320 protein-coding genes, 3 tRNA genes, 1 pseudogene and 1 riboswitch are annotated in these 373,145 nt (G+C 65.3%); of the genes and pseudogenes, 151 read left to right on the forward strand and 173 right to left on the reverse strand.

Annotated features, from left to right (window positions below; translation table 11 throughout):
* Positions 1 to 153 precede the first annotated feature (153 nt).
* Positions 154 to 534 (reverse strand): winged helix-turn-helix transcriptional regulator, encoded by a 381-nt coding sequence (locus AC3WJR_RS16350; protein WP_492726216.1) that lies wholly within the window; start codon positions 532 to 534, stop codon positions 154 to 156.
* 92 nt (positions 535 to 626) lie between these two features.
* On the opposite strand from AC3WJR_RS16350, the gene AC3WJR_RS16355 reads away from it, so the two are divergent.
* Positions 627 to 1,688, forward strand: coding sequence for an SDR family oxidoreductase (locus AC3WJR_RS16355; RefSeq protein ID WP_492726218.1), 1,062 nt, complete (start codon positions 627 to 629; stop codon positions 1,686 to 1,688).
* A 33-nt stretch (positions 1,689 to 1,721) separates the two neighbouring features.
* Here the strand turns inward: AC3WJR_RS16355 and AC3WJR_RS16360 are convergent, their stop codons facing one another.
* The 3 genes from AC3WJR_RS16360 to AC3WJR_RS16370 form a co-directional block, all read right to left on the reverse strand.
* A complete protein-coding gene (locus tag AC3WJR_RS16360; protein WP_354283356.1) occupies positions 1,722 to 2,042 on the reverse strand; it encodes an HNH endonuclease in 321 nt (106 codons plus the stop codon).
* A 77-nt stretch (positions 2,043 to 2,119) separates the two neighbouring features.
* Positions 2,120 to 2,848, reverse strand: coding sequence for a CE1 family esterase (locus AC3WJR_RS16365; RefSeq protein WP_492726220.1), 729 nt, complete (start codon positions 2,846 to 2,848; stop codon positions 2,120 to 2,122).
* 293 nt (positions 2,849 to 3,141) lie between these two features.
* The gene (locus AC3WJR_RS16370; RefSeq protein ID WP_492726222.1) at positions 3,142 to 5,331 is read right to left on the reverse strand and encodes an ATP-binding protein; all 2,190 of its coding nucleotides are present in this window, start codon (positions 5,329 to 5,331) and stop codon (positions 3,142 to 3,144) included.
* A gap of 301 nt (positions 5,332 to 5,632) precedes the next feature.
* Between AC3WJR_RS16370 and AC3WJR_RS16375 the strand changes: the two genes are divergently transcribed.
* From AC3WJR_RS16375 to AC3WJR_RS16385, 3 genes are all read left to right on the forward strand, one after another.
* Positions 5,633 to 5,956: an STAS/SEC14 domain-containing protein gene (locus AC3WJR_RS16375; protein WP_492726224.1), complete on the forward strand. Its 324-nt coding sequence runs from the start codon at positions 5,633 to 5,635 to the stop codon at positions 5,954 to 5,956.
* A 109-nt stretch (positions 5,957 to 6,065) separates the two neighbouring features.
* The gene (locus AC3WJR_RS16380) at positions 6,066 to 8,831 is read left to right on the forward strand and encodes a methyl-accepting chemotaxis protein (RefSeq protein WP_492726226.1); all 2,766 of its coding nucleotides are present in this window, start codon (positions 6,066 to 6,068) and stop codon (positions 8,829 to 8,831) included.
* Entirely contained in the window at positions 8,821 to 10,299 is a 1,479-nt protein-coding gene (locus AC3WJR_RS16385; RefSeq protein ID WP_492726228.1) for a chemotaxis protein CheW, read from the forward strand. The genes AC3WJR_RS16380 and AC3WJR_RS16385 overlap by 11 nt, the downstream gene beginning before the upstream one ends.
* Before the next feature lie 9 nt (positions 10,300 to 10,308).
* Here the strand turns inward: AC3WJR_RS16385 and treF are convergent, their stop codons facing one another.
* Positions 10,309 to 12,078, reverse strand: a complete 1,770-nt coding sequence (treF, locus tag AC3WJR_RS16390) for an alpha,alpha-trehalase TreF (protein WP_492726230.1) — start codon at positions 12,076 to 12,078, stop codon at positions 10,309 to 10,311.
* A gap of 97 nt (positions 12,079 to 12,175) precedes the next feature.
* On the opposite strand from treF, the gene AC3WJR_RS16395 reads away from it, so the two are divergent.
* From AC3WJR_RS16395 to AC3WJR_RS16415, 5 genes are all read left to right on the forward strand, one after another.
* The gene (locus AC3WJR_RS16395; RefSeq protein WP_492726232.1) at positions 12,176 to 12,673 is read left to right on the forward strand and encodes a sigma-70 family RNA polymerase sigma factor; all 498 of its coding nucleotides are present in this window, start codon (positions 12,176 to 12,178) and stop codon (positions 12,671 to 12,673) included.
* Positions 12,670 to 13,749, forward strand: coding sequence for a FecR family protein (locus AC3WJR_RS16400; RefSeq protein WP_492726234.1), 1,080 nt, complete (start codon positions 12,670 to 12,672; stop codon positions 13,747 to 13,749). Before AC3WJR_RS16395 ends, AC3WJR_RS16400 begins: the two co-directional genes overlap by 4 nt.
* A gap of 69 nt (positions 13,750 to 13,818) precedes the next feature.
* On the forward strand, positions 13,819 to 17,097 hold the full coding sequence (locus tag AC3WJR_RS16405) for a TonB-dependent receptor (protein WP_492726236.1): 3,279 nt from the start codon (positions 13,819 to 13,821) through the stop codon (positions 17,095 to 17,097).
* Between the two features lie 113 nt (positions 17,098 to 17,210).
* Entirely contained in the window at positions 17,211 to 19,544 is a 2,334-nt protein-coding gene (locus AC3WJR_RS16410) for a beta-N-acetylhexosaminidase (protein ID WP_492726238.1), read from the forward strand.
* A 14-nt stretch (positions 19,545 to 19,558) separates the two neighbouring features.
* Positions 19,559 to 21,685 (forward strand): alpha-L-fucosidase, encoded by a 2,127-nt coding sequence (locus tag AC3WJR_RS16415; RefSeq protein WP_492726242.1) that lies wholly within the window; start codon positions 19,559 to 19,561, stop codon positions 21,683 to 21,685.
* Here the strand turns inward: AC3WJR_RS16415 and AC3WJR_RS16420 are convergent.
* The 3 genes from AC3WJR_RS16420 to AC3WJR_RS16430 form a co-directional block, all read right to left on the reverse strand.
* On the reverse strand, positions 21,672 to 22,022 hold the full coding sequence (locus AC3WJR_RS16420) for a hypothetical protein (RefSeq protein ID WP_492726244.1): 351 nt from the start codon (positions 22,020 to 22,022) through the stop codon (positions 21,672 to 21,674). The genes AC3WJR_RS16415 and AC3WJR_RS16420 overlap by 14 nt on opposite strands.
* The gene (locus tag AC3WJR_RS16425; protein ID WP_492726246.1) at positions 22,012 to 22,575 is read right to left on the reverse strand and encodes a 3'-5' exonuclease; all 564 of its coding nucleotides are present in this window, start codon (positions 22,573 to 22,575) and stop codon (positions 22,012 to 22,014) included. Before AC3WJR_RS16425 ends, AC3WJR_RS16420 begins: the two co-directional genes overlap by 11 nt.
* Before the next feature lie 246 nt (positions 22,576 to 22,821).
* A complete protein-coding gene (locus AC3WJR_RS16430) occupies positions 22,822 to 24,021 on the reverse strand; it encodes a YihY/virulence factor BrkB family protein (protein ID WP_492726248.1) in 1,200 nt (399 codons plus the stop codon).
* 82 nt (positions 24,022 to 24,103) lie between these two features.
* On the opposite strand from AC3WJR_RS16430, the gene AC3WJR_RS16435 reads away from it, so the two are divergent.
* The 4 genes from AC3WJR_RS16435 to AC3WJR_RS16450 all read left to right on the forward strand — a co-directional run bounded on the left by AC3WJR_RS16435 (position 24,104) and on the right by AC3WJR_RS16450 (position 29,146).
* Entirely contained in the window at positions 24,104 to 24,724 is a 621-nt protein-coding gene (locus tag AC3WJR_RS16435) for a hypothetical protein (protein WP_492726250.1), read from the forward strand.
* 238 nt (positions 24,725 to 24,962) lie between these two features.
* Positions 24,963 to 25,892, forward strand: coding sequence for a hypothetical protein (locus AC3WJR_RS16440; protein WP_492726252.1), 930 nt, complete (start codon positions 24,963 to 24,965; stop codon positions 25,890 to 25,892).
* Positions 25,893 to 26,270: 378 nt separating this feature from the next.
* Positions 26,271 to 28,403: a S9 family peptidase gene (locus AC3WJR_RS16445; RefSeq protein WP_492726254.1), complete on the forward strand. Its 2,133-nt coding sequence runs from the start codon at positions 26,271 to 26,273 to the stop codon at positions 28,401 to 28,403.
* Between the two features lie 140 nt (positions 28,404 to 28,543).
* Positions 28,544 to 29,146 carry a hypothetical protein gene (locus AC3WJR_RS16450; protein ID WP_492726256.1) on the forward strand — a complete coding sequence of 201 codons (603 nt, stop codon included), beginning with the start codon at positions 28,544 to 28,546 and terminating at the stop codon, positions 29,144 to 29,146.
* A gap of 42 nt (positions 29,147 to 29,188) precedes the next feature.
* Here AC3WJR_RS16450 and AC3WJR_RS16455 read toward each other — a convergent pair whose 3' ends face one another.
* Positions 29,189 to 30,904, reverse strand: coding sequence for a cation acetate symporter (locus AC3WJR_RS16455; protein ID WP_492726258.1), 1,716 nt, complete (start codon positions 30,902 to 30,904; stop codon positions 29,189 to 29,191).
* Positions 30,901 to 31,227 carry a DUF485 domain-containing protein gene (locus AC3WJR_RS16460; RefSeq protein WP_354283320.1) on the reverse strand — a complete coding sequence of 109 codons (327 nt, stop codon included), beginning with the start codon at positions 31,225 to 31,227 and terminating at the stop codon, positions 30,901 to 30,903. Before AC3WJR_RS16460 ends, AC3WJR_RS16455 begins: the two co-directional genes overlap by 4 nt.
* Before the next feature lie 169 nt (positions 31,228 to 31,396).
* On the opposite strand from AC3WJR_RS16460, the gene AC3WJR_RS16465 reads away from it, so the two are divergent.
* Complete coding sequence (locus AC3WJR_RS16465) at positions 31,397 to 32,695, forward strand: Xaa-Pro dipeptidase (protein WP_492726260.1); 1,299 nt, start codon at positions 31,397 to 31,399, stop codon at positions 32,693 to 32,695.
* A gap of 112 nt (positions 32,696 to 32,807) precedes the next feature.
* Here the strand turns inward: AC3WJR_RS16465 and AC3WJR_RS16470 are convergent, their stop codons facing one another.
* Genes AC3WJR_RS16470 through AC3WJR_RS16520 form a run of 11 tightly spaced genes read right to left on the reverse strand, consistent with a single transcriptional unit; the run spans position 32,808 to position 43,594 of the window.
* Positions 32,808 to 33,365, reverse strand: a complete 558-nt coding sequence (locus AC3WJR_RS16470; protein ID WP_492726262.1) for a histidine phosphatase family protein — start codon at positions 33,363 to 33,365, stop codon at positions 32,808 to 32,810.
* Entirely contained in the window at positions 33,362 to 34,126 is a 765-nt protein-coding gene (cobS, locus tag AC3WJR_RS16475; RefSeq protein WP_492726264.1) for an adenosylcobinamide-GDP ribazoletransferase, read from the reverse strand. Before cobS ends, AC3WJR_RS16470 begins: the two co-directional genes overlap by 4 nt.
* 1 nt (position 34,127) lies before the next feature.
* Positions 34,128 to 35,147 carry a nicotinate-nucleotide--dimethylbenzimidazole phosphoribosyltransferase gene (gene cobT / locus AC3WJR_RS16480; protein WP_492726265.1) on the reverse strand — a complete coding sequence of 340 codons (1,020 nt, stop codon included), beginning with the start codon at positions 35,145 to 35,147 and terminating at the stop codon, positions 34,128 to 34,130.
* A complete protein-coding gene (locus AC3WJR_RS16485; RefSeq protein ID WP_492726267.1) occupies positions 35,144 to 36,604 on the reverse strand; it encodes a cobyric acid synthase in 1,461 nt (486 codons plus the stop codon). Before AC3WJR_RS16485 ends, cobT (AC3WJR_RS16480) begins: the two co-directional genes overlap by 4 nt.
* Positions 36,592 to 37,503 (reverse strand): adenosylcobinamide-phosphate synthase CbiB, encoded by a 912-nt coding sequence (gene cbiB / locus AC3WJR_RS16490; protein ID WP_492726268.1) that lies wholly within the window; start codon positions 37,501 to 37,503, stop codon positions 36,592 to 36,594. Before cbiB ends, AC3WJR_RS16485 begins: the two co-directional genes overlap by 13 nt.
* Entirely contained in the window at positions 37,500 to 38,270 is a 771-nt protein-coding gene (locus tag AC3WJR_RS16495; RefSeq protein WP_492726270.1) for an ABC transporter ATP-binding protein, read from the reverse strand. Before AC3WJR_RS16495 ends, cbiB begins: the two co-directional genes overlap by 4 nt.
* Entirely contained in the window at positions 38,267 to 39,229 is a 963-nt protein-coding gene (locus tag AC3WJR_RS16500) for a FecCD family ABC transporter permease (RefSeq protein WP_492726272.1), read from the reverse strand. Before AC3WJR_RS16500 ends, AC3WJR_RS16495 begins: the two co-directional genes overlap by 4 nt.
* Entirely contained in the window at positions 39,226 to 40,035 is an 810-nt protein-coding gene (locus AC3WJR_RS16505) for an ABC transporter substrate-binding protein (protein WP_492726274.1), read from the reverse strand. Before AC3WJR_RS16505 ends, AC3WJR_RS16500 begins: the two co-directional genes overlap by 4 nt.
* Positions 40,032 to 40,646, reverse strand: coding sequence for a cob(I)yrinic acid a,c-diamide adenosyltransferase (cobO, locus tag AC3WJR_RS16510; protein WP_492726276.1), 615 nt, complete (start codon positions 40,644 to 40,646; stop codon positions 40,032 to 40,034). The genes AC3WJR_RS16505 and cobO overlap by 4 nt, the downstream gene beginning before the upstream one ends.
* The gene (locus tag AC3WJR_RS16515; protein ID WP_492726278.1) at positions 40,643 to 41,656 is read right to left on the reverse strand and encodes an aminotransferase class I/II-fold pyridoxal phosphate-dependent enzyme; all 1,014 of its coding nucleotides are present in this window, start codon (positions 41,654 to 41,656) and stop codon (positions 40,643 to 40,645) included. The genes cobO and AC3WJR_RS16515 overlap by 4 nt, the downstream gene beginning before the upstream one ends.
* Positions 41,657 to 41,659: 3 nt before the next feature.
* Entirely contained in the window at positions 41,660 to 43,594 is a 1,935-nt protein-coding gene (locus tag AC3WJR_RS16520) for a TonB-dependent receptor plug domain-containing protein (protein WP_492726280.1), read from the reverse strand.
* Between the two features lie 134 nt (positions 43,595 to 43,728).
* A riboswitch (cobalamin riboswitch) is annotated at positions 43,729 to 43,933 on the reverse strand.
* Positions 43,934 to 43,960: 27 nt separating this feature from the next.
* On the opposite strand from AC3WJR_RS16520, the gene cobU reads away from it, so the two are divergent.
* Positions 43,961 to 44,476 carry a bifunctional adenosylcobinamide kinase/adenosylcobinamide-phosphate guanylyltransferase gene (gene cobU / locus AC3WJR_RS16525; RefSeq protein WP_492726282.1) on the forward strand — a complete coding sequence of 172 codons (516 nt, stop codon included), beginning with the start codon at positions 43,961 to 43,963 and terminating at the stop codon, positions 44,474 to 44,476.
* Positions 44,477 to 44,687: 211 nt separating this feature from the next.
* On the opposite strand, the gene AC3WJR_RS16530 is transcribed toward cobU, so the two are convergent.
* Complete coding sequence (locus tag AC3WJR_RS16530) at positions 44,688 to 46,790, reverse strand: TonB-dependent siderophore receptor (protein ID WP_492726284.1); 2,103 nt, start codon at positions 46,788 to 46,790, stop codon at positions 44,688 to 44,690.
* Positions 46,791 to 46,829: 39 nt separating this feature from the next.
* On the opposite strand from AC3WJR_RS16530, the gene AC3WJR_RS16535 reads away from it, so the two are divergent.
* Positions 46,830 to 48,032 carry an acetyltransferase domain-containing protein gene (locus tag AC3WJR_RS16535; RefSeq protein ID WP_492726286.1) on the forward strand — a complete coding sequence of 401 codons (1,203 nt, stop codon included), beginning with the start codon at positions 46,830 to 46,832 and terminating at the stop codon, positions 48,030 to 48,032.
* Between the two features lie 64 nt (positions 48,033 to 48,096).
* A complete protein-coding gene (locus AC3WJR_RS16540) occupies positions 48,097 to 48,945 on the forward strand; it encodes an amidohydrolase family protein (RefSeq protein WP_492726288.1) in 849 nt (282 codons plus the stop codon).
* A 117-nt stretch (positions 48,946 to 49,062) separates the two neighbouring features.
* Here AC3WJR_RS16540 and rlmN read toward each other — a convergent pair whose 3' ends face one another.
* The 3 genes from rlmN to AC3WJR_RS16555 form a co-directional block, all read right to left on the reverse strand.
* Entirely contained in the window at positions 49,063 to 50,271 is a 1,209-nt protein-coding gene (gene rlmN, locus AC3WJR_RS16545) for a dual-specificity RNA methyltransferase RlmN (protein ID WP_492726290.1), read from the reverse strand.
* Between the two features lie 622 nt (positions 50,272 to 50,893).
* Positions 50,894 to 52,006: an OpgC domain-containing protein gene (opgC, locus tag AC3WJR_RS16550; RefSeq protein ID WP_492726292.1), complete on the reverse strand. Its 1,113-nt coding sequence runs from the start codon at positions 52,004 to 52,006 to the stop codon at positions 50,894 to 50,896.
* A 725-nt stretch (positions 52,007 to 52,731) separates the two neighbouring features.
* Positions 52,732 to 53,493 carry a PEPxxWA-CTERM sorting domain-containing protein gene (locus AC3WJR_RS16555; RefSeq protein WP_492726294.1) on the reverse strand — a complete coding sequence of 254 codons (762 nt, stop codon included), beginning with the start codon at positions 53,491 to 53,493 and terminating at the stop codon, positions 52,732 to 52,734.
* A 174-nt stretch (positions 53,494 to 53,667) separates the two neighbouring features.
* Between AC3WJR_RS16555 and AC3WJR_RS16560 the strand changes: the two genes are divergently transcribed.
* A complete protein-coding gene (locus AC3WJR_RS16560) occupies positions 53,668 to 53,940 on the forward strand; it encodes a hypothetical protein (protein ID WP_492726296.1) in 273 nt (90 codons plus the stop codon).
* A 204-nt stretch (positions 53,941 to 54,144) separates the two neighbouring features.
* Here the strand turns inward: AC3WJR_RS16560 and AC3WJR_RS16565 are convergent, their stop codons facing one another.
* Complete coding sequence (locus tag AC3WJR_RS16565) at positions 54,145 to 54,690, reverse strand: hypothetical protein (RefSeq protein ID WP_492726299.1); 546 nt, start codon at positions 54,688 to 54,690, stop codon at positions 54,145 to 54,147.
* Positions 54,687 to 55,361: a histidine phosphatase family protein gene (locus tag AC3WJR_RS16570; protein ID WP_492726301.1), complete on the reverse strand. Its 675-nt coding sequence runs from the start codon at positions 55,359 to 55,361 to the stop codon at positions 54,687 to 54,689. The genes AC3WJR_RS16565 and AC3WJR_RS16570 overlap by 4 nt, the downstream gene beginning before the upstream one ends.
* A gap of 151 nt (positions 55,362 to 55,512) precedes the next feature.
* On the opposite strand from AC3WJR_RS16570, the gene AC3WJR_RS16575 reads away from it, so the two are divergent.
* Positions 55,513 to 56,187: an outer membrane protein gene (locus AC3WJR_RS16575; RefSeq protein WP_354283277.1), complete on the forward strand. Its 675-nt coding sequence runs from the start codon at positions 55,513 to 55,515 to the stop codon at positions 56,185 to 56,187.
* 172 nt (positions 56,188 to 56,359) lie between these two features.
* A complete protein-coding gene (dnaN, locus tag AC3WJR_RS16580) occupies positions 56,360 to 57,472 on the forward strand; it encodes a DNA polymerase III subunit beta (RefSeq protein WP_131530146.1) in 1,113 nt (370 codons plus the stop codon).
* A gap of 34 nt (positions 57,473 to 57,506) precedes the next feature.
* On the opposite strand, the gene AC3WJR_RS16585 is transcribed toward dnaN, so the two are convergent.
* From AC3WJR_RS16585 to coxB, 3 genes are read right to left on the reverse strand one after another with little or no spacing between them, the layout of a single operon-like run.
* Positions 57,507 to 57,830 (reverse strand): hypothetical protein, encoded by a 324-nt coding sequence (locus tag AC3WJR_RS16585; RefSeq protein ID WP_492726304.1) that lies wholly within the window; start codon positions 57,828 to 57,830, stop codon positions 57,507 to 57,509.
* Positions 57,818 to 60,268, reverse strand: coding sequence for a cytochrome c oxidase subunit I (ctaD, locus tag AC3WJR_RS16590; protein ID WP_492726306.1), 2,451 nt, complete (start codon positions 60,266 to 60,268; stop codon positions 57,818 to 57,820). Before ctaD ends, AC3WJR_RS16585 begins: the two co-directional genes overlap by 13 nt.
* Positions 60,265 to 60,897, reverse strand: coding sequence for a cytochrome c oxidase subunit II (gene coxB / locus AC3WJR_RS16595; protein WP_492726308.1), 633 nt, complete (start codon positions 60,895 to 60,897; stop codon positions 60,265 to 60,267). Before coxB ends, ctaD begins: the two co-directional genes overlap by 4 nt.
* Before the next feature lie 42 nt (positions 60,898 to 60,939).
* Between coxB and AC3WJR_RS16600 the strand changes: the two genes are divergently transcribed.
* The gene (locus AC3WJR_RS16600) at positions 60,940 to 61,455 is read left to right on the forward strand and encodes a DUF2231 domain-containing protein (protein ID WP_492726310.1); all 516 of its coding nucleotides are present in this window, start codon (positions 60,940 to 60,942) and stop codon (positions 61,453 to 61,455) included.
* Here AC3WJR_RS16600 and AC3WJR_RS16605 read toward each other — a convergent pair.
* Positions 61,425 to 61,916 carry a CopD family protein gene (locus tag AC3WJR_RS16605; protein WP_492726312.1) on the reverse strand — a complete coding sequence of 164 codons (492 nt, stop codon included), beginning with the start codon at positions 61,914 to 61,916 and terminating at the stop codon, positions 61,425 to 61,427. The two genes, AC3WJR_RS16600 and AC3WJR_RS16605, sit on opposite strands and share 31 nt — an antisense overlap.
* Positions 61,913 to 62,602, reverse strand: coding sequence for a cytochrome c oxidase assembly protein (locus AC3WJR_RS16610; protein ID WP_492726314.1), 690 nt, complete (start codon positions 62,600 to 62,602; stop codon positions 61,913 to 61,915). The genes AC3WJR_RS16605 and AC3WJR_RS16610 overlap by 4 nt, the downstream gene beginning before the upstream one ends.
* A gap of 64 nt (positions 62,603 to 62,666) precedes the next feature.
* Between AC3WJR_RS16610 and AC3WJR_RS16615 the strand changes: the two genes are divergently transcribed.
* Positions 62,667 to 63,599, forward strand: coding sequence for a sulfite exporter TauE/SafE family protein (locus AC3WJR_RS16615; RefSeq protein ID WP_492726316.1), 933 nt, complete (start codon positions 62,667 to 62,669; stop codon positions 63,597 to 63,599).
* On the opposite strand, the gene AC3WJR_RS16620 is transcribed toward AC3WJR_RS16615, so the two are convergent.
* From AC3WJR_RS16620 to AC3WJR_RS16630, 3 genes are read right to left on the reverse strand one after another with little or no spacing between them, the layout of a single operon-like run.
* Positions 63,590 to 63,928 (reverse strand): cytochrome C nitrite reductase, encoded by a 339-nt coding sequence (locus tag AC3WJR_RS16620; RefSeq protein WP_492726317.1) that lies wholly within the window; start codon positions 63,926 to 63,928, stop codon positions 63,590 to 63,592. The two genes, AC3WJR_RS16615 and AC3WJR_RS16620, sit on opposite strands and share 10 nt — an antisense overlap.
* Positions 63,925 to 65,154: a molybdopterin-dependent oxidoreductase gene (locus tag AC3WJR_RS16625; RefSeq protein WP_492726319.1), complete on the reverse strand. Its 1,230-nt coding sequence runs from the start codon at positions 65,152 to 65,154 to the stop codon at positions 63,925 to 63,927. Before AC3WJR_RS16625 ends, AC3WJR_RS16620 begins: the two co-directional genes overlap by 4 nt.
* The gene (locus AC3WJR_RS16630; RefSeq protein ID WP_354283258.1) at positions 65,147 to 65,737 is read right to left on the reverse strand and encodes an NADPH-dependent FMN reductase; all 591 of its coding nucleotides are present in this window, start codon (positions 65,735 to 65,737) and stop codon (positions 65,147 to 65,149) included. The genes AC3WJR_RS16625 and AC3WJR_RS16630 overlap by 8 nt, the downstream gene beginning before the upstream one ends.
* A 237-nt stretch (positions 65,738 to 65,974) precedes the next feature.
* On the opposite strand from AC3WJR_RS16630, the gene AC3WJR_RS16635 reads away from it, so the two are divergent.
* Positions 65,975 to 68,116, forward strand: a complete 2,142-nt coding sequence (locus AC3WJR_RS16635; RefSeq protein WP_492726320.1) for a transglycosylase domain-containing protein — start codon at positions 65,975 to 65,977, stop codon at positions 68,114 to 68,116.
* Between the two features lie 216 nt (positions 68,117 to 68,332).
* Positions 68,333 to 69,244 (forward strand): GTPase Era, encoded by a 912-nt coding sequence (gene era, locus AC3WJR_RS16640; RefSeq protein WP_354283254.1) that lies wholly within the window; start codon positions 68,333 to 68,335, stop codon positions 69,242 to 69,244.
* Positions 69,245 to 69,382: 138 nt separating this feature from the next.
* Here era and AC3WJR_RS16645 read toward each other — a convergent pair whose 3' ends face one another.
* Entirely contained in the window at positions 69,383 to 70,081 is a 699-nt protein-coding gene (locus AC3WJR_RS16645; protein ID WP_492726322.1) for an NAD-dependent deacylase, read from the reverse strand.
* Positions 70,082 to 70,139: 58 nt separating this feature from the next.
* Here AC3WJR_RS16645 and dapB point away from each other — a divergent pair, with 58 nt between their 5' ends.
* The 8 genes from dapB (at position 70,140) to gyrB (ending at position 77,591) form a co-directional block, all read left to right on the forward strand.
* Entirely contained in the window at positions 70,140 to 70,868 is a 729-nt protein-coding gene (gene dapB / locus AC3WJR_RS16650) for a 4-hydroxy-tetrahydrodipicolinate reductase (protein ID WP_492726324.1), read from the forward strand.
* Entirely contained in the window at positions 70,865 to 71,551 is a 687-nt protein-coding gene (gene nth, locus AC3WJR_RS16655; protein ID WP_492726325.1) for an endonuclease III, read from the forward strand. The genes dapB and nth overlap by 4 nt, the downstream gene beginning before the upstream one ends.
* 3 nt (positions 71,552 to 71,554) lie before the next feature.
* A complete protein-coding gene (locus tag AC3WJR_RS16660; protein ID WP_492726326.1) occupies positions 71,555 to 71,923 on the forward strand; it encodes a hypothetical protein in 369 nt (122 codons plus the stop codon).
* Between the two features lie 73 nt (positions 71,924 to 71,996).
* Positions 71,997 to 72,073, forward strand: a tRNA-Arg gene (locus tag AC3WJR_RS16665).
* A 96-nt stretch (positions 72,074 to 72,169) separates the two neighbouring features.
* The gene (locus AC3WJR_RS16670; RefSeq protein ID WP_492726327.1) at positions 72,170 to 72,955 is read left to right on the forward strand and encodes a Coq4 family protein; all 786 of its coding nucleotides are present in this window, start codon (positions 72,170 to 72,172) and stop codon (positions 72,953 to 72,955) included.
* A 92-nt stretch (positions 72,956 to 73,047) separates the two neighbouring features.
* Positions 73,048 to 74,106: a DNA replication/repair protein RecF gene (gene recF / locus AC3WJR_RS16675; RefSeq protein ID WP_492726329.1), complete on the forward strand. Its 1,059-nt coding sequence runs from the start codon at positions 73,048 to 73,050 to the stop codon at positions 74,104 to 74,106.
* Positions 74,107 to 74,190: 84 nt separating this feature from the next.
* Positions 74,191 to 74,976 (forward strand): OmpA family protein, encoded by a 786-nt coding sequence (locus AC3WJR_RS16680; RefSeq protein ID WP_492726331.1) that lies wholly within the window; start codon positions 74,191 to 74,193, stop codon positions 74,974 to 74,976.
* Between the two features lie 95 nt (positions 74,977 to 75,071).
* A complete protein-coding gene (gene gyrB, locus AC3WJR_RS16685; RefSeq protein WP_492726334.1) occupies positions 75,072 to 77,591 on the forward strand; it encodes a DNA topoisomerase (ATP-hydrolyzing) subunit B in 2,520 nt (839 codons plus the stop codon).
* Positions 77,592 to 77,645: 54 nt separating this feature from the next.
* On the opposite strand, the gene AC3WJR_RS16690 is transcribed toward gyrB, so the two are convergent.
* The 3 genes from AC3WJR_RS16690 to AC3WJR_RS16700 are packed head-to-tail and all read right to left on the reverse strand — an operon-like array spanning position 77,646 to position 81,069.
* The gene (locus AC3WJR_RS16690) at positions 77,646 to 78,668 is read right to left on the reverse strand and encodes a glycoside hydrolase family 43 protein (protein WP_492726336.1); all 1,023 of its coding nucleotides are present in this window, start codon (positions 78,666 to 78,668) and stop codon (positions 77,646 to 77,648) included.
* On the reverse strand, positions 78,650 to 80,131 hold the full coding sequence (locus tag AC3WJR_RS16695; protein WP_492726339.1) for a glycoside hydrolase: 1,482 nt from the start codon (positions 80,129 to 80,131) through the stop codon (positions 78,650 to 78,652). The genes AC3WJR_RS16690 and AC3WJR_RS16695 overlap by 19 nt, the downstream gene beginning before the upstream one ends.
* Complete coding sequence (locus AC3WJR_RS16700; RefSeq protein ID WP_492726342.1) at positions 80,128 to 81,069, reverse strand: Gfo/Idh/MocA family protein; 942 nt, start codon at positions 81,067 to 81,069, stop codon at positions 80,128 to 80,130. The genes AC3WJR_RS16695 and AC3WJR_RS16700 overlap by 4 nt, the downstream gene beginning before the upstream one ends.
* A gap of 547 nt (positions 81,070 to 81,616) precedes the next feature.
* On the opposite strand from AC3WJR_RS16700, the gene AC3WJR_RS16705 reads away from it, so the two are divergent.
* The 3 genes and pseudogenes from AC3WJR_RS16705 to AC3WJR_RS16715 all read left to right on the forward strand — a co-directional run.
* The gene (locus AC3WJR_RS16705) at positions 81,617 to 82,792 is read left to right on the forward strand and encodes a glycoside hydrolase family 43 protein (RefSeq protein ID WP_492726344.1); all 1,176 of its coding nucleotides are present in this window, start codon (positions 81,617 to 81,619) and stop codon (positions 82,790 to 82,792) included.
* Positions 82,789 to 83,808: an arabinan endo-1,5-alpha-L-arabinosidase gene (locus tag AC3WJR_RS16710; RefSeq protein WP_492726346.1), complete on the forward strand. Its 1,020-nt coding sequence runs from the start codon at positions 82,789 to 82,791 to the stop codon at positions 83,806 to 83,808. Before AC3WJR_RS16705 ends, AC3WJR_RS16710 begins: the two co-directional genes overlap by 4 nt.
* Positions 83,809 to 83,820: 12 nt before the next feature.
* Positions 83,821 to 84,843, forward strand: a pseudogene (locus AC3WJR_RS16715) (glycoside hydrolase family 43 protein); the annotation flags it as partial.
* Here the strand turns inward: AC3WJR_RS16715 and AC3WJR_RS16720 are convergent.
* Entirely contained in the window at positions 84,841 to 85,368 is a 528-nt protein-coding gene (locus AC3WJR_RS16720) for a hypothetical protein (protein WP_492726348.1), read from the reverse strand. The pseudogene AC3WJR_RS16715 and the gene AC3WJR_RS16720 overlap by 3 nt on opposite strands.
* A 231-nt stretch (positions 85,369 to 85,599) precedes the next feature.
* Here AC3WJR_RS16720 and AC3WJR_RS16725 point away from each other — a divergent pair, with 231 nt between their 5' ends.
* Positions 85,600 to 88,611 (forward strand): TonB-dependent receptor, encoded by a 3,012-nt coding sequence (locus AC3WJR_RS16725; protein WP_492726350.1) that lies wholly within the window; start codon positions 85,600 to 85,602, stop codon positions 88,609 to 88,611.
* Between the two features lie 86 nt (positions 88,612 to 88,697).
* Complete coding sequence (locus tag AC3WJR_RS16730; protein WP_492726352.1) at positions 88,698 to 89,804, forward strand: cellulase family glycosylhydrolase; 1,107 nt, start codon at positions 88,698 to 88,700, stop codon at positions 89,802 to 89,804.
* A 79-nt stretch (positions 89,805 to 89,883) separates the two neighbouring features.
* Here the strand turns inward: AC3WJR_RS16730 and AC3WJR_RS16735 are convergent, their stop codons facing one another.
* The 6 genes from AC3WJR_RS16735 to AC3WJR_RS16760 form a co-directional block, all read right to left on the reverse strand.
* Positions 89,884 to 90,675 (reverse strand): ThuA domain-containing protein, encoded by a 792-nt coding sequence (locus AC3WJR_RS16735; protein WP_492726354.1) that lies wholly within the window; start codon positions 90,673 to 90,675, stop codon positions 89,884 to 89,886.
* Positions 90,676 to 90,849: 174 nt separating this feature from the next.
* Positions 90,850 to 91,122: a hypothetical protein gene (locus AC3WJR_RS16740; protein ID WP_354283218.1), complete on the reverse strand. Its 273-nt coding sequence runs from the start codon at positions 91,120 to 91,122 to the stop codon at positions 90,850 to 90,852.
* Between the two features lie 98 nt (positions 91,123 to 91,220).
* Entirely contained in the window at positions 91,221 to 93,041 is a 1,821-nt protein-coding gene (locus AC3WJR_RS16745; RefSeq protein ID WP_492726357.1) for a methyl-accepting chemotaxis protein, read from the reverse strand.
* On the reverse strand, positions 93,031 to 95,070 hold the full coding sequence (locus AC3WJR_RS16750; RefSeq protein WP_492726359.1) for a TonB-dependent receptor plug domain-containing protein: 2,040 nt from the start codon (positions 95,068 to 95,070) through the stop codon (positions 93,031 to 93,033). The genes AC3WJR_RS16745 and AC3WJR_RS16750 overlap by 11 nt, the downstream gene beginning before the upstream one ends.
* Position 95,071: 1 nt before the next feature.
* On the reverse strand, positions 95,072 to 95,569 hold the full coding sequence (locus AC3WJR_RS16755; RefSeq protein WP_492726361.1) for a YfiR/HmsC family protein: 498 nt from the start codon (positions 95,567 to 95,569) through the stop codon (positions 95,072 to 95,074).
* A 186-nt stretch (positions 95,570 to 95,755) separates the two neighbouring features.
* The gene (locus AC3WJR_RS16760) at positions 95,756 to 96,571 is read right to left on the reverse strand and encodes an ATP-binding protein (protein ID WP_492726363.1); all 816 of its coding nucleotides are present in this window, start codon (positions 96,569 to 96,571) and stop codon (positions 95,756 to 95,758) included.
* 253 nt (positions 96,572 to 96,824) lie between these two features.
* Between AC3WJR_RS16760 and AC3WJR_RS16765 the strand changes: the two genes are divergently transcribed.
* The gene (locus tag AC3WJR_RS16765; protein WP_492726365.1) at positions 96,825 to 97,886 is read left to right on the forward strand and encodes a mannose-1-phosphate guanylyltransferase/mannose-6-phosphate isomerase; all 1,062 of its coding nucleotides are present in this window, start codon (positions 96,825 to 96,827) and stop codon (positions 97,884 to 97,886) included.
* Positions 97,887 to 97,931: 45 nt separating this feature from the next.
* On the opposite strand, the gene AC3WJR_RS16770 is transcribed toward AC3WJR_RS16765, so the two are convergent.
* The 3 genes from AC3WJR_RS16770 to groES form a co-directional block, all read right to left on the reverse strand.
* Positions 97,932 to 100,712, reverse strand: a complete 2,781-nt coding sequence (locus tag AC3WJR_RS16770; protein ID WP_492726367.1) for a TonB-dependent receptor — start codon at positions 100,710 to 100,712, stop codon at positions 97,932 to 97,934.
* A 255-nt stretch (positions 100,713 to 100,967) separates the two neighbouring features.
* Positions 100,968 to 102,614, reverse strand: coding sequence for a chaperonin GroEL (gene groL, locus AC3WJR_RS16775; RefSeq protein WP_354283203.1), 1,647 nt, complete (start codon positions 102,612 to 102,614; stop codon positions 100,968 to 100,970).
* A 53-nt stretch (positions 102,615 to 102,667) separates the two neighbouring features.
* Positions 102,668 to 102,955 (reverse strand): co-chaperone GroES, encoded by a 288-nt coding sequence (groES, locus tag AC3WJR_RS16780; protein ID WP_010162031.1) that lies wholly within the window; start codon positions 102,953 to 102,955, stop codon positions 102,668 to 102,670.
* 251 nt (positions 102,956 to 103,206) lie between these two features.
* Here groES and sppA point away from each other — a divergent pair, with 251 nt between their 5' ends.
* The 6 genes from sppA (at position 103,207) to AC3WJR_RS16810 (ending at position 110,161) form a co-directional block, all read left to right on the forward strand.
* Positions 103,207 to 105,102 (forward strand): signal peptide peptidase SppA, encoded by a 1,896-nt coding sequence (gene sppA / locus AC3WJR_RS16785; RefSeq protein ID WP_492726369.1) that lies wholly within the window; start codon positions 103,207 to 103,209, stop codon positions 105,100 to 105,102.
* A complete protein-coding gene (locus AC3WJR_RS16790; protein ID WP_354283198.1) occupies positions 105,099 to 105,698 on the forward strand; it encodes a GNAT family N-acetyltransferase in 600 nt (199 codons plus the stop codon). Before sppA ends, AC3WJR_RS16790 begins: the two co-directional genes overlap by 4 nt.
* 71 nt (positions 105,699 to 105,769) lie before the next feature.
* Positions 105,770 to 106,159: an endonuclease domain-containing protein gene (locus AC3WJR_RS16795; protein WP_492726372.1), complete on the forward strand. Its 390-nt coding sequence runs from the start codon at positions 105,770 to 105,772 to the stop codon at positions 106,157 to 106,159.
* An 81-nt stretch (positions 106,160 to 106,240) separates the two neighbouring features.
* Positions 106,241 to 109,177 (forward strand): isoleucine--tRNA ligase, encoded by a 2,937-nt coding sequence (ileS, locus tag AC3WJR_RS16800; RefSeq protein ID WP_492726374.1) that lies wholly within the window; start codon positions 106,241 to 106,243, stop codon positions 109,175 to 109,177.
* Positions 109,174 to 109,758 (forward strand): signal peptidase II, encoded by a 585-nt coding sequence (gene lspA, locus AC3WJR_RS16805; protein WP_492726376.1) that lies wholly within the window; start codon positions 109,174 to 109,176, stop codon positions 109,756 to 109,758. Before ileS ends, lspA begins: the two co-directional genes overlap by 4 nt.
* On the forward strand, positions 109,751 to 110,161 hold the full coding sequence (locus AC3WJR_RS16810; protein ID WP_354283191.1) for a DUF3035 domain-containing protein: 411 nt from the start codon (positions 109,751 to 109,753) through the stop codon (positions 110,159 to 110,161). Before lspA ends, AC3WJR_RS16810 begins: the two co-directional genes overlap by 8 nt.
* A 164-nt stretch (positions 110,162 to 110,325) precedes the next feature.
* Here the strand turns inward: AC3WJR_RS16810 and AC3WJR_RS16815 are convergent, their stop codons facing one another.
* From AC3WJR_RS16815 to AC3WJR_RS16830, 4 genes are all read right to left on the reverse strand, one after another.
* Positions 110,326 to 111,117, reverse strand: a complete 792-nt coding sequence (locus AC3WJR_RS16815; RefSeq protein WP_492726378.1) for a TorF family putative porin — start codon at positions 111,115 to 111,117, stop codon at positions 110,326 to 110,328.
* A gap of 197 nt (positions 111,118 to 111,314) precedes the next feature.
* Positions 111,315 to 112,508, reverse strand: a complete 1,194-nt coding sequence (metC, locus tag AC3WJR_RS16820; RefSeq protein WP_492726380.1) for a cystathionine beta-lyase — start codon at positions 112,506 to 112,508, stop codon at positions 111,315 to 111,317.
* A 438-nt stretch (positions 112,509 to 112,946) separates the two neighbouring features.
* Entirely contained in the window at positions 112,947 to 113,786 is an 840-nt protein-coding gene (sseA, locus tag AC3WJR_RS16825; protein WP_492726381.1) for a 3-mercaptopyruvate sulfurtransferase, read from the reverse strand.
* Positions 113,787 to 113,817: 31 nt separating this feature from the next.
* Complete coding sequence (locus AC3WJR_RS16830; protein ID WP_492726383.1) at positions 113,818 to 115,371, reverse strand: cryptochrome/photolyase family protein; 1,554 nt, start codon at positions 115,369 to 115,371, stop codon at positions 113,818 to 113,820.
* A 29-nt stretch (positions 115,372 to 115,400) separates the two neighbouring features.
* On the opposite strand from AC3WJR_RS16830, the gene queF reads away from it, so the two are divergent.
* The 3 genes from queF (at position 115,401) to AC3WJR_RS16845 (ending at position 119,600) form a co-directional block, all read left to right on the forward strand.
* A complete protein-coding gene (queF, locus tag AC3WJR_RS16835) occupies positions 115,401 to 115,847 on the forward strand; it encodes a preQ(1) synthase (RefSeq protein WP_354283181.1) in 447 nt (148 codons plus the stop codon).
* Between the two features lie 153 nt (positions 115,848 to 116,000).
* The gene (locus AC3WJR_RS16840; protein ID WP_354283179.1) at positions 116,001 to 118,274 is read left to right on the forward strand and encodes a glycosyltransferase family 4 protein; all 2,274 of its coding nucleotides are present in this window, start codon (positions 116,001 to 116,003) and stop codon (positions 118,272 to 118,274) included.
* 45 nt (positions 118,275 to 118,319) lie between these two features.
* Entirely contained in the window at positions 118,320 to 119,600 is a 1,281-nt protein-coding gene (locus AC3WJR_RS16845) for a glycoside hydrolase family 130 protein (RefSeq protein ID WP_354283177.1), read from the forward strand.
* Between the two features lie 45 nt (positions 119,601 to 119,645).
* Here the strand turns inward: AC3WJR_RS16845 and AC3WJR_RS16850 are convergent, their stop codons facing one another.
* The 4 genes from AC3WJR_RS16850 to AC3WJR_RS16865 all read right to left on the reverse strand — a co-directional run bounded on the left by AC3WJR_RS16850 (position 119,646) and on the right by AC3WJR_RS16865 (position 124,100).
* A complete protein-coding gene (locus tag AC3WJR_RS16850; protein ID WP_492726386.1) occupies positions 119,646 to 120,065 on the reverse strand; it encodes a VOC family protein in 420 nt (139 codons plus the stop codon).
* 72 nt (positions 120,066 to 120,137) lie between these two features.
* Complete coding sequence (locus AC3WJR_RS16855; RefSeq protein ID WP_354283175.1) at positions 120,138 to 120,350, reverse strand: hypothetical protein; 213 nt, start codon at positions 120,348 to 120,350, stop codon at positions 120,138 to 120,140.
* 95 nt (positions 120,351 to 120,445) lie between these two features.
* The gene (locus AC3WJR_RS16860; RefSeq protein ID WP_492726387.1) at positions 120,446 to 121,903 is read right to left on the reverse strand and encodes an alpha/beta fold hydrolase; all 1,458 of its coding nucleotides are present in this window, start codon (positions 121,901 to 121,903) and stop codon (positions 120,446 to 120,448) included.
* A gap of 205 nt (positions 121,904 to 122,108) precedes the next feature.
* Positions 122,109 to 124,100: an OPT family oligopeptide transporter gene (locus tag AC3WJR_RS16865; RefSeq protein ID WP_492726389.1), complete on the reverse strand. Its 1,992-nt coding sequence runs from the start codon at positions 124,098 to 124,100 to the stop codon at positions 122,109 to 122,111.
* A 105-nt stretch (positions 124,101 to 124,205) separates the two neighbouring features.
* Here AC3WJR_RS16865 and AC3WJR_RS16870 point away from each other — a divergent pair, with 105 nt between their 5' ends.
* Together AC3WJR_RS16870 and AC3WJR_RS16875 are read left to right on the forward strand one after the other, a co-directional pair.
* On the forward strand, positions 124,206 to 125,051 hold the full coding sequence (locus AC3WJR_RS16870) for a diacylglycerol/lipid kinase family protein (RefSeq protein WP_492726391.1): 846 nt from the start codon (positions 124,206 to 124,208) through the stop codon (positions 125,049 to 125,051).
* Positions 125,048 to 125,812, forward strand: coding sequence for a metallophosphoesterase family protein (locus AC3WJR_RS16875; RefSeq protein WP_492726393.1), 765 nt, complete (start codon positions 125,048 to 125,050; stop codon positions 125,810 to 125,812). Before AC3WJR_RS16870 ends, AC3WJR_RS16875 begins: the two co-directional genes overlap by 4 nt.
* A gap of 130 nt (positions 125,813 to 125,942) precedes the next feature.
* Here AC3WJR_RS16875 and AC3WJR_RS16880 read toward each other — a convergent pair whose 3' ends face one another.
* The 4 genes from AC3WJR_RS16880 to AC3WJR_RS16895 form a co-directional block, all read right to left on the reverse strand.
* Positions 125,943 to 127,217 (reverse strand): sensor histidine kinase, encoded by a 1,275-nt coding sequence (locus tag AC3WJR_RS16880; protein WP_492726395.1) that lies wholly within the window; start codon positions 127,215 to 127,217, stop codon positions 125,943 to 125,945.
* A gap of 238 nt (positions 127,218 to 127,455) precedes the next feature.
* Entirely contained in the window at positions 127,456 to 128,019 is a 564-nt protein-coding gene (gene rpsI / locus AC3WJR_RS16885; protein ID WP_354283165.1) for a 30S ribosomal protein S9, read from the reverse strand.
* Positions 128,019 to 128,498, reverse strand: coding sequence for a 50S ribosomal protein L13 (gene rplM, locus AC3WJR_RS16890; protein WP_010162051.1), 480 nt, complete (start codon positions 128,496 to 128,498; stop codon positions 128,019 to 128,021). The genes rpsI and rplM overlap by 1 nt, the downstream gene beginning before the upstream one ends.
* Positions 128,499 to 128,644: 146 nt before the next feature.
* Complete coding sequence (locus AC3WJR_RS16895) at positions 128,645 to 129,682, reverse strand: COX15/CtaA family protein (protein WP_492726397.1); 1,038 nt, start codon at positions 129,680 to 129,682, stop codon at positions 128,645 to 128,647.
* Between the two features lie 119 nt (positions 129,683 to 129,801).
* Between AC3WJR_RS16895 and AC3WJR_RS16900 the strand changes: the two genes are divergently transcribed.
* Together AC3WJR_RS16900 and AC3WJR_RS16905 are read left to right on the forward strand one after the other, a co-directional pair.
* Positions 129,802 to 130,194: a MerC domain-containing protein gene (locus tag AC3WJR_RS16900; protein WP_354283161.1), complete on the forward strand. Its 393-nt coding sequence runs from the start codon at positions 129,802 to 129,804 to the stop codon at positions 130,192 to 130,194.
* A gap of 65 nt (positions 130,195 to 130,259) precedes the next feature.
* Positions 130,260 to 130,736 carry a Fur family transcriptional regulator gene (locus tag AC3WJR_RS16905; protein WP_492726399.1) on the forward strand — a complete coding sequence of 159 codons (477 nt, stop codon included), beginning with the start codon at positions 130,260 to 130,262 and terminating at the stop codon, positions 130,734 to 130,736.
* Between the two features lie 162 nt (positions 130,737 to 130,898).
* Here the strand turns inward: AC3WJR_RS16905 and AC3WJR_RS16910 are convergent, their stop codons facing one another.
* The gene (locus AC3WJR_RS16910) at positions 130,899 to 131,438 is read right to left on the reverse strand and encodes a GNAT family N-acetyltransferase (RefSeq protein WP_492726401.1); all 540 of its coding nucleotides are present in this window, start codon (positions 131,436 to 131,438) and stop codon (positions 130,899 to 130,901) included.
* 108 nt (positions 131,439 to 131,546) lie between these two features.
* Between AC3WJR_RS16910 and dxs the strand changes: the two genes are divergently transcribed.
* Positions 131,547 to 133,472, forward strand: coding sequence for a 1-deoxy-D-xylulose-5-phosphate synthase (gene dxs, locus AC3WJR_RS16915; RefSeq protein ID WP_354283155.1), 1,926 nt, complete (start codon positions 131,547 to 131,549; stop codon positions 133,470 to 133,472).
* Between the two features lie 192 nt (positions 133,473 to 133,664).
* Positions 133,665 to 134,360 carry a DUF6629 family protein gene (locus tag AC3WJR_RS16920; RefSeq protein WP_492726402.1) on the forward strand — a complete coding sequence of 232 codons (696 nt, stop codon included), beginning with the start codon at positions 133,665 to 133,667 and terminating at the stop codon, positions 134,358 to 134,360.
* Positions 134,361 to 134,656: 296 nt separating this feature from the next.
* Here the strand turns inward: AC3WJR_RS16920 and AC3WJR_RS16925 are convergent, their stop codons facing one another.
* Genes AC3WJR_RS16925 through AC3WJR_RS16935 form a run of 3 tightly spaced genes read right to left on the reverse strand, consistent with a single transcriptional unit; the run spans position 134,657 to position 136,989 of the window.
* Entirely contained in the window at positions 134,657 to 135,721 is a 1,065-nt protein-coding gene (locus AC3WJR_RS16925; protein ID WP_354283151.1) for a ribonucleotide-diphosphate reductase subunit beta, read from the reverse strand.
* A 45-nt stretch (positions 135,722 to 135,766) separates the two neighbouring features.
* Positions 135,767 to 136,795, reverse strand: coding sequence for an acyltransferase family protein (locus tag AC3WJR_RS16930; RefSeq protein ID WP_492726404.1), 1,029 nt, complete (start codon positions 136,793 to 136,795; stop codon positions 135,767 to 135,769).
* Positions 136,792 to 136,989, reverse strand: a complete 198-nt coding sequence (locus AC3WJR_RS16935; RefSeq protein ID WP_492726406.1) for a hypothetical protein — start codon at positions 136,987 to 136,989, stop codon at positions 136,792 to 136,794. The genes AC3WJR_RS16930 and AC3WJR_RS16935 overlap by 4 nt, the downstream gene beginning before the upstream one ends.
* A 74-nt stretch (positions 136,990 to 137,063) precedes the next feature.
* Here AC3WJR_RS16935 and AC3WJR_RS16940 point away from each other — a divergent pair, with 74 nt between their 5' ends.
* Positions 137,064 to 137,324 carry a DUF2171 domain-containing protein gene (locus AC3WJR_RS16940; RefSeq protein WP_492726407.1) on the forward strand — a complete coding sequence of 87 codons (261 nt, stop codon included), beginning with the start codon at positions 137,064 to 137,066 and terminating at the stop codon, positions 137,322 to 137,324.
* Positions 137,325 to 137,377: 53 nt separating this feature from the next.
* Here AC3WJR_RS16940 and AC3WJR_RS16945 read toward each other — a convergent pair whose 3' ends face one another.
* Positions 137,378 to 138,079, reverse strand: a complete 702-nt coding sequence (locus AC3WJR_RS16945; protein ID WP_492726409.1) for a class I SAM-dependent methyltransferase — start codon at positions 138,077 to 138,079, stop codon at positions 137,378 to 137,380.
* Between the two features lie 687 nt (positions 138,080 to 138,766).
* Here AC3WJR_RS16945 and AC3WJR_RS16950 point away from each other — a divergent pair.
* A complete protein-coding gene (locus AC3WJR_RS16950; RefSeq protein WP_492726706.1) occupies positions 138,767 to 139,405 on the forward strand; it encodes a hypothetical protein in 639 nt (212 codons plus the stop codon).
* Positions 139,406 to 139,431: 26 nt separating this feature from the next.
* Here the strand turns inward: AC3WJR_RS16950 and AC3WJR_RS16955 are convergent, their stop codons facing one another.
* Positions 139,432 to 141,585 carry a hybrid sensor histidine kinase/response regulator gene (locus AC3WJR_RS16955; RefSeq protein ID WP_492726411.1) on the reverse strand — a complete coding sequence of 718 codons (2,154 nt, stop codon included), beginning with the start codon at positions 141,583 to 141,585 and terminating at the stop codon, positions 139,432 to 139,434.
* Between AC3WJR_RS16955 and AC3WJR_RS16960 the strand changes: the two genes are divergently transcribed.
* A complete protein-coding gene (locus tag AC3WJR_RS16960; RefSeq protein WP_492726413.1) occupies positions 141,572 to 142,468 on the forward strand; it encodes an exonuclease domain-containing protein in 897 nt (298 codons plus the stop codon). The two genes, AC3WJR_RS16955 and AC3WJR_RS16960, sit on opposite strands and share 14 nt — an antisense overlap.
* A 63-nt stretch (positions 142,469 to 142,531) precedes the next feature.
* Here AC3WJR_RS16960 and AC3WJR_RS16965 read toward each other — a convergent pair whose 3' ends face one another.
* The 3 genes from AC3WJR_RS16965 to AC3WJR_RS16975 form a co-directional block, all read right to left on the reverse strand.
* A complete protein-coding gene (locus AC3WJR_RS16965; protein WP_492726415.1) occupies positions 142,532 to 144,475 on the reverse strand; it encodes a ribonucleoside-diphosphate reductase subunit alpha in 1,944 nt (647 codons plus the stop codon).
* A gap of 411 nt (positions 144,476 to 144,886) precedes the next feature.
* A complete protein-coding gene (locus tag AC3WJR_RS16970) occupies positions 144,887 to 146,269 on the reverse strand; it encodes a sensor histidine kinase (protein ID WP_492726417.1) in 1,383 nt (460 codons plus the stop codon).
* Between the two features lie 286 nt (positions 146,270 to 146,555).
* Entirely contained in the window at positions 146,556 to 147,215 is a 660-nt protein-coding gene (locus AC3WJR_RS16975; RefSeq protein WP_354283133.1) for a response regulator, read from the reverse strand.
* A 150-nt stretch (positions 147,216 to 147,365) separates the two neighbouring features.
* Here AC3WJR_RS16975 and AC3WJR_RS16980 point away from each other — a divergent pair, with 150 nt between their 5' ends.
* Entirely contained in the window at positions 147,366 to 148,004 is a 639-nt protein-coding gene (locus tag AC3WJR_RS16980) for a hypothetical protein (protein WP_492726418.1), read from the forward strand.
* 63 nt (positions 148,005 to 148,067) lie between these two features.
* Here the strand turns inward: AC3WJR_RS16980 and AC3WJR_RS16985 are convergent, their stop codons facing one another.
* Positions 148,068 to 150,716 carry a putative bifunctional diguanylate cyclase/phosphodiesterase gene (locus AC3WJR_RS16985; protein ID WP_492726419.1) on the reverse strand — a complete coding sequence of 883 codons (2,649 nt, stop codon included), beginning with the start codon at positions 150,714 to 150,716 and terminating at the stop codon, positions 148,068 to 148,070.
* A gap of 137 nt (positions 150,717 to 150,853) precedes the next feature.
* On the opposite strand from AC3WJR_RS16985, the gene AC3WJR_RS16990 reads away from it, so the two are divergent.
* On the forward strand, positions 150,854 to 152,377 hold the full coding sequence (locus AC3WJR_RS16990; protein WP_354283127.1) for a fumarate hydratase: 1,524 nt from the start codon (positions 150,854 to 150,856) through the stop codon (positions 152,375 to 152,377).
* A 326-nt stretch (positions 152,378 to 152,703) separates the two neighbouring features.
* Here the strand turns inward: AC3WJR_RS16990 and topA are convergent, their stop codons facing one another.
* Positions 152,704 to 155,352 (reverse strand): type I DNA topoisomerase, encoded by a 2,649-nt coding sequence (gene topA, locus AC3WJR_RS16995; protein ID WP_492726420.1) that lies wholly within the window; start codon positions 155,350 to 155,352, stop codon positions 152,704 to 152,706.
* Positions 155,353 to 155,458: 106 nt separating this feature from the next.
* Between topA and AC3WJR_RS17000 the strand changes: the two genes are divergently transcribed.
* On the forward strand, positions 155,459 to 155,725 hold the full coding sequence (locus AC3WJR_RS17000) for a hypothetical protein (protein WP_492726421.1): 267 nt from the start codon (positions 155,459 to 155,461) through the stop codon (positions 155,723 to 155,725).
* A gap of 90 nt (positions 155,726 to 155,815) precedes the next feature.
* Here AC3WJR_RS17000 and dprA read toward each other — a convergent pair whose 3' ends face one another.
* The gene (gene dprA, locus AC3WJR_RS17005) at positions 155,816 to 156,913 is read right to left on the reverse strand and encodes a DNA-processing protein DprA (protein WP_492726422.1); all 1,098 of its coding nucleotides are present in this window, start codon (positions 156,911 to 156,913) and stop codon (positions 155,816 to 155,818) included.
* A complete protein-coding gene (plsY, locus tag AC3WJR_RS17010; RefSeq protein ID WP_354283119.1) occupies positions 156,906 to 157,511 on the reverse strand; it encodes a glycerol-3-phosphate 1-O-acyltransferase PlsY in 606 nt (201 codons plus the stop codon). The genes dprA and plsY overlap by 8 nt, the downstream gene beginning before the upstream one ends.
* A gap of 112 nt (positions 157,512 to 157,623) precedes the next feature.
* Here plsY and murI point away from each other — a divergent pair, with 112 nt between their 5' ends.
* The gene (gene murI, locus AC3WJR_RS17015; RefSeq protein WP_492726423.1) at positions 157,624 to 158,418 is read left to right on the forward strand and encodes a glutamate racemase; all 795 of its coding nucleotides are present in this window, start codon (positions 157,624 to 157,626) and stop codon (positions 158,416 to 158,418) included.
* 71 nt (positions 158,419 to 158,489) lie between these two features.
* Positions 158,490 to 159,731, forward strand: coding sequence for a 5-aminolevulinate synthase (gene hemA, locus AC3WJR_RS17020; RefSeq protein WP_354283376.1), 1,242 nt, complete (start codon positions 158,490 to 158,492; stop codon positions 159,729 to 159,731).
* 360 nt (positions 159,732 to 160,091) lie between these two features.
* Here the strand turns inward: hemA and AC3WJR_RS17025 are convergent, their stop codons facing one another.
* The 6 genes from AC3WJR_RS17025 to AC3WJR_RS17050 form a co-directional block, all read right to left on the reverse strand.
* Entirely contained in the window at positions 160,092 to 160,544 is a 453-nt protein-coding gene (locus AC3WJR_RS17025) for a DUF3429 domain-containing protein (RefSeq protein WP_492726425.1), read from the reverse strand.
* A gap of 10 nt (positions 160,545 to 160,554) precedes the next feature.
* Positions 160,555 to 161,178, reverse strand: a complete 624-nt coding sequence (locus tag AC3WJR_RS17030) for a class I SAM-dependent methyltransferase (protein ID WP_492726708.1) — start codon at positions 161,176 to 161,178, stop codon at positions 160,555 to 160,557.
* Positions 161,179 to 161,204: 26 nt separating this feature from the next.
* Positions 161,205 to 162,446: a BtaA family protein gene (locus AC3WJR_RS17035; protein ID WP_354283113.1), complete on the reverse strand. Its 1,242-nt coding sequence runs from the start codon at positions 162,444 to 162,446 to the stop codon at positions 161,205 to 161,207.
* A 265-nt stretch (positions 162,447 to 162,711) separates the two neighbouring features.
* On the reverse strand, positions 162,712 to 163,266 hold the full coding sequence (locus AC3WJR_RS17040) for a fasciclin domain-containing protein (RefSeq protein ID WP_492726427.1): 555 nt from the start codon (positions 163,264 to 163,266) through the stop codon (positions 162,712 to 162,714).
* Positions 163,267 to 163,375: 109 nt separating this feature from the next.
* Positions 163,376 to 164,134: an anti-sigma factor gene (locus tag AC3WJR_RS17045; RefSeq protein WP_492726429.1), complete on the reverse strand. Its 759-nt coding sequence runs from the start codon at positions 164,132 to 164,134 to the stop codon at positions 163,376 to 163,378.
* Complete coding sequence (locus AC3WJR_RS17050; protein ID WP_492726710.1) at positions 164,131 to 164,673, reverse strand: sigma-70 family RNA polymerase sigma factor; 543 nt, start codon at positions 164,671 to 164,673, stop codon at positions 164,131 to 164,133. The genes AC3WJR_RS17045 and AC3WJR_RS17050 overlap by 4 nt, the downstream gene beginning before the upstream one ends.
* Positions 164,674 to 164,913: 240 nt before the next feature.
* On the opposite strand from AC3WJR_RS17050, the gene rpiB reads away from it, so the two are divergent.
* The 5 genes from rpiB to AC3WJR_RS17075 all read left to right on the forward strand — a co-directional run bounded on the left by rpiB (position 164,914) and on the right by AC3WJR_RS17075 (position 168,723).
* Entirely contained in the window at positions 164,914 to 165,366 is a 453-nt protein-coding gene (gene rpiB, locus AC3WJR_RS17055; protein ID WP_354283106.1) for a ribose 5-phosphate isomerase B, read from the forward strand.
* Complete coding sequence (gene glyA / locus AC3WJR_RS17060; RefSeq protein ID WP_492726431.1) at positions 165,363 to 166,679, forward strand: serine hydroxymethyltransferase; 1,317 nt, start codon at positions 165,363 to 165,365, stop codon at positions 166,677 to 166,679. The genes rpiB and glyA overlap by 4 nt, the downstream gene beginning before the upstream one ends.
* Entirely contained in the window at positions 166,680 to 167,150 is a 471-nt protein-coding gene (nrdR, locus tag AC3WJR_RS17065; protein ID WP_010219069.1) for a transcriptional regulator NrdR, read from the forward strand.
* 105 nt (positions 167,151 to 167,255) lie between these two features.
* Positions 167,256 to 168,398 carry a TrmH family RNA methyltransferase gene (locus tag AC3WJR_RS17070; protein ID WP_492726433.1) on the forward strand — a complete coding sequence of 381 codons (1,143 nt, stop codon included), beginning with the start codon at positions 167,256 to 167,258 and terminating at the stop codon, positions 168,396 to 168,398.
* A gap of 58 nt (positions 168,399 to 168,456) precedes the next feature.
* Positions 168,457 to 168,723, forward strand: a complete 267-nt coding sequence (locus AC3WJR_RS17075; protein ID WP_492726435.1) for a hypothetical protein — start codon at positions 168,457 to 168,459, stop codon at positions 168,721 to 168,723.
* 13 nt (positions 168,724 to 168,736) lie between these two features.
* On the opposite strand, the gene AC3WJR_RS17080 is transcribed toward AC3WJR_RS17075, so the two are convergent.
* Positions 168,737 to 169,042: a chorismate mutase gene (locus tag AC3WJR_RS17080; protein WP_354283098.1), complete on the reverse strand. Its 306-nt coding sequence runs from the start codon at positions 169,040 to 169,042 to the stop codon at positions 168,737 to 168,739.
* A 213-nt stretch (positions 169,043 to 169,255) separates the two neighbouring features.
* Here AC3WJR_RS17080 and rpsD point away from each other — a divergent pair, with 213 nt between their 5' ends.
* Positions 169,256 to 169,870 (forward strand): 30S ribosomal protein S4, encoded by a 615-nt coding sequence (gene rpsD, locus AC3WJR_RS17085; RefSeq protein WP_131532475.1) that lies wholly within the window; start codon positions 169,256 to 169,258, stop codon positions 169,868 to 169,870.
* A gap of 260 nt (positions 169,871 to 170,130) precedes the next feature.
* On the opposite strand, the gene AC3WJR_RS17090 is transcribed toward rpsD, so the two are convergent.
* Positions 170,131 to 172,107 (reverse strand): alpha/beta hydrolase family protein, encoded by a 1,977-nt coding sequence (locus AC3WJR_RS17090; RefSeq protein WP_492726437.1) that lies wholly within the window; start codon positions 172,105 to 172,107, stop codon positions 170,131 to 170,133.
* Positions 172,108 to 172,267: 160 nt separating this feature from the next.
* On the opposite strand from AC3WJR_RS17090, the gene AC3WJR_RS17095 reads away from it, so the two are divergent.
* From AC3WJR_RS17095 to AC3WJR_RS17105, 3 genes are all read left to right on the forward strand, one after another.
* The gene (locus AC3WJR_RS17095; RefSeq protein ID WP_492726712.1) at positions 172,268 to 173,899 is read left to right on the forward strand and encodes a M28 family metallopeptidase; all 1,632 of its coding nucleotides are present in this window, start codon (positions 172,268 to 172,270) and stop codon (positions 173,897 to 173,899) included.
* Between the two features lie 18 nt (positions 173,900 to 173,917).
* Positions 173,918 to 174,892 (forward strand): agmatine deiminase family protein, encoded by a 975-nt coding sequence (locus tag AC3WJR_RS17100; RefSeq protein WP_492726439.1) that lies wholly within the window; start codon positions 173,918 to 173,920, stop codon positions 174,890 to 174,892.
* 149 nt (positions 174,893 to 175,041) lie between these two features.
* Positions 175,042 to 176,079 carry a metallophosphoesterase gene (locus AC3WJR_RS17105; protein ID WP_492726441.1) on the forward strand — a complete coding sequence of 346 codons (1,038 nt, stop codon included), beginning with the start codon at positions 175,042 to 175,044 and terminating at the stop codon, positions 176,077 to 176,079.
* A gap of 176 nt (positions 176,080 to 176,255) precedes the next feature.
* Here the strand turns inward: AC3WJR_RS17105 and AC3WJR_RS17110 are convergent, their stop codons facing one another.
* A complete protein-coding gene (locus AC3WJR_RS17110; protein ID WP_492726443.1) occupies positions 176,256 to 176,654 on the reverse strand; it encodes a low affinity iron permease family protein in 399 nt (132 codons plus the stop codon).
* 49 nt (positions 176,655 to 176,703) lie between these two features.
* Here AC3WJR_RS17110 and aguB point away from each other — a divergent pair, with 49 nt between their 5' ends.
* Positions 176,704 to 177,555, forward strand: a complete 852-nt coding sequence (gene aguB / locus AC3WJR_RS17115) for an N-carbamoylputrescine amidase (protein ID WP_492726445.1) — start codon at positions 176,704 to 176,706, stop codon at positions 177,553 to 177,555.
* Positions 177,556 to 177,756: 201 nt separating this feature from the next.
* Here the strand turns inward: aguB and AC3WJR_RS17120 are convergent, their stop codons facing one another.
* Positions 177,757 to 178,425 (reverse strand): uracil-DNA glycosylase, encoded by a 669-nt coding sequence (locus tag AC3WJR_RS17120; protein WP_354283085.1) that lies wholly within the window; start codon positions 178,423 to 178,425, stop codon positions 177,757 to 177,759.
* A gap of 23 nt (positions 178,426 to 178,448) precedes the next feature.
* Between AC3WJR_RS17120 and folK the strand changes: the two genes are divergently transcribed.
* Positions 178,449 to 178,946, forward strand: coding sequence for a 2-amino-4-hydroxy-6-hydroxymethyldihydropteridine diphosphokinase (gene folK / locus AC3WJR_RS17125; RefSeq protein ID WP_492726446.1), 498 nt, complete (start codon positions 178,449 to 178,451; stop codon positions 178,944 to 178,946).
* 17 nt (positions 178,947 to 178,963) lie between these two features.
* A tRNA-Lys gene (locus AC3WJR_RS17130) sits at positions 178,964 to 179,039 on the forward strand.
* A 49-nt stretch (positions 179,040 to 179,088) separates the two neighbouring features.
* On the opposite strand, the gene AC3WJR_RS17135 is transcribed toward AC3WJR_RS17130, so the two are convergent.
* The gene (locus AC3WJR_RS17135) at positions 179,089 to 180,429 is read right to left on the reverse strand and encodes a capsule polysaccharide biogenesis protein (RefSeq protein ID WP_492726448.1); all 1,341 of its coding nucleotides are present in this window, start codon (positions 180,427 to 180,429) and stop codon (positions 179,089 to 179,091) included.
* Between the two features lie 251 nt (positions 180,430 to 180,680).
* On the opposite strand from AC3WJR_RS17135, the gene AC3WJR_RS17140 reads away from it, so the two are divergent.
* A complete protein-coding gene (locus AC3WJR_RS17140) occupies positions 180,681 to 182,129 on the forward strand; it encodes an LTA synthase family protein (RefSeq protein ID WP_492726450.1) in 1,449 nt (482 codons plus the stop codon).
* On the opposite strand, the gene AC3WJR_RS17145 is transcribed toward AC3WJR_RS17140, so the two are convergent.
* Positions 182,110 to 182,886: an SDR family NAD(P)-dependent oxidoreductase gene (locus tag AC3WJR_RS17145; protein ID WP_492726452.1), complete on the reverse strand. Its 777-nt coding sequence runs from the start codon at positions 182,884 to 182,886 to the stop codon at positions 182,110 to 182,112. The two genes, AC3WJR_RS17140 and AC3WJR_RS17145, sit on opposite strands and share 20 nt — an antisense overlap.
* A gap of 229 nt (positions 182,887 to 183,115) precedes the next feature.
* Here AC3WJR_RS17145 and AC3WJR_RS17150 point away from each other — a divergent pair, with 229 nt between their 5' ends.
* Positions 183,116 to 183,664 carry a sterol desaturase family protein gene (locus AC3WJR_RS17150; RefSeq protein WP_492726454.1) on the forward strand — a complete coding sequence of 183 codons (549 nt, stop codon included), beginning with the start codon at positions 183,116 to 183,118 and terminating at the stop codon, positions 183,662 to 183,664.
* A 26-nt stretch (positions 183,665 to 183,690) separates the two neighbouring features.
* On the opposite strand, the gene AC3WJR_RS17155 is transcribed toward AC3WJR_RS17150, so the two are convergent.
* From AC3WJR_RS17155 to AC3WJR_RS17175, 5 genes are read right to left on the reverse strand one after another with little or no spacing between them, the layout of a single operon-like run.
* The gene (locus AC3WJR_RS17155) at positions 183,691 to 184,884 is read right to left on the reverse strand and encodes a glycosyltransferase family 4 protein (RefSeq protein ID WP_492726456.1); all 1,194 of its coding nucleotides are present in this window, start codon (positions 184,882 to 184,884) and stop codon (positions 183,691 to 183,693) included.
* Positions 184,881 to 186,518 carry a capsular polysaccharide export protein, LipB/KpsS family gene (locus AC3WJR_RS17160; protein ID WP_492726458.1) on the reverse strand — a complete coding sequence of 546 codons (1,638 nt, stop codon included), beginning with the start codon at positions 186,516 to 186,518 and terminating at the stop codon, positions 184,881 to 184,883. The genes AC3WJR_RS17155 and AC3WJR_RS17160 overlap by 4 nt, the downstream gene beginning before the upstream one ends.
* Positions 186,515 to 187,123, reverse strand: a complete 609-nt coding sequence (locus AC3WJR_RS17165) for a histidine phosphatase family protein (RefSeq protein ID WP_492726459.1) — start codon at positions 187,121 to 187,123, stop codon at positions 186,515 to 186,517. Before AC3WJR_RS17165 ends, AC3WJR_RS17160 begins: the two co-directional genes overlap by 4 nt.
* A gap of 6 nt (positions 187,124 to 187,129) precedes the next feature.
* Positions 187,130 to 187,981 (reverse strand): 3-deoxy-manno-octulosonate cytidylyltransferase, encoded by an 852-nt coding sequence (locus tag AC3WJR_RS17170; RefSeq protein ID WP_492726460.1) that lies wholly within the window; start codon positions 187,979 to 187,981, stop codon positions 187,130 to 187,132.
* A gap of 13 nt (positions 187,982 to 187,994) precedes the next feature.
* Complete coding sequence (locus AC3WJR_RS17175; RefSeq protein ID WP_354283069.1) at positions 187,995 to 188,990, reverse strand: KpsF/GutQ family sugar-phosphate isomerase; 996 nt, start codon at positions 188,988 to 188,990, stop codon at positions 187,995 to 187,997.
* A gap of 155 nt (positions 188,991 to 189,145) precedes the next feature.
* Between AC3WJR_RS17175 and kdsA the strand changes: the two genes are divergently transcribed.
* The 3 genes from kdsA (at position 189,146) to AC3WJR_RS17190 (ending at position 192,681) form a co-directional block, all read left to right on the forward strand.
* A complete protein-coding gene (gene kdsA, locus AC3WJR_RS17180) occupies positions 189,146 to 189,994 on the forward strand; it encodes a 3-deoxy-8-phosphooctulonate synthase (protein ID WP_354283067.1) in 849 nt (282 codons plus the stop codon).
* A 13-nt stretch (positions 189,995 to 190,007) separates the two neighbouring features.
* Entirely contained in the window at positions 190,008 to 190,322 is a 315-nt protein-coding gene (locus AC3WJR_RS17185) for a hypothetical protein (RefSeq protein WP_492726462.1), read from the forward strand.
* Between the two features lie 175 nt (positions 190,323 to 190,497).
* The gene (locus AC3WJR_RS17190) at positions 190,498 to 192,681 is read left to right on the forward strand and encodes a TonB-dependent receptor (RefSeq protein WP_492726464.1); all 2,184 of its coding nucleotides are present in this window, start codon (positions 190,498 to 190,500) and stop codon (positions 192,679 to 192,681) included.
* A gap of 170 nt (positions 192,682 to 192,851) precedes the next feature.
* Here AC3WJR_RS17190 and galE read toward each other — a convergent pair whose 3' ends face one another.
* Positions 192,852 to 193,847, reverse strand: coding sequence for a UDP-glucose 4-epimerase GalE (galE, locus tag AC3WJR_RS17195; protein WP_492726466.1), 996 nt, complete (start codon positions 193,845 to 193,847; stop codon positions 192,852 to 192,854).
* Positions 193,848 to 193,909: 62 nt separating this feature from the next.
* Between galE and msrA the strand changes: the two genes are divergently transcribed.
* Positions 193,910 to 194,452, forward strand: a complete 543-nt coding sequence (msrA, locus tag AC3WJR_RS17200; RefSeq protein ID WP_492726467.1) for a peptide-methionine (S)-S-oxide reductase MsrA — start codon at positions 193,910 to 193,912, stop codon at positions 194,450 to 194,452.
* Between the two features lie 217 nt (positions 194,453 to 194,669).
* Here the strand turns inward: msrA and AC3WJR_RS17205 are convergent, their stop codons facing one another.
* The gene (locus AC3WJR_RS17205; RefSeq protein ID WP_492726469.1) at positions 194,670 to 195,743 is read right to left on the reverse strand and encodes an L-threonylcarbamoyladenylate synthase; all 1,074 of its coding nucleotides are present in this window, start codon (positions 195,741 to 195,743) and stop codon (positions 194,670 to 194,672) included.
* Positions 195,744 to 195,781: 38 nt separating this feature from the next.
* Here AC3WJR_RS17205 and AC3WJR_RS17210 point away from each other — a divergent pair, with 38 nt between their 5' ends.
* Both AC3WJR_RS17210 and AC3WJR_RS17215 read left to right on the forward strand, forming a co-directional pair.
* Entirely contained in the window at positions 195,782 to 197,512 is a 1,731-nt protein-coding gene (locus AC3WJR_RS17210) for an acyl-CoA dehydrogenase family protein (protein ID WP_492726471.1), read from the forward strand.
* Complete coding sequence (locus AC3WJR_RS17215) at positions 197,509 to 198,345, forward strand: arylamine N-acetyltransferase family protein (RefSeq protein ID WP_492726473.1); 837 nt, start codon at positions 197,509 to 197,511, stop codon at positions 198,343 to 198,345. The genes AC3WJR_RS17210 and AC3WJR_RS17215 overlap by 4 nt, the downstream gene beginning before the upstream one ends.
* Positions 198,346 to 198,881: 536 nt before the next feature.
* Here AC3WJR_RS17215 and AC3WJR_RS17220 read toward each other — a convergent pair.
* Entirely contained in the window at positions 198,882 to 199,238 is a 357-nt protein-coding gene (locus AC3WJR_RS17220) for a GntR family transcriptional regulator (protein WP_492726474.1), read from the reverse strand.
* A gap of 39 nt (positions 199,239 to 199,277) precedes the next feature.
* Positions 199,278 to 199,856, reverse strand: coding sequence for a nitroreductase family protein (locus tag AC3WJR_RS17225; RefSeq protein ID WP_492726476.1), 579 nt, complete (start codon positions 199,854 to 199,856; stop codon positions 199,278 to 199,280).
* Positions 199,857 to 199,971: 115 nt separating this feature from the next.
* Here AC3WJR_RS17225 and AC3WJR_RS17230 point away from each other — a divergent pair, with 115 nt between their 5' ends.
* The 3 genes from AC3WJR_RS17230 (at position 199,972) to AC3WJR_RS17240 (ending at position 203,377) form a co-directional block, all read left to right on the forward strand.
* Positions 199,972 to 201,765, forward strand: a complete 1,794-nt coding sequence (locus AC3WJR_RS17230) for a peptide MFS transporter (protein WP_492726478.1) — start codon at positions 199,972 to 199,974, stop codon at positions 201,763 to 201,765.
* Between the two features lie 15 nt (positions 201,766 to 201,780).
* Entirely contained in the window at positions 201,781 to 202,476 is a 696-nt protein-coding gene (locus AC3WJR_RS17235; protein WP_492726480.1) for an NnrU family protein, read from the forward strand.
* A 64-nt stretch (positions 202,477 to 202,540) separates the two neighbouring features.
* Positions 202,541 to 203,377 carry a Rossmann-fold NAD(P)-binding domain-containing protein gene (locus AC3WJR_RS17240; RefSeq protein ID WP_492726482.1) on the forward strand — a complete coding sequence of 279 codons (837 nt, stop codon included), beginning with the start codon at positions 202,541 to 202,543 and terminating at the stop codon, positions 203,375 to 203,377.
* Here AC3WJR_RS17240 and AC3WJR_RS17245 read toward each other — a convergent pair.
* The 4 genes from AC3WJR_RS17245 to lepB all read right to left on the reverse strand — a co-directional run bounded on the left by AC3WJR_RS17245 (position 203,287) and on the right by lepB (position 207,141).
* Positions 203,287 to 204,216: a DMT family transporter gene (locus tag AC3WJR_RS17245; RefSeq protein WP_492726484.1), complete on the reverse strand. Its 930-nt coding sequence runs from the start codon at positions 204,214 to 204,216 to the stop codon at positions 203,287 to 203,289. The two genes, AC3WJR_RS17240 and AC3WJR_RS17245, sit on opposite strands and share 91 nt — an antisense overlap.
* Positions 204,213 to 205,214, reverse strand: coding sequence for a threonine aldolase family protein (locus tag AC3WJR_RS17250; protein ID WP_492726486.1), 1,002 nt, complete (start codon positions 205,212 to 205,214; stop codon positions 204,213 to 204,215). Before AC3WJR_RS17250 ends, AC3WJR_RS17245 begins: the two co-directional genes overlap by 4 nt.
* A gap of 413 nt (positions 205,215 to 205,627) precedes the next feature.
* Positions 205,628 to 206,293: a ribonuclease III gene (gene rnc, locus AC3WJR_RS17255; protein ID WP_354283038.1), complete on the reverse strand. Its 666-nt coding sequence runs from the start codon at positions 206,291 to 206,293 to the stop codon at positions 205,628 to 205,630.
* Positions 206,290 to 207,141 (reverse strand): signal peptidase I, encoded by an 852-nt coding sequence (gene lepB / locus AC3WJR_RS17260; RefSeq protein ID WP_492726488.1) that lies wholly within the window; start codon positions 207,139 to 207,141, stop codon positions 206,290 to 206,292. The genes rnc and lepB overlap by 4 nt, the downstream gene beginning before the upstream one ends.
* A 113-nt stretch (positions 207,142 to 207,254) precedes the next feature.
* Between lepB and pgi the strand changes: the two genes are divergently transcribed.
* The 5 genes from pgi (at position 207,255) to AC3WJR_RS17285 (ending at position 211,126) form a co-directional block, all read left to right on the forward strand.
* Positions 207,255 to 208,745, forward strand: coding sequence for a glucose-6-phosphate isomerase (pgi, locus tag AC3WJR_RS17265; protein WP_492726491.1), 1,491 nt, complete (start codon positions 207,255 to 207,257; stop codon positions 208,743 to 208,745).
* 26 nt (positions 208,746 to 208,771) lie between these two features.
* Positions 208,772 to 209,116 carry a DUF4174 domain-containing protein gene (locus AC3WJR_RS17270; RefSeq protein WP_492726492.1) on the forward strand — a complete coding sequence of 115 codons (345 nt, stop codon included), beginning with the start codon at positions 208,772 to 208,774 and terminating at the stop codon, positions 209,114 to 209,116.
* Between the two features lie 89 nt (positions 209,117 to 209,205).
* Positions 209,206 to 210,555, forward strand: a complete 1,350-nt coding sequence (gorA, locus tag AC3WJR_RS17275; protein ID WP_492726494.1) for a glutathione-disulfide reductase — start codon at positions 209,206 to 209,208, stop codon at positions 210,553 to 210,555.
* Between the two features lie 42 nt (positions 210,556 to 210,597).
* The gene (locus AC3WJR_RS17280) at positions 210,598 to 210,840 is read left to right on the forward strand and encodes a ribbon-helix-helix domain-containing protein (RefSeq protein ID WP_492726495.1); all 243 of its coding nucleotides are present in this window, start codon (positions 210,598 to 210,600) and stop codon (positions 210,838 to 210,840) included.
* Positions 210,827 to 211,126: a type II toxin-antitoxin system RelE/ParE family toxin gene (locus AC3WJR_RS17285; RefSeq protein WP_492726496.1), complete on the forward strand. Its 300-nt coding sequence runs from the start codon at positions 210,827 to 210,829 to the stop codon at positions 211,124 to 211,126. Before AC3WJR_RS17280 ends, AC3WJR_RS17285 begins: the two co-directional genes overlap by 14 nt.
* Positions 211,127 to 211,164: 38 nt before the next feature.
* Here AC3WJR_RS17285 and AC3WJR_RS17290 read toward each other — a convergent pair whose 3' ends face one another.
* Positions 211,165 to 213,210 carry a M13 family metallopeptidase gene (locus tag AC3WJR_RS17290; protein ID WP_492726714.1) on the reverse strand — a complete coding sequence of 682 codons (2,046 nt, stop codon included), beginning with the start codon at positions 213,208 to 213,210 and terminating at the stop codon, positions 211,165 to 211,167.
* A gap of 144 nt (positions 213,211 to 213,354) precedes the next feature.
* On the opposite strand from AC3WJR_RS17290, the gene AC3WJR_RS17295 reads away from it, so the two are divergent.
* The 10 genes from AC3WJR_RS17295 to AC3WJR_RS17340 all read left to right on the forward strand — a co-directional run bounded on the left by AC3WJR_RS17295 (position 213,355) and on the right by AC3WJR_RS17340 (position 224,111).
* On the forward strand, positions 213,355 to 214,881 hold the full coding sequence (locus tag AC3WJR_RS17295; RefSeq protein ID WP_492726497.1) for an acyl-CoA carboxylase subunit beta: 1,527 nt from the start codon (positions 213,355 to 213,357) through the stop codon (positions 214,879 to 214,881).
* A gap of 69 nt (positions 214,882 to 214,950) precedes the next feature.
* Positions 214,951 to 215,238 (forward strand): hypothetical protein, encoded by a 288-nt coding sequence (locus AC3WJR_RS17300; RefSeq protein ID WP_492726499.1) that lies wholly within the window; start codon positions 214,951 to 214,953, stop codon positions 215,236 to 215,238.
* Positions 215,235 to 215,447, forward strand: coding sequence for a hypothetical protein (locus AC3WJR_RS17305; protein ID WP_492726500.1), 213 nt, complete (start codon positions 215,235 to 215,237; stop codon positions 215,445 to 215,447). Before AC3WJR_RS17300 ends, AC3WJR_RS17305 begins: the two co-directional genes overlap by 4 nt.
* Before the next feature lie 176 nt (positions 215,448 to 215,623).
* Entirely contained in the window at positions 215,624 to 217,453 is a 1,830-nt protein-coding gene (gene cobT / locus AC3WJR_RS17310) for a cobaltochelatase subunit CobT (RefSeq protein ID WP_492726502.1), read from the forward strand.
* Between the two features lie 184 nt (positions 217,454 to 217,637).
* Entirely contained in the window at positions 217,638 to 218,750 is a 1,113-nt protein-coding gene (locus AC3WJR_RS17315; RefSeq protein ID WP_492726504.1) for an acyltransferase family protein, read from the forward strand.
* 26 nt (positions 218,751 to 218,776) lie between these two features.
* Positions 218,777 to 219,040, forward strand: a complete 264-nt coding sequence (locus tag AC3WJR_RS17320) for a ribbon-helix-helix domain-containing protein (protein ID WP_492726506.1) — start codon at positions 218,777 to 218,779, stop codon at positions 219,038 to 219,040.
* A gap of 55 nt (positions 219,041 to 219,095) precedes the next feature.
* Positions 219,096 to 221,597 (forward strand): TonB-dependent receptor, encoded by a 2,502-nt coding sequence (locus AC3WJR_RS17325; protein WP_492726508.1) that lies wholly within the window; start codon positions 219,096 to 219,098, stop codon positions 221,595 to 221,597.
* The gene (locus AC3WJR_RS17330) at positions 221,597 to 222,337 is read left to right on the forward strand and encodes a tetratricopeptide repeat protein (RefSeq protein WP_492726509.1); all 741 of its coding nucleotides are present in this window, start codon (positions 221,597 to 221,599) and stop codon (positions 222,335 to 222,337) included. Before AC3WJR_RS17325 ends, AC3WJR_RS17330 begins: the two co-directional genes overlap by 1 nt.
* Positions 222,331 to 223,014 carry a Fe2+-dependent dioxygenase gene (locus AC3WJR_RS17335; RefSeq protein WP_492726511.1) on the forward strand — a complete coding sequence of 228 codons (684 nt, stop codon included), beginning with the start codon at positions 222,331 to 222,333 and terminating at the stop codon, positions 223,012 to 223,014. The genes AC3WJR_RS17330 and AC3WJR_RS17335 overlap by 7 nt, the downstream gene beginning before the upstream one ends.
* The gene (locus AC3WJR_RS17340) at positions 223,014 to 224,111 is read left to right on the forward strand and encodes a PepSY-associated TM helix domain-containing protein (protein WP_492726513.1); all 1,098 of its coding nucleotides are present in this window, start codon (positions 223,014 to 223,016) and stop codon (positions 224,109 to 224,111) included. The genes AC3WJR_RS17335 and AC3WJR_RS17340 overlap by 1 nt, the downstream gene beginning before the upstream one ends.
* Positions 224,112 to 224,226: 115 nt before the next feature.
* Here the strand turns inward: AC3WJR_RS17340 and AC3WJR_RS17345 are convergent, their stop codons facing one another.
* From AC3WJR_RS17345 to AC3WJR_RS17355, 3 genes are all read right to left on the reverse strand, one after another.
* Positions 224,227 to 225,720 carry a hypothetical protein gene (locus AC3WJR_RS17345; RefSeq protein WP_492726514.1) on the reverse strand — a complete coding sequence of 498 codons (1,494 nt, stop codon included), beginning with the start codon at positions 225,718 to 225,720 and terminating at the stop codon, positions 224,227 to 224,229.
* 188 nt (positions 225,721 to 225,908) lie between these two features.
* Positions 225,909 to 230,516 (reverse strand): NAD-glutamate dehydrogenase, encoded by a 4,608-nt coding sequence (locus AC3WJR_RS17350; RefSeq protein WP_492726515.1) that lies wholly within the window; start codon positions 230,514 to 230,516, stop codon positions 225,909 to 225,911.
* 57 nt (positions 230,517 to 230,573) lie between these two features.
* On the reverse strand, positions 230,574 to 231,914 hold the full coding sequence (locus AC3WJR_RS17355) for a PAS domain-containing protein (protein ID WP_492726516.1): 1,341 nt from the start codon (positions 231,912 to 231,914) through the stop codon (positions 230,574 to 230,576).
* A gap of 186 nt (positions 231,915 to 232,100) precedes the next feature.
* Here AC3WJR_RS17355 and AC3WJR_RS17360 point away from each other — a divergent pair.
* A tRNA-Thr gene (locus tag AC3WJR_RS17360) sits at positions 232,101 to 232,176 on the forward strand.
* A gap of 256 nt (positions 232,177 to 232,432) precedes the next feature.
* Here AC3WJR_RS17360 and AC3WJR_RS17365 read toward each other — a convergent pair.
* The 3 genes from AC3WJR_RS17365 to AC3WJR_RS17375 form a co-directional block, all read right to left on the reverse strand.
* Complete coding sequence (locus AC3WJR_RS17365; RefSeq protein ID WP_492726518.1) at positions 232,433 to 232,627, reverse strand: hypothetical protein; 195 nt, start codon at positions 232,625 to 232,627, stop codon at positions 232,433 to 232,435.
* Positions 232,628 to 232,738: 111 nt separating this feature from the next.
* Complete coding sequence (locus AC3WJR_RS17370; RefSeq protein ID WP_492726519.1) at positions 232,739 to 233,998, reverse strand: tyrosine-type recombinase/integrase; 1,260 nt, start codon at positions 233,996 to 233,998, stop codon at positions 232,739 to 232,741.
* A 6-nt stretch (positions 233,999 to 234,004) separates the two neighbouring features.
* The gene (locus AC3WJR_RS17375; protein WP_492726521.1) at positions 234,005 to 234,181 is read right to left on the reverse strand and encodes a helix-turn-helix domain-containing protein; all 177 of its coding nucleotides are present in this window, start codon (positions 234,179 to 234,181) and stop codon (positions 234,005 to 234,007) included.
* 124 nt (positions 234,182 to 234,305) lie between these two features.
* Here AC3WJR_RS17375 and AC3WJR_RS17380 point away from each other — a divergent pair, with 124 nt between their 5' ends.
* Positions 234,306 to 234,884: a hypothetical protein gene (locus AC3WJR_RS17380; RefSeq protein WP_492726523.1), complete on the forward strand. Its 579-nt coding sequence runs from the start codon at positions 234,306 to 234,308 to the stop codon at positions 234,882 to 234,884.
* A gap of 630 nt (positions 234,885 to 235,514) precedes the next feature.
* On the forward strand, positions 235,515 to 235,817 hold the full coding sequence (locus tag AC3WJR_RS17385; protein ID WP_492726525.1) for a hypothetical protein: 303 nt from the start codon (positions 235,515 to 235,517) through the stop codon (positions 235,815 to 235,817).
* A 581-nt stretch (positions 235,818 to 236,398) separates the two neighbouring features.
* Here the strand turns inward: AC3WJR_RS17385 and AC3WJR_RS17390 are convergent.
* From AC3WJR_RS17390 to AC3WJR_RS17450, 13 genes are all read right to left on the reverse strand, one after another.
* Positions 236,399 to 236,605, reverse strand: a complete 207-nt coding sequence (locus AC3WJR_RS17390) for a hypothetical protein (protein WP_492726527.1) — start codon at positions 236,603 to 236,605, stop codon at positions 236,399 to 236,401.
* A gap of 294 nt (positions 236,606 to 236,899) precedes the next feature.
* Positions 236,900 to 237,430 carry a hypothetical protein gene (locus tag AC3WJR_RS17395; protein ID WP_492726529.1) on the reverse strand — a complete coding sequence of 177 codons (531 nt, stop codon included), beginning with the start codon at positions 237,428 to 237,430 and terminating at the stop codon, positions 236,900 to 236,902.
* 273 nt (positions 237,431 to 237,703) lie between these two features.
* Complete coding sequence (locus AC3WJR_RS17400; RefSeq protein ID WP_492726531.1) at positions 237,704 to 237,832, reverse strand: hypothetical protein; 129 nt, start codon at positions 237,830 to 237,832, stop codon at positions 237,704 to 237,706.
* Positions 237,833 to 238,221: 389 nt separating this feature from the next.
* Positions 238,222 to 238,359, reverse strand: a complete 138-nt coding sequence (locus AC3WJR_RS17405; RefSeq protein WP_492726533.1) for a hypothetical protein — start codon at positions 238,357 to 238,359, stop codon at positions 238,222 to 238,224.
* A gap of 1,748 nt (positions 238,360 to 240,107) precedes the next feature.
* Positions 240,108 to 241,514, reverse strand: a complete 1,407-nt coding sequence (locus AC3WJR_RS17410) for a DNA phosphorothioation-associated putative methyltransferase (RefSeq protein WP_492726535.1) — start codon at positions 241,512 to 241,514, stop codon at positions 240,108 to 240,110.
* Complete coding sequence (locus AC3WJR_RS17415) at positions 241,511 to 241,978, reverse strand: hypothetical protein (protein ID WP_492726537.1); 468 nt, start codon at positions 241,976 to 241,978, stop codon at positions 241,511 to 241,513. The genes AC3WJR_RS17410 and AC3WJR_RS17415 overlap by 4 nt, the downstream gene beginning before the upstream one ends.
* Positions 241,979 to 247,318: an FtsK/SpoIIIE domain-containing protein gene (locus AC3WJR_RS17420; protein WP_492726538.1), complete on the reverse strand. Its 5,340-nt coding sequence runs from the start codon at positions 247,316 to 247,318 to the stop codon at positions 241,979 to 241,981.
* Positions 247,305 to 248,942 (reverse strand): hypothetical protein, encoded by a 1,638-nt coding sequence (locus AC3WJR_RS17425; RefSeq protein ID WP_492726540.1) that lies wholly within the window; start codon positions 248,940 to 248,942, stop codon positions 247,305 to 247,307. The genes AC3WJR_RS17420 and AC3WJR_RS17425 overlap by 14 nt, the downstream gene beginning before the upstream one ends.
* Positions 248,939 to 250,792: a hypothetical protein gene (locus tag AC3WJR_RS17430; RefSeq protein ID WP_492726541.1), complete on the reverse strand. Its 1,854-nt coding sequence runs from the start codon at positions 250,790 to 250,792 to the stop codon at positions 248,939 to 248,941. The genes AC3WJR_RS17425 and AC3WJR_RS17430 overlap by 4 nt, the downstream gene beginning before the upstream one ends.
* Entirely contained in the window at positions 250,792 to 251,616 is an 825-nt protein-coding gene (locus AC3WJR_RS17435) for a phosphoadenosine phosphosulfate reductase family protein (RefSeq protein WP_492726543.1), read from the reverse strand. Before AC3WJR_RS17435 ends, AC3WJR_RS17430 begins: the two co-directional genes overlap by 1 nt.
* Positions 251,613 to 254,798 carry a hypothetical protein gene (locus AC3WJR_RS17440; protein WP_492726544.1) on the reverse strand — a complete coding sequence of 1,062 codons (3,186 nt, stop codon included), beginning with the start codon at positions 254,796 to 254,798 and terminating at the stop codon, positions 251,613 to 251,615. The genes AC3WJR_RS17435 and AC3WJR_RS17440 overlap by 4 nt, the downstream gene beginning before the upstream one ends.
* Positions 254,795 to 255,691, reverse strand: coding sequence for a DUF4007 family protein (locus tag AC3WJR_RS17445; RefSeq protein WP_492726546.1), 897 nt, complete (start codon positions 255,689 to 255,691; stop codon positions 254,795 to 254,797). Before AC3WJR_RS17445 ends, AC3WJR_RS17440 begins: the two co-directional genes overlap by 4 nt.
* Positions 255,676 to 256,830, reverse strand: a complete 1,155-nt coding sequence (locus AC3WJR_RS17450; protein ID WP_492726548.1) for a cysteine desulfurase family protein — start codon at positions 256,828 to 256,830, stop codon at positions 255,676 to 255,678. Before AC3WJR_RS17450 ends, AC3WJR_RS17445 begins: the two co-directional genes overlap by 16 nt.
* A 343-nt stretch (positions 256,831 to 257,173) precedes the next feature.
* Between AC3WJR_RS17450 and AC3WJR_RS17455 the strand changes: the two genes are divergently transcribed.
* Positions 257,174 to 257,980 (forward strand): hypothetical protein, encoded by an 807-nt coding sequence (locus tag AC3WJR_RS17455; protein WP_492726550.1) that lies wholly within the window; start codon positions 257,174 to 257,176, stop codon positions 257,978 to 257,980.
* A gap of 952 nt (positions 257,981 to 258,932) precedes the next feature.
* On the opposite strand, the gene AC3WJR_RS17460 is transcribed toward AC3WJR_RS17455, so the two are convergent.
* Positions 258,933 to 259,217, reverse strand: coding sequence for a hypothetical protein (locus tag AC3WJR_RS17460; protein ID WP_492726552.1), 285 nt, complete (start codon positions 259,215 to 259,217; stop codon positions 258,933 to 258,935).
* Between the two features lie 18 nt (positions 259,218 to 259,235).
* Here AC3WJR_RS17460 and AC3WJR_RS17465 point away from each other — a divergent pair, with 18 nt between their 5' ends.
* Positions 259,236 to 259,697 (forward strand): hypothetical protein, encoded by a 462-nt coding sequence (locus AC3WJR_RS17465; RefSeq protein WP_492726554.1) that lies wholly within the window; start codon positions 259,236 to 259,238, stop codon positions 259,695 to 259,697.
* A 40-nt stretch (positions 259,698 to 259,737) separates the two neighbouring features.
* Here the strand turns inward: AC3WJR_RS17465 and AC3WJR_RS17470 are convergent, their stop codons facing one another.
* Complete coding sequence (locus AC3WJR_RS17470; protein WP_492726556.1) at positions 259,738 to 261,069, reverse strand: AAA family ATPase; 1,332 nt, start codon at positions 261,067 to 261,069, stop codon at positions 259,738 to 259,740.
* A gap of 426 nt (positions 261,070 to 261,495) precedes the next feature.
* Here AC3WJR_RS17470 and AC3WJR_RS17475 point away from each other — a divergent pair, with 426 nt between their 5' ends.
* The gene (locus AC3WJR_RS17475) at positions 261,496 to 262,794 is read left to right on the forward strand and encodes a hypothetical protein (RefSeq protein ID WP_492726557.1); all 1,299 of its coding nucleotides are present in this window, start codon (positions 261,496 to 261,498) and stop codon (positions 262,792 to 262,794) included.
* Between the two features lie 304 nt (positions 262,795 to 263,098).
* Here the strand turns inward: AC3WJR_RS17475 and AC3WJR_RS17480 are convergent, their stop codons facing one another.
* The 3 genes from AC3WJR_RS17480 to AC3WJR_RS17490 all read right to left on the reverse strand — a co-directional run bounded on the left by AC3WJR_RS17480 (position 263,099) and on the right by AC3WJR_RS17490 (position 266,239).
* Complete coding sequence (locus AC3WJR_RS17480; RefSeq protein WP_492726559.1) at positions 263,099 to 265,048, reverse strand: hypothetical protein; 1,950 nt, start codon at positions 265,046 to 265,048, stop codon at positions 263,099 to 263,101.
* Between the two features lie 112 nt (positions 265,049 to 265,160).
* Entirely contained in the window at positions 265,161 to 265,547 is a 387-nt protein-coding gene (locus tag AC3WJR_RS17485) for a hypothetical protein (protein WP_492726561.1), read from the reverse strand.
* A gap of 41 nt (positions 265,548 to 265,588) precedes the next feature.
* Positions 265,589 to 266,239, reverse strand: a complete 651-nt coding sequence (locus AC3WJR_RS17490; RefSeq protein ID WP_492726562.1) for a hypothetical protein — start codon at positions 266,237 to 266,239, stop codon at positions 265,589 to 265,591.
* Positions 266,240 to 267,143: 904 nt separating this feature from the next.
* Here AC3WJR_RS17490 and AC3WJR_RS17495 point away from each other — a divergent pair.
* Both AC3WJR_RS17495 and AC3WJR_RS17500 read left to right on the forward strand, forming a co-directional pair.
* Positions 267,144 to 268,292, forward strand: a complete 1,149-nt coding sequence (locus AC3WJR_RS17495) for a hypothetical protein (RefSeq protein WP_492726564.1) — start codon at positions 267,144 to 267,146, stop codon at positions 268,290 to 268,292.
* Positions 268,289 to 268,684, forward strand: a complete 396-nt coding sequence (locus tag AC3WJR_RS17500; RefSeq protein ID WP_492726566.1) for a hypothetical protein — start codon at positions 268,289 to 268,291, stop codon at positions 268,682 to 268,684. The genes AC3WJR_RS17495 and AC3WJR_RS17500 overlap by 4 nt, the downstream gene beginning before the upstream one ends.
* A 108-nt stretch (positions 268,685 to 268,792) precedes the next feature.
* Here the strand turns inward: AC3WJR_RS17500 and AC3WJR_RS17505 are convergent, their stop codons facing one another.
* Genes AC3WJR_RS17505 through AC3WJR_RS17515 form a run of 3 tightly spaced genes read right to left on the reverse strand, consistent with a single transcriptional unit; the run spans position 268,793 to position 269,812 of the window.
* Positions 268,793 to 269,185 (reverse strand): barstar family protein, encoded by a 393-nt coding sequence (locus AC3WJR_RS17505; protein ID WP_492726567.1) that lies wholly within the window; start codon positions 269,183 to 269,185, stop codon positions 268,793 to 268,795.
* A 49-nt stretch (positions 269,186 to 269,234) separates the two neighbouring features.
* Positions 269,235 to 269,525 carry a hypothetical protein gene (locus AC3WJR_RS17510; RefSeq protein ID WP_354282995.1) on the reverse strand — a complete coding sequence of 97 codons (291 nt, stop codon included), beginning with the start codon at positions 269,523 to 269,525 and terminating at the stop codon, positions 269,235 to 269,237.
* A gap of 2 nt (positions 269,526 to 269,527) precedes the next feature.
* On the reverse strand, positions 269,528 to 269,812 hold the full coding sequence (locus AC3WJR_RS17515) for a hypothetical protein (protein ID WP_492726569.1): 285 nt from the start codon (positions 269,810 to 269,812) through the stop codon (positions 269,528 to 269,530).
* A gap of 181 nt (positions 269,813 to 269,993) precedes the next feature.
* On the opposite strand from AC3WJR_RS17515, the gene AC3WJR_RS17520 reads away from it, so the two are divergent.
* The 3 genes from AC3WJR_RS17520 to AC3WJR_RS17530 all read left to right on the forward strand — a co-directional run bounded on the left by AC3WJR_RS17520 (position 269,994) and on the right by AC3WJR_RS17530 (position 272,733).
* On the forward strand, positions 269,994 to 270,899 hold the full coding sequence (locus AC3WJR_RS17520; RefSeq protein ID WP_492726571.1) for a PEP-CTERM sorting domain-containing protein: 906 nt from the start codon (positions 269,994 to 269,996) through the stop codon (positions 270,897 to 270,899).
* Positions 270,900 to 270,968: 69 nt separating this feature from the next.
* On the forward strand, positions 270,969 to 271,295 hold the full coding sequence (locus AC3WJR_RS17525; protein ID WP_492726572.1) for a YnfA family protein: 327 nt from the start codon (positions 270,969 to 270,971) through the stop codon (positions 271,293 to 271,295).
* A gap of 202 nt (positions 271,296 to 271,497) precedes the next feature.
* Positions 271,498 to 272,733, forward strand: a complete 1,236-nt coding sequence (locus tag AC3WJR_RS17530; protein WP_492726574.1) for a glycosyltransferase — start codon at positions 271,498 to 271,500, stop codon at positions 272,731 to 272,733.
* Here AC3WJR_RS17530 and AC3WJR_RS17535 read toward each other — a convergent pair.
* The 3 genes from AC3WJR_RS17535 to AC3WJR_RS17545 are packed head-to-tail and all read right to left on the reverse strand — an operon-like array spanning position 272,716 to position 274,915.
* Entirely contained in the window at positions 272,716 to 273,468 is a 753-nt protein-coding gene (locus tag AC3WJR_RS17535; RefSeq protein ID WP_492726575.1) for a fatty acid desaturase, read from the reverse strand. The two genes, AC3WJR_RS17530 and AC3WJR_RS17535, sit on opposite strands and share 18 nt — an antisense overlap.
* Entirely contained in the window at positions 273,465 to 273,932 is a 468-nt protein-coding gene (locus tag AC3WJR_RS17540) for a sterol desaturase family protein (protein WP_354282984.1), read from the reverse strand. The genes AC3WJR_RS17535 and AC3WJR_RS17540 overlap by 4 nt, the downstream gene beginning before the upstream one ends.
* Positions 273,933 to 273,985: 53 nt before the next feature.
* Positions 273,986 to 274,915, reverse strand: coding sequence for a phosphatase PAP2 family protein (locus AC3WJR_RS17545; protein ID WP_492726577.1), 930 nt, complete (start codon positions 274,913 to 274,915; stop codon positions 273,986 to 273,988).
* 199 nt (positions 274,916 to 275,114) lie between these two features.
* Here AC3WJR_RS17545 and AC3WJR_RS17550 point away from each other — a divergent pair, with 199 nt between their 5' ends.
* On the forward strand, positions 275,115 to 276,740 hold the full coding sequence (locus AC3WJR_RS17550; RefSeq protein ID WP_492726579.1) for an alpha-L-fucosidase: 1,626 nt from the start codon (positions 275,115 to 275,117) through the stop codon (positions 276,738 to 276,740).
* Positions 276,741 to 276,784: 44 nt separating this feature from the next.
* Here the strand turns inward: AC3WJR_RS17550 and AC3WJR_RS17555 are convergent, their stop codons facing one another.
* From AC3WJR_RS17555 to AC3WJR_RS17565, 3 genes are all read right to left on the reverse strand, one after another.
* Entirely contained in the window at positions 276,785 to 278,335 is a 1,551-nt protein-coding gene (locus AC3WJR_RS17555) for a cation:proton antiporter (RefSeq protein WP_492726715.1), read from the reverse strand.
* 92 nt (positions 278,336 to 278,427) lie between these two features.
* Positions 278,428 to 279,213 carry a 3-keto-disaccharide hydrolase gene (locus AC3WJR_RS17560; protein WP_492726580.1) on the reverse strand — a complete coding sequence of 262 codons (786 nt, stop codon included), beginning with the start codon at positions 279,211 to 279,213 and terminating at the stop codon, positions 278,428 to 278,430.
* A 227-nt stretch (positions 279,214 to 279,440) separates the two neighbouring features.
* Positions 279,441 to 280,442 (reverse strand): LacI family DNA-binding transcriptional regulator, encoded by a 1,002-nt coding sequence (locus AC3WJR_RS17565; protein WP_492726582.1) that lies wholly within the window; start codon positions 280,440 to 280,442, stop codon positions 279,441 to 279,443.
* 124 nt (positions 280,443 to 280,566) lie between these two features.
* On the opposite strand from AC3WJR_RS17565, the gene AC3WJR_RS17570 reads away from it, so the two are divergent.
* The 8 genes from AC3WJR_RS17570 to AC3WJR_RS17605 all read left to right on the forward strand — a co-directional run bounded on the left by AC3WJR_RS17570 (position 280,567) and on the right by AC3WJR_RS17605 (position 288,502).
* Positions 280,567 to 281,817, forward strand: coding sequence for an MFS transporter (locus AC3WJR_RS17570; RefSeq protein WP_492726583.1), 1,251 nt, complete (start codon positions 280,567 to 280,569; stop codon positions 281,815 to 281,817).
* Entirely contained in the window at positions 281,814 to 282,878 is a 1,065-nt protein-coding gene (locus AC3WJR_RS17575; RefSeq protein ID WP_492726584.1) for a sugar phosphate isomerase/epimerase family protein, read from the forward strand. The genes AC3WJR_RS17570 and AC3WJR_RS17575 overlap by 4 nt, the downstream gene beginning before the upstream one ends.
* A 3-nt stretch (positions 282,879 to 282,881) precedes the next feature.
* Positions 282,882 to 284,033 (forward strand): Gfo/Idh/MocA family protein, encoded by a 1,152-nt coding sequence (locus AC3WJR_RS17580; protein WP_492726586.1) that lies wholly within the window; start codon positions 282,882 to 282,884, stop codon positions 284,031 to 284,033.
* Entirely contained in the window at positions 284,030 to 284,416 is a 387-nt protein-coding gene (locus tag AC3WJR_RS17585) for a c-type cytochrome (protein WP_354282968.1), read from the forward strand. The genes AC3WJR_RS17580 and AC3WJR_RS17585 overlap by 4 nt, the downstream gene beginning before the upstream one ends.
* Positions 284,417 to 284,489: 73 nt before the next feature.
* Positions 284,490 to 285,353 carry a hydroxypyruvate isomerase family protein gene (locus tag AC3WJR_RS17590; protein ID WP_492726587.1) on the forward strand — a complete coding sequence of 288 codons (864 nt, stop codon included), beginning with the start codon at positions 284,490 to 284,492 and terminating at the stop codon, positions 285,351 to 285,353.
* 34 nt (positions 285,354 to 285,387) lie between these two features.
* The gene (locus AC3WJR_RS17595; protein WP_354282965.1) at positions 285,388 to 285,957 is read left to right on the forward strand and encodes a gluconate 2-dehydrogenase subunit 3 family protein; all 570 of its coding nucleotides are present in this window, start codon (positions 285,388 to 285,390) and stop codon (positions 285,955 to 285,957) included.
* Entirely contained in the window at positions 285,954 to 286,802 is an 849-nt protein-coding gene (locus AC3WJR_RS17600; RefSeq protein WP_354282963.1) for a sugar phosphate isomerase/epimerase family protein, read from the forward strand. Before AC3WJR_RS17595 ends, AC3WJR_RS17600 begins: the two co-directional genes overlap by 4 nt.
* A 23-nt stretch (positions 286,803 to 286,825) precedes the next feature.
* Positions 286,826 to 288,502 carry a GMC oxidoreductase gene (locus AC3WJR_RS17605; RefSeq protein ID WP_492726590.1) on the forward strand — a complete coding sequence of 559 codons (1,677 nt, stop codon included), beginning with the start codon at positions 286,826 to 286,828 and terminating at the stop codon, positions 288,500 to 288,502.
* Positions 288,503 to 288,773: 271 nt separating this feature from the next.
* Here the strand turns inward: AC3WJR_RS17605 and AC3WJR_RS17610 are convergent, their stop codons facing one another.
* The 4 genes from AC3WJR_RS17610 to AC3WJR_RS17625 all read right to left on the reverse strand — a co-directional run bounded on the left by AC3WJR_RS17610 (position 288,774) and on the right by AC3WJR_RS17625 (position 295,679).
* Positions 288,774 to 290,078, reverse strand: a complete 1,305-nt coding sequence (locus AC3WJR_RS17610) for an MFS transporter (protein WP_492726591.1) — start codon at positions 290,076 to 290,078, stop codon at positions 288,774 to 288,776.
* Between the two features lie 72 nt (positions 290,079 to 290,150).
* Positions 290,151 to 291,335, reverse strand: a complete 1,185-nt coding sequence (uxuA, locus tag AC3WJR_RS17615) for a mannonate dehydratase (RefSeq protein WP_492726593.1) — start codon at positions 291,333 to 291,335, stop codon at positions 290,151 to 290,153.
* Between the two features lie 222 nt (positions 291,336 to 291,557).
* Positions 291,558 to 294,635: a TonB-dependent receptor gene (locus AC3WJR_RS17620; RefSeq protein WP_492726595.1), complete on the reverse strand. Its 3,078-nt coding sequence runs from the start codon at positions 294,633 to 294,635 to the stop codon at positions 291,558 to 291,560.
* Between the two features lie 297 nt (positions 294,636 to 294,932).
* On the reverse strand, positions 294,933 to 295,679 hold the full coding sequence (locus AC3WJR_RS17625) for a FadR/GntR family transcriptional regulator (protein ID WP_492726597.1): 747 nt from the start codon (positions 295,677 to 295,679) through the stop codon (positions 294,933 to 294,935).
* 279 nt (positions 295,680 to 295,958) lie between these two features.
* Here AC3WJR_RS17625 and AC3WJR_RS17630 point away from each other — a divergent pair, with 279 nt between their 5' ends.
* The 9 genes from AC3WJR_RS17630 (at position 295,959) to AC3WJR_RS17670 (ending at position 306,068) form a co-directional block, all read left to right on the forward strand.
* Complete coding sequence (locus AC3WJR_RS17630; RefSeq protein ID WP_492726599.1) at positions 295,959 to 297,356, forward strand: 3-keto-disaccharide hydrolase; 1,398 nt, start codon at positions 295,959 to 295,961, stop codon at positions 297,354 to 297,356.
* 14 nt (positions 297,357 to 297,370) lie between these two features.
* Positions 297,371 to 298,684: a Gfo/Idh/MocA family protein gene (locus AC3WJR_RS17635; RefSeq protein WP_492726601.1), complete on the forward strand. Its 1,314-nt coding sequence runs from the start codon at positions 297,371 to 297,373 to the stop codon at positions 298,682 to 298,684.
* A gap of 5 nt (positions 298,685 to 298,689) precedes the next feature.
* Entirely contained in the window at positions 298,690 to 299,544 is an 855-nt protein-coding gene (locus AC3WJR_RS17640) for an FAD:protein FMN transferase (protein ID WP_492726603.1), read from the forward strand.
* Complete coding sequence (locus tag AC3WJR_RS17645; protein WP_492726605.1) at positions 299,541 to 300,800, forward strand: Gfo/Idh/MocA family protein; 1,260 nt, start codon at positions 299,541 to 299,543, stop codon at positions 300,798 to 300,800. Before AC3WJR_RS17640 ends, AC3WJR_RS17645 begins: the two co-directional genes overlap by 4 nt.
* Before the next feature lie 13 nt (positions 300,801 to 300,813).
* Entirely contained in the window at positions 300,814 to 301,971 is a 1,158-nt protein-coding gene (locus tag AC3WJR_RS17650) for a Gfo/Idh/MocA family protein (RefSeq protein ID WP_492726607.1), read from the forward strand.
* Positions 301,972 to 302,123: 152 nt separating this feature from the next.
* Positions 302,124 to 304,307 (forward strand): GH92 family glycosyl hydrolase, encoded by a 2,184-nt coding sequence (locus tag AC3WJR_RS17655; RefSeq protein ID WP_492726609.1) that lies wholly within the window; start codon positions 302,124 to 302,126, stop codon positions 304,305 to 304,307.
* Positions 304,308 to 304,441: 134 nt separating this feature from the next.
* A complete protein-coding gene (locus AC3WJR_RS17660) occupies positions 304,442 to 304,753 on the forward strand; it encodes a hypothetical protein (protein WP_354282944.1) in 312 nt (103 codons plus the stop codon).
* Between the two features lie 40 nt (positions 304,754 to 304,793).
* Complete coding sequence (locus tag AC3WJR_RS17665; protein WP_492726611.1) at positions 304,794 to 305,618, forward strand: hypothetical protein; 825 nt, start codon at positions 304,794 to 304,796, stop codon at positions 305,616 to 305,618.
* Positions 305,619 to 305,657: 39 nt separating this feature from the next.
* Positions 305,658 to 306,068: a Rap1a/Tai family immunity protein gene (locus AC3WJR_RS17670; RefSeq protein ID WP_492726613.1), complete on the forward strand. Its 411-nt coding sequence runs from the start codon at positions 305,658 to 305,660 to the stop codon at positions 306,066 to 306,068.
* Between the two features lie 22 nt (positions 306,069 to 306,090).
* Here AC3WJR_RS17670 and AC3WJR_RS17675 read toward each other — a convergent pair whose 3' ends face one another.
* The 4 genes from AC3WJR_RS17675 to AC3WJR_RS17690 all read right to left on the reverse strand — a co-directional run bounded on the left by AC3WJR_RS17675 (position 306,091) and on the right by AC3WJR_RS17690 (position 310,513).
* On the reverse strand, positions 306,091 to 306,990 hold the full coding sequence (locus AC3WJR_RS17675) for a glycoside hydrolase family 130 protein (protein ID WP_492726615.1): 900 nt from the start codon (positions 306,988 to 306,990) through the stop codon (positions 306,091 to 306,093).
* Positions 306,987 to 307,760 carry an SDR family NAD(P)-dependent oxidoreductase gene (locus tag AC3WJR_RS17680; RefSeq protein WP_492726617.1) on the reverse strand — a complete coding sequence of 258 codons (774 nt, stop codon included), beginning with the start codon at positions 307,758 to 307,760 and terminating at the stop codon, positions 306,987 to 306,989. The genes AC3WJR_RS17675 and AC3WJR_RS17680 overlap by 4 nt, the downstream gene beginning before the upstream one ends.
* 69 nt (positions 307,761 to 307,829) lie before the next feature.
* Positions 307,830 to 308,228: a PAS domain-containing protein gene (locus AC3WJR_RS17685; RefSeq protein WP_354282934.1), complete on the reverse strand. Its 399-nt coding sequence runs from the start codon at positions 308,226 to 308,228 to the stop codon at positions 307,830 to 307,832.
* Positions 308,228 to 310,513: an ATP-binding protein gene (locus AC3WJR_RS17690; RefSeq protein ID WP_492726619.1), complete on the reverse strand. Its 2,286-nt coding sequence runs from the start codon at positions 310,511 to 310,513 to the stop codon at positions 308,228 to 308,230. Before AC3WJR_RS17690 ends, AC3WJR_RS17685 begins: the two co-directional genes overlap by 1 nt.
* A gap of 156 nt (positions 310,514 to 310,669) precedes the next feature.
* Here AC3WJR_RS17690 and AC3WJR_RS17695 point away from each other — a divergent pair, with 156 nt between their 5' ends.
* Complete coding sequence (locus AC3WJR_RS17695) at positions 310,670 to 311,605, forward strand: NAD(P)/FAD-dependent oxidoreductase (protein ID WP_492726621.1); 936 nt, start codon at positions 310,670 to 310,672, stop codon at positions 311,603 to 311,605.
* Here AC3WJR_RS17695 and crtI read toward each other — a convergent pair.
* A complete protein-coding gene (gene crtI / locus AC3WJR_RS17700; protein WP_492726623.1) occupies positions 311,558 to 313,231 on the reverse strand; it encodes a phytoene desaturase family protein in 1,674 nt (557 codons plus the stop codon). The genes AC3WJR_RS17695 and crtI overlap by 48 nt on opposite strands.
* Before the next feature lie 308 nt (positions 313,232 to 313,539).
* Between crtI and AC3WJR_RS17705 the strand changes: the two genes are divergently transcribed.
* Genes AC3WJR_RS17705 through AC3WJR_RS17720 form a run of 4 tightly spaced genes read left to right on the forward strand, consistent with a single transcriptional unit; the run spans position 313,540 to position 317,170 of the window.
* The gene (locus AC3WJR_RS17705) at positions 313,540 to 313,872 is read left to right on the forward strand and encodes a PAS domain-containing protein (RefSeq protein WP_492726624.1); all 333 of its coding nucleotides are present in this window, start codon (positions 313,540 to 313,542) and stop codon (positions 313,870 to 313,872) included.
* Between the two features lie 18 nt (positions 313,873 to 313,890).
* Positions 313,891 to 315,180 (forward strand): diguanylate cyclase, encoded by a 1,290-nt coding sequence (locus AC3WJR_RS17710; RefSeq protein ID WP_492726626.1) that lies wholly within the window; start codon positions 313,891 to 313,893, stop codon positions 315,178 to 315,180.
* Positions 315,177 to 316,373 (forward strand): AMP-binding protein, encoded by a 1,197-nt coding sequence (locus tag AC3WJR_RS17715; RefSeq protein ID WP_492726628.1) that lies wholly within the window; start codon positions 315,177 to 315,179, stop codon positions 316,371 to 316,373. The genes AC3WJR_RS17710 and AC3WJR_RS17715 overlap by 4 nt, the downstream gene beginning before the upstream one ends.
* Positions 316,370 to 317,170: an EAL domain-containing protein gene (locus tag AC3WJR_RS17720; protein WP_492726629.1), complete on the forward strand. Its 801-nt coding sequence runs from the start codon at positions 316,370 to 316,372 to the stop codon at positions 317,168 to 317,170. Before AC3WJR_RS17715 ends, AC3WJR_RS17720 begins: the two co-directional genes overlap by 4 nt.
* On the opposite strand, the gene AC3WJR_RS17725 is transcribed toward AC3WJR_RS17720, so the two are convergent.
* From AC3WJR_RS17725 to rimP, 15 genes are all read right to left on the reverse strand, one after another.
* The gene (locus AC3WJR_RS17725; RefSeq protein ID WP_492726631.1) at positions 317,148 to 318,386 is read right to left on the reverse strand and encodes a histidine-type phosphatase; all 1,239 of its coding nucleotides are present in this window, start codon (positions 318,384 to 318,386) and stop codon (positions 317,148 to 317,150) included. The two genes, AC3WJR_RS17720 and AC3WJR_RS17725, sit on opposite strands and share 23 nt — an antisense overlap.
* Positions 318,387 to 318,445: 59 nt before the next feature.
* A complete protein-coding gene (locus AC3WJR_RS17730; protein WP_492726633.1) occupies positions 318,446 to 320,542 on the reverse strand; it encodes a hybrid sensor histidine kinase/response regulator in 2,097 nt (698 codons plus the stop codon).
* Positions 320,543 to 320,695: 153 nt separating this feature from the next.
* Complete coding sequence (gene pnp, locus AC3WJR_RS17735) at positions 320,696 to 323,116, reverse strand: polyribonucleotide nucleotidyltransferase (RefSeq protein WP_492726635.1); 2,421 nt, start codon at positions 323,114 to 323,116, stop codon at positions 320,696 to 320,698.
* Between the two features lie 248 nt (positions 323,117 to 323,364).
* Positions 323,365 to 323,634, reverse strand: a complete 270-nt coding sequence (gene rpsO / locus AC3WJR_RS17740) for a 30S ribosomal protein S15 (RefSeq protein ID WP_010160983.1) — start codon at positions 323,632 to 323,634, stop codon at positions 323,365 to 323,367.
* Between the two features lie 21 nt (positions 323,635 to 323,655).
* A complete protein-coding gene (truB, locus tag AC3WJR_RS17745) occupies positions 323,656 to 324,684 on the reverse strand; it encodes a tRNA pseudouridine(55) synthase TruB (RefSeq protein WP_492726637.1) in 1,029 nt (342 codons plus the stop codon).
* Positions 324,681 to 325,385, reverse strand: coding sequence for a site-2 protease family protein (locus AC3WJR_RS17750; protein WP_492726639.1), 705 nt, complete (start codon positions 325,383 to 325,385; stop codon positions 324,681 to 324,683). Before AC3WJR_RS17750 ends, truB begins: the two co-directional genes overlap by 4 nt.
* Positions 325,386 to 325,400: 15 nt before the next feature.
* The gene (locus tag AC3WJR_RS17755) at positions 325,401 to 325,979 is read right to left on the reverse strand and encodes a thymidine kinase (RefSeq protein WP_354282912.1); all 579 of its coding nucleotides are present in this window, start codon (positions 325,977 to 325,979) and stop codon (positions 325,401 to 325,403) included.
* Positions 325,979 to 326,371, reverse strand: a complete 393-nt coding sequence (locus tag AC3WJR_RS17760; protein WP_492726640.1) for a type II toxin-antitoxin system VapC family toxin — start codon at positions 326,369 to 326,371, stop codon at positions 325,979 to 325,981. The genes AC3WJR_RS17755 and AC3WJR_RS17760 overlap by 1 nt, the downstream gene beginning before the upstream one ends.
* The gene (locus AC3WJR_RS17765) at positions 326,368 to 326,631 is read right to left on the reverse strand and encodes an AbrB/MazE/SpoVT family DNA-binding domain-containing protein (RefSeq protein WP_492726642.1); all 264 of its coding nucleotides are present in this window, start codon (positions 326,629 to 326,631) and stop codon (positions 326,368 to 326,370) included. The genes AC3WJR_RS17760 and AC3WJR_RS17765 overlap by 4 nt, the downstream gene beginning before the upstream one ends.
* A 31-nt stretch (positions 326,632 to 326,662) precedes the next feature.
* The gene (gene rbfA / locus AC3WJR_RS17770) at positions 326,663 to 327,064 is read right to left on the reverse strand and encodes a 30S ribosome-binding factor RbfA (RefSeq protein ID WP_354282906.1); all 402 of its coding nucleotides are present in this window, start codon (positions 327,062 to 327,064) and stop codon (positions 326,663 to 326,665) included.
* 124 nt (positions 327,065 to 327,188) lie between these two features.
* The gene (gene infB / locus AC3WJR_RS17775; protein ID WP_492726644.1) at positions 327,189 to 330,062 is read right to left on the reverse strand and encodes a translation initiation factor IF-2; all 2,874 of its coding nucleotides are present in this window, start codon (positions 330,060 to 330,062) and stop codon (positions 327,189 to 327,191) included.
* On the reverse strand, positions 330,059 to 330,808 hold the full coding sequence (locus AC3WJR_RS17780) for a DUF448 domain-containing protein (protein ID WP_492726646.1): 750 nt from the start codon (positions 330,806 to 330,808) through the stop codon (positions 330,059 to 330,061). Before AC3WJR_RS17780 ends, infB begins: the two co-directional genes overlap by 4 nt.
* 144 nt (positions 330,809 to 330,952) lie before the next feature.
* Complete coding sequence (locus AC3WJR_RS17785) at positions 330,953 to 331,183, reverse strand: tautomerase family protein (protein ID WP_492726648.1); 231 nt, start codon at positions 331,181 to 331,183, stop codon at positions 330,953 to 330,955.
* Entirely contained in the window at positions 331,183 to 332,853 is a 1,671-nt protein-coding gene (nusA, locus tag AC3WJR_RS17790; protein ID WP_354282898.1) for a transcription termination factor NusA, read from the reverse strand. The genes AC3WJR_RS17785 and nusA overlap by 1 nt, the downstream gene beginning before the upstream one ends.
* Positions 332,853 to 333,437: a ribosome maturation protein RimP gene (gene rimP, locus AC3WJR_RS17795; protein ID WP_492726650.1), complete on the reverse strand. Its 585-nt coding sequence runs from the start codon at positions 333,435 to 333,437 to the stop codon at positions 332,853 to 332,855. Before rimP ends, nusA begins: the two co-directional genes overlap by 1 nt.
* A gap of 291 nt (positions 333,438 to 333,728) precedes the next feature.
* Between rimP and AC3WJR_RS17800 the strand changes: the two genes are divergently transcribed.
* Positions 333,729 to 334,970 (forward strand): PQQ-dependent sugar dehydrogenase, encoded by a 1,242-nt coding sequence (locus AC3WJR_RS17800; RefSeq protein ID WP_492726652.1) that lies wholly within the window; start codon positions 333,729 to 333,731, stop codon positions 334,968 to 334,970.
* A gap of 4 nt (positions 334,971 to 334,974) precedes the next feature.
* Here AC3WJR_RS17800 and AC3WJR_RS17805 read toward each other — a convergent pair whose 3' ends face one another.
* From AC3WJR_RS17805 to AC3WJR_RS17815, 3 genes are all read right to left on the reverse strand, one after another.
* Positions 334,975 to 335,352 (reverse strand): PaaI family thioesterase, encoded by a 378-nt coding sequence (locus tag AC3WJR_RS17805; RefSeq protein ID WP_354282892.1) that lies wholly within the window; start codon positions 335,350 to 335,352, stop codon positions 334,975 to 334,977.
* Complete coding sequence (locus AC3WJR_RS17810; protein WP_354282890.1) at positions 335,352 to 335,789, reverse strand: PaaI family thioesterase; 438 nt, start codon at positions 335,787 to 335,789, stop codon at positions 335,352 to 335,354. The genes AC3WJR_RS17805 and AC3WJR_RS17810 overlap by 1 nt, the downstream gene beginning before the upstream one ends.
* 217 nt (positions 335,790 to 336,006) lie before the next feature.
* Entirely contained in the window at positions 336,007 to 336,444 is a 438-nt protein-coding gene (locus AC3WJR_RS17815) for a c-type cytochrome (RefSeq protein WP_492726655.1), read from the reverse strand.
* Positions 336,445 to 336,634: 190 nt separating this feature from the next.
* On the opposite strand from AC3WJR_RS17815, the gene AC3WJR_RS17820 reads away from it, so the two are divergent.
* A complete protein-coding gene (locus AC3WJR_RS17820) occupies positions 336,635 to 338,074 on the forward strand; it encodes an amidohydrolase (RefSeq protein ID WP_492726657.1) in 1,440 nt (479 codons plus the stop codon).
* Positions 338,071 to 339,369, forward strand: a complete 1,299-nt coding sequence (locus AC3WJR_RS17825; RefSeq protein WP_492726658.1) for an amidohydrolase family protein — start codon at positions 338,071 to 338,073, stop codon at positions 339,367 to 339,369. The genes AC3WJR_RS17820 and AC3WJR_RS17825 overlap by 4 nt, the downstream gene beginning before the upstream one ends.
* A 150-nt stretch (positions 339,370 to 339,519) precedes the next feature.
* Here the strand turns inward: AC3WJR_RS17825 and AC3WJR_RS17830 are convergent, their stop codons facing one another.
* Together AC3WJR_RS17830 and AC3WJR_RS17835 are read right to left on the reverse strand one after the other, a co-directional pair.
* Positions 339,520 to 340,308, reverse strand: coding sequence for a crotonase/enoyl-CoA hydratase family protein (locus tag AC3WJR_RS17830; protein ID WP_492726660.1), 789 nt, complete (start codon positions 340,306 to 340,308; stop codon positions 339,520 to 339,522).
* Positions 340,309 to 340,319: 11 nt separating this feature from the next.
* Positions 340,320 to 341,855: an acyl-CoA synthetase gene (locus AC3WJR_RS17835; protein ID WP_492726662.1), complete on the reverse strand. Its 1,536-nt coding sequence runs from the start codon at positions 341,853 to 341,855 to the stop codon at positions 340,320 to 340,322.
* Between the two features lie 254 nt (positions 341,856 to 342,109).
* On the opposite strand from AC3WJR_RS17835, the gene pncB reads away from it, so the two are divergent.
* Positions 342,110 to 343,414, forward strand: coding sequence for a nicotinate phosphoribosyltransferase (gene pncB, locus AC3WJR_RS17840; RefSeq protein WP_492726664.1), 1,305 nt, complete (start codon positions 342,110 to 342,112; stop codon positions 343,412 to 343,414).
* Here pncB and AC3WJR_RS17845 read toward each other — a convergent pair whose 3' ends face one another.
* The 3 genes from AC3WJR_RS17845 to AC3WJR_RS17855 all read right to left on the reverse strand — a co-directional run bounded on the left by AC3WJR_RS17845 (position 343,415) and on the right by AC3WJR_RS17855 (position 346,101).
* The gene (locus AC3WJR_RS17845; RefSeq protein WP_492726666.1) at positions 343,415 to 343,804 is read right to left on the reverse strand and encodes a response regulator; all 390 of its coding nucleotides are present in this window, start codon (positions 343,802 to 343,804) and stop codon (positions 343,415 to 343,417) included. It abuts the gene before it with no gap.
* Positions 343,805 to 343,979: 175 nt separating this feature from the next.
* Positions 343,980 to 345,740, reverse strand: a complete 1,761-nt coding sequence (locus tag AC3WJR_RS17850) for a sensor histidine kinase (protein ID WP_492726668.1) — start codon at positions 345,738 to 345,740, stop codon at positions 343,980 to 343,982.
* Positions 345,741 to 345,834: 94 nt separating this feature from the next.
* Positions 345,835 to 346,101, reverse strand: coding sequence for a hypothetical protein (locus tag AC3WJR_RS17855; protein WP_492726670.1), 267 nt, complete (start codon positions 346,099 to 346,101; stop codon positions 345,835 to 345,837).
* Positions 346,102 to 346,160: 59 nt separating this feature from the next.
* Here AC3WJR_RS17855 and AC3WJR_RS17860 point away from each other — a divergent pair, with 59 nt between their 5' ends.
* Entirely contained in the window at positions 346,161 to 347,402 is a 1,242-nt protein-coding gene (locus AC3WJR_RS17860) for an NAD(P)/FAD-dependent oxidoreductase (protein ID WP_492726672.1), read from the forward strand.
* A 60-nt stretch (positions 347,403 to 347,462) separates the two neighbouring features.
* Here AC3WJR_RS17860 and AC3WJR_RS17865 read toward each other — a convergent pair whose 3' ends face one another.
* The 3 genes from AC3WJR_RS17865 to AC3WJR_RS17875 all read right to left on the reverse strand — a co-directional run bounded on the left by AC3WJR_RS17865 (position 347,463) and on the right by AC3WJR_RS17875 (position 350,546).
* Entirely contained in the window at positions 347,463 to 348,182 is a 720-nt protein-coding gene (locus AC3WJR_RS17865; protein WP_492726674.1) for a haloacid dehalogenase type II, read from the reverse strand.
* Positions 348,182 to 349,276 carry a histidinol-phosphate transaminase gene (gene hisC / locus AC3WJR_RS17870; protein ID WP_492726675.1) on the reverse strand — a complete coding sequence of 365 codons (1,095 nt, stop codon included), beginning with the start codon at positions 349,274 to 349,276 and terminating at the stop codon, positions 348,182 to 348,184. Before hisC ends, AC3WJR_RS17865 begins: the two co-directional genes overlap by 1 nt.
* A gap of 268 nt (positions 349,277 to 349,544) precedes the next feature.
* The gene (locus tag AC3WJR_RS17875) at positions 349,545 to 350,546 is read right to left on the reverse strand and encodes a fumarylacetoacetate hydrolase family protein (protein WP_492726677.1); all 1,002 of its coding nucleotides are present in this window, start codon (positions 350,544 to 350,546) and stop codon (positions 349,545 to 349,547) included.
* A gap of 137 nt (positions 350,547 to 350,683) precedes the next feature.
* Between AC3WJR_RS17875 and AC3WJR_RS17880 the strand changes: the two genes are divergently transcribed.
* The 7 genes from AC3WJR_RS17880 to AC3WJR_RS17910 all read left to right on the forward strand — a co-directional run bounded on the left by AC3WJR_RS17880 (position 350,684) and on the right by AC3WJR_RS17910 (position 360,651).
* Positions 350,684 to 351,838, forward strand: a complete 1,155-nt coding sequence (locus AC3WJR_RS17880; RefSeq protein WP_492726679.1) for an acyl-CoA dehydrogenase family protein — start codon at positions 350,684 to 350,686, stop codon at positions 351,836 to 351,838.
* A 70-nt stretch (positions 351,839 to 351,908) separates the two neighbouring features.
* A complete protein-coding gene (locus AC3WJR_RS17885; protein WP_492726681.1) occupies positions 351,909 to 353,108 on the forward strand; it encodes a bifunctional alpha/beta hydrolase/OsmC family protein in 1,200 nt (399 codons plus the stop codon).
* 209 nt (positions 353,109 to 353,317) lie between these two features.
* Complete coding sequence (locus AC3WJR_RS17890; protein WP_492726683.1) at positions 353,318 to 354,496, forward strand: BaiN/RdsA family NAD(P)/FAD-dependent oxidoreductase; 1,179 nt, start codon at positions 353,318 to 353,320, stop codon at positions 354,494 to 354,496.
* Between the two features lie 283 nt (positions 354,497 to 354,779).
* Complete coding sequence (locus tag AC3WJR_RS17895; protein WP_354282857.1) at positions 354,780 to 356,507, forward strand: DEAD/DEAH box helicase; 1,728 nt, start codon at positions 354,780 to 354,782, stop codon at positions 356,505 to 356,507.
* Between the two features lie 304 nt (positions 356,508 to 356,811).
* Complete coding sequence (locus AC3WJR_RS17900; RefSeq protein ID WP_492726686.1) at positions 356,812 to 358,110, forward strand: 3-methyl-2-oxobutanoate dehydrogenase (2-methylpropanoyl-transferring) subunit alpha; 1,299 nt, start codon at positions 356,812 to 356,814, stop codon at positions 358,108 to 358,110.
* Positions 358,111 to 358,273: 163 nt separating this feature from the next.
* Complete coding sequence (locus AC3WJR_RS17905; protein ID WP_010162350.1) at positions 358,274 to 359,281, forward strand: alpha-ketoacid dehydrogenase subunit beta; 1,008 nt, start codon at positions 358,274 to 358,276, stop codon at positions 359,279 to 359,281.
* On the forward strand, positions 359,281 to 360,651 hold the full coding sequence (locus AC3WJR_RS17910; protein ID WP_492726688.1) for a dihydrolipoamide acetyltransferase family protein: 1,371 nt from the start codon (positions 359,281 to 359,283) through the stop codon (positions 360,649 to 360,651). Before AC3WJR_RS17905 ends, AC3WJR_RS17910 begins: the two co-directional genes overlap by 1 nt.
* A gap of 71 nt (positions 360,652 to 360,722) precedes the next feature.
* On the opposite strand, the gene AC3WJR_RS17915 is transcribed toward AC3WJR_RS17910, so the two are convergent.
* Positions 360,723 to 361,388: a nitroreductase gene (locus AC3WJR_RS17915; RefSeq protein ID WP_492726689.1), complete on the reverse strand. Its 666-nt coding sequence runs from the start codon at positions 361,386 to 361,388 to the stop codon at positions 360,723 to 360,725.
* 101 nt (positions 361,389 to 361,489) lie between these two features.
* Between AC3WJR_RS17915 and AC3WJR_RS17920 the strand changes: the two genes are divergently transcribed.
* From AC3WJR_RS17920 to AC3WJR_RS17935, 4 genes are all read left to right on the forward strand, one after another.
* Positions 361,490 to 362,662 carry an acetyl-CoA C-acetyltransferase gene (locus AC3WJR_RS17920; protein ID WP_492726691.1) on the forward strand — a complete coding sequence of 391 codons (1,173 nt, stop codon included), beginning with the start codon at positions 361,490 to 361,492 and terminating at the stop codon, positions 362,660 to 362,662.
* A 141-nt stretch (positions 362,663 to 362,803) separates the two neighbouring features.
* Positions 362,804 to 363,586, forward strand: a complete 783-nt coding sequence (locus AC3WJR_RS17925) for an SDR family NAD(P)-dependent oxidoreductase (RefSeq protein WP_492726693.1) — start codon at positions 362,804 to 362,806, stop codon at positions 363,584 to 363,586.
* The gene (locus AC3WJR_RS17930; RefSeq protein WP_492726695.1) at positions 363,587 to 364,012 is read left to right on the forward strand and encodes an acyl-CoA thioesterase; all 426 of its coding nucleotides are present in this window, start codon (positions 363,587 to 363,589) and stop codon (positions 364,010 to 364,012) included.
* A 505-nt stretch (positions 364,013 to 364,517) separates the two neighbouring features.
* Positions 364,518 to 365,969: a DEAD/DEAH box helicase gene (locus AC3WJR_RS17935; RefSeq protein WP_492726696.1), complete on the forward strand. Its 1,452-nt coding sequence runs from the start codon at positions 364,518 to 364,520 to the stop codon at positions 365,967 to 365,969.
* A gap of 78 nt (positions 365,970 to 366,047) precedes the next feature.
* Here the strand turns inward: AC3WJR_RS17935 and AC3WJR_RS17940 are convergent, their stop codons facing one another.
* The 4 genes from AC3WJR_RS17940 to AC3WJR_RS17955 form a co-directional block, all read right to left on the reverse strand.
* A complete protein-coding gene (locus AC3WJR_RS17940) occupies positions 366,048 to 366,878 on the reverse strand; it encodes an aldo/keto reductase (protein ID WP_492726698.1) in 831 nt (276 codons plus the stop codon).
* Positions 366,879 to 366,880: 2 nt separating this feature from the next.
* Positions 366,881 to 367,861 carry an aldo/keto reductase gene (locus AC3WJR_RS17945; protein WP_492726700.1) on the reverse strand — a complete coding sequence of 327 codons (981 nt, stop codon included), beginning with the start codon at positions 367,859 to 367,861 and terminating at the stop codon, positions 366,881 to 366,883.
* Positions 367,862 to 368,030: 169 nt separating this feature from the next.
* On the reverse strand, positions 368,031 to 369,779 hold the full coding sequence (gene poxB / locus AC3WJR_RS17950) for a ubiquinone-dependent pyruvate dehydrogenase (RefSeq protein WP_492726701.1): 1,749 nt from the start codon (positions 369,777 to 369,779) through the stop codon (positions 368,031 to 368,033).
* Between the two features lie 30 nt (positions 369,780 to 369,809).
* Complete coding sequence (locus tag AC3WJR_RS17955) at positions 369,810 to 370,328, reverse strand: hemerythrin domain-containing protein (RefSeq protein ID WP_492726702.1); 519 nt, start codon at positions 370,326 to 370,328, stop codon at positions 369,810 to 369,812.
* A 244-nt stretch (positions 370,329 to 370,572) separates the two neighbouring features.
* Between AC3WJR_RS17955 and AC3WJR_RS17960 the strand changes: the two genes are divergently transcribed.
* Positions 370,573 to 372,036: a phospholipase D-like domain-containing protein gene (locus tag AC3WJR_RS17960; protein WP_492726704.1), complete on the forward strand. Its 1,464-nt coding sequence runs from the start codon at positions 370,573 to 370,575 to the stop codon at positions 372,034 to 372,036.
* Between the two features lie 89 nt (positions 372,037 to 372,125).
* Positions 372,126 to 372,929, forward strand: a complete 804-nt coding sequence (locus AC3WJR_RS17965) for a universal stress protein (protein WP_492726705.1) — start codon at positions 372,126 to 372,128, stop codon at positions 372,927 to 372,929.
* Positions 372,930 to 373,145: the final 216 nt, after the last annotated feature.

The raw sequence follows: 373,145 nt of genomic DNA on the forward strand, positions 1-373,145 counted from the left end.
CCCGGTAGCTCGTCAGGCTCATAACCTGAAGGTCACAGGTTCAAATCCTGTCCCCGCAACCAAACGCTAAACGACAACGCCGCCCTCACGGGCGGCGTTGTCGTTTGTGCTGGATACCGAGAAATATACGGTCTTCTCAGTCGTCACACTGCGTTAGACACGCCGCGAGCTCGCGCGGGGCTGCAATTGATCGAGTGCGTCGGCATTGTCGCGACCCCAGCTATAGAGCAACTCAATCGGCTCTACGAAACGCTGCCCCAGATCGGTCAGACGGTATTCGACCATTGGTGGTAACGTGCTTTGCACGTGTCGGCTTAGCAAACCGCTGGCTTCGAGGTCGCGAACGGTCTGCGTCAGCATCTTCTTAGAAATCCCCGGCAGGCTGCGCTGCAACACTCCGGTGCGTGCCACGCCGCCGTGCCGCGCGTGGAGCGTGTGAAGCACCATGCTGGTCCACTTGGTCGCGAAAAGTTCCAGCACGCGCCGCGGCGCACAATCCTCGCGCCAATCCGCGTCGGGCGTTCCCGGTTGCATGTGGTTACCTCCTGGTGCCTGGGGACGTGAATGGTGCCGTCTAGAAGCACAGGCCATCGCTGCCTAGCTTTGTCCGAACACAGGAGATATGTATGGCGAAGACGGCATTGGTAGTGGGCGCGAGCGGGATCGTTGGCAGCGCCACGGCGCGCTTGCTAGTCGAACAAGGCTGGACCGTACACGGGCTGGCGAGACGCCCGGTGAACCAGGCGGGCGTGCAACCGGTCCCTGCGGATCTGCTTGATGCGGATGCAACAGCGACGGCGCTGCGCGATCTCGATCCGGATGCGGTGTTCATCACCACGTGGCTGCGGCAGGACAGCGAGGCGGAGAACATCCGCGTCAATTCGGCAATGGTGCGCAACCTGCTCGACGGTCTGCCCAAGCCAAAGGGGCCGCGCCACGTCGCGCTCGTCACGGGACTCAAGCACTATCTCGGGCCGTTCGAAGCGTATGGCAAGGGCGCGCTGCCGCAAACGCCGTTCCGCGAGGAGCAGGGGCGGCTCGACGTCGAGAACTTCTATTATGCGCAGGAGGACGAAGTGTTCGCCGCCGCCGCGCGCGACGGTTTCACCTGGGGCGTGCATCGCCCGCATACGGTGATCGGGCTAGCGGTTGGCAATGCGATGAACATGGGGACGACGCTCGCGGTCTATGCGACCCTGTGTCGGGAAACGGGGCGTCCGTTCACCTTCCCCGGATCGGCGGCGCAATGGTCCGGGCTGACCGACATGACCGACGCGGGGCAGCTCGCCCGGCAGTTGCTGTGGGCGACCGAAACCGAGGCGGCGCATGACGAGGCGTTCAACATCGTCAACGGCGACGTCTTCCGGTGGCAGTGGATGTGGGCGCGGATCGCCGACTGGTTCGGTATCGAGGCAGCGCCGTTCGACGGCACCGTGCGGCCGCTCGAACAGCAGATGGCGGACGATGCGGGCTTGTGGCGGGAGATCGCCGCGCGCGAGGGGCTGGTCGAGTCCGACCTCGATCGTCTCGCGTCGCCGTGGCACACCGATGCGGACCTTGGCCGACCGATCGAAGTGGTGACGGACATGGGCAAGAGCCGCCGCTTGGGCTTTACCGCCTATCAGCCGACCGACGACGCGTTCTTCGCGCTGTTCGAGCGGCTGCGCGCCGATCGTCTGATCCCGTAAGGCTGGGCCTGCCGTTCTCACCCCCGCGCGTGCCTACCGAAGATCCGGTCGCCGCGTGGGGGCATGGAAATCCGGCGGCTTGTCAGCGATCCAGCGCAGGAAACGCCCGATGTCCGGGCGCGTCTTCAGGACATCCAAATCCGCGAAATCCGCGGCGAGGTCGCGGTTCGACACACAGGCGTGGATGATCCGATGGCAAATCGGATGCACCGGCACGACCTCGGTACCGCCGCGGCTCTTGGGGATACGGTGATGCCATTCGACTTTTCGGCCCAGCGCGCGGTCGCAGAGCGCGCAGCGTTCGGGGTCAGTGGCGGCAATCGCTAAAGCTTCGGCCTGTTTCAGCCCGATCATCCGCTTTACACGTCCACCCATCGACCAAAGATGGTGACGCGGGATTGCACTGCCAAGCCATTACCCAACGTTTGAAATCAGCGTGTATGCCGGGACAGGAACGCCCACATCGCTTCGTTGTCGACGACCGACCAGCTGTGTTTGCCGCCGCGCTTTACGCGCGCGGCGACGGTCACATCGCCGTCGCAGCGGGCATAGCCCTGTTCATACACCTCGGCCCCGAGATTGCGCGCATACGGTTCGCTACAGTGGTTCAACGCCGCCCACCGCTGCAGGGCGACGGTTTGAGGATACTGCCAATAGGGTGCGCCGCCCCCGGTGATCGGGTTGGTCGTGTCGGCATCGCCCGAAAACGCCAGCACGGGTAGCGGCGTGGTGGGGCGGCAGCTCGCAGGATCGGCCCGCGAACGGTCTGCCGCGAGCGGGCGTCCGGCGCGCAAACCGACGACCGGGGCGATCGCGGCGAAGCGGCGTGGGACAACGCACCCGAGCAACGACGTCATCCGCCCTCCGCCCGACAATCCGGTTGCGTAGACACGTTTGACATCGACGCAGCCGGTCGCCGCCAGCCGGTCGATCAGTCCGGTGAGATAGGCCACATCATCGCGCGCGTCCTTGCCTGGCAGTGCGCCGGTGACGGTCGGCACACCGGGGATGTTCCATACATAGCCTTGCCCCGCGGTGATCCCGCCATTGGGAGAGACGATGACAAAACTATGCGCATCGGCAGTTGCGGCAAGACCGCTTTCGCGCAGCATCTCCGCGCCGGTGCCCGTGCTGCCATGCAGCAGAATGACGAGCGGCATGGGGCCGACTTTGCTGCCCAAGTGGATCACCCCACGCTCAGGCAGGGCATCGAGAGCATCGATGCGACACTGGGCGAAGGCGGCACTGGCACTGAAACAGGCACAGAGGGCGAGCACAAGGCGGAGCAAAAGCATGATGCAAGCTTATGCCGCCAGGATGCGTATGCCTAGCACCGGGGATGATCGCCGCACCGTAACGCCCTTCGCTTGTCGTCGCCGTAAGCTGGATCACGCGCTGATGCGGGGTTCGGCCTGTGAATGGTGTAGTTCCAACCCCGGTCGCCGTATGCCGGTCAGACGCTCACTACCGCGCCACCGGATGTCGTCACGCGGCGAAAGGCCTTGCTGAGCGCGTCGATCGAATAGGGTTTACGCAACAACTCGAACTCGCCGGCACCCTCCTTGGACAGGATCTCGCTATAACCGCTGGTCAGGATGATCGGCATTGCCGGGTCGTTCCGCCGGATCTCGTGCGCGAGCTCTATGCCGTTCATGCCGGGCATCATCACGTCCGAGAAAACGACATCGAACGCTTCGACCGGTTGCGCCAGGCGATCGAGCGCATCGCGGGCATTGCGCGCCAGCACGATTCGATGGCCAAGATCCCGCAACGCCGCGACCGCAAAGTCGCCGACTTCGGGGTTGTCCTCGACGACCAGAATACTCAGCGATGTAGCGGCCTCGCGCTGGATCGGTACCTCGGCAGCCTCCACTAGGGCCACGTCATGTTCGCGCGGCAGGAACAGCGTGAACGCCGCCCCCCGGCCCAGTTCGCTTGTCACCACCACCTCGCCGCCCGATTGCTTGGCGAACCCGAACACCTGCGAAAGCCCCAGGCCCGTTCCGTGCCCAACGCCCTTGGACGTATAGAAAGGCTCAAAAATTCGGTCGAGCAGATCGGGGGCGATCCCGGTACCGGTATCGGTGATCGCGATCGCGACCCAATCGCCGATCCGTTCCTCATGACCGCGGATCGCAGGAATACGGTCGCTAGGCTCCACCGTAATCGTCAGCCGGCCTTCCTGCTGCATCGCATCGCGTGCATTGACCGCCATGTTGACGATCGCGGTTTCGAACTGGCTGACATCGGCGTTGGTGAAGCACGGCACGGACGGCGAGTGCAGGTCGACCGCGATCAGCGCCCCCGCCAGCATTTCCATCATGTCGTTGAGCCCGCGGATCGTCGCGCCCACGTCGAAGATCTCGGGCGTCAGCGACGACCGCCGCGCGAACGCGAGCAACTGGCTGGTCAGGTTCGCCGCGCGGTCCGATGTCTCGGCGATCGCGTCGATATAGCGGTCGCGTCGGCTCTCGTTGAGTCCCGGTCGGCGCAGCAATTCGGTCGATCCGCGGATGACGGTCAGCAGATTGTTGAAGTCGTGCGCGATCCCCCCGGTCAGCTGACCAAGCGTTTCCATCTTCTGTGCCTGACGCAGCGCATCATGCGCGCGGGTCAATTCCTCGGTGCGCTCGGCGACGCGGCGTTCGAGCGTGCTGTTGACGTCCTGCACCGCCGCGAACAGCCGTGCATTGTCGATCGCGATGGCTGCCTGCGCCGCAATTCCGCTCAGCAGCCGCTCGTGCCGTTCGGTAAAGCGACCGGGGGCGGGATGCCCGAACAGCAACCCGCCAAGCACTTCGCCCGATCGCGAGACGACCGGTGCTGCAAGATAGCTGCGCACCGGAAGATGCCCAAGCGGCATCCCGTTGTGCGGCGCGTTGCGACCGTAGCGCGGGTCGGCGAGAATATCGTCCGAGCGGAACACCCCTTCGTTACGGAACGTCGGCCCGAACACCGCGGTCGACCGCGGACGACCCAGTTTCTCAAAGTCCCCGCGGGACGCGCCCGACAACGTGTAGAGATGCAGACGTTCGCCGGTCTCATCCATCAGGTTGTGGAAATAGGCACCGAAACGCGCGCCGGTCAGTTCGACCCCCGCATCCGTGACCATCTGTACCAGCGGTTCCTGGTCGAGTTCGGCCGCCAGCGCGGCACCTGTACGGTTGAGGGTTTCGAGCGTCTGCGTTTCCGCAATCAGGCTCTGTTCCATCGCTACGGCGGACGTCACTTCGATCACCGTGGCGAGCACGCCCGCGGGATGTCCGTCGGGAGCCATCACGGGGGCGTAGCTCAGGTCGAAGAAGACCTGCTCGGGCGCGTCGTTCCGAAACAGCGTGATTTCCTGCCGCGAAAAGGTCAGGGCGCGACCCGCCAGACATTGCTCCAGCACATTGCCGTTGAACGCGGCGGCTTCCGGCCATGCGTCCCTGACCCCCCGGCCCAGGATTGCGGGATGGCTGCGTCCCGCAATCAATGCGTATCGCGCGTTATACAACAGGATACCGTCTTCGCCCCACATCAACGCAAGCGGTAGCGGAGACTGCAGAAGGATCCCTGTAGCGACCTGGAGATGTGGGGGCCAGCTCTCCAGCGGGCCGAGCGGCGTCTCGGCCCAGTCATGCGCTGCGATCAACGCCGCCATGCGATCTCCACTATGGAGGAATCCCGGCACGCCGTGCATTCTTGAAGGCTCCGCATATGATTGAGGGTTGAATTGGGCTCCCTCAACCAACGACGCTCGGCGAAGATGCACTGCAACGACCTTTATCACTCGCCTCAAGCGAAAACCACCGTCGCAGTCCCACTACGGCACGATGCCGGTGCATTCCGTGGAGCTTCGCGCAGGTCAAGGATACGGCATTTTAACAGAAAATCGGCGATACGGCGGTATGCGAAAGGCAACATGGTCCGTCACGTCCGACCCCGCTCGGAAGCTCCTGCATATGACGATCGCAGGGTTCTTTACCCCCGATGACGTCGCTGGTTTCCAAAGCGCCGTTGCGAGCGAAATTGGCAGGTTGCGGCCATTCCTGCGCGGGGAGGCGCATGTCACGCTGTGCGACACACGCGGCGTCCAGATCCAGTCGCAGGAGGCGGTTGCAGCGTTTGCCGATATGCTCGCGCATCCGGCAGCGCGATCGCGTCGCCTGGCGTATGTCGTCGGTGCCACGCTCGCGCGGATGCAGATCAAGCGGCTGACCGCGCGCCACGACGCAGCGTATTTTCCCGATCCCGCCGCGGCAGAGGCGTGGTTGTTCCAGGCATAGCCAACGCCACGCCGACCCGACCCGCCTCCGCATAAATTCCGACGGGACCCTGCGACCGGGCACCGCCCCGCCGCTGCTATAATGGCAGCGAAGCTTTGCGGAGGGTCGAATGTCGGTCGAAGGGGTGGTGGTCGAATTGAGTGCACGGGCGGCAGCCGTGCTTGCCGAAGACATGGTCGTGATCAGTTTCGACAGCGACGGTGTGCTGATTGAAGCAAACGCAACGGCCAACGCCGTGCTCGCGCCGTTCGAGCGGCCGATCACCTTCGCCACGGTCTTCCCGCACCATGTCGACACCGCCGCGAGCGACGCCGAGGCCAAGGTGGCGGTTGCGATCGAAGGCGTGGTCGCCGACGAGCACGGGCGTCATCTCCATATCCAGGGTAGGATCGGCACGCTGTCCGAGGCGACGGGCAAGCGCGTCTTCATGGGGTTCGTCCGCGGGGACGACACGCCCGAGATCGCGTTGCTGCGGCATCGCTTCGACGCGATCAACGGGGCACTGGCGATCTGCCAATATTCGCCCGAAGGTATTCTGCTCGATGGCAATGCGCGCTTCTTTGCGCTGACCGGGCTTGCGCGCGATACGCTGGTCGGACGTCCCTTCGATGCGCTATGGACCGTCGAGGAACGCGGACAGCGTGATCCCGCGACCTATTGGAACCGGTTCGCGCGGGGTGAACCCGATACCGTCATTCGTCGCTATACCGCCGATGTCACGCATCCGGTGTGGGTCCGCGAAATCTTCGTGCCGACCTTCGATGAAGCCGGGCATCTGCTTTCAGTGCTGAGCTACGCCTATGACATCACCGCGGATCATCAGGTGGCGGTCGATAATCAGGGGCGGATGACCGCGATCAACCGCGCCTTCGCGTTGATCGAGTTCGATCTTTCCGGCCGCGTCGTCTCCGCCAACGACAATTTCCTGTCGCTAATGGGTTATACGATCGACGAGATCCTGGGGGAACATCACCGCATCTTCTGCGAGCGCGACTATGCGCAGAGCCCGGCGTACCGACAGTTCTGGCAAAAGCTCGGCAACGGGGAAATCGACCAGGGGGAATATAAGCGGATCTGCAAGGACGGCAGCGAAGTCTGGATCCAGGCGTCGTACAACCCGATCCTGGCGGCCGACGGTCATCCGATCGGCGTCGTAAAGGTCGCGACGGACGTGACCGAACAGCGGCTTGCGATGGTCGAGGCGGCGGGGCGGGCCGCGGCGATCGATCGCGCGCAGGCTGTCGTCGAATTCGACCTGTCGGGCAAGGTGATCGATGCCAACGCCAATTTCCTGGCGGTGATGGGGTATGACCGTGAGGCAGTGATCGGCCAGCCGCACCGGATGTTCTGCGATGCGGGCTACGCCGCATCCCCCGAATATGCCGATCTGTGGGCGCGTCTGCGGAACGGTGAATTCGTCAGCAACGTGTTCAAGCGCATTGCCATTGGCGGGCGCGAGGTGTGGATTCGGGCAACCTATAATCCGATCCTCGATATCGAGGGCAATCCGCGCAAGATCGTCAAGTTCGCTTATGACATCACCGACCAAAAGCGCCGGGACGTCGAATTCGAAGGCCGCGCGCGCGCGATCGACCGGGCACAGGGCATCATCGAATTCGCGATGGACGGGACGATCCTCGATGCCAACGCCAACTTCCTGGCGCTGACCGGCTATACCCTCGATGAGATCCGCGGGCGGCACCATCGGGTGTTCTGCGACACCGCCACCACCCAGTCGGAAGCCTATGCCAATTTCTGGGAAAAGCTCGGTCGCGGCGAATATGATGCCGGCGAATACAAGCGGTTGACCAAGACGGGCTCCGAAATCTGGATTCAGGCGACGTATAATCCGATCTTCGATCTCAACGGCAAGCCGATCAAGGTCGTCAAGTTCGCGGTCGACGTGACTCAGCAGAAGCTCGCCGCCAACGATCATCAGGCAAAGGTCGACGCGATCAATCGCGCGCAGGCGGTGATCGAATTCGATCTCGATGGAAACGTGCTCTGCGCCAACGAGAATTTCCTGCGGACCACGGGATATTCGCTGCGCGAGATCACCGGGCAGCATCATTCGATGTTCTGTTCGCCCGACTATATCCGCAGCCTCGAATATCGCGACTTCTGGCTCAAGCTTAACAAGGGCGAGGTTCATTCGGGGCGGTTCCACCGCATCGGCAAGTACGGCCGCGATGTGTGGATTCAGGCGACGTACAACCCGGTGTTCGATCTGCGCGGCAATCCGATCCGCGTCATCAAATATGCGACGGACGTGACCGATCAGGTCCAGCTCGAGCAGCAGATCGAGTCGTGTTCCAAGGGGATGACGGGGCATGTCGGCGCGCTGATGCAATCGATCAACGCGATCACCCAGGCGACCGAGACTGCAACCGAACTTGCCGGCCATACCCGCCACGATGCCGAGGTGGGGCATACCGCACTGATGGGTGCGATCGAAGCGATCGACCTGATTCAGAAATCGGCCTCTGGTATCGCGGAGATCGTGTCGGTGATTGGTGAGATCGCGGGGCAGACCAATCTGCTCGCTTTCAATGCCGAAATCGAAGCTGCACGCGCAGGAGACCATGGCGTGGGCTTCTCAGTCGTCGCCGGCGAGGTCCGCAAGCTTGCCGAACGCAGCTCGACCGCGGCGCGAGAGATCAACCGCCTCGTCGATGAATCGCTCGAGCGGATCCTCAAGGGCACCGAACGCTCCAAGGAAGCGACCAGCGCGTTCGCCGGAATCGTCGGTTCGGTCCACAAGACCGGCGACGCGATCGACGCGATCGCCAAATCGACCACCGTCCAGGACGATGCGTCCGCAAAGGTTGTCGATCTGATCCAGACGCTGTCGAAGGCGACCGAGCGTGCTGCATGAGGCCGATACGCTGGCGGACGCCCCTGAAGCGCTCGCGCTTGCGCAGCCCGAAGCGGCCGAACGGCGGACCGCGCCGGCTGGTCTGTACGGCGCGGTGGTCGTTCGTGCGCTGACCGTCGCGGTTCCGATTGCGGCGATCCGCGAGGTCGTCCCGCGCCCGGCGGCACTGTTGCCATTCCCCGGGACGCGCGCCGATATCGTCGGCGCGATCGACTTGCGCGGGGCGCTCGTGCCCGTGCTCGATCCGGCCGGTCTTTTCCGCACCGGCGACACTGCGGCCTGCCCCGTCATCCTGGTGTTACGTCATGCCGGTCGCGTGATCGGCATGATCATCGAATCGATCGTCGGCGTCCTGTCGCTCGACCCCGCGGACCTGACCTATCTGGATATCGGCGGGGACGGCGGTTCGCCGAAACTGCTCCAGGCGGCGTTCGTCCAGGGCGACATGCGCGGCATGGTGCTCGACGTCGAGGCGCTGGCCGCGCTGGAGGCGATCCCGTTCGCGGTGGAACGATCGCTGGTGGCAGCGCGGGAAGCGGGCGTCACGAGCGGCTTGCCGACGCTGCTGTTTACGGCGGGCGGCGTACGGCTCGGGCTGGCGGCACATGCCATTGAAGCGTCGGTACCCGAGCAACGCATCGTGCCCAGCCCGATCGAGGACGAATTGTGGCTCGGGTCGCTGATGCACAACGGGCACCGCGTTCCGGTGATCGATACCTTGCGTTTCCTGGGACTGGGGGCGGGGCGCCGCACCGAACGCGTTGCCGCGGTGATCGTGCGGTTGCCGTGCGGGCACCGGGTTGGGCTGCAGATCGACGCGGTCGACGACATGCTCCGGGTCCGGCCCGACGAGATCAAGCCGCTGCAACAGTTCATGGTCGGAAATTACGGCCTGTTCGCGGGGTTATACGGCGTGGCCGCGCCGACCTTGCTGCTCGATCCGCAAGCAGTGCGGGCGGACGTGCGCCTCGGCATGATCGGTCGGCTGTGTGGCCGGGACGACGTCCAGTCCGCGGCGACCGGCGAACGCCGCGCGACGCTCGAGGCGTTCCTGCTGGTGCGGCTCGGCCAGCAGCGCCTGGCGTTGCCGATGGAGCAGGTCGAGGAAATCATCGCAACCAAGCCGACCGGCAGCGGGCTGGTCGATCACCAGCAGGCGATCGCTGACTTCATCGTCCACCGCGGTCGTGCGGTGCCGTTGATCGACCTGAACCTGGCGCTCGGATTTTCAGACGAAGCGGCAATCGGAGCTTTCACCGTGCTGGCTTCGGCGGACGGCAATCAAGCGGGGTTCATGGTCGACGAACTGTGCGCGGTCGAGCGATCGGCGGTGCAACGGTTGCGCGATGCCGGGTCGGCCAAGGCCGTGGGCCGCGTCGCCGCGACGATCCGCACGCCGGAGGGGGCCTGTTCGATCGTCGACTTACGCAGTCTCGTCAGGAGCTTGTGCACGCCCCCACCGTCTTGATGATCCCCCTCATGATCTGGGGCCTGCGCGATCCGCACCGCTGGTGCAGCGCGTAGCGACGGGTGGCGCGCGGTCGAGCAGCGCACGGGTGACGCCATTGGTCCAGCCGAACCCGTCCTGCACCGGATATTCGCCGCCACCACCCGCGCCGCCGGTATCGACATCGTATTTCTCGACCAGCCGACCGGTGCAGGCGAACACCCCCGATACGGTCGCGACCCATCGTGCCGCGATCGTATCCGCCAGCGCACGCTGGTCGTAGCGATCCAGCCCCGCCACTGCGATCCACTGGAGCGGTGCCCAGCCGTTGGGTTCGTCCCATTGCTGCGGGGTCGCAACGGTCGTGGTCGCGATCCCACCGCGCCGAAGCAGGCGCGCGGTAACCGTTGTCGCCACGGCTTTCGCCTGATCGCGACTGGCCGTGCCGACGAACAACGGCATCAGCGTGGCGGCGGTCAGTTGCCCGGTGCGCCGCCCGGTGCGCCAGTCCAGGTCCTGATAGGCGCTCGCCGCGGGGTCCCACAGATGCGTTGCGATGGCGGCGGCGCGTGCCTTGGCCTGTCGGTCGAAATCCCGTGCGCAGACGGCGTCGCGCCGCCGCGCACAGCCCTGCGCGATCGCCTGTTCCAGCCCGAATAACAGGCTGTTGAGATCCACCGGGGCAAGCGCTGTCGTCCGGATCGTGGCGAAGGTCCTGCCGTCGGCGAACCAGCGCGAGCTGAAATCCCATCCGCTTTCGGCGGCGGCGCGGATGTCGCGGTATACCGTCCGCGGGGATCGCCCGGTCCTTGCCGCAAGCGCGACATCCTCAGCATAGGATTCCTCGCGCGGCGTATCGCGCGCATCCCAATAGCGATTGAGCACCGCACCGTCGGCAAGCCGTACGACATGCGCAGTTGCCGAACCGGGCCGGAGCGTCGCGGCGCCCTGCATCCAGAAACGGTGTTCGGTCCGCAAAGCGTCGAGATAGCGCGCATAGGCAGTCGGCTTGTCCTCGGACAGCAGCCCGACCATCAAATACAGGAACGGCGGTTGCGAGCGCGACAGATAATAGCTGCGGCTGCCGTTGGGGACATGGCCGTAGCGCCGCACCATGTCCGCGAAATTGTCGACCATCGCGGTCGCGTCGGCGGTGTGCCCATCGCGGACCAGCCCGAGCATCGTGAAATAGCTGTCCCAATAATAGATCTCGCGAAACCGTCCGCCCGGGACGACATAGCGGTGCGGTAACGCCAGCGCGGATGCATAAGGCGATGGTGCCAACGGCGGACGCATCAGCTGCGGCCACAGTGCCGCAATATGCTCGCGCACCGGCAGCGGCGGGATCGTCACGGTGGCGCGTGACTTGGGCAGCGCGAATTCCCGCAGCACGAAGCGACGCAGGGAAGCTGCGTCCAGGGGCCGTTCGCGGCGATAGGCGGCCATGATCGCGGCAGGGGCGCGGCGTGGTACCGCATCGGCGAAGGTCTTGCCATCGGGGAACAGTCGCAGCGTCTGAACCCGGACGAACAGCTCGCCGAACAAGTCTGCAGGGGAGGGCGTAGCAGCCGGGGGTGCCCGACTTTCCGCCGGTTGTGCCACCCGTGCGCTGGCCGCCAGCGACGTCGACACGCCTGCGAGCAGGAGGAGGATCGTGTAGACAAAGCGCCGCATGCAATTGATGTTATACGCGTTTTGCGACAGCATGAAGCCCGGACATGGGCGCGGGCGGTTGAACTGGCAGGTTCCGTCCGGCAGGGTCGCGGTCAGCGACGGAGCGGATTGATCATGGCGTCCCACGACGCGAACCCCGAACAGATCGATCCGCCGCGGCTGAGGCTTTCGACCGCCCGCGCGTCTTGGGTAGATGGCGACGGAACGTATGCGATCCAATGCGATGTCTGAAGACCTGCGGGCACTGTCCCGGCGGTTGCGTCCGGCATTGATCGCGTTCTTTACGCGGCGGCTGCGAGACCCTGCGCTGGCGGAGGATCTCACGCAGGATCTGTTCTGTCGCCTCGCCGCCAATCCCGCGCGGGATAGCGCCAATCCGGAAGCGTATGTCTTTCAGATCGCGGCGAATCTTGTCCGGGACCATTATCGTCGTGAGACCGTTCGTGGTCGCTATCGACGGATTGCCGAACTCGCGGATGACCGAGAGATCGATCGGATCGACGCGGAACGCACATTATCGGGTCGCGAAAACGTCGGTCGGGTTGCTGCCGTCCTCAATACCTTGCCAGAACGGACCCGAAATATCTTCATTCTCTACCGGCTCGAAGGCATGCAGCGCAAACCGATCGCGGACGCGTTCGGGATATCGGTCAGTGCAGTGGAAAAGCATATCGCCAGCGCGATGCGACTGTTGCTCAAGGAACTGGGTATGCCGCAATGACGCTCGACTGGAAGCGGGAGCGCTCGACCCTCGACGATGACGCGGTGCTGTGGTGCCTGCGCCTCAACGAAGGCCTGGCCAACGAACGCGAGCAGGAGGACCTGCGCGCGTGGCTTGCGGCCGATCCCGCGCGGCGGCACCGGCTCGATGCGATCACGGCCTTGTGGGACGGGATCGAGGACGATGCGCATGCCCCCGAGATGCTTTCGCTGCGGCATGCGGCGCTGACGGCGATGGAACAGGCGGGTCGGCGCGGCTGGACTTGGCCGCGTCGTATGCCCTGGGTCGGGATAGCGGTGGCGGCGATGCTGGTTCTCGCGATCAACGTGGTGTTCTTGCTGCGGGACCCGATGACCTATTACACGACCGGGATCGGCGAACGTCGGGTGGTGGCGCTGGCCGATGGGTCGACCCTGTCGCTGGATGCGGACAGTGCGGTGTCGGTTCGTTTCCATCGCAATCGCCGCGATCTGACGCTCGATCGGGGGCGCGCTGCCTTCAAGGTCGCCAAGGATCCGCTGCGGCCGTTCGCGGTGACCAGTGGCACGCACGTCGTGGTTGCGACCGGGACGGAATTCACGGTCGAGAAACTCGCGAACGAAGTGCGTGTCGCCTTGGTGGAGGGGCGGGTCGCGATCTTGCGGACGGTGCCGCACGGGCATGCGGTTCAGCTGGCGCACGTCGGCAAGACGACGGAGCCCGCCGAGCAGGCGCTTACACCGGGGCACGAACTGATCCTGACGAATGGGCGCGCGCTGGGGGCGTTGCGGGCGAGTGCCGCCGATGTCGGATGGGAAGCCGGGCAATTGTTCTTCGCTAACGAACCGCTCGGTGTCGCCGCGGAGCGGGTGAACCGCTACAGCGTCGGCAAGCGGATCGACGTCGCGTCGGACGTTACCGGCATTCGCGTGAGCGGAGTGTTCAACGCAGGCGACGTGGATGCTTTCGCGCGTGCCGTCGCGACCGTCTTTCCGGTCCGCGTCCGCAACGACGGGGAGCGCCTACTCCTCAGTGCCGCGAAAAAAATCGATGCCAGTGCCGGCCAAAATGGAACCAATTCGAGAAAAGTAAATTAAAATATAATACCTGCCTGAGCATTATGCCCAGTCCCGCGTCATACCTCTGTAACAAAACAAGAGGGGCGTATGGCGTACAAAGTCGGTTTGGCAGCACTGCTTGCACGGGGCAGCATCGCAGCGATCAGCGTCGCAGTGGCCCCTCCCGTACTTGCGCAGCAGGCGCTGGTGTCGGTCGATATTCCCCCGCAACCGCTAGGTCAGGCGATCCGCACGCTGGGCCGCGAAGCGCGTGTCCAAGTGGTGTTCGACGAGGGCCGGATCGGCAATCGCACCTCCCCGGCGGTCAGGGGGCAGATGACGCCTGGCATGGCGCTCGGCCGGATGCTGGCTGGGTCCGGGCTGACGGTCTCGACGACCGCGCAGGGCGTTTATGTGATCGGCGAACCCACCGCATCGATGATGCCCGCCAGCCTGCAGTCGACGCCAGCGCCGGTTGCCGCGCCCGAGGCGGCGCCTGCACCAGCGGCGGCTGCACCTGCCACCCCGCCGGTCGACATCGTCGTGACGGGGACCCGGATCGTTCGTCCGAACCTGAAAAGCGCGAGCCCGATCACGAGCGTCGATTCCAACGAGATCCGCCAGCAGGGCGCGATCAACGTCGAGGAAGTGCTCAACCGCCTACCGCAGGTGACGCCCGATTCACAGCAAGCCTATCAGAACAGCAACGGCAAGCAGCGGGTGAAACTGCGCGGGCTCGATTTCAACCGCACGCTGACGCTGATCGACGGCCAGCGGATTACCGATTCCGAAGCGGTCGACATCAACCTGATCCCCGTCTCGCTGATCAATCGCGTCGACGTGCTGACCGGTGGCGCATCGTCGGTCTATGGATCGGATGCGGTCGCGGGGGTGGTCAACTTCGTCCTCAAGAAAGACTTCGAAGGCCTGCGCTTATCGAGCAACTACAGCTTCTTCCAGCATGACAACCGCGCCAACGCCTCGACCCCGATCGCGGCGGCCAACGGGATCGCCACCCCCGCCGGGCTTGCCACCGATGGCGGGCGAGTGGATGTCAACGCAACCGCCGGGCACAATTTTCTCGACGGTCGGCTCAATCTCACGGGCTTCGTCGGCTATCGTCACGGCGACCCGATCTTCTTCCGCGACCGCGACACGTCGGGATGCCAGATCCAGCGCTCGGGGAGCGGCTATAACTGCCTGCTGACCGCGGCATCGCCCAACGGGACGATCACGCCGCTCAGCGGTACGAACGCTGGAAAGAACTTTTCCAACCCCACCGGGACCGAGGGCACGTTCGTCGATGCGGCAACCGTTCCTGGCTATAGCAACAGCGCGGACCGCGAAGCACAGCGCGGCTACGATCGCCTGAACCTCGGCGGGTTCGTCAATTTCAAGGTGTCCGACGCGGTCGAGCTCTACGCGAACGTGCTCTATTCACGCGATAAGTCGCAGAACAGCTTCTACGGCCCGTACGTCCAGAGCTCGAACGCTTATGGATCGGCACCCTATCAGGTCAATTGCGACAACCCGCTGATGTCGGCGCAGCAGGCGCAGATCGTGTGCGGGTCGGCGGCGGGGAGCGGGGCGCTGGCGCCGGTCAACGTGCAATATGGCTTCCCGGGCCTCGGCGGCAATCGCTCGTCGGACACGTTCGACAACCGCAACCTGCGCATCGCGGGCGGCGTCCGCGGGGAGATCGCGGAAGGGATCAAGTATGACGTGGGCGGCGTCTACGCCAAGAACCGCGCGCTGTGGATCACCGATGGCAAGCCATTGTTCAGCAAGATCAATCGTGCGCTCGACGTGGTGTCGGTCGGCGGCGTCGCGACGTGCCGGTCGGTCGTCAACGGCACCGATCCGAACTGCGTTCCGCTCAACATCTTCGCGGCTGGCACCGGCAGCGCGGAACTGCGCGACTATCTGTTCGATGAGCGGCGCGCGATCAGCGACAATCGGACCGAGTTCATCGATGCCACCGCGAACCTGACGGTCGACCTCACCCGGTTCGGCATCGCCTCGCCGCTTGCCAAGCAGGGCTTGGCGCTTGCTTTCGGGGGAGAATATCGCCGGACCAACCAGAACAACACGATCAACGACCGGTATATCGACGTCTATGGCGGGCAGAACTATCGCGGGAGCCAGGACGTCCGCGAGGCGAACGTCGAGGCGCAGTTGCCGCTGATCGAAAAGAAGCCGTTTTTCGAGCTGTTACAGGTCAACGCCGGCTACCGCGTGTCCAAGTACAACACCAACAGCCAGACCTTCCCAACCTGGAAGATCGAGGGCGTCTATTCGCCGGTGCGCGACATCACGCTGCGCGCCGGGCTCAATCGTGCGCAGCGCGCGCCGAGCATTTATGAGGGAAACCAGACGGTTGGGTTCACCAACTACAACGTCAACGATTTCTGCGCGCCGACGCTCAACGCGGACGGCACACAAGGCGCGCCGCGCGGCAGCATCCAGGCATGCCGTGCGAGCGGGCTGCCCGACAATCTGTACAACAGCGCAACCCTATTGTGCCCCGACCAGATGTGTCGCCAGCGGACCGGCGGGTTCGAATTGCAGCCGGAAGATGCACGAACGGTCACGGCGGGGGTCGTTTTGACGCCGAGTTTTGTCCCGCGGCTGTCGCTTTCGGTCGATTATTACCGCATTCGCGTCAACCAAGTGATCGGTTTCAACTACGCCAACTTCGCGGTCGATGGCTGCGTCGCCACCTCGGACCCCTATTATTGCTCGCGGATCGTACGCAATGCGGACGGCACGCTGTACGGCGCAGATACCAGTACCGCGACGGGGTATATCCAAGGTGGTACCACCAACCAATACCGCTTGACCGCCGAGGGGATCGACTTCTCGGGCCAGTATTCGGTGCCGATAGGGGCGATCAAGGGCAAGGTCGACATGCTGTTCACGGGATCGCTGACGACCCAGTCGGGCGGGCAGGATTCGGTGATCACCCCGGCGCGCAACTGCGTCGGCTATTTCGGGCCACGCTGCGGTCAGCCGGTCCCGGCATGGACGCATATCGCGCGGACGACCTATACCAGCGACGGCGGCACGTTCGGCGCGTCGGTGGCGTGGCGCTTCATCGGGGGTACCGAGACTACGCTCAACAGCACGGAGCCCGCGATCGGGTCGACTGCGGCGGACCGCGTGACGCAATATACGAGCATCCCGGATTACAATTACATCGATCTGGCGCTGACCTTCTCGATCAAGAAGCAGATGGTGCTGACGTTGTCGGCGAACAACATCTTCGACCGGATGTCGCCGGTGATCGCCAACAGCTACGCCTTCGCGCTGTCACGCGGCAACACGATCCCGGCGCGCTACGATTCGCTCGGGCGGCAGATCTCGATCGGGGTGACGACCAACTTCTGATCCAAGTCCGGCATTCCGCCCCAAACGGCGGGGTGCCGGACCGTTTTGTACATGCCGCCGTGCGGGCGGGCGAGGGGACCGTTGCCGATGCCATCATTGTGGAGTCCGCTAGGATGATCCGGCGCATCCTGTTGCGCACCGCGATCGCGGTTGCGCTCGTCCAGGCGAGTGATTGCGCTATTGCGGCTTCGGGCAAACCGTCGGTCAAGCTGGTGCCGATGCCCGCCGCGATGACCGTTACCAAAGGGCAGTTCCGCGTCGCTTCCGGGATGGAGGTTTCGGTACCGACCGGCGACACGGTCGCCGATCGCGCAGCGCGGCGGGCGATCGCGATCGTCGCCAAGGTCCGTCACTTGCGGTTGACGATGCAGCCAGCGCAAGGGGACGCGGGTCGTCCGGCGGCAATCCGGTTCGAGCGATCGGGCACCGGCGACGGGGAAGCGTACCGGCTCTCGATCAAACGCGACGGGATCGTCGTTTCCGCGGCAAGCGACGCAGGATTGCGCAACGGCGCGATGACGCTCGCGCAAGTCCTGACGAGCGATGCGCGGGAAACCGACGTGGTCGCGGTGCCGCTGCTCGACATCGCGGATCGGCCGCGGTTCGGCTGGCGCGGGGTGATGCTCGACGTCGCGCGGCACATGCTATCGATCGTCGAGATCGAGCGGATCGTCGATCAGATGGCACAGCACAAATTGAACGTGCTGCAATTGCACCTGACCGACGATCAGGGCTGGCGGATCGAAATCAAGCGCTACCCCGAGCTTACCCGGATCGGCGCGTGGCGCACCGGACCCTCGGCGGGGAGCGCCACAGACGCGCAGCGCTACGGCGGCTTCTACACGCAGGCCGATTTGCGCGGCCTCGTCGCTTATGCCGCGGATCGCGGGGTCACGATCGTGCCCGAGATCGACTTGCCGGGGCACGGCCAGGCCGCCGTCGCCGCCTATCCCGCGCTCGGCGTGCTGGGGGATCGCCCGCCGGTGTCGATCAACTGGGGGGTGAACCCCTATCTGTTCGATGCGAGCGACCGCACGATCGACGTCGTCAAGGCGGTGCTGGATGAGGTGATGGCGATCTTCCCGTCGACCTACATCCATGTCGGCGGGGACGAGGCGATCAAGCAGCAGTGGCAGGCGTCGCCCGTGATCCAGGCGCGGATTCGCGAATTGGGGCTGAAGGACGAGGATGCGCTGCAAAGCTGGTTCATCGATACGCTCGGCCGATATCTGGCAGAGCATCAGCGGCGGCTGATCGGCTGGGACGAGATCCTCGAAGGCGGATTGCCGCCGTCGGCATCGGTGATGTCGTGGCGCGGCGAGGCGGGGGCGGTGGCCGCGGCGGCGCAAGGGCATGACGTTGTGCTGTCCCCGTCGCCGACGATGTACCTCAACAATCTCGAAAGCACGTCCGGCGACGAACCGCCGGGGCGGCTCGAGGTGCAGCCGCTCTCCGCGATCTATCGCTACGATCCGATGCCCGCGGGGATTGCGGCGGACCGCGCGCAGCATGTGCTGGGGGTGCAGGCCAATCTGTGGAGCGAGCATATCGTCGGACCTGCGCGGACCGAGGCGGCGTTGTTTCCACGCCTGTCCGCGCTAGCGGAGATCGGCTGGTCGCCCAAGGCGGCGCGGGACTGGCCGGGGTTTCTCGACCGTTTGCCCGCGCAACGCTGGCGCTATGCGCAGCAGGGGATCGCGGCGGCGGACAGCGCCTATGCGGTCACCTTCGCGCTGGCCGATCCCGTCGCGACCATGTTGCAGACCGGCAAGGCACGAGTCACGCTTGCCAATCAGGTCGATGCCGGGGTGATCCATTACAGTGCGGATGGCCGCGCGCCGACGGTCCGTTCGCCAGCCTACCGCAAGCCGCTCGCGTTGCAGGTCGGGGCGACCCTGCAGGCGCGGACCTTCGCGGTGGACGGCCAGCCCCTGTCTGCGAACCGGAGCTTCGACCTGAGCGAAGCCGGCTTGTTGACGCGCGACAACAGCCGGTTGCCTTTGTGCCTGCAGACCGCGGGGATCCGCTTGCGGCTCGCCGGGATGCCCGATCAGGAAGCCGCAGCACCCGCCTATAACGTCAATCTGTTCGATACGTGCTGGCGTTACGACGCCGCGCCGGTCGGGGTTGCCAAGGCGATGACCGTGCGGCTCGGGCGGCTTCCGCCAATCTTTGCGCTGCGCGCAGACCAGCAAGTCCGGGTCGTCAAGCGGTTGAGCCCGGCGCGGTTCGGCACGCTGATCGCGCGGATGGGGACGTGCGAAGGGCCCGTGGTCGCGAGCGCCGCGATGCCCGACCCCGCCGCGAGCGACAACCGACCCAGCGTGACGGCGGCGATGCTGTTGCCGCCGGGCGCACCGATGACCGCTGACCTGTGCCTTATCACGATCCCGCCGGAAGGTGGCCCGATCTACGCCCTTGAATCCGTCCGGCTGATCCGCCGATGACCCGGGAGAAACTGATGGACCAGCCCAACCGCCACCCGATCGCCAATCGCCGCGAGACGCTGATGCTCGCTGCCGGGACCGCCGGGGGGATGGCCTTGTCCGGCTGCACGACGCGCCCCTCGGGGCCCGAGGCTTACGGCGCGACGCCGTCGCCGCGGCAACTTGCGTGGCACCGGATGGAGCAGAACGCCTTCGTCCACTTCACGATCAACACCTTCACCGATCGCGAATGGGGGTATGGCGACGAGGATCCCAAGCTCTTCAACCCGACCGACTTCGACGCCGACCAGGTCGTCGCGGTCGCCAAGTCGGCCAATCTGCGCGGGTTGATCATCACCGCCAAGCATCACGACGGCTTTTGCCTGTGGCCAAGTGCGTTCACCGAACACAGCGTGAAGAACAGCCCGTACAAGGGCGGCAAGGGCGATATCGTCGGCGAGCTGGCGCAGGCGTGCAAGCGCGCGGGGCTCAAGTTCGGGGTGTATCTGTCGCCATGGGATCGCAATCATCCTGATTACGGTCGCCCCGCCTATCTCCTCTATTTCCGCAATCAGTTGCGCGAACTGCTGACGCGCTACGGGGCGATCTTCGAAGTGTGGTTCGACGGGGCGAATGGCGGCGACGGCTATTACGGCGGCGCGCGCGAAGTCCGCAAGATCGATGCGGTGCCTTATTATGACTGGCCCTCGATCATTTCTTATGTCCACGCGCTCCAGCCCGAGGCGTGTACCTTCGACCCCAAGGGCGCTGACCTGCGCTGGGTTGGGAATGAGGAAGGCGAGGCGGGCGACCCGTGCTGGGCGACGATGGACGACGCGCCGTTCACGCCCGAAAAGGGCAATAGCGGCGTGCGCGGCGGCGCGGTGTGGTGGCCTGCCGAAGCGGACGTCTCGACGCGGCACGGCTGGTTCTGGCATCCGCATGAGGATGGCGAGAGCCGGACCGCGGCGAATTTGATGAAGATCTATTTCGACACGGTCGGGCGCAGCACGGTGTTGCTGCTCAACTTCTCGCCCGACACGCGTGGCCGAATCACCGACGAGGATGCGGACAAGGCGCGCCGCTTCGGCGATGCGGTGCGCACGATGTATCGGGTCGATCATGCAGCGGCGGCGCGTGTGACCGTGAGCAGCGTCGCGCCTGACACTGCGCGCTACGCAGGCGCGAACGTGCTCGATGGTCGTGCCGACAGCTTCTGGATGGCGGATGAGGCCATGCACACCCCGACGCTGACGCTTGCGCTGGCGGGAGCGAAGACGTTCGACGTGGTTCGACTGGCCGAACATCTCCCGCTCGGCTTGCGGGTCGACCGGTTCGCGATCGATATCGCGCAAGCGGACGGCGCTTGGCGCACGCTTATCGAAAAACGCGGGATCGGCGCGCAACGGCTGATCCGGCTGCCCGCGCCGGTTACTGCATCGCAGGTCCGCTTGCGGGTCGTTGCGGCGGCGGCGGCGCCTGCGATCACGCAGGTCGCCTTGTACCGCCAGCCGGTGTTGCTCGATCCGCCCGCGATCCTGCGCGATGCGCAGGGGATGGTGACGCTCGTCGCGGACACGCCGGGGCAATCGCTCGCCTATACGCTGGACGGCGCGGTGCCGACGGCGCGGTCGGCGCGCTATACCGCGCCGTTCGCGTTGCCGGATGGGGGCACGGTGCGGGCGATCGCGATCGACGCAGCCAGCGGGCGAACCAGCGAAGCGGGCAGCCGCAGTTTCGACCTGCGCAAGAGCGACTGGCGGATCGTCGATGCGAGCGCACCGGAGGCGGAACGGCTGATCGACGAGAACAACCGGACGGACTGGATCTCGCCGGTGACCGAGGATGCGCCGGCGCACGTCACCATCGACTTCGGGCGGAGCGTCACGGTGCGGGGCTTCGTCCTCAAACCCGCGTGGCACGCGCCACAAGGGGCGGGGGATCCGTCGCGCTGGTCGGTTCGCGTCGGGGATGCGGCGGATCTTGCGGGGGCTGCGGTCGAGACGGGGGAATTCTCGAACATCGCCGCCAATCAGGCACCGCAGCGGCTTTCGTTCGCGCGGCCGCGCTCGGGGCGGTATCTGCGGATCGATTTCCCCCACACCGCTGGCGGCGAAACACGTGTGGCGATCGCGGAGCTTGGGGTGATCACGCGGGCGTAGCGGGTCCGTCCTGGGCGTGATCGAGCGATGCGAACCAGTCGGCATAGGGCGTATTGCGCGCCATATGCCGGTTGAGGTCGGGGGCGCCGTCGTCCCACCACACCGTACCGCGTTCGCCGAGCGCATGTTTCGCGCGATCGACGTGCGCGCGGGCGGCCGCTTCTGCGTCCTTGTCGTGCGCGCGCAGGGCTACGCCGACTGCGCGGCGGGCGTCCATCAGCGCGTTGACGTGGCGCTGGCGTTCGGTGTCCGACAAGGCGGGGTTGCTCTTGCGCCACAACCGGCCGCGCACGACGAAATAGCGGCCGTCGGGGGTGGTCGGATACTCAGCCGCCACGGCGGAGCTCCGCCGCCAGGTGCAGCGCCGCGGCGCGCACCGCGCACCAGCGTTCGCGTTCCTCGACCGCATCCGCCAGTGCGCGGTGTTCCGGTGTGTGATCGGGCGCGCGGACGTCGGTCAGCGTGAGCAGATCGCCGACTGTGTTGGCGAGGTCGGCTTCCGGCACCAGCGGGGCGAGGATTTCGGTCGCGATTTCACGGTGCGCATCGTCGCTGTCGCGCAGGCGGAGCGTTCGCCGGTCCACACCCGCTGCGCGCAGCAACGCGCTGAGCCACTTGCCGTCCCAGGACGGCGCGCTCGCGAGCAGATCATGCCCGGCGAGTTCTTCGACCATCCGCGCGGCGACGACGTCATGCGGCGTGCCGTCGGTCAGCAGCGTTGCGTGCGGGATGTGGTGGATCGCTTCGGCGGCGGGGTCCCAGTCGGTCCATTCGGGCGCGGGACGAATGAGATGCGCTTCGGAACGCCCGTCCTCGAACACCCACGCCACCTCGATCGGGTAGCTTTTCTTGGCGAGCGACGAAGCTTCGAAATCGAGAAAGACCAGCATCAAGCCCGAACGCAGGACTATGGCCAAACGGCCCATCGGTACCGGTCCGGAAAAGCGAAAGGCCGCCCCTTGCGGGACGGCCTTTCCATTGTCTTGCCAAAGCGGCGCAGCTCAGACGAGCGCGGCCTCCGTGGTGGAAGCCAGACCCATGAGACGTGCCGCGAGCGGCGTTGGACAATGAGACATTCGACCACCTCCTTTCAGTTGTTGACGTTGATCAGCATGTGGGTGCGGGCGTTTCGGCATTCAAGACCCGATTACAACGTCTTGCGACACTTCGTCCGGATCGGCGCGGTCGCGGCCGAGCCACGCCAGCGCCGCGGTCCCGCCGACCAGCAACGCGCCCTCCAGCCCCCGCCCGCGGCGCAACAGCGACAGGCCGAGCGTGGCGGCGACCGATGTCTTCCATCCGACCTTCTGCGCGCCGACCAGCCCTGCGACCTGCCCGCTGGCAACACCGATCGCGGTGGTGGGTGCCTGGCGTGGGTGCGCGTCGAGCCGCGCGGCAGGTTCCGCGAGACCGGTCGAGGCGGGCGCGTCGTGCCCGTCGCCCGCGACGTTGTCCGCTGCCCAGGCACCGCGCTCCCCCATCGGGGCGTCGGCGTGGGTAGTGTCCTTGGCGGTCTGGTGCTCGAGCTCGGCGTTGAGTTCGGCACCGAACAACAGGATGTAGCTCGACAGATACAGCCACGTCAGCGTCACCACCACCGCGCCGAGCGACCCGTAGGTCGCGTTGTAATTGCCGAACTGCGCGACATAGATACCGAAACCGATCGTCAGGAACAGCCACATCAGCGCAGCGAACAGCGACCCCGGCGTCAGCCACATCCAGCGCGCGTGCCGACGCGACGGGCCGTAGCGGTACAGCGCCCCGGCCGCGGTCGCGCCGGCGAACAGGACGAGCGCATAGACCGCGACCTTGCCCGCGATGACGGCGGCTTCGGGTGCCCCCGGAAACAGCGCCTGCAAATAGCCGAGCGCGGCGATCGCCACGAGCGCGAGCATTGCCGCGATTACCGCGGATGCCGTGATCCCGATCGCCAACAGGTTGACGTGGATGAACCCGCGCTTCTCCTGTTCCTCATAGGCGACGTTGAGCGCGGTGATGATCGCCCCCGCCCCGTTGCGCGCACCGAAGATCGCGAGGGCGAGCGCGAGCGCCAGGCCCAGACCCTTCTTGCCGTCCGATGCCTGGACCACGCCCATCAATTGCTCGCCGATCAGGCGTGCGACATCGGCGGGCATCACCGATGTCAGCTGCGTCATGTCGCGGATGACGGTCGCGGGATCCGCCGCAAGCCCGTAGACCAGCACGGTCGCACCCAGCAGCGGCACCAGCGCGAGAAAGCCGTAGAAGGCGACGCCCGCCGCGATCAGCCCGATATTGTCGTTGCCGGTTTCCGCCCAGGCCCGCTTGAGCACCGCAAACCATGCCGCGCGCGGCATCTGCCACGGGCTTTCCGCTGAATGTCCGTACTTATCCACTAACGCCCCACTGATCGCCGTGCCGATCCATGGACACTGTAAGGTGAACCCCTCGATCCGGGTGCCGTTCCACGGTTGCATGTCGATACCGTCGGTCGTGGCGCTCGAGACGCAGTGGCCAAGCCTTATCTTACCCCGTATCGAGGACCGATCGACGGTAGAAGGCGCGCGCTTCTTGATACGCTGGGGATCATGGCTGGCTCTGTTGCTCCTCGCTGCGTGCGGTCCGGAGCGTCATCCTCCCGCGCGGCTGATGTTCGGCGGACTGCCGGTGCGCGGGAGCATCGCGGACGCCCGCGCGGCGGGCTTCACCGATTGCGTCCAGCCCGACTGGGACAGCCTGCGCTGTCGTCGCCACAAGGTGCTGTTCCAGGGGGCGGGGCCGTATGAAGCCGCGGTCGATCTGGTCGGCCATGATGGCGGCGGCGGGTTCGACCAGTTGATCCTGTGGCATGGGCAGGACCAATATGCGGTCTACAAGATTACCGACGTGCTCGACCGGCAGGGCTGGAAGAATTGCAGCACCGGCGACGGCGAGCGGGGCGACCAGATCGTCTATTCGCACGCAGGCGTCCCGGTCCGTATGTCGATGGACCTGAGCTATTGGGGAAAGCGCCGCCTTCGCGTGCTGCCGGCATCGAATACACGCGAACAGCGCTGCTGATTGCTAATATCTGACGGGAAACCCGGCCTCCCGGACACTGGCTGTCGAAGCTGCCGGTCGGGAAAGGCCCAAAGCCGGTCATTCTAGACCGATCGCTGCAGTCCCGAAATCGGGCATTACTGTGATGCAGAGCTAAAAATTGCACATCATGCGGTCAAGCTTGAGGAAGGCGGGAGTAGGTGCGTTAAATCACGGGGCGGCGCTGGCAGCAGAGCAGTAGACAGTTTAAGCTATCGCAATGCGCATCATCCTTCTTGCCTTGGTTTGGTTCCTGACTGGCGCTGCGTCAGCCGATGTTCCGATTGGCACGTTCCAGACATGGGCATCGTACAAGAAGCTGCCGCTAGACTTCACCTCAGGTGGCGTCAGTGTGCATGTGGAGGCGATGCCGTGTTCCAATCCGCCAGCTATCGAAAATGAATCCTGCCACTACGATCAATTCAATAATCAGGCGTTTGTAACCGTCGGCGGGCGGGGAGTCGCACCAATGACGGTGCTGACCGATAAGCAAAGCGCTTATGCGCGAATTGCCGTCGTGCGATTTGACCAGCACGATCCGCGACCTGGGGTGATCGTCGAAAGCCAATATGGCGGTTCCGGCGGCAAACTGACGCTGCAGCTGCTTGTTCCCAGAAGCAACAGCTACCAATCGTTATCGCTGGAGGATTACAACGGGGCGGATCTGCAAGGACAGTTGGCAGACTCACCCCAGGATTTCTCTGCGGACGGTCGGATCGACCTGAAATTTGAAGATGGCGCGTTTGAATCTGCATTTGGCTGTAATGCCTGCACCCCGCGTCCCCCCGTCTTGTTTGCGGTCAAGGCGGGCAAAGTTGTGGATGAAAGTCGCGATCCGGCGCTGCGGGGCGTATTCGCTACCGATATGGCGAGACTGGCACCGACATGTCTGTCCAACAAGCGCTACCGCAATGGCGCCTGTGCGGCGTACATCGCAGACGCAGTGCGGGCGGGACAGTTCGAGACCGCATGGGCTAGTATGCTGCAACATTATGAGCCGGGCGGGGACTTATGGGAGCCTTGCAGCGTGCCCGTTTCGGCTTGGGTAAACCACCGCTGCCCGGAAGGGCATGGCACCCATTTTCGCGATTTCCCCGAATCCCTACGCGCTTTTCTCGTGCAGTCAGGCTATCTTCGTCCGGACCACTGATGGTAAACCGATCCATATCATCGGCATCTCAATGCGAAGCGTGCAAGCATTGCATCAAGCAAGTACAGCATAAACCCGCGCAACCTGCCGACGCAAAAATCTGATGCGTTTCACGCGGGCGTCAAGCGTCGGCTTTCTAGTTGCAAGGCTCTGAAAAGCAGTCGGACTGCTCCCTGCCAAGTCGCCCGTCGGATCAAGTAAAACGGTGTCGACATACTGCCCGGGCAGACAAACTCGCCTTCATTCGGCTGTGACACTCTACCTCCTGACCTGACGCGGCGGGCACGTTCTGGCGTAAAATCCCATCGCGTCGAGGCTTGTGCACATGGCGCGGCGCGGTCATCCTTCGCAGCAAGATCACGGCGATATGGGGGTATGATGACGCGTTCCACGAAACGGGCGACGATGCTGGCGAGCGCCGCGCTGTTGATCGCAGGGGCCGCGCACGCGCAGCAGTCCGCTTCACCGCCGCATGCGGCGAAGAAGCCGTTTCAGGTCGTCTCGCCCAATGGCGCGCGTGATGACGCTTATTACTGGCTGCGCGACGACGCGCGCAAGAACCCCGAGATGCTCGCCTATCTTGCCGCCGAGAACGCTTACGCCGATGCGCAGCTCGCGCCGCTCAAGCCGCTCGAGGCGAAACTCTATGCCGAGACCGTGTCGCACATCAAACAGGACGACAGTTCGGTCCCCTATGCCAGGAACGGCTATTATTACGGCTCGCGCTTTGCGACGGGTGCGAACTATCCCGTGATCGAGCGCCGCAAGGGCACACCGACCGCACCCGCGACGATGCTGTTCGACGAGCCCGCGATGGCGGAGGGGCACAGCTATTTCGCGCTGTCCGACTGGGCGGCCAGCCCGGACAATGCGCGGGTCGCTTGGGCCGAGGATACCGTCGGGCGGCGGCAATATGTGCTGAAGGTCAAGGATCTGGCGAGCGGCGCGGCGCTGCCCGACACGATCGCCAACATCGAACCCAATGTGGTCTGGGCGGACGACAATCGCACGATCCTGTATGTCGCCAAGGACCCGGTGACGCTGCGCGGTGTCAAGGTGATGGCGCATGTGCTCGGAACCCCGGCGACGGCGGACACGATGCTGTACGAGGAGAAGGACGAGACCTTTCAGATGAGCATCGCGCGGACCACCGACGATCGCTTCGTCTGCATCCGGGTCGAGAGCACCGTTAGCGACGAGCAGCGCTGCGCCCCCGCCGCCGCACCGGCCAGCTTCACCGTGCTCGCGCCGCGCGTGCGCGACTTCCGCTATGGCGCGGATCACCAGGGCAATCGCTGGATCATCCGGACCAATCGTGCGGCGAAGAACTACAAGCTCGTCACGCTCGCCGATGCCGATCTCGCCAAGGGGGTCGCCGCGTGGCGTGACCTGACCCCGGCGAGCGACAGCGTGTTCATCGAAGGGTTCAAGCCGTTCGCGGGCTTCGTCGCGATCGACCAGCGCGAGGGCGGCAACCGGATGATCCGGCTGCTGACCGATGCGGGCAAGGCGATCCCGGTCAAGGCGGACGAACCCGCTTACCGGATGGCGCTCGACGTCAACGAGGAACCGGGCAGGCCGTGGGTGCGCTACACCTATGGCTCGCTGGTGACGCCGACGACGACCTATGAGGTGAATGCCAAGACGGGGGCGCGTCGGGTGCTCAAGGTGGCACCGGTGCCGGGCTACGATCCCGCCAGTTACGTCACCGAACGCGTCTGGGCGAGCGCGCGTGACGGTACGCGGATTCCGGTGTCATTGGTCTATCGCAAGGGCGTCAAGCGCGACGGCACCGCACCGTTGTTCCAATATGCCTATGGCAGCTACGGGGTTTCGATGGACCCGGCGGTCGACCCGGGCCGGATCGGGATGCTCGACCGCGGGGTCGTCTACGCGATTGCGCATATCCGCGGCGGGCAGGAAATGGGGCGCGGCTGGTATGACGACGGGCATCTGCTCAACAAGAAGAACAGCTTCACCGACTTCATCGACGTCACCCGCTTCCTCGTCGCGCAGAAATATGCCGCGCGCGACCGCGTCGCCGCGATGGGGGGCAGCGCGGGCGGGTTGTTGATGGGGGCGGTCGCCAACATGGCACCGGCCGATTACAAGGCGATCGTCGCGCAGGTGCCGTTCGTCGATGTCGTCACGACGATGCTCGACGCGTCGATCCCGCTGACCACCTTCGAATATGACGAATGGGGCAACCCCGCGCAAAAGCCGTTCTACGATTACATGCTGAGCTACTCGCCGTACGATAACGTCGCGGCGAAGGCGTATCCGGCGCTCTATGTCGGGACCGGGCTGTGGGACAGCCAGGTGCAATATTACGAACCGACCAAATGGGTCGCGAAGCTGCGCGAGCTCAAGACCGACGCCAACCCCTTGCTGTTCCGCGTCAACATGGAGGCGGGGCATGGCGGCAAGTCGGGCCGGTTCGAACGCTTCCGCCAGAATGCGGAGTGGCAGGCGTTCGTGCTGGATCAACTGGGGGCGACGGGGGCGCCGTAAGGGGCGGGGGGCTGTCGGCTACGGCGCGCGGGATGTGCTCGCCGTGGCTGCCCATGACATTGAATGCCGTCTTGGTGATCGGGCGGATGACTGAACAAAGCTGATAGCCTGAGCTCACAGTATCCAACAAAGGAGAAGCTATGGTCGTCGCCATTATTCTCGCATTGGCAGCAGCAGCGCAGTCGCCAACGGTTGCAGCGCCTTGCGGTGACGAGGCCCGGATCCTGAACGAAGATCTCGATACGTTCGATCAGGATCCGCAGAAGGGCTGGCGCTCCGTCGCGGCTCGCCCTAACTGCCGTGCTAAGGCAGCCGAACTAATGCGCGTCTACCGCGAGATGCTGCAGATGCGCCTCGACTCTCTCGTTTGGCACGAAGGCCAGGTTCTTGCGGAAATGGGACGGGCTACGGAAGCGATCGCCCTGTTTCAGCGCGCTAAACGGCCGAATTCCGTGCTTGGTCAGTCCCAAGAGGGCTGGAATGCCTACGCTGACGCAACAATCGCTTTCCTTAGACGGGATCGCATTGCGTTGCAGCAGGCGAGAAAGCGACTGGTTGCAGCTCCAATACCGACAACGATGGAGCGCCTACCGGACGGAAGTTTTCGTTCGGGCAGTCATGCCAGTCAAGCGCCGAACTTGGACGTCGTTGACGGGCTAATCAAATGCTTTGATCGCTCGTACCTTGAGGCCTACGGCTCCCCCTCGTGCCGTAGCTCGTCCGTGCCGCGCGGGATCCACTGAAAACCGCTATCGTGGCGCGAACGCTGAACCAGCCACCCCGCCTTAGTGGTCGGCGGCGGCGTGGACGCCGATCCCCGTCTCCGAGCGCAACCGCTGTTCGGGATAGGCCGCCCGGTCGATCGCCGAGCGGGGGCTACGGTCGAGCGTCGAGATCAGCCAGATCGCGAGGAATGCGGCGGGGACCGAGAACAACGCAGGCGAGCTGTACGGGAAGATCGCGGACTCGAAGTGGAACACCGCGACCCAGATCACCGGCGACAGCACCGTCAGCACGAACGCGCTGAGCAGCCCGATCGCGCCGCCCCAGGCCGCGCCCTTGGTGGTGCAGCCCTTCCACAGCAGCGACATCACCAGCACCGGGAAATTGCCCGACGCCGCCAGCGCGAAGGCGAGGCTGACCATGAACGCGACATTCTGCTTCTGGAACACGATGCCGAGGATGATCGCCGCGATCCCGAGCAGGATCGTCGTGATCCGCGACACGCGCAGCTCCTTGACCGGATCGGCGTCGCCTTTGCGGATCACGCTCGCATAGACATCGTGCGAAATCGCGGACGCCGCCGACAGCGTCAGCCCCGCGACCACCGCGAGGATCGTCGCGAAGGCGACCGCCGAGATGAAGCCGAGGAACAGGTTTCCGCCGATCGCATGCGCGAGATGCATCACCGCCATGTTGTTGCCGCCGCGGAGGGCACCCGCCGCATCGACATATTCCGGGTTGAACGAGATCATCACGATCGCGCCGAAGCCGAGGATGAAGGTCAGCGCGTAGAAATAGCCGATCCACACCGTCGCCCACAGGATCGACTTGCGCGCCTCGCGCGCGTCGGGAACGGTGAAGAAGCGCATCAGGATATGCGGCAGCCCCGCGGTGCCGAGCATCAGCGCGAAGCCGAACGACAAGGCCGAGATCGGATCCTTGATGAACCCGCCCGGCCCCATGATCGCACGGCCCTTGGCGGCTGCGTCCGCCGGGGAAAGCCCGCTTTCGAGCGCGAGCTTCGTCTTGACCGCGACCGCCTTGGCGAACAGCGCCTCGAGCGAGAAGCCGACGCTCGACATCACCCCGAGCACCAGGAAGGTCGCGCCGCAGAGCAGCATCACCGCCTTGATGATCTGCACCCACGATGTCGCGCGCATCCCGCCGAACAGGACATAGACCATCATCAACCCGCCGACGACGATGATCGCGATGAGATAGGGCAGGCCGAACAGCAATTGGATCAGCTGCCCCGCGCCGACCATCTGCGCGATCAGGTAGAAGGACACGACGAGCAGCGTGCTGACCGCCGAGAAACTGCGCACCGGCCCCTGCATGAAGCGATAGGAGGCGACGTCGGCGAAGGTGAAGCGCCCGAGGTTGCGGAGCTTTTCCGCGACGAGGAACAGCACGATCGGCCAGCCGACGAGAAAGCCGATCGCGTAGATCAGCCCGTCATAGCCATCGTTGAAGATCTGCGAGGTGATGCCGAGGAACGACGCCGCCGAACAATAATCGCCCGCCATCGCGAGCCCGTTCTGGAAGCCGGTGATCCCGCCGCCGGTGTAGAAATCCGACACGGTCCGCGTCCGCCGCGCCGCCGCGCCGGTGATCCACAAGGTGATCGCGACGAACCCGCCGAACATCAGGATCGCGGTCCAGTTGGTCGGCTGCCGCGCGACCGCACCCGCGATCGCGGCATTCGCGCCGGTCGCCCAACCGAGTAATGCGATCATCGCCGCACTGACGAACAAGCTCCGGGACGGGTTGCGCGTCATGCGCCTGCGTCCGCAAGCAGTTCGGCAAGGCGGGCGTCGTAGCTCCCGTTCGCGCGCCACACATAGACCGCGCAGATCGCGACCGTGCCGACCAGCATCGCCGCGCCGAGCACCACCGCGAGGCTGATCGTCCCGCCGCCGACCGGCTGCGCCATCAGCGGCTTGTCGAACGCGATCAGCGAAATGAAGCTGCTGTAGACGATCACGGTGATCGCGGTGAGAATCCACGAGAACCGCTGCCGGTCGCGCACCAGCGCGACGTAGCGGGGGTCCGCGGCGATCCGCGCTTCGAGCGCGCTGGTGGTTTGGGTGGGGGCTGGCATGGCGGCATCATCGGGGAGGATGCCGCGGATGGCAACGTCCTGCGCGATCAATGGCTAAGCTTTGATGATTTGGCCCCCTTGATCGCTGCGGCGCATCATGGTCTGTGATGCGTCCGAGCGGTGCTCTCCGCCGATCCATTTCCGTCTCCCGTCTGCCAAAGGATGCCCGATGCGTTCAAAGTCCTGCCTGTTCGTCGCGCTCGCTTCGGTTGCAGGATTCGCTGCCGCGCCGGTCTCCGCCAAGACGGTCGTCGTCACCGCGGCACACATGATCGATGTGCTCGGCGGCAAGCGCGTCGACGATGCGCAGATCACGGTGGTCGACGGGCGGATCACCGCGATCGGACGGCGCGGGGATGCGATTCCGGCGGGCGCGGAGCGGATCGACCTGGGCAACCGCACGGTGCTGCCCGGGTTGATCGACATGCACGTCCATCTGACCAGCGACCCGACCTTGAGCGGGTATCGCGGGCTGGAATTCACCGACAGCTACTGGACCGTGCTCGGCGTCGCCAACGCGCGCAAGACGCTCGACGCGGGCTTCACCACGGTGCGCAACGTCGGGTCGAGCGATTATGCCGACGTCGGGCTCAAGCAGGGGATCGAGCGCGGTGAGATCCCCGGCCCGCGGATCGTGCCAGCGACCTATGCGCTCGGCGTGACCGGCGGACATTGCGACGCGACCGAATTCCCGCCGTCGATCACCACCGCCGCGCCGCAGATCGCCAATTCGCCCGAGGGCTTCCGCGCGGCGGTCCGCACGATCCGCAAATATGGCGCGCAAGTGGTCAAGGTCTGCATGACCGGCGGCGTGCTCTCCAAGGGCGATTCGGTCGGCGCGCAGCAATTGAGCTATGACGAGATTAAGGCGATCGTCGACGAGGCGCACATGCTCGGGATGCGCGTCGCGGTCCATGCGCACGGCACCGAGGGGATCAACGTCGCCTTGCGCGCCGGGGTCGACACGATCGAACATGCCAGCCTCGCTGATGCCACCTCGTTCAAGCTCGCCAAGGAGCATGGGGCGTGGTTCGACATGGATATCTATGACGACGACTATATCCTCGCCGAAGGGGCGAAGAACGGCGTGTTCCAGGAGAGCCTCGACAAGGAGCGCGCGGTCGGCCTCAAGCAGCGCCAGACCTTCCGCGCGGCGCATGCGGCGGGAGTGAAGATGCTGTTCGGGACCGATGCGGGGGTCTATCCCAACGGCAACAACGCGCTGCAATTCGCCAAGATGGTCGAATGGGGGATGACCCCGATGGAAGCGATCCAGTCCGCCACGAGCAGCGCCGCGCAAGCGCTCGACCGCACCGCCGACGTCGGCGCGATCGCGGTGGGGCGCTACGGCGATCTGGTCGCGGTGGACGGCGATCCGCTGGCGGACATCCGGACGCTCGAGCGCGTGGCGTTCGTGATGAAGGGCGGCGTGGTCGTGCGCGGGGGGAGTGCGTCAACGGAGGGCTGATTGCCTAAAGCCCCTCCCCTTCAGGGGAGGGGTTGGGGGTGGGGCGGTGCCTCGCAGAGAGGTAAGTTCTGCTGGACTCCCCCACCCCAACCCCTCCCCTAAAGGGGAGGGGCTAAGTCGCGTCCCGCCACGCCGCGATCACTTCCCCGCACGCCGGAATAAACCGCACCATCGCCTCCAGCGGCTCCCCCGCCTGCCACGTCCGCAGCGCCGCGATCGGGCCGCCGTGCGCAATCACCAGGGTCGTGCCCGACGCAGGCAACCGCCCCCATGCCGCCCGCGCCCGCTCAGACAAGTCCTGCCCGGTCTCGCCGCCACCGGGGCGAAACCCTGTCGGATCGGTGACCATCCGGTCCATCAAATCCCCGGTTTCGCGCCAGATCGCGTGCCACGTCCGCCCCTCCCAGGTGCCGAAGTCGCGCTCCAGCCATCCGGCATCCGCGGAAACCGGAATCGCGCGACCCCGCGCGATTATCTCCGCCAGCCGACGCGTGCGCAGCGCGCCCGAATGGACGATCGCGTCGATCGGGCGGGTCGCCAGCTGGTCGGCAAGCGCTTGCGCCATGGCGGTACCCGCGCGGCTCCACCCCATGTCGGATCGGCCATAGCAGCGCTTGCGCCACGCGAGCGTGACGGGCGGGTGCCGCAGCAGCAGCACCGCTGCGCTCACGCCGCCACCGCAAGGAGCACCACGAGCTGCCCGACATAGGCCGCAAACCCGAGGCAATCCCCCGTACTCCCGCCGATCCGCCGCCGCAGGAACCGTGCCAGCCACCACAGGAATATCTCGCCGACGAACAGGCTCGCCGTGATCGGAACGAGGTGCGACACCGCGAGCGGCACGATCCCCGGCAGCGCCAGCACGACGGCGAGCGCCACCCGGCGCGGGGGCACCAGCCCGGCGCGGACCGCCATGCCGTCGCTGCGCACCGGCGCGACGACCCCTGCGAGCGCCACCGCCCACAGCCGGCCCATCGTCGCCGCGCCGACGATCGCCGCGACCGCGACCGGCGCGGGCAGTGCGACCATCGCCGCCAGCCGCAACCCCACCGACAGCCCGAGCCCGAGCGTGCCATACGTGCCGATCCGGCTGTCCTTCATGATCCTGAGTGCGCTCTCGCCGTGCGCGGTGCCGCCGAACGCATCGCAGAAATCCGCGACCGCATCCTCGTGGAACGCGCCGGTCAGCAACGCCTCGACCATCAGCGCGAGGATCGCCGCGACCAGCGGCGGCCACACCGCCCCCGCGCCTGCGAACACCCCCGCCGTCACCAGACCGATCAGCGAGCCGACGATCGGCAACCACGCCATCGCGCGCGCGAGCCCATCCGCCGCCTGCTCCGCCGAAAGCCGCGCAAGCACCGGCACCGGCAGCCGCGTCAGGAATTGCAGCGCGAGCAACGGCGGGGCCCAAAGTGGCGCGCGCGTCATGTCAGTCCGCCCGGTCCGCGCCGATCGTGTCGAGCCGTGCGACGTCGGTAAGCAAAGCGGCGGCGGCATCGAGCAACGGCAGCGCGACCAGCGCGCCGCTCGCCTCGCCCAGCCGCATTTCCCATTCGAGGATCGGCGCCAGACCGAGTGCTGCAAGCGCCGCGGCGTGCCCCGGTTCGGCCGAGCGATGCCCCGCGATCATGCTGCGCACCGTGCCCGGCGCGAGCCGCTCGGCGATCAGCGCGGCGGCGGTGGCGACATAGCCGTCGAGCAGGAGCGTGCAGCCGAGTGCGCCGCCGCGCGCGTAAAACCCCGCCATCGCGGCGATCTCATAGCCGCAGACATCGGCGATCGCGCCGGTCGCGTCGGTGTCCATGAGCGCACGCGCGCGCGCCACCGCCGTGGTCACGACCCGCGCCTTGGTCGCGCGCGTCGCATCGTCCGCCCCCGCGCCACGCCCGACCGCCGCATCGCCATCGAGCCCGGTCAGCAGCGCGGTGAGGCACGCGGCGGGCGTGGTGTTGCCGATCCCCATCTCGCCCGCAATCAACAGCGCGGCCCCTTCCGCAACTGCACGGTCCGCTTCGTCCACGCCGACCTGCCACGCCGCGTCGAACTGCGCGCGCGTAAGCGCAGGGCCGTGCGCCAGACTCGCGCTGCCGTCGCCGATCCGGGCATCGCAGAAAAACGCGGGGGGATCGACCGGGCGCGGCCCTGCGACGCCGACATCGACCAGCCGCAACGGGCAATCGTTCGCAGCGGCCAGCGCATTGCTCGTCGCTGCACCCGCGAGGATCGTGCCGACCATCATCCCCGTCACCGCGGAGGGCCAGGCCGACACGCCATCCGTGACGCAGCCGTGGTCGCCCGCGAACAGCACGACACGGCGGGGCCGGGTGCGCGGATCGATCCGCCCCTGCGTCAGCGCGAGCGCAACCGCGATCTCCTCGAGCCGCCCGAGGCTGCGGCGCGGCTTGGCGAGCGCGTCGAGATGCGCCCACACGGCCTGTTCGTCGATCATCCGGCATCCTTTGCGATGGTGAGCAGCGCGTCGACATCGACCACGCGTTCGAGCTCCAAGGCGATCGCGTCGAGTGCGGCGTCGATCGTCTCACGCCGGTCGAGCCCGTCCGACACCGCGCCGAGGCTCGCGACGAGCCACGCGCGGGCTTCCGGCTGATCGAACAGGCCGTGGACGTAGCAGCCGCCGATCTGTCCGTCGCGCGCGGTCGTCCCGTCGTGCGCCCCGTCGTCGAAGCGCAGCAAGGGCGGTGCCGAGGACTCCACGGTCGTGACGCCCGCGTGAATCTCGTATCCGGTAAAGCGCGCCTCCGCGTCCGCGAACCGCCCGCTGATCGGGCGGGTGCGCTTGTCGGCATGGATCACCGTGCCGATCGGGAGCAGGCCCAGTCCCGCGACCGATCCGGAGTCGCCCTCGATCCCGTCCGGATCGGCGATCGTGTTCCCCAACATCTGATACCCGCCGCAAATCCCGAGCACCCGCCCGCCGCGGCGGACATGCGCGGCGAGATCCACGTCCCACCCCTGCGCGCGCAGAAAGGCGAGGTCGGGAATCGTCGCCTTGGTCCCGGGCAGGATCATCAGAGCGGCATCGCCGGGGAGCGGTTGCCCCGGCGGGATCATCGCGAGCCGGACGCCGGGTTCGTGCGCGAGCGCGTCGAAATCGTCGAAATTGGCGATCCGCGACAGCATCGGCACCGCGATCAGCGGGCCCGCGCCATCGCCGGTATCGCGTCCGAGCGCGACCGCATCCTCCGCCGGCAGCCGCGCCGCGTCCGCAAGCCACGGCACGACGCCGAGGCTGCGCCATCCGGTGCGCTCCACGATCGCGGCGAGGCCGTCGTCGAACAGCGACACGTCGCCACGGAACTTGTTGATCAGGAACCCGCGGATCATTGCGGCATCGGCGGGGTCGATCACCGCCTGCGTGCCCACCAGCGCGGCGATCACGCCGCCGCGATCGATGTCGCCGACCAGCACGACCGGCACTCCGCCTGCGCGCGCAAACCCCATGTTGGCGATGTCACCGCGGCGCAGGTTGATCTCGGCGGGCGACCCCGCGCCCTCGACCACGACGATGTCCGCCTCCGCGCGCAGCCGGTGGTAGGCCGCGAGCACTTGCGGGAGCAGCTCGGGCTTGCGCCGCCAGTAATCGCCCGCGCGCATCGTACCCTGCGCCTTGCCGCGCACCACCAGTTGCGAGGTCCGGTCGCTCTGCGGCTTGAGCAGGACCGGGTTCATGTCGACGCTCGCCGGTATGCGCGCGGCGATCGCCTGCAACGCCTGTGCGCGGCCGATCTCGCCGCCATCGGCGGTGACGGCGGCGTTGTTCGACATGTTCTGCGGCTTGAACGGCGCGACCCGCAGTCCGCGATTGGCGAATACGCGGCACAGCCCCGCGACCAGCACCGACTTGCCAACGTCCGACCCGGTCCCCTGCAACATCACGCCAGCCATGCGATCCCCCCGACGATCAGCCATAGCGGTCCGCACGCGACCCGGTAGATCCGCAGCGCGCGTGCCAGATCGTGCGCACCGGGGCGGGAGCCGCGCCCGAGGATCGCGCGCATTGCTGGCTCGCGATCATAGCTGACGGGGCCGCCCAGCGTGCGCCCGAGCGCGCCCGCCATCGCGGCTTCGGGCCAGCCGCCATTGGGCGAGGCATGGCGTCGCGCATCGCGCAGCATCGTCCGCCAGCCGCCGCGCCCCGCCAGGCAAAGCAGCACGCCCGACAGGCGGGCGGGGAGCCAGTTGACGCCATCGTCCGCGCGCGCGGCGGCCCAGCCGAACCAGAGGTGGCGCGGCGTGCGGTGGCCGATCATCGAATCCGCAGTGTTGATCGCCTTGGCCGCGAACAGGCCCGGCAAGCCCAAGAGCAGGAACCAGAAGGCGGGCGCGACGACGCCGTCGCAGAAACTCTCTGCGAGGCTTTCGATCGCGGCGGTGGCGACGCCCGCTTCGTCGAGCGTATCGGTGTCGCGGCCCACGATCATCGCGACCGCATTCCGCGCCCCCGGCAGATCCCCCGTGGCCAACGGACGCAGCACGGCACGGACGTGATCGTCGAGACTACGTTGCGCGAGGCCCGTCGTGCAGACGAGCACGACGACCGCCAGCCCCCAGCCATGGCCCGCAATCCGCTCAATCCCGGTGCCGAGGATCGCCGACGCCCCGATCAAGACGCCGAGCAACGCGATCCCGCCGAGCCGCTGCCGCACCGCGTCGCCGCGGTTCCAGCGCCGTTCGAGCGCGTCGATCAGCGCCCCTACCGCCATCACCGGATGCCACCAGCTTCTCGGATAGCCGAGCGCGGCTTCTGCGATCAGCATCGGGAGCAGCAGCGCGGCATGGTTCACCGCGCGATCGGCAGGATGAAACGGTGGCCCGCGGGCGTCAGCCCGATCTCGACGTCGACGCCATACGCCTCGGCGATCAGCGGCGCGGTCAGCACGTCCTCGGCAGGCCCCGCGGCGACGACCCTGCCGCCCCGCAGCAACACCGCATCGTCGGCGACGCGCGCCGCCAGATGCAGGTCGTGCAGCACCAGCACGACGCCGCTCCCCGCATCGGCAATGCTGCGCAACCTCGCGAGCACGTCGAGTTGATGCCCGGGATCGAGGCTAGCGAGCGGTTCGTCGGCGAGCAGCCAGTCGGGCTCCCCCGCCAGCACGCGCGCGAGCAACGCGCGACCGCGCTCGCCGCCCGAGAGATGCTCGACGCCCTGGTCGGCGAGCCCGGCCATGTCGGTCGCCGCCAGCGCGCGCGCGACCGCGTCGCGGTCCGCAGCGGTCTCGCCCCAGCGCCCGCGATGCGGCAGGCGTCCCAGGCCCACCAGCGTCGCGACATCGATGTTCCAATGCACGTCCGCCGCCTGTGGCAGCAGCCCGATCGCGCGCGCGCGCACCCGCCGGTCGATCCGCTGCACGTCCTGCCCGTCGAGCGTCGCCGCCCCGTCGTCGGGCTTGCGCAACGCGGCGAGGCAATCGAGCAGCGTGCTCTTGCCCGCGCCGTTCGGCCCGAGCAGCGCGGTCACCCGCCCGCGGCGGAAGGTGTGGCTGACGGAATCGAGGATGCGCTTGCCGTCCAGCGACAGGCCGATCCCCTCGGCGGCGAGCACGCTCATGCGAGCCTCCGGCGCATGCGGATCAGCAGGTAGAGGAAGAACGGCCCGCCCAGCATCGACATCGCGATCCCGAGCCGCAACTCGCTCACCGTCGGCGCGAGCCGGACGAGGCTGTCCGCCACCGTCAGCAGCACCGCCCCGCCGAGCGCAGAGGGGAGCAGGATCGCGGACGGCCGGTTGCCTGCGAACGGGCGCACCATATGCGGGACGATCAACCCGACGAACCCGATGATCCCCGCCGACGCCACCGCCGCGCCGACGCACAAGGCGGTGCCCGCGATCACGACGAGCTGCAACCGCCCCGGATCGACCCCGACCGACCTCGCCGCCTGTTCGCCGAGCGTCAGCGCATCGAGCGACCGCGCAGTGGTCGCGAGCAAGGCCGCCCCGACCACGATCAGCGGCAGCGCGACCCTGACGTCGTCCCAGCTGCGATCGGTCAGCGCCCCCATCAGCCACGTCACGATCTGCGACGTGACGAACGGCGTCGGCGCAAGGCTGATCGCGAGCGCGGTGAGCGAGCCCGTAATGCTCGTCAGGATCATGCCTGCGAGCGTGAACAGGATCAAACTCCCCGATCGCCCCGCGATTAACGCGAGCAGCGCCATCGTCACCCCGGCCCCGGCCAGCGCGAAGGCGGGCAGCAACCACAATTGCACCGCATAGCCGAAATAGAGCGACACCACCGCGCCGAACGCCGCGCCCGACGACACGCCGAACAGCCCGGGATCGGCAAGCGGATTGCGCAGATACCCCTGCATCACCGCCCCCGACAGCCCGAGCGCACCCCCCACCAGCAGCGCGAGCAAGGTGCGCGGCAGCCGCAGTTCGACGATGATGATCGAGCGTGGATCGGTGGCGGTCCAGGCATCGAGCGGGACCCAGATCTTGCCCGAGGCGACCGACAGACCGGCCGCCAGCACGAGTGCGATCACCAGCCAGAGCGTGAGCCGGGTCATGCCGCGAACCCGCTGCGCACTTGCCGCAACCGCGCCATCGCGTCGATGATCGTCGGCCCGCCGCAGTTCATCAGCCGGGTCGGGTAGGGCGCGACCGCGATATGCTGCGCCAAACGCCGCACCGCCGGATGCGACGTCACCCGATCCTCGCCGGTCTCGGCGGCGGCGGTCGACAGCAATACGCGCGGCGGTTTGGCGATGAGATATTCGAGCGGCAGCACGTCCCATTTCTTGAGGCCATAGGCAGCACTCATGTTGCGGAACCCGCCACGCCGGAGCAATTCGTCGGGAAGCGTCCCGCTGCCGGGGACGAGGCCACCCGACTGCCAGATCAACGCCGAGACCGGCGTGGCGCGCGATGGCGTCGCCGCCGCCGCGATCCGCGCGGCCAGCGCCGCGCCGCGCTCCGGATGCCGCACGGCGGCGGCGATGTCGCGCACCTGCGTGATGCTCTCCGCCACGCTTTCGGGCACCTTATATTGTACCAGCGTGATGTGCAGCCGCTTGAGCGCGGCGACGGTCGCGGGCTCGGTATGCGGGCCGGTCAGCACCATGTCGGGGCGGAGCGCGACGACCTCTTCCGCGGTTCCCGAGGTCGCATGGAAGCGATTGGCGATGCCGAGCGGGATCGAGGTCGCGCGCGGGTCCTGCGAATAATGGCTGATCCCCGCGATCTGCGCGGGGTCGGCGACCCGCACCAGCACCGCGTCGATACACGGGTTGATCGACACGATCCGCGGCGGGCGCACCGGCGCGGCGGAGGTCAGCAGCGCCGCCAAGATCGGCAAGGCGAGCAATCGGATCAAAACTCGACGCCCTTCTGCGCCTTGAACCCGGCGTTATAGGGGTGCTTCACTTCGGTGAAATCGGTGACGAGGTCCGCGATTTCGAGCAGTTCGGGCTTCGCGCCGCGCCCGGTGATGCAGATATGCTTGGTCAGCGGGCGATCCTTCAGGAACGCGACGATCTCGGCGATCGGCAACGTATCGTCGCGCAGCACGATGTTGAGTTCGTCGAGGATCACGAACTCGATTCCCGGATCGAGGATCATTGCCTTCGACCGCTCCCATGCGGCGCGCGCGGCGGCGATGTCGAGTTCTCGGTCCTGCGTGTCCCAGGTGAAGCCTTCGCCCATCACCTCGAAGGTCGCGAGATCGGGGTAGGCTTCGAAGAAGTTGCGCTCGCCCGTCTCCCACTTGCCCTTCACATATTGCAGGATCGCGACCTTCATCCCCCAGCCGATGCTGCGGATCGCCATCCCGAACGCGGACGAGGACTTGCCCTTGCCGTTGCCGGTGTGGACGATCAGCAGCCCGCGTTCGAGCGTGCGGCGCGCCTGCATCCGCTCGCGCGCGGCGGCGATGCGCTTGCTGCGGGCGTTGTGGCGGGCAAAATCTTCCGGGGTTTCGGTCGTCATCGGATGAACTCCTCGAGCGCGGTGGCGAGACGGACGAGACCTGCCGCACCGCGCGGCAGGCCGATGCGCAGCCGGTCGGGCTGGTCGGCGAAGGGACGAGTCAGGATGGCATGATGCGCGAGCGTTTCGAACAGCTTTGTCGCACCGTCGCATGCAATCAGCCGGAACAGCGGTGCGTGGCCGACGACGTCGAGGTCCGCATCGCGCAGCACTTCGTCGAGCAAGCCGCCCGTCTCGGTGATGCGCGCCTGTTGTGCGCGGTGCCAGTGCTGGTCGCGATACGCCGCGGTGCCGATCGCGATCGCCGCGGACGACACCGGCCAGTCGCCGAGCAACGCCCGCAGTCGCGGCGCATGATCGGTTCCTGCGATGACGAACCCTAGCCGAAGCCCGGGCAGGCCGTAGAATTTCCCGAACGAGCGCAACACGACGAGGCGGTCGTCGGCATCCGGGCACAGGCCCGGCGCGGGGTCGGCATAGGCTTCGTCGACCACCACGGTCATCCGCTGCGCCAGGGTGCGGAGCAGCGCGGGATCGGTGACGCGTCCATCCGGGTTGGCCGGGCTGGCGAGGACGAGCAGGTCGGCGTCCCCCACGCCGCCATGCTCCCGCGCGGGGGAACCGCTCGCAACGCCACGCAGCGCGTCCGCGAAGATCGCCACCGCGTCAGGCCATGCCGCGAGATGCCCCGCATAGCCCGGCCGCACCACGCACGGCCGCCGCGCAGCGATCACCGGCGCGAGCAGCCGCATCGCGAGGTCGCTCCCCGGCACCGCGACGACCCGCGCCGGATCGGCTACCCCGAACGCCTCCGCCGCGGCTGCCTCTAGCGCCGCGATCGCGCCCGGTTCGGGGAGCTGCTCCCACCCGAGCTGCACGTCCGCGACCGGCCACGCCCAGGGCGCGATCCCGGTCGACAGGTCGATCCATTCGTCTCCGCCGAACATTGCACGCGCGGCGTCCACGCGCCCGCCGTGCGCGTGGAACAGGGCAAGATCGCGCGCGCGCAACGCTCAATACGTCAGGCGGACGCCGCCGAAGGCAGCGCGGCCGGGCTGACCATATTGGTAGATCGTCTGGTATTTCGTATCGAACACGTTCTCGACCCGCCCGAACACCTCGACCTTCTTCGTAACCGGGAAGGACGCGCGCACGTCACCCAGCACATAACCATCGAGCCGCCGCGCGTTCGATGCGTTGTCGAAACTGTCCCCGACCGACGTCAGCGTCGCGCCGGTCGTCAGCCCGAAGCTCCAGCGGTAATCGGCGTTGACCGTGATGCTCTGGTTCGGCCGCCGCGCCAGCTTGCGCCCAAAGGTGGCGGTGCCGGCGGAACGGTCGACCGCATCGAGATAGGTGTAGCTCGCGCTCACCGTCAGCGGCTCGACCGGACGCAACAGCAGCGTCAGTTCCACCCCCTGCGCCCGAGTTCGTGCGATATTGTCATAGGTGCCGAACGGGCGATCGGCACAAATCCCGGTCAGGGCCGCGTCGCATGACACGAAGGTGATGAGATCGGACGAGTTGCGACGGAAGTAGGTCGCGCTCGCTTCGACCGCGCCGTTCAGCGCCTTTTGCGTTACCCCGGCATCCCAGCCGTCCGAGCGTTCCGGGCGCAGCGCCGTGTTCCCGTATTCGCTCTGCAACTGGTACAGCGTCGGCGCCTTGAAGCCTTCCGAATAGCTCGCGCGCAGGGTGGTCGCGCCGCCATTGGGCGAATAGACGCCGCTGCCCGAAAAGGTCGTCGCGCCGCCGAACACATTGTGGTCGTCATGCCGCACGCCGCCCGTCGCGGTCAGCCCGGTGATCGGGGTGACGGCCAACTGGCCGTAAACGCTGAACAGCCGCGCCCGGCCGCGCGTGACCGGCCCGCCGTAGCTCGACGAGGAAAAGCGCGACACTTCCCGCTCCGCGCCGAAGGTCGCGAACACCGCCGAGGTGACGTTCGCGGTCCCCTGATATTCCAGCCGGTCGTTGCGGCCGATCCCGCGGAACGTCTCGGTCGGGTCGCCATCGGGGTCGATGTTGCGCCGGTCGGTGTCGGTATGCGCATAACCGAAGCGGTTGCGCAGACGCCCGTCGAACAAGGCGGCGTTGAGCCCGGCATAGCCCAGCCATTGCTCCACATCGCCATATTCGCGCGTGTCGCCGAAGGTGAAGTTGGGCGGCGGGAAACCGTCGATGTCGGTCCGGCTGTTGGTATAGAAACCGCGCAGGTCGACCGAGACGTCGCGGGCCAGCGCGATCCCCAGGCTGCCGTTTGCGGCATAGTTGCGGTACCCGTCCCGCTCGGTGCCCGGGGCATAGGCCGAGATCCCGTCGGTGCTGTAATAGCCGCCGCCGAGGCTTGCCGAGACCGGCCCGACCTTGCCCGAGACGTTGGCGAACCCCTGCGCGGTGCCATAGCCGCCGCCCTCGGCGCGCGCGTTGATCGCGATCTGCTCGGTCGGCTGGCGGGTGATGAGATTGACGACGCCGCCGATCGCCTGGCTGCCCCACAGCACCGATTGCGCGCCGCGCAGCACTTCGATCCGCTGGATGTTGCCGATCAGCAGATTGCCGAAGTTGAACCCGCCACCGGGGGCGGAGGGATCGTTGAGCTTGATCCCATCGATCAGCGCGACGGTCTGGTCGCTGTCCGCGCCGCGGATGCTGACCGAGGTGGTCGTGCCGATCCCGCCGTTGCGCACAACGGTGACGCCGGGCGTCTGGCGCAGCAGGTCGGACACAACGACCGCCTGGCGCTCGGTGATCGTCGCGGTGTCGAGCACCGTGACCGACTGGCCGACGGTCTCCGCCGGGCGCGCCGCGCGGTTGGCGGTGACGACGATATCCTGCGATGCGTTAGCGGCTTGCTCCAGCGTGGCGGTGGATTGCGCGCTCTCGGCAAACACGGGCGCGGCGGCGGCGATGCTCGGCAACAGGATCAGATAGGCACAGGTCTTCACGGATTTTCCCCTTCGCAACAGCTACGGGGGCACGCACGGCGCTGAATCGGAATTCCGCTTTCCGCCCCGCGCACGACCCCAACCACGTCGTCTCACGAGGAAAACCTCGATCGCGCGGCACACCCCGGCCGGACGAAGGACAACCGCGACAGGCAGGTCTCCTGGCTCCCGGGTCGTCGTCTGGCTCGGCCTTCCCGAATCCGGAGATCCAGTGGCGCACGAATGGAGCAAGACTCGCCGGTCACAGTTGCGGGGACAGCCCCGGATGACGCGCGTGCCCGCGCGCTTCCGGGTTCCCTTTTCATCCCATCTCTGGGAACCTGTCGCATCGGCGCGTCTAGAGCGCGCTTTGGGCAAGGGCAAGATGTGACACGGACGACACTATTCCTGGGCGGTGCCCGCTCTGGCAAGAGCCGCTTGGCGCAGCAAACGGCGGAGGCCTGCGCGGGACCGCTCGCCTATCTCGCCACCGCCGAGGGCCGCGACGGCGAGATGGCGGACCGGATCGCGCGGCACCGCGCCGACCGGGGCGAACGTTGGCGCACGGTGGAGTGCCCGCTCGCGCTGCCCGCGGCGATCGCTTCGGTCGAGACGGGCGCGGTGCTGGTCGATTGCCTGACGCTGTGGCTGTCCAACCTGATGCTCGGCGAGCATGACATTGCGGGGGCGACGGACGATCTGCTGGGTGCCATCGCGGGGAGTCCGCTGCCGATCGTGATCGTGACGAACGAGGTGGGGATGGGGATCGTCCCCGATCATCCGCTCGGCCGCAGCTTCCGCGATGCGGCGGGGCGGCTCAACCAGGCGGTGGCGGGGCAAGTCGATGCGACCTATTTCGTCGCGGCGGGGCTGGTGCTTCCGTTGCAGCGGTTTCCCGGCTGAGAGGGCGACGGTCTTGGGAGTCCGGCCCCTCCCACTACCGTTCGCCCTAAGCGCAGTCGAAGGGCCGCCCACCACGCAAACCGAGGCTTGCGGGGGAGAGGGGCTTCGACTTCGCTCAGCCCGAACGGATTGGGGGTGGCGAGCAGGAACAAGCGCCCCGATGGGTTCGGGCGACCGAACAGGCTGGCGATCACCCTCGAAACACCTTGGCCTAGCCGTGAACCTGAACGCTGAACCGCACCGTCCGCGGCGAACCAGGAAACACCCACACCGGGCTGTACGAACTTTGTGCATAACGCGCATCGAACAGATTGTCCGCTTCGACCCGAAGCGAGACATGCCGCGACACGCCGTATTCGGCGGACGCCTTGGCCTTCACGTAACCCGGCAGCACCAGCCCGCTCGCATCGATCGCGCCCGCACGGTCGCCGACATAGGCCACCCCCGCGCTCCCCGACAGGCCGAGCCCGGGCGTGGGACCGAACCGCCCGAGCACGAACACGCCGCCGCTATGCTCGGGCACGTTGAGCACGCGGTCGGTCGCGAAGGTGGCGTCGTCGGTGCGCGCGCGAGTCCAGGCGTAATTGGCGACGACCTGCCAGCGCGGCCCCAGCTTGAGCGATCCGTCGAGTTCGATGCCCTTGCTCGACAATTGCCCGACCGGCGCGAGATAGCCGGGGTCGGTCGGGTCGTTGGTGAGGATGCCGCGTTTGGTGATGTCGAACCACGTTGCCGCGACGTCGATCCCGCGCCAAGCCCCGGAGACCCCGACTTCATAGCCCTTGCCCGTCTCCGGCCCGAAGCCGGTGCCGAACCGGTCGGTGCCCGAGTTGAGCAGGAAGCTCTCCCCCCAATTGGCGTGGAGCGCGACATGCTCAGCGACCTGATAGCGCGCGCCGACCCGGCCGTTCACGGGGGCATCGACGCGCCGCACGGTGAGCCCGGTGCGCAGATTGGCGAGCCGCTGGCGGTACGGATCGACGCGAAGCCCGCCCGACAGCGTCAGCCGTTCGGTCGCTTCCCACATGTCCTGGACATAGACCGTTCCCGCCCAGCGCTTCTCGCGATTGTCGACGAACGGGATCGGGGTCGGCCCCGGCATGCCGTAGACCGGCGTGTCGACATTGATCGCATAAGGCGCGGCGGCGGTCGGGGTGCGGCGGAGGTAGCGGTCCTGATAGTCGAGATAATAGCCCTTCACGCCGACAGCGACGCGATGCGCGCCGATCCGCCCGGACAGTTCGGCGCGCGCGGACAGGTCGTCGACCGCGTAATCGCGCTGGCGGCGTTGCCGCCACAGCGTGCGGTCGTCGGGGCGGAGCTGGACATGATCCGATGAGAACCCCGTCAGCGTTCCCGTGCGATAGGCGACTCCGCCGTTCAACGACCAGCCATTGCCCAGCCCGAACACGCCGGTCACTTGATGCCGCTGGTTGCGGAAGCGCGTCAGTCCGTCGCCGGGCTCGCCATAGAAACGGGTGCGCGGCACGGCATTGGCGTCGCCGCGGATCGCGGGGATCCCGCGGTCGAACGGCGCGTCGAACCGGGTGATCTCGCCGACATAGGTTAGCTGCGCAGCGGCGGACGGCGACCAGCGCAGCGACGGCGCGACCACGCGGCGGCTGAGCGTCACGAAATCGCGCCAGCCGTCGCTGTCCTCGCCCGCGACCACCAGCCGCGCCGAAAGCGTGCCGGTGAGCGGCCCGGTCGCATCGAGCTCGACTCGCCGCGTGTCGAACGACCCGTAGGTGAAGGTCGCCGACGCGGCCGCCTTGGATTGCGGAGTCTTGCTGACGATGTTGACGCGCCCGCCCGGATCGATGTCACCGAAGATCGCGCCCGACGGTCCCTTGAGCAGCTCGATCCGCTCGGCCGTCGCCGGGTCGCGCGGCGGCGCGAGGCCGCGGTTGGCGAGGAAGCCATCGACATAATATTCCGCCCCGCCATCGGGCGTCCCGAGAAACCCGCGGATCGCGAAATTGTCGAGGAAGCCGCCGCGATTGTTCTGGTTGCTGACCCCGCTGACGAGTTCCAGCGCGTCCGCCAGGCGATACGTGCCCGCCGCGCTCAGCAAGTCGCGTTCGATCGACCGGCTCGATTGCGACATGCGCTCGGTGATCGCGTCCGACGACAGCGCCCGGTCGACGCTGGTTCGGCGCGTGCCCAGAACGACGATGTCGGCGCTGCCGTCCGCGCCCGCATCATCCCTGATTTCGGGGACGGACGTTTCCACCGGCGGTGCCTCGCGCGGTTCCGCTTCGGCGGGCGCGAACGGGAGCGACGACATCGCTGCGGCCAGGAGATGATAGCGCAAGGCTTGCCTTTCGGGATATGTTGTACCATCCCCTTTCGTATGAACCCGACCCTGTCAAGCGCATCGCGCGATCCCGCACCGATCGCGCAAGTCCCCGTAACCCAGGCGCTATCGTCGCATCGTATCGGGTCGATCGATGCGTTGCGCGGGCTGGTGATGCTGCTGATGCTGGTCGATCACACCCGCGAGTTCTTCTATTTCCACGCGCAGGTCAGCGACCCAATGACCCTTGCGACGACGCCGCCCGAGCTGTTCTTCACGCGCTTAACCGCGCATTTCTGCGCACCGGTGTTCCTGCTGCTGACCGGGCTCGCGGCGTATCTGTACGGGGCCGCGAAAGGCGGGGCGGGCGCGGCATCGGCGTTTCTGTTCAAGCGCGGGCTGTTCCTGATCGCGCTCGAACTGACCGTGGTCAGCTTCGCGTGGAGCTTCGATCCGACCCCCAAGCTAATCTACCTCCAGGTCATCTGGGCGATTGGCGTGGCGATGATCGCGCTTTCGGGGTTGCTACATTTGCCACGGTGGGGGCTGATCGCGCTCGGGCTGGCGATCGTGCTCGGGCACAATCTGCTCGACGGGATCGAAGCGCCGGTCGGATCGGCGTGGCACGTCCCCTGGGCGATCCTGCACGACCGCGGCCTTATCGATCTGCCGTGGGGCGCGCAGGCGCGGACGTCCTATCCGGTGCTGCCGTGGATCGGCGTGATCCTGCTTGGTTATGCGATCGGGCCGTGGTTTGCGCGAGCGGTGACGCCTGCGGTGCGCGGACGCCGGCTGGTCGGCGTGGGGGTGGTGGCGCTTGCGCTGTTTGCGCTGCTGCGCGCCACCAACGTCTATGGCGATCGGACGCCGTGGGTAAGTGGGCCGGATGCGCTGTCGACGACGATGAGCGTGCTCAACCTCACCAAATATCCGCCGTCCGCCGATTTCCTGCTGGTGACGCTGGGGCTGGGCTTGCCGTTGCTCGCGGTCTTCGAGCGGTGGGGCGGGGGTTTGGGCAAGGGGCTCGCGGTGTTCGGTGGCGTGCCCTTGTTCTTCTACGTGGTGCATCTGTACGCCCTGCACGGTCTCAATCGCGCGGTCGGTCTGGTCGTGCCGCATGACGCACCGCTGGTCAGCGTCGGCAACGTCGCGAGCCTGTGGCTGATCGCGGCGGCGGTCGCGGTGCCGGGGTGGTTCGCGTGCCGTGCGTTCACGCGAGTCAAGCGGACGAGCGGACAGGCGTGGATGCGCTATTTGTGAAGCGGACAGGGCTGGCCTCCGCGGCGGCCAAAGGGCATCCCGGCGCAAGGACTTGCACGGGAACATGACGATGACGCGATGGATCGATGCGCACCAGCACTTCTGGTCGCTGACGACGCCCGGGCATGAGTGGCCAACCGCCGCGGAAGCGCCGATCCACCGCGACTTCGGCCCGGACGACTTGCTATCGTCGCTCGACGGCCTCGACCTTGCGGGAAGCGTGCTGGTCCAGTCGCAGCCGACCGACGCCGATACCGACTGGATGCTCGCGCTGGCAGAGCGGACGCCGCTGGTGCGCGCGGTGGTCGGCTGGGTCGATCTCGCCGATCCCGCTGCGCCCGATCGCATCGCTGCGCTGGCGGCGAACCCATTGTTGCGCGGCCTGCGCCCGATGCTGCAGGCGATCGAGGATAGTGACTGGCTGCTCGGCGAGGCGCTTACCCCTGCGATCGCGGCGATGCAGGCGGCGGGATTGCGGCTCGATGCGCTGGTCCAGCCGCGCCATCTGCCGATGCTCGCGCGCTTCGTCGAGCGCTGGCCCGATCTGCCGATCGTGATCGACCATGCCGCCAAGCCGTTCGCCGCGACTGGCACGCTCGACCCGTGGCGCGAGCACATCGCGACGCTCGCCGGGCTTGGGGTGCAGTGCAAACTGTCCGGGTTGCGGACCGAACAGGCACCCGGTCAGCCCGCGGACGACCTCGCGCCTTATGTCGCGCACCTCGTCGACGCGTTCGGGCCGCGGCTGATGTGGGGGAGCGACTGGCCGGTCGTGCGGCTGTCGGGGGACGATTGGCGGCGCTGGCACGACGATGCGCTGCGGATGGCGCGCGCGGTGGGCGCGGACATCGACCGGTTGTTCCACGGTGCGGCGGTCGATTTCTACGGGCTGGAGGGGGACGGCCCGGCCTGATCCCCCCACCCCGTTCGCCCTGAGCGCAGTCGAAGGGCACCGCCACACTAGCTGAGGGCTTGTGGGGAGACGGGGGCTTCGACTTCGCTCAGCCCGAACGGGGAGGGGGGAGCAACCCTAGCCCAGCGCCGCCTGCTTCTCTTCCGCCAGCCGGTCGAGCTCGGCGCGGGTCTTCTTTTCGCTCGCGGTCTTGAGCTGCCCGCATGCCGCGTCGATGTCGCGCCCGCGCGGGGTGCGGACCGGGGCGCTGATCCCGGCGTCGAACACGATGTTCGAGAACGCCTTGATCCGCTCCGGGGTCGAGCATTCATAGGGCGCGCCCGGCCACGGGTTGAACGGGATCAGATTGACCTTCGCCGGCAGGTCGTAGAATTTGAGCAACCGCACCAGCTCGCGCGCATCCGCGTCGCTGTCGTTCTTGTCTTTAAGCATCACATATTCGAACGTGATCCGCCGCGCATTGTTCGCGCCCGGATAGTCCGCGCACGCCTGCAGCACTTCCTCGAGCTTATACTTGCGGTTGATCGGCACGATTTCGTCGCGGATCTCGTTGGTGACGGCATGGAGCGACACCGCGAGGTTGACCGAAATCTCCTCCCCCGCGCGCGCCATCAGCGGCACCACGCCCGAGGTCGACAGCGTGATCCGCCGCCGCGACAGGCCGATCCCGTCGCCGTCCATCACGATCTTCAACCCGTCGCGGACATTGTCGAAATTATAGAGCGGCTCGCCCATCCCCATCATCACGATGTTGGTGAGCATCCGCCCCTCGGGCTGGCTCGGCCATTCGCCCAAAGCATCGCGCGCGAGCATCACCTGCCCGACGATTTCGCTCGGGCTGAGGTTGCGCACCAGCCGCATCGTGCCGGTATGGCAGAAGCGGCAATTGAGCGTGCAGCCGACCTGGCTCGACACGCACAAGGTGCCGCGGTCCGCATCGGGGATGAACACCATCTCGTAATCATTGCCGTCGTCGGTGCGCAGCAGCCACTTGCGCGTCCCGTCAGTCGAAACCTGCGCCTCGACCACTTGCGGGCGGCTGATCGTGAAGCGCTGCTCGAGCCACGGCTGCATCGTCTTTGAGATGTCGGTCATCAGCGAAAAGTCGGTGACGCCGCGATTGTAGATCCAGTGCCACAATTGCTTGGCGCGCAGCTTCGCCTGCTTGGGGTCGAGCTGCGATGTTTCTAGCGCCATTCGCAGATCGAGCTTGGACAGGCCGAGCAGATCGATCCGCCCATCGCTGCGCGGCACCAGCGCGCGCGGCACGGGTACGGGGTCGATATGCCCCGGAATGGGCATGGCGTAGGCTGGTGCTGTCTGCATGGGGCTGCACATAGGGGAAAATGGCGGGATTTTCTACTCCCTGTGGGGGGGGGGTGATCTGGGCGTTGCGGCGGGGGCTTGCAGGATGTGACGGTCTTCGGATGGCATTGGTCCAGAGGGTGCCGTCGCGACGCTGGTTGCCCGCCGTTTCGAAAAAAAACACATCGTTCGCTAAAGTGCCGAGGTTCGACACAGTCGAAATATGGCACTTTGCGACAGCGTTGCGGGGGCTGATGCTTGCATCAGGCATTCGGTGTAGCGCTTCCCCGGCGAAGGCCGGGGCCCAGGAGAAAGGCAGAAGAGTGCGAGCGATTGCGCTTCGTTACCTCCACCTCCGCTACTGGGCCCCGGCCTTCGCCGGGGAAGCAATGCGGGGAAAGCGATGGTTGCAGCGTTCCGCCGCCACACGCTGGTGCCTCGATGACGGCTTGCATACGCTGGAGGCCAATTTCCACCTCCATGTCGGAATTAATCGCGTCGTCTCGAGATGCGCGGCCTCACGTCCTACGAATATCTTGCACGCTTTTGGACAAACGATTCCAGCCGAATTGAGATCGACCGTATCTCTACACTCCGGGACCAAACGCTTGGGTGGGCGGATCGACTAGATCCGAGCCGGATCTCAGATTCGAGCCCCCAAGGGAATCCCGTTTATGGATCCCGATCTTGAGGTTTTGGCAAACTTGCGTTTGTCCCAATATTTTGCCGCTGCCCACGTCGCTAGAACCGAAGTTATCGTGATGGCTATATAACCAAGCCAACCCAACCCGAGCTGTTGCCATATATAGAGACCGATGAATGTCGCCACAGTGCTAAATAAAAATGCGTTTAGACTGTGCCGACCGATCAGAGCGGCCGATCGAAGTATCAGGCTATCTAGGTGGTTTCTCAGAACCGTAACCACCCCGGCATAAAGTAAAACGACCAATATGGCATGCGCTGCTCTTGCCGGCCCAAGAGTCCCGTGATCAGCGAGCGGAATGCGCGGGAGATCCAGTACGATCTTCAGTGTTCCTATCAACGCAAACAGAGCCAGTGATGCCCAGAATATCCAGCGCTGTTTTTCGAGTAAGGCAAAGACGCGATCATGCAGCCGGACGCTGCCACCCGCCATGGCGACGAAGAATATCACCTGCCACGCCAACGGGTGGAGTGACCAAGCGCTTTTCTCAAGGGGGTTAGGCGAACCGCCCAGTTCAGGGTAAATCCGCACAAAAACCTGGAATGCAAGGTATACCGTCATTGATGTCGCTACCAAAATCAGTGGTGAGCGACGAATAAGCCACACTGCTACTGGACTTATCAAAAGCAACGTAACGTACAAATGCAGAACATTGAGTATAAAAGGACCGTAGGTCAGGACCGAAAAATAAGCCGCAGCTTGTAATGGAGCTGTCGTCAACGGTGTAAAGTTGGTTGCTGCATTAAACTGTTGATTTGTCGCAAATGTAGATAGTACCGCCGCTATGAAAAGTGCGAAGTTCCATGCGTAAAGTTTTGTAGCTCGGACAAACAACAGCGCCGTCGCATTAGGTTTATTTACATAGACCATTCCAACCATGTAGCCCGACAATGCTACAAATATTTCCGCCGCGGACGAAAGTGAAACGGTCGTCGCAGTCGGTATTTGAGGGCCCGTCATTCCAAGCTCTGCCGACAGAAACGAAAAATGGTTGATAATGATGGTAACCATTGCAAAGCCGCGTATCGTATCGATCCTACTATCACGCGCCATGCAAAAAACACTTCCGGATCAGATGTTTGTTTGAAGACGTTGGTGGCAGCATGCGATGGCCGGGTCAATATGGTTAACGTTGCGAACGCAAGCTCGGTCGACGCAGTCGTGGGACTGTTGCAGACGTTCACCACGATGAGGAGCGTTCAGCAATGACGATCAAGCTTGCGATCGTTGCGGTGTTTACTTGCGCTGCTTGCCATGCAGGGGAGACTGAACCACCCCAGCGCGTGAACATCGAGGTGACTGGCTCTCCGCAGTGCCTTGCCAGCGTGGTAGGCCTTCTTGATCTTCCTGCCGCCACGATGCCCGTTTGGTCAGGGCGATTTGGAAGGATGGAGTTTGGACCCGTCGAGGCTACGGGGTTCTCCAGGGTGGTCGGCTTGCTCCGAACCACGAAGTGCGTTCAAGCAATCCGACAGCGGCCCTGTGCTACTAGGCTGTCCGATCTCGATACATGTAATGCACCAAAGCGGCGCAGTTGACGTCGGCTTTGCATCACGGTGCGACGTTCAGACGACAGGAACAGGATCGCCGTGCACGAAAAGTCACCGGCAGCCTTTGGTCACGTAAGCGGACGCACGAAAACGTCCGTAAGCGAGGCTCAATGGTTCAAGCATGTCATCGGCGTTTGTGACGAGCGCCGCATGACAAACACAGAAGGGGCCGCCAACGCCCCTCCCGGAACATTGGCGGCCTTCTCATACGCCGAAGCGACGGACCAATCAGGCCGCGGCGAAGGAAACCGCCGTCTGGCGACGGCGATAGCGCAGCCCTGCACCTGCGAAGCCGAAGCCGATCAGCATCATCGCCCAGGTTGCGGGCTCGGGGACGGCGGCCATGGTGCTCACGCTGAAACCGCCGAGCTTGAAGGCATCATATGCCTTGCCGCCGTCGGGCGTAGTTGCGCTGATCATCCAGACGTTGCCGAACGCCTGGTCGCCCAGCGCGATCCCGCGCGATCCGCTCGCACCGGTGCCGATGGACGTCGCGGTTCCCTTGAACGCGCTCGCGAGGCTGGCATAGCTGTATCCGTCGATCGGCAGCGTGCTGTTCCAGGCGGCGGTGGTCGATCCCCAGCCGAGCAGCGCGTTATTGTCGGGCGCATAGCCGTTGAACGCATAGCTGTTGAAGACCGCCGAGGTCAGCTTCACGGCCTGGTCGAACTGCAGCAGAAAGAAATCGGTGCCACCGGAGCTGTCCGCCTGGTGGGTGCCGTTCGCGCCGGTCTCGTTCCGGTTGATGATCCCGAGGCCCGCGGTGCCGTAGGAGCCGACCGCGCTATTGTCGATCACGCCGTTGATGCTGGACCAACCGGTGACCTTGACGTTCAGCTTCCCGCTGCCGTTGGTTGCGGTATAGATGCGTCCCGCGTCGCTGCTGCCGGTATTACCGGCGGTGGTGGTCGATACCAGGAAACTGGTGGCATGGGCGGGGCCAGCGGCAAGCATTGCAGCGGCAAAGGCGAAGGCGATCTGTTTACGCATTACACTATCTTTCGTCGGCGGTTTGGCTGGGACCGTATTTCTCCAAAAAAGGGGGCTGATCAACTTGACAGCTTAGTTAACAGGATCCTGAATTGAGACGGAATTTGGTAAACTCGGCGTTAGCCATGTCGGTTACGTTTCCCGATCTGTTTTGAGCGCTCCTGTGGCGCTGGTATGATTCGCTCGGAGATTCGCGCTATAGCTTACCTTGGTGTCGTAATTCCGGTCGGCGTGACGACGATCGTGTCGGCAATCCTCGCAAATATGCGCTTACGCCACGAATTGCGGCTGCCGATACAATGGTGGCTGGACGGCCGGGTCACCTGGAGCGCGCCGCGGCCTGTGGCGCTGGCGTTCGTCCCGGTGCTGGCGACGGGCGTGCTGGGGGTTGTGGCGGTCCTGTCGCAGACGCTTCCGCCGCGCGCCGGGCAGGAGGCGCTCGTGTGACCGGTGATGTTCGGGAGTGGCGCGCTGTTGGTCGCGATCCAGCTCCTCCACAACAGCCTCATCGTGCGAACCCTGCGCCACTCCGACGGCTGACCTTGCGACCAGGCATTATCGTATGGTTATCAACCGCTTGGCGTAAATATCCGCCTGACGCTCCCGTCCTGCGTCTGTGCAACCATAGCGACGTTTGACCCGCCCTGCGCGCTACCGTCCGAGGCAGGCCAGCGCCGCTGCGTCGATCGCCGTCGCGGCTCCACGCAAGGCATAGACGTCGGCGAACGGCGTGCCGCTACGACCCAGCGCCTCCACGCTCATGCTGCGGCTGGCGCGGATCGCCGAGACGATCGCGGCGTCGGTGCGCGTGTCGGGGGCCCATGCGTCGGCTGCGGAGGCGACGAGGTCGAAGCGGCGTTCCCCGACCGACAGCGTGACGCGGGCCTGCGGATTGCGTGCGCGGCTGAGCCGGAGGTGGATCTGATTGCGCGCACCGCCCCCCGATCGCCGATCCGGGAAGGAGGCGATGCTCGCGAACGGGCGCCAGCGTTCCGCACCGCCGGCGGTGACCGGCTGGGCGATCGCATAGCAGCGTGGCGGGCTGGCATCCGCGAATGCGCCCCAGCGATTGAAGATGCCGATCGTCTCGCGCGCGCCACCGTTCGCCATCGGGGCGGCGGCAACGGTGGTAGCGGCGGTGATGATAACGGCAGGCGCTGCGACCAGCGCGAGCGCCGTCAGCGCCCGGCGGCTCACGCCGGGGCATGCCCCGCGCCGCGGTGGACCAGCGTCTCCTGCCCGCGCTCGATCAGCACGAGCGACCCCTGCGGAAGGCCCGGGGCGGCGGGTGCGCCATAGCCGGGCAGCTCGGGTGCGCCGGTCATCACCCCGCGCAACACCCGGCTGGAGATCCCGTGCATGATGACGAGCCGGTCACCCGGATCGTCCTGCGTGTCGGCAAGCCAGCCCGACACGCGCGCCGCGATCGCGGGATAATGTTCGCCGTTCGGGGCGGGGTGAAGCAGACCGGTGGTGCGGTCGACCACTTTCAGCCCTTCCGCCGCGAGGTCCGCATAATAGCGCCCGGCCCAGTCCCCGGTCCCGATTTCGACCAGTCGCGAGTCGGTTTTCGCGCCGTGCCAGTCGAGTTCGAGGTGTTCCGCGATCACCGCGAGCGTCTGCAACGCGCGTCCGGTCGGCGATGCCCATAGCGTCAGCGCAGGTTTCGCGCCTAATTTTGTCCGAAGCGCACGTCCCATCTCCTCGGCCTGCGCGAAACCTGCGCGGGTGAGCGGGGTGTGCGGGTGCTCGCCCTGTAACCGTCCGGCCGCATTGAAGACCGTTTCGCCGTGCCGCGCGATGTAATCGCGGCCGCTCCGTGGCGAGATGTTGGCGGTTTGCGACAGCTTCTGGGCGTTGGAATCCATGGCCGCGTCTTCAACCCCGTGTGGCCCAAAAGCAACGGATTTCCGCGTTTATCTGAGGTTCATGCAAGCCCCCGGCGGAGCGCCTATCTGAGCCTTCCCCGCCGCACACAGGCTCACACAGCGGCGGGCGAACACCATTGGAGTACCCCCTATGCGCAAGATCGTCCTCACCGCCGCCGCAGCCGCTTTCGGTCTCGGCATGGCAGCCCCCGCACTGGCCCAGGACGGCCCGCCCCCTTCCGACCGCGCGTTCAACGGCCCGCGCGCCGGCGTCCTGCTCGGCTACGACAATCTCAAGCCCGGCAGCACCGAGGATTCGAGCATCCGCGGCGACCGCGGTGCCGACGGCCTGACCTATGGCGGCGACATCGGCTATGATTTCGATAACGGCAGCCGGATCGTCTACGGCATCGAAGGCGAAGTCACCGGGTCGACCAGCAAGGTCACCAACAATCCGGTCGACGCAGCGGCGCTCGGCTATGGCCGCGTCAAGGCGGGCCGCGACTTCTATGTCGGTGGCCGCGTCGGCTACAAGCTGACCCCGGCGACGCTGCTGTACGCAAAGGGTGGCTACACCAACGCCCGCCTCGACCTGACCGCGAACAACGGCACGGTCACCACCGGCGAGCATTACACGCTTGACGGCTACCGCGTCGGCGCGGGCCTCGAGCAGGCGATCACGCCGCGCACCTATGCCAAGGTCGAGTATCGCTATTCGAACTACGGCAATGCGCGTCTCGAGTTCGCGAATGGCGCGAACACCAACAACTTCGGCGTCGATACGGACCGTCACCAGGTCCTGGCCGGAGTTGGCTTCCGCTTCTGATCCGGTCGGTTATGACCGAGAAAGAGACGGCCCGCGCCTGATTTAGGTACGGGAAAGAGGGGTCGGGGCGCTTGCTCCGGCCCCTTTTATGTTTAAGGAAAGGCACACGGCGAATTGCCCCCGGTGCGCACCGGAACGGGCTGAAAATGGGGCAGCGGCCCGGGGGAACGGCATGAAGGCGACGATCGAACGCGCAACCTTGTTGAAGGGGCTTAGCCACGTCCAGTCGGTGGTTGAGCGGCGCAATACCATTCCAATCCTGTCCAACGTCCTGATCGAGGCGACCGCCGAGGGCGGCCTCAAGCTGATGGCGACCGATCTGGATCTCCAGATCAACGAGACGATCGCAGCCGCGGTCGACCAGCCCGGCTCGACCACCGTGTCGGCGCACACGCTGTTCGACATCGCGCGCAAGCTGCCCGAGGGCAGCCAGGTCTCGCTCAGCGCGGCCGAGGGCAAGATGACGATCATGGCGGGGCGAGCCAAGTTCCAGCTCGGCACGCTGCCGCGCGACGATTTCCCGGTGATCGCCGAGGGCGAGCTCCCGGTCAGCTTCGAGCTGCCCGCCGAGACGCTCAAGCAGATCATCGACAAGACGCGCTTCGCGATCTCGACCGAGGAAACGCGTTATTATCTGAACGGCATCTTCTGGCACGTGTCGGAGGATCCGCTCCCCGTGCTCAAGGCCGCCGCGACCGACGGCCACCGCCTTGCGCGCGTCACGATGCCGCGTCCGGATGGCGCCGAATCGATGCCCGACATCATCATCCCGCGGAAGTGCATCGCCGAGCTGCGCAAGCTGCTCGACGAGATCGACGGGTCGGTCGGCGTGTCGATGTCGCCGACCAAGATCCGCTTCGATCTGGGGCAGGCGCTGCTGACGTCCAAGCTGATCGACGGGACCTTCCCGGATTACAGCCGCGTCATCCCCACCGGCAACGACAAGATCCTCAAGATCGACCCGCGCAGCTTCGAGGAAGGCGTCGACCGCGTCTCGACGATCGCGACCGAGAAGACCCGTGCGGTCAAGATGGCGCTCGATCGCGACAAGATCATCCTGTCGGTGAGCTCGCCCGAAAACGGCACCGCGGCGGAGGAAGTCCCCGGCGACTACACCGCGCTCGGCTTCGAGATCGGGTTCAACAGCCGCTATCTGCTCGACATCCTCGGGCAGCTCGATGGCGACACGATCGAGGTTCACTTGGCCGATGCCGCCGCGCCGACGCTGATTCGCGAGAATGACAAGTCCGCGGCGCTGTACGTGCTGATGCCGATGCGCGTCTGAACCTTTGGCGGGAGCGCGGCTCCCGCTAGTTTCGCTAGAGGCAGGCCGGGACGAGCACGATCGGCAGGCCGGTCACGATCGTTGCCAACAGCCCGACGACCGCGAGCGTCCAGGACGTCTTGTCGATCATGCTGTCGCCGTGTCGCCGCAGCGCGACGCAAACCCCACTCGCCGCGGCGATGCAGGCGAGCCATGCCCCGAGCATCGCTGCGTGGTGGACGCTGAGGCCCCCGATCGTATGCGCCGACGCCCATCCTGCCGCGCAGCCGATGCCGCTCAGGCCGTACAGCGTGCAAAAGGCGATTGCCCAGACGATCAGCCCCGCGGTCATCCGCAACAGCGCGATCATACCAGCCATCCCGGGATCGCTAGCACCAGCATCGTCACCACACCCGACCCTGCGGCATGGTCGCTCCACAACCGTGCGATCCGCCGTTCGCCCTGCCGCGCGCCAGCGACGAACCCCGCGCCGATTCGCGCGCGCAGGAACGCCAAGATTGTCGCCGCGATGCCGGCATGGAACAGCGCATAGCCCGCCACCGTCACGCTCGTCGCGGCATAGGCATGGCTGGCCGGGGCGGGCAGCGCGAACGCGATGACCCCGATCAGCGCGAAGATGATCGCGGCTTGCCCGACGAGCGCCAGCGTGACCGCATCACGCCGTGCCGCAATCAGTGCGACGACAGCGCCGCCGATCGCAAGCAATGGTTGCCACAGCATCGGCGCGACCAGCACCGGCGGTGGCCAGTTGGGCGCGACGGTCCACAGGAAGGCATAGCCGAACAGCAACGAAGCAAAGAGCGTCGCGCTCGCCGCCAGCGCAAAGACGCTTCCCCAATAGCCGACGGTCCCCTCGACCTCGAACGCAGTCGGCAGCGAGCGGTCGTGCCCGGCGGGGACCGGCCCGACATCGTCGCGCCGTCCGTGCGTCCATCCCCAGCGCCATCCCAGGACGATCACGCCGACGAGGAAGAGCGGCGCGACCGGATACAGCCCTGCGAGCATCGACAGGAAGAACCCGCCGAGCGTTGCGGCCATGCCGATGGGATACCAGCTATTCTGCGGCAAAATCACGACATGTTCGGGCGCGCCGGTCACCATGTCGACCGCAAGCGTCTCGCGCCAGCCGTGCCGTGCTTCGCCGAGCCACCCCTCGCCGCGCGCCAGCGCCAGCGCCATGTCGGGTTCGCTTTCGAGCGGGTCCTGCCCCGAGACGGTAGGGAGGCTCGCAAAGTTATATGACGGCGCCGGCATCATCATCGCCCATTCGAGCGTGCCTGCGTTCCACGGATTGCGGCGGCGGTGGCGGCCGAGCCAGATCTGCAGCCCGACATCGATCGCGAACAGCGCGAAGCCGAACGCCATGATGAAGCTGCCGACCGAGGATGTCAGGTTGAGCCAGGTCCAGCCCATGCCCTCGGGATAGGTGTCGACCCGGCGCGGCATGCCCAACAGGCCGGTCAGGTGCATCGCGAAGAAGGTGACATTGAACCCGACGAAGATCAGCCAGAAGGCAGCCTCGCCCAATTGCAGCACGCGGCCCCGCCCGGTGAAATGCGGCAACCAGTAATAAGCCGCGGCGAGCATCGGGAAGACGAACCCGCCGACCAGGACGTAATGCAAATGCGCGGTGACGAACGCGGTGTCGTGCGCCTGCGCATCGAACGGCACCACCGCGAGCATCACGCCCGTCAGGCCGCCGAGCACGAACACGATGAAGAAGCCGATCAAATACAGCATCGGCAGCTTCATCTGCGGGCGTCCGCTCCACAGCGTGCCGAGCCAGGCGAAGATCTGCACCGCGGTCGGAATCGCCACCAGCGTGGATGCGGCGGAGAAGAAGCCGAGCGCCATGTGCGGGATGCCGGTGGTGAACATGTGATGGACCCACAGCCCGAAGCTGAGGAACGCGAGCGCCATCACCGCCGCGACGATCGCGCCATATCCGAGGATCCGGGTCCGCGCCATGACCGGGAGGATCGTCGATACCGCGCCAGCCGCGGGGAGGAAGATGATGTACACCTCGGGATGGCCGAACAGCCAGAACAGGTGCTGCCACAGGAGCGGCGATCCCCCCAGCGCGGGCGTATAGAACGGCCACCCGAACGCGCGTTCGACTTCGAGCAGGATCGACCCGAGGATCAGCGGCGGGAAGCCGAAAAGCATCATCGCGGCGGTCGCGAGCAGATACCAGGCGAACAGCGGCATCCGATCGAGCCGCATGTGCGCTGCGCGCAGTTTGAGGATCGACACCGCGATCTCGATCGCCGCGCACATCGCCGACACCTCGACGAAGGTGATGCCGAGCAGCCAGACGTCGCTGTTGATCCCCGGCGTCCACTCCTTGCCCGACAGCGGCGGGTAGAGGAACCAGCCCGCGTCGGGCGCGACGCCCGCGAGCATCGCGACAATCAGGATGCTGCCGCCGAACAGGTAACACCACCAGCCGAGCGCGGAGAGCCGCGGGAATGCCATGTCGCGCGCGCCGAGCATCTTGGGCAGGAGGTACATCGCCAACCCCTCGAACATCGGGATCGCGAACAGGAACATCATGATGCTGCCGTGCATCGTGAACAGTTGATTATAGACTTCGGGACCGACGAACGCGCTGTTCGGCGTCGCCAGTTGTGCGCGGATCAGCATCGCGAGCACGCCGCCGATCGCGAAGAACACGAAGGCGGCGACGATGAAGCGCTTGCCGATGTCGCTGTGGTTGACCGATCGCAGCATTCCGCGCCAGCCGGGCTCGGTCCGCCAGATCGCATCCATCGCGCGATGCCGCTTGAGCGCGTTCATCGTGTTCCTCCAACGAAGGCGGCCCAGCCCGCCGCATCATGCGCGACGACGGTGAAGCCGTGGTCCTTGTGGCCGGTGCCGCAATATTCGGCGCATTCGCCGCGAAAGACTCCAGGCCGCGCGGCGACGATCCGCAGCACATTGGTATGCCCCGGGATCGCGTCCATCTTGCCCGCGAGACGCGGCACCCAGAAGCTGTGGATCACGTCGGTCGCGGTGATCGACGCATCGACCGGGCGACCCGCCGGAATATGCAGGACACCTTCGGTCTCGCGTCCGCCGGGGTGGCGGAACACCCAGGCATAGCGCCGTGCCTCGACCCCCACGGTTACGGTATCCGGAGCAGGGTTGGGCAGGGTGCGTGCGCCGAGGATCAGCGCATAGGTGAGCAGCGCCGACAGCACCACCACCGGCATTGCGAGCCCAAGCCATCCGATCCAGACGGTCGCGCGCGGCGCGGAATCGTCCCGATCGCGCCGGAGCATCGCGACCGCCAGCAGACCGAAGACCAGCGCCGCGAGCACCGCTGCACCGGCGAGCATCACCCACCACAGGGTTGCCACGTCGGCGGCGTGCGGGCCGGCGGGATCGAGCGTGGACAGCGACCCGGCGCAACCTGTGGTCGTCATGACCGTTACGACCGCGAGCGCCACCCGGGAAACCACCGACCGATGACCGATTCCATCCGCACCACGGACACGCGCTTGCGCGACCCGATCGCCGACAGCCCGGCGTTCGCACGGACCGAGTCCAAGGTCGCGCTGGCCGGGCATCCGATCCATGCGGTGCTGGTCGCCTTTCCGATCGCGCTGACGACCTGCACCTTCGCCGCCGATGTGCTCTACTGGTGGACGGGCGATGCGTTCTGGGCGCGGGCCGGGTTGTGGGCGTCGGGCGCGGGGTTCCTGCTCGGGGTGCTGGCGGGGATCGCGGGGACGGTCGAACTGCTGATGGTCCCGGGCATTCGCGCGCGCGCCGCGAGCTGGACGCACTTCATCATCGCGGTGATGCTGCTGTCGATCCTCGGCGCGAACTGGGGGTATCGGCTGACCGGCTACGAGCAGGCGATCCTGCCCTACGGCCTGCTGCTGTCGACGTTCGCGGTCGCGTTCACGGGCTTCACGGGCTGGCATGGCGGCAAGTTGGTGTTCGAGTATCAAGTCGGGGTCGCTTCCAACGGCAAATGATTGTTTTGCGGCGTTTCGAGCCAGTCGGGGGTGAGATCCGGCATAACCGGCTTGGCCAGCACGAGCAGCAGCACGCCGGTCATCGTGGCGATCATCGCACAGACGAGCGGGAGCGGGGACGGCGGGATGTAGTCCCCGCGGCGTTCGCTCATCTGGACGACGGTATGGCCGATCAGCGCGTGGAGCGCGACCAGCAGGCCGACCGCGACGAGCTTGGCGAACATCCAGGGGACGAAGACTTCTCGCAGGAATATCAACGCCGTACCCGCGGAAACCGCAATCACGGCGGCGGGCGTGACGATGCGCGTATAGCCGTAGTTGGTGATGCGCCGGAGCCGCGCGTAATCGGCCTGTTCCTCGCCCGCCTCATGCTTGCCGAGCACCAGCGGCAAGGCGATCAGGCCTGCGCTCCACAGGATCAGCGCGGCAATATGCAGCGCTTTTACCACCGTCAGGATCATGTTGCGGCACCGGTTTGTGTCATTTGTCGCCAGCTACGGTGCGCAATCCAGCCGATTGTTGCCGCATATGGGAGCATCCCCGGCACCCACATGATCAACCCGGCGAGTTGCTGGTCCGCGATCGGCCCGATCCCGAACGGCACGGTGCTGGTCGCATGGACCGCATAGAGCGGTCGCGTGGCGAAGGTCAGCAACGCGCCGAGAAGGCCCATCTGGACCGCACCGCCGACGATCCCCGTCACCGCCTGCGCGGGTGAGGCCGTACCGACCGCAGTCCAGAACGCCCACCCCGCCGACAGCAAGGCGAGCTGCATGACCCAGTAGAGTGCGACATTGCCGAGCGCGGCGTCATAGGCGACCGGCCAGTGCCACGCCCACAGCATTACGGTCGATCCGAGCAGGACGGCGGGAACGCGCTTGCCAAGCCACGGCGCGGGAAAGGCGATCGCGAGCAACGGGGCGGCCAGCGTGAACAGCAGCAAATGATGCACCGCGCGCGCCGCGAACAGCGCGGTCGTCAGCGCACAAAGCGGCGACACAAAGGCGAGCGCAAGCACCGCCAACGCAAGCAAACCGGCCTGGCGGCGAGGCCCGGACAAGCGCCACATCATCAGCGCGCCCGCGCCGAGCATCGCCGCGATCATCACGGGATCACCGTTCCACTGGTCTGCCCAGGTCGCCGGCACGGGGGCCGGCCCGCAATAACGTTGCTGCCAATCGATGATACGTCCCCGTTTTTCGGTGGTTCCTGTGACCACCATCCAAAGCGAACGCACCAAGCGGCGGAGGGTTCAGGCGGCGTGCGCAACCTTTCGGGCGATCGTGCGTGCGCTTGCCGCCCGCGGCAGCTTCCGCCAAAGCACCAGCGGTGGCGGAAGGAACGGCGCAGTGGATGCCGGATCGATGGCCAAGCTGATGGAATCCCGCGTGACTTTGACGACAATCGCGCTGTCCGGCGGCGCGGGGATCTTGGGCGGCGCGATGAATGCGCTGGCCGGCGGCGGGACGTTCGCGACGCTGCCCGCGCTGATCGCGCTCGGGCTGCCCGCGAATACCGCCAATGCGACCTCGAACGTCGCGCTGCTGCCCGGTGCCGCGACGAGCAGCTGGGCATTCCGCCGCGAACTGGCACCCGTCGGGGGCGTCAACGTGGGGTTGCTCGCGGGGATCACCTTCGTCGGCGGGCTGGCCGGGAGTGCGCTGCTGGTGGTCACGCCGACGCGGGTGTTCGACCTGCTGATCCCGTGGCTGTTGCTGATGGCGCTGGTCGTGATCGCGTTCGGCAGCCGCGCGGCGGAGGCGCTCCACGCCCGCGTCACGATCGGGCCGCGCGCGTTGATCGCGGCGCAGACGCTGCTGGGGATCTACGGCGGCTATTTCGGCGGCGGGGTGGGGTTGATGATGACCGCGGTCTACGGGTTGCTTGCGAGCGTATCCCCCCGCGCGCTGTTCGCGCCGCGCACGTTGATGCTCGGGGTCGCCAATGCCGCGGCCGCGGTGGTGTTCATCTCGACCGGACTGGTCGCCTGGGCGGCGGCGGTGCCGATGCTGTTCGGCGCGATCGTCGGCGGGTGGATCGGCGCAGTGATCGGCAAGCGCCTGTCGCCCGGAGTGGTGCGCGGCTGGACGCTGTTCGTCACCGCCGCGACCACGATCGTGTTCTTCGTCCGCGCCTATTTCTGATTAGGAAGCGTGAGGAGTGCGGCGACGAGCTTCGGGTCGTCCTTGGGGTCGATCGCTGCCTTGTAGACGGACCGCATCTTGGCGACCTCGGCGGTCCAGGTCTTCGCGTCGAGTTTGGGCTGGGTCAGCAGCATCTCGGGCGAATGGCAGGCGGTGCAGTTCGTCGTGAGGATCTCGGCGCTCGCCGGAAGCGTCGCGGTCTCGTCGGGAAGCGCGATCGTCTGCGACGTCAGCGCGATCGGGGCGGCGGGGGCGGTATCGGCGGGTGCCGCGGTGCGGCTGCACGCGCCGAGTAGCAGCAGCAGCGCGGCGAGCGATGCGCGGCTCATGCCACCACCACGCGGGCGGTTTCAATGCTGCTGCGCAAATAGCCTCCGGGGTTCCAGATCGGCGCGGGCTTCTGCCCTTCGCCGCGGGTGTTGATGGTGCGCACGGCAAGCGCGTGCGGGCCCCGCGCCAGACCCGTCAGTGGCATCGCCCAACGGCGGAAGCTGTATGGCCCGTGGTCGGGGCCGAGTTGCGCCTGTTGCCAGTGCGCGCCGCCGTCGAGCGAGACCTCGACCTTGGCGACGCCCGCATCCCCGCCCATCGCGATCCCGCGCGCTTCCTGCGGGGTTGTGCGGGTGAAGAAGGCGCGCGGCGGCATCCGGCTGATCGGCACGGTCGGGAAACCGGTCGCGCCGGGCTTGACCCCGGCATCCTCGGTCTCGGGGATTTGATACGCCTTCGCCATCCAGAAGCCGGTGTCGGGGCCGGTCAGCAATTCGATCGAATCGAGCGCCTTGACCCAATAGGTCGAATACCAGCCCGGCACGATCAGCCGGAGCGGGAAGCCGTTGAGCAGCGGAAGCGCCGCGCCGTTCATCCCATAGGCGACGATCACGTCGTCGTCCTCCGCATGATCGAGCGCGAGCGACTTGGCGAAATGCGGGGCATCGCCGGGGGGCTGGTCGAGCCCGGCGCATTTGACCTGCACCACGCCCGGCGCGGTGCCGGCGCGCGCGATCAGGTCGCGCAGCCGGACGCCAGTCCAGCGCGCATTGCCCATCGCGCCATTCCCCCATTGCGCGCCGGGGACGCGCGGACCGAACATTCCGCGCGAATTGCCCGAGCATTGGTTGACCGCAGTGACCGTGACTTGCGGCATTGCCTGGATCTCGGCGAGCGAGAGCGATACCGCACGCTTGACCGCACCACCGATGCGGAGCCGGAACGCAGCGGCATCCACCGACAGCGGAATGTCGGCATAATGCCAGCGCACGAAGAACCGGTCGTTGGGGGTGACGGGATCGTCCTGGAGCGCGCCGTCGAACGCCGCCATCGGGGTTTCGAGCAGCGGCGCGCGGCTGCGCTGGAGGATCATCCCCTTCTTGCCGGGGAAGGCATCGGTCAGCGGGCGTTGCCCGGCGCCCTCGGACAGGCCAAGATCAACCGTTGCCTGCGCGCCCATCGCCTGCGCCCCCATCCCCTTTGCCCAAAGCGGCGCGCTGGCGAGGGCACCGACGCCGAGGCCCCCGAGCGCCAGCGCGGCGCGACGATCCACGGGGTCAGCCATGCTGGATTGCCACCGGCACGAACCGCGCGACTTGCTTGCCGACGAGCGACAATTGCTCGATCACCGCGGCGTCGCTCGCCCCGCCGTCTTCGTCGAACTTGGTCAGCTGCGTGTTGACCGCCGCGGCGAACGGCGTCGGCCAGCCGCGCAGCGCATGGACGATCGAGCGCAGCGCCGCGATCGTGCTGCCCGTCGCCTGCCAGCCATAAGCGGTCGCGATCAGGCCGACCGGCATGTCCGCCAAATACGGGCGGTGCGGATCGCGCGCGGTTTCCTCGAGCAGGTCGAGCGCATTCTTGACCACGCCCGAGATGCTGCCGTGATAGCCGGGCGAGGCGATGATGACCGCGGACGCCTGCCGCATCGTCTCGACGAATTCGTTCTCTTCGGGCGTGCGCGTCGTCGCCCGCGGGTCGTAGAGCGGGAGCCGCGCCATGTCCGCGCCGCCGAACATCCGCGTGCGAAAGCCTTCGCGCCCCGCTGCGTCGAGTGCGATCCGCAGCGCGCGTTCGGTGGAGGAAACGCCACCGATCGTCCCGCCGATACCGACGACGAGGGGCTGATCGGGCTGGGTTTCGGCCATCGGTTGGGGCTTTCGGCTGGGCCGCCAGGCGACCGGGAGCGGGTTCAATAGCCCGACCCGCGCTTTGCCTCAATGCTTTGCGCTGCGCCGCGGCAGATGCTTTTGGACGGCTGTGCAACATCGCTCGCTCCGCGCGCCCTGCGCTGCTAGATGCCCGGAAATGCCTGTTCCCTGCTTGCGCGGTCTGTCCTATACAGATAACACACTAATCCGTCCGGCTTTCGGGATCTGGTGAGCATGCGCCGTTACCCTTTTGACGCATCCGATCGTGACGATCCGCGCAACCCGCTGGACCTGACGAACGGCGTGCCCCCGCCCGAGCGCTATCTGCGCGAAGCCCCGTACGAGCCGGACGACGACGACGACCGTCCGAATGGGCGTCCGCGCGGGACGCGGCAGCGGATCAACTGGACACGCTGGATCATGCGCGGACTTGCGGCGGGGATCGTGCTGTTCGTGCTTGCGGTTGCGTGGCTTGCGGTGACTGCGCCCTTGTCCAAGTCGCTCCAGCCGCCGACGCCCCCCAGCGTCACGCTGCTGGCGGACGACGGCACGCCGATCGCGCGGCGCGGCGCTATCGTGGGCTCGTCGGTCGATGCGGCAAAGCTGCCGAAGAACGTCACCAACGCGTTCCTCGCGATCGAGGACCGGCGGTTCCGCTCGCATTGGGGGATCGACCCGCAGGGAATCGCGCGCGCGTTCGTCCACAATGTCCGCTCGACCGGGCGCGACCAGGGCGGCAGCACGATCACGCAGCAGCTGGCGAAGAACGCGTTCCTCGATTCGGACCGCACCGCCGCGCGGAAAATCCGCGAAGTGCTGATCGCCTTCTGGCTCGAGGCGTGGCTGACCAAGGACCAGATCCTGTCGCGCTATCTGTCGACGGTCTATTTCGGCGACAACACCTACGGCCTGCGCGCCGCGGCGAAGCATTATTTCGGGCGGACGCCGGAGAATCTGTCGATCGCGCAAGGCGCGATGCTCGCCGGGCTGGTCAAGGCACCGTCGCGGCTGGCACCGACGGTCAACCTGGCCGGCGCACGGGCACGCGGGGCGCTGGTGCTGCGCGCGATGGTCGAGGGCGGGTTCCTCGACAAGGAAACCGCGGCTTCGGTGCGTCCCGCCCGGCTTGCGACCGACCGCGTCGCGCCGCTCCCCAACGGGACCTATTTCGCGGACTGGGTGCTCCCGGCTGCGCGCGACCAGGCGGGTGATCTGGCGCGCGAGAGCAAGGTCCGCACGACGCTCGACCGCCGACTGCAAAGTGCGGCGGAACGCTCGGTCAAGCGCGCGGGATTGCGGCAGGCGCAAGTTGCGCTGGTGGCGATGCGCCCCGATGGCCGCGTCGTCGCGATGGTTGGGGGCAAATCCTATGCCGACAGCCCGTTCAACCGCGCGACCCAGGCGATGCGGCAGCCGGGATCGGCGTTCAAGCTGTTCGTCTATCTGGCGGCGATGCGGCACGGGATGACGCCGGATTCGATCGTCGACGACAAGCCGATCACGATCGCCAACTGGAGCCCGCGCAATTCGGACGGGCGCTATCTTGGCCCGATCACGCTGCGCCAGGCGTTCGCACGCTCGTCCAACGTGGCGGCGGCGCGGATCACGCAGGAAGTGGGCGTTGCCAACGTCATCAAGGCAGCGCGCGACCTGGGCGTGACGACGCCGATCCCGAACGAGGCGACGATCGCGCTGGGGACGGCGAGCATGTCGCTGCTCGAACTGACGCAGGCCTATGCCGCGATCGCCGCCGAGCAATATCCGGTGCGCGCGCGCGGGCTGGAGGATCCGCCCGAGCGCGGGATGCTTGCGAGCCTGACCAGTCGCCCCAAGGCATTGTCGGGGACGATCCGCGACGAGATGCTCGACTTGCTGTCCGCCTCGGCGGAAGCGGGGACGGGGCGTGCGGCGGCATTGTCGGTCAAGACCTACGGCAAGACGGGTACGACGCAGGACAGCCGCGACGCGCTGTTCGTCGGGTTCGCCAACGGGCTGGTCGTCGGTGTGTGGGTCGGTAACGACGACAACACCCCCAACGCGGGGCTGTCGGGCGGTGGCGTGCCCGCGCGGGTGTGGCGCGATTTCATGCAGCAGGCGCTGGGCGTCGGCGCGGCGTTCGTGCCCGAGGCTGTGCCCGAGGTGATCGATCCCGATGCCAATGGCTATGAGGAGACGATCGAGAACTTCCTCGATCCGCAGAACATCCCGCCGGTCGAGGGGGAGATCCCCGGGATCGGGCGGGTGCGGCTGCGCAACGGGCAGTTCGATTTCGAGCCCAATCGCGAAGGGGGACGCGAGGACGACCGCGGTCGCCGTCGCCGCAATGAGGACGAGGACCGTGCCCCGCCGCCCGAGGGGTATGAGGACGAGCAATAGCGCGGCTGGTGCAATGGCGCGGCTTTGGGTACACGCGCCTTGAAACCATGAGCGCTTCCCCGGCGAAGGCCGGGGCCCAGTCGCGATGGCGGATGTAACGGAGCACAGCCCGCGGCAATGTCCGGCCCGCTGCTGGGCCCCGGCCTTCGCCGGGGAAGCGCATCAGGACTATATGCATTTTATCGGCGTGATGCCGCGTTGTTCCAAGGATACCCCATGACCGACCAGAAAAGCGACAGCCAGAAATGCGGACTCGTCGCCGTCCTCGGCGCCCCTAACGCGGGCAAGTCGACGCTCGTCAACGCGCTGGTCGGGCAGAAGGTCGCGATCGTCAGCCCCAAGGCGCAGACCACGCGCGTGCGGCTGATGGGCGTCGCGATCGAGGGTGACACGCAGTTGCTGCTGGTCGACACGCCCGGCATCTTCGAGCCCAAGCGCCGGTTCGACCGCGCGATGGTGCAGGCGGCGTGGGGCGGGGCGGAAGGTGCCGACGTGCTCGCTTTGGTGGTCGACGCCAAGGGCGGGTTGCCGACCAAGGTCACCGACATCGCGACCGCGATCAAGGATCGGCCCGAACCCAAGTACCTGATCCTCAACAAGGTCGATCTGGCCGACAAGGCGAAGCTCTTGCTGCATGCCGAGCGGCTCAATGGCTTGGTCACGTTCGACGAGACGTTCTTCGTCAGCGCCTCGACCGGGGACGGGCTGCCCGAGTTGAAGGCGCATCTCGCGGCGCGGATGCCCGCCGAGCCGTGGCATTTCCCCGAGGACCAGGTCTCCGACGCGACCGAGCGCAGCCTTGCGTCGGAAGTGACACGCGAGCAGATCTTTCTCCAGCTCCACGCCGAACTGCCCTACGCCTCGGCGGTCGAGACCGAGCAATATCTCGAGCGCGAGGACGGATCGGTCGAGATCCACCAGCAGATCCTGGTCGAACGCCCGACCCAGCGCGCGATCGTGCTCGGCAAGGGCGGCACGCGGATCAAGGAAATCGGTGCGCGCGCGCGGACCGAACTCAGCCACATCATGGGGCGGCCAGTGCATCTGTACCTGCACGTCAAGGTCCGCCCCGGCTGGGACGACGAGCGCGACGTGTATCGCGACATGGGGCTCGACTGGGTGGAGTGAGCGCCTGCGCTCTACTGTGACGCTTCCCCGGCGAAGGCCGGGGCCCAGTCGTGATGTCCGGGGTAACGAAGCGCACCGCCTAGCCTCGTGCGTTCCTCTCCTGGGCCCCGGCCTTTGTCGGGGAAGCGCTGGAGGGGGTTAGGCGAGCATCTGCTCCACCCATTCCGGCACCAGCACCCCCGCCGCGCCGAGCCGCGTCTCGTGGAAATAGCCGCTCCCCGCCGACCGCTCCAGATTGAGTTCCAGTGTCTGCGCACCGGCATAACGCGCGCCCTGCACGAACCCCGCGGCGGGATAGACCGCGCCCGACGTCCCGATCGAGACGAACAGGTCTGCGTCCGCCAGCGCGCGTTCGATCCGCTCCATCTGGTACGGCATCTCCCCGAAGAACACGATGTCGGGCCGCAGGTCGGGCGCGCCGCACGTCGTGCAGACCGACCCCGGCGGCAGTGCCGCGTCCCATGCCACCCGCGCGTCGCACGCCGCGCACAATGCCGAGCGCAATTCGCCGTGCATGTGGAGCAGCCGCTTCGCGCCGGCGCGTTCGTGCAAGTCATCGACGTTCTGCGTCACGATCAGCAAGTCGCCCTGCCACGCCGCATCCAGCCGGGCGAGCGCAGCGTGCGCCACATTGGGCGCGACGCCCGCCAGCTCCGCACGGCGTGCGTCGTAAAAGCGGTGGACCAGCACGGGGTCCGCCGCGAGCGCCTCGGGCGTGCACACATCCTCGACACGGTGCCCCTCCCACAATCCGCCGGGTCCGCGGAAGGTCGCGATCCCGCTTTCGGCTGAAATGCCGGCTCCGGTCAGAACCACGATGTTTTCCGTTCCTCGCATGGTATCTCTGTACGCGAGGCTCTAGAGGCCCGGGAGAGGAATTTACGGAGCAAGTGCGATGACCGCGATCGGCATTATCGGGAGCGCGGGGCGCATGGGGCGGGCGCTTGCCGCGGCGGTGCCCGATCTGGGCGCGACGCTCGCGGGCGGGATCGACGCAGGCGGCGATCCGGCGACGCTCGCGCACGAGGCCGACGTGCTGATCGATTTCTCCGCGCCGTCTGCGCTCGAACGCAATCTTGCCGCCGCGCGACTGACCGGGACGCCGATCCTGATCGGGACGACCGGGCTCAGCCCGACGCATCACACATTGGTCGATGCTGCCGCGAGCGAGATCGCGGTGCTGCAGACCGGCAACGTCTCGCTCGGCGTGACATTGCTCGCCAAGCTGGTGCGCGAAGCGGCGGCGCGGCTCGGGCCGGATTGGGACATCGAGATCGTCGAGATGCATCACCGCCACAAGGTCGACGCGCCCTCGGGGACCGCGTTGCTGCTCGGCGAGGCGGCGGCGGCGGGGCGGGGGGCGCCGCTCGCCGAGCTGCGCGTGTCGGACCGAGCGGGTCTGGTCGGTGCGCGCTCGGAAGGGACGATCGGCTTCGCATCGCTCCGTGGCGGATCGGTCGCGGGCGACCATCTCGTCGTGTTCGCGGGCGAAGGCGAGCGGATCGAGCTCGGCCATCGTGCGGAGAATCGCGCAATCTTCGCGCGCGGCGCGATCACCGCGGCGCTGTGGCTCGCGGGCAAACCGGCTGGCCGGTACGCGATGGAAGAGGTGGTCGGGGTGTGAAAAAGGCCGACGTCGTCGACTTCTACGCGCGGCTCGCGGCGGACAACCCGCATCCCGAGACCGAGCTCGAGGCGGGCAACCCGTTCCAGCTGGTCGTCGCGGTCGCTTTGTCCGCGCAGGCGACCGACGTGGGTGTCAACAAGGCGACGCGCCGCCTGTTCGCCGAAGTGACCACGCCCGAGCAGATGGTCGCGCTGGGCGAGGACGGGCTGAAGGCGCACATCAAGTCGATCGGGCTGTTCAACACCAAGGCGAAGAACGTCATCGCCCTGTCGGAGCGACTGATCGCGGAGCATGGCGGGGTCGTCCCGAATGATCGTGCCGCGCTCGAACAGCTTCCGGGCGTCGGCCGCAAGACCGCCAATGTCGTGCTCAACGTCGCGTTCGGCGCCGAGACTTTTGCGGTCGACACGCATATCTTCCGCGTGGGAAATCGCACCGGCCTGGCGCGCGGCAAGACCCCGCTCGCGGTCGAACTCAAGCTCGACAAGGCGACGCCGCAGCCGTTCCGGTTGCACGCGCACCATTGGCTGATCCTGCACGGGCGCTATGTCTGCAAGGCACGGACGCCGGAATGCTGGCGCTGTGTCGTTGCGGATCTCTGTGCGTTCAAGCCCAAGACGCCCCCGCCGAAATCGCGCGCAGCGCAAACGCCGGGGGAGCCGCGTCGAGACGAGGAATAGTCCATGCGCCTTACCCTGATCGCCATCGCCCTGCTGTCCCTGACGACCGCCGCAGTCGCGCGCGAGAAGATTCCGGTGGCGACACCCAGCGGGGCGGCGGTCAGCTGCATTCCGCTCGTCCAGATCCGCGAGACGCGCGTCCGCGATGACCGCACGATCGATTTCATGATGACCGGCCGCAAGGTCTATCGCAACACCTTGCCCAGCGCCTGCCCCAGCCTCGGGTTCGAACAGCGCTTCAGCTATGCGACGAGCCTCAGCCGATTGTGTTCGACCGACATCATCACCGTGCTGTACCAGGCACCGTATCTGACGCCCGGTGCGAGTTGCGGACTGGGCCAATTCCAGCCGGTGACATTGGCCGCGCGGTGAATCGCGGACGGCGACCGGGAATCGTCGATCGGGGCTGGCGTCGCACCGCGTGCTTTGCTAGGCGATCAATCAGGCACCCGTAGCTCAGCTGGATAGAGCGCTGCCCTCCGAAGGCAGAGGCCACTGGTTCGAATCCAGTCGGGTGCACCATTTTCGACCAATCCTCTCCGCATACGTCCGTCGACCACGCTTGACCTTTGCCTGTTCCACTCGCACTAACACAGGTGTCAGTAAGGAGCCGAGTCGATGGCCAAGCTTCCAGCGTTTCCGGGCACGAGCGGTCGCCGCGATTGGCGCACCGCCTTCGAAGCGATCCGCAAACTGATGGCGAATGGCGACGACACGACGCAAGTGTTCCGCATCATGCGCGCGCTCAACGTCGGTAACGGCCCCAAAAATTACGCACGTTTGATCGCGACGGTGGAGGGGGGACGCCTCGCCTCGGAACACGTCGAACTGGCCGAACGATTTTCGGATCGCGCCTTCGTCCGGCAGTTTGCCCCCGGCACGGTCGGCGCGGCATATCGCGCGTTTCTGGAGACGACCGGCTATTCCGCAGATGGGTTGGTGCAGGTCAGCAAGATCGACAGCGACGATCAGGTCGCGCATCCCTATGCGTGGTTCGGGCGGCGCGTTCGCGACACGCATGACATCTGGCATGTGCTGACCGGCTACAAGGCGGACGAATCGCTGGGCGAGGCCTGTCTGGTCGCGTTCAGTTATGCGCAGGTCGGCGGGCTTGGCTGGGCGTTCATCGGCGGGGCGGCGGCGCTCAAGAGCCTTTCGGTCACGCGCAACACATTGTTCGCGCGTGCCGTATGGGAAGGCTATCGCAACGGTCGGCGTGCGCGCTGGATTTCGGGCGAGGACTATCTGGCCTTGCTCGCCGAGCCGATCGAGGCCGCGCGCGCCCGGCTCGGGATCGTCACCCCGACCGTATATCTGAAGGCGCAGCATGTGCTGGGCGCGGAGCTGGCGTCGTATCTCAGCGCGCGTCGCGATTCCGCGGCAACCCCCGAACTCGCCGGCTGAGCAGGCCGGTCGCATTCGCCGAACCCGTCTTCGCGAAGCGGGGATGCATCACGCAAATTGCGAAACGTGACCAAGCGGGTAGAGCGGGCGCAATGCTGACGCGTCTTGTCCTCACCGATTTCCGGAATCACGCCACGCTGGCGATCGCGCCCGGTCCGGGGTTTGTCGTGCTGACGGGGGAGAATGGCGCGGGCAAGACCAATGTGCTCGAGGCGGTGTCGCTGCTGGCGCCGGGGCGCGGGCTGCGGCGCGCAGGGCTTGGCGAGATGGCGCGGCAGGACGGACCGGGCGGGTTCGGGATCGCCAGCGACCTCGGCGGCGATGTCGCGATCGCGACCGGCGCGCAGCCGAATGCGCCCGAGCGGCGGATCGTCCGCGTGCAGGGGAGCGCGGTGGCGGCGACGCAATTGGCGGAATGGCTGACCGTTCTATGGCTGACCCCGGCGATGGACCGGCTGTTCGTCGAACCCGCGGGTGAGCGGCGGCGGTTTCTCGACCGGCTCACGCTCGCGCTCAGCCCCGGCCATGCGGTCCACGCCAATCGCTACGAGGCAGCGATGCGCGCCCGCAATCGCCTGCTGGGGGAGGAGGGACGCCCCGACCCCGAATGGCTGCGCGCATTGGAAGCGCAGATGGCGGAACACGGCATAGCGATTGATCTCGCGCGGCGCGATACGGTCGCGGCGCTCGGGCTGCGGCTGATCGAGCAACCCGACGGGCCGTTCGCGCGCGCCGGGCTCGACCTCATCGGCTGGACGGGTGCGGGGGAAACGCTCGCCGCCGATCTCGCACAGAGCCGGGCGCGCGATGCCGCCGCGGGACGTGCGCTGGTCGGGCCGCATCGCTGCGATCTGGCGGTGACGCATCTCGGCAAGGGGCAGGCCGCGTCGCTGTGTTCGACCGGCGAGCAGAAGGCGCTGCTGCTCGGCGTGATCCTCGCGCATGCCGAACTGGTCGCGGAGCGGACCGGGATGACGCCGGTGCTGTTGCTCGACGAAGTCGCTGCGCATCTCGATCCGGTGCGGCGGGCGGCGCTGTTCGCGCGGCTCGGCGGGATCGGGCAAGTGTGGATGACGGGCACTGAAGATGCGTTGTTCGCCGATCTCGGGCGCGATGCGCTACGGCTCACGCTCGGGGCGGGAGCCGGCTGAACCGCGACTGTCGATGAGGCTCACGCGTTGTTAAAGGGTCGGGGGCTAGGCGAGCGGGAACGGGCGGGGGCCTGGAGACCACCGATGAGCTTCGACCGCAAATCCGTTCTTGCCGCCGCCTTTGCAGCGATCGCGCTGGCGGGGGGTGCGCTTCCCGCGGCTGCACAGGACCGCTGGGACTGGGGTGGCGGACGTGCGGGTGATCGCGATTACCGATTGAGCGGCGCAGGCGTGCCGATCCTGTTCCCCGAACTGCGCCAGACCAATCGCGGCCGCGCATTCGTGGTGCGAAACTTCGACCTCAATCGTGATGGCCGGATCAACCAGCGCGAAGCGGATGCCGCCAACCGCGCGTTCGCGCAGGTCGCCGGGCCGCGCCGTGACCGGTTCGACTGGGCCGCGCGCGACCGCGTCGTCGTGGTCGAGGACCGCCGCGGACCGCCGCGCGGCGGCTGGGACCAGGGCGCGATGCGCGGCTACGGCTTCCGCCAGACCGCGCGGGGCGCAATAATGCGGCTCGACGAGGACGTGCTGTTCGCGACCGACAGCGCAGTGCTGCGCCCGGGCGCGATCGACAAGCTCAAGGGCCTTGCCGACTATCTCCGCTCGGATTCGGGCGTGCGCGTCGCGATCGACGGCTACACCGATTCGCGCGGGACCGATGCGCACAACCAGGCGCTGTCCGAGCGCCGCGCGGATGCGGTGCGGACCGCGTTCGACCAGATGGGCGTGACCCGCGCGCGCTTCTCGGTCGTCGGGCATGGCGAGGCGAGCCCGGTCGCGCCCAACACGACGCCCCAGGGCATGCGCCAGAACCGCCGCGTCGAGGTCACGCTGCTCGGACAGCGCGCCGACCGCTTCGCGCGCTGACACCCGTCTGCGTCGCTCCGGATCCCGCCGGGGCGGCGCAGGACGCGCATGCCATTTCGCTTCCGTTTCCAGCCCTGAATCCCTATACGCTTGGCATGGCAGAAGACCCCAATACCAACGACTATGGCGCAGACTCGATCAAGGTGCTCAAGGGCCTCGACGCAGTGCGCAAGCGGCCCGGCATGTACATCGGCGATACCGACGACGGTTCGGGCCTCCACCACATGGTGTTCGAGGTTTCCGACAACGCGATCGACGAGGCGCTCGCCGGGCATTGCGACCGGATCGACATCACGCTCAACGCCGATGGATCGGTCACGGTCGAGGATAACGGTCGCGGGATTCCGACGGGCATCCACACCGAGGAAGGCGTCAGCGCCGCCGAGGTGATCATGACCCAGCTCCACGCGGGCGGTAAGTTCGAGAACACTTCGAACGACAATGCGTATAAGGTCTCGGGCGGGCTCCACGGCGTCGGCGTCTCGGTCGTCAACGCGCTGAGCGAATGGCTCGATCTGACGATCTTCCGCGACGAGCAGGAGCATTACATGCGCTTCGCGTTCGGCGATGCGGTCGCTCCGCTCAAGATCGTCGGCCCCGCGCCGGGCAAGAAGGGGACGCGCGTCACCTTCTTCCCCAGCCCTGCGACGTTCAAGATTACCGAATTCGATTTCGACAAGCTCGAGCATCGTTACCGCGAGCTCGCCTTCCTCAATTCGGGCGTGCGGTTGTTCCTCAACGATGCGCGGCACGAGGACGTGAAGACGGTCGAGCTCTATTACGAGGGCGGGATCGCCGCGTTCGTGAAATATCTCGATCGCAACAAGGCCGCGCTGATGCCCGAGCCGGTCGCGATCAGCGGCACGCGCGACGACGTCACGATCGACGTCGCGCTCGAGTGGAACGATTCGTATTACGAGAACGTCCTCGCCTTCACCAACAACATCCCGCAGCGCGACGGCGGGACGCACATGGCCGCGTTCCGCGCGGCAATGACGCGCACCCTCAACAATTATGCCGAGAAATCCGGCATGTTGAAGAAGGAGAAAGTCAGCCTCACCGGCGACGACATGCGCGAGGGTCTCACCGCGATCGTCTCGGTCAAGCTGCCCGACCCCAAGTTCAGCAGCCAGACCAAGGACAAGCTCGTCTCGTCCGAGGTGCGCCAGCCGCTCGAATCGCTGATGGCGGACAAGCTTGCCGAATGGCTCGAGGAAAACCCGGCGCACGGCAAGGCGATCGTCCTCAAGATCATCGACGCCGCCGCTGCGCGCGAGGCCGCCAAGAAGGCGCGCGAGCTGACCCGGCGCAAGGGCGTGATGGATATCGCGTCGCTCCCGGGCAAGCTCGCGGATTGCCAGGAGCGTGATCCGGCCAAGTCCGAACTGTTCCTGGTCGAGGGCGACTCGGCTGGCGGGTCGGCCAAGCAGGGGCGTGACCGCCACTTCCAGGCGATCCTCCCCTTGCGCGGCAAGATCCTCAACGTCGAGCGCGCGCGGTTCGACCGGATGCTGTCGTCGAAGGAAATCGGTACGCTGATCCAGGCGATGGGCACCGGGATCGGGCGCGACGACTTCAACGTCGAGAAGCTGCGGTACCACAAGATCGTCATCATGACCGACGCAGACGTCGACGGCGCGCATATCCGCACGCTGTTGCTGACGTTCTTCTACCGCCAGATGCCGGAGATCATCACCAAGGGGCACCTCTACATCGCGCAGCCGCCGCTGTACAAAGCGACGCGTGGGCGGTCAGAGGTGTATCTGAAGGACGACAGCGCGCTCGACGAATATCTGGTCGAGAATGGCGTCGCGAGCGTCGTGCTCGAGGGTGCGCAGGGCTCGCGTTCGGGCGCGGACCTGCGGACGCTAGTCGATCACGCGCGGCGGATGCGGACGCTGATGCGCTTCGTGCCGCGGCGCTATGACCCGACGATCGTCGAGGCGCTCGCGATGGGTGGTGCGCTCGATCCGGCGCTCGATCTGGACGCACGGCGCGAGCGTGTGGTGCAGGTCGTGCGCGGGCTCGACGCGGCGGATCAGGACGCACGCTGGTCGGCGACGCTCGCCGAAGATGGCGGGTTCCATGTCGAGCGCGTGTGGCGCGGCGTGACCGATCACCACATCATCGAGGCGGCGTTCCTCGGCTCGGCAGAGGCGCGCAAGCTCCACACGCTCGCGGCGGAACAGGCCGAGGCGTTCGTCGATACAGCCCGACTCGTGTCGAACAAGGCAGCCGCGGCGGCACAGGCGGAAGCCGATGCCGCAGCGGACGAAGCCGAAGCGACCGCGCCCGAGGGTGGCCGTGCGGGCGCACCCGCAACGGTGAGCAAGGGCTCGACGATGGTCGCGCGCCCGTCGCAGCTGCTCGACGCGATCCTCGCTGCGGGGCGCAAGGGGCTGGCGATCCAGCGCTACAAGGGGCTGGGCGAGATGAATGCGGAGCAATTGTGGGAAACCACGCTCGATCCGCAGAATCGCTCGATGCTCCGCGTCGAAGTTGACCAGGCGGATGTCGCGGACGAGATCTTCACGCGCCTGATGGGCGACGTGGTCGAACCGCGCCGCGAGTTCATCCAGGAGAATGCGCTGAGCGTCGCCAACCTCGACGTTTAAGCAAATGGCGAATGGGCGGGATGCGTCGATCAAGACGCATCCCGCCCTTCGCGACTAATCGGTCGGATGCAGTTCGCCGTCGAGCTCGGTTGCTTCGCGCACAACCGCGATGTTGTCGCCGGCGTCGCGCATTTCGTACAGCTTGCCGCGGGCGTTCTGGAACGGGCGGTGCAGCACCATCATCAGCGTGCCGTCGAAACGCCGGAAGATCATGCCGTGCCCGCTATCGGCGCGCACCAGCGGCGGTAACTGCTCCCACGGTCCTCCGATCGAACCGGTGCGCGAGCGGGCGACGCTCTGGACGTAGCCGTTGGCGTCATAGCTCGACCACAGCATCAGCAGCGTGCCGGTGCGGGTGCGGATCAGCTCGGGGCCGTCGGTCACGTAATTCGTCTCGGCCTTGCGCGGGACCCATGGCGCGTCGGACGCCTTGAACAGCAGGCGGGGCGGTCCGGCTGCGCGCAGGCTATCGTCGAGTGGAATCGCCTCGATCGTGCCGTCACCGACCTGCACCCATTCGTGCGCGTAGACGAGCCAGGGCTTGCCCGCGGGATCGACATAGAGCGTCCCGTCGAGCGACATCCGGCTCTTGTCGACCAGCGGTTCGCCGTTCCGCACGAGCGTGAACGGACCGGTCAGCGCATTGCTCACCGCCAGCAGCGTGCTGCGTCGGATCGGGCGGCGCTGGTCCGTCGCGGGGATCGGCGCGGAATCGTTGTAGAAAGTGGCGAAGAGATACCAGCGTCCACGCCAGCGGTGGACCTCGGGTGCCCAGGCACCGTCGTTCGCCCAAAGGCCCTTGGGCAGCGTGAACACGACGCGCGGTCTGGTCCAGCTCTTCAGGTCGCGGCTGGTGTACGCCATGATTCCGATGCCAGCGTCGCCGGTCATGCGGCGATCGTTCTTGGTGTAGAGATAATAGGTGCCGCTCTTACGGTCGGCGACGATCCAGGGATCGTGCAGCGGCATGTCGGGCATGCGCAGCGTGGCTGCGGGACGGGCCGGGGCGGGCGGCCCGGCGACCGCAGGCGCGATCGCGAGCAGGGCCGCGAGAGCGGTCAGCGTCCGGTGGCGCATGGCGTTTTCCCGATGGTTCGTGTGAGCAGCAGCGTCGCAATCGCGCGGACCGGGACGGTGGTCCCCGAAACGCAGGAGCCCGTGTGGCTCCGGTCGGTCAGCACCATCTGCGCATGCCAGCCACGCGGGAGGCTCAGCGCGCGCGGGTTGATCCCGCCGTTGACATGGACGAGCACCAGCGTCCGCCCATCGGGGGATAATGCGCCTGCGGTATCGAGATCGTCGACCGGCACGAGGCGGTAACCGGGCCTGATGTACCGGCTGAATTGCGCCATCGCCCAATATTTGCGCGTCACGTGAATTGCGTGCGGCCCGGCGGCGGGCACGCGGAGATCGGCCTTCACCAGTCCCCAGTTCGAACCCGGCCCGGACAATGCGGTATTCTCGGTCGCCTGCCAGAAGACCCAGGCGGCGGGTTCGAGCCGCTTCAGGTCGAGCACGACATGCTCGGCAAAGGCGAGCGCGGAGGGCATGCCCTCGAAGTCCTGCGGGTCCTTGTCGAGCGGCGTATCGTTCTCGCTCATCCAGAGCTTGATTCCCGAAGCGCGCGCGACGTCGCGCACCCCGGTCTGGTTGACCGTGCCGTAGCTGTGGACGTTGAGCTGCCCGACCCGCGCGCGCGTTGCCTTTGGGTAGGCGGCCCAGTCCTGCAGGAACAGATGCGAATTCGTTTCGTCGGGTGCTGCGATGACGGTCGCAAGACCGCGCGCCTTCAAGGCCGCGTCCGTCGCGTCGATCATCATCGCCTGGCGCGCGGGCGACCAATGCGCGCCTTCCTGCGTGTTCTTGGCGAACCAATAATCGGTGTTGGGCTCATTGACGGGGGAGAGCGTGCGGAAGGTGATTCCGTGGCGATGCTGCAGCTCGTCCACGACGCGCGCCATATAGTCGGCGAAGGGGCGTTCGAATCCGGGGCGGAGATTGTCGTCCGTGCCCTTCTCGGCACCCGACACCCGACCCGATACGGTCATGAACCACGGGGGCGAGTTCGAGAAAGCCTCGAAGATCGGTTCGCGCACGCGGACACGGATCGCATCCAGCCACCACCGCTGGTTCGCGTCCTGCGACCAGTCCCACATCGCTGCGTCATCCGCGCGCCACCAGTCCCGACCGGTGGCACCTGCCGGTTGCCGCCAGAAGCCGGGAATCGCGGCACCCGGCCGCAGATAGGCCGGTGTATCCGCCGCATTGCCGCCGCCGATGTTATAGCGCGCGATCGTCCAGCCGAGCCCGTCCGTACCGTAAAACAGGTCGGCGAGACGCGCGCGATCGGCTTCGGGCCAGCCGCCGGTGACGTGCGCGAACCAGGCGAGCGCGGTGCCCCAGCCTTCGAACACCGTGGACGGACGCTCGACCGCCGGACGGATCGTGACCGATACCGTCGGTTCCTGCGCTACCGCCGAGGTCGCGAGGCATAAGGCGGCAACGCAGGCGGCGAAACGGCTGGAGCGTGGCCGCTTCATTCCACGAAGGGTTCGACGATCGTCGTCCGCCCGCGCAGGAAGATGTCGGCGACCAGCCGGAGCGGGCTGACATCGACATCGGAGACACCCGCATGGACGATCTCGGCGAAGCGGCGGTAGAGGCCGGGATATTCGCCGTGCAGATCGACCGCAGCGGTCGGGGCCGCACCGCCGTCGATCGAAAGCTCACCCCCGCCCTTCGCGAGCGTCAGCGTGCCCGCGTCGGTCTCGACCACGATGTCCCAGCTTTGTGGGCCCTCCTGGCGGAAATCCAGGTCCATCGCGATCGCCGTGCCCGCGGTGTCGCGGAACCCGACGCGCGCCGCGATCGGCGCGGCACGATTGGCGGGAACATCGAGGTCGGCCTGTTCGACGAACATCGGGTTGGGCAGGATGCGCGTCGCGATCGACAACGCGTTGATGCCCGGATCGAACACACCGAACCCGCCCGGTTCCCAGATCCAGTCCTGTCCGGGATGCCAGACGCGAACATCTTCGCGCCACGTGATCGTGGCACTGCGGATCGTGCGGTCGGCGAGCCACGCGCGTGCTGGCTCGACCCCATCGGCGAAGCGCGAATGCCAGCTCGCGAACAGGCTGATGCCACGTGCATCGGCGGCTTCACGCAACGCTTCCACTTCGGACAGTGTCGCGCCGGGGGGCTTTTCGAGGAAGACGTGCCAGCCCTGGTCGATCGCGAATTGCGCGATGCGGCGGCGGACTTGCGGCGGGGTGCACAAGGCCACCGCATCGATTGCCATGCCGCTGGCGGCCAAGGCTTCGATGTCGCGGAAGTGCGGTTTTCCGTCGGTGCTGTCGCCACTGCGGCTGACGGTGGCGACGAGATCGAAATCGGGGATCCCGGCGATTGCGGGGAGATGCTGATCCTTGGCGATCTTGCCCATGCCGACGACGGCGATGCGGATTGGCGCGCTCACAGCGAACGCCCCGTAATCACGTTGCGCGGCCTGTCGCGATGCAGGCGTTCTCTGGTTGCGGTCATGCGAAATCCTTGACGCTGAATTGAAAGTGCGCGGAACCACGCGCCGTGTCGGCAGCACGCATGTCCCGGGTGTCAACGATGATGGCTGGGTCGTAGCCGTTCACGCCGACATCCCCTTGTTCCGTACCCGGTGCCGGGCAGCAAGCCCCGCACGCCTGTATCCGGCTGACTGCACCGCGGCTCCTCTCCTCTTATTTGTTTGACAATAACCCCGACTAATGGGCCGTCAAGCTGGTTTACCATTGGCCATGGAAGAGCCTGTCGTAGCGTTTCATTAGTTGACTGCCTGTCGCGCAGAGATGCCAAATGGGTCTGCAATGTTGACTTTGGATCGATTTCACCGGGGCTATCGCACCCGATCGTGCCGGTGATGGTCATTGTTGGGAGGCGTGCGGAAAGTCTCACCCCACTGTTGCGCAATAAAATTTGGCTGATATTGTCAGACAAGAAGCGGAATAATGCCGTAGGTGGGGAGACTGGAAGTGGCATTGGGCCGAGCATTTATCGTGACTGGCCTGATCGGTTCCGCGCTGGCGGGTACGGCTGTCGCCCAGCAGATCCCGCCGCGGGTTGATTCCGCAAAGAGCGCACCGGCCTGTTCTGCTGCGCGAAACCCCGTGGTCGCTGAGGGCGAGCGGCAACTGGCGATCGTTCCCCGACTGGGACCCGCGCACGTCACGCCCGCCAGCAAACAATCCGCCTATCTGATGGTCTATTTCAAGGACGATACGCATTCGCTGTACTTCGCGACGTCGCGGGACGGGCACGCGTTCACCGATGTGAACGCGGGGCGGCCGATCCTGTCGGGCCGGTCGATCGCGGATCAGAAGGGCGTTCGCGATCCGCACATCATGCGCGGCCCCGATGGTGCCTTCTACATGGCGATGACCGACCTCCACGTGTTCGGGCAACGCGACTGCGTGCGGACGACGCAGTGGGAACGCCCGGAGCAGGACTATGGCTGGGGCAACAATCGCAACATGCTGCTGATGAAGAGCGTCGACCTGCTCCACTGGACGTTGGCCAAGGTTGACGTGTCGCGGCTGTTCCCGGCGTACAGCCAGGCGGGCAACGCCTGGGCGCCGGAGACGATCTACAACCCCAAGACTCGGCGGATGATGGTCTATTTCACCACGCGAATCCGCAACGGGCCCAATTTCATGGTTTCGTCGGAGGCGAACCCCGCTTTCACCACGCTGACCACCGTGCCGCGCAAGATCCTCGACTATCCCCGGCCGCAGGTGAACACGATCGACGCGGACATCACGCTGGTCGGTGGCAAGTACCGGATGTTCTACGTCGCGCATGAGAAGCCCGGCAGCATTCGTCAGGCGGTGTCGAACCACATCGATCGCGGGTACGTCTACGATGCGCGCAAGATCGACCCGGAGACGGTGGCGGCCGAAGCGCCCAATCTGTGGCGCAGGCACGGCACCAACACATGGGTGCTGATGTACGACGTGTTCGGCGTGACGCCCAACAACATGGGGTTTGCCGAGACGACCGATTTCGTCAGCTTCCGCAACATCGGCCGGTTCAACGATCCCGGCTCGCCGATGAAGGCGACCAACTTCGTCCAGCCCAAGCACGGTGCGGTGATGGCGGTCACGCCCGAGGAAGCGGCGCGGCTCGAACGCTATTTCGGAGGCGCACGGTGACGCTTTTTGGTCGAGCGACAGCCTCGACGCTAGGGCTCATCGTCGCGGCTGTCCTTTGCACGAGTGCGGCCCCGCCGTCGCTCAACCAACGGCTATCTGGCGACATCGTGCCGGGGCACGATCCCGTGCTGATCCGGGAGGGCGACGCGTATTACTCCTATTCGACGGGCCAGCGCGATCGGCTGCCGATCCTTGCGCGGACCTCACGCGATCTCGTCACGTGGAGGGCGTTGCCGGGTCCGATTCCGGCGATCCCTGCCTGGGCGCTGGCGGCGGTGCCGGGGGCGAAGGATATCTGGGCGCCCGATATCTCTTACGCGAACGGGCGGTACCGGCTGTATTATTCGGTCTCGACCTTCGGCAAGCAGCGGTCGGTGATCGGGTTGCTGACCAGCCCGACGCTCGATCCGGGCAAGCCCGGCTATGGCTGGCGCGACGAAGGGCTGGTGATCGCGTCGAAGCCCGGCGACGATTACAATGCGATCGATCCCAATTTCGTACGCGACCGGGAGGGCGGGGCGTGGCTGGCGCTGGGCAGCTATTGGACCGGCCTCAAGCTCGCGCGGCTCGATCCCGCGACGGGCAAGCTCGCCGACCCTGCCATGCCGTTGACCCCGATCGCGCGCCGCGCGCCCGGCCCCAATACGGCGATCGAAGCGGCGTTCATCATCGATCATGGCGGCTGGTATTGGTTGATCGCGTCATTCGACCGATGCTGTCAGGGGGCCAAGAGCGACTATCACCTCGTCATCGGACGGTCGCGCGCGATCACCGGGCCTTATGTCGACCGCGCCGGAACCCCGATGCGCGATGGCGGCGGGACGGTGCTGTTGCAGGCCGATGCCGCCGGCAAGGACCGCTTCCGCGGCCCCGGCCATGCCGGTTTCCTGCACGACCGCGATGGTCGCGATTACCTGATCTACCACACCTATGACCGCGACCGTCGCGGTGTCCCGACGCTGCGTCTGGCGCGGATGCGCTGGGCGGGGGACGGTTGGCCTACGCTCGACAGCTGAAGGACGATGCCGATGACCATTTTGACCCGCCGCAGTTTCGTCGCCGGTGCCGCCACGGTCGGGCTCGCCCAGCCGTTGCTGGCGCTGCAGTCGCGCGGCGAGACGATCATCAACCCGCTGGTCCGCCAGCGCGCCGATGCGCAGATCGCGCTGCAGGCCGACGGCTTCTACACCTTCACGGCGTCGGTTCCCGAATATGACCGCGTGATCCTGCGGCGGGCGAAAACCATCGCCGGGCTGGCCACCGCGCCGGAGACGGTGCTGTGGCGTCGCCCCGCATCCGGCAAGATGGCGGGTCACATCTGGGCACCCGAGATCCACCAGATCGACGGCCGCTGGTATGTCTATGTCGCGGCGGGGAATGGCGGGGACGTCTTTCACATCCGCACCTACGTCCTGCAGTGCGACGGCAAGGATCCGGTGACGGGCAAATGGTCGGTGCTGGGGCAGCTCGAGACGCCGTGGGATACGTTCACGCTCGATTCGACGACCTTCGTCCACCGCGGGACGCGCTATCTCTGCTGGGCGCAGCAGGAGCCGGGGATCGAGACCAACTCCAACCTGTATCTCGCGCCGCTGGCGACGCCGACGACGCTGGCGGCCAAGCCGACCCGGCTGACCGTCCCGACGCTCCCGTGGGAGATCCAGGGGTTCAAGGTCGCCGAGGGGCCCGCGCCGCTGATCCGCAACGGACGCGTGTTCGTGACCTATTCGGCAAGCGCGACCGACTCGCGCTATTGTCTCGGCATGCTGACCGCGCGCGACGACGCCGATCTGATGGACCCGGCAGCATGGACGAAGTCGCCCGAACCGGTGTTCAAGACCGCGCCCGAACGCCGCATCTACGGCCCCGGCCACAACAGCTTTACCGTCGACGGGCGCGGGCGCGACGTGCTGGTCTATCATGCGCGCGATTACGACAAGATCACCGGCGATCCGCTGTACGATCCCAACCGGCATACGCGCGTCCAGACCTTCGGCTATCGTGCGGACGGTACCCCCGACTTCGGACTACCCGCAGCCAATGGGCCGCTATCGATCTGATCGTGCCGCCGGGGCGACGCCGGGGCGGACCGACTGCGCCTCCAACACGGCAGGGTCGCTCGCCAAGGCGTGAAGATAGGCGTGACGCTCGGGCGTGCCGACGCGCAGGCGGCCCAGTCTGCGGTTTTGCGCGCGGGTGAGGGTGAACTGGCGATAGCCCAACCGCGTGAGGCATCGTTCTGTCGTGTTGAGCATCACGACCTGGACTTCGGACAGCCGCTGTTCGGGGCGTAACCGCCGGACCATCAGCGCCTGTTCTGTCGCGAGTTCGGTGTCGGAAAGCTGCATGGTGAGGTTGCGCTCCGCGAACCGTTCGGCGGCGGCGAAGGCTTTGGTCGCGGGTTCGCCGGCAATGTCCGCATTCGCGCCGAGCCTGCCGCACTGAACCGCGTCGGCGCGATATTGGGTAAGCGGAACGCCGGCGCGTCCCCAACTCGTGCGTGGCGCAGATGCCGAAGCCGATGCGGAAACCGCAAGCAGCATCACAAGCCAGAGGCCGTTCGATGTGGAAGGCACGCGCGGTGATCCCTTCAAAAACCGTGGTGAGCCCGAACAGAACCGCAACGCTGGCTCGCACAAATCCTATTTGCCTAACAATTGAAGTCTAGCAAAATATTGATCTGTTCAGGATGCAGTAATCCATTCTGACAGGAACGGCTTGACCACGATCAGTTAGTCGGACAAATAGGATGGGAGAGTGAGTCCGACGGCAACAGCCGGACCGCTTGATGAGGAGAGGGGAAAATCATGAAGCGCTTCGCACTGTTCGTTTCCGCAGCACCGTTCGCATTGATCGCGGGGGCCGCCTGGGGGCAAACCGCACCGGTTGCGGAGCAGCAACAGACACCGGCTCCGAACGCGCAGCCCGGCGTGCCATCGGTCGCACAGACGGAGGCCACGCAGGCGGCGGAAGGCAAGAGCCCCGGTACCGAAGCGACCGAAAATCTCTCGCCCGAGGACGCCGGTGCGCAATCGGCAGACACCCAGGCTCCGGTCGCGGGCCCGCCGACGCCGGCTGTCCCGGCGGGCGATATCGTCGTCACCGGCTATCGCGGCAGCCTCGGCAGCGCGCAGGCGATCAAGCGCAACTCCGATGCCATTCTCGACGCCGTCGTGGCGCAGGATATCGGCAAACTCCCCGACAATACCGCCGCTGAATCGATTGCGCGCGTTACCGGCGTACAAGTCAACCGGTACAGCGACGAAGTCAGCCAGGTGATCGTGCGCGGTCTTCCCGACGTTGCCACGACGTTCAACGGTCGCGATATCTTCACCGCCGAACTCCGCCGGTCGCAGCTGCAGGATTTCCCGGCAGGCGCGCTCGCTGGCCTCGAAGTCTATAAGTCGGGAACGGCGGATCTGCTCGAGCCGGGTCTTGCCGGTCTGATCAACGTCCGCTCGCGGCGGCCGTTCGATTTCACCGAGAAGTTCGTCGTCGCTGGCGGAATCCGTGGCACCTACAACGACCAGAGCAAGAAATACGATCCGCTGGGCAATATCCTGGTCAGCGCGCGGACCGACACGGCGATCGGTGAGATCGGCCTGTTGGTCAACGCATCCTACGCGCAGTCGCAATATCGCAACGCCGTGCGCTTCGCGAGCGGCAACGTTCCCACCACAATCCCCGACAATGTGACGGTGAGCCCCAGCTCGGTCGGACGCGCCTTCCGTATTCCGGAACGCGTTGGCGTGTTCAACGACAGCGGCAAGCGCTGGCGCCCCGCGTTCAACGCCGCTGCGCAGTGGAAGCCGGCGGCTAACCTCGAGTTCTACTCCGACTTCCTGTACCAGGGGTATCGCGGTCGCGGTGCCAACGATCTGTATGAATCATCGCTGCTCAACAGCAGTGCGGCACTCTCCAACGTCGTCCTGCGCGAGGGCAATCCTGATCAGGTCCAGTCGCTGACCAAGACGGGGGGCGAACGCGGGCAGGCGTATCGCAGCACCAACGTCAACAACACGGATACCTATCAGGGGGCCGGCGGCTTCAAGTGGAACACCGGCCGCGCGCGTATTTCGAGCGATCTTGCCTATACGACCAGCCATTACGATTCGAACGAGTATAGTTTCGACATGGCGCAAACCACCGCGCCGACGATGGACGTCAACTTCTTCGTCAACGGCGGCAGTGCCTTCAGCCTCCCCGGTTACGCGGCCGACAACCCTGCCAACTACCTTTGGCGCGGCTATTACGAGAGCGTCTACCGGGTGAAGGGATCCGGCTGGCAGTGGCGTGGCGACATCGATCTCGACACCAATATCTCGCTGTTGCCGAAGCTGCAGTTCGGCGTGCGCTACACGGATCGCGATGCGTCGCTGCGCCGTGGCAGCCGCTACGCCTATACCGAGAATTTGCGCATTCCGCTGGCCGACACGCCCGCTGGCGAGCCTGAACTCACCGCAAACGCGTTCCGCGGGCAGACACAGGGCTGGACCAGCTGGCTGATGCCGACCCGTTCCGGGATCGAAGGCAATGCCGTGGCGCTCCGGCAGTTTTCGCAGCAACAGCTCCAGACCCTCGTCGCGGCCAATCCGAATGACGTCGGATATCGTGATGCGCTCCGCCTGTTCTCCACGCCGGAGGTGCAGCTCGATCCGTTGCAGGCCTTCCTCGCGAAGGAGCGGACCTACGCGTTCTATGGTCAGACCAAATATGAGTTCAACCTCGGTTCAGTCCGGGTGGACGGCTTGATCGGCGCGCGCGTCGTCAACACGGTCGGGCGGTATAGCGGTCAGGGAACGGTGCCGGTCGTGGTCAACGGCGTCATTCAGCGCGACGCCGGCGGCAACGTCGTCACCGCGGCACAAGCGATCTCGACCAAGGCCAATTATGTCGACATTCTGCCCAATGTGAGCTTGCGGTTCCGACCGGACGACAAGCTGCAGATCCGGTTCGCCTTCACCGAGACGCGCACCAAGCCTGACTTTGGTGCGCTCAATCCTGCAGTGACCTTGACCCCCAACGTATCGCCAACCGTGAATGCCGATGGTACACCGGTCACGATCCTGAATGATCCGCGTTTCCCTGCCAATCTGCAGGGCCGTCCGAACTATTACGGCAATGGCGGCAACCCGAACCTCGTTCCGCTGACGTCGAAGAACTATGACGCGACGATCGAATATTACTTCACCAAGAACGCGTCGCTGACCGCGTCGTTCTTCTATCGCGATCTGTTCGGCTTCCTGTCGGGGTACACACAGCGGTTCCAGGATCCGCTGTACGGCCTGATCGAAGTCAACGCCCAGGCGAACGCCGGCGCGGGCAAGATCAAGGGCATCGAGGTCGGAGGACAGACGTTCCTCGATTTCCTGCCGGGCATCTTCGGCGGGTTCGGCGTCCAGGGGAACATCACCTATCTCGATGGGAAACAGCGCTTCCCGGTGGATTTGAGCCCCGCCAACACGACGCCACCGCTCGTGGGGATTCCGGGGCTTTCCAAGTGGAGCTACAATGCCGCGCTGTTCTACGAGAAGGACGAGATCTCGACTCGCCTGTCGTATAACGGGCGGTCGCGGTTCCTGAACGGAAACCAGGTCGTCGATGGCGCTTATTTCGGCGAAGGAACCGAAAGCGTCACGCGCATCGACTTCTCGTTCAACTATACGCCGGTCAAAGCGATCACGTTGACGTTCGACGCTTCCAACCTGCTGGCGAGACCATTCCGGAACTATGCGCAATATGGCGCGAACCGTTCCTACCCGCGCGACGTGCGCGACGAGGGACGCTATTACGGCCTGGGCGCGCGGTTCCGCTTCTAAGCATGCCTGATGCGGCGGAGGGGCGTGGACCCTCCGCCGCGATTTGCCGGTCGGTCCGGAAGGGGAGTCCAACGATGCGCTTCGTCATGACGTTTTTGGCTATCGCGGGTACGCTGGCCGTGCCGGCGGCGGCCGATGCCCGCGACCTCTGGACGAAACAGGCGGCCAACACATGGTATGCGCGTCAGGCCTGGCCGGTCGGGGCGAATTACGTGCCGGCGAACGCGATCAACCAGCTCGAGATGTGGCAGGCCGAGACGTTCGATCCCGCCGTGATCGACAAGGAACTGGGCTGGGCCGAAGGCCTTGGCATGAACACGATGCGCGTGTTCGTCCACAATCTGCTGTGGGAGGCGGATCCCGAGGGTCTGAAGCGCCGGATGGACGCGTTCCTGAAGATTGCCGCGCGGCATCACATCCGGCCTGTCTTCGTCCTGTTCGACAGCTGCTGGGATCCCAACCCGGTCGCCGGGCCGCAACATCCGCCGATCCCGGGCGTCCACAATTCCGGCTGGGTACAAGGTCCGGGCGCGGCCAGGCTCGCCGACCGGCAGGGGCATCCGAAACTCATCGCTTATGTGAAGGATATCGTGGGCCGGTTCGCGAAGGACGACCGCGTGCTGGCGTGGGACGTGTGGAACGAACCCAATAACGAGGGCGGCGGCAACTACGTGCCGACACCCGACAAGAAGGCGCTCGTGGCCGAATTGATCGCGCAGGTTTTCCAGGCGGCGCGTGCGGCCGATCCGGTGCAGCCGCTGACCAGCGGGCTGTGGACGGGCGAGCATTGGGACGAGGCCGCGACGCTCGATCCGGTCGAACGCATTCAGGTCGAGAATTCGGACGTGATGAGCTTCCACGACTATAGCTGGCCCGAGAAGTTCGCGGCGCGCGCACGGCAGATGCAGAGCTATGGCCGTCCTGTCTTCTGCACCGAATATATGGCGCGAGGGGCAGGCTCTACGTTTGACGGTTCGCTGCCGATCGGCAAGCAAGGCAAGATCGCGATGATCAACTGGGGCTTCGTCGACGGGAAGAGCCAGACGCGGCTGCCGTGGGACAGCTGGAAGAAGCCTTACACCTTCGACGAGCCGCCGGTGTGGTTCCACGAAGTGTTGCGCAGCGATGGGACGCCCTATCGTGCGGCGGAGGCCATGCAGCTTCGCACATTGACGGGGCGCGGGCAGAAATAGTCAGCCCGGATCACAGCCCGGCGGGGACGCCGGGCTTATGCGGCGCATCCCGCCGAGCGTGACTCAATACCCCGGGCCGTTACTGTGCCGCCCAGCGGATCGCGTTGGTGAGCATCCGGTGATAGTTGGGATCGTCGTAGCTCTCAGGCGAATGGCCGAGCGCGGAATAGACGACGCGGCCTTTCGTCGTGGGATTGATCCACACGACCGGGTGCGCCCCCATCATCAGCTTGGCACCAGGGCGATACGACGCCTCGTCGATCCGCGCGAGCACGGTCATGCCCGCCGCCGCAGGGTTGGCGTCGAACGAATACCATTCGTCGACGGGCGACCAGGGCAGCTTGACGCCGGCCATGACCGGATGGCGCGGCTGATCCACGACGATCCGCGCGGGCTGGAACTGGTCCGGGCCGCCGGGATGGCCAATGAACTTCGTCCCGATGATCGTCTTGGTATACCAGGGTCCGGTATGGCTGTTGTCGCCTGCGGCATGCAGCGCCACGATCCCGCCACCGCGGGCGACGAAGCGTTCCAGGGCGGCGCTCTGGTCGGGCGTCATGAAGTCGCCGCTCGCACTGTTGAGCACGACGACCGAGAAATGGCGGAGCTGGTCGTCGTTGAAGACGGCCGCATTCTCGGTGACATAGCTCTTGCGGCCGAGGCCACGGGCGATGTCGGCGAGGACGACGTTGGAATGCGGGATATGTTCGAGGTGCCGCCAGCCGTTGGTCTTGGAGACGATCAGGACCGCACGGTTGAGATTCTCGGGCAGGACGGGTGCCACCGTATCGTACGTCTTGGTCGGCAAATGCGGGTTGGGCGCAGCCTGACCCATCGTGAGCAGCGCAACTATCGCCAGCATCTTGGACATCGTACGCCCTCCCTCTCATCGTTCCGGCGTCGTCGGCGATGCAGTGAAGACATCGGGTCTTCGCATGGCATCGCCGCTACCGTTGCTCAACGACTTGGCGCATCTGCGCGCCGAATGCCAGAGCATCGCGCACGGCCCCAGCGTCATTCGTGGCGCAGGGGCCGTGCGGACCGACTATTCGAGGTCGTTTTCGCTGATGACGATCGTTGCCTGATCGCTGTTGCGCGCCAGCGCGACGAGGCCCGCCTCGGCGACGGTATCTTCGAAGCGGTTGAACTGCTCGACCGCATCGCCGTCCGGCGCATCGCCGCTCAGCGCTTCGAGGACGGCATATTGCACCGCGAACTGATATTCGTCGCCATCGACCTCGCCGATGAACTCGACCAGTTTCTCGTCCTCATTGTCCATCACAGACGATTGAGAGATATCCATCTTGTCGGCAGCCATGCATTCACTCCAGTCTGTGTAGAGTCCACGGTGTGCGTTCGGCCGCAGCGGATCAAGATGTCGGTCGAAAACTTTTGTTGCTGCGCGCAGACCGGGGCTCAGGCCGCCTGCTGCGTGTCGGCCTGTCCAGTGTCGCCATTGACGACGAAATGCGCGGTGAAGCGCTGTGCATCGTTGGCCAGCGACTGCAATGTCAGCTTCAGCATCGCACCGGTTTGCTGCACTTCGTTGATCGATGCGAGATTCTGGTCAACCGACGAGGAGATCTGACGGCTGGCTTCGGCGAGCGTCTGGCTGCGGTCCTCGACCGCGGTGATGCGGCCGTTCAATTGCTCGATCGCGCGGGTCTGGCCGCGCGACATGGTGGCGACGCGGCCGGCTCCGTCGTCGAGGCTGTGGATCAGGGCACCGAGGCTCTCGGTCGTCTTCACCACCGACTGGATCTGCCCCTGCACCGCTTCGATCTTCGAGCGGACGTCGCGGGCGCTCGCGCCGGTGCGCGACGCGAGCATTTTGACTTCCCCCGCCACCACCGCGAATCCGGCACCCGCCGGACCCGCGCGTGCCGCCTCGATCGAGGCGTTGAGCGCGAGCAAATTGGTCTGCTTGGAAATCGCGGTGATGACGTCGACGATCTGCTCGATGCTCGCGGCCTGCTGCTGCGACAGCGCGACCGTCTCGTTCGCGCTACGAGCATGTTCGGTGATCGACTTGGCGGCGAGGCTGGTACCGGCGACTTCACGGTCGATATCGTCAAAGGCGCGCGCGAGCGACTGCGTTTCCTTCCCCGCTTCGAACATCTCGGTCGCGAACATGTCCGCAATGACGTCTAGGTCGTGCGCCAGCCGGCGATTGCCGTTGATCGCCCCCTGCAGGCTGGCGGCATTGGCCTCGAGCTGGATCATCGCGCCTTGCGCCTTGCGGATGATTCCGGTGACCTGGCGGTCGAATGCTACCGCCAGCTGCTGCAGCGTGCGTTCGCGCTCCTGCCGGGTCTGCGCTTCGAGGGCAGCGATCGCGTCGGACTGGCGTTGCTTTTCCTCCTGCGCGCGCAGTCGCAGTGTTTCCGCGCGCACCGCCAGCGTCTTTGCCTCCGCACGGTGGTCTTGGAAGGATTCAAGCGCGGTCACCACCAGCCCGAGTTCGTCGCGCCGTTTCAGCGTGGTGAAATCGATCTCGCGCTCGTTCATCACCGCTTCGGTCGCCGCCGCGATCCCGGTGATCGAGGTGACGATCGACCGACCGACGAGATAGGCCATGATCAGGCTGATCGCGGTGCTGACGACGAGCGCCAGCAGCAGGATGAGAATCGTGATCCGAGTGATCATCAGCGCACCGCCGGCCCCGCGATCCGCGCTCCGGATACCCGCGGCAGTGACTTGCCGGATCTGCACGTTGATGCGCTGCGCGTTGGTACGGAACGGCTCGATCATCGCGGACGTGCTGGCAAAGTCGATCGCGAGCATCGATGTCAGCACGTCGACGGTCGCGATATACTGGTCGAGTTCCCCGACGACGGGCTTCAACGCATCCGCCTGGTTCGGATGCGTTTGGCGGAACTGGACCAGCCGCAACCGGACATCGCGCAGTTCCGCCCGGATCACGCCGACCTGCGGATCGATCGTCACGGTCGGGTTTGCCGCCTTGAGCACGAGCAGGTGATAGACGTCGAGGTTGGCGGTATCGAACCGCTGCGTGATCGCGTTGAGGCGATTGATGTCCTGCATGTCGTGATTGACGATGTGGTCGACGCTGCGACCGGTCAGCAACAGCGCGGTGGTGCTCGCGATCGCCATTGCCATGAACAGCACCAGCATGATCGCGGGTGTTGCCGCGACCTTCGTCCTGATCGAACGGTTGGGTAGCCTCAACCGCTCCTCGAGCCGCTGGACCAGCCGGGGGAACGCGTCAAAGCGCAAGGCGTACCCCCGCCCGGACTCGCCGATCCGCCGGGATCGGCGAGACCGCAGCACCGCCCGCGAGCGCCAGATTCTCGCCCGCGGCGAACAGCTCGACCGCCTTCGTCACGCGGTAGCCGACGCGGGCGTCGAGCGTCACCGCGTCGCTGACCGGATACAGCAGCAACTGTGGCGTGGGCGAGAAGGCAAGCTGGCGCGACGCAGAGGTGTAGCGCGCCACTCCGCTGAGCGTCACCGGGCCGATGTCATACCCAAGCACGACATTGGCCTTGTGCAGCGGCGTGGTCGACCGCGGCGCGAGCGCATAGGGAATCGGCAATGTCACCGGAGGCAATCGATCGTCGGTGTGCGTCCAGGTGTAGTTCGCACGCCACGTCAGTTTTGCGAGCGACCCGGATGCCGCGAGTTCCACGCCGTAAGTGGTATAGTCGCCGACCGCGCGGAACCGTGCGACCAGCGAGGGCAGCGGTGACAGGAACAGCTCGGTCTGCAGACCGTCACCCGGCGATGCGATCGCGTCGCGGGTCCAGGTCGCGAACCCGGTCGCCTCCAGTTTCACGCCACCGAGCGGGTGGGTGTAGCCGATCTCACCGCTCCATACCGTGACGGGATCGATCTGCGGCGACCCTGCGACGAAGATCGGCACGGGGGAAGGAGTGATAATCGGAATGCGGATGCCGAAATTCACGAGAGAGGGAAGCTGATAAGCGCGACCGCCGTTGATCCGCAGCAAACCGTCGGCGCCGGTGTGGATCAGCAATGCCGCGTTGAAGCTGAACCGCGTGAAGGCGCGGTCGAACGCGGCGGGATCGTCATAGACCGGCTGCGGCATCGCACCCGACTGGTGGAGCCAGAGCCGGTCCAGCCGCCCGGCAACCGTGAACGACACTTGCTCCTGCGGGTGCAGGTCGAGCATCGCATTGGCCGAGGCGACATCATAGGAGATGCGCTGTGCGAACTGATATTCGGACTCGAGCCGGTTGTTGCGATATTCGGCCCCGAGCCGCAGCGTATTCGTCATGTCGAGCCGGATCAGCGACGACGCTTGGCCGACGATGATACGGTTCTTGTACTCGATCGGATCGGTCGCACCCGGCCCGGCACCGACGCCATACTGCGCATCCAGCCAGTTGACGTAGCCGTTGACGGTCACGCCGCCCCAGCTGGTGTCGCGGGTCGCCGATCCGTGAATCGTGTCGCTCGTATAGTCCTGGTTCGACAGCAGCTGGCTCGGCAGATATTCGACCTGACGATTGGTCGAATGGCCGCCGCCAAGCGCAACCTGCAGCGCGCCGAACGTGCCGTCGACATCGGCGGACAGTTGATCGCTCGCGACATCGAAGACCATGTCGGGGCGGAGCAGCGTCGACGGGATGCGGCGTTCGTCCTCGCGCGCGCGGGCGGCGGCGAGCTTGATCCCGATGGAAGGCGTGACCGGCAGCAGCACCGACGCCGCCAGCTTGCTGATGTCGTGGTTGCCAAGCTCGGCGGTCGCGGTCGCCGCGGGGGCGGACGTGCCCCGCCGGGTGATGATATTGACGACGCCGCTCGCGGCATTGAAGCCGTACAGCGCGTTCGCCGGGCCGCGGACCAGCTCGATCTGCTGGATTTCCTCGAGCTGGACGCCGAGCAGGTTCCAGTCGGTCATGCCGTAATGGTCGAGATAGACCTGCCGGCCGTCGACCAGGACAAGCAGCTTGGCATTGTAGGTCTGAACCCCACCGCGCACCGCGACGTCAGTCTGCCCCGCCGTCCAGCGGTTGACGTCGATTCCCGCGAGCGTCTTGAGCAGTCCGGGCACGTCGCGCGCCGGCGAGCGCGCGATGTCGTCGCGCGTGACGATCGTCGCGGAGGCGGGCAGTTCGGATGCGCGTTGCGGCGTGCCCGTAACGCTGGTCGTGACCGGCTCGCCGACGGTTGCCTGCAACGCCTGGTAATCGACCGCCTGGGCAAAGGCGGCAGCCGGGCTCAGCGCGGCGCCGATCGTGAGGACCGTGCGCAAGCTATGGATACGCAAAGGAGCAAACATCTCAGATTTCCTTGACCAGCATCAGGAATGCCGAGCCGAATCGGATTTTTGAGGCGCGCGCGGCGGCGCGGTTGACGATGATCTGGGTCTTGGGCGCCGAGGTGATGCCGACCACGCACCGGCTCGCCTGGACACAGGCCGTGTCGGACGAGATCGTCAGGACCGACGATCTGACAGCCGCGGCGGCGATTCCGCCCTGTTCGGCGCGCAACCCTGTGGTGACGAAGGCGATGTCGAAGCCGCTCAACGAGCCCATCGTGCCGATCGGCAGACGGCGGGCGCGAATCGCACTGCGTCCGGCGGCGAGACCCGATCCGATCGAGCGTTCGATCGCATTGGCTTCCGCTTCCGAGGCCGCATTGTCGGGATCGAACAGGATCGCCGCCGCGACCGTTCCGCTCGGCGGCGGCTGAAGGAAGGAGACGACTCGCGCCGCGATCGGCACGTTGAGTTCCGCGCTCGACGGCGCGGCCACGACCAGCACCATAACGGCGCACATGGATGACCAGGATTTGAACACGCTACCCCCTACACGACGATCAGCGTCATCGCAGGCGGGCGTCTCCAATCGGTTAACACGGCGGTTAAGTGGCGGTTAGGTGGGCAATATTCTGGACCTGCGGTCGCTGTGCGCATTCAGCACGAGGGGCTTTCCTCGTCATGCTTCAGGCGATTTCGCTGCGCGTCAGACCTCAAGCGTGCGGCCGTGGCGACCGGCGAGGTCGACGATGTAATGCCATGCGACGCGTCCAGAACGACTGCCGCGGCGAGTCGCCCAGCCGACTGCATCCGTGGGGTCGAACGGCAGGTCGTGCGCGGTCGCATAAGCGCGGACGATCGCCAGATAGCCGTCCTGATCGACGACATGGAACCCGAGGCTCAGTCCGAATCGGTCCGCCAGCGCAAGGCCGTCATCGGCGGCGTCGCGCGGATTGACCGCGTTCGGCTGGTCGATCAGGTCGCGCGGGACGAGATGGCGGCGGTTCGACGTGACCACGAGCCGCGCATTGGCCGGCCGCGCCTCCGCGCCCCCATCCAGCATCGAGCGCAGCGCGCGCCCGTCGGCGGCCGCATCGAACCCGAGATCGTCGAGGAACAGTAGGAATGCCCGCGGAACGTCCGCGATCAGGCGGAACAGCGCGGGCAAGGTATCGAGCTGCGGCGTGACGATCTCAATCAGCGCGAGGTTTCCGTCGGCCGCCTGCACTGCGCCAGTCACGCTCTTGACCAGCGCGGACTTGCCCGACCCGCGCGCGCCCCACAGCAGGACGTCGTGGGCGGCGGCACCGTCCGCCAGACGCTCCGCGGTCGCGAGTAGCGCGGCTTTCTGGGCATCGATGCCATGCAGCCGGTCGAGTGGCAGCGGGCGAAACGCACGCACCGGTTCGAGCGCCACGCCGCGCCAGACATAAGCCTGGTGCGCGGACGGATCCGTCGACTCTGCCTGGGGCGGGGACAGGCGTTCGAGCGCGGCGGCGATACGGGCGAGCGGTTTGGTCATCGCCGGAGTGCTACACGCCGCGGCGGGGTATCGCCAGCAGGAGCACGGCATTGCGGATTGTAATGCCCGAACAGTCTGATGATCTTGCGTGTACCCTGCTTGCCCCGACGGAAGCCCGCCAGGGACTCCGTCGAGGCTAGAGGCCGATCTGGCGGAAATCGACAAAGAAGGGTTGAAGGCGGGAGCCCGCGCGGGCATCGCGGGTTATCAGGTGTAAGCGCGCGTTATAGCGAGCGGAGAAGAGGAATTTTGTATGTCGCAGTCCACGTCGATCGTTCCGGTTATCCTGTCGGGCGGATCGGGGACTAGACTGTGGCCGATGTCGACGCCCGAGATGCCCAAGCAGATGCTGGCACTGACGGCGGACGAAACGATGCTCCAGCTGACTGCGCTGCGCGCACAGGGGGAGACGTTCGCCGCGCCGATCGTCGTGGCGAATGCTCGCCATGTGGACATGGTGGAAGCACAGCTGGAGGCGATTTCCGCTGCACCGCAGGCGCTTATTCTCGAACCGGCCGGGCGCAACACGGCACCCGCGATCGCGCTGGCGGCGTTGGTGGCGGCAGGCGATGCGCCGCTGCTCGTGACGCCGTCGGATCACGTGATCCTCGACGTGCCCGCCTTTCATGCGGCGATCCAGGCGGCGTTGCCGCTGGTCGAGCAGGGGTGGCTGGTGACGTTCGGGATCGATCCGCAAGCGCCGGAGACGGGCTATGGCTGGATCCGCATCGGTGAGGAAATCTCTGGAGGCGTCCACCGCGTCGCCAATTTCGTCGAGAAGCCGCCGCGCGATGCCGCCGAGGCAATGCTGGCGGCGGGCGATCACGCTTGGAACGGCGGGATCTTCCTGTTCCGCGCCGATGCGTATCTTGCCGCACTCGCGACCCACGCGCCCGAGATGCTCGCCGCCTGCGAGAAGGCGATGACGAGCGCGCGCCGCGAGGGAACGCGCGTGTTTCCGGATGCAGCGGCGTTTGCGGCGGCACCGTCCGATTCGATCGATTATGCGGTGATGGAAAAGGCCGAGCGCGTCGCGGTCGTCCCCGTCAGCATGGGGTGGAGCGATCTCGGCAGCTGGGATGCGCTCCACGAAATCAGCGAGCGCGATGCCGACGGCAACGCGCACGGTGGGCAGGGTGACGGCGAAGTCATCGCGATCGACACCAAGAACTGCCTCGTTCGCAGCGACGGCGCGCGGGTCGCGCTGGTCGGGGTCGAGGATCTGATCGTCGTCGCCAGCGGCAAGGACATCCTGATCCTCCCGCGCGGGCGGAGCCAGGAGGTCAAGGCGCTGATCGAGGCGATGAAGCGCTGATACGAAAGCGATCCCCCCGCCGCGGGTGCGGCGGGGGGATGGGCATCAGAAGGCCAGCTGGACGCCGACGCGGAAGCTCTGGCGATAGCGTTCGTTCTCGATCACCTGGGTCTTGACCGCCTGATACCGGCGCCAAGGGGAATCGAGCAGATTGCTCGCCTCGACGAACAGCGTGTACGCCTTGACCGGCGAGAAGCCGATCCGCGCGTCGAGTGAGTTGTTCTCACCCGTATATTGATCGGTCGCGATCGAATCCCCCAGCGTGTCGAGATAGGCCGATCGATAGGTATAGGCGAGCCGCGCGGTCAGGCCGTATTTCTCGTAAAAGATCTGCGCGGTGCCGATGTATTTCGACTGGAGGAAGTTGGGCACCTTGTCCGCGCGATTGGGGACGCCGCGCGCCGACCCGTCGGTATAGGTGAAGTTGCCCGACACGCCGAGACCATCGAGCGGCGAGGGCAGGAAGTGCAGCTGCGTCTGCAGGTTCGCCTCGACCCCGTAGAGCTCGGCGCTCTGCGCGTTGATCGGTTGGGTCACCAGCGCGTTGCTGAAGGTGACGCCACCGAACGTCCCCGCGCGGTTGAGCCCCGCGGTGAAGATCGGATCGTCGAGATGCTTGTAGAAGGCAGCGACCGACAGGATGCCCTGGCCCGGCAGGTAATATTCCGCCGACAGATCCCCCGCGACCGCCTTGTACGGCTTGAGCTCGGGGTTGCCGAGCGCGACCACGCCGCGGTTGTTCGTCGTGTCTGATACGCTCGTATAAGGTGCCAGGTCGGCATAATTGGGGCGGCCGATCGCGGTGGTCGCCGCCGCGCGCAGCACCAGCTTGTCGGTCGCGTCGAAGCGGACGTTCAGGTCCGGGAAGGCGTTGGTGTAGCGCCGCGTATTGACAACGTTGAAGCCTTGGCTCGCGGTCGAGGCGGTGGTGAAGGACTTGCCCCTGTAGGTGCCGTCGGTGTGCTCGACCCGGACGCCCGGGATGATGGTGAGCGCGTCGAGCTTGAACGTGCCCATGACGTAACCGGCAAAGACCTTCTCGCTGAGGTCGTAATCGTTGACCAATGAGTTGGCGAGGCTGCCTGCCGCGTCGAGCGTCCGCGCGCCGGGGTTGGTGACGGTGTAATAGGTCTGCGCGCGATCGTAATCGATCCGCGGACCGACCGCATAGCGACCGTCGTAGATCGTGCTGCCGTCGTTGCTCGACGCGCCGGTCGTCGAAAGATTGCCCGCGGTCAGATTATACTGCTGGAAATCGCGGTTGTTGGTCTTGTCGGTCTGCTGGAACTTGCCGCCGAGCTTGATGGTGCTGTCGCTGCCGAGCCCGATCGGGACGGTCAGGTCGGCGCGGCCCTGGTACAGATCCTCCGCGGCGCGACGACGATCGTAATTGACGCGGTAGCCGCTGAACAAAGCGGGGTTGGTCGATGTCGCATTGGCGGTGTTGACGGTGAACAGCGGATCGCTGCGATCGAGCGACAGGCCGGTAAGCGCGGTGCTGCCGGTGCGGAACGAATATTCCGAGCGGAGCGGGTCCTTCTTGAGCGCCTTGCTGTAGGTGCCGCTGACTTCGAGCTGGGATCCGCCGAACCCGAACTTGCCGCCCAACTGGCCGGTGAAGGTCGAATCGTCCTCGTTGCGCAGCCGCAGGAAGCGCGTCCCGCGCGAACTGAACGTACCCCCCGCCGCGACCGTCGCGGTCTGCGGGATCTCGATGCGGAACTGGTCGCGCGTCTCGTGATCCTTGAACGCTGAATAGAGCGTGCGGAGATAGACGCTGGTGGTCGCGTTCGGGCGCCAGTCGAAATTGCCGACCGCGCCGTAGCGGGTGCGCGTCAAATTGTAATCGCGGACGCGGTAATCGTCGGGGACCGCGACGCCGTTGACCGTCTTCCAGTTGGACGATCCCTGGAAATTCTCGGACTCGATCGGGCGGCGCGAGTAATTGGCCGAGAGCACGACCCCGAAGGTCTTGTCCGCACCGAAGCGCGAGCCAGCGGTGATGTCGCCCTCATAAGGGCTGCGGCTGTTGAGATTGTTGTAGCCGTTGACCAGCCGCGCGTTGGCGAACGCCTTGGTCCGGTCGAATGCGGTGAGCGTGTCGATGTCGACTTGCCCCGCGATCGCATTGGCGTCGCGATCGGGGGTGAGCGACTTGATGACGGTGACCGAGCCGATCAGCGAGGACGGGATATCGTCGAGCTTGACCTGCCGTCCCTCGGGTTCGGGGGCAGGCGCAGTCTGGCCGTTGATCGTGACGTTAGCGAGGTTGGGGTTTGCCCCGCGGATGATGACGTAGCGGCCCTCGCCCTGGTCGTTGGCGATCGAGATGCCGGGCAGGCGACGGACCGCTTCAGCGACGTTCTGGTCGGGCAGCTTGCCTACGTCATTCGCGTTGAGCGTATCCTGGATGACATTCGACGTCCGCTTCGCTTGCAGCGCGCGGCGGTCGGCGGCGCGCTGGCCGGTCACGACGATGTCGTTGCCCGCGGGGTCGGCGATCGGCGCTTCGAGCCGGAACTCCACGACGGTCGGGGCATCGCTCGACACCGCCGCGCGCGTGGCGCGGGGGTAGCCGACGTAGCGGAAGGTCAGCTCGACCGGGCCGGCGGGAAGATCGCGCAGGACGAACATGCCGTCGTCGTCGGCGACCGCGCTGCGGTCGCCTGCCGTGACGGTCGCGCCCGGAAGCGCGTTACCCGTCGCGGGATCGACGACGCGCCCGGCGACGTCTGCGGCAAACGCCGTGGTTGCGGTCGAAGCGAGCAGGGCAGCACAAAGCGCCGCCCGTGGCGCGCATGTGCGCGCCCGGAAGTTTCCGAACATTAGCGATTTCCCCTGACAAAGGCCGGGGGTTCCCGGTCCTTCGTGATCCTGGCGCGCTACCCGATGTTCATGACGGCAGCGTGACGGTCGGGCGGATCACGTGGGAATCGTGCGCCTTTCCTGCTCCATACGAAAAGGGCCGGGGGATTGCTCCCCCGGCCCTTCGCGTTGGTCCAGCCGATGGTGGCCGGGCAGGTCCGGTTTCTCCGGATCCGTCGGGCCCGCGTGGCTTTCGCCGACGCAGGCCCTGTCGGATCAGAAGTCCATGCCGCCCATGCCGCCCATGCCGCCGCCGCCGCCCATAGGCATGGCGGGCTTGTCTTCCGGCATTTCCGACACGGCCGCTTCGGTCGTGATGAGGAGGCCTGCGACCGATGCTGCGTTCTGCAGCGCGGTGCGGACGACCTTGGTGGGATCGATCACGCCGGCAGCGACGAGGTTCTCGTACGTGTCGGTCGCGGCGTTGAAGCCCATCGTGGTGTCGTTGCCGTCGAGCAGCTTGCCCGAGACGACGGCGCCGTCATGGCCCGCGTTGCTGGCGATCTGGCGAACCAGCGCGGTCAGCGACTTGCGGACGATGTCGATCCCGCGGGTCTGGTCTTCGTTCGCGCCGGTCAGGTTCTCGATCGCCTTGGTTGCGTACAGCAGAGCCGTACCGCCGCCGGGGACGATGCCTTCTTCGACGGCTGCGCGGGTTGCGTGCAGCGCGTCGTCGACGCGGTCCTTGCGCTCCTTGACTTCGACTTCCGAAGACCCGCCGACCTTGATCACGGCAACGCCGCCAGCAAGCTTCGCGAGACGCTCCTGGAGCTTCTCCTTGTCATAGTCCGAGGTCGTGTTCTCGATCTGCTGACGGATCGCATCGGTGCGGCCCTTGATCGACTCATGGTCACCAGCGCCATCGACGATGACGGTGTTGTCCTTGTCGATCGTAACGCGCTTGGCGGTGCCGAGCATGCCGAGCGTGACCGACTCGAGCTTGATGCCGAGGTCTTCCGAGATCATCTCGCCCTTGGTCAGGATCGCGATGTCCTCGAGCATCGCCTTGCGACGATCGCCGAAGCCCGGTGCCTTGACCGCTGCGACCTTGAGGCCGCCGCGCAGCTTGTTGACGACGAGCGTGGCCAGAGCCTCACCCTCGATGTCTTCCGCGATGATCAGCAACGGACGGCCCGACTGAACGACCGCTTCCAGGATCGGGAGCATCGCCTGCAGGTTCGACAGCTTCTTCTCGTGGATCAGGATGTAGGGATCCTGAAGCTCGACCGACATCTTCTCGGGGTTGGTGATGAAGTAGGGCGAGAGGTAGCCACGGTCGAACTGCATGCCTTCGACGACGTCGAGCTCGAACTCGAGACCCTTGGCTTCCTCGACGGTGATCACGCCTTCCTTGCCGACCTTCTCCATCGCTTCCGCGATCTTCTCGCCGACTTCCTTGTCGCCGTTGGCGGAGATGATGCCGACCTGGGCGACTTCATGCGATCCCGAAACCGGCTTCGAACGCGCCTGGAGATCCTTGACGACTTCGACGACCGCGAGGTCGATACCGCGCTTGAGGTCCATCGGGTTCATGCCGGCCGCAACCGACTTCATGCCTTCGCGGACGATCGCCTGAGCGAGAACCGTTGCGGTGGTCGTGCCGTCGCCAGCGATGTCGTTGGTCTTCGACGCGACTTCGCGCAGCATCTGCGCGCCCATGTTCTCGAACTTGTCCTTGAGCTCGATTTCCTTGGCGACGGTAACGCCGTCCTTGGTGATGCGCGGGGCACCGAAGCTCTTGTCGATCACGACGTTGCGGCCCTTTGGCCCCAGCGTGACCTTGACCGCGTCGGCGAGAATATCAACGCCGCGGAGAATGCGCTCGCGGGCGTCACGCCCGAATTTTACGTCCTTGGATGCCATGGTGGGCTACCCTTTCAGAAGTTGAAGATAGTGAAGGTCGTTTACGGAAGAATTCAGGCAACGATGCCGAGAATGTCCGATTCCTTCATGATCAGAAGGTCTTCGCCGTCGATCTTGATTTCGGTGCCGGACCATTTGCCGAACAGCACCTTGTCGCCGGCCTTGACTTCGAGCGGGTGGATTTCACCGGCTTCGTTACGCGCGCCAGTGCCGGCGGCGACGACTTCGCCTTCCTGCGGCTTTTCCTTGGCGGTTTCCGGGATGATGATCCCGCCTGCGGTCTTCTCTTCTGCCTCTACGCGGCGGACGAGGACGCGGTCGTGCAACGGACGAAAGTTCATGCGCGGAGTCCCTTATCTTGTGAACAGCTGTTGGCACTCGCCATCGGTGAGTGCCAGCACACCGCATATGCGTATGCCACCCGGCATCGTCAATACGGGCGATCCGCGATTCTATGGTCAGCCGGTCCTATTCACGGGCAGGCCGAACCGCCCCGCAAAAGCTGTGTTGCGCCGCTAACACGCATTTACTCCGCCCGGGGGCTGCTCTAGCTGTACGCAGGATTTTTCCGCATTTGCAGGGAGCGGCGCAGGTGAAACTCGTTCGAGGCGCTTGGAAGTTACTGGTCGGTATCAAGGACGCGCTGGTGCTGGTCGCCATGCTGTTGTTCTTCGGCCTGTTATTCGGCCTGCTCGCGGCAAAACCCAATACGGGCGCGGTCAAGGACGGCGCGCTGGTGCTCAAGCTCGACGGTCCGATCGTCGAGCAGCCGTCGCCCGGCGATCCGTTCGCGACCCTCGGCGGCGGTGGGTCGACCCCTGAATATCGCCTGCGTGACGTGGTGCGTGCGCTCGACAAGGCGGCCAAGGACGATCGCGTCAAGACGGTTGTGCTCGATCTCGATTCCTTCGCAGGCGGCTATCCCGCCGCGCTGACCGAAGTCGGCGATGCGCTGCGCCGCGTGCGCGACGGTTCCGATGGGAAGGGGGGCAAGCCGGTGCTTGCCTACGCAACCGCTTATACCGATGGCGGATATCGTCTCGCCGCCAATGCGAGCGAGATCTGGATGAGCCCGATGGGGGGCACGCTGTTCATGGGGCCGGGCGGAAGCCAGCTCTATTACAAGGGCCTGATCGACAAGCTCGGCGTCAATGCGCACGTCTACCGCGTCGGCAAGTACAAGTCGTTCGTCGAGCCGTACACGCGCACCGAAGCCTCGCCCGAGGCCAAGGAAGAAGTGGTCAAATTGTACCAGGTTCTGTTCCAGCAATGGCAGGAAGTGGTCGCAAAGGCGCGACCCAAGGCCAAGTTCCAGCCGTTTTTGACCACGCCTGGCGCGGTCATCACCGCGGCGCAGGGGAATATCGCCGAGGCCAACCTCCAGGCGGGGATCGTCGACAAGCTCGGCACCCGGCTCGATTTCGGCAAGCGCGTCGCGCAGCTCGCAGGCGCGCCGGGTGGCAAGGCGCCGGGGACGTTCAACACGATCAAGCTCGCCAATTACATCGCGGCGAACCCGCTGCCGACCGCAGGCGCCAAGATCGGCGTGCTGACGATCGCGGGTGACATCATCGACGGCAAGTCCAAGGCGGGCTCGGTCGGTGGCGATACGGTCGCCAAGCTGGTGCTCGAAGGTCTCGCCAAGAAGGACCTCAAGGCGCTCGTCGTCCGCGTCGATTCGCCCGGCGGCTCGGCGCTCGCGTCCGAGGACATGCGCCGTGCGATCATCGAGGCGAAGGCGCAGAAGCTGCCGATCGTCGTGTCGATGGGCAATATGGCGGCGTCGGGTGGCTATTGGGTCGCAACCGCAGGCGATGTAATCTTCGCCGAGCCGACGACGATCACTGGTTCGATCGGCATCTTCGGGATCATCCCGACCTTCGAGAATACGCTCAAGAAGATCGGCCTGACGTCGGACGGTGTCCGCACCACACCGCTGTCGGGGCAGCCCGACATTTACGGCGGTACGACGCCCGAGACCGACACGATCTTCCAGGCGGGGATCGAGAATGGCTATCGCCAGTTCATCACGCGCGTCGCGAATGCGCGCAAGATGACGCCCGAGCGCGTCAACGAGATCGGGCAGGGGCGCGTCTGGGATGGCGGGACTGCGCGGCAGCTCGGGCTGGTCGATCGCTTCGGCGGGTTGCAGGATGCGATCGACGAAGCCGCCAAGCGCGCCGGGCTGAAGCCGGGTGACGTGCACGCCGAATATCTCGAGAGGAAGCCGGGCGCGTTCGCGATGATGATCCAGCAGGTCCTCTCGTCCGGCCGCGACGATGACGATGCCTCGGCGGGGGATGCGTTCACGCGGATGGCGGCGGATCGCCGCGCGGTGTTCGCACGCGCGCTGGGCGACGTGAAGCGGATCGGGACGGGGGCTGCGATCCAGGCGCGTTGCCTTGAGTGCGACGGGATCGGCGGGACCGCACCGCGGCCAGGCGATGCCAAGCTGCTCGATCTGGTGCTCGCGCGGTTCGCGCTGTGATCGCGCCGCGGGAGGTTCCGTCGGGCGGGCCCACTCCCGTCGCGGTGCGCCCTGCGACGCTCGACGATGCGGCGGCGATCGCGGATATCTACCGGCCGTATGTCGAGCGCGGGACGGTCTCGTTCGAGACCGACGCGCCCGACACCGCTACGATGTGCGCGCGGATGGCGAAGTCGAATGGGCTGTACCCGTGGCTGGTCGTGACCGAGGGCGAGGGCGGGCCGGTGCGGGGGTACGCCTATGCCTCGGCGTTCCGGGATCGGCCGGCGTATCGCTACACGATCGAGACGACGGTCTATCTCGAGATCGGGACGCAGGGGCGCGGCAACGGGCGGCAATTGTACGACGCGCTGATCGACACGGTGCGGGCGCAGGGGTTCACCCATGCGATCGGTGTGATCGCGCTGCCGAACGATCATTCGATCCGGTTGCATGAGTCGGTGGGGTTCCGGCGGGCGGGGTTCTTCCGCGAGGCTGGGTATAAGGACGGGCGCTGGATCGACGTTGGCTATTGGCAGTGCGAGCTTAATCCGGCGACGATCCCGCCGCTGGAGCCTAAGCCGTTCAGCGAGACGGGGATGGTGTGGAGTTGGTGAGGCTTAGGGTGTGAGGGAGTAGGCGAGAAATAGCCCCTCCCCTTCAGGGGAGGCGTTGGGGTGGGGAAGTGATGGCTACGGAAGCGGAGCTGCTGGCTCGCGCGCATGAGATGCGGCGGAATCCTACCGAGCCTGAGGTGAGGCTGTGGCGGGTGCTCTCTAGTTCCCAGCTCAATGGCCTGAAGTTTCGCCGCCAGCATGTCGTGTTTGAGGCTCAGGCAATTCTCGATTTCTTCTGTCCGGGAATCGGGCTGGGGATCGAAGTCGACGGCGACACGCATGATGGGCCTTCCGATACCAAGCGTGACGTTCGGTTGAGGGCGCTCGGCTTCACCATCATCCGCTTTGGCAATCCTGACGTCATGACGAACCTCGCGGGCGTTGCTGAGATGATCGCGGCCACTGCTTCCACGCTTCCCGGCCGGTGGCAGCGCACTGCCCCACCCCAACCCCTCCCCTGAAGGGGAGGGGCTTTTCTGGTGAGGGCTCTTCAAGGGGAGGGGCTTTCTACGGGGCGCGCTTCAGGCTAAGCGCTCAAGCAAATGACTGATACCCCCGCACCCGCGCGCGATTACCGCGATACCGTCTTCCTGCCGAAGACCGACTTCCCGATGAAGGCAGGCCTGCCCGCCAAGGAGCCGGGGATTCTCGCGAAATGGCAGGCGATGGGGCTGTACGAGAAGGTCCGCGCCGCGCGCGCTGGCCGCGAGAAGTTCATCCTCCACGATGGCCCCCCTTATGCGAATGGCGACATGCATATCGGCCATGCGCTCAACCACATCCTCAAGGATACGGTGTGCCGGACGCAGACGCTGCTCGGCAAGGACGCGCCCTATGTGCCCGGCTGGGACTGCCACGGCCTGCCGATCGAATGGAAGGTCGAGGAGCAATATCGCGCCAAGAAGCGCAACAAGGACGAGGTCCCGCCGCGCGAATTCCGCGCCGAGTGCCGGGCGTATGCGCAGCATTGGGTCAACGTCCAGCGCGAGCAATTGAAGCGGCTGGGGATCAACGGGGATTGGGATCACCCCTATCTGACGATGGACTTCGCCGCCGAGGCGACGATCGTCACCGAGCTGATGAAGTTCGCGGAGAGCGGCCAGCTGTATCGCGGGGCCAAGCCGGTGATGTGGTCGCCGGTCGAGAAGACCGCGCTGGCCGAGGCCGAGGTCGAATATGAGGACGTCGTGTCGACGCAGATCGACGTCGCGTTCGAGATCGTCGATGCGCCGAACGCGCCCGAGCTGGTCGGCGCGCATGCGGTGATCTGGACGACGACGCCGTGGACGATCCCGGTCAACCAAGCGCTGAGCTATGGGCCGGAGATCGAATATCTGCTGGTCCGCTTCGACGATATGGTCGAGGGGCCGCGGACGTTGCTGGTCGCGCACGACCTGCTCGAAAGCTTTGGCGCGCGGATCGGGCATCCGGTGATCCTCAAGATCGGCGACAGCGCCGGCACGGTGACCGCGCTTCAGTCGATCAAGGGCTCGCAGCTCGAGGGCGCGACGGCGCGGCATCCGATGCACGAACTGGGCGGGTTCTTCGCCAAGCCGCGGCCGTTCCTGCCGGGCGATTTCGTCACCACCGACGCGGGCACCGGGCTCGTCCACATGTCGCCCGACCACGGCGAGGACGATTTCCTGCTGTGCAAGCAGTACGGGATCGAGCCGGTCTTCGCGGTCGATGGCGCGGGGATGTATCGCGACGATTGGGCGTGGCTCGGCGGGCACGGCTCGGTGATCAACAAGAAGTTCGTCAGCGCGGAAGGGCCGATCTGTTCGGACCTGCGCGCCGTGGGCGCGTTGATCGCGGCGAGCGATGATTTCGCACATAGCTATCCGCATTCGTGGCGGTCGAAGGCGAAGGTGATTTTCCGTGCGACGCCGCAATGGTTTATCCCGATGGATGCACCGCTTGATAGCCCCTCCCCCTCGGGGGAGGGGTTGGGGTGGGGCAGTCCAGCAGAGGGGGGTCTCAGTGAGACACCGGCAGAGCTCGGTCTCGGTGAGACACCCCCCACCCCCAACCCCTCCCCTGAAGGGGAGGGGCGAAACGGGCGAACGTTGCGTCAAACCGCGCTCGCGGCCATCGAAGCCACCACTTGGTATCCCCCCAAGGGCCAGAACCGCATCACCGCGATGGTCGCGGGCCGCCCCGACTGGGTGATCAGCCGCCAGCGCGCGTGGGGCGTGCCGATCACGCTGTTCGTCGATCGCAAGACCGGCCAGTATCTCGTCGACCCCGCGGTCAACGCGCGGATCATCGCGGCGGTGAGCGCCGAGGGCGTCGATGCGTGGAGCGAGGAAGCGGCGCAGGCGCTGCTCGGGCCGGACTACCGGCTCGCGGATTACGAGCGCGTCACCGACATTCTCGACGTGTGGTTCGACAGCGGCTGCACGCATGCGTTCGTGCTCGACAGCGGGCGCTGGCCCGATCTGCAATGGCCTGCCGACCTGTATCTCGAAGGCTCGGACCAGCATCGCGGCTGGTTCCAGTCGTCGCTGATGGAAAGCTGCGGGACGCGCGGGCGCGCGCCGTACAAGGCGGTGCTGACGCACGGGTTCACGATGGATTCCAAGGGCATGAAAATGTCCAAGAGCCTCGGCAACACGATCAACCCGCTCGACCTGATGAAGGAATCGGGCGCGGATATCCTGCGGCTGTGGGCGCTGTCGGTCGATTTCACCGAGGATCACCGGATCGGCAAGGAGATCCTGAACGGCGTCTCCGACCAGTATCGCAAGCTGCGCAACACCTTCCGCTATCTGCTCGGCGCGCTGGAAGGGTTCGACGAGGCCGAGCGGCTCCCAGTCGCAGAGATGCCCGAGCTCGAGCGCTATGTACTCCAGCTGCTCGCCGAGCTTGACGCCAAGCTGCGCGCGGCGGTCGCGGTGTATGACTTCAACAGCTATGTCCGGCTGCTGACCGAGTTCGCGCAGGAGGACCTGTCCGCCTTCTACTTCGATATCCGCAAGGATTCGCTCTATTGCGACGGGGTCGACGATCCCAAGCGGCGCGGGTGCCGCACGGTGTTCGACACGCTGTTCCACGCGCTGGTGCGCTATGCCGCGCCGGTGTTGTGCTTCACCGCCGAGGAGACGTGGCAGGCGCGCTTCCCGAGCGAGGACGAGTCGGTGCATCTGCTGGAGTGGCCCGAGCTGCCCGCGGTCGAGGGCGTCGATGTCGCGCATTGGGCGCAGGTCCGCGCGCTGCGCACGCAAGTGACCGAGGCGATCGAACCGCTGCGGCGCGAGAAGATCGTGCGCTCCAGCCTCGAGGCGGAGGTCGTCGTGCCCGAGGCGCCGATGCCGGTGGAGGCGCTGGCCGAGCTGTTCATCGTCGCCAAAGTGACGACGGGCGAGGGCGTGGCGGTCAGCCGGACCGACTACGACAAATGCGGGCGCTGCTGGCGGCTGCTGCCCGACGTCACCGAGGACAGCGCGCTGTGCGATCGGTGCGCGGAGGTGGTGGCGTGAGGCTCCCGCTTGCCGGGCTGACGACCGCCGTCGTGCTGTTCGTGGTCGACCAGGCCGCGAAGCTCGGCGTGACCGAGGGGCTCAAGCTCAACGCGATGACCGACGCGCATTATGTCACGTCGTTTTTCAACCTGCGCTTCGTCGCCAATCAGGGCGTTTCGCTCGGGTTGCTGCATGCGGACACCGATACGATGCGCTGGCTGCTGGTCGCGATGACCGGGGTGATCGCGCTCGGCGTATTGGTGTGGATGTGGCGCGAGACCAACCGTTCGGAACAGGCGGCGCTCGGGCTCGTGCTCGGCGGGGCGGCGGGGAATATCCTCGATCGCATCCGGCTCGGCTATGTCGTGGATTTCGCGGATCTTCATTTCGGTGGCTGGCAGCCGTTCCTCGTGTTCAACATCGCGGATGCCGCGATCTCGATCGGCGTGGTCATCTTGTTCGCGCGCGCGCTTCTGGTACGAGAGAAGCCGGTGCGGGGGAGTCCGGTAGCGGATGCACCAGCGAAGGGGCCCGGAACGCCACCGGGTGCGACCAATTCAGGGGCAGATCAGGGCCCAACGGAGACGTTTCATGCGTAAGTCGACGATTATTCCCGCCGCGCTGGCGCTGGTGCTGCTCGCCGGGTGCGCGCACAACAAGGTCGGCCGCAGCGGTCCCGACGAATTCACGGTCGCCCGCCAGGCTCCGCTGGTGATTCCGCCTGATTTCTCGCTGACCCCGCCCAAGCCCGGCGCGGCGCGCGCGAACGACGTCAGCGCGAACGCACAGGCGCTCGACGCGCTGTTCGGCGGCGTGGCGCAGCGCAGCGCGGGCGAGGCGGCGACGATCAGCCAGGCGGGGATCGACGATGACGATCCCGGCATCCGCTCGTCGGTCGGCGATCCGGGCACGACCGTGGTCGACAAGGGTACGACGACCCGCGACATCGTCTCGGCCCCCGAAGGCGACGGGCAGGCAGCACGCGCCGCGACGCCGAAGTAAGCCGGGCGTTCCGCCGGACGAATCGAAAAGGGGGCAGCGATGCCCCCTTTTTCACGTCTGCAGGCGGCGCCCCGCAGCGGCAGGATCCCGCCCGGTGGACTCGCCCAAGGTGACCGCAGCTGCGACAAGACCTGGAACCCGGTCCCGTCGCGGCTGCCCCCCGGTCAGAACGCTACGCCGAGCGACGCGACCACGCCTCCCTTGCTGACGTTGCGCCCGCCGCCGGTCACGAACCGGGCATCGGTATCGACATAGGATACGCCCAGCGTCAGGACCTTGTACGTCGCCGTCGCCCCGAGCGCCCAGTCGGTATAGCCCTTCTTACCGGTCGAATCGGTCGCAAGCCAGCTCGGACCGAAACTGTGCCCGACGTGCGCGATCAGGCCGATCGGAGTCTTGGGAATGCCCGCCGAGAAGTCCCCCGCGAGATACACGTTGTCGCGTTTGCGCAGCACGCCCGAAGCGCCCTGGTCGAGGGTCAACGCCTTCTGCTTGAACGCGTAATTGACCGTCACCTTCGATGTCAGCGGACCAAAGGTGTGCGAGATGTCGGCATAGGGCTCGAGGAAGTCCGAGCTGCTCATGTCGCCCGTCGGATGCGTCTTGGGATAGACGTAATAGAGCGCACCGATATCGAAGGTCGTGCCGCCGACGACTTTCTTGTAGCCGCCGATCAGATCGATTTCCTGATGCCCGGTCCCGGCGACGGTGACGTAATCGTCGACCGAAGACCCCCATACCGAGACATAGACCCCCGATTGATGCGTGACCGTGATCGACCCCTGGATCGCGGCGTTGCGGTCGGTCTGGGAAACACCGCGGAAGCGGTAGTCGCTGACGAGTGCAGCCGTCCCATTGACCGTGATCGCGGGTGGCGGGGCGGTTTCCTGCGCGAACGCAGGTGTAGCGGAAACGACGAGCACCAGCCCGCCGAGCGTCGTTGTGGAGAAGCGCATCATTTCCCTTTCGAAAATGCGACTGTCCCCGCCTGCTCCCCCCCGATCCGGCATCTGTCGGCGACCGCAAAGCCGCCCCGCACCGATGATCGACGAGGCCGTAACAATGCCGTGATCCGCTGCGGCGCACAAGCAGGATTGCCGGATGGTTGCGCATTCGTAAGGAAATGTTGCTGTACCGCCACAGCCGCCGGTGTTCAGCGCGTGGCGGCGAACCGTTCCAGTCCCGCCGCGAGATCCGCGATGAGATCCGCGGGGTCTTCCAGCCCGATCTGCAACCGGACCATCGGCCCGGCATCGGTGCGCCGCGTAACCGAGCGATGGCGGTGCGGATCGACCGGGATCGCGAGGCTTTCGTATCCGCCCCAGCTGTAGCCGATCCCGAAATGCGCAAGCCCGTCGATCAGCGCGGCGCGCGAGGCTTCGGTGCCGCCGTCGAGGACGAACGAGAACAGGCCGGATGAGCCGCTGAAGTCGCGCTGGAAAATGGCGTGACCCGGGCAACTCGGGAGCGCCGGATGGAGCACGGTCGCGACTTCGGGCTGGTCCTGCAGCCAGCGCGCGATCTGGAGCGCGCTCTGTTCGTGCTGGCGCAGGCGGATCGCCATCGTGCGAAGCCCGCGCGAGCCGAGCCAGCAGTCATCCGGGCTGGCGACCTGGCCGAGCTGGAAGCTGGTGTCGCGCAGCCGCGCGAAATGGCCGGGCGCGGCGGTGACCGAGCCGAGCATCACGTCGCTGTGACCGACGACATATTTGGTGCAGGCGAGGATCGTCAGGTCGATCCCGTGCGCGATCGCGGGGAAGAACAGCGGGGTCGCCCACGTGTTGTCGAGCAGCGTGGTGACGCCGCGGGCCTTGGCCGCCGCGACGATCGCGGGGACGTCCTGGACCTCGAAGGTCAGGCTGCCGGGGCTTTCGAGCAAGATGGCGCGCGTCGTGTCGCCGATGAAGTCCGCCATGCCCGCACCGATCAACGGATCGTAGAAGCGCGTCGTGATCCCCATCCGCGCGAGCAGCCCGGTCGCGAGCGAGCGGGTCGGGTCATAAGCGGTGTCGGGGATCAGCACTTCGTCGCCGGGGGAGAGGACCGACAGCAACGCGGCGGCAATCGCGGCGACGCCGGACGGGTAGAGGAACGTGCCTTCGGCGCCGGGTTCGAGTTCGGTCAGCGCGTCGGCGAGGCTCCACTGGGTGGGCGTGCCGCGGCGACCGTAGAACAGGCGGTGGTGGGTGTCGCGGGCGCCTGCTGCGCGGAGGTCGGCGACCGAGTCGTAGAGGATCGTCGAGGCGCGCCATACGGGGGTGTTGACGATGCCTTGGGTCCATTCCTTGCGGCGGCCTGCGCCGACGACGCGGGTGGAATCGCCTTTGGGGGTGTCGGTTTTCTTCATGGCGGTGCTCCGGCAGTGCTGATTGTGCAAAGCGGGAGGAAGTTCAAAAGGCAAGTGGCGACCTTGAAGCCCCTCCCCTTCAGGGGAGGGGTAGGGGGTGGGGCTGTGCCTCGCAGAGAGGTGCGTTCTGCTGGACTTCCCCACCCCAACCCCTCCCCTGAAGGGGAGGGGCTTGAGAAAGAGAACGGGCTATATTGCGGCTTTGGCGTCGATTGCTCGGCGTGCATTCGGACAAACTGTCGTCGTACGCGTTATCTTAGCCCCTCCCCCTCGGGGGAGGGGTTGGGGTGGGGCAGTTCAGCAGAACTTACTTCTCTGCGAGGCACAGCCCCACCCCAACCCAGCGCCGGGTCGGTCATGCCCCCGGCATGACCTGAACAGCGCGGGGCGCTGTTCACCCGGCACTCCTAAAGGGGAGGGGCTTAAAGATAGAAGGCGTTACGCTTCCCCCGTCGCCTTCGGCGTCGTGCGATCGGCACCCCATTCGGACCAGCTGCCGTCGTAGACCGCCGCTTCCACCCCAAGAAGATGCGCGCCGAACGCCAGCGCCGAAGCGGTAATCCCCGAACCGCACGTCGTCACCAACGGCTTGGCCAGATCAATCCCTGCCCCCTCGAACGCGCTGCGCAAGGCGTCGCCGGTCTTCCACGTGCCGTCTTCGTTGAAAATTTGCCCGACCGGCAGGTTCCGCGACCCCGGGATATGCCCCGGATGCGTCGCCGGGCGCGGATCGGCTTCCTCGCCGGTGAAGCGCGCGGCGGAGCGTGCGTCGAGCACCTGTTCCGCACCGCTATCGACGTTGGCCTTCATCTGGTCGAGCGTGCGGACGCCCTTGTCGTCGGCCCAGACGGTGAAGTGGCGATGGCGCAGCTGTTCCTTGCCGCTGGCGGTCTCGCGTCCCTCGGCCTGCCATTTGGCGAGGCCGCCATCGAGGATCGCGACGTCATGCGCGCCGAAGGTGCGGAGCATGAACCACGCGCGCGCCGCGGTGTGGTAGGGCGAATTATCGTAGAGCACGATCCGGCTGCCGTCACCGAGCCCGAGCGACTGCATCCGGCTCGCGAATTTCTCAGGGGTAGGGAGCATCGAGGGCAAGTCGCTCGACGTGTCGGCGATCTCGCCCAGGTCCATGAACACCGCGCCGGGGATATGCGCCGCATCATATTCGGCGGCGGCGTTGCGGTCGCCGAAGCCTGCGAAATAGGTCGCGTCGACGATCCTGAGGTCGTTCGCGCCGAGTTCGTTCGCGAGCCAATCGGTGGTCACCAGCGAGTCCATGTCCCGTCTCCTTTTACGCGTTTTGGCGAGCCTAATACGCCGTCGGGGCGGCGTCGAGACGGTCGAGAAAGGCTTTCGCAGAGTCGCGGATCTCGCTTTGGGTCGCTTCGTCCATCTTGGCCCAGGTGCGATAGGGCATCGCCATGCGCGGATTGCGCGCGAGCTTGTCCTCGTGGCGGACGACGAAATCCCAGTAGAGCGCGTTGAACGGGCAGGCGTCGGGCCCGGTCCGCTGGCGGACGTCGTAGCGGCAATGCCCGCAATAATCGGACATCTTGTTGATGTACGCGCCGCTCGCCGCATAGGGTTTGGACCCGAGCAGACCGCCGTCGGCGAACTGGCTCATACCGAGCGTGTTGGGCAATTCGACCCATTCGTAGGCATCGATATAGATTTCGAGATACCACAAATGGACGAGGTGCGGATCCGCGCCGATCAGCAGCGCGAAGGTGCCCGTGACCATCAGCCGCTGGATGTGATGCGCGTGCGCGTTCTCGAGCGTCTGGCCGATCGATTCGGCGAGGCAGTGCATGTCGGTCTCGGCGGTCCAGTAGAAGGCGGGGAGCGCACGCGTCGCTTCGAGCGCGTTGCGGTGCGCGTAGTCGGGGCCTTCGCGCCAATAGATCCCGCGGACATATTCGCGCCAGCCGATGATCTGGCGGATGAAGCCTTCCGCCGCGTTGATCGGCACCTTGCCCGCGCGAAAGCGTTTCTCGACCGTGCGGCACAGCGCCAGCGGATCGAGCAGGCCCGCGTTGAGATAGGGCGAGAGCAGCGAGTGCCACAGGCTGGGCTCGCCGGTCAGCATCGCATCCTGATAATCGCCGAACCCGGCGAGCGCGTGATCGAGGAACTGCTTTTGCTGGCGTTCCGCATCGTGCGCGGTCACCGCCCAGGCGAAGCTGTCGAGGCTGCCGGGATGATCCGCGAACCGCTCCGCGACGAGCGCCATCACCGCCTGCGTGATCGCATCGGGCGCGAAGCGTAACGGACGCGGCATCAGCAGGTCGGCTTTTGCCGGCTTGCGATTGTCGTGGTCGAAATTCCACTGGCCGCCGACGGGGTCCTTGCCGTCCATCAGCAAACCGGTCTTGCGACGCATGTCGCGGTAGAAATACTCCATGCGCAACTGCTTGCGCTCCTCCGCCCAGGTGCCGAACTCGGCGTGGGTGGCGAGGAAGCGGTCATCGTCGCGGATCTCGACGGGAATGCCGAACAGCGTTTCCCATGCGTCGAGCATCGCGCGGACGCGCCATTCGCCCGCCTCGGTGACGACGATCCGCACAGGGTCATGCCGCCCGACCGCGCGCGCGACCTCGCCGGTGAAGCTGCCGGTCGAATCGGGATCGTCGAGCGTAATATAGTCCACGGTCCAGCCCTCTTCGCGGAGCAGAGCGGCATGGTGGCGCATTGCGGACAGGATGAAGGCGATCTTCTGCTTGTGGTGCCGGACGTAAGTGGTCTCGTCGGCTACCTCCATCAGCAACAGGCGTGACGTGGCGGGATCGGCACCCTGGAGTGACGACAGGCCGAGCGACAGTTGGTCGCCCAGGATCGGGATCAGCGTCAGGTGCGGCGGTTCCATTTCGGCGTGTGCTCCCCTATCTCTGGCGCATGACCCCATTACATCTTGGCCAGACGAGTGCGCTCCCCGCATCCCCAGAAGCGGCGGTGCTCGATTACGTTCCCAACCCGCGCGCAGGATCGCTGTATCTGGTGCGGTTTGCGGTTCCCGAGTTCACCTCGCTGTGCCCGGTGACCGGCCAGCCCGATTTCGCGCATCTGGTGATCGACTATGCGCCGGGCGACACGATCGTTGAATCAAAATCGCTCAAATTGTTCCTAGGGGCTTTCCGCAATCATCAGGGATTTCACGAGGATTGCACGGTCGGCATCGGCCAGCGATTGTTCGACGAGATGCAGCCGCGCTGGCTGCGAATCGGAGGCTATTGGTACCCGCGTGGTGGAATCCCGATCGACGTGTTCTGGCAGTCGGGACCGCCGCCCGAACACCTCTGGCTTCCGGCGCAGGACGTTCCGGGATATCGCGGGCGCGGCTGACATGCATCATCGCGTTCAGCTCACCGCAAGATTCCACAGGGCGGGCGCGAATCTTTTGTTGCGACGCAACATTTCTGCAACCATTTATTAACTTGGCCGTTCGTTTCGTGACAGCTGAGGGAAATTCCCTCTTTCACTCTTAGGATTACGAACATGGTGCACTTGGCAGATGTCGTGACCCCGATCGATCACCTTGCACTGATCGGCAATTTCCTGCCTCGGAAATGCGGCCTTGCAACATATACGACGGACACGTTCACCGCATTGAAGGGTCGGTTTCCCGACCTCGACATCGATATCTACGCGATGGACGATCATCCCGGTCGGTACGAATATCCGCCCGAAGTGACGCGCAGCATTCCCGACCAGGACCGTGGCGCGTATCTCGATGCGGCGCGTGCGATCGAGGCGAGCGGGGCGCAGGCGATCTGGCTGCAGCATGAATATGGCATCTTCGGCGGCGTCGCCGGCGAGCATATCCTCGCGCTGCTCGACCGCGTTTCGCTGCCGGTCATCGTCACCTTGCATACGATTCTCGAGAAGCCCGACGCGGATCAGCGCCGGGTCATGGAAGGGTTGCTGCAGCGTTGCTCGCGCGTCGTCGTGATGGCGGAACGTGGCCGCGAGATCCTCGAGCGCGTTTATGGTGCCAGTGGCCGGTCGATCGTGATGATCCCGCACGGCGTGCCGGATCGCGATTTCGTCCAGCCCGATTCGCTCAAGCCGCGCTTTGGCTGGGAAGGCCGCAAGGTCGTGCTGACCTTCGGGCTGCTCGCGCCGGGCAAGGGCATCGAAGTGATGATCGAGGCACTGCCTAAGATCGTCGCGGCGCATCCCGAGACGCTGTACACGGTGCTGGGCGCGACCCATCCGAACCTCGTCGCCTATGAGGGCGAGAAGTACCGCGACGGCCTGAAGGCGCTCGCCGAGAAGCTTGGCGTGTCGGACAACATCCAGTTCATCGACGCCTTCCTCGAGCATGACGAACTGATCGATTATCTGCAGGCGGCCGACATCTACGCGACGCCGTATCTGAATCCGGCGCAGATCACGTCGGGTACGCTCAGCTACGCGGTCGGGGTCGGCAAGGCGGTCGTCTCGACGCCTTATGTCCATGCGACCGAAATCCTCGCCGACGGGCATGGTGTTATTGTCGACTTCAGTGATTCCGATGCGTTTGCGCGCGAGATCATTGCGCTGCTCGGCAACGATCGGGCCCGCACCGAATTGCAGGAGCGCGCTTATGCGCGCGGTCGCACGATGATCTGGCCGCGTCTCGCCGAAGTCGCGATGCGCGAGATCTCGGCGATGGTTGCCGCGAAGCCACGTCGGTTACATGGGTCCAGCATGTCCTACACGCCGTTGACCCCGGATTTCGCGGCGGTCGAGAGGATGAGCGATTCGACCGGCATGCTCCAGCATTCGATCTATTCGGTGCCCGATCGTCGCCATGGCTATTGCATCGATGACAATGCGCGCGCGCTGATGCTCGTCAGCCACATGCCCGAGATGGACGAAGTCCAGCGCGACAAGTGGATGACGATCTACGCATCGTTCGTCCAATATGCCTGGAACCCCGACCTTCGGCGCTTCCGCAATTTCATGAACTTCGACCGGACGTGGTGCGAGGACACGGGGTCGGAGGATTCGAACGGTCGCGCCTTGTGGTCGCTTGGTGTCACTGCACGCGATGCGCAGTCGTCCAAGCATCGCGACTGGGCAGTCCGCATGTTCGACATGACCGCGTCGATCACGATGGAGCTTGGCTCCCCGCGCGCTCATGGCTTTGCGATGCTCGGGGCGGCGGCGATGCTCGACGCGCATCCGGGCCATGCTTTGTCCAGGCAGATCCTTGCGCGTTATGGCGACGAGCTTTGCGCGCTGCTCGAAGTCGCGCGGCGGCCCGAGTGGGAATGGTTCGAGATCGTCCTCGCTTATGACAATGCGCGTTTGCCGGAGGCGTTGATCCGCGCCGGGATCGCGCTCGGTCGGCCCGAGTTCGTCAAGTGTGGCCTGACCACGCTCGACTGGATCGTCGGCAAGCAGACCTCGCCCGAGGGCCGCTTCCGTGCGGTCGGCAGCGAGAGCTTCGGTCGCGTCTATGCCGAACCGCTCCAGTTCGACCAGCAGCCGCTCGAAGCACAGGCGACGATCGACGCCTGTCACGCAGCGTATCTCGCATCGGACGATCTGCGCTGGGTAGAAGAAGCCGGGAAGGCGTATCGCTGGTATCTTGGTGGCAACGATCTCGACTTGCCGCTGGCGACGTCACAGGATGGCGGATGTTTCGACGGATTGATGCCGACCGGATTGAACCGAAATCAGGGGGCAGAGTCGATCTTGGCGCTACAAATGGCGAATTGCACGATTTCGGGGCTGGCAAAGCGTACGGAAAGCGTGGCAGGACCCCATAGCGCCGTCGCGTAGCCTCGCTCGCGACGCCGCCGAAGGCGTTGAACGAGGCTATTACGTGTGATTGAGCTCTTCCAGCATGCCCTGCGGTTGCACGCAGATCCATCGCGAGTGGTCGTCCGGCCATTCCACCTTGCGTGGTCGCGCAACGGTGGAAGCCGGACGGAGCGGATCGTAGCGGCGGTCATGTCGCTCGACGCGGCCCAGACCCGCGCCGAGCTCGAGCTGGTGCTCAAGGACTTCGAGGCGCGGCACTGGCAGACGCGCCGGGTGTTCATGACGCGCTACGACGAGATCGAGGATATGCTCGGGATCGACGGCAGCGAGATCGGCGATGAGAAGCGCCAGCTGATCGGCGCCTATTTCTGCCACGAATACAGTTATGCCGCCGCCGCGCTGATGAACCCCAGCGCGGTGCCGCATTTCGACCAGTCGGGGATGCCTGCGGGATCGCAGCGCATCCTGATGTCGCTGCGCGCCGTGGGCGAGGGGCACATCTCCTCGGTCGCGTTCCGCGAAGGCATCATCACCGACGGCAATCAGCTGAAGCTCGCACCCGAGCCGCCGTTCGCGACCGCGACCGATGCGGTCGGGATCGACGAGGAAACGCTCCCCGAAGGCCCGATCACGGTGTTCCGCCATCGCGACTCCACGCTGTCGGGCACGGTGATCTTCCCGATCACCGCGGCGCAGTCGAAGGGGCTCGAGGACCTCCGCCTCGTCCACTTTACGCATGACGACGGCACGGTCGAATGGCTCGGCACCTACACCGCCTATAACGGCTCGGTGATCCAATCCGAACTGATGCGCACCCGTGACTTCCGCGCGTTCGACCTGGTGCCGATGACCGGCCCGGCCGCGCGCAACAAGGGCATGGCGCTATTCCCGCGCAAGGTCGGCGGCAAGTATCTGATGATCGGCCGACAGGACGGCGAGAACCTGTTCCTGCTCAAGTCCGACACACTGACGCATTGGGACGAGGGGCAGAAGCTACTGACCCCTGCGTTCCCGTGGGAGCTTGTGCAGATCGGCAATTGCGGCCCGCCGATCGAGCTCGACGAGGGCTGGTTGCTGCTGACGCACGGCGTGGGGGCGATGCGCAAATACGCGATCGGCGCGGTGCTGTTGGACAAGGTCGATCCGTCCAAGGTGATCGGGCGCACGCGCGAGCCGATCCTGGCGGCGGCGAACCAGGACCGCGAGGGGTATGTCCCCAACGTGGTCTATACGTGCGGTGCGATCCGGCATGGGGATACGCTGTTCGTGCCGTATGGCGTGGCGGACAGCTCGGTGGCGTTTGCGTTCATCCCGATCGGGTCGTTGCTTGAGGCGATGGCGTAAGGGTTTCGTCCGGGCGCCGGTGTGATCATTGTCGAGAGCGGACGGTCACGCCATCAAGGCTGATGGCCATCCCACTCGCACGAGCAAGCCATCCGGGCCTGCAATACCGACTTCGTAGAGTCCCCATTCGCGATGCCGGAGGAGACCGCCGGGCCGGATGACCAGATCGTCCACCCGCGCTGCTATCGCCGCAACGTGGGGCGTTCGAATGAAGACGCCGAAAGGATTGTGGGCTTCGGGAACCCGCCATTCCCCCTGGCCCGCCTGGGTCAGATGCAATTCGCAACTCCAACCCGACATGATTATATAATCTTCGGTGCCGCCAGCACGTTCAAACCCTAACCGCTCCCAAAAAGGTATTGCGGCCATAAGGTCGTTACTCGGGATGATCGCGAATGCGCCTACTGCAGGCATCTCTGTCAATTTACGCCTCCCCCGTTTCACCGCGAGGATGCCGTCGATCAACTATGTCCGCAAGAGGACGCTGGTTGAACGGTCGGTTCGAAAGATAGCTGCCGTTTGCTATGGCAGGATCAGTCAATCAGCGCCCAGACGGATCGGTCGCGGTTCATGCGAGAACGTTTCCTGTCGGCAGGAGACGGCCTCCATGCATTCGCGAAAGACCGCAATAGCATCACTCTTCTTGGCGACGGCGTCGGGGTCTTTCGCAGCGATGTGCTCAAACAGGGCAAAGGCGACGGCTGTGTCTCCAGCAGCAGCAGCTTGCAGGCGCATATCGGGATCGAGCATGTCCAACCTTGTCGTTATGTGTGGCACACGGTGACTTCGCGCCGAGAAATGCGCAAGCTGATCGACACGATGCCCGAGCGGAAATACTGGCGATTTCACCGCTCCCGTGGTTTTGTGTTGAGCGCTGCCCTGAGGAAATCGCCGGTCGTCGCGATGACGCGGGGAGAGCCCAGATTGGGGCCGAGGGTCTCATTCTCGGCTTGGGTCCCGGTCTTTGCGCCATCCTTGAACCAGTGGCTCTGGCCCTCGAAGATCATCACCTTCCCGCGCGGATTGTCGGCGAGCGCAAGACGCGCGGCCGCGGCATTGCCGGTCGGGGGGACGAGCGGGTCCAGCGCGGCGAACAGCGATAATACCGGGATGTGAAGCGAGCGTATATCGGACGCGATATGCATATCGAGGACCTGGGAGACCTCGACCGTATCGAGCGACGTCAGCGCACCCTCCGCCTGTTCCGCCGTAAAGCCGGTCGCAACCAGACCCTGTCGCACCGCCACGCGCAGCGGCGCGAGCGTAGCAGCGTCCGCCTTGGCCTGCCGCGCTTCGAGAAGACGCAGGCTTGCCGCGACAAGCGGTGCCACCGTCTCTTCCTTTCGGCCCGCCGCGATCAACTGGTCGTGCATCGATCGGGTGAACAGTTGCGGTCCGTCACCCACCGGCCCGGCAAAGGACACGATCGCGGCGATGCGGTTATCCTGCGCGGCCACCATGGGCGCGATCGCACCGCCCTGGCTGTGGCCGACGATGGCGATTCGTGCGCCGTCGATATCGCTGCGCCGGCGCATCGCGCTGACCGCCGCCCGCGTATCGCCCGCCAGTTTCTCAATATCTTCCTCATATGTACCCGTCGACGCGCCGATGCCGCGCTTGTCATATTCGAGCGTCGCGATGCCGTCGGCGAGCAGCCGGTCCATGACCAGCGGAAAGCCGCCCCGACCATTGCGACCGCTCCCCTGAACGCAGATGGCGAGCGGAAACGGGCCCTTGCCATGCCCGACGGGCGTCCTGAGCGTGCCCGCGAGCACCACGCCAGGCGCAGACGCGATGCTGACCGTTTCCGCTACATGGTCCGGGTGGAAGTCTGCGAAGATCGTGTCAGCATGCGAAGCCTTGGCCGGGCCGTCGCTCAGCGCGACCGGACCAAGCGAGACCGCTACCGCCGACTGGCCCAGCTGAACCGTCAGCGCCTGCGTTCCCGCCGCCAGCGCGGCCGTGCTCATCCCCGTCCGCACGAAACGCTGCCATCGGGGCGTCAGGTGGACCTTGTCCTGAAGAAAGGGCGTATAGCGTGCGGTACGATCCTGCATGGTTACGGCCACATCGACGGGGGCCGCTGCCCTCGCCCAGAATATGGCGGTTACGCTGCCGCGCGCCGGAATGGCGTCGGTGATGATGGCGACCGCGCCGCTGGTCCATGGCTCGGCGGGCTTGGCCAGCGGGGCGACGGTCACGCTGCCCGCCCCCGGCACGGCCTCGTCGCGCTGCATCGAGACAGGTGCGCCATAGACGATCCAGCTATCCGCGCTCAAAACCCGGGCAGGTTTCGCGAGCACGGGTGCCGTCGCAAGTAACAACGGGAGTACGGCAAGTCGCCCGAGATGTCCCACGATGGCCCCCTTTAGTATTCTCCCTGATTTCGACATGCTGCCATCTGGATCGTCGGGCGTCCAGATGGTGTCCGCTCTTACGGGATGACGATGCCAAGCGACACTTGCGGCCGGACTTCAGGGACCGTGAAGGGTCTGGTAGCAGGAACCGTCACACCCCCTGTGCAACCACCCGCCGCATCGTCGCCCGGTACAGCAGCGCAACCATCGCCGCGAACAGCACCGTCCCCCCGATCAATGCGGGCGTCGCGAACCCGGCACCCACCACCGCCAGCGGTGCATCCGTCCCCGACCCCGCGACCACGAACGCGAACAACACTCCGAACAGGCTCTCGCCGACGATCAGCCCGGTCGCAGTCAGCACGCCGAAGCGGCGCGCGCGTTCGGGGTTGGCGGTGCGGTCGGCCCAGCGATCGTAGCACCAGCCGACCACGGCGCCGATCACCGTCGGCAGGATCACGCTCATCGGCAGATAGATGCCGATCCCGATCGCGAGCGGCGGCAGGCGCAACAGCTTCGCGCGCCCGAGCAGCATGTCGACCACGATCGCGACCACCCCGGCGGCGATCCCCCAGTTGAGCATCGTCCAGTTGAGGTTGCCGCCGAGCACGCCCTGCGCGAGCGTCGAGATTAGCCCTGCTTGCGGGGCGGCGAGAGCGTTCGGCCCGGCCCCCGGCGCGCCGACGAACCCGAACGCGCTGTTGAGCACGTTGAGCACCGGCGGCACCACCAACGACCCGAACACCACGCCGATGATCAACGCGACCTGCTGCTTCCACGGCGTCGCGCCGACCAGCTGCCCGGTCTTGAGATCCTGCAGATTGTCGTTCGAGATCGTCGCGACGCCGAACACGATCCCGGTGACGATCAGCGCATAAGCGATCAGCGCCTGCGTCGTCTCGGGCGGGGTGCCGCGCCCGAACAGCCCGACCAGCATCAGCGAGGAGGCGATGACCGCGAGGATGCCAATCCCCGACACCGGCGAATTGGATGCGCCGATCAGGCCCGCCATATAGCCGCACACCGCCGCGATCATCAGCCCGATCACGAGGATGAACACGAGCGCGCCGCCGATCAACGCGAACGCCGCGGGCGCGAGCGGCCCGCCTGCGATCACGCTCCACAACAGCCACGCGATCGGCGCGAGCAGCGCGACCGAGCCGCCGAACACGATCCCGATCGGGAGATCACGCTCCTCGAGCGCGAGCGTCTCGCCCGCACCGCGCGCACGCGATGCGGCGAGCGCCGAGCGGATCCCGCCGACGACGGGCCGCGCGATGCTGATCAGCGTCCACACCGCCGCCACGCCGATCACCCCCGCGCCGAAGAAGCGGACGTCCGAACGGAAGACGGTGTTCGCCCAGGTCTCCGCGTCGCCCGCGACCGGATGGATCGCGGTGAGATAGGGCAGCAGGATCCACCAGCCGATCACCATCCCGAGCCCTTGCGCCATGCCGACCGAGATGCCGACGAGATGCCCGACCCCGAGCAGCGCGAAGGACAGCCCGCCCGAAATGCCCGTCGCGCCAGCCCCCGCACGGAACCACACCGAGGCTTCGGCAAGTGCGAGCTTCATTTGCGTCAGCAGCGCAAATCCGGCTGCGGCGAGCGCATTGACGATGATGATGCGGAGCCCCGTCGCGCTTTCAGCGGCACCGGCGGCATCGCCATCCCCGCGTACGCCAGAGCCGACTTGCAGCACTTCGGCGGCGGCGCGGCCTTCAGGGTACGGCAGGTCGGTATCGACGACGAGCGCACGGCGTAACGGCACCGAGAACATCACGCCGAGGATGCCCCCGGTCATCGTGATCGCCGCGGTCGTCACGAACGGGAAGCCCTGCCACCAGCCGATCATGATCAGCCCGGGCAGCACGAAGATGATCGCGGCGAGCGTCCCCGCCGCGCTTGCGATCGTCTGGACGATGTTGTTCTCGAGGATCGACGCGTTCTTGAAGCCGCTCAGCACCGCCATCGAGATGACCGCCGCCGGGATCGACGTTGCGAAGGTCAGCCCGACCTTGAGCCCGAGATAGACGTTGGCGGCGGTGAACAGCAGCGTGATGAGCCCGCCGAGCAGGATCCCGCGCAGCGTGAGTTCGGTCAGCGGTGCCGCGGTCGGCACGGGAAGGCGGGCATCGTCCATGCGGTATCGTTGCACAAAGCGAGCAGGGCCGGACAGGGTTTTCTGGGATTTCATGTCGGATACGGATCGACGTGACTTTTCGCGCGGTTGCGCGTTGGCGGGGGCATGAAGACACTGTGGTTCATTACCAACCCCAAATCGGGGACCGCGACGCCTGCCAAGGCGGAGGCGCTCGAAGCGATCTGCAGCGAGCGCGGGCTGCATCTGGCGGGGCGGACGGCGTTTCCAAACCAGTCGCTGCCGACGCCCAGGGCGCTTGATGCTGCCGGGGTCGATACGGTGGTGCTGTTCGCGGGCGACGGGACGATCAATGCGGCGGTCACCGCCCTGCTCGAGTGGAAGGGCGCGATCCTGATCCTGCCGGGGGGGACGATGAACCTGCTCGCCAAGCTGCTCCACGGCGAGACCGATCCCGCCAGAATCATCCACGCCGCGCACGACCGGGCGCGCAGGACCGCGCTGCCGTTCATCCGCGTGGGCGAGCATCGTGCGTTCGTCGGGTTGATCCTCGGGCCGGCGGCGACGTGGGTGCGCGCGCGCGAGATCGTTCGCAGCGGAAGCCTTCGTGGCCTGCTGCGCGCGCTCAAACACGCGTGGGGCAGGACGTTCGGCAAGGGGATACGGCTGGTCGGTGTGCCGGGGCTCAAGCAGGGCGCGCAGGCGGTGCTGGTGCGCGCCGAGGACGACCAGCTCGACATCGCAGCGATCGATGCGCGCGATTTCCGAGGGATCACGGCGCTTGGCTGGGAATGGCTGACCGGCGACTGGGTTGCCGCATCCGAAGTGACGCAATGCCATGCCACTAGCTTCCGCACGGGCGGGCACAAGCCCGCGCTCGCTTTGTTCGACGGGGAGCCGGTCATGCTCGATCCCGGCAGCGAGGTCGGCTTGAGCCGGACCCGCGACCTGTTTCTCACCACGCTCGATCGCCAGGGGGGCCTTTCGCGATGATCCGTCTATTTCATGTGAGCGACGTCCATTTCGGGCGCGAGGATAGCGCGGCGGTGTCGTGGTTCGACGCGCTGGTCAACGCCGAGCGGCCCGATGCGGTGATCATGACGGGCGACCTGACGATGCGCGCGCGGCGAAGCGAATTCGACGCGGGGCTGGCGTGGTTGCAGCGGTTGCCCGTCCCGGTGACGGTCGAGGTCGGCAATCACGACTTGCCGTATTTCAATCTGTTCGACCGGTTCTTCCGCCCGTATCGGCGGATGGGGAAGGTCGAGAAGCTGGTCGAGCGTCCGCTCGATCTGCCGGGCGTGGCGATCGTGCCGCTGGTGACCACCGCACGCGCGCAGTGGCGGCTCAACTGGTCGAAGGGCTATGTCAGCCGTGGGGCTTTGCGGCGGACGCTCGACCTGATCGCGGCGGTGCCCGAGAACCGGCTGATCTTCATCGCCGCGCACCATCCGCTGGTTGAGGCGGGGACGCATGCGTCAGCGCAAACCCGGCGCGGGCCGGAGGCGCTGGCGACGCTTGCCGCAGCGGGCGCGGATGCGGTGCTGACCGGACATGTCCATGATCCGTTCGACATCGCGCAGGATGTGGAGGGACGCGTGATCCGGACGATCGGCGCGGGCACCCTCTCCGAACGCACGCGGACGACCCCGCCGTCGTTCAACGAGATTCGGATCGCGGACGGGCGGTTCGACGTGGTGTGCCGGACGATGTTGTCGCAGCCGGACGCGGTGCTGACGCGCGAGCGGGCCTAACGCTCTCTCGCTTCCCCGGCGAAGGCCGGGGCCCAGGTGCGATGGCGGAGGTAATTGAGCGCATTCGCCCGCAATCTTCTGTCCCTCTCCTGGGCCCCGGCCTTCGCCGGGGAAGCGGTGACAGTGTGGGTTACGCTTTGCGCACTTCCGCCGGGAAGGTGACGATGAAATGCGCGCCACCGTCCGACTTGGCATCGACGCTGCCATGGAGACTGCGGGCCAGCGTGCGGATCAGTTGCAGGCCGAGGCTGGTCGATGACCCCGCGCGAACGTCGAACGTCGCCGGCAGCCCTGCGCCGTAGTCGCGCACCGTCAGGCACACCGACTCGTCCTTCACCGTCGCCGAGACCGAAACCTTGCCGCCATCCTCGCCATAAGCATGCTTGGCCGCGTTGGTGACGAGTTCGGTGATGAGCAGCCCGACCGCAACCGCCTGATCGGCATCGATCGAGATCGCATCCGACGCGCAATCGAGCGTCAGGCTTGGCAATTGCCCCGCCAGGCTTGCACAGAGATCCTCGAGCAACGCGCGCACATCGACCCGACCGGTGCCCTGTCGCCACAATTGGTCATGCGTTCGCGCGATCGCGATGACGTGGCCCGATGCCTCGTTGAGCGCGCTCGACACTTCCGGCAGCGGGTTGCTGCGCGATTGCAGGTGGAGGATGCTCGACAGCATCGTCAGGCTGTTCTTGACGCGGTGGCTCGCCTCCTGGACGAGCACCTTCTGGTAATCGAGCGCCTCCGCCAGGCGTCGTTCATTCTCCTGTCGCTCCATCGCGACGCCGAGCAGATTGGCGAACCCCTGCAGGAACGCGATGTCCGCCGCCTCGAACTGGCCAGCGCTCGGGCTGTCGACCTCGAACACGCCCCATGCGCCCGCGGTCGTCGAGATCACCACGTTGATCGCGCGCCGGACGCCGTGTTCGACCATGATCTGCGGGGTACGGAAGCGGTCCTCGCCTTCGAGATGGTTGGAGATGACCGGGGTGCCGTTGCGGAAGGCGAACCCTGCGGGGGAATTCTCGTCCGCCGCCAGACTGGCGTTGCCGATCACCCCGGTTTTCCACCCAACGCCCGCGCGGAACAGCAGGTCGTCCTGCTCCGGCCGATACTCCAGCACCTTGCACAGGCCGGTGCGCATTCCGTCCGCCGCCATCTCGGCGGCCCTGGTTAGCAATGCGTCATTGTCGCGGCACTGGAGCGCGAACAGCCCGAAGTCCGACAAGATCGCCTGCTGTTGGAGCCGATAGCCGAGCAACGACCCCGCCCCGACCTGCTCGATCGCCTCGGTGAAGGAGGTCGGTTCGTTCGACGTGCCCTCGGCCACCTCGACGACGTCGTCGGAGGGCCCGTCCATCAGGGCGGTCTGCGTCGTGGCGTTCGGGGTGGGGTCGTCGGTCACTGGGCTGGGTCCTGTGGTGGAAGGAAAGGAAGGGGCACTCTTCCCGACCGCTCGAAACGAACGGTCGGCGTGTCGTTCGTGCGCCTTGAGGTTCGGTCCGGCTTTCCACCCGGCAGCGGAGCGCTTCAAGCATCATCGGTCATCAATAGGAATGACGGTGTACGCGCGTTCCCGCCAAACGCCAAAAAGGCGGCCCGTTGCCGGACCGCCCTTTCGTAAGCACCGAAGATCTGGAAGCTTAGCGCTTCGAGAACTGGAAGCTACGACGTGCCTTCGCACGGCCGTACTTCTTACGCTCGACGGTACGGCTGTCGCGCGTCAGGAAGCCTGCTGCCTTGACGGGCGCACGCAGGATCGGCTCGAACTTGGTCAGTGCCTGGCTGATGCCATGCTTGACTGCGCCGGCCTGACCCGAAAGGCCACCGCCCTTGACGGTGCAGACGACGTCATACGCACCTTCGCGCTCGGTCACGCCGAACACCTGGTTGATGACGAGACGCAGCGTCGGACGCGCGAAATACACTTCCTGGTCACGACCGTTGATCGTGATCTTGCCCGAGCCGGGCTTGATCCAGACGCGTGCAACCGCGTCCTTACGACGACCGGTCGCATAAGCGCGGCCGTACTGGTCGAGGATCTGCTCACGCAGCGGCATCGTCGGAGCAGCGGGCTCCTCGATCTTGCCGGCCATGTAATCCTCGGCCTGCGCGTCGGACTGGGTTGCTGCAGCCGGAGCGGCAGCAGGCGCGGGGGTGTTGGTCAGAGCGGCGAGATCAGCCAGCGACTGGCGGTTGTCGGACATTATGCGCCCACCTTGTTCTTGCGGTTCATGCTGGCGATGTCGAGAACCTCGGGGTTCTGCGCCTCATGCGGATGCTCCGTGCCGGCGAAGACGCGCAGGTTGCGCATCTGCTGACGGCCGAGCGGGCCGCGCGGAATCATCCGCTCGATGGCCTTTTCGATCACGCGCTCGGGGAAACGCCCTTCGAGCACCTTGCCCGCGGTGATTCCCTTGATGCCGCCGGCATAACCGGTGTGCTTGTAATAGACCTTGTCCTTGAGCTTGTTGCCCGTGAACCGCACCTTGTCCGCGTTGATGATGATGACATTGTCACCGCAATCGACGTGGGGCGTGAAGCTCGGCTTGTGCTTGCCGCGCAGGATGTTCGCGATGATCGAGGCCATGCGGCCAACGACCAGACCATCGGCATCGACGATGATCCATTTCTTCTCCACCTCATACGGCAATGCCGGCTTGGTGGTCTTCATCAGCGCCTTCATGGGGCTTGTGACCTTACATAGCTAAAATGACGGATGCCGCCCCGGGGGACGGCATCGTTGGAGCGGCTATTGCTGTGCGCGGGCCTGAAAGTCAAGGTTTCGGCGGGTTTCCCGACAGGTATCGAGATACCGCCCGCAATCCTACGTCAGATCGTTCGGCGCCCGACCGCATGCGCCGCGGCGATCGCTGCGATCAGCAGCAGGGCGGCATTTGCCTGATGCGCGACGGCGACGACGATCTCGACGCCGGTGAGCAGCGTGGCGATCCCGAGCAGGATCTGTCCCGCGACCAGCGCGATCGCGATTCCGCCGATTCGCGGTGCGCCCGCCCGGATCGCGCGCCAGCCGAGCGCAACGATCCCCGCCGCCGCGACGAAGGCGAGCCAGCGGTGGATGAACTGGACGACGATCGGATTGTCGATCGCGTTGCGCCACATCGGATCCGTCATCGGCGTCGCGGCGGGGAAGATCTCGTCCCCCATCAACGGCCAGCTGGAAAAGGCATAACCCGCGTCGAGTCCCGCGGTGAACGCGCCGAACAGGATCTGCGTGAACAACAGCACCAGCGCCGCCGCGGCGAAGGCGCGCAGCCGGGCGGGACGGGCAAGGCGAGTCGCGGCGAGATCACGCAGGTCGAGCGCGGTCCACACCGTTCCCGCGAGCAGCGTCAGCGCGGTGACGAGATGGATCGCGAGCCGGATATGGCTGACGTCGGTGCGCTTGGTCAGCCCCGAAGACACCATCCACCAGCCGATCGCGCCCTGCAGCACGATCAGCGCGACCAGCGCGCCGAGCCGCGGCACATAACCGCGCGGCAAGCGTCCGCGCGCCCAGAAATAGAGGAACGGCAGCAGGTACACCATGCCGACCACGCGCCCGAGCAGGCGGTGGACATATTCCCAGAAGAAGATCGCCTGGAACCCGGCCAGCGTCATCCCGCGGTTGAGCTGCTGATATTCCGGGATGCGTTTGTAATTGTCGAACTCGGCCTGCCACTGCACCGCATTGAGCGGCGGGATGATCCCGGTGAGCGGTTTCCACTGGGTGATCGACAGTCCCGATTCGGTCAGACGGGTGATCCCGCCGATGATCACCATTGCGACGACGAGCGCGACCGCCACGAACAGCCAGATCGACAGCGTGGCGGGCCGGACGCGAGCGGGAAGCGAGGAGGCCTGAAGCATCGTAAAGCCTTACGCCTCGGCCGGGCGCGCGTCGATTGTTGAATGGTGCGGCAGGCCTGCAAAAAAGATAGGCATGATATGTTGTAACTTGGCGTGCGCCATGCCACATGCCGCTCAGCATGACGGCGCTCGTTTCCTCTCCTGCCTATCGGTGGATCGAACAGCGGTTCGACAATATGGCGATCGGCCTGTCGGGGCTGTGCGTCGTGCATTGCATCGCGAGTTCGATCTTCCTTGCGCTGGCGGCGTCCGCCGGGGGGCTGTTGCTCAATCCGCTGTTCCACGAGATCGGCCTGACGATCGCGATCGGTTTCGGCGTAATCGCGTTGGGACGTGGCATCTTCACGCACGGCTATATGATGCCCGCGGTGGTCGGATCGGCCGGGCTGGGCATGATGGCGGGGGCGATCTCGCTACCGCATGACGTCAACGGGCTGGAGACGGTGTGGACGCTGATCGGCGTCGCCACGCTCGCGCTCGGGCATGACCTCAACCGGCGCGCTGCCGCCTGACGGTCGCTTCGCCGACGTTGCGGCATATCGTTGCAGCAGGCCCCGGCAACGCCTATCTCTACGCCATGGCAACGCATCGACATTACGCACCGCAGGACGCCGATCTTGCGCTGGCCGCCCAGGCGACGCTCGAGCGATCGGGCGAGCAATGGACCGTGATGCGCGCCAATATCTTCCGCGCGCTCGCCGGATTCGACAAGCCGGCCTCCGCCTATGACATTGCCGAGGCGGTGTCGAAAAGCGAGGGGCGGCGCGTCGCGGCCAACAGCGTGTATCGCATCCTCGACCTGTTCGTGACCGCCAACCTTGCGCGGCGAGTCGAGAGCTCGAACGCTTATATCGCCAACGCGCATCCCGATTGTTTGCACGATTGCATCTTCCTGGTGTGCGACGGGTGCGGTCAGATCGTCCATCTGGACGACGACCGGCTGACCAAGGGCGTGCGCGGCGCGGCCGAGGCCGCGGGTTTTGCGCCGGAACGTCCGGTGATCGAGGTTCGCGGCAAATGTGCGGCGTGTGTGGCGCTGGCTAAGGCGGCTTAGCGGCGGGCGAGTTTCGCGCGACCTGTACAGATACTGCTTCCCCGGCGAAGGCCGGGGCCCAGTAGTGAGCCGTGAATTGTCTCGCGCTGCGCCTTCTAACCACTACCTTCTCTACTGGGCCCCGGCCTTCGCCGGGGAAGCAAAGAATGGGAAAACCTGGAATTACCCCAGCATCTTCCCCATCCGCACTCCCGGCACCGGCGGCCCGGTTGGTGCCATGCGCGCGACCCGCTCGATCTCTTCATAACCGCACGCGCGGTACAGTGGCTCGCCCGCAAGCGTCGCCATCATCTCCAGCCGCGTGAACCCGGCAGACCGCGCGGCGTCCTCGCATAGCGCGAGCATCTGTCGCCCGACCCCGCGGCGGATGAAATCGGGGTTGGTGTACATCGCGCGGATTCGCGCGGCATCGTGTGCCGGATCGAGCAGGCGGACATCACGCGCGACCGCGCTCGCATCCCCGCCGAACAGCGTCGCGCGAAAGCTCCAGCCGCCGCAGCCGGCCAGCACGCCCGCCTGTTCGATCAGGAAATAGGTATGGTCGGCAATCAGTTGCGTGTCGAGTCCCATGCTAAGGCGACTCGCCGCGATTTCGTCCGGGCTGAGGTATCCCGCCTGCAGTGCCGCGATCGCACGGTCCATCAGCGCCGCGATCGCAGGAATGTCGGTTTCGGTGGCGAGGCGATGGGTGAAGGCGGGCATCGCCCGAAGTGTCGGGCCGCGCTGTCCCGCTCGCAAGAAAATTCGCACAACGCGCAGAAGCGATCTGGAGCAATCGACACAGTGCAGTAGCGGCGCTAAACAGGCCTGATGGTTGACGCTCTTAAGACACCGTTACTCGATACGGTCACTGTCCCCGCAGACCTGCGGGCCCTCCCTGCCACCGAGTTGCGCGCGCTTGCCGACGAGCTTCGACAGGAAACGATTGCCGCCGTCGGCGTGACCGGGGGGCACCTCGGTTCGGGGCTCGGCGTGGTCGAGCTGACGGTCGCGATCCATTACGTGTTCGATACGCCGCGCGACCGCCTCGTGTGGGACGTCGGGCATCAATGCTATCCGCACAAGATTCTCACCGGTCGTCGCGACCGGATTCGCACGCTGCGCATGGGTGGCGGCCTGTCGGGCTTCACCAAGCGCTCCGAGAGCGAGTACGACCCGTTCGGCGCGGCGCACAGCTCGACCTCGATCTCGGCGTCGCTCGGCTTCGCGATCGCCAACAAGATCGCGGACAAGCCCGGCAAGGCGATCGCGGTGATCGGCGACGGCGCGATGTCCGCGGGCATGGCGTATGAAGCGATGAACAATGCGGCACAGGCGGGCAACCGGCTGGTCGTGATCCTCAACGACAATGACATGTCGATTGCGCCGCCGGTCGGCGGGTTGTCGGCCTATCTCTCGCGCATCGTATCGAGCCGCGAGTTCCTCGGTTTCCGCGAACTCGCCAAGAAGCTTGCCAAGAAGCTCCCGCGGCCGTTCGCCTCCAGCCTGAGCAAGGCGGACGAATTCGCGCGCGGTCTTGCGATGGGCGGGACTTTGTTCGAGGAACTCGGCTTTTATTATGTCGGCCCGATCGACGGGCATAACCTCGAGCAGCTGATCCCGGTGCTCGAGAATGTCCGCGATGCGGAGGAGGGCCCGATCCTCGTCCATGTCGTGACCAAGAAGGGCAAGGGCTATGCCCCGGCCGAGGCCGCGGCGGACAAATATCACGGCGTCCAGAAGTTCGACGTGATCTCGGGCGTCCAGACCAAGGCCCCCCCCGGGCCGCCGCAGTATCAGAACGTGTTCGGCGCGCAGCTCCTCAAGGAAGCCGAGAGCGACCCGACGATCTGCGCGATCACCGCGGCGATGCCGTCGGGGACCGGGCTCGACGGTTTCTCCAAGGCCTATCCCGACCGCTTCTTCGACGTCGGCATCGCCGAGCAGCATGCCGTCACCTTCGCGGCGGGCCTCGCCGCGCAGGGGATGCGGCCGTTCTGCGCGATCTATTCGACCTTCCTCCAGCGTGCGTACGACCAGGTCGTCCACGACGTCTGCATCCAGAACCTGCCGGTCCGCTTCGCGATCGACCGCGCCGGGCTGGTCGGCGCGGATGGCGCGACGCATGCCGGGTCGTTCGACGTGACCTATCTCGCGACGCTTCCGAACATGGTGGTGATGGCGCCGTCGGACGAAGCCGAGCTGGTCCACATGACGCACACCGCGGCGTTGCATGACAGCGGGCCGATCGCGGTGCGCTATCCGCGCGGCAACGGTACCGGCGTGGCGATGCCCGAGGTTCCCGAGCGGCTCGAGATCGGCAAGGGGCGGATCGTCCGGCAGGGGCACAAGGTTGCGATCATGGCCCTGGGGACTCGTCTCGGCGAGGCCTTGAAGGCAGCGGACGCGCTGGAAGCCAAGGGGTTGTCGACCACGGTCGCCGATCTGCGCTTCGCCAAGCCGCTCGACGAGGAATTGATCCGCAAGCTGCTGACAAGCCACGAGGTTGCGGTGACGATCGAGGAGTCGTCGGTCGGTGGCTTGGGCGCGCATGTGCTGACCTTTGCGAGCGACACCGGGTTGATCGACGCGGGGCTGAAGCTGCGCACGCTGCGGTTGCCCGACACGTTCCAGGACCAGGACAAGCCCGAGGCGCAATATGCCGAGGCGGGTCTCGATGCGGATGCGATCGTCGAGACGGTGCTCAAGGCGCTGCGGCATAATTCGGGCGGCGTCGTCGAGGGCGCGCGGGCGTAACTTCTTGCTCAAGCCCCTCCCCTTCAGGGGAGGGGTTGGGGGTGGGGAAGTGCCTCGCAGAGAGCGGGGTTCTGCTGGACAGCCCCACCCCAACCCCTCCCCTAAAGGGGAGGGGCTTTTTAGGCCGCCCTTCCCACCCAACCCAAATCCCCCCACACAGGCCCCGGCGGCTCCGCGCCCGAGGGACCGACCATGTGCTTCTCCGCCACCGCCAGCTTCACCGCCGCCGCCGTGCTCGCCACGATCGGCGTCGCCACGCTGCGCCACGTCCGCGAACCGCGCGCGCTTTTGTTCGCGAGCGTGCCGCTGCTGTTCGCGTTCCACCAGTTTTCGGAAGGGCTGGTGTGGCTGTCGCTCGAGGGGCGGCTCGGGCGCTATGCGGTCGATCACAGCGTATTCCTGTTCTCGCTCTACGCGATCGGCATCCTCCCGCTGCTGATGCCGACCGCGATCGCGCTGATGGAGCCGCCGGGGTGGCGGCGGCGCGGAATCCTCATGCTGACCGGCGTGGGCGCAGTGGTGTTCGCGTGGGACATGGCGGGGCTGGTGATCGCGCCGACCTGCGCGGTGATCGACCAGCATTCGATCGCCTATAGCAACCCGGTGACGAGCCGCCTGTGGGTGTCGCTGCTGTATATCCTCGCGACCTGCGGCGCGCTGCTGCTGTCGACCCACCGCGTGGTGCGGGGATATGGCGTGCTCAACGTGGTCGGGTTGACGATCGTGCATCTGGTGAAGGGTTATGCCTTCGCCTCGGTGTGGTGCTTCTATGCCGCGGTGCTGAGCGTGGTGCTGTACCGGCAGTTCCACCGGCAGGACATCGATGTGGCGGTGCCGAACGGGACGAGCGCGGTGCGGCGGCCGTTTGTTTTGGCGTGGTTGCGCTGAGGGCGAACCGTTCGGGGCGCCGCGGCACCGCGGACCGACACCATGTCGATTGCCGCAGACCAACTTATCTTGCTTCCCCGACACGTGTCAGGATAACCGCCAACCCCGCGGGCAGCAGCCGGTTGTAGCGACACGGCCGCGCCACTCGCTTCCGACTTTGGCGTAATCCTCGATTCTTTGAACTTACTGGACCGGGCACGGGCAAAGCCCGCGCCGTCGGTCGGCGCTGGAGCGCCGCCGGCCGGTCGCGCCTCGAGGCGGGGATTAGCTCGCGCTAATCCCGCGCCCGGCGCGACTTACTCCGCCGCAACCCCAGCCCGCGAGAACATGTCCCCCGCGTCCGAATCCTCGTTCGCGAACGCCATGCCCGACGGCCCGATCTTCGCCTTCTGGCGTTTGTCGAACCCGTCCCACACTTCGTTCCAGTTGCCGCGCGTCGCTGCCTTGGAATATTCCGTCGCGCGCTGTTCGAAGAAGTTGGCGTGCTCGACGCCGTTGAGCATCGGCGCGAGCCACGGCAGCGGGTGTTCGTCGATCATGTAGATCGGCTTCATGCCGAGCTGCCCCAGCCGCCAGTCGGCGATGTAGCGGATGTACTTCTTGATTTCCTTGGGCGTCATGCCGTTGACCGGGCCCATTTCGAACGCGAGGTCAATGAAATTGTCCTCGAGCCGGACGGTGTGCTGGCACATGTCGGCAATGTCGTCGCGGACCGATTTGGTCAGGCAGTTCCGCTCCGCGCAGAAGGCGTGGAACAGCTTGATGATGCCCTCGCAATGCAGCGATTCGTCGCGGATCGACCAGGTGACGATCTGCCCCATGCCCTTCATCTTGTTGAAGCGCGGGAAGTTCATCAGCATCGCGAACGACGCGAACAGCTGTAGCCCCTCGGTGAAGCCGCCGAACATGGCGAGCGTCTTGGCGATGTCCTCGTCGCTGTCGACGCCGAACGTCTGCAGGTAATCGTGCTTGTCCTTCATCTCGCTGTATTCGAGGAAGGCGCCATACTCGCTCTCGGGCATGCCGATCGTGTCGAGCAGATGGCTGTAGGCGGCGATGTGCACCGTCTCCATGTTGCTGAACGCCGCGAGCATCATCTTGATTTCGGTCGGCTTGAAGATGCGGCCGTATTTCTCGTGATAGCAATCCTGCACCTCGACGTCCGCCTGGGTGAAGAAGCGGAAGATCTGGGTCAGCAGGTTGCGCTCATGGTCGCTGAGCTTCTGCGCCCAGTCGCGGCAATCTTCGCCGAGCGGCACTTCCTCGGGCATCCAGTGGATCTGCTGCTGGCGCTTCCAGAAATCGAACGCCCAGGGGTATTCGAACGGCTTGTACTGCTTGCGGGCTTCGGTGAGGGACATCGGGTTACTCCATTGAGTACAAGAATCAGAAACTGGCGATAGAAACTAGGCGGGGGCCTTGATGGCAGCGCCACGCGTAAGGCGCTTGGCCAACGCGATGCAGGGCTGTTCGAATCGGAAGGTGGAAACATGCGCCAAGGCGAATGTCACCGCCAGCAAAAGCGGTCTCTTGGCATATTTTACGACTTTTGATCCGGAGCCAAGCCATCCAGCGTTTAGCGCCCCATGGAAAATATAGAGTGCGTAAGAGATTTCGGCAATGTAGCGCGCCGGTCGGGATTCGAGCAGGTGCCCAAGGCGGACCGGCCCGTTGAACAATGTTGCCCCCACCAGCGCTGCCGCAAGATACGGTCGCGCGTAGTTGAGGATTCCGGCGGCTGGATGCGCCGACAGCAGTACCAGCGGCAGTAGCCAATAGGGGCTGATGGACGCGAGCACGGACTGCGGTTTGCTACCGTACCATCCCCCATGGACCAGCGCGAGGATGCCGCCTGCGAGGATCTCGTCGATACGAAACCAGGTGATAATGTTGATATATTGATGATCGACGATCCGCAGCAGAGTGATTCCCAGCGCGATCAACGGGAGCAGGATCAGACCCCGCTGGCGCGCGATCATGACGAACAGCGTGATCCCGAGATAAAATTGTACCTCGACGCACAAGCTCCACAAATGTCCGCCACCCGGCACAAGATAGTAGGGCGGGAGGTTTGCGTAGAACAATAGGTTTGCGACCCAAGCCTTTGCGGGTGACTGGTTCATGATCAGCAGCACAATCATTACGACCCACGCCAGCGGCGCGATTCGAAAGAAGCGGCGAATGATGAACACGCGCAGATCCGCGCCGCGTGAAAGGAAGCTGGTGATCAGGAAGCCGGAAAGAGTGAAGAAGATCACCATTCCCATAGCAGCGACGGCTTCGTTCATTTCCCAGCGTGACGGACCCAACGGTAGCAGATGCCCCGCCAGAACCAGAAGGATACTCACTGCACGCCATCCGTCGAGCACTGACAGCCGTTCTGCTGGAGCTGCGTGTGTCGTATTGCGGGCAGGGTCGGTCGCGAGAACAGTCACGCGACACTCCAATGCCACATCGCGCTGGCAGACATGATCAGCACGATGCCGAGCGACAACGCCATGATGCCGATCATGCGAAACGCATACACCTTTCCCGCGCTCGCAGGACGCAGCAGCGCGAGGAGCAGACCGGCACCGATCAGCGTGAACAGCGCCGCCACCGCAAACATGATCGCGATCGAACTGGTCATTGATGGGGCTTCCGTGCATCGTTTGGGGCGGGCGTGCGTTGGGCATCCGTAATCGCAACGAAGGAGTTACCACCATGGTCGACGCATCGCAGATTCAGGAACATGCCGAAGTCATCGGCGCAGACGGCGTCCATGTCGGCACGGTCGACCGAGTCGAGGGCGGCCGCATCAAGCTGACCAAGAAGGATTCGGGCGCGCAGGTCAACGAAGGCACGACGAGCCACGAAGGGCATCACCACTACATCTCGCTCGGCCTGGTCGCCGATGTCGAGGACGGCAAGGTCCGCCTTAGCGCGAACGGTGACGTCGCGGTCACGTTCGAGGAAGAAGCCTAAGACCGGCGACGCGGCGCGATCTGCGCCGCGGACTGGAATAACGAGGGCGTCGCTCATGCGGCGCCCTCTTTTTTTTGCAGGACGACCGTCAGGTTGGGGCCGAGTGGCCCGCGAAACGCGTAAAGCCGGCACAACAGCGCTTCGAATCCTTGCCGCAGGACGGTACGAAGTTTGTGCGCGATGCCTTTGTCGGGGATCGCACTGCTCTCCGCGCGGATGATCTCCAGCGCGGTGCCCGCCACGAATTGCGACATGATCGACGCCGACAGCGTGGAGACGTGAGTATAGTCCCCCGACTGATACAGTCCGGACAACAGCCCTTGCCCGTTCGGGAACCGCAGGATGCAATAGCCCCCCGGCCGAAGCAGCACGCCGATCTGGTCGAGCATTGACCGGATCGCATCGAACGACAGATGTTCGAGCACGTCGAACGCCGCGATCACGCCGAAACGCGCGCGGTGGGTGTCGAGCGATTGCGCGAGATCGATCGGCAGGACGACCACGTCGTGCGCCGCGGCAAACGTCTTGCCTTGTTCCGACAGTTCGGTGCCGTACACCTGCGCGCCGCGTGCCTTGGCCCAGCCGAGAAACCGCCCGTTGCCGAAGCCGATTTCGAGGACATGCTCTCCCGACACGGGAATAGCGCGCATCTCGAGATCAAAATAAGCGTTGTCCATCGGGGTGGGGACCATGAAACTGGTCTCGCTCCAACCCTTCCAGGATTCATAGCCGTCATAGGCGGTGGCATCGGTCATCGCTCGGCTCCTCGGTCTTGCAAGCGCGACGACCGTCGTGGACGGAGCGGGCGACGTGCACGGGGTTTGTGTCATGCCGACACAAGGATACGCGCGTCGTTGCAGATCCGGCACGGAAGGGCCGGTACAGTGCAGTTGCAGGCTTGTTCGACGGGTACCGACCCGTCCCGGTCGCGGGCAACGAGCCCAGGATCGCACCGGCGGAGTCGACCCGCAAGGTCGATGTGACGGCGCAGGCGACCGGTTGCGGTCGTGCCCTTCGTCCTTCGCCCTGTGGATTTGAACGTCGAGCACGGTAACCGCTTCCTAATCGGGTTGATGCAAATAGTACGCCGAGATTAGAGACAGATACCGACGACAGAACGCGGCGTTCGGACGGGTCCGCCGCGGCCCCTGGCTCGATATTCGATTAGCGGACGGCAGGGGTTTTTGCCATCGAAATCTCCGCGTCGTTTACGGATTTTGCGCAAGGGATGGTGTCTTGATCTCGGCAACGGCGCTATATCTTGTTTGCAATGTGGCCCTTGCCCGGACATCCTGTCACCGGCGAGACAGGCGTGTCGCGCCCGCCGGAACGGCATCTTCCCGGCCTGCGTTGCAGCAGGACGGTTGAAGGATTCCCGATTGAGAAACATCGATTTCAGCTCGTGGCAGAGTTTGCTCGCCACGGTGTTAGGCTTGACGCTGGTGACCCTGCTCGGCGTCGGTATCCGGTTGCTCACGATGATGGTGTTCCAGCAGCGCCGGGAGCGGATGAATCGCCAGATCAACGAGCGTCTGCGCACGCTGATCGCGGCGTACAAGACATTGGGGGGCTCGTTCACCGGCGATCTCATGGTCGATCCTGCGCACAAGCGCGATCTTCACCGCCCGAATCAGGCGACGGCGGGCCAGCAACCGGATGTGGCGCTGGATCTCAGCGCCGAGACCGTGGCTCGGTCCGACCGGTCCCGGCGGATTCGCGATGCGGTCGAAGCGGCGCTTTCCGACATCATCCTGCTGGGAACCGAAGAGCACGTCCGCCTTGCCGATCGCGCGGTGCATGAACTGGTGGCGGGGCATCCGGTCCATGTCCACGACTTGGTCGTGTCGCTGCGGGCCTTCGTGCGTGCGGCGCTCGATCTCGATCCGATCCCCGCGGATCTTGTGCTTCCGATGCAGGGACCTGCCCGTCCGTCGGGCTCGGGCGGCGGGGGCAAGGGGGCAGGCGGACGCGATGAGGGCGGCAAGGGTGGCGGCGGCGGCGGGATGGGCGGCGGCGGTGGCATGGGTGGCGTTGATACGGCAGCATATGACGTCCACCACACGCCGCAGCGCGGGGTTTGATCCGCCTCAGGCAATTGCAGCACCAATCAGCCGGTCGCCGTTGCGCTCGCGTCGGGGTGCAGGCTGGCCAGACGTTCCGCCAGTTCCGCATGGCGAAACGGCTTGGTGAGACGGGGAATGTCCGGGCTCACGCCCTCGGCTTCGGCATAGCCCGACACGATCAGCACCGGAAGCCTGGGGCGCCGCGCGCGCATGTTGCGGGCGAGCGTTTCCCCGCTCATGCCGGGCATGAGATGGTCGGTCACCAGGATATCGGGGGTGATCCCGCCGTCGACCAGCTGCAATGCCTCCTCGGCCGATCCCGCCTCGACCACTTCATAGCCGAGACCGTTCAACATGTCGGCGGTGCTCATCCGTACGAGTTCCTCGTCATCGACGAGCAGCGCGATCCCGCGTGCCATCGCATAGCCCGCAGCCGCCGGCATCGGCGCGTCGGCGTCGATCGCCTCAAAACTGATCGGGAGCCACAGATCGACCGTCGTCCCCGCGCCGGGAACACTGTGGATCGACAGACCCCCGCCGAGCTGCGCCGCAAGACCATGCGCCATCGACAAGCCCAGCCCGGTGCCCTTGCCGATCCCCTTGGTCGAGAAGAACGGCTCGATCGCGCGTATCCGGGTCGCCTCGTCCATCCCCATGCCCGTGTCGCGGACCGACAGGCGGACATAATGACCGGTCCGCAGCCCTGCGTCGTGCCGAGTCCGCACAGTCTCGCGCGATGCCGTAATCGTGAGGTCTCCCCCGTCGGGCATGGCATCGCGCGCGTTCACGCTGAGGTTGAGGATCGCCATCTCGAGCTGGTTCGGATCGGCTCTGGCGGGGGGCAAGTCGTCCGCCATCAGCACACGGATGCTGATCTTCGGCCCAAGCGTACTGCCGATCAGCCCGGTCATGCCCTTGACCAGTTCGGCCACGTCGACCGCGGTGGGCTGCAGCGGTTGCCGGCGTGCGAAGGCGAGCAGCCGCTGGACGAGCGTCTTGGCGCGTTCGGCGGACTGAAGCGCACCGTCGATCAGGCGACGCTCGCGATCGTTGCCGATCCCGCGGCGCAGCAGCATGTCCAGCGCGCCAATGATCGGCGTAAGCAGGTTGTTGAAGTCGTGTGCCACGCCCCCGGTCAGCTGGCCCATCGATTCGAGTTTCTGCGACTGTCGCAGCGCCTCCTGCGTCTGCACGAGTTCCGCTTCGCGCGCCTTGTCCTCGGTCAGATCGCGACCGATGGCGATGAAGTTGGTTCCGTCCGGCTCGGGCGAGACGGTCCATCCGATCGGCGTCCAGCTGCCGGTGCTGGTTGCGATGCGGTTCTGGAAGCGGGTGGGGAGTCCCGTGCGCCCCATCTCCTCGATCGCGGCGAGTGTTACGCCGGCGTCATCGGGATGCATGAATTCCGAATAGGGCGTCGCCAGCAGGTGTTGCTCGGGCCAACCGAGCACCGCGGTCCAGGCCGGATTGACCGCCGACATCCGCCCCTCGAAATCGGCGCGCGCCAGCATGTCCTCCGACAGCACCCACAGCCGGTTGCGTTCCGACGCTTCCGCCGCGCGCCGCGCGCGTTCGGCCAGAACCTGTTCGGTTGTTTCGGTGCAGGGGCAGAACAGCCCGACGACACTGCCGTCATTGTCCCGGACGGGGGTATAGGAGAAGGCGAAGTGCGCTTCCCGGGGCCGGCCGGGGCGATCGAGCATAAGCGTGATGTCGCCCATATGGACTGGCTCGCCCGACCTGACTCGCTCGACCAGCGGCGTCAGTTCGGCGCGCACCTCCGGCCAGACGTCGAAGAACGCGCGGCCGAGCGCGGCTGGATGACGATCAGCGAGCATGTGCGCGTAGCGATCGTTGTACAGCAGGATATGGTCCGCGCCCCAGCCGACGAACATCGGCTGGTCTGCGGCGAGCAGGAGCCCCACCAGCGTCTTGAGTGGTTGCGGCCAGCCTGCTGGTGCACCGAGCGATGTCGTCGACCAGTCCTTTGCCCGGATCAGCGCGCCCATCTCGCCGCCGCCCGCCAGGAAGTGTTCGTCATGCCTGTGTTCGGTAGCGATGGTAGGTTCCCAACGGGTTTCGTATGTCGTGACATTAGCCGGGTCGGCGCAGACCTGCCAGCATTCTACCGCGGGCGTGGTCGCGGCCCCGTAATCGAGGGTGCGCTTGCTTGCGGGACCCATTATGTTCCGTACCATGCATTCGATCCTGCCGCCGCGTGTTCCACTTCCGTCGACGCCCCCGGTCGTCGCTGCGCCTGACTTCGTCGTCGTCGACGTCGAGACGGCGTGCTCGAGCGTCAGCAGCATCTGCCAGATCGGCATCGTCGGGTTCCGGGACGGGGTCGAGGTCTTCGAATATGAGACGCTGATCGATCCGCTCGACCGTTTTTCGTCGTTCAACACGCGGATTCATGGGCTCACCAGCGACCACGTCATCGGCGCGCCGACGTTCGCCGCGGTCCACGCCACGATCGACGCGCATCTCGCTGGACGCATCACCGTCGCGCATTCCAATTTCGACAAGGGGGCGCTCGGCGCGGCGTGCCGAGTGCATGACCGGACGACGATCGAGACGACGTGGCTCGACAGTGTCCGCGTCGCCAGACGCGCGTGGCCCGAATTGCCGAGCCATCGGCTCAACGTACTGAGCAAGTTTTTAGGGGTTCGCCACAAGCATCACGATGCGCTCAGCGATGCGCGCGCGGCGGGCATAGTGATCGTGCGCGCGATCGAGCATACCGGGATCGATCTGGCCGGTTGGCTGGCCCCCTATCGGACGCGCGGCGGAGCGGCACCCAAGGCGGCGTCGGCGGGTCCGTTGAAGGGGGAGCGAGTCGCCATCCTAGGCGCCCCGCGCGACGGCGCACTCGCGCAGAGCCTGGCCGCTGCGGGCGCGCGCATCGTCGCGTCGGTCGGCGTGACCACGACGAAGCTTGTCATCGGCAACGACCAGCCGTTCGGACGCTATGTGACCGCACACGCGGACCACAAACGCGCTGACGCGCTTCGCCGCGATGGTTACACGATTGAGATCTTGTCCGAAGACGAGATCGTGATGCGTCTGGCGCGGGCGGCCTGAGGCGGCACCGCGGGAATTACACTCCCGACGCCGCCAAAAGGACGGCGTCGGAAGCAATGCGCATCACTGGCAGGCGAGACACTCGTCGTAATCGGTCGTCTCGAACTCGTATTGCGGCTTCTCGATCGTGTTGTCGTTCTCAACGCCGCCGGCGAACCCTGCCCGCTGCACCGACTTGGAGCGGAGGTAATAGAGCGACTTGATCCCCAGTTCCCATGCGCGGAAGTGGAGCATCAACAGGTCCCACTTCTCGACGTCAGCAGGGATGAACAGGTTGAGCGAGGTCGACTGGTCGATATAGGGCGTGCGGTCCGCCTGGAGCTCGAGCAGCCAGCGCTGGTCGATCTCGAAGCTAGTCTTGAAGCAGTCCTTTTCCTCGACATCGAGGAACTCGAGATGCTGGACCGACCCACCCTGTTCGAGGATCGAGTTCCAGATCGCGTCCGAATTCTTCGACTTGGCGATCAGCAGCTTTTCCAGATACGGATTCTTGATCGAGAACGAGCCGCTGAGCGTCTTGTGGGTGTAGATGTTCGCCGGGATCGGCTCGATGCACGCCGAGGTGCCGCCGCAGATGATGCTGATCGACGCGGTCGGCGCGATCGCCATCTTGCAGCTGAACCGCTCCATCACGCCGCGATCCGCCGCATCGGGGCACGGGCCCCGCTCGACCGCGAGGTGCATCGAGGCTTCGTCGACCTGCGCCTTGATGTGCTTGAACATGCGGAGATTCCACGACTTCGCCATCGCGCCCTCGAACGCCAACCCACGTGCCTGGAGGAACGAGTGATAGCCCATCACGCCCAAGCCGACCGAGCGCTCGCGCATCGCCGAATAAGCGGCGCGCTCCATGCCGGGTTCGGCGCGGTCGATGAAGTCCTGCAGGACGTTGTCGAGGAAACGCATGACGTCCTCGATGAAGCCCTTGTCGTCCTTCCACTGGTCCCACGTCTCGAGGTTGAGCGACGACAGGCAGCACACCGCGGTGCGCTCGTTACCGAGATGGTCGGTGCCGGTCGGCAGCGTGATCTCGCTGCACAGGTTGGACGTCGACACCTTGAGCCCGAGCTCGCGGTGATGGCGTGGCATGCCCTTGTTCACGTGATCGGCGAAGACGATGTACGGCTCGCCGGTGGCGAGGCGCGTCTCGACCAGCTTCTGGAACAGCGAGCGCGCGTCGACCGTGGCGCGCGCCGAGCCGTCCTTGGGGCTGACCAAAGTCCATTCGCTGCCCTCGCGGACCGCTTCCATGAACGCGTCGGTGATCAGCACGCCGTGGTGGAGGTTGAGCGCCTTGCGGTTGAAATCGCCCGAGGGTTTGCGGATCTCGAGGAATTCCTCGATCTCCGGGTGCGACACGTCGAGATAGCAGGCGGCCGAGCCACGCCGCAGCGAGCCCTGGCTGATCGCGAGGGTGAGCGAATCCATCACGCGGACGAACGGGATGATCCCGCTGGTCTTGCCGTTGAGGCCGACCGGCTCGCCGATGCCGCGGACGTTGCCCCAATAGGTGCCGATCCCGCCGCCGCGCGACGCGAGCCAGACGTTCTCGTTCCACGTGTCGACGATCCCTCCGAGGCTGTCGGGGACCGAATTGAGGAAGCACGAGATCGGCAGGCCGCGTCCGGTGCCGCCGTTCGACAGCACCGGCGTCGCGGGCATGAACCAGAGGCGCGAGATATAGCCGTAGAGCCGCTGCGCATGTGCTTCGTTGTCAGCGTAAGCCGACGCTACGCGGACGAACAGGTCCTGGAACGTCTCGCCCGGGAGCAGGTAGCGGTCGCGCAGCGTTTCCTTGCCGAAATCGGTCAGCAGCGCATCGCGCGAATGGTCGACCTCGACCGGGTACAGCTGGACGTGGACTTCCTTGGAATCCCCGCGCGCCGCCAGCTTGCGATCCGCGCCGTTGCGATCCGTTTCCTGGGGAGCCTGAACGCTTGCCGCGAGCGCCTCGATCATGTCGGTTGCCATATCCGTCTTCACTTCCTCGGTATCCCGAAAATCCATTGTCTCGCCCCTCGGTCCGGTTCGCGAACACGCGGCAGTCACGCCATCATGTTCCCGACTCGTTCAATCTTTGTTCGATTCGGGAGACAGGCTCCCTAGCTAGCATTTCGGAAGCGATCGGCGAGACCAAAATGCAATCGCGACCGCTTGCGAGCCGCTGATCCATCGTCCGCACGATATGGGGTCGTGCGGTTTACTCTACCAGTTGTTGCGCTCGCTCCCGAACCTGACCCCTACAGATTGTGCCCATATCGGCCAACAGGCAATATCATAAATGACAGGTACAAGACTCGGTTCGTCGCACTTCCACGCCTTCTGACGGAGCGGCGACCGGGTGCAGCGCGCGCGACGCGCGGTCAAAGCTGGGGTTGCGGAAAGGCAAGAGGCCGAACCGGGAACGTGACATTTATTTCACGTCGGGCCGGCAAAGCCGACCGGCAAGGTGACATGGACCGCCAGCCCCCCAAGCGATGCCGTATCGAGCATCAGGGTGCCGCCGTACAGATTCGCCAGTTCGGTCGCGATCGACAGGCCAAAGCCGTGCCCATCGCCGCGTTCGTCGAGCCGTTGACCGGCGGAGAGCGCGGCGGCGCGAGTCGCTTCGGGGATACCGGGGCCGTCGTCCGCGATCGTCAGCATGGCGAATCGGTCGTCCGCGCTGCGGGTCGCGCTGACCGCGATCCGGGTGGCGGCCCAGCGCCATGCATTGTCGAGCAGATTGCCGACCAGCTCGTCGAGATCCTGCCGGTCGACCGCGACCGCGAGCGCCGGGTCGATCGCGATATCGGCAGCAATGCCCCGTTCGGCGTGGATCCGCGCAAGTGCGTCGGCCAGATCTTCCACGACCGGGGCGAGCGGGGTCGCGACGCGCGACGCGACCCCCGGGGTGGCAGCGCGGGCACGGCCGAGGTGGTGCCGTACCGCCTGGTCGATCCGTGCGATCTGCGCGCCGAGCGTGCCGTCCGGGTCGAGCGGACGCACCGTCAGCGCGAGTGTCGCAAGCGGAGTCTTGAGGCCGTGCGCGAGATTCGCGACATGCCCGCGTGCGTTGGCGAGTGCAGCGGCATTTTCGGCAAGCAGCGCATTGATTTCGGTTGCCAGCGGGGCAAGTTCGCGCGGCTGGTCGTCGGGGATGGCGGTGGCGCGACCACCGCGCACCGCCGCCAGTGCCGTGCGCATTCGCTTGAGCGGGGCGAGACCCACGCGCAACTGCACCAGCGTCGCGATGCCCAGCGCGAGCCCCAGCAGCAGCAGTGAGCCGAGCAGTGGTGCCATCGCCGCGCGCAACGGGCGATCGACGATCGCACGCGGCGCGGCGGCGGTGATGCGGACCTGACCCGCAGGGGTGGCGAGCGTCAGGCTGCGCGCATGCCGTGCGCCGCGCGCATCCTGCCAGTCGAGTGCGCGGGTGCGGTCCCCGGGGCCATGCCGCAGCGCCCGATCCTCGATCGGCGGTGGAGGAAGCGCGGTCCACGGCGTGCGCATAGCGTCCAGGTTGGGCGAGGCGGGGGATGCGATGGTCCGGCCCCCCGCATCGATCCGCCATCCCCATCCGTTCGCGGCGTCGTCATAAGGTGCGGCGAGGATGACGCGATTGCGATCCACGCTGCCGTCGGGACGGACCGCCTTCGCAAGGATCGCGATCTGCGCATCGAGCCGCTCGTCCAGCCCATGCATCACGAACCGGTCCAGCACCGCGCCGATCGCGAAGGCGGCGAACGCGAGCGCGGCAAGCGTGGTGAGCAGCGCGGTCACAAGCAGGCGGCCGTAGAGCGAGCGGGGGAGGAGCGTCATGCGGCTGCCCGGCCGAGGCGGGCGGGCGGGGCGGCGTTTCCACCATATCCGGCGTCACCCTGAACTGGTTTCAGGGTCCACCGTGCAACACCGGCAGTCCGCCGTCGTGGAGGGGTGGATGCTGAAACAAGTTCAGCATGACGGCGTCTTGGGGGCGGGGCGGCGTTTCCGCCACACTGAACGCGTTTCAGGGTCCACCGTGCAACACCGGCTGTCCGCCATTGTGGCGCGGTGGATGCTGAAACGAGTTCAGCATGACGGGAGAAGGAAGGGGTTCCACCTCTCCTCACGCCGCGATGATCCGATACCCGCGGCCGCGCACCGTCTCGATCAGGTCCGCGCCGATCTTCTTGCGCAACCGCCCGACGATCACTTCGAGCGAGTTCGAATCGGGATCCGCATCGCCCTCGTAGATATGCTCCATCAGGTCGAGCCGCTCAACCACCACACCCTTGCGCAGCATCAGCGTCGACAGCACGCGCCATTCGAGCGCGGTGAGGCGCAGCGGAAGCCCGTCGCGCTCGACCTGCCCGGTCTGCGCATCGAACGTGATCGGCCCACACACGATTCGTGCTGCCGCATGCCCAGCCGAGCGCCTTACCAACGCACGCAGCCGCATCACCAGCTCCTCGATCCGGAACGGCTTGGTCAGATAATCATCTGCGCCCGCGCGAAACCCCGCGACCTTTTCGGACCAGCCATCGCGCGCGGTAAGGATCAGCACCGGCAACGCCCGCCCGGCGGCGCGCCATTCCTCGAGCACGGTGATTCCCGATTTGCGCGGCAATCCGAGGTCGAGCACCGCCGCGTCATAGCTTTCGGTGTCGCCGAGATGCGCGCCGTCCTCGCCATTCGCGGCGACATCCACCGCGAAATGTTCGGCACGCAACGCTTTGGCGGTCGCCTCGGCCAGTGCGGCGTCGTCCTCGACCAGCAGGATACGCATAAGGCGGCTCTTTCGTTCGCGGCGGCGGGGCGGGATGCCGCGGCAATAATCCGGCTAACTTGCCGGTCTAAACCCAAACTGAACCGCAAGGTTCAGTGGGCCGGGGGCACGACTCGATAAAAGGCTGCATACCAACCAAGGAGCTTACCGATGACCGAAGACACAACCACTCCCTCGCGCCGCAAGATTTCGACCCGCGGCGCGCTGATCGCGGCAGCCTTGCTCGCGGTTGGCGTCGGCGGCGGCGCGACTGTCGCGCAGATGACCGCACCGTCGGTCGAAATGGCCCCGATCAAGCCCGTCGCGATCCGCTCGCTCAGCGACACCGGCAACGTCGTCACGGTGCGCGGCAAGGTCGCCGAAATCTACGGGCCGATGTTCATCCTGTCCGACGGCAGCGGGCGCGCGTTGGTCGAGGGCGGACGCCAGACCGACGGCACCAGCCTGATCGGCGTCGGGCAGACGGTGAGCATCCAGGGCCGGTACGGCCGCGGGATGCTCCACGCGTCGTTCCTCGTCGGCGCCGACGGTAAGGTAACCGCGCTCCGCCCGATGCCGCCGCGTGGCGGGCGTGGTGGTCCACATGGCCCTGGTGGACCCGGTGGTCCGGGCGGACCCGGTGGCCCTGGCGGTCCTGACGGCCCCGATGGTCCGGACGGCGCCGGCATGGCCCCCCCGCCGCCGCCGCCCGCCGCCGCCGGGACGACGGCACCGGCTGCCCCCACCGGCAGCGCGCCGGTCGCGGCTCCTGCGGCCGCCCCCGCGGCAACCGGCAACACCGCCGCATAAACACGAAAGGCCGCGCGGACGTGTCCGCGCGGCCTTCTGCCGTGGGTGCCTTGACCCCGTTCGCTATCCGGTCTTGCGGACGGGATTGGGGACGCTCGGCGCGGCAAGGCGTTCGAGGTTGAACATCTCGGCGAATTCGAGCCCAGCGCGTCCGTCCGCCGCCCAGCGCAATTTGGCGGGGAACATCTGGTCCTCGACCAGTTCGATCAGCACGTCGAGATCGACCGCGCTTGCGTCAATCTCGATCCCCTCGACCATCACGCCCGTCGACGAGATGTTGCGGATTCGCACGTCGCCGCTCGCCCCGCCCGCCTGCAGCCGCGCGTTGCGCAGCATCGCGGTACGCGGGTTGCGCGTGATCTGATAGCCGCTCGCGGTCGCCATCCCGCCGCCGACCTTCAATTGCAGCAAAACATCCGCAGCGCGCGTCGGCTTGCCATAGACATAGCCCTGGATGTGGCTGCAACCCAGATCGCGGATCAACGTGATCTCGTCGCGATTCTCGACTCCTTCCGCGGTCGTATCCATGCCGAGCGCGTCGGCCAGCGAGACGATCGCACGGATAATTGCGGCATTGCGATTGCCCGCGATCGTCGCACCTTTGACGAAGCTCTGGTCGATCTTAATCTTGTCGAACGGCGCTTTCTTCAGATAGCCGAGCGACGAATAGCCCGTCCCGAAATCGTCGAGCGCGAGCCGCACCCCACAGCCTTTCAGCGTCTTGAACATCTGTTCGGACGCCGCGCTCTCGTCGAGGAAGACGCCTTCGGTGATTTCGAGTTCGAGCCGGTGCGGCGCGATCCCGGATTTCGCGAGCGCCGAGGTGACGAGCGACGGCAGGATCGGATTGGCGAACTGGATCGGCGAGACGTTGACCGCGACGCGAACGTCGCCCGGCCAGCCCGCTGCCTCGGTGCATGCGGTGCGCAGCACCCATTCGCCGATGCTCTCGATCAACCCGCAATCCTCCGCCACGGGGACGAATTCGGCAGGGCTGACCAACCCGCGCGTCGGATGTTCCCAGCGCAGCAACGCCTCATAGCCGACGATCCGTTCGGAGCGCGTGTCGACCACGGGTTGATAGGCGAGATAGAACTGGTTGCCGACGAGCGCCTGGCGGAGATCGTCCTCGAGCTGTTTGCGGCTTTGCGCACCGACCAGCAGTTCTTCGCGGAAGAAGCGGTGGATGCCGCGGCCGTCGCCCTTGGCGGCATAGAGCGCGAGATCGGCGTTGCGGATCAGCGTTTCCGACGCTGCGCCGTCCTGCGGTGCGATCGCCACCCCGATCGAACAGCCGATGCTGATCGCCGACCCTTCGATCGAATAGGGTTGCGACAGGTCGAAGATCACGCGCCGCGCCAGTTCGCCCAGCTTCTCGCGGTCGGCATGGCCGGGCATGATCACCTGGAATTCGTCGCCGCCGAGCCGCCCGACCAGCCCCGCATCGCCGATCGCGCGTTGCAGCCGCTGCGCGACCTTCTTCAGCAACGCATCGCCGATCTGATGGCCGAGCGTGTCGTTGACGGTCTTGAAGCGATCGAGGTCGAGCAGGAACAGGCTGGTCATCCTCTGCGATGTCGCGGGTTGCGCAAGCATCTGGTCGAGCGCGAGGCGCAACCGCTGGCGATTGGCGAGGCCGGTGAGCCCGTCGAACAGCGCGAGCCGCGTGATCTCGGCATCGGCACGGCGGCGCTCGGTCAGGTCGGTCCCGCTGCCGACGAAGCCGAGGAAGATCCCGTCCTCATCAAAGATCGGGCGCCCCGACATCGACCACCAGCGTTCGAGCTTGGCGCGGCTCGCGGGGCGCACCGAGTAATTGGAAAAAGCGGTGCGCGAGGAGAGATGGAAGGCGATCGTCCGCTCGGTTTCGGTCAGCGCGCCGTCCATCCGGAACAGTTGTGACAACGGCTCGCCGATCGCGGGGGTGTCGGGCAGGTCGAGTTCCGTTGCGACCCGGTGGGTGAGGTAGGTCACTTCGCCGTCCGCATTGGTCTGCCAGAACCAGCCGCTCGAATGCGTCTCGAATTCCGCGACGAGGCGGGTCGCCATCCGGCCCTGCGCATGATCGAGATCGCGTTGCTCGACCGCGCGGCGTTCGAAACGGGCGAGCCGGTAGGCGATGCTGGTCAGCATCAGCAACACGCCGATGCCGATCCATAAGCCCAGCCCGAAGCGATCCTCGACCGCGAGCGTCGCGAGCAGGCCCGCGCCAAGTCCGATCGAGGCGGCACGGACCGGATATAGCGCGACGATCATCACGATCATCGCCGCGAACGTCATTACGTAGCTGGCGAGCCGGGTGGGCCCCGGCGGGAGCATCCCGGTCGCGAACACCAAAGCAAGGATGGTCGCGCCGCCGACCACGCCCGAGACGCTCGCCAGCCGAACCTTGACATGCGGTGGCCAGCGTCGAGCGGTGCCATGCCGCAGCGTGGCGAGCAGCAGTGTGCCGGAGATGGCGGTGACCAGTGCGCCGGCGGCTGCGGCGATCAGCACGCCCGTCGCGCCGCTGGTAAAGGCGGTCCATCCGATCAGCAGCGGTGCCGCGATCGCGATCGTCAGCGCGTAGGGCCATGTCGCGGAAAGCAGCCGCAACTGTCGGCGAAGCGCATCGCGGTGTGCCTCGGACGTCGAAGCGCTGGCAGACAGGTCGGTCCTCAGGGCGGCGAAGGCAACCCGAAGCGCGCGAAACGGGGTTAAACGGATCTGCATGGGGATGCCCATAGCGCACGACCCCTCCATTTTGCCTTGCGGGAGGTGGTTAACGCGGCGGTGGTTCTGGCCCGCCGTGACTTGGCGTGACGGCGCGGGGGGCATAAGGCAGGGGAAACGCCAGTACGGGAAGCGCCATGACCACGATTATCCGCGAAGCCGATCTGATCGAGAGCGTCGCCGACGCGCTGCAATTCATCAGTTTCTATCACCCGATGGATTATATCCGCGCGCTCGGCGCGGCCTATGAGGCGGAGCAAGGGCCCGCTGCCAAGGACGCGATCGCGCAGATCCTGACCAACTCGCGGATGTGCGCCGAGGGGCATCGCCCGATCTGCCAGGATACGGGAATCGTCAACGTCTTCATCAAATGGGGAATGGACTGCCGGCTCGACGACACCAGCCGCTCGCTCCAGCAGGTCGTCGACGAGGGCGTCCGGCTTGCGTACCTCAACCCCGAGAACAAGCTGCGCGCGTCGATCCTCGCGGACCCCGCCTTCACGCGCCGCAACACCAAGGACAATACGCCGTCGGTGCTTCACGTCGAGATGGTGCCGGGATCGCGCGTCTCGGTCGATGTCGCGGCGAAGGGCGGCGGGAGCGAGAACAAGTCCAAGTTCAAGATGATGAACCCGAGCGATTCGATCGTCGACTGGGTGCTCGAGATGCTCCCGCAGATGGGCGCGGGCTGGTGCCCGCCGGGGATGCTCGGGATCGGCATCGGCGGCACCGCGGAACACTGCATGCTGCTCGCCAAGCAGGCGCTGATGGAGCCGATCGACATGGGGCCATTGAAGGCTCGTGGCCCGAAGAATGACATCGAGGCGCTGCGGATCGAGATCTTCGACAAGGTCAACGCGCTAGGCATCGGTGCGCAGGGGCTGGGCGGGCTGTCGACCATCCTCGACGTCAAGATCATGGACGCGCCGTGCCACGCCGCGGGCAAGCCGGTCGCGATGATCCCCAATTGCGCCGCGACCCGCCACGCGCATTTCACGCTCGACGGCAGCGGGCCGGCGTATCTCGAGACGCCCAAGCTCGACGAGTGGCCCGACGTCCACTGGGTGCCCGACCAGGCCGCGATCCGGGTCGATCTCGACACGCTGACGCCTGCCGACGTGCAGGGCTGGAAGCAGGGCGACCGGCTGCTGCTCAACGGCAAGATGCTCACCGGACGCGATGCCGCGCACAAGCGGATCAAGGACATGCTCGATGCGGGCGAGCCGCTGCCGGTCGAGTTCAAGGGCCGCGTGATCTATTATGTCGGGCCGGTCGATCCGGTCGGCGAGGAAGTGGTCGGGCCGGCAGGGCCGACGACGGCGACGCGGATGGACAAGTTCACGCGGATGATGCTCGACCAGGGGCTGCTCGCAATGGTCGGCAAGGCCGAGCGCGGGCCGGATGCGACCAAGGCGATCGCGGAGGGCAAGAGCGCCTATCTGATGGCGGTCGGTGGCGCGGCCTATCTCGTCGCACGCGCGATCAAGGGCTCGAAGGTCGTCGGGTTCGAGGATCTCGGGATGGAAGCGATCTACGAATTCGAGGTGGTCGATTTCCCGGTGACGGTCGCGGTCGATTCGTCAGGCGCGAACGTCCACCAGCTCGCGCCGCTGGTGTGGAAGGACAAGATCGCGCGCGAAGGGTTGCTGGTCGGCGCCTGAGGGGTAGGGGGCTGATGCGTCACCGCGTATCCGCCCCCCATACATTTCCCCCACCAATCGCTTCCCCGACGAAGGCCGGGGTCCAGTCGAGGTGGCCGAGGTAACGACGCGCAGCCTCTCACCTTCGACCGTTCCGCTCCTGGGCCCCGGCCTTCGCCGGGGAAGCGTGTTGAGGATGGACTTCTGTGCTTTGATTCCCTCAACCCGTTCGGGCTGAGCGAAGTCGAAGCCCCCGCATCACAGGCTGAACCAATGTTGCGAGGAGCCCTTCGACGGCGCTCAGGGCGAACGGGAGATAGGCGATCGGGCTCAACCGAGCCTTGGCGCTAATCTGCGGCTTTCTTGGCAGTCGGCTTTTTCGCGGCGGGTTTCTTGGCCGCAAGCTTCTTGGCGGGAGCCTTCTTGACCGGTGCCGCGGTTTCGGCGTCGGCCGCGTCGCTTGTCTTCGCCGCGACCTTCTTCGCCGGTGCCTTTTTAGCCGCCGGTTTCTTCGCCGCCGGCTTCTTCTTCCCCTTGGTCGGCGGAGCCGCCGCCGCGCGCGCGTCGATCAGCTGCGCGGCTTCTTCCAGCGTCAGCGCATCCTTCTCGATCGACTTGGGCAGCGTCGCATTAGTCGTCCCGTCGGTGACGTAGGCGCCGTAGCGGCCCTCCATCAGCTTGATCTCAGCCTCGCTGCGCGGATGCAGGCCGAGCACCTTGAGCGGTGCCTGCGCGCCGCGTTGCGGACGCCCGCCGCCTGCGGCGGCTTCGGCGAGTTTCACCACCGCCGCGTTCATCCCCGTCTCGAACACGTCGTCGGTCGAGGTCAGCCGCGCATATTTGCCCGCGTGTTTCAGATATGGGCCATAGCGGCCGATCGCCGCCGTGATCGGTTCGCCGGTTTCGGGATGTGTGCCGATCGTCCGCGGCAGCGACAGCAATTTGAGCGCCCATTGCAGATCGAGCTCGCCGATATCCTTCGGGATCGACGCCATCTTGCGCGTCTCGCCCTCGCCGATCTGGATATACGGCCCGAACCGCCCCGATTTGCGCTCAACCGGCAGGCCGCTGTCAGGATCGTTGCCTAGCGTCTCGGGGCCGGTATCGACACCCTCGCCATCCGCACCCGGCTGGCCGAAGCGGCGGGTGTATTTGCATTCGGGATAGTTGGAGCACGCCACGAACGCGCCGAACTTGCCGCCGCGCAAGGCGAGCTGCCCCTGGCCGCAATTCGGGCACAACCGCGGGTCGCTGCCGTCCGCCATCGGCGGGAAGAGATAGGGCGCGAGGAACTTGTCGAGCTCGGCGGTCACTTCGGACGGCTTCTGCTCCATCACCTCGGTGGTGCGCGGCTTGAAGTCCTTCCAGAATGCTTCCAGCACCGCCTGCCATTCGGCGCGCCCGCCCGACACTTCGTCGAGCTCGTCCTCGAGCCCCGAGGTGAAGTCGTAACTCACATATTTCTCGAAGAACCGTTCGAGGAACGCGGTCACCAGACGCCCCGATTCCTCCGCGAAGAAACGGTTCTTCTCGACCCGAACGTATTCGCGGTCCTTCAAGGTCTTGATGATCGACGCATAGGTCGACGGACGCCCGATCCCGAGTTCTTCCAGACGCTTGACCAGCGACGCCTCCGAGAAGCGCGGCGGCGGCTGGGTAAAGTGCTGCTCGGCGGTGACACCCTTCTTGGCGGGGGCATCGCCTTCGCGCAAGCGGGGCAGGCGCTTGGCGTCCTCGTCCTGCGTATCGTCCGAGCCTTCCTCGTACAAGGCGAGATAGCCCGGGAAGAGCATCACCTGCCCGGTCGCGCGCAAGGCGGTGTGGCCGGTGCCGTCCGCCATCTCGACCGTGGTGCGCTCCATCCGCGCCGACGCCATCTGGCTCGCGAGCGCGCGCTTCCAGATCAGATCGTACAGCCGCGCATGATCGCCGCCGCCGGCCTTGTCCTTGCCAAAATCAGTCGGGCGGATCGCTTCGTGCGCTTCCTGCGCGTTCTTCGCCTTGGTCTGATAGACGCGCGGCTTGTCCGGGACATAGCTCGCGTCATAGCGGTTCGCGACCGCATGGCGCGCGGCCGAGATCGCGCTCGAATCCATCTGCACGCCGTCGGTCCGCATGTAGGTGATCGCGCCGTCCTCATAGAGGCCCTGCGCGATCCGCATCGTGTGATCCGCCGAGAAACCGAGCTTGCGCGACGCTTCCTGCTGGAGCGTCGAGGTGGTGAACGGCGGCGGCGGGTTGCGCGTCGCGGGCTTCACCTCGACCGACTGGACCGTGAAATGCCCGCTTTCGACCGCGGCCTTGGCGCGGTTGGCCACGCCTTCCTCGCCAATCGACAGGCGATCGAGCTTCTTGCCCTCGAACGTGACGAGCCGCGCCTGGAACGGCGTGCCGTCCTGCTCCATGTCGGCGATGACCGACCAATATTCCTGCGCGCGGAACGCTTCGATCTCGCGCTCGCGACTGACGATGAGGCGCAGCGCGACCGATTGCACGCGCCCGGCCGACTTCGCCCCGGGCAGCTTGCGCCACAGCACCGGCGAGAGCGTGAAGCCGACCAGATAATCGAGCGCGCGGCGGGCGCGATAGGCGTCGATCAGATCGGTATCGAGCTCGCGCGGATGCTTCATCGCATCGGTGACGGTCGCCTTGGTGATCGCGTTGAAGGTGACGCGCTGGACGTCCTTGGGGAGCGCCTTGCGGCCCCGCAGAACTTCCTGGACGTGCCAGCTGATCGCCTCGCCCTCGCGATCCGGATCGGTCGCGAGGATCAGGCGGTCGGCGGTCTTGGCGAGATCGGTGATCGCCTTGAGCTGCTTGGTCTTGTCCGCGTAATTCTCCCACTCCATCGCGAACCCCTCGTCGGGGTTCACCGATCCGTCCTTGGGCGGCAGGTCGCGGACGTGGCCGTAGCTCGCGAGCACGCGGTAATCCGAACCGAGGTATTTCTCGATGGTCTTCGCCTTGGCGGGCGATTCGACGATGACAAGCTGCATGGGGGTCTATTGCGTCCTTACGTGTACGCGCGAGGGTGACGGGGTGTCGGCAGGCTCGTCAAGCGTCGGGTGGCGTTTTTGGCCGGATTGGCGTATTGCTGAAGTCATGAACGCGATGATCGATACGCTTAAGGCAGCCAAGTCGTTCGAAGGCGCTGGCTTTGCCAAGGCACAGGCTGAGTCGCTTGCGACCACGATCGCCGAGGCAACCAGCGCATCGCGTGAAGATATGGTCACCAAGGACTATCTCAAGGGCGAGATGGCGGTCTTGAAAAACGATATTGTGCGTTGGATGCTCGGGTCGCAGGTGATGCTCATCGTGGTGCTCGTTGCTCTTGCTAACTTCACGAAGCTGCTGGCCGCACATTCCTAAGGTTTGATGACAACACCCCACCTGTCCGTTTCGAGCGAAGTCCGAAACGGACGGGAAGGGGGAAGACGACCGCAGACGGGAATCCCCTGGTCAGGTTAGCGCCACCCTGCCCCCGGCATGCCGCTCCAGCCGCCCGGCCAATTCCAGTTCGAGCAGCACTGTTTGAACAATCGCGGGGGAGGCCCCCGATTGCCGGATCAGTTCGTCCATCGCCACCGGCACCGGCCCGAGCAAGCTGGCGATCACGCGCCGGTCGGTGTCGCTTGCATCCTCCGGCGGTGGTGCCCGGTAGGGGTCGCGCGGGCTTTGTACCATCCGCCCGTCAATCGGGCGGACCGTTTCCAGCACGTCGGCGGCGGATTGCACCAGCGTTGCGCCGTCGCGGATCAGCCCGTTGCATCCTTGTGCGCGTGGGTCGAGCGGACTGCCCGGCACCGCCATCACCTCGCGCCCGAGTTCTCCCGCCAGCCGCGCGGTGATCAGCGAGCCGGACCTGGGGGCCGCCTCGACCACCACGGTTCCCAGCGAAAGCCCGGCGATGATGCGGTTGCGATAGGGGAAGTGCCGCGCGCGCGGTTCCGTGCCCGGCGGTTGTTCGGCGATCAGCAGGCCTTCGCGCGCAATCCGGTCCTGCAGGTTTGCGTTCTCGGGCGGGTATACCACGTCGATCCCGCCAGCGATGACGCCGATCGTGCCGGTATCGATCGACCCGACATGCGCCGCGGTATCGACGCCGCGCGCCAGCCCCGACACGACGACGACGCGCTCGCGCCCGAGTTCGGCGGCAAGCTGGCGGGCGAAGCGGCATGCAGCGGCCGAGGCATTGCGCGCGCCGACCATCGCGATCGGGGTGCGGGCGAGCAACCCGGTGTCGCCGCGGACGATCAGCGCGGGGGGCGCGTCGTCCAGTTGCGCGAGGAGATCGGGATAGTCGGGCTCGCTGAGGAACAGGTAGCGCGCGCCGAGACGGTGCACCGTGGCAAGTTCGCGTTCGACGAGCGCCACGGGGGCAACCGAGGGCGATTTTCCGCCGCCACGTGCGGCAAGCTGGGGCAGGGCAGCGATCGCGGCGTCGGCCGATCCGAACCGTGCGATCAACTGGGCGTAGGTGACGGGGCCGACCTGCGCGGTACGGATCAGGCGGAGCCGCGCGATCGCGTCGCCGCCGATCCGGCCCGGATCAGCCAACCTTTTGCCCGATCCTGGGTTCGGTGCCGCTCAACAGGCGATCGATATTGCCGCGATGCTTCCACAACACGAGCAGCGCGAGCGCGAGCAGCAGCAGCACGATGTCGAACCGTGAGAAATAGGCGGCACACAAGGGGGCGCTGACCGCAGCGACCATTCCGGCAAGCGATGAGATCCGCATGGACGCCAACAGCGCGATCCACACCGCGGCATAGACCACTCCGATCGGCCAGTGCAGCGCGAGCACGATCCCGAGCAGGGTCGCGACCCCCTTGCCGCCGTTGAAGCGGAGCCACACCGGATAGAGATGCCCGAGGAACACCGCCGCCGCCGCGACCACGCCGTTGCCCCCCAGGTAGGCATCCGCGATCCACACTGCGACGAACCCCTTGGCGGCATCCAGGAACAGCGTTGCGGCGGCGAGTCCCTTGCGTCCGGTGCGCAGCACGTTGGTCGCGCCGATATTGCCCGATCCGACAGCGCGCAGGTCGCCCGCACCGGCCATTCGGGTCAGCAGGACGCCGAACGGGATCGATCCCAGCAGGTAGCCGATCACCAGCGCTGCCAAGGGAGCGATCCACAGATACTCAGTCTTCACTATCCGTACGCCCCCTCGTTTGCCCTATCGTATCAGCATGCGTGCCATGGCCCAACCCCGGCCTACGCGCCATGATTTTGTAATTCCGGACGGCGTCACTACAGACGATTCTATGGACGAAAGACCAGTTCTATTCTTCGATTCCGGCGTCGGCGGATTGTCGGTGCTGGCCGCGGCGCGCGCGCTGTTGCCGCGGATGCCCGCGGTGTACGTGGCGGATTCCGCAGGGTTTCCCTATGGCACCAAGAGCGAGGCCGAGATCGGCGCGCGCGTTCCCGCACTGCTCGGGCGGCTCGCCGAACGGTACCGTCCGCGGCTGATCGTGATCGCGTGCAACACCGCCTCGACGATCGCGCTGGCGGCGGTGCGCAGTGCGCTCGACCTGCCGGTGGTGGGCACGGTGCCCGCGATCAAGGTTGCCGCCGCGCACAGCCGAAGTCGCGTGATCGGCGTGCTGGGGACCGATGCGACCGTGCGCCAGCCCTATGTCGATGATCTCGCCGCGCGGTTCGCGAGCGACTGCCGCGTGTTGCGCCACGGGTCGGCCGAGCTCGTTGCGCTCGCCGAGGCGCGACTGCGCGGCGATCCGACCGATCCGTCGCGGTACCGGGCAATCCTTGCTGGCCTGTTCGACCAGCCGGGCGGCGACCGAATCGATACGATCGTCAACGCCTGCACGCATTTCCCGCTGGTCGAGCGCGAATTGCGCGCCGCGGCACCGCATCCGGTGGCGTTCGTCGACGGATCCGCCGGGATCGCGCGGCGGATCGCATTCCTGACCGAGCGGCAGGCGTGGCCAGTGATCGCCCCGCCGGGACTCGCGGTGTTTACCGGGGGCGTGTCCGACGCCGTGCGGCTTGGCGACGCGCTTGCAGGGCATGGCCTCACCGCGGTCGATACGCTGTGACGGGCCGGGTCGATCAGAGTGATCGCGCGAAGGTGCTGGAAATTGGCGGGTGCGAGGTCTATTTGGGCGGGATGGACATGGAAACATCCGCGCGCGGAGTCGATTACTCGCGCATCTTCGCGCAGGCGATCGACCGCCTCCATGTCGAGGGACGCTACCGCGTCTTCATCGACATTCTGCGCAACAAGGGTGCTTTCCCCAACGCACGCTGCTTCGCCGGGCATAACGGCCCCAAGCCCATCACGGTGTGGTGCTCGAACGACTATCTCGCGATGGGCCAGCATCCCGCGGTGATCGGCGCGATGGAAGAGGCGCTGCACGACGTCGGCGCGGGCTCGGGCGGCACGCGCAACATCGGCGGCAACACGCATTATCACGTCGATCTCGAGGGCGAACTCGCCGATCTCCACGGCAAGCAGGGCGCTTTGCTGTTCACCAGCGGCTATGTCTCGAACGAGGCGACGCTGGCGACGCTCGCCAAGATCCTGCCGGGCTGCATCATCTTCTCGGACGAACTCAACCACGCCTCGATGATCGCGGGGATCCGCAATTCGGGGTGCGAGAAGCACGTCTTCCGGCACAACGATCTTGCGCATCTTGAGGAACTGCTCGCCTCGGTCGATCCGACCACGCCCAAGCTGATCGCGTTCGAGAGCGTCTATTCGATGGAAGGCGACATCGCGCCGATCGCCGAGATCTGCGACCTCGCTGACAAATATAGCGCGCTGACCTATCTCGACGAAGTCCATGCGGTCGGCATGTACGGCCCGCGCGGCGGCGGCATCTCGGACCGCGAGGGACTCGCGGACCGGTTGACGATCATCGAGGGGACGCTCGGCAAGGCGTTCGGCGTGATGGGCGGCTATATCGCTGCGGACCAGACCATCGTCGACGTGATCCGCTCCTATGCGCCGGGCTTCATCTTCACGACCTCGCTGTCGCCGGTACTGGTCGCGGGGGCGCTGGCGAGTGTGCGGCACCTGAAAGCATCGAGCGTCGAGCGCGAGGGGCAGCAGCGCGCCGCGGCAGGGCTGAAGGCGATGTTCGCAGGCGCCGGGTTGCCGGTGATGAACTCGACCACGCATATTGTTCCGCTGATGGTCGGCGATCCCGTCAAGGCGAAGAAGATCAGCGACATCCTGCTCGCCGAATACGGTGTGTACGTTCAGCCGATCAACTACCCGACCGTCCCGCGCGGCACCGAACGGCTGCGCTTCACGCCTGGCCCCGCGCATGACGAGGCAATGATGCGCGACTTGACCGACGCACTGGTCGAGATCTGGAGCCGACTGGAACTGCGCAAGGCTGCGTGATTGGTGGGGTGCGGGAAGGTTGTTGGCATAGGTGGCATTGGATCATCAATGCCGTCGGCGGACCGCGTAATTTCCCCACCCGTTCGTCATCCCCGCAAAGGCGGGGCTCCATATTGGCGGACCGCTGCAATGGTCCGACGCTCCGCTAATGGATTCCCGCATTCGCGGGAATGACGGATGTGGGGGGGCGCGCCAAGGTAAACCATGGCGCTTCATTGTCAGCGGAACCCCTTTCTATTCAACCCGTTACGTTCCCGTCATCAAGGAGAATGCGTGATGGGCAAGGGTTGTATTCTGTGGATGGTCGGCGTGCCGATCCCCGTCATCATCGTATTGTATCTGTTGTTCGGCCACTAAGCCTCAGCCAAGCGCCAACAACAGGGTGAGCCCGCCAAGCCCGATCGACAGCGGGAGGCGCAGGCTCATCCACCACAGCGGCACCAGCCCGCGGCGTGCTAGCAGCAGATCCACCCCGAGCGCGCTGATCAGCGCAAGCCCCAGCAGGATCAGCGACGGCCCGGGCCACGGTGCGCCGACCGCCCAGGGTAGCGCGCTCCCCAGCGCCACGAGCGACGGAACCACCGCGGCGACCCACAACCATTCGGGCGGACGATCGGCGGAGGCCGCGACGCCCCACCACAGTCCCCCGAGGAAGCTCAGAATCAACGCGGCATAGGCATAACCCAGCGCGATCGCGGAGAAGTGCAGCGACGCGTCGCCGCCGAACACCACCGCCACCGCAGCGAGTTGCGGCAGCAACCCAGCCAGCCCGAGCCAGCGCGGGAAGACAGGCGGGGTCGTTTGCGTCGTCATCGTCTGCCCCTCATCCCCGGCTCAGCGAGGCGCTCCATGCATAGCCGCGGCGCAGCGATGCGAACCGGCCGGTCAATCCATTGTCCCGTGCCGTCGCGCGGACCGTTTCCGGCAACGCCGCGCGCGGCGTGACGTCGAACTTCGCGAGCCAGGCGAACAGCATCACCTGGAACGGGCGCGGCAACCCCTCCTGCTGCCCGAAATCGACGATATCGAGCCGTCCGCCCGGCGCAAGCTTGCTCGCCCCTTCGCGCAACGCGCCCTGCCAGTCGGGGATCATTGACAGCGTATAGCTTTGGAACACGCGGTCGAATGCAGCCACGCCGAACAGTGCGGTCGAATCGAACGCGGTCGCATCGCCCTGCGCAAGCTCGATCCGGTGCGACAGTCCTGCCGCCGCGATCTTGGCGCGCGCGGTCTCCAGCATGGCGGCGGAGATATCGATCCCGAAATAGCGCGCATTCGGAAAAGCGCGCGCCGCCGCGATCAGGTTGCGCCCGGTGCCGCATCCGACCTCGAGCACGGTCCCGCCCGGGGGTGGCGCGATTCCGGCAATCAACGCATCGCGCCCGAGCAGGTAATATTTCCGCGTCAGGTCATAGATATGGCGCTGCGACCGATAGATCGCATCCATATGCCCCGCATGGCCGGACGACTGCGTCACGCCAGGACGTAGAGGTGAACGCCGCCGTAGATCGAGGAGCGATCGCGCTTGGTGTAATCGAGCGATTCCTCGGTGCGATAGTCCCACTTGTCGAGGATCGCGTCGGGAACGCGACCGGGCAGGATCGTCGCGACCCCGGCGGTGCGGAACAGCACGCGCGACCCCGGACGCGCGGTGCGCGTAATCTCGGTCCACAGGTCAGTGAGCTGTTCGTCGGTCATCCAGTCCTGCGCGTCGAGCAGGATGTAGCGATCCTGCGAGGCATCGTCCTGCACACGCAGATGCTCGGTGAAATTGACGTGGCGAACCTCGATCCGCTCGGCCCGATCGACGATCTCGGCATAATGGTCGCGCTGGAGGTACGGCGGGAGCGGCGCGTTCTCGCCCTTGGCATAGCCGCGCCCGAAAGCCTGCCACGCGAAGTAATTGTCCTTGATGTCGAAATCGCACGCGAGCTTCTCCAGCCGCGCGCGCAGCACCACGGCCATCTTCTCGTCGCCCGCCAGCGCGTCATATTGCGCGGGCGGAATGCCGAGGCCGAACAGTGATGCGGGGTGATCGGTGATCCACTTGACCACCGCCTTGTCGAAGAACGGCGCGAACTCGCGGTCGAAGATCTCGCGCTGTTCCTCGATCGACTTGGCTTCGAGCAGTACCTTGGGGTTCACGCCGTTCAACCGCGCGAGCAGATGCGCCACGCCGATGAAATTGCCGAGCAGCCCGCGCTTATAGACGTTCTTCGAGAAGCCGCCGATCCGGCGCCGCCCGATCATGTCGCGGCCTTCCCAATAGGCCAGCGTCGTCTCGTCGAGATGCGGGCGGATATAGGTGCGATACGCCATGACGTTCGCGCGAGAATTGGCGGTCGCGAAGAAGCGGTGGAACGCCTCGTAGCTCGGCAGATGCCGCGCCGCGACGAGTTTCAGCTTGTTGAGCGCGATATGCGCGGTGTTGAGGTCGACCGCCGTGATCGCCTGCGGATTGGCGGTCAGATACGACAGCACGTTGCACCCGCCCGACGCGATCGTGACGATGCGGCAATCGGGCGTGATTGCGAGCGCTTCCATGTCGACCTCGGGGTCTTCCCAGATCTGCGCATAGACTAGTCCGCGGAAGGCAAAGGTGAAGGCGCGCTCGAGCAGGCCCTGCTTCGACAGATGGTCGTGCCGATGCACGGCACTGGCCACCGCGGTGTTCTTAGATGCGGTATTCTTGGGGGACCGAAGCGCGATGGCCATTTCAACACTCTCCTGCCGGATCGCACGCGGACACTGGGCGCTAGCGGCAGTGCTGCCGCTACGACGATCTGGTGACGCTTCCATGACGATATTGCGATGAGTTGGAAAGGACCTGCCGACAAAAGGGGGCCGGCAGGTCCCTTACAATCAACCATTCGCCGCAAAGGAGGGGATCCAGCGAACGGGTACACGCATCGGCACTGGGCCTAGCAACGCCAGATACGAACGATCCGGATTTGGGATGCGTTGGAGCGGAGCAATTTTTTTAAGGCAGCATCACCGTGTCGATGACATGGATCACGCCGTTCGACTGCATCACATTGGCAATCGTGATCTTTGCGCTGTTACCCTTGGCGTCGGTGACCGTGTAGTCCTTGCCCGACGCCATGAAGGTCAGCGTTCCGCCCTGGACGGTCGCATAGGTCGCCTTGCCCATGTCGGCCTTGATCTTGGCAGCGATATCCTGCGCGGTGACCGTGCCGGGGACGACATGATAGGTCAGCACCGCGGTCAATTGCGCCTTGTTCTCGGGCTTGAGCAGCGTGTCGACCGTGCCCGCGGGGAGCTTGGCGAAGGCAGCGTTGGTCGGCGCGAAGACGGTGAACGGACCGGGGCCCGACAACGTCTCGACCAGACCGGCGGCCTTGACCGCGGCGACCAGCGTGGTGTGGTCCTTTGAATTGACGGCATTCTCGACGATCGTCTTGTTCGCATACATTGCGGCGCCGCCAACCATGGGGTTGGTTGCGGCGGCAGCGAAGGTGGTGCCGCTGACGGCGATGGCGGACGCGACGATTGCGGCACGGAAAGTGCGGTTCATGACGGCTCTCCTGTCTGCGCGCTCAGCTCGAGCGCGCCGGAGATACGCGATGCGGGAAAGCGCGGATGCACGGTACCGTTGCGGAATCGTAATTATTTCGGATGACCGGTCAGACCGGCGAAAGCGCACCCTTGGCGACCACCGGCCCCGTCGGCGCGCCGGTCTTTGACCCGCCGACCGGCTCGATTGACACGGCCAGCGTCGCACCCGCGGCGAGATAGGCGCGCACCGTCGGGTTGAGCGCAAGCGTGGTCCCACCCGTATCCTGCAACAGGCCCAGCGACCGCGGCGTGCCATCGCCTGGGATCACCCACAATTCGGCGCTGCGGTCGGCGCGGGCGAGCGTCGTCTCGGTCAGCCGCAGCGTGCCGCTGCGCTCGTCATAGACGACCGTCATCGGCGCTTGCTTGCCCTCGGGTTCGAGCGAGGCGACCAGGGTCGGCAGGGGGGCGGCGACCGGCGTTGCGGGCGCGCCTGATGGCGGAGGGACAGTCGGGAGCGACAGCGGCCGGACCAGCAGGATCACGAGCAGGCCCGCCGCCGCGATGCTCGACAGCACCGCGAGCGATGGCCACAGACGGCTGCCGCGCGGATGCGGTACGACGGCACCGGTCGTGTCGTGCAGCCGGTCGATCGAGCGTTCGATCCGCGGCAGGATGTCGGGCGCGGTGATCGCGGGCCACAGGTCGAACAGATGCGCGAGATAGCCGCGCCATTGCTCGACCGCGCGCGCGAACCCGGGCTCGGACAGGACGCGACGCACCGCCTGTGCGCGCTCCTCGCCTTCCAGCACGCCGAGTGCGAGCTCGGCAGCCGCCATGTCGGGGCCGGAGCCTTCGGGCGGATCGAGATGCCGTGCGTCGGTCATCGCTCGAGACACTCACGCAAGCGCGCGAGCCCGCGGCGGACCCAGCTTTTCATCGTGCCCAGCGGAACACTCTCCCGCTCGGCGAGATCGGCATAGGTTACGCCGTCGAAGAAGGCGGTGCGGATTGCACTGCGCTGCCGCTGTTCGAGCAGTTCGAGGCATTCGTGGAGCAGATGGCTCTCTTCGTCGTCGAGCAGCGTCTGGCTGACCAGGGGTGCGGTGTCGAGGATCGGTGGCGCGTCCTCGATCGGGGTCGAGCGGCGGACCGTTTGCGCACGCTGCCAGTCGATCGCACGGTTCCGCGCGATCGTGGCAAGCCACGTGATCGGGCTGGCGCGCGAGGGTTCATACGCCCCGGCACGCTTCCAGATCGTGAGGTATACGTCGTGCAACACGTCTTCCGCTGCCTGCCTTTCGCCGCAGATACGGTAGCAAATCCCGAAAAGCTTCGCCGACGTCAGCGAATACAGGTCCCGGAATGCGACACGGTCTTCGTCACCTGTGCGTATCAGTGCCTCGACCAGCCGTGCCCGAGCAATGGCTTCGGGGGATTCCCTGCCTGGCTTCGGGGCGGGGGCTGCTGCAGCATCGGGCGGGAAATCCGTCACGGTTAACGACGTAGCCCGGCAATCTGCGCGCGGCAATCGGTTGTCATGACGATTTGCGCGAATTGTTGCGGCAGTCGTGGTTCGCTGTGGCATTTTGGCGGCTGCCCCGGTAAAGGCGCGGTCATCCAACCCGCCCCGCATCGGGGCTCCTCATTGGGAGCGCGTGCCGCCTTGCGCATCGCCATCGCATCCGATCACGCCGCCTTTGCGCTCAAACAGGGGCTGGCCGGCTGGCTTGCCGATCTCGGCCATGACGTGCTCGACCTGGGCCCCGACAGCGACGCGCGCGTCGATTACCCCGATTACGGTTTCGCGCTGGCGGCCGCGGTCGCCGATGGACGTGTCGAACGCGGGATCGCGCTTTGTGGTTCGGGGATTGGGATCTCGATCGCGGTCAACCGCAACCCGGCGGTGCGCTGCGCTCTGGTGTCCGAACCGTTGTCCGCCGCGCTTGCGCGCGAGCATAACGATGCCGATGTTCTGGCCATGGGTGCCCGTCTCGTCGGCGAGGACATGGCGCGCGCGTGTATCTCCGCTTTTCTTTCCACCGATTTCGCCGGTGGCCGTCATCAACCGCGCGTCGAGAAACTCGGCGCCCCCGCTTTCCTGAGAGAACCGGCATGAGCACCAACCCGACCCAGCTCCACGACGTCCAGCCCGACGGCTTCTTCACGCAGACGCTCGCGGACAGCGACCCCGCAGTGTTCGGCGCGATCGACCACGAACTGACGCGTGAGCAGACCCAGATCGAGCTGATCGCGAGCGAGAACATCGTCTCCAAGGCAGTGCTGCAGGCGCAGGGGTCGGTCTTCACCAACAAATATGCGGAAGGGTATCCCGGCAAGCGCTACTATCAGGGTTGCGCGCCGTCGGACGAAGTCGAGCAGCTCGCGATCGACCGCGCGAAGGCGCTGTTCGATTGCGCATACGTCAACGTCCAGCCGCATTCGGGCGCGCAGGCGAACGGCGCGGTGATGCTCGCTCTGGTCAAGCCGGGCGAGACGATCCTCGGCATGAGCCTCGATGCCGGCGGCCATCTGACGCACGGCGCAAAGGCGGCGATGTCGGGCAAATGGTTCAACGCGGTGCAGTACGGCGTCGATCCGGTCAGCCATCTGATCGATTTCGACGAAGTCGCGACGCTGGCGCGCGAGCACAAGCCCAAGCTGATCATCGCGGGCGGCTCGGCCTATCCGCGCCAGATCGATTTCGCCAAGTTCCGTGCGATCGCGGACGAGGTTGGTGCGTATTTCATGGTCGACATGGCGCATTTCTCGGGTCTGGTCGCCGCCGGGCTGCATCCGTCGCCACTGCCGCATGCGCATGTCGTCACCACGACGACGCACAAGACGCTGCGGGGGCCGCGCGGCGGGATGATCCTCAGCAATGACGAGGCGCTCGGCAAGAAGTTCAACTCGGCGGTGTTCCCGGGACTTCAGGGTGGCCCGCTGATGCATGTCATTGCAGCGAAGGCGGTCGCGTTCGGCGAGGCGCTCCAGCCTGGTTACAAGAGCTACATCGCCGCGGTGATCGAGAACGCCAAGATCCTCGCCGCGACGCTGAAAGAGCGCGGCGCGGAGGTCGTCTCGGGCGGCACCGACACGCATCTCGCGCTGATCGACCTGACGCCGTTGGGCGTGACCGGCAAGGACGCCGACGAGGCGCTCGAGCGCGCTGGCATCACCTGCAACAAGAACGGCATCCCCAACGATCCGCTCCCGCCGACCAAGACCAGCGGGATCCGCGTCGGCTCGCCTGCTGGCACGACGCGCGGCTTCGGCCCGGCCGAGTTCCGCGAGATCGGCAACATGGTCGCCGACGTACTGGGGGGCTTGCGCACCCACGGCGAGCATGGCGACCCGCAGGTCGAGGCCAATGTCCGCGAACGCGTCCGCACTTTGTGCGCGCGCTTCCCGATCTATCCCGAGGGCATGTGATTGCGCTGTCCGTTCTGCGGCCATGAAGACAGCCAGGTAAAGGATTCGCGCCCGACCGAAGATGCGGGCGCGATCCGGCGGCGGCGGCAATGCGAAGGCTGCGGCGCGCGCTTCACCACGTTCGAGCGGATCCAGCTGCGCGAGCTGACCGTGGTGAAGAGCGAGGGCGCTGGCCTGAAGCGCGAGCCGTTCGACCGCGAGAAGCTGCTCCGCTCGGTCTCGATCGCGGCGCGCAAGCGCCCGATCGAGGCGGTGCAGCTCGAGAAACTGGTGTCGGGGATCCAGCGGCAGTTGGAGACGCTGGGCGAGAACGAAGTGCGTTCGGGGCGGATCGGCGAGATGGTGATGGAGGGGCTGAAGGGCCTCGACTCTGTCGCCTACATCCGGTTTGCGAGCGTATACAAGGACTTCCGTGAGGCACGCGACTTTGAGGAGTTTGCGGGGAATGTGAGCGAGGTGGGGAAGGGGTAGGGGCGGAGCGTTTGCCTTTGCTTCTTTCCTGTTTCACCCATCTCCGTTCGTCCCGAGTAGCCATCGAGCTTGTCGAGATGGCGTATCGAGGGATAGGGCTACGCAATGAGCTTCTGGGTCTACATCCTGCGCTGCGCCGATGGCAGCTATTACACCGGTCATACCGACAATCTCGAGCAGCGCATCGGGCAACACAATGCAGGCGCGATAGAGGGCTATACGCACAGCCGACGCCCCGTGACACTGATGTGGTCGCAGGATTTCCCAACGCGCCTCGAAGCGCTCGAGGGCGAGCGTCAGGTGAAAGACTGGTCGCGCAAGAAAAAGGAAGCGTTGTTCCGTAGCGACTGGGAGGCGCTTTCCGCAGCCGCCAAGAAGCCCGCGCGTTCAATGGTCCCTCGATACGGCGTCTCGACAAGCTCGACACCTACTCGGGACGAACGGGCAGGGGGTGTGCTGGCGGGACAGGAAGCGAACGGGGGGGAGGAGGATCTGGCAGATTTGGCGGAACCGTCGCAACGCGCTGAACCCGCCCCACCCCCCGTCCTAGTCCTCGTCCGCCCACAACTCGGCGAGAACATCGGCAAGGCCGCGCGCGCGATGCTCAATTTCGGGCTGACCGAACTCCGCCTCGTCTCCCCGCGCGACGGCTGGCCCAATCCCGGCGCGGGCCCCGCCGCCTCGGGTGCGGATATCGTGCTCGAACAGGCGCAGGTGTTTGAAACCGTCGCCGACGCGATCGCGGATTGCGCGCATGTCTATGCCACCACCGTGCGCAAGCGCGGCATCACCAAGCCCGTCCTCACCCCCGAAGCCGCCGCGCAGGCGATCCACGCTACCGCGGGCCGCTCGGCAATCCTGTTCGGGCCTGAACGCTCGGGGCTCGAGACCGACGATGTCGCGGTCGCACGCACGATCATCACCGTGCCGATCAACCCCGAGTTCGGCTCGCTCAACCTCGCGCAGGCGGTGATTCTGGTCGCGTACGAATGGTCCAAGGGCGTTGCGCTCGCGAGCCCGCCCGAAGTCGACATGCCGCTCCCGGCCCCGCAGGAAGAGCTCGACGGGATGATCGCGCAGCTCGATGCGATGCTCGAGGAAAGCGACTTCTTCTTCCCGCCCGCGCGCACGCCGGTGACCAGGCGGACCTTGCGGACTTTGCTGACCAAGCCCGGCTGGTCGACGCAGGAAGTGCGGACGATGCGCGGGGTGCTGAGTTCGCTTGCTGGCAAGAAACCGCGCGCATAGGTCTTGCTCCGACCGAGATAGTTGCGGTATCGTAACATCTCGATTTCGGGGGGTCTTCGTGAAAACACTTGCCTTGTTCTTGCTCCTGTCTGCGGCCAATGCCGTCCCTGCCATTGCGCAGCAGGCCGCGACCACGCCAGCCGGTGGTGCCGTCAAACCGACCGACAAGAAGGTGTGCCGCAGCGAGGAATCGACGGGGTCGGTATTCGTCAAGCGGATCTGCCACACGAGTACGGAGTGGAGCACGATCGACGCGCGGAACTCGGGCGAGTCGGCCCGCTTTCGTGATCAGCAGCGCAACGGGAGTGCCACGCTGATAAAATAGCGTTCCACAGGCGTCAGCGTCGATCGAACGCCGCAAGTTCATAAGCGATCGACGCCTCGACCAGTCGCTCCCACAGATCCGCCACCACCGCTTCGGGTACGCCAGCCGCGCGCGCCGCGGCGCAGGCGTTGCCGATGACCTGTGTCTTGCGGGCCTCGTCGCGGACCGCGCCGCGCTCGGGTTTGATCCGGGCGGCTGCATCCATATAGGCGAAGCGCCGGGCGAGCAGCGCGACGAGCTCGCGGTCGAGCGCATCGACGCCCGCGCGCACCTCGGTCATCGTCGTACAGTCGGGGCCGGGAAGGATCGGATCGGTCATGCGGACAGCCCTTGGCGCGGCATTGCCAGCCTGTCCAGCTTGACTCCTGCGCCATCCCCCGCTACCCGCCCGCCTTCGCAAAAGGCCCCGCACCCCGGTGAAGCGGTGGCCCCGACCAGACCCTCGGGTCAGGTGGAGCGATGACCGGGTATCGATCAGCAAAGCGTACCCCGCGGCGTTGGTCTTGTTATTGGCACTTGCAAGGAATTCATCATGTCGAAGCGTAGCAGCGCAAAGTACAAGCTCGATCGCCGGATGGGCGAGAACATCTGGGGTCGTCCCAAGTCGCCCGTCAACAAGCGTGAATACGGCCCCGGCCAGCACGGCCAGCGCCGCAAGGGCAAGGTTTCGGACTTCGGTATCCAGCTCCGCGCCAAGCAGAAGCTCAAGGGCTATTATGGCGACGTGACCGAGAAGCAGTTCCGCGCCTGCTACACCGAAGCAGCCCGCATGAAGGGCGACACCGGCCAGAACCTGATCGGCCTGCTCGAGCAGCGTCTCGACATGATCGTGTATCGTGCGAAGTTCGCACCGACCGTCTGGGCGGCGCGTCAGCTCGTTTCGCACGGCCACGTCCGCGTCAACGGCGTGAAGTGCAACATTGCGTCGCGTCGTTGCTTCGTCGGTGACGAGATCACGCTGGGCGACAAGGCCAAGGAAATGGCGCTGGTGCTCGAAGCGCAGCAGCTCGCCGAGCGCGAAGTCCCCGATTATGTCGCTCCGGACGGCGCGGCCAAGGTCACCTTCACGCGCGTTCCGTCGCTCGACGAAGTGCCTTACCCGGTGAAGATGGAACCGAACCTGGTTGTCGAGTTCTACTCGCGCTGATCTTCTGATCTTTCGCGACGCAAAAAGGGCGGTCCCGTTGGGGCCGCCCTTTTTCGTTGTGCTGCCTTTCCCCCGCCCCGTTCGCCCCATTCCGTTCGCCCTGAGCGCAGTCGAAGGGCCGCGCGCAAACAGGCAAAGCCCGTGGGGAGAGGCGGCTTCGACTGCGCTCAGCCCGAACGGATTTGAGTTTGTTCAGCTCAAACGGCTTCGACTTTGCTCAGCCCGAACGGAGTGAGGGTGGGTAGCGAGGACAAGATTCGCTACCGAATCCCCATCGTCGCGCGCAGGAACATGTCGCTGCGGTCGAGCAGCGTCGTTCGCGCCTCGGTATCGTCGAGCGAATGCGCGAGCCCCTTGAACTCGACCAGTTCGACCTTCTTTCCCGCGCTGCGCAACCGGTTCGCCATCAGCCGCGATTCGCCGATGCCGACATTCTGGTCGAGGTCGCCGTGGAACATCAGGACGGGCACGGTGATCTTGTCTGCGTTCTGCGCGGGCGACCCCTGGCGGACATGCGGTCCCTTGCCGATGAAGGCGTCGACGAGGGTGAAGTCCATGTAATTGTCGTGCTCGTGCCGCAGCGTATCGAGATCGGTCACCGGCGCGACCGCGACGATTGCCTTGAACAGCGTCGGATCGAGCACCGCGGACTGCAGCGCTGCATAGCCGCCATAGGACCAGCCAACGATCGCCAGCGTCGATGGCGCGGCGATCCCTTCCTTCACCAGCCAGCGCCCGCCGTCGTTGACGTCGCCGATCGCGGTGCGCCACGATTTGAAGCCGTTCTCGCTAAACCAGCTGTCGCCATAGCCAGACGAACCCCGGTAATTGGGCTGAAGCACGGCATATCCACGCGCGGCGAAGAATTGCGCGAGCCAGTCGAACCCCCATTCGTCTCGGGCGCTGGGGCCACCATGCGGCATGACGATGGCGGGCAGGTTCTTCGCGACCGGACCGACCGGCAGCGTCAGATAGGCCGGGATCGGCGTACCGTCCGCCGCCGGGAAGGTGACCGCCTTGACCGGGGCGAGCGTGATGCCTTCGAGCGGCGGGCGCGACCGGAGCAGCTCGTCGAAGTGCCGGGTCTTCTTGTCAAACAGCGCATAGCCGCCCGGGTCGATGTCGCTCCCGGTCCATAGCAGCAGTTTCGATTCGTCCGCGCTCGCATCGACGAAGCGAACGAGCGGTTGTTTGGGCAGCGCCTTGGCGAGGCTCGCCTGGAGCTTCTTCAATTCGGGGTCGAAGAATTCGACCCGCCGGCGATCGGTGACATAGGTCGCGCCGACGACGCGGTGTTGCCGCCCGATCTGCACCAGCCCGGCGACATCGACATCGGGGCGTGCGAACACGAGGTCGCGCTTGAGGCTGCCATCGAGCGCGATCTTGAACAGCGCCTTGCGCCCGTCCTGCACGTCGAACCCGTAGGTGACGTTGAGCGTCGGATCGATCGCATAGGGATCGAAGCCCTGTTCGGTTTGCGAATCGCTCACCACGGTGCTGAGCGGAAGCCAGCCGTTCACGCCGGGCTTGCGATATTGGTAGACCATCTTGGCACCGCTATAGCCGGTGCTAGTCGTCGGCCGCAGGCCCATGATGCGGACGTGGCCTTGCCCGTCGGCGATATATTCGCGCGCGAACGATCGGGGTTTTTCCACGGTCTGGCGGCGGAGCGTGACCGGGTCGACCCGCTCCACGCCCATGCCTTGACCCTCTCCTGCAATATGTGTCCCGGTACCCTCGGTCTCGAGATATTGCCGGGTCATCAATACGGTATTGCCCGTCACGTCGCCCTGCCAGTCGATGATCCCGCCGCCATGCTGCATGATCCCGATCGAATTCATCGACGTCCGCGCGCTGAGCAGTTTCATGTCCTTGCCGTCCGCCCCGAGCGTGACGACGCGGTCGTAGCCGATCATGTCGCTGACGCGCCCGACAGTGACGCTGAACCCGCAGATCAGCCGCGTGTCGTTGGACCATTGGCAGTAATCGAGCTGTTCCTTGTCGCCGGTCGATCCGACCACCGTGGCCGGCGGCGTGGACGAGTCGATCGAGAAGACGACCGCGCGCGACCCACGTTTGGAATCGGTCAGCAACGCCACGAAGCGTTTTCCGTCCGGTGACAGGCTGATCTGCTGGACTTCCTCGCGCGCGCCGAATTTCTTCGCGGCATCGCTTGCCGCATGAAGTGGCATCGCGGTGCAAGCCAGCAACGCTGCCACGACAAAGTGTTTTCTCATCCCCGTATCTCCCCCGCGACGAATGATAGCAGGCAAATCCGGGCCGCCAAGGGACCCCGCGGGTCCGGTTGCACCCGGCGGGCGAGGCTGTCAGAACGGCGGGCGAGCAACAGGGGGTGACGTGCCGGTGAAGACCTTCGAAACACTTGGATTTGGCGTCATGCTGGCGATGCTGCCGCACGCGCTCGCGGCGCAGGCGACGAAGCCAGCCCCAGAGATTTCGGTCGAGACGCTCAAGGACGTCACCAAGACCCTCTCCTCCGACGCGTTCGAGGGCCGCAAGCCGACCACGCCTGGCGAGACCAAGGCGACCGACTATATCGTCGAACGCTTCAAGGCGGCGGGGCTCAAGCCCGGCAACAACGGCAAGTGGTTCCAGGACGTGCCCCTGGTCGAGCTGACCGCGACCAACGTCACGCCGATGACGTTCAAGGGCGGCAAGACGCCCGTCAGTGTCGCCTATCGCAGCGACATGGTGCTCGCGACCTACCGCGTCACCCCGAAAATCGCGCTCAAGGACAGCCCGGTCGTGTTCGTCGGCTACGGCATCACCGCGCCCGAGCGCGGGTGGGACGATTATGCGGGCGTCGACGTGCGCGGCAAGACGGTCGTCATCCTCGTCAACGATCCCGACTGGCAGACCCCGACCAACACCGGCCTCTTCGAAGGCCGCGCGATGACCTATTACGGGCGCTGGACCTACAAGTTCGAGGAAGCAGCGCGGCACGGTGCGGCGGGCGCGCTGATCGTCCACGAGACCGCGCCTGCGGCGTATGGCTGGGGCGTCGTCCAGTCGAGCTGGACCGGGCCGCAGCTCGAGCTCGACGAGAAGGGCGATCATGCCGACCAGAGCCAGGCGATCGGCTGGATTCAGCTCGACAAGGCGCGCGCCTTGTTTGCGAGCGCGGGGCAGGATTTCGATGCGCTCAACAAAGCCGCCAAGGTCAAGGGGTTCAAGGCAGTACCGCTCGGGCTGACCGCGTCGGCGTCGTTCGACAATAGGATCAAGCGGCAGGCGTCGAAGAACGTCGTCGGCATCCTGCCCGGCAAGCCCGTCGCACAGGGCGGCGCGCCGGGCGACTATGTCTTCTACACCGCGCATTGGGATCATCTCGGGCGGTGCGATCCGGTCGACGGCGACGATATCTGCAACGGTGCGCTGGATAACGCCAGCGGGATCGCCGGGCTGGTCGCGCTGGCCGAGGCGAACGTCAAGACGGGGCCAGCACGCCGGTCCGAAGTGTTCCTCGCGGTGACCTGCGAGGAATGCGGGCTGCTTGGTGCGCGTTATTATGCCGAACATCCGATCTACCCGATGGCGCAGACCGTCGGGGGCGTGAACATGGACGGCCTCAACGTCGTCGGTCGCGCGAAGGACTTTGTCGTAACGGGCGCGGGCAAGTCCGAGCTCGAGGACATGATGAAGACGCTCGTCACCGCGCAGGACCGCGTGATCAAGCCCGAGCCCAACCCCGAGCGCGGCAGCTATTTTCGCTCGGACCATTTCGCGTTCGCGCGGGCCGGCGTGCCGATGTTCTACGGCGAATCGGGCGAGGATTTGCGCGTCGGCGGGACCGCGGCTGGCCATGCCGCGACCGAGGACTATATCGTCCATCGCTATCACAAGCCGCAGGACGAATATAATGCGGCGTGGGACTGGTCCGGTGCGGTCGAGGATCTGACGCTCTATTACGGTCTTGGCCGTGCATTGGCGGATGGGACGCGCTGGCCGAACTGGTACAGCACCGCCGAATTCCGCGCGATTCGCGACAAGAGCCGCGCGGGCAAGTAAACACAGGAAGCATCAGGAATGACACGCCTCGTCCCCCCCGCCGAATGGGCCCCGCATTCCGCCGTCTGGATCGGCTTCCCGAGCCATCCCGAACTATGGGTCGAAGACCTTGAGCCCGCGCGCACCGAGGTCGTCGCGTTTGCGCGCGCGGTCCACGCCGAGGGGCGCGGCGAACGTGTGCTGCTCGTCGCGGCGAACGACGAGGCGGCGACGGCGGCGGAGGCAATGGCGGGCGATTTCGCCGAGATCGTGGTCGAATCGTTCGGCGACATCTGGTTGCGTGATACCGCCCCGATCCTGTTGTCCGACGGCAGTGCGCGCGATTTCGGCTTCAACGGCTGGGGCGGGAAGTATGACTTGCCGGGCGACAGCGACATCGGGCAGCGGCTGGCGGTGGACCGCAAGCTTGCGGTCGAGCGTTGTGACTGGATCCTTGAGGGTGGCGCGATCGACGGCGATGGCACCGGCCTCGTCGTCACGACGGAGCAGTGCCTGCTCAACCCCAATCGCAACCCGGCGTTGAGCAAGACGCAGATCGAGCAGCGGCTGTGCAACGATCTCGGCTTTGCGCACATCCTGTGGCTTGGCGACGGGCTGATGCATGACCATACTGACGGCCATGTCGACAATCTCGCGCGCTTCGTCTCGCCGGGCGTGCTCGCGATTCCCGAGGCGGCGGAGAACGACCCCAACTGGCAGGTGTATCAACAAGCGGCCGCCGCCGCGACGGCGATGCCGGGGGTCGAACTGGTGCGCATTCCGTCGCCCGGGCGCGTGCTGCGCGACGAGGAGATCGTGCCGGCGAGCTACATGAACTTCTACATCGGCAATGCGGCGGTGGTCGTGCCGCTGTACGGCGCGCCCAACGATGCGGCGGCGGTCGCGGCGTTGCAGGCGTTGTTCCCGGGGCGCGAGGTAGTCGGCCTGCGCGCGGATGCGATCCTGACCGGGGGCGGCAGCTTCCACTGCATCTCGCAACAAATCCCCGCATAAGGTCGGGGGGCGTCAATGCCCCCCACCGCTGAAGCCACGTCCCCGAGCGCCGGAAGGAACACCTGATCTTCCACCTGCTTTTCAGCCTGCCATGGCTGTTCGTTACGCTGCGCTTCATCCTGCCGCTCCCGTGGAACCCGGCGGCAAAGGTGATTCTGGCAGGCGTGCTGTTGGTCGGCTCGCAATTCCTGCTGTGGAGCCGGCTGTCCTCGGGCTCGCCGTTCGCGCCGGAGATGCCGCGCGGCGTCGTGCTCGCGTTCAACATCGCCTATGGCGCGATCCTGTTGCTCGCGGTGTTCCAGTTGGTGGTCGATCTCGCGCGCCTGCCTGCGCTTTTGATCGGGCAGGGTGGCTTCGCGGTACCGGTAGCGGTGCGCTACGCGATGGGGTTGATGGCGCTGTTCCTGACCGGCCTGGGGGTGGCGCAGGCGCAGCGGGTGCCGCCGGTGCGGGATATCGACGTCGTCATCCCCGGGCTGCCCAATGCGTTTGACGGCTATACGCTGGTCCAGCTGACCGACCTCCACATCAGCCGGCTGTTCCCGGCGCGCTGGACGCAAGCGGTGGTCGATCGCACCAATGCGCTCCACCCCGACCTGATCGTCGTGACCGGCGACTTCATCGACGGATCACTCGCAATGCGCCGTGCCGATGTCGAGCCGTTGCGCGGGCTTCGGGCCGCCGACGGGATTTACGCAATTCCGGGCAACCACGAATATTTCTTCGAATATGACGCGTGGATGGCGCATTTCGCAAGGATGGGGATGCACCTGCTGCCCAACGCGCATGCGGTGTTGACGCGCGGCGACGGGCGGATCGTGCTCGCGGGCGTGACCGACCTGTCCGCGCGCGCAACCGGCCATCCCGCGCCCGATCTCGCCAAGGCGCTGGCAGGGGCCCCGGCGGGCGCGCCGATCATCCTGCTCGACCACCAGCCGCGCATGGCGCGCACTGCGGCGGCTCGGGGCGTGGCGCTGCAGCTGTCGGGGCATACGCATGGCGGGATGATCGTCGGGCTCGACCGGATCGTGGCGCGGGCGAATGCTGGGTTCGTCTCGGGGCGTTATGACGTCGACGGGATGACGCTGTACGTCAACAACGGCACGGGGCTGTGGCCGGGCTTTGCGCTACGGTTGGGTGTGCCCTCGGAGCTGACGCGGATTACGCTGCGGGCAGGGGCGCGTTAGACTGACCTCTTCCGCTCGCCCTGAGCGCAGTCGAAGGGCCGCTTGCCGATCCGAGCGGAGCCTGTGGCGCGCGCGGGGCTTCGACTTCGCTCAGCCCGAACGGGTAGAGGGGATCCCATCGCAACGAACGCCACGCGCGTGAAACCGCGAGCCTGCTTGCGGAGGGGAACTGCGCCTCACAATCGCCCCAGCAACCGCTCGATCGAGTCATGGTGTGTCGTATCGTCGCCGCATTCGCGTTCGAGCACATGCTTGATCCGTTCGAGCTCGTCCTGCGTCATATGCTCGATCCCGATGAACTCGTTGCGGGCGGCGGTCGTTGCGCGGATGATCTCGTCGAGCTTGGCCTGGATCGCCGATGCGTCGCGATTCTGCGCATTCTGGATCAGGAACACCATCAGGAAGGTCACGATCGTCGTCGAGGTGTTGATGACGAGCTGCCAGGTGTCCGAATAATGGAACACCGGCCCGGTCAGCCCCCACAGCAACACCACCGTGAAGGCGGTGATGAACGCGATCGGTCGCCCCGCCCAATTGGCGACACGTTGGGCAATCGTCTCGAACACACGTTCCATCAGCGATATCCCGTTTGAATCTGGCGCGCGAACCACGATATGGCTGCGCATGACCGAAATCACCGTCGCCGCCCTGCAGCTCGCCTTCACCAACGATATGGACGCGAATATCGAGCATGTCTCGGAACTCGTGCGCGAGGCCGCGAGCCGGGGCGCGCAGGTGATCCTGCCGCCCGAACTGTTCGAGGGCGAATATTTCTGCCGCGTCGAGGACGAGGGGCTGTTCTCCAACGCGAAACCGGTCGGCGAGCACAAGGCGGTGCTTGCGATGCAGGCGCTCGCCGAGGCGCTCAAGGTGACGATCCCGACGAGCTTCTTCGAGGCGGACGGACCGCATCACTACAACAGCCTCGCCATGATTGGCCCCGACGGCGAAGTGCAGGGCGTCTATCGCAAGAGCCATATCCCGGACGGCCCGGGCTATGAGGAGAAATTCTATTTCCGCCCCGGCAATACCGGCTTCAAGGTGTGGCATGGTCCTGCGAAGACCACGCTCGGCGTCGGCGTATGCTGGGACCAATGGTATCCCGAGACCGCGCGCGCGATGATGCTGATGGGGGCGGACGTGCTGTTCTACCCCACCGCGATCGGCAGCGAGCCGCACGACACCTCGCTCGATACCGCACGATTGTGGCGGCGCGCGATGGTCGGCCATGCGGTGTCCAACGTCGTACCGATCGTCGCGGCGAACCGCGTCGGCACCGAGCATGACCAGACCTTCTACGGCACCAGCTTCATCGCGGACGAGCGCGGCGACATCATCGTCGAACTGGGGCGCGAGGAGGAAGGTGTGATCACCGCGACGTTCGACCTCGACCGTGTCAAGCGCCACCGAGCGGCGTTCGGATTTTTCCGGGATCGTCGGCCCGAGCTGTACGGACGGCTGGTTGAGGATATCTGAGCAAGGCTTTGAGGGTCCGCGTGACCCGCGGAGGCGATCGGACTTGGGGGGAGGGCGAAACAAGTCGCCCGGCAGTCTCGATCGCCCCCGCGTATCGGTACGCTACGCTTCACGGCCGCAGCAATACTCCGCGTCAGCCACCGCTGTCATAGCGGAAGCTTCGACAAAGGTCCCTCATCCATTAGTTCAACGGATCCGCCGTTAAGATACCGGGGAATCACGTAGTTCTGCTGCGCGTGCGAACACCGCCTCGAACATCTCGGTCGTCAGGCGACCGGTATTCTGGTTGTAGCGCGAACAATGGTAGCTATCGATCAGGATCCGCCCGTCGGGCATGCGATGTTCGGCAAGATGCCCGAACTTGCACTTGGGCAGTCGGCCACCAAGAGCCTTGACCGCGGACTGATGCGCGATCTGTCCTAGCGCCACGAACACGCGCGCCTTCGGAATCGCGGCGATCTGCCCTTCCAGGAACGGGCGGCACGTACGAATTTCTTCGGGCGTCGGTTTGTTCTGCGGCGGCAGGCATTTAACCGCATTGATGATCATCGCGCCCTGCAATTGCAGCGTATCGTCGGGCTTGGCCTCGAAGGTACCCGTCGCGAACCCGTATTTGGTGAGCGTATCGTACAGCAACACCCCCGCGAAATCGCCCGTAAAGGGCCGTCCGGTGCGATTCGCACCATGCTTGCCGGGGGCCAGCCCGATGATGCCGAGCCACGCCGCGGGGTCGCCGAACGCGTTTACGGGGGCATTCCACCAGGTCGGGAATTCCTCCCGCAATTCGTGGCGGAAGGCGACGAGGCGCGGACAGAGCGGACAATCATGCGGCGGCTCGGAGTCCGCGATCGGGCTGGGTGCGAAGTTCATGAAAAGCCGATAGGCGTGTTTGGGTGTCGATCTCAACCACCTACCCGTCTTATGCGATTGCGATCGGATCGAACCGACGCGGCTGTCATGGTCACCCTCGCGACGAAGTGCGTGCGGCGATCGCGGCATTGCCCGGTGTCGTGGCGGTTTCGCGACTGATCGAGACGGCACCGCTGGGGCCATCGCTGCGGCGTTTCACCAATGCGGCAGTGCTGTTGCACAGCGCCGAATCGCCCCCCGCGATGCTGGCGCGCCTCAAAGCGATCGAGCGCGACTTCGGGCGCCGCCGTGGACAGCGGTGGTCGGCGCGCGTGATCGACCTCGATATTGTGCTGTGGTCGGGCGGCGTCTGGCGCGATTCCGCATTGTGCGTGCCGCATGCGGCGTTTCGGAGCCGCGACTTCGTGCTGCGACCGCTCGCGCAAATCGCGCCGCGCTGGCGCGATCCGCTGACCGCGCGGACGATCCGGCAACTGGCGACGCGCTTGGACAAGGTTGACCGAACGCCGATCCGCTCCTAACGCGCATCGGCGTGTGTGGGCTCGTAGCTCAGTCGGTAGAGCAACGGACTTTTAATCTGTAGGTCCCGGGTTCGAATCCCGGCGAGCCCACCACGCGATCCCCTCGGCCAACCAGTGAACGAGCGGAACGCGCGCGGCTCCGTCAATTCGACAGGATCGCCTGCGTCGATTGCGCGAGCGCAGGGCGGGCCGGTGGGGCATGCAGCAGCGGGCTTGCCGCCTCGATCTTTGCGATGATCCCACTCGTCAGCTTGTCGAGCGCTTCTTCCGAGAAAAAACCGCCCGGGACGAGGCAGCGCTCAATCAGTACGCGGCGAAATGCATCGAACGTCGCGGCGTCCGGTTTTCCGGGGTTCGACCAGAAATCGTTCAACCGCCCCTGGAAGGTGATGTCCTCAATATCATAGACCGCCTGACCGAGCGCGATCACCGGAATTCCCTGTGCGAGCGCGAGCGTGCCGCTGGTACTGTTGATCGTCACCATGCCGCGCGACGCGAGCGAGATCGGTACGATGTCGCCGCCTTCGAGATAGTCGATCCGGTCGGTCACGCCGTGCAGCGCGGCAAGCGTCTTGGTTTCCAGCCGCCAGTCGCGGACGCCATTGTCGAGCGGATGTTCCTTGATCACGAGGCGCAATTCGCGCGGCGCATGGCTGGCGAATGACGTGATCACCATGCGCAGCGCGTCGGCGATCCCGGCGAACGACGAGTGCAACCGGATCTGCGCGTCCGAATCGAGTTGCAGCGGGAACAGGATATACGGCGCGTTGCGCCGCATCATCGCAGCCTGGACCGCCTGCGCGCGCTGTGCTGCCGCCTTGCGTCGCGTCAGTCGGCGGACCCACCCCATGCCCTCGACCAGCGGATGCCACGGGCGGTGGTTTTCCCAATGTGGATAATGTGACCGGCTGAGCACGTCGGCGGTATTGTAGATCAGCGCCTCGGTCGCGCGGCGCCGGAAGGATGACGGAACGGGTGCATGTTGCGGTACCGGCGGCAGCAGCGCCGCCTGCGCGCGGTACCATGCGGGGTCGCGCGGCAAGGTCGAGTGGCCGTTGACTCCGCCGAGCTCGAGCGTGACCCAGTCGGGCCGGATATAGCCTTCCTCGAAGACATGGACGGGGACATGCATGTCGCGACAGACCGCAATCGCGGCCATGTGGATCGGACGGCAGTCGCCAAACAGCAGCACGTCGGTAATCGCCCGGTCGGTGATAATCTGGCGCAGCATCGCGGGCCAATCCTCGAGGCTGCCGCGATAGTCGATGCCGTTGGGCAGACGCCAGAACAGCCGGTCACCCCCGTTGAAATTGACCTTGTGGACACCGTAGCCGTCCTGTCGCAGGACCTGGCCCAGTCGCCGGAACAACGGGCCCATCAGGCCCTGCAGGAGCAGGATGTTGCGCTCCGCGAGCGGTTGTACCACCGCCGCCGACGCCGTCCGCGGCTGAGTGACGGATTCGTCGGAAATCATGTCCGCCATCCGTAATTCCTTTTGTTTCTCAATGGTGCGGTCCATCGGATCGCACTGGCTTTGTTCGTCCATAGAACTGCACCGGTGATTTTCCAAGCAGCCGCAGCCAAACGCCCGGGTGCGCTGCCGGGGTCGTGACAGTTTCGTGGCCGGGGGTTATAGGCGACCGCGTTTCTCTTCTGCCGGACCGATCGTTTCCGTTTCGGCGCTACAGGGATGCAACCCATTCTGTGGCGAACGGCGTGATCCCTTTTCTGACAATGCTGCTTCTTTCGGTGGTGCTCGACGCAGCAGCGCGGCCACGGGCGCGTACGGGGCGTGACTGGCGTGGCGTGGCGCTCCACCTGATGGTCATGACGGGCGTCTTCGGCGTGATCCTCACGGGCACGGGGAACCCGGTGATCGCCGCGCTGGTAAGTGTCGCGCTCGTGGCGTTGTTCATGGTCGCCTCCAACGCCAAGCGCAAAATGCTCGGTGAGCCGTTGGTCTTTTCCGATCTGGCGTTGCTGGTGGGCGTGGTGCGACACCCGCGCTTCTATTTCTCCGCGCTTTCGGTGGCGCAGCGCTGGATGCTGGGGATCGGTGCGGGGATCGCGGTCATCGCGATCGCGCTCTTGTCGTCCGGCGCGGTGCGCCCGCATCTGACCGGATTGGCGCTTGCCGTGGGAGTCGGCGTGGCGACCGCGCTGCTATTGCGCAGCCGGGCACTCGACGGGCTTGCCGCGACTCCCGACCTTGAGGCCGATTTCGCGCGGCTGGGCATGATGGCCTCCTTGCTGCTGTACTGGTGGCGGTGGCGCGGATCGTCGGATCCACAACCGTGCCCTGCGGTAGCGCAACAACCCGGGGCCGACCTGCCCGAACTCGTCGTGATCGTACAGTGCGAATCGTTTTGCGATCCGGTCGAACTCACCGGCAATCCGCGGGATGCCTTTCCCGGGCTGGAGGCGGCGCGGAAGGCGGCGTGGCAATGGGGTACGCTCGATGTCAGCGGATTTGGCGCCTATACGATGCGGACCGAATATGGCGTGCTGTTCGGGCGCAGCGAGGAAGCGCTAGGATTCCGGCGCTATGACCCGTTCCTGACGGCGGCGGGCGATGCGACACACGCGCTGTCCGCGCAGATGCGCGGCGCTGGATATCGCAGCCTGTTCGTCCACCCGCATGATTTGCGCTTCTACAATCGGGACCGGTTGATGCCGCAGGTTGGCTTCGCCGCGATGATCGGGGAGGAAGGCTTTCCGCCGCGCGGTGCCGGGGCGGGGCGCTACGTCGATGACCGGATGCTCGGTGCCTCGGTTATCGGAATGATCGAGGCCGCCACCGAACCGACGATGATCTACACCGTCACGATGGAAAACCACGGGCCGTGGGACAGCGACACCGCGCGCGATGCCGCCGGGCGGCGCGACGCATATCTCCGCCATGCACGCAGCAGCGACGCGATGCTGCAGGATCTGACGGCGTATTTCGCGCGCGCGGGGAAGTCGGCGCTGCTCGTCTTTTTCGGCGATCACCGCCCGAGTATTCCGGGGGTTACCGCCCCCGGTGGTGCGCGGCATACCCCCTATGTCCTGTTGCGCTTCGGCGCGGACGGGGTGATTGCCCCTGGTACAAGCGGTCCGACCAGTCTCACCCCGGCCGAATTGCACCACGCTATTTTGCGCTGCGTGACGGCACCCGGCGAGGTTATTCGCCGCGCGGGATGAGTGCGGTGAGCAGACGGTCGCGCAGCGCCGGCGGCAGCAACCGATCGAACCAGCGCAACACCACGAACGGCCAGGGAAAGATCACATGGCCTTGCCCGCGCGCCGCCGCCGCGGCGATTCGCGCGGCGGCATTGGCTGGCTGGATCTGGAACGGGCGGGGCCCCTCGTTGCTGCGACTCGCTGGGGTATCAATGAAACCGGGGGAAACGACCGTCACGCGCACGCCGTGTTGGCGCACGCTCAACCGCAACGCCTCGCCGAAGCGCAGCAATCCGGCCTTCGACCCGGCATATCCCGCGGCGAAGGGCAGCGCGTGGAAGGCTGCGGCGGAGCCAACCAGCACGATTTCCCCGCCCCCGCGCTGCGCCATGCGCCGCGCAAGCGCCGCCGCGATCGCGCTTGGTGAAACGAAATTGACGAGGCCGAGTCGCGCGATCTGGTGTGCATCCTCGACCAGCTCGCCTGCGGCACGCACGTCCCCGGCACCTGCGACCAACAATGCCAAGGTGATCGCCCCCGCGTCGTCGTCCGCCTCGATCGCGGCGATCGCGGCGTTGCTGTCGGTCAGGTCGAGCTGACGCAGAACGACCGCGGCACCCGCCTGGCGGCACGTGCTCGCAACCGCCCCCAGGCGCGCGGCATCACGCCCCCACAGGACGAGCGTCCGCCCCGGCGCGGCGTAATGGCGTGCCAATGCGGCCCCCAGACTGCCAGATGCGCCGGTGATGACGATGCGGTCCGGTGATGAATTGTTCATAAGTGGCTTTTACTGTGGCATCAGTGATTTGAACGTTGGCTCCGATCCGATCGGCACGTCGCGGCGGTCTGCCGCATTGCGGGTTGACAGGAGGGGGCCGGGTCTGACCATAGCAATCTCCATATTTGCGCATTGGACTGTGAGTTTGCGAGGCCTGCCTATGATGAATAACAGGTCCGATGGTACCCGCATTCGGCTGTTTCGGAATGATTTCCTAGAACGGTTCACATTGATTTCGCCGGCGGCCTTCGCCGTCACCTGGACGATCTTTCTCGGTTTTGCGATCTACGCTAGTTGGGGCGTGACGAGCTTCGGCATGTCGATCGCGCTGGTTGCGCTCGGCGTGCTGATCTGGACGCTGTTCGAATACATCATGCATCGCTTCGTCTTCCATCTGAAGTTCACTTCGGAATGGGGGCGGGGGCTGATCTTCATTGCGCATGGCAACCATCATTCGATGCCTGGCGATCCGTATCGCAACATCATGCCGCCGGTCGTCAGCGTGTTGATCTCGTGCGGGGTGTGGTTCCTGTTCGTCCAGATGATCGGCGACGCTGGGTCGGTGCTCTTCGTTGGGTTCGGGATCGGCTACGTCGTTTACGACGTGACGCACTATGCCTGCCATCAATTTCCGATGCGCGGCCGGATCCTGGGGGCGTTGCGTCAGCATCACATCCGGCACCATTATGCGAAGCAGGAAGGCAATTTCGCGATCACGGCGATCCTGTGGGATCGCGTGTTTGGGACGTATATCCCCAAGAAAAAGAAGCGCGCGTAAACGATCGGGCCAGCGGCCCGGTCCGTTCACCGCTGTAGCGCGTCGATCGCCGCGATGACGATGTCCACATGCTGCGCCCATGTTGGGGGGCGATAGGCGGGGATCCGCTCCAGTTGCGCAGCATGCATTGGCCCGGCGTTGAAATGGTCGAAAATGGCCCGCCGCCAGGCCGGCCCATCGAGCGGATCCAGATAGTCCGGTGCTGAGCCGCCCGCTTCGCGCAGCGCGGGCAGGTCGCTGCAGATGACCGGCGTGCCGACGGCGAGCGCCTCGGCGACCGGCATGCCGTACCCCTCGGCGAACGACGGCAGCACCAGCGCGCGGGCCCCGCGCAGCAACGCATCGAGATGCTGATCCGAACAGCCGTTGCGCTCCTCGACATGGCCTCGCAGCGACGGGCAGCGTTCGAGCATGTCGATCACCTGTTCATTCTCCCACCCGCGCCGACCGACGATGATCAACCGTGGGATCTCGTTTTGCGGCAACGTCTCGGCGAAGGTCCGCCACAGGTTGAGCAGCAGCAGGTGATTCTTGCGCGGCTCGATCGTGCCGACGCACAGGAAATAGGGCACGTCGGGCACCGCGATCGGCGTGGCGGTCGTGGGCATGACCTGCGTGCCGAGCAGCGCGACGTGGATCGCAACGTCGCGTCCGGTCCGCGCGATCCACGGACGCATCGAATCGCCCGTCGCCGCGGAATTGACGATCACGCCATCGGCATAAGCGGCGATCGTCTCGATCCGCCGTTGATGCAGGCGGGCACCGTCGGGGCGCGCATATTCGGGATATTCGATCGGAATCAGATCATGCACCAGGCACAGAAATTGTGCCTGCTCGCGCGCAAGGATACGCTGGACGAGTGCAGGCCGGGTCAGGTGATGTGGCGACGCCTGGACATAGACGCTGCCGGGAGTCGCGCGACCGGGCTTGGGGAGCAGCGTCATCAACAACGGCACGGTTTCGCGCAGCGAGCGCTGCTCGACCCCGCCGCCTTCCGAATCCCAGCGGCGTTCGAGCAGGTCGAGGTAGCGCAGCGCGGTCTCGGACGACAGCCGGCCATAGCCTGCCAGCGGATGGACCGCGGCGAAATCGAGCCGATCGCCGAGCCGGTCGTGCAATCCGCGGGCATAGGCCATCTCGACCCGGTCGACGCCCGAGGGGGTGTGATGCCGCGCGCGCGAGATCAGGCGCGAAATATCGAGAATTACGCGCTTCTTCACGATGTCTTCGCTCCCATCAGGCGTCCTTGCGCCTGGCGCAGTCGGCTGACCCAGCCGAGTCGGTTGTGTGTGGCCCCTTGCCCCATGCGGCCGATCAGGACTTCGGGCGAGCAGGGCAGGCTCGTCGCCGGATCGAGGTAGCGTGGATAGGCGATCAGGACCGCAGCGATCAGGTCCAGCACGCTCAACGTGCGGCCACGGCGATCGGGAATATGGCCAAGGTCCTGCGTAATCCCCCAGCCCGCATAGAAAGGCGTGCCGTGGCAGGTGACGTCGCGACCGCGCAACAGTGCCTCGAACCCGGTCAGCGAGGTGAGCACGTGGACGCCGTCGACCAGATCGAGCAGGGGTGCCATCCCGCCGCCGACGACGACGCGGTCGGCATAGTGCAGTGCATCCGACTCGGCGACGACGCCGACGCGGTGGCCTGCGGTGACGTCGGGGTGCGGGCGGAACCAGATTTCGGCGTCGGGTTCTCGCGCGCGAGTGCGGCGCAGCAATTCTAGGTTGCTCGCCAGTCCGCCGCCGCCGAGCCGCACCGACATGTCGTCCTCGACCTGCCCCGGGACCAGCACCAGCCGGCGTCCGGGTTGACGATCCGGGAAGCAATGCGCTGTATCGCTGCCATATTTGCTGATCCCCGCCGCCAGGATCGTGTCGCGCAACCGTGCCGCGCGCGCAAGCATCTCGGGCGGGAAGTCGGCGGTCGCGAGCAGTGTCTCAAGGTCGCTCGCGCGGCTGGGGTCGTAATGAATCCCGCGCCAGTCGACCGTAACCGACGACGGCGGCACCAGATTACTGCCAAGCCCGACCGAGCGGACGAACCCGTCCTCGACGCGCACCAGCGGCACTCCGTCGGCGTCGGCCTTCGCCACCATCGCGTCGGAAACGCGCGACGGCCAGATCGCGACCGCACCGCCGGCGTGCGCGGCCCACGCCAAAGCACGCCGTTCGGAGCGGAAAAAACGCAATCCGTGTTCGGGCGTGAACAGGAATCGCGCGATTTCATGCCGTTTCCACCAGCTAAAACCACACCCGGCGACGATGTTGCGGTTCCCCGCGAACGTCTGTCGCCAATCGCCGAGCGTGGCGATCGTTGCGGTCAGGTCGGTCGGTTCGCCAGTGAACGGATCGCGGTAGCGCGTACCCGCCAAATGCTGCGCAACGGTCCGCCGCACCGTCTCGACATCGTCGCCAGGCGTCCCGAAGCGTCCCGCGGACAGCAGATGCACCCGCACCCCCGCGATCGCGGCGAGCGCGACCCATTCGTCGTCGCCGTGCGCGACCAAGGCGGTCATGCCGGGGAGCAGTGACCACGGATCGGTCGGCGACTCGCTTCGACGCGGGGTGGCCGCGATGCGCTGCGCGGTCGCCTGTTCGGCGGCGGGCAACAGCGCGCGCGCCGCTGCATCTTCGCCGGGCTTGCGGGTGCGCAGCACGACCGCGACTGGGTCGGGCGAAGGCGTGCCCCAGAAGCATCCGCCAACCCGCGCCGTACGAATCGATGCGAACAGATGGCCGATCGCCGCGTGCGACAGGTCCGGCGCGCGGTCGGCACCGTCGCGCGTGACGGACACGCCGCCGTCGGGGAAGGGGGGCGCGCGCAACAGCGGCGGCAAGGCTGCGTCGCTCATGGACGCTGGTCCCAGGCGCCGAGGCGAAGCCCGTGCCCATCACGCTCGATCACGCCATAGGCGCCGGTCCGCAGCTTGAGCGTCGGCAGCGCGCTGGCCTGACGCTGGAGGTCCTCGTCCGCCAGCAGCGCGAACCGCGCCGCGCCGTTGCTCGTCACGATCAGGATGCGCCCTTGCGCGGTTGCAAACAGATCGCGCCATCCCGCGATCCGGCGATCCGCATCGACGATCCATCCTTCGGGTGCTTCCGCCGCATGGTCCCACCGCACGAGTGCGGCTTCACCGATCCGGTCGATCACCTCTGGTTCCAGCTTTGCCTCGTCAGGACCGTGGTCGATTTCGGTCAGCCAGTCCGCGGGCTCGACCTGCAGCGCGGCGGGCTGATGCGCGAGGATTCCCGCGATCGTCGATCGCGTCCGCCGCAGCGGCGCCGCCAGCGCGCGGTCGAAGCCGATCCCGGCTCGCGCAAATGCAAGGCCCAACGCTTCCGCCTGCGCGACTCCGCTCTCGACGAGGGCGAGATCGGTCGCCGCACCGATCCGGCGTGCGGGCTCCCCCGGCGCGAACGTATTGCCATGCCGGACGATGAAGACGCTCAGACCCATAAACGCTCAGATCCACGAAGACTGGGGTTCGCCGTATTCCGCAATCAGCCGCTCCGCCATCGCGAGATCGGCGGGCGTGTCGATCCCCGACATGGTGTGCGGCATCGCATCCGCCGCGACCGTCAGGATCGGCTCGCCCGTTTCGAGGAACCGCAGTTGCTCGAGCCCCTCGAGTCGTTCGTACAGCGTGGGCGGCGTCGCCTCGAACCGCCGCAGCGCATCGAAGCGGTACGCATACAGGCCGATATGGCGGAACACGGGCGACAGCGGCTCACGCTCGCGCAACCGCTGCTCGTCGCGGATCGCGGGGATCACGGTCTTCGAGAACCACAGCGCGCGCCCGTCCTCGCGGCGGGTGCAGGTCGTGCCGCTGAACGGCGATACAGTCTTGTGCTGGCGCAACGTATCGAGCGCGGGCCAGGGAAGCTGGACGACCGGGGTGGCGACCGAGCAGGACGATCCACGCAGAGCAGCGATCAGCGCCTCGATCAGCGCGGGCTGGACGAACGGAGCGTCCCCCTGAAGGTTGACGACGATCGGCGGGGCGACGGCGCGGTCGCGCGCGACCGCCCAGGCGCGGCCCGAGCCCGAGGAGATATCCGGATCGGTCATCACCGCCGCGCAGCCGAGCGCTTGCGCATGATCGTGGATTCGCTGGTCGTCGGTCGCGACGACGACGTCGACGTTCCCGGCGCGCGCAGCCCCTTCGCGCGCGATCGCGACGACGCGCGACAGGAGCGTCGCGCCAGCAATCTCGATCAGGGGTTTCCCCGGCAAGCGGCTCGACCCGAAGCGGGCCGGGACGACGATGAGGTCGGCCGGGATCGGGTTGGCGGGGATCGGGTTGGTGGGGGTCAAGTCGCGCGGAATCTCAGACAACGCCTGCCCGCAGGATGTCGTGCAGGTGGATCACGCCGACCGGCCGCGAATCCTCGCATACGAACAGCACCGAGACGGCATTGTCGTTGAGGATTCGCAGTGCATCCGACGTCAGCGTGTCGGGCGTGACCGTGATCGGCGTCGGCGTCATATGCTCGCCGATATCGTCGGCGAGCCGTTCGCTTGCAAAGCTGCGCCGCAGATCGCCATCGGTGAAGACCCCGACCAGCCGGTCGTGATGATCGACCACCGCGGTGCAGCCGTACCGTTTGCGGCTCATTTCCATCGTCGCGTCGAGCAGCGTCGCGCCGAGCCGGACCTTGGGCACTTCGCTCGATTCGGCCATCAATTGCACGACCGTGGTCAATTGCGCGCCAAGACGTCCGCCCGGGTGAAAAACGAAGAAGTCCGACCGCGAGAAGCCGCGCTGTTCGGTCAGCGCCACCGCGAGCGCGTCGCCCAGCACCGCCTGGACGACGGTCGAGGAAGTCGGCGCGAGTTCGTTCGGGCAGGCTTCGCGGACTTTCGGCAATGCCAGGCAGACGTCGGCGGCGCGCCCGGCGGTGCTCTCCGGGTGCGCGGTCGCGACGATCAGCGTGACCCCGAAACGACGGCAATAGGTGATGATCGCGCCGAGTTCGGCGGTCTCGCCCGACCAGCTCAGCGCCAGCACGACATCGCCGGCGCTGATCATGCCGAGGTCGCCGTGGCTGGCTTCGCTGGAATGGAGGAACAACGCCGGGGTGCCGGTGGAGGCCATCGTCGCGGCGATCTTGCGCCCGACCAGCCCGCTCTTGCCGACGCCGGTGACAATCAGGCGGCCGGACAATTTGCTGAGGATCGCCACGGTCTCCAGAAAGCTGTCGCGGAGTGGCGCAACCCGCAATGCCTCGGACAGCGACTGAAGGGCGTCCATCTCGATCCGCGTCGTGCGGAGTGCGGACAGCAAGCCCGAATCGTCCAAGACCTTTGCAGCGATTGCTTGCATATGTTCCTCGCAGTTCCAGGCGACAGGGTAATATCGACCTACAACTAAAGTGTTATCGCGTTGACATCCAGCCAAACGACGCCACAGATCGCCGCACTGCGGCAAAGCGCATTGCTAGAGAGACAGGTTCCGCGCGTGGCAAGGGAAAAAGCATAATGCAGTTGTGTGGGCGTGAAATCGGGCCGGCCGAGCCGATCTTCTTCATCGTCGGCCCGTGCGTCATCGAAAGCGAGTCGTTCGCGCTTTCCACCGCGACGCAGCTTCGCAAGATCGCCGACCGGCTGGGCGTCCTGCTGATCTACAAGAGCTCGTTCGACAAGGCCAACCGCAGCTCCGGCGCGTCGTTCCGCGGCCCGGGAATCGAGGAGGGTCTGCGCATCCTGGAGAAGGTCCGCACCGAAACCGGACTGCCGATCCTGACCGACGTCCATAGCGAAGATCAGGTCAAGATGGTCGCGGACGTCGTCGATGTCCTGCAGACCCCGGCGTTCCTCGCGCGCCAGACCGATTTCATCGCGGCGGTCGCGGCATCGGGTAAGCCCGCCAATATCAAGAAAGGCCAGTTCCTTGCCCCCGGCGACATGCGGCATGTCGCGGACAAAGCACGCGCGGCGGCGGCGGCGGCAGGGGTGCCGACCGACAATTTCATGATGTGCGAGCGCGGCGCGAGCTTTGGCTATAACAACCTCGTGTCCGACATGCGCAGCCTCGCGATCATGCGCGATACCGGCTGCCCGGTGGTCTATGACGCGACCCATTCGGTGCAATTGCCGGGCGGGCAGGGCGACCGATCGGGCGGCCAGCGCGAGTTCGTACCGGTGCTGGCGCGCGCGGCGGTCGCGGCGGGGGTGTCGGGGCTGTTCATCGAATCACATCCCGATCCTGACCAGGCATTGTCCGATGGCCCGAACAGCTGGCCGCTCGACCGGCTGGAAGCGCTGCTCGAGCAGCTCGTCGGGATCGATGCGCTGGTGAAGGCCGGCGGGCTCGACGCGGTCGCCTGAGGGCGCCGGCGCGATGCTGGCGCATGTTCCCGTGGCGATCGGGGTTCAGCTGCTGTGCTGGGTCATCGCGCGCGCTCTGGGCGCGCCGACGCGCGCGTCGGTGTGGACCGGCTGTTTCGCGGGAAGCGCGGTGTGCATCATGCGCGAGATCACCCAGCGCGAATATCAGTGGATTGAGCAATTCGGTGCCGGGCGGCGGGCGAACATGCCGGGCTATGCCGGACTCGAGGTGTGGCAGTGGAACAGCCATTCGTTCACCGAGACCGCCGTCGCGATCGCGGCTTCGGCGGCGCTGGCCGCAGCGGTCACCTTCGGAAGGGGGCGGTAAGCCACCCCGTTCATCCCCCCGCAAGGTGGCTCCCGCCACGCAGGTTGCGCATGGCGGGAGCGTCAGGGCCGAATCGTTCCGGGAGACGATGACTCGGCCTTGATACTTTATCTCATCACATGTACCGGGCCGTCATCGCACCCGACCAAGATGTTCTAAAAAGGCCGTCTCCCGCATGAACCGATTCCTTCTGCTGTCCAGCGTCGCCGCGTCCTTTGCCTTTCCCGCCGCCGCTTTCGCCGCCGAGCCTGCGCAGCAAGTCGATCCTGCGCCAGCGCCGACCACTGCGGCGTCGCCTGCCGATACCGCGGCGAACAAGGCCGGTGGCCCCGACATCGTCGTCACCGGTCGTCTCGATGCGGCGCGGGCGTCGATCCAGCCGAGCCTGGGCGCGACGACCTATTCGATCACCGCGGCGCAGATCAAGGCGCTCCCCGGTGGCGATAATCTCCAGCTGAACCAGATCCTGTTGCAATTGCCGGGGGTGGTCCAAGATGGCGGTGGGCAGTTCCACGTGCGCGACGATCACAACAATCTGCAATATCGCATCAACGGCACGATCCTCCCCGAAGGCGTCTCGGTGTTCGGCCAGACGCTCAGCCCGCGCATCGTCGAGCGGTTCGACCTGCGCACCGGCGCGCTTCCCGCGCAATATGGCCTGCGCACCGCGGGCATCATCGACATCACCACGAAGAGCCATTTCGACAATAGCGGCGTCGCGCAAATCTACGGCGGGACCAACGATACGATCCAGCCGAGCATCGAATATGGCGGCTCGACCGGCCAGACGAATTACTTCGTCACCGGCAGCTACAAGCACAGCAACAACGGGATCGACCCGGTCGATTCCGGGCGCACCCCGCTGCACGACAAGACCGACCAATATCAGGGCTTCGTCTATCTCGACCACACGCTGGATGCGAACAACCGCGTCTCGCTGATCGGTGGCTATGCCGACCAGAGCTACCAGATCCCCAACCCGCGCGGGCTTCGCCCCGACAGCGGCTATAGCGTCGGCGGCGTCAGCGATTTCCTGAGCAACGACCTCGACGAACGCCAGCACGAACAAACCGCCTTCGCGCTCGCCAGCCTGCTCCACGATTCCGGGCCGCTGACGCTCCAGGCGTCGCTGTTCGCGCGCTATTCGGCGCTGCGCTACACCCCCGACGTGCTCGGCGAATTGCTGTTCAACGGGCTCGCGCAGAATGCGTACAAGCGCGACTTCACCTTCGGCGGGCAGATCGAAGGGGCCTATCGGCTGAGCCCCGCGCACACGCTGCGCGGCGGCGTGATCATCGCACGCGACCGCAACAACAGCCGTACCTCGACCCAAGTGTTCGACGTCGACGACGCCGGCGCGCAGCTTGGCGAGCCGGTGACGGTGATCGATAACGGTAGCGCGACCGAGATGACCTACAGCGTCTATCTCCAGGACGAATGGAAGATCGCCGACCCGCTGATCGTCAACTTCGGCGGCCGGTTCGATCATTATAACGGCTACCGCGCCGAGAGCGCCTTCTCGCCGCGCGTCAACGCGGTGCTGACCCCGGTCGAGGGGCTTGCGCTTCACGCCGGCTATTCGCGCTATTTCTCGCCGCCGCCGTTCAGCAACGTCGCCACCACCAGCGTCCTCAAGTTCCGCGGCACCAGTGCGCAGGCCCCCGGCGACGACGGCGTCTCCCCGCCGCTGACCGACACCCCCTATGCCGAGAAGCAGGACTATTTCGACGTGGGCGGGCAGTGGAAGCTGTCGCCTACGGTGACGGTCGGGCTCGATGGCTATTATCGCAAGTCGTACAATCTGCTCGACGAAGGCCAGTTCGGCGCGCCGATCATCCTGACGCCGTTCAATTATGCGCGCGGGACGATCAAGGGCGTCGAGGGCAACATCAGCTACGCCGCGCACGGCCTGTCGCTGTACGGCAACCTTGCCTATGCCAAGGCGCAGGGGACCAACATCGTCTCCTCGCAGTTCAACTTCGACCCCGCCGATCTCGCGACGATCGCCAGCCGGTCGATCTATCTCGACCACGACCAGACGTGGACCGCCTCTGCAGGTGCGTCCTACCGGATCGAGCAGGGCTTCCTGCGCGATACGCGGGTCGGCGCGTCGATGCTGTACGGCTCGGGACTGCGCCGCGACGGCGATGTCCCCAATGGAGCCAAGCTGCCGCCCTATGCGGTGGTCAATCTGACCGCGAGCCACAATTTCGCCGGCCCGGGGATCGAGATCCGCGCGGACATCATCAACGTCGGCGACCATGTGTACCAGATCCGCGACGGATCCGGCGTCGGGGTGGGCGCACCGCAGTTCGGCGCGCGGCGCGGGTTCCTGTTCGGGATCAGCAAGACGATCTGAGCGGCGTTACACCAACTTCCTTTCCCCGGCGGAGGCCGGGGCCCAGTCGAAGTGGTCGAGGTAACGAAGCGCAGTGCTTCGACGTCCACCGTTTCGCTCCTGGGCCCCGGCCTTCGCCGGGGAAGCGGTAGCTTGGAAGGGGGGAGCGAAACCGAAACCGGGAGAGGTACCTACTCCCGCTCGCTCAGCTTGCGCTCCCACGCGAGTGCATCGCGTACGATCAGGTCGAGATCCGCGCGCTGCGGCGTCCAGTCGAGCGTCGCCAGGATCGCGCGATTGTCCGCGACCAGTTCCCCCGCATCGCCTGCGCGGCGTCCCTTCACCACGCGCTCGAGCTTGCGGTTGGTTACCCGGTCGACCGCGTCGAGCACCTCGAGCACCGAGAACCCCTTGCCATAGCCCGCGTTGAGCGTGTGGCTGCGGGTCGGTTCGGCGATCAGCACGTCGAGCGCCGCGACATGCGCCGCCGCGAGATCGCTGACATGGATATAGTCGCGCACTCCGGTGCCGTCGGGGGTCGCGTAATCGGTGCCATAGACCCCGACCGTCTCACGCTTGCCGAGTGCCGCCTCGACCGCGATCTTGATCAGGTGCGTCGCGCCGATCGTCGACTGGCCGCTGCGCCCCGCGGGGTCCGCCCCCGCCACGTTGAAATAGCGCAAAGCGGCATAGTTGATCGGATGCGCCGCCGCGACGTCGCGCAGCATCGCCTCGGTCATCAGCTTGGAGGTGCCGTACGGGTTGATCGGCACGGTCGGATCGCCTTCCGCGACCGGCACGCGCTCTGGCGTGCCATAGGTCGCGGCGGTCGACGAGAAGATGAAATGCTTCACCCCCGAAACGACCGCGCTCTCGATCAGCGCGCGGCTCGCCACCGTGTTGTTGCGGTAATATTTGAGCGGATCGCTCACCGATTCGGGCACGATGATCGATCCGGCGAAATGCATCACCGCGCGCACGCGATGATCGCGCATCGTCGCGCGGACCAGCATGTCGTCCTCGATCTCGCCCCGCACGAGCGTCGCGCGCGGGTCGACCAGCCAGTCGAACCCCGTCGTCAGATTGTCGTAGACCACGACCTTGTGGCCCGCATCGAGCAGCGCCAGCACCGCATGGCTACCGATATAGCCTGCGCCCCCCGTCACCAGCACCGAACCGTCAAGCATCGCCGTCCCCTTTTGTCGCCTGCCGCCGTACCTATCTTAGACCCCTAAACAAGGAGCGAATGATGGCAAGCGAAGTCGCAACGCTGGCAGGCGGGTGTTTCTGGTGCACCGAAGCGGTGTTCAAGGACGTGATCGGAGTCGAAAGCGTCGAGAGCGGATATATCGGCGGAAAGATCGCCAACCCGACCTACAAGCAGGTGTGCGGCGGCGATACCGGCCATGCCGAGGCGATCCGCGTCACCTTCGACAGCGATCAGGTGCGCTATGGCGACATCCTCGACATGTTCTTCGCGACGCATGACCCGACGACGCTCAACCGCCAGGGCAACGACGTCGGCACGCAATATCGCTCGGCGATCTTCCCGCATTCGGACGAGCAGGCCGCCGAAGCGCGTGCGGCGATGGAGCGTGCGGCAAAGGACTGGCCCGCGCCGATCGTCACGACGATCGAGCCGCTGACGGAATGGTATGAGGCCGAGGACTATCACCAGGATTATTGGGACAGCGAAGGCCAGCGCAATCCGTACTGCATGGCGGTGATCCCGCCCAAGCTGGCAAAGCTGCGCAAGAGCTTTGCGGCGCGGTCGAAGACGGTCTCGGCGTAACGCGGTGTGGGGGCGGGGGGCAGGCGATCGTCGATTGCCTGCCCCCTCTGCGTTTTCGCGCTTCCCCGGCGAAGGCCGGGGCCCAGGAGCGGGCCGGTCGGAAGAGAGCGCAGCACGTGCTTGCCGACCGCCCTCGACTGGGCCCCGGCCTTCGCCGGGGAAGCGCACTCGGGTATTGTGGGACTCTTCCCGTCACCGGTCTTGCGACCGGTGACGGCTAGTCCCGATGCGCGGCGCGGCGCAGGCGGTCGTTGATGGCGGTGCCGATGCCATCCGACGGGATCGGTGCGATCGCGATGCGCGCGCGGTCGGAAGCGTCGGCGCGGTGGAGCGCGTCGAACAAGGCAGCGGCGGCGTCCGTCAGGTCGCCATGCGCCGATAGCGTAGTGTCGCCCGCGACTTCGCCGAACCCGATGAGATATTCGGAAGCCTCCGCCTCGGTCGCGTTCAACCGGAGTGGCTTGTTCGGTGCGTAATGGCTGGCGAGCTGGCCGGGGGCGGTGATGATTGCCGCTTCCCCGTCTTCTCCTTGCTTCCCCGGCGAAGGCCGGGGCCCAGAAGTGGCCGGGTCGGAAGAGAGCGCAGTACTCGCTTGCACATCGCCCTCGACTGGGCCCCGGCCTTCGCCGGGGAAGTGCAATGGGGGGGCGGGGGAAATATCCCCGAACCGCGCTAGATCCTCTGCCGTCACCGGCCCAGGCCGCAACACCTGCAACCCGTAAACGATCGTAGACTCCACCCCAGCCTCGGTCGCGCCATCATCCACCACCAGCGCGATTCGCCCACCCAGCGACGCCACAACATGCGCCGCGCGCGTGGGGCTGATCGCGCCGCTCGCATTGGCGGACGGCGCAGCGAGGGGCACCCCAGCCGCTTCGATCAGCGCGCGCATCGCACGGTGCGCAGGCACCCGGATCGCAACGGTCGCAAGCCCCGCGGTCACCAGCGACGCAATCCCCGCATCGGTACGCACCGGCAACACCAGCGTCAGCGGCCCCGGCCAGAACGCCGCCGCCAAGGCGCGCGCGGTTGAATCGAACACCGCGATCCGCTCCGCCGCCGCGAGATCGAGCACATGGACGATCAGCGGGTTGAAACTCGGCCGCCCCTTGGCCGCATAGATCCTCGCAACCGCCCCCGAGTCGGTCGCGTCGGCGGCGAGTCCGTAGACCGTCTCGCTCGGGATCGCGACCGGCTGCCCTGCGCGAATCAGCGCGGCGGCCTCGGCGATCGCTACGGCACCGTAGGGTAAGGTTCGCGTCTGCATCGGCGGGTTTGGCGCGGTCATCATGCGGCGCTATAGCCCGCACAAACCTGCGCGATAAGAGGATGCCGCCCGTGTTCACTCCAGCCACCGCCGACCAGCGTTTCGTGCTCGACCATATCGTCGGGATTGCCGATCTCGCCGCGACCGAACGCTTCGCCGCCGCGAGCGACGATGTCGTCGATGCGGTGCTCGAAGGGGTCGGGCAACTCGCGGTCGGCGAATGGGCGCCTCTGCTGCGCACCGGCGACACGGTCGGCGCGAAATGGACTCCGGAAGGCGTCGTCATGCCCGATGGCTTCATCAAGGCGTATCACGATTACGTCGAAGGCGGCTGGGGCACGATCGGCGTTCCCGAGGAATTCGGCGGGCAGGGGCTCCCCTTCGCGATCCAGACCGCGGTGCTCGATACGCTGGGGGCAGCGAACATGGGCTTCGCGCTCGCGCCCACGCTGACGGTCGGCGCGATCGAGGCGCTCGCGCACCACGGCTCGCCGGAGCAGCAGGCGCTGTACCTTCCGCATCTCGCGACCGGCGAATGGACCGGCACGATGAACCTGACCGAACCGCAGGCAGGCTCCGACGTCGGCGCGCTTCGCACCTCGGCAACCCCGCGGGGAGACGGCACGTTCCTGATCAAGGGCACCAAGATCTACATTTCGTTCGGCGATCACGACATGGCGCCCAACATCGTCCACCTCGTCCTCGCACGTACCCCCGGCGCGCCCGCCGGGACCAAGGGCATCTCGCTGTTCCTCGTCCCCAAATACCGCCTCGACGCGGACGGAAACCCCGGCGATTTCAACGACGTCCGCGTCGTCTCGATCGAGCACAAGATGGGCCTCCACGCCTCCCCGACATGCGTGCTGAGCTTCGGCGACCAGGACGATTGCATCGGCGAGCTGATCGGTGCCGAGTTCGGTGGCATCCGTGCGATGTTCACGATGATGAACAACGCGCGCCTCAACGTCGGCCTGCAGGGCGTTCAGGTCGCCGAGGCAGCGACGCAGGCGGCGGTCGGCTATGCACTCGACCGCGTCCAGTCGGCGCGCGCGGGCTCGGGCAATGCAGCCCCCGTCCGCATCGTCGAGCATCCCGACGTCCGCCGCATGCTGCTCCGCATGAAGGCGCAGACCCAAGCGGCGCGTGCTTTGGTCTATTACGCCGCGGCGCAGGTCGATCGCGCGACGCTCGGCGAAGCTGGCGGGCAGGAGCGGCTCGATATCCTGACCCCGCTCGCCAAGGCGCATGGCACCGATCTCGGCAATGAAGTCGCGAGCCTCGGCATCCAGATCCACGGCGGGATGGGATATGTCGAGGAAACGGGTGCGGCGCAGTTCTTCCGCGATGCGCGCATCACCCCGATTTACGAGGGTACCAACGGGATCCAGGCCGCCGATCTGGTCGGGCGCAAGCTATCGATGGACAATGGCGGCGTCTTCGCCCGCCTGATCGCCGATATGCGCGCCGAGGCGCAGGACAGCGGGCTGAACGCGCTGATCGACGCCTGCGACGAGGTGGGGCGGCGGCTGGCGACGCTCGACGCCGACGACAAGCTCGCGGCGAGCTATCCGTTCCTGACGATGCTGTCGGTCGCGGTGTGCGGCTGGCTGATGGAGCGGCAGGGCCGGATCGCCGCGGACGCCGAGGGCGACCGCGACTTCCTCGGCATGAAAGTCGCCGCCGCGCGCTTCTATGTCGCGCAGATCGTCCCCGAGGCGATGGGGCTGAAAGCCGCGGCGATGGCGGATGCAAGCGTGCTCTATTCGATCGCGCCCGAGACGTTCGCGGCATGAGCGACGCTGTGTTCGACCTCGACGCCTATTTCGCGCGCGTTCACCTCCCGGCACGGCCCTCGGTCGACCATCTTGGCCTCGGCGTGCTGCAACGCGCGCACCGGCTGGCGATCCCGTTCGAGAATCTCGACGTGCGACTGGGGCGCGGGATCGCGATCGACAGTGCGTCGGTCTTCGCCAAGCTGGTGGGTGCGGCGCGCGGAGGATATTGTTTCGAGCACAACCGGCTGTTCCTCGATGCGCTGCACGCGCTCGGGTTCGACGCGCGCCCGTTGCTGGCGCGCGTCTGGCTCGGCGCGAGCGATGTGCCCGCCCTGACCCATACGCTCAGCCTGGTGACGCTCGGTGACGAACAGTGGATCGCCGACCCCGGTTTCGACGGCAGCTACACTCCGCCGATGCCGCTGATCGACAGCGCACAGGCGACCGCGCCCGACGGCGCGTTGTTCCGGCTCGACCGGGCGGGCGAGCATGGCTGGATGCTGTTGCGCGACGGCGATGCCGCGACCACCGACGGGCGCGGGGCGGGGACGGGATTCGTGCCGCAGTACAGTTTCGATACGCGGCTGGTGTACGATGCCGACCTCGCGCTCAGCAACCACTGGACCTCGACCGCGCCCGGCGGCCGCTTCCGCTCGGCACGGATCGTCAGCATCGTCCTGCCCAACGGCTTCGCCTCGCTGACCGACTCGACCTATCGGCGTCGGGCGGGCGGGGATTCGACCGAGGCGGTCATCACCGACCCGCGCGTGTACCGGCTGCGGCTGAGCATGATGTTCGGGATCACGCTTTCGGCGGAGGAGGTTGCGGCACTCGGGGTGGTTGCAGAGTAGGGACAGGGAGACTCCCTTCCTCACTCGCTTCTTCCCCGGCGAAGGCCGGGGCCCAGGAGCGATGGCCGAGGTAACGGCGCACATCCGCCAGCAATCCTTCATTCCTCAACTGGGCCCCGGCCTTCGCCGGGGAAGCGGAACAGTGCGAATGTGAGAAACAGCGCGGATTTCTCAGTGGAACGTGCGCCTTTGTCGTAGCGTCGTTCATTGATCAAACGCGCTTCCCCGGCGAAGGCCGAGGACCAGGAGCGATGGCGGAGGTAATTGCGCGCATTCGCCAGCAATCCTCTGTTCCTCGACTGGGCCCCGGCCTTCGCCGGGGAAGCGGAACAGTGTGAAAGTGAGAAACAGCGCGGCTTCCCCAGCAGTACCTGCGCTTCCGTCGTAGCGTCTTCCAATTATTAAACGCGCTTCCCCGGCGAAGGCCGGGGCCCAGGAGCGATGGCGGCGATAACTGCGCCCATCGGCCAGCAAGCCATCGTTCCTCGACTAGGCCCCGGCCTTCGCCGGGGAAGCGTATTGTATCCGACGCTTCTTTACGCCTTCTCGCGCTCCAGCAGATCCGCCACATCGAGCCCGAGCAAGTCGATATGCGCTGCGATCCGCGGCCAGCTCGTCTCAAGGAAATGCGCGCGTTCGGCGGCGCGCAGTTTTTCCGCCGCGCCGGGCAGGACGAACATCCCGACCCCGCGCCTAACCTCGACATAGCCGTCGTCCTGGAAGCTTTGATACGCCTTGGCGACGGTCAGCGGATTGGCACCATGTTCGGCGGCAAGCGCGCGGACCGAGGGAAGCTGATCCCCCGCGCGGAATTGGCCGCGCAGGATCGCGGCCGAAATCGTCCCGCGCAGCTTGATGTACACGGGCGAGTCTTCGCTGTTCAAGGCTGTCATGCTGATATAATACAGCACGGGCCTGTCATGTCCAGTCTTTTAATGGTTCCACTTTGTAACAATGTTTTCCAGAATGGGACGTGGACGCTCGTCTAATTGCCGTGAGGGCGTTCCAAGGAACATGAACCCGGCGATCCGTTCCGGATCTGCGCCGAACGCATCGCGGACCGCGCTCGAATAGCTTGGCCAGCCGGTCAGCCATCCGCCGGCATAGCCAAGCGCATGCGTGGCGTGCAGCAGGTTCATGCACGCCGCCCCGGCCGACATTTCCTGCTCCCACAAGGGAATGTGGCTTTCGGTCTTGGGCGAGGACAGCACGACCACCAGAGTGGGCGCCTGTTCCGCGAACTGCACCAGCGAAGCAAGCTCGGTCGCGCCAGCCTGTGGACGCTCGGCGCGATAGGCGGTGGTGATGACCTCGGCCAGTGCCGCGCGCTGCTCGGGTGCGACCACGACGAAGCGCCACGGCGCGAGTTTTCCGTGATCGGGCGTGCGCGCGGCGATCGTCAGAATTGTCTCGAGCTCGGCGGCATCGGGCCCTGGTGCCACCAAATCGCGCGGCTTGCCCGAGCGGCGGGTGGCGAGGAGCGAGAGCGGGGTTGTGCGATCATTGAACATGCGTTGCCCTTAACGCGGTACGCCGCATATTTACACACTTGCGATTGACGTTAGTCTCGCCCGCAACCAAACGCGCCACAATCGCCGGCGCCACGACATTTTCAGGAGTTTGTACATGGTGGACACCCCGACCGCGGATACCCCGCGCGAGCCGGATATTTCCCATGTCAATCCGGCAGCGGGCGAGACGTGGTTCGGCCATCCGCGCCAGCTGGCCCGGATGTTCACCACCGAAATGTGGGAGCGCTTCGGCTATTACGGCATGCGTGCGTTGCTCACGCTGTATCTCACCAAGCATTTCATCTTTGGCGATCGCGCCGCGACCGGCCTCTACGGCGGGTTCACCGCTTTGGTGTATCTGACCCCTTTGGTCGGCGGGTATCTCGCGGACCAGTATCTCGGCTCGAAGCGCTCGGTGAAGTTCGGCGCGATCATGATGGCGGTCGGCTATTTCACACTCTGCTTCGGCGGGCAGACCGCGGTGCCGTTCGCGACGATCGACGGGCAACGCTACAACGTCACGGTCGAAACCAAGGCGGGCACCGAGCAACGCTTCATCACCGATCAGGGCCAGCGCCTGCAGGTGAAGGGCAATGACGATGGCACCGTCTCGCTGCTCAGCGCCGACGGCAGCACCGCGCGGACGATCGCCAAGGACGGCTTCAAGTCGGACGCCGAGCGCAGCCCGCTGTTCGTCACGATCATGCTGATCGCGCTCAGCCTCGTCTCGGTCGGCAACGGTTTCTTCAAGCCCAACATCTCGACCATGGTCGGCGAACTGTATGCGCAGGGCGACCGACGACGGGATTCCGGGTTCACGATTTTCTACATGGGGATCAACGTCGGGTCGCTCGGGTCGCAGATCCTGTGCCCGATCCTCGCGGCGACGTTCGGCTGGTGGGCTGGCTTCGGGCTTGCAGCGATCGGCATGCTGATTTCGTTCACGCTGATCCAGTTCGATGGCGGCAAGCTCAACGGCTATGGCGAACCCCCGGTCCGCACTGGTCCCGACCGGACGATCCCGATCTTCATCGGTGCGCTGATCGCGGTGCCGGTGCTGTATTTCCTGTTCGTCAACCTGATGAACGCGGTGCCGCCGGTGCCGGGGTCGGGCTTCGTCGGCTATCTCGCGTCGTTGTCGCTGATGGGCAAATTGCTGTTCGGCACCTTCCTGATCGGGATCCCCGCGATCCTGATCTGGTCGTTCGTGATCGGCGACAAGCGTGAGTTCCAGATGATGCTCGCGGCGATGGTGCTGATCGTCTTCAACGTCGTGTTCTGGACGCTGTTCGAACAGGCCGGCTCGTCGTTGACGCTGTTCGCCGACCGCAACACCGATCTGCGGCTGTTCGGCGATTTCGCGATCTCCGCGCCGCAGACGCAGTTCTTCAACGCCTTCTTCATCGTCACTTTCGCGCCGATCATGAGCATCCTGTGGACGACGCTCGCCAAGCGCGGGATCGAGCCGTCGATCCCGGTCAAGTTCGGGATCGCGCTGATCGGCGTGGGGCTGGGCTTCCTGTTCCTGGTGCTGGGCGCCGGCTATGCCGGTCCGGGGTTCCAGGTCGGTGTCTGGTGGCTTGCGGGGCTGTACCTGATCCACTCGCTGGCGGAATTGTGCATCTCGCCGGTCGGGCTGTCGATGATCACCAAGCTGTCGATCGCGCGGATCGTCGGGTTGATGATGGGCGTGTGGTTCCTGTCGATCAGCTGCGCGCAATATGTCGCCGGGATCGTCGCGCAGTTCGCCAGCGTCGACACGGTCGGCGGGCAGGTCACCAACCTAAAGGTCAGCCTCGACACCTATACCGGCACCTTCACGACGATTGCACAGGTCGCGATCGTGCTGGGCGTGGTATTGCTGGTCCTGTCGTGGCCGCTCAAGAAGTGGATGCACGGAGTCAAATAACCGGGGGGTAGGGGCATGGACGGCACGGCAATGGTTCTCGTGAGTGCGGCGGCATTCGTCGGCTCGCACTTCGTGCTCTCCCATCCACTCCGTGCGCCGATTGTCAGGGCGGTCGGCGCGAACGGGTTTCTCGGGATCTACTCGCTGGTCGCCTTCGCCACGCTCGGCTGGCTCGCGCACGCTTACCGGACCGCCCCCGCCACCGCGCCGTTATGGGCGGTAGGCGAGGGGATCTGGGGGCCGGTGACGCTGGTGATGCTGGTCGCGAGCATCCTGCTGATGGGGTCGCTGCTTGGCAATCCGGCGCTGCCGGGCAACCCGGGTACCACCGCACCGGCGGCGGCGCGCGGGGTGTTCAGTATCACCCGCCATCCGATGATGTGGGCATTTGCCTTGTGGGGGTTGTGCCACATCGCGGTCTATCCGATCGCTGCCAACATCATCGTCGCGGTCGCGATCATCGTGCTCGCGCTGGTCGGTGCGGCGCTGCAGGACGCCAAGAAGGAATCGCTCCAGCCCGAGCTGTGGCGCGACTGGGAGCGCAAGACGAGCTACTGGCCGTTCGTTGCGATCGCACAGCGCCGCGCGAAGCTGGGAGGCTTCCGCCCGCACGACATCGCGGGCGGCGTAGTGATCTGGCTCGTCGCAACCTGGGCGCATCTGCCGCTTGCGGGGATCGCGGCGGGGGTGTGGCACTGGATCTATCGCTAGGGTTGGCGCGTCTGTGGGGTTCGGGCTACCGCGCCACCTTCCGCCACCCACGAAAGACGTCATCATGCGCTTGTTGATTTTTGGACTGGGTTACACGGCACAGGCGCTTGCCGACCGGCTGCGCGGCGACGGCTGGAGCGTCGTCGGCACCAGCCGGGACGGGCGTGCTGGCACGATCCGGTTCGACGATACCGACGCGGTACGGCGCGAGATCAGGGTAGCGAGCCACATCCTGTCCTCGGTTCCTCCGGCAGACGAGACCGACCCCGTCCTGACGACCTATGGCGCGGACCTGCTCCGCACGGACGCATGGCGCGGCTACCTTTCCTCGACCGGCGTCTATGGCGACGTCGGCGGCGCGTGGATCGACGAGACCGCCCCGACCGGCACCGGCCGCCGCAGCGCGCGGGCGGAGGCGGATGCGGCGTGGCTCGCGTCGGGCGCGCACGTGTTTCGTCTGCCCGGCATTTACGGGCCGGGGCGGTCCCCGCTCGACCGCGTGGCGCGCGGGAGCTCGCACCGCGTCGACGTGCCCGGGCAAGTGTTCAGCCGCTGCCATGTCGAGGATATCGTATCGGGCGTGATCGCCGGAATGAACGGCCCTGCGGGCGCGTATAATCTGGCGGACGAACTCCCCGCCAGCCCCAACGACGTCGTCGCCTTCGCCGCACGGTTACTCGGGATGGAACCACCGCCGTTCGTCGCGCTCGAAACCCTGTCGCCGATGGCGCAGGGATTTTACGCCGAGAACCGCCGCATCTCTAACATCAAAGCAAAGCGCGTGCTGTACTGGACCCCGCGCTACCCGGATTATCGCGTGGGTCTGCGTGCCTTGAGCGCGATGACGAGCCCGCCGATGACCAGCGCCGCGCCAGCACCCGCGAGCGCCGACCAGCGATAGCCCTCGAACAGCGTCGACAGGCACATCGCGATCACCGGCACCATCACGCCCGAATAGGCCGCTTTCGCGGGGCCGATCACGCGGAGCACGCCAAAATAGAGCGGGAACGCGACTGCGGACGCGAACACGCCGAGGTAGAGCGTCGCCGCGACATAGGACAGCGTCGGCTCGAACACCGGCGGCCCGGTGGTGATCCAGGCGAAGACGCCGTCGAACAGCGCGCCGAGTAGCATGGCTACCGCGAGCATCGGGATCATCGGATAGGCGCGCGCGGTCTGTGTCCCCTGCATCACGTTGGCCGTCGAGGCCGAGAAGATCGCGAGCACCGTAAAGCCGATCCCAATCAGCACTTCGGTCGGCCCGTGCGGGTCGACGCGCGTCTCGCGCAGGAACAGCAAGGTCACCCCCGCCATCGCGACGCCCATCCCAACGATCAGCTGCCGCCCGAGCTGCTGGCCGAGGAAGATCCGCCCGAACACCGCATTGGGGAGCAGCATCAGCGCGAACACGACCGCGACCAGCCCCGAGGTGATGTGCATTTCCGCGCGATAGACGAAATTGAAGTTGAGGCAGAATTGCGCGAGGCCCAACAGGACCGCGAAGCGCAATCCGCGCGCGTCCAGCTTGATCCGTTCACCGCGCGCGAAGGCATAGCCCGCCATCACGATTCCGGCGACGAGGAAGCGGTACGTTACGGACCAGCTTGCCGGAACGACGCCCAATTGCCCGCGGATCACCAGCCAGGTCGATCCCCAGATCAGCGTCACGATCCCGAACGGGATCAGGATCGCGAGCTGGCTCGACCGGGGTGGCCAGGCGCCGGGGGGCGCGGAACTCAAAGCGCGGCGATCGCGTCGGCGAGCGGGCGGATGTCCTCCGGCCGCTGGTCCCACGAAACGACCAGCCGCGCCTCGCCGGGGCCCCAGTCGTAGAAATCGAACCCGAGGCCGCGGAGTTTCGCGGCTTCTTCGGCGGTGACGCGGATGAACACCTCATTCGCTTCGGTCGGGTGGATCAGCCGGTCGCCCGCGCCCTGTGCGAGCAGCGCCGCGCCTGCATTCGCGTTGCGCGCGAGGTCGAGCCACAAATCGCCCTCGAGCATCGCGAGCAACTGCGCGGCGAGGAAGCGGCCCTTGCACAGCAGCATCCCGGCGCGCTTGCGGCGGTACAGCGTTGCGTCGGCGAGGTCGGTGTCGAAGAACACCAAAGCCTCGGCGTTCATCCCGCCGTTCTTGATGAACCCGAAGCTCAGCGCAGTAACGCCCGCGCGCCACGTCATGTCGGCGAGCGAGCAGTCGGACGCGGCCATGGCGTTTGCAAAGCGCGCGCCGTCCATATGGAGCCCGAGCTTGCGCGCCTTGGCGATCTCGCCGATCGCGGCGACCTCCGACGGCGAATAGACCCGGCCATATTCGGTCGCATTGGTGATCGAGATCGCGTGCGGCTGGGTCTGGTGGACGTCGTAGCGGGTCGCGTCGAGCACCGCGCCGATCGTCTCGGGCGTCAGCTTCGCGCCGTCGCCCTCCGCGAGGAACAGCTTCGCGCCATGCGTATAGAATTCGGGCGCGCCGCATTCGTCATTCTGGATATGCGCGTCGCGGTGGCAGATGATGCTGCCGTGCGGCGGGCACATCGCCGCGAGCGCAAGACAATTCGCCGCGGTTCCGGAGGGGACCCAGAGGGCGCGCACTTGCGTCTCGAACACTTCGGAGAAGCGCGCGTCAAGCTGCTTGCTCCAGCGGTCGCCGTCGTAGGCGGTGTCGAGCGTGTTGGCGTCGGCCATCGCGGCAAACAGGGCCGGATGCACCGGGGCGGCATTGTCGGAGAAGAAGCGCATGGGGCGTGCCTACGCGCGCGGTCGCGGGGGCGTCAACCGAAGGGAGGAGGGGCTAGGGGCGGTTCCATGCTTACAGACGCTTATTCAGTATCTGCTTCCCCGTCGAAGGCCGGGGCCCAGTCGTGATGGCGGAGGTAACTACGCGCAGTCGCCAGCAATCTTCTGTTCCTCGACTGGGCCCCGGCCTTCGCCGGGGAAGCGGGACGGCGTGAAATTGTGAGATTGGCGCCGTTTCTTCAACAGCACCTGCGCCTCGTTTGTAGCGTGGATCATCTACCAAATGCGCTTCCCCGGCGAAGGCCGGGGCCCAGGAGCGATGGCCGAGGTAACTGCGCGCATCCGCCAGCAATTTTCTGTTCCGCGACTGGGCCCCGGCCTTCGCCGGGGAAGCGGGACGGCGTGAAATTGCGAAGTTAGCGCAGCTTCTCGAGCAGCGCGGTCGCCGCCGCCGTCTCGGCTTCCTGCTTCGAGCTCCCCTCCGCCTCGGCCTCCGCAAACCCGCCGAGCGCGGCCTTCATGCGAAAACGGGGCGCATGATGCGGACCGGAGCGCTCCAGCACTTCATAGGTCGGGGCCTTGCGGTTGTGCGCCGCGGCCCATTCCTGGAGCGCGGATTTGGGATGCTGCGGTGCTGCGAGCTGCCGGCTTGCGCGATCCTGCCAGCAGGTGCGGACGGCATGGCGCGCACCCTCCAGCCCGGCTTCCAGATAGACCGCGCCGATGAGCGCCTCCATTACGTCGCCCAGCACATTGTCGCTGTCCGACGCGCCATCGTCGCGCGCCTGCTTGCCGAGCTTGAGATACGGCACCACGCCGATCGAGCGCGCGACATCGGCGCAGATCGCGCCCGTCACCAGCGCGTTCAACCGCTTCGACAGCGCCCCCTCGGGCTCTTTCGGGAACAGCTCGAACAGCCATTCCGCCATCACCAGCCCGAGCACGCGGTCGCCGAGAAACTCGAGCCGCTCGTAATTGGCCGCCGCCTGGCTGCCATGCGTCAGCGCGCGTTCGAACGGGACGAGGTCGATCGGGCGGTGGCCGAACGTCTCGGCCACCCAGTCCTGCAAGGCTACGCTCAAAAACCTTCTCCGACCCGCGACCAGCGCGCCGCGCTGAACCAAGTCCACGGCAGCAGCCAGCTGGCCGAGCCATCGGTCGAGAAGAACGACACGACCGCCTTGCCCTCGATCCGCTCCATCGGCACGAACCCCATGCCCTGCGGCGGGTCGAACCGGCTGTCGCCGCTGTCGTCGCGGTTGTCGCCCATCACGAAGACATGGCCCGCGGGCACCTTGTACACTGCGGTATCGTCGGCGCTCGGCATCTCGCCGCGGTCGAGCACGGCGTAGCTCTTGCCGTTGGGAAGCGTCTCGCGGAACTGGCGATAGCGGCAGATCGGCGTGCCTGCGGCGTCGGAGTCCATGAATTCGCCAGGGCATTCGGTCCCGCCCGGATAATTGGGCGACAGCGGAATGGTGAAGTCGGGCATCCGCACCTTGGGGATCGCCTTGTCGTTGAGGAACACCTGCCCCCCGCGCATCTGCACGCTGTCGCCGGGCAGGCCGATCACGCGTTTGATCACGTCATGGTCCTCGCCCGGAGGGCCGCGGAACACGACGACGTCGCCGCGGGTCGGGTCGCGCGGCAGGATCCGACCGGGGATCAGCGGCACGCCCCACGGCAGCGACCAGCGCGAATAGCCGTAGTTCCACTTGGACACGAACAGGTAATCGCCGATGTACAGCCGCGGCAGCATCGATTGCGACGGGATGCTGAACGGCGCGAAGATGAAGCTGCGGAACACGAACACGACGATCGCGAGCTTCAGGAAGAAGCTCAGCGTTTCGCGCGTTTCCGACTGGCGGGGCTTGGCCTTGCGAGGGACCGCTTGGCCAAGCGGAACGGGCGCGGGTTCGATGTCGGGCATAGCGCGCGGTTTGCGGGCGGCGGAGCGTGTCGTCAAGCTGGCGGTTGTAACTGGGGGCCGTTAGGGCGATCTACACCGGGATTCGATCCACCCCTACAAGCAACGAGGTACTCATGGCAGCCGACTGGACCGCGATCGAGGGGCTTCCCAGCCCCCGGCTTGAAACCCTGTTCGCCGACGATGCCGAGCGGCTCGCGCGCTTCACCGTCGACGTTGCGGGGATTCACTTCGACTGGTCGAAGACGCATCTGACCGAACAGGCGGTTACTGCCTTCGAGGCGCTCGCCAAGGCGCAGGACCTGCACGGCAAGCGTGAGGCGCTGTTCTCGGGCAAGGTCATCAACACCACCGAAGGCCGCGCCGTGACGCATGTCGCCGAACGCGGCGAGGGTTCCGAGGACGATGTCGCCGCCGCGCGCATCCTGCATGCGCGGATGCGCGCGTTGATCGACGCGATCGAGGGCGGCGCGCTTGGCGAGATTCGCCATGTGCTCCACGTCGGCATCGGCGGCTCGGCGCTTGGGCCTGACCTGCTCGTCGATGCGCTGGGGCGCGAGTCCGGCCGCTACGATGTCGCAATCGTCTCCAACGTCGATGGCTGCGCGCTCGAGGAAGCGTTCGCCAAGTTCGATCCGACCGCGACGTTGCTGGTCGTCGCGTCCAAGACCTTCACCACCAAGGAAACCATGCTCAACGCCGAATCGGTGTTGCAGTGGATGGGCGAGGGCGGCGTCGACGACGTGTACGGCAAGGTCATCGCGCTGACCGCCGACCCCGACAAGGCGGTCGAATGGGGTGTCGACGAAACGCGTGTCCTCCCGTTCGCCGAGAGTGTCGGGGGCCGGTACTCGCTGTGGTCGTCGATCGGCTTCCCCGCGGCGCTCGCGCTCGGCTGGGACGATTTTTCGGACATGCTCGAGGGTGCAGGCGAGATGGACCGGCATTTCCGCCAGACTTCGCTCGCGCACAATGCGCCGGTGCTCGCGGCGTTTGCCGACCTTTATTACACCCACAACCGCCACGCCGAGACGCGCGCGACCTTTGCGTATGATGAGCGGTTGCGGTTGCTTCCGTCCTATCTCCAGCAGCTCGAGATGGAATCGAACGGCAAGGGCGTGACGATCGACGGCGAGCCGCTCAACGGCCCGTCCGCGCCGATTACCTGGGGTGGTGTCGGCACCGATGCGCAGCATGCGGTGTTCCAGCTGCTCCATCAGGGCACGCATCTGGTCCCGGTCGAGTTCGTCGCGGTGATCGAGGCGGGTGATACGCTGGCGGAGGATCACCATCGCCAGTTGCTGCTCAACGCGTTTGCGCAAGGGGCCGCACTGATGAAGGGCCGTCCGAACGACGACGCCGCGCGCAGCTATTCGGGCGATCGGCCTTCGTCGACGATCCTGCTCGACGATCTCGACGCGCGGACGCTCGGTGCGCTGATCGCCTTCTACGAACAGCGCGTGTTCGTGAATGCGGTGCTGATCGGGATCAACCCGTTCGACCAGTTCGGCGTCGAGCTCGGCAAGGAAATGGCCAAGGCGGCGGATGCGGGCGGGCAGGAATTCGACGTGTCGACCACCGACCTGATCAAGCGCGCGTTCGGATGATCATGCTGGCGGCGATGATGGCTTCAATGACGGTGGCGGACATGCGCCACCAGCGCCGGGTGTTGATCGTCGCCGCCGCGAGCGCGGCGGATGCGCGCAGGGTCGCGCAGGACGCCGCGCTGGCGGGGATGACAAAGGCGCTTGCCGACCGTGACGTCACGGTGGTCGAACTCACCGGGGACACGGTGCGCGGCGCTGCCGACACTGCCGCGGCTTTGCGCGAACGGTGGCGTTTGCCCAAGGCGGCGTTCGGCGTGGTGCTGGTCGGCAAGGATGGCCACGCCGCGCTGCGCCGCTCCGAGCCGATCGACGCGTCCACGTTGGTCGCGACGATCGACGCGATGCCGATGCGCCGGGCGGGGCAGCGCTAGGATAAGTGGCCTACCCTTATCCCCGTTTGGGGGCAGTGACTAACCAGGATTTACGGGCCGCGTGTTTTGCGGCTGCAGAAGGACAAGACATGGCTGAGTATGACTACGACCTTTTCGTCATCGGTGCGGGCTCGGGCGGTACGCGCGCGTCGCGCGTTGCGGCGGCGCATGGCGCGAAGGTCGCGGTGGCCGAGGAATATCGCGTCGGCGGCACCTGCGTCATTCGCGGCTGCGTGCCCAAGAAGCTGCTCGTCTATGGCGCGCATTTCGCGGAGGATCTGAAGGACGCGAAGCGGTTCGGCTGGGACGTGCCCGATAATCTCGGGTTCGACTGGGTCCGGCTGCGCGACAATGTGATGGAGGAGGTCGACCGGATCAACGGCGCCTATACCGACACGCTCAACAACAACGGGGTCGACATCATCCTCGATCGCGCGGTCGTGACCGGGCCGCATTCGGTCCGGCTCGGTGACGGGCGCGAAGTGACCGCGGGCAAGATTCTGATCGCGGTCGGCGCAACGCCGGTCGTGCCCGACTGCCCGGGGAACGAACACGGCATCACCTCGAACGAAGTGTTCCATCTCGACGCGCTCCCCAAGCGCATCCTGATCGCGGGCGCTGGCTATATCGCCAATGAGTTCGCGGGGATCTTCAACGAATTCGGCAGCAAGGTGACGCTGATCAACCGCACCGACGTGATCCTGCGCGGCTATGACGAATCGATCCGCGATCGCCTGCTCCAGATCTCGATGATGAAGGGGCTCGAATTCCGCTTCAACGCCGCTTTCCAGGGGATCGAGAAGCAGGGCGACGGGTGTCTCCGCGTCTCGATGACCGGCCATGAGCCGATCGACGTGGATTGCGTGCTGTTCGCGACCGGGCGGTCGCCCAACACCCAAGGGCTCGGGCTGGACAGCGCGGGCGTCGAGATGGACGACAAGGGCGCGATCGTGGTCGACGAGGACAACAAGTCGACCTGCGACAGCATCTATGCGGTCGGCGACGTCACCAACCGCGTCCAGCTCACCCCCGTCGCGATCCGCGAGGGGCAGGCGTTTGCGGACACGATGTACGGCAACAAGCCGCACCGGGTGGATTATGAGAACATCCCCTCGGCGGTGTTCAGCCATCCCCCGATGGCGGGCGTCGGCCTGACCGAAGCGCAGGCGAAGAACAAGTTCGGCTCGGTCAAGGTCTACATGTCCGACTTCCGCCCGATGAAGAACGTGCTCGCGGGGCGCAACGAGCGCGCGTTGTACAAGATGGTGTGCAACCCTGAGACCGGTCAGGTGCTCGGGCTCCACATGATCGGCCCGGACTCGCCCGAAATTCTGCAGGCGGCGGCGGTCGCGGTGAAGGCCGGGCTGACCAAGGACGACTTCGACCAGACCGTCGCGCTGCACCCGTCAATGGCGGAGGAACTGGTGCTGCTGCGGTAAGGGTTGCTTGTGGCGCGGTCCGCATTTTAGTAGGATCGCGCCATGGCACAGATGACGGTCTCTGTTTCCGAAGACATGCTTTTCTGGCTGGAACAGCGCGTTGCGGATGGAAACTACGCGAGCAGCAGCGACTATCTGGCCGAGCTGATTCGGGCGGACAAGGCGCAGGCGGACCACCTGGACTGGCTCCGCGTCGAAATCGCGAAAGGCTTCGCGTCCGGGGTAAGCAAGCGATCCCTGCAGGATATTCTGGCTGACCACCGGAATAGCCGTGCTGCGGCTTGAGCTCAGCGACAGAGCGGACGCCGATCTAACCGATATCCTGCGCTATGGATGCGCGACCTTCGGGGTCGACGTCGGCGAAGCCTATTTTCTGAGCTTCGACGCGACCTTTGAACGGCTGTGCGAATATCCCGAAATGCACCCGGTATCCGAGCAATTTGCCGGAGGCGTGCGAACCTGCCGGCATCGTAGCTACCGCATCTTCTACCGGGTCGAGGCCGACTGCCTCATCATCGGTCGCGTCTTCCATGTCGCACGCGAGATCGAGACAGGGCTCCCCCTCGACTAAGCTGCGAAGCCGCCAGCGCGGCGGCTTCGCACGGTTCGTTACCAGATATGCACCCGGTCCGCCGGTGCCAGATACAGCTTGTCGCCCGGCTTCACCCCGAACGCCGCATACCAGGCGTCGACATTCCGCACGATCCCGTTGACCCGGTAGAACGGCGGCGAATGCGGGTCGGTCAGCAACCGCGCGCGCGCGGCGCCTTCGCGGAGCTTGGACTGCCAGGCTTGCGCATAGGACAGGAAGAAGCGTTGGTCGCCGGTCAGCCCGTCGATCACCGGGGCCTTGCCGTGAGTCTGCTGATACTTCTGATAGGCGGCATAAGCGGTCTCGACCCCGCCGAGATCGCCGATGTTCTCGCCGAGCGTCAGCGCGCCCTTCACATGGACGCCGGGGATCGGTTCATAAGCGTCATATTGCTGGCTGAGCGCGCCGGTCCGCGCCTTGAACGCGGTTTTCGCCTCGGGCGTCCACCAGTTCTCGACCCTGCCGGTCGGCCCGAACAGGCTGCCCTGATCGTCGAAGCCATGCCCCATCTCATGCCCGATGATCGCGCCGATCGCGCCATAGTTGACCGCGGCATCCGCCTTGGGGTCGAAATACGGCGGCTGCAGGATCGCGGCGGGGAAGGTGATCTGGTTCGCCAGCGGATTGTAATAGGCGTTTACCGTCTGCGGGGTCATGTCCCACAAAGTCCGGTCGACCGGGGCCTTCAAGCGCGAGAGGTCGAGCTGATGCTGGAACTCGCCCGCGCGGATCGCATTGCCGAGCGGGTCGCCACGGACGACCTGGAGCGAGGTGTAGTCGATGTACTTGACCGGATGTCCGACGCGCGGGTCGAATGCGGCGAGCTTGGCGAGCGCCGCGGTCTTGGTCTTCGCGTCCATCCAGCCGTTCGCGGTGATCCGGTCCTTGTACGCAGCGCGCAGATTGGCGATCAGCTCGCCCATCTTGGCTTCGCTCTCGGGCGGATAGTGGCGCTTGACGTAGATCTCGCCGATCGCCTCGCCCATCGTGCCGTTGACCATCGCGATCCCGCGCTTCCAGCGTGCGCGCTGCGACGGCTGGTCGTTGAGCGTCTTGCCGTAGAAAGCGAAAGTCGCGTCGTCGAACGTCTTGGGCAGCATCGGGGCTGCGGCGACCGCGAAGCGGAACTTCATCCAGTCCTGCCAAGTCGACACCGGCGTTTCGGCGAAGATCTTGCCGAGCCCGGTCAGCGCAGTCGAGTTGCTCATGATGACGACCGGGAAATCGCCATAACCCGCTGTCTGGAGCAGCAGCGGCCAGTCGAACTCGGGCGCGAGCGCGGTGCGCTGCGCCGCGGTCATCGGCTTGAGCATCGCCAACAGGTCGCGCGACTGGACCGGCGACCATTGCACCTTCGCCATCGCGGTTTCGAGCGCGATGATCCGGTCGGCGCGCGCGCTCGCATCGGTCAGGCCCGCCAGCGTCAGCATCTGCGCGACATAAGCGCGATACGCTGCGCGGAACGCGTCGTATTTCGGGCCGGTCTCGAGATAATAATCGCGTCCGCCCATGCCGAGCGACCCCTGTCCGGTGCCGACGGTATATTTCGACGGATCCGACGGGTTGGGAAGCTGGCCGATCACGACCGGGCTGGCGTACCCCGTGGTCGCGAACAGCGTCTGGAGCTTGGCGCGGTCGGTGGCGGCGTCGATCTTGGCGAAATAGGGCGCGAGCGGCGCGGCACCCGCCTTGTCGATCGCCGCTTCGTCCATGAAGCTCGCGTACAGGTCGCCGAACTGCTTCGCCCCCGCACCGACCGCGGCGGGGTTGGCGGCGGCATCGTCGAGGATCTTGCGGACGTTCGCCTCGGCCTCGTCGGTCAGCACGACGCCGTATCCGGCGGACGTCCGGTCCGGCGCGATCTGCGTGCGCTTGTCCCATCCGCCATTGGCGAAGGTCCAGAAATCGTCGCCGGGCTTCACCGTCTTTTCCTGCGTGGTCAGGTCGATGCCGAAGCTGCCGTAGCGCGCGCCGGTTGCCGCCGGGGTGGCGGCTGGTTCGGTCTTGGCGAGGCCGGGGGCGGCCAACGCCCCCAGCGCGACCGCGGTCGACAGACGAAGCATGAGCAGGCGACGCATTGACATTCTCCCCGTGTTTTACCCGAGCATAGCACCGAGTTCGGGCGCTGCAATCGGTGTTGCGTTCCGGTCTGAAAACGCGAAAAGACGGCGCAACCGGATGTCCAAGCCGAACGCCTAGGAGTTGCCATGTCCTCGACCATCGCCGAACTGGAACGCAAGCGCGCCGCGGCGCGGCTGGGCGGGGGCGAGAAGCGGATCGCTGCGCAGCACGCCAAGGGCAAGCTGACCGCGCGCGAACGGCTCGAGGTGTTGCTCGACGAAGGCTCGTTCGAGGAACTCGACATGTACGTCGAGCATAATTGCGTCGACTTCGGGATGCAGGACCAGATCGTCCCCGGCGACGGCGTCGTCACCGGATCAGGGACGATCAACGGGCGACTGGTGTTCGTGTTCAGCCAGGATTTCACCGTGTTCGGCGGGTCGCTGTCCGAACGCCACGCGCAGAAGATTTGCAAGATCATGGACATGGCGATGAAGGTCGGTGCGCCCGTGATCGGCCTCAACGACAGCGGCGGTGCGCGGATTCAGGAGGGCGTCGCATCGCTCGGCGGCTATGCCGAAGTGTTCCAGCGCAACGTGCTCGCGAGCGGCGTCGTGCCGCAGATCTCGCTGATCATGGGGCCATGCGCCGGCGGCGCGGTCTATTCGCCGGCAATGACCGACTTCATCTTCATGGTGAAGGACTCGTCCTACATGTTCGTGACCGGCCCCGATGTGGTGAAGACCGTCACCAACGAGATCGTCACGCAGGAGGAACTCGGCGGCGCGGTCACGCACACCACCAAGTCCGGCGTCGCTGACGTCGCGTTCGAGAACGACATCGAGGCGCTGCTCGCCGCGCGCGACTTTATCGATTTCCTCCCCGCGTCGAACCGTGAGGGATCGCCCGAGCGGCCGTCGTCAGACCCGTGGGACCGGCTCGAGGACTCGCTCGACACGCTGGTCCCCGCCTCCGCCAACCAGCCGTACGACATGCACGAGCTGATCCGGAAGACCGTCGACGAGGGCGATTTCTTCGAGGTCCAGCCGACCCACGCCGCCAACATCATCACTGGCTTCGGGCGGATCGAGGGGCGCACTGTCGGGTTCGTCGCGAACCAGCCGATGGTGCTGGCGGGGTGCCTCGACATCAATTCGTCCAAGAAGGCGGCGCGGTTCGTGCGCTTCTGCGATGCGTTCGAAATTCCGATCGTCACCTTCGTTGACGTCCCCGGCTTCCTGCCCGGCACGTCGCAGGAACTGAACGGCATCATCAAGCACGGTGCCAAGCTGCTGTTCGCTTATGCCGAGGCGACCGTCCCCAAGATCACCGTGATCACGCGGAAAGCCTATGGCGGCGCGTATGACGTGATGGCGTCCAAGCATTTGCGCGGCGACCTCAATTATGCCTGGCCGACCGCCGAGATCGCGGTGATGGGCGCGAAGGGCGCGGTCGAGATAATCTTCCGCGGCCGCACGCCCGAGGAAATCGCAACGCAGACCGCGCAATATGAAGCGCGTTTCGCCAACCCGTTCGTGGCAGCAAGCAAGGGCTTCATCGACGAAGTGATCCAGCCGCACTCGACTCGCCGCCGCATCGCGCTCGGCCTGCGCAAGCTGCGCGGGAAACAGCTCGAGAATCCGTGGAAGAAGCACGACAACATTCCGTTGTGAGTCCTTCCCGGGGCCCTACCTTGCAACCGATCAGGCGCGCCTTATAATGACCTTATAAGGAGTCGCCCCATGCAGACCGCGCGCGTGACGTTCTTGACGACGCCAGACGACAAGGCAGCACTTGATGCCTATGCCGCGCGGACCGGCCATTCGGTCGGGCATGTGCTGCGCGAGGCCTCGAGCCGCTACATCGCCGAGGGCGCGGACCGCGAAGACGCCGAACTCGCGGCGCTGGTCAGCGAAGTCAATGTGGCAATGCCGCGGATGGCCGCTGCGATCGACCGTATGATCCAGACGCTGGACGCGACCCATGACGAGGTCGACCGGACCTTGCGCGCCGCCGGCATCCGCACGTGAGTTCGCTTGGGGACGCGCTGGAGGCGATCCGCAACGTCGTGCTGATGCAGGAACGCCTGGAAGTCATGGACCGCAAGGTTGATCGCCTCGCCAACGACGTGAAGGGCCTGAGCAACTATGCCGCGGCAATCGACAAGCGCGTCGTGCGGATCGAGACGATCGTCGAGATGGGCGTACGGAGCAACGCCCAACCCCGGATCGAGGGCTGATCCGTACGCGATCCTGCGGCCGGTCGTTTTGCCTTTCGGCGCGGACGTTATCTGGTAGCTAGGTCCTCGTGGCGCTGCGTTGCACGTATCGCCCCACAATCCCACCACCCGGGTTGCGACGATCCACCCGAATCCCGATCTCGCACCTGGGCACATTGCCGTGCCGGAGTTGAACCGTGGCCACTGATACCCCACTCGATCGTTTCAAGGCCGTGCTCGGCGGAACCGCGCGCGCGCTGGCGGACGAGCCCGAAATCGAGCTGGCCTATACCGCGGACTCCCCGACCCAGTCGGGCAAGCACATCAAGGTGCCGATGCCTGCGCGCACGCTGCCGCCTGAACAGGTCGCCGAGGCGCGCGGCTTCGCGGATGGGTTCGCGCTGCGGCTGCGGCACCACAATGCCGCGATCCACAATCGCCACGCCCCGGGCGAGGCGGTCGCGCGCGCGGTATTCGATTCCGCCGAGAATGCGCGCGTCGAGGCGCTGGGCAGTCGCGGTTATGCCGGGATCACCGCCAATCTCGACACCGCGATGGAAGCGCGGTTGCGCGCCGACCCGATCACACGGGCGCGCACGCGCGCCGAAGTCCCGTTGTCGACCGCGCTCGGGCTGCTGGTGCGCGAACGGCTCACCGGGGTCGCACCGCCCGCCGCGACGCTGCAGGGCCTCGACCTGGTGCGTGAATGGATCGAACAGAAGGCCGGCGGCGATCTCGATGCGATGGCGCTCGCGATTGACGATCAGCGCGCCTTCGCCGGGCTGATCACACGGCTGCTCGAGGATCTCGAACTGGTCGAGGGCGACATTCTCCCCGACGAATCGGACGAGGGCGGCAATGACGACGAGGGCACCGAGGAACAGCAGCAGGACGAGGGCGACGAAGGCGACGATCAGGGCGACGAAGGCCAGGGTGAGATCGAGGCGCGCGGGTCCGAGCAGGATTCCGATGCCGAGGACGGCGAAGGCCAGGAACAGGGCGACGAGACCACCGACGACATGGACGGCGAGCCCGGCGACGACGGCGAGGAGGGGATGCTCCCGGTCCGCCCCAATCGCCCGCCCGCGGATTTCTCCCCGCAGTTCGAATATAAGGCGTGGACCACCGCCTATGACGAGGTGATCGCCGCGACCGACCTATGCGACGCAGACGAGCTACTGCGGTTGCGCTCCTATCTCGACCAGCAACTCGTCCATCTGCAGGGCGCGGTGACCAAGCTCGCCAACCGGTTGCAACGCCGCCTGATGGCGCAGCAGAACCGCAGCTGGGATTTCGATCAGGAAGAGGGGATCCTCGACGCGGCGCGGCTCGCGCGGATCGTCGTCAATCCGACGCTGTCCTTGAGCTACAAGATCGAGCGCGAGACCGATTTCCGCGACACGGTCGTGACCCTACTCATCGACAATAGCGGATCGATGCGCGGCCGCCCGATCTCGATCGCGGCGATCAGCGCGGACATTCTCGCGCGGACGCTTGAGCGGTGCGGGGTCAAGACCGAGATTCTCGGCTTCACCACGCGGGCGTGGAAGGGCGGGCAGTCGCGCGAGACATGGCTCGCGGCAGGCCGCCCACCGCAGCCGGGCCGGCTCAACGACGTCCGCCACATCGTCTACAAGAAGGCGGACGAGCCATGGCGGCGTGCGCGCAATTCGCTCGGGCTGATGATGCGCGAGGGGCTGCTCAAGGAGAATATCGACGGCGAGGCGCTGCTCTGGGCGCATTCTCGGCTGATCGCGCGGCCCGAGGAGCGCAAGATCCTCATGGTCATCTCGGACGGCGCCCCGGTCGACGATTCGACGCTCTCGGTCAATTCGGGGTCGTATCTCGAACGGCATCTGCGGCAGGTGATCGGCTGGATCGAGGCGAAGTCGCCGGTCGAACTCGCGGCGATCGGGATCGGGCATGACGTGACCCGCTATTACGCGCGCGCGGTGACGATCATGGATGCCGAGCAGCTGGGCGGCACGATCATCGAGCAGTTGGCGGCGTTGTTCGATACGCCGTAATTCTCTCTACCGCTCGCTGCGAGTTAACATCGACGCGTATCGAGGGTAAATATTAGATCTCAATGTCGCTGCAAAGGATTGCAGGTCGTTAGTGGGAGATAGTTGAAGGTATCGTCATCTGATCATGACTCTGTATACTCGGATCGACGGCGTCGGGGGACGCCCGTGAATGACAGGGGCGGGGATGGCAAGCATTGGTGGTCGGATAGACTATCTCGACGGGCTGCGTGGGGTCGCGATTCTATCGGTACTCTTGTATCATTATTGCGGGCCAACATATGCTGCCATTCTGGGATGTGATGGCGGCATATTTGCTCCGTTGATTGCGCGCGGTTGGGTCGGCGTACAATTGTTCTTTCTGATTTCGGGCTTCGTCATACTGATGACGCTCGAAAAACGTCGGGCGTTCGGGCCATTCCTGTATCATCGGTGGCTCCGCCTTTTCCCTGCGATGTTGATTACTACGATTACGCTCGTGGTATTCAATGCCGCCACCGACATACCTGGACCGCATCCGATGCGAAGCGTTCTCGATGTAATACCGGGACTAATCTTTGTCTCGCCATCGATCCTGCACGCGGTGATGCATCTCGACATACAGTCGCTCGATGGCGTTTTCTGGACGTTGTATACGGAAATGGGATTCTATGTCGTTTTCGGTGCCCTGTATTTCGTGGCCGGATGGCGGGTTGCGGTCTGCGCAATCGTGATTTTGGCGGTGGTGACGTCGACCGGGGATGCGATCATGGCGACGATGGGTGTTTCCCATGGCTTGCGCCGTGCCATCGAGCCGCTCGGATGGATGAACATGCACCTGTACGGCTGGTTTGCCAGCGGGGCGCTGTTCTACAAAGCACGACAAAGCAAGAGTGCGGCACTGTTCAACGCGGCGTTCCTTCTCGGTATTGCGACGGCGATGACGCAAACCAATTTCATACCGCTGCAATGGATCGACCGCGCAATCCTGATACTGGTCGTGATCCTGTTCTCGACCGCGCAGGTTTCGCGTCCCCTACAGGCTGCGCTCTCCAGCAGAATCGCGATGTTCTTCGGTTCGATCAGCTATGCCTTGTATCTGCTGCATAACGAGATCGGGGTCTCGTTGATCGGATGGGGCAACATGACCCTCGGGCGCGTGCCCCCCTTCCTGGTGGTGGTAAGCGTGGCGGCTGGTGCAGTGGCTGCTGCCTGGGGCGTTACGCGTTATGCCGAGCCGGCGGTAAGAAGCCTCATCAAACACGGTGCCCACACAGTGTCGAGCGCAAGGATGAGGAAGCGTGCGGCAATCGAGATCTGAAGGCGTCGATCTGCTACGGTAGAGTGATGCACGTCGTTCCTCCCTCCGGCGGGTTTATCGGCCCCGTCAAACGTTCCGTAACGATCGCCGGGCACCCTACGTCGATTAGTCTCGAACCGATTTTCTGGCGTGCCCTGGATCAGGCCGCTCGTGTGCGGGGGTTGCCACTCAACGCATTGATAGCGCAGGTAGATGCCCTCCGAATCCGCGCCGATGACCCGCCAAACCTTGCAAGCGCGCTCAGAAGCTGGATCGTTTCGCTGGCAAACTTTGAGAGTAATTCGCAATAGCGTTGACAATGAGAGTGACTCGCAATAGCGAGGCCCCAGTCAAAGGGGGAATTTCATGTCACGTATCGCCGTCGCAAAGCCTGCCTACCTCGCGCTGTCTTGCGTCGGAGCGTTCGCCAGCTTGCCCGCCTTTGCCAGTGACGCGCCCGCCGCCGCACCGCCGCCTGCGAACGACGAAGACCCCGACCAGAAGCTCGACATCATCGTCCACGGCCAGCGCGAACGTCGCGACCCCAAGCAGGTCGCACCGCTGGTCGACACGCCCAAGTCGATTGTCGTGCTCGACAAGTCAGTGATCCAGCAGACCGGATCGACCTCGCTCCAGGATGCGCTGCGCACCGTTCCCGGCATTACCTTCGGTGCCGCGGAAGGCGGCAACCCGATCGGCGATCGCCCGTTCATCCGCGGCTTCGACAGCCAGGGCAGCGTCTATGTCGACGGCGTGCGCGACCTGTCGTCGCAGACGCGCGAAGTGTTCGCGGTCGATTCGGTGCAGATCGTCCGCGGGTCGGATTCGACGCTCGGCGGGCGCGGCAATGCGGGCGGCTCGCTCAACATCCTGTCGCGGCTGCCGCAGGCGCTGACCTTTGGTTCGGCGAGCGCAAGCTACGGCAATGGTGATTTCAAGCGCGTCACCGGGGACATCAACGTTCGGCTGAGCGACACCGCCGCGGTCCGCCTGCAGGGGCTGTGGCACGATCAGAACGTCGTCGATCGCGACGCGGTGTACGCCAACCGCTGGGGCTTCGCGCCGAGCGTGACGATTGGCCTCGGTACGCCGACGCGGCTGACCGCGAGCTATTATTATCTCGAGAACCACGAACTCCCCGACAGCGGCATCCCGTACCAATATGTCTGCTCGGCCACCAATTGCACGCTTCCCGCGGGGAACGTTTTCACCACCCCCGCGGTCGGCACGATCACGACGCGCGGCGGACAGACGGGGACGGTGTCGCGCTCGGCCTTCTATGGCCTGAAGGACCGCGACTTCCGCGATGCAACGACCAACCAGGCGATGCTGCGGGTTGAGCATGACTTCGGCGGGATCACGCTGCGCAACACCGCACGCGTCTCACACAGCGAACAGGCCTATATCTTCACGCTCCCCGACGACAGCCAGGGCAACGTGTCAGGCACCGCCGCGACTAATCCCACCACCGGGACGGCGGGGACGCGCGGCGACGTGCTGACCGGCGGATACGTCTGGCGGCGCGGCAACACGCGCTACGGCTATAGCGAGAGCCTGATCGACCAGACCGACCTCAGCGGCACGTTCGCGACCGGCAGCATCAAGCACAGCTTCGCGGTCGGTGCGGAAGTCGCCTGGGAGAAGACCCGGCGCGGCACCTTCGTCTCGGCGAACGGATCGACCGTCAGCCCGCGCTGCAACACCGCGACGATCGCACGCTATTATTGCGCGAGCCTGTTCAACCCCAATCCGTCCGACCCCTGGGTCAATTACACCAGCGACACCTCCAGCGTCGCGACGCCGATCGTACGCGGCGCGTCCAACACCGAGACGCAGAACGACGCGACGACGATCGGCGTCTACGGGTTCGACTCGATCACGCTGCTTCCGCAACTGATCCTCAACCTCGGCGCGCGCTACGACCAGTTCAAGTCGACCGTCACGCTGCCGTTCGCGGCGGGCGGCAATGCGACCCGACTGTCGCGCAAGGACGAACTGTTCAACTGGCAGGCGGGCCTGGTGTTCAAGCCGACCAGCGAAACCAGCCTCTATGCAAGTTACGCCACCGCCGCGACGCCGCCCAATGCGTTGCTCGGCGAAGGTCGCGAGGACAATGCGCTGCCGACCACCGCGACCCCGGTCAATCTGGCGATCCTTGATGCGCTCAAGGTACAGAAGACCAAATCCTACGAAGTCGGCGCCAAGGGCAGCCTGTTCCACGAACAGCTCCAGCTCGGGCTTGCGGTATTCCAGACCGATATCAGCAACGCACGGGTGCAGATCGACGCGAATACCGTCGGTTTCCTCGGCAAGACGCGGATCCGCGGCGTCGAACTGACCGCGAGCGGGACGATCCGGCCGGGCTGGACCGTGTTCGGGGGCTACACCTATCTCGACCCCAAGGTCATCGACGGCGGCAACAGCGCGCTGACCGCTGCCGCCAATGGTCCGGCTGCGGCCAAGACGGTCTATGTTCCCTCGGTCAACACCGGCAGGCAGGTGCCCCAGACCGCGCAGCACAGCTTCACCGCGACGACCAACTATGAACTGGTCAAGGGCCTGCAGGTCGGCGGCAGCGCGATCTACATGGGGCGGCAATATGGCGGCTATGCCGACAATCGTACCGCGACGCAGACGACTGCGGGCGTCGTCACGATCAACCCCGCCACCACGACCCTGTTGCGCGGCATCCCGGACTACTGGCGGTTCGATGCGCGCGCGAGCTACGCGATCACGCCCAATCTGGAGCTCAGCGTCAACGCGCAGAACCTGACCAACAAGGTCTATTTCACGCAGACCTACGCCTCGCACTTCGCGAACATCGCGCCGGGGCGGACCGTGTTCGGCACGATCACGGCGAAGTTCTGATGCTGTCGCTGGATCAGCTGATGGCATTAACCCCGGAGGAGATCGGCACGCATCTCTCCGGCCCGCCCGAGACCCGCGCGGCATTCGTCCGCGCGGCGGCAGATGCCGGCATGGCGGACGCGCAAGCGGTGTACGGCCAGATGCTGCTCGATGGCGCGGGCGTGGCACGCGATCCCGCCGCTGCGCTCGGCTGGTTCACGCGCGCCGCGGCACAGCATCATGTGATGGGGATCAACATGGTCGGGCGCTGCTACGATCTCGGCTGGGGCACCGCGCCCGACAAGATGCGCGCGGCGGAATGCTACCGGATCGCCGCGGAGGCGGGGCTCGACTGGGGCATGTATAATTACGCGACGCTGCTCGCGCTCGGCCACGGTGTCGCGGAAGACAAGGCAGCCGCGCTCGACTGGTTCCGCAAGGCGGCCGCGCTTGGGAACGCCAAGGCGATCAACTTCATCGGCAGCTTCCACGAGGACGGCTGGGTCGTCCCGCGCGACCTCGCGGCCGCGGCGATTTGTTATGCCCGCGCGGCGCAGGGCGGCGATTTCCGGGGCGCGTTCAACCACGCGCGGATGCTCGGGATCGGCGGACAAATCGAGGAAGCGATCGGCTGGCTCAAGCGGGCCGGCGCAACCGCGACCCCGGCGTTCGTCGACAAGGCCGCGGCATGGCTCGCGGCTTCTGAAATAGCCGCTTTCCGCGTGCGCGGTGTCCAGGCGATCCGGGCGCAGGCATGCTGACGATCATCCCCGATCTGTTGACGCCCGCGCAGGTTGCCGACCTGCGCGCGCAGCTCGACGTCGCCGACTGGATCGACGGCAATGCCACGTCGGGCGCGCAATCCGCGCTCGCCAAGCGCAACACGCAATTGCCCGAGGACAGTGCGGCGGCGCGCGCAGGGGGGAACGCGGTACTCGACGCGCTCGGCGCATCTCCGCTGTTCGTCGCGGCGGCGCTCCCGCTCAAGGTCTTCCCGCCGCTGTTCAACCGGTACGGCGAAGGCGACGCCTTCGGCGCGCATGTCGACACTGCAATCCGCATCCGGCGCGGCAGCGATTTCCGCATCCGAAGCGACCTGTCCGCGACATTGTTCCTGTCCGATCCCGACAGCTACGACGGGGGCGAACTGACGATCACGACCCAGTTCGGCGCGCAAAGCGTGAAGCTTCCGGCTGGCCAGCTCGTGCTTTACCCTGCGTCCAGCGTCCATCACGTCACCCCGGTGACGCGGGGCACGCGTGTCGCATCGTTCTTCTGGATTCAGTCGATGGTGCGTGACGACGGCGCGCGGGCGCTGCTGTTCGAACAGGACACTGCGATCCAGTCGATCGCGGCGCGGCTCGGCAGCGACGATCCCGAAATCGTCCGGCTCACGGGCGTCTATCACAATCTTTTGCGCCGCTGGGCGGAGGTCTGATGTCCAAGATCGCACTCCGAAACGTCTGGTTTCAGTTCCACAAATGGATCGGGCTGTTGCTTGCGGTCCTCATCATCCCGCTGTCGCTCAGCGGAGCGGTGCTGGTGTGGGACGAAGCGGTCGACCATGTCCTCAACCCTGCGCGTTATGCGACCAGCGGCAGCGCGACGATCGATCCCGCGCGCTATGTCGCTGCGGCGCGCGCCACGCTCAAGCCCGGCGAACGGATCGCGAGCCTCGCGCTGCCGCAAGGGGAGGGGCCGGTCCAGGTGACCGCGATCACCCCGCCCGATCCCGGCCGCCGCGGGCCGCCGCAGCGCACGACGGTCTATCTCGATCCGCCGACCGCGAAGATCCTCGCGACAGGCAGCAGCGCGCGCGGCGTGCTGCGCGTGCTCCACAATCTCCACGGCAACCTGCTGGTGCCGGGGGTCGGGCGGCAGATCGTCGGGTGGATCGGCGTGGCGATGCTGGTGTCGTGCATTTCGGGCTTGTCGCTGTGGTGGCCGACGGTCGGGCGCTGGGCGCGCGGCCTGCGCTGGCGGCGGCATCGCAACACCGACACCAATCTGCACCATCTGTTCGGCTTCTGGATCGCGCTACCGCTGTTCGTGCTGTCGCTGACGGGGGTGTGGATCTCGTTCCCGCAGGTGTTCGCCGGCGGCGGTGCGCCACGCGGCCCGGGGGGTCCCGGTGGCGGTGGAGGCGGGCGTCCGGTCGCGCTGGAGCGTCCAACGCTGGTGCTTGATGCGGTGCTCGCGCGGGCTGGCAGGGTGGCACCGGGCGCGATATCGCGCGTCGACTGGCCGACCGATCGCAAGCCCGAATGGAAGGTTCTGTTGGGGGAAGCGAAGAGCGTGACGGTCGATGACGTCACCGGCCGCGCCAGGCCAGCGCGCGCCGAGCGTGAGACGCTCGCGCGAACGATGCGGCGGCTGCACGACGGGACGCGGATGGGGTTCGTGTGGCAGCTGCTGGTGTTTCTCGGCGGCATTCTGCCCGCGGTGCTTGCGGTGACGGGGATCATCATGTGGTGGCGCGCCCGCGGGTGGAAGGCGCAGCTCAAGACCAGGCAGCGGGCTCGGGCGGTTGCTTGAGGATCCGTCAGGGCCATCAGCATGGGTTGCGCAACCGGTTTGATCTCTAGACGCCGCTGCGGGAGGACATCGCGGCCTTCGCGCCGGGCATACGATAGGCAGAGCCGTCAGGCGGCTACTGCGGACAATGGCGGGAGACGTCCTGCTTGTCCGCACACTGCCTGACCCATAAGGTCACAGCGCCGATGTGTGTTGCGGGACGATACGATTGCATCGCGCTCCGGACTCCGGGGTGTCGTGCAATCCAGGCCAATCCGGGTTCCGCATCCACGAGGACGATGTCGGGTTGGTTGCGCAGGATATCGTCGGCAAGCATCGCCGCATCCTCGGCCGCGGCTCGCGCAACGGCGGCACGTTGCGCAGGCGCAAGCGACGGATCGCCCAATTGCTGTCGGCTACTGCCGGTCACCCACAGGCTGCCACGTCGCCCTACCCAGCGACCTGCCACCCAGCGTGTCAGCGGATGGCCGAGCGCGAAGTCGAAGGATATGCCAAGAAGTTTCGGATGTGGTGGACCCAGCCGTAGCACGGCGTCCCGCAGCGCATAGGGTTGCGCTACCTGAGCGTAGCTGAAGGTCGAGGCGAGGGCGAGTAGTGCCCAGCACAGCGTCCCAAATCGCCACGCCGCCCCGGGGCGGGAGAGTTCGAGGGCAATCGCCAGCAAGGCCATGGCAACCGCGGGATAACCATGGTTGAGATAGCCCTTGCCCTGAATCAGCCCGGCAACGGCGAAACCGCACGAGGCGAGCAGGGCCGCTCCCGCCGGGACCGTGGGATACCCATGGGCAATGCGGAACGTAAGCGCGGCCGCGAAGGCGGGGATCAACACCATCGATCCGGTTAGCAGGTGCATCCAACTATCGCGATTTGGCAAATAGACGAGCCGCAGCAACGGCAGCATGTGATCGAGATACGAGGGGAAGGCCAGCCACACTATGGCGGTGTAGCCAATGCATACCAGCACCAGGGCAATCCATTCACCACCAAGCACCGGTCTGAACGAACGTTGCCGCACGACCGCCCATCCCGCAACAGGAAGCAGGGCCAACAGCAGGTGCGGCTTGATCGCCACCATGATCCCTCCGCCGAGCCCCGCGGTCCAGGCATGATGCAGGCCGGGCGCTCGCTCCTCGATGCGGGTGACCAGCAGCGTCAGCATCGGCAGACCTGCAATCAGCGCGATGTGCTCGCGCTGGGCAAACTGGTCGACCGGTAACACGAGCAACGCAAACGCGGCAAATGCCGCCAACCGCCACCGCGTGGCAGGGAGCGGGCAGAAAATACGCCCCGAGATATAGATCGACAACACCGCCAGTGTGGCGACCATGACCACCGTTACCGCTTCCGGATGTAGGCCCAGTTCGCGAGCCAACGCCACGAACGGCATGTAGATGAGCACCGAGGCGGGTGGATTCACCTCTTCGATGTCGCGGTACAACTTCGCTCCATCGAGCACACGCTCGGCGGTGGTGATCAGCCAGGAAACATCGCAGTTGAGCGAAGAGGCCGCCTGTTGCGCAAGCGCGAATAGCGCAAGCATTCCCACCCAATACGCCGGGCTCCATGACCCAAACCGTTTGAAGGCGAGCGAAAGGTTTGCAGCAGTCATGCGCAGTTGGGTAACGGACAGGCGTTGCCGTCGGCTTAATCTTGTCAGGCCGTTGAAGGCTTGCTCGCTAGCCCTCTACTAGGAGCGTGCGCGGTACATCAGCCAGCTCGTCGTCACCCCGCTGGCAGCCGGAACTGCCGCGTCGACGGGGTGCCATGCTTGCCCCCCCGCTGGGGGGGCAAACCATTCTACCGCCCCAGCAACACCCGCGCCTGGCCTGCAATCTGCGCCAGCATCGCGGCATTGGGGGCAGGCGCCAGCCGTGCCCGGTCGACCACCGCCTTGAACTGCCCGACACGCGCGGCATTGTCCGCCAGCCATGCATCGACCAGCGCCTGCGGATCGAGCTTCCCGCCCGCCGCACGCGCCAGGAATTCCAGCCGCAATTGCTGGAAATCGCGCGCCAGCCCGGCGATCAGCAAACGCTCCCACGGATCGCTCGACTCGATCCGCGCGGCATTCGCCTGCGCCCAGTCGAGCCCGAGCGCCTGCCCGAGGCGCGTGAACGCGCGCGTCAGCTCGGTTTCGTCGATCCCGAGCCGGTCGCCGAGATCGGCAAGCCCCACCGCGCCGTCCATCTCGAACAGCCGGACGACCTTCTGCACCAGCGCGGTCGGGGCGCCCGCCGCTTCGAGTGCGGCGGCAATGCGCGCGCTGTGCGCGCTTGCTTCCTCGAGCAGCAACGCCTTGGTCTGGCGGTCGAGATCCGCGATCCCTTTGCCAAGCCGCTTGAGCGTATCGCCCGGGCCGGCGTCCGTCCGCGTCGCGCGGAGCAGGTCCGCGATCTGCGACCGCGTCGCCACCGCGGTCTCATCGAACAGCGCAATCCGCGCTGCTTCGGGCATGTCGGTCGTCTCGATCTCACGCCACAGCGTCGGCAGGTCGAACAGCCGTTCGGCCACCACGAACATCCCGGCGATATCCGCGATTGCGGCGCCTTCTTCCTCGGCCAGTTCGAACGGGTAGAGCACGCCCATCCGGTTGATGATGCGGTTGGCGAGCTTGGTCGCGACGATCTCGCCACGCAGCCGGTGCTCGTCGATCGCCTTGCCGAAGCGTTCCTGCATCGCCGCCGGGAAGGCCGCGTGCAGGTCGGGGAGCAATTCGTCCGCCATGCCCAGGCCCGACCGTTCGATCGCCGCCTGCAACGCCAGCTTGGCGGTCGCCAGCAGTACCGCGAGCTCGGGCCGCGTCAGTCCGCGGCCCTCGGTCGAGCGGCGCAGCAGGTCGTCATTCCCCGCCAACCCCTCGACCGCGCGGTCGAGCGATCCCGATGCCTCGAAGATCTCGATCAGCCGGACATAGCTCGGCACGGTCTGCGGGCCACCGGCCTCGGCGATTGACAAGGCGAGCGTCTGGAGCCGGTTATCCTCGAGCACCAGATGCGCGACGTCGTCGGTCATACTCGCGAGGAAGCTGTTGCGGTCCTCGAACCCCAGACGTCCCTCGATCATTTCGCGGTTGAGCGCGATCTTGATGTTGACCTCATTGTCCGAGCAATCGACGCCTGCCGAATTGTCGATGAAGTCGGTGTTGATCCGTCCGCCGTGCGCGGAGAAGGCGATGCGCGCGGCCTGGGTGACGCCGAGGTTCGCACCCTCGCCGATCGCCGTCGCACGCAGATCCTCCGCATCGACGCGAAGACGGTCATTCGCGGGGTCGCCCACCGCGATGTTGTTCTCGGCGCGTGCCTTTACATAGGTGCCGATCCCGCCGAACCAGATCAGGTCGACCGGGCTCTTGAGGATCGCCGAGATCAGCGCGCCCGGCTCCATCTCGCGCTCGGTCAGGCCAAGCGCCGCGCGAACCTCGTCGGTCAGCGCGATGACCTTGGCGGTCCGCGGGAACACCCCGCCGCCGGTCGAGATCAGCGTCTCGTCATAATCCGCCCAGCTCGAGCGCGGCAGCGCGAACATCCGCAGACGCTCGGCGAACGAGGCGGCGGGGTCGGGGTCGGGATCGAGGAAGATATGCCGATGGTCGAATGCTGCAACGATCTTCAGTTCGTGGCTGAGCAACATGCCGTTGCCGAACACGTCACCCGACATGTCGCCGCACCCGACGACGCGGATCGGCTGGGTCTGGACGTCGGTCCCGCGCTCGGCGAAGTGCCGCTGGACGCTGACCCACGCACCCTTGGCGGTGATCCCCATCGCCTTGTGGTCATAGCCGACCGACCCGCCGCTCGCGAACGCATCGCCCAGCCAGAAGCCGTGTTCGAGCGCGATCGCATTGGCGACGTCGGAGAAGGTCGCGGTGCCCTTGTCGGCGGCGACGACGAAATAGGGGTCCTCGCCATCATGGACGACGACGCCCTGCGGGTGGACGACCTTGCCCTCGACGATGTTGTCGGTGATCGACAGGAGCGTGCGGATGAACACGCGGTAGCTTTCAGTGCCTTCCGCCAGCCACGCATCGCGGTTGGACGCGGGTGGGAGCTGCTTCGCATAGAAGCCGCCCTTCGCGCCGGTCGGCACGATCACCGCGTTCTTGACGCGCTGCGCCTTCATCAGCCCGAGGATTTCGGTGCGGAAGTCGTCGCGCCGGTCGGACCAGCGCAGGCCACCGCGCGCGACCGGGCCGGCGCGCAAGTGGATGCCCTCGATCCGCGGGCTGTACACCCAGATCTCGCGCCATGGCACGGGAGCCGGGAGGCCGGGAATGCGATGGCTGTCGAGCTTGAACGCAAGCGCCTCGGCCCCTGCGGGCGTGAACGCGTTGGTGCGCAGCGTCGCCGCGATCATGGCGTGGAACGCGCGCAGGATGCGGTCGTCGTCGATCGCGGTCACGGCATCGAGGCCTGCCTCGATCGCCGCGTCTGTTTCGGCCGGATCGCGGTTTTGCGCGGGGTCATGCACGGCGGCAAAGCGCGCGATCAGCGCCTCGGCGACGCGGGGTGCCCGACGCAGCGCATCGACCACGGTGGTCAGTCCATAGGTCAGCCCTGCCTGGCGGAGGTAGCGGAACCATGCGCGGAACAGCACTACCGCCTGCGGGCTGACGCCAACTTCGATGATCAGCCGGTTGAACGCGTCATTTTCGGCAGCCCCTTCCAGCACTGCGGCAATCGCGCCTTCCAGCACCGCAGTGTCGACCTGTGACGCGGCGTCGTTCGATTCGACGATGAATTCGTGGACAAAAGCATTGCTTTCGTCCTGCAACCGCGTTGGCAACTCGCCGATCACGCGGAAGCCGAAATTCTCGAGCACCGGCACCGCATCCGACAGAGGTAGCGCGTTGCCGAGCTTGTAGATCTTGAGATGGCGATCCTCGCCCGGGGCCGTCGGGATCAGGCGCACGCCACGCGCGCTCTCGTTTTCGAGTGCCGCGAGCCGCTGGATGTCCTCGCCCGCCTCGGCCGGGGTGCTGACGTTGCGATAGTTCTGCGGAAAGCCCGCTGCCCAGCGCAGCGCAAGCCGCGCCGCGCGTGGTGCATCGGTCTGCTCGACCAGCGCCGCCTCTACCGCAGGGACCCAGCCACGCACCATCCGCGCGATCCGCGTGTCGAGCGCATCCGCGTCGGGCAGCACGCCGCCTTCGCGCAGATCGAGCGTGTAGCGGATCAGCGCGATCGTATCGTCGACCGCGATCGACCAGTTGAGAATGCTGGCATTCGCCACTTCGGCGAGCATGTCGCCGATCGCGAGGCGTCGCGCGGTGGTCAGGTCGTCTCGCGGCAACCATACGAAGGCGAACAGATGCCGTCCGAGCGTACTGCGGACCAGCGCAAGCTTCGGTCGCGGTCGATCCGCCAGCGACATCGCGGTCAGAGCGACATTCTCGAGCGATTCGCGCGTGAAGCCCGTCACCAGATCGTGCGGCAGCGCGACGAGCGCGTGGGTCAGCGCCTTGCCGGTATGCCCCTTGGGGTCGAAGCCGAACTTGGTTTCGAGCTCCGCCAGCCGCGCGCGCAACACGGGAACGTCCTCGGGTGCGGCGAGCAGCGCGGCGCTGGTCCACAGCCCGGCGTGGATCGACAGCCCGGCGACGCGCGCGCCGTCGCGCAACGGCACCAGCGCCAGGTCGAGCGGCACGTGGCGGTGAACGCCCGAAATCAGGTTGGACTTGAGCAACAACGGGGCTTCGCCGCCATCCTCGAACCATTGCATCGCCAGGCGGCGCGATGCTTCGGCAAGGATGGGCACGGGTTGCGGATTGCGCGCGATACCCAGTGCGCGGTTTTCGCCCGATGCGTCCGCCCACCACGTCTCATGTCCCAGCAAGGTCATCTTGCGGTCGAGCAGCCACGCCAGCAGCGCATTGCCTTCCCCCTCGGGCAAGGTGGCGATGTCGGCACTCATCGCGGCTTCGAGCGCTTGCCAGTCGGAGACCGCGGCGCGGACGTCCGCGAGGTTCTTGGCCAGTTCGACTACAAGATCGCGCCGTTCGCGCGCATCGACGCGCTCGAGCTCGATATAGATCATCGATTCGGCGTTCCCGTCGTCGACTTGGGTCAGCGCCCCGTCGGAATCGCGGGTGATCTTGAGCACCGGGTGGATGATGCGGTCGATCGACACGTCGTGTGCGCCGATCGTCGCGGCGATCGAATCGACCAGGAACGGCATGTCGTCGTTGACGATCGCGAGCCGCATCAGACGGCGCGGGTCGGTCGCAGGGAGCGGCTCGAGCGCGATCTTCGCGGTCCCGGGCGCGCGCTCCTCGGCGGTGGCGGCGACGAAGCTCGCAGCGGCCGCCCGCTCGGCCTCCCCGAACCCCTGTAATTCTCCCGGAAGAGCGCCCTTGGTAAGTCGAACGGCAAGCGCATCCGACAGCGATTTCAGCGTGGTCTTAGGCATGCGCGCCCCTATGCTCCGGTCCGTTCAGGACCTCAAGACTTGTGGCAGTGCAGCATTTCAGCGCACCGCGTGACGCATCACCCGCTCGGTCAGCGCAGTGTCGTCGGTTACGGTTGCAACGATATCGAGCGTTCCGGACGGCGCGGAGCGCGCCAGCAGCAAGACATATTCGCCCTCGTTTGCATCGGTGTCGAGCGCGACGCGGGCGAGCGCCGGGCGTTCGGCCAGTTCTTCACCGGGGCTGGTTCGCGCGTGCGCAAAGGGTCCGCGGGCAAGCCGTTCGGCGCGTACGACACCCTTGATTCCTCCGGCAAAGCCTTCGAGGAAATTCTGCATGCCGCCAACCGGTACGCCCTTGCGACGCGCCTGCGCCAGGACCGCTGCATATTCGGCCAGCCGGGTCTTGTCGTACGCGGTGCCGAAGACGAGCTTGACCACCGGGGTCATCGGCGCGCGCAGCTGAACAGCGATGTTCGCCTGTTCCAGCAGCATGTCATAGCCGCGCGGATCGGCATCGGCGGCGATCGCGAAATCATGCGCGCGGCCCAATGCGCGATACAGGGTCGCGCGGCTGCGCAAGTCGGCAGTGGCGGCGGCGGCGGCGGTTTGCTGCGCGAGAAGCAAGCGGTCGGACAGGCTGTCGTCCGTGGAGGTTGGGTCATCCCCGTCGACGTCTCCGCCCACGTCCGCGTCCGCACTTACGTCATCGTCATCGGAGTCCGTCGTTTCCGAATCGACCAGTGTCGCGAGGGCGTGGCCGGGCCCGTCCGCCCAGACGGGCGCGGTTGCAGTGCGGGGTTGAACGGTCCGCGCGGCCTCGATCTCGGCGTACAGCCGTGCCTCGGTGTCGGCGTCGACCAGTTCCTTCCAATTGATGACGCCGTAGATGAAATCGATCGAGTCCGCGTCCGACGAAAAGGGCATGAGGATGCCGCGATACAGCGTGTTGTGGCCGCGCGTGCTGACGAACTCGGCCTCGAACCCGATCGGCGAGCGGTTGGCGATGATCTGCAGATAATGATCGGTCAGCCGCGACAGCAGCGACCCGCTCGGAACTTGCGCGATATGCGTCGTGCCGCCGTCGAGCGAACATTCGTCCCGCAGCGCCCGCCCGAGATAGGCGATCGCGGGGTTCTCGGTGCCCTTGCTGAAATCGAGCAGGACGCTGTTTGCGCCGAAATCGGCGATCGTTGCCGGGTCCAGATCCTGAATCGAGGGATAGCTCCGGCCCCTGAGGAGCGACACCCAATGGTTATAGGCGCGGACGTGCATCCGACGTTCGTCGGTCCCGACCGCGAACTGGATGTCGGCAACCCGGTCTCCCGTCGCATCCTGCCCGCCCCGACCGGGGGCATCGGCACCGAACCGACCGTCCTCATAGTCGTGAACACTATCCATTGCGCAAACGCCCTATCTGGCCCGCCGGGCCGCTACTGGCCTGCTTGTGCACCCCGCGTGGTAAACGTCCGGTAAAGAGCTCGGGCACCGGTGGGAAATCGTCACGATTTTACGGCATTGGCTTGCCATCCCGAAATCCATTTGATAAGCGCCCGCCTCCACGGTCACCGAAACGGTGTCGTGCATGCCGCTTTAGCTCAGTTGGTAGAGCATCGCATTCGTAATGCGGGGGTCACAGGTTCGAGTCCTGTAAGCGGCACCACTTCCCCATTCGGCGGCGTTCACCGCTGTCCAAAAACTCAATTAATTCAAGGCCCTTACGACGCGATTGTGTTCGTGTCGGACCTTAGCTGTTCGTGAGCAGCCGCGTAGCGTTGGGGTGTTTCGTGGGGGTATCCTGACTACCCCCGATTAAAATACCCCCAAGACCCCCATTCCGCTGTGTTTCTGCTCGATTGCGCCAGTCCTCCATCTGCAGGTAGCAGTGTGCAAACCAGTTCAACATGTGCTCGCGAGAATCAGATAAACCAGCGAGCGAAAAGGGTGCCAGCCGCGAAAATGGTGGCGCCCATGATGCATGCAGCTGCGGCAATTGCCCATAACGCTCCGCTCGATATTGGTTCTGGCAAGGGGGCTGCCAAGTCGCGTGCCTTTTGGTCAATTCTCAGGATTGCAGCCTCAAGGAACTCTTTCGCTGCGTCCGTTTGCTCCATGAGGAATCCTTCATGCTTGCATCGTCGGCCATTGTTGTCGGCAACAGATGCGGGGGAAACTGTTATCTGATCAAATGTCCAAGCGATGCGCTGGATTGTCCTGCTCCGTGATCAGGCTGCGTCCTTCCTCATCAGATGCGCCTCCGCAGCCGATTGTTCACGCCCTCGAAGCTCGTCGAGATGGTCGCTCCACCACTGTGCCATCGCTACGCGCTCATCCCAGTGTAGCCCGCGGTGATATGCCGCACGGATTTGATCGCGATCTTTGTGTGCGAGCGCGCGTTCGATCGCATCGGGCTGAAACTTTCCCGACTCGTTCAAGAGCGTGCTCGCCATCGCGCGGAAACCGTGCGCGGTCATTTCCTCGCCGGTAAAGCCGAGACGGCGCAGCGCGCCATTCACGGTGTTCTCCGACATCGGTCGAGTGTGGGTTCGGATTGATGGAAAGACAAAGTTGCCGTCACCGGTGAGCTCGCGCGCCGCGGCAAAGAGTTCCAATGATTGACGTGAGAGCGGAACGACATGGGCTTGCCGACTCTTCATCTTTTCCGCGTCGATCCGCCAGACGCATGCGTCAAAGTCGATCTCGCGCCACTCGGCCCGCCGGAGTTCGCCAGGTCGCACGAAGACATGCGGCGAGAGCTTAAGCGCAATCTGGGTAATCGGCTGTCCGTCGTAGCCCTCGATAGCGCGCAATAGTTGGCCGACGCGTCGTGGTGCGAGGATTGCGGAAAGGTGCCTTGGCTTGGGCGCGGTCAGCGCTCCCCTGAGATCGGCAGTAGGGTTGAAAAGGGCGAGTTGGTTTTGGACCGCAAAACGGAAGACTTGTCCGATGAACTCAAGCGTGCGTCGTGCGGTCTCGAGCTTGCCCTTCGCCTCTAGTGGACGGACGGCCTCGAGAATGGTCAGCGGTTCGATCTCGGCGATGGGGCGGCTTCCCAGCGCCTTCTGCACGAGCTTGAGGAACCACTTGCGCTTGCGCACGGTGGCGGGGGCTAACCCCTCGCGCTCGTTCTTTTCGATGTATCTTAGAGCGACCGCGTTGAACGAATTGACCGCTCCAAGCTTCGCTGCATTCTTGTCGCGGCGCTTTTTTTCGACTGGGTCGACGCCGCTCGCTCGCTGTCGGCGTGCCGCGTCGCGCAGATCCCGAGCCTGTTTCAGGCTGATGTCGGGATAAGCACCTAGCGACAGGTGCTTCTCTATCCGCTTTGCTTCGCCATCATCGCTGATGCCGTTCACCCGGTATTTCATACGCCAGAGCCGGCCACCCGCTGGGGTGACAAGCAGGTATAACCCCTTCTCGTCCGTGAGCTTGTACTGTTTGTCGCGTGGCTTCGCGCTGTTGATCGCCGTAACTGTGAGTGGCATCGGCGATCACGCCACCGCCGATCGGGACACCAAGGCGTCGAGGTCGTCCCGACGCAGCAGGGTGCGCGTGCCGATTTTGATGGCCGTAAGCTCGCGTGCGTTAATGAGTTGATACAGCTTCGTTCGGCCGATACCGTAAGCCAGCATGGCTTCTTTCACGGAATAGGTAACCTTATCAATCACGGGTATCTCCTTCGATGTGCCTCATGCTACATCATGTTGTTATAGATACCACAACGATTAAAGCTTGTCTACGCGGCTTTTGGTGCTTTAGATGGCGCATATGGTAGGCGAATGACAAAGGTGTATGGTTATCGACACACATTCAGTGGCATTGGATTTTGGCTATGCTGACACGCGAGCGACGCAAATGTTCGCGCAGGCACTTAGTGCGAAGCCGGACCTGTCTCAGCGCGCGTTAGCGCACCTGCTCGGCTACAAATCGTCAGTCGTAGTGAGCCACATGGCAAGCGGACGGGCTCCCATTCCGATTGACCGAGCGCTGGAGATGGCAGCGGCAGTCGGTTTAGAGCGGGGCAAATTCTTGTTGGCAGTTTTGGAACAGCGATACCCCGACATCGACTTTGCAAAGTTGTTGTCCATACCGTCGGGACAGCAACAGCAGGCGGTTGGTCCGGTCGGCGAGGACCTAGACGTGATGCGAGACTTGGAGCGGGTTGCTGGAAAGCGTTTGGCAGAGCTTCCAGAAGAACGGCTGAACATCGTCCGGGACGTGCTGACAGACCGAGATCCATCGCGTCGCTGGCTGACGCTAAATGAGCTTCCGCTGGTAGAAGATCTCCGTGACAAGTTTCCGGCGCTGAGAGCCAAAGGCATCGCCCCGGGGGCGCGTGCAAATCTCTTGCGTGAACCTGGAAGCGAATAACCGAGGGATCTAGAACCATACAAGACCGACGCTGACACACGCGGGATCGCAATGTTTTCCAACGCCGCCTTCCGCTGTCGCGCGGCACCAGCATCGGCATCGGGCAGGGATTGGGTGCAGCCCGCGTAGTGACGCGCGGCGCGTATCTGCATCAAAAGATAGACGCTGTTCCCTCGATCGATAGGCAGCCTTCCAGCGATCACGATTTCGCCGATTGCATGGTTAGTAGAAGCGCGGCTCGTAAATCGTGCGGTAGAACCAACAACTTACCGACCAGCGTGTGCCCCCGCTCGCATGCGTGGAGTAGAGGGGTGCATCTTGAAGGATGTCAGCGTTGTCGTCGCCCGGCTGTCTCGTTCAACGGCGATGCATAGCAAGGCGCTTTCAACGGGTGCGGGTATAACGACCCGCGCGCATCAAAACCTCACCTGCAGACCCATGCTCGATCATATTTGTCAGCGGGCGCCTCGGCGGCGTACAGCGGTCCAAGCTGGTTGCAAAAAGTTGTCAAAAAGTTGCTCTTTTCAAGCGTTCATATGCAACCAGATCCCAATCATAAGCCACCCGCATGCCATCGGGCGACATGCGAACTCTCGTTCGACCAATACCGGTCTGAAGGAGACACCGACCATGCTCACCGAGATCGAACGCTCGCAGGCACGCTTTCAAATCTATGAGATCGACCTGCCCGGTGCCCCGTATCGTCACACTGTGGTCGCGCACTGCATGGCACGCGCACTCGAGATCTCGCTCAACAAGGGCGACGACATCGAGAGCGGCCAGATGCTGCTCGTCTGGAACGTCACTAATCAATGGATCTTGCACTCACGCATGGCTGCAGAAGCCACGTTCTCCCTGCTAGGGGAGAAGCGCGAGGGGCAGATCGAGTTTGATTACAAAGAGGGGTGGCAGCGGGTGCCCGACGCCGAATAGTCGTCGATAATATCACCGGCGTGTCGAAGCGAATGCAACTTCGGCACGCCCATGCCATTCTCCGGCAAATTGCTTTTTTGTTATGAGTCAGTTACTTAGCAAAGTTGCAAGAAAACGACCAGGTTGCATGTGCAACCAAAATTGACGCGACGCGATCAAAGGCTCCACGGTTGTATCGCGATCCTCGAACCTTTGCGTTGTAAAATTGCACGGCAATGTGACTGCGTTTCTTGCGGTCACAGCCGAGTTGGCCACCGCATTTGCAACATCGTCGTCAAAGAGTCGGGCGGCCGCGATGCTACGCCCTCAACATTAGGTCACAGTCCCCGGCACGTGGTCGGTGAAGGCGGAAAGCACCAAGAGGAAGGTCGACACCGCTTCGCCCCATCACCATGGTGACGCCGCGGTCGATGTGACCACTGCCGTGATCGCGTGATCAAGAAGTTGTTCATCGACTGACACGCGGTCAGCGTTCGGCACGACCTAGAGCCACGCCGATGTCGACTTCCAGCGAGCCGTTGTCTCGGGATCGCCCAATCTACCCCTTGGCGTGAATTGCGCAGGAATATGGCTCTGGTTCGTCATCCACCGCATCTTGCGTGGAAGTACACCTCCAGCATCGCACCTGCAGCCAGGCACGTCGTGAAATAACCTAAAGCGAGCGCCATGGTGGGCCAGATCGGTTCCGGCTTCTGATCCCGTATTGCGTCAAAACCTGCGGCGGTGGCGCGCATCCCTTCGTCGATCCTTGCGATCGCGGCGGCGAGGTCTGCCTCGGTCATGCTCATCAAACTTCATAGAGATGCGACGGTGATCATAAGCTTACCCAAACCTTCTTCACGGTCAAGAACCGTTTCAGAACGTTCAGCTTCCGCGCTTCGCGGGCTTCGACGAAGTCCGGAAGCGCGTTGGAATGACTAAGCTCCGAGTTATTTGGAATAAGACGTTGCCCCAGGATGCTCTGGGCTCTCCTACGAAGCCATACCACGAAGGCGCAATCGGGTTTGTCGAAGTTCTGGCGGTCGATGAGCAAAGGAGATTGCCTAGGCGTTTGGCTGAGGCTCGGCGTAGTCGTCTTGTTCCTATTGGTGGGACTTCTCGATCGCGTCCTGAATGTCGCCTATCTCGTCAACGGTGTACTCGCCGATGTTTAGCTCGGGAAGCTCGTCGCTCTGGTCCTTCAGATCGTCGATGTCGAGAATGCGCCAGATCTCCTCGCGGCCTTTGGCGACGATCTTGAGCGCGTTGCCAAGGACCACCATGTCGGCGTTGACGCTCGGCAGGGCTTGGGCGTTCTCGGCGGTGATGAGCTTACGCATCGCGAGCCGCTCGATCGCGCTGATCCAGCCGGCATGCTCGGACTTGCGCTTGTTGGGCTCGCTCACGTGGCGCACGATCTCGGCGCGGGCCGCGTCGTTAGCTTCGTTGCGCACTTCGTCGAGCCTGGATCCCTTCTCGATGCCGCGGGACTTCAGCCCCTTCTCGATCGCCTGGCGGGTAACCCCGTACTCCTCGGCCAGTTCACGGGTGTTCTTCTCGCCGCGCTGGTAAAGCACCACGATCGTCGCCCAGTTGGCCGGAGAGATTTGGACGCTCACGAGAGGTTCAGTCATCTTTGATCGGGAGGGAAGGGTCTGCATGTGTGGAGAATACCACACGCCGGGGAAACTTGGAAGCCTAAGACCTTCGGTCATCACCGGGAATTGTTCTGGATCCTCGTGCATGCGCGTCACGCGAGCACGCCCGCTAGGCGCCAGCGCGCGCGCTCGCCCGCGTTAAGATTCCTAGAAATCTAGATTCCTATAAAAGTATTATACTCACTACGTTCGTATAATGATGAGCGGGTCATTTTTTGTTCGTTATGTAAGTATTTCTTACCTATCAAATTAGGGTCTGAAATCCGCATAACCCGCGGTGGTTGCACAGAATGTGCGGAGTGATCGCTTGCGGCGAGTGACGAGCTTGTCCTCGCGAACCAGACCGTGCGCGGCGAGATGCCGAAGGCTGCGCAGCATGGCTAATCGGGTGGTACCAAGTGGGACTTCGTCGATCAGCTGCATCACGTCGAGCAGCGTCCGCTCGTGGTTCAGCCGGATCAGCGCCTCATGATCCTGACCTGCTTGACTGTCATTCTTGACGGCAAGGTGGTGCCTTCGAGATGTGTCATGGCATCATCAGCGGTTGGGTCGGGGACTTGGCGTCGAAGGCACGGAGCGGCATCACCGGCGGTAGGACCAGGCCCTGCTAAGGGTTCGTCCAGACGCCGTACAGCGGGCTCGCAAACATCATCTGCTGAAGCTTCGCCAGGCACTCGCGCATGGTCATTGCAGCGACCCTGCGCTCGCCCACGCCGTCCAGTGACTTGCCGGTCTTCTCTAGGCTCGAGGCTTTTAATAAAACGCTGTTATCGCCTGGCGATGGCGGCCTGCTGGACGCTCGGGAGCGCTTTCCACTCCTCCATGATCGTCTCCAGATCGACTGGATCGGACGTGACGGTTGAGCGGAAAAAGCGGATGCCGAGGTCATATTTGTTTGACCGCATTTGCTTGACGAACTGGAAGCCGGCGCGGTAAGCGAACTAGTTGTTTTGGACGTTGACGACTAGATCTCGATGAACCGGTCGCCCTCCATCCGCGCCCCCAGATTGGTGAACCGATAGGTAGGCCCGGCGCTGCGGAACATCGTGTCGACGACGACGCGCGCGACCACTGACATGTTCGCGTTGATCCACTTTGTCCGGTATTGATTGGTTATCTTGGTGTTCTGGCCGGTCGGATTCGGCTTCCGGAACGCGACTTAGCGCCGCTTCAGCAACAGCTTTGGGCTGGCCATTGCCAAGCACCGGATGGGCTCCCCATCGACAAGCTTTAGGTGAAGTGGTGTGAGCACGCGCTCAGCGTGCCGGATTGCGTGTAGCGAAGCCCTAAAGCACCCACCAATCCTCGATCGTGACGCGCTGCACGGTCATTCCGTCGAGCAACAAGAGCTGCGCACGCGCGCTCGATAGCTTCATCGGCTACGCGGTTTCAGGGTTGCGCTCCGGCGAACGCAGCGATAGACGTGTGTTGTTCGCTATGCACTCAGTTGGGGAAGAGGTGTTGCTACTTACACACAGGTCCATACCATTTGTCAGAGCTTCGGCCACAGTCATGCCTGCCTAAACCATCGTGTCGTTCTTTAGCGCCTTGACGCCGACTTTCCCCAGTCGGGCCGCGAGGCTTTAACGGCGGCCGTCATGAACAGAGAACTTGGTGCATCGGCGGCTGTTTGCCTGGCTCACTGGCGTGGCCCAACAATAATTTTCAATCTCATAGTTGCCGTTGAAGTCGCTTCCCTCGAGGCTCATCCCGTCGGGCCTCTGACGTTCTAAAGGAAGAACGAGATGGGTATCCCGGCATAAGAAAGTCCCACAAGCTAACGATCCCCTTGCGTTCTCAGACATAGGGGCATTGTATCGGGGACAAGAGCAATGATTTTTCGACTGCTTGAATGCGCGGGCGATGGTCAGGGATTAATATGTCATAGAGCGTTCGGTCGGGCGAATGTCGTCGTCTCACGCTTGGTGCCCTTCCGCGGTCGGACAAAGACAGCACGCAAAAACCGGGAAGCAAACCCGAGCAACCCCTGAGCGCGGGTACCCCCGAGAATCGACGGACGTGGGACATACGCATTCGCCCCCCCCAGTTGAGGGGTTCGAGCACGGGCGGTTTATGATTGAGGTTCTGAAGCCCCCACTCCACAGCTTGAGGCGAGGTGGTGTGCTCTTACCCGAGCAAAAGGGATGGTGTGCAACCATTGCGGTTGCCAACATGCACTTCACGGGCTGCCCGAAGTCCTAGAAATCTTGGAAAGGCGCGATCCGGATGCTGCCGATCGCCGGCAATTCGCTGTGCCGAAGCCATCCGCTAGCGAAGCACGGTTGGGATTAGGTTGCAATCGCTGCCCGCCGGACTCGCCACGCTACAACTTCCTACTGGAAAGCGGCTTGTCCTCATTCAAATGGCGGCCAGCAAAAACTCAGCCGAACAAGATGGCGCTGGGTAGTACGTCGCAGTCAGTGTCTTCCTGTCGTACCATCCACTTGGCAGCGAACTCGTTCAGTCGTTACCGAGTCGTCCGCCTTCTCGACGCTTTCGCCATCAGCAGCGGCTGGTTCTTATAATTACAGGATAGATCGTCGCACTAGGATTATGTCGTGGCCGTATCCAATTTTGCTGACGCGAAATGGTGTAGCTGAAAACTTGTTCCCAACTGGTAGAATGGCCAGAGGCTAGGACGTGCTATCCGGGTTCACACCCTTACTAAAACCCTAGCGGCGTCCTCGCCACTTACAGCCCGACGCTGTTCTTCGATCGATCGCTGCCGCGATCGCCGTGCCATGCCGAAGACGTCCGCCTTGCGTATTAGTATGCGGGGGTCGTCACGAATGATCACGTCCTGTCGCTTCAGGTCAATAGTAATCGACGTTTTCGTCTCGGGGAACGGTTGGCGCTTGCCCGTGATTGGGAAGAGCGTGGTGCGACGGCGCAGTGGGTCGAGCCGGACAATGTGATCCTGCTCGATGTCGCCGGACAGATAAAGCGCGCACCCAACGTAGCACCTTAGCACCCCTTCGAGCCCCGCAACGCGTTCGCTGTCGATGACGAGGCGTCCATCCTCGTCAATTGCGCCGAGACCTGCTTTGGATGCGCGCTGTATGGCGGTGACGGTGCGTTGCGGATCGGCAAGTGCGTGGAGATATTCGAGCGCCTGCTCTGCGAACTGCTGCTGGCTGCCGAAGTGCTGGCGAATGTCGCGCACCATGGCCGCGCTCGGTCGTGCGGCCGTGCGTGACCGGTTGAGGATGTTGAGCCCTTGATGGACGAGCAGATCCTCGCGCCGTTCGGACGCGGCCCGTGCGAACAACTGCGCATCTATACCTGAATCGTGGCTGGCCTCGATCGCTCGCGCGAACGAGACGCGCTCGGCAGCAAGAAGATCATGGACGCCCGCAGGCAGCTCTTCGGAATGGGGCAGCCGCCCCCGCTCGAGCGCGAACCCCGCTATGGCATCGATGGCCATGGGGATCCGATCCGCGAGTTGCGGTCTATCAACTGGTGCCCTGGCCGGGCGATCGGCCCGGTAAGGGCTCGTGGACGCTCGATGTCCGCGCCGTCGCTCGAGGAGAAAGTCCTGCTCATCCTCGGGCGCCCGGAAGAGCGCGAAGATCCCTGGCGCCAAGGCGATGGGCTCTACCCCCGTTATCTGGGTCAGCATTGCCTTTAACTCTGCTTGCTGGAAGTACTTCTGGAAAGTACCACGAGCCGTCAGGTACCCGTCGCCAAACTGACGAAGGCCATTCACGGACACGGCCCCGACAATCATCACCGAGATGACCAGCACGCGCGCCGCAAGCGCCCACGCCTCCCTGAGGGCAACGGCGCGTTCGCCCGGATCCTCGATCACGTTCAGGACAAAGCCGAGGTTGACTATCTCGGCTTTATGTCGTGGCGTGTCAGGTGCGAAGTGCGGGTCCCAGCCCACCGCCTCTACTCCCGCCGCGGCCAGTGCCCGCAGGTCGTCGCCTTGGCCGCAGCCGTAGTCAAATACCGTCACACCAGGTCGGATAATTCCATAACGGACCGCCAGCGACATCGGCTGCGATAGGGTGTGCCGCACCATGGCTGTGCGATGGCGGTGAACGGTAGCGTCGGTCATACGGTCACCACCTCATCCCCGACCGCGGCAAGCCCCGCCTGGGCCAGTCGCGCGTTCCAGGCTCCTTGTCGTCCGATGGCGTGGCTGTCCTTGAACAGACCTCTCCCGACCAGCATCCGGGTCGTCGCGGCCCAACGGGCAGCCCGCGGATCGTCTGGCATCACCAATCGTTCCTTGCGATGCAAGATTAGTGGGTTAGTTGAACGGCTAAAGTCAGTTCGGCGATGCTCGCCTGTTGCGATCTCCACCCGCGTCGATGCGATGAGCTGAGGGAAAGCCGCGGCGTCGAAGTCTTCGTACTCGAGCAGTCCGACGACATGCTTTTCGATGCGCGCGACGTTCCATTGTGTTGCGCCTGCGACCGCGACCGCCTTGTCGATCATCGCCCGCACCTCCTCCGCGAGCGCCCCGATCGCGGCGCGGTGGACGTACAGCGTGCCGCGTACGAGCTTTCCGACGGCCATCTACTGCGCCGCTTCCCGACGCGCCTCCACCCAGGTCGCGATCACTGCGTCTGCAAGCTCCTCGACCTCGTCGTCGTCGATAAAGGGTACTTGCATGTAGATCTTGGCGTCGGTGTCGAGCTTGGCGATCAGGTGACCCTTGCTCAGTAGCCGGTCGGCGCCAGCTTCGCCTAAAGCGATCCGCGAACTTCCCTCATCGCCAAGACGCAGAATCAGCTTGTTGCCGAGGTTCGTCCTAAGCTGCATGGTCATGACCTGATTGTCGGCGCGCTGGTACACCATGAACAGGTGGAAGCCCGCAGCTCGCGATTTGGTCGCAATCTTGTTGATAAGGCCATCGACGACCTTCTTAAAATCATCGTCCTGCATCCAGTTCGCGACCTCGTCGAAAAAGATGACGATCCGGGGCATCTGCCGGTCGGGAGGCATTTTCCGGTTGTACATGTCGATGTTGCGACAATTCTCTCGGCTAATCTCGTCGTATCGCTCGTCCATGTCGCCGACTAGCCGCTCCAAGAGTGCCATCGCCTCGTCTTGGTTATCGACGATGCCCCCCTTGAGGTGGGGCAGGCGACGCGCCCATGAGTAGTCCACCCCACGCTTGGGATCGATCAGGTGCATCTCCAGCTCTTCAGGACTATTAAGCGCACACAGATCGAGTATGAGGTTGGTGACCAGGATGCCCTTGCCGCTGCCTGTCGTGCCTGAAATCAAGCTGTGGGGCGCCGCGCGCTCTTGTGCAAGGTAGCCGCTGCCCAGCGGCAGGAAGCACAGGCTGCCGTCATCCTCCTTTTCGCCTAGGAGCGGCGAGGTGCGCTGGCCATCTGCCGGGTCGGTCACGCGCTTGAGCCATGCGTCGGCAAGGTGAAGGATTGCGCGCGCAGGGCGGCTCAAGCCGATCGCGATTTTCCCAGCCATGGGGGAGATGCGCACAATGTCGAGTCCATAGCGGGTGAGCAGGTCCGTTCGCTTTCGCTCCAGCCAAGCGATCGTAAGCGTGCGCCCGCCGACATATACGAGGCCGGTGTTCGGCGTCAGCCGCTGACCGATGACGGGTGCATCCATGCCTTCAGCCTGCAGAGCCGCACGCAGCGAGTCGATCTGCCCTGCAAGCCATCTGTGACCCTCCGCCTCGTCGCTGGCTTTGCTTAGGCGGTTCAGGACCGACGTGATCTGATAGCTCCACGGGCCAGCGGCGTCGGCGACCGCGTCAGCCGCAGAACGTCCCGCTGGTTCCACCCACTCCGGACCGGGCGTCGGCAGAAGCCCGTTTGGCGGTGGATCCGCAGGCGGCGGTACGTTGTCGAGTGGGCCCTCCTGCGATGGCCCCGCATTGCCCTGCGGAGGTGTGCGCGGAGCCTGCACGTCGTCCAACTCCGCGCTAGACGTCGGTTGTGGCCAACCAGCTGGCACGTGCATCATGGCCGGCAGCGCGGCGTCCGCTAGCCCGCGAAGGGCTTTGGCGGTATCCGCACGGGAGAACACCCACTGTGCGAGACGCCGCCGTTCGGCGATAACCTTAGCTTCATCGGGCAAGTGCGGCATTGGCTCGAACACGGTGTCCAGCTCGTGGCTGAACACGATCGAGTGCCCGTCGACCGAGATTGGGAAAGTGCCGTCTCGTAACCCTTCCAGCCAGCGGTCCTGCCCGATGCCACCGACCTGGTCGAAAGGCTCCATGTGCTCGAGGACCATGTCCGCAAGCCTATGACGCCAGATCGCGGGGTCTAGGTTCGCGGACCCGCCAAGTAGGCGGTGGTTGAGTGCCGTCCAGGTCGCCTCAAGTTGCCCAGCGGAACGTTTCCGGTGCTCGGAGATGCCGTCTTGACCGACGTATTTCGCCTCTGCCACCACCACGCGGATCTCCGGGCCGTTGGCGCGGACCGCGAAGTCGATGGCAAGGATGTCGGCCATCTCGCCCGTCAGGTCGAGCCAGCCCCGGTAGTCGTCGAGGAAGAACCACGCGGTCTTGTTCTCGCGGTCTACGCGCAGCAGACGCTCGAGTTCGCGCTGGGAGAGGACCAGGCCGAGCAGCTCATGCGCGTAGTTTGACCATTGCGCGCCCCGCATCACGACCCCACCGGACAGCCGCGCCGCCCGTATGAACAGATGATGGCGAAGTGCCGATAGCGTCGCTGCATCCAGACCCGGGAGCAGCACGCCGATGTCCGCATCAATGCAATCGCCGAGCTCTCGCTCTGTGATTTCGGTCGACACGATGACGTTGTGAGTCGACCCAGGCACGCTGAAGTAACGGATGATGCGACGTTCGTCGGTCGCGATGAGCCGACGGTCGGCGACGCGGTCGAAGGTCATTACCCAGTTGCCGAGCTTGTGCGCCTTAGCCAAGATTTGGCTAACCTCGCCAGCTTTGAACTCGACCTCCTGCACAGGGAGCCACGGTTCGACGTTCGTCGCCACGTCCCGCATCATGATCGTTCGTAGGGCGTCAACGTAAATCCGCCCCGCAAGTGGCTGTCTTGGTGCGGTCAGGTAAAGCGCCGACGTGGTGTTCCCCTTACGAAACGGCCGTCGCTTTGAGCGCGCAGTCGGGACGAAGGTCGCGATCTCCTCGCTGGTGCCGTCGTCGAACCCTTTGGTCCAGCGTACCTTGCTGCTGCGCGCGATCACGTCCTGCAGCAAAACGACGTCGTTCGCCTTCTGTGTTTCCTGCGCGAGTGTCTCGGGGCTGAAAATGCCGACACGTAGACGGGACAGAAAGTTGCGTGCTGCCTCGCTAGAGAGACTGGTGTCGATCTCGTGGCTGATGCGACGGTTCTGCCGCTCATAGACTTGGCGAAGCCGGATAGGATCGTCGTCGGTCACGACGAGCTCGCACCTAATTTCGCTGTCGTCCTCCACACGGCGCGACAGGCCATTGGCCATGGCGAGCGGAAGGTTCTCCGAATCAGCGTTCAGGATCACTACCGAGAAGTTCGCCCGCTCGTGCGGGCGCAGCTTGAGGTATTCGTTAGCGACGCGGTCGAACGCGGCGATTGCCGCATCCGCGGGTTCGTTGGTCACGCCGTGCTGGGTGCCACCCGAGATCGGCTCCAGCAGACTGTAGTCCATAATCGCTTGGGTCTCAGCGACCAGCTGGGCATCGAGGCCTGGCAGCACGGCGATGTCGCCGTAGTACGTGCCACTGAGTGTGGTAATCCGGTCGCATACAAAGTCCTCGACGCCGCTGCGCTGGTCAGGATCGCTGGTTACGACGGCGGTCACCGCCTCAGCCAATTGACGGGCCTTGGCACCAATCTCGGCAAGTCTCAGCGGATGCCACGCTGTGAGAATCGCCGACGGCATCTCGCCCTCTACTGCCACGAGACCGATGCGTGCGAGCGGCGCGAGCAGGTCGCGGATGCACAGTTCCTGCGGTGCGATAGTCATGACGCTGCGCAGCAGATCGCCGTACAATTCAGCCTGAAGTAGGATCTCGTCGGCACCAATTCCAGCGCCCCGCATAAGGGCCTCGACGGCCGCACCGTAGGACGTCACGAATGCGTCGTAGGCAGAACGCAGCTCTTGTCCTTGGTCGTACGTGACAACGCCCTGCGTGACGATCGAGGCCAGTGCGCGCGGCCACGTGACATCGATGCGGTTTTCCTCGCGACCGGGGTTCGCAAGCAGTCCCTCGCTTTGCTGGAATGCGTCAGACACCGAGCTGCGTTGAGCGAGATCGACAGTGCTGGGCGCCGCACTTCTGCTTGCCCGGTTTTGGTGGATGCGTCCCGATATTAGGTGCGTCGGCTGTGTCGCGTCTTGCTGTCGGATCTGTCGCAGGTCGATCGAGAACGACAGGCCTAATGCTTCCGAATGCGGCTTCCAGACCATCTGCGCGCGGTTGGCGTGCGGCTTGCTCGATCGGTCCTTGAGGACGGCGTCAAGTTCCTCGGGTGTAACCAGGAAGGCCTCGAACTCAAGCTCAGTTGCCGCCTTACCGCTACTGGTGTTCTCCTCTGCGATCTGCTCCCAGCCGTCCTTCCAGCATCGACCGAAGTCGAGGACTGTGTGCGGCAGGAGTAGTTCGGGAAGGCCGCGGTAGCGGTCGCGCAGGTAGCGCAGGATGCGCGTGTTCTTCTCGGAAGCCCAAAAATCCATCTTCTCTGCATTGCGGAGCCGTATAAACAAGACGCGCGACGCTCCGTCGGCGTTCTCTGTCTCGGGAAACGCCCGATGCGCGAGACGCAACAGACCTTCGCCCAGATCCCTCGTCTCGATTGGCGCGCGGAAGACCATGCGCTCCCATCGTTTGTAGAGCTTCGGGTCTGTCTGCAGGCGCGGGCGGTGCCGGGAGAAGAAGTCATCCACCTGTTCGGACGGCTTTAGGTTCTCCTTGGCCAGGTCGGCGAGTAGCTCGTCATCAGCTGGCTTCAGCGTGCCCGGATACTGGCGTTCGAAGAACGACTTCGTCTCGCCGCCGAACGACTGCTTCGGCTTGCGCTTGGATTCACTGAAAAACGGCTCGATGCGATCCCATCCAAGCTCGGAGACCACCTGCTGGCTCTGCGTCCACTGGCCGTCGTGCACGCCTCGGTCGGCGACTAATGCCTGGAGCTTGTCGTGCACCTCCTCATTGAGGGTGCCGTCTGCCTTCATGTCTGCAAGCCTCTGTCGAAGCTCCCCGCGGTTAAGGGGATCGCCGTCCTTGGTGCGCAGATAGATTGCTGGCTGCACGTCCTCGACGATCTTCTGGAAGAAGCGGGCTGCGGTCTCCGCCGACTCCGTGATCTTCATCCGAGGGTCCCCGCTGTCGCGTGGTAGCCGCAGCGCAGGCAACGAGGCACGGATTGCGTTCTCGGGCGCGAGCCCGTTGTCGATCAGGTGAAATACGACGCTCGACACGAAATCGCCGATCGTTTCGGCGTCATGCGCAACGAACGCGCCGAGCACCCCTTCCAGCACGTTCGTGAACTTGTCCCGGATCTCATCGGAGCTCTGCTTGAGCGCCACCTGCGACCAGATAGCGGGATCCTGCAGCAGCCATGCCTCATCGATCTTCGAATTGTGGGCCAACGTCGGTTCAGTCGCCTTCACCATGTCCGGCGGGACCGTGCAGACCGTAAGCTTCATGCCAGCGGTCGCGTGGTTGCGGTGCCACGGCGCCGTCTGATCTGAAACGACAGCAGGCGATACGTCGCCGACGACCAGCCGTGGGTGGATGAACACCTCGACATCGCTGCCATTGGCGGCAGCATCGTAAGCCACGCTCTTGGCAATGGCGCTGGTCACCTCCGCGTCGAGGCCGATGATGCAGTAGAAGGCGCGTCCGGTCGAAGCGTCGCGCACTTCGGCGAGGCGGCGTGCGGCCACCTGTCCGATCAGTTCAAGCGTGGACAAGGTTCGCTGCTCCGCTGGTCGCCGCTGTCGCGTCGTAGAAAGGGTTAATAACGAACGCGCAGTCGTCGGACTTACGATCTAGGAAACCGAGAACGCGGAGTCGATCTTCGAGACGACGCTCGTTATCCTTAAGGTCGGCGAGCGGTGCGGGAAGCGCGCTTGTCTTGACGTTGAAGGAGGCGCGCACCTCCTCTGGTCCGATGACGATGTTGTACCTGGTCATCAGCAGATAAAGAAAGTCGCCGAACTCCATGGGCGTCGTGACGTTCGCCAGTACCAATGCCTCGAGGAATGCGTCGCTTGGTGCATACCAGGTGCCGGAGCTTCGCTGGGCCCTTAACATGCCGATGTGCTTGGCGTGGTTCGAGAATGTCGATGTGATCGAGTGTCCCTTGCTGTTCTGCGCGTGCGTGCGCAGCTCGGCGAGTTGCTCCTGCGCCGAGGGCATCCAGTCAGGGTTGGGCGATCGGCTCGGCCGCCACAGGAAGCGGGATGCCAGCAGATCCATCGCCTCCTTTGCACCGGCAGCGCTGGCAAGCACGTCGGTCCATTCTTTGGAGGCGGCAAAGGTGTCAATGAAGGCACCGATTGCTTCGACCGGCATTGAGCGATGGCGCTTGAACTGGTTCGCGGACAGCTTTCGGATGGGGTTGTTACCCGGCGCTCCGAGCAGGTCCAGGAAGAATGGGGGAACCGGGACGTCGTCGCCAATTGTCTCCTGCGCACGTTCGAGAATGTAGAGGACCTGCATCAGCCCGCTGATGCGCTCCAGCGGATCGAGCAGATTCTCCACCGGAATATTGCACAGGGATAGAAGAGCGCCCCAATCCTCTGCGAGGCGGTCATAGCTGGTCGCGCTAGCCACGGGCAGGTAGCCGATGTGCGTGTCGCCAACTGATGCCACGTTCGATCCACCGACGCGCTTGGCAAGCCGGTTCCATGGGCTTGCTGCGCTAAGCAGGCGCTTCTCAATTAGCTGGCCGAGCTTCTCTCGCTTCGTCGCTCGGTTCAACATGAGGTAGAGCATTTCGCCTGTTCGGCGCATGAACTTACGGTCGAGAGAATTTTTGTCGTTTACGTCAGCGAACAGCATGTCTGGGCCGAGCGGTAGGATATGCCGCGACGTCCACCGCTTAGCCGACTGCGCCTCGATTTCCGCTGTTCGCAGCAACTCGACTGAGCGAGCCATTTCGCTGAATGTCTCGAATTCGTCCTGCAGGTAACCGAGTTCGAGGCCCGCATAATCGCGGCTCACGGTGCCGAGCCATGCCTGCCAGCGGGCCTTCTCGTCAACCGACTGTCCATTGGCGATCCGGATCACCTCGCGATCGCGGAAGAGCATGTGTCTGAGTCCGTGGTTAAGCCGCAGCTGATAAGTAATAGCCCCTGGCTCGGCAGAATCAGCGGATGCGGCAGAGGTAAAAACAGGATCGCCCTGCACTTTTCGATGGAAACAGATGTGCAGCGCTTCGACTACGGTGAGCCACGGCGACTGGTCGTCGTAGAACAGCAGGCCCCAGATCGCATACTCACACCACAGCTTCACGCTCGATAGATTCTGCGTCTCGGGAACCCGTGCGGCGTTCTTTGAGAGCTGCAGATGTTGGTTCCGGCTAGTCGTCATCGAATTTCGATCCTGCTGGCCTGGACCTCGCCTTGGGTGCCGAGCGACAGCATGCGGACAACCTCCGGACCCGGCTCGTCGTCGGCGTGCATCGCTCGGATCGCGGCGGTAGCGACCAGTGCGTAATGCCGTATCTCCTGGTGACATTGCCGAGAGAAGCTCGCGGGCAAGCTGCCGTTGGCAACGCGCATCAGGTACTCGAACAGCAGCGGACGCAGGTCGAGCTGCGGCATCTTGGCCTGGGCCCAAAGTTTCGGCACCATTACGCCAAGAGATGGCCGACGCGTGACCGGGTCGCGTGACAGCTTAACCGAAAGATTAGTGGTGGAGGTGCGATCAACGGCTTCGACCGTCGCTACTCTTCCCGAGGGATCGTCGGTCTTGCCGATCGTACCCGACAGCCAGAGGTGGTTGTCGTCCGCGGCCATCATGCCCGTTAGGGCCCTGTTGAGACCGCGGATGAGCTGCCGCGTGAATGGATCGGTGACATCCCGCGCTGACCCCGCCTGTAGCGCGTCGAGAAGACGGAGATATTCGCCCCCGTGGTGAAAGATAGTCAAGCGCCAGGGTGTTGCAGCCTCGAATTCCGGATGGTCCGGAAGAACGAAAAAGGCACGCCGGCGCTGCGCCTCAAGGCCGCGGCGAAAGTTGCGAATAGCGACGTCCCCGCCGCCCCCACCAAGGTAATCGCGCCTAAGCGGATCGAAGAGGTTCGAACCGTAGGTCCGCTCTTGATTGAACAAGGTATCGTATAGCGATTTCGGCTCGTGCTGCACTAGCATCGCGTCGACGAGGTTGTTCGTCTCGAACCCTATCCCGAGCACCTCGAAGATCCCGAAAACCCGGTTCGCGCGCCGCCTGTCGTCGCGCAGGTTGCGCCCCATGGCGTTGTTGTACGGGTTGGTGCTCCCGTAATCTCGCGCGGCCATCCGCTTTTTCGCTGTGGCACAGTCGAGCAAAGGCCGATCGGCGTTCTTCGCGTCGCCGAGGATGATGTTTACGACCAGTGTCAGCAGTTGGCGGATGGGGACGTGCTGGTCGTTCGCCGCGGCGAGGCGCAGCGTTTCCCGCAGCCGCGCGCGAAACGGTGACGGCAAGCCTTCCGATGTCCTCAGCAATGACCGGTTCAATTGGATCGGACAAGGCGTCTCGCCCGATGCGCTCGCGCACTCCGAGCAACCGGCATCCCATTCGGGGTGTTCGAGGACCGCGTTGAAGATGGAGTCGACGGTCGCGCTGCTCCACGTCCGGCTGAGGTTCATGAGACGTAACGACACGCCGTCGGCTTCCTCTCTCTCGGCGCGCAACATTTCGGTGATGCGTTCGTGTAGCAGTCGGTATTGATCCGAGCTTGTTCCGCCCGCGCGCGCAGCGTCGCGGAAATACTTCAGCAGCTGCCCGTCGTTGGCGGCAACGAGATACAGGCAGTCGTTCGCCTTGCCGAGCAGGGCACTGGAAAAGGTTGCTAGCTCAGCCTCCTTCTCGGTATCGGAAATTTCGCTAAGGTCGCGGATGACGCGTAGCTCGCGATTGCCAGGAAGCGCGATGCGTAGCACTCCTTCGGTACCTGGCCAGCCGACAAGCGCGGCGGGGTGGTGCACCTCGAGGAAGCGTCGGATGTGGAAGGTCTTGCCATCACCCGCGGTCCCCGTGAGAATGACGTTCCTACCGGCACCGGTGTTTAGCTCCGTTCCGATGTCCTCGAGGCGAGGCGCTTGCGTGCTGATGCTGGCGATGCCATACTTGTCCTCCGCTATCCGGACGTTCTCGTCGCACAGGCTGTCCGAGGCGGCGACCGGGCCGTATGTCGCCAGAAAGTCGACGAGCCTGTTATGGGGAGACGCGTTCATCAAAGGTGGCAGACGGCGCAGCCGTCCTCCGCCTTTGACTTCACCGCCCGCCGCGGCATGTTCTCGACGTCGTCAAGCGAGCGTCCATCGACCCATGTGTACTTCCGCCCCTTCTTCATGGTCTCGTACGCCTTCGCCTTTTCATAAAGCTCGGGATGGCGTTCCTTTAGGCCCTGCCACTCGCCGATCTGTTGGTAGAAGCAGAAGTAACACCCGGACCGGCTCCGCCACTCATAGTAGTCCGGAAGACCTAGTCCGGCGCTATCAAGAATTCTGCCGACTTCGGCAATGTCAATAGCGTCATCTCGGTAGGGATAAACAGGCGTTATATTAGGCTTTTCCGAAATCACTACCGGTTTGGCGCCGGCCGTTCCCGTCCCGAGGTATCCAGCGCGGTTCTCATCGGCGCGGATGCCGATGTAGGAATATGCTCGATCGCCCCCGATGAAGCGTTCGAACGGCGCGATCTTCATGATTCGTGTGCACCACCTCGCGCGCGGGCTTGGCAGGAAGCCTGCGAAATGTTCGAACAGCGCGACATCAAACGCAGTACGGCCCGGCTTCTCGGCAACGTCGAACATTTCCATCGCCGAGACGCGATGAACCTTCACCCCAATGATGTTCTCGAGCCGATCCAGGTAATCTATGGTCTCGGGTAGCTCGACGCCTGTGTCGGAGAACACGTACTCGAAGTTCACTTCGGGATTGCGTTGCTTCAGGTAGACGGCGAGAGCTGACGAGTCTTTTCCGCCCGACACAGGAACGATGTGCCGGGCCCCGGTATCTTTTACCGCATCGTCGACGTTGGTAGCCACCAAGCTCATCTTTCCCCCCCGGCGACCTGAAGGCCGCAGACGCGACTTTCTTCGGTCTTGTCAATTTTGGCAAGCATTCTCGTGAGTTCTTCGACGCGGGCCTGGACGATCGGCCGTAGCGCCGGGGTCGGCGCCTCGGTGTCCAGCGCTGCAGCTTCGATTCGCTCCCGCGCATCACGCAGTGCGGACCTGAACTGCGCGGCAGTGCGGTCGTCCCACTTGTCGAGACTACGCTGGAGCAGGATCGAGCTGAGGGCGTTGGCAAGCGACTTCGGCGAGAAGCGCCCGTTCACAGCCTCGACAGCCTTCCGCAGGACGGCGCGGTCGACAATTCGTAGGTCGTCACGGCGATCTAGTGATGCAACATCGAAGCAACCCGCCCAAGCGGTAACCGCCTCCAGCGGATCGACCCCAAGATATGCCGACCTGAAGCTCTCTGCGATTGTTTCAACCGCATACTGAGCGAACTGGTCCCGCAGATGGTCGATCTCGTTCCGCGCATCCTCCAGCTTGCCGATAAGGCTTGAGGAAGGCCCCGTTGCACCGAGCGCTGTCGGTAAATCCTTGAGGAGGAGCTGAACCGGATCGGAGGAGCTGCCCATGCTCCGAAGCAACCCCCTCGCCTGTGTCCCGAGCTTCTGGGAGCGTCTCGATCCGTCGGGAACGGTTAGCAGCCAGCGTGTCAGAGCATCATGCGCAAAGCGGACGAGTTCGTCGCCCGCCCCAGGCCGCTCGTGTGCAAAAACGTAGGCGACCTCTGACAGGTACTCAACGAGGTCGGGTGTAGGGTCGAGGACCTGCACGCAGAACCCCTCCGGGTTCGACACCATGCTGTCGAACTGAAAGCCCAACGTGTCAGCAACGTATCGACCGCTATCGTACAGCGCTACGGCGCGTGAGAAGTGCTTGAAGCCAGCGGCGATGAGCACTGGTATCACTGCTATCGGGACACCCATCGGCGCCGCCGCGAGCGTTGTGACGAACTCGCCTAGGTCACGGTAAGCGCCGCCGTTTCGGCCCGTGGGCGTGTGGAAGAATTCGGCGATCCGGAACCAGACTTCTTGAAGGCCGGGGTCGGCAATCTGATCAGGATCGGCAAAGCGCGTTGCCCCGGCAGGACGAAGCCCCGTGTTTTCAATAACTGTTCGGTAGATCGACCCTTCGGCGCTGCGATCGCCTTCCTCGTAGCCTAGCCGTTCACGGTTCGCGCGTTCCAGGATGGATCCGACAACGCGGACGCGCGCGGTTTGCATCGTGCGTGATGCAGTGCTGCGCATCAGCTGCTCGTTTGCGATCCTTGGAGTCTTGTTAAACCACTGGCTGAGCAAGCGAGATGCCGCCATTGGTCCAGGGCGCTCCGACGATACCTCAAGAAGTTGGCTTTGCGAATACCATGTCGATCCGGTGGCACGCGGATCGAGCAGTCCACGCAGCAATGTGGCCAGCTCCTCGAAGGCCACTGACTGGAGTTCGTCAATCTCCGTGGTCACCATCGGATCGGACGCTACGAACTCCTTGTCGGCGCGGAGCGCCTCGATTGCCATGAGCTCGATCGCGGCGCTTTCAGCAGCAAGGGGGCGGTTCGGCACGGCAATGATCGCCTTGACGTCGGACTTTCTCGCCAGCTTCCGAGCAGCCGCTATCTCCCCCTTGTCCTTCGCGAGCACGTAGAGGATCGAGCCTCCCGCCGCATCGCCCTCCGCCAGAAGTGCGCCTAGTTCGTTAATGGACGCGTAGCGCCCCATCAGAAAGCGGTTGACCCCATATTCGGCGTTGTGGCGGGAGGCCCGTAGATGCGGTGCTGGAAAGCGGTCTTCAAGGAACGTCCGCAGGTCGAATGCGCTTGACCTACGTTCGCGTTCCTCGCGCACTCGGATCGCGACGTCAATGTCGGCTCCGTGCCACACCGCCACGTCGTCGGTATGCTTGCGCCAGAGCAGCAGCTTGGCCTCGAGCAGACTATCCACCGCGGTGGCGACCTCAGCGGATGGGATGTTCGCCTCCGCGACGGCCAGCTCCAAGACATCGCGCGGCAGGCGTCGGCGTTCACCGCTAATGCCGAGCTGCAACAGGCACGCCGCCGCGAGCAGCATGCGCTGTAGGGCGGTGTCGGCCCGCGACCTCGCGCTCTCGGTCTCGATCCAGCGCCGGTACGTTCCGCCGATGCCGACGTCGGTACGCATCGCGTCCGAGAACGACGTGTAGACCGCCTCGATGTCCACCTTACGCGTGAGGTCGATCTCACGCAGGAAAGAGAAGAGGCTACGCTCGTTCTGGCCGACGCGGGCGACCAGTGTGGGCAGGATCTGCAGCGCGCCCGGTGACAGCGGCCTCGCGTCGTTGAGGATCGCAAGCACTTGGCCCGCATCCTCCATGCCGTCTAGCCACTTCCATTTCACGACTTGGTCAGCAATGCCCTGGGTGACGGGCGGCATCATCTCCGCGCTTGCGGCGGGGCGCATGCCCGACACGACTTCCGCAATCAGGCGGTAGAATTCTTGACTGTCCTCGATCATACGAAGGGGGCGGAACCGCCCCTCTATCTTCCGCCATTCGCTGCGTGACGTCTCGTTCAGGCGTGTAGCGTAAGCGAGCAGGTTCTGGTGGAGGAGCAGCGTCAGGCTCATCGTCGGCCCAGTGGCGCGGGACACTCGTTCCGCCAGACGCTGAACGACATCGAGCTCGGCCGAACGGCCGTCGGCAACCAAGCTTTCGAGATGTCGACCGAACTCGTCCCATACGATCGCGACGTGGTCCCAGCCAGCGTCGCGCATCTTCTTACTGAAGCCCTCGACGCTTTTTGGCGACTGCTTCATGCCAAGCGCTTCCGCAATTGCCGCGATCGGGTCCTCCACCATCCCGGAAAGGACAACGACGTGCCCTCGGAGGGTGCCGGCGGATCGGCTGCGCAGCTTCGATCCCATTGCCGCGTCCACTTGGTCGACGCGGTTCAAGACTTGTTGGAGTCCGCGCCGATCGTCGTCCGAGTTGAATACCAGAAGCGCTCCGACGCCCGCCGCTAGACTCTTGCCGCTGCCATATGGCGCGATGACCATAGTCGTAGAGCCTGGCTCGACGATGGCGGTGATGATAGGCAACGCTCGGCGGGTGGGTCGATAGTGGCTGAACCGCTCTGGATGCTCCAGATCCTCGACCAGGCTGAGCGAGCGGAAGAAGTCGGTGCCGATCATGACGCGTCCTCGATGCGGACATAGTAGTCGCGGAGCCATTGCTCGATCGGCCTAGCGGTGGCCCGAAGGTACCGCTCGCCTGCCAGTGTCTCGACGCTGACGCCCTTCATCCATGTAGCGCCGGCCGCCGTGCCGACGATCTCGTCGACGGCATCGAGGCCGGCGCAGAAAACGCGGCCTGGGCCGAAACGGAGCGTGGCGAGTTCACGCAGCGACAGCGCGTCGCGACCTGTCTCGTCCGCAAGCAGCGACGAGCAGGCGAGGAATGCCTCGATCGGAAGTCCGACTGGCGCACGGGTGCGCTCGAAGCGCCTTACGAGGTCGTGGCGCACGATTAGCCCAAGCTCGCGGAATGGACACGCGCCTACATCGTCCGGATCGACGACGTCCACGCCCGGACGGGCCGAGTACGCACTGAGTAAGCAGGACACGTCCTTAAGGGCCATGGCGTCGCTCGCCGGCCGCAGTGCCTTTGCTCGGGTGAACTGCAGGAATGCTTCCGCGCATGAGGCGCGATCGAAGAGGCGGTCCGAATGGTCGTTGAAGAACCACGACCACACGGTTCCTTCACGTGTTGCCAGGACAAGGTGAAGGAACCACCATGTCCCAGGCAGCTCACAGTACGGATCGTGCGTCGCGACCAGATCCGCGATTTCCGACGGCATACGGCCTGACCGCACATCATCGACGTCGCGGGCCAGTCCGGTTGCCTTAAGCCAAAAGCCGAGCGACTCGACCATCTTCGAGCCGAGGCCAAGGTCGTCACCAACCTCCGTGTTTGGATGGAAGGCTCCCGTCTGGCGCATCCACGACAGCGCCTTCGGGAGCCAGCCATAGCGTACCGGGAAGGTGGCGTGCCCGCCATATGAGAAGCGCATCAGGCCTGTGCCCACGAAACGCTCCTCAGATGGTTAACGGAATCGACGATTTTTGACGTCGCCTCATCAATCTCGGCATCAGTGTTTAGGACGGAGATCGAGAAGCGAACGGTCTCAAAGGCATCGTTCTCGGACATCCCCCTTGCGATCAGCACATGCGATGGTTCGGGGCGGCGGCTTGAGCATGCCGACCCCTGCGATGCCGCAACGCCGCGGCTGTCAAGTTGGGCAATCAGCGACATGCCATCGACACCAGCGAACCGTATGCTTGAGATGTTTGGCAGGCGATTGGCTATACCCTCAAGTAGCACGACGTTGGGAAGTGCGTCTTGCAGCCCGGCCTCCAGTCGATCACGTAACTGCGACATGCGCAGCCCCCAGTCTTCCATAGTGTCGGCTCGCGCCTTGCAAGCGGCGCCGAGGCCCGCGATCAGCGGAACAGCTTCGGTGCCCGCTCTCAACGATCCCTCCTGGTCGCCGCCAACGAGTAGGGCAGTGAGCGGTACGCCCCGCTCGGCGGCCACGATAGCGCCGACACCCATCGGCGCGTGGAGCTTGTGCCCCGAGACGGTGATCACGTCCGGACCCACCCCATGCGCGAGGTTGATGCGCAGCTTTCCGAAGGCCTGCGCTGCATCGGAGTGGAACGTCGTCTGCGGACGTGTTGCCAGCAGCTTCGCAATTGCGGCAATCGGCTGTATCACGCCGGTCTCGCTGTTCGCGAACTGGATGGAGACGAGAAGCGGCCCTTGCACCGACGCGACGATTGCCTCGAGTTGCTCAAGATCAACCAGCCCAGCGGGATCGACCGGGACGAACAACACGACTGTCCCGCGGGATGCCGCCCGCTCGGCCGACCGTAGCACGGAGGGATGTTCGACGGTGCTCGTGATGATTGTGTTCGCTGGGATGCCTGCGAACACGGTGTTGTTCGCCTCCGTGCAGCCGGATGTGAAGGTTACGCCATCGTCCAATGCACCACGCAGGAGTGATAGCACCCCGTCGCGGGCGCGAGTTAGGATAGCGCGCGATCGGTGGCCGAGCTCGTGTGCGCTCGCTGGGTTGGCTGCGCCGTTGCGCATAGCAGTGACGACGGCGTTAATCACTTCCTCGGTCGGTACGGTGTTTGCGGCGGCATCCAGATTGATCATCATTGCGGTGCCCCGGGGAGTTGGATCACCGTTGAATCTGTAATCACCACGTCATCACGCCATCCTTCGCACGTTCGATAGCCTATAAAGTCGCTTCCAGCACCGCCAACGATCTATCTGCACCTGTCGCTACGCGCCGTTGCAGTGCTACGCCAGCGGTAGAACATACCAGGAATTGCCTGCGCACGGCAATCACTAACCGGCGGACGGCACACTCCTGCGCCAGTCGCGGATCCAATGCCCGCTTGGTGGGAACTGGATCAGCCTTCGAGTGAGAAGATTAGCTAGCGCGATCATTGCGGTTGTGAACCTACAGGGCTATGCAATCTCCCAGGGACGGAGGGGGATGGCAAAGCTAACATCGAACATAATGCCTACCGCAAATGGTTTGGACCGATTTAAGCGTGTCTACTTCAAGCGATTGAATGACGTTCATCTCGGAACGCAACTGACATTGCGGTCGCTGAAGAGCCTTCGCGAGACGATGGCCACGCAGCGAGCAAAGGGTTCGTACCGTCACTTCGTCGTACCCTCTGGCGGAACAGCGGTCGGCCGAATTCGACGCGATCCGAAGCAGGTGGCTAAGCTGCTCGATAAGCTGGTCGCGAACGACGAATGTGCGAAGGCCATGCTGCTGTGCGTCGGCATCACTGAGGATTACCTTCACAACGTCATGAGGATGATGCTTCGGGCTTATCCTGAACGCCTCGCACACGGGCCGAAAGGTGGCGCGTCGGAAGGGACGATCATGCTCGAAGAACTGCTCCGAAAGGGACGTGACGAGATAATAGAAGAGCGGATCAGGCAGCGCCTGTACCGCGTGCTGCATGCAAAACCGGCCGACTACCTATCTTACTTGTCCGCAATACTGCAGCTGAAAATCGATAACGAGACCGTTGGAATGTTCAGTGAGGCCAAGGCAACCCGCGACGTCATCGTTCACGCCAACGGGTGCGCAAACGTGCTCTATCTTGAGAAGGCTGGGCCACTCGCTCGCGCGAAAGACGGCCAGCGCCTCGATGTAGGACAGTTGTATTTCAACGCGTGCGTGTCGACCATGAAGCGGCTGATTGGCGAGATCAATGATGGCGTAACCGCAAACTGTCAAAGCGACACGCTGATTCTGTCCGCTGCCGAAAAATTTTTTAGCTAGTCCTTACTGGGCGAGGGTCCCCCAGAAGCAGTTTGCTTTGTGCTTCAGTGCTTCGTCTGATCTGAACCTTCAAGACCGCACAGATATTGAGCATGAGGAAGGGGGGGGGCTGCGAAGCCCTGAATGCTAATTAACGCATTACTTGGATCAATTTCCCATGCCTTGGCGGCTATAAATTTATGTCAAAAGCGGTGCCCCCTCTGGTACCACTTTTCGGTGTCGTGGCGCAGCTTCGTAACGCCGAAGCTGATGGGGACCTGCCTAACATCACTCCCATCGATTGGCTGGGTAGCGACGAAATGCGCAAAGCTACATCCTTGGAGCTCGAGACCGATCAGGGCCGCGAGAAGTTAGGCGGCGACAGGGCGAAGTCTGGCAAGCACGCGCCTCTCTACTCCGCGCGACGGGCATCGCGACTGATAAGCTCAGGCACGCCGCCGGCTACGAAGTTGACGCAGTGATCGCGGCGCCTGGCCGGGCGTTCCTAGTCGAGGTAAAGACTGGGTGTGTAGCAACCGATGTCTTCGGCGGCATCGGGCAGCTTCAGCTGTACCCCACACTGCTGCCAAAACTCGACAATCACGAGCTATTACTGCTGCTTTCAGTGTTGCCGCAACCTGAGCGGATAAATGCGATCGGGAGATGCGGGATTCGCCTACATACCTAACGCCGACATATGACCGTGGGTAGGAACTCGAATTCGACGCGGACGTCCTTCTTATATGTGACCTTTATTAAAGGTCGTTTACTTGGAGGCCCGGCAGTTACGGTTGACTGCAGTGGACAGACCTTAAACTACTACAGCGAACTTTCAAACGCGTTAACTGTATCATAAATAGTTTAAATTGTCTATTCTGCCTTATACAACCACCAGATAAGCTATAAAGACTTAGGTTCTATTTAAACTATAACAATATTAGTATATTTTGTAGTATCTGATCAAGCGCCTCGGTCATGAAGCGACTGACCATCCGGGTTCGGGAAAAAGGCACTCATTCAGTCCACGGCCGAAAAATGATCTTATCGTCGTAACAAACCGGGGCAGGGTTTCCGTGATCAGCGGCGCGGTATCCCGAGCAAGATCGCGATAGGCCGCATCGAAGAGCTCGTCGTCTGTAGCTCCTACTCCAGCATCGATATAGTCGAGCAGAGCTTGGTCCAGCGCCCGCAAGACAGTGCGTCGGGCATTCTTCAGTCGGGTGCAATTAAGACCAAGATAATCAATGGTAATCCACATGCGAACGGGGTCGAGGCCATGAGCGACGCAATCATCAACTGGGCGAAGCGATCCATCGTCGTCTACGGAGAACATGGCCGGGGACTCTGGCATGTCTTGAGGGCGATAAGGCGCCACTCCGCCTATGCCCAAAACTGGGTCTTCGTTCCCTTTTTGCGCGCCACAACTGCGGTTGGGACCTGGCTCTGGATCGCCAGTCAGGTCCATGTCGTCGGCAGGAAACCTTTTCGAGCCGCCCAAGCATCCGAGCTGCAGGTTATCGATCCCGAAGGTCCACCGGGTGGACGGCGGTACATCGAGCGACTTGGGCCGCCAGTGTTCCACCTCGCGCGCGTCGGTTGCGACGCTGGTGACGAGCTGAATCTCGCAGAAAGCGCACACGCCACGCTGCCGATGATGCAGCTCAGTGCACAGCTCTTGGTATGCCGGGCGTTGCTCGTCCCGGAACTGGCGCCAAGTCGGCGTGCGCGCATTTGCTAGATACTGGGCGAGGAGCGGCGAATGCGCTGGCAGCGGCGAACTAGGCTTCACCTGTCTCTCGCCGCTTCTGAGCTGCAAAACGCCGCCGTTCTAGGTCAAGCGCGCCGAGCACCGGGTCGTCTGGGGACTCGTTCCGCAGCTCCTCGATCAATGAGCAGGCCTTACTCGAGTCCCACCTGCCTTGCGCGACCAGCGAGCGGTATTCCTCAAGCAGGCGTACAAAATCGGATACCTCGGCGGGCGGGCGCTCCTCGACTCCCATCACTTCTGACATGAGGCGGCCCGATTCTGCGCCAGATGTGGAAGGCACCTCCTCCTTCACTAGGTGGCCGTTCCGCCACTTAAGATTGAGAATGTTGTGCGTCTCGATCGTTGTTAGGACCTGCGGACTGTGGGTCGACAAGATGAACTGAACCTCAGGGAACATTTCGCGCAGGCTGCTGACAACTAGCTGCTGCCACCTTGGGTGGAGATGAAGGTCGATCTCGTCGATCAAGACCACGCCGGGAACGCGAAGTGGGTTAGAGACGTCGGGATTAAGGTCGGCCATCCGGCGCGCCAGGTCTATAACGAGCGCGAGCATTGCTCGGTAGCCACCACTCAGTTGGTCGACTGATAGGCTTTCTGGCGGACGGCCGGGTAGCTTGGCGTCAAGCATCATCCGCGGCGGCAGCCCCACCATGCGAAGGTTGTCGAGTTCAGGAACTAGCTTCGATACCGCATGCCGGACCGCGTCGAGCCTTCGGTCTCGGTACCTCCCTGCGGCTTCGCGGTTGCTGCGCAGCTCCCAGTTTTCGATCGCCTCGAACCACTCGACCGCCTCGTCATAGACGGCGCGGCTATCAAGCGCCCCGGTGTAGCCGCCGACCCGGCCGAGTGATCCGGCAAGGCGCTTTGCGTGCGCCGCGGAACTCGCCGTTCTGCGTGGCGGCGTTGCGCGATCAGCACCGTAGCTAGCGATGATCGGCACAACAACGTGGTCTTCGCTGAGCTGTTCGCGGTAGGGATACATTGCTATGCCGCGCGTCTCGATGCGTACAGTCCGACGGCGAGGGTTGTCATCAAGCATGAACTGGCACTGCCAGCCGCCATCTTCGGTCTCCACGCTCAGAGACATGTGCCGTTCACGTGAGACCTCGCCCATCGGATCAGCTAGGCCAGTGACGCGGAAATCCTTAGGCTCGACGCTCCTAGAGAGGCGGGGATGGCCGCCATCGATGATGGGCGAGAGCGCCGCTGCGATTGCATCGAGGATAGCCGTCTTGCCTGCCGCGTTCTCGCCAACAAGGACCGTTAAATAGCGGTCGAGAGGCACCTGGGCATGCTCAATCGCCCTGAAGTTTTGAATCTCGATCGACTTCAGACGTAGCATTCCCACTCCCTCACTAGCTGGTCCTAGCAGAGCGGTTCGAATTATGCGACGGCTCTAAGCGGCTATCTTCGCGATTGGCCAGCTCACTTGCAAATCGGGGAACTCCTGCACATCCCGCGCTTGATGGCCTAAATGTCAACGTCTAGGTTCTAGCCGCCGCATCGGCTACGCCAGCATTCGACCAAAGCCGGTTGTTTACTCCACTTCCGATAAACGGCGGGTAATGACGGGAAGCTGCCGATCAAATAGGTCGATTAGCAAAAATTCTCAATAGTTGCCGTCAGCTCAAACAGTTGAAGGGCATTTTCCAAAGGCGTCCAATAGAAGCTTCGGCGTAACGTAGCGCTTCGCCTTGGCTGCGCTTAAAACTCGTTTATCAAGGATAAGGATGGCGTACGGGATGGCCTCGGGAGGAACAATCGTGCAATGATGTTAAGCTTCGAAGAAATGGTGGCACGCTGCGTCGCCGACGAGGCGAAGGTGCATATTCGTGAGGCGGTGCGCTGCTACGAAGCTGGCGCCTATCGAGCGGCTATAGTTTCTGCCCATGTTTCAGTCTGCTTCGACCTGATCGCCAAGTTACGAAGTCTCGCCTCGGGCGGCGATAAAGCGGCTGGCGTGCTGGCGGCCAAGCTTGATAGCCTGCAACAGCAGCAAAGCGGCGGCAACCAAGATGCGATCAAGGGACTGCTGGAAATCGAACGCAATCTGCTTGAAGATTTTCGCGACAAATTCGATTTCTTTGGCAGTCAGGAATTTGAGGAACTCAGCCGCCTGCGTGCTGACCGCAACAGGTGCGCGCATCCTACCTTTTCGCACAATACGCTGCCTTACGCCCCGGCTGCGGAGTTAGCACGCCTACATATCCGCTCGGCGCTGACATATGTACTCTCTCAGCCACCCAAGCAGGGAAAGGCGGCGCTCGCCAGTCTGCGGGCCGCGATCCTTTCACCATATTTTCCGACCGCGCGCGCTGATGCTGTCGAACGCCTTCGCGGCTCGGAGATCGGCAGCGCTCGGGAGGTCCTTGTTCGCGCATTCGTCGATGACCTTGCGTTCGGCTGGCCGGACCCAGCGAGTCCATATCACGCAAATTTCAACGTGCCTTTAGCGCTTGAGGCAACTGTCGAATTGCATCGTATGATCGCAGTTCCGCGCCTCGTGACCGCGGTCCAGAAGCTCGCACAAAACGGGGGCGAGGAAGCTGTTCGCTTTGCTGGCGCGATGGCTGCGCGACTTCCGGAGGTTGCCGAGCAGGTGGATGATGCAACCAAGGCTATTCTAAAAACGTGGATTGTCCATGAAACTTTTGAGGACAAAGGCACGGCGGTCAAGCTCGCGCTGCAGGTTGAGTGGTGGCGCGTCAGCGCGCTCAAGGCTTTGGAAATGCTGAGCACCGCGCAACTTCGCGAGGTTAATGAACCGTCACCTGAGATGGTCACTCGCGCAGCGCAGCTCTATGGAACGGCTACGAACTGGAACGACGCTAACAAAATTGCGGTTGAAGTGGTAAATCCGTGGGCCAATCGCTTTTCACCTGCTGACATCGAGCATGTTTTCGAGCGTTCGCAGAACGGTGCCGACCTCATATGGAGCCACGGCTTCCGCGAATTCATTCGTCTGCTTTACGACCAAAATCCCATTATGAATGCTGATTTGGAAGCGTTGTTGTACGCTCATGGGCTGGGCAATTACAAGCGAGTAGATCAGATCGAAGAAGCTTGATGACTCGACTTATGTCAGCACGTGGTTCGCAATCAATGCGCTAAGGAAGGGATCTCTATTCCTATAGTCGAATGCTCGGCGGGGAATGATCGCTGCCTGTCAGAGATTTTGCCAGACCCCGGTCAAACGTCGATAACATCTGTAGAAAGGTGAGCGTCTGCTCTCACCCAATATTCTTACTCATGTCCCACGATGGGCATCCGACTCTTTACCACGAAGTGCAGCAGTAGTCGACCAACATGCACCTTTTCGAGATGGCTCACTCGACGCGTTGGACACCTTGCCGCATGTTCAATCTGGCGGGTTAGTGCTTCTCGTCCCGCTTGGTGACAGAAATTTCAACTTCGACTGTCGGAAGTTCGAGCAGCGTGCGTGGCAATGAGCCGGGGCGTCCTTCAGCTTTCGCGACGAGCGCGGCGTACGGGTCACCGACGCGCAGCGCGAAGGCATCAAAGGTCAGCCAGTCGGCGAGCGAGCGCGAAGCGGACGCTACCGTCGACCGCGCGAGTTGGCTGCCAGAGCCTTGGTGCTCGGAGAGATCGGCCACGAGCTGAGTCGGGATCACCGGGATACCGCGGCCACCGAGCAGCGGACCGTGGAAGAGATATACACTCGCCTTGGTCTGCTGCTGGAGTGCTCTGCGCTGCTCGAGGTTGATGGCGAACGATGCGTCCCAGGTCGGTTGGACGACCGCGTCATGATTACGATATAACCTTTTAGCCTGGACCAAGGTGACGCGGCGCCCGAGCGACACGCCCTCAAGGATCGGGTCGACGATTAGGCAGAGGTCGGCGGCAAACTTCTTCGCGCCCCGCACGCCCTTGTCGCCCTCCTCGCCGCGATCGACGTTGCGGTAGCGCATCGTCACTGCCGTTCGATTGGGCGCGGAGGCGGCGCGCGCGAGGGCTTCGAGCGCATGATCGAGATCGGCAAAGCGGAGTGATAGCGTGGTGAAGAGCGAGGCGAGCAGACGGTCCTCCCCCTCGTCGCCATGGCTCTCGTAATCCTTGGCGGCGCGCATCTCAACTGCGGAGATGGTCTGCTCGATTAACCGCTCGACGGCGCGATCGCCGAGCCAGGTGCGCGCCGGCTCTTCGGTAAGGGGCGTGCTGCCCTCCATTGCGGCAACGCTCTGAATGAGCCCGGTCGCGACCGGCAGCGCCGGCACCGTCAACGCCTCACCAAACTTTGCTGCGCGCACCGACCGAGCTGCATAGCGCACTATGCGCACCGGGTGAGTCTCGAGCTCCAGCAGCCAAGCGCGATCCCCCGCGTCCGCAATCGCGACCGCCGCATAGTTTGCCAGCTCGGCCACCGCGCCGTCGCCCGACCAAAGCAGTGCCTCGATGACGGCCCGGCGGAGTGTGGAGTCGTCGCCTATTGCCGCGCGCAGGGTGTCGACATAAGCCGCTCGCACTTCAGCCGGGCGCGAAAGTAGGCTATTGTCTATTGACCCAACGGACGGACCGACCAGCTGAAGAAGGATCGCAGCGACGTCTCGTAATTTGGTAAGCGGTGCAATGGCTTGGGCGACCTCGAGTCGGGCAGCGATCGTCGTCTGAGATTCTCGACTGGGGTCGCCCGTCTTCTCGAATACGGCGTGCGGTTCGGCATAGTCTGGGCGCGCCCGCAACATTGTCTGTAGCACGACCCAAGGCGACCACCCCTGACCGCGGCCGATCGCTGCGAAGAGAGAAAGGGTAAGCGTGGATTCATCAGGTTCGCTGACACGGGTCCGTTCAGCGAGCGCGTCGATCAGACGGCGTGCGTCGGCGGGGGTCGCGGGTTCGAGGAAAGAGAGAAGTTCGTCGGGTTCGCAATAATTCTTCGGATCGACGATGGCGGCGATGGTCAACGACAGCAGCGCGGGCTCATGAAGCAGCCGGGGGAATGCCCCGAAGATCCTAACGCGATCGGATGTGTCATTGACCACCTTGGCGGCCAGTCCAGGCACCAACTCGGACCAGCGGCGCTCGACATGTGCGATCAGGGCGGCGACCATCTCCCCGACGTCGACGCGGGGACACCGCCCGATGCTGCTCAGAAGAGCGCCGACCACTTCGGCATCGACGTGGCAATCGGAGCGAGGGTCGTTCAGCGTGCGGATCGCGGCCTTCAGCTGCGGGACAGTCAAGTCGCGCTCGTCTTGCAGCACTATCCTGCGACGACTGCGACGGGGGGGCTTAGCGCGATCGGGGAAAAGAATGTCGACGACAGCAATCAGTGCGTCGAGATTGGCGGTCTCAGTCTCCAACAAGTATCCCCATTGCCGACGGTTCTTTCTGACGTGGTCCGCGGCTAATGAACTACACGTGGCACAAGCACGGAAGCCGCACCAGCACGAGAAGCAGCGACCAGCTCTTATCTTAGCCGACTTCCGCCCGCTGGATCGCGGACGCAGCCTTCTCCACCCAGGCTGCGAGTCGATCGCCATCGAAGAGTGCGGCATCAAGCGCACGTTTCCATTCGGGATGTTTCTCTTCCCAGCGGTCGATTGCCGTCTTCGGCAGCTGCCTGCCGAGATAGAAGACCTGGTTCTTGATCTTGGCAGGCATCGCCGCGCGGACCTGTTGCTCGTCGCGCGGCAGAAGTGCGCAGTAGGTTTTGGCGAGCAGGCTGACACTATGAAGGTCGCCCTCGCGAGCGAACAGCGAGAGCTCGTCCAGCGTGGCGCCTGCGCGCCTATTATAGTCGGGCGAACCGGTCAGCAGCAGGGCTTGGGCTATGCGCTCGGTGGGGGTCTTTTCGGTCATCTGGGGCCTTTCCGCCGCGCGGTTGATTCGCGGTAGATGCGTTAGTCAGTTGCGCGGTGATGCCGTGTTGCCGTCTTCCGAACGGAGTCGGTCGGCGCCGGCAGCGTGGTCCGTACCGGCTCGATCAGCTGGACTGCGCCTGTGACGTGCTGCTCGACCGGCTTGGCCTGTTCGTTCCCAAATGGATTCAGGTCCGGGCGAAACGCCCAGATCGTCATAACGATGAGGACGGCAAAGAGCGCGGGAAACAGGAAGCAGAGCACCTTGTAGCCGACCTCACCGTTGCGGACCTTGTCCCAGTCCTTCTCAAGGCGGATCTGAGCGGCATCGGCGACCAACTGAACCTGGGGAAAGACATCGATTGCGGTGGTCGGGTTGGCGATCAACACGGTGCGCATGTCATCCATCGCAGTCAGAACAGCTGCCCACTCGTGCTTGTCTGGGTTCTCGCGGAGTCTGATCCGGTACGCCGCCTCTTCGAGCGTGGTGAAGTCGGCTGCTCGAGTGGTCGACGACTGTTGCCGCGCGAGGCTAAGTACGGTCGCACCCCATTTGGCAAAGTCGGCGCGCTGATCGTTAATCCACGCTTGGCGGAACTCCGACACCTTCATGCCGCGGTTAATGATCAAAGTGAAGATACCGACGATGGCGGTGATGACCACCGCGACCGTCAACCCCGAGCCGCCGTCCATAGATCCTCGTTTCCATCCCGCAGTGCTCTTCGGCGTAGCGAGCGGTAGGCGTTAAGCAATCCCTCCGCCGGCGTCCAGCGCTGTCCGATAAATGTTCAGATCTACTGTTCGACAAGCTGGAAAGAACCGCAGGTATGTCCCACCTCTTGCGGTTTCTAAGTTTTTTGGCTGCCTTTTGAACCTCGCTGACTGCGAATCATGGGTCAAATTCCATCCCGTGATGCAATTTTCGTTCCGCAATCGTCTTGCAAGCCACGAGGCTCGCGCTTTATTGCCTCTGGGACATATGCGGGGTGTGCGACCTCGGCTTCGGAATGGGGCGACTGATCCCGCGCTTCTCCAACAGGGGGTATTTTTGGGGGAGTGCGCTTGCCTTTCTCGCAATAAGACTAAGTATTGCTACTGATAAGTAAGATATTCGAGTCCTGTAAGCGGACTCAAATTGGGTGCCGCTGAAAAAATGAGGAAAAATCAATTTATGGACAGGAAATCGACGTCGACGACCGGCACGCATCCTGTAAGCGGCACCAGTCTTTAGACTACTCTACCTCGTACAGGACGATGAATGGTATCCGATAGAGGTGCCATGGCGTTAATCTTGACATGTTGGAAAATGTTGCTCAAATGTTCTCGCTCCTGAAACAGGCGGGGGCGCTAGATGGACATTTCGGCAGAACAGCGGCAGAACTTTTCTGTGTGGCTGCGGACTGGGCGGTGGCCAAGCCGGGCCGGTACGCGTAGGCTCGAGTTCAAATTCAAGCCGTATCATGATCCAGCGAACGGGCAGTTCACGACTGCCGATGGTTCCGGCACCACGGCCAGCTTTACGTCCGCCACTCGCCGGGGACACCCGGGCTGAAAAGTTGCGTATGTTAGCGACCCTGACAAGGCTCCGATCGCGACAATGGCCGAGGCCGACGCGTGGCGTGCGAAGGAGTTGGCCAAACACGGCAAAGATCCACAATATGCCGCGGCGATCGAAGCTCGCTATCAAATATATAGAGATGCGTTCTTGCGCCCTCCGGCGGATGGACCGTCGCTTCGAAACACAGCGCCTTTAGCCAATTGGACGCCGGTAACCACCGATAGTGTTTCTGCAAATGTCACAAGCGCCGCCGGTGAAGCTATTGGCAGCCGCTTGGTAGAACACAGTCCAACGTCGGTCGCGGCATCGTTCCAACGCATTTTGTCACAGCTAGGATTGAACCCGCTTCAGGTGTTCAAGCAAATGGCACCCTTCGCCGCTGTCGAAGCTGAGGTCATTGTAGGGCGGGGCAGCAATAGCCGGGCGTTCGAGGATCCGATGACGCTTGAACAGGCTGTGCCGGAACTTCGAAATGCATTGGGTAACGCGGTGATAGCGGTGAGCGACAATCTGCTAGATCTGACCGGGCCGGCAACCGCGTTCAAAGCACAATTCCTGCAGGACCAGACGAAGCAGATAACTGCTCAAATCAAGGCGCTCGATCCGAACTGGCATTATGATGAACTTGGTCCGACCGACGCGTTTGGAACTCAAATTGCTACGGTTCAAGGGTTGCAGGCGAAGTTCGACGATTTGCGTATTCAGCGTGCGGCGGTCGTCGCGCGATTAAAAGGCGATTATGGGCCACTTCAGGTTGAGACGTTGCGCTTCGTGCAGCAGAGGGTCGACAATGCTTATGATGATGGAGTCGCATTGCTGAAGGCAGGCCGACTCATTCCACGTCTCTCGAATCAAGAGGCGGTGGGAAACTATGTCGATCGAGAAGTGCGAAGAGATCTTCGGGTGCGTTATAGTCAATTGGGTATCGACCCGAGCGGAAAGGGACCAGTGCGGGTGAATCCAAGAGAATACGACAGCTTGGGCACCAATCTTACATACCGGCGGCCCGATGCACGTGTGAATGACGTCGCGTTCGACGTGTCACTGACGCAAAAGACGCTGGGGACACCGCAAATTCGCGGCTTCTTCAATACTGACTTTCAACCGCGCCGGGTCATCATTATCCGTGCGCGGCAGCTCGGCGCCGATCACACATATGTCATCCCCCACCCGAAGACGAAGCGATGACCCGACCCAATCCTTACTTTAACCCCAAGCCGTATATCCCGGCTTCGCTGAGCGAGATTAACGACCAACTTGGATCGATGATCTTGCACGCCCCTACATTCATCGACCGGACTCTCGTCTTCCCCGATCGAAACATCCACAGCGAGTTCGATACGCTGGTCGGAGGCTTTGACGTCGTTCGAAAAAAGCTTGGTGAGGAGCGTTATTCCCTTCTGATCGATTTGGCTGCGCGCGCCAAGGCATTCTTCGCGGCAGATCAGGACGACACTAACGGCAAGACCGATGAGGGACGGGTGCTTCTCGTCGAAATTGAGGAGGTATTGCGCGATGCGCGCCGCAGTCGCGTCAAAGCGAAGTTGCCCGACGACGATGGCGATATCAGCGGCGACTGATGCAAATTCTCCGATGATGTAAGTGCCCAGCATTGTTCCCTGCGGGGCACCAGTCGTAAAACCAGCGGTCACCGCGAGTTACCGTCCCGTTCACGGGGCCCCAATCCGTCAGCCGGAAACGAGATGGATGTTCGGGTGCTCGGCGATGATTTCGAGGATGGTCTCGAAGTAGGTCTGGCCAGTGCCGTTTTCCAGCTGGGAGATTTGACGGCCAATCCGTTCGGCGTCGTACAGATCGGGGCGTTCCAGCTTGGCCTGCAGGAATGCGCGCGTGGCTTTCACGCCCAGGCTGCAACGGGCAACCGCGATATCCCGCCACACGAGCATGATCGTCTCGCGTCCCTTAATGGCACCATAGTCGCCTCGGAGCATGTCATCGAGCCCATCCAGGCTCTCGCCGAGCGTCCAGTCTTCTCCTGCCATGAACACGCGGTTGATCTCCGCGTAGAACGCCGGAATGTCGTGGATGCCGCAGCCGATGATCGTCAGCGTCTTGGTCACCAGAAACCTTCCCCCAAGTGCTGATGCCGCGTCGAACGCGTTCCGAGGCTCACCCCGAAACGTCGGCAGCGGTGAGCAGGATGGGGGGCTCCCCGCCGAGCCGGCTGACGAATTCCCGCCGTGCGAGAAGATGGATGTCAGGCTCGAATTCGACGAAACTGTCGATCGCAGTGTCCCGGTCGATTCCGTCAAGATCGGGGTTGGCGAGCTCGATCAACGCCTCTCCGGTGATCAGGAATTCGACCACGCCGAGGTCGGTGTGACCCAGGAAGAGGATGCCGTTGCGCTCGGCGAGCCATTCATACTCGCCACGCTCGAAGCGAACGCTTGCAGCCGCCATCCCTAGCCCCCGTCATTCGCGCTGGGCAACAGGTCGACGAGCGCTGCGATCCCGTCACCTGCGAACGTCGTCAGCGATGTGCCGTCGATCTGCGAGGCGCGCTCCGGGGTGAGCACTGCTGCGTTGCGATGTTCGGGATCGAGCGCGGTCCAGGCACGAACCGCGCCCTCTAGGCTTGTCACCTCGGCCAGATCCGCGTCCCCGCGCGGCACGTTCTCCAGCGCGGCGCTCATCCGCCAGTCGATCTCCGGCGTCTTCGCGTCGTCGCCCCAGGTCGCTTCCATCATGTTCGCTCCTCGCGGTCATCGCCGGCCGAGCCGACGTTCCAAAGGGTCAAGCGCGCACCGTCGGCTGCTTGTTCCGACGGCGGCTGGCGCGGAAGCGGGCGCGACCTGTACCGGCGTTGCGATCATTGCAGCACTCGGGCAGGAGCCAAAGCCCAGGTTCGATTTGCAGGGGTCGGAAAGAATGAAGATCTTTGGTCGCATGGGTGCGATCCTGCTTGCTGCCCTTGGTACGACACCGGCGTTCAGCCAATCGGCCACCAGCGACGCGCGCACACCTCCGCCGCCCCGGACGGTCCTGTTCGTGGGGAACAGCTTTACCTTCGGCGCTTCCAGCGACGTGTGGCGCTACCGATCCGATAGCGTCGAGGATCTCAACGGTACCGACGTCGGGGGCGTGCCCGCGCTGTTCAAACGGTTCAGCGAGCAAGCCGGGCTTTCCTACCGCGTCACGCTGGAAACCGAAGGCGGCAAGACACTGCGCTTCCATTATGAGGAGCGGCGCGCATTGCTCGACCGCGCATGGGACCATGTCGTCCTGCAGGAATATAGTACGCTGGATCCCGACACGCCGGGCGACCCTGCGCAATTCGGGGCGTACACCGCGCGACTGACGCAGATGTTTCGGGCGCGCAACCCATCGGCCGACATCCGCCTGACCGCGACGTGGAGCCGCCCCGATCTGGTGTATCGCGATGCGAGCCCGTGGCGGGGACAACCGGTCACGGCGATGGGGATCGACCTCGACCGTGCCTATCGCGCGGTGGTTGCCGCGACCCCGGGTGTTCGGGCGATGGTTCCGGTGGGCCTCGCGTTCAATGCGGCGATCGGGGAAGGGGTCGCCGATGCCGATCCGTTCGACGGGATCGATCCCGGCAAGATCGACCTCTGGGGCCCCGACCAGTATCATGCGAGCACGTTCGGCTATTATCTGGAGGCGCTGATGGTGTTCGGCAGCATCACCGGGGTCGACCCACGGACGCTGGGCGCGGGCGAGGCGGCGGCGCGCGATCTCGCGATTGCGCCCGACACCGCCAGCGCGCTCCAGGCGATCGCGGCGCGGCAACTGGGGGCGAAACAGACGCGCTGACGGTGCCGTGGCACGCACCGGCATCGGTTCGGTCTTTCCTTGCGCCATCGCTCGGCTACACACGCCACCATGCAGTCCATCATCCTGTACATCGGCGCCGCCGTCGCGGAGATCGCGGGGTGTTTCGCGTTCTGGGCATGGCTGCGCATGGACAGGTCGGCATGGTGGCTGGTGCCGGGATGCGCAGCGCTCGTGGCATTCGCGTATCTGCTGACTCGGGTCGATGCATCCGACGCAGGCCGTGCCTATGCCGCTTATGGCGGGATCTACATCACCGCGGCGGTGCTGTGGCTGTGGCTGGCCGAAGGCGTGCGGCCTGATCGGTGGGATCTGGCGGGGGCGGCGCTTTGTCTCCTTGGCGCAGCGGTGATCTTTTTCGGGCCGCACCGCGCCTGAGCCGGGTCGCGGAGGGCGTCGGATCCTGCCGCGCTCCCGCGGGGCATTGCGATCCAGAATCGCGTGCATCGACTTTTCGTCCGCACGCAGGTAGGTCTGCGATCGCTATCTTGCTTTATTGCCGCGGAAACACCGTCACGTATCGGCAGCGGCAACAGCGGAACGCCGCGTAACCCCTTCGTTCGAAATCTGCAGGTTCGTGATGTCCGCTCCTCGTCATATCGCGATCATCGCGCCGCCGACGCCGGGGCATCTGAACCCGTTGCAGGTGCTCGGCACCGCGCTCGCCAGGCATGGCCACCGCGTCACGGTCGTCCATCTTGCGGCGGTGTCGCGGTTCGTGACGACGCCGGAGATCGGTTTCGCCGCGCTCGATGGGTCCGGCGCACCTACGGCATCGATCGATGCCTATCTTGCCAAGCTCGCCGATCCGACCGGCCCGGTCGGGCTTACGCGGATGATCCGCAGTACCGCGGCGATGACCGCGACTCTGCTCGACGAGGCACCCGACGTGCTGCGCGCGATCGGCGTGGACGCGGTGATCGCCGATTCTGCCGAGGCTGCGGGGGCGCTGATCGCGGAGCGGCTCGGCGTTCCGCATGTGGTGAGCATCACCGGCCTGCCGCTGCTGCGCGAGCCGGACGTCCCCCCGCCTTTCTTGGGCTGGAAGTATCGGCCCGATCGGATCGGTCGGTTTCGCAATCACGGTGGGTATTTCGTGTCGGACCTGTTGTTGCGCCCGATCACGCAGGTGCTCGCATCCCGCCGTCGTGCGTGGAACCTCGATGCACGCGCCGCCACGCGCGGCCGCCTGTCGATCGCGCAATGCCCGCAGGCGCTGGATTATCCGCGATCGGCCGCGATCGTTTACGGCGGGCCGTGGCGCGCGACGATGGACGTGCCGGTCGATCTTCCGTCCGATGGGCGGCCCTTGGTGTTCTGTTCGCTCGGCACGCTGCAGGGGGGGCGGCGAGGGCTCTTCGCGACGATGGCAGAGGCGTGCGCGATGATCGGTGCGCGCGCAGTGATCGCGCATGGCGGCGGGCTGAGCGCGGCGGAGGCGTCCGCGCTGCCGGGGGATCCACTGGTCCGCGCGTTCTGGCCGCAGGAGGCAGTGCTGCGGCAGTGTTCCGCGGCGGTGCTCCACGGCGGGTTCAATTCGGTGATCGACGCGCTTGCCGCGGGCGTGCCGATCGTCGCGCTGCCGATCGCGTTCGAACAGCCTGGTACGGCCGCGCGGCTGGTGCGGGTCGGGGCGGGGCGGGCCGTGTCACCGCGGGGGCTGACCGTGCGACGTCTGGCGGCGGCGCTGACCGACGTGATGCAAGGTGCCGGCTACCGGGCGGCGGCGGCTCGGCTGGCGACCGAAATGCTGTCGGCAGGGGGCGCGGCGGAGGCCGCCGCGCGGATCGATGCCGCGCTATCGACCCCCGATTGAACTCGGGAGCCGCCACCACGGAGTCCGCGGGCTGAGGTGGTGCTGGTGATGATAGGTTCCGAAATGGAAACACGTCATCAACGAGACCAGCGGGGATAGCGCATTGCTGCGGGCGTTATGCGCATCGGCGAACGGTGTGTCCTCGTGGCGATGCGGCAGATAGGTGCCGAACAGGAACAATTGCACCAGCGCAAGAAGTGCTGGGATCGCCCAGAATACGACGATGTTGAGGAGCGAAGCGCCCAACAGCATGTAGACGATCGCGGCGACCGTGATGCGCAGGATCTGCGCATGGGTGTAATAACCGAGGAAGAACCGGAAGAACCACGGCCCTGCGCGCCGTGGTTCGCCTGCATGGAAATCGGGATCGTCCGCGGTGCCGGGTGCGGCGTGGTGCGCGTGATGCTTGGGAAACAGCGCGCGATAGGACAGCCCGGCATAAGCCGCGAGACACAGCGTACCGACCACCGTGTTGACGCCGCGTCGGCCGGGCATCAGCGAGCCATGCATACAATCATGTGCAATGATGAACAGGCCGGTGCTGAGCCATGCCTGCACGAGGATCACGGGCACCGCGAGCAACACCGTCATGGCGTTCCACCGCCAGAAGAAGATCGCGCCGACATGGATCGTCAGCCATGCCAGCCCGATCGCGGCGGCGAGCAACAGGCTCGTGCGCGCATCGCCGTCGCGCGAAACAGGGTTGCCCGTGTCGGCAGCGGACAGCACGCTCATCGCTCGTTCCGCTCCGCAAGTTGCCGCTTGAGCCGTGCGGGATCGGGTGCGAACAGGAAGCCGAAACTCACGCCGCCGTCCTTGCCCTTGACGGCATGGTGGAGCCGGTGCGCCTGAAGCAAGCGCTTGGCATAGCCGCGCCGCGGCACCCAGCGCGAACCGAACCGCTGATGGACGAGCATGTCGTGGACGAAGGCGTAGATGCCGCCGTAAACGGTGATGCCGAGCGCAGCCCACCACAAGGGCTCCCACAGCACGCCGAGCGCGAACAGCGCGATCACGAGCACCGCGAAGGTCACCGCGTAAAGGTCGTTTTTCTCGAACGCGCTGTCATGCGGTTCATGGTGCGACCGATGCCAGCCCCAGCCCCAGCCGTGCATGACATATTTGTGCGTCGCCCAGGCAAAGCACTCCATGAACAGCACCATGCCCACTACGATCGCCAGTTTGTCGTACCACGCCATTCCAAACTCCGAGTCTCGTTGCGGCAAGCCGGAGTGTGTCTCCTATCGCCGGTCTACCCGACGTGGCTAGCCGTTGTCGGCAGGTTTCCGCGCCAGCCGATCCGCCGACGGGCCATCCACGGTGCGGCCGACAGTGACAGGACCGCCATGACCAGCCCCGCCAGCACATCGACCCCGTAATGCCCGCCGAACACCGGCGTCGCGAGGATCGTCACGCCAGCCCACACCGGTGTGACGAACCGCCATCCGCGAACGTCGCGCTGTGCCCAGGCGAGGATCACCGGCAACGTCGCATGATAGCTCGGAAAGCTGACGATGCCCATAAGCTGCGTCAGGTCGATCATCCGCCACGACCCGTCCCGAAGCCCGAGGATCATGTCCCGTTCGATCCAGGCCACCGACGGCCACAGAATATGATACGCGGCTGGATCGAACACGTTCCCCAGTGCGGGAACGATGCCCGAAATCGCGATGGTCGCAAAACCCCCAAGGATCGCTGCAGCAACCGCGGTTCGCAGCGTGTCGGCGCGGTCGGTTGCACTGAGCACGACGATCGCGACGATCATCTGTAGCGTCAGGCTGTGATAGGCGAGCCCTCCGATCCACAGCATCACGGGCGACCGGTCTGCTGTCGCGAACACCGCAGGCCAGTCGAAGCCCAGCGCCACGTCCCATGCGGCAAAGCTATCGTCCCACAACGGTCCGGCTCGCGCCGCCAGCGCATAGGCCAGCACCACGCCGATCACCGTGAACAGCGTCATCTGTAGGAATGCGGTGGCTCCGGCCGATAACCGCGGACGGCCCGTGCGCGATCCGATCACCATTCCGGCGATAAGGGTCAGCAGCCCGATCCCGAGCGGCAGGACGCTGGCGGCGCGTACATAGAAGCCGAGATCGGCGGAAACGAAAAGGCAGAGGATGCCCATTGCGCCGATCAACCACCAAGAGGCTGCGTCGGTGGTTTGCTCGGCTGGAACTTTCATTGGCGGTGCAACGCGGCATCGGTCCCCCGGTGCCGCGGCAGGCAAAACAAAACAGGTTGTTTAGGGGCGGTGCAGTGCGAGCACTTCAGGCAAGCAGTCCAGAATTCTCGCTAATGCAAAACCTTTCTTGCTTGTGCGAACGGATCGATCCCGTATCTTGTCCGACAAACGCCGCGCAAGCCGGCAATAGGAGACGATAATGATCGTTGATCGCCGATCGATGCTGTCCATGACGGGTCTGGGTCTGGGTGCCCTGGCGACAGGGGTGCGCGCCGCGCCTGCCGACGGGGCATTCCGTCCAAATTGGCAGTCCTTCACCGAGCATTACCGCGCACCCGACTGGTTCCGCGATGCCAAGTTCGGCATGTGGGCGCACTGGTCCGCGCAATGCGTACCCGAGGCCGGTGACTGGTATGCGCGCGACATGTACCTGCAAGGGTCGCGCGCGTACGATCATCACGTCGCGCATTACGGGCATCCGTCGCGCACCGGCTTCATGGAGATGTTCCCGCGCTGGACCGCGAACCGCTGGGATCCGGCGCGGCTGATGGACCTGTATCAGCGCGCAGGCGCGCGCTACTTCATGGCGCTTGCCAATCACCACGACAATTTCGACACCTATGCGTCGAGCCATCATCCGTGGAATGCGACCCGGATCGGCCCGCGTCGCGACATCATCGGGCAATGGAGCAAGCTGGCGCGCGATCGCGGGCTGCGGTTCGGCGTATCCAACCATTCGGCCCACGCCTGGCACTGGTTGCAACCGGCCTATGGTTATGATCCCGAGGGCCCCCTGGCAGGCAAGCGCTACGCCGCGGCGTGGCTGACCAAGGCGGGCGGACGCGGGAAATGGTGGGATGGGCTGGACCCGCAGCAACTCTACACCGGCCGCACCATGCCAATGCCCGACGGGCTGCGCACGATCAAGGCGGCGAACGCCTGGCACGAAGCGCACGACCGCGTGTGGACCGAGGCTGCGCCTGCCGCCAATCCCGCCTTCACGCGCAACTGGTCGCTACGCTGCAAGGAACTGATCGACCGGTATCGCCCGGACATGGTGTATTTCGATAATTTCGACCTGCCGCTGGGGCAGGCGGGGCTCGATATCACCGCCTATTTCTACAACCAGTCGATGCGCTGGCATGACGGCCGCAACGAGGCCGTCGTCACCGCAAAGGGCACGCCGGTCGGCCGCCGGATGGGGATCGTCGACGATGTCGAACGCGGCGTCCACGACGATATCCAGCCATATCCGTTCCAGACCGACACGTGCATCGGCAACTGGCATTACGACCGCGATCTGTATGACCGCGACGGGTATAAAACCCCGGCGAAGGTCATCCATACGCTGTGCGACGTGGTCTCGAAGAACGGCAATCTGATGGTCTCGGTGCCGATGCGCGGCGACGGCACGATCGACGAGAAGGAAGAAGCGGTGGTCGAGGGGATCGCCGCATGGATGGGTCGCTACGGTGCCGCGATCTACGGAACGCGCCCGTGGCGGGTGTTCGGCGAGGGGCCGACTAGCATCAAGAGCGGGGACTTCAGCGAAGGCAAACCCACTTCGCCTTATACCGCCAGCGACATTCGCTACGTGCGCAAAGGCACCGCCGTCCATGCCTTCGTGCTGGGCTGGCCCGAGAATGGCGTCGCGCGGCTACCCGAACTCGCCAAGCGCGGCACCGTTCGCCGCGTGACGCTTCCCGGTTCTACCGCGCCGCTCGATATCCGGCAGGGAAGCGACGCACTGTACGTCACTTTGCCTGCCGCCCGTCGCGACCCGATCGGCGTTGCGTTGGTCGTGGAAGGCGACGGGCTGGTTTGAGCGGTTTTTGCGGTCGCGGCATTTCCAGGCCGCGACCGCAGCGCTCAGGCCGACCGCAACATGTTGTCCGAATAGGACCGCGCCTCGACTTCCGACCAGTCGAGTTCCTCGAGCAGCCGCCGATACACATCTTCCGCAAGGTCGCCGCTTTCGCGCATCGTGTTGAGTTCGGCACGCTGCTGTTCGAGGACCTTGAGGTGGAGCCGGTCGAATTCCGACGGCGCCTGGGGATCCTCCGCGTTCGACGCCACGTCATGCGCCGCGCCGTAGCGTACGCGGAGCGCGTTGGCCGCATCCGAGGTGTCGTCATCGTCGAGCGCGTGCAGTCCGGCATGGATAACCTGCCGCCGTGCAGTGCCGATCTTGGCCGCAAGCCCCGCATCCTCGTCGGTGCCGAACCATCGGATCAAGGGCCCCAGCGTCAACCCCTGAACCACGAGTGTCCCGATCACGACCGCGAAGGCGGACAGCACGATCAGATCGCGCCCGGGCAAAGCATGCGGCAGCGCGAAGGCCGCGGCGAGCGTGACCAGCCCGCGCATTCCCGACCAGCCGAGTACCAGCGACGCGCTCCACGGCGGCGGTTCGGGAAGCCATGCGGGCGCATAGCGGCGAACGATCACCCCTTCGATCGCGCGCACCAGGAACACCCACGCCAGCCGGACGACGAGTACGGTGACGAGCACCAGCAGCGCAAAGCCCAGTGCGGGAAGGCGCTCGGATGGCGACAGCTTCGAGACGATATCGCGCGACTGCAGACCCATCAGCAGGAATGCCACGACGTTGAGCACCAGCACCGCGGCGGCCCACACTGCCTTGGACTGGATCCGGTCGCGTGCCGGTTGGCCGGCGGGGCGGCGTTGCGCAACCAGCAATCCGAACGCCACGACCGCGAGCACCGGCGACAGGTGCAGGCGCTCCGCCGCTAGCCAGATCGCGAAGGTAACCGCAAAATCGGCGAGGCTCGACCCGAGCGTGCCTGCGAAGATTGGAACAATCCGAAGGTACGCCCATCCGCACGCCAGCCCGAACAGCGCACCGGCGGGGGCGGCGGCGGCGAGGACCCACGGGGTCGCGGCGGTGTCGGTATGGTTTGCCATCGCCACCGCCAGCCCGAACAGCAGCAAGGCCGTCGCATCGTTGAGCAGGCTTTCCCCCTGCAACAGCAACATGCCCCGGCGCGGAATGCCGATTTCCGACAGAACCGCTTCTGCGGCGGCGGCGTCGGGCGGTGCCACGATCGCCCCCAGCGCGAAGGCCGCGGCGAACGACAGTCCCCCCGCTGCCATGCCGACGACCGTAACCGCCGCCGTGGTCACGATAACCGCGAATACCGCGAGCGACACCAACGGAAACCAGTAGCGCCGAAGCCCACGGAGGCTGGTGTGATACGCCGCATGGAGCAGTGCTGGCGCGATGAACAAGGCCAGCGCAAGCTGCGGATCGACCGCGATATCGGGCACGAACGGCAGCAGCGCAAAACCGATTCCGGCGGCCGCAAGAAGCGTGGGGTAGGGGACGTTGAGTTTCCGCGCGAGCGCAAGCAGCAGCAAGGCTGCGAGCAGGATCGCGTCGAGGCTTTCGAACAGATGCATCACCGTTAACGGTCAGTGACGCAAACAGGTCCCCTTTCTTCCGAAGGACGCGTCGGCCAACCGACGCGCCTCCCGTCTTGCTCGAGCCAGGATTACTTCAGATCGCGGATCCAGATCGAGCGGAAGCTGATCGGTGCGCTGGGGTCGCCATGGTCCTGCAGCTTGATCGCGGCGGGGCCATGCGCCTTATACTCCGGCGCACCGATATAGCGGGTCTGGCCCTTCAGCGCGACGTGGTTCTGGACCAGGACGCCGTTGAAGAAGACGGTCGCATAGGCGGGGCTGGTGAGCTTCCCGTCCGCGCCGAACACCGGCGCAGTCCAGATTACGTCGTAGCTCTGCCATTCGCCGGGGGCGCGGGTCGGGTTGGCGAGCGGGATGATCTGCTTGTAAATGGCACCCGCCTGACCGTTGACATAGGTCTTGTTGCGGAAGCTATCCATGATCTGGAGTTCGTACCCCTCGTCGCCCTCGCCGGTCGAGGCGAGGAACAGCCCGCTGTTGCCCCGAGCCTGCCCCGTGCCGGTGATGTTGGCCGGAACGCGCCATTCGAGATGCAATTGATAATTGCCGAACTTGCGCTTGGTCTCAATGTTGCCGGTGCCCTTGCGCACCGTCAGCACGCCGTCGCCGACTGTCCAGCGTGCCGCGCCCTTGTCCTTGGTGCTGATCCACTGGTCGAGGTTCTTGCCGTCGAACAGCACCAGCGCGTCGGCGGGGGCGGGAACGGACGGTGTCGGCGCGACGACCACCACCGGGGGTTCGGGCTGCCAGACTTCGGTTGCCTCGGGGCGTTGCTCGGGAGCGGTCGCGGCTGGAGTGGCCGGCGCGGCCTGCGCCAGCATGGCGACGGCGAGGAGCGAGAGCGTTGCGGTCATAGGACCATCCTTTCCAATAGCGGTGCCGCAAGGCGATGCAGCACCATAGATCTACAGGGTTCCGCGAACCGTTTCCGAACGGCCATTGCGGCCGAACATCGAACCGTTCCCCCCGTTTCGTTGCCGCAACCTGACAGCCGATTCCCGCGGGAGCAAGCGACCGATCGCTTACGACCAAATTTCGTGCGCCAAACCACCATGTTGCGCGGTGCAAGCCCGGCACGCGACTAATGCCGTGGGCGTGCCGTACTGCCGCGGATGATCAGCATATGGTCCAGCGTGACCTGACGTGGCGGGCTTGGTGCATCACGCAGAATATGGACGAGCAGCTCAACCGCGCGGCGCCCGATCATTGCCTTGGGCTGTGCGATCGTCGTCAGACCGGGCTGGAAATAGCGCGCGAGCGGAACGTCGTCGAAGCCGACCACCGAAACGTCTCCGGGACACGACAGGCCAGCCTCGGCCACCGCACTGATTGCGCCGATCGCCATTTCGTCACTGAAGCAATACAGTGCGGTCACTCCCTCGAGGAGCAAGGCGCGGGCCTGTTCGAACGCGACTCCCGCCGAATAGTCTGCAGTGCGGACCCGCAGCCGATCCACCAGACCGTGCCGCGCCGCTGCCGCGGTCGCACCGCTCAGCCGATCCCGACTGATCGGGCTGATCGTCGGCCCGGTGATGACGCCGATGTCGCGGTGGCCGAGCGCGACGAGATGCTCGAACGCCTCGCCGCTTGCGGCGGCATTGTCGATGTGGACGCTGGGGACGCCGATGCCCGGACTGTATTCGCACCCGTTGACGATCGGCGCAGCGTCGCCGCGAAGGTCGAGCAACGGCTGGAGGCTTTCGGGCAATCGATGACCAAGAAAGATCAGCCCGTCGACTTCGCGCCGCGACAGCATCTCGGCATATTGGTCCTCGATCTCGGGATCGTGCCGCGTATCCCCCACGACCACCGCATAACCCGCATCGCGCGCTGCCTCTTCGGCACCCCGAATGACGCTGGCGAAGAACGGATTGGAAATATCGGGAACCGTCAGCAGGATCTTGGCCGCCCGCAACGTGCGCAGGGTGCGTGCGGCGACGTTGGGGGCGTAGCCCAGCGTGCGGACCACTTCGAGCACGCGCAGGCGGGTCGGTTCGGCGACTCGCTCGGGTCGACTGAGGACACGCGAGACCGTGGCAGTCGAAACCCCGGCCCTCGCGGCTACGTCGATAATGGTCGTCATCGAACCGTCATGGATCGAGTCGCGGCGCATGTCGATGACGATCCGATGTAATCCTTTACATCCTGAATTGCCCCGGTTAGCTTCTTGTCCGACAAGCAGGCAAACTGCGCGAATGAGGATGACGATGGCCGTTTCGGAACAGATTGATCGAACAGTCGTCACGCCCTCGGACGGGTGGCTGACCGGGCGCCTCAGCGTCCTGATGTTCCTGCAGTTCTTCGTCTGGGGGGCGTGGACAGTCACGCTTGGCCTGGTAATGCAGACGGTCGGGATCGGGTCGCTGATCGGCAACGCCTTTTCAGTCGGGCCGATCGCTTCGATCGTTGGGTCCTTCCTGATCGGCATGGCAGCCGCGCGCTATGTCGCGCCGCGCCTGCTGATGGTGATCCTGCACCTCGTCGGTGGCGCGCTGCTGTTCGTGCTTCCGTCGCTGATCACCCCGGAGGCGGGCGCTACGTTCGTCTGCCTGCTGCTCTGCTACATGATCCTCTACATGCCGACCGTCGGCCTCGCCAACACGATCGCGCTCAAGAGCTTCGGCGACCGCGCCGACCGCTTTCCCTTCGCGCGTGCGTTCGGCACGGTCGGCTGGATCACCGCTGGCCTGATCGTCGGTTGGGCGGGGCTGTCGGCCAGCCCGCAGATCTTCACCATCGCGGCGGTCGCATCGATCGCGCTCGGCCTCTACAGTTTCACGCTGCCCAATGTCGCGCCGGATGCGCCGCGCGACGAGGGCGTGCTGCGCCAGGTGCTTTGCGTCGAGGCGTTCAGCTTGCTCAAGCAGCGCTCGTTCCTCGTGTTCATCGTCTGCGCCACACTGATCTCGGTCCCGCTCGCGATGTATTATGCCTATGCTTCGCCCTATGTCGGCGCGGCGGGGATCGAGAATGTCGGTGGCACGCTCGCGATCGGGCAGATGTCCGAACTGGCGTTCATGTTCTCGATGCCGTGGCTGTACCGTCGGTTCGGCGTCAAGCCGTTGCTGCTGGTGGGAATGGCCGCCTGGGCGGTGCGCTACGCGTTGTTTGCGATCGGTGACGGCGGCTCAGGTCTGTGGGCGGTGTACCTTGGCGTAGCGCTGCACGGCGTTTGCTATGACTTCTTCTTCGTCGCGGGCGCGATCTACACGGGCACAATCGCGACGCCCAAGGGCGTCAACGCGCAGGCCCAGGGGATGCTGACGCTATTTACCTACGGGGTGGGGATGTTGCTCGGGTCGCAGATTGGCGCGTTGCTCTATGCCCAATTGCCTGCAGTGGCGGACATCGCTGACTGGCACCGGATGTGGTGGTATCCCGCGATCGCGGCAGCGTGCATCGCCGTGCTGTTCCAGCTGGCGTTCAAAGACGATTCGAGAACGAGGACCGAAGTATGACCGCGATGAAGGGGCCGGGGATCTTCCTGGCGCAATTCCTAGGCGACACCGCACCGTTCGACACGCTCGAAAACCTCGCGCGCTGGGCAGCAGGGCTTGGCTATGTCGGGGTGCAGATCCCGTGCAACGACCGGCTGATCGACCTGTCGCTTGCGGCGGAGAGCACTGCCTATTGCGACGATCTGCGCGGGATGCTCGACAAGCACGGGATCGCGGTCACCGAACTGTCGACCCATTTGCAAGGCCAGCTCGTCGCGGTTCATCCCGCCTATGACGCGCTGTTCGACGGTTTCGCGCCCCCCGAAGTTCACGGCAAGCCCGCTGAGCGGCAAGCCTGGGCGGTCGAGCAGCTCAAGCTCGCCGCGCGCGCCAGCGCCAATCTGGGCCTGTCGGCGCACGCTACCTTCTCGGGTGCGCTTGCCTGGCCCTATGTCTATCCGTGGCCACAGCGCCCCGCCGGGCTGGTCGAGGAAGCGTTCGCCGAACTGGCGCGGCGCTGGTTGCCGATCCTCGATGCGTTCGACGCCGCCGGGGTCGATTGCGCCTATGAAGTCCATCCGGGCGAGGATCTCCACGACGGTGCGTCGTGGGAGCGGTTCCTGACCGCGGTCGATCACCACCCGCGGGCGCGGATGCTGTTCGATCCGTCGCATTTCGTGCTGCAACAGCTCGACTACCTCGACTTCATCGATCGTTATCACGACCGCATCTCCTGCTTCCACGTCAAAGACGCCGAGTTCAACCCGACCGGGCGATCGGGCGTCTACGGCGGGTACGAGCGGTGGGTCGACCGGGCTGGCCGGTTCCGCTCGCTCGGTGACGGTCAGGTTGATTTCTCGTCTATTTTCAGCAAACTAGCGCAATATGGCTATACGGGCTGGGCTGTGCTGGAGTGGGAATGCGCGCTGAAACGGGCAGAGGATGGCGCACGCGAAGGGGCACCCTTCATCCGCGATCATATCATCCACCTCACCGATCATGCGTTCGATGATTTTGCCAAAAGCGGCGCTGACCGGGCGGCGATCCGTACGATCCTCGGGCTGCCGGCGAGCGAAGGCTAAGCCATGATTCGACATCCTCTTCGGCTCGGCATGGTCGGCGGCGGCGACGGCGCGTTCATCGGCGCGATCCACCAGCGCGCCGCAGCGCTCGATGGCGACTGGCGGCTGGTCGCAGGCGCGTTCAGCACCGATGCCGAGCGCAGCCGGCGCAGCGGCGAGCGGCTCGGGCTTTCGCCGGATCGAGTCTATCCGACGTTCGACGACCTGATCGTGCAGGAAAGCGCGCTTCCCGTGGACGAGCGGATCGACGCGATCGCGATCGTCACGCCCAACCATCTCCATGCGCCGATGGCGATCGCCGGGCTCAATGCAGGCTTCCACGTCTTCTGCGAGAAGCCGATGGCGATGAGCCTGGCCGAAGCCGAGACGATCGCCGCCGCCGCGACCGCGAGCGGCCGGCATTTTGGTCTGGCCTTCACCTATAGCGGTTATCCGCTGGTCGAGGAGGCGCGACTCCGCATCGCACGCGGCGATCTGGGCGCGATCCGGCTGGTTCAGGTCGAGTATCTCCAAGGCTGGCTCAGCCTGCCGATCGATACCGATGGCAACAAGCAGGCCGAATGGCGCACCGATCCGGCGCGCGCCGGGCTTGGCGGATGCCTTGGCGACATCGGCACCCATGCGTTCCAGCTTGCCGAACATGTCTCAGGGCTGCGGGTCGAGACAGTGTCGGCCGATCTCGCGACGCATGTTGCCGGGCGGCGGCTCGACGACGATGTCGGCGCGATGCTGCGGTTCGACAATGGCGCACGCGGCTTGCTCAAGGCGACTCAGATTGCCGCGGGCGAGGAGAACGGGCTGCGGCTGCGCATCCACGGCGAACACGGTGGCCTCGAATGGGCACAGATGGAGCCCAATACGCTCATCCTGCGCTGGCTCGATCGCCCTGCCGAGATCGTTCGTGCAGGCGGGCCGGGGCTGGACGCCGCGACGAGCGCGTTGCTGCGCACGCCGTCCGGTCATCCCGAAGGCTATATCGAGGCATTCGCCAATCTGTACCGCGCATTTGCTGCCGCGATCCGCGGCGAGAGCGATTCCGCGGCTTTTCCGGGTGTTCCTGACGGTTTGCGTACGATGGCGTTCATCGAAGCCGTGATATCCAATGCCCAATCCGACCAGAAATGGACTCGTGTCGGTTCCGGAGAGTATGAATGAAGCTTCAGATCAGTTTGTTGGCGGGGGCCGCGGTTGCGGCAGCCGTGCTTGCCCCGACCACCCCGACCGCAGCACAGAGTGCCCCCGGCGCACCGCCCGCGTTCAATGCCTGCCGCGCGTGCCATACCGTCCAGAAGGATGCCAAGAGCGGGATCGGTCCCAATCTGCACGGCGTCGTCGGGCGTCCGGCCGCGTCGCTGCCGGGCTTCAATTACTCGCCAGCGCTGAAGGCGTCTAAATTGCGCTGGGACGAAAAGACGCTGGACGAGTATCTCACCAACCCGGGCAAGAAGGTCCCCGGCACGCGGATGCCGATCTCGACTCCGGACCCGGCAAAGCGCGCTGCGATCATCGCCTATCTCAAGAGCGCTGGCGCGAAATGATGCGGTCGGTCGCATGACGCTGTCACGCCGGACGCTCCTCGCGGCAAGTGCCGTGGCGACCCTAGCGTCCGGGGTGGCCGTCGCCCGCGGCCGACCGTCCACTACGGCCAAGTTCGGTCTCAAGTTCGCGCCGCACGAGGGCAGCTTCGCCAGCCGTGGCGGTCTGATCGAACAGATCGCCTATGCCGCCGATCAGGGCTTCACCGCGTGGGAAGACAATGAGGCACGCGCGCGGCCGGTGGCGCAACAGGAGCAGTTGGCGCGAACGCTCGCGCAGCGCGGGATGACGATGGGCGTGTTCGTCGCGAGCATGCCGCAATGGTCCAAGTCGCGGCCGATCCTCGGCAGCACTGACGGTGCGGAGCGCGAGGCGTTCCTCGCCGATGTCCGCGGGTCGATCGAGGTTGCGAAACGCCTGAATGCGACACGGATGACGGTCGTCACCGGGTTCCTCGACCCCAAGGTCCCGCACGATATCCAGACTGCGCGGGTGATCGACGTGATGCGTCGTGCTGGCGACATCGTCGCACCCCACGGCATTGCGATGGTGATGGAGCCGCTCAATACGCGGACCAATCATCCCGGCGTCTATATGCAGTCGATTGCGCAGGGCTATGCGATTGCGCGCGGTGTCAACAGCCCCGCGGTCAAGGTGCTGGCGGACTTGTATCACGAGCAGATCCAGTCGGGGAATCTGATCCCGACGCTCGATACGTGCTGGGACGAGGTCGGCTATATCCAGTTCGGCGACAACCCCGGGCGTAACGAGCCCGGCACCGGTGAAATCAACTACGGCCCGATCGTCCGCCACCTCAAGGCCAAGCGCTATACCGGCGTGATCGGCATGGAGCATGGCAATGCGACCGCCGGGCGCACGGGCGAGGACCGGTTGGTTGCCGCTTATCGAATGATTGACTCAGCGGACGGCGCGGCATGATCCGCACCGGCGCATATACAGGAGAGGACAAGACATGATCGATCGCAGAGGCGCGCTTGCAAGCGTGGCGGCGATGTTCGGCACGGCGGTGTTCGCACCGATCGCGCGTGCGGCGGGGCCCGCCGGGCCGGTGGCCGTACCCAAAATCAGCGACGGCCCGCCCAGCGTCGCGGTGTTCACGCCCGCGCAACGCGAAGCGGTGACGGTATTGTCGGAACGGGTACTCCCAACGACCGACACCCCCGGCGCGATCGCAGCGGGCGTGCCCGCCTATATCGAGAAACTGCTCGCCGACTGGTCCTATCCCAAGGAGCGGGAGCCGCTGATCGCCGGGCTGGCGATGCTCGAGGCGCGTAGTCAGCAGGACTATAAGGTGTCCGTCGCCAAGGCGACCGCGGCGCAGCAGGACGCCTTGCTGACGCTGGCGATGAACGACCAGCTGCCCGGCGGCAACGCTTTTTTCCTCGTGTTCCGCCAGCTCGTGCTGACCGGCTATTTCACGTCGGAAATCGGCATGACGCAGGAGCGCGAATATCTGCCGGTGCCCGGCGAATATAACGGCGCCTTCCCCTATTCCAAGGTCAACAAGGTGTACACGGCATGATCCTCGATCGCAGACACTTGCTCGCGGGGGCCGGTGGCGCCGCAGCGCTCGGGCTCGTCGGAACCACGGTTGCTCGCGCTGCGGCGACGCGCCGGATCGGTGCGATCGGACTTCAGCTTTATACGGTGCGCGAGATCTTCCAGAAGGATCCCGTCGGCACGCTCGAGGCCCTCGCGAAGATCGGCTATCGTGAGATGGAGTTCGGCGGTGGCGGCTATGACGCGATGGACCACGCGATGCTGCGCAAGACGATGGACCGGCTGGGCCTGCGCGCACCATCGGCGCACATCAGCTATGACGCGCTGCTCGGCAAGTTCGACGCATCGCTCGCGATGGCGAAGACACTCGGGGTCAGCACGGTGGTCCTGCCGTACATGACCGACCAGCACCGTACCGAGGCTGGCTGGAACGCGGCGCTCCCCAACTTCACGCGGTTCGCGACCGAGTTGCGCAAGGCTGGGATCGGCTTCGCCTATCACAACCATGATTTCGAGTTCACGACAAAGCCGGGCGGGGTGAGCCTGTACGAGCGGTTGCTGCGCGAGACCAATCCGTCGCTCGTCAAGCTCGAGCTCGACCTCTACTGGGCCGCGCATGCGGGCGAGGATGTCGGCGCGTTGATCGACCGGCTCGGGGCGCGGCTCTACGCCTATCACGTCAAGGACATGCGCGCGGACCGCAGCATGTCGGCCGTCGGCGCGGGCAAGACCGATTTTGCCGCCCTGTTCCGCCGCAAGGGCAGCGCAGGCGTCCGCCATTTCTATGTCGAGAACGATGAGGCGCCTGCGCCATATCTGCCCGACGTCACCACCAGCTTCGAGACGCTGCGCGCGTTGCGGTACTGATCAGTCTAGCGGGAAATACCATCATGGCATCCACCAACAGGTTTGACGCGATCGTTATTGGATCGGGCGTCAGCGGCGGGTTCGCCGCCAAGGAACTCACGGAAAAGGGCCTTCGCGTCCTCATGCTCGATCGCGGCATAATGGTCGAACATGGCGAAGATTACACATATGACGGCAAGCCAGCCTATGAGGTTCCGGCGCGCAATCGTATGCCCAAGCCACTGGAAGACAGTGATTATTTCATTGCGAAGCACGGCTATGTCGCGCCCAGCAACCAGAAGTTCTATAATGACGACCGGCTGAACCCCTATGCCTTCGATGAGGGCGAAAAGTTCTACTGGATCCGCCCCGCCGCAGTCGGCGGAAAGTCGCTGATCTGGGGCCGCTGGGTGTTCCGCTGGAGCCCGGCCGATTTCGAGGCGAACAAGCGCGACGGGATCGATGGCGAGTGGCCGATCGGTTATGACGACGTCGCGCCATGGTACAGCTATGTCGAGAAATACATCGGCGTATCTGGCTCGCGTGAGAACCTGCCGTATCTGCCCGACAGCGAGTTCCAGCCGCCAATGCCGATGAATGTCGCGGAGAAGTGGGTCAAGCAGCGGCTCGAGACGCAATTCCCGGGGCGCAAGCTGATCAATACGCGCCTGTCCAACATGACCGAGGACAAGCCCGACCAGAACCGCACCAAATGCCAGTTCCGCAACCAGTGCGGCAACGGCTGTTCGTTCGGCGCGTATTTCTCGACCCAGGCCGTCACGCTCCCGGCCGCTCGCGCGACCGGGCGGCTGACGCTGCGGTCGGACGCGGTGGTGACGAAGCTCGCGTATGACGCAAAGCGCAAGCGTGTCACGGGGGTTCACTTCACCGATGCGAAAACCGGACTTTCCGAGCTTGTCTCGGCCGATCTCGTATTCCTCTGCGCATCGACCATGGGGACCAACCAGATCCTGATGAACTCGCGCATGCCGGGTGGCGATCGCAGCTATTTCGATACCAGCGGCACGCTCGGCAAATATGTGATGGATCACATCTTCCGCGTCGGGATCTCGGGTGAGATCCCGGGGATGCAGGACATGATCGAATATGGCCGCCGTCCGGGGGCGGTCTATATCCCGCGCTTCCGCAATAACAGCAAGGACGACGGGGTCGGGTTCCTGCGCGGCTATGGCTATCAGGGCGGAGCGAGTCGCGAGGCCGCAGCGCCGATCGGCTTCGGTGCCGATATGAAGCACGGAATGCGCAAATACGGTCCATGGAAGTTCAGCATGGGCGCGTTTGGCGAATGCCTGCCTTATGCCGACAACAAGGTGTCGCTCCACCCGGACAAGGTCGATCGTTTCGGGGTGCCGCTGATGAAGTTCGACGTCCGCTTCCGCGACAACGAACTGAAGATGATGGCCGATGCGCGGGTCCAGGGCGAGGCGATGCTCAAGGGTGCCGGGCTGCTCAACGTTACGAGCAACGAAAGCGAGCATGTCCCCGGTGATGCGATCCACGAGATGGGCGGCGCGCGCATGGGTCTCGACCCGCGCAAGTCGGTGCTCAACAAGTGGAACCAGGCACATGAAGCGTCGAACCTGTACATCACCGATGGTGCGCAAATGGCGTCGGTGTCGTGCGTCAATCCGTCGCTGACCTTCATGGCGCTGACCGCGCGCGCTGCGTCGCATGCGGTGGAGCAAATGCGCAAGGCGTAAGACTGGTGTGCCTGTTGGATCTTACCCCGGCCTGATGGTATTAGGCCGGGGTGAGGGCGGCTTTTTGCGGGGCTGGCGGTGTGCGCTGCGGAGGGCAACCCACCCCCGGCCCCTCCCTTCCAGGGAGGGGAGAAAAAGGACTGCCACGCGCACCTCCCCTCCCTGGAAGGGAGGGGCCGGGGGTGGGTCGGGCCGAAGCGGGAGCACAGCCATAGTTTTGAGACTATCCCGCCTTCGTAAGCGAGCAGACGGCGTCTCCTGAATCGAGCGCTTACCCCGCCTTCGCATCCAGCCGCGGCACCAGCAGATGCACGATCGCCAGCGCGATGAGATAGGCCGTCCCCGCCCAGATGAACACCGGCGCATAACTGCCCACGGTTTCCAGCACATGCCCGACATAGCGCGCCATGATCATCCCGCCGATCGCTCCAGCCGCGCCGCCGATCCCCATCACCGAGGCAACCGAGCTCTTGGGGAAAGTGTCGGAGACCATCGTGTAGAGGTTGGACGACCAGCCCTGATGCGCGGCCGCGGCGAGCCCGATGATCGCAACCGCGGCGACCAGACTCGAAACGCTGCTCGCGAACATGATCGGGAGGACGCACAGCGCGCAGACCAGCAGCGCAAGCTTGCGCCCGGCGTTGATGCTGAAGCCGCGCTTGATCAGCGCCGACGACAGCCAGCCGCCACCGATGCTGCCGACATCCGCGAGCAGATACACCGCGATCAACGGCGGACCGAACGTCTTGAGATCGAGCCCGTGACGCTTGGCGAAGAAATCGGGTAGCCAGAACAGGAAGAGATACCACACCGGGTCGGTCAGGAACTTCGCGGCAACGAACGACCAGGTCGCACGCCTGCGGAACAGGTCGCGCCACGGAATGCGCGCCACACCCGCATCATTGTCCTGATCGCTGGTGATGTACGCCAGTTCCTGCGGCGACAGCCGCGGATGCCGTTCGGGCGCGCGGTAGAAGGTGAGCCATGCCGCCAGCCAGATGAAACCGAGCAACCCCGTCCCGATGAACGCGGCCTGCCATCCGTAATTGAGCGCGATCAGGGGAACGATGATCGGGGTCGCGATCGCGCCGACGTTTGCGCCCGCGTTGAGGATGCCGGCGGCAAGCGCGCGTTCCTTCTTGGGGAACCATTCGGCGACCGACTTGATCGCGGCGGGGAAATTCGCCGCCTCGCCAAGCCCCAGCGCGAACCGCATCGTCGCGAACCCGCCGGGGCTGCGCACCAGCGCATGCGCCAGCGCGGCAAAGCTCCAGACCGTGATCGCCGCCGCATAGCCGAGCTTGGACCCGATCCGGTCGATCACCGGGCCGCACAGCAACAGGCCGATCGCATAGGCCGCCTGGAACCAGAAGACGATCATGCCGTAATCGACTTCGGTCCAGCCGAGTTCGCCCTGCAGCGTCGGCTTGAGGATGCCGATGACCTGGCGATCGATGTAATTGATCGTGGTCGCAAAGAAGAGCAGTGCACAAATCACCCAGCGCACATTGCCGCCCGCGCGCTGTGGTGCCGCGTCGATCGGGACCGAACCCACCGCTCCTGTTGATCCGTCCACGCGCGCTCTCCCTGCGGTCTTGTTCTGTTTATCGTGTATCGAAATGTCCGGCGTCGGTTCGGCTCGGCAGGGTCAGGCGTCCCCCTCGTTGCGCGCCTGCTGGCGCGCATAAGCGATCCCGCGTTCCACCCCGCGCAACTCCGCGAGGCCGCGCATCCGCCCGAGCAGCGAATATCCCGGTAAGGTCTGCTTGGTCAGATCGTCGAGCATCTGGTGCCCGTGGTCCGGCCGCATCGGGATCGAGCGTCCTTCGCGGGTCTGCACCGCATGGACCGCCGCGACGAGCGACACCATCTCCGCGCTGCCCGCCAGATGCGCGGCTTCGTGGAAGGAATGGTCGGGTTCGCGCTGGACCGATCGCAGATGAAGGAACCCGATCCGCTCCCCCAGCCGATCGATCATCCCCGGCAGATCATTGTCCGCGCGCACGCCGAGTGAGCCTGCGCAGAAGCACAGGCCGTTGGAGTGGTTCGGCACCCGATCGAACAGCCGGACGAGATCGTCCTCGGTGCTGACGACGCGGGGAAGGCCGAACAGCGCAAAGGGCGGATCGTCGGGATGGACGACCAGCCGGATGCCGAGCTCGTCCGCAAGCGGGCAGACCGCCTGAAGGAAAGCGACATGATTGGCGCGGAGTGCATCGGCATCGACCCCGTCATATTGGCCAAGTGCCTCGAGGAACCGTTCGGTCGTGAAGGTTTCCTCGCTCCCCGGCAGTCCAGCTATAATCGTGCGGTCGAGCAGGCGGCGCTCGTCCTCGGTCATGCCCTCGAACCGGCGTGCGGCACGATCGCGCATGTCCGGCGTATAGTCCGCCTCAGCCCCGGGACGACGCAGGATGTGGAGATCGAACACCGCGGCGGCCTCGAATTCGAACCGTAACGCCAGCGCACCGTCGGGCATCGCCCAGGCAAGGTCGGTCCGCGTCCAGTCGAGCAGCGGCATGAAATTGTAGGTGACGACCTGAATGCCGCACGCCGCGAGATTGACGAGGCTTGCCCGATAGCGCGCGATCAGCCCGTCCCAGTCTGCGCCGCGCGTCTTGAGTCCGTCATGGACGGGAAGGCTCTCGACCACCGACCAGACGAGCCCGGCGTCCTCGATCATCTGCTTGCGTGCGAGGATGGCGTCACGCGGCCAGACCGCGCCGTTGGGGATTTCATGAAGCGCGGTCACGATGCCGCTGGCACCCGCCTGTCGAATGTCGCGCAAGGTTACAGGATCGGAGGGTCCGAACCAGCGCATCGTCTCAGTCATCAACACCGTCAGTAGCCTCCCCCCGCAGCGGCATGGGACAACGCGTCCACTGCGGATCTACAGTCTGTAGCAGTCGCAAATTTGATAGGCCAGAACCAATGAATTGGTAATACACTTCTGTGAGATGGCGTTGATCCCGCGTAGTTTCCGTTGTTTGGACGCAATCGCGGGCAACCCCCGGATCGGCATGCGGCGCAGAACACGCCGCATGCCCAGCCACGCTCAGAATTGGAAGTTGACGGCAAGCGCGTAAGTGCGGCCGAACGTCGACGTGTAGAGCGGGTCCTGGCGTATGCTGTCGGTGTAGAGATTGTTTTGCTCGTTGGTGATGTTCGACACTTCGGCGATCAGCTTGATGTGATCGCTGAGATTGTACGAGGCCGAGGCATCGACGAAGATCGTCTTCTTCGCGCCGACCGCGTCGCTGTCCTGCGGGCCGGGGATGCTGGTGAGGTAGCCCGAGCGGTAATTGACGGTCGAGCGGATGCTGAACTTCTTGTCCTCGTAATAGAGCGTGCCGCTTGCGGTTTCGGGTGACAGGCCGACGAGCGGTGCGGTGCGCGTCAGCGTCGCGACGCCGTTGACGCTCTGCAGGATGTAATTGATGTTCGAGCGCACCCGCGTGAAATTGGCGAGCACGCCGAGATTGCGCAGTGGCCCCGGCAGGAAGCGCAGCGGCAATTGCACGTTCGCCTCAAACCCGCGGAGCGGCCCGCCCGGGGTGTTGGTGCTGCGCGAAACGTTGAATAATTCGTCCGGCGTCGCGTTGCTGTTGACCAGCAGCGAGTCCGGTAGCCCGAGATCGCGGAATGGCAGCAACTGCGTCGTATTCTGGATGTAGGTCTCGATGCTCTTGTGGAAATAGGCGACCGAGATCAGCGAGCCCGGCGCGAAATACCATTCGAGCGCCGCGTCGAACGTGTTGGCGCGGATCGGGTCGAGGAACGGGTTGCTGAACGATCCGGTACGGATCGCGACGTTGACCGTGCCGCTCGGGATCAGTTGGCCGTAGGCCGGGCGGGACATGACGCGCGCGGCGGAGAGGCGACCGATCAGATTGCCGGTGATGTCGAACGCGATGTTCGCGGACGGCAGCCAGTCCTGGTAATCGCGATCAACCTTCGAGATCAGGCCGAGCGTGGGATAGACCGATCCGGTCGGTGCGGCGGTCGGGATGACGCCCTCGGTGTGGAGATCGGTGTAGATGTAGCGGACGCCGGCATCGCCGCGGATCGCGATCGGAAGCCGGTCTTCGGTGTTGAACTTCACCATCAGATAGCCCGAGCTATAGCGTTCGTTGACCTTGCCATACAGGCTGCCGCACTCAACCCCGCACAAGGGGAAGCTGTCGAAATTGACCGCAGCGCGGAACTTGTCGGGGTCGACCGCCGCGAAATCCTGCATGTTGCCGCCGAGGTTCTTGGCTACCCCGGTGGTGGTGAAGGTCAGGTCGCGGAGCGAGACGTTGGCGGGCAGTGCGCGCGGCAGGCTGTACGCCGGGGTCAGGTTGAGCTGACGCTGGGTATAGTCGCCGGTACGATATTGGCCGCCCACCTGCAGCGTGAAGCCAGGGGCAGCCTCCCATTCGGTATTGAGCTCGAAGGTCTTGCTGATGATCGTGTTGCGACGATCGAAATAGGAGATCTGCCCGCGCTGGTTCCCGTCGGGGAGCGGCGGACCGTAGGAGAAGATCGACGCATCCGCCGGGTCGACGCCATAGCCAAGCTTGGGCAGGTTGGGACTGTCGCGGAAGTCGATCGAGAAATTGTCGGTATCGTTGGAGTCCATCGCGACTTGCAGGCGATTGGATTGCAGGATCGAATCCGAAATGCCCGCGAGCCCGTAGACGCGGAAAGTGTCGGTGAAGCGGTGATCCAGGTTGAGATTGACCTGACGGAAGGTCGAGGTGAACTTCTCGTTCTGCATTTCAGAACGCAGATCGACACCATCCCACGTGCCATGCACCAGCGAGCCGAGATCATCGACCTCGATCTCGCGGACCGACATCATCGGCTGCCCGTTGTTCGAGGCGGTGCGACCCATCGAGCGCGCGTCGAGATAGGTGTCGAGGCGATTCACCTTGAACCGCGCATACAAGCCGTCGAGCGAGATGTCGGTGCGGTCGTCCGGCTTCCATTGCAGCGTCAGCGACCCTGCGATGCGTTCCTGCACCTGGCTCGATTTCGCCGGGCGCGGCAGGCGCGGCAGGAACACCCCGCCGCCGGGACGGCCCGAGACGCCCTTGCGGCTCATGATGTAATCATAGGCTTCCTTGGTGCTGGTGCGCGGGTTGCCAGCGCTGCAATTGGCGGCGTTGGCGCCGACATTGTTGCCGCTGTTGGCGTAATTCGCGCCCGGGCTGTTCACCGCAACGCCGTTGTAGGTGTAGCCGACGGGCGTGCAGTAGGGGAACAGCACGCTGCTCGTCGTGGTCGCGCCGGGCGCGGTCGGCACGGTCTGCGCGAGGCCCGCGACATAGGATGGCAGGATATCGACCGCGGAATAGGCGTATTCGTCGATATGGCGCTTCGCATAGGCGACGCTGCCGAGCACGCCGAAGGTGCCGCCGAAGAACTTCTTCGACACCAGCGCAGACAGACGCGGGTCAGCCTGTTTGCTGATGTCGTTGTAGATCCCGCGCGCAGTCGCGGAGACGACGAAGTCCTTCTTCTGGTCGAACGGCTTGGGCGCGCGCAGATCGACCGTCGCGCCGAGTGAGCCTTCCTCGACATCCGCCGACGTGGTCTTGCGAACCGACAGCGCCGAGAAAATCTCGGTCGGGAAGGTGACGAAGTCGAACGAGCGCCCGGTGGCGACGCCGCCGCGGATGTCGCTGCCGCTGACCTGCGACACGCCTTCCATGCCGTTGATGCGGACGCGGGTGAATTGCGCGCCGAGACCGCGGACCGAGATGTTGCGGCCCTCGCCGCCGTCGCCGCGGGACAATGCCACGCCGGGGATGCGCTGCATCGACTCGGCCAGGTTGGAATCGGGGAACTTTCCGATGTCCTCAGCGACGATGCTGTCGACCGAGGCGGTTTCGCGGCGTTTCAGGTTGAGCGCGTTGTTGAGCGAGGCGCGGAAGCCGGTGACGACGATATCGTCGGTTGCCGGGCTGTCGACGGTGGTGCCGGGGGCGGCCTGCGAAGGATCGTTGCGATCCTGGTCGATGGTCTGGTCACTGGGTGGGGCGGGGACCGGGTTGACGGCTTGTTGCCCGAAGGCGGGCGTCGCCATCAACAGGCCGATGACGCTCGTCGTGATAAGCAGACGCGGCTTATCGATGCTTTTGCAGCGCATATCCCTCTCCCTTTATGCCTGCGCATACGGAATGGCCGCTGCTCAGGCCCTGACCTGCCACCTGGTTTGATCGGTTGGCTGGAGCGTTGGGTATCATTGCCGTTTCAGTATGACAATGATGTTGTGTTTGGTCAGGGAGGTTTGTGTGTGAAGTGCCGCTACTTCCTCCCCTCCGTGGAAGGGAGGGGGCAGAGGGGTGGGTGGCTCGAGGCGGACGCTACCCTCTCCCCAAACCGACCCACCTCCGGCCCCTCCCTTCCAGGGAGGGGAGGTTTTAGAGTTTGAGATCCCTGGCGGTCAGACCGACCGTCTGGCCAGCGCGCGGCGGCGCTGGCTGGTTTCGGCGCGGGCGCGCTCGACCGCTTCGGTTTCGGTCACGTCGAGCAGATGATCGATCAACCGCGCGAGGTGGTCGCGCATTGCGTTGCGCGCGTCGACTGGCGAGCGGGCCTCGAGCGCGCTGAGGATGCGGCCGTGCTCCGCCATGCGGTTCTCGGTGCCGAGGCTGCCCGCCTTGAGCAACACTTCGCGCGCGAGCGGCGAGCGGAAGCGCATGTCCCAAAAGTCGGTGACTGCGGAAATGATCACCGCATTGCCCGTCGCCTCGGCGATCGCGATGTGAAAGCGGCGGTCGGCGGCTTCCGCGGTGGCGGTATCCTCCTGCGCCATCTGCGCCAGCAGCGTCCGCAATTCCTCGAGCTGTGCTTCGTCGATTTCCGTCGCGGCGACGGCGGCGACTTCGCCTTCCAGCAGGCGGCGTGCCTCGGTGATCTCGAACGCGCCGATGTCGAGTTCCTTGTCCTCGTCGAGCGTCGAGGACGCGAGCACGAACACGCCCGATCCCTTGCGCGCTTCGACCAGGCCCTTCATCTCGAGCGCGATCATCGCCTCTCGGATAGTCGGGCGACTGACCTGAAAGCGGTCCGTCAGATCCCGCTCTGCCGGGAGCCGGGAGCCCACCGGAAACTTGCCGCTGACGATATCGCCGAGGATCGCCTGCACGATCCTGCGGTACAATTTTCCGCCGCCTTCAGCCATGGTCATCAACGTCCTCGCTTGTCGGCCAATCGGCGCCGGATCGTCCACGCGCCCATCGCTTCGTTCCTTCGCGTCGGAACACCTGTCGTCAAGGCCCGTCGCGCCAATCCGTAGTTTCAGCAACGAAATGTCTTACAATCCTATTGCATGTGGTCGGGCCACAAATTAGGGAAGTCAACAGGAGAGGCCGTAAAGGCGAGGCAAAAGCCGAGCGGCGCGAAAGATCGAATCCAACGGTTCGATTTCCCAATCCGCACAAGCGGAAGAACAACAGGGGGAGCCGCAATGACTCGACCGCTCACATGTCTGGCGTTGGCGGCTGTCCCGCTGATGCTGACGTCCGTTCAGGCGCTGTCGCAGGCGACCCTCTCCGCGCAAACCCGTCAAGCCAGCGCCCCATGGCGCGACGTCACCCCGCGTGACGGACTGGCCGGCTGGCACGTTACCGGCGGCAAGGCGGACTATGCGATTGATAAGGGCGAACTCGTCGGGCGCGCGATGCCCGGTGGCACCAACAGCTGGCTGGTGTCCGACACAAGTTACGGCGATTTCATCATCGAATTCGACGCTAAAACCGACCCCAAACTCAATTCGGGCATGATGATCCGCGGGCAGAGCCGCCCCGAATATCGCAAGGGCGTCGTGTTCGGCTATCAGGCCGAGATCGATCCGTCCGCGCGGCGGTGGAGCGGTGGGCTATACGACGAGCAGCGGCGGCAATGGCTCTACACGCTCGGCCGCAACGAAGCTGCGCGCGAAACCTTTCAATCGGGTGGTTGGAACCACTACCGGGTCGAGGCGATCGGCAACCGGCTGCGGACGTGGATCAACGGGGTGCCGGCAGCGGACGTGGTCGATGACGTGGATGCGCGCGGTTTCATTGCGTTTCAGGTTCACGCCATCCCTGATGCGGATGCGGCGCAGCACCCGGAAGTGCGCTTCAAGAGCGTGCGGATGATCACCGATAATCCAGCGCGTTACGCGCTGCCCGCGACGACGATCGCGCAACAGGGGTGGCAATCGAACCAACTGTCCGAGGGCGAACGCCGCGCCGGGTGGAAGCTGCTGTGGGATGGCCGGACCACCGCGGGGTGGCGCAGCTTCGCGGCGCCCGCTTTCCCCAAGGGCTGGTCCGTCGCCGATGGCATGTTGAGCGTTCAGGGCACTGGCGGCGGCGACATCGTCACCACGCGGCCGTATCGCGATTTCGAACTGTCGGTCGATTTCCGGCTGACCCAAGGCGCGAACAGCGGGATCAAATATCTGATCGATCCTGCGCTGGCGAAGGGCGGTCCGGCGATTGGTCTGGAATATCAGTTGCTTGACGATGCGAACCATCCCGACGCCAAGATGGGGCGCGACGGCAACCGCACCGTGGGATCGCTGTACGACCTGATCGCGGCGCGGAACTTGTCCGATCCGGCGAGCGCGGGGAAGCGGGTCAATCCGCCGGGGGAATGGAACCGTGCGGTGCTGGTGGTGCGGGGCAAGCATGTCGAGCATTGGCTCAACGGCTTCAAGATGGTCGAGTATGACCGCGGCTCGCCAGCCTTCCGCGCGCTGGTCGCGCAAAGCAAATATGCCAAATATGCGAATTTCGGGGAAGCTGACCAGGGTCCTATCCTGTTGCAGGATCACGGGAATCGCGTCGACTTCCGGTCGATCAAGCTGCGCGAACTCTGATGGGGGACAAGACCATGCTGGACCGCCGTACGATGTTGACGGGGGCAGGCGCCGCGCTCGGCGTCGCGATGAGTGCGCGGAGCTATGCGCAGATCAAGGGCGCGAACGACCGCTTGCGCGTCGCGGTGGTCGGTGTGAATTCGCGCGGTCAGGCGCATATGAGCGCCTTTTCCAAGCTGCCCAACGTCGAAATTACGCATTTTGTAGACGTTGATTCACAGGTTTTAGCCAAACGTGCGGCGGAATTTACCGCAAAAGGCCATGCCGCGCCCAAGCTCGAGGGCGACTATCGCCGTCTGCTCGACAGCAAGGCGGTCGATATCGTGACCGTCGCGACACCGGACCATTGGCACGCCAAGCTCACGATCGATGCGATGAATTCGGGGCACCACGTCTATTGCGAGAAACCGATCGGGATCGCGCCTGCCGAGGGCGAGGCGATGATCGCTGCGCAGAAGCGCACCGGGCGGAAGCTCCAGGTCGGCAACCAGCAACGCTCCAGCCCCGAGACGCAGCAATTGCGCGCGTTGGTGCAGGCGGGCGAGCTCGGCGACGTGTATGAGGCGCAGACCTGGTATGCGAACAACCGCAAGTCGATCGGCACCGGGCAGACGGTCGCACCACCCGCGCATCTCAACTGGGACCTGTGGCAGGGGCCGCGCCCGCGTGGGGATTATCGGTCCAATCTGGTGCCGTACAACTGGCACTGGTTCTGGAAATACGGGACGGGCGAACTCTGCAACAATGCGATGCATGAGCTCGACGTGGCGCGCTGGCTGATGGGGCTTGCCTATCCGACGCGGGTGGCCGTGCAGGGGGCGAAGCGGTTCCACGCGGGCGACGATTGGGAAATGTACGATTCGCTCGCGCTCGAGCTCGCCTATGACAAGGATCGCGTGATCCGCTGGAACGGGCAGAGCTGCAACGCGATGCTGACCTATGGGCGGGGCCGCGGCGTGCTGTTGCTGGGGACCAAGGGGTCGGCGGTGGTCGATCGCAACGGGTTCGAGCTGTACGACCTGGCGGGCAAGTCGATCCGGCAAGTGATGGCGAAGGCGACCTCCGAAACCACCGGGACGGTCGGCGAGGGCGTGCTCGACGTCTATCATGCGGGCAATCTGGTCGATGTGATCCGCGGCCGCGCGAGTGCGCTCGCCTCGCCGATCGCCGAGGGGCATATCAGCACCACGCTCTGCCACCTCGGCAACATCGCCTATCGCACCGGCAGCGCGCTGACGATCGACCCGTCGACCGGCAAGCCCCAGGGGGCCGAGGCGATGAAGCTATGGTCGGTCGCCTATGAACCCGGCTGGGAGGTGAAAGGCTGACCCCCGTGTCGATCCCCGCGGACGTCGAACGCTTCATGGCAATGGGGACGCGTATCGAACTCCACCGCTTCGGTGCGGCGGGGGCGGACGATGCGCTGCTCGCTGCGCGGCGCGCGATCGAGGCGGTGGACGATGCGCTGACGATTCACCGTCCCTCGGCGACCACCGCGCTCAACGAGCGGTTGCTGGCGGGAGAGACTGCGCCGGTCGACGATCCGGTGCTGTTCGATGCGCTCGTCGCGATCGATGCGGTGCATGAAGCGACGCTCGGGCTGTTCGATCCTGCCGCGGATCGCCGGTTTGCGGCGGCTGGATGGCGGGGGATTACGTTCGATCGCGCAGCCTCACGGCTGTATGCCACGACCCCCGTGGCGTTCGACTTCGGCGGGTTCGGCAAAGGCTTTGCACTCGACCAGGCCGGTGCCGTGCTGCGCGCGGCTGGGATCGTGTCGGCGTGTCTGTCGGCGGGGGAAAGCTCGATCGCGGTGATCGGGGAGCATCCACTTGGCGGGGGATGGCCGTTCGCGGTGCCGGATCCGTCCGATCCCGACGATAGCCTCGTCCAGGTCGAGATGATCGACCAGTCGCTGTCGATCTCCGCGACGGTCGGGGCGGGGACGGTAGCGCCCGACCGCGCCGCGATGCTGCGGCCCGACGATCGGGCGGTGATCACCGCGCCGCGCTGCGCGGTCGCGGTCGCGCGGACGGGTGCGCTGGCCGAAGCGATGAGCACCGCGTTGCTGGTGGCTGATCCCGTGCGTGCGGATCGGCTGATCGACCAGGACCGGGCGAACCGCTTCCTGTTTGATTTAACGTGCGCGACCGCCCGCGCTTCCTCTGCGAGAATGGTTTTGCAATGACCGACACGGACTTCGACCTTTCCCGCCGTTCGTTCCTCGATCGCGTGCTGATGGCAGCAGCGGGGGCGGGGATGACAGCGGCGGCTCCCTGGGCCGCGATCGCGGCCGGCACTGCGGCGACATCGGACCGCATCCGGATCGGCGTGATCGGAACGGGCGACCGCGGGCGCACGCTCATTCAGAACATCAACAAGACGCGCAACTGCATGGTCGCCGCGATCTGCGACAATTACGAACCGCATCTGACCAAGGCACGCCCCTATGTCGGTGCGAACACGCCGGTGTACGCGGATCACCGCGCGATGCTGGAGAAGGGCGGGCTCGAGGCGTTGGTCATCGCGACCCCGCTCAACCTGCACGTGAAGCATGTGTTCGACGGGTTCGATGCCGGGCTGCACGTGTGGTGCGAAAAGGCGATGGCGCGGACGATCCCGGATTGCAGCGCGATGGTGAAGCGTTCGCAGGACAGCCGCAAGATCCTCCAGATCGGGCATCAGCGGATGTTCCACCCGACCTATCTCAATGCCTTACGCCGCGCCAAGGCGGGCGAGATCGGATCGCTGACGCAGATCCGCGCGAGCTGGCACCGCAACAACAGCTGGCGTCGCCCGGTCCCGGCCGGGGTGAGCGACCGCCAGATCAACTGGCGGCTGTACCGCGACAGTTCGGCGGGGTTGATGACCGAACTCGCGACGCATCAATTGCAGGTCGGCAACTGGTTCTTCGATGCGGTCCCGACGCGGGTGATGGGGTCGGGGAGCATCTGCTTCTGGAAGGACGGGCGCGAGGTCTATGACCATGTCGCGCTGATCTACGAATATGCCGGCGGGCGGAAACTGATCTACACCTCGCTGCTCAACAATGCGCGCTATGGCTGCGAGGAGCAGATCCAGGGGAGCAAGGGGACGATCGAACCCGAACTCGGCCGGATCTTCCAGGAAGTGCCGCCCAAGGTGCTGGCCTTGCAGCGGATGCAGAAGGACGTGGCGCGCGGCAAGAAGCGCGCCGTGCCGATCGGTGGCGCGACCTGGTTCCCCGAGCTGCCGGTCACGACGCCGGGCGAGTCGCTTGGCTGGGGCGAATATGACGAGACGATGCTCCAGTTCGAAGGCTTTGGCGAAGCGGTGCGCGCCAACAAGCCGCTCCCCGGCCTGCTGGCGCAGGCCTATGCCGCGAGCGTCGCGTCGCTGCTCGGCGAGCAGGCCATGGACCGGGGCGAGGCGCTGACCTGGCCGACTTCACTCGTCACCATCTGAAGGGAATAGGACCGTGACCGATACCGATCGACGCGCATTGCTCGGGCTGGGGCTCACCGCGGGACTTGCCGCCGGGTTTGCGGGCGATGCCTTTGCGCAATCCGCGACGCGCGGGGATGCGGCGACCGAGGCGGCCCCCGCGCGTCCCGCACCCGAGGCGAAATACCGGGTGCCGTTCGCGGTGATCGGGCTCGACCATAACCACATCTACGGCATCACCGACGCGGTGATCCGGGGTGGCGGCGTGCTGACCGCGTTCCTCTCGACCGATCCCAAGCAGATCGCGGCGTTCCGCAAGCGCTACGGCGACATCAAGCTGGCGCGCTCCGAACAGGAGATCCTCGACGACCGCGCGATCAAGCTGGTGTGCAGTGCTGCCGTCCCCAGCCTGCGCGCGCCGCTCGGGGTGCGCGTGATGCGCGCGGGGAAGGACTATCTGAGCGACAAGGCGGCGATGACGACGCTCGAGCAGCTCGCCGAAGTGCGCCGCACGATCAAGGAGACGGGGCGCAAGTTCGGAATCATGTATTCCGAACGGCTGGAGGTTCCCGCTGCGGTGATGGCGGGGCAGATGGTCCATGACGGTGCGATCGGCAAGGTGATCCAGACGGTCAACCTCGCCCCGCACCGCCTGTCCAAGCCGAGCCGTCCCGACTGGTTCTGGGACCCGGCGCGCAACGGCGGGATCCTGACCGATGTCGGAAGCCATCAGGCCGACCAGTTCGTCTATCTGACGGGGAGCAAGCGCGCGCATGTCGTCGCGTCGCAGACCGGCAATTTTAACAATCCCGATCATCCGCAATTCCAGGATTTCGGCGACATGATGCTGAACGGCGATGGCGGCGCGGGGTACGTGCGAGTCGACTGGTTCACCCCCGATGGGTTGCCGACCTGGGGCGACGGGCGGCTCTTCATCCTCGGGACCGAGGGCTATATCGAGCTGCGCAAATACGTCGACATCGCCGGGCGACCGGGGGGCAACCATTTGTTCATCGCGGACCGCAAGGGGGCGCGCTATCTCGATTGCTCCAAGGTGCCGTTGCCGTTTGGGCCGCAGTTCGTCACCGACATCGTCGAACGCACTTCGGTCGCACAGGATCAGGACGGTGCGTTGCTGGCGGCGGAACTGGTGCTGACCGCGACTGCGCGCGCGACCCCGGCAAGGGCGTGAACCTTCGGGTGCGAGGCGCGCGCAAATCTTCAGTCGGCCTCCTGCGGGAGCCCAGGAGTTCGACAAATTCTATGGCGTTGTTTTGCTTGGCTCTGGGTTCCTGCTTTCGCAGGAGCACTGAGAAGAATGGCGAACCGAGGTTCGCACGCCCCATGTTCGCCCTAACGATGGTGTTGGCGGCGGTTTGCCCCGCCGTCGCGCAGGATCGCGCGCTGAACGGCCTAGTCGATCCGATGGTCGGCACGGGCAACGACGATCAGGGCGACACGATCCCTGGACCGACGCTCCCCGCGGGGTCGATCCATCCGAGCCCAGAGACGATCAGCGCCAACACCAGCAACGCGGGCTACGACCGGGACGCGCCGCTGAGTGGCTTCGCGCAACTGCACACCCAGGGGTCGGGCGGCACCACCAGCTACGGCACGTTCCTCGTCTCGCCGCAGACGGGGGTGCTGGCGACGAGCGAAGCGGATCATCTTTCGCCCAAGAGCAATGAGCGGGCAGGGGCGGCTGGCTATTCGGTCCGGCTCGACCGCTATGCGACCGATGTCGAGATCGCGCCTGCGCATCATGCTGCTCTATACCGCTTCACATTCCCGCAAACCGGCGACGCGCATCTGCTGTTCGACGTCACGCGCAAGATCAAGGGCGCGCTCGGCAGCGACGGGGCCGAGGTCACGCTGATTCCGCGCGAGGGAAAGATCGTCGGTCGCGTCCGGTCGAAGGGCTATTGGTCGCCGGCCAAGGTGGACATCTGGTTCGTCGCCAAGGTCGACGCTGCGCCGACAGCCTGGGGGATCGAATCCGCGGGCGTGCGGCAGGATGGCGCGACCACGGCACAGGTGACGGCGGACCGTCCGCTGCGCGCGTGGTGGACCTTCGGCGACCAGGGGCGGAAGCCCGTCGAGATGAAGATCGCGGTGTCCTTCACCAGCGCCGAACGCGCCGAGGCGCTGCTCGATCAGGACGTGCCGGGGTGGGATATCGCAGCGGTGCGATCGGCGGCGGCGCGGGCATGGGATGGGGTGCTGTCGAAGGTGACGATCGCCGGCGTTCCCGAAGCGGACAAGCGCCGCTTCTATACCGCGCTCTATCACAGCGCGATTCAGCCGCGCGACCGGACGCAGGATCAGCCCGAGGCCGATCGCAAAACCCCGCTCTACGACGACCATTATACGCTGTGGGACACATATCACACGCTCTACCCGCTGATGGCGCTGATCCGACCGGCGGAATATGCGGGGGTGATCGGGTCGTTCATCCATAGCTGGGAGCGGTTCGGCGCGGCCGACACGGCGTTCATCGCGGGGCGCAATTTCCACGTCGGCCAGGCGGGTGACGAAGTCGACAATGTGATCGGGGAGGGATTCCTGCGCGGCGTGCCGGGGGTCGACTGGCGCAAGGCGGCGGATGTTGTGCTGTTCAACGCGCACGAACGGCGGCGTCCGCGCTATCTGGTCGACGGGTTCTTCGCGGTCGGGGGCCGCAGCCCGGAGGGCGAGCCGCAACGCGCGCGGTCCGGGTCGGCGACCGTCGGGATGGCGCTCAACGATTATTACGCCAGCGTCGTCGCGGCGGGCGCGGGGCGGACGGACGAGGCGGCGGCGTTGCGCAAACGCTCCGGCAACTGGCGCAACGTGTGGGACGCGAGCGCGACCAGCGACGGCTACAGCGGCTTCGTCGGGCCGCGCTTTGCCGACGGTACGTTCCAGCCGAACGATCCCAAGAGGGGCTGGAACGGCAAGAAGCACGACAATTTCGGCTTCTACGAAGGGACCGGGTGGATCTACTCCTATGCGCCGGTCCACGACATTCCGGCGATGGTCGCGATCATGGGCGGGCGCGATGCGTTCGTGCGGCGTCTGCAGCATGCCTTCGATGCCGGGCTGATCGATTATACCAACGAACCGAGCTTCTCGACCCCGTGGCTGTTCAGCGAGGTCGGGCGCCCCGATCTCGCCAGCTTCTATGCCAACCGGGTGTTCACCCGCTTCACCGCGACCGCCTATCCCGGGGACGAGGACAATGGCGCAATGAGCTCGTATTATGTGTTCAACCGGATCGGCCTGTTTCCCAAACTCGGCAGCGCGTCCTTCTACCTGCATGCCCCGCACCAGCCGCGCAGTGTCATCACGCTGCCCAACGGTCGCACCTTCAGCATTGTGGCACATGGCTATCGACCGGGCGCGATCTACATTGGCGGTGCAATGCTCAATGGAAAGCGGCTCGACTCCGCGCTGATCGCGCAAGACGACATCCTGAAAGGCGGCACGCTTGACCTTGAGGTGACTCGCAAGCCGGGGAACTGGAGTCGTTCACCCCCGGTTCAACACTGACAATTCCGCGGTTTTCTGCGGATCTTTACGCGCCTTCGGTCGTATTACGGACACGTTTCGACCAATTGCGATTGCCAACCCGATCCGGCCCGCCTTGGCTTTCGAAACCAAAAACATTGCTAAAAGGTGAGTGTATGCGTCCGAATTTTGCCAAAGCTGCTACTGTCGCGATCATCATGGTCGGCTCGGTTGGGATCAGCGGTTGCGCGACCAAGGGTTACGTCCAGCGCGAGATCGCTACCGTCAACCAGCGCATCGACGGGATCGACGGCCGCGTCCGTACGGTCGAGGGTACGTCGGGTCAGGCGCTGACGCAGGCACAGGCTGCTGCCGGTCAGGCGCAGCAGAATGCCCAGCGCATCGACCAGATCAACGGCCGCGTCGATGGCCTCGACCAGCAGATGCAGCAGCAGGCACAGCGCCAGCAGCGTCGCCCGCGCGGCTGATCACGCTGTCGCAACGCGCTTGCATTGATCGACAGGACTGGTGAACAACGGTTTCGTGTTTACCAGCCTGTCCTTCACCGATCGCTCGGCAATGATGGCTGCTGCGGGGCTGGCGCTGGCTTTGATGCCGGTGCCGCTCGCAGCAGCGATCGTTCCCGCCGCTGCCACCAAAACCACCGCGCCCGCGAAGAGCGGCGTCGCGCAACCGCGCAAGGTTGCCGCCAAGCCTAAAGCCAAGGCGAAGCCCAAAGCAAAGACCGTCGCCCCGCCCGTCGTTACCGTACCGCTTGTCGAGCCGGTACGGACGGAATCCGCACAGCGCATGGTCGCCTGGATCGCGTCGGCGCACGATAACGGGTCGCTCCCTTACGCGATCATCGACAAGCAAGCGGCATCGTTGTCGCTCTTCTCCGCCAAGGGCGAGTTCCTGGGGGAGACTCCGGTCCTGCTCGGGATCGGCATCGGCGATGATTCGACTCCCGGCGTCGGCGCAAAGGATTTGGCAGACATCGGGCCGGCTGAGCGCACGACGCCAGCTGGACGGTTCGTCGCCAAGTTCGGCATGGCGTTCGGGCGGCAGCGGGTGTTGTGGGTCGATTATGCCAATTCGGTCGCGCTGCATGCGGTGATCACGACGCACAAGAAGGAACAACGCGTCGAACGGCTTCTGTCGCCGTCGCCTGACGACAATCGCATCAGCTTCGGCTGCATCAATGTCGGCACCAGTTTCTACACCAAGCAGGTACGACCGCTGTTCCTGAAGAAGGGCGGCGTCGTCTATATCCTGCCCGATACCAAGCCGCTCGAAACGGTCTTCCCGCGCGTGCGGCTATTGCCGTATCTTGCCGCGTCGGCTGCGCAATAGCGCCATGATGCCGATGCTTGTCCGGTCGAAGGAAACCGCATGATCCTGGCCCTGATCGCGATGATCGCGGCGCCCGTCGAGGCACCGGTGGTGGTCAGCTCGTTACGAACCGAGCAACTTGCGGACGCCTGCCGCGGTGAGGATTCGGATTCAACCCCCGGTTTCTGTACGGGCTATATCCTGGGTGCGTTCGACACCTTGTCGATGTCGCGTCAAATCTGCCCCTCGGCGACCAGCGCCTCGACGCTCGAGGCGATCGCCGCCACCCGCAAGTATCTGCGCACGCATCGCAAGGCATGGGACAGCGCGCCTGCGTTCATCGTCCGGGATGCGTTGAAGGGGGCTTTCCCGTGCAAGGTCGCGAGCAAGCCAAAGCCAAAGGCCAAACCGGCGACGAAGCCCAAGGCCAAACCCAAGGCCAAAGCGACCGAAAAGAAGCGTAGCGCATAGGCCACGCAGGCCATCCGTTGCGCTACCGGCTATATCGCCCGATCAATGCACGCCGCAGCATCCGGTCTTCCAGCGAATAATAGAGCGCGATCCGGTCGCCCTCCGCCACCGTGGCGGCGGCAAAGGCGATGTCGGTCGCGTCCCGGCGCAGCGGCGGCGGGGGGACGAGCAACGGCTCCAGCCCGCGCCCGGTGATGCGGGTGTAATCCGGACTGAAACTGATCCAGCCGATCCGCCAGCGCGCGTCGTGCGTCGCACCATTGTAGAACATCACGGGGTCGCGCCCCGGCTCCGCCCAGATCGGTCCGGTCGACAGATGCCAGTTATCCCAACTGTCCTCGCGGATGCCGAACGGATCGTGCAGCGTGGTCCATGGTCCGATCTCGCTCGGCCCGCCCGCCATGCCGATTCGCGATGCGCCATTGGCGGCATATTCGTAGAACAGCCGCCAGTCGCCCGCGGCTGTCTGTGCGAGCGTGGCTTCCTTGATGTTGCCCTCGCCGGGCGGCGCCTTTAACGCAACGTCCTGCTTGACCAGCCGGGTCAGATCCTGCCCGCTCGCCAGGATCAGCGACCCTTGCGCACGCGCCGCATCGACCCCGGTGTAATAGACCAGATACCGGTGATCCTCTGTCAGCACGACGGTCGGATCCTCGCAACCGCCGAGATCCTCGCTGCCGGGACCCGGCACGATCGCCAGCCCCGGATCCATCGTGAAGACGAGCCCGTCCCGGCTTTCGCCGCGCGCGATGATCCCGGTCGGATCGTGCGGCCCCAACGGGTTGGGGACGCCGCGCACCATCATCCGGTACAGGTCGCCCTCGCGCCATACGAACGGACTCATCAGGTCCATCCCGTCGATCACCGATGCGGCGGATAGCGTGACCGTATCGAGCTGCTCGACGACATAGGCGACCGTCATGCGCCTTGCGCCACGGTCAGCGACAGCCCGCCGTCGATCGTCACGGTGGTGCCGGTGATGTAATCCGCCGCAGGCGACAACAGGAACGTGACCAGTGTGGCGACCTCGTCGGGGCGGCCTGCGCGTTTCCACGGGATCGCGGCTTCCTTGCTCGCGCGTTCCTTGGGATCATCGAGTGCGGACTGGTTCATCGGCGTGAGGATCATGCCCGGTGCCACGCCGTTAACCGCAATGCCCTTGGGCGCGAGTTCGAGCGCGAGCGTCGCGGTGAGTTGGGCAAGACCGCCCTTCGCGGAATCGTAATCGGCTCCGCCGGCCCGCGGCGCGCGCTCGTGGATCGACGAAATGTTGACGATCCGGCCCTTGGCGTCGGCGGCTTCGAGCGCGCGGACCATCCGGCGGCAGGTCAGGAAGGGACCGTACAGGTCCGACCGGATGACTTGGTCGAACTGGGTCAGGGGCATGTCGACCAACAGCGTCCCGCGCATGTTGAGCCCCGCCGAATTGACCAGCAGGTTCACCGTGCCGAACGCGTGTTCGGCACGCTCAAACAGCCGGTCGACGGCGCTTTCGTCACCGACATCGGCCTGCACCGCGATCGCCCGTGTATCCCCGCCGATCGCCTTGCAGACAGCGTCGGCTGCTGCCGCATCCTTGAAATAGGTGATGACGACGCGTGCGCCGCCTTCTCCAAGTGCCTTGGCACATGCGGCGCCGATTCCGGATTCGCCGCCGGTCACGATTGCTACTGCGCTGTCGAATGTTCCCATAAATGCCGAACCGGCGACGCCGGGGCTGGTTGCATGAAATCGCCGACACGAAGCGGTTGGGCGCTGTCGCTATTCGCGTCGGAGAAAGATCCAATATCCGCCCGTGCTCGCAGGCTGGACCCGGATATTCAATTCACGGTCCCGATCCTCGAAGTCGCCGATATGCGTGAATTCTAGGTCGAGCGTCCCGGCGGCACTCGCGCGTTCCACCCGACCGCGGAAATCGGGATTGTCCATGCACGGGGCGACCTTGCCGAAGAAGTCCAGCCCGATGCGGTCATGCGACCCGGAACCCGAGAGGCGCCGTTCCGCCGCGCTGTAAAAGGCAACGGTGCCATCGGCGTTCAGCCGGATCGCACCGAACGGCAAGGCGTCGACGACGGCGGTAGGCAGCGCCTCGACCGCACGCGCCAGAGCGGGCGTGTCGAAGTCCGGCACGCCCGGATCGGTCGGGTCGAACGTTTGCATCAGGGCAGGGCCCTGACCGGTTCGCGACCGAGGACGACCGCGCCGACGACATGGTCGACCAGGGTCCCGTCCCCCGAGAACGGCAGCAACAACCGCTCGAACGTTTCGAGATAGCCTTCGCCCAGATCGATCCGTGCAAATTCGTACGACGGCTTGCCGGTGATGGCACACCGTCGATAGGCCGCCTCGCGCGCGGTCAGCGTGTCATTGCCACTCAGCGGCAGGGTTTCGAAGCTGCCGGTACCGAGGACGTGGGTGCCAAGCGCATCGCGCAGCGTGGAGCCGATATGCGTAAAGGTGAATTCGATCGGGCTTTTGCACAGGTCGATCGTCGCCATCACGATACGGTGGGGTTCATGGCAGGCGTCGATCGTGAAGCGTTCGAACAGCGGAATGCCGGTTTGCGCACGGATCGCACGCCAATGTTCGAAGAGCGCCTGCGTGCATCGCGATTTCAGGCGCTTGGCCAAGCGGTCGAGGCGTTCCTCGTCCGATGCGCGCTGGCTGGCGGTGTTGAGGACACGGCGGATCGCATATTGCAGGCCGGCCGGACTGAACGGCTTGTGGAGCACGGTTCCCCCCTCCGGGGCCTGCCAGTCGCTGCCTGCCGTAACGAACAGGCACGGAATGCCGACACCCGACGCGCGGATCGCGGCAGCGAGTTCGATGCCGGACATGTCGGGCATGTCGATGTCGGTCACGACGATATCGACCGACCGGGTCCGCAGCAGATCGAGCGCGGTGCGTGCATCGTTCGCCACCACCACGTCGAAGCCGAGATCCGACAATCCTTCGCCGAGGATCTGGGCCAGGTCGCGATCCTCGTCGACGAGCAGGATCGTCTCGAAGGCGGTCCCCGGCGGTGCTTCGCCGACCGGGTCGTCCTGGGGCGCGCTCGGTGCGCAACTCCCCGCGCTCGCGCGCGGCAGATACAGCGAGAACGTCGTGCCCGCCCCGACGTGGCTTTCGATGCGCAGCGCCCCGCCAGCCTGCTGGATGAAGCGTTGCACCATCGCCAGACCGAGACCAGTGCCCTTGCCGCGCGCCTTGGTGGTGAAGAACGGCTCGGTCACGCGCTGCAACGTTTCGCTGTCCATGCCGGGGCCGTTGTCCGCGACGCTGACGAGGACCGCATCCTTGCCCTCCAGTTCGGGCGGATGCAGCGGCGTATCGGCGAGGCAGTTGCGCACCGCGATGCGCACCTCGCCGCCGCCCCGCATCGCGTCGCTCGCATTATGGGCGAGGTTGAGCAGCGCAGACTGCAATTGGGTCGCGTCGACGAGCGCGGGCCATGCACCGGGTGCGCAATCGATCACCAGCGCGACGCTGCGACGAACGCCGTACGCGAGCAGATCCGATATCTCGGCAATCGCCGCTGCAAGATCGACCGGCTGCGGATCCACCTCCTGCAATCGGGCGAAGGCCAGCAACTGACGGATCAGCGTCGCCCCGCGCTCGGCGGCGCGCTGGCCCATGGCGACCACCTGACGGATGCGCGGGTCCTCTGTGCGATGATCGATGATCGCGAACCCCCCCAGGACGGCACCGAGGATATTGTTGAAATCATGCGCAATACCCGACGTCAGCTGGCCGACGGTTTCGAGCTTCTGGCTTTGCAGCTGCGCCGCCTGCATCGCCTCGCGACGGGCGATCTCGGACGACAATCGCATATTGGCGCGGTTGAGCGCAGCGGTACGGTCGCGCACGCGCCGTTCGAGGTCGGTGGTCAGGTCGCGGAGTTGCGCCTCGCGCTCTTCCAGGGTCCGCATCCAGTGCGCGCGCTCGGCCGGATCGTGGCAGTAGCAGACGACGCTATAGGAGGAATCGGGCAGCATGACGCGGTCGATCCGCCAGTCCTGCATCTGACGTGCGGCGCGGTGATCACAGCTCGCGGGGGCTTCATAGGAAACGCCGGTTTCCAGAGTGCGGCGGAACTGCGCGATCGCGACATCGGCTAGCGGTCCGGGCCAGATCGCGTGGAGGATCTCGGCAAGCGGACGCCCGATCGCGGGATGGACGGGTTCGAACATCGGGCGTGCGCCACGGCTGACGATGCGGAGCACGAGGTCGGCATCGACCAGATAGACGCCGAACGGATCATTGGCGATCACCGCCTCGACTGTCTCGACCTGCCGCTGGAGCACGACCTGTTCGGGATCGATCAGCATGGCTTCGCGCAGAGCGGCGGGCGCGCGAGTCCGGGCCGCCTGATCCGGCAGCAACGCGCGATCGCCATCGGTGCTCGTCCCCTGGACCACCCCTCCGCTCCCGTCGGATTGAACCATGACCGTAACGATGGCGCAGGCGCGCGGGTTTTGCCATGACCGAATGCGTTACTAACACCAATGAACGAAGCGTTACCGAAGCGGCGATCGGTGGTTCCGGGCGTTACGATCCCACGCCGCCGGAACGACCGGGGATGCAAAAGGACTGGATATCCAATGAGAATCGCGATCGTCGGCGCCGGGATTGCCGGTCTGTCCTGTGCGCACGCGCTGCAGACGGGCGGACACACCGCCTCCGTGTTCGACAAGGGGCGCGGGCCCGGGGGACGGATGGCGACCCGGCGGGTCGATAGCGCACTCGGCACCATCGCGTTCGACCACGGTGCACAGTATTTCACGGCGCGCGATCCGGCGTTCGTCCAAGCCGTCGCGCGCTGGTCGGCGGACGGCGTTGCGGCCCGCTGGTCCGCTGCGGGGGAGGATGCATGGGTCGGCACGCCCGGAATGAACGCGCTCGTCAAGGCGATCGCGCAGGATCTGGACGTCGCGTGGAACAGTCGCGTCGAGGCAATCACCAGCAGCGATGGGGGATGGCGGCTCGATCCCGTCTCGGATGCGCTGTTCGATGCGGTGGTGGTGGCGACCCCGGCGGAACAGGCGGTCGATCTGCTGGAGCCGCATGACTCGGCGATGGCGGCGGCTGCGCGGGGCTGTCCGTCCGAACCGTGCTGGACCGCGATGGTCGCCTTTGCCGAGCGGATCTCGGTTCCCGTGGACGTCCTCCGGGATCGTGGCATCATCGGCTGGGCCGCGCGCAACAGTGCGAAGCCGGGACGGGACGGACCCGAAGCATGGGTAATCCAGGCGAACCCGGACTGGTCGCGCGCGCATCTCGAGGAAGCGGTGGACGGCGTCGTGGATTCGCTGCTGTCCGCGCTTGCCGCCGAAGCCGAAGCACCGTTGCCCGAGGCGACCGTGCGGATCGGCCACCGCTGGCGCTATGCGCGCGTCCGCGCGCGCGACGACGGTGCGGCGTGGGATGCAAACCGCGGGATCGGCGCGGTCGGCGATTGGCTGCTCGGACCGCGCGTCGAGAGCGCCTGGTTATCCGGCCGAAAACTCGCCGACCAGATCCTCGCTCCCGCGGGCTGAGCCTGCGCTGGCCGTCGGCATCCCCGCGACGATCCGCTGATCGACCTGATAATCGCGCGCGATCTCGCGCGCGGTCATCTTGGCGGACATCATCACCGACGGAGTTCCGCCGCCCGGCTGCGTTCCCTGACCGACGAGATACAGGTTCGCGATATCCTCGCTGCGGTTGTGCGGGCGGAAGAAGGCGGTCTGTGTCAGGCGCGGCTCGACGCCGAAGCCGTTGCCCGCATAGGCTCCCAGCGTCTGCTCGAAATAATCGGGCGTGACGAAGCTGCTGTACACCAGCCGCTCGCGCAGGCCGGGGATGTAGCCGCGGTCATCGAGGAAGTTGAGCACCTTCTCGGCAAACCCGTCGCCGACCGCATCCCAGTCGACATCGCCGAGCGTGTTGGGCACCGGGATCAGCGTATAGGCGGCATGATGCCCCGGGGGCGCGAGGCTCGGGTCGGTCAGCGTCGGGACATGCAGATATTGCGAGAAGTCCTCGGCGAGGATCTTGCGCTCGAAGATGTCGGTCAGCAGCTCCTCGTAGCGCGGCCCGAGGATGATGTTGTGATGCCGCACATCGGGGTCGCCTTCGCGCTTCTCATAGCCGAAGTAGATCACCATCAGCGACATGCTCTGCTTGCGGAACTTGACCACCGCGTCGCGATTGATCCGGCGGTGCGCCTTGTCGATCAGCTTGAGGTAGGTGGTGGCATAGTCGCCGTTGGAGACGACGAGGTCCACCGCCAGCGTCTCGCCCGATGCGAGCGTCACGCCGGTCGCGACCCGCTTTCCGCCGCGCTTCTCGACCTCGATCCGCTCGACCTTTGCGTTGAGCCGGACCGTCCCACCCAGTTCCTCGAGCTTGACGACGAGCGCCTTTACCAGCGCGCCCGTGCCGCCCATCGCGTAATGAATGCCCCAGGTCTTCTCGACGAAGTGGATCATCGCGTAGATCGCGGGGACCTTGAGCGGATTGCCGCCGATCAGCAGCGGTTCGAAGCTGAACACCTGCCGCATCTTGTCGCTCTTGAAGTACTTGCTGATCAGCGAGAACAGCGGCTGGATCGCACCGAGCTTGAGCAAATCGGGGACCACCCCGACCATCGACCCGAGGCTCCCGAAATAGGTGTAGCCGAGCTCGAGGAACCCGCGCTGGAAGATCTTCCGCGCTGCTTCGTGGAAGCGTTCGTAGCCCTCGAGATCCTCGGGCGCGAGCCGCGCGATCTGCGCACGCACGTTGACCGGGTCGGCGTCGTAATCGAAGAAGGTGTCGTCGTCGAAATAGATCCGGTAGAACGGCAGCACCGGCACGATGTCGAGATAGCGGCTGGTATTGGGGCCACCGCTGATTCCGGAGGTGATTCGCTTCTCGTCGAGGACGTCCTGCGGAAAATCGGGCGCGGCGAGCATCGCCACGTCGCGTTCGAGCGAGAACAGTTCCTCGATGAAATGCGGCACGGTCAGCACCGTCGGTCCCATGTCGAAGGTGAACCCCTCGGCGCGGCGGACGTAGGCACGCCCCCCGACATCATCGAGCTGCTCGACGATCTGCGTATCGAAGCCGAGGCTCTGCAACCGGATCGCACAGGCGATGCCCCCGATGCCCGAGCCGATTACGATCGCGGTGCGCCGTGTCATGGATGGCCGTCTCTTTGTCAGAACGTGGGGAAGGGCAATATCGTCAGTCGATTCACCCATGTTCTAGCGCAGGACGACCAGAAAGGAATGCGGCGAAACCACCGGAACACGGCGTCGAACGCCTGAACAACCATCTCCCGATAGATGTGCCTCGGAGCGGCGATCCGCAAGCCCCGTACGATCATCCCGCAGGCCGGCCAGCGACCGCCGATCATGTGAACACGCAAAGTTAACCCTCGGTTTGTAATGAAGAAAAGCTTAGCCGAGTGAGGGTAGTATCTGTGTCCACAGCGTTTGATGAAATCGATTTGCATGCGCTCGCGCGGATGCCACTGGAACAGGTGGATCACCTGCCGTTCGGGGTCGTCGGGCTGGACTCGGAAAACCTCGTCGTCGTCTACAGCGCAGCCGAGGCCCGGATGGCGGGACTCGACCGTGATTCGGTGATCGGCGCGCCGTTCTTCGACGCGGTCGCGCAATGCATGAACAATTTCATGGTCGCACAACGATTCGAGGATGAAGCCGAGCTCGACGAGATCGTTCCTTATGTGCTGACGCTGCGGATGCGCCCGACGCGGGCGCTGCTACGACTGCTGGCGGCCCCCGACGCGCCGCTGAACTACATCCTTATCGAACGGTGAGGCGATATGGCGGAGGATTTGCAAAGGGATAACGAGCAACTGCTCGAATTTCTCTACGCCTGCCCGGTCGGACTGGTCGAATTCGATGCAACGGGCACGATCACGATGATCAACCCGCACGCGATGAAGCATCTGCTGCCCGTCGCGGGATTGCGCGACCCGGGCAATCTGTTCGCGATGCTGGAGGGCTGCGCGCCCGAATTGCGCAACCTGTTCGTCGATTATCCCAAGGATCGCGGGCCGATCTGCGAAGGGCATCGCATCGCCGTCGACATGGCGACCGGGCGGAACGGCAAGGATCCCAAGGTGCTGGCGTGCACGCTGGTCAAGCTCGGGCCGAATCGCGCGATGGCGACCTTTGCCGACATCACCGTGCAGGTCGCGCAGGAACGCCGTCTCAAGCAGAGCGAGACGTGGTTCGGATCGCTGATCAACGCGGTCAACGATTATGCCGTGCTGTCGATTACCGCGGACGGAACGATCGACGGCGCGAACGCGGCGTTCACCCGGCAAAGCGGGCGCGCGGTCGAGGACGTGACCGGGATGCCGCTCGACCGGATCCTCGACGTCGCGACCGGGTTCGGCGCGATGACGCTGGAGGATCAGTTGCGGCTCGCGCAGCGGGACGGGTGGTATCTCGATGAAAGCTGGCAGGAACGCAGCAGCGGTGAACGCTACTGGTGCCAACGCTTGTTCGCGGTCCGGCCGGCGCATGACGAGACGCAGGCGCACGGCTATTTCGTCGTGTTGCGCGATGTCGCGCGCGACCGGTCCGACACGTCCGACCTGCGGCGGATGTTGCTGTTCGATCATCTCACGGGGGCCGCCAACCGCACGCATTTCCTGCAACTGTTCGAACGCGAGCAGCGGCGCTGGCGGGAGGACCGCCAGCCGTTGTCGTTGGTTTTGCTGGATGTTGACTTTTTCAAGTCGGTCAACGACGCACATGGTCACCCGACCGGCGACGTGGTGCTGAAGCAACTGGCGCAGACCTGCACCGCGACGCTGCGCCCCTCCGACCTGTTCGCGCGGTTGGGTGGGGAAGAGTTCGCGGCGTTGTTGCCCAATACGCCGCTCAACCAGGCGATCGCTATGGCGGATCGCCTGCGTGCGGCAGTGGAAGCGATGGTCGTCTCCACCGCGGCAGGTCCGTTGCGGATCACCGCGAGTTTCGGCTGCGCCACCGCGACCGAGGCGTGCGGGACGGTGGACGGACTGATCGGGCTCGCCGACGTCCAGCTGTATGCCGCCAAGCATGCCGGGCGAAACCGCGTCTACGGGCGCGCCGGCCACGCGGCGACGGCATGACCGGTATGGCCCTCACGCGCACGGCGCTGCGCCGGATCGTCGCATCGCTGATCGCGGACGAAACGAACCGCTCGCGCGGGCGGATGGGCGGCAACGGGGGATTCGCGCGAATCGAGGATTCCGCCGACTGGGCTGACGACCGCGCGCTGTCGGTCGGCGGTTTGCCGCTCGACTCGCTCGAAATCGTCAATGCGGGGGCCGCGCTGTACGAGATGTTCGGACTCGAAGCGCTCGAACAGGATGCGCGCCGCGGAGCACCAGCGACGGTAGGCCACTGGCTCGACGATATCTCCACGGTCCTGCACCGCCAGGATTCCCGTCTGACCCTGATGACCTCGGGATCGACCGGACGCGCCAAGCCGTGCGTCCACACGGTTGCCGATCTGCAGGCGGAGGCGGCCTATTTCGCAAAGGTCCTGCCGTCCGTCCGCCGTGTCGTCGCGCTGGTTCCGGCGCACCATATCTACGGGATGATCTGGACCGCGCTGCTGCCCGAAGCGCTGGGCGTTCCGGTGGTCGCGGCATCGGTGCTGGCGCTGCCGCGGCTCGAAGCCGGGGACCTGATCGTCGCGGTGCCCGATCATTGGGGGGCGCTGCTGCGGTCGATCCGGCGCTGGCCCGCGGGCATCTGCGGGATCAGTGCCGGCGCCCGGCTAGCCGATGCGCTGGCAGGGGATTTGCGCAGCGCCGGGCTCGAGCGTTTGTGCGACGTCTATGGCGCATCCGAGGCGGGTGGGATCGCGCTCCGCGACGCGCCGGACGCGCCTTATCGGTTGCTCCCGCGCTGGCAGTTCGCGACGCCGATCAACGGGGCGGAAGCGGTGATCATCGATGCGTCCGGCCGGGAGGTGTTGCTGCCGGACCGGCTTTCGATCGCGCTCGACCACAGTTTCGCGGTGGACGGGCGGCGAGACGGGGCGGTGCAGGTCGGCGGCATCAACGTCTGGCCGGAACAGGTTGCTGCCGTCCTGCGACGGTATGCCGGGGTTGCCGACTGTACCGTTCGGTTGAGCGAGCAGAACCGGCTGAAAGCCTTCGTCGTGCCCGCCGAGACGGATGACGAGGACACTTTGCTCGTACGAATTTCCGAATATGTTCAACGAGTTCTGCTTCCCGAACAGCGTCCGACCGCCTATGTATTCGGGGCAACCCTGCCGAGGAATGCTTTGGGCAAGGTGTGCGACTGGGCATGAGCTTTATGCAACCGAACGCCTTTCCTGTCCCGGCGGACACACCGCGAACCCGCTGTGACGGGTGTCGTGACGGCACCGCGCTCCCGTTCGACTTCACGATGGCGTTCCAGCCGATCTTCGACGTCACCGCCGGTCGGGTATGGGGGTATGAGGCGCTCGTCCGCGGGACCGCGGGGGAGGGGGCGGGTTTCGTCCTGGGGCAGGTCGGACCCGAGCTCGTCTATGGGTTCGACCAGGCATGCCGGGTGCGCGCGGTCGAACTCGCGGGGCGGCTGTTTCCGCCCGATCCATATGTAAAATTGTCGATCAATTTCATGCCGAACGCGGTCTATGAGCCCAATGCCTGCATCCGGGCGACGCTGGCGGCCGCGGCGCGCGTTGGGTTCGACCCCAATCGGCTGATGTTCGAATTCACCGAGAACGAGAGGATGCAGGACGTCGCGCATCTCCGCCGGATCATCGCGGCCTATCGCGCGCAGGGGTTCACGACCGCACTCGACGATTTCGGCGCGGGCTATGCCGGGCTGAGCCTGCTCACGGAGTTGAAGCCCGACCTGCTCAAGATCGACATGGCGTTGATCCGCGAGATCGACCTTTCGGCGACCAAACGCGCCATCGTCGGCGCGGTGGTGACGCTCGCACGTGACCTCGGGATCGTCCTGCTCGCCGAGGGGATCGAAACCGCGGCGGAACTGGCGGTCGTGCGATCGTTCGGGATCGACCTGTGCCAGGGGTATTTGCTCGGACGCCCGGCGTTCGACATTGCCGAGGAAACTACCCCTTCAGTTTTCGGGTGAAGGCGTCGAGCGTGCAAAGCCCGACGATGCCGCGCGCGCGACAGCCAGCGATCGGCAACACCTGGCGATAGGGCGCGCGCGCGGTGCCCGCCCGCAGTTCGGCCAGCGATTGCGCGCGGTAACTGGCACGGACGAAGACGTTACCCGCGGCGTCACGCAATCGTTCGAGCAGGATCGCACCACCGGGAACGGGATCGTCCGACGCGATCCCCGGCACGCGCCAGTGCAGCCCGAGCAGTCCGCCCAGATTGGCGATGTTGGTGTCATGCCCCGAAATCATCGCGACCCGCGGCGCATCGGGTGCCGGGTCGGTCAACCAGCCGAGGATGCGCGGCGACAGGCCGGCCATGTTGCGCGCGGCCAGATAGGGCGGCCGCGCGAGCATCCCGAACTCGAGCGCGTGGAACGCGCCGAAGTCGGTGACGTCCTGTGCGCTGACACGACCCCAGCCGACCTCCGCGGCGGGTTTGCCGTCGGCATATTCGAGCAGCAGGATCTGCGCCGCGGTCGATGCCCGGTCGAGCGCACCGCCGAGCTTGGGGCGCGATCGTTCAGTTGCCGGGAGGATCGTCGTGGGGTCCTTCGCCACGCCGCACGCGACCGGTACGGTCGCGCGCCCGCACAGCGCGGCGTCGAGCCGGGCAAGCAACGGGCGCATGCGTGTTTCCACCGCCGCAATGCCGCCGGGGCCGACCGCTGCATCGACCGCCGCCTTGGCCCGTGCCGGATCGAGGGGCGCGTGGCCGCCGTCGATCTGCGAGAATAACGGGTCGGTGGTGCCCTCTGGCGCGTGTTCGATCGCAAGCCTGCACCCGGGTGCGATGCCGCGCGCATAATGTTCGGCGGTCGCGATCGTGCGCTGGTCGCTGTCGGCAAGCAACGCGACCTTTGCACCACAACCGCGCGACGGCAGTAGCCCTGCCGATGTGAACACCGCGCGGTCCGACGCGGCGATCGCCTCGACCGCGACCGCCCCGTGCGGGGTCAGCCAGCCCGGCGCGACCGGCCAGGCGGGCCACGGATCACGCGCAACGCCTTGCGGCATCGGCTGGACCTTGGTGGGTGGTCGGATGCCGTGACGCATCACGACGACCATACGGTCCACGCGCAGACCCGCAGGCACTTGCGGACGTGCCGCGGCGGTGGTTGCGTGCAGCGCGATCAGGCCGACCGCCAGCTTCAGCCATGTCGCGCCCGAGCGCAGTCCCATCGTCATTCGCGGTCTCCCGTCCCTGCGCCTTGCCCGTACCATGTTACAGGCGTGCGGCGGTCGGTTCAGGCGGCCATCATGTCCGCGACCTTGGTCATCAACTGATGCAGCGAGAACGGCTTGGTCAGCAATTCCATCCCCGGTTCGAGATGCTTGTCCCCCAGCGCGGCATGTTCGGCATAGCCGGTGATGAACAGCACTTTGAGGTCGGGGCGGAGCAGCCGGGCGATATCCGCGACTTGACGCCCGTTCATCCCGTTGGGCAGGCCGACATCGGTGATCAACAGATCGATCCGGGCGCCCGACTGGAGCACCTTCACCCCCGCTGCACCGTCCGCCGCGCCGATCACGGTATAGCCGACCTCGTCGAGGATCTCGTCGATGAGATGCCGGATGCTTGCTTCGTCGTCGACCAGCAGGATCGTCCCCCCGCTGGCGTTCGCCACGGTCGTGCCGGTGGGCGCATCGTCCTGTGGCACCGCTGGCCCCTCATGCTGCGGCAGATAGACGGAGATCGTCGATCCCTTGCCGAGTTCGGACAGGATTCGCACCTGTCCGCCCGATTGCCGGGCAAACCCATAGATCATCGACAGCCCAAGACCAGTGCCCTGACCGATCGGCTTGGTGGTGAAGAACGGTTCGAAGGCATGGTCGATGGTTTCGGCGGACATGCCCGTGCCGGTATCGGTGACGCTCACCCGGACATAGGCTCCGGGTGGCAGGTCATGCTCGAGCGCATTGGCTGCATCCAGCCAGACATTGGCGGTGTCGATCGTCAGGGCACCGCCATTGGGCATGGCGTCGCGCGCATTGATGCACAGGTTGAGCAGTGCATTCTCGAACTGGGTCGGATCGATCATCGTGGTCCACAGGTCGGGCGGGCCGACGACGTTGATCCTGGTCGCGGGGCCGACGGTTCGCCGCACCAGATCCTCCATCCCCGCAATCAGGCGGTTGATGTCGGTCGGGCGTGGATCGAGCGTCTGGCGGCGGGAAAAGGCGAGCAGGCGTTGCGTCAGCGAGGCTGCGCGGCGGCCGGCATGTTGGGCCGCGGTGATGAAGCGTTCGACATCGTCGACCCGTCCGCGCGCGATCCGCAGTTCGAGCAATTCCAGATTGCCCATCACCCCGGTCAACAGGTTGTTGAAGTCGTGCGCGATGCCGCCCGTCAGCTGGCCGACAGCTTCCATCTTCTGCGCCTGACGCAGTTGTCCTTCGGCTGCCTCCAGAGCGCGTGCCTGGACCTTCACCTCGGTTGCATCGCGCCCGACCGCGATGATCTTGCCGTCGCCCGGACCCGCATTCCATTCGATGTCACGATAGCTTCCATCCTTGTGGCGGTAGCGGTTGGCGAAGCGCGCAACGACTTCGCCTTCGCTGATGCCGCGCGCGCCCGCGATCGTGTTGTCCAGATCGTCGGGGTGGATGAAGTCGAACAGGGGCCGCCCGATCAACTCGGTCCCGGACCAGCCGAGCACGCGCGTCCAGGCCGGATTGACCGCCTCGATCGTGCCGTCGAAGCCAGCGATCAGCATGATGTCCGACGACAATTGCCACAACCGGTTCCGGTCGGCGGTGCGTTCGGCGACCTGTTGTTCCAGCGTCGCGTTCAGGTCGAGCAGATCCGCCTGCGCGCGCAGCAACGCCGCGTCGCTGAGCACGCGGTCGGTCGTCTCGTTGGTCAGGATGAAGAGACCCGCAATATCCCCGTCGCCCTCGAGGATGCGCGAATAGGAAAAAGAGAACCACGTGTCGGCGGCACCGCGGTCGGTATCGAGCTTCCACGGCAGATCGTTGAACCGCTGGCTGCGTCCGGCGAACGCATCGTCGATGATCGGTTTGGCCTGCTCCCAGCCGTCCGCCCAGACCTCGTGGAACGGGGAGCCCATCGCCCAGGCGACGCGCGGGCCGAGCAGCGGAATGTACGTCTCGTTGAAGAAGAAACTTAGCGCGTCCTTTCCCCAGGCAAGGATCATCGATTCGGGCGAATTGAGAATCAGGCTGAGGTTGGACTTGAGAATGTCGGGCCATTCCGCCGGCTGGCCGAGCGGATGATCGGACCAGTCGCGCGCGAGAATCAGGCGCGTCGCCGCACCACCACCCGCGAGGAAGCGCAGGTTCTGCGCCAGCGGCAGAGGGTCCCGAACATCGATCGTGATCATGATACGCTCATACAGACAGGAACAAGTGGACGCGCGTTTAAAAAAGCGCGTTTGAACAGGGGCATAGCAGAGGTCGCGGCGATATCCACGATGGATGCGAAAAGGGGCCCGGATTGCTCCGAGCCCCTCGTCACCAGTCGCTTTCGCGACGGATCAGTCGCGATCGCCCGTCAGGAAAGCCGGCGCGAACTCGGGCGCGGGGCCGTCGTCGTCGCTCTGCTTGTCGTTGCGCGGAGCGCGCTCTGCGCCACCGGCACCGCCGCCCGAACCGCCATCACGGCGCGGACCACGACCACCGTCGCCGTCACGACGCGGGCCACGGCCCTCACCGCGACCGCCGTCACGGCCACCGCCGTCACCACGACCGCCGCCGCCTTCGCTGCGCGGCGGACGACCACCGTCGCCATCGCGACGCGGGCCACGATCGCCACGGCCTTCACCGCGCGGACGCTCTTCGCGTGCCGGACGGGTGTCTTCGATCTCGGCACCGGTCTCCTGGTCGACGACGCGCATCGACAGGCGAACCTTGCCGCGCGGATCGATCTCGAGGACCTTGACCTTGACGTCCTGGCCTTCGCTCAGCGCGTCCGAGACCTTCTCGACGCGCTCGTTCTTGATTTCGGACACGTGGACGAGACCGTCCTTGCCACCCATGAAGTTCACGAACGCCCCGAAATCGACGAGGTTGACGACCTTGCCGTCATAGATCTTGCCGACTTCGGCTTCCTCGACGATGCCCTTGATCCACTTGATCGCGGCGTCGATCTGCGCGGTGTCGGACGAGCTGATCTTGATCAGGCCCTCGTCGTCGATGTCGACCTTGGCGCCGGTCTGCGCGACGATCTCGCGGATCACCTTGCCGCCGGTGCCGATCACTTCACGGATCTTCGACTTGTCGATCTGCAGCGTCTCGATCCGCGGCGCGTGCGCCGACAGCTCGGTACGCGTCGAATCGAGCGCCTTGTTCATCTCGCCGAGGATATGCGCACGGCCTTCCTTGGCCTGCGCGAGTGCGACACGCATGATCTCGTCGGTGATGCCGGCGATCTTGATGTCCATCTGCATCGTGGTGATGCCGGCCTCGGTCCCTGCGACCTTGAAGTCCATGTCGCCGAGGTGATCCTCGTCGCCGAGGATGTCCGAGAGAACCGCAAAGTCCTTGCCCTCGAGGATCAGGCCCATCGCGATGCCCGAAACCGGACGCTTGAGCGGAACGCCCGCGTCCATCATCGACAGCGAACCGCCGCAGACCGTTGCCATCGACGAGGAGCCGTTGCTCTCGGTGATGTCCGACAGGACGCGGATCGTGTACGGGAACTCGTCCTTCGACGGCAGCACCGGATGCAGCGCGCGCCAGGCGAGCTTGCCGTGGCCGACTTCACGACGGCCCGGCGCACCGAAGCGGCCGACTTCACCGACCGAATAGGGCGGGAAGTTATAGTGGAGCATGAAGTTTTCGTACGACAGGCCGGTCAGCCCGTCGATCATCTGCTCTGCGTCCTTGGTGCCGAGCGTGGTCGTGCAGATCGCCTGCGTCTCACCGCGGGTGAACAGCGCCGAACCGTGTGCGCGCGGCAGGAAATGCACCATCGCTTCGATCGGACGGATCTGCGTGGTGGTGCGGCCGTCGATGCGCGTGCCATCCTTGAGGATCGCGCCACGGACGATCTCGCCCTCGAGCTTCTTGACGAGCTTGCCCGCTGCCATCTGGTCCTGCGGGGCTGCATCGGCGAACGCCTCGCGCGCCTTGGCGCGGACTTCGTACAGCATCGTCGAACGCTTCGACTTGTCGGTCACCTTATAGGCGGCGGCAATGTCGGCACCGATGAGCTTGCGCAGCTTGTCCTTGGCGGCGGTCAGATCGCTCTGCGCCGGCATTTCCCACGGATCCTTGGCAGCCTGCTCGGCCAGATCGATGATCAGGTTGGCGGCTTCGCGGCACGCCTTGTGCGCGAACTGGACCGCGCCGAGCATGACCTCTTCCGAAAGCTCCTTGGCTTCGGATTCGACCATCATCACGGCATCGCCGGTCGCGGCGACGACGAGATCGAGCTCGCCCGCCTTGATCTGCTCGACCGTCGGGTTGAGGATGTACTCGCCATCGGTGTAGCCGACGCGGGCTGCGCCGATCGGGCCCATGAACGGAACGCCCGAGATGGTGAGGGCAGCCGATGCTGCGACCATTGCCAGCATGTCCGGCTCGTTCTCGCCGTCATACGACAGGACCTGGCAGATCACGTTGATCTCGTTGTAGAACCCTTCCGGGAACAACGGGCGGATCGGACGGTCGATCAGGCGGCTGGTCAGCGTTTCCTTTTCGGTCGCACCGCGCTCACGCTTGAAGAAGCCACCGGGGATACGGCCGGCAGCCGAATATTTTTCCTGATAGTGAACGGTCAGCGGGAAGAAGTCCTGGCCTTCCTTCACCGACTTGGCGGCGGTCACGGCGCAGAGCACCACGGTCTCGCCGAGCGTTGCCATCACGGCGCCGTCAGCCTGGCGCGCGACGCGGCCGGTTTCCAGCGTCAGCGTCTTGCCACCCCACTGGGTGGTTACGGTCTTGGTATCGAACATGCTTTTTCCTTCAACACCGCCGGCCGGATGCCGACGGGGCCACTGTGCGGACTAACCGGTCCGCGCGGTCTGGAGCGCTTGATCGCTCCCGACGGAAGGGCCGAATTGCCGTTCCCTCTGCACTTCCCCGGCTTTAGGCCGGGGTCCAGGTGCGCAACGTCGCTTAAAGAGCCGCTGCGCCCGAACTCGTTATGCCCGTTGTCGGGCCTGAATGCCAAAAGGGGCGACCTTTCGGCCGCCCCCCGGTGTTACTTGCGAAGACCGAGCTTCGCGATCAGGTCGAGATACCGCTGACCGTCCTTGTGACGGAGATAGTCGAGCAGCGAACGCCGCTTGTTGACCATCATCAGCAGACCGCGACGCGAATGGTTGTCCTTCTTGTGGCCCTTGAAGTGCTCGGTCAGGTTGCGAATGCGCTCGGTGAGAATCGCGACCTGGACTTCGGGGCTGCCGGTGTCGCCTTCGACGCGGCCATGTTCCTTGACGAGCGCGTCCTTGCGCTCTGCAGTGATCGTCATTTCAGTCTTCCTTCGACATCGTCACAGGTTGAAACCGCGAACGACGCGGACCTCGCGGTCCTGAACCTCCACCAGAGCAACCGGACTATTGTCCAATGTCGCGAAGTAGGGGCCATCGTCTGCGGCGATCCCGACCAACACCCGCCCCTGTCGGAGCAGCCCTGCCTGATCGGGGGTGAGGGATAGAGCCGGGATGTCGTCCAGCCCCGCCCTCAACGGCAGGAGATTGTGTTCAAGGGTGCGCGCTTGGCCGAATTCGGCCAGTTTGTCCAGCGATATCGCGTGCGAGAGGTCGAACGGCCCGGCCTTGGTGCGGCGGAGCATGGTGACGTGGCCGACCGTGCCGAGTGCGAGCGCGATGTCGCGCGCGAGGGAACGGATGTAGGTGCCCTTGGAGACGTGCGCGGTGAGGGTGACCTCGCTCAATTCCTCCCCCGGCGGGGGAGGGGGACCGCCAGCCTCCTTCAGGCTGGTGGTGGAGGGGGCGTCGTCGGCCGCAGCGCGTCGGGCTACCCCTCCACCATTCGCTGAAGGAGCGAATGGTCCCCCTCCCCGTGCCGGGGAGGAATGGAGGGCATGGATCGTCACCCGGCGGCTCGCCAGCACCACGTCCTCGCCAGCGCGCGCGCGATCATAGGCGCGTTCGCCATCGACCTTGAGTGCGGAATAGATCGGCGGGACCTGATCGATCGGCCCGGTGAATTGCGCGAGCACCGCCTCGACCGCGGCGCGGGTCGGGCGCACGTCGGACGTCGCGATGATCTTGCCTTCGAGGTCGAGCGTATCGGTCTGCGCGCCGAACCGAACCGTGAAGTCGTAGATCTTGTCGCTGTCGAGCATCCGTCCGGCCAGCTTGGTCGCCTCGCCGAGCGCGATCGGCAGAACGCCGGTCGCGAGCGGATCAAGCGTCCCGCCATGCCCGACCTTGATCCCGCGCTTGCTCGCATCGTAGCCCGCCGCGCGCAACGCGCGCTTGACCGCGGTGACGCCGTCGGTCGACCCGAGACCAATCGGCTTGTCGAGGATCAGCCAGCCGTTGATCCCGCTCACAACCCACCCAGCTGCGCGAAGCCAAGGAAGAAGTCCGCAGCCGCGCTCGCGATCGGGCCGATCACGCGGCGGACGATATCGGCCTGCGGGCTGATCATCGGGAGCACGAACAGCAGGAACAGCAGCAGCGGAAACCCGAAGCGCGCGAGCTTGGAATAGTGGATCGCGGCGGCGCGCGGGAGCAGCCCCTGCACGACATGTCCGCCGTCGAAGGGCGGCAGCGGGATCAGGTTGAACACGCCGAGGAACACGTTAACCAGCACGAAGCTGTACAGGCTGTCGAACACGAACCCCGCAACCGTATGCGGTGCGCCTTGTGCAGGGATGCCGCCATGCAGCCCGACGAACGCGCCAAGCGCCAATGCCGCGAATGTCGCCAGCACGAAATTGGTCGCCGGCCCCGCGAGCGCGACCAGCATCATGTCGCGACGCGGGTTGCGCAACCGCATCGCATCGACCGGCACCGGCTTGGCCCAGCCGAAGATCGGCGCGTGCGCGATCGCGAGGATCATCGGCAGCACCACCGTGCCGATCGGGTCGACGTGGCGGATCGGGTTGAGCGTCAGCCGCCCCAGCTGGTCCGCGGTCGGATCGCCGAAGACTCGCGCGACATAGCCGTGCGCGACTTCGTGGAAGACGATCGCGATGACGAGGGGGATGAGCCACACCGCGATGGTGTAGGGGAGGTTAGGGTCGGTCATTCGGGTCCGTTCGGATCAGGAGGCGGCAAGCGCTTCCCGGAAATGGCGACGACATAGCGCGATGTACAGGTCGTTCCCGCCGATCTCGGTCTGCGCACCTTCGGCGATCGCGCGTCCGCTCGCGTCCATCCGCAAGTTCATCGTTGCCTTGCGTCCGCACGCGCAGACCGATTTGATCTCGATCAGCGAATCCGCAATCGCAAGCAACCGCGCCGATCCCTCGAACAGCGCGCCGAGGAAATCGGTGCGCAGGCCATAGGCGAGCACCGGGATGCCGTGATCATCGGCGAGCGCGGCAAGCTGATCGACCTGTCCTGCAGTGAGGAACTGCGCCTCGTCGACGAGCACGCAGGCGGGGGGCGTCTCGCCCTCGCGCACCACCGTCGCGACCAGATCGGTATCGCGCTCGAACGCGATCGCATCGGCGGCCAATCCGATCCGTGAGGTGATCGTGCCCGCCGCGAAGCGGTCGTCGATCGCCGCGGTCAGCAGCACGGTGCGCATCCCGCGCTCGCGATAGTTGAAATCGGCCTGCAGCAGGTTGGTCGATTTGCCCGCGTTCATCGAGGCATAGTAGAAATAGAGCTTGGCCATCAGGAAAGCGTCTCGATTACGATGGGGGTATCGGGGCCAGCCTCGGCGACGATGCCGCGATCGAATGTCGCGAACGTTTCCGCCACACCGCGCGCGGCGATCAGATGGATCATGTCTGCCCAATCGGCCCCGGCACGGTAGCGTTCAATCGCCCAACCGATCCCGTCGCGATCCGCGGTGTGGACGGTCTCGATCATCAGAATGGTGCGGAGCGCTTCACTGACGACAGCGCGATCCAGCCGCAAGCGTTTGCTCAATACCCAGCCGAGTTCGATCCAGACCGTGGTTGTGATCCAGACGGGCTGACCGATCAGTGCTACTGCCAATGCATATTGCTGATCGTCATCTGCAAGGATCAGCCGCGCCAGGACGTTGGTGTCGAGCGCCCTCACAGGTCGTCGTCGTCGTCATTCGGGGACCAGTTCAGCTTCTCCAGCGGAACAGGGGAGCCCTCGTGACGATGGATGGTCCGTAAACGTGCAACCGCTGCCGGGACGGTCAGGGTGTTGGGCACGGAGCGCCTGCGCAAAAGAATGCCGTCTCCCGTCTCGATCACGTCGAGATCGGTCCCGGGTTGCCAGCCCAAACGGTCTCGTGTTGCCTTGGGCACGACAACCTGACCCTTTTCCGAGATGCGTGTTTGCGCGTTCATCGCGGTAAGATGCGTCTTACCGTAACGGCTGTCAATCGTCGGGTCTTTCGCCGAGGTCCCGTGCAACTTCGGGCTTGCGCAGCAATGTGTCGATATGGCTGCCCTCGTCGAAGCTCTCGTCCGCCAGGAACTTGAGCTTAGCGGCATATTTCATCTGCACGCGGGATGCGACCTCGCGCTGGAGATAGGCGGTGTTGGTGCGCAGTGCCTTTAGCACCGCTTCCTCGTCCTTGCCGAGCAGCGGCTTCATGAACACCGTGGCATGCCGCAAGTCGGGCGACATACGGACTTCGGTGATCGTGACGGTGTGCTTCGCCAACACGGGATCGTGGACGTCGCCACGCGCGAGGATATCGCTCAGCGTGTGGCGCATCTGTTCGCCGACACGGAGCAGGCGGACCGAGCGGGTTTCTGGGGTATCTGTGGGGCGCATCTTACTTCCTCCCCTCCCGCCTGCGGGAGGGGCCGGGGGTGGGCGCCCGGCCTAAACGTGGTGCCACGTGTATAGCGGGAGCCCACCCCCCGGCCCCCTCCCGCACGCGGGAGGGGGAGCAGTCTTACAGCGTGCGTTCGCGCAGTTCGACTTCGAACGTCTCGAGGAAGTCGCCCGGCTTGATGTCGACGAAGTTCGACGTGAAGGTCACGCCGCACTCCAGACCTGCGCGCACTTCGGCGACGTCGTCCTTGAAGCGGCGCAGCGAGGCGATCTCGCCCTGGTAGATGATGACATCCGACCGGGTGATACGCGCCTTGAGCGCCTTGCGGATATTGCCCTCGGTAACGAGCAGACCAGCCGCCTTGCCGTGCTTGCCGGCCGAGAAGACGTCGCGGATTTCGGCGCGGCCAACGACCGTTTCGAACGCCTCGGGTCCAAGCTCGCCCGCCATGCCGGCGCGAATCTCGTCGGTGAGGTCGTAGATCACGTCATAATATTTGAACGCGACCTTCTGCCGTTCCGCGATCTCGCGTGCCTTGGCGTTCGGACGGACGTTGAAGCCGATGATCGGTGCGCCCGATGCACCCGCCAGCGTCACGTCGCTCTCGGTGATGCCACCGACGCCCGAATGCAGGACGCGCGCCTTGATGAGATCGGTCGAGATCTTGTTGATCGCGCCCACGATCGCCTCGACCGACCCTTGCGTGTCGGCCTTGACGACCAGCGGATATTCGATCGCCTGCTTTTCCTTGAGCGCCGAGAACATCGACTCGAGGCTGGCCGGGCCACCCCCGGTGCGCTTGTCGGTGATGACGCCCTTGCGGTATTCGGCGACTTCACGCGCACGCGCTTCGTTCTCGACCACCGACAGCGGATCACCCGCGCGGGGGACGCCCGACAGGCCGAGCACCTCGACCGGCATCGACGGGCCAGCGACCTTGATCTGCTGACCCTTGTCGTTGGTCATCGCGCGGACCTTGCCGCTCTCGGCCCCGACGACGAAGATGTCGCCGACCTTGAGCGTGCCGCGGTTGACGAGGATCGTCGCGACCGGGCCGCGGCCCTTGTCGAGCTTCGCCTCGATCACGGTGCCCTCGGCGGAACGGTCCGGGTTGGCCTTGAGCTCGAGCAGTTCGGCCTGGAGCTGGATCTTCTCGATCAGCTCGTCGAGACCGGTCTTCTTGAGCGCCGAGACTTCGACGTCCTGGACGTCACCCGACAGTTCCTCGACCACGACCTCATATTGCAGCAGCTGCTCGCGCACCTTCTGCGGATTGGCGTCGTGCTTGTCGACCTTGTTGATCGCGACGATCATCGGCACGCCAGCGGCGCGCGTGTGGTTGATCGCCTCGACGGTCTGCGGCTTGATGCTGTCGTCCGCTGCCACCACGAGCACGACGATGTCGGTCACGTTGGCGCCGCGCTGGCGCATTTCGGTGAACGCTTCGTGGCCGGGCGTGTCGAGGAAGGTGATCTTCGACTTGTCCTTCAGCGTGACCTGATAGGCACCGATATGCTGGGTGATGCCACCGGCCTCGCCCTTGACCACATCGGTTCCGCGCAGCGCGTCGAGCAGCGAGGTCTTGCCGTGATCGACATGGCCCATGATCGTCACGACCGGCGGACGCTCAACTGCGTTCTCGTCGTGGTCCTCATGCGTGTCGTTGGTCAGATCGATGTCCGAATCGCTGACGCGCGTCAGGTTGTGGCCGAACTCGGTCACCAGCAGCTCGGCGGTATCCTGGTCGATCGTGGCGTTGATCGTGACGGGCATGCCCATCTTGAACAGCGCCTTGACCAGGTCCGCGCCCTTTTCCGCCATGCGGTTGGCGAGTTCCTGGACGGTGATCGCTTCCGGCACAACGACGTCGCGGATCTGCTTGGCCTGCGCTTCGCGCGGGCCGCCCATCCGACGGTTTTCTTTCTCGCGGGCACGCTTCAGCGCGGCGAGCGAACGCGCACGCGCGCCGTCGCCATCGTTGAGCGCGCGGTTGACGGTCAGCTTGCCGCCGCGACGTTCGTCACCCTTGCGGTCACGCGGGCCGGCACCGGGACGCGACGGCGCTTCGGTCGGGGCGGCCGAGGGCGACCCCGGACGCTTGACCGTACCGGCAGGCGTCGGCGTTGCCGAAGCCGTGGTTGCAGCCGGCGTTGGCTCGGGCGCGGGCGCGGGTGCGGGCGGCTTGGGCCGCTCGGGACGCGGAACCGGCGTGAACAGGCGCGGGGCCGGCATCGACGGATCACGCTCGAGCGACAGCGGGCGCAGCACGGGGGCTGGCGCTGGCGCAGGGGCGGGGGTCGGCTTGGCTGCGACCGGCGCGGGCTTCGCGACTGGAGCAGGCGCAGCAGCTACGGGAACCGGTGCCGGAGTCGGCGCGGCGGGAGCAGGCGTTGCGGCGACAGGCGCTGCCGGGGCCGCGACCGGAGCAGGCGCTGCGGGTGCTGCGGCTTCGACCGGGGCCGGGGCAGGAGCGGGAGCCGCTTGCTCTGCGACGGCTTCGGGCGTCGGCTCGGGAGCGGGCGTCGGCGCAGCCGTCGGAGCGGGGGCCTTGGCGCGTTCCTCGGCGCGGCGACGATCTTCCTCGAGCGCCTCGGCGCGAAGACGTTCGTCACGACGACGGTTCTCTTCCTGTGCCTGCATGCGCGCCTCATCGGCCTCGCGCAGCAGCTTGGTCTGGAGTTCCTGACGCGACAGCAGCGAATTGGCGGGCGACACCGGCGCGGGTGGGGGCGCGCGGCGCGGTTCCGGCGCACGCGCCGCGGGTGCCGGCGTGGGCGCAGGGGCCGCAGCCGGAGCCGCTGCTTCCTCGGTGACGGGCGCGTCGACCGGGGTGCCACCCGGGCCGAGCACGCGGCGGCGCTTCACCTCGACCACGACGGTGTTCGACCGCCCATGGCTGAAGCTCTGCTTGACCTGGCCGGTCTCGACCGTACGCTTCAGGCCCAAAGGCGCGCGCATGCCCAGCTTCGGCTTTTCGTTCTCGGTATCGCTCACTCAAATTCCTCGTGTACGTCGTCTGTCGGCACTCGGGCCAGATCGGCCAGCGGACCGGCGTCGTGGTGGGACGCCGATGCGCCCTGCGAGGCCGTTTCGCAAGGCGCGGGAGTTGGGTCAGGGCCGATAAAATGCAGCCAGCGGTGTAGCGAATCGCGTACGCGCCCGGCGGCATCGGGATCAGTCAGACCGATGTGTACCACATTCTGACGCCCTAGTGCCACGGCCAATATGGTGCGGGGGACCGGCAGAACCAACCCCCTCAAATCACTTCCTTCTTCATCGTTGCCGATACGCCAGGCCTGGTCGAGCTTGCGGTTGCCGTCGCTGCCTGCATCGCAGGCGTGGAGCAGCATGTGGAGCTTGCCGCTGCGCGCCGCGGTCTCGATCTTTTCAGCACCCGTCAACAGGTTGCCGGTGCGGGCCTCGAGTCCCAGGCGATCGAGCACGGCGCGTTCGAGCGCGGTGGCGATCTTGTCGGACAGGTCGTCCGGGATCGCGATCGGGCCGGTCTTGAATGCACGCGCGAGGGCTGCCTTGAGCTTGCCCTTGGCGATAGCGGTGTCGAGCTCGGTGCGAGTCACGCCGATCCACGCGCCACGCCCCGGGGCCTTGGCGCGTACGTCCGGGTGGACCGCGCCGTCGGGGGACAGCGCGAGGCGGACGAGCGTCTCGCGCGGGGCGCGCTCGCCGAGCAGGATGCAGCGGCGGATTGCGCCGGTCGGGTCTTCTGGAGTGTCGTTCATAAGCAAAGCCCCTCCCCTTTAGGGGAGGGGTTGGGGGTGGGGCGTGTCTCACCGAGACCAGCGCCTGGTACAGCCCCACCCCAACCCCTCCCCTGAAGGGGAGGGGCTAAGAAGAGAGCCGGTGCTGCTTGGGTCGCTAGCGCGTCATTGCGAGGATTCCGCATGTGCGTCCTCCTGCAACTTGGGTGCATCCCGGTCGGCGATCAAAATCCCGCCCGCGCCGTAATTCTCGGTCGACACTTCCTCGATCACGATCTGCACCGCAGCCGGGTTCTTGCCCAGCCGCTCGACCAGCGACTGGGTGACATCCGCGACGATTCCGGACTTCTGGTCCTTGGTCGCGGTGCCCGAAATGCGGATGCTGACGAACGGCATCAGGCGTCCTTTTCCTCCGAAGCGTCGGCAGCAGGCGCGTCGGCCGCAGGGGCTTCCTCGGCTTCGGCGTCGGCTTCCTCGGTCGCTTCATCCTCGAACCAGTGCGCGCGTGCGGCCATGATGATTTCATTGCCCTGCGCTTCGCTCAGCCCATATTCGCCGAGCACGCCACCCTTGTCTTCGACGCGCTTGGGCGCATCCTCGGCGCGGCGGCGCTGTTCCTGGCGCTTCTTCTGGATCAGCTCGTCGGTCGCCAGATCGGCGAGATCGTCGAGCGTCTTGATCCCGGCCTTGCCGAGCGTGACCAGCATCGCCTCGTTGAGGTGCGGCAGCGCGGCAAGCGCGTCATCGACACCCAGACCACGACGCTCTTCTCGGTTGGTCGATTCGCGGCGGTCGAGCGCCTCGGTCGCACGGCTCTGCAGCTCAGCAGCGAGATCGTCGTCAAAGCCTTCGATCGACGCGATTTCGTCGACGCCGACATAAGCGACTTCCTCGAGGCTGCCGAAGCCTTCGGCGACCAGCAGCTGTGCGAGCGTCTCGTCGACGTCGAGTTCCTTCTCGAACAGGGCCGAGCGCTCGACGAATTCCTTCTGGCGCTTCTCGGAGGCATCCGCTTCGGTCAGGATGTCGATCGCCTTGGCGGTCAGCTGCGACGCAAGCCGCACGTTCTGGCCACGACGACCGATCGCGAGCGACAACTGATCGTCAGGAACGACGACTTCGATGCGATCCTCTTCCTCGTCGATCACGACGCGCGACACCGAGGCCGGCTGAAGCGCGTTGACGACGAAGGTCGCGGTGTCGGGCGACCAGGGGATGATGTCGATCTTCTCGCCCTGCATTTCCTGGACGACTGCCTGGACGCGGCTACCCTTCATGCCGACGCAGGCGCCGACCGGATCGATCGACGAATCATGGCTGATGACGCCGATCTTGGCGCGCGAGCCCGGGTCGCGCGCGGCGGCCTTGATCTCGATGATGCCGTCGTAGATTTCGGGGACTTCCTGCGCAAACAGCTTCTTCATGAAGTCGGGGTGTGCGCGGCTGAGGAAAATCTGCGGCCCGCGGTTCTCGCGGCGGACGTTGAGGATCAGCGAGCGAATGCGGTCGTTGACGCGGACGACTTCGCGCGGAATCTGCTGGTCGCGACGGATCACGCCCTCGGCGCGGCCGAGGTCGACGACGACATGGCCGAACTCGACACGCTTGACGACGCCGGTGATGATCTCGCCCATCCGGTCCTTGAATTCTTCATACTGGCGCTCGCGCTCGGCGTCGCGGACCTTCTGGAAGATGACCTGCTTGGCGGCCTGCGCGGCGATGCGGCCGAATTCGATCGGGGGGAGCGGATCGACGATATAGTCGCCGACGACCGCACCCTTCTGGAGCTTGTCAGCTTCCTTGAGGTTGACCTGCTTGAAATAGTCATCGACCGCCTCGACCACTTCAACGACGCGCCACAGGCGGAGATCGCCGGTGTTGGGGTCGAGCTTTGCGCGGATGTCGTTCTCGGCGCCGTAGCGCGCGCGGGCGGCGCGCTGGATCGCGTCTTCCATCGCCTCGATGACGATGCCCTTGTCGATCATCTTCTCGGTGGCGACGGCGTTCGCAATCGCGATCAGCTCGGCGCGGTTGGCGGTAACGCCAGAAGTCCCTGCGGTGGCCATCAGTTATGTCCTTCTTGGGTATCGGTGCCCTCGGGCAAGTCGTCTTGGTCTTCGAATTCTTCTTCCTCGGCGCCGTCCATCGACAGCGGGCGAGTCGCCGCGATCAGCGCGTCGGTCAACACCAGCTTGGCGGTGTTGACCTTTGCGAACGGCACGTCGATTTCGCCATGCTTGGCGAGGTACATCGCGATGCGGTCGTCGGTCACGCCCTTGAGCATTCCAGTCAGCACCTTGCGGCCTTCGATCTGTTCGGTCAGCACGACGCGCGCCTCATGGCCCGCCCAGTCGCTGAAATCTTTGAGCCGGGTCAGCGGGCGGTCGATCCCGGGGGACGATACCTCAAGGCGATATTCGTCCTCGATCGGATCCTTGCCCTCGAGCTCGAGCGCGTCGAGCACGTCCGAGATGCGGCGCGACAGTTCGGCGCAATCCTCGATCGTCAGCTGGCGCGTGTCGGGGCGCTCGGCCATCACCTGGAGCGTCAGGTCGCCCTTGCCGCCGAACAGCTTGACGCGCACGAGATCGAATCCGAGCGCTTCGGCTTCGGGGGCGACGAGGGCGGTCAGGTCGGGCGTTTCGGTCAAGCGGGTCGAGTCCTCGGGATCAGACAAAGGTGTTGGGCGCCGGAACCGGGGGGCTCCAGCCTCTTCATCCGACGATGTAGAGAGTGAAGGCGATATAGGCGGATTGCAGCGGGCTGGCAAGCGGCTGTCGCGATGCCGTGTCGGGGCCTTTCGGAACCATAGATCGAGGAGGTGTCGACCTGCGCCGGTTCGCAAGTTATGCATCCGTCAGATGTTGTAGAAGACAGCCGCGCGCCTGGAACATCTCCGGGGCCGTGACGGTATGTGTCGTATACTCTGGGAGAATATCTGATGCCAATGTCCCGCGCGCCGCTTGCGCTGCTGCTCGCCGCAACCGCCTGTTCGGGGCAATCGCAACAGTCCAACGCCGCCGCCCCTACCACGAACGACAGTTCGGCATCGGTTGCTAGCGCAGCCCCGACTCCAACCGCACCGCCCGTCACCACCTTGCCGGACGATGCGCCGGATGCGACCGTCAAGAACGTGGCGGCAACGACCGGCCGCGCGAACACCACCGAAACCGCGCCACCGTTCGCAATGACCACGCTCGGCCAGTTCGAGGATCCGTTCGCGATCGCGATGCTGCCCGACGGCGCTGCGCTGATCACCGAGAAGGCGGGCAAGATCAAATTGCGCAAGCCCGACGGCACAATCTCGCAGATCACCGGCGCGCCAAAGGTCGAGTTCGATAATCAGGGCGGCTTGCTCGACATCGAACTCGCGCCCGATTTCGCGACGAGCAAGCTGGTGTACATCAGCTATTCCGAACCGCGCCCGGGCGGCAGCAGCCTGGCGCTGGCGCGCGGGTTGTTCACCGGCACTGCGCTCGCCAACGTGCAGGTCCTCTGGCGCGCAGGGGCGGACGGTGTCGGCGGCCAGTTCGGCGCGAACATCGCCTTTGCGCCCGACGGCAAGTCGCTCTTCCTGTCGTCCGGCGAACGCCAGCGCTTTACGCCAGCGCAGGATCCCGAGCAGGCGATCGGCAAGATCGTCCATCTGACGCTCGATGGTCAGGCGGCCCCCGGCAATCCGATGGCGTCGGCGGGCGGGGTGCGCGCGCAGACGTGGAGCAGCGGGCATCGCAATCCTTACGGCCTGGCCTTCGCGGCCGACGGCAAGTTGTGGGAAGTCGAGATGGGCCCGAAGGGCGGCGACGAGCTCAACCTCATTCTGCCGGGCAAGAATTATGGCTGGCCGATCGTCTCCAACGGCGACAATTATTCGGGCAAGCCGATCCCGGATCATCCCAGCCGCCCCGATCTCGAAGCGCCGAAGCTGTGGTGGAACCCGTCGATCTCGCCGGGCGGCATGATCTTCTACACCGGCGCGATGTTCCCCGAGTTCCGCGGAAACCTGTTCATCGGTGCGCTCGGCGGCGAGGCACTGATCCGCGTGACGCTGTCGGGCGATACCGCCAAGGTCGCGACCCAGTATAAGATCGGCGAGCGCGTCCGCGATGTCGCGCAGGCGCCCGATGGTGCGATCTGGCTGCTCGAGGATAGCGGCAAGCTGGTGCGGCTCGCGAAGAAGTGAGCGCTCAGGCGCGCGCGATCAGATAGTTCATCCGTGCCGCGGCGATCGGCTTGGCAGGGTCATCCTGCCAGGCGGTCGCCTCGACATTGGCGACGCGTCCGCCGAGCCGAGTCACGACCCCGCGCGCAAACGTCGGCTTGTCGCGCCCGCCACGCATGTAATCGACGGTGACGTTGATCGGCTTGATCTGCCCGCCGCCATCCTCGGCGAGCGCCTGCCGCACTGCGACGATCGCCGCCATTTCGAGCAACCCGCCGATCGCGCCACCGTGGAGCCAGCCGGGTCGCCCGGTCAGCGCCTGTTCGAACGGCATCGTCAGCAGGATAGGATCGTCGCCCGCGGCGACTTCGATCCCGAGCGTCTGGGCATAAGGCGGGAGCATCAGGCGGCGTCCGTGAACATGAAAGTGCCTGCGACATGCGCGAGCGGGTCTGCGGGATCGCCGTCATGCGCCTGGCCGCGTACGAACGAGATCGAGCGGGTGATACGATAACATTCGCCGTGGCCGATCACGGTCTTCCCCGGGGTCGCGGGGCGTAGGTAATCGATCCGCAGGTCGAGCGTCGCGTGCGGACGGAAGCTGCCGAGGCGGGTCCACACCGCAAGGCTGGTCGCCATGTCCATCATCGTCAGGATCGGACCCGAAGCGAGCACGCCACTGTCGGGATCGCCGATCAGGTCCGCGCGATAGGGAAGCTGCAGCTCGCACCAGTCTGGACCGTGCGCGAGATAGCTGAGGCCGAGCAAGCCACCGTGCCCGCCGACGCCGAGGCGGGAGAAGCGGGCGGGATCGAAGGCGGGGAGGGGATCGGGCGGCATGGCTGCGCGCTCTATCGAAACGCGGGCAGGGTGCAACCCGGCAACCGTCCTGCCTGCGCAGGCAAGACCGCTACACGACCCCGTTTGTGCTCAGGCGAAGGCAGGAGACCAGGAGTCGCAGATGCTGTAAGCCGTTGTTCTGCTTGGCTCTGGATTCCTGCTTTCGCAGCAAAACCGCGCATGGCATCTGCCGACTACAGCGAGGCCAGCGCACGCCTCACCGCTTCGTCTGCAGATAGGCGATGACATCCGCGCGATCGAGCGGATCGGCGAGTCCCGCGAACCCCATCGCCGTTCCGGGTGCGAAGCGTTGTGGATCGGCGAGCCAGGCATCCATCCGCTCGGGGGTCCAGCGCCCGCCGACCTTCTGCAACGCGGCGGTATAGGCGAAGCGCTGGCTGTTCTGCGCGACCTCCGACCCCATCACGCCGAACAGGTTCGGCCCGCCGAAATCGGGCGCGCCCCGACCGACCGAATGGCAGGCGGAGCAGCTGGTAAACAGCCGTGCGCCCGCAGCGGCACTCGCCACCCGCGAAAGCGCTGCCACCGAAGGCGTCGGTCCCGCGGCACGGCGGCGCGCTTCGCGGTCATCGGGCGCGCAGGCGGTCACCGTCAGCGCACACGCGATTGCCAGGATGATTGATCTGGATGGCATGACGCCGGAATACAGGGTCGCGGGATGTCCTACAAACCGGTTTCCGCCATGATGTTGCACGCGCGCTGTGCCACCCCCGCCCCCTTCCCCGACCGGAAGGCGCGCGCCGCGGGCAAGGCGGTTGACACCCCGTAGATCCTCCCGGATTACTCGACCAATACAGCGCGAAACGCGCGAAGGGGGTTTGGGCATGAAGCATATCGGTTTGGCCACGGTGGCGCTCGCCGCCTTGCTCGCGGGCTGCGCGAGCGACGGCGGTACACGACCGCAAGGCGCATCGGCCAAAGCGGGTTCGGACAAGAGCAGCGGCAAGGGGCCCGGCATCGGCAAGGCGTTCAGCCACGATCCGTTCCCATCGACCTACAAACGCTATCCCGGCGTGCCGACGCTCGTAACCCACGTCACGATCTTCGACGGCGAAGGCGGGAAGATCGACGACGGTTCGGTGCTGTTCGCCGACGGCAAGATCGTCGCGCTTGGCCAGAGCGTCGCAGCCCCTGCGGGTGCAACCGTGATCGACGGCACCGGCAAGACGCTGACCCCCGGGATCATCGATATCCACAGCCACTTGGGCGATTATCCGACCCCGTCCGTCCCGGCGCTGTCCGACGGCAACGAAGCGACCGGGCCGATCACCGCCGACGTCTGGGCCGAACATAGCGTCTGGCCGCAGGACCCCGGCTTCAGCCGCGCGCTCACCAACGGCGGCGTCACCACGCTCCAGATCCTCCCCGGCTCGGCGAACCTGATGGGTGGGCGGTCGGTCGTTCTCAAGAACGTCTACGCCCGCACCGAACAGGGGATGAAGTTCCCCGGCGCGCCCTACGGCCTCAAGATGGCGTGCGGCGAGAACCCCAAGCGCGTCTATGGCAGCAAGGGGCGCGAGCCCTCGACCCGGATGGGCAATGTCGCGGTCGATCGCCAGACCTGGGCGAAGGCGGTCGAATACAAACGCAAATGGGACAAATACGAAAAGGACGGCGGGGAAGCCCCCGGGCGCGACATCGGGATGGACACGCTCGCGGGTGTGCTGTCGGGCGAGATCCTCGTCCAGAACCATTGCTACCGCGCGGACGAGATGGCCATCGTCATGGATATGGCGAAGGAGTTCGGCTACCATGTCAGCGCGTTCCACCATGCGGTCGAGGCGTATAAGATCGCCGATCTGCTCAGGCAGAACGACACCTGCGCCGCGGTCTGGGCGGACTGGTGGGGCTTCAAGATGGAGTCGTACGACGCGATCGGCGAGAATCTCGCGCTGCTCCAGAAGAACGGTGCGTGCGCGATGATCCACTCGGATGACGAGAACGGCATCCAGCGGCTCAACCAGGAAGTCGCCAAGGCGCTCGCGTCCGGGCGGCGCGCGGGGATCGCGATTTCGGACGCGGTCGCGTGGGAATGGCTGACCTACAATCCAGCCAAGGCACTCCACATCGACGACAAGACCGGCAGCCTCAAGCCCGGCAAGATGGCCGACGTCGTGCTGTGGAACGGCAATCCGTTCAGCGTCTACACCCGCCCCGAGAAGGTGTGGATCGACGGCGCGTTGCTCTACGATGCCAACGACCCGAAACGCCGACCGGTATCCGATTTCGAACTTGGCCAGCCCGGCTCGGGAGACGTGAAGTGAAGCGCCTGCTCCTCCTCTCCGCCGCGCTCGTCGCAAGCCCGGTCGCGGCGCAGACCGTCGCGATCACCAATGCCAAGCTCGTCATCGGGGATGGCTCCGCGCCGATCGAGGGCGGGACCGTTATCGTCCGCGAGGGGCGCATCGTATCCGCCGGACGCGGGGTCGCAGTCCCTGCCGGAGTCGAAGCGGTCGACGCCGGGGGACGCTGGGTGACGCCCGGGATCGTCGCAGGCTTCACGCGGATGGGGATCGTCGAGGTCGACGGGGTCGACGAGACCGCCGATTCGTCTGCGCGGACCAGTCCGTTCCACGCCGCGATCGACATCGCCCCCGCGGTCAATGCGAGCACGAGTTCGATCCCGCTCAACCGCGCCGAAGGCGTGACGCGCGCGATCGTCGCGCCCGATAATGCCGGGTCGATCTTCGCCGGAATGGGCGCGGTGATCGATCTCGGGGCGGACCGTTCGCCAGTGACTCGCCCACGCGCGTTCCAGTTCATGGAATATGGCGCGGACGGCGGGCGCGCCGCGGGGGGCAGCCGCCCTGCCGCGCTTGCGATGTTCCGCAACGCGCTGGCGCAAGTGGATGACGTCGTGCGCGACCCGCGCCATTATGCCGATCAGGGCAAGGACGCGCTACTTACGCGCGCCGATGCCGCCGCCTTGGTGCCGGTCACAACCGGCCAGATGCCGTTGCTCGTCCATGTCGAGCGCGCGTCGGACATGCTCGCGCTGATCGACCTCAAGCGCGATTTCCCTGCGGTGAAGATGGTTTTCGTCGGCGCGGCGGAAGGCTGGCTGGTCGCGCCGCAGCTGGCTGCCGCGCAGATTCCCGTGATCGCGTCGGCGCTCACCGATCTCCCCAATTCGTTCGATCAGCTTGGCTCGACCCAGTCGAACGTCGGGCGGATGAAGGCAGCGGGCGTCCGCGTGGGGCTTGGCATGATCAACGACAATGAAGCGCGCCAAGCGCGGCTCGAGAAGCAATATGCGGGCAATCTCGTCGCGTTGACCAAGCTGCCGGGCGCGACCGGGCTCGACTGGAACGCGGCGTTCGCGGCGATCACTTCGGTGCCGGCCGAGGCGATCGGGATGGGCGACGAGATCGGCTCGCTCAAGGCGGGGCGGCGCGGCGACGTCGTGATCTGGGACGGCGATCCGCTGGAGTTGGGGACGAGCGTCGCGGCGGTCTATATCGACGGTGTGAAGCAACCGCTACGGACGCGGCAGGATGCGTTGCGGGATCGGTATATGGTGCCGCAGGAGGGTGCTTTGCCGAAGGCGTATGAGCGGTAGGCTTTTGCGGCGTGGGTAGCCAACTGCCGCTGGCCGACCCACCCCCACCCCCTCCCTTCCAGGGAGGGGAGTAGAAAGGGCTGCCGCGCGTGCCTCCCCTCCCTAGAAGGGAGGGGCCGGGGGTGGGTCGCTCTCCGTATCGAGCAACCTTCAATCCGCGTCGTGAAACACCGCGGGCCGCTTCTGGATGTTCGCCGCGACCTGCTCCATCATCGCGGGCTTGCCGATCACCGCCATCTGCTCGGTCGTCTCCGCCTCGAGCAACGTCCGCGCATCCGCATCAAACGCCATGTTGCACAACCGCTTCGCCCCGCGGATCGCATTGGGGCTCTTCGCCGCGATCAAATGCGCGAGTTCCAGCGCCGCCGCGTGGGGCGCATGCGCGATCCGCGTGACGAACCCGTGGTGCAGCGCCTCCTCCGCATCGAACTCGTGCGACGTATAGACCAGTTCGCGCAGCACATCGTCGCGCACCAGCCCGCGCCAGATCGGGAAGCCCGCCATATCGGGCACCAGCCCCCAATAGCTTTCGCGGATCGCGAAGCGCGTCCCCGGCGCAGCGATCCGGATGTCCGCGCCCGCCATGATCTGGAACCCGCCGCCAAATGCGACCCCGTGGACCGCTGCGATCACCGGCATCGGCAAATTGCGCCAGCCCCAGGTGACATGCTGCGGCAGGATGCTCCCCTGCTCGTTGCGGTCGACCGTGCTCAGCCCCGATCCGCCCGCCGCCATACTCGTCATGTCGAGCCCCGCGCAGAACGCCTTGCCTTCGCCCGACAGCACGACGCAGCGCACGTCCTTGCGGCTGTGCAGCGAATCGATCGCTGCGCCGATCCCCTCGAACATCTGGGGGTCGATCGCGTTCATCTTGTCTGCGCGCATCAGTCGCACGTCGGCGACGTGATCGGTGACGGTGATCGAAACCCGGTCGTTCATGCTCTTCTCCATCACACGATCCGGCTGCCCGTCTCGCCCCAATATTGGTCGCGGAGCAGCCGTTTGTACAATTTGCCCGTCGCATGGCGTGGCAATTCCGTGGTGAAATCGATCTGCCGCGGCGTCTTCACCCCCGACAGTTCGGCGCGGCACCACGCGATCAGCTCTGCGGCCAACTCCGCCCCCGCTTCGTCCATGTCGACCGGCTGGACCACCGCGACGACGCGCTCGCCCATTTCCGCATCGGGCGCGCCGATCACCGCGACGTCGGCGACGCGCGGATGCGTGATCAGACGATTCTCGATCTCCTGCGGGTAGATGTTGACGCCGCCCGAGATGATCATGAAGCTCTTGCGGTCGGTCAGGTACAGATAGCCGTCCGGATCGATCCGCCCGATATCGCCGAGCGTCGACCAGCCGAACGCGTTGCGCGCCTCGGCGGTTTTCGCAGGATCGTTGTGATATTCGAACGCGCCGCCGCCTTCGAAATAGATCAGCCCTTCCTCGCCGGATGCGACCTCCGCGCCATCCTCGCCGCAGACGTGGAGCACGCCATACGCCGCCTTGCCGACCGATCCGCGATGCGCGAGCCACTCGGTCGAGGCGATCGTGGTGAGGCCATTCCCTTCCGACCCGGCATAATATTCGAACAGCACCGGCCCCCACCAGTCGATCATCGCTTCCTTGACCGGCACCGGGCACGGCGCAGCGGCATGGATCGCGACCTTGAGGCTCGACAAATCGTGCCGCGCGCGTGCCGCGGCATCGAGCTTGAGCAGCCGGACGAAATGCGTCGGCACCCATTGGCTCGCGGTGATGCGGTAGCGTTCGATCGCGGCCAGCGCGGCTTCGGGTTCGAAATGCTCCATCATCACGACCGTCCCGCCGAGCCGCTGGACCGTCATCGACCAGCGCAACGGGGCGGCATGATAAAGCGGCGCGGGGCTGAGATAGATGCTGTCGGGGCCGAGGCTGTAGAGACCGCGCGCGAGCATTTCGAGGACGGTGGTCGCCGCGATGTCGGGATCTTCCGGTAGTGCTACGCGGACGCCCTTGGGGCGACCGGTCGTACCCGAGGAGTAAAGCATGTCGATCCCGGCGCGTTCGTCGGGCACCGGATCGGCGGGCATATCGGCCACGGCAGCGTCCCAGTCCTGCCAGCGGGGAATGACGCCGCCGACCGCGAAGCGTAGCAGTTCGGGCGCGACGTGTTCGGCGACCGACGCCAGCCCCGCCGACGCGACAACCAACTTCGCGCCCGAGTCCGCGAGGATATAGCCGACTTCCGGAGCGGTCAGCTTGGTCGAGATGCAGACGAAGAACAGCCCGCTGCGCTGCGCACCCCAAGCCACATCGTAGAATTGCGGACTGTTTTCGCAGAACAGGGCGATCGTATCGCCCGGCCGAAGCCCGTGTGCGCGGAATAGGTTTGCGGCGCGATTGGACCGCTGGTCGAGCTCGGCGAAGCTGATCGTCTCGCCAGTTTCGGCGACGATCAGCGCAGGCTTGCCCGGATCACTCCGCGCATGGACGCATGGGTGCGACATTCGCCGGCCTCTCCCCTATAGATTCGTTTTGTTTTGCAACCCGATGCTAGCGCCGGGCCAGGGCCACGGCAACGGGTGAGTTTGAGCGAGAAGGGGGAACGCTCCGGCCCCACACGCCGTCATTCCCGCAAGCGCGCGACCGCTGCGAAAGGCGCTTACGGCGCGGGGATCGCCATCCTCCGTGGCAGCCGACAAGCGCCGCACCGCCCGATCCCGTGTGGACATTACGGCCCAATCCCGGAACAAGCACCGCCATGATCCTCACCGATATCGCGACGCGCACCTACAACCACGGCTGGCGGCTCGACCCGATCGTGCGCAGCCTGCTCGACACCGATTTCTACAAGCTGCTCATGCTCCAGATGATCCGGCATCTGCACCCGGACGTCGAGGCGACCTTCTCGGTCATCAACCGCACCACGTCGGTCCGGCTGGCCGAGGTCATCGACGAGGGCGAATTGCGCGCGCAGCTCGATCATGCGCGCTCGGTCCGGTTCGGCAAGAAGGAGCTGATCTGGCTTGCGGGCAACAGCTTCTACGGCAAGGAGCGGATGTTCGCGTCGGACTTCATCGGCTGGCTCGCCGACTTTCAGCTCCCGCCCTACGACCTGCGCGTGGTCGACGGGCAGTATGAACTCCATTTCGACGGGCCGTGGACGCACACTACCATGTGGGAAGTCCCGGCGCTTGCAATTGTCAACGAGCTGCGGTCGCGCGCGGCGTTGCGGCGGCACGGGCGGTTCGAACTCGACATCACCTATTCGCGCGCCAAGGCGCGGCTGTGGGACAAGGTCGAGCGGCTGCGGCATTTGCCGGGGCTCGTTCTGTCGGACTTCGGGACGCGGCGGCGGCACGGTTTCCTGTGGCAGCGCTGGTGTGTCGAGGCACTCAAGGAAGGGCTCGGCGACCGCTTCATCGGCACGTCGAACGTCCTGCTCGCGATGGACACCGACCTGGAGGCGATCGGCACCAATGCGCACGAACTGCCGATGGTCGCGGCAGCCCTGGCGCAGACCGATGCGGAACTGGCCGCCGCGCCGTACCGCGTGCTCGAGGACTGGCGGCGGCATTATGCGGGCAATTTGCTGATCGCGCTGCCCGATGCGTTCGGGACCAGCGCATTCCTCGCCAAGGCACCGCACTGGCTGTCCGAATGGAGCGGGTTCCGCCCCGACAGCGCGCCGCCGATCCCCGCGGGCGAACAGATTATCGCCTGGTGGCAACAGCACGGCGTCGACCCGCGCGAGAAGCTCCTGATCTTCTCGGACGGGATGGACGTCGCATCGATCGAGCAGGTCTATCGCCATTTCGACGGGCGCGTGCGGATGAGTTTCGGCTGGGGGACCAACCTGACCAACGACTTCCGCGGCTGCGACCCGCGCGGGGGTGCCACGCTCGAACCGATTTCCCTGGTGTGCAAGGTGACTGCGGCCAACGGGCGCCCCGCGGTCAAACTGTCCGACAACCCCGCCAAGGCGACCGGCGATCCCGCGGAGATCGCGCGCTACCTGCGGGTGTTCGGAACCGAAGGGCACGTCGCAAGCCGCGTCGTGGTGTAATCAGCTGGGGTCCGCGATCAGCGCGCGAACCGCACCGACCAGTTCGATCGGATCGAATGGCTTGAGGATGACGCCCGCGACGCCGTGCGGGGTCAGATCGGGGCCGATGACGTCGGTGCCGCGCGCCGTCATGAACACGGCGGGCGTTTGTGCGAAATCAGCATGGCTGCGCAACGCCGACAACAGCGTCACGCCGTCCATCCCGGGCATCATGTAATCGAGGATGATCGCGGTTGGGCGCCACGGGTCGCGTTCGATCGCCTCCAGCGCGGCGGCCCCGGATCCGAATGCGTGCACCTCGATTTCCGGGTCGAGCGACAGGGACATTTCAACGATCGTGCGGATATCGGGATCGTCATCGACGTACAGGATCCGCATCACCCGCGTCATGATAGTCCTCGCCGATCGCGCATTTCGAAGGACATCGGGGCGGACCGCGCAGGGCGCGGTGTCACGGTCGAAGCAGCATGGCCGCCCGTCGTGAACACCAAAGACCCGCGCGTACATGCCATGCCGACGTCATCCTCGGTCATCAAACGTCCGTACCGGGCGGCGGATCCAGCGATCACCCAACACTGTGTTTGGGATCGGAATCGGGATCGAGATCCAGCGCAAAGCCGAACCGCGAACCGCCACCGGGGCGGTCCTCGAACCAGATCCGGCCGTCATGCCGCGCGATGATCTCGCGCGAGATCGCGAGCCCGAGGCCGGTCCCCACGCCGCGCTCTCCGTCCGCGCGCTCGAACCGGCCGAAGATGCGGTCGCGGAACCCGATCGGAACGCCCGGTCCCTCGTCGTCTACCGTGACCAGCGCGCTCGCGTTCGCGATATTCGTGCTCAGCCCGATCGTTACCACGCCCCCCGTCGGCGTCGCGCGAACCGCGTTGGAGACGAGATTGGTGACGACCTGCAACAATCGATCCGCATCGCCGAGCACGGGGACCGCGGCATCGGGCAGGCTGGATGCGACGTGTACCGATTCCACCGCCGCGAGGCCCTGGCTCCCGACCGTCGCCCGATCGACCACGCTGCGCAGGTCGATCGGAACGCGGTTGAGCGACAGCGTTCCCGACTGAATGCGGTCGATGTCGAGCATGTCGTTGATCAGGCGGATCAACCGGCGCGAATTGTTCTCGGCAATCTCGATCAGCCGGGCCGCGGGCTCGGGCAGGGGGCCGACTGCCCCGCCGCGCAACAGCCCGAGCGCACCGACGACCGAGGTCAGCGGCGTCCGCAATTCGTGGCTGATCGTCGAGATCAGCACGTCCTTCATCCGTTCGACGCGCTTGCGTTCGGACACGTCGCGCGCGGCGACGACGACATAATATCCCTCGGGCAGATCGATCACCCCCAGCGCGACGTCGACCGTGATCTCATGCCCGTCGCGGTGGACCAGCGTGCGGCCCATGCGATACGGCTGCCGGATCCGTCCGTCGACTAGGCCGATCCGCGCGTGAAATTGGCTGACATCGAACGGGGCATGCGCCACCTTGCCGACATCCTGCCCGACCAGTTCCTCCGCCGGATAGCCCAGCATCGCGGAGGCGGTGCGGTTGATCGTCTCGATCCGCCCGTCCGGGTTGATGATCGCCATCGCATCGATCGTGCTGTCGAGGATCGTGCGGTTGCGTTCCGCGATCGCATAGGCTTGCAGCCGCGCCTGGTAGCGCGCCACGCTCTGCCGCCAGAAGGCGAACCCCGTCACGCAGCCGAGCAACCCGAGGGCGATGATCCCGACCCAAACCGTCGTTTCGTCCTGCCGCAAGTCGTCGCGAAACGCCGCGGCGCGTTCGTCGCGCGAATCCTCTGCCGACTGGACGAAATCGGCAGAAACGGCGCGCATCCGCTCCATCAGATCGCGCCCCGCGCCCGCCGCCACCTGTCGCGCTACGGCGGCGCTACCGTTTGCCCGCCGCTGCGCGATCATCGAGTCCATTTCGGCGAATTTGCGATGCGCGAGGTTCCTAAGCGCGATCAGCCGGGCGAGTTGCGCAGGTTCATTCGCAAGGTCGCGCTCGAGCGAGTCAAAAGTCGCGAACACGTCGCGGCGGGCCGGCGCATAATCGGTCAGGAACCGGTCGCTGCCGGTGATGATGAACCCGCGCTGCGCCGATTCGGCGTCGGTCATGCGCGGGATTAACGTCGCGACCACAACGCGCCGGTCGAACGCCTGGAGCGTTTGCTCCCGCAAGCGTTCGCTGACGGTATAGCCATTGCTGAGCCAAGCCGCCGTGATCGCCAGCAATAGCGGGCCAAGTACGGCAAGCGCCACGAACCTGAGCGCGCTCGGCCTGTTCGGGAGTGCAAGGTCTGCGGGGCGTTTCACGCCGTGCGCCCAAGATGACGGAAACTAGGCGATGACGCCATCCTCCACCCTGCACGCATGATGATCGATCGGCCGGGCGCGTGGAAGAACGGCGTCATGCGCGCCCTTCATTCCCCATGCCGCCGCGTCGGTAGGCCGACGAAATGGGCTCGTACGCTATTGCCGACATTGCGGCATCACTTTGCGAGAAAATCGCGCGCTCCCCTGCGTTTTTCTTCTTATTTCCGACCTGTATCAGCAATGGATCAGAAGACAATCGGCTATCACCGTAACTTGCATTGCGGGCGGTATCGGCATTTGCAGGGCGAATTCTGGACCGGCCGCGCGCCGCCGGATTGATCGTACGCAGGGGGGCAGGCATGACGTCCCCCGTCCCCCGTTCTTCGCCCACCCGCCCTCCGCCTGAACGAGTACCCTGCCATGACCGATGCCCCCGTTTCGTTCGACGTTCTGATCGTAGGCGCGGGGCATGGTGGTGCGCAGGCGGCGATCGCGCTGCGCCAGCGCAAGGTCGAGGGAACGATCGCGCTGCTCGGCGACGAGCCCGAACTGCCGTACGAACGCCCGCCGCTGTCCAAGGATTACCTCGCCGGGGACAAGCCGTTCGAGCGCATCCTGATCCGTCCTGCGATCTTCTGGGCCGACCGCGACGTCACCTTGCTCCCCGGGCGCAGCGTCGTCTCGGTCGATCCGGTCGCGCACAGCGTCACGACCGCAGACGGCGAAACGATCGGCTATCGCACACTGATCTGGGCGACGGGCGGGGCACCGCGACGGCTGAGTTGCTCGGGGCACGATCTGCGCGGGGTCCACGGGGTGCGGACCCGCGCGGATGTCGACCGGATGATCGCCGAACTGTCCGCCGTCTCGCGCGTGATCGTCGTCGGCGGCGGCTATATCGGGCTGGAGGCGGCGGCGGTGCTGACCAAGCTTGGCAAGCATGTCACGGTGCTGGAGGCGGCACCCCGCGTGCTCGCGCGCGTCGCGGGGCCGGCGCTGTCGGACTTTTACGAAGCCGAGCATCGTGCGCACGGAGTCGACTTGCGCACCGGCGTTACGGTCGCCTGTATCGAGGAGCGCGACGGCGCGGCGTGCGGTGTGCGACTGGGGGATGGCACCGTTCTGCCGGGCGAGATGGTCGTCGTGGGGATCGGGATCATCCCCGCGGTCGGGCCGCTGCTCGATGCAGGGGCCGCTGGCGGGAATGGCGTGACGGTCGACGCATTGTGCCGCACGTCGCTCCCCGACGTGTTCGCGATCGGCGATTGTGCGGCGCATGCCAACGGCTTTGCCGACGATGCGGTAATCCGGCTGGAATCGGTGCAGAATGCGAACGACCAGGCGACCACCGTCGCGCGGCTGCTCGCCGGGGAAGAGGTGCCCTATGATGCGGTGCCGTGGTTCTGGTCGAACCAATATGATTTGAAGCTCCAGACCGTCGGGCTGTCGACGGGGTATGATGCGACGGTGCTACGCGGCGATCCGGCGACGCGGAGTTTCTCGGTGGTGTATCTGCGCGAGGGCAGGGTGATCGCGCTCGATTGCGTCAACGCGACTCGCGATTACGTCCAGGGTCGCGCTTTGGTGCTGGCCCGCGCGGCGGTGGATCAGGCGTTGCTCGCGGATACGGGCGTGCCGCTCAAGGAAATACTGCTGGCCTGATCGGTCGCTGCTGCTTTCCGGCGAAAGCTGGAATCCAGGGTCTCACAGATGTGTAGTTCTTCAGGAAAGGACGGGCTCCAGCACATCCGCCAGTTCGGTGAGCGACCCCGCCGCATACTCCCAATCCTGCGCGGCCTTGCGGTCGGGCTTGGGCGCACCGCCCAGTTCCAGCGGGCGATCGACATAAGCGGTCTGCAACCCGCACGCACGCGCCGCCGCCAGGTCGCTGTGATGCGCCGCGACAAGGCACAGGTCTCCGGGCACGATGCCGAGAATGTCCGCAGTCCCGACATAGGCGGCCGGCAACGGCTTGTAGATCCCGGTTGCTTCGGCCCCGAGGATCGCATCCCACGGCAACCCACCGAACCGCGCGAGGTGCATCATCAGCGCGAGATTGCCGTTCGACAGCGTGACGATCGGGATACGCGCGCGCAACCGGGTCAGCCCCGCGACCGCATCGGGCCAGGGATCGAGCCGCCGCCACGCCATTGCGAAATCGGCGACGGACGCCGGGTCCGCCACCACCCCATGCGTCGCCAGCAGCGTGTCGAGCGTCTCGCGGTTGAGCACGTCGAGCCGGGTATAAGGCCGCCGCCCCGACCGGCATTCCTCCATCGCCGGCTGGTAAAGCGCGCGCCATGCGTCCGCGAAGGCGTGCGGATCGATCCCGGTCACGCCGACCTTCGCAAAGAACGCCGCCGCCTCGCGCGCCACGCTGGTTCGCCAGTCGACGACGGTACCGAACACGTCGAAGGCGAGAGCGCGGAGGCGCGGGCGCATCAGCCGGCGACGATCTCGCGCAACGCCTCGGCCAGGCCGCGCGTCTCGGCTTCGGTGCCGATCGTCATCCGCAGCCCGTTCGCCAGACCCTGCCCGGGCAACCAGCGGACGATATAGCCGCGCTCGAGCAACGCCTTATAGGCGGTCTCCGCGGTGACCGCGCCTTCGAACAGGACGAGCACGAAGTTCGCCTCGCTCGGCACGGGGCGCAGCCCCGCATTGCCGAGCTTCGCCATTTCCTTGGCGAACCACGCCCGCCAGACGCGATTGTGCTCACGCGACTGGGCGATGAAGTCGGCCGCGCCGAGCGCTGCGATCGCCGCCTCTTGTCCTGCGGTGGTGCAGCAGAACGGCGCGCGGATCCGGTGCATCGCGGCGATCGCTTCTTCCGAACCATAGCCCCAGCCGATCCGCTCGGCGGCAAGCCCGTGGATCTTGGAGAAAGTCCGCGTGACGATCACATTCGGCTGGGTGCGCGCAAGCTCCAGCCCGCCGTCGTCATCCTCGGGCGCGAGATATTCGGCATAGGCCTGGTCGAGCACGAGCATCACGTGCGGCGGAAGCGCGGCATGGAGCCGCGCGATCTCGTCCTTGCGGGCGAAAGTGCCGGTCGGGTTGTTGGGGTTGGCGACGAACACGATCCGGGTGCGATCGGTGACGCAGGCGAGGATCGCGTCGACATCGGTCGCGTGGTCCGTGTCCGGCGCGATCACCAGCGTCGCGCCGACGCGGCGGGTGGCGATCTCATAGACCGCGAAACCGTAGCGGACCTGGATCACTTCGTCGCCGGGCCCGGCATAGGCGCCCGCGATCAGGTGGAGCACTTCGTCCGACCCGGTGCCGTAGATGACGCGCGCGGGGTCGAGATCGTGATGCGCCGCAATCGCCTCGCGCAGCGCGATCGCGCCCGCATCGGGATAGCGCGCGAGATCGCCCGCATGGCGCGAGAAGGCAGAGACCGCCTGCGCGCTGGTGCCGAGCGGATTCTCGTTCGACGAGAGCTTGATGACGGGGGCATCGCCATCCGTGGTCGAGCGACCCGGAACATAGGGAGCGATGGCCATGACCCAGGCCTTGGGAAGCGGTGCGTTCATGCTGAGCGGTTAGCGTTTGCCGGGGGTTATGGGAAGGGTTTGGCTGCGACGGGTGCCGCTGTCGCTGTCCGCCAATTTTGTTGCTGTTACTCTTACTCTTACTCTTACTCTTACTGTACTTCCCCGGCGGAGGCCGGGGCCCAGTAGAGAAGGTCGACGTCAACAAGGCACAGCGCCAGACAACGATCCGCCCTCTCCTGGGCCCCGGCCTCCGCCGGGGAAGCGGCAGAACAGCAAGAAGCGCTAAAACAGAACCCCAGCGCCGCCCTCACCCCACCGTTTGTTCGATCACCCCAAAGATCGGATGCCGCTTGTCGTCCTCCGCCCAGATTCGCACCGTGTCGCCCGCCTTGAGGAACGGCGTCTTCGCCCCGCCTGCGAGAATCGTTTCGACCGTGCGCACTTCCGCCAGGCACGCATAACCGACCCCGCCGTCCGCGATCGGCTTGCCCGGGCCGCCGTCCGCGTCCCGGTTGGACACGGTGCCCGATCCCACGATCGTCCCCGCGCCCAAAGCGCGCGTCTTGGCCGCGTGCGCGATCAGCGTGCCGAAATCGAAGGTCATGTCCTCACCCGCCGCGACGCGCCCGAACGGCTGGCCGTTGAGGTCGATCATCAGCGTGCGGTGGAGCTTGCCGTCCCGCCACCAGTCGCCGAGCGACTCAGGGGTAACGAACACCGGCGAAAAGGCGCTCGCGGGCTTCGACTGGAAGAAGCCGAACCCCTTGCCGAGTTCCCCCGGGATCAGGTTGCGCAGCGACACGTCGTTGGTCAGCCCGACCAGCCGAACCGCCGCAAGTGCTTCCTCGCGGCTCGCGCCCTGCGGGACATCGCCGGTCACGACGACCACTTCGCCCTCGAAATCGCAGCCCCAGCTTTCGTCGGCTAGCGGAATGGCGTCGCGTGGGCCCAGGAACCCGTCCGATCCGCCCTGATACATCAACGGGTCATGCCAGAAGCTGTCGGGCATTTCGGCCGAGCGCGCCTGCCGCACCAAGGCAACGTGGTTCACATAGGCAGAGCCATCCGCCCATTGATACGCGCGCGGCAGCGGCGACGCGGCGGCATGTTCGTGGAAGCGCCGCATCGGGATCATCTCATGCTCGAGATCGGTGCTGAGATTTTCGAGATCGGGCGCGAGCCGGTCCCAGTCGTCGAGCGCGGCCTGGAGCGTCGGCGCGATATGGCTGGCGTCGGCATACCAAGCGAGATCGTTCGACACGACGACGAGGGCACCGTCACGGCCGGACTTGAGGCTTGCCAGTTTCATGAACTCTCCTACGATTTTTGCCTAGCATACCCCCGTGTCCGGGCGTGTCGAGCGCGGGCTGTCGCGATAGTCGTTGACGTTCGCGGAAACCCGCCGCACACCCGGGCAAAAGAAGGTTGCAAGAGAGGACTGATCTGATGACGCTCGACTCCGTCGCTGGCCGCTTCGCGTATACCGAGGATCACGAGGCGTTCCGCCAGACGGTGCGGAGCTTCCTGCAGAAGGAAGGCGTCCCCCATGTCAACCAATGGGAGGAAGAGCGGCTCGTCCCCAAGGATTTCTGGCGCAAGGCAGGCGAGATCGGGATGCTCTGCCCGACCGTGCCGGAGGCGTATGGCGGACTCGGGCTCGACTTCGGCTATAACGCGATCGTCGACGAGGAGATGGCGTATAACGGCGTCCCCGCGGGCTTCTCGCTCCAGTCCGACATCGTCTGCGGCTATCTGGAGGCGTACGGATCGGAAGAGCAGAAGGCGCAGTGGCTCCCCAAGCTCGTCTCGGGCGACGTGATCACCGCGATCGCGATGACCGAGCCCGGCACCGGCTCCGACCTCCAGGCGATCCGCACGACCGCGAAGAAGGATGGCAATCATTACGTCATCAATGGCTCCAAGACCTACATCACCAATGGCCAAAATACCGACCTGACGTTGGTCGTCGCCAAGACCGATCCCGATGCCAAGCCCGCGTGGAAGGGCATGTCGATCATCCTGGTCGAAAGCGACCGCGAGGGTTTCAGCAAGGGCCGCAAGCTCGACAAGATCGGGCAGGATGCCGCCGACACGTCCGAACTGTTCTTCAATGACGTGCGCGTGCCGATGACCAATTGCCTCGGCGAGGAGGGCAAGGGCTTTATCTATCTGATGAGCCAGCTGCCGCAGGAGCGCCTGTCGATCGCGGTGTCGGTCCACGCGTCGGCGCAAAAGGCGTTCGACGAGACGGTCGAGTTCACCAAGACGCGCAAGGCCTTTGCCGGAATGGTGTTCGATTTCCAGAACACGCGCTTCGTGCTCGCGGATCTCAAGGCGAAGCTGCAGGTCGGCTGGGCGCATCTCGACTGGGCGATCGCGCGGCATCTCAAGGGCGAGCTGACCAACGAGGAAGGCGCCGCCGCCAAGCTGTGGCACACCGATCTGCAATGGGAGGTGATGGACGCCTGTCTCCAGCTCCACGGCGGGGCGGGCTATATGAACGAATATCCGATCGCGCGGGCGTGGCGCGCCGCGCGGGTGACGCGGATCTTTGGGGGGACGAACGAGATTATGAAGGAGCTGATCGGGCGCTCGCTCTAGCGCGTGGCGCTTGCGCGCATCTGCTGCGCGTTTCAGGGTCGCGTTGCGGCGATCTGAGACGGAGACGGTAATGAAGCGCGATGTGACCTTCCCCAATGCGCAGGGGCATCAGCTCGCGGGTGCGCTTGATCTGCCGCCCGGGCGGATTCGTGCGGTTGCGCTGTTCGCGCATTGCTTCACCTGCACCGCGCAAAGCCATGCCGCGCGCCGCGTCAGCCTCGCGCTCGCCGAACAGGGGATCGCGACGCTGCGGTTCGATTTCACCGGGCTCGGCGCGAGCGAAGGTGCGTTCGCCGACAGCCATTTCAGCGCGAACGTCGACGATCTGGTCGCCGCGGCCGAATTTCTGTCGGGCGACGTCGGCGCGCCCGCGATCCTGATCGGTCATTCGCTCGGCGGGGCGGCGGTGATCGCTGCGGCGGAACGGATCGAGTCGGCGCGCGCGGTGGTGACGATCGCCGCGCCGTTCGATCCACGCCACGTGCTCCATCTCATCAAGGGTGCCGATGATCTGGAGGATGAACCGCGCGACGTGTCGATCGGTGGCCGTCCGTTCCGGATCGGGCGCGCATTCCTCGCCTCGGTCGAGGGGCAGGACCAGGCCGACCGGCTCGCACGCCTCAAGCGCGCGCTGCTGGTGCTGCATTCGGCGACCGACGCGACCGTCTCGATCGAGAATGCGCGCGCGATCTTCGAGGCGGCGAAGCACCCCAAGAGCTTCGTCGCGCTGGACGGTGCGGACCATCTGCTGACCGATGCCGACCAGGCCAGCTACGTCGCGCAGATCATCGCCGCCTGGGTCCAGCCGTTTCTCGGCGCGGCGATGCCGGTCGATGCGGTGCCCGAGGGGCATGTCCGCGTCACTTCGACCGAGGCAAAATTCGTCCAGATCGTCGAATCGGCGGGGCACAGCCTGCTTGCGGACGAGCCTGTCGCGAACGGCGGAAGCGACCTAGGGCCGACGCCCTATGATCTGTTGCTCGCCGCGCTGGGGAGTTGCACCGCGATGACGCTGCGGCTGGTCGCGGAGCGTGAGGGCATCCCGCTGGAGGGCGTCGAGGTGACGCTTCACCACAACCGCCGCCACGCCGACGATTGCGCGGCGGCGGCGGGCAAGTGCGCGCAGATCGAAGTGATCGAGCGCACGGTGACGCTGGAGGGCAATCTCACACCCGCGCAGCGCGAGCGGATGCTGGCAATCGCGGACAAGTGCCCGGTCCACCGGACGCTCATGGGCGAATTGCGGGTCGAGACGCGACTGGCGGGGTAAGGGCTCGCGACTGCTGCAAAGAGCGCTTCTCCGGCGAAGGCCGGAGCCCAGTAGCGGGCCGGGAGGTTGCAGGCCGCTGCGCATCGTTACCGCGACCTTCGCTCCTGGGCCCCGGCCTTCGCCGGGGAAGCGCTACAGGGGGGAGGGGGTGTCACCCCCCCCACCACGAAACATTTCTGTTTGCCCGGCCATCGCTCTAAGGCGAGCGGATGACCTCCAATCCCTATGACGCGATCATCCTCGGCGCAGGCGCCGCCGGCCTCATGACCGCTGCCGTTGCGGGCCAGCGCGGGCGGCGCGTGCTGCTGATCGACCATGCCGACCAGATCGGAAAGAAGATCCTGATCTCGGGCGGCGGGCGGTGCAATTTCACCAACGTGAACACCGCCGCCGACCGCTACATTTCCGCCAACAAGCATTTCGCCAAGTCCGCGTTGGGGCGCTACACCGCCGCCGACTTCATCGCGCTGGTCGACCGCTACGGGATCGCCTGGCACGAAAAGACGCTCGGGCAATTGTTCTGCGATGGCTCGGCGAAGCAGATCGTCGCGATGCTCCAGGACGAGTGCGATGCAGGCGGGGTGGAGATCGCGCTCGGCGGCGCGGTGCGGGATGTGGACCATGGCGATGGCCAGTATCGCGTTAGTTTCGGCGCGCGCACCGCCACGGCGCCCGCATTGGTGATCGCGACGGGCGGCCCTTCGATCCCGCAAATGGGCGCGACCGGCTTCGCTTATGATCTCGGGCGGCGGTTCGGGATGAAGATCGTCGAGCCACGCCCCGCGCTGGTGCCGCTGACGCTCGGCGGCGAGGAGACGTTGTTCCGCTCGCTCTCCGGGGTTGCCGCCGAGGTGGTCGCGAAGGTCGGCAAGACCCACTTCCGCGAGGCGGCGCTGTTCACGCATAAGGGGCTGAGCGGCCCTGCGATTTTGCAGGTGTCGTCTTACTGGCGGCACGGTGAGCCGGTCGGGATCGATTTCCTGCCTGCGCTCAAGCCCGGCTGGCTGGTGGCGGCGAAACATGCGCGGCCGCGGGTGACGCTGGCGTCGGCCTTGTCGAATCACTTACCCGGGCGGCTGGCGGAAACGCTTGCCGACCGGCTCGGCGTCGAGGGCGAGATGGGCGCGTCGACCGACAAGGCGATCGATGCGGCAGCGCGACAGCTCGCGGACTGGCGGTTCACGCCCAATGGGACCGAGGGCTTTGCAAAGGCCGAAGTGACCGCCGGGGGGATTTCGACCGCAGAATTGTCGTCGCAGACGATGGAATCGCGCAAGGTGCCGGGGTTGTATGCGATCGGTGAGGCGGTCGACGTGACCGGGTGGCTCGGCGGGTACAACTTCCAATGGGCCTGGGCGAGCGGCTGGGCGGCGGGGATGGCGGTCTAGGCGAGGGCCGCCGCCGCCTCGGGCCGACCCACCCCCGCCCCCTCCCTTCCAGGGAGGGGAGGCACGCGCGGAGAGGTTCTAATCCCCTCCCTGGAAGGGAGGGGCCGGGGGTGGGGCGCTCGCCGTATCGCGGCATGCCCTCCCAAAACAATCCGCCCGCCGCATCACGCCGCCGCCAAACCCCAAGAAAACCCCTTTTCCACACCCCCCGTGCATTTTGCCCACGCCCGTGCTAGGGAGCCGCTCTGGCGCGCGCCTCCGCCGCCCCCATATTCGGAATACCATGCCCTTTACACATCTCCCCACGCTTCTTGCCGAAGCGCTCTCCGCCCGTGGCTATGCCGCCCCCACCCCAGTCCAGGCGTCGGTTATCGAGCCGCAGGCCGAGGGCCGCGATCTGATCGTTTCCGCGCAGACCGGCTCGGGCAAGACCGTCGCCTTCGGCCTCGCGATCGCCCCCCAGTTGCTCACCGAGGACGAAGGGCGCCTGCCGCCGCCCCGCGCACCGCTCGCGCTCGCGATTGCGCCGACACGCGAGCTCGCGCTCCAGGTCAGCCGCGAGCTCGAATGGCTCTACGCCAAGGCCGGCGCGCGCATCTCGACCTGCGTCGGCGGCATGGACGCCAGCCGTGAGCGGCGCTCGCTCAGCCACGGCGCGCATATCGTCGTCGGCACGCCGGGCCGTCTGCGCGATCACATCGAGCGCGGCGCGCTCGACCTGTCCAACATCAAGGCGGTCATCCTCGACGAAGCCGACGAAATGCTCGACATGGGCTTCCGCGAGGATCTCGAGCTGATCCTCGACGCCTCGCCCGAGGGACGGCGCACGCTGCTGTTCTCGGCGACGATGCCCAAGTCGATCGTCGCGCTGGCAAAGCGCTACCAGAAGGATGCGCTGCGCATCTCGACCGTCGGCGAGGACCGTGGTCACGGCGACATCAGCTATCAGGCGGTGACCGTCGCGCCCGCGGATATCGAGAACGCCGTCGTTAACCTGCTCCGCCTCCACGAAGCCGAGACTGCGATTCTGTTCTGCGCGACGCGCGACAACGTCCGCCATCTCCACGCCGGGCTGATCGAGCGCGGGTTCGCTGCGGTCGCATTGTCGGGCGAGCATAGCCAGAACGAGCGCAACAGCGCGATGCAGGCGCTCCGCGACAAGCGCGCGCGTGTCTGCGTCGCGACCGATGTCGCTGCGCGCGGCCTCGATCTGCCGTCGCTCAGCCTCGTCGTCCACGTCGAGCTGCCGCGCGATGCCGAGACGCTCCAGCATCGTTCGGGCCGTACCGGTCGTGCGGGCAAGAAGGGCACCGCGATCCTGATCGTGCCGTATCAGCGCAAGCGCCGCGTCGAAATGATGCTGCGCGGCGCGCGGATCGCGGTCGAATGGATGAACGCGCCGACCGTCGACGACATCCGCCAGGCCGACAAGTCGCGGCTGATGACGATGCTGATGGAAGACGTCGAGATCGACGAGGACGATCGCGCATTGGGTGCGCAGCTGCTCGAGAAGAAGACTCCCGAGGAGGTCGCCGCGGCACTGGTGCGCAGCTATCGCGCACGGATGCCTGCGCCTGAGGAAATGATCGAGGCGAGCGGCAGTGCCGGGTCGTCGCGCGAAGCGGGCAAGGAGCATCATCGCGATGGCTTCGACGACGTCGTCTGGTTCCGCATGGACATCGGCCGTCGCCAGAATGCCGATCCGCGCTGGATCCTGCCGCTGATCTGCCGTCGCGGTCACATCACCAAGAACGAGGTCGGTGCGATCCGCATCGCCGCGAACGAGACGATGTTCCAAGTGCCGAGCGCGATCGCGAGCAAGTTCATGTCCGCGGTCAAGCGCACGGAAGGCCAGGAAGCAGAAGGCGCGGTCCAGTTCGAGGCGGTCCAGGGCGGCCCCGAACAGGCCGAACGCGCGCCGCGTCGCGCGAACGGGCCTGCACCGGTGCGTCACGCACCGCGTCCGACGCTGCGTCCGGCCGGTGGCGCACCGCGGCGTCCGCGTTCGTAACGCCACTTCTTACTCGAGGAATCTCTGAGAATCACTTCCCCGGCGAAGGCCGGGGCCCAGTAGCGAAGGTTGATGTAACAGAGGGAAACACTCTCCGTTCAACGGCTCGCTACTGGGCCCCGGCCTTCGCCGGGGAAGGTCGTAAATATCGCAGCACGAAACTCCAACCGCTCAGACCATCGCGGAATTTTCTCCCCCACGCGCACACCCCCTCGCCAAGCGCCGCGAAATTTTATAACAACGCCGCGCATAGAACGAATCTGCCCGCTGGCCGTTGGTCAGAGAGGCAACGCTTGGAGAGAATATGGCGCGCGACCCGGTCCCGGCCCATCTGAAGAAGAACCTGCCGCCGCTCTCGCTGTATGTGCCCGAACCCAAGTTCCGGCCCGGCGACACGGTCGACTTCACCCAGGTCCCGATCCCCGCCGCCGGCGAAACCCGCCGCCCCGAGATCACCGACAACGCCCAGAGCTTTACCGATCTGGCGTACCAGCTCGTCCGCGTGCTCGACGAGGACAACCAGGCCGTCGGACCGTGGAACCCGCGCCTCACCCCCGACATGTTGCGCGCGATGTTGCGCAGCATGGCGCAGGTCCGCGCGTTCGACGAGCGCATGTTCCGCGCGCAGCGGCAGGGCAAGACGAGCTTCTACATGAAGTGCACCGGCGAGGAAGCGGTCGCGGTCGCTGCGGCCTATGCGCTGGATTACGAGGACATGTGCTTCCCGTCCTATCGCCAGCAGGGCCTGCTGATCGCGCGCAACTGGTCGATGGTCGACATGATGAACCAGATCTATTCGAACAGTGCGGATCGGTTGCAGGGCAAGCAGTTGCCGATCATGTATTCGGTCAAGGAAGCCGGCTTCTTCTCGATCTCGGGCAACCTCACCACGCAATATCCGCAAGCCGTCGGCTGGGCGATGGCGAGCGCGGCCAAGGGCGACACGCGGATCGCGGCGACCTGGTGCGGCGAGGGTTCGACCGCCGAGGGCGACTTCCACTCGGCGTGCACTTTCGCGAGCGTCTACCGCGCGCCGGTGATCTTCAACGTCGTCAACAACCAGTGGGCGATCTCGTCCTTCTCAGGCTTTGCGGGTGCGGAATCGACGACCTTCGCGGCGCGCGCGGTCGGCTACGGCATCGCCGGCCTGCGCGTCGACGGTAACGATGCGCTCGCGGTCTATGCCGCGACCGCCTGGGCAGCGGAGCGTGCGCGGACCAACCAGGGGCCGACGCTGATCGAGCATTTCACCTATCGCGCCGAAGGCCATTCGACCTCGGACGATCCGGGGCAATATCGCTCGGCGGGCGAACCGACCGCATGGCCGCTCGGCGACCCGATCGCGCGGTTGAAGGCGCATCTGATTGCGCTCGGCGAATGGGACGAGGAACGCCACGCGGCGCAGGACAAGGAGTTGGCCGAAATGGTCAAGGCCGCGCAGAAGCAGGCGGAGGCCAACGGCGTGCTCGGCCACGGCCTGCACCAGCCGCTCGATTCGCTGTTCGATGGCGTGTTCGAGGAGATGCCGTGGCATCTCAAGGAACAGCAGGCGCAGATGATCGCCGAGGAAACCGCCAGCGGCCGCCCATGGGCGCGCAAGTGATGGGTGCCCGGCTGAGCGGCGCAGCCAACACGTCCCTCTTCTTCCTTCGCGTCTTAGCGTCTTTGCGTGATCAGGACTTTTTCACGCAAAGCCGCAAAGCCGCAAAGAAGGTTTTTAAGGCCGCAAGTGCGGCGGGTGCAGCAGCATGACCGATTCGACTCGCATGAACATGATCCAGGCGATCAATTCCGCCATGGACGTGATGATGGACCGCGACCCCGACATCGTCGTGATGGGCGAGGACGTCGGCTATTTCGGCGGCGTGTTCCGCGCGACCGCCGGGCTCCAGAGCAAATACGGCAAGACCCGCGTGTTCGACACGCCGATCACCGAATGCGGCATCATCGGAGTCGCGGTCGGCATGGGCGCATACGGTCTGCGTCCGGTCCCCGAAATCCAGTTCGCGGATTACATCTACCCCGCGCTCGACCAATTGGTCAGCGAGGCGGCAAGGCTCCGCTATCGCTCGGCGGGAGAATTCACCGCGCCGATCACGGTGCGCTCGCCGTTCGGTGGCGGCATCTTCGGCGGGCAGACGCACAGCCAGAGCCCCGAGGGCATCTTCACGCACATCTCGGGCGTGAAGACGGTGATCCCCTCGACCCCCTATGACGCCAAGGGCCTGCTGATCGCGGCGATCGAGGACAATGATCCGACGATCTTCTTCGAGCCCAAGCGAATCTACAACGGCCCGTTCGACGGCCATTGGGACAAGCCCACGCAAAACTGGTCGCAGCATCCCGCGGGCGAGGTGCCGACCGGCTATTACAAGATCGAACTCGGCAAGGCGAAGGTCGTGCGGCCCGGCGAGGCGCTGACGATCCTCGCTTACGGCACGATGGTCCACGTCGCGCTGGCGGTGATCGCGGAGGCCGGGGTCGATGCCGAGGTGATCGACCTGCGCACTTTGGTGCCGCTCGACATCGAGACGATCGCGGCGTCGGTGGAGAAGACCGGGCGCTGCATGATCATCCACGAGGCAACGCGGACCAGCGGGTTCGGCGCGGAGCTGTCGGCGCAGGTGCAGGAGCGTTGCTTCTACCACCTCGAAGCCCCGATCGAGCGCGTCACCGGGTTCGACACGCCTTATCCGCACAGCCTTGAATGGGCGTATTTCCCGGGTCCGGTCCGGATCGGCGAGGCGCTCAAGAAGATTATGAAGGACGCATAATGGCACGCTTTACCTTCAAGCTCCCCGACATCGGCGAAGGCATTTCCGAGGCCGAGATCGTCGCCTGGCACGTAAAGGTCGGCGAACGTGTCGAGGAGGACCAGCAGGTCGCCGACATGATGACCGACAAGGCGACGGTCGAGATGGAATCGCCGGTTTCTGGCGTGGTGGTCGAACTCGCCGGCGAGGTCGGCGACCAGGTGTCGATCGGCGCGGCGCTGGTGGTGATCGAGATGGATGCCGATGCTGACGTATCGGCGGAGGAAGCGCCCGCGTTGCGCGTGGACGAGCCCACGGAGCTCAAGGCAGCGCTGCCGAGCGCGGAGCAGGTCGAGGTCGCGCAGCAATATGAGGCAGAGAATCCCGGCGTAGAGGAAGTCGTCCCTTCTTCTCCCTCTCCCCTCCGGGGAGAGGGCCGGGGAGAGGGGGACGCATCAACGAACGTCTCGCTCGGTAACCCAAGACAGCCCCTCTCCCCGACCCTCTCCCCTGAAGGGGAGAGGGAGAAAAAGGCCGTCCTCGCGTCCCCCGCGGTCCGCGCGCGCGCGGCGGATCTCGGCGTCGATCTCTACCAGATCAAGGCCGAGGGCGACCGCATCCGCCATAGCGATCTCGACGCGTTCCTCCGCTACGGCAGCGGGCAGGGCTATCACGCCCCGCACGCCTCCAACGCCCGCCCGGACGAGGCGATCAAGGTCATCGGCATGCGCCGCCGCATCGCCGAGAACATGGCCGCGTCCAAGCGCGCGATCCCACACTTCACCTATGTCGACGAGATCGACGTCACCGCATTGGAAGCGATGCGCGCCGACCTCAACGCCAACCGCGGCGGGCGCCCCAAGCTGACGCTGCTCCCGCTGCTGATCGTCGCGATCTGCAAGACGATCCCGGCGTTTCCGATGCTCAACGCGCGGTATGATGACGAAGCGGGCGTGGTCACGCGCCACGGCAGCGTCCACTTGGGCATGGCGACGCAAACCGACGCGGGCCTCACCGTCCCCGTCATCCGCGACGCGCAGGACCGCAACGTCTGGCAGCTCGCGACCGAGATTGTGCGCCTCGCCGAGGCAGCGCGCGCGAACAAGCTCGCGCCGAACGAAATGGGCGGCGGCACGCTGACCGTCACTTCGCTCGGCCCACTTGGCGGGATCGCGACGACGCCCGTGATCAACCGGCCCGAGGTCGCGATCATCGGCCCGAACAAGATCGTCGAGCGGCCCATATTCGTCGGCGACGAGATCGTGCGCGCCAAGCTGATGAACCTGTCGATCAGCTGCGACCACCGCGTGGTCGATGGCTGGGATGCCGCAAGCTTCGTCCAGGCGCTGCGCAAATATCTGGAAACGCCGGTCCTGCTCTTCGCGAACTGAGGGGCAGGGGCGGCGATGCCTGCCCTGTCCGTCATTCCCTTACAGATGGGGCTTGACGGACAGGGGGCGGCTCAGTCATGCACCGTCAGCCATTCCGCCGGATCCGCGCGTTCGGTGCGCAACGCGTTCGCCGGGTCCGCGGTATCCTCAAAGCCGATCGCCATTCCGCAGAACAGCATCCGTTCCGCAGGCATCCCGATCGCCGCGTCGACCGTGTCGGGATACATCGCCCAGCATTCCTGCGCGCAGGTCGCCAGCCCCGCCTCGACCGCGAGCAGCATCACAGTCTGCAGATACATGCCCAGGTCCGCCCATTGCGGCGGCCCCATCCGCCGGTCGACGCTGCAGAACAAGGCGGCGGGCGCGCCGAAGAACTGAAAGTTGCGCGCGAACCACAGCCGCCGCGCCGCCTTGTCCTCGCGCGGGATGTCGAGTTCGCCGTACAAAGCCTCGCCGACCGCGAAACGCCGGTCGCGATATGGCGCGACCAGTTCGGGCGGGTAAATGGCGTAGGCCGGCTCCTCGGTCTCGCCGCGCCATAGCTTGGCGGCGATCGATTCCTTCAGCGCAGCAAGCGGTGCGCCGGTCAGCACGTCGATATGCCAAGGCTGGAGATTGCCCCCGGTCGCCGCCCGCGCGGCCCTGGTGACGATCCCGTACAGCACCGCCGGATCGACCGGCGTCGGCAGGAATCCGCGTACCGATCGCCGCGCCGCGATCGTTTCGCTGACGGTCATGGAATGTCCTTTCGAGCCTTGGGTATGCAACCGCACTCTTGCCCGCCGCCGCCATTCAGGGCAAGACAGTTGCAAAATACAACCCTTATGGAGAGTCGAGCATGGCCGAGGCCTATATCGTGGACGCAGTGCGCACCGCCGGCGGCAAGCGGGGCGGAAAGCTCGCCGGCTGGCATCCCGTCGACATGGCGGCGTCGGTGCTCGACGCGATCGTGGCGCGGACCGGGATCGACGGTGCTGCCGTAGACGACGTGATCATGGGCTGTGTAATGCAGGGCGGGCAGCAGGCGGGCCAGGTCGGGCGCAACGCGGTGCTAGCGGCGAAGAATTTGCCCGACAGCGTCCCCGCCGTCTCGATCGACCGGCAGTGCGGCTCGTCGCAACAGGCGATGCAGTTCGCCGCGCAGGCGGTGATGTCGGGCACGCAGGACGTGGTGATCGCGGCTGGCGTCGAGAGCATGACGCGCGTGCCGATGGGCACCACCGCGACGCTGTTCATGAAAGAGGGGCTGGGCAACTACAAGTCGCCGCTGCTCGAGGAAAAATACCCGGGCCTGCTGTTCAGCCAGTTCATGGGTGCTGAGATGATCGTCAGAAAGCACGGCTTCACCCGCGAGCAGCTCGACACCTTCGCGGTCGAAAGCCACCGCCGCGCCGCCGCCGCGACCGAGCGGGGGGCGTTCGACAAGGAGATCCTCGCGCTCGACGTCGAGACGCCCGACGGCATCATCAGCCATCGCACCGACGAAGGCATCCGTGCGGACGCGACGCTGGAGAGCATCGGTTCGGTCAAGCTGTTGCAGGAAGGTGGTAACATCACCGCGGCTAACGCCAGCCAGATCTGCGACGGCGCATCCGCTGTGATGATCGTCAGCGAACGCGCCTTGAAGGAGCATGGGCTGACCCCGCTCGCGCGGATCGTCAACCTGACGGTTACCGGCGGCGACCCGGTGATCATGCTCGAAGAACCTTTGTTCGCGACCGACCGCGCGCTCCAGCGTTCGGGGATGAAGATCGCGGATATCGACCTGTACGAGGTCAACGAGGCGTTCGCGCCGGTGCCGCTGGCGTGGCTCAAGCATACCGGCGCGGATCACGCGCGGCTCAACGTCAACGGCGGCGCGATCGCCTTGGGGCATCCGCTCGGCGCTTCGGGCACCAAGCTGATGGCGACCTTGGTCCATGCGCTGCACGCCTCCGGCGGGCGCTACGGCTTGCAGACGATGTGCGAAGGCGGCGGGATCGCCAACGTCACGATCATCGAACGGCTCTAATCTCACTTAGCCCCTCCCCTTCAGGGGAGGGGTTGGGGTGGGGCAGTCCAGCAGGGCAAACCTCTCTGCGAGGCACGCCCCACCCCCCATCCCCTCCCCTGAAGGGGAGGGGCGTGCTCATTCCAAGGGAGGGACCCCAACATGAACCTAGACTCCACCACCGCCGCCGTCGTCACCGGCGGCGCATCCGGCCTCGGCGCCGCGACTGCGCGCGCGCTTGCCGCCAAAGGCGTCAAGGTCGCGATCTTCGATATGCAGACCGAAAAGGGCGAAGCGATCGCCGCCGAAATCGGCGGCACCTTCTGCGAAGTGAACGTCACATCCGAGGAATCGGTCGACGCAGGCTTCGCCAAGGCGCGCGCGGCGCACGGGCAGGAAGCGATCCTCATCTGCTGCGCGGGCACCGGCAATGCGATGAAGACCGCAAGCCGCTCGAAGGAAGACGGCAGCATCAAGCATTTCAGCCTCGCCGCGTTCGACTGGCTCATCCAGATCAACCTCGTCGGCACGTTCCGCTGCGTCGCCAAGTCGGCCGCAGGAATGCTGACGCTCGAGCCGGGTCAAGACGGCGAACGCGGCGCGATCGTGATGACCGCAAGCGTCGCCGCCGAGGACGGGCAGATCGGCCAGGCGGCCTATTCCGCGTCCAAGGGCGGTGTCGTCGGGATGACGCTCCCCATCGCGCGCGACCTGATGGGCGAAGGGATCCGCGTCAACACCATCCTCCCCGGCATCTTCGAGACGCCATTGATGCAGGGCGCGCCGCAGCAGGTGAAGGACAATCTCGCCGCATCGGTGCCTTTCCCCAAGCGGCTGGGCAAGCCCAAGGAATATGCCAAGCTCGCGCTCGCGATGGTCGAGAACAGTTATTTCAACGGCGAGGACGTGCGGCTCGACGGCGCGATCCGGATGGCGCCGCGCTGAATGGGACGGCCCGATCCTGCGCGGCTGGACCCCGCGCATTATCCGCACACCACCACGATCCAGACACGGTTCCAGGACCTCGATGTGCTCGGCCATATCAACAATGTCGCGATGGCGGCGCTGTTCGAAAGCGCGCGCGTGCGCTTTAACCGGTCGCTCGATCTGGCGGGATGGTCGGGGCATCGCTGGCTCGTCGCGCGGGTCGAGATCAACTATCTCGCTGAAGGCTATTTCCCCGATGACGTCGAAGTCGTGACCGGGATCGGCGAGGTTGGCAATCGCAGCTGGCAGATCCTGTCGGCTGCGTTCCAGCGCGGGGCGTGCATCGCGACCTGCGACGTCGTGATCGTGATGAGCGCAAGCGGCGGGCTGACCACGCTGGCGGATGATTTCCGCGCCGGGCTGGAGGCGAACCGGGTCGGCTGATCGTTAAGCCCGTCACCCCGGCACAAACCAGAGTTCTGCGGCGAGCGTTCTGCAAAACCGCCCGTCATCCTGAACTTGTTTCAGGATCCAGCCCTCCGCGAGTCCGGACCAGGCCTGCTGCGCGGTGGATGCTGAAACAAGTTCAGCATGACGGCAGCCTTTGGGGCGAGGGGTGACGATCAAACCGCCGATTGCCTTTATGCAGAGGTCTCGCAAAGGTCCGGGCCGCCGCGTTTGACAGCAACTGAAGGACATGAAGACAACGGCTCCGACCTCCGCCGGGATCACGGCCGCGCCCGCGCCACCCCAACCTTGACTTCCGCCCCCGCCTCGGCCATATGGCGGCCATCGAAGCGTCATGCAGCGTGATCGGACTTTATCGTCCCAGCTCCGCCTCGGTCGTTACCAAACGGACTTCCCTTTTCACGCGGGGTGTCAAATCCTCCCCCCGCCATCCGCGCGTCGAGAACGTGCGTCCATGGCACATGCAATGGAATACACTTTCATGTCTTTCGCACATCTCGGCCTTGCCGAGCCGCTTGTCCGCGCGCTCGAAGCAAAGGGCTATACCTCCCCCACCCCGATCCAGGCGCAGTCGATCCCGATGCTGCTCGAAGGCCGCGATCTGCTCGGCATCGCGCAGACCGGCACCGGCAAGACCGCCGCGTTCGTGCTGCCGTCGATCCAGCGCCTCGTCGCCGCCGACAAGCGCGTCCTGCCGACGCATTGCCGCATGCTCGTCCTCGCGCCGACGCGTGAGCTCGCCAGCCAGATCGCCGATAGCGCGCGCGATTATGCGAAGTTCTCGAAGATGACCGTCGCGACGGTGTTTGGCGGGACCAGCATCAACAAGAACCGCCAGGACATGAGCCGCGGCGTCGACATCCTCGTCGCCACGCCGGGCCGTCTGCTCGATCTGATCGAGCAGCGCATGGTCAGCCTCGCGATGCTCGAGATCCTCGTGCTCGACGAAGCCGACCAGATGCTCGACCTCGGTTTCATCCACGCACTGCGCAAGATCGTGAAGATGCTGCCGCGCGTGCGCCAGACGTTGTTCTTCTCGGCAACGATGCCGAACGCGATCCGCGAGCTCGCCGACCAGTTCCTCACCGATCCCGCAACCGTCAAGGTCGCGCCCGTGTCGAGCACGGCCGAGCGCGTCGAGCAGTACGTCTATTTCGTCAACCAGGGCGAGAAGCAGGCGCTGCTCACCATGCTGCTGGCGGATGGCGCGATCGAGCGTTGCCTCGTCTTCACGCGGACCAAGCATGGCGCGGATCGCGTCGTGAAGCTGCTGGGCGCGAACGGCATTCCCGCCAACGCGATCCACGGCAACAAGAGCCAGCCGCAGCGTGAGCGCGCGCTCGGCGAGTTCAAGACCGGCAAGGTCAAGGTGCTGGTCGCGACTGACATCGCGGCACGCGGGATCGACGTTTCGGGCGTCAGCCACGTCTTCAACTTCGAGCTTCCCAACGTGGCAGAGCAATATGTCCACCGCATCGGCCGTACCGCGCGCGCCGGCGCATCGGGCATCGCGATCAGCTTCTGCGCCGATGACGAGCGGAGCTACCTGCGCGACATCGAGAAGCTGACGCGCGTCAAGCCCGACATGGTCAAGCTCCCCGAGGGCTTCATGGCCGAAGCGGCGCGCATCAAGGCAGCACGCCCGGCGGGTTCCGACGTCAGCGATCGTCCGCGCGACGAGAGCGGTCGTCACCGTGCGCCGCCGCGCGCAACGCATGCCGCCCGCCCGACCGGCGAGCGTCCTGCTGGTGGCAGCCGTCCCTACAGCGCTGGCGGCGCAGGTCGTCCGGCGGGTGGCGCAGGCCGTCCGGCAGGCGCTGGTCGTCCGGCCGGTGGTGGTCGTCCGGGTGGCAGCGGCCGTCCGGCGGGCGGTGGTCGCCCGGCTGGCGGCGGCGGCGGTGGCGGTGGGCGTCGTTCGCCCGCGGCTGGCTGAGGTTTCTCGGCCTGAAGGATTAGAAAGCGGTCGGTCCTCCCGAGGACCGACCGCTTTTTCTTTGCGCCCTCGCCGCGATCACAGCATTTCGAGCGGGCGTGGTTTCCTGGGGCGCGGAAACGCCGCCTCCAGCCGCTCCAGCAACACCGGACAGAGCACGAGTTCGAGCGCGGCGTGATTGTCGCGCACGTGTGCAACCGACCCCGCCTTGGGAATCGCGATCATCGACGGATCGCGCAGCACCCACGCAAGCGCCACCTGCGCAGGCGTCGCATCGAATTCGGCGGCGATCGTCCGCAAGGTCGCGTTCCCGAGCAACCGCCCCTGTTCGACCGGGCTATACGCCATGGCCGGAATTTGATGGTCGGTCAGCCACGGTAGCAGGTCGAGCTCGGGTCCGCGCCGCGTCAGATTATAGAGGATCTGGTCGGTCGCGCACGCGGCACCACCCGCCGCGTGCAGCTCGGCCATGTCGTCGGCATCGAGGTTGCTGACTCCCCACCGCGCGATCAGCCCCTCCGCGACCAGCTGCTCCATCGCCTCGACCGTCTCGGCCAGCGGCACCGGGCCACGCCAGTGGAGCAGGTAAAGATCGAGTTGTTCCACTCCGAGACGCGCAAGGCTCGCCTCGCACGCCGTGCGCAGCCGCGCGCGCGACGCATTTTGCGGCAGCGCCTTGCTGACGAGGAACACCTGATCGCGCATGTCCGCGATCGCTTCGCCGACCAGCGTCTCCGACCGGCCATCGCCATACATTTCGGCGGTGTCGATCAGCGTCATCCCCCGCTCGATCCCCTCGCGCAGCGCGGCGATCTCGGCTGCGCGCGTCTCGGCGGAATCCCCCATGTTCCACGTGCCCTGCCCGAGCGCGGGGACCATCGTGCCATCGGGCAGTGCGACCGTCTTCATGCTCATACGAAACCGACCACTGCGTGCGGCACATAGGGTTCCTCGAGCCGTGCGATCTCGTCCTCGGTCAGCCCGATCTCGAGTGCCGCAATCGCATCGTCGAGATGGCCGGGCTTGGACGCGCCGACGATCGGCGCGGTGACTTCAGGCTTGGCGAGCACCCAGGCGAGCGCGATCTGCGCGCGCGGCACGCCGCGTTCCTTGGCGATCTCGGCGACCCGCTCGACCACGCGGCGGTCCGCGTCGGCGGTGTGGCTGTAAAGCGTCGCGCCGAATTCGTCGGTCTCCGACCGGTTGGTCGCTTCATCCCAGTCGCGCGTCAGGCGACCGCGCGCCAGCGGGCTCCACGGGATCACCCCGATCCCTTCCGCCTCGCACAGCGGCAGCATCTCGCGCTCCTCCTCGCGGTACAGCAGGTTGAGATAATCCTGCATCGTCGAGAAGCGCGTCCAGCCATTCGCATCCGACACATGCAGCATCGTGGCGAACTGCCACGCGTACATCGACGACGCGCCGATGTAGCGCGCCTTGCCCGCCTTCACGACGTCATGCAGCGCTTCGAGCGTTTCTTCGATCGGAACGTCGGAATCGAAGCGGTGGATCTGGTATAAATCGACGTAATCGGTGCCAAGACGGGTCAAACTTGCGTCGATTTCGGTCATGATCGCCTTGCGACTGAGCCCCGAACCGTTCGGACCGGGGCGCATTCGGCCGTGCACCTTGGTCGCGATCACGACTTCCTCGCGCCGCGTGAAATCCTTGAGCGCGCGGCCCACGATCTCCTCCGACGTGCCGTCCGAATAGACGTTGGCGGTGTCGAAGAAATTGATCCCCGCCTCGACCGCCTTTTGCAGGATCGGGCGGCTGGTCGCTTCGTCGAGCGTCCAGGCGTGGTTGCCGCGATCGGGAATGCCATAGGTCATGCACCCGAGGCACAGCCGCGAGACGTCTAGGCCGGTCATGCCGAGCTTGAGATAGTCCATCGCTTTTTCCTTCAGAATAAGACTGTTATTGGAGTATTTGGGACGCGGTACGCTGTAGTCTGTTTCCAACGCGCTTCCGTTCTCCCGCGAAAGCGGGAGCCCAGGGTCGCAAGCGCCAACCAGCGTCGTTCTGCGCAACCCTGGATTCCCGCCTTCGCGGGAAAACGGCTCAGAACAGGGTCTTCAACAGGCCGACGTTGGTCTTCCCCAATTCGATCACCGAGTCGCCGCGCCCGCTGAGGATCGCCTTCGCCATATACAGCGTGAAGCCCTTCATTTGCTCCAGCGTGATCTTGGGCGGCATCGACAGTTCGTCGCGCGCGGTCACCGCATCGAGCAACGCAGGCCCGGGATGATCGAGCACCTCGCGCACGCCGCGCGCGAGATCGCCCGGGTCGGTGACGCGCACCGCGTACATCCCCATCGCGCGCGCCATCGCCGCGAAATCCGGGTTGTCGAGCGCGACGCCCGTTTCGACCAGCCCCGCCGCCTTCATCTCCATCTCGACGAAGCCGAGCGTCCCGTTGTTGAAAACGACGATTTTCACCGGCAGCCCGAGCTGGCGAACCGTCAGCAACTCGCCCATCAGCATCGCGAGGCCCCCGTCACCCGACAGCGACACGACCTGCCGCCCCGGCGATGCCGCCTGCGCGCCGATCGCCTGCGGAAGGGCGTTCGCCATCGACCCGTGGTTCCACGATCCGATCAGCCGGCGGCGCCCGTTCATCTTGAGATAGCGCGCCGCCCACACCGTCGGCGTACCGACATCGGCAGTGAACACCGCATTCTCGGTTGCCATCTCGCTCACCAGCCGCGCGACATGCTGCGGGTGGAGAATCCCGCTGCCGGGCTTGCCATCCGCCAGCTCGTCGAGATCCTCACGAGCTTTTACATAACTTATCAATGACTTGTCGAGGAAGTCCCGATCGCGCCCATCGCGCAGCTGTGGCAGCACCGCCTCGATCGTCGCGGCAACATCGCCAACCAGCCCCAGATCGATCGCGGTCCGCCGCCCGAGGTTCTCGGGCCGAAGGTCGATCTGTGCAACCTTCGCTTCGTTCGGAAGGAACTGGCGATACGGAAAGTCGGTGCCGAGCATCAGCAGCGTGTCGCACGCCATCATCGCGTCATAGCCCGAGGCAAAGCCGATCAGCCCGGTCATCCCGACGTCATAGGGGTTGTCGTATTCGACCCATTCCTTGCCCCCGAGCGCATGCACCACCGGCGCCTGCAACGCAGCAGCCAGCCGGATCAGCTGCGGATGCGCGTCGCGGCAGCCCCGCCCGGCAAGGATCGTGACCTTGCCCGCGTCATTGAGCAGCGCCGCCAGCTTGGCGATCTCGCCCGCAGCGGGCGTAATGACGGGGGCAGCCGGCAACAACGCATCCGCCGATCGCGCGAGCGTCCCCGTCGTCGTGCGCAAGGCAACGTCGCCCGGAATCGCAACAACCGAAACCCCGCGATGCCCCACCGCCGCACGGATCGCGGTGTCGAGCGTGCGCGGCATCTGGTCCGCGTCGTTGATCGTCTCGCAATAGACGCTGCACTCGCGGAACAACGCCTCGGGCCGCGTCTCCTGGAAGTAGTTCGAGCCGATCTCCCCACTCGGCACCTGCGCCGCGATCGCCAGCACGGGGACGCGCGTCCGGTTGCAGTCATACAGCCCGTTGATCAGGTGCATATTCCCCGGCCCGCACGATCCGGCGCACGCCGCGAGCTTGCCGGTCAGTTGCGCCTCGGCCCCGGCGGCGAACGCAGCGGCTTCCTCGTTGCGGACGTGGATCCATTCGATCTTGCCCTGCGCGCGGATCGCTTCGGTCAGCCCGTTGAGGCTGTCGCCGACCACGCCGTAGATCCGTTCGACCCCCGCAAGATGGAGCGTCTGGGCGAACAAATCTGCGATCGTAGTCTTCGACATCGGGTTTCTCCTGGGGAGGGAGGGCAGGGGTTACTTCTTGGCGTGGTCCGCGAGCCACTGGTCCGGGTCCTTGTCGACCGGCTTGACCCCGGTGATGTGCGCCGCGCTGAACGCCGCGAACTTGACCGCGAGATCGTGCCGCTCGTCGAGCGTCGCATGCTCGCGGAAGTCGGTCAGGCCCTGACGTTCCTCTTCGGCAAGGTGATCGCCGTTTTCCTCGTTCGCCTTGCCGACCGCCTCGAACCACGCGTCCGACCCGACCTCTTCCTTGTTGACCGCGCTCGACGCGTCGCGGATCGCGTTGTGATCCTCGATCGCATCTTCGGTTTCCTCTTCGGCGCTGTCCGCGTCATTGCCGCCGGTGCCGATCTGCATCAGCCGCGGATAGAAGAAACGCTCCTCCGCCTCGGCATGCGTATCCAGCAGCGCATTGAGCCGCCCCCAGATGGCGCTGAGCGAGTCGATGTCCTTGCGGTCGATCTGCTCGATCTGCGCGAACAGTTTGCGGATCTGGTGGTGGTCGTCGAGGATCAGGTCGGTGATGTCCATGAAGCAACTCCTTGATGGCGATGTCGCGCAAGTTTGGCGGTGGGAAGAATGCCGATCGTGCAGTGCACGGGGTCGAGCGCTCAAACACGCGAGCCAGCCATCCGGTCCCAAGGTGCAACCGAAATTCGCGGCGGGCCGCCGGGCTGACGGGGGCGAAGCGAAATTCTTGACTCATCCCCGCCGGTTTCGCGTAAGGGCGCGACATGGATCGTTTCTCCCGTCCGCGTCCGGCCGCGCGCCGTTCATGACCGACACTAGCACCGAGTCGCTTCGCCCCGGCGACACGTGCTGGCGGATCGAGCAAGCGACCGCCGCGGCGGTCATCGTCGATGCTGACGATTATTTCCGCCACGCGCGCTCGGCGATGCTCAAGGCGCGCAAGCGGATTATGCTGATCGGCTGGGATTTCGACGCACGGATCAAGCTCGGCACCAGCGACGAAGCGCGGGATGCGCCGTCACGAGTCGGGGATTTCATCCTCTGGCTGGTGGACAATAATCCCGAGCTCGAGGTGTTCCTGCTGCGCTGGGATCTCGGCGCGATGAAGACGCTGTTCCGCGGACGCACCTTGTTCACGGTGATCAAATGGATGCGCCACCCGCGGATCCACACCAAGCTCGACGCAAAGCATCCGCCCGCCGCATCGCATCATCAGAAGATCGTGGTGATCGATGATTGCTTCGCTTTCTGTGGCGGGATCGACATGACCGGCGATCGCTGGGACACCCGCGAACACCGCGATGACGAACCCGGCCGTCGCCAGCCCAATGGCAAGCCCTACAAGCCGTGGCATGATGCCACCACCGCGCTGACCGGCCCGGTCGCGGCGGCGCTCGGCGATCACGCCCGGATGCGGTGGGAGCGGGCAGGTGGCCACCCGATCGAGCGCGTACGCGGGGGCAGCGATTGTTGGCCGGACGCGCTCGAGCGCCACTTCGGCGAGGTAACCGTCGCGATTGCGCGCAGTGCACCCGAAATGCCCGATTGCGAGCCGGTGATCGAGATCGAACGCCTGTACCTCGAGCAGATCGCTCGCGCGAAACGGTCGATCTACGCCGAAAGCCAGTATTTCGCGTCGCGCAAGATCGCGGAGGCGATCGCCAAGCGGCTCGACGAACCCGATGGTCCGGAGATCGTGCTGATCAATCCCGTGTCCGCGCAAGGCTGGCTCGAACCGCTCGCGATGGATACCGCACGGGCGCGGCTCTACGAGACGTTGCGCCGACGGGATCCGAACCACCGGTTCCGTATCTACCACGCGCATACCGCGGGTGGGGAAGCGATCTACGTCCATGCCAAGATCATGATCGTCGACGATGTCAGCCTGCGGGTGGGGTCGTCGAACATGAACAACCGCTCGATGCGGCTCGACACCGAATGCGACGTGACGATCTCGACCGCCAGCCCCGGGAACGAGCAATACGGCCCGGTCATCACCGGTATTCGTGACGGGTTGCTCGCCGAACATCTGGGGTGTACGGTGGAACAGGTCCGAGCGAAGCTCGCCGAGACGGGGTCGCTGATCGATACGATCGAGGCGCTGCGGGGGCAGGGCAAGACACTCCGCCCGTATGAGACGCCCGATCTGACGGTCGTCGAGGCGTGGCTTGCCGACAACGAGGTGCTCGATGCCGAAGGGCCGGGTGCCGCATTGGAAGGCATTGCCAAGGGCGGATTGCTCCGACGCTTGGGGCGCCGTCGGCGCTGACCACGGTACTGCCCTCCGTACTTTTCCCGATTCTCTGTCTCTGCCGCGCGCCGTAGCATTCATGGCGATGCTGACACGGGAGACGGTCGATGAAGAATATTCTGGTGCTTGTTCACGACGATGACGGCCAGGAAGCGCGGCTACAGGTCGCGTTCGATATCGTCCGCGCGGTACGCGGGCATCTTACCTGCGTCGATGTCGTCACCGTCCCCGTGTTCGTCGGGGAGTATATGGGGGTAGGCGGCGACGCATTACTGCTCGAAGACGAGAAGGCGCGCGAATCGCGCAATGCCGTCGCGCTCAAGGCGCGGCTTGAGCATGAAGATGTGCCTTACGACTGGGTCGATGCAACCGGTGACCCGGCGACGTGCATCCGCGCGGCGGCGAAACTTGCCGATCTGATCGTGGTCAACCGTCGGCTCGACGGAAGCTGGTATCCCGACATGAGCGAGATCACGGGTGAACTGGTCGCCAAGGGACGCCGGCCCGTCATCGCTGTTCCCCAGGGCGCATCCCGTCTGGACCTGAGCGGTAACGTGGTGATCGCGTGGGACGGATCGGACTCGGCGGAGGCGGCGATGCGTGCCGCGCTGCCGCTGCTTGCGTTTGCCGCATCGGTTACATTGCTCCAGGTCGATGACGGGTCGGTCAAGACCCCTGCCGTGGAGGCTGCGCGCTATCTCTCGCGCCACGGGATCGAAGCGAGCGTCCAGATTGAGGATGGTCGCGGCCGCAAGGTGACCGACATCGTGCGCACCGTGCTCGCCAGCCGTACGGCAAGTTACCTCGTCATGGGCGGGTTTGATCATCCACGCTGGGTCGAATCGATGTTCGGCGGTACGACCGACACGATGATCGATCACAGCCCGGTCCCAGTGCTACTGGCCCATTAATTTTGCGGGTGTCCCCTCGACCGGCTGACACGGGCAGGGAGAGGGGGCCACAACGCCCGTAAGACGCTTTTGCCGCATGATTGAAAGAAAAGTGCAAAAAAGCGTTTGACCGAATCAGGGACCCCGCCTAGAGGGGTGTCACCGCAGCGACGGACCGGACGGTTCGCTTCTGCAGTCACCAGATCCTCGGCGCTCGGTTCGCCCTTTGAAAGAAGG

The sequence above is a fragment of the Sphingomonas sp. FW306-05-A genome, from assembly GCF_058782275.1.

What these genes read in the sequence shown, in the direction of transcription:
- AC3WJR_RS16350 (WP_492726216.1), bottom strand. Translation starts at nt 534, where the DNA reads ATGCAACCGGGAACGCCCGACGCGGATTGGCGCGAGGATTGTGCGCCG.
- AC3WJR_RS16355 (WP_492726218.1), top strand. Translation starts at nt 627, where the DNA reads ATGGCGAAGACGGCATTGGTAGTGGGCGCGAGCGGGATCGTTGGCAGC.
- AC3WJR_RS16360 (WP_354283356.1), bottom strand. Translation starts at nt 2,042, where the DNA reads ATGATCGGGCTGAAACAGGCCGAAGCTTTAGCGATTGCCGCCACTGAC.
- AC3WJR_RS16365 (WP_492726220.1), bottom strand. Translation starts at nt 2,848, where the DNA reads ATGCCGCTCGTCATTCTGCTGCATGGCAGCACGGGCACCGGCGCGGAG.
- AC3WJR_RS16370 (WP_492726222.1), bottom strand. Translation starts at nt 5,331, where the DNA reads ATGGCGGCGTTGATCGCAGCGCATGACTGGGCCGAGACGCCGCTCGGC.
- AC3WJR_RS16375 (WP_492726224.1), top strand. Translation starts at nt 5,633, where the DNA reads ATGACGATCGCAGGGTTCTTTACCCCCGATGACGTCGCTGGTTTCCAA.
- AC3WJR_RS16380 (WP_492726226.1), top strand. Translation starts at nt 6,066, where the DNA reads ATGTCGGTCGAAGGGGTGGTGGTCGAATTGAGTGCACGGGCGGCAGCC.
- AC3WJR_RS16395 (WP_492726232.1), top strand. Translation starts at nt 12,176, where the DNA reads ATGTCTGAAGACCTGCGGGCACTGTCCCGGCGGTTGCGTCCGGCATTG.
- AC3WJR_RS16400 (WP_492726234.1), top strand. Translation starts at nt 12,670, where the DNA reads ATGACGCTCGACTGGAAGCGGGAGCGCTCGACCCTCGACGATGACGCG.
- AC3WJR_RS16405 (WP_492726236.1), top strand. Translation starts at nt 13,819, where the DNA reads ATGGCGTACAAAGTCGGTTTGGCAGCACTGCTTGCACGGGGCAGCATC.
- AC3WJR_RS16410 (WP_492726238.1), top strand. Translation starts at nt 17,211, where the DNA reads ATGATCCGGCGCATCCTGTTGCGCACCGCGATCGCGGTTGCGCTCGTC.
- AC3WJR_RS16415 (WP_492726242.1), top strand. Translation starts at nt 19,559, where the DNA reads ATGGACCAGCCCAACCGCCACCCGATCGCCAATCGCCGCGAGACGCTG.
- AC3WJR_RS16425 (WP_492726246.1), bottom strand. Translation starts at nt 22,575, where the DNA reads ATGCTGGTCTTTCTCGATTTCGAAGCTTCGTCGCTCGCCAAGAAAAGC.
- AC3WJR_RS16430 (WP_492726248.1), bottom strand. Translation starts at nt 24,021, where the DNA reads ATGCCGCGCGCGGCATGGTTTGCGGTGCTCAAGCGGGCCTGGGCGGAA.
- AC3WJR_RS16440 (WP_492726252.1), top strand. Translation starts at nt 24,963, where the DNA reads ATGCGCATCATCCTTCTTGCCTTGGTTTGGTTCCTGACTGGCGCTGCG.
- AC3WJR_RS16445 (WP_492726254.1), top strand. Translation starts at nt 26,271, where the DNA reads ATGACGCGTTCCACGAAACGGGCGACGATGCTGGCGAGCGCCGCGCTG.
- AC3WJR_RS16450 (WP_492726256.1), top strand. Translation starts at nt 28,544, where the DNA reads ATGGTCGTCGCCATTATTCTCGCATTGGCAGCAGCAGCGCAGTCGCCA.
- AC3WJR_RS16455 (WP_492726258.1), bottom strand. Translation starts at nt 30,904, where the DNA reads ATGACGCGCAACCCGTCCCGGAGCTTGTTCGTCAGTGCGGCGATGATC.
- AC3WJR_RS16460 (WP_354283320.1), bottom strand. Translation starts at nt 31,227, where the DNA reads ATGCCAGCCCCCACCCAAACCACCAGCGCGCTCGAAGCGCGGATCGCC.
- AC3WJR_RS16465 (WP_492726260.1), top strand. Translation starts at nt 31,397, where the DNA reads ATGCGTTCAAAGTCCTGCCTGTTCGTCGCGCTCGCTTCGGTTGCAGGA.
- cobS (WP_492726264.1), bottom strand. Translation starts at nt 34,126, where the DNA reads ATGACGCGCGCGCCACTTTGGGCCCCGCCGTTGCTCGCGCTGCAATTC.
- cobT (WP_492726265.1), bottom strand. Translation starts at nt 35,147, where the DNA reads ATGATCGACGAACAGGCCGTGTGGGCGCATCTCGACGCGCTCGCCAAG.
- AC3WJR_RS16485 (WP_492726267.1), bottom strand. Translation starts at nt 36,604, where the DNA reads ATGGCTGGCGTGATGTTGCAGGGGACCGGGTCGGACGTTGGCAAGTCG.
- AC3WJR_RS16495 (WP_492726270.1), bottom strand. Translation starts at nt 38,270, where the DNA reads ATGAGCGTGCTCGCCGCCGAGGGGATCGGCCTGTCGCTGGACGGCAAG.
- AC3WJR_RS16500 (WP_492726272.1), bottom strand. Translation starts at nt 39,229, where the DNA reads ATGACCCGGCTCACGCTCTGGCTGGTGATCGCACTCGTGCTGGCGGCC.
- cobO (WP_492726276.1), bottom strand. Translation starts at nt 40,646, where the DNA reads ATGACGACCGAAACCCCGGAAGATTTTGCCCGCCACAACGCCCGCAGC.
- AC3WJR_RS16535 (WP_492726286.1), top strand. Translation starts at nt 46,830, where the DNA reads ATGAACCCGACCCTGTCAAGCGCATCGCGCGATCCCGCACCGATCGCG.
- AC3WJR_RS16540 (WP_492726288.1), top strand. Translation starts at nt 48,097, where the DNA reads ATGACGATGACGCGATGGATCGATGCGCACCAGCACTTCTGGTCGCTG.
- rlmN (WP_492726290.1), bottom strand. Translation starts at nt 50,271, where the DNA reads ATGCAGACAGCACCAGCCTACGCCATGCCCATTCCGGGGCATATCGAC.
- opgC (WP_492726292.1), bottom strand. Translation starts at nt 52,006, where the DNA reads ATGGCGCGTGATAGTAGGATCGATACGATACGCGGCTTTGCAATGGTT.
- AC3WJR_RS16555 (WP_492726294.1), bottom strand. Translation starts at nt 53,493, where the DNA reads ATGCGTAAACAGATCGCCTTCGCCTTTGCCGCTGCAATGCTTGCCGCT.
- AC3WJR_RS16560 (WP_492726296.1), top strand. Translation starts at nt 53,668, where the DNA reads ATGATTCGCTCGGAGATTCGCGCTATAGCTTACCTTGGTGTCGTAATT.
- AC3WJR_RS16570 (WP_492726301.1), bottom strand. Translation starts at nt 55,361, where the DNA reads ATGGATTCCAACGCCCAGAAGCTGTCGCAAACCGCCAACATCTCGCCA.
- AC3WJR_RS16575 (WP_354283277.1), top strand. Translation starts at nt 55,513, where the DNA reads ATGCGCAAGATCGTCCTCACCGCCGCCGCAGCCGCTTTCGGTCTCGGC.
- dnaN (WP_131530146.1), top strand. Translation starts at nt 56,360, where the DNA reads ATGAAGGCGACGATCGAACGCGCAACCTTGTTGAAGGGGCTTAGCCAC.
- AC3WJR_RS16585 (WP_492726304.1), bottom strand. Translation starts at nt 57,830, where the DNA reads ATGGCTGGTATGATCGCGCTGTTGCGGATGACCGCGGGGCTGATCGTC.
- ctaD (WP_492726306.1), bottom strand. Translation starts at nt 60,268, where the DNA reads ATGAACGCGCTCAAGCGGCATCGCGCGATGGATGCGATCTGGCGGACC.
- coxB (WP_492726308.1), bottom strand. Translation starts at nt 60,897, where the DNA reads ATGACGACCACAGGTTGCGCCGGGTCGCTGTCCACGCTCGATCCCGCC.
- AC3WJR_RS16600 (WP_492726310.1), top strand. Translation starts at nt 60,940, where the DNA reads ATGACCGATTCCATCCGCACCACGGACACGCGCTTGCGCGACCCGATC.
- AC3WJR_RS16605 (WP_492726312.1), bottom strand. Translation starts at nt 61,916, where the DNA reads ATGATCCTGACGGTGGTAAAAGCGCTGCATATTGCCGCGCTGATCCTG.
- AC3WJR_RS16620 (WP_492726317.1), bottom strand. Translation starts at nt 63,928, where the DNA reads ATGAGCCGCGCATCGCTCGCCGCGCTGCTGCTGCTACTCGGCGCGTGC.
- AC3WJR_RS16625 (WP_492726319.1), bottom strand. Translation starts at nt 65,154, where the DNA reads ATGGCTGACCCCGTGGATCGTCGCGCCGCGCTGGCGCTCGGGGGCCTC.
- AC3WJR_RS16630 (WP_354283258.1), bottom strand. Translation starts at nt 65,737, where the DNA reads ATGGCCGAAACCCAGCCCGATCAGCCCCTCGTCGTCGGTATCGGCGGG.
- AC3WJR_RS16635 (WP_492726320.1), top strand. Translation starts at nt 65,975, where the DNA reads ATGCGCCGTTACCCTTTTGACGCATCCGATCGTGACGATCCGCGCAAC.
- era (WP_354283254.1), top strand. Translation starts at nt 68,333, where the DNA reads ATGACCGACCAGAAAAGCGACAGCCAGAAATGCGGACTCGTCGCCGTC.
- AC3WJR_RS16645 (WP_492726322.1), bottom strand. Translation starts at nt 70,081, where the DNA reads ATGCGAGGAACGGAAAACATCGTGGTTCTGACCGGAGCCGGCATTTCA.
- dapB (WP_492726324.1), top strand. Translation starts at nt 70,140, where the DNA reads ATGACCGCGATCGGCATTATCGGGAGCGCGGGGCGCATGGGGCGGGCG.
- AC3WJR_RS16660 (WP_492726326.1), top strand. Translation starts at nt 71,555, where the DNA reads ATGCGCCTTACCCTGATCGCCATCGCCCTGCTGTCCCTGACGACCGCC.
- AC3WJR_RS16670 (WP_492726327.1), top strand. Translation starts at nt 72,170, where the DNA reads ATGGCCAAGCTTCCAGCGTTTCCGGGCACGAGCGGTCGCCGCGATTGG.
- recF (WP_492726329.1), top strand. Translation starts at nt 73,048, where the DNA reads ATGCTGACGCGTCTTGTCCTCACCGATTTCCGGAATCACGCCACGCTG.
- AC3WJR_RS16680 (WP_492726331.1), top strand. Translation starts at nt 74,191, where the DNA reads ATGAGCTTCGACCGCAAATCCGTTCTTGCCGCCGCCTTTGCAGCGATC.
- gyrB (WP_492726334.1), top strand. Translation starts at nt 75,072, where the DNA reads ATGGCAGAAGACCCCAATACCAACGACTATGGCGCAGACTCGATCAAG.
- AC3WJR_RS16690 (WP_492726336.1), bottom strand. Translation starts at nt 78,668, where the DNA reads ATGCGCCACCGGACGCTGACCGCTCTCGCGGCCCTGCTCGCGATCGCG.
- AC3WJR_RS16695 (WP_492726339.1), bottom strand. Translation starts at nt 80,131, where the DNA reads ATGAAGCGGCCACGCTCCAGCCGTTTCGCCGCCTGCGTTGCCGCCTTA.
- AC3WJR_RS16725 (WP_492726350.1), top strand. Translation starts at nt 85,600, where the DNA reads ATGAAGCGCTTCGCACTGTTCGTTTCCGCAGCACCGTTCGCATTGATC.
- AC3WJR_RS16730 (WP_492726352.1), top strand. Translation starts at nt 88,698, where the DNA reads ATGACGTTTTTGGCTATCGCGGGTACGCTGGCCGTGCCGGCGGCGGCC.
- AC3WJR_RS16735 (WP_492726354.1), bottom strand. Translation starts at nt 90,675, where the DNA reads ATGTCCAAGATGCTGGCGATAGTTGCGCTGCTCACGATGGGTCAGGCT.
- AC3WJR_RS16740 (WP_354283218.1), bottom strand. Translation starts at nt 91,122, where the DNA reads ATGGCTGCCGACAAGATGGATATCTCTCAATCGTCTGTGATGGACAAT.
- AC3WJR_RS16750 (WP_492726359.1), bottom strand. Translation starts at nt 95,070, where the DNA reads ATGTTTGCTCCTTTGCGTATCCATAGCTTGCGCACGGTCCTCACGATC.
- AC3WJR_RS16755 (WP_492726361.1), bottom strand. Translation starts at nt 95,569, where the DNA reads ATGTGCGCCGTTATGGTGCTGGTCGTGGCCGCGCCGTCGAGCGCGGAA.
- AC3WJR_RS16760 (WP_492726363.1), bottom strand. Translation starts at nt 96,571, where the DNA reads ATGACCAAACCGCTCGCCCGTATCGCCGCCGCGCTCGAACGCCTGTCC.
- AC3WJR_RS16765 (WP_492726365.1), top strand. Translation starts at nt 96,825, where the DNA reads ATGTCGCAGTCCACGTCGATCGTTCCGGTTATCCTGTCGGGCGGATCG.
- AC3WJR_RS16770 (WP_492726367.1), bottom strand. Translation starts at nt 100,712, where the DNA reads ATGTTCGGAAACTTCCGGGCGCGCACATGCGCGCCACGGGCGGCGCTT.
- groL (WP_354283203.1), bottom strand. Translation starts at nt 102,614, where the DNA reads ATGGCATCCAAGGACGTAAAATTCGGGCGTGACGCCCGCGAGCGCATT.
- groES (WP_010162031.1), bottom strand. Translation starts at nt 102,955, where the DNA reads ATGAACTTTCGTCCGTTGCACGACCGCGTCCTCGTCCGCCGCGTAGAG.
- AC3WJR_RS16795 (WP_492726372.1), top strand. Translation starts at nt 105,770, where the DNA reads ATGGCTACGGAAGCGGAGCTGCTGGCTCGCGCGCATGAGATGCGGCGG.
- ileS (WP_492726374.1), top strand. Translation starts at nt 106,241, where the DNA reads ATGACTGATACCCCCGCACCCGCGCGCGATTACCGCGATACCGTCTTC.
- AC3WJR_RS16810 (WP_354283191.1), top strand. Translation starts at nt 109,751, where the DNA reads ATGCGTAAGTCGACGATTATTCCCGCCGCGCTGGCGCTGGTGCTGCTC.
- AC3WJR_RS16815 (WP_492726378.1), bottom strand. Translation starts at nt 111,117, where the DNA reads ATGCGCTTCTCCACAACGACGCTCGGCGGGCTGGTGCTCGTCGTTTCC.
- metC (WP_492726380.1), bottom strand. Translation starts at nt 112,508, where the DNA reads ATGAAGAAAACCGACACCCCCAAAGGCGATTCCACCCGCGTCGTCGGC.
- sseA (WP_492726381.1), bottom strand. Translation starts at nt 113,786, where the DNA reads ATGGACTCGCTGGTGACCACCGATTGGCTCGCGAACGAACTCGGCGCG.
- AC3WJR_RS16830 (WP_492726383.1), bottom strand. Translation starts at nt 115,371, where the DNA reads ATGGAACCGCCGCACCTGACGCTGATCCCGATCCTGGGCGACCAACTG.
- queF (WP_354283181.1), top strand. Translation starts at nt 115,401, where the DNA reads ATGACCCCATTACATCTTGGCCAGACGAGTGCGCTCCCCGCATCCCCA.
- AC3WJR_RS16840 (WP_354283179.1), top strand. Translation starts at nt 116,001, where the DNA reads ATGGTGCACTTGGCAGATGTCGTGACCCCGATCGATCACCTTGCACTG.
- AC3WJR_RS16855 (WP_354283175.1), bottom strand. Translation starts at nt 120,350, where the DNA reads ATGCTCGATCCCGATATGCGCCTGCAAGCTGCTGCTGCTGGAGACACA.
- AC3WJR_RS16865 (WP_492726389.1), bottom strand. Translation starts at nt 124,100, where the DNA reads ATGGACGATGCCCGCCTTCCCGTGCCGACCGCGGCACCGCTGACCGAA.
- AC3WJR_RS16870 (WP_492726391.1), top strand. Translation starts at nt 124,206, where the DNA reads ATGAAGACACTGTGGTTCATTACCAACCCCAAATCGGGGACCGCGACG.
- AC3WJR_RS16875 (WP_492726393.1), top strand. Translation starts at nt 125,048, where the DNA reads ATGATCCGTCTATTTCATGTGAGCGACGTCCATTTCGGGCGCGAGGAT.
- rpsI (WP_354283165.1), bottom strand. Translation starts at nt 128,019, where the DNA reads ATGTCCGACAACCGCCAGTCGCTGGCTGATCTCGCCGCTCTGACCAAC.
- rplM (WP_010162051.1), bottom strand. Translation starts at nt 128,498, where the DNA reads ATGAAGGCGCTGATGAAGACCACCAAGCCGGCATTGCCGTATGAGGTG.
- AC3WJR_RS16895 (WP_492726397.1), bottom strand. Translation starts at nt 129,682, where the DNA reads ATGCTTCAGGCCTCCTCGCTTCCCGCTCGCGTCCGGCCCGCCACGCTG.
- AC3WJR_RS16900 (WP_354283161.1), top strand. Translation starts at nt 129,802, where the DNA reads ATGACGGCGCTCGTTTCCTCTCCTGCCTATCGGTGGATCGAACAGCGG.
- AC3WJR_RS16905 (WP_492726399.1), top strand. Translation starts at nt 130,260, where the DNA reads ATGGCAACGCATCGACATTACGCACCGCAGGACGCCGATCTTGCGCTG.
- AC3WJR_RS16910 (WP_492726401.1), bottom strand. Translation starts at nt 131,438, where the DNA reads ATGCCCGCCTTCACCCATCGCCTCGCCACCGAAACCGACATTCCTGCG.
- dxs (WP_354283155.1), top strand. Translation starts at nt 131,547, where the DNA reads ATGGTTGACGCTCTTAAGACACCGTTACTCGATACGGTCACTGTCCCC.
- AC3WJR_RS16920 (WP_492726402.1), top strand. Translation starts at nt 133,665, where the DNA reads ATGTGCTTCTCCGCCACCGCCAGCTTCACCGCCGCCGCCGTGCTCGCC.
- AC3WJR_RS16925 (WP_354283151.1), bottom strand. Translation starts at nt 135,721, where the DNA reads ATGTCCCTCACCGAAGCCCGCAAGCAGTACAAGCCGTTCGAATACCCC.
- AC3WJR_RS16935 (WP_492726406.1), bottom strand. Translation starts at nt 136,989, where the DNA reads ATGACCAGTTCGATCGCGATCATGTTTGCGGTGGCGGCGCTGTTCACG.
- AC3WJR_RS16940 (WP_492726407.1), top strand. Translation starts at nt 137,064, where the DNA reads ATGGTCGACGCATCGCAGATTCAGGAACATGCCGAAGTCATCGGCGCA.
- AC3WJR_RS16945 (WP_492726409.1), bottom strand. Translation starts at nt 138,079, where the DNA reads ATGACCGATGCCACCGCCTATGACGGCTATGAATCCTGGAAGGGTTGG.
- AC3WJR_RS16960 (WP_492726413.1), top strand. Translation starts at nt 141,572, where the DNA reads ATGTTCCGTACCATGCATTCGATCCTGCCGCCGCGTGTTCCACTTCCG.
- AC3WJR_RS16955 (WP_492726411.1), bottom strand. Translation starts at nt 141,585, where the DNA reads ATGGTACGGAACATAATGGGTCCCGCAAGCAAGCGCACCCTCGATTAC.
- AC3WJR_RS16965 (WP_492726415.1), bottom strand. Translation starts at nt 144,475, where the DNA reads ATGGATTTTCGGGATACCGAGGAAGTGAAGACGGATATGGCAACCGAC.
- AC3WJR_RS16970 (WP_492726417.1), bottom strand. Translation starts at nt 146,269, where the DNA reads ATGACGCTCCTCCCCCGCTCGCTCTACGGCCGCCTGCTTGTGACCGCG.
- AC3WJR_RS16975 (WP_354283133.1), bottom strand. Translation starts at nt 147,215, where the DNA reads ATGCGTATCCTGCTGGTCGAGGACGACGCCGCACTGGCCGAGGCGACC.
- AC3WJR_RS16980 (WP_492726418.1), top strand. Translation starts at nt 147,366, where the DNA reads ATGACCGAAGACACAACCACTCCCTCGCGCCGCAAGATTTCGACCCGC.
- AC3WJR_RS16985 (WP_492726419.1), bottom strand. Translation starts at nt 150,716, where the DNA reads ATGCAGATCCGTTTAACCCCGTTTCGCGCGCTTCGGGTTGCCTTCGCC.
- AC3WJR_RS16990 (WP_354283127.1), top strand. Translation starts at nt 150,854, where the DNA reads ATGACCACGATTATCCGCGAAGCCGATCTGATCGAGAGCGTCGCCGAC.
- topA (WP_492726420.1), bottom strand. Translation starts at nt 155,352, where the DNA reads ATGCAGCTTGTCATCGTCGAATCGCCCGCCAAGGCGAAGACCATCGAG.
- AC3WJR_RS17000 (WP_492726421.1), top strand. Translation starts at nt 155,459, where the DNA reads ATGAACGCGATGATCGATACGCTTAAGGCAGCCAAGTCGTTCGAAGGC.
- murI (WP_492726423.1), top strand. Translation starts at nt 157,624, where the DNA reads ATGGACGAAAGACCAGTTCTATTCTTCGATTCCGGCGTCGGCGGATTG.
- hemA (WP_354283376.1), top strand. Translation starts at nt 158,490, where the DNA reads ATGGACATGGAAACATCCGCGCGCGGAGTCGATTACTCGCGCATCTTC.
- AC3WJR_RS17025 (WP_492726425.1), bottom strand. Translation starts at nt 160,544, where the DNA reads ATGACGACGCAAACGACCCCGCCTGTCTTCCCGCGCTGGCTCGGGCTG.
- AC3WJR_RS17030 (WP_492726708.1), bottom strand. Translation starts at nt 161,178, where the DNA reads ATGGATGCGATCTATCGGTCGCAGCGCCATATCTATGACCTGACGCGG.
- AC3WJR_RS17035 (WP_354283113.1), bottom strand. Translation starts at nt 162,446, where the DNA reads ATGGCCATCGCGCTTCGGTCCCCCAAGAATACCGCATCTAAGAACACC.
- AC3WJR_RS17040 (WP_492726427.1), bottom strand. Translation starts at nt 163,266, where the DNA reads ATGAACCGCACTTTCCGTGCCGCAATCGTCGCGTCCGCCATCGCCGTC.
- AC3WJR_RS17045 (WP_492726429.1), bottom strand. Translation starts at nt 164,134, where the DNA reads ATGACCGACGCACGGCATCTCGATCCGCCCGAAGGCTCCGGCCCCGAC.
- glyA (WP_492726431.1), top strand. Translation starts at nt 165,363, where the DNA reads ATGAGCACCAACCCGACCCAGCTCCACGACGTCCAGCCCGACGGCTTC.
- AC3WJR_RS17070 (WP_492726433.1), top strand. Translation starts at nt 167,256, where the DNA reads ATGAGCTTCTGGGTCTACATCCTGCGCTGCGCCGATGGCAGCTATTAC.
- AC3WJR_RS17080 (WP_354283098.1), bottom strand. Translation starts at nt 169,042, where the DNA reads ATGACCGATCCGATCCTTCCCGGCCCCGACTGTACGACGATGACCGAG.
- rpsD (WP_131532475.1), top strand. Translation starts at nt 169,256, where the DNA reads ATGTCGAAGCGTAGCAGCGCAAAGTACAAGCTCGATCGCCGGATGGGC.
- AC3WJR_RS17090 (WP_492726437.1), bottom strand. Translation starts at nt 172,107, where the DNA reads ATGAGAAAACACTTTGTCGTGGCAGCGTTGCTGGCTTGCACCGCGATG.
- AC3WJR_RS17095 (WP_492726712.1), top strand. Translation starts at nt 172,268, where the DNA reads ATGCTGGCGATGCTGCCGCACGCGCTCGCGGCGCAGGCGACGAAGCCA.
- AC3WJR_RS17100 (WP_492726439.1), top strand. Translation starts at nt 173,918, where the DNA reads ATGACACGCCTCGTCCCCCCCGCCGAATGGGCCCCGCATTCCGCCGTC.
- AC3WJR_RS17110 (WP_492726443.1), bottom strand. Translation starts at nt 176,654, where the DNA reads ATGGAACGTGTGTTCGAGACGATTGCCCAACGTGTCGCCAATTGGGCG.
- aguB (WP_492726445.1), top strand. Translation starts at nt 176,704, where the DNA reads ATGACCGAAATCACCGTCGCCGCCCTGCAGCTCGCCTTCACCAACGAT.
- AC3WJR_RS17120 (WP_354283085.1), bottom strand. Translation starts at nt 178,425, where the DNA reads ATGAACTTCGCACCCAGCCCGATCGCGGACTCCGAGCCGCCGCATGAT.
- AC3WJR_RS17135 (WP_492726448.1), bottom strand. Translation starts at nt 180,429, where the DNA reads ATGGCGGACATGATTTCCGACGAATCCGTCACTCAGCCGCGGACGGCG.
- AC3WJR_RS17140 (WP_492726450.1), top strand. Translation starts at nt 180,681, where the DNA reads ATGCTGCTTCTTTCGGTGGTGCTCGACGCAGCAGCGCGGCCACGGGCG.
- AC3WJR_RS17145 (WP_492726452.1), bottom strand. Translation starts at nt 182,886, where the DNA reads ATGAACAATTCATCACCGGACCGCATCGTCATCACCGGCGCATCTGGC.
- AC3WJR_RS17160 (WP_492726458.1), bottom strand. Translation starts at nt 186,518, where the DNA reads ATGAGCGACGCAGCCTTGCCGCCGCTGTTGCGCGCGCCCCCCTTCCCC.
- AC3WJR_RS17165 (WP_492726459.1), bottom strand. Translation starts at nt 187,123, where the DNA reads ATGGGTCTGAGCGTCTTCATCGTCCGGCATGGCAATACGTTCGCGCCG.
- AC3WJR_RS17175 (WP_354283069.1), bottom strand. Translation starts at nt 188,990, where the DNA reads ATGCAAGCAATCGCTGCAAAGGTCTTGGACGATTCGGGCTTGCTGTCC.
- kdsA (WP_354283067.1), top strand. Translation starts at nt 189,146, where the DNA reads ATGCAGTTGTGTGGGCGTGAAATCGGGCCGGCCGAGCCGATCTTCTTC.
- AC3WJR_RS17185 (WP_492726462.1), top strand. Translation starts at nt 190,008, where the DNA reads ATGCTGGCGCATGTTCCCGTGGCGATCGGGGTTCAGCTGCTGTGCTGG.
- AC3WJR_RS17190 (WP_492726464.1), top strand. Translation starts at nt 190,498, where the DNA reads ATGAACCGATTCCTTCTGCTGTCCAGCGTCGCCGCGTCCTTTGCCTTT.
- galE (WP_492726466.1), bottom strand. Translation starts at nt 193,847, where the DNA reads ATGCTTGACGGTTCGGTGCTGGTGACGGGGGGCGCAGGCTATATCGGT.
- msrA (WP_492726467.1), top strand. Translation starts at nt 193,910, where the DNA reads ATGGCAAGCGAAGTCGCAACGCTGGCAGGCGGGTGTTTCTGGTGCACC.
- AC3WJR_RS17205 (WP_492726469.1), bottom strand. Translation starts at nt 195,743, where the DNA reads ATGATGACCGCGCCAAACCCGCCGATGCAGACGCGAACCTTACCCTAC.
- AC3WJR_RS17210 (WP_492726471.1), top strand. Translation starts at nt 195,782, where the DNA reads ATGCCGCCCGTGTTCACTCCAGCCACCGCCGACCAGCGTTTCGTGCTC.
- AC3WJR_RS17215 (WP_492726473.1), top strand. Translation starts at nt 197,509, where the DNA reads ATGAGCGACGCTGTGTTCGACCTCGACGCCTATTTCGCGCGCGTTCAC.
- AC3WJR_RS17220 (WP_492726474.1), bottom strand. Translation starts at nt 199,238, where the DNA reads ATGACAGCCTTGAACAGCGAAGACTCGCCCGTGTACATCAAGCTGCGC.
- AC3WJR_RS17225 (WP_492726476.1), bottom strand. Translation starts at nt 199,856, where the DNA reads ATGTTCAATGATCGCACAACCCCGCTCTCGCTCCTCGCCACCCGCCGC.
- AC3WJR_RS17230 (WP_492726478.1), top strand. Translation starts at nt 199,972, where the DNA reads ATGGTGGACACCCCGACCGCGGATACCCCGCGCGAGCCGGATATTTCC.
- AC3WJR_RS17235 (WP_492726480.1), top strand. Translation starts at nt 201,781, where the DNA reads ATGGACGGCACGGCAATGGTTCTCGTGAGTGCGGCGGCATTCGTCGGC.
- AC3WJR_RS17240 (WP_492726482.1), top strand. Translation starts at nt 202,541, where the DNA reads ATGCGCTTGTTGATTTTTGGACTGGGTTACACGGCACAGGCGCTTGCC.
- AC3WJR_RS17250 (WP_492726486.1), bottom strand. Translation starts at nt 205,214, where the DNA reads ATGCGCTTCTTCTCCGACAATGCCGCCCCGGTGCATCCGGCCCTGTTT.
- lepB (WP_492726488.1), bottom strand. Translation starts at nt 207,141, where the DNA reads ATGCCCGACATCGAACCCGCGCCCGTTCCGCTTGGCCAAGCGGTCCCT.
- pgi (WP_492726491.1), top strand. Translation starts at nt 207,255, where the DNA reads ATGGCAGCCGACTGGACCGCGATCGAGGGGCTTCCCAGCCCCCGGCTT.
- AC3WJR_RS17270 (WP_492726492.1), top strand. Translation starts at nt 208,772, where the DNA reads ATGACGGTGGCGGACATGCGCCACCAGCGCCGGGTGTTGATCGTCGCC.
- gorA (WP_492726494.1), top strand. Translation starts at nt 209,206, where the DNA reads ATGGCTGAGTATGACTACGACCTTTTCGTCATCGGTGCGGGCTCGGGC.
- AC3WJR_RS17280 (WP_492726495.1), top strand. Translation starts at nt 210,598, where the DNA reads ATGGCACAGATGACGGTCTCTGTTTCCGAAGACATGCTTTTCTGGCTG.
- AC3WJR_RS17290 (WP_492726714.1), bottom strand. Translation starts at nt 213,210, where the DNA reads ATGCTTCGTCTGTCGACCGCGGTCGCGCTGGGGGCGTTGGCCGCCCCC.
- AC3WJR_RS17295 (WP_492726497.1), top strand. Translation starts at nt 213,355, where the DNA reads ATGTCCTCGACCATCGCCGAACTGGAACGCAAGCGCGCCGCGGCGCGG.
- AC3WJR_RS17300 (WP_492726499.1), top strand. Translation starts at nt 214,951, where the DNA reads ATGCAGACCGCGCGCGTGACGTTCTTGACGACGCCAGACGACAAGGCA.
- AC3WJR_RS17315 (WP_492726504.1), top strand. Translation starts at nt 217,638, where the DNA reads ATGGCAAGCATTGGTGGTCGGATAGACTATCTCGACGGGCTGCGTGGG.
- AC3WJR_RS17320 (WP_492726506.1), top strand. Translation starts at nt 218,777, where the DNA reads ATGCACGTCGTTCCTCCCTCCGGCGGGTTTATCGGCCCCGTCAAACGT.
- AC3WJR_RS17325 (WP_492726508.1), top strand. Translation starts at nt 219,096, where the DNA reads ATGTCACGTATCGCCGTCGCAAAGCCTGCCTACCTCGCGCTGTCTTGC.
- AC3WJR_RS17330 (WP_492726509.1), top strand. Translation starts at nt 221,597, where the DNA reads ATGCTGTCGCTGGATCAGCTGATGGCATTAACCCCGGAGGAGATCGGC.
- AC3WJR_RS17335 (WP_492726511.1), top strand. Translation starts at nt 222,331, where the DNA reads ATGCTGACGATCATCCCCGATCTGTTGACGCCCGCGCAGGTTGCCGAC.
- AC3WJR_RS17340 (WP_492726513.1), top strand. Translation starts at nt 223,014, where the DNA reads ATGTCCAAGATCGCACTCCGAAACGTCTGGTTTCAGTTCCACAAATGG.
- AC3WJR_RS17345 (WP_492726514.1), bottom strand. Translation starts at nt 225,720, where the DNA reads ATGACTGCTGCAAACCTTTCGCTCGCCTTCAAACGGTTTGGGTCATGG.
- AC3WJR_RS17350 (WP_492726515.1), bottom strand. Translation starts at nt 230,516, where the DNA reads ATGCCTAAGACCACGCTGAAATCGCTGTCGGATGCGCTTGCCGTTCGA.
- AC3WJR_RS17355 (WP_492726516.1), bottom strand. Translation starts at nt 231,914, where the DNA reads ATGGATAGTGTTCACGACTATGAGGACGGTCGGTTCGGTGCCGATGCC.
- AC3WJR_RS17365 (WP_492726518.1), bottom strand. Translation starts at nt 232,627, where the DNA reads ATGGAGCAAACGGACGCAGCGAAAGAGTTCCTTGAGGCTGCAATCCTG.
- AC3WJR_RS17370 (WP_492726519.1), bottom strand. Translation starts at nt 233,998, where the DNA reads ATGCCACTCACAGTTACGGCGATCAACAGCGCGAAGCCACGCGACAAA.
- AC3WJR_RS17380 (WP_492726523.1), top strand. Translation starts at nt 234,306, where the DNA reads ATGGTTATCGACACACATTCAGTGGCATTGGATTTTGGCTATGCTGAC.
- AC3WJR_RS17385 (WP_492726525.1), top strand. Translation starts at nt 235,515, where the DNA reads ATGCTCACCGAGATCGAACGCTCGCAGGCACGCTTTCAAATCTATGAG.
- AC3WJR_RS17390 (WP_492726527.1), bottom strand. Translation starts at nt 236,605, where the DNA reads ATGAGCATGACCGAGGCAGACCTCGCCGCCGCGATCGCAAGGATCGAC.
- AC3WJR_RS17395 (WP_492726529.1), bottom strand. Translation starts at nt 237,430, where the DNA reads ATGACTGAACCTCTCGTGAGCGTCCAAATCTCTCCGGCCAACTGGGCG.
- AC3WJR_RS17400 (WP_492726531.1), bottom strand. Translation starts at nt 237,832, where the DNA reads ATGCTGCGCAGCCTTCGGCATCTCGCCGCGCACGGTCTGGTTCGCGAG.
- AC3WJR_RS17405 (WP_492726533.1), bottom strand. Translation starts at nt 238,359, where the DNA reads ATGCGGTCAAACAAATATGACCTCGGCATCCGCTTTTTCCGCTCAACC.
- AC3WJR_RS17410 (WP_492726535.1), bottom strand. Translation starts at nt 241,514, where the DNA reads ATGACCGACGCTACCGTTCACCGCCATCGCACAGCCATGGTGCGGCAC.
- AC3WJR_RS17415 (WP_492726537.1), bottom strand. Translation starts at nt 241,978, where the DNA reads ATGGCCGTCGGAAAGCTCGTACGCGGCACGCTGTACGTCCACCGCGCC.
- AC3WJR_RS17425 (WP_492726540.1), bottom strand. Translation starts at nt 248,942, where the DNA reads ATGACGACTAGCCGGAACCAACATCTGCAGCTCTCAAAGAACGCCGCA.
- AC3WJR_RS17430 (WP_492726541.1), bottom strand. Translation starts at nt 250,792, where the DNA reads ATGAACGCGTCTCCCCATAACAGGCTCGTCGACTTTCTGGCGACATAC.
- AC3WJR_RS17435 (WP_492726543.1), bottom strand. Translation starts at nt 251,616, where the DNA reads ATGAGCTTGGTGGCTACCAACGTCGACGATGCGGTAAAAGATACCGGG.
- AC3WJR_RS17440 (WP_492726544.1), bottom strand. Translation starts at nt 254,798, where the DNA reads ATGATCGGCACCGACTTCTTCCGCTCGCTCAGCCTGGTCGAGGATCTG.
- AC3WJR_RS17450 (WP_492726548.1), bottom strand. Translation starts at nt 256,830, where the DNA reads ATGATGATCAATCTGGATGCCGCCGCAAACACCGTACCGACCGAGGAA.
- AC3WJR_RS17455 (WP_492726550.1), top strand. Translation starts at nt 257,174, where the DNA reads ATGGCAAAGCTAACATCGAACATAATGCCTACCGCAAATGGTTTGGAC.
- AC3WJR_RS17460 (WP_492726552.1), bottom strand. Translation starts at nt 259,217, where the DNA reads ATGTGGATTACCATTGATTATCTTGGTCTTAATTGCACCCGACTGAAG.
- AC3WJR_RS17465 (WP_492726554.1), top strand. Translation starts at nt 259,236, where the DNA reads ATGAGCGACGCAATCATCAACTGGGCGAAGCGATCCATCGTCGTCTAC.
- AC3WJR_RS17470 (WP_492726556.1), bottom strand. Translation starts at nt 261,069, where the DNA reads ATGCTACGTCTGAAGTCGATCGAGATTCAAAACTTCAGGGCGATTGAG.
- AC3WJR_RS17475 (WP_492726557.1), top strand. Translation starts at nt 261,496, where the DNA reads ATGATGTTAAGCTTCGAAGAAATGGTGGCACGCTGCGTCGCCGACGAG.
- AC3WJR_RS17485 (WP_492726561.1), bottom strand. Translation starts at nt 265,547, where the DNA reads ATGACCGAAAAGACCCCCACCGAGCGCATAGCCCAAGCCCTGCTGCTG.
- AC3WJR_RS17490 (WP_492726562.1), bottom strand. Translation starts at nt 266,239, where the DNA reads ATGGACGGCGGCTCGGGGTTGACGGTCGCGGTGGTCATCACCGCCATC.
- AC3WJR_RS17495 (WP_492726564.1), top strand. Translation starts at nt 267,144, where the DNA reads ATGGCCGAGGCCGACGCGTGGCGTGCGAAGGAGTTGGCCAAACACGGC.
- AC3WJR_RS17500 (WP_492726566.1), top strand. Translation starts at nt 268,289, where the DNA reads ATGACCCGACCCAATCCTTACTTTAACCCCAAGCCGTATATCCCGGCT.
- AC3WJR_RS17510 (WP_354282995.1), bottom strand. Translation starts at nt 269,525, where the DNA reads ATGGCGGCTGCAAGCGTTCGCTTCGAGCGTGGCGAGTATGAATGGCTC.
- AC3WJR_RS17515 (WP_492726569.1), bottom strand. Translation starts at nt 269,812, where the DNA reads ATGATGGAAGCGACCTGGGGCGACGACGCGAAGACGCCGGAGATCGAC.
- AC3WJR_RS17520 (WP_492726571.1), top strand. Translation starts at nt 269,994, where the DNA reads ATGAAGATCTTTGGTCGCATGGGTGCGATCCTGCTTGCTGCCCTTGGT.
- AC3WJR_RS17525 (WP_492726572.1), top strand. Translation starts at nt 270,969, where the DNA reads ATGCAGTCCATCATCCTGTACATCGGCGCCGCCGTCGCGGAGATCGCG.
- AC3WJR_RS17530 (WP_492726574.1), top strand. Translation starts at nt 271,498, where the DNA reads ATGTCCGCTCCTCGTCATATCGCGATCATCGCGCCGCCGACGCCGGGG.
- AC3WJR_RS17535 (WP_492726575.1), bottom strand. Translation starts at nt 273,468, where the DNA reads ATGAGCGTGCTGTCCGCTGCCGACACGGGCAACCCTGTTTCGCGCGAC.
- AC3WJR_RS17540 (WP_354282984.1), bottom strand. Translation starts at nt 273,932, where the DNA reads ATGGCGTGGTACGACAAACTGGCGATCGTAGTGGGCATGGTGCTGTTC.
- AC3WJR_RS17545 (WP_492726577.1), bottom strand. Translation starts at nt 274,915, where the DNA reads ATGAAAGTTCCAGCCGAGCAAACCACCGACGCAGCCTCTTGGTGGTTG.
- AC3WJR_RS17550 (WP_492726579.1), top strand. Translation starts at nt 275,115, where the DNA reads ATGATCGTTGATCGCCGATCGATGCTGTCCATGACGGGTCTGGGTCTG.
- AC3WJR_RS17555 (WP_492726715.1), bottom strand. Translation starts at nt 278,335, where the DNA reads ATGCATCTGTTCGAAAGCCTCGACGCGATCCTGCTCGCAGCCTTGCTG.
- AC3WJR_RS17560 (WP_492726580.1), bottom strand. Translation starts at nt 279,213, where the DNA reads ATGACCGCAACGCTCTCGCTCCTCGCCGTCGCCATGCTGGCGCAGGCC.
- AC3WJR_RS17565 (WP_492726582.1), bottom strand. Translation starts at nt 280,442, where the DNA reads ATGACGACCATTATCGACGTAGCCGCGAGGGCCGGGGTTTCGACTGCC.
- AC3WJR_RS17570 (WP_492726583.1), top strand. Translation starts at nt 280,567, where the DNA reads ATGGCCGTTTCGGAACAGATTGATCGAACAGTCGTCACGCCCTCGGAC.
- AC3WJR_RS17575 (WP_492726584.1), top strand. Translation starts at nt 281,814, where the DNA reads ATGACCGCGATGAAGGGGCCGGGGATCTTCCTGGCGCAATTCCTAGGC.
- AC3WJR_RS17580 (WP_492726586.1), top strand. Translation starts at nt 282,882, where the DNA reads ATGATTCGACATCCTCTTCGGCTCGGCATGGTCGGCGGCGGCGACGGC.
- AC3WJR_RS17585 (WP_354282968.1), top strand. Translation starts at nt 284,030, where the DNA reads ATGAAGCTTCAGATCAGTTTGTTGGCGGGGGCCGCGGTTGCGGCAGCC.
- AC3WJR_RS17595 (WP_354282965.1), top strand. Translation starts at nt 285,388, where the DNA reads ATGATCGATCGCAGAGGCGCGCTTGCAAGCGTGGCGGCGATGTTCGGC.
- AC3WJR_RS17600 (WP_354282963.1), top strand. Translation starts at nt 285,954, where the DNA reads ATGATCCTCGATCGCAGACACTTGCTCGCGGGGGCCGGTGGCGCCGCA.
- AC3WJR_RS17605 (WP_492726590.1), top strand. Translation starts at nt 286,826, where the DNA reads ATGGCATCCACCAACAGGTTTGACGCGATCGTTATTGGATCGGGCGTC.
- uxuA (WP_492726593.1), bottom strand. Translation starts at nt 291,335, where the DNA reads ATGACTGAGACGATGCGCTGGTTCGGACCCTCCGATCCTGTAACCTTG.
- AC3WJR_RS17620 (WP_492726595.1), bottom strand. Translation starts at nt 294,635, where the DNA reads ATGCGCTGCAAAAGCATCGATAAGCCGCGTCTGCTTATCACGACGAGC.
- AC3WJR_RS17625 (WP_492726597.1), bottom strand. Translation starts at nt 295,679, where the DNA reads ATGACCATGGCTGAAGGCGGCGGAAAATTGTACCGCAGGATCGTGCAG.
- AC3WJR_RS17630 (WP_492726599.1), top strand. Translation starts at nt 295,959, where the DNA reads ATGACTCGACCGCTCACATGTCTGGCGTTGGCGGCTGTCCCGCTGATG.
- AC3WJR_RS17635 (WP_492726601.1), top strand. Translation starts at nt 297,371, where the DNA reads ATGCTGGACCGCCGTACGATGTTGACGGGGGCAGGCGCCGCGCTCGGC.
- AC3WJR_RS17645 (WP_492726605.1), top strand. Translation starts at nt 299,541, where the DNA reads ATGACCGACACGGACTTCGACCTTTCCCGCCGTTCGTTCCTCGATCGC.
- AC3WJR_RS17655 (WP_492726609.1), top strand. Translation starts at nt 302,124, where the DNA reads ATGTTCGCCCTAACGATGGTGTTGGCGGCGGTTTGCCCCGCCGTCGCG.
- AC3WJR_RS17660 (WP_354282944.1), top strand. Translation starts at nt 304,442, where the DNA reads ATGCGTCCGAATTTTGCCAAAGCTGCTACTGTCGCGATCATCATGGTC.
- AC3WJR_RS17670 (WP_492726613.1), top strand. Translation starts at nt 305,658, where the DNA reads ATGATCCTGGCCCTGATCGCGATGATCGCGGCGCCCGTCGAGGCACCG.
- AC3WJR_RS17675 (WP_492726615.1), bottom strand. Translation starts at nt 306,990, where the DNA reads ATGACGGTCGCCTATGTCGTCGAGCAGCTCGATACGGTCACGCTATCC.
- AC3WJR_RS17680 (WP_492726617.1), bottom strand. Translation starts at nt 307,760, where the DNA reads ATGGGAACATTCGACAGCGCAGTAGCAATCGTGACCGGCGGCGAATCC.
- AC3WJR_RS17685 (WP_354282934.1), bottom strand. Translation starts at nt 308,228, where the DNA reads ATGCAAACGTTCGACCCGACCGATCCGGGCGTGCCGGACTTCGACACG.
- AC3WJR_RS17690 (WP_492726619.1), bottom strand. Translation starts at nt 310,513, where the DNA reads ATGGTTCAATCCGACGGGAGCGGAGGGGTGGTCCAGGGGACGAGCACC.
- AC3WJR_RS17695 (WP_492726621.1), top strand. Translation starts at nt 310,670, where the DNA reads ATGAGAATCGCGATCGTCGGCGCCGGGATTGCCGGTCTGTCCTGTGCG.
- crtI (WP_492726623.1), bottom strand. Translation starts at nt 313,231, where the DNA reads ATGACACGGCGCACCGCGATCGTAATCGGCTCGGGCATCGGGGGCATC.
- AC3WJR_RS17715 (WP_492726628.1), top strand. Translation starts at nt 315,177, where the DNA reads ATGACCGGTATGGCCCTCACGCGCACGGCGCTGCGCCGGATCGTCGCA.
- AC3WJR_RS17720 (WP_492726629.1), top strand. Translation starts at nt 316,370, where the DNA reads ATGAGCTTTATGCAACCGAACGCCTTTCCTGTCCCGGCGGACACACCG.
- AC3WJR_RS17725 (WP_492726631.1), bottom strand. Translation starts at nt 318,386, where the DNA reads ATGACGATGGGACTGCGCTCGGGCGCGACATGGCTGAAGCTGGCGGTC.
- AC3WJR_RS17730 (WP_492726633.1), bottom strand. Translation starts at nt 320,542, where the DNA reads ATGATCACGATCGATGTTCGGGACCCTCTGCCGCTGGCGCAGAACCTG.
- pnp (WP_492726635.1), bottom strand. Translation starts at nt 323,116, where the DNA reads ATGTTCGATACCAAGACCGTAACCACCCAGTGGGGTGGCAAGACGCTG.
- rpsO (WP_010160983.1), bottom strand. Translation starts at nt 323,634, where the DNA reads ATGACGATCACTGCAGAGCGCAAGGACGCGCTCGTCAAGGAACATGGC.
- AC3WJR_RS17750 (WP_492726639.1), bottom strand. Translation starts at nt 325,385, where the DNA reads ATGACCGACCCTAACCTCCCCTACACCATCGCGGTGTGGCTCATCCCC.
- AC3WJR_RS17755 (WP_354282912.1), bottom strand. Translation starts at nt 325,979, where the DNA reads ATGGCCAAGCTCTATTTCTACTATGCCTCGATGAACGCGGGCAAATCG.
- AC3WJR_RS17765 (WP_492726642.1), bottom strand. Translation starts at nt 326,631, where the DNA reads ATGAACGCGCAAACACGCATCTCGGAAAAGGGTCAGGTTGTCGTGCCC.
- rbfA (WP_354282906.1), bottom strand. Translation starts at nt 327,064, where the DNA reads ATGCGCCCCACAGATACCCCAGAAACCCGCTCGGTCCGCCTGCTCCGT.
- AC3WJR_RS17780 (WP_492726646.1), bottom strand. Translation starts at nt 330,808, where the DNA reads ATGAACGACACTCCAGAAGACCCGACCGGCGCAATCCGCCGCTGCATC.
- AC3WJR_RS17785 (WP_492726648.1), bottom strand. Translation starts at nt 331,183, where the DNA reads ATGCCGTTCGTCAGCATCCGCATTTCGGGCACCGCGACCAAGGACCAG.
- nusA (WP_354282898.1), bottom strand. Translation starts at nt 332,853, where the DNA reads ATGGCCACCGCAGGGACTTCTGGCGTTACCGCCAACCGCGCCGAGCTG.
- AC3WJR_RS17800 (WP_492726652.1), top strand. Translation starts at nt 333,729, where the DNA reads ATGCCAATGTCCCGCGCGCCGCTTGCGCTGCTGCTCGCCGCAACCGCC.
- AC3WJR_RS17805 (WP_354282892.1), bottom strand. Translation starts at nt 335,352, where the DNA reads ATGCTCCCGCCTTATGCCCAGACGCTCGGGATCGAAGTCGCCGCGGGC.
- AC3WJR_RS17810 (WP_354282890.1), bottom strand. Translation starts at nt 335,789, where the DNA reads ATGCCGCCCGATCCCCTCCCCGCCTTCGATCCCGCCCGCTTCTCCCGC.
- AC3WJR_RS17815 (WP_492726655.1), bottom strand. Translation starts at nt 336,444, where the DNA reads ATGCCATCCAGATCAATCATCCTGGCAATCGCGTGTGCGCTGACGGTG.
- AC3WJR_RS17820 (WP_492726657.1), top strand. Translation starts at nt 336,635, where the DNA reads ATGAAGCATATCGGTTTGGCCACGGTGGCGCTCGCCGCCTTGCTCGCG.
- AC3WJR_RS17830 (WP_492726660.1), bottom strand. Translation starts at nt 340,308, where the DNA reads ATGAACGACCGGGTTTCGATCACCGTCACCGATCACGTCGCCGACGTG.
- AC3WJR_RS17835 (WP_492726662.1), bottom strand. Translation starts at nt 341,855, where the DNA reads ATGTCGCACCCATGCGTCCATGCGCGGAGTGATCCGGGCAAGCCTGCG.
- pncB (WP_492726664.1), top strand. Translation starts at nt 342,110, where the DNA reads ATGATCCTCACCGATATCGCGACGCGCACCTACAACCACGGCTGGCGG.
- AC3WJR_RS17845 (WP_492726666.1), bottom strand. Translation starts at nt 343,804, where the DNA reads ATGACGCGGGTGATGCGGATCCTGTACGTCGATGACGATCCCGATATC.
- AC3WJR_RS17855 (WP_492726670.1), bottom strand. Translation starts at nt 346,101, where the DNA reads ATGCCTGCCCCCCTGCGTACGATCAATCCGGCGGCGCGCGGCCGGTCC.
- AC3WJR_RS17860 (WP_492726672.1), top strand. Translation starts at nt 346,161, where the DNA reads ATGACCGATGCCCCCGTTTCGTTCGACGTTCTGATCGTAGGCGCGGGG.
- AC3WJR_RS17865 (WP_492726674.1), bottom strand. Translation starts at nt 348,182, where the DNA reads ATGCGCCCGCGCCTCCGCGCTCTCGCCTTCGACGTGTTCGGTACCGTC.
- hisC (WP_492726675.1), bottom strand. Translation starts at nt 349,276, where the DNA reads ATGAACGCACCGCTTCCCAAGGCCTGGGTCATGGCCATCGCTCCCTAT.
- AC3WJR_RS17875 (WP_492726677.1), bottom strand. Translation starts at nt 350,546, where the DNA reads ATGAAACTGGCAAGCCTCAAGTCCGGCCGTGACGGTGCCCTCGTCGTC.
- AC3WJR_RS17880 (WP_492726679.1), top strand. Translation starts at nt 350,684, where the DNA reads ATGACGCTCGACTCCGTCGCTGGCCGCTTCGCGTATACCGAGGATCAC.
- AC3WJR_RS17885 (WP_492726681.1), top strand. Translation starts at nt 351,909, where the DNA reads ATGAAGCGCGATGTGACCTTCCCCAATGCGCAGGGGCATCAGCTCGCG.
- AC3WJR_RS17890 (WP_492726683.1), top strand. Translation starts at nt 353,318, where the DNA reads ATGACCTCCAATCCCTATGACGCGATCATCCTCGGCGCAGGCGCCGCC.
- AC3WJR_RS17895 (WP_354282857.1), top strand. Translation starts at nt 354,780, where the DNA reads ATGCCCTTTACACATCTCCCCACGCTTCTTGCCGAAGCGCTCTCCGCC.
- AC3WJR_RS17900 (WP_492726686.1), top strand. Translation starts at nt 356,812, where the DNA reads ATGGCGCGCGACCCGGTCCCGGCCCATCTGAAGAAGAACCTGCCGCCG.
- AC3WJR_RS17905 (WP_010162350.1), top strand. Translation starts at nt 358,274, where the DNA reads ATGAACATGATCCAGGCGATCAATTCCGCCATGGACGTGATGATGGAC.
- AC3WJR_RS17910 (WP_492726688.1), top strand. Translation starts at nt 359,281, where the DNA reads ATGGCACGCTTTACCTTCAAGCTCCCCGACATCGGCGAAGGCATTTCC.
- AC3WJR_RS17915 (WP_492726689.1), bottom strand. Translation starts at nt 361,388, where the DNA reads ATGACCGTCAGCGAAACGATCGCGGCGCGGCGATCGGTACGCGGATTC.
- AC3WJR_RS17920 (WP_492726691.1), top strand. Translation starts at nt 361,490, where the DNA reads ATGGCCGAGGCCTATATCGTGGACGCAGTGCGCACCGCCGGCGGCAAG.
- AC3WJR_RS17925 (WP_492726693.1), top strand. Translation starts at nt 362,804, where the DNA reads ATGAACCTAGACTCCACCACCGCCGCCGTCGTCACCGGCGGCGCATCC.
- AC3WJR_RS17930 (WP_492726695.1), top strand. Translation starts at nt 363,587, where the DNA reads ATGGGACGGCCCGATCCTGCGCGGCTGGACCCCGCGCATTATCCGCAC.
- AC3WJR_RS17935 (WP_492726696.1), top strand. Translation starts at nt 364,518, where the DNA reads ATGTCTTTCGCACATCTCGGCCTTGCCGAGCCGCTTGTCCGCGCGCTC.
- AC3WJR_RS17940 (WP_492726698.1), bottom strand. Translation starts at nt 366,878, where the DNA reads ATGAAGACGGTCGCACTGCCCGATGGCACGATGGTCCCCGCGCTCGGG.
- AC3WJR_RS17945 (WP_492726700.1), bottom strand. Translation starts at nt 367,861, where the DNA reads ATGGACTATCTCAAGCTCGGCATGACCGGCCTAGACGTCTCGCGGCTG.
- poxB (WP_492726701.1), bottom strand. Translation starts at nt 369,779, where the DNA reads ATGTCGAAGACTACGATCGCAGATTTGTTCGCCCAGACGCTCCATCTT.
- AC3WJR_RS17955 (WP_492726702.1), bottom strand. Translation starts at nt 370,328, where the DNA reads ATGGACATCACCGACCTGATCCTCGACGACCACCACCAGATCCGCAAA.
- AC3WJR_RS17960 (WP_492726704.1), top strand. Translation starts at nt 370,573, where the DNA reads ATGACCGACACTAGCACCGAGTCGCTTCGCCCCGGCGACACGTGCTGG.
- AC3WJR_RS17965 (WP_492726705.1), top strand. Translation starts at nt 372,126, where the DNA reads ATGAAGAATATTCTGGTGCTTGTTCACGACGATGACGGCCAGGAAGCG.